404 protein-coding genes, 2 tRNA genes, 5 pseudogenes, 2 riboswitches and 1 other annotated feature (2 of these 414 only partly in view) are annotated in these 461,373 nt (G+C 44.1%); of the genes and pseudogenes, 98 read left to right on the top strand and 313 right to left on the bottom strand.

Annotated features, from left to right (window positions below):
- On the top strand, nucleotides 1-845 hold the 3' portion of the coding sequence (locus MHI25_RS10410; RefSeq protein ID WP_340395368.1) for an NAD-dependent epimerase/dehydratase family protein. Its footprint begins 43 nt before the window's first position; 845 of the gene's 888 nt are visible here — the last part of the coding sequence; its start codon lies beyond the left edge, outside the window; it ends in the stop codon at nucleotides 843-845.
- A 501-nt stretch (nucleotides 846-1,346) separates the two neighbouring features.
- On the opposite strand, the gene MHI25_RS10405 is transcribed toward MHI25_RS10410, so the two are convergent.
- Nucleotides 1,347-3,155 (bottom strand): methyl-accepting chemotaxis protein, encoded by a 1,809-nt coding sequence (locus MHI25_RS10405; RefSeq protein ID WP_179086276.1) that lies wholly within the window; start codon nucleotides 3,153-3,155, stop codon nucleotides 1,347-1,349.
- Nucleotides 3,156-3,482: 327 nt separating this feature from the next.
- On the opposite strand from MHI25_RS10405, the gene MHI25_RS10400 reads away from it, so the two are divergent.
- A complete protein-coding gene (locus MHI25_RS10400; protein WP_340395367.1) occupies nucleotides 3,483-4,442 on the top strand; it encodes a MerR family transcriptional regulator in 960 nt (319 codons plus the stop codon).
- 114 nt (nucleotides 4,443-4,556) lie between these two features.
- Here MHI25_RS10400 and MHI25_RS10395 read toward each other — a convergent pair whose 3' ends face one another.
- Nucleotides 4,557-5,018, bottom strand: a complete 462-nt coding sequence (locus MHI25_RS10395; RefSeq protein WP_076191248.1) for a DUF2798 domain-containing protein — start codon at nucleotides 5,016-5,018, stop codon at nucleotides 4,557-4,559.
- A 135-nt stretch (nucleotides 5,019-5,153) separates the two neighbouring features.
- Between MHI25_RS10395 and MHI25_RS10390 the strand changes: the two genes are divergently transcribed.
- On the top strand, nucleotides 5,154-5,570 hold the full coding sequence (locus MHI25_RS10390; protein WP_038569750.1) for a helix-turn-helix domain-containing protein: 417 nt from the start codon (nucleotides 5,154-5,156) through the stop codon (nucleotides 5,568-5,570).
- A 77-nt stretch (nucleotides 5,571-5,647) separates the two neighbouring features.
- Here MHI25_RS10390 and MHI25_RS10385 read toward each other — a convergent pair whose 3' ends face one another.
- The 5 genes from MHI25_RS10385 to MHI25_RS10365 all read right to left on the bottom strand — a co-directional run bounded on the left by MHI25_RS10385 (nucleotide 5,648) and on the right by MHI25_RS10365 (nucleotide 12,898).
- A complete protein-coding gene (locus MHI25_RS10385) occupies nucleotides 5,648-7,585 on the bottom strand; it encodes an FAD-dependent oxidoreductase (protein ID WP_076191245.1) in 1,938 nt (645 codons plus the stop codon).
- Nucleotides 7,586-7,785: 200 nt separating this feature from the next.
- Nucleotides 7,786-8,595 carry a MerR family transcriptional regulator gene (locus MHI25_RS10380; protein WP_076124994.1) on the bottom strand — a complete coding sequence of 270 codons (810 nt, stop codon included), beginning with the start codon at nucleotides 8,593-8,595 and terminating at the stop codon, nucleotides 7,786-7,788.
- Between the two features lie 110 nt (nucleotides 8,596-8,705).
- The gene (locus tag MHI25_RS10375; RefSeq protein WP_076184311.1) at nucleotides 8,706-9,749 is read right to left on the bottom strand and encodes a YeiH family protein; all 1,044 of its coding nucleotides are present in this window, start codon (nucleotides 9,747-9,749) and stop codon (nucleotides 8,706-8,708) included.
- Between the two features lie 218 nt (nucleotides 9,750-9,967).
- On the bottom strand, nucleotides 9,968-11,947 hold the full coding sequence (locus MHI25_RS10370; protein WP_076184363.1) for an ATP-dependent DNA helicase: 1,980 nt from the start codon (nucleotides 11,945-11,947) through the stop codon (nucleotides 9,968-9,970).
- Between the two features lie 99 nt (nucleotides 11,948-12,046).
- Entirely contained in the window at nucleotides 12,047-12,898 is an 852-nt protein-coding gene (locus MHI25_RS10365; RefSeq protein WP_076124990.1) for an SDR family NAD(P)-dependent oxidoreductase, read from the bottom strand.
- 176 nt (nucleotides 12,899-13,074) lie between these two features.
- Between MHI25_RS10365 and MHI25_RS10360 the strand changes: the two genes are divergently transcribed.
- The gene (locus MHI25_RS10360; RefSeq protein ID WP_076124989.1) at nucleotides 13,075-13,539 is read left to right on the top strand and encodes a MerR family transcriptional regulator; all 465 of its coding nucleotides are present in this window, start codon (nucleotides 13,075-13,077) and stop codon (nucleotides 13,537-13,539) included.
- Between the two features lie 18 nt (nucleotides 13,540-13,557).
- Nucleotides 13,558-14,556: an NADP-dependent oxidoreductase gene (locus MHI25_RS10355; protein ID WP_076124987.1), complete on the top strand. Its 999-nt coding sequence runs from the start codon at nucleotides 13,558-13,560 to the stop codon at nucleotides 14,554-14,556.
- Between the two features lie 88 nt (nucleotides 14,557-14,644).
- Here the strand turns inward: MHI25_RS10355 and MHI25_RS10350 are convergent, their stop codons facing one another.
- The 8 genes from MHI25_RS10350 to MHI25_RS10315 form a co-directional block, all read right to left on the bottom strand.
- Nucleotides 14,645-15,601: a pectinesterase family protein gene (locus MHI25_RS10350; protein ID WP_076218533.1), complete on the bottom strand. Its 957-nt coding sequence runs from the start codon at nucleotides 15,599-15,601 to the stop codon at nucleotides 14,645-14,647.
- Between the two features lie 39 nt (nucleotides 15,602-15,640).
- Nucleotides 15,641-17,002 carry a glycoside hydrolase family 28 protein gene (locus MHI25_RS10345; protein ID WP_076124983.1) on the bottom strand — a complete coding sequence of 454 codons (1,362 nt, stop codon included), beginning with the start codon at nucleotides 17,000-17,002 and terminating at the stop codon, nucleotides 15,641-15,643.
- A gap of 22 nt (nucleotides 17,003-17,024) precedes the next feature.
- Entirely contained in the window at nucleotides 17,025-18,146 is a 1,122-nt protein-coding gene (locus MHI25_RS10340; RefSeq protein WP_076191237.1) for a glycoside hydrolase family 88 protein, read from the bottom strand.
- 150 nt (nucleotides 18,147-18,296) lie between these two features.
- Nucleotides 18,297-19,400, bottom strand: coding sequence for a glycoside hydrolase family 88 protein (locus MHI25_RS10335; RefSeq protein ID WP_076124980.1), 1,104 nt, complete (start codon nucleotides 19,398-19,400; stop codon nucleotides 18,297-18,299).
- 40 nt (nucleotides 19,401-19,440) lie between these two features.
- Nucleotides 19,441-20,316, bottom strand: a complete 876-nt coding sequence (locus MHI25_RS10330) for a carbohydrate ABC transporter permease (RefSeq protein ID WP_036679255.1) — start codon at nucleotides 20,314-20,316, stop codon at nucleotides 19,441-19,443.
- Between the two features lie 21 nt (nucleotides 20,317-20,337).
- On the bottom strand, nucleotides 20,338-21,312 hold the full coding sequence (locus MHI25_RS10325) for a sugar ABC transporter permease (protein ID WP_036679252.1): 975 nt from the start codon (nucleotides 21,310-21,312) through the stop codon (nucleotides 20,338-20,340).
- 133 nt (nucleotides 21,313-21,445) lie between these two features.
- Nucleotides 21,446-23,002: an extracellular solute-binding protein gene (locus MHI25_RS10320; protein ID WP_076191234.1), complete on the bottom strand. Its 1,557-nt coding sequence runs from the start codon at nucleotides 23,000-23,002 to the stop codon at nucleotides 21,446-21,448.
- Nucleotides 23,003-23,191: 189 nt separating this feature from the next.
- On the bottom strand, nucleotides 23,192-24,640 hold the full coding sequence (locus MHI25_RS10315; protein ID WP_340395366.1) for an extracellular solute-binding protein: 1,449 nt from the start codon (nucleotides 24,638-24,640) through the stop codon (nucleotides 23,192-23,194).
- A gap of 249 nt (nucleotides 24,641-24,889) precedes the next feature.
- Between MHI25_RS10315 and MHI25_RS10310 the strand changes: the two genes are divergently transcribed.
- From MHI25_RS10310 to MHI25_RS10290, 5 genes are all read left to right on the top strand, one after another.
- Nucleotides 24,890-27,235, top strand: coding sequence for a helix-turn-helix domain-containing protein (locus tag MHI25_RS10310; RefSeq protein WP_076184310.1), 2,346 nt, complete (start codon nucleotides 24,890-24,892; stop codon nucleotides 27,233-27,235).
- A 112-nt stretch (nucleotides 27,236-27,347) separates the two neighbouring features.
- Nucleotides 27,348-28,802 carry a GDSL-type esterase/lipase family protein gene (locus MHI25_RS10305; protein ID WP_340395364.1) on the top strand — a complete coding sequence of 485 codons (1,455 nt, stop codon included), beginning with the start codon at nucleotides 27,348-27,350 and terminating at the stop codon, nucleotides 28,800-28,802.
- Nucleotides 28,803-28,815: 13 nt separating this feature from the next.
- Nucleotides 28,816-29,916, top strand: coding sequence for a mandelate racemase/muconate lactonizing enzyme family protein (locus MHI25_RS10300; RefSeq protein ID WP_339247680.1), 1,101 nt, complete (start codon nucleotides 28,816-28,818; stop codon nucleotides 29,914-29,916).
- A 17-nt stretch (nucleotides 29,917-29,933) separates the two neighbouring features.
- The gene (locus MHI25_RS10295; RefSeq protein WP_340395363.1) at nucleotides 29,934-30,776 is read left to right on the top strand and encodes a sugar phosphate isomerase/epimerase; all 843 of its coding nucleotides are present in this window, start codon (nucleotides 29,934-29,936) and stop codon (nucleotides 30,774-30,776) included.
- A 152-nt stretch (nucleotides 30,777-30,928) separates the two neighbouring features.
- Nucleotides 30,929-32,089, top strand: coding sequence for a glycosyltransferase family 1 protein (locus MHI25_RS10290; protein ID WP_340395362.1), 1,161 nt, complete (start codon nucleotides 30,929-30,931; stop codon nucleotides 32,087-32,089).
- On the opposite strand, the gene MHI25_RS10285 is transcribed toward MHI25_RS10290, so the two are convergent.
- The 6 genes from MHI25_RS10285 to MHI25_RS10260 form a co-directional block, all read right to left on the bottom strand.
- Complete coding sequence (locus MHI25_RS10285) at nucleotides 32,061-32,525, bottom strand: DUF2269 family protein (protein WP_232061246.1); 465 nt, start codon at nucleotides 32,523-32,525, stop codon at nucleotides 32,061-32,063. The two genes, MHI25_RS10290 and MHI25_RS10285, sit on opposite strands and share 29 nt — an antisense overlap.
- A gap of 149 nt (nucleotides 32,526-32,674) precedes the next feature.
- Nucleotides 32,675-38,863: an SGNH/GDSL hydrolase family protein gene (locus MHI25_RS10280; RefSeq protein ID WP_340395361.1), complete on the bottom strand. Its 6,189-nt coding sequence runs from the start codon at nucleotides 38,861-38,863 to the stop codon at nucleotides 32,675-32,677.
- Between the two features lie 360 nt (nucleotides 38,864-39,223).
- Nucleotides 39,224-39,772, bottom strand: coding sequence for a GNAT family protein (locus MHI25_RS10275; protein ID WP_175618910.1), 549 nt, complete (start codon nucleotides 39,770-39,772; stop codon nucleotides 39,224-39,226).
- A gap of 148 nt (nucleotides 39,773-39,920) precedes the next feature.
- Nucleotides 39,921-41,756, bottom strand: coding sequence for a UbiD family decarboxylase (locus MHI25_RS10270; RefSeq protein ID WP_076124967.1), 1,836 nt, complete (start codon nucleotides 41,754-41,756; stop codon nucleotides 39,921-39,923).
- A 115-nt stretch (nucleotides 41,757-41,871) separates the two neighbouring features.
- Nucleotides 41,872-42,393, bottom strand: a complete 522-nt coding sequence (locus tag MHI25_RS10265; RefSeq protein WP_036679239.1) for a serine acetyltransferase — start codon at nucleotides 42,391-42,393, stop codon at nucleotides 41,872-41,874.
- Between the two features lie 260 nt (nucleotides 42,394-42,653).
- Entirely contained in the window at nucleotides 42,654-46,412 is a 3,759-nt protein-coding gene (locus MHI25_RS10260) for an alpha-L-arabinofuranosidase C-terminal domain-containing protein (protein WP_340395360.1), read from the bottom strand.
- A 224-nt stretch (nucleotides 46,413-46,636) separates the two neighbouring features.
- Between MHI25_RS10260 and MHI25_RS10255 the strand changes: the two genes are divergently transcribed.
- Entirely contained in the window at nucleotides 46,637-47,224 is a 588-nt protein-coding gene (locus MHI25_RS10255) for a GNAT family N-acetyltransferase (RefSeq protein ID WP_256716512.1), read from the top strand.
- 100 nt (nucleotides 47,225-47,324) lie between these two features.
- Here MHI25_RS10255 and MHI25_RS10250 read toward each other — a convergent pair whose 3' ends face one another.
- Both MHI25_RS10250 and MHI25_RS10245 read right to left on the bottom strand, forming a co-directional pair.
- Nucleotides 47,325-47,762 carry a helix-turn-helix domain-containing protein gene (locus tag MHI25_RS10250; protein WP_312148629.1) on the bottom strand — a complete coding sequence of 146 codons (438 nt, stop codon included), beginning with the start codon at nucleotides 47,760-47,762 and terminating at the stop codon, nucleotides 47,325-47,327.
- A gap of 208 nt (nucleotides 47,763-47,970) precedes the next feature.
- The gene (locus MHI25_RS10245) at nucleotides 47,971-49,008 is read right to left on the bottom strand and encodes an NADH:flavin oxidoreductase/NADH oxidase (RefSeq protein WP_340395359.1); all 1,038 of its coding nucleotides are present in this window, start codon (nucleotides 49,006-49,008) and stop codon (nucleotides 47,971-47,973) included.
- 246 nt (nucleotides 49,009-49,254) lie between these two features.
- Between MHI25_RS10245 and MHI25_RS10240 the strand changes: the two genes are divergently transcribed.
- On the top strand, nucleotides 49,255-49,635 hold the full coding sequence (locus MHI25_RS10240; RefSeq protein WP_340395358.1) for a VOC family protein: 381 nt from the start codon (nucleotides 49,255-49,257) through the stop codon (nucleotides 49,633-49,635).
- Nucleotides 49,636-49,666: 31 nt separating this feature from the next.
- On the opposite strand, the gene MHI25_RS10235 is transcribed toward MHI25_RS10240, so the two are convergent.
- Entirely contained in the window at nucleotides 49,667-50,317 is a 651-nt protein-coding gene (locus MHI25_RS10235; RefSeq protein WP_076124958.1) for a suppressor of fused domain protein, read from the bottom strand.
- A 60-nt stretch (nucleotides 50,318-50,377) separates the two neighbouring features.
- Nucleotides 50,378-51,469: a hypothetical protein gene (locus MHI25_RS10230; protein WP_340395357.1), complete on the bottom strand. Its 1,092-nt coding sequence runs from the start codon at nucleotides 51,467-51,469 to the stop codon at nucleotides 50,378-50,380.
- A 180-nt stretch (nucleotides 51,470-51,649) separates the two neighbouring features.
- Between MHI25_RS10230 and coaA the strand changes: the two genes are divergently transcribed.
- Nucleotides 51,650-52,585, top strand: a complete 936-nt coding sequence (gene coaA / locus MHI25_RS10225) for a type I pantothenate kinase (RefSeq protein WP_076124954.1) — start codon at nucleotides 51,650-51,652, stop codon at nucleotides 52,583-52,585.
- Between the two features lie 165 nt (nucleotides 52,586-52,750).
- The gene (locus tag MHI25_RS10220; RefSeq protein WP_076184303.1) at nucleotides 52,751-53,704 is read left to right on the top strand and encodes a glycosyltransferase family 8 protein; all 954 of its coding nucleotides are present in this window, start codon (nucleotides 52,751-52,753) and stop codon (nucleotides 53,702-53,704) included.
- A 17-nt stretch (nucleotides 53,705-53,721) separates the two neighbouring features.
- Here MHI25_RS10220 and MHI25_RS10215 read toward each other — a convergent pair whose 3' ends face one another.
- The 13 genes from MHI25_RS10215 to MHI25_RS10155 form a co-directional block, all read right to left on the bottom strand.
- On the bottom strand, nucleotides 53,722-54,960 hold the full coding sequence (locus tag MHI25_RS10215; RefSeq protein WP_036679228.1) for an RICIN domain-containing protein: 1,239 nt from the start codon (nucleotides 54,958-54,960) through the stop codon (nucleotides 53,722-53,724).
- Nucleotides 54,961-55,137: 177 nt separating this feature from the next.
- Nucleotides 55,138-55,836, bottom strand: a complete 699-nt coding sequence (locus tag MHI25_RS10210) for a hypothetical protein (protein WP_340395356.1) — start codon at nucleotides 55,834-55,836, stop codon at nucleotides 55,138-55,140.
- Nucleotides 55,837-56,342: 506 nt separating this feature from the next.
- Nucleotides 56,343-56,987 carry a hypothetical protein gene (locus MHI25_RS10205; protein ID WP_076301288.1) on the bottom strand — a complete coding sequence of 215 codons (645 nt, stop codon included), beginning with the start codon at nucleotides 56,985-56,987 and terminating at the stop codon, nucleotides 56,343-56,345.
- Nucleotides 56,988-57,131: 144 nt separating this feature from the next.
- On the bottom strand, nucleotides 57,132-57,653 hold the full coding sequence (locus tag MHI25_RS10200) for a hypothetical protein (RefSeq protein ID WP_248549310.1): 522 nt from the start codon (nucleotides 57,651-57,653) through the stop codon (nucleotides 57,132-57,134).
- 21 nt (nucleotides 57,654-57,674) lie between these two features.
- The gene (locus MHI25_RS10195; protein WP_076133981.1) at nucleotides 57,675-58,136 is read right to left on the bottom strand and encodes an FMN-binding protein; all 462 of its coding nucleotides are present in this window, start codon (nucleotides 58,134-58,136) and stop codon (nucleotides 57,675-57,677) included.
- 89 nt (nucleotides 58,137-58,225) lie between these two features.
- Nucleotides 58,226-58,804, bottom strand: a complete 579-nt coding sequence (locus MHI25_RS10190) for a TetR/AcrR family transcriptional regulator (protein ID WP_076124944.1) — start codon at nucleotides 58,802-58,804, stop codon at nucleotides 58,226-58,228.
- 66 nt (nucleotides 58,805-58,870) lie between these two features.
- Entirely contained in the window at nucleotides 58,871-60,952 is a 2,082-nt protein-coding gene (locus MHI25_RS10185; protein ID WP_340395355.1) for an alpha/beta hydrolase fold domain-containing protein, read from the bottom strand.
- A gap of 206 nt (nucleotides 60,953-61,158) precedes the next feature.
- On the bottom strand, nucleotides 61,159-62,700 hold the full coding sequence (locus tag MHI25_RS10180) for a glycoside hydrolase family 32 protein (RefSeq protein ID WP_340395672.1): 1,542 nt from the start codon (nucleotides 62,698-62,700) through the stop codon (nucleotides 61,159-61,161).
- 103 nt (nucleotides 62,701-62,803) lie between these two features.
- Nucleotides 62,804-64,288 carry a glycoside hydrolase family 68 protein gene (locus MHI25_RS10175; RefSeq protein ID WP_076179086.1) on the bottom strand — a complete coding sequence of 495 codons (1,485 nt, stop codon included), beginning with the start codon at nucleotides 64,286-64,288 and terminating at the stop codon, nucleotides 62,804-62,806.
- A 138-nt stretch (nucleotides 64,289-64,426) separates the two neighbouring features.
- Nucleotides 64,427-65,704, bottom strand: a complete 1,278-nt coding sequence (locus tag MHI25_RS10170) for an ABC transporter substrate-binding protein (RefSeq protein WP_312148634.1) — start codon at nucleotides 65,702-65,704, stop codon at nucleotides 64,427-64,429.
- A 29-nt stretch (nucleotides 65,705-65,733) separates the two neighbouring features.
- The gene (locus MHI25_RS10165) at nucleotides 65,734-66,930 is read right to left on the bottom strand and encodes a helix-turn-helix domain-containing protein (RefSeq protein WP_076124939.1); all 1,197 of its coding nucleotides are present in this window, start codon (nucleotides 66,928-66,930) and stop codon (nucleotides 65,734-65,736) included.
- Between the two features lie 5 nt (nucleotides 66,931-66,935).
- Nucleotides 66,936-68,717 carry a histidine kinase gene (locus MHI25_RS10160; protein WP_340395354.1) on the bottom strand — a complete coding sequence of 594 codons (1,782 nt, stop codon included), beginning with the start codon at nucleotides 68,715-68,717 and terminating at the stop codon, nucleotides 66,936-66,938.
- Nucleotides 68,718-68,926: 209 nt separating this feature from the next.
- The gene (locus MHI25_RS10155; protein WP_340395353.1) at nucleotides 68,927-69,709 is read right to left on the bottom strand and encodes a helix-turn-helix transcriptional regulator; all 783 of its coding nucleotides are present in this window, start codon (nucleotides 69,707-69,709) and stop codon (nucleotides 68,927-68,929) included.
- Nucleotides 69,710-69,918: 209 nt separating this feature from the next.
- On the opposite strand from MHI25_RS10155, the gene MHI25_RS10150 reads away from it, so the two are divergent.
- A complete protein-coding gene (locus MHI25_RS10150) occupies nucleotides 69,919-70,284 on the top strand; it encodes a VOC family protein (RefSeq protein ID WP_051491055.1) in 366 nt (121 codons plus the stop codon).
- 101 nt (nucleotides 70,285-70,385) lie between these two features.
- Here the strand turns inward: MHI25_RS10150 and MHI25_RS10145 are convergent, their stop codons facing one another.
- Nucleotides 70,386-71,591 (bottom strand): MFS transporter, encoded by a 1,206-nt coding sequence (locus MHI25_RS10145; protein WP_340395352.1) that lies wholly within the window; start codon nucleotides 71,589-71,591, stop codon nucleotides 70,386-70,388.
- Between the two features lie 192 nt (nucleotides 71,592-71,783).
- Here MHI25_RS10145 and MHI25_RS10140 point away from each other — a divergent pair, with 192 nt between their 5' ends.
- Entirely contained in the window at nucleotides 71,784-72,356 is a 573-nt protein-coding gene (locus MHI25_RS10140) for a TetR/AcrR family transcriptional regulator (protein WP_076308261.1), read from the top strand.
- A gap of 333 nt (nucleotides 72,357-72,689) precedes the next feature.
- Here MHI25_RS10140 and MHI25_RS10135 read toward each other — a convergent pair whose 3' ends face one another.
- Nucleotides 72,690-73,568, bottom strand: a complete 879-nt coding sequence (locus MHI25_RS10135; RefSeq protein WP_340395351.1) for an SDR family NAD(P)-dependent oxidoreductase — start codon at nucleotides 73,566-73,568, stop codon at nucleotides 72,690-72,692.
- Between the two features lie 165 nt (nucleotides 73,569-73,733).
- Between MHI25_RS10135 and MHI25_RS10130 the strand changes: the two genes are divergently transcribed.
- Complete coding sequence (locus MHI25_RS10130) at nucleotides 73,734-74,192, top strand: MarR family transcriptional regulator (protein ID WP_076184289.1); 459 nt, start codon at nucleotides 73,734-73,736, stop codon at nucleotides 74,190-74,192.
- Between the two features lie 354 nt (nucleotides 74,193-74,546).
- On the opposite strand, the gene MHI25_RS10125 is transcribed toward MHI25_RS10130, so the two are convergent.
- The 3 genes from MHI25_RS10125 to nrdR all read right to left on the bottom strand — a co-directional run bounded on the left by MHI25_RS10125 (nucleotide 74,547) and on the right by nrdR (nucleotide 75,433).
- Nucleotides 74,547-74,619: transfer RNA gene (locus tag MHI25_RS10125), tRNA-Lys, on the bottom strand.
- A 10-nt stretch (nucleotides 74,620-74,629) separates the two neighbouring features.
- Nucleotides 74,630-74,705, bottom strand: a tRNA-Ala gene (locus tag MHI25_RS10120).
- A gap of 251 nt (nucleotides 74,706-74,956) precedes the next feature.
- A complete protein-coding gene (gene nrdR / locus MHI25_RS10115; RefSeq protein ID WP_036678976.1) occupies nucleotides 74,957-75,433 on the bottom strand; it encodes a transcriptional regulator NrdR in 477 nt (158 codons plus the stop codon).
- Between the two features lie 164 nt (nucleotides 75,434-75,597).
- On the opposite strand from nrdR, the gene MHI25_RS10110 reads away from it, so the two are divergent.
- Entirely contained in the window at nucleotides 75,598-75,816 is a 219-nt protein-coding gene (locus MHI25_RS10110; RefSeq protein WP_036678974.1) for an alpha/beta-type small acid-soluble spore protein, read from the top strand.
- Between the two features lie 84 nt (nucleotides 75,817-75,900).
- Here the strand turns inward: MHI25_RS10110 and MHI25_RS10105 are convergent, their stop codons facing one another.
- From MHI25_RS10105 to MHI25_RS10055, 11 genes are all read right to left on the bottom strand, one after another.
- Nucleotides 75,901-76,464, bottom strand: coding sequence for a lytic transglycosylase domain-containing protein (locus MHI25_RS10105; RefSeq protein ID WP_036678971.1), 564 nt, complete (start codon nucleotides 76,462-76,464; stop codon nucleotides 75,901-75,903).
- Nucleotides 76,461-77,057: a dephospho-CoA kinase gene (gene coaE, locus MHI25_RS10100; protein WP_076220141.1), complete on the bottom strand. Its 597-nt coding sequence runs from the start codon at nucleotides 77,055-77,057 to the stop codon at nucleotides 76,461-76,463. Before coaE ends, MHI25_RS10105 begins: the two co-directional genes overlap by 4 nt.
- A gap of 9 nt (nucleotides 77,058-77,066) precedes the next feature.
- A complete protein-coding gene (locus tag MHI25_RS10095) occupies nucleotides 77,067-77,813 on the bottom strand; it encodes a manganese efflux pump (RefSeq protein ID WP_340395350.1) in 747 nt (248 codons plus the stop codon).
- A gap of 131 nt (nucleotides 77,814-77,944) precedes the next feature.
- A complete protein-coding gene (gene mutM / locus MHI25_RS10090) occupies nucleotides 77,945-78,781 on the bottom strand; it encodes a DNA-formamidopyrimidine glycosylase (RefSeq protein WP_076124923.1) in 837 nt (278 codons plus the stop codon).
- Between the two features lie 52 nt (nucleotides 78,782-78,833).
- A complete protein-coding gene (polA, locus tag MHI25_RS10085) occupies nucleotides 78,834-81,503 on the bottom strand; it encodes a DNA polymerase I (RefSeq protein ID WP_076301298.1) in 2,670 nt (889 codons plus the stop codon).
- A gap of 189 nt (nucleotides 81,504-81,692) precedes the next feature.
- The gene (phoU, locus tag MHI25_RS10080) at nucleotides 81,693-82,352 is read right to left on the bottom strand and encodes a phosphate signaling complex protein PhoU (protein WP_036678957.1); all 660 of its coding nucleotides are present in this window, start codon (nucleotides 82,350-82,352) and stop codon (nucleotides 81,693-81,695) included.
- 73 nt (nucleotides 82,353-82,425) lie between these two features.
- Nucleotides 82,426-83,181 carry a phosphate ABC transporter ATP-binding protein PstB gene (gene pstB, locus MHI25_RS10075; RefSeq protein WP_036678954.1) on the bottom strand — a complete coding sequence of 252 codons (756 nt, stop codon included), beginning with the start codon at nucleotides 83,179-83,181 and terminating at the stop codon, nucleotides 82,426-82,428.
- Nucleotides 83,182-83,379: 198 nt separating this feature from the next.
- Complete coding sequence (locus MHI25_RS10070; RefSeq protein WP_036678951.1) at nucleotides 83,380-84,108, bottom strand: response regulator transcription factor; 729 nt, start codon at nucleotides 84,106-84,108, stop codon at nucleotides 83,380-83,382.
- A gap of 109 nt (nucleotides 84,109-84,217) precedes the next feature.
- Entirely contained in the window at nucleotides 84,218-86,014 is a 1,797-nt protein-coding gene (locus MHI25_RS10065) for an ATP-binding protein (protein WP_076124920.1), read from the bottom strand.
- A 178-nt stretch (nucleotides 86,015-86,192) separates the two neighbouring features.
- Nucleotides 86,193-86,579: a VOC family protein gene (locus MHI25_RS10060; RefSeq protein ID WP_076124919.1), complete on the bottom strand. Its 387-nt coding sequence runs from the start codon at nucleotides 86,577-86,579 to the stop codon at nucleotides 86,193-86,195.
- 158 nt (nucleotides 86,580-86,737) lie between these two features.
- Nucleotides 86,738-88,297 carry a fumarate hydratase gene (locus MHI25_RS10055; RefSeq protein WP_076125145.1) on the bottom strand — a complete coding sequence of 520 codons (1,560 nt, stop codon included), beginning with the start codon at nucleotides 88,295-88,297 and terminating at the stop codon, nucleotides 86,738-86,740.
- Between the two features lie 102 nt (nucleotides 88,298-88,399).
- Between MHI25_RS10055 and yfbR the strand changes: the two genes are divergently transcribed.
- Nucleotides 88,400-89,005, top strand: a complete 606-nt coding sequence (gene yfbR, locus MHI25_RS10050) for a 5'-deoxynucleotidase (protein ID WP_139330047.1) — start codon at nucleotides 88,400-88,402, stop codon at nucleotides 89,003-89,005.
- A gap of 83 nt (nucleotides 89,006-89,088) precedes the next feature.
- Here yfbR and thiH read toward each other — a convergent pair whose 3' ends face one another.
- The 6 genes from thiH to MHI25_RS10020 form a co-directional block, all read right to left on the bottom strand.
- Nucleotides 89,089-90,204: a 2-iminoacetate synthase ThiH gene (gene thiH, locus MHI25_RS10045; protein ID WP_076276413.1), complete on the bottom strand. Its 1,116-nt coding sequence runs from the start codon at nucleotides 90,202-90,204 to the stop codon at nucleotides 89,089-89,091.
- A 33-nt stretch (nucleotides 90,205-90,237) separates the two neighbouring features.
- Nucleotides 90,238-91,005 (bottom strand): thiazole synthase, encoded by a 768-nt coding sequence (locus MHI25_RS10040; RefSeq protein ID WP_038569684.1) that lies wholly within the window; start codon nucleotides 91,003-91,005, stop codon nucleotides 90,238-90,240.
- A 55-nt stretch (nucleotides 91,006-91,060) separates the two neighbouring features.
- Nucleotides 91,061-91,264, bottom strand: coding sequence for a sulfur carrier protein ThiS (gene thiS / locus MHI25_RS10035; protein WP_038569682.1), 204 nt, complete (start codon nucleotides 91,262-91,264; stop codon nucleotides 91,061-91,063).
- Nucleotides 91,261-91,911 (bottom strand): thiamine phosphate synthase, encoded by a 651-nt coding sequence (locus MHI25_RS10030; protein ID WP_340395671.1) that lies wholly within the window; start codon nucleotides 91,909-91,911, stop codon nucleotides 91,261-91,263. Before MHI25_RS10030 ends, thiS begins: the two co-directional genes overlap by 4 nt.
- 110 nt (nucleotides 91,912-92,021) lie before the next feature.
- A riboswitch (TPP riboswitch) is annotated at nucleotides 92,022-92,123 on the bottom strand.
- An 87-nt stretch (nucleotides 92,124-92,210) separates the two neighbouring features.
- Nucleotides 92,211-93,083 carry an SDR family oxidoreductase gene (locus tag MHI25_RS10025; RefSeq protein WP_340395349.1) on the bottom strand — a complete coding sequence of 291 codons (873 nt, stop codon included), beginning with the start codon at nucleotides 93,081-93,083 and terminating at the stop codon, nucleotides 92,211-92,213.
- Between the two features lie 237 nt (nucleotides 93,084-93,320).
- On the bottom strand, nucleotides 93,321-95,387 hold the full coding sequence (locus tag MHI25_RS10020; protein ID WP_340395348.1) for a GDSL-type esterase/lipase family protein: 2,067 nt from the start codon (nucleotides 95,385-95,387) through the stop codon (nucleotides 93,321-93,323).
- Nucleotides 95,388-95,680: 293 nt separating this feature from the next.
- On the opposite strand from MHI25_RS10020, the gene MHI25_RS10015 reads away from it, so the two are divergent.
- Nucleotides 95,681-96,565, top strand: coding sequence for an AraC family transcriptional regulator (locus MHI25_RS10015; RefSeq protein WP_340395347.1), 885 nt, complete (start codon nucleotides 95,681-95,683; stop codon nucleotides 96,563-96,565).
- Between the two features lie 77 nt (nucleotides 96,566-96,642).
- Here MHI25_RS10015 and MHI25_RS10010 read toward each other — a convergent pair whose 3' ends face one another.
- The 4 genes from MHI25_RS10010 to citZ all read right to left on the bottom strand — a co-directional run bounded on the left by MHI25_RS10010 (nucleotide 96,643) and on the right by citZ (nucleotide 100,776).
- Nucleotides 96,643-97,071 (bottom strand): hypothetical protein, encoded by a 429-nt coding sequence (locus tag MHI25_RS10010; RefSeq protein WP_340395346.1) that lies wholly within the window; start codon nucleotides 97,069-97,071, stop codon nucleotides 96,643-96,645.
- Between the two features lie 127 nt (nucleotides 97,072-97,198).
- On the bottom strand, nucleotides 97,199-98,140 hold the full coding sequence (gene mdh, locus MHI25_RS10005) for a malate dehydrogenase (protein WP_076100099.1): 942 nt from the start codon (nucleotides 98,138-98,140) through the stop codon (nucleotides 97,199-97,201).
- Nucleotides 98,141-98,220: 80 nt separating this feature from the next.
- Nucleotides 98,221-99,516: an NADP-dependent isocitrate dehydrogenase gene (icd, locus tag MHI25_RS10000; protein WP_036678918.1), complete on the bottom strand. Its 1,296-nt coding sequence runs from the start codon at nucleotides 99,514-99,516 to the stop codon at nucleotides 98,221-98,223.
- A 147-nt stretch (nucleotides 99,517-99,663) separates the two neighbouring features.
- Nucleotides 99,664-100,776, bottom strand: a complete 1,113-nt coding sequence (gene citZ, locus MHI25_RS09995) for a citrate synthase (RefSeq protein ID WP_036678915.1) — start codon at nucleotides 100,774-100,776, stop codon at nucleotides 99,664-99,666.
- Between the two features lie 397 nt (nucleotides 100,777-101,173).
- On the opposite strand from citZ, the gene ytvI reads away from it, so the two are divergent.
- Nucleotides 101,174-102,289 (top strand): sporulation integral membrane protein YtvI, encoded by a 1,116-nt coding sequence (gene ytvI, locus MHI25_RS09990; RefSeq protein ID WP_076124908.1) that lies wholly within the window; start codon nucleotides 101,174-101,176, stop codon nucleotides 102,287-102,289.
- A gap of 89 nt (nucleotides 102,290-102,378) precedes the next feature.
- Here the strand turns inward: ytvI and MHI25_RS09985 are convergent, their stop codons facing one another.
- The 3 genes from MHI25_RS09985 to MHI25_RS09975 are packed head-to-tail and all read right to left on the bottom strand — an operon-like array spanning nucleotide 102,379 to nucleotide 104,524.
- A complete protein-coding gene (locus MHI25_RS09985) occupies nucleotides 102,379-102,777 on the bottom strand; it encodes an FxsA family protein (protein ID WP_076124906.1) in 399 nt (132 codons plus the stop codon).
- Nucleotides 102,774-103,301 carry a thioesterase family protein gene (locus MHI25_RS09980; RefSeq protein ID WP_038569667.1) on the bottom strand — a complete coding sequence of 176 codons (528 nt, stop codon included), beginning with the start codon at nucleotides 103,299-103,301 and terminating at the stop codon, nucleotides 102,774-102,776. The genes MHI25_RS09985 and MHI25_RS09980 overlap by 4 nt, the downstream gene beginning before the upstream one ends.
- A 38-nt stretch (nucleotides 103,302-103,339) precedes the next feature.
- A complete protein-coding gene (locus tag MHI25_RS09975) occupies nucleotides 103,340-104,524 on the bottom strand; it encodes an MFS transporter (protein ID WP_036678905.1) in 1,185 nt (394 codons plus the stop codon).
- Nucleotides 104,525-104,651: 127 nt separating this feature from the next.
- On the opposite strand from MHI25_RS09975, the gene MHI25_RS09970 reads away from it, so the two are divergent.
- Nucleotides 104,652-105,353, top strand: a complete 702-nt coding sequence (locus MHI25_RS09970; protein WP_076281018.1) for a G1 family glutamic endopeptidase — start codon at nucleotides 104,652-104,654, stop codon at nucleotides 105,351-105,353.
- 186 nt (nucleotides 105,354-105,539) lie between these two features.
- Here MHI25_RS09970 and pyk read toward each other — a convergent pair whose 3' ends face one another.
- The 6 genes from pyk to MHI25_RS09940 all read right to left on the bottom strand — a co-directional run bounded on the left by pyk (nucleotide 105,540) and on the right by MHI25_RS09940 (nucleotide 113,809).
- A complete protein-coding gene (gene pyk, locus MHI25_RS09965) occupies nucleotides 105,540-106,958 on the bottom strand; it encodes a pyruvate kinase (protein ID WP_038569666.1) in 1,419 nt (472 codons plus the stop codon).
- Nucleotides 106,959-107,288: 330 nt separating this feature from the next.
- A complete protein-coding gene (locus MHI25_RS09960) occupies nucleotides 107,289-108,290 on the bottom strand; it encodes an acetyl-CoA carboxylase carboxyltransferase subunit alpha (RefSeq protein ID WP_036678900.1) in 1,002 nt (333 codons plus the stop codon).
- A gap of 1 nt (nucleotide 108,291) precedes the next feature.
- Complete coding sequence (gene accD, locus MHI25_RS09955) at nucleotides 108,292-109,185, bottom strand: acetyl-CoA carboxylase, carboxyltransferase subunit beta (RefSeq protein WP_076124903.1); 894 nt, start codon at nucleotides 109,183-109,185, stop codon at nucleotides 108,292-108,294.
- A gap of 72 nt (nucleotides 109,186-109,257) precedes the next feature.
- On the bottom strand, nucleotides 109,258-109,446 hold the full coding sequence (locus MHI25_RS09950) for a hypothetical protein (protein WP_036678895.1): 189 nt from the start codon (nucleotides 109,444-109,446) through the stop codon (nucleotides 109,258-109,260).
- A 146-nt stretch (nucleotides 109,447-109,592) separates the two neighbouring features.
- Entirely contained in the window at nucleotides 109,593-110,093 is a 501-nt protein-coding gene (locus tag MHI25_RS09945) for a phosphatidylglycerophosphatase A (RefSeq protein ID WP_036678892.1), read from the bottom strand.
- Between the two features lie 74 nt (nucleotides 110,094-110,167).
- A complete protein-coding gene (locus MHI25_RS09940; protein WP_076304382.1) occupies nucleotides 110,168-113,809 on the bottom strand; it encodes a DNA polymerase III subunit alpha in 3,642 nt (1,213 codons plus the stop codon).
- Between the two features lie 141 nt (nucleotides 113,810-113,950).
- Here MHI25_RS09940 and MHI25_RS09935 point away from each other — a divergent pair, with 141 nt between their 5' ends.
- From MHI25_RS09935 to MHI25_RS09925, 3 genes are all read left to right on the top strand, one after another.
- The gene (locus MHI25_RS09935; RefSeq protein WP_036678886.1) at nucleotides 113,951-114,274 is read left to right on the top strand and encodes a YtrH family sporulation protein; all 324 of its coding nucleotides are present in this window, start codon (nucleotides 113,951-113,953) and stop codon (nucleotides 114,272-114,274) included.
- A 5-nt stretch (nucleotides 114,275-114,279) separates the two neighbouring features.
- Nucleotides 114,280-114,780, top strand: a complete 501-nt coding sequence (locus MHI25_RS09930; RefSeq protein ID WP_038569663.1) for a DUF4044 domain-containing protein — start codon at nucleotides 114,280-114,282, stop codon at nucleotides 114,778-114,780.
- Between the two features lie 83 nt (nucleotides 114,781-114,863).
- A complete protein-coding gene (locus tag MHI25_RS09925; RefSeq protein ID WP_340395345.1) occupies nucleotides 114,864-115,178 on the top strand; it encodes a YtpI family protein in 315 nt (104 codons plus the stop codon).
- A 134-nt stretch (nucleotides 115,179-115,312) separates the two neighbouring features.
- On the opposite strand, the gene MHI25_RS09920 is transcribed toward MHI25_RS09925, so the two are convergent.
- A complete protein-coding gene (locus MHI25_RS09920; protein WP_076124897.1) occupies nucleotides 115,313-116,647 on the bottom strand; it encodes a DRTGG domain-containing protein in 1,335 nt (444 codons plus the stop codon).
- A gap of 300 nt (nucleotides 116,648-116,947) precedes the next feature.
- Here MHI25_RS09920 and MHI25_RS09915 point away from each other — a divergent pair, with 300 nt between their 5' ends.
- On the top strand, nucleotides 116,948-117,724 hold the full coding sequence (locus tag MHI25_RS09915) for a hypothetical protein (protein WP_340395344.1): 777 nt from the start codon (nucleotides 116,948-116,950) through the stop codon (nucleotides 117,722-117,724).
- 188 nt (nucleotides 117,725-117,912) lie between these two features.
- Entirely contained in the window at nucleotides 117,913-118,053 is a 141-nt protein-coding gene (locus MHI25_RS09910; protein WP_175617313.1) for a hypothetical protein, read from the top strand.
- Between the two features lie 613 nt (nucleotides 118,054-118,666).
- Here MHI25_RS09910 and MHI25_RS09905 read toward each other — a convergent pair.
- Nucleotides 118,667-118,819, bottom strand: a complete 153-nt coding sequence (locus MHI25_RS09905; RefSeq protein ID WP_340395343.1) for a hypothetical protein — start codon at nucleotides 118,817-118,819, stop codon at nucleotides 118,667-118,669.
- 83 nt (nucleotides 118,820-118,902) lie between these two features.
- A complete protein-coding gene (locus MHI25_RS09900; RefSeq protein ID WP_076184273.1) occupies nucleotides 118,903-119,184 on the bottom strand; it encodes a hypothetical protein in 282 nt (93 codons plus the stop codon).
- 198 nt (nucleotides 119,185-119,382) lie between these two features.
- On the opposite strand from MHI25_RS09900, the gene MHI25_RS09895 reads away from it, so the two are divergent.
- The gene (locus MHI25_RS09895; RefSeq protein ID WP_076124891.1) at nucleotides 119,383-119,958 is read left to right on the top strand and encodes a hypothetical protein; all 576 of its coding nucleotides are present in this window, start codon (nucleotides 119,383-119,385) and stop codon (nucleotides 119,956-119,958) included.
- A 118-nt stretch (nucleotides 119,959-120,076) separates the two neighbouring features.
- Here the strand turns inward: MHI25_RS09895 and MHI25_RS09890 are convergent, their stop codons facing one another.
- Nucleotides 120,077-120,415, bottom strand: a complete 339-nt coding sequence (locus tag MHI25_RS09890; RefSeq protein WP_036683973.1) for a YlbF family regulator — start codon at nucleotides 120,413-120,415, stop codon at nucleotides 120,077-120,079.
- A 435-nt stretch (nucleotides 120,416-120,850) separates the two neighbouring features.
- Here MHI25_RS09890 and MHI25_RS09885 point away from each other — a divergent pair, with 435 nt between their 5' ends.
- The 6 genes from MHI25_RS09885 to MHI25_RS09860 are packed head-to-tail and all read left to right on the top strand — an operon-like array spanning nucleotide 120,851 to nucleotide 127,535.
- Nucleotides 120,851-122,218, top strand: a complete 1,368-nt coding sequence (locus MHI25_RS09885) for a YheC/YheD family protein (protein ID WP_076124889.1) — start codon at nucleotides 120,851-120,853, stop codon at nucleotides 122,216-122,218.
- Between the two features lie 10 nt (nucleotides 122,219-122,228).
- A complete protein-coding gene (locus MHI25_RS09880; RefSeq protein WP_076191142.1) occupies nucleotides 122,229-123,395 on the top strand; it encodes a YheC/YheD family protein in 1,167 nt (388 codons plus the stop codon).
- Entirely contained in the window at nucleotides 123,396-124,769 is a 1,374-nt protein-coding gene (locus tag MHI25_RS09875) for a YheC/YheD family protein (protein WP_036683976.1), read from the top strand.
- Nucleotides 124,766-125,878: a YheC/YheD family protein gene (locus MHI25_RS09870; RefSeq protein WP_036683979.1), complete on the top strand. Its 1,113-nt coding sequence runs from the start codon at nucleotides 124,766-124,768 to the stop codon at nucleotides 125,876-125,878. The genes MHI25_RS09875 and MHI25_RS09870 overlap by 4 nt, the downstream gene beginning before the upstream one ends.
- Before the next feature lie 26 nt (nucleotides 125,879-125,904).
- On the top strand, nucleotides 125,905-126,423 hold the full coding sequence (locus tag MHI25_RS09865) for a GNAT family N-acetyltransferase (RefSeq protein WP_076124882.1): 519 nt from the start codon (nucleotides 125,905-125,907) through the stop codon (nucleotides 126,421-126,423).
- Nucleotides 126,405-127,535, top strand: a complete 1,131-nt coding sequence (locus tag MHI25_RS09860; protein WP_076184268.1) for a YheC/YheD family protein — start codon at nucleotides 126,405-126,407, stop codon at nucleotides 127,533-127,535. Before MHI25_RS09865 ends, MHI25_RS09860 begins: the two co-directional genes overlap by 19 nt.
- 77 nt (nucleotides 127,536-127,612) lie before the next feature.
- On the opposite strand, the gene MHI25_RS09855 is transcribed toward MHI25_RS09860, so the two are convergent.
- From MHI25_RS09855 to MHI25_RS09835, 5 genes are all read right to left on the bottom strand, one after another.
- Nucleotides 127,613-128,998 carry a sugar ABC transporter substrate-binding protein gene (locus tag MHI25_RS09855; RefSeq protein ID WP_076191140.1) on the bottom strand — a complete coding sequence of 462 codons (1,386 nt, stop codon included), beginning with the start codon at nucleotides 128,996-128,998 and terminating at the stop codon, nucleotides 127,613-127,615.
- A gap of 93 nt (nucleotides 128,999-129,091) precedes the next feature.
- Nucleotides 129,092-130,708 carry a response regulator gene (locus MHI25_RS09850; protein ID WP_339174458.1) on the bottom strand — a complete coding sequence of 539 codons (1,617 nt, stop codon included), beginning with the start codon at nucleotides 130,706-130,708 and terminating at the stop codon, nucleotides 129,092-129,094.
- Nucleotides 130,709-130,715: 7 nt separating this feature from the next.
- The gene (locus MHI25_RS09845; protein WP_076124874.1) at nucleotides 130,716-132,485 is read right to left on the bottom strand and encodes a sensor histidine kinase; all 1,770 of its coding nucleotides are present in this window, start codon (nucleotides 132,483-132,485) and stop codon (nucleotides 130,716-130,718) included.
- Nucleotides 132,486-132,530: 45 nt separating this feature from the next.
- A complete protein-coding gene (locus MHI25_RS09840) occupies nucleotides 132,531-133,352 on the bottom strand; it encodes a carbohydrate ABC transporter permease (RefSeq protein ID WP_232061512.1) in 822 nt (273 codons plus the stop codon).
- A gap of 87 nt (nucleotides 133,353-133,439) precedes the next feature.
- Complete coding sequence (locus tag MHI25_RS09835; protein ID WP_036683990.1) at nucleotides 133,440-134,336, bottom strand: sugar ABC transporter permease; 897 nt, start codon at nucleotides 134,334-134,336, stop codon at nucleotides 133,440-133,442.
- A 236-nt stretch (nucleotides 134,337-134,572) separates the two neighbouring features.
- Between MHI25_RS09835 and MHI25_RS09830 the strand changes: the two genes are divergently transcribed.
- Both MHI25_RS09830 and MHI25_RS09825 read left to right on the top strand, forming a co-directional pair.
- A complete protein-coding gene (locus MHI25_RS09830) occupies nucleotides 134,573-137,113 on the top strand; it encodes a heparinase II/III family protein (protein WP_340395342.1) in 2,541 nt (846 codons plus the stop codon).
- Between the two features lie 26 nt (nucleotides 137,114-137,139).
- The gene (locus MHI25_RS09825) at nucleotides 137,140-137,460 is read left to right on the top strand and encodes a cupin domain-containing protein (RefSeq protein ID WP_036683993.1); all 321 of its coding nucleotides are present in this window, start codon (nucleotides 137,140-137,142) and stop codon (nucleotides 137,458-137,460) included.
- A gap of 67 nt (nucleotides 137,461-137,527) precedes the next feature.
- On the opposite strand, the gene MHI25_RS09820 is transcribed toward MHI25_RS09825, so the two are convergent.
- The 3 genes from MHI25_RS09820 to MHI25_RS09810 are packed head-to-tail and all read right to left on the bottom strand — an operon-like array spanning nucleotide 137,528 to nucleotide 140,632.
- Complete coding sequence (locus tag MHI25_RS09820; RefSeq protein WP_076304375.1) at nucleotides 137,528-138,655, bottom strand: glycoside hydrolase family 88 protein; 1,128 nt, start codon at nucleotides 138,653-138,655, stop codon at nucleotides 137,528-137,530.
- 47 nt (nucleotides 138,656-138,702) lie between these two features.
- Complete coding sequence (locus tag MHI25_RS09815) at nucleotides 138,703-139,767, bottom strand: alpha/beta hydrolase family protein (RefSeq protein ID WP_340395670.1); 1,065 nt, start codon at nucleotides 139,765-139,767, stop codon at nucleotides 138,703-138,705.
- Nucleotides 139,742-140,632 carry a pectinesterase family protein gene (locus tag MHI25_RS09810; protein WP_076191130.1) on the bottom strand — a complete coding sequence of 297 codons (891 nt, stop codon included), beginning with the start codon at nucleotides 140,630-140,632 and terminating at the stop codon, nucleotides 139,742-139,744. The genes MHI25_RS09815 and MHI25_RS09810 overlap by 26 nt, the downstream gene beginning before the upstream one ends.
- 73 nt (nucleotides 140,633-140,705) lie before the next feature.
- Between MHI25_RS09810 and MHI25_RS09805 the strand changes: the two genes are divergently transcribed.
- Entirely contained in the window at nucleotides 140,706-141,587 is an 882-nt protein-coding gene (locus MHI25_RS09805) for an AraC family transcriptional regulator (RefSeq protein ID WP_076179655.1), read from the top strand.
- A gap of 6 nt (nucleotides 141,588-141,593) precedes the next feature.
- Here MHI25_RS09805 and MHI25_RS09800 read toward each other — a convergent pair whose 3' ends face one another.
- Both MHI25_RS09800 and MHI25_RS09795 read right to left on the bottom strand, forming a co-directional pair.
- A complete protein-coding gene (locus MHI25_RS09800) occupies nucleotides 141,594-143,048 on the bottom strand; it encodes a glycoside hydrolase family 28 protein (protein ID WP_076179654.1) in 1,455 nt (484 codons plus the stop codon).
- 19 nt (nucleotides 143,049-143,067) lie between these two features.
- Nucleotides 143,068-144,633, bottom strand: coding sequence for a glycoside hydrolase family 43 protein (locus MHI25_RS09795; protein WP_076179653.1), 1,566 nt, complete (start codon nucleotides 144,631-144,633; stop codon nucleotides 143,068-143,070).
- A 202-nt stretch (nucleotides 144,634-144,835) separates the two neighbouring features.
- Here MHI25_RS09795 and MHI25_RS09790 point away from each other — a divergent pair, with 202 nt between their 5' ends.
- From MHI25_RS09790 to MHI25_RS09765, 6 genes are all read left to right on the top strand, one after another.
- Nucleotides 144,836-147,079: a helix-turn-helix domain-containing protein gene (locus MHI25_RS09790; RefSeq protein WP_340395341.1), complete on the top strand. Its 2,244-nt coding sequence runs from the start codon at nucleotides 144,836-144,838 to the stop codon at nucleotides 147,077-147,079.
- A gap of 321 nt (nucleotides 147,080-147,400) precedes the next feature.
- Nucleotides 147,401-148,381, top strand: a complete 981-nt coding sequence (locus MHI25_RS09785) for an ABC transporter permease subunit (RefSeq protein ID WP_081383729.1) — start codon at nucleotides 147,401-147,403, stop codon at nucleotides 148,379-148,381.
- A 12-nt stretch (nucleotides 148,382-148,393) separates the two neighbouring features.
- A complete protein-coding gene (locus MHI25_RS09780; protein WP_076179651.1) occupies nucleotides 148,394-149,278 on the top strand; it encodes a carbohydrate ABC transporter permease in 885 nt (294 codons plus the stop codon).
- Nucleotides 149,279-149,419: 141 nt separating this feature from the next.
- A complete protein-coding gene (locus MHI25_RS09775) occupies nucleotides 149,420-150,952 on the top strand; it encodes a DUF3502 domain-containing protein (RefSeq protein WP_340395340.1) in 1,533 nt (510 codons plus the stop codon).
- A 388-nt stretch (nucleotides 150,953-151,340) separates the two neighbouring features.
- A complete protein-coding gene (locus MHI25_RS09770) occupies nucleotides 151,341-151,892 on the top strand; it encodes a glutathione peroxidase (protein ID WP_076308246.1) in 552 nt (183 codons plus the stop codon).
- A gap of 463 nt (nucleotides 151,893-152,355) precedes the next feature.
- Entirely contained in the window at nucleotides 152,356-152,490 is a 135-nt protein-coding gene (locus MHI25_RS09765; protein ID WP_256716509.1) for a hypothetical protein, read from the top strand.
- A gap of 22 nt (nucleotides 152,491-152,512) precedes the next feature.
- On the opposite strand, the gene MHI25_RS09760 is transcribed toward MHI25_RS09765, so the two are convergent.
- Entirely contained in the window at nucleotides 152,513-153,238 is a 726-nt protein-coding gene (locus MHI25_RS09760) for an HAD hydrolase-like protein (protein ID WP_076184256.1), read from the bottom strand.
- 193 nt (nucleotides 153,239-153,431) lie between these two features.
- Here MHI25_RS09760 and MHI25_RS09755 point away from each other — a divergent pair, with 193 nt between their 5' ends.
- Both MHI25_RS09755 and MHI25_RS09750 read left to right on the top strand, forming a co-directional pair.
- On the top strand, nucleotides 153,432-154,595 hold the full coding sequence (locus MHI25_RS09755; protein WP_340395339.1) for an ABC transporter permease: 1,164 nt from the start codon (nucleotides 153,432-153,434) through the stop codon (nucleotides 154,593-154,595).
- Between the two features lie 96 nt (nucleotides 154,596-154,691).
- Nucleotides 154,692-155,201: a PadR family transcriptional regulator gene (locus tag MHI25_RS09750; RefSeq protein WP_036684013.1), complete on the top strand. Its 510-nt coding sequence runs from the start codon at nucleotides 154,692-154,694 to the stop codon at nucleotides 155,199-155,201.
- 104 nt (nucleotides 155,202-155,305) lie between these two features.
- Here MHI25_RS09750 and MHI25_RS09745 read toward each other — a convergent pair whose 3' ends face one another.
- The 8 genes from MHI25_RS09745 to MHI25_RS09710 all read right to left on the bottom strand — a co-directional run bounded on the left by MHI25_RS09745 (nucleotide 155,306) and on the right by MHI25_RS09710 (nucleotide 163,323).
- Nucleotides 155,306-155,563 (bottom strand): AbrB/MazE/SpoVT family DNA-binding domain-containing protein, encoded by a 258-nt coding sequence (locus MHI25_RS09745; protein ID WP_036684015.1) that lies wholly within the window; start codon nucleotides 155,561-155,563, stop codon nucleotides 155,306-155,308.
- A gap of 604 nt (nucleotides 155,564-156,167) precedes the next feature.
- Nucleotides 156,168-157,688 carry a S8 family serine peptidase gene (locus tag MHI25_RS09740; protein WP_081387797.1) on the bottom strand — a complete coding sequence of 507 codons (1,521 nt, stop codon included), beginning with the start codon at nucleotides 157,686-157,688 and terminating at the stop codon, nucleotides 156,168-156,170.
- Between the two features lie 93 nt (nucleotides 157,689-157,781).
- On the bottom strand, nucleotides 157,782-158,417 hold the full coding sequence (locus MHI25_RS09735) for a DUF6033 family protein (protein ID WP_340395338.1): 636 nt from the start codon (nucleotides 158,415-158,417) through the stop codon (nucleotides 157,782-157,784).
- Between the two features lies 1 nt (nucleotide 158,418).
- Complete coding sequence (locus MHI25_RS09730) at nucleotides 158,419-158,703, bottom strand: hypothetical protein (protein ID WP_036684022.1); 285 nt, start codon at nucleotides 158,701-158,703, stop codon at nucleotides 158,419-158,421.
- A 16-nt stretch (nucleotides 158,704-158,719) separates the two neighbouring features.
- Nucleotides 158,720-159,826: a TIGR04066 family peptide maturation system protein gene (locus tag MHI25_RS09725; protein WP_339190314.1), complete on the bottom strand. Its 1,107-nt coding sequence runs from the start codon at nucleotides 159,824-159,826 to the stop codon at nucleotides 158,720-158,722.
- Between the two features lie 14 nt (nucleotides 159,827-159,840).
- Complete coding sequence (gene ccpM, locus MHI25_RS09720) at nucleotides 159,841-161,298, bottom strand: Cys-rich peptide radical SAM maturase CcpM (protein ID WP_217904434.1); 1,458 nt, start codon at nucleotides 161,296-161,298, stop codon at nucleotides 159,841-159,843.
- A gap of 40 nt (nucleotides 161,299-161,338) precedes the next feature.
- Nucleotides 161,339-161,518, bottom strand: a complete 180-nt coding sequence (locus MHI25_RS09715; RefSeq protein WP_036684027.1) for a CLI_3235 family bacteriocin precursor — start codon at nucleotides 161,516-161,518, stop codon at nucleotides 161,339-161,341.
- A gap of 77 nt (nucleotides 161,519-161,595) precedes the next feature.
- Nucleotides 161,596-163,323 carry an ABC transporter ATP-binding protein gene (locus tag MHI25_RS09710; protein ID WP_076179649.1) on the bottom strand — a complete coding sequence of 576 codons (1,728 nt, stop codon included), beginning with the start codon at nucleotides 163,321-163,323 and terminating at the stop codon, nucleotides 161,596-161,598.
- A 182-nt stretch (nucleotides 163,324-163,505) separates the two neighbouring features.
- On the opposite strand from MHI25_RS09710, the gene MHI25_RS09705 reads away from it, so the two are divergent.
- Nucleotides 163,506-164,255 (top strand): LytTR family DNA-binding domain-containing protein, encoded by a 750-nt coding sequence (locus tag MHI25_RS09705; protein ID WP_340395337.1) that lies wholly within the window; start codon nucleotides 163,506-163,508, stop codon nucleotides 164,253-164,255.
- A gap of 17 nt (nucleotides 164,256-164,272) precedes the next feature.
- A complete protein-coding gene (locus MHI25_RS09700) occupies nucleotides 164,273-165,046 on the top strand; it encodes a GHKL domain-containing protein (RefSeq protein WP_076184251.1) in 774 nt (257 codons plus the stop codon).
- A 77-nt stretch (nucleotides 165,047-165,123) separates the two neighbouring features.
- On the opposite strand, the gene MHI25_RS09695 is transcribed toward MHI25_RS09700, so the two are convergent.
- From MHI25_RS09695 to MHI25_RS09680, 4 genes are all read right to left on the bottom strand, one after another.
- Nucleotides 165,124-167,205 carry a glycoside hydrolase family 36 protein gene (locus MHI25_RS09695; RefSeq protein ID WP_340012705.1) on the bottom strand — a complete coding sequence of 694 codons (2,082 nt, stop codon included), beginning with the start codon at nucleotides 167,203-167,205 and terminating at the stop codon, nucleotides 165,124-165,126.
- Between the two features lie 131 nt (nucleotides 167,206-167,336).
- On the bottom strand, nucleotides 167,337-168,647 hold the full coding sequence (locus MHI25_RS09690; protein ID WP_076124844.1) for an extracellular solute-binding protein: 1,311 nt from the start codon (nucleotides 168,645-168,647) through the stop codon (nucleotides 167,337-167,339).
- Nucleotides 168,648-168,769: 122 nt separating this feature from the next.
- On the bottom strand, nucleotides 168,770-170,416 hold the full coding sequence (locus tag MHI25_RS09685) for a response regulator (RefSeq protein ID WP_076301319.1): 1,647 nt from the start codon (nucleotides 170,414-170,416) through the stop codon (nucleotides 168,770-168,772).
- A complete protein-coding gene (locus MHI25_RS09680; protein ID WP_340395669.1) occupies nucleotides 170,409-172,271 on the bottom strand; it encodes a sensor histidine kinase in 1,863 nt (620 codons plus the stop codon). The genes MHI25_RS09685 and MHI25_RS09680 overlap by 8 nt, the downstream gene beginning before the upstream one ends.
- Before the next feature lie 197 nt (nucleotides 172,272-172,468).
- On the opposite strand from MHI25_RS09680, the gene MHI25_RS09675 reads away from it, so the two are divergent.
- Nucleotides 172,469-173,359, top strand: a complete 891-nt coding sequence (locus tag MHI25_RS09675; protein WP_036684044.1) for a sugar ABC transporter permease — start codon at nucleotides 172,469-172,471, stop codon at nucleotides 173,357-173,359.
- Nucleotides 173,359-174,192, top strand: coding sequence for a carbohydrate ABC transporter permease (locus tag MHI25_RS09670; protein ID WP_036684045.1), 834 nt, complete (start codon nucleotides 173,359-173,361; stop codon nucleotides 174,190-174,192). The genes MHI25_RS09675 and MHI25_RS09670 overlap by 1 nt, the downstream gene beginning before the upstream one ends.
- A gap of 83 nt (nucleotides 174,193-174,275) precedes the next feature.
- Here the strand turns inward: MHI25_RS09670 and MHI25_RS09665 are convergent, their stop codons facing one another.
- From MHI25_RS09665 to MHI25_RS09640, 6 genes are all read right to left on the bottom strand, one after another.
- Entirely contained in the window at nucleotides 174,276-174,401 is a 126-nt protein-coding gene (locus MHI25_RS09665; RefSeq protein ID WP_340395336.1) for a hypothetical protein, read from the bottom strand.
- Between the two features lie 682 nt (nucleotides 174,402-175,083).
- A complete protein-coding gene (locus tag MHI25_RS09660; protein ID WP_340395335.1) occupies nucleotides 175,084-176,136 on the bottom strand; it encodes a CapA family protein in 1,053 nt (350 codons plus the stop codon).
- An 84-nt stretch (nucleotides 176,137-176,220) separates the two neighbouring features.
- Nucleotides 176,221-176,880: a class I SAM-dependent methyltransferase gene (locus tag MHI25_RS09655; RefSeq protein ID WP_076187130.1), complete on the bottom strand. Its 660-nt coding sequence runs from the start codon at nucleotides 176,878-176,880 to the stop codon at nucleotides 176,221-176,223.
- 152 nt (nucleotides 176,881-177,032) lie between these two features.
- Complete coding sequence (locus MHI25_RS09650) at nucleotides 177,033-178,055, bottom strand: SDR family oxidoreductase (RefSeq protein WP_340395334.1); 1,023 nt, start codon at nucleotides 178,053-178,055, stop codon at nucleotides 177,033-177,035.
- A gap of 35 nt (nucleotides 178,056-178,090) precedes the next feature.
- On the bottom strand, nucleotides 178,091-178,939 hold the full coding sequence (locus MHI25_RS09645) for an NAD(P)-dependent oxidoreductase (RefSeq protein ID WP_076187126.1): 849 nt from the start codon (nucleotides 178,937-178,939) through the stop codon (nucleotides 178,091-178,093).
- 31 nt (nucleotides 178,940-178,970) lie between these two features.
- Nucleotides 178,971-179,903, bottom strand: coding sequence for an aldo/keto reductase family protein (locus tag MHI25_RS09640; RefSeq protein WP_038569620.1), 933 nt, complete (start codon nucleotides 179,901-179,903; stop codon nucleotides 178,971-178,973).
- A 174-nt stretch (nucleotides 179,904-180,077) separates the two neighbouring features.
- Between MHI25_RS09640 and MHI25_RS09635 the strand changes: the two genes are divergently transcribed.
- Nucleotides 180,078-180,422 carry a helix-turn-helix domain-containing protein gene (locus tag MHI25_RS09635; protein WP_036684053.1) on the top strand — a complete coding sequence of 115 codons (345 nt, stop codon included), beginning with the start codon at nucleotides 180,078-180,080 and terminating at the stop codon, nucleotides 180,420-180,422.
- Between the two features lie 725 nt (nucleotides 180,423-181,147).
- On the opposite strand, the gene MHI25_RS09630 is transcribed toward MHI25_RS09635, so the two are convergent.
- The 3 genes from MHI25_RS09630 to MHI25_RS09620 form a co-directional block, all read right to left on the bottom strand.
- Complete coding sequence (locus tag MHI25_RS09630; protein WP_340395333.1) at nucleotides 181,148-182,149, bottom strand: anti sigma factor C-terminal domain-containing protein; 1,002 nt, start codon at nucleotides 182,147-182,149, stop codon at nucleotides 181,148-181,150.
- The gene (locus MHI25_RS09625) at nucleotides 182,146-182,637 is read right to left on the bottom strand and encodes an RNA polymerase sigma factor (RefSeq protein WP_340395332.1); all 492 of its coding nucleotides are present in this window, start codon (nucleotides 182,635-182,637) and stop codon (nucleotides 182,146-182,148) included. The genes MHI25_RS09630 and MHI25_RS09625 overlap by 4 nt, the downstream gene beginning before the upstream one ends.
- 143 nt (nucleotides 182,638-182,780) lie before the next feature.
- On the bottom strand, nucleotides 182,781-183,995 hold the full coding sequence (locus MHI25_RS09620) for an S-layer homology domain-containing protein (protein ID WP_340395668.1): 1,215 nt from the start codon (nucleotides 183,993-183,995) through the stop codon (nucleotides 182,781-182,783).
- Nucleotides 183,996-184,298: 303 nt separating this feature from the next.
- Here MHI25_RS09620 and MHI25_RS09615 point away from each other — a divergent pair, with 303 nt between their 5' ends.
- Entirely contained in the window at nucleotides 184,299-184,814 is a 516-nt protein-coding gene (locus tag MHI25_RS09615) for a hypothetical protein (protein ID WP_340395331.1), read from the top strand.
- Nucleotides 184,815-185,000: 186 nt separating this feature from the next.
- On the opposite strand, the gene MHI25_RS09610 is transcribed toward MHI25_RS09615, so the two are convergent.
- Nucleotides 185,001-185,210: a sigma factor-like helix-turn-helix DNA-binding protein gene (locus MHI25_RS09610; protein WP_340395330.1), complete on the bottom strand. Its 210-nt coding sequence runs from the start codon at nucleotides 185,208-185,210 to the stop codon at nucleotides 185,001-185,003.
- The gene (locus MHI25_RS09605; RefSeq protein WP_340395329.1) at nucleotides 185,146-185,457 is read right to left on the bottom strand and encodes a sigma factor; all 312 of its coding nucleotides are present in this window, start codon (nucleotides 185,455-185,457) and stop codon (nucleotides 185,146-185,148) included. Before MHI25_RS09605 ends, MHI25_RS09610 begins: the two co-directional genes overlap by 65 nt.
- A gap of 172 nt (nucleotides 185,458-185,629) precedes the next feature.
- On the opposite strand from MHI25_RS09605, the gene MHI25_RS09600 reads away from it, so the two are divergent.
- The 3 genes from MHI25_RS09600 to MHI25_RS09590 all read left to right on the top strand — a co-directional run bounded on the left by MHI25_RS09600 (nucleotide 185,630) and on the right by MHI25_RS09590 (nucleotide 188,591).
- Nucleotides 185,630-186,670 carry an ROK family protein gene (locus MHI25_RS09600; protein WP_256716686.1) on the top strand — a complete coding sequence of 347 codons (1,041 nt, stop codon included), beginning with the start codon at nucleotides 185,630-185,632 and terminating at the stop codon, nucleotides 186,668-186,670.
- 37 nt (nucleotides 186,671-186,707) lie between these two features.
- Nucleotides 186,708-187,325 (top strand): sugar O-acetyltransferase, encoded by a 618-nt coding sequence (locus tag MHI25_RS09595; protein WP_076187110.1) that lies wholly within the window; start codon nucleotides 186,708-186,710, stop codon nucleotides 187,323-187,325.
- A gap of 66 nt (nucleotides 187,326-187,391) precedes the next feature.
- A complete protein-coding gene (locus MHI25_RS09590) occupies nucleotides 187,392-188,591 on the top strand; it encodes an MFS transporter (protein WP_076191403.1) in 1,200 nt (399 codons plus the stop codon).
- Between the two features lie 311 nt (nucleotides 188,592-188,902).
- On the opposite strand, the gene MHI25_RS09585 is transcribed toward MHI25_RS09590, so the two are convergent.
- Nucleotides 188,903-189,655, bottom strand: a complete 753-nt coding sequence (locus MHI25_RS09585; RefSeq protein WP_340395328.1) for an HAD-IIB family hydrolase — start codon at nucleotides 189,653-189,655, stop codon at nucleotides 188,903-188,905.
- A gap of 80 nt (nucleotides 189,656-189,735) precedes the next feature.
- On the opposite strand from MHI25_RS09585, the gene MHI25_RS09580 reads away from it, so the two are divergent.
- A complete protein-coding gene (locus MHI25_RS09580; RefSeq protein ID WP_340395327.1) occupies nucleotides 189,736-190,425 on the top strand; it encodes a Crp/Fnr family transcriptional regulator in 690 nt (229 codons plus the stop codon).
- 16 nt (nucleotides 190,426-190,441) lie between these two features.
- Here the strand turns inward: MHI25_RS09580 and MHI25_RS09575 are convergent, their stop codons facing one another.
- The 32 genes and pseudogenes from MHI25_RS09575 to essC (MHI25_RS09420) form a co-directional block, all read right to left on the bottom strand.
- Nucleotides 190,442-190,780 (bottom strand): hypothetical protein, encoded by a 339-nt coding sequence (locus MHI25_RS09575; RefSeq protein WP_340395326.1) that lies wholly within the window; start codon nucleotides 190,778-190,780, stop codon nucleotides 190,442-190,444.
- Nucleotides 190,781-191,174: 394 nt separating this feature from the next.
- Nucleotides 191,175-191,528: a hypothetical protein gene (locus tag MHI25_RS09570; protein ID WP_339190298.1), complete on the bottom strand. Its 354-nt coding sequence runs from the start codon at nucleotides 191,526-191,528 to the stop codon at nucleotides 191,175-191,177.
- Nucleotides 191,528-191,734: pseudogene (locus MHI25_RS09565) on the bottom strand (zincin-like metallopeptidase toxin domain-containing protein); the annotation flags it as partial. The pseudogene MHI25_RS09565 and the gene MHI25_RS09570, both read right to left, overlap by 1 nt.
- A 221-nt stretch (nucleotides 191,735-191,955) precedes the next feature.
- Nucleotides 191,956-192,426, bottom strand: coding sequence for a hypothetical protein (locus tag MHI25_RS09560; RefSeq protein WP_340395325.1), 471 nt, complete (start codon nucleotides 192,424-192,426; stop codon nucleotides 191,956-191,958).
- A gap of 332 nt (nucleotides 192,427-192,758) precedes the next feature.
- Nucleotides 192,759-193,037, bottom strand: coding sequence for a hypothetical protein (locus MHI25_RS09555; RefSeq protein ID WP_340395324.1), 279 nt, complete (start codon nucleotides 193,035-193,037; stop codon nucleotides 192,759-192,761).
- A gap of 1,215 nt (nucleotides 193,038-194,252) precedes the next feature.
- On the bottom strand, nucleotides 194,253-194,666 hold the full coding sequence (locus MHI25_RS09550) for a hypothetical protein (RefSeq protein WP_340395323.1): 414 nt from the start codon (nucleotides 194,664-194,666) through the stop codon (nucleotides 194,253-194,255).
- Between the two features lie 29 nt (nucleotides 194,667-194,695).
- Nucleotides 194,696-195,115: an EndoU domain-containing protein gene (locus tag MHI25_RS09545; RefSeq protein ID WP_340395322.1), complete on the bottom strand. Its 420-nt coding sequence runs from the start codon at nucleotides 195,113-195,115 to the stop codon at nucleotides 194,696-194,698.
- A gap of 104 nt (nucleotides 195,116-195,219) precedes the next feature.
- Entirely contained in the window at nucleotides 195,220-196,425 is a 1,206-nt protein-coding gene (locus MHI25_RS09540; protein ID WP_340395321.1) for an IS110 family transposase, read from the bottom strand.
- A 167-nt stretch (nucleotides 196,426-196,592) separates the two neighbouring features.
- Nucleotides 196,593-196,847: a hypothetical protein gene (locus MHI25_RS09535; RefSeq protein ID WP_340395320.1), complete on the bottom strand. Its 255-nt coding sequence runs from the start codon at nucleotides 196,845-196,847 to the stop codon at nucleotides 196,593-196,595.
- A 12-nt stretch (nucleotides 196,848-196,859) separates the two neighbouring features.
- Nucleotides 196,860-197,201, bottom strand: a pseudogene (locus MHI25_RS09530) (recombinase family protein); the annotation flags it as partial.
- A gap of 475 nt (nucleotides 197,202-197,676) precedes the next feature.
- A complete protein-coding gene (locus tag MHI25_RS09525) occupies nucleotides 197,677-198,300 on the bottom strand; it encodes a helix-turn-helix domain-containing protein (protein ID WP_340395319.1) in 624 nt (207 codons plus the stop codon).
- 639 nt (nucleotides 198,301-198,939) lie between these two features.
- Nucleotides 198,940-199,428, bottom strand: a complete 489-nt coding sequence (locus tag MHI25_RS09520; RefSeq protein ID WP_076220186.1) for a SitI3 family protein — start codon at nucleotides 199,426-199,428, stop codon at nucleotides 198,940-198,942.
- Nucleotides 199,429-199,443: 15 nt separating this feature from the next.
- On the bottom strand, nucleotides 199,444-201,558 hold the full coding sequence (locus MHI25_RS09515; protein WP_340395318.1) for a hypothetical protein: 2,115 nt from the start codon (nucleotides 201,556-201,558) through the stop codon (nucleotides 199,444-199,446).
- Between the two features lie 108 nt (nucleotides 201,559-201,666).
- Nucleotides 201,667-201,963 (bottom strand): WXG100 family type VII secretion target, encoded by a 297-nt coding sequence (locus tag MHI25_RS09510; protein WP_076104587.1) that lies wholly within the window; start codon nucleotides 201,961-201,963, stop codon nucleotides 201,667-201,669.
- A 197-nt stretch (nucleotides 201,964-202,160) separates the two neighbouring features.
- Nucleotides 202,161-205,388 carry a DUF5704 domain-containing protein gene (locus MHI25_RS09505; protein ID WP_340395317.1) on the bottom strand — a complete coding sequence of 1,076 codons (3,228 nt, stop codon included), beginning with the start codon at nucleotides 205,386-205,388 and terminating at the stop codon, nucleotides 202,161-202,163.
- Between the two features lie 96 nt (nucleotides 205,389-205,484).
- Nucleotides 205,485-206,660 carry a copper amine oxidase N-terminal domain-containing protein gene (locus tag MHI25_RS09500; protein WP_340395316.1) on the bottom strand — a complete coding sequence of 392 codons (1,176 nt, stop codon included), beginning with the start codon at nucleotides 206,658-206,660 and terminating at the stop codon, nucleotides 205,485-205,487.
- Between the two features lie 79 nt (nucleotides 206,661-206,739).
- Nucleotides 206,740-207,720, bottom strand: a complete 981-nt coding sequence (locus MHI25_RS09495; RefSeq protein WP_340395315.1) for a hypothetical protein — start codon at nucleotides 207,718-207,720, stop codon at nucleotides 206,740-206,742.
- Nucleotides 207,707-208,258 (bottom strand): hypothetical protein, encoded by a 552-nt coding sequence (locus MHI25_RS09490; RefSeq protein ID WP_076279374.1) that lies wholly within the window; start codon nucleotides 208,256-208,258, stop codon nucleotides 207,707-207,709. The genes MHI25_RS09495 and MHI25_RS09490 overlap by 14 nt, the downstream gene beginning before the upstream one ends.
- A gap of 14 nt (nucleotides 208,259-208,272) precedes the next feature.
- The gene (locus MHI25_RS09485; protein WP_076309117.1) at nucleotides 208,273-208,635 is read right to left on the bottom strand and encodes a hypothetical protein; all 363 of its coding nucleotides are present in this window, start codon (nucleotides 208,633-208,635) and stop codon (nucleotides 208,273-208,275) included.
- Nucleotides 208,632-209,174, bottom strand: coding sequence for a hypothetical protein (locus tag MHI25_RS09480; protein ID WP_076279376.1), 543 nt, complete (start codon nucleotides 209,172-209,174; stop codon nucleotides 208,632-208,634). Before MHI25_RS09480 ends, MHI25_RS09485 begins: the two co-directional genes overlap by 4 nt.
- A 27-nt stretch (nucleotides 209,175-209,201) precedes the next feature.
- Complete coding sequence (locus MHI25_RS09475) at nucleotides 209,202-209,720, bottom strand: hypothetical protein (protein ID WP_076303955.1); 519 nt, start codon at nucleotides 209,718-209,720, stop codon at nucleotides 209,202-209,204.
- Between the two features lie 57 nt (nucleotides 209,721-209,777).
- On the bottom strand, nucleotides 209,778-210,281 hold the full coding sequence (locus tag MHI25_RS09470) for a hypothetical protein (protein ID WP_340395314.1): 504 nt from the start codon (nucleotides 210,279-210,281) through the stop codon (nucleotides 209,778-209,780).
- Between the two features lie 13 nt (nucleotides 210,282-210,294).
- On the bottom strand, nucleotides 210,295-212,376 hold the full coding sequence (locus MHI25_RS09465; RefSeq protein WP_076309115.1) for a hypothetical protein: 2,082 nt from the start codon (nucleotides 212,374-212,376) through the stop codon (nucleotides 210,295-210,297).
- The gene (locus MHI25_RS09460) at nucleotides 212,373-214,220 is read right to left on the bottom strand and encodes an ATPase, T2SS/T4P/T4SS family (RefSeq protein ID WP_340395313.1); all 1,848 of its coding nucleotides are present in this window, start codon (nucleotides 214,218-214,220) and stop codon (nucleotides 212,373-212,375) included. The genes MHI25_RS09465 and MHI25_RS09460 overlap by 4 nt, the downstream gene beginning before the upstream one ends.
- Nucleotides 214,213-215,046, bottom strand: a complete 834-nt coding sequence (locus tag MHI25_RS09455; RefSeq protein ID WP_076219077.1) for a hypothetical protein — start codon at nucleotides 215,044-215,046, stop codon at nucleotides 214,213-214,215. The genes MHI25_RS09460 and MHI25_RS09455 overlap by 8 nt, the downstream gene beginning before the upstream one ends.
- A gap of 6 nt (nucleotides 215,047-215,052) precedes the next feature.
- The gene (locus MHI25_RS09450) at nucleotides 215,053-215,622 is read right to left on the bottom strand and encodes a hypothetical protein (protein WP_076303953.1); all 570 of its coding nucleotides are present in this window, start codon (nucleotides 215,620-215,622) and stop codon (nucleotides 215,053-215,055) included.
- A gap of 5 nt (nucleotides 215,623-215,627) precedes the next feature.
- A complete protein-coding gene (locus MHI25_RS09445) occupies nucleotides 215,628-216,677 on the bottom strand; it encodes an SAF domain-containing protein (protein ID WP_076219075.1) in 1,050 nt (349 codons plus the stop codon).
- Nucleotides 216,678-216,698: 21 nt separating this feature from the next.
- The gene (locus MHI25_RS09440) at nucleotides 216,699-217,052 is read right to left on the bottom strand and encodes a hypothetical protein (RefSeq protein WP_076279382.1); all 354 of its coding nucleotides are present in this window, start codon (nucleotides 217,050-217,052) and stop codon (nucleotides 216,699-216,701) included.
- A gap of 21 nt (nucleotides 217,053-217,073) precedes the next feature.
- Nucleotides 217,074-218,534, bottom strand: coding sequence for a hypothetical protein (locus MHI25_RS09435; protein WP_340395312.1), 1,461 nt, complete (start codon nucleotides 218,532-218,534; stop codon nucleotides 217,074-217,076).
- A 27-nt stretch (nucleotides 218,535-218,561) separates the two neighbouring features.
- A complete protein-coding gene (locus tag MHI25_RS09430) occupies nucleotides 218,562-218,813 on the bottom strand; it encodes a hypothetical protein (RefSeq protein WP_076104573.1) in 252 nt (83 codons plus the stop codon).
- Between the two features lie 20 nt (nucleotides 218,814-218,833).
- A complete protein-coding gene (locus tag MHI25_RS09425; protein WP_076279384.1) occupies nucleotides 218,834-219,541 on the bottom strand; it encodes a hypothetical protein in 708 nt (235 codons plus the stop codon).
- A 20-nt stretch (nucleotides 219,542-219,561) separates the two neighbouring features.
- Entirely contained in the window at nucleotides 219,562-223,548 is a 3,987-nt protein-coding gene (gene essC, locus MHI25_RS09420; RefSeq protein WP_340395311.1) for a type VII secretion protein EssC, read from the bottom strand.
- A 582-nt stretch (nucleotides 223,549-224,130) separates the two neighbouring features.
- On the opposite strand from essC (MHI25_RS09420), the gene MHI25_RS09415 reads away from it, so the two are divergent.
- Nucleotides 224,131-224,466, top strand: a complete 336-nt coding sequence (locus tag MHI25_RS09415; protein ID WP_076124810.1) for a potassium channel family protein — start codon at nucleotides 224,131-224,133, stop codon at nucleotides 224,464-224,466.
- Between the two features lie 353 nt (nucleotides 224,467-224,819).
- Nucleotides 224,820-225,449, top strand: a complete 630-nt coding sequence (locus MHI25_RS09410; protein ID WP_339247517.1) for a LysE family transporter — start codon at nucleotides 224,820-224,822, stop codon at nucleotides 225,447-225,449.
- Between the two features lie 61 nt (nucleotides 225,450-225,510).
- Here MHI25_RS09410 and MHI25_RS09405 read toward each other — a convergent pair.
- Nucleotides 225,511-225,897 (bottom strand): annotated as a pseudogene (locus MHI25_RS09405) (manganese catalase family protein); the annotation flags it as partial.
- 128 nt (nucleotides 225,898-226,025) lie between these two features.
- Here MHI25_RS09405 and MHI25_RS09400 point away from each other — a divergent pair.
- A pseudogene (locus tag MHI25_RS09400) lies at nucleotides 226,026-226,208 on the top strand (DUF4236 domain-containing protein); the annotation flags it as partial.
- A 216-nt stretch (nucleotides 226,209-226,424) separates the two neighbouring features.
- Here the strand turns inward: MHI25_RS09400 and MHI25_RS09395 are convergent.
- From MHI25_RS09395 to MHI25_RS09385, 3 genes are all read right to left on the bottom strand, one after another.
- Complete coding sequence (locus MHI25_RS09395) at nucleotides 226,425-226,760, bottom strand: YolD-like family protein (protein ID WP_340395310.1); 336 nt, start codon at nucleotides 226,758-226,760, stop codon at nucleotides 226,425-226,427.
- 11 nt (nucleotides 226,761-226,771) lie between these two features.
- Nucleotides 226,772-227,071 (bottom strand): hypothetical protein, encoded by a 300-nt coding sequence (locus MHI25_RS09390; protein WP_340395309.1) that lies wholly within the window; start codon nucleotides 227,069-227,071, stop codon nucleotides 226,772-226,774.
- A 97-nt stretch (nucleotides 227,072-227,168) separates the two neighbouring features.
- On the bottom strand, nucleotides 227,169-227,375 hold the full coding sequence (locus MHI25_RS09385; RefSeq protein WP_076208693.1) for a transcriptional regulator: 207 nt from the start codon (nucleotides 227,373-227,375) through the stop codon (nucleotides 227,169-227,171).
- A 561-nt stretch (nucleotides 227,376-227,936) separates the two neighbouring features.
- Here MHI25_RS09385 and MHI25_RS09380 point away from each other — a divergent pair.
- Nucleotides 227,937-228,215: a hypothetical protein gene (locus MHI25_RS09380; protein WP_340395308.1), complete on the top strand. Its 279-nt coding sequence runs from the start codon at nucleotides 227,937-227,939 to the stop codon at nucleotides 228,213-228,215.
- 106 nt (nucleotides 228,216-228,321) lie between these two features.
- Here MHI25_RS09380 and MHI25_RS09375 read toward each other — a convergent pair whose 3' ends face one another.
- The 48 genes from MHI25_RS09375 to MHI25_RS09140 all read right to left on the bottom strand — a co-directional run bounded on the left by MHI25_RS09375 (nucleotide 228,322) and on the right by MHI25_RS09140 (nucleotide 261,018).
- Complete coding sequence (locus MHI25_RS09375) at nucleotides 228,322-229,035, bottom strand: N-acetylmuramoyl-L-alanine amidase (RefSeq protein ID WP_340395307.1); 714 nt, start codon at nucleotides 229,033-229,035, stop codon at nucleotides 228,322-228,324.
- Nucleotides 229,035-229,301 (bottom strand): phage holin family protein, encoded by a 267-nt coding sequence (locus MHI25_RS09370; RefSeq protein WP_036689199.1) that lies wholly within the window; start codon nucleotides 229,299-229,301, stop codon nucleotides 229,035-229,037. Before MHI25_RS09370 ends, MHI25_RS09375 begins: the two co-directional genes overlap by 1 nt.
- A gap of 23 nt (nucleotides 229,302-229,324) precedes the next feature.
- A complete protein-coding gene (locus tag MHI25_RS09365; RefSeq protein ID WP_051491604.1) occupies nucleotides 229,325-229,546 on the bottom strand; it encodes a BhlA/UviB family holin-like peptide in 222 nt (73 codons plus the stop codon).
- Nucleotides 229,547-229,623: 77 nt separating this feature from the next.
- Nucleotides 229,624-229,725, bottom strand: a complete 102-nt coding sequence (locus MHI25_RS09360; protein ID WP_340395306.1) for a CD1375 family protein — start codon at nucleotides 229,723-229,725, stop codon at nucleotides 229,624-229,626.
- Nucleotides 229,718-230,332 carry a hypothetical protein gene (locus MHI25_RS09355; protein ID WP_340395305.1) on the bottom strand — a complete coding sequence of 205 codons (615 nt, stop codon included), beginning with the start codon at nucleotides 230,330-230,332 and terminating at the stop codon, nucleotides 229,718-229,720. The genes MHI25_RS09360 and MHI25_RS09355 overlap by 8 nt, the downstream gene beginning before the upstream one ends.
- 19 nt (nucleotides 230,333-230,351) lie before the next feature.
- Nucleotides 230,352-233,798, bottom strand: coding sequence for a pyocin knob domain-containing protein (locus MHI25_RS09350; RefSeq protein WP_340395304.1), 3,447 nt, complete (start codon nucleotides 233,796-233,798; stop codon nucleotides 230,352-230,354).
- Nucleotides 233,799-233,816: 18 nt separating this feature from the next.
- Entirely contained in the window at nucleotides 233,817-234,383 is a 567-nt protein-coding gene (locus tag MHI25_RS09345; protein ID WP_340395667.1) for a hypothetical protein, read from the bottom strand.
- Between the two features lie 67 nt (nucleotides 234,384-234,450).
- Complete coding sequence (locus MHI25_RS09340; protein ID WP_340395303.1) at nucleotides 234,451-235,626, bottom strand: baseplate J/gp47 family protein; 1,176 nt, start codon at nucleotides 235,624-235,626, stop codon at nucleotides 234,451-234,453.
- Nucleotides 235,616-235,981 carry a DUF2634 domain-containing protein gene (locus tag MHI25_RS09335; RefSeq protein WP_340395302.1) on the bottom strand — a complete coding sequence of 122 codons (366 nt, stop codon included), beginning with the start codon at nucleotides 235,979-235,981 and terminating at the stop codon, nucleotides 235,616-235,618. The genes MHI25_RS09340 and MHI25_RS09335 overlap by 11 nt, the downstream gene beginning before the upstream one ends.
- Nucleotides 235,969-236,382, bottom strand: coding sequence for a Gp138 family membrane-puncturing spike protein (locus tag MHI25_RS09330; protein WP_340395301.1), 414 nt, complete (start codon nucleotides 236,380-236,382; stop codon nucleotides 235,969-235,971). The genes MHI25_RS09335 and MHI25_RS09330 overlap by 13 nt, the downstream gene beginning before the upstream one ends.
- On the bottom strand, nucleotides 236,379-237,173 hold the full coding sequence (locus tag MHI25_RS09325; protein WP_076316782.1) for a hypothetical protein: 795 nt from the start codon (nucleotides 237,171-237,173) through the stop codon (nucleotides 236,379-236,381). The genes MHI25_RS09330 and MHI25_RS09325 overlap by 4 nt, the downstream gene beginning before the upstream one ends.
- A complete protein-coding gene (locus MHI25_RS09320) occupies nucleotides 237,163-237,489 on the bottom strand; it encodes a hypothetical protein (protein WP_340395300.1) in 327 nt (108 codons plus the stop codon). The genes MHI25_RS09325 and MHI25_RS09320 overlap by 11 nt, the downstream gene beginning before the upstream one ends.
- Before the next feature lie 11 nt (nucleotides 237,490-237,500).
- The gene (locus MHI25_RS09315) at nucleotides 237,501-238,046 is read right to left on the bottom strand and encodes a phage baseplate protein (protein WP_340395299.1); all 546 of its coding nucleotides are present in this window, start codon (nucleotides 238,044-238,046) and stop codon (nucleotides 237,501-237,503) included.
- A complete protein-coding gene (locus tag MHI25_RS09310) occupies nucleotides 238,047-240,773 on the bottom strand; it encodes a phage tail tape measure protein (protein ID WP_340395298.1) in 2,727 nt (908 codons plus the stop codon). It abuts the gene before it with no gap.
- Nucleotides 240,774-240,818: 45 nt separating this feature from the next.
- Nucleotides 240,819-241,007 (bottom strand): hypothetical protein, encoded by a 189-nt coding sequence (locus tag MHI25_RS09305; protein ID WP_280787001.1) that lies wholly within the window; start codon nucleotides 241,005-241,007, stop codon nucleotides 240,819-240,821.
- Nucleotides 240,982-241,284 (bottom strand): hypothetical protein, encoded by a 303-nt coding sequence (locus MHI25_RS09300; RefSeq protein ID WP_340395297.1) that lies wholly within the window; start codon nucleotides 241,282-241,284, stop codon nucleotides 240,982-240,984. Before MHI25_RS09300 ends, MHI25_RS09305 begins: the two co-directional genes overlap by 26 nt.
- 27 nt (nucleotides 241,285-241,311) lie before the next feature.
- Nucleotides 241,312-241,710 (bottom strand): phage protein, encoded by a 399-nt coding sequence (locus MHI25_RS09295; protein ID WP_340395296.1) that lies wholly within the window; start codon nucleotides 241,708-241,710, stop codon nucleotides 241,312-241,314.
- 11 nt (nucleotides 241,711-241,721) lie between these two features.
- Nucleotides 241,722-242,750, bottom strand: a complete 1,029-nt coding sequence (locus MHI25_RS09290; protein ID WP_340395295.1) for a DUF3383 family protein — start codon at nucleotides 242,748-242,750, stop codon at nucleotides 241,722-241,724.
- On the bottom strand, nucleotides 242,747-243,238 hold the full coding sequence (locus tag MHI25_RS09285) for a hypothetical protein (RefSeq protein ID WP_340395294.1): 492 nt from the start codon (nucleotides 243,236-243,238) through the stop codon (nucleotides 242,747-242,749). The genes MHI25_RS09290 and MHI25_RS09285 overlap by 4 nt, the downstream gene beginning before the upstream one ends.
- On the bottom strand, nucleotides 243,225-243,569 hold the full coding sequence (locus MHI25_RS09280) for a hypothetical protein (protein ID WP_340395293.1): 345 nt from the start codon (nucleotides 243,567-243,569) through the stop codon (nucleotides 243,225-243,227). The genes MHI25_RS09285 and MHI25_RS09280 overlap by 14 nt, the downstream gene beginning before the upstream one ends.
- A 2-nt stretch (nucleotides 243,570-243,571) precedes the next feature.
- Entirely contained in the window at nucleotides 243,572-244,048 is a 477-nt protein-coding gene (locus tag MHI25_RS09275; RefSeq protein ID WP_340395292.1) for a hypothetical protein, read from the bottom strand.
- Nucleotides 244,049-244,057: 9 nt separating this feature from the next.
- Nucleotides 244,058-244,606 (bottom strand): phage gp6-like head-tail connector protein, encoded by a 549-nt coding sequence (locus tag MHI25_RS09270; RefSeq protein ID WP_340395291.1) that lies wholly within the window; start codon nucleotides 244,604-244,606, stop codon nucleotides 244,058-244,060.
- A complete protein-coding gene (locus MHI25_RS09265) occupies nucleotides 244,581-244,817 on the bottom strand; it encodes a hypothetical protein (protein WP_340395290.1) in 237 nt (78 codons plus the stop codon). The genes MHI25_RS09270 and MHI25_RS09265 overlap by 26 nt, the downstream gene beginning before the upstream one ends.
- 59 nt (nucleotides 244,818-244,876) lie before the next feature.
- Entirely contained in the window at nucleotides 244,877-246,076 is a 1,200-nt protein-coding gene (locus MHI25_RS09260; protein WP_340395289.1) for a phage major capsid protein, read from the bottom strand.
- A 46-nt stretch (nucleotides 246,077-246,122) separates the two neighbouring features.
- Complete coding sequence (locus MHI25_RS09255) at nucleotides 246,123-246,713, bottom strand: HK97 family phage prohead protease (protein ID WP_340395288.1); 591 nt, start codon at nucleotides 246,711-246,713, stop codon at nucleotides 246,123-246,125.
- Complete coding sequence (locus MHI25_RS09250; RefSeq protein ID WP_340395666.1) at nucleotides 246,658-248,031, bottom strand: phage portal protein; 1,374 nt, start codon at nucleotides 248,029-248,031, stop codon at nucleotides 246,658-246,660. Before MHI25_RS09250 ends, MHI25_RS09255 begins: the two co-directional genes overlap by 56 nt.
- 49 nt (nucleotides 248,032-248,080) lie before the next feature.
- Nucleotides 248,081-249,673 carry a terminase TerL endonuclease subunit gene (locus MHI25_RS09245; protein ID WP_340395287.1) on the bottom strand — a complete coding sequence of 531 codons (1,593 nt, stop codon included), beginning with the start codon at nucleotides 249,671-249,673 and terminating at the stop codon, nucleotides 248,081-248,083.
- Complete coding sequence (locus MHI25_RS09240; RefSeq protein ID WP_340395286.1) at nucleotides 249,663-250,277, bottom strand: terminase; 615 nt, start codon at nucleotides 250,275-250,277, stop codon at nucleotides 249,663-249,665. The genes MHI25_RS09245 and MHI25_RS09240 overlap by 11 nt, the downstream gene beginning before the upstream one ends.
- Nucleotides 250,278-250,387: 110 nt before the next feature.
- A complete protein-coding gene (locus MHI25_RS09235) occupies nucleotides 250,388-250,531 on the bottom strand; it encodes a hypothetical protein (RefSeq protein WP_340395285.1) in 144 nt (47 codons plus the stop codon).
- Entirely contained in the window at nucleotides 250,524-250,874 is a 351-nt protein-coding gene (locus tag MHI25_RS09230; protein ID WP_340395284.1) for an HNH endonuclease signature motif containing protein, read from the bottom strand. Before MHI25_RS09230 ends, MHI25_RS09235 begins: the two co-directional genes overlap by 8 nt.
- On the bottom strand, nucleotides 250,858-251,106 hold the full coding sequence (locus tag MHI25_RS09225; protein ID WP_340395283.1) for a hypothetical protein: 249 nt from the start codon (nucleotides 251,104-251,106) through the stop codon (nucleotides 250,858-250,860). The genes MHI25_RS09230 and MHI25_RS09225 overlap by 17 nt, the downstream gene beginning before the upstream one ends.
- A gap of 454 nt (nucleotides 251,107-251,560) precedes the next feature.
- On the bottom strand, nucleotides 251,561-252,106 hold the full coding sequence (locus tag MHI25_RS09220) for a site-specific integrase (protein WP_340395282.1): 546 nt from the start codon (nucleotides 252,104-252,106) through the stop codon (nucleotides 251,561-251,563).
- A gap of 311 nt (nucleotides 252,107-252,417) precedes the next feature.
- Nucleotides 252,418-253,548 (bottom strand): PIN-like domain-containing protein, encoded by a 1,131-nt coding sequence (locus MHI25_RS09215; protein WP_340395281.1) that lies wholly within the window; start codon nucleotides 253,546-253,548, stop codon nucleotides 252,418-252,420.
- Between the two features lie 851 nt (nucleotides 253,549-254,399).
- On the bottom strand, nucleotides 254,400-254,777 hold the full coding sequence (locus MHI25_RS09210; RefSeq protein WP_340395280.1) for a hypothetical protein: 378 nt from the start codon (nucleotides 254,775-254,777) through the stop codon (nucleotides 254,400-254,402).
- A gap of 96 nt (nucleotides 254,778-254,873) precedes the next feature.
- Nucleotides 254,874-255,083: a hypothetical protein gene (locus MHI25_RS09205; RefSeq protein ID WP_036681171.1), complete on the bottom strand. Its 210-nt coding sequence runs from the start codon at nucleotides 255,081-255,083 to the stop codon at nucleotides 254,874-254,876.
- 2 nt (nucleotides 255,084-255,085) lie between these two features.
- Entirely contained in the window at nucleotides 255,086-255,388 is a 303-nt protein-coding gene (locus MHI25_RS09200) for a hypothetical protein (RefSeq protein ID WP_340395279.1), read from the bottom strand.
- 30 nt (nucleotides 255,389-255,418) lie between these two features.
- Nucleotides 255,419-255,613 (bottom strand): hypothetical protein, encoded by a 195-nt coding sequence (locus tag MHI25_RS09195; protein ID WP_340395278.1) that lies wholly within the window; start codon nucleotides 255,611-255,613, stop codon nucleotides 255,419-255,421.
- A 36-nt stretch (nucleotides 255,614-255,649) separates the two neighbouring features.
- A complete protein-coding gene (locus tag MHI25_RS09190; RefSeq protein ID WP_340395277.1) occupies nucleotides 255,650-255,907 on the bottom strand; it encodes a hypothetical protein in 258 nt (85 codons plus the stop codon).
- 67 nt (nucleotides 255,908-255,974) lie between these two features.
- Nucleotides 255,975-257,345 carry a replicative DNA helicase gene (gene dnaB, locus MHI25_RS09185; RefSeq protein ID WP_340395276.1) on the bottom strand — a complete coding sequence of 457 codons (1,371 nt, stop codon included), beginning with the start codon at nucleotides 257,343-257,345 and terminating at the stop codon, nucleotides 255,975-255,977.
- Nucleotides 257,308-257,661, bottom strand: coding sequence for a hypothetical protein (locus MHI25_RS09180; protein ID WP_340395275.1), 354 nt, complete (start codon nucleotides 257,659-257,661; stop codon nucleotides 257,308-257,310). Before MHI25_RS09180 ends, dnaB begins: the two co-directional genes overlap by 38 nt.
- Nucleotides 257,639-258,664, bottom strand: a complete 1,026-nt coding sequence (locus MHI25_RS09175; RefSeq protein ID WP_340395274.1) for a hypothetical protein — start codon at nucleotides 258,662-258,664, stop codon at nucleotides 257,639-257,641. Before MHI25_RS09175 ends, MHI25_RS09180 begins: the two co-directional genes overlap by 23 nt.
- A 19-nt stretch (nucleotides 258,665-258,683) precedes the next feature.
- Complete coding sequence (locus MHI25_RS09170) at nucleotides 258,684-258,872, bottom strand: hypothetical protein (protein ID WP_036679404.1); 189 nt, start codon at nucleotides 258,870-258,872, stop codon at nucleotides 258,684-258,686.
- A 13-nt stretch (nucleotides 258,873-258,885) separates the two neighbouring features.
- A complete protein-coding gene (locus MHI25_RS09165) occupies nucleotides 258,886-259,191 on the bottom strand; it encodes a hypothetical protein (RefSeq protein WP_036679401.1) in 306 nt (101 codons plus the stop codon).
- Nucleotides 259,192-259,306: 115 nt separating this feature from the next.
- Nucleotides 259,307-259,579, bottom strand: a complete 273-nt coding sequence (locus MHI25_RS09160) for a hypothetical protein (RefSeq protein ID WP_076316756.1) — start codon at nucleotides 259,577-259,579, stop codon at nucleotides 259,307-259,309.
- A complete protein-coding gene (locus MHI25_RS09155) occupies nucleotides 259,576-259,866 on the bottom strand; it encodes a hypothetical protein (RefSeq protein WP_340395273.1) in 291 nt (96 codons plus the stop codon). The genes MHI25_RS09160 and MHI25_RS09155 overlap by 4 nt, the downstream gene beginning before the upstream one ends.
- 9 nt (nucleotides 259,867-259,875) lie before the next feature.
- Nucleotides 259,876-260,391 (bottom strand): helix-turn-helix transcriptional regulator, encoded by a 516-nt coding sequence (locus MHI25_RS09150; protein WP_340395272.1) that lies wholly within the window; start codon nucleotides 260,389-260,391, stop codon nucleotides 259,876-259,878.
- Between the two features lie 137 nt (nucleotides 260,392-260,528).
- Nucleotides 260,529-260,774: a hypothetical protein gene (locus MHI25_RS09145; protein ID WP_340395271.1), complete on the bottom strand. Its 246-nt coding sequence runs from the start codon at nucleotides 260,772-260,774 to the stop codon at nucleotides 260,529-260,531.
- A 46-nt stretch (nucleotides 260,775-260,820) separates the two neighbouring features.
- Nucleotides 260,821-261,018 carry a helix-turn-helix transcriptional regulator gene (locus MHI25_RS09140; protein WP_340395665.1) on the bottom strand — a complete coding sequence of 66 codons (198 nt, stop codon included), beginning with the start codon at nucleotides 261,016-261,018 and terminating at the stop codon, nucleotides 260,821-260,823.
- Between the two features lie 141 nt (nucleotides 261,019-261,159).
- Between MHI25_RS09140 and MHI25_RS09135 the strand changes: the two genes are divergently transcribed.
- From MHI25_RS09135 to MHI25_RS09120, 4 genes are all read left to right on the top strand, one after another.
- Nucleotides 261,160-261,513, top strand: a complete 354-nt coding sequence (locus MHI25_RS09135) for a helix-turn-helix transcriptional regulator (RefSeq protein ID WP_340395270.1) — start codon at nucleotides 261,160-261,162, stop codon at nucleotides 261,511-261,513.
- A gap of 17 nt (nucleotides 261,514-261,530) precedes the next feature.
- Nucleotides 261,531-261,857 carry a helix-turn-helix transcriptional regulator gene (locus MHI25_RS09130; protein WP_340395664.1) on the top strand — a complete coding sequence of 109 codons (327 nt, stop codon included), beginning with the start codon at nucleotides 261,531-261,533 and terminating at the stop codon, nucleotides 261,855-261,857.
- Between the two features lie 78 nt (nucleotides 261,858-261,935).
- Complete coding sequence (locus MHI25_RS09125) at nucleotides 261,936-262,802, top strand: ImmA/IrrE family metallo-endopeptidase (RefSeq protein ID WP_340395269.1); 867 nt, start codon at nucleotides 261,936-261,938, stop codon at nucleotides 262,800-262,802.
- 12 nt (nucleotides 262,803-262,814) lie between these two features.
- On the top strand, nucleotides 262,815-264,398 hold the full coding sequence (locus MHI25_RS09120) for a recombinase family protein (protein ID WP_340395268.1): 1,584 nt from the start codon (nucleotides 262,815-262,817) through the stop codon (nucleotides 264,396-264,398).
- Between the two features lie 11 nt (nucleotides 264,399-264,409).
- Here MHI25_RS09120 and MHI25_RS09115 read toward each other — a convergent pair.
- From MHI25_RS09115 to MHI25_RS09055, 13 genes and pseudogenes are all read right to left on the bottom strand, one after another.
- Nucleotides 264,410-264,607: pseudogene (locus MHI25_RS09115) on the bottom strand (manganese catalase family protein); the annotation flags it as partial.
- 50 nt (nucleotides 264,608-264,657) lie between these two features.
- Nucleotides 264,658-264,924 carry a spore coat protein CotJB gene (locus tag MHI25_RS09110; protein WP_036684069.1) on the bottom strand — a complete coding sequence of 89 codons (267 nt, stop codon included), beginning with the start codon at nucleotides 264,922-264,924 and terminating at the stop codon, nucleotides 264,658-264,660.
- Between the two features lie 3 nt (nucleotides 264,925-264,927).
- A complete protein-coding gene (locus MHI25_RS09105) occupies nucleotides 264,928-265,146 on the bottom strand; it encodes a spore coat associated protein CotJA (protein WP_036684070.1) in 219 nt (72 codons plus the stop codon).
- A gap of 208 nt (nucleotides 265,147-265,354) precedes the next feature.
- The gene (locus MHI25_RS09100) at nucleotides 265,355-266,380 is read right to left on the bottom strand and encodes an AI-2E family transporter (RefSeq protein WP_248547646.1); all 1,026 of its coding nucleotides are present in this window, start codon (nucleotides 266,378-266,380) and stop codon (nucleotides 265,355-265,357) included.
- Between the two features lie 47 nt (nucleotides 266,381-266,427).
- Nucleotides 266,428-266,922, bottom strand: coding sequence for a DedA family protein (locus tag MHI25_RS09095; protein ID WP_076124803.1), 495 nt, complete (start codon nucleotides 266,920-266,922; stop codon nucleotides 266,428-266,430).
- A gap of 7 nt (nucleotides 266,923-266,929) precedes the next feature.
- Nucleotides 266,930-267,454: a CDP-diacylglycerol--serine O-phosphatidyltransferase gene (gene pssA / locus MHI25_RS09090; protein ID WP_076301334.1), complete on the bottom strand. Its 525-nt coding sequence runs from the start codon at nucleotides 267,452-267,454 to the stop codon at nucleotides 266,930-266,932.
- A gap of 42 nt (nucleotides 267,455-267,496) precedes the next feature.
- Nucleotides 267,497-269,251: a HAMP domain-containing sensor histidine kinase gene (locus MHI25_RS09085; RefSeq protein WP_248547648.1), complete on the bottom strand. Its 1,755-nt coding sequence runs from the start codon at nucleotides 269,249-269,251 to the stop codon at nucleotides 267,497-267,499.
- The gene (locus MHI25_RS09080; protein WP_076187095.1) at nucleotides 269,248-269,928 is read right to left on the bottom strand and encodes a response regulator transcription factor; all 681 of its coding nucleotides are present in this window, start codon (nucleotides 269,926-269,928) and stop codon (nucleotides 269,248-269,250) included. Before MHI25_RS09080 ends, MHI25_RS09085 begins: the two co-directional genes overlap by 4 nt.
- A gap of 164 nt (nucleotides 269,929-270,092) precedes the next feature.
- A complete protein-coding gene (locus MHI25_RS09075) occupies nucleotides 270,093-271,451 on the bottom strand; it encodes a hemolysin family protein (protein ID WP_076135925.1) in 1,359 nt (452 codons plus the stop codon).
- Nucleotides 271,452-271,471: 20 nt separating this feature from the next.
- A complete protein-coding gene (gene yfkAB / locus MHI25_RS09070) occupies nucleotides 271,472-272,608 on the bottom strand; it encodes a radical SAM/CxCxxxxC motif protein YfkAB (protein WP_076124796.1) in 1,137 nt (378 codons plus the stop codon).
- A gap of 221 nt (nucleotides 272,609-272,829) precedes the next feature.
- The gene (locus tag MHI25_RS09065; protein ID WP_076187093.1) at nucleotides 272,830-273,942 is read right to left on the bottom strand and encodes an HD-GYP domain-containing protein; all 1,113 of its coding nucleotides are present in this window, start codon (nucleotides 273,940-273,942) and stop codon (nucleotides 272,830-272,832) included.
- 144 nt (nucleotides 273,943-274,086) lie between these two features.
- Nucleotides 274,087-274,914, bottom strand: a complete 828-nt coding sequence (locus tag MHI25_RS09060) for an undecaprenyl-diphosphate phosphatase (protein WP_076124791.1) — start codon at nucleotides 274,912-274,914, stop codon at nucleotides 274,087-274,089.
- A gap of 73 nt (nucleotides 274,915-274,987) precedes the next feature.
- Entirely contained in the window at nucleotides 274,988-276,427 is a 1,440-nt protein-coding gene (locus tag MHI25_RS09055) for a bifunctional UDP-sugar hydrolase/5'-nucleotidase (protein WP_076124789.1), read from the bottom strand.
- 137 nt (nucleotides 276,428-276,564) lie between these two features.
- On the opposite strand from MHI25_RS09055, the gene MHI25_RS09050 reads away from it, so the two are divergent.
- The 3 genes from MHI25_RS09050 (at nucleotide 276,565) to MHI25_RS09040 (ending at nucleotide 279,183) form a co-directional block, all read left to right on the top strand.
- Nucleotides 276,565-277,278 (top strand): molybdenum cofactor biosynthesis protein MoaE, encoded by a 714-nt coding sequence (locus tag MHI25_RS09050; protein ID WP_076124787.1) that lies wholly within the window; start codon nucleotides 276,565-276,567, stop codon nucleotides 277,276-277,278.
- Between the two features lie 77 nt (nucleotides 277,279-277,355).
- On the top strand, nucleotides 277,356-278,396 hold the full coding sequence (locus tag MHI25_RS09045) for an HD-GYP domain-containing protein (protein WP_076191074.1): 1,041 nt from the start codon (nucleotides 277,356-277,358) through the stop codon (nucleotides 278,394-278,396).
- Nucleotides 278,397-278,934: 538 nt separating this feature from the next.
- Nucleotides 278,935-279,183, top strand: coding sequence for a hypothetical protein (locus tag MHI25_RS09040; RefSeq protein WP_076124783.1), 249 nt, complete (start codon nucleotides 278,935-278,937; stop codon nucleotides 279,181-279,183).
- Nucleotides 279,184-279,196: 13 nt separating this feature from the next.
- Here the strand turns inward: MHI25_RS09040 and MHI25_RS09035 are convergent, their stop codons facing one another.
- The 3 genes from MHI25_RS09035 to MHI25_RS09025 form a co-directional block, all read right to left on the bottom strand.
- Entirely contained in the window at nucleotides 279,197-279,400 is a 204-nt protein-coding gene (locus tag MHI25_RS09035) for a hypothetical protein (RefSeq protein WP_280752685.1), read from the bottom strand.
- Nucleotides 279,401-279,503: 103 nt separating this feature from the next.
- Nucleotides 279,504-281,342 (bottom strand): ABC transporter ATP-binding protein, encoded by a 1,839-nt coding sequence (locus MHI25_RS09030; protein WP_248547955.1) that lies wholly within the window; start codon nucleotides 281,340-281,342, stop codon nucleotides 279,504-279,506.
- Nucleotides 281,343-281,368: 26 nt separating this feature from the next.
- Complete coding sequence (locus tag MHI25_RS09025) at nucleotides 281,369-283,129, bottom strand: ABC transporter ATP-binding protein (RefSeq protein ID WP_036684103.1); 1,761 nt, start codon at nucleotides 283,127-283,129, stop codon at nucleotides 281,369-281,371.
- A 452-nt stretch (nucleotides 283,130-283,581) separates the two neighbouring features.
- Between MHI25_RS09025 and MHI25_RS09020 the strand changes: the two genes are divergently transcribed.
- Complete coding sequence (locus tag MHI25_RS09020) at nucleotides 283,582-284,127, top strand: hypothetical protein (protein WP_076277536.1); 546 nt, start codon at nucleotides 283,582-283,584, stop codon at nucleotides 284,125-284,127.
- A gap of 99 nt (nucleotides 284,128-284,226) precedes the next feature.
- A complete protein-coding gene (locus MHI25_RS09015; RefSeq protein WP_076124776.1) occupies nucleotides 284,227-284,667 on the top strand; it encodes a hypothetical protein in 441 nt (146 codons plus the stop codon).
- Between the two features lie 147 nt (nucleotides 284,668-284,814).
- Here the strand turns inward: MHI25_RS09015 and sufB are convergent, their stop codons facing one another.
- From sufB to MHI25_RS08980, 7 genes are all read right to left on the bottom strand, one after another.
- Complete coding sequence (gene sufB / locus MHI25_RS09010; protein WP_036684335.1) at nucleotides 284,815-286,212, bottom strand: Fe-S cluster assembly protein SufB; 1,398 nt, start codon at nucleotides 286,210-286,212, stop codon at nucleotides 284,815-284,817.
- A gap of 24 nt (nucleotides 286,213-286,236) precedes the next feature.
- Entirely contained in the window at nucleotides 286,237-286,668 is a 432-nt protein-coding gene (sufU, locus tag MHI25_RS09005) for a Fe-S cluster assembly sulfur transfer protein SufU (RefSeq protein ID WP_036684339.1), read from the bottom strand.
- On the bottom strand, nucleotides 286,655-287,881 hold the full coding sequence (locus tag MHI25_RS09000; protein ID WP_340395267.1) for a cysteine desulfurase: 1,227 nt from the start codon (nucleotides 287,879-287,881) through the stop codon (nucleotides 286,655-286,657). Before MHI25_RS09000 ends, sufU begins: the two co-directional genes overlap by 14 nt.
- Nucleotides 287,878-289,179 (bottom strand): Fe-S cluster assembly protein SufD, encoded by a 1,302-nt coding sequence (sufD, locus tag MHI25_RS08995; protein WP_036684344.1) that lies wholly within the window; start codon nucleotides 289,177-289,179, stop codon nucleotides 287,878-287,880. The genes MHI25_RS09000 and sufD overlap by 4 nt, the downstream gene beginning before the upstream one ends.
- A gap of 26 nt (nucleotides 289,180-289,205) precedes the next feature.
- A complete protein-coding gene (gene sufC, locus MHI25_RS08990; protein ID WP_036684347.1) occupies nucleotides 289,206-289,988 on the bottom strand; it encodes a Fe-S cluster assembly ATPase SufC in 783 nt (260 codons plus the stop codon).
- Nucleotides 289,989-290,267: 279 nt separating this feature from the next.
- Nucleotides 290,268-290,729 carry a DNA starvation/stationary phase protection protein gene (locus tag MHI25_RS08985; protein ID WP_076135846.1) on the bottom strand — a complete coding sequence of 154 codons (462 nt, stop codon included), beginning with the start codon at nucleotides 290,727-290,729 and terminating at the stop codon, nucleotides 290,268-290,270.
- Nucleotides 290,730-290,968: 239 nt separating this feature from the next.
- Nucleotides 290,969-291,271, bottom strand: a complete 303-nt coding sequence (locus MHI25_RS08980; protein ID WP_036684352.1) for a DUF1805 domain-containing protein — start codon at nucleotides 291,269-291,271, stop codon at nucleotides 290,969-290,971.
- A gap of 214 nt (nucleotides 291,272-291,485) precedes the next feature.
- On the opposite strand from MHI25_RS08980, the gene MHI25_RS08975 reads away from it, so the two are divergent.
- The gene (locus tag MHI25_RS08975) at nucleotides 291,486-292,013 is read left to right on the top strand and encodes a hypothetical protein (RefSeq protein WP_036684355.1); all 528 of its coding nucleotides are present in this window, start codon (nucleotides 291,486-291,488) and stop codon (nucleotides 292,011-292,013) included.
- Between the two features lie 76 nt (nucleotides 292,014-292,089).
- On the opposite strand, the gene MHI25_RS08970 is transcribed toward MHI25_RS08975, so the two are convergent.
- Complete coding sequence (locus tag MHI25_RS08970) at nucleotides 292,090-292,473, bottom strand: DUF423 domain-containing protein (RefSeq protein ID WP_036684358.1); 384 nt, start codon at nucleotides 292,471-292,473, stop codon at nucleotides 292,090-292,092.
- Nucleotides 292,474-292,643: 170 nt separating this feature from the next.
- Between MHI25_RS08970 and MHI25_RS08965 the strand changes: the two genes are divergently transcribed.
- Nucleotides 292,644-293,105, top strand: a complete 462-nt coding sequence (locus tag MHI25_RS08965; RefSeq protein WP_076301339.1) for a hypothetical protein — start codon at nucleotides 292,644-292,646, stop codon at nucleotides 293,103-293,105.
- A 1,268-nt stretch (nucleotides 293,106-294,373) separates the two neighbouring features.
- On the opposite strand, the gene MHI25_RS08960 is transcribed toward MHI25_RS08965, so the two are convergent.
- Nucleotides 294,374-294,862 (bottom strand): hypothetical protein, encoded by a 489-nt coding sequence (locus MHI25_RS08960; RefSeq protein ID WP_036684361.1) that lies wholly within the window; start codon nucleotides 294,860-294,862, stop codon nucleotides 294,374-294,376.
- A 200-nt stretch (nucleotides 294,863-295,062) separates the two neighbouring features.
- Here MHI25_RS08960 and MHI25_RS08955 point away from each other — a divergent pair, with 200 nt between their 5' ends.
- The 4 genes from MHI25_RS08955 to yhbH all read left to right on the top strand — a co-directional run bounded on the left by MHI25_RS08955 (nucleotide 295,063) and on the right by yhbH (nucleotide 305,582).
- Nucleotides 295,063-295,707 carry a methyltransferase domain-containing protein gene (locus MHI25_RS08955; protein WP_076195236.1) on the top strand — a complete coding sequence of 215 codons (645 nt, stop codon included), beginning with the start codon at nucleotides 295,063-295,065 and terminating at the stop codon, nucleotides 295,705-295,707.
- A gap of 118 nt (nucleotides 295,708-295,825) precedes the next feature.
- On the top strand, nucleotides 295,826-302,563 hold the full coding sequence (locus tag MHI25_RS08950; protein ID WP_143763849.1) for a DUF11 domain-containing protein: 6,738 nt from the start codon (nucleotides 295,826-295,828) through the stop codon (nucleotides 302,561-302,563).
- Complete coding sequence (locus MHI25_RS08945) at nucleotides 302,560-304,245, top strand: DUF11 domain-containing protein (protein ID WP_076303879.1); 1,686 nt, start codon at nucleotides 302,560-302,562, stop codon at nucleotides 304,243-304,245. The genes MHI25_RS08950 and MHI25_RS08945 overlap by 4 nt, the downstream gene beginning before the upstream one ends.
- Before the next feature lie 173 nt (nucleotides 304,246-304,418).
- Nucleotides 304,419-305,582, top strand: a complete 1,164-nt coding sequence (gene yhbH, locus MHI25_RS08940; RefSeq protein WP_036684553.1) for a sporulation protein YhbH — start codon at nucleotides 304,419-304,421, stop codon at nucleotides 305,580-305,582.
- Nucleotides 305,583-307,121: 1,539 nt separating this feature from the next.
- On the opposite strand, the gene MHI25_RS08935 is transcribed toward yhbH, so the two are convergent.
- The 6 genes from MHI25_RS08935 to MHI25_RS08910 all read right to left on the bottom strand — a co-directional run bounded on the left by MHI25_RS08935 (nucleotide 307,122) and on the right by MHI25_RS08910 (nucleotide 315,574).
- Entirely contained in the window at nucleotides 307,122-308,627 is a 1,506-nt protein-coding gene (locus MHI25_RS08935) for an alpha-glucosidase/alpha-galactosidase (protein WP_340395266.1), read from the bottom strand.
- A gap of 118 nt (nucleotides 308,628-308,745) precedes the next feature.
- Nucleotides 308,746-309,663, bottom strand: coding sequence for an AraC family transcriptional regulator (locus MHI25_RS08930; protein WP_076184739.1), 918 nt, complete (start codon nucleotides 309,661-309,663; stop codon nucleotides 308,746-308,748).
- A gap of 167 nt (nucleotides 309,664-309,830) precedes the next feature.
- Entirely contained in the window at nucleotides 309,831-311,885 is a 2,055-nt protein-coding gene (locus MHI25_RS08925; protein WP_081387595.1) for a methyl-accepting chemotaxis protein, read from the bottom strand.
- A gap of 97 nt (nucleotides 311,886-311,982) precedes the next feature.
- Nucleotides 311,983-312,825, bottom strand: a complete 843-nt coding sequence (locus MHI25_RS08920; protein ID WP_076126471.1) for a sugar ABC transporter permease — start codon at nucleotides 312,823-312,825, stop codon at nucleotides 311,983-311,985.
- The gene (locus tag MHI25_RS08915; protein WP_036684375.1) at nucleotides 312,822-314,135 is read right to left on the bottom strand and encodes a sugar ABC transporter permease; all 1,314 of its coding nucleotides are present in this window, start codon (nucleotides 314,133-314,135) and stop codon (nucleotides 312,822-312,824) included. The genes MHI25_RS08920 and MHI25_RS08915 overlap by 4 nt, the downstream gene beginning before the upstream one ends.
- Before the next feature lie 107 nt (nucleotides 314,136-314,242).
- A complete protein-coding gene (locus tag MHI25_RS08910; protein WP_340395265.1) occupies nucleotides 314,243-315,574 on the bottom strand; it encodes a maltose ABC transporter substrate-binding protein in 1,332 nt (443 codons plus the stop codon).
- Nucleotides 315,575-316,393: 819 nt separating this feature from the next.
- On the opposite strand from MHI25_RS08910, the gene MHI25_RS08905 reads away from it, so the two are divergent.
- Nucleotides 316,394-318,139, top strand: coding sequence for an alpha-glycosidase (locus tag MHI25_RS08905; RefSeq protein WP_340012170.1), 1,746 nt, complete (start codon nucleotides 316,394-316,396; stop codon nucleotides 318,137-318,139).
- A gap of 163 nt (nucleotides 318,140-318,302) precedes the next feature.
- On the opposite strand, the gene MHI25_RS08900 is transcribed toward MHI25_RS08905, so the two are convergent.
- Nucleotides 318,303-326,039 (bottom strand): pullulanase, encoded by a 7,737-nt coding sequence (locus MHI25_RS08900; protein ID WP_340395264.1) that lies wholly within the window; start codon nucleotides 326,037-326,039, stop codon nucleotides 318,303-318,305.
- A gap of 688 nt (nucleotides 326,040-326,727) precedes the next feature.
- Between MHI25_RS08900 and MHI25_RS08895 the strand changes: the two genes are divergently transcribed.
- The 6 genes from MHI25_RS08895 (at nucleotide 326,728) to MHI25_RS08870 (ending at nucleotide 335,074) form a co-directional block, all read left to right on the top strand.
- Nucleotides 326,728-327,774: a LacI family DNA-binding transcriptional regulator gene (locus MHI25_RS08895; RefSeq protein ID WP_076195090.1), complete on the top strand. Its 1,047-nt coding sequence runs from the start codon at nucleotides 326,728-326,730 to the stop codon at nucleotides 327,772-327,774.
- A 222-nt stretch (nucleotides 327,775-327,996) separates the two neighbouring features.
- Complete coding sequence (pgmB, locus tag MHI25_RS08890; protein WP_076195088.1) at nucleotides 327,997-328,653, top strand: beta-phosphoglucomutase; 657 nt, start codon at nucleotides 327,997-327,999, stop codon at nucleotides 328,651-328,653.
- Nucleotides 328,654-328,972: 319 nt separating this feature from the next.
- Nucleotides 328,973-331,291, top strand: a complete 2,319-nt coding sequence (locus MHI25_RS08885) for a glycoside hydrolase family 65 protein (RefSeq protein ID WP_076195086.1) — start codon at nucleotides 328,973-328,975, stop codon at nucleotides 331,289-331,291.
- Between the two features lie 88 nt (nucleotides 331,292-331,379).
- The gene (locus MHI25_RS08880) at nucleotides 331,380-333,062 is read left to right on the top strand and encodes an alpha-glucosidase (protein ID WP_076195084.1); all 1,683 of its coding nucleotides are present in this window, start codon (nucleotides 331,380-331,382) and stop codon (nucleotides 333,060-333,062) included.
- A 145-nt stretch (nucleotides 333,063-333,207) separates the two neighbouring features.
- Nucleotides 333,208-334,071, top strand: coding sequence for an AraC family transcriptional regulator (locus tag MHI25_RS08875; RefSeq protein WP_175618914.1), 864 nt, complete (start codon nucleotides 333,208-333,210; stop codon nucleotides 334,069-334,071).
- 151 nt (nucleotides 334,072-334,222) lie between these two features.
- On the top strand, nucleotides 334,223-335,074 hold the full coding sequence (locus MHI25_RS08870) for a DegV family protein (RefSeq protein ID WP_076126458.1): 852 nt from the start codon (nucleotides 334,223-334,225) through the stop codon (nucleotides 335,072-335,074).
- Between the two features lie 64 nt (nucleotides 335,075-335,138).
- Here MHI25_RS08870 and MHI25_RS08865 read toward each other — a convergent pair whose 3' ends face one another.
- From MHI25_RS08865 to MHI25_RS08845, 5 genes are all read right to left on the bottom strand, one after another.
- Nucleotides 335,139-336,776: an ATP-binding protein gene (locus tag MHI25_RS08865; RefSeq protein WP_340395263.1), complete on the bottom strand. Its 1,638-nt coding sequence runs from the start codon at nucleotides 336,774-336,776 to the stop codon at nucleotides 335,139-335,141.
- 209 nt (nucleotides 336,777-336,985) lie between these two features.
- Nucleotides 336,986-337,687, bottom strand: a complete 702-nt coding sequence (locus MHI25_RS08860; RefSeq protein ID WP_232061220.1) for an ABC transporter permease — start codon at nucleotides 337,685-337,687, stop codon at nucleotides 336,986-336,988.
- Nucleotides 337,671-338,591, bottom strand: coding sequence for an ABC transporter ATP-binding protein (locus MHI25_RS08855; RefSeq protein WP_076126453.1), 921 nt, complete (start codon nucleotides 338,589-338,591; stop codon nucleotides 337,671-337,673). Before MHI25_RS08855 ends, MHI25_RS08860 begins: the two co-directional genes overlap by 17 nt.
- A 117-nt stretch (nucleotides 338,592-338,708) precedes the next feature.
- The gene (locus tag MHI25_RS08850; protein WP_076301345.1) at nucleotides 338,709-339,644 is read right to left on the bottom strand and encodes a sensor histidine kinase; all 936 of its coding nucleotides are present in this window, start codon (nucleotides 339,642-339,644) and stop codon (nucleotides 338,709-338,711) included.
- On the bottom strand, nucleotides 339,644-340,360 hold the full coding sequence (locus MHI25_RS08845; RefSeq protein ID WP_036684414.1) for a response regulator transcription factor: 717 nt from the start codon (nucleotides 340,358-340,360) through the stop codon (nucleotides 339,644-339,646). Before MHI25_RS08845 ends, MHI25_RS08850 begins: the two co-directional genes overlap by 1 nt.
- A 158-nt stretch (nucleotides 340,361-340,518) precedes the next feature.
- Here MHI25_RS08845 and MHI25_RS08840 point away from each other — a divergent pair, with 158 nt between their 5' ends.
- The 3 genes from MHI25_RS08840 (at nucleotide 340,519) to MHI25_RS08830 (ending at nucleotide 344,471) form a co-directional block, all read left to right on the top strand.
- Nucleotides 340,519-341,490 carry a phosphodiester glycosidase family protein gene (locus MHI25_RS08840; protein ID WP_340395262.1) on the top strand — a complete coding sequence of 324 codons (972 nt, stop codon included), beginning with the start codon at nucleotides 340,519-340,521 and terminating at the stop codon, nucleotides 341,488-341,490.
- Nucleotides 341,487-342,500, top strand: coding sequence for a bifunctional glycosyltransferase family 2/GtrA family protein (locus MHI25_RS08835; protein ID WP_340395261.1), 1,014 nt, complete (start codon nucleotides 341,487-341,489; stop codon nucleotides 342,498-342,500). Before MHI25_RS08840 ends, MHI25_RS08835 begins: the two co-directional genes overlap by 4 nt.
- A gap of 579 nt (nucleotides 342,501-343,079) precedes the next feature.
- Complete coding sequence (locus MHI25_RS08830; protein ID WP_076206321.1) at nucleotides 343,080-344,471, top strand: SpoVR family protein; 1,392 nt, start codon at nucleotides 343,080-343,082, stop codon at nucleotides 344,469-344,471.
- Between the two features lie 62 nt (nucleotides 344,472-344,533).
- Here the strand turns inward: MHI25_RS08830 and MHI25_RS08825 are convergent, their stop codons facing one another.
- The 4 genes from MHI25_RS08825 to MHI25_RS08810 form a co-directional block, all read right to left on the bottom strand.
- Nucleotides 344,534-344,974: a GNAT family N-acetyltransferase gene (locus MHI25_RS08825; protein WP_076184672.1), complete on the bottom strand. Its 441-nt coding sequence runs from the start codon at nucleotides 344,972-344,974 to the stop codon at nucleotides 344,534-344,536.
- 257 nt (nucleotides 344,975-345,231) lie between these two features.
- On the bottom strand, nucleotides 345,232-348,018 hold the full coding sequence (locus MHI25_RS08820) for an S-layer homology domain-containing protein (RefSeq protein ID WP_340395260.1): 2,787 nt from the start codon (nucleotides 348,016-348,018) through the stop codon (nucleotides 345,232-345,234).
- A gap of 392 nt (nucleotides 348,019-348,410) precedes the next feature.
- Entirely contained in the window at nucleotides 348,411-349,337 is a 927-nt protein-coding gene (locus MHI25_RS08815) for an AraC family transcriptional regulator (protein WP_254857052.1), read from the bottom strand.
- 553 nt (nucleotides 349,338-349,890) lie between these two features.
- On the bottom strand, nucleotides 349,891-351,786 hold the full coding sequence (locus MHI25_RS08810; protein ID WP_036684429.1) for a PrkA family serine protein kinase: 1,896 nt from the start codon (nucleotides 351,784-351,786) through the stop codon (nucleotides 349,891-349,893).
- Between the two features lie 194 nt (nucleotides 351,787-351,980).
- On the opposite strand from MHI25_RS08810, the gene MHI25_RS08805 reads away from it, so the two are divergent.
- Entirely contained in the window at nucleotides 351,981-352,955 is a 975-nt protein-coding gene (locus tag MHI25_RS08805) for a DUF2161 family putative PD-(D/E)XK-type phosphodiesterase (protein ID WP_340395259.1), read from the top strand.
- 979 nt (nucleotides 352,956-353,934) lie between these two features.
- Here the strand turns inward: MHI25_RS08805 and MHI25_RS08800 are convergent.
- Together MHI25_RS08800 and MHI25_RS08795 are read right to left on the bottom strand one after the other, a co-directional pair.
- A complete protein-coding gene (locus tag MHI25_RS08800; protein WP_076184673.1) occupies nucleotides 353,935-355,152 on the bottom strand; it encodes a PLP-dependent aminotransferase family protein in 1,218 nt (405 codons plus the stop codon).
- A gap of 144 nt (nucleotides 355,153-355,296) precedes the next feature.
- On the bottom strand, nucleotides 355,297-355,953 hold the full coding sequence (locus tag MHI25_RS08795; RefSeq protein WP_036684433.1) for a response regulator transcription factor: 657 nt from the start codon (nucleotides 355,951-355,953) through the stop codon (nucleotides 355,297-355,299).
- Nucleotides 355,954-356,237: 284 nt separating this feature from the next.
- Between MHI25_RS08795 and MHI25_RS08790 the strand changes: the two genes are divergently transcribed.
- Together MHI25_RS08790 and MHI25_RS08785 are read left to right on the top strand one after the other, a co-directional pair.
- Nucleotides 356,238-356,645, top strand: a complete 408-nt coding sequence (locus MHI25_RS08790; protein WP_036684435.1) for a hypothetical protein — start codon at nucleotides 356,238-356,240, stop codon at nucleotides 356,643-356,645.
- Nucleotides 356,642-357,706 (top strand): phosphodiester glycosidase family protein, encoded by a 1,065-nt coding sequence (locus tag MHI25_RS08785; protein ID WP_143766386.1) that lies wholly within the window; start codon nucleotides 356,642-356,644, stop codon nucleotides 357,704-357,706. Before MHI25_RS08790 ends, MHI25_RS08785 begins: the two co-directional genes overlap by 4 nt.
- A gap of 347 nt (nucleotides 357,707-358,053) precedes the next feature.
- Here MHI25_RS08785 and MHI25_RS08780 read toward each other — a convergent pair whose 3' ends face one another.
- From MHI25_RS08780 to MHI25_RS08745, 8 genes are all read right to left on the bottom strand, one after another.
- Entirely contained in the window at nucleotides 358,054-358,308 is a 255-nt protein-coding gene (locus tag MHI25_RS08780; RefSeq protein ID WP_036684437.1) for an AbrB/MazE/SpoVT family DNA-binding domain-containing protein, read from the bottom strand.
- Nucleotides 358,309-358,435: 127 nt separating this feature from the next.
- On the bottom strand, nucleotides 358,436-358,900 hold the full coding sequence (trmL, locus tag MHI25_RS08775) for a tRNA (uridine(34)/cytosine(34)/5-carboxymethylaminomethyluridine(34)-2'-O)-methyltransferase TrmL (protein ID WP_076218323.1): 465 nt from the start codon (nucleotides 358,898-358,900) through the stop codon (nucleotides 358,436-358,438).
- A 124-nt stretch (nucleotides 358,901-359,024) separates the two neighbouring features.
- Nucleotides 359,025-360,113 (bottom strand): 3-phosphoserine/phosphohydroxythreonine transaminase, encoded by a 1,089-nt coding sequence (serC, locus tag MHI25_RS08770; RefSeq protein WP_036684441.1) that lies wholly within the window; start codon nucleotides 360,111-360,113, stop codon nucleotides 359,025-359,027.
- A gap of 106 nt (nucleotides 360,114-360,219) precedes the next feature.
- Nucleotides 360,220-361,107, bottom strand: coding sequence for a hypothetical protein (locus MHI25_RS08765; RefSeq protein ID WP_076303845.1), 888 nt, complete (start codon nucleotides 361,105-361,107; stop codon nucleotides 360,220-360,222).
- Between the two features lie 111 nt (nucleotides 361,108-361,218).
- Nucleotides 361,219-363,957 (bottom strand): cellobiose phosphorylase, encoded by a 2,739-nt coding sequence (locus MHI25_RS08760; protein WP_340395258.1) that lies wholly within the window; start codon nucleotides 363,955-363,957, stop codon nucleotides 361,219-361,221.
- 29 nt (nucleotides 363,958-363,986) lie between these two features.
- Nucleotides 363,987-364,823 carry a carbohydrate ABC transporter permease gene (locus tag MHI25_RS08755; protein ID WP_036684447.1) on the bottom strand — a complete coding sequence of 279 codons (837 nt, stop codon included), beginning with the start codon at nucleotides 364,821-364,823 and terminating at the stop codon, nucleotides 363,987-363,989.
- A complete protein-coding gene (locus MHI25_RS08750) occupies nucleotides 364,823-365,716 on the bottom strand; it encodes a sugar ABC transporter permease (protein ID WP_076126435.1) in 894 nt (297 codons plus the stop codon). The genes MHI25_RS08755 and MHI25_RS08750 overlap by 1 nt, the downstream gene beginning before the upstream one ends.
- Before the next feature lie 127 nt (nucleotides 365,717-365,843).
- The gene (locus tag MHI25_RS08745; RefSeq protein WP_076126433.1) at nucleotides 365,844-367,214 is read right to left on the bottom strand and encodes an extracellular solute-binding protein; all 1,371 of its coding nucleotides are present in this window, start codon (nucleotides 367,212-367,214) and stop codon (nucleotides 365,844-365,846) included.
- Between the two features lie 376 nt (nucleotides 367,215-367,590).
- Here MHI25_RS08745 and MHI25_RS08740 point away from each other — a divergent pair, with 376 nt between their 5' ends.
- On the top strand, nucleotides 367,591-368,625 hold the full coding sequence (locus tag MHI25_RS08740) for a LacI family DNA-binding transcriptional regulator (RefSeq protein ID WP_076101584.1): 1,035 nt from the start codon (nucleotides 367,591-367,593) through the stop codon (nucleotides 368,623-368,625).
- Nucleotides 368,626-368,761: 136 nt separating this feature from the next.
- On the opposite strand, the gene glnA is transcribed toward MHI25_RS08740, so the two are convergent.
- From glnA to metA, 17 genes are all read right to left on the bottom strand, one after another.
- Nucleotides 368,762-370,186 carry a type I glutamate--ammonia ligase gene (gene glnA / locus MHI25_RS08735; protein WP_036684454.1) on the bottom strand — a complete coding sequence of 475 codons (1,425 nt, stop codon included), beginning with the start codon at nucleotides 370,184-370,186 and terminating at the stop codon, nucleotides 368,762-368,764.
- 283 nt (nucleotides 370,187-370,469) lie between these two features.
- On the bottom strand, nucleotides 370,470-371,516 hold the full coding sequence (gene aroF, locus MHI25_RS08730; RefSeq protein ID WP_076281065.1) for a 3-deoxy-7-phosphoheptulonate synthase: 1,047 nt from the start codon (nucleotides 371,514-371,516) through the stop codon (nucleotides 370,470-370,472).
- 264 nt (nucleotides 371,517-371,780) lie between these two features.
- Nucleotides 371,781-372,737 carry a 4-hydroxy-3-methylbut-2-enyl diphosphate reductase gene (locus MHI25_RS08725; RefSeq protein ID WP_076126427.1) on the bottom strand — a complete coding sequence of 319 codons (957 nt, stop codon included), beginning with the start codon at nucleotides 372,735-372,737 and terminating at the stop codon, nucleotides 371,781-371,783.
- Nucleotides 372,738-372,796: 59 nt separating this feature from the next.
- Nucleotides 372,797-374,263, bottom strand: a complete 1,467-nt coding sequence (locus MHI25_RS08720; RefSeq protein WP_076126425.1) for a HAMP domain-containing sensor histidine kinase — start codon at nucleotides 374,261-374,263, stop codon at nucleotides 372,797-372,799.
- Between the two features lies 1 nt (nucleotide 374,264).
- Complete coding sequence (locus tag MHI25_RS08715) at nucleotides 374,265-374,954, bottom strand: response regulator transcription factor (RefSeq protein ID WP_036684461.1); 690 nt, start codon at nucleotides 374,952-374,954, stop codon at nucleotides 374,265-374,267.
- A gap of 105 nt (nucleotides 374,955-375,059) precedes the next feature.
- Nucleotides 375,060-376,733, bottom strand: coding sequence for a trypsin-like peptidase domain-containing protein (locus MHI25_RS08710; RefSeq protein WP_076184679.1), 1,674 nt, complete (start codon nucleotides 376,731-376,733; stop codon nucleotides 375,060-375,062).
- 236 nt (nucleotides 376,734-376,969) lie between these two features.
- Entirely contained in the window at nucleotides 376,970-377,623 is a 654-nt protein-coding gene (locus MHI25_RS08705; RefSeq protein ID WP_036684464.1) for a response regulator transcription factor, read from the bottom strand.
- Between the two features lie 3 nt (nucleotides 377,624-377,626).
- On the bottom strand, nucleotides 377,627-378,703 hold the full coding sequence (locus MHI25_RS08700; RefSeq protein WP_076126420.1) for a sensor histidine kinase: 1,077 nt from the start codon (nucleotides 378,701-378,703) through the stop codon (nucleotides 377,627-377,629).
- Nucleotides 378,704-379,777, bottom strand: coding sequence for a cell wall-active antibiotics response protein LiaF (liaF, locus tag MHI25_RS08695; protein ID WP_076126418.1), 1,074 nt, complete (start codon nucleotides 379,775-379,777; stop codon nucleotides 378,704-378,706).
- Nucleotides 379,778-380,016: 239 nt separating this feature from the next.
- Nucleotides 380,017-380,160 carry a hypothetical protein gene (locus tag MHI25_RS08690; protein WP_156113077.1) on the bottom strand — a complete coding sequence of 48 codons (144 nt, stop codon included), beginning with the start codon at nucleotides 380,158-380,160 and terminating at the stop codon, nucleotides 380,017-380,019.
- A 146-nt stretch (nucleotides 380,161-380,306) separates the two neighbouring features.
- Nucleotides 380,307-381,155 carry a 3D domain-containing protein gene (locus MHI25_RS08685; protein ID WP_254857054.1) on the bottom strand — a complete coding sequence of 283 codons (849 nt, stop codon included), beginning with the start codon at nucleotides 381,153-381,155 and terminating at the stop codon, nucleotides 380,307-380,309.
- A 136-nt stretch (nucleotides 381,156-381,291) separates the two neighbouring features.
- A complete protein-coding gene (gene thrS, locus MHI25_RS08680; protein WP_076135889.1) occupies nucleotides 381,292-383,232 on the bottom strand; it encodes a threonine--tRNA ligase in 1,941 nt (646 codons plus the stop codon).
- Between the two features lie 506 nt (nucleotides 383,233-383,738).
- Complete coding sequence (locus MHI25_RS08675) at nucleotides 383,739-383,909, bottom strand: toxin-antitoxin system HicB family antitoxin (protein WP_036684471.1); 171 nt, start codon at nucleotides 383,907-383,909, stop codon at nucleotides 383,739-383,741.
- Between the two features lie 11 nt (nucleotides 383,910-383,920).
- A complete protein-coding gene (locus tag MHI25_RS08670) occupies nucleotides 383,921-384,763 on the bottom strand; it encodes an SPFH domain-containing protein (RefSeq protein ID WP_076281067.1) in 843 nt (280 codons plus the stop codon).
- A 531-nt stretch (nucleotides 384,764-385,294) separates the two neighbouring features.
- Nucleotides 385,295-386,431 carry a cyclic dehypoxanthinyl futalosine synthase gene (mqnC, locus tag MHI25_RS08665; protein WP_076184682.1) on the bottom strand — a complete coding sequence of 379 codons (1,137 nt, stop codon included), beginning with the start codon at nucleotides 386,429-386,431 and terminating at the stop codon, nucleotides 385,295-385,297.
- A gap of 626 nt (nucleotides 386,432-387,057) precedes the next feature.
- The gene (locus MHI25_RS08660; RefSeq protein ID WP_076184683.1) at nucleotides 387,058-388,230 is read right to left on the bottom strand and encodes a PLP-dependent transferase; all 1,173 of its coding nucleotides are present in this window, start codon (nucleotides 388,228-388,230) and stop codon (nucleotides 387,058-387,060) included.
- 36 nt (nucleotides 388,231-388,266) lie between these two features.
- Nucleotides 388,267-389,187, bottom strand: coding sequence for a homoserine O-succinyltransferase (gene metA / locus MHI25_RS08655; protein ID WP_076281068.1), 921 nt, complete (start codon nucleotides 389,185-389,187; stop codon nucleotides 388,267-388,269).
- Between the two features lie 115 nt (nucleotides 389,188-389,302).
- A riboswitch (SAM riboswitch) is annotated at nucleotides 389,303-389,432 on the bottom strand.
- A gap of 396 nt (nucleotides 389,433-389,828) precedes the next feature.
- On the opposite strand from metA, the gene corA reads away from it, so the two are divergent.
- Entirely contained in the window at nucleotides 389,829-390,764 is a 936-nt protein-coding gene (corA, locus tag MHI25_RS08650; protein ID WP_036684479.1) for a magnesium/cobalt transporter CorA, read from the top strand.
- A gap of 86 nt (nucleotides 390,765-390,850) precedes the next feature.
- Here corA and MHI25_RS08645 read toward each other — a convergent pair whose 3' ends face one another.
- The 30 genes from MHI25_RS08645 to MHI25_RS08500 all read right to left on the bottom strand — a co-directional run bounded on the left by MHI25_RS08645 (nucleotide 390,851) and on the right by MHI25_RS08500 (nucleotide 420,633).
- Nucleotides 390,851-391,867: an HRDC domain-containing protein gene (locus tag MHI25_RS08645; protein WP_340395257.1), complete on the bottom strand. Its 1,017-nt coding sequence runs from the start codon at nucleotides 391,865-391,867 to the stop codon at nucleotides 390,851-390,853.
- Between the two features lie 210 nt (nucleotides 391,868-392,077).
- Entirely contained in the window at nucleotides 392,078-392,959 is an 882-nt protein-coding gene (locus MHI25_RS08640) for an ROK family protein (protein ID WP_340395256.1), read from the bottom strand.
- 167 nt (nucleotides 392,960-393,126) lie between these two features.
- The gene (locus MHI25_RS08635; protein ID WP_339172587.1) at nucleotides 393,127-395,853 is read right to left on the bottom strand and encodes a hypothetical protein; all 2,727 of its coding nucleotides are present in this window, start codon (nucleotides 395,851-395,853) and stop codon (nucleotides 393,127-393,129) included.
- 13 nt (nucleotides 395,854-395,866) lie between these two features.
- Nucleotides 395,867-396,730 carry a copper amine oxidase N-terminal domain-containing protein gene (locus MHI25_RS08630; RefSeq protein ID WP_339172584.1) on the bottom strand — a complete coding sequence of 288 codons (864 nt, stop codon included), beginning with the start codon at nucleotides 396,728-396,730 and terminating at the stop codon, nucleotides 395,867-395,869.
- 43 nt (nucleotides 396,731-396,773) lie between these two features.
- Nucleotides 396,774-398,690 carry an Mbeg1-like protein gene (locus MHI25_RS08625; RefSeq protein WP_340395255.1) on the bottom strand — a complete coding sequence of 639 codons (1,917 nt, stop codon included), beginning with the start codon at nucleotides 398,688-398,690 and terminating at the stop codon, nucleotides 396,774-396,776.
- Nucleotides 398,690-399,520, bottom strand: coding sequence for a hypothetical protein (locus MHI25_RS08620; protein ID WP_076281072.1), 831 nt, complete (start codon nucleotides 399,518-399,520; stop codon nucleotides 398,690-398,692). Before MHI25_RS08620 ends, MHI25_RS08625 begins: the two co-directional genes overlap by 1 nt.
- 40 nt (nucleotides 399,521-399,560) lie before the next feature.
- Nucleotides 399,561-400,700: an Mbeg1-like protein gene (locus MHI25_RS08615; protein WP_339190243.1), complete on the bottom strand. Its 1,140-nt coding sequence runs from the start codon at nucleotides 400,698-400,700 to the stop codon at nucleotides 399,561-399,563.
- An 85-nt stretch (nucleotides 400,701-400,785) separates the two neighbouring features.
- The gene (locus tag MHI25_RS08610; RefSeq protein WP_036684485.1) at nucleotides 400,786-401,085 is read right to left on the bottom strand and encodes a WXG100 family type VII secretion target; all 300 of its coding nucleotides are present in this window, start codon (nucleotides 401,083-401,085) and stop codon (nucleotides 400,786-400,788) included.
- Nucleotides 401,086-401,131: 46 nt separating this feature from the next.
- Nucleotides 401,132-401,479 (bottom strand): WXG100 family type VII secretion target, encoded by a 348-nt coding sequence (locus MHI25_RS08605; RefSeq protein WP_340395254.1) that lies wholly within the window; start codon nucleotides 401,477-401,479, stop codon nucleotides 401,132-401,134.
- A gap of 16 nt (nucleotides 401,480-401,495) precedes the next feature.
- Nucleotides 401,496-405,380, bottom strand: coding sequence for a type VII secretion protein EssC (gene essC, locus MHI25_RS08600; protein WP_340395253.1), 3,885 nt, complete (start codon nucleotides 405,378-405,380; stop codon nucleotides 401,496-401,498).
- A 5-nt stretch (nucleotides 405,381-405,385) separates the two neighbouring features.
- The gene (locus MHI25_RS08595; RefSeq protein WP_076281076.1) at nucleotides 405,386-406,213 is read right to left on the bottom strand and encodes a DUF5050 domain-containing protein; all 828 of its coding nucleotides are present in this window, start codon (nucleotides 406,211-406,213) and stop codon (nucleotides 405,386-405,388) included.
- Nucleotides 406,214-406,227: 14 nt separating this feature from the next.
- Nucleotides 406,228-406,458, bottom strand: coding sequence for an EsaB/YukD family protein (locus MHI25_RS08590; RefSeq protein ID WP_175623546.1), 231 nt, complete (start codon nucleotides 406,456-406,458; stop codon nucleotides 406,228-406,230).
- Nucleotides 406,459-406,475: 17 nt separating this feature from the next.
- Entirely contained in the window at nucleotides 406,476-406,973 is a 498-nt protein-coding gene (locus MHI25_RS08585; protein WP_076281078.1) for a hypothetical protein, read from the bottom strand.
- Between the two features lie 14 nt (nucleotides 406,974-406,987).
- Entirely contained in the window at nucleotides 406,988-407,470 is a 483-nt protein-coding gene (locus MHI25_RS08580) for a hypothetical protein (RefSeq protein WP_076103998.1), read from the bottom strand.
- A gap of 17 nt (nucleotides 407,471-407,487) precedes the next feature.
- On the bottom strand, nucleotides 407,488-407,682 hold the full coding sequence (locus tag MHI25_RS08575) for a hypothetical protein (protein WP_076281079.1): 195 nt from the start codon (nucleotides 407,680-407,682) through the stop codon (nucleotides 407,488-407,490).
- A gap of 29 nt (nucleotides 407,683-407,711) precedes the next feature.
- Nucleotides 407,712-408,512, bottom strand: coding sequence for a hypothetical protein (locus MHI25_RS08570; protein WP_340395252.1), 801 nt, complete (start codon nucleotides 408,510-408,512; stop codon nucleotides 407,712-407,714).
- A gap of 77 nt (nucleotides 408,513-408,589) precedes the next feature.
- On the bottom strand, nucleotides 408,590-409,573 hold the full coding sequence (locus MHI25_RS08565; protein ID WP_340395251.1) for a hypothetical protein: 984 nt from the start codon (nucleotides 409,571-409,573) through the stop codon (nucleotides 408,590-408,592).
- Entirely contained in the window at nucleotides 409,551-411,023 is a 1,473-nt protein-coding gene (locus MHI25_RS08560) for an ATPase, T2SS/T4P/T4SS family (RefSeq protein ID WP_339172564.1), read from the bottom strand. The genes MHI25_RS08565 and MHI25_RS08560 overlap by 23 nt, the downstream gene beginning before the upstream one ends.
- Nucleotides 411,024-411,036: 13 nt before the next feature.
- The gene (locus tag MHI25_RS08555; RefSeq protein WP_076301354.1) at nucleotides 411,037-411,864 is read right to left on the bottom strand and encodes a hypothetical protein; all 828 of its coding nucleotides are present in this window, start codon (nucleotides 411,862-411,864) and stop codon (nucleotides 411,037-411,039) included.
- A complete protein-coding gene (locus MHI25_RS08550) occupies nucleotides 411,843-412,724 on the bottom strand; it encodes a hypothetical protein (protein ID WP_076281084.1) in 882 nt (293 codons plus the stop codon). Before MHI25_RS08550 ends, MHI25_RS08555 begins: the two co-directional genes overlap by 22 nt.
- Nucleotides 412,724-414,013, bottom strand: coding sequence for an AAA family ATPase (locus tag MHI25_RS08545; protein WP_340395250.1), 1,290 nt, complete (start codon nucleotides 414,011-414,013; stop codon nucleotides 412,724-412,726). The genes MHI25_RS08550 and MHI25_RS08545 overlap by 1 nt, the downstream gene beginning before the upstream one ends.
- A 294-nt stretch (nucleotides 414,014-414,307) precedes the next feature.
- Complete coding sequence (locus MHI25_RS08540) at nucleotides 414,308-415,207, bottom strand: 5'-3' exonuclease H3TH domain-containing protein (protein ID WP_076126491.1); 900 nt, start codon at nucleotides 415,205-415,207, stop codon at nucleotides 414,308-414,310.
- A gap of 60 nt (nucleotides 415,208-415,267) precedes the next feature.
- On the bottom strand, nucleotides 415,268-415,633 hold the full coding sequence (locus tag MHI25_RS08535) for an arsenate reductase family protein (protein WP_076126405.1): 366 nt from the start codon (nucleotides 415,631-415,633) through the stop codon (nucleotides 415,268-415,270).
- 193 nt (nucleotides 415,634-415,826) lie between these two features.
- Nucleotides 415,827-416,813, bottom strand: a complete 987-nt coding sequence (locus tag MHI25_RS08530) for an RluA family pseudouridine synthase (RefSeq protein WP_076206337.1) — start codon at nucleotides 416,811-416,813, stop codon at nucleotides 415,827-415,829.
- A 1-nt stretch (nucleotide 416,814) separates the two neighbouring features.
- Complete coding sequence (locus MHI25_RS08525; protein WP_076126402.1) at nucleotides 416,815-417,381, bottom strand: cob(I)yrinic acid a,c-diamide adenosyltransferase; 567 nt, start codon at nucleotides 417,379-417,381, stop codon at nucleotides 416,815-416,817.
- 171 nt (nucleotides 417,382-417,552) lie between these two features.
- On the bottom strand, nucleotides 417,553-417,741 hold the full coding sequence (locus MHI25_RS08520; protein WP_232061510.1) for an aspartyl-phosphate phosphatase Spo0E family protein: 189 nt from the start codon (nucleotides 417,739-417,741) through the stop codon (nucleotides 417,553-417,555).
- A gap of 250 nt (nucleotides 417,742-417,991) precedes the next feature.
- Nucleotides 417,992-419,212, bottom strand: coding sequence for an aminotransferase class I/II-fold pyridoxal phosphate-dependent enzyme (locus tag MHI25_RS08515; protein WP_036683526.1), 1,221 nt, complete (start codon nucleotides 419,210-419,212; stop codon nucleotides 417,992-417,994).
- Nucleotides 419,213-419,225: 13 nt separating this feature from the next.
- On the bottom strand, nucleotides 419,226-419,726 hold the full coding sequence (locus MHI25_RS08510; RefSeq protein WP_036683529.1) for an Lrp/AsnC family transcriptional regulator: 501 nt from the start codon (nucleotides 419,724-419,726) through the stop codon (nucleotides 419,226-419,228).
- Between the two features lie 259 nt (nucleotides 419,727-419,985).
- Entirely contained in the window at nucleotides 419,986-420,369 is a 384-nt protein-coding gene (locus MHI25_RS08505; RefSeq protein ID WP_076126401.1) for a spore coat protein, read from the bottom strand.
- A gap of 30 nt (nucleotides 420,370-420,399) precedes the next feature.
- Nucleotides 420,400-420,633 carry a spore coat protein gene (locus MHI25_RS08500; protein WP_036683535.1) on the bottom strand — a complete coding sequence of 78 codons (234 nt, stop codon included), beginning with the start codon at nucleotides 420,631-420,633 and terminating at the stop codon, nucleotides 420,400-420,402.
- Between the two features lie 176 nt (nucleotides 420,634-420,809).
- On the opposite strand from MHI25_RS08500, the gene MHI25_RS08495 reads away from it, so the two are divergent.
- Nucleotides 420,810-422,060: an FAD-dependent oxidoreductase gene (locus tag MHI25_RS08495; protein ID WP_339172547.1), complete on the top strand. Its 1,251-nt coding sequence runs from the start codon at nucleotides 420,810-420,812 to the stop codon at nucleotides 422,058-422,060.
- Between the two features lie 440 nt (nucleotides 422,061-422,500).
- Here MHI25_RS08495 and MHI25_RS08490 read toward each other — a convergent pair whose 3' ends face one another.
- The 3 genes from MHI25_RS08490 to MHI25_RS08480 form a co-directional block, all read right to left on the bottom strand.
- Nucleotides 422,501-423,046, bottom strand: a complete 546-nt coding sequence (locus MHI25_RS08490) for a hypothetical protein (RefSeq protein ID WP_076301359.1) — start codon at nucleotides 423,044-423,046, stop codon at nucleotides 422,501-422,503.
- A 212-nt stretch (nucleotides 423,047-423,258) separates the two neighbouring features.
- Nucleotides 423,259-423,678: a DUF350 domain-containing protein gene (locus MHI25_RS08485; protein WP_036683543.1), complete on the bottom strand. Its 420-nt coding sequence runs from the start codon at nucleotides 423,676-423,678 to the stop codon at nucleotides 423,259-423,261.
- A 31-nt stretch (nucleotides 423,679-423,709) separates the two neighbouring features.
- Nucleotides 423,710-426,076, bottom strand: a complete 2,367-nt coding sequence (locus MHI25_RS08480; protein WP_340395249.1) for an endonuclease MutS2 — start codon at nucleotides 426,074-426,076, stop codon at nucleotides 423,710-423,712.
- A gap of 152 nt (nucleotides 426,077-426,228) precedes the next feature.
- Between MHI25_RS08480 and MHI25_RS08475 the strand changes: the two genes are divergently transcribed.
- Nucleotides 426,229-426,576 (top strand): phage holin family protein, encoded by a 348-nt coding sequence (locus tag MHI25_RS08475; RefSeq protein ID WP_036683548.1) that lies wholly within the window; start codon nucleotides 426,229-426,231, stop codon nucleotides 426,574-426,576.
- A 70-nt stretch (nucleotides 426,577-426,646) separates the two neighbouring features.
- On the opposite strand, the gene MHI25_RS08470 is transcribed toward MHI25_RS08475, so the two are convergent.
- Nucleotides 426,647-427,639: a GGDEF domain-containing protein gene (locus tag MHI25_RS08470; protein WP_175619962.1), complete on the bottom strand. Its 993-nt coding sequence runs from the start codon at nucleotides 427,637-427,639 to the stop codon at nucleotides 426,647-426,649.
- Between the two features lie 390 nt (nucleotides 427,640-428,029).
- Between MHI25_RS08470 and MHI25_RS08465 the strand changes: the two genes are divergently transcribed.
- Complete coding sequence (locus tag MHI25_RS08465) at nucleotides 428,030-428,383, top strand: cupredoxin domain-containing protein (protein WP_340395248.1); 354 nt, start codon at nucleotides 428,030-428,032, stop codon at nucleotides 428,381-428,383.
- A 138-nt stretch (nucleotides 428,384-428,521) separates the two neighbouring features.
- On the opposite strand, the gene MHI25_RS08460 is transcribed toward MHI25_RS08465, so the two are convergent.
- The 3 genes from MHI25_RS08460 to pheS form a co-directional block, all read right to left on the bottom strand.
- Entirely contained in the window at nucleotides 428,522-430,645 is a 2,124-nt protein-coding gene (locus MHI25_RS08460) for a hypothetical protein (protein WP_340395247.1), read from the bottom strand.
- A gap of 199 nt (nucleotides 430,646-430,844) precedes the next feature.
- A complete protein-coding gene (gene pheT, locus MHI25_RS08455; RefSeq protein WP_076126389.1) occupies nucleotides 430,845-433,289 on the bottom strand; it encodes a phenylalanine--tRNA ligase subunit beta in 2,445 nt (814 codons plus the stop codon).
- Between the two features lie 118 nt (nucleotides 433,290-433,407).
- The gene (gene pheS, locus MHI25_RS08450) at nucleotides 433,408-434,442 is read right to left on the bottom strand and encodes a phenylalanine--tRNA ligase subunit alpha (RefSeq protein ID WP_076126387.1); all 1,035 of its coding nucleotides are present in this window, start codon (nucleotides 434,440-434,442) and stop codon (nucleotides 433,408-433,410) included.
- 60 nt (nucleotides 434,443-434,502) lie between these two features.
- Nucleotides 434,503-434,788 (bottom strand) — a binding site (T-box leader).
- A 265-nt stretch (nucleotides 434,789-435,053) separates the two neighbouring features.
- Here pheS and MHI25_RS08445 point away from each other — a divergent pair.
- From MHI25_RS08445 to MHI25_RS08425, 5 genes are all read left to right on the top strand, one after another.
- Nucleotides 435,054-437,615 (top strand): hypothetical protein, encoded by a 2,562-nt coding sequence (locus tag MHI25_RS08445; protein WP_340395246.1) that lies wholly within the window; start codon nucleotides 435,054-435,056, stop codon nucleotides 437,613-437,615.
- A 24-nt stretch (nucleotides 437,616-437,639) separates the two neighbouring features.
- Nucleotides 437,640-438,956 (top strand): efflux RND transporter periplasmic adaptor subunit, encoded by a 1,317-nt coding sequence (locus MHI25_RS08440; RefSeq protein ID WP_340395245.1) that lies wholly within the window; start codon nucleotides 437,640-437,642, stop codon nucleotides 438,954-438,956.
- Entirely contained in the window at nucleotides 438,953-439,651 is a 699-nt protein-coding gene (locus MHI25_RS08435) for an ABC transporter ATP-binding protein (RefSeq protein WP_076126381.1), read from the top strand. Before MHI25_RS08440 ends, MHI25_RS08435 begins: the two co-directional genes overlap by 4 nt.
- Nucleotides 439,648-440,820, top strand: a complete 1,173-nt coding sequence (locus MHI25_RS08430) for an ABC transporter permease (protein WP_139329884.1) — start codon at nucleotides 439,648-439,650, stop codon at nucleotides 440,818-440,820. Before MHI25_RS08435 ends, MHI25_RS08430 begins: the two co-directional genes overlap by 4 nt.
- A gap of 414 nt (nucleotides 440,821-441,234) precedes the next feature.
- The gene (locus MHI25_RS08425; RefSeq protein ID WP_340395244.1) at nucleotides 441,235-442,848 is read left to right on the top strand and encodes a sensor domain-containing diguanylate cyclase; all 1,614 of its coding nucleotides are present in this window, start codon (nucleotides 441,235-441,237) and stop codon (nucleotides 442,846-442,848) included.
- Between the two features lie 61 nt (nucleotides 442,849-442,909).
- Here MHI25_RS08425 and pulA read toward each other — a convergent pair whose 3' ends face one another.
- From pulA to MHI25_RS08370, 11 genes are all read right to left on the bottom strand, one after another.
- A complete protein-coding gene (pulA, locus tag MHI25_RS08420; protein ID WP_340395243.1) occupies nucleotides 442,910-445,297 on the bottom strand; it encodes a type I pullulanase in 2,388 nt (795 codons plus the stop codon).
- A 380-nt stretch (nucleotides 445,298-445,677) separates the two neighbouring features.
- On the bottom strand, nucleotides 445,678-447,390 hold the full coding sequence (ptsP, locus tag MHI25_RS08415; RefSeq protein ID WP_340395242.1) for a phosphoenolpyruvate--protein phosphotransferase: 1,713 nt from the start codon (nucleotides 447,388-447,390) through the stop codon (nucleotides 445,678-445,680).
- On the bottom strand, nucleotides 447,383-447,658 hold the full coding sequence (locus MHI25_RS08410; protein WP_036683569.1) for an HPr family phosphocarrier protein: 276 nt from the start codon (nucleotides 447,656-447,658) through the stop codon (nucleotides 447,383-447,385). Before MHI25_RS08410 ends, ptsP begins: the two co-directional genes overlap by 8 nt.
- 98 nt (nucleotides 447,659-447,756) lie before the next feature.
- On the bottom strand, nucleotides 447,757-449,823 hold the full coding sequence (gene ptsG, locus MHI25_RS08405) for a glucose-specific PTS transporter subunit IIBC (protein WP_340395241.1): 2,067 nt from the start codon (nucleotides 449,821-449,823) through the stop codon (nucleotides 447,757-447,759).
- Between the two features lie 265 nt (nucleotides 449,824-450,088).
- Nucleotides 450,089-450,967, bottom strand: a complete 879-nt coding sequence (locus tag MHI25_RS08400; protein ID WP_076126370.1) for a PRD domain-containing protein — start codon at nucleotides 450,965-450,967, stop codon at nucleotides 450,089-450,091.
- Between the two features lie 410 nt (nucleotides 450,968-451,377).
- Entirely contained in the window at nucleotides 451,378-452,979 is a 1,602-nt protein-coding gene (locus tag MHI25_RS08395; RefSeq protein ID WP_076192841.1) for a flotillin family protein, read from the bottom strand.
- Nucleotides 452,979-453,515 (bottom strand): protease, encoded by a 537-nt coding sequence (locus MHI25_RS08390; RefSeq protein ID WP_340395240.1) that lies wholly within the window; start codon nucleotides 453,513-453,515, stop codon nucleotides 452,979-452,981. Before MHI25_RS08390 ends, MHI25_RS08395 begins: the two co-directional genes overlap by 1 nt.
- A 1,286-nt stretch (nucleotides 453,516-454,801) precedes the next feature.
- On the bottom strand, nucleotides 454,802-455,965 hold the full coding sequence (locus tag MHI25_RS08385) for an iron-containing alcohol dehydrogenase (protein WP_248547686.1): 1,164 nt from the start codon (nucleotides 455,963-455,965) through the stop codon (nucleotides 454,802-454,804).
- A 163-nt stretch (nucleotides 455,966-456,128) separates the two neighbouring features.
- Nucleotides 456,129-457,709 (bottom strand): UDP-glucose--hexose-1-phosphate uridylyltransferase, encoded by a 1,581-nt coding sequence (locus tag MHI25_RS08380; RefSeq protein ID WP_076192848.1) that lies wholly within the window; start codon nucleotides 457,707-457,709, stop codon nucleotides 456,129-456,131.
- Nucleotides 457,710-457,763: 54 nt separating this feature from the next.
- The gene (galE, locus tag MHI25_RS08375) at nucleotides 457,764-458,750 is read right to left on the bottom strand and encodes a UDP-glucose 4-epimerase GalE (protein WP_036680993.1); all 987 of its coding nucleotides are present in this window, start codon (nucleotides 458,748-458,750) and stop codon (nucleotides 457,764-457,766) included.
- Between the two features lie 4 nt (nucleotides 458,751-458,754).
- Nucleotides 458,755-459,930, bottom strand: a complete 1,176-nt coding sequence (locus MHI25_RS08370) for a galactokinase (protein ID WP_076126360.1) — start codon at nucleotides 459,928-459,930, stop codon at nucleotides 458,755-458,757.
- Between the two features lie 188 nt (nucleotides 459,931-460,118).
- Here MHI25_RS08370 and MHI25_RS08365 point away from each other — a divergent pair, with 188 nt between their 5' ends.
- Nucleotides 460,119-461,015: an AraC family transcriptional regulator gene (locus MHI25_RS08365; protein WP_248547687.1), complete on the top strand. Its 897-nt coding sequence runs from the start codon at nucleotides 460,119-460,121 to the stop codon at nucleotides 461,013-461,015.
- A gap of 91 nt (nucleotides 461,016-461,106) precedes the next feature.
- On the opposite strand, the gene mgrA is transcribed toward MHI25_RS08365, so the two are convergent.
- Nucleotides 461,107-461,373 carry the 3' portion of an L-glyceraldehyde 3-phosphate reductase gene (gene mgrA, locus MHI25_RS08360; protein WP_248547688.1) on the bottom strand. Its footprint extends 732 nt past the window's final position, so 267 of the gene's 999 nt are visible here — the last part of the coding sequence; its start codon lies off the right edge, out of view; its stop codon occupies nucleotides 461,107-461,109.

Here is a 461,373-nt window from a genome sequence, read left to right as displayed (position 1 = left end):
AACGTTTGGTCGAGCGTCTGCTTGAGGATTCTAAGAACGAAGTCACCATATTAACGCGCGGGGAAACAAGCGATCCTTTTGGCAATCTCGTTCACCGGATACAGGTAGATCGGTCTCAACCGGAGGCCTTCGCTCAAGCATTAGGTGATACGAGTTGGGATGTGGTTTACGATAATATTTGTTTTTCACCTGATGAAGCGGATCAGGCGCGCCGTATTTTTGACGGCAAAACCACGCGTTACATACTGACTTCAAGTTTATCTGTCTATGATTTCAGTGAGCAAGCGCTGACAGAAGAGATATTCGATCCTGAAACGTACCCAATTCGTTATGGAGGACGAAAGGATTTCACCTATCAGGAGGGGAAAAGACTGGCGGAAGCCGTCCTTATCCAACAAGCTAACTTCCCTGTAGCTGCTGTCCGCTTTCCGATTGTTCTGGGAACTGACGATTATACACGAAGACTCCATTTTCATATAGAACATGTACGTAACGAACTGCCCATCGGGATTCCGAATCCAGATGCAAATATCTGTTTTATCCGCTCGGACGAAGCCGCTGATTTTCTGTATTGGCTCGGCAACTCGACGTTGACGGGTCCTCTCAACGCTTGCTCAGACGGTACCGTTAGTATTAAAGACCTTATCTCGCTTATTGAAAAAGAGACCAGAAAACAAGCCGTCATTCTAAGCGAAACAGCGGATGCGCATAATTCTCCATTCGGGATCACACAATCCTGGTTTATGGATACAGCTAAAGCTCAATCGGAGGGATACAAGTTTCTCACTCTAAGCGACTGGCTCCCAGAGTTAGTTAGCACCCTAAATCAAACGTACGAGGACTAATTACTAACTATGTTACTACGATAAAAAGCTGGCTTTTCGTGGACACTCCCACGAATGAGCCAGCTTCTTCATGTAACCAAACACAATTATACGTTGAGTTAATTGCACTCTATACAACTATTTTCAGGTATGTGCACTCCCATCTGGTTTTAGTTGTATTTCATGCAATTATATCCCCACCAAACCACCGTTATCGTCATTTCGCCTCTAAATAACTGCACTAAATACAACTAAACCCTAATCAAGCTAAATACAAACTTTTTTAGTTGTATAAAATACACTTAAAATCAAAACGGCAGGTAGAACCTCACTAAGCGCTAAACTTTAGCCTCTCATCTCTAAACTCTACTCACTACTCCCTACTCACTACTCTCTACTCCCTACTCCCTACTCCCTACTCCCTACTCCCTACTCCCTACTCCCTACTCCCTACTCCCTACTCCCTACTCTTTTCTCTACTCTCTACTCCACCTTACGCTACTAATGCTAATTCCCGCTGAGCTAAGCAGAGATTGTCAGATAAGACCCCTCTTTAGAACCGTCTGCATTTGGTGTACCACCATCATTTGGAGTACCGCCATCATCTGGAGGATCACCAGCACCTAATGTATCATCTCCTAATGCGTCTCCTAATGCGTCTCCTAATGTGTCCCCAGCTTCTGGATTGCCAGCATGCTTTGTATCCCTACCACCTTCATCGCTGACCCCATCGTCCCCATCCGAATTAATCTTAAAAATGTTGATTTCTTTGAATAAATTCTGCGAAATTTCGTTAATCTCAATGGCTTGACGGGCTATATCACGGATAGCATGATCCTGCTGTACGCTGGAGGCGTTCACCTCTTGCACCCCGGCCGCAGTTTCCTCGGCGATGGCCGCGACGGCATGCACAGACTCTGCGAGTCTACGGTTCATAGTCTGAGTCATATCCACTTTGTCGTGAATTTGCCCAATCTGTTTACTAATCTCCACAATAGATTGATCAATCGCTTCAAAAGAGGACAACGTTTCGGCCACTTTATGATCCTGTTCCTCAAGATTTCCTTTGGTCACCAGCATATATTGCTGGAATTCATCCATCCCGGATTGCAGCTCGCTAATAATCTGACTGATATGTACGGAGGACTCTTTGGTCTGCACAGATAATTGTCTTACTTCATCAGCGATGACAGCGAACCCTTTTCCGTAGGCACCTGCCCGGGCTGCTTCAATTGCTGCGTTAAGTGAGAGGATATTGGTCTGATTAGAAATATCTGTTATGGATTTAGTGATGCGCGAGATGTCCTTTGATTGATCACTCAGTTTGGTTAAAGCCAGATATACTTTATTAACAGATTCTCGCGAATGCTCAGACACCTCCCGGAGGGCGATGACGGATTCAGATCCTTTACGAGTATTGTGATTAGCCGTTTGACTGGTAGCCAGCATAACCTCGGTATACTCCGTGATCTCATTCACTTCACGTTCCAGCTCCTGTATCAGGCCAGCGCTCTGCTCAGATTGTCCTGCCTGCTGTTCTGCGCCTACCGAGATTTCCTGTATAGTGCTTACGATATCTTGATTCGTATGCGCCGTTATAGATGAAGATTCTTGAAAAGAATGCGAATAAGTTGCCAGCGAAGAGGCTACTGACTGGGTATGCTGAAGCATTTCCCGGACCCGCTCCACCATATGATCAAAATGATGACTCAAACTGCCCAACTCATCGTTGTAAGGTGAATTAATCTGCTGACGCAAATCTCCTTCGGCAATTTTTCGCAGAGCCACTTGCAGTTTATGAATAGGATTGAGGAAGGAACGTATGAGCATAACCGCAATCACTAATGTGAAAATAAACACTAGCACAGCTGCGTAAGCAACTATAGAGGTGGTCAGATTAAGCAGATCAAAAGAATAATCCTGTGCTTTTTCTGCATTCTCTGCTGCTGCCGTATACAATTGTTCATTAGTCACTAGCATGACTTCACTCAACGCTGTAGCTTTCGTATGTAATTCATCGATTTGTTCCAGCACACTCATGGGATCAAGCTGCTCGTCTTCTATGGTCTTTACCAATTCGTCAAAATATCCCGTATATTCCCCAATCTGACTATGTAATTGTTCTAACTCTTTAAATGCCGGCGAATCTGCCGCAAAATTCACCGTCGCCAACTCTTTAGTCAGCTTTGTTTGCTTGTCCTTAAAAGGTTGGACGAATTCCAAATCACTCGAACCCGCTAACGAAGATTCTACCGCATTCATTTCCTGCAGCAGTTGCATAATTATAGACACGGTAATTCGTTTTTCCATCTCAGCTTTTTGCGTTTCCATAGAAATCTCCACTTGGCTGATTTTATGGTTTTGATAAAACGCTACTCCCAAAAAGAAAAGAACAACGGCGGAAAAACTCAAAATCAACTTCCATTTCATAGTTAGATGCATAGACCTAGCTTTCAACAATATCATCCTCCGTATAAAGCTTCATATTGCAATAGGTACATTCTACCAATATCTTGATTGTAGAAGCTGGACGTTAAATACTGGACAATGTTTTGTATGAGAAATGTAAATTATGTCGAATACCCAATCATTAATTCTCCTTGCAATTGACGTAACGTTAAATGCTAAAATAATCCACATAAGGCGCCTTATCAAACTATGAAATGGGAGTTGTCTATGAGCGGATTTGTTACCATTGATAAGCTTTCTGCGCAATTCGGACTGACGAGTCGGACTCTGCGTCACTGGGAAGCACAAGGATTGTTTGAAAGTAAGCGGGACAGCAGCTCTGGCTGGCGGATTTATGATGAGAAAGCAATACTCGCCATTCGGGTTACCTCATTATTAAGAAAGCTGGATATTAGCATCAAGGATATTGGAACCGTGCTTAAAAATATGTCCGTTCAGTCCATGTACGAAGCGCTCAGCCAGCAAGCGGCTTCTATTCACAATCAAAAAACAGAACTAACAAATAGAGAAGGTGAAATCCATCTCTTTTTACAGTGGATATCCGCCCATCTCGAGGAACCCATTACAAATCAATTATTATCTGAACTAAACGAAAAGTCATGCAGTCCATCGGATGGTATGACTAAAACTGAGGAGGTTATATCTATGCCAACTATTAATCACTCTACCCCTATTCATGTAAGATTCATTACTCTCCCAGCTATGAGATTTGCCTACAATGTTGCGGTTAGTACCTCTCCAGAAGATGAAGCTATGATTCCAGTTAATGATTGGCTGGACGCTAGTCAACTATTAGGCACAGCACGGCTGTTTGGCGGCAATACGAACCCGCATCCAAGTGGTGAGAATAAACCTTACGGATATGGATTCTGTGCCTCAATTCCGGAAAATGTGAAGATACCAGCTCATCTAAAGGAAATGCGGCTCGACGGCGGCCTCTATGCTTTGACAGAAAGCACTGATGATATCTACGGCTCATGGCAAGCCCTAATGGGGTATCTGGATACTCATCCTGATTATCAAGCGGATCACAATTCCAGATTATGTCTGGAGGAGCATATCCGTAACGATAGTCCCAAAGGTAGCGGAAATGAGTATGCCCTAAATCTACTCGAACCTGTAAAAAAGAGAGTTCACGCGCTTGCGTAAACGAGCGAGCCATAGATAAACGTCTCTAATCTTTAAAAAAACAAAACGCTCACTTCTGCTTATTCGGGCAGACGGAGAGCGTTTTGTTGTACATTGCTTCTATTGATTTATTCCCTACGCAGACACAGCTGGAGTAATTTTCACAAAAATAAATCGTGTAAGCGGCCCAACTAAAATGATTTGCAGTGGAAGTGCAAAAATAAAATTTTTACCTATGGCAGACAGATAAGCTCTTGGTAGTTCAGCAGAAAATCCAACATGGAGAACTGCGCCATAGAAGGACATGAACAATACCATTCCGGTCACCATAAAAAAGGATATGAACATGATTTTTTTGATCATCGGATCATTTTCTTTAACCAGCTTATGCGCGATCCCCTTCGCAACCTTGCCTACAACAAACACATCTAGAATGAGTGCAACTATAAATGCAGGCAAGTAGCCGACAATCACATCCTTAACTATCGTGCCTGACCAACCCTCCATTAGTGCTACATTGTAAATACTCATCCCCAGCACCATCAAAAAACACATGATGAACGTAAATAAAAATGCCTCTTTTTTGTTTCTTCCCATCTTCAAGCTCCTTTTATCTCTATATTGTCAACTTGGATTACAATAACACAAATCCTCAAATCAAGTCAACCAAGTTGACAATAATCGCAAATGACTTATACTGGGATAAACGAGCCATCATTTAGGAGTGTTCTAATGAATAAGCAGCTGCAAAAAATGAACCTGATTGATTTACTCAGTGAGAAGCATCTAGCTTTACGTAAAATAGTGACAGACAAAGACCCGGATCAAATCAATAAGACCGAATCCCACATTCTTGCAGTTCTTGAGGCCCGAGAAATGTTATCGATCTCAGAAATCAGTAGAATAATTCATATTTCAAGACAGGGCACGCATAAAAGCATTCAAGGCATGTTATCCCGTGGTTATGTTGAAGCCGTTGAAGTCGAAGGAAATCAGCGTGACAAAAATATTGTCCTCACTCCAAAGGGTATAGAATGCAATAACAGAATGATGATCACCAAAATTGAATTAGAGCAGCAGATCGCTGCCAAGCTGGGAGTAACAAATGTAGAGCTTCTTAAATCTTTGCTAAAAGAAGATTGGCTCTAATCTCCAGCAAAAAAAAGCCGCAGAGTTGTCTACTCTGCGGCTTTAAAAAGATTGAATTATTTTCCGGGAAATTGTCGTTAATTAGCTTTCAAAGCACTGTTTGCCGCGCTCTCTCCACCTAGACGACCTGAGGTAAAGGAATAACCAATTCCGACCCCATTGCCCACATAGGTATCATTGAATAATACGCCTTCCGATTCAAGCCCTACAGCAAACAATCCTTTTACTGGTGTACGTTTATCATTTAGCACTTGGAACTTAGTGTTTACCAGCAAGCCACCTACAGAACCCAAGTTGTTGATTTCAGCGACGATGGCATAATACGGTCCTTCTTCGCCCATTGGCTCTAAATAATCAGCAGCTTTACCAAATTCAGTATCCACACCAGTTTTTGTAGCTTCTTTATAACTATTGTAATTTTCTACAAACACATCTACATCCATACCTGCATTTGTTGCTAATTCTTCGATTGTATTTCCTTTGTAGCCATCTCCGTTTTCTACCATAGAATCAAACACCTTTTCTGCATTTACCCATGGATTCTCTAACGTGAATTGATCTGCAAATTCGGCATAAAATTCTGGTGGCATTCCTGGCAGGCTTGGTGCGTTAACACCTTTCATCCCCTTGGACTGAAGAGCAGCCAATTGAGATTTTGATACGATAACCATATGGTAAGCACCATTAAATGCACTCGTATTAGCTGCTGCGACCGATGTTAATGTAGCTGCTTCATCTCTGAAACGTGCTCCGGAAGAACCGACATTCATGAAGTTAGGCAGATACGTCAACATCAGCGGATAACTTGCTTCAAAAGGCTCATATTGTGCTTTTAGTCCTTGTGTTGCTCTGGCTAATGTTTGGTGCAGCATTTGTCCACCGAAGTTATCAGGAACCTTGGCTCCTGCTTCCCAAGCCATTTTCAGACCTTCCCCAACATTCTGACCTAGTCCTCCGTTAACCCCTTCAAAACCAAAAGCTTCTTTAACCATTTCCGAATTTGCGGCATAACCGCCTGTTGCCATTACGACACTTTTTGCTGTGATTTCAAGAGTAGTCCCGTCCGATTTCTCAGCCACAATACCTGTAACTTCTCCTGCTTCATTGGTAATCAGCTTTTTGGCAGTGGTTTCGGTGATCACTTGTCCACCCTTTTGTTCAACCGATTCAGCCAACATTTTCCGAAGGGTCTCTTCCCGGGTTTCATAAGCTGGCAGCACATGCAGCTGCTCTCCGAAGAAGTTTAGGAAGCTGGTTTTATACCCTTTTTCTGCTAACCAATCATAAGTTTCGCCGGATTTCGTTACGTATTGTCTAATCGCTGCAGCGTCAACTCTCCAGTGATTGTTGACAATCCAATCGGCAATTTCTTTTTCCACATTTACTTTAAGATTATTGTCAGTAGCTGCGGAAGAATTATAGAACTTACCGGCCCAGGATAGATTACTTGCTCCCCCGATAACTCCTGTTTTTTCGATAATAATAACCTTGGCACCTTTATCAGCAGCGGTTACCGCTGCGGACACACCAGATGCACCGGCGCCTACTACCACTACGTCTGATTCAAGCTTTTCCGTTTTACCTTCACCTGCTTTTTGCACGCCACCGGCTTTAAGGACTTCCAGATTTCCTCCACCTTTGGTTACGGCATCTTCAACTGCCGCGAGCATTGCTTCACTGGAAAGACTCGCACCACTAACAGCATCTACTGCCAAGGTTTGTCCTTCCAGAATTTGATCTTTTATTTTTTCAAGTGCATTATCGCCTAGACCACCCGTTTCTGACTGGCTTACGATCTTAATATCTTTAATTTTATCTGGCTCATCCATAGTGACTTCTACTTTAATCACGCCCTCTTTGCCTTCCGCTTCCCCTGCGAATGTACCGGCTTTAAAAGATGATGATGACGAATTTGCCGACTCCCCATTTCCTTTGCATCCGCTCAGCATGGAAACGATCAGCACCATACAAAAAGTTAACATGAGCATTTTCTTGGTGAAATTTCTGTTGCGCATTCTCTTCTCCCCCAGTATCTAATATCTTATAGCTCGCCAAGAACGTGATATTTTTCACATTCATATCTATACATATCTACCGAACGTTGCCAAGCTATATACCGAAGTATAAACATTGGTGCAGCACCAAGGTCAATGTCCAATTCTTGTCCAAAAAGAAAAAACACCCGCTCTTAGAGCAGGTGTTTATAAAAATAAACTTATACAATTGGAATATTCACTTCCAAATATGAGCGGTTATTGCCTTCTATTTTTTCAGTAAGCATTAATTTACCCACCACATCACCCGCTATGGTATAACCATTTGCTTCGATGTAATCTATCATAAACTGCAAAGATTTCTTCGTGATATAATGTCCATCCGTAGATAACATGATAGCAGAGATACAGGTACTCGGGCTAATGTACTCTACATATTCATCGATATCCATTGCAAATTTCTGCACTTCCTCCTCGGGTAAGGTAAGCCCCCAGCTATAGTCAAAGTTATTATCACCGGATAACACCCCCGCGTCCTCAATCTTAAAAGAATAAAACGCATAAGGAAGCCTATCCATCCAAGTGTTGACGAGGCTTTTTACGATATCATTTTTTAATAATGCATTTTTATCCGTTTGCTTAAGCCTGTACATGCCTGGCAGTTGTTTAAGTTTACATATATATAATGAGGACTCTATTTCCTTAAGCTCTTTATGAATTTCATTCATCTTGTTTAGCAGCATCGTCTTTTGCTTAATCTCTTCTTCTAAACTCTGCTGAGACTGCTGCATCAATCCCATAACTTGCTCAATAGAGGAATCCTTCATCAGAAGTGCCACTTCGGGCAATGGAATTTCCATACTGCGATACCATCTGCTCATTAACAGATCCCTTGCATCTAAATCATTAAAATATCTATAATTATTGCTGTTATCTTTTGTAGGCCTAACAATATCATGTTTCTCGTATAATCTCAGCGTATCCGCAGTTACCCCGAGAATGGAAGCAAATTCACCTATGCAATACTTCACTTGAAGTCCCTCCATTCATTTCATGCATATCCTACCACACTAAATGATAAAGAGAAGGATGCTGTTTGGATATGAAGTAACTCATTTCATACTCAGGGTGTACATGCTAACTACGCTAGCGCAAGTAAGTGAACTAACATAAATCCAACTAAAGATAACATGACCGAACCTATAAGTCCCGCTGCAAAAGACTTCATTCCAAGCCGTCTAAATGCCGCCAAATCAACGTTTAATCCAAGCCCTGCCATCGCCATAGCGATTAACATATAAGCAATCGTAACGATCCCATTGGCTACTGATGCGGAGACGATTCCTAACGAATTCACACCACTGACAACTAGAAATCCTAGAATAAACCAAGGGATTGGAATGCTTTTCCACGAAGCTTTTGCCGCTCCACCTTGCACTTTTCTTTCTTCACGATTGGACCAAATCCCAATTAAAATAGCCACCGGCACAAGTAAAGCCACCCGGGTTAATTTAACGATGACCGCCATATCAACGGCAGCATTTCCACCAGCATCCGCAGCCGCGATAACGTGAGCAATTTCATGTAAAGTCGCTCCTGAGAATACCCCATAACCTAAATCTGATAAGCCGAGAAAAGGATATAAAAATGTGTACAGCAGTGTAAATATTGTGCCTAATATAGCTACTATAGCTGCACCAATAGCAGTTTCGTCATCTTTGGCTTTTATCTGTGGAGCGATGGCAACCACCGCTGCCGCACCGCAAATCGCAGTTCCGCAGGCAGTTAAGATACTGAGGCGCTTATCTACTTTGAACAGTCGAGCCAGTCCGTATACAACGGAGATCGCAAATATAATGACGATGACTGCCAAAAGAAATACCCGGGGTCCTGCCGCAACGATATCCTTTAGATTAAGCCGCATACCGAGCAAGATAATCCCAAGACGAAGCAGTTTTTTACTGGAAAAATCGGTGCCATGTGTGATGCTATTTGGCACTCCTATCGTAGCTCGCCAAATAATCCCGATTAAGATGGCAATGACCAATTGCCCCATAATAGATAGGAATGGAAAACCCGCTAAAAATTTCGCCAATAATGCGATAACTAAGGTTAGCCCTATCCCTAATGCAAACCCAACCTTTTTGTTGTGATCTGGTTGATACAAACCTTCTGATTGACCCATGTCGTATACACTCCTTGATGAATCTCTAGATGATGCTGTATAAATACATCCCATGACTCAACAATAATACGACACCGCCCGGAAGTTAAATACCAATATCCTATCCGTAAGATTAGGAATACTTATGCTTAATTTTAGACAAAAAAGCTCCTTCGAGTGAAACATAAATGCCGTAGCATCTGCCTCACCAAAGGAGCAATTATAATCGTTAGTGATATTTAAGCTTCCAGCTTCTGTAGTCGAGTCCCTTTTGGAAGTACAGAAGTTATATATTCGTGTACCGGATGTTGCCCTTCCTCTTCCGCAAGTACAGTTACAATTCCTTGATCTGTACCGGTTCGAATCAGCCGCCCCATCCCTTGTTTGAGTCTTAACAGCATGTAAGGCAAATCCACATCTTCAAAGGGAGTGGAGGTTTCCGCCCGTTTTGCCATAAACACTGGATCAAGCGGAGGATACGGCAGCGACCATATGATCACATTAGATAATGAAGGTCCAGGAATGTCCAGCCCTTCCCATAAGGTGACCGCACATAACACGCTATGCTCATCCCGTTGGAACGCCGAAATTAAATAGCTGATTTCTTGATCCCCTTCATATAAAAATGAATATGAACTGCTTTCCGGTCTTAACGAGTTAAGCTGCTTGAACTGCAGAAGCTCTTCACGAGTACGGAACAGTAGCAGTGCTCTACCTTCAGTCCGCTGAATAAGCTTCAGGGAAATTTCCATTTTCTCAGCAAAATCCCCACTCTGAAGCTCTGGCACATAGACATTCATCTGGTGCTCATAGTCATAAGGTGAGTCTACAGAGAAGGATAAAAAATCTTGTATCCCAAGACTGTCCTTCAAGTATTGGAATGATTTATCCACAGACAATGTAGCCGATGAGAATACGATTGGCATTTTTTGCGTGAACAGGCTGTCTTGAAGTACCTCTTTGACATTTCGTGGCATGACCGACAGCGTTAGACCATCACTTTCTTCTGTCGCCCAGCAGATTAGAGCTCCCGAATCCTCAAACAATCGCAAAGCGATCTCTATGGTCTCCAAACGTTCCTCCACAATTCGCAGTTGGTATTCATCAATCGTGTAGAGTCCGCTCTCGAATACTAATTCTTCTTCGATAGCAGCAATTACACTCCGCATCCGGTGTACCTCACGAATCAATGAAGCATTCAGCGCAATGCTTTTCCGATCTGATCCCGGTATGTTTCGGCATTGACGGCGAATCGCTTTGAACATTTGCTCACTTTGCATGATCGCTTCATCAATCAGAACCGCCAGCGTTTCACGGATTTCATTCTGTAGCAGGCGAGAAATCAATTCTTCAAAGACGACATGCTTCATCTTATAGCCAAGCGCCTTCATGGCCGCTGATTCTAATAAATGTCCTTCATCGAATACAACCGCACAGTGATCCGGAAGCAAAGGGATTTGCCCTTCCCGCTTACGCGCTTCATAGGTCCAAATATGCTCCATGTAATAATCGTGGGAACAAATGATCAGATCACTTGATTTCCGGTAATGATCACGGGACAAGGTCTGCCCGCAGCGGTGACGCATATCGCAAGTAAAGCAGTCCTGAAACGTATCCCAGTTAATCTTGTTCCATTGTTCGTCATTCAGATCAGGGTAATCTCTGCGGTCTCCATAAGCATGGAATTGCTGCATCGGTGCATGTGAATGTACAAAATCAGGTAATGTACTGTACAAGCTCTCCAGTGGTAAGCTTTCATCATCATGGTTCCGAGCCTGATCCAGCTTTTTCAGACACATATATTTATCCGGAGATTTCGCTAGTCTGGCATCAATATTCATGTTCAGATGCTTCGCAAGCTTGGCGATATCGCCTTCCGGTTTCACAAGCTGCTCAATCAAGGACTCGTCCGCACATGCAATAATCGCAGGTTTGCCCATATAACGCGCATAACAAATGCTATACAACAAATACACTAATGTCTTGCCTGTTCCGACCCCTGCTTCAGCAAAAATCGTCTTTTTCTCGGCAAAAGCCCGCTCTACCTGAAAGGCCATATATATCTGTTCATCACGTACTTCAAATCCAGCCTCAGGAAGAATTTCATAGAATACATCTCCGACCCATTCCCCTACTTGCTCCATAAAAGGTTTGGTCCGATCATATTCAAAAGGATACTGTTTCGCCAACAAGCCTACCTCCAATATTTGATCAGGCATCTCTACCATGCCATGAAAAATAGAATCAACGGAAAAACTCTATTATCTCATACGTTTGGAGGAATTACAAAAAATAATTAGAGACAACTAAAGATCTGATTAATAACGAAGATACTCATTTTCGTAAATATCACTAATCCTTTCCAAAACATTCCGGGCTTGATCCTTAAATTTCAAATCCGCAACCTGGCCTTTCCAAAGAAACACCCCCGTCTCCCCACGGTGTTCTCCCAGAGCACCCTCATACAATTGGTCGGCGCCGTGGGTAGGCGGAGAGAAAAACAGCTTCATCAACGGTTTAACTATTAGAGGCAGTCCAGAATTTTTTCCTTTTCGCAGCGTGTTATTGCTACCCGGATCAACACTGCGAATCATGATGCCCTCGTTAGCAAGCTGCGGCGCAGCGGCCTGTGTCCATAACGATAATGCCAGCTTTGAGGTGGCGTAAGGACCAAGCAGCTTGCGGAAGGTGGTGGGACGCTCCAGGATTTCAATCGTAAACTCTTTCGTAAACTTAAGCGCTGAGGATGAGGTGTTGATCACCGTTTTTAAGCGTCCTTTTTGTAGGATATCCTTCAATTCCATTAAAATAATATACGGCACAACGGTCATCAACTCATAGTGCTTTTCGCGCCCCTGTGTCGAATAGCTCAGTTCAGGGAAGCTCCCGCCGGCATTGTTGAACAAAATATCGATCCGCTGCTCCTTGCCTTTGATCTCTTCCAGTGTCCCTCTCAAGCTGGCAAAATCCGCGAGATCGGTTGTTTTATAAATACGAAGCCAGCCGTTTTTGATGGATTTTTGGATGTTCACATCATCGGCTGGAAAACCGGAACGGTTCAAAGCAACCACCTGCCAATCCTCCGCTAGCAATTTTCGAGTTAATTCCAATCCAATCCCGGCGTTAGCGCCTGTAATCAATGCGATATTTTCACGTTGCTGTGTACTCATTGTAAATCTCCTCCTGAATTCGGGATATCTTCTTCTTATAACGCACATTTTATTAATTGGAGTCGACTCCAAGTCAAGGCGTAATAAAAAGATTTTGTCCCAGAGATAAGGTCTTGACTTGGAGTCAGCTCCAAGTTGTATAATGCACACACAAAGCAATCTCCTGGAGGTACAGTATGAAGGCAGAGCAAACGTTTACGATAAAAGAAACCGCCGTGCAAACCGGAATATCCGAGGATACGATCCGCTATTACGAAAAGATCGCGCTGCTTCCCCGGGCGGACCGGAAGGACAACGGGCATCGCGTTTACCGGCAGGAAGATATAGATACAATCCTGCTGCTATCCTGCCTCAAAAAAACAGGCATGCCCTTGCAGGAAATGCAGCCATTTTTGGCGGTCTCCGCTGACGCTGATCCCGCAGATTATCCTGAACTGGTGGAGCATTTAAGGAACCATCGAGAAAACATCGTCAGCCAAATCTCGTCGCTGCAGCAGGTTGTCGATTTTATTGATATGAAGCTGGAACAAGGGAAATATCGCCGAGACTGCTCAGATAAAAGCGAGGACAAATCGAAATCAAAAAACATCTCCCCTGTTGAGATGAGTTATTTTTCTGGATCAGCAAAAATGAATAATTAATGGATTGGAGTTTTTAGGATGAAAGCAATGATCATAAAAAAATACGGGAATTCTCCTCTTCAACTAGCCGACATCCCAACACCCGCAGTGGGTGATTACGATGTATTGGCAGAGATCCACGCAGCAAGTATTAATCCTATCGATTTCAAAGTGCGGGATGGCAAAGTACGTACGCTGTTGAAATACAACATGCCCCTAGTTTTAGGAAATGATTTTTCAGGGATTGTCATCCAAGTAGGAAAGAATGTTAAAAAATTCAAGATAGGTGATGAGATTTACGGACGGCCCAGAAAAGATAGAATCGGAACCTTCGCAGAATATATCTCCGTACATGAAGAGGATATAGCGCTCAAACCTCACAATCTTTCCTTTGAGGAAGCTGCATCCATCCCATTAGTCGGGCTTACTTCTTATCAAGCATTACATGATATATTACAGCTAACGGCAGGACAAAAGGTATTGATTCAAGCGGGAGCGGGCGGTGTTGGCACCTTTGCTATCCAACTTGCCAAAGCGATGGGGATATACGTGGCTACTACTACAAGCGATGCTGGAGCAGAATTGGTCAAGTCACTTGGAGCCGATCAAATTATCAATTATAAAACCGAAGCATTTGATAAGATTTTACAAAATTATGATGGAGTATTCGATACCATTGGCGGTGAAACATTAGAAAAAGCTTTTAAAACAGTCAAACAAGGAGGACAAATTGTATCGGTTTCAGGGTTGCCTAATGCACGCTTCGGAAAAGAGTATGGAGCTGGGTTCATAAAAACTAATATTTTTCGCTTGATTACCCGGAAGCTGAGCAAATTAGAGGCAAAACACAAGGTCAAATACAGCTTTCTGTTCATGAAACCAAGTGGCAGTCAATTAGAAATCATTTCAGAGCTTATTGAATCCGGACAAATAAAACCTGTTATTGATCAAGTGTTTCCTTTTGTAGAGGCGCAGAAAGCGATGGAGTATTCCGAATCGGGCAGAGCTAAAGGAAAGATCATATTAAAAATAAAGTGATACAACATTTAAATAAAACGGCAGTCTAAGACTTTATGCTTCTGTCTAGACTACCGTTTTTTACTTGTGTACTCGTTAATTAAATTATCTATTTCCAAAAATCCGTTCCAGCAAAAACAAACTCTTTATCCAGCGTCTCGTCGCCATCTTCAAAGCAATCTGCCCAAGACACACGTTGCTTACTCAAGAGAATTGCATCCTTCACGCCATATTCCTGATAACTAACGGTTTGTTCATTAGCGGTGTTGTCCCAGTTATCCCAGCCAAGTGGATGAATATGTGCACCCAACTGGCAATCTACAAATACGGTTTTAGCATACTCACGCCATGGACGGCCCAGAAACACCGGAGCAATATCAGGAGCTGCTGTTAAAAAGCAATTTTTAAAAATATAACCATACGATTGTCCCTCAGGTGTGGAGGCAGCCGTAATATAACCTGCTTGATTCTCACTATGACACAAGCTGCGAATTTCACATCTGTCAAAATATGCTGTAGCCCCACCAAATATAAAGTCCACTGTTCCCTCTATATAGCAATGCTGATACAACTGCCGATATTGGGCATGGTGTTCTCTCAGTGGTATACCTCCAAACGTAGATCGCTCTTTGGGTGCAGGTGGCAAAGGTCCCGTGAACAACGTGTCCTGATACCCTTTTAAAGTACAATTTCTGAATACGGTTTGATCACAATTAGCATACACAGCTACGGCCTGCCCGATATTTTCACCCTGCCCTGCATTATTGGTAATCACCAGATTCTCCAAGACCAGATGGCTCCCGCCCAGAAATAACGTTGGTGTAGAGAATGTATTGATTTCTTCGCCCGCTTCATCACGCTCTTTCGCGTAACGATTCATAACAATCTCCACGTAGCCAATCCCTATGATCGTAAGATTAGAACGATAAATCCGCACTGCCTCTTTATAGACCCCTGACAAAATATAAAGCGTATCCGCTTGACCGGATGGCCCCTGCTCTAGTGAATCTATCGCCTCTTGAATCGTGTGATAAGCGCAAAAGGATTCTTTTCCTACAACAAGCATAGTGGATTCTTTTCCTCTCAATAAATTGATGACTTTCTCTTATGGACAGACATTCTGTGCTTCAGGTGACACTGTAGCTTGTTCTACTAATTTTTCCGGCTTCTTCGTGTTTTTTGATCGACAATTTATGATCTCTACAGCTTCTCCATTTTCAATGTAAAAAGCAGGCCCTTCATGGTTCTCAATCGTCACCTGATGAAATTGAACATCTCTTGCATTCCCGAGGAAAAACCCGCGATTATTCATGTTTTCGATCCCTGTCATCATGTCTGGATGGCCGGGAATTGCATTCGTCGCCATGGAGATGTCCACATTGGTAAACGTAATCTCGGATACATACTGCTCAGCAAGCCCGTATAAGAAACCCGCTGCGGCATGAACATTACGTGCGGTAATATTGGCAAAATGAATGCGTCTAAAACACGGCGTTTCCTCTGTAATCGGATAAGGATTTTTATCCCACACATATTTTTCTTTCCCGCGTGGTCCACAGAAATAATATAGATTTAGAGTAAACGGACAAATAACGTCCTCCATTACAATATTGCTGATCCGAATATCTTCAATCGTTCCCCCGCGTCCCCGTCTTGATTTCATCCGGATTCCACGATCGGTTTGTTTAAACACACAATTACTAATCGTGACATTACGAATATCTCCACTCATTTCACTACCGAGTACGACACCCCCGTGTCCATGTACCATAGTGCAGTTGGTGATCGTGATATTCTCACAAGGAACTCGTTCTTTGGTATCCTCAGTTCCTGCCTTGATCGCAATGCAGTCATCACCGACATCAATATTGCAATTGCTAATTCGCACATTGGTGCAAGACTCTGGATTAATGCCATCTGTATTCGGAGAGTCGGCCGGGTTCAGAATGGAAATATTATCAATAGTCACATTGTAACAGCCTATCGGATTAACGGTCCAGCTTGGAGAATTGACCAGCGCGATATCTTTAAGGGTTACCCGCTGACAGCTATCCAAGCCGATTAGAGTCGGCCGGGGATACTGCAGCTCTTCCCGGCGGTTCCGAAACTTATCCCACCAGAGTTCACCATTTCCGTTAATCATTCCGCTGCCAGTGATCGATACATTAACTAACTCTCTTCCATAAATACAAGGTGAATGAACCTGCTGCTTCACTCCCTCCCATCTGCATTCCACTGCAGGGTAATCCTCCGGGTTCGTACTGAATGAAAGAATGGCACCAGGATTTAAATTCAATTCGATATTGCTTTTCATATGAATTGCACCGGTTAAGAACGTACCAGCCGGTACATAAACGGTTCCTCCACCGGCTTTATTTGCCGCTTCAATCGCACGCGTTATCGCTTCAGTCGCTAACTTTTTACTATTCTTAAGCGCTCCAAAATCCTCAATATTGTAGATCAACATTCATAAGCCCCCCTGTTCTATATCAGATCCAGCCTCTTAATTGTTCATATTCCACACAAGCCTGTAGGAAAGCACCCACACCTTTTTGGTCGTTAGTGACAATAGGCTCGCTAATGTAATAAGCGAAAGTACCGTCACGTTGGTCCACTCCACCTAATCCGGCTACTTGGCAATTCTTATTTAAATTGACCCATTCTTCTTTGGTTTCAAGTACAAACTCCGAGATAAGTCCTTGGTAAGCCAGATCTAATGTTTCGTACCATCCAGCGTTTAACACGCCTAATCGGATACCTTTAGCCATGGCATACACGATCATACTTGAAGCAGAGGCTTCAAGATAATTTCCTTTGCGTTCCCCTAGATTCATCACTTGATACCAGACCCCGGATTCCTTATCCTGATATGTCTTCACCGCAGTTAAGGTATCATTTAGTATTCGTACCAGCTCGGGATAATCTGAGTGCTCATTAGGCAGCAATGCCAGAACATCAACTAAAGCCATGAGATACCAGCCAAGTGAACGGGCCCAAAAGTTAGGCGAAAGTCCTGTTTCAGGGTCGCACCAAGGTTGAATACGCTGTTCATCCCATGCATGATATAGCAGACCTGTTACCGGATCTTTCGTATGCTTCTCACACAAGATAAATTGTTTGGTTACATCCTCAAGTCCCTGCCCTTCTTCAAAAGCTAGCAAGTAGGCTAAATAAAAAGGAGCGCCCATATAAATTCCATCTAACCAAATCTGATAGGGATATATATTTTTATGCCAAAAAGCACCTTCCGAGGTTCGCGGATGGGTCTCAAGTTGCTTTCTAAGTAAAGCAGCCGCTTTTTTATATTTTTCCTGCTTCGTTTCTTTATATAGAGTCAATAATAATTTTCCGTTGTTAATATGATCGATATTATGCTCCTCTAGGTGGTAGCCCTTGACACTGCCATCTTCCTGAATAAAGTAGTCCATATTATCTTGAATGAACTGCAGATACTTCGAATCACCGGTCTGCTTCCAAAGCCATTCAAAACCGTTCAATACCACGCCATAATCGTAGGTCCAGCTTCCTTTGTAGCCTTTATCTTCATAAAGCTTCGGTGTCCGCGCCATAATAGAGTCTGCCGTTTGAATTGCCCACTGTGATTTCTTCATCCCAACCCCCAAAATATTTATAAATTTAAGAGCTCAAAAACTAAAAATAGGTTCAGCCGATTTAAGGATTCTTTGCACATAAAATAATACGACTTGATTCTCTGCAATCTCAGAGAATCAAGTCATTGTTTAGTAAGGATACCGAGCGATTCACTCTTGAAGCATTGACTGTATTTCAACACAAGCCATCACCAATGCGCCCACACCATGCAGATCATTTTTAACCTTAGGCCGAGTCACGTAACTCTCGTAATCTCCAGCTGAGGTACCGATACAAATGTCCGGCAGAACTAATCGGTTATGCTCATCCCACTGGATTACTTTGGTTAACCCTTCATATCCTTTTTTAGCGGCAGCTGTAGCGATAGTCACATCACTTACAACGCCATGCTTCACGGCTTTGGCAATCGTATAGACGAACAAACATGACCCTGAAGTCTCCAGCCAATTATCTGGCTCATGTCCCTTATCTACGACTTGATACCAAAGTCCACTTTTTTGATCTTGGTAACGAATAAGTGCATCCACAAAATCTCTCAGTGTAGTAGAAAGCTCTGTCCGGGCTGAATCATGGGAAGGTAACAGATCCAGAAATTGCGATAAGGCGAGACCATACCATCCTAATGATCGGCTCCAGAACTCCGGTGAACAACCCGTCTCCGGATTCGACCAAGGCATCCGCCGGCTCTCATCCCAGGCATGGTATAACAAACCCGTTGTCTCATCCTTCATATGCTTGCGCATTAACATTTCCTGATGAAGGACCGTTTCACGCAAGCTTGGTTCATCGTAGACATTAGCATATTTCAAGGAGAATACGCCTGCCATATAAAGTCCATCCAACCACATTTGGTTGGCGTACTTATCCTTGTGCCAATACCCGCCCTCAGAGGTTTTATTTAGTGTGAGCAGTAAATTCCTTAGCTTCTCTGCTGCAATACGATACTTTAGTTTGCCTGTCCGTTCATAAAGAGTGAATAGTAGCTGTCCTGCTTGAACCGCATCCAGCTCATCACGTGCAAAATAAAAGTTCCCGTATTCATCCACCAAATCATCTACATATTCCTGAATATAGTTGATATAACGGTCTTCTTGATAAGCATTCCACAAAAGCTCCATGCCACACAGAAATACACCCTGATGATAGTGCCATCGATGCGCGGGGGGAAGCTCTCCCGCCCTGTAAGTATCCATTAGTGAATCGCAAGCTTTTTTTGCCCACTCTATCGGCGTTGTAGGTATCTGTACAGTCATCTCGAAGCTCCTCCCCTAAGTATAGTCTCTCTCTTTCTTGCTAGCCCTTCATAGAACCCAACATGGCACCTTTGGCAAAATGCTTTTGCAGGAACGGATACACACAAACTATTGGTAAGGTAGCTACAACGATAACAGCCATTTTAATTGATTGATCTGGCGGTGGAACAGCAGCATCCAGTGTAGCGCTGTGATCCATACCGCTGGCAAGGACGACAATTTGTCTGAGCAGAACCTGTATTGGCCATTTCGCACTATCATTCAAATACAGAATCGCATTCATGTAGGTATTCCAATACGTTACCGCATAGAACAATCCGATCGTCGCTAACGCAGGTAAGGATAGTGGCAATACAATCCGAAATAATATTCCAAAATCGTTACAACCATCAATTTTGGCCGATTCCTCCAAACCTTCAGGTATATTTTGGAAAAAGTTTCTCAAAATGATCATATTAAAGGCACTAATCGCTGACGGTAGAATCAGTGATGCGTACGTGTCAATTAGTCCTAATTCCTTCACCACGAGGAACGTTGGAATCATCCCACCATGAAAAAGCATGGTGAACACAACCATGAAGTTAACCACTTTACGACCATCCAGATCTTTTCTGGTAAGAGCGTAGGCCATCAAAGAAGTTATAAACAAACTAAAAATAGAACCAATTGCCGTGACACCAATGGAAACACCCATGGCTTTAAATATTGTATTCGTCGAAAAGATGAACTTGTACGCTTCCAGACTCCATACCTTTGGAATCAGTACAAATTTGCTAGAAGCTAGTTCTGCACTCGTTGTGAAAGAGCCTGCTACAACGTGAACAAGGGGAAGCACAGTAATTAAAGCAATGATCGCAAGCAGCGTAAAGTTTATAGCAGAAAAGATTCTACCACTGATTGTTTTATCTTCTACCATTTCGATTCCTCCCACAAAATATCAATAAACGCCTTCTTCTCCCATTTTCTTGGATAATTTATTCACCATCATCACCATTACAAAGCCTACAATCGATTTAAAGAATCCAATAGCTGTACTGTAACTAAACTGCCCCTGTCTCAAACCAGCAGTATATACATACGTATCGATAATTTCCGCAACTTCTCGATTCATGGAGTTAAGTAGCAGATATACATGTTCAAATCCAAGATCAAGAACGGAACCAATTTTCAGAATAAATAATGTAATAATTACGCCTCTAATCGCTGGAAGAGTGATATGCCAGACTTGTCTAAGTCTTCCAGCTCCGTCCATACGCGATGCTTCATAAAGCCCTGGGTCAATCGCAGCTATGGAAGCTAGATAAATAATCGTTCCCCAACCTGCTTCTCTCCAAATCACCTGAATAATATACATGGGCCTGAACCATCCTGGATTAAGCAGGAAATTGATTGGTTCAAAGCCAAAATAGACAAGCAGCTCGTTGATAATCCCTCCATCCATCGTGACCATTACATAAGAAATGGAGACGATGATAACCAATGACAGAAAATGGGGCAAATAGAAGATCGTCTGAAAGGTTCTTTTGAAAAAGCTGCCTTGAAGTTCATTTAACATCAGGGCAAGAATAATCGGCATCGGGAAATAGATAAGAATATTTAATCCGAAAAGAATAAGTGTGTTCACTAATATATTTAAGAAATCCGGCTCTGTGAACAACCTGCTGAAATGCTTCATCCCTACCCAGTCACTACCGTTGATCCCTTGATAGGGTTTGTAATCCTGAAATGAGATAATTAATCCGTACATTGGAAGATATTTAAAAATCAAAAAATACAGTACTCCCGGAGTTAGCATGACGTAGAGCCATTTATTTCTCCACAGCCGCTTTTTCAGTTCGCTGCTGCTTTTATAAATTTCAGGCTTAGGATTCATTTGAGGAGCTGAGCTGGGCTGTGCGGTGACTTCCTGCATGATATTCTTCCTTTCTCCTTCTTTATTCAAACACGATATTTCTGAACCCCGTGAGGAATAGAAAAGGTTGTTGAAACAAGATCAACAACCTTTTCAGCTACAATTTGTCGCTTAACTATTCGAGTACGGGTTACTATTTTTTGTATAACGCGTTGTATTCTTCAATAATCTTATCTCCACCACGGCTCTTCCAGTTCTCTACTTCCTTCTCAAATCCAGCCTTGTCAATCTGACCATAAATATATTTATAGGTTGCATCTGTAATAATCTGTTGAAGCTCTACGCCTTTTTCTGTATAGGTAGCCGAATCCATAGCAGCTGTTGGATCCGCTACACCAACTTTGACATTCTCAAGAACCAATTGATCTGCATGAATTCTTCCTGGCAGCGTGTTATAGTTCTCGTACATTCCATTGGTTTCAGCTTCGCCGATAACACTGTCCTTATATCCCTTTACTTCACGTTCAATCAATTCTTTGTCGTCAGTAGCTTTTGCTTTACCGTCTTCAACGGTATAGTGAGTACCTTCAATTCCCCAATACATCAAATTAGCTACTTCTGGGGTCATCATTTGATCAAAGAAAGCAAGAATCTTCTTCAGCTCTGCCTCATCCTTGACAGCAGATTTCGGGAACAAGACAACATTGTTATAGCCTGGAATCATCCATTGAGCATATTTTCCATCTGGACTTGCAACCATACTATGCGCATCCAAAACAGCGTCAGGGTTATTCTTAATAGTATCTTTATTGAGGGAATCAATATCTTGCATGGAGCCCCCAATATAGAGTCCACCCTTTCCAGCCTTAAACATATTTACTGCATCCGTTTTACTGGTGGCAGCGAAATCTTGATTAATGTATCCGCCATCACGAGCTTTTTTGAAAAAATCCATTGTGTCGAAATATTCATCGAAGGTAAATTCAGGCGCTAATTTGCCATCCTTCTCACCCCAGGTATTCGGTGTTCCGAACCAAGACGAAACAGTTTTGAAAGCTCCATAGGTCAACTCATTACGGTCAATAATACCGGTAGTATCTTTCTTTCCATTACCGTCTGGATCTTGTTCTGTGAAGGCTTTAGCCATTTCAAATAATTCATCTACATTAGCTGGTGCAGCAAGTCCTAATTTATCTGCCCAGTCTTTGCGGTAAATGATCCCTTGGCGTGCAAGTGGACGCCCGATATATAGGGTATAAAGCTTGTCATCTACTTTCGTGTTATTAAGAATTTCTGGTTTCAATTTGCTCAAATTCGGAAATTCGCTTAATAGTGGACCGATTTCCCAGAATTGTCCGTCTTTTATCGCTTCTTTCATCTGAATGAAGGTTGTCTGATTCTTCAAATATGTTACTTGCGGCAATGAACCCGTTGCAAAAGATGAATTCAGTTTTTCTTCATAAGTATCAGCCGGAAAAAATTGATAAGTCAGCTTCGTGTTGGTCAATTTCTCAAGTTCATTCTTAATCGTATCAGGCGGAGTCTCTGATGTATTCAATGGAAGCATGATTTTGATTTCTGTAGGTTCCTCTTTAGGTGCTTCAGTCTCTTCCACCTTCGTAGTGTTCTCTGCACTTGTAGTTGGGGCTGCTGCTTCTTCTTTGTTATTGTTGTTACCACCGCATCCAGCTAACAATGTGCTGAATGTTAACAGTGCTGTTAACAACATGGTGAAGGATTTCTTCTTCATACCATTTTGACCTCCATAATTTGTATTGGTTACGAGTTCCACGTTACATCGTCGGCAAGGTTACGAAAACAATCATTTCCCCATAACGGCGCGTTCTGAAAGGGATCTGAGCAAATGATTATCGGGATATCGCAGCACAAAAAAAATCCACCGCATTATCCGCAGTGGATCAAAACCTTTTTAACCTATTTACTTTTCTGTCCCAAACTCAGCCTCAGCATATTCCTTAATAATAAGATTGCCTCCACGAGCTCTCCATTTCTCAACCTCTTGCTGGAATCCCTCAACGGTAATGTTACCTAATATATAGTTATATGTAGCATCCACAATGATTGTAGATAACTCCATATTCTTCTCATCAAAAGTAGATGAGCTCAGAGAAACTGTCGGGTCATCAACCAGAAAAGATTCATTATCTTTACTCAGCTGATCTGCTAGAGAGGTTAATTGCTCCTTCTGAGCCACTTCCATAATGTTTTTATTACTAATGTCCGCAATCATTAAAGCATATAGCGGATTCACTTCCTGTACCCGCAGTTGTGAGGTTTCCTCGGGAAGGATAATTTTTCCGCCTTCAAGCTTATAATGCCGCCCCTCAAAGCCATACATCATTATATTGGCTACATCTTTATCCATGGTCCGATCAAAAAATCCAAGCACCTGCCGAAGCTCCTCCTCTGTGGCAATGGACTTTTTGGAAAAGAGATACAGTCCGTTGTAATTGGGGATAGACCACACTTTATATCCATCAGGCCCCTCGATACGATTGATCAGCGTAAGTTCAGCCTTTGGATTGTATGCTTGAGCTTCAATTGACAACCGCTGCACATCAGTCATGCTGCCAATAAACACACCAGCGATACCGTTAATGAATTTATCGCGTTGAACCTCTTTACTGGTAAGAGCAAAGTCCTGATTTATGATTTTTTCATCATATAATTTCTTCATAAAATTCATTGTGTTCATATACTCCGCTGTTACGAATTCCGGAACAAATTGATGATTCTCTAGCTTCCAATTATTTGGTGTGCCAAAATAAGAGCTTAGTGTCTTAAATACACCATAAACAAGATCATTACGATCGACTAATCCAAGGGTATCTTGTTTGCCATTCTGATCCGGATCGTTATATGTAAATTGCCTCATTACTTCATATAGGTCATCTAAGGTCTGTGGATTGCTCAAATGAAGATTGTCCAGCCAATCCTTACGTATTATGACACCCTGTCTGGAGGAAGGGCGTTCTGTATACAGGCCGTAGATCTTACCATCAACAGCGGTCTGCTTAAGAATAGCGGGGTCCAGTGCTTTAAGATTGGGGAACTCCTGAAGATATGGGCCGATCTCCCAAAATGCTTCAGAACGGATGGCGTTTTTCACCAGATTATAGTCTGAGAACTTCACAAAGGTGACTTTTCTCAAGGAATTAGTGGTCAAAGCTGTGTTCATTTTATCGGTATAAACACCCTCAGGCACCCACGTGATATCAAGCTCCACCCCTGTTAATCTTTCGATCTCAGCTATAATCTTTTTTGAAGGCTGCTGTGGAAAATGAAGGGGTGCCAAGATGGAGATGCTCGGGCGAGCTTCTTGCAGTACAGAACCAGCTGACTTTCCATCACTGCAAGCGCTTAACATAGGGAAAACAAGCATGAAAAATAAGCAGCAACAAAACGTTGCCCTTCTACACATAAATTGTCTAAACATTTCTACAGCCTCCTAAGGTATTGTAAGGATTTTCACCCTACAGCTTGAAGATTTTCCATTTTGTAGTCATAATTAGGGTTAATGATTATTGCAGAACGAGATGATTATTGTTATTTTCCACCAGGTTTCATACACTAAGAACAAGTGTCTACTTCTACATAAGTAAAGGTGCTGAGTCCCGTGAGACCATTAAGCTTTTTAAGTAAATTAACGATTTTTGCCTTTGTAATTAGCACGTTGCCGGTGATATTCATCGGTTCTTTTTCCTATTTCACATCATCTAATGAGATCCAAAAGAACGTAAACAACAGTAAAATGGAACTTATATTACAAATCACCTCAAATGTAGAACATAAGTTAACAACTGTCAATCAAACATTAAACCAAGTGATCAACTCTAGTGTATTAAAAAAAGCACTAAATAACCCTTTAAGTGAAACCGATTTCATTTTATATAATGATTTAAGAAACGAAATCCGTAATATGCAATCCTTCGATACGAAACTTGAGGATGTCATCCTGCTCAATCAGCAGCAGAACTGGATGATCAAAAATTCAGGCGTCTACCGTCTGAATGAATACAAAAACCACGCGCAACTCTCTAATCTAATGAATATAGCTGACGATACTTCATGGATTTTGAATCCATCGTCCTTATTTTATAGCGAGGAGAGCATTAACGTCACTGGCTGCAATTACAGTATCAGTCTTATCAAAAAGCTTCCCACCAATAAGCTGCAAAAATATGGGCTTGCCCTAGCTAATATTCCGGTCTGCAGTCTTCAGGATTTCATTAATTCAGATGTGCAGCCACTCGATGACATTATCGTTCTGGATCAAGCTGGCCGCTTCCTACTCCATCCGGATACCAGCTTAATCGGAAAACCTAAAGAGCAAGGCGGATTTAAAGAAGTCCCTTTAATCTCTGATCCTTCTAAACAATCCGGACAGTTCAAGACTGTGATCAACAAAAAGAATTACTCCGTCACTTTCATGCGTTCTCAGTTAAATGGCTGGGTTTATCTATCGGTTACTTCCATGGAAAGCTTGACGAAGGAGTCCAATAAAATCGGTATGTTTACGATAATCGTGTGTACCATTATGCTCTTGTTCTCCATTCTTCTGGCCTGGATCGGCTCCAGGCGTATGTACACCCCTATCGAAAGACTGCTTAATCAGATGGGCCAACGCAAACCGGATATTAAATCGAGACATCGCAATGAATTTCAGATTATAGGAGAACAAGTTCATTCTTTGTTCCAATCCAAATCACAGCTGGAAAAAGAAGTCCGGCAACACTTTCAGCAGGTTCGTACGTTTTTTCTGATCAATGCCTTCCACGGCAATGTTAAGAAACGTGATTTGCTCGAAGAATTAGGGCAATTCGGCTACCAAACCCAGCTTGAAGAATGGAAAACCATGGCAGTAATTACGTTGTCTATTGATTATGCCGAGGATTCCAGCTATGAGAAAAAAGATCTCAGCCTCTTATTGTTCGCTGCCCACAATATGATCGAAGAATTAATCTGTCCTGAACAACGGCTGGCTCCAGTGATCATGGACCATGCGGTAGTCGTATTATTGGGCAGTCCAGACTGCGATACCCAGTCTTTTCATAAGACACTGTATTCGTTAACGGAGAAGCTGCAGCAAGAAATAAATAATTATCTAAAGGTGCAGGTGAGTATTGGGCTGAGCCTGCCCTTCAACGCCTTCGATAAACTAGCCATCGCCTACAGAGAAGGTCTTGAAGCACTGAAACATCGCATTAAGCTTGGCAAAGGCGTTATTATTCAATATGAGAACATTAACTCCGGCAAACATTATCTGAACTTGAACTACCCTACGCATAAAGAAAACGATCTAATGGATGCTATCAAGCTGGCTGAAACGGATAAAGCCAAGGAACTGATTCATTTGCTTTTTAAATCTATCTTTGCCCTAGAGCTTTCACCACAGGAATATCAAATCCCGTTGACCCGCTTACTCAATAACTTGCTCATTATGATGCAGGAATCGGGCATTAGCTTAAATCAGATCTATCATGCTAATGGCTCAATTTTTGAGGAATTACATGACCTTCATACCGTGGCTGAGATTGAGGATTGGTTCTGGAGCATGGTCATTTACCCGATGATCAAAATTTTTATCAGCAGGCAAAATGCCCAATACCAAAACATCTCTGAGAAAATCATTGATCTGATCCAACATGAATATGATACGGATCTAACCTTGGAAGAATGCGCTTCACGGCTGCATTACAACGCCAACTATATCAGCAGTGTCTTCCGTAAGGAGACCCAATACTATTTCAGCGAATATTTAACGATGTACCGATTTAAAATGGCAAAAAAATGGCTGCAGGAAACCGATATGCCGATCAAAGATATTGCAGCCAAATTAAGATACAACAATTCTCAAAATTTCATTCGATCTTTCCGTAAACAGGAAGGGATGACCCCTGGACAGTACCGGGATAACAATACAGGCACTAAATCCAAACCAACATTTGACGAATCTATGTAAAAATCACAAAAAAATCGTTCAAGGCCGAATCTAAAAAAAAAAAGAGTCTCTCTTTTTTTCGGAAAATATGTTAACGTGTGCATATAACCATTTAGGGAGGAATTTGAACGCAATGTTGAACTTTCGTCTAAATACTAACCGTGTAGAACAAGATGCGATTTCTCAGGAAACCTCACTACTCACCCTCTATCCGCTCGAGACGGATCACCCCCGTCCTTTTATATTGGTATTGCCTGGTGGAGGTTATCAGCACTTAGCCAAACATGAAGGAGAACCTGTAGCTCAATGGCTAAACAGTCTAGGTATTCATGCAGGTGTACTAGATTATCAGGTCGGAGATTTCAACGTCTCTTCTTTGTTAAATGATGTTGAGGAAGCTCTCAAATGGATTAGGGAAGCACCCAAAGCTTGGAATGTGATCTCAGACAAAGTAGGGATGATTGGATTCTCGGCAGGAGGACACTTAGCTTCTATCTTTTCTACCACTAGAGCAGAGAAACCAAACCTTCTTCTATTAGGTTACCCTGTAATCACTTTCCAAGAGCCCCATTCGCACAAGGGAAGCCGGCTACATTTTCTTGGAGACGACCCATCACAAGCGGAGCTTGACTCCTTTTCCTCAGAAGCCCAGGTGGATTCACTCACACCTCCAACCTTTATCTGGACAACAGCGAACGATGCCAGCGTTCCCGTGGAGAATAGTCTGTTGTTCGCCTCTGCCCTGTCTAATCAGGGAATTCCTTTTGAATTACATATCTTTGAAGAAGGGCGGCATGGTTTAGGGCTTGCAAAAGAACACCCTCATTGCCAGCAATGGCTTTCCCTTGCTGAGAATTGGTTAAGGGAACGCCAATACGTTAAAGGAGAAGAAGACCTTATGAGACAACAACTATTTATTGCAGGCGATTCCACTGCGGCCATTAAAGGCGCTGGAGAAAAACCTATGACCGGCTGGGGAGAATACCTGCAAAGTTATTTTCCGACTTCTATTCAAATCCAGAATCGTGCAATTAATGGTCGAAGCACCAAATCGTTCATAACAGACGGCCGCCTCGATGCTATCAGAAAAGACTTCCAACCCGGCGACTACCTATTTATTCAATTTGGACATAACGATGAGAAAAAAGAGGATCCATTACGTTACACCGATCCTGAAACCGAATATCGCCATAATCTCATTCAATATATAGATGCTGCTAGGCAGCTAGGGGGGACTCCGGTACTGTTAACCTCTGTAAGTCGCCGCCGCTTTAACGCCGATGGAGAGCTGGACCCGTTTGCTGTAGGTGCTTATCCCGAGGTAATGAGACAAGTGGCTGAAGAAACGCACACTCCGCTACTTGATATTTTCCCAGCCTCGCAAGCGCTCTATCGTTCATTAGGCGAAGAGGAATCCAAGAAGTTATTCATGCATTTGCCAGCGAAAACACATCCCAATTACCCAAATGGGGTTACGGATGATACTCATTTCTCAGATGAAGGTGCCCGGGAAATTGCTAAACTTGTGGTTCAAGCTCTTAAACAAAATACAGCCTCATCTCTATCAAACTTACAACAACTTTTATAAGGAGTGATCAAAGATGTCTCTAATTAAAGAAGTTATTACGGAATACTATCGTATCCCTTTGCCAGAAATCATGGAGGATGCTAAACATGGCTTGCATACTCATTTTGAAGTTCCCATTGTCAAAATTAGAACGGATGACGGTCGTGAAGGTGTAGGTTATACCTATACTGGCGGATTTGGCGGCAAAGCGATCTGCTCACTAATTGCTAATGAATTAACACATATCTTAGTTGGCAAAGACGCCAGCTGTGTGGAAAGTATCTGGGAGCAGATGAACTGGGGAATACATTATGTTGCTCGCGGGGGCTTGGCTAGCTTCGCCATTGCGGCATGTGACATTGCGTTATGGGATTTACGTGCAAAGAAAGCAGATGAACCTCTCTACAAACTTCTGGGTGGCGCAAGCAATGAGGTCAAATGTTATGGTGGAGCGATTGATTTAAACTTCCCATTAGAAAAGCTCCTGCGCAACAATCAAAAATACTTAGATATGGGCCTCCAGGCGGTCAAAATTAAACTAGGCCAAAAAACATTAGCTGAAGATGTGGAACGAGTGGCTGCGGTACGCCAATTGGTCGGCCCGGATGTAGCCTTTATGGTCGATGCCAATATGAGCTGGAGTGTGGAAAAAGCGATAAAAGCCGCACGTGAATTTTTGAAATACGACATTCTCTTCCTAGAAGAACCAACGATTCCGGAGGATTATGCCGGCTATGCACGGATTGCTGAAGAAACAGGAATGGCCGTTGCAGGCGGAGAGAACTTGCGCACATTAACCGAATTCCATCACATGCTGCAATATGGTCATGTTGATTTTCCTCAACCTGATGCTTCCAATATAGGCGGAATTACGGGCTGGTTAAAGGTAGCTCACTTAACACAAGCCTATAACCTTTCCATTTCCACACATGGAATGCAGGAATTGCACGTTAGTTTGTTAGCAGCTATGCCAAATGCAGGTTATCTCGAAATGCATAGCTTCCCTATCGATCAATACACTACACGTCCGCTAGTGATTAATAAAGACAATGGGATGGCAGTTGCGCCAGAAGTAACGGGCACTGGTGTTACCTTTGACTGGGACAAATTAGCACCTCACAAACAACAATACTAATAGGAGCGATCGATCATATGAGCATTCCCCTTCAACTAGGTGTTCGAGCACATGATTTCACACAAGTTCCATTGCAAGAGTTAATTGAGAAGATTAAGTCCTATCATTTCACTCATATCCAGTTCGCACTTAAGAAATCTTTTCCTGATAGTGCCCCTAGCCTGACGGCTATAAGCCCTGGAACAGCCAGCTATTATGGCAATGCCTTTAGACAGGCAGGTATTCAGATTGCGGTTCTGGGCTGCTATGTAAATATTGTAGACACCGATCCTCACAAACGGGCGCAAGCGTTAGCCGCGTTTAATACCCATCTGCGCTTGGCCAGAGATTTCGGCGCTAGTCTGGTAGGTACGGAAACCGGAAGTGTGGGACTTGGGTATACCATAGATAATTTTACAGAAGAAGCCTTCCAAGAGGTGGTGGGATCAGTTAAGGCCATGGTGGCGGAGGCCGAACGTTTTGGTGTGACGGTAGGAATCGAAGCAGGACTTCATCATCCGCTGTACACCGCGCCCTTAACCCGCCGACTTCTGGATGAAGTCCCTTCTAACAATCTTCAGGTCATATTGGATTGCGCAAATCTAATGTCGCCTACAAATTACTTGCATCAAGAAGCTATTATTACGGAGGCTTTGAAGCTTCTAGGAAATCGAATTGCTGTCATTCATTTAAAAGACTTTATCGTCCAAGAAGGAGCCATAAAAATAGTCCCTGTAGGTCAAGGGTGGCTAGAGTTTGAGCCGATCCTTCGTTATATGAAATATGAACGTCCTCATATTCAAGGAATCCTGGAAAGCACTCCTGAGTCACATTTAGGAGAAAGCATTACCTTTTTGCAACAGATATACGAATCCTTGTAGGGCTTCATCCCATTAAAACTAATAAATCCACTGCACACCTCTTTATCTTACCTGGTGCAGTGGATTTTTATATTCTGTTTAACATCCGTTTGACCTCCATCAAATAATCGCCTGTTATGATCAGGGCATCAAGAGTACCTGGGAGGGGTTCCATGCGTCTTGCTTTATTCACGGACACATTTCTTCCGCAAACCAACGGAGTTTCACGTACGCTTCAACGATTAACCACCCATTTGAAAGAGCGCGGTATTGAACATCTGCTTTTCTCACCAAAATCTGCTCCTGAAGACAGTTATGCCGATCCCATACGTCCCATTACCAGCATCCCCTTTTTCTTATACCCTGAATGTAGACTCGCACTGCCCAATATGTCCTCTATCCAATCAGAGCTGAAAGCTTTTCGTCCCGATCTGCTTCATATGGCAACTCCGTTCAATATCGGTCTCTGCGGCCTTCGTTATGCGCGCAAACATGATCTGCCCCATGTCGCCTCCTATCATACCCATTTTGACCGCTATCTTGAATATTACCGGATGAAAAAAATCGCTCCGCTCTATTGGAAATACATGAAGTGGTTTCACCGCTCCTGTGATGCCACCTTTGCACCATCCTACGAAACCCTCGATTCCCTCCAAGCTCAAGGCTTTCATCGCCTGAAGCTATGGTCCAGAGGCATCGACTGCCAGCAGTATACCCCCAAAAAACGCAGCCATGAGGTCCGTGAGCGCTACGGAATTAGCGCACCGTTACTGCTTCTATATGTGGGAAGAATCGCCCCTGAAAAAGATATACAGACGCTTGCTCTCGCCATGCAGCAATTGCCCGAATCTACGCAATCTCAGGTTCATTGGCTGGTCGTTGGAGACGGTCCCCTTCTGCCGGAAATGCGGGCACAGGCGCCGCATAATGTCACGTTTACAGGCTATAAACATGGTGACGAGCTTGCCCAATTATATGCCTCCGCAGATCTGTTCATCTTCCCTTCCAGTACAGAAACCTTCGGTAATGTTGTCTTAGAGGCTATGGCCTCAGGACTGCCTGTCCTCGCAGTAAATGAAGGTGGGGTGAAGGATCTGGTCACACCCGGCCGCACAGGAATGATTGTCGAGCCCCGCTGCCCGGATGCTTTTATTCGTGAGATTTGTGCATATGTAGAGCACCCTCAAAAGCTAGCTGCTATGGGGCATGAAGGCCGACAGCTGGCACTCGGCCGCTCTTGGGAGAATATTTTTGATGGACTCATCCGCGATTATGAAGAGATCATTGAGAATAGGCGTTATGATCTTATACCGGCTTTACTACCATTAATATAATAATGACGATAGTAAGTACATGAACCGCCGCTTCTAGCGGAGCGATCTTGTTCATAGCGGTAGTATAACCATCAGGAATTTCTTCCCCTTCGCTGGTCATTACGAGCTGGGTTAGCTTTTTCAATCGGGGCTCAACCATTCCAATAATAATCACTTCGATCACGATAAAAAATAATAACGACAGATTTAACCACAACACCGACAAGCCCATTTTATCTATGATCATTAACAAAATACCTGTAACGATCAGGGTGATCCCACCTGTCTTAGGGAATCTGTTTATTTTCTTCATAAGACCAAATACAAAACGAAGCTGACTACCTGTCTTGGCTGAGCTTGTCAGTATTGGCAGCACAAAAGCTGGTCCAATTCCCACTATGGATGCTATAACATGTATAACTACCACAAGCTTTGAGATCATATGCGTCAAATCCATATTTACAATCCCCCCTATCATTCGTTGTTTAGATTCATATGAGGCTGTTAGGAGAATTAGTCTTGCAGAATCCTTTAAATCTTAGATAATCTAAAAAAAGCGCCTAGCCGGATATTACCGACTTAGGCGCTTTTTTAACAAATATTCAGTTATTTTACCGTAACTTTCATGATCGCACTCTCATTTACCCCTTGATCATTCAACAGCTCAGCCCGGTATTCATAGACGCCTGGAGAACGGTTAGTGATAGAAGTAGAAGCCGTTTGTGCGTTTGGGGTGCCCGCTGTTAAAGTCTGAGTATCGATCAGTATTCCGTTCTCATACAAGCGATACTCTTTGCCGTTCATCCCCCACCATAAATTCATAGTCACTTTATACTCTCCATCACCATCCCAGTTGTCATTGGACAACACCGGCTTAGCTGGTGCAGCATCCTTCACGATAACCACATGAGCAGCAGACACCGTTGTGCCAAAAGAATTGGTCAGCTCAGCCGTATAGGTGTAGGTTCCGTTTTCTTTTCCGGTAATATTAGTCACTGCAGTCTGTGCAGCTGGGGAATCATCACGTAAGGTTTGCGTGTCGATTAAGGCACCGTTCTCATATAGCTTGTAGACCGTACCATTATTGCCCCACCACATATTCATTGTGATTTGGTAATCCCCGTCCAAAAGTCCTGTATCCTGCCCATTATTATTGGATAGAACCCATTGCCCCGGAACACCTGTAGCCTTCTGAGGTCCACTTACGAACACAATCACTTGTTCTGTCGTCGAAAGTCCAGCGTTATTAATGGCTGTTGCGATGAACGTATGCGCTCCCGCAAGCCCTGTGAGTGGAATCTCATCTCCATAAACGACAGGTTTACCATCAAAGGTAATATCCAGACTGCGAATGCCAGACTCTGGATCTTCCGCTACGACCTGCACCTTCAATACATCCGTTTCACTCATTTGAGCAGAAGGTAAACCAGAAATCGTAGGTGGTGTAGTATCTTCAGTTTCTCCCGGTGAGCCTACATATTGAATTTTTGGAGCCGCTGGTTGTTCCATCCCTTCACCAAGAAAGAATCCAGGGTGCGGAGGTTGATTATAGCCTACATTTTGCCAAGCTACTGCCAGGCGGTAGATCGGATCATGCATCAATGTGCGAATACGATAATCTGTCATATCCGTTGTTGTGTAGATCCGTAGTTCAGAACTGTCCGTTGCCCGCCAGATCACTTCTTCACGCCAATCCCCGAACAGATCTGCCTGCAAGCTTGGATTCGCCTTGGTGCCATTATTTGAAGAAGCACCTACAGCCGTCAATAAGTTAACCGTTGTCTGGTTGGTATAGTCCCACTTATCCACTCGATTCGCATCCAGTAATTCACGTAAAAGATCACTATCCCACCAAATACCAAAATTCGTGGAGGAAGGCAGTTTTTTAGTGATTAGTTCCCCTTGCGCACTGTATAGGCCCGTAACAGGTATATGCTCCTCATTGGTGATCGTTGCAGCCCATACCTCTTCGCCAGCATATCGCGGATCAATATCTGCTGACATTCCCCGTCCAGTATCAATCCCCGTGAATACACCCCATAATATTTCTCCTGTAGCTGCATCACGCATTTCAATCCCATACTTCGAATCGGTATGCTCATGAACATCAAAGACTTCCAGCCCGGGTCTGGTAGGATCAAGGTCTCCGAAATGAATTGCATCACCATGGCCAAGCTTTGTATTATACAGCGGCAATCCGTCATCGTCGATTGCCATCGCGCCGAAGGTTATTTCGTCCTTGCCGTCGCCGTCCACATCTCCTACAGAAAGATTGTGGTTTCCTTGACCAACGTAGTCTCCATATCCTTCATCATTAGAATCGAAACGCCATACTTTCTCGAGCTTGCCCTCGCGATAATTGTAAGCTGCAAGTACGGTTCTAGTATAATAACCGCGGCTAAAAATCACGCTTGGCTGCTCGCCGTCTAAATAAGCTACAGCTGCCAAAAAGCGGTCTACACGGTTACCATAGGTATCCCCCCAAGCGCCAACATCTCCACGTGGCGGATCATAATCAACGGTATCCAATGCCCGGCCTGTTGCCCCTTCGAACACCGTTAAATATTCATTGCCCAGCAGCACATAACCCGAACTGTTACGATAGTCTGCACTGGCATTGCCGATGACTTTTCCTTGACCGTCCACTGTGCCATCTGCCGTCTTGATCATAATTTCGGCACGTCCATCACTATCCAGATCATATACCAGGAATGGAGAATAGTGTGCGCCGGCACGAATATTAGGCCCTAAATTAATCCGCCATAAGCGAGTTCCATCTAATTTATAAGCGTCCATATAGACAAGTCCAGTATACCCAGCTTGAGAGTTATCCTTGCTGTTCGAAGGTGACCACAACATGATGATTTCATATACACCATCACCGTCCAAATCACCTACACTTGCATCTCCCGCACTATACGTATACGGTTGACCATCCTTGGTGTAATCATCTGCTGGCTTTTGCAAAGGGATCGATAGATATTGCTTCTGCCATACGCTGAATGGTTCCGAAGCAGATTTCTCGACTCCATTGATTACTGATGTGATTCTATATTTGGCATCCTCCGTGCCTTTAGTATCGAGATAGTTCGTGTTTTGAGTAATCAACGAATCATTAAGTTTCTTATCGCCACGATACAGATTGAATCCTATCGTTTCCGGATCCAGACCTAACATCCGCCAGCTGATATAAACACCCTCATCTGTCTTAACCGCTACAGGCGCACGATCCAGCGCCTCCATCTTCCGGTATAAAGTTGTCACCGCTGAGGTTTCCAACGTAGCGGATAGATCAGAGATGCCGCCTGCATTTACCGAGGCTACTTTGTAATAGTAAGGAATGGTAGTCAGAACGGTCGTGTCTGTGTACGAAGCTTCGAATGATTTGCCGATCAGGATGAACTCACTGTCTGAGGATTTCGCACGATAAATGTTGAACATCCGTGCATCCGGTACCTCATTCCAAGTAAAGGTCACATCATTTTTGTTCGTAGATTGTACAGCTAGACCACTAGGTACGGCTGCTTTTGCTACGGAGGGGTCAATCATAGACACTTTTAGCGCATTGGAGCCTACAGATTCCAGTCCCGTGCTGTCGACCGAAGTTACCGTATAGATATATTCCATACCAATATCCGCAGTGGTATCTGTGTAGAGCGGCTCTGTTGTTTCGCCCAGCAGCTCTGCACTATTCGCAACCGTAGCCTGACGATATACACGGTATTTCAGCGCACCCTCCATACTATCCCAAGAAAGATTAGCAGTGATAGGCTCACTGTTTAAATCCAGGCTACCCAGTTTCAGATTCGTTGGGGCTAATAATAACGGTGTGATCTCCAGCCCATTGAGATGAGCGGTTGTGCCACTAAAGACAAGATTCATCTGCCCGTCTTTGACAGCAATCTGGTTATACAGCTTCTCAGCAATATTTTCCTTACCTGAGGAGACTGTTCCGTAATCTTTGCCTTCAATGGCTACATTCGTCTTGGCAGATCCAATCCAATCTCCTGTATAGGTCTTAACAGAATAATAACCATTGGGTAAATCAACTTTGAATTCATACGATCCTCCAAAATAAATCACAAAATCTCTGCGCAGATCGTCCGTCGCATTTCCCCGATCCCGATCAATCATCCCTGCACTCGAGGTCAAACCATATCCACGTTCTGGGGTATACAGGACATTCACATTCACTTCCGTATAACCCGCAGCAACGGGTGAACCAACAGGTCCAAAATCATAACGATACTGAGCGGATTTCGTAGTCAGCTTCACTTCATCTGAAGGCTCAGACTCTCCTAGCCCGTTCACTGCAGTCACTCTTACCGAGTAGCTTTGACCTTCAACCAACCCGCTTAATGTCAATGAAGGGACAGTTGAAGTTCCCGCTAATGTATAAGCAGATTCGGCTTCTGCCGCTAGCTTACGATAGATTTTATAGATATCTGTACCTTCTACTTTATTCCATTTCAGTACTGCACCTGCATTACTGATACTCCCAGCTACAAGACCTTCAGGCTTCACAGGCACCGTTTCCGGCTGTTTGATGTCCTGCACAAAGCTGGAGAGTGGAATATTTAATTCCCCTATTCCTTTGGCCAGCAGACGGGCCATTTGAATGGCTCCGTATTCTTGAAAGTGAGTATCGTCTGTCGAGCCATTTGGGAAAGCACCATATATCCCTGCATCGAGGTGAAGGAATACAGAGCGTGTAGCTGCAAAACCGATAGAATTGTAAAAAGCTACACTGAGTGCGCTAAGATCGACCAAATCAACATCAAGTTCACTTGCTACCTCTTTCATAGCCTGCACATATTCTGGAAAGCTCACATTGAATTTTTCGCTCGCAGCATTATAATCTCTGCGCCCCATGGGGGTCACCAGAATCGGAGTTGCTCCTCTTTGCCTAGCTCCATTGACATATGTTTTTAAATAAACTTTGTAATCGGCTGGAGAAGCATATCGGTCTGGAACGCTAATCGTTGCGTCATTATGACCAAACTGGATCAGGAAATAATCACCCGGTTGGATCTTACGCAGCACTTCATCCAGCCTTCCCTCGACAATAAATGACTTAGAACTGCGGCCTCCGATAGCGTGATTCTTAAACGTTACTTCCTCACTAAAGAAATCAGGAATCATTTGTCCCCAGCCTGCCTGTGGTATCCAATAAGGATCATAAGTCTGCACGGTTGAATCACCCGCAATATAAACCGTTGGCAATTCATTAGCAGGACGGTCTGGCTGCTTAGTAATCACCAGTGCATTGATATTTGGCTTAGTGCCAGAGAACACCAAGTTCATTTGTCCATCCACCAAAGCAATGTCAAAGCTCATTTCCAAATACTGGCCTGCTGTTTTGCTCGTCTGTTGAACTTTTTGAATGGATTCGACTTTGATGCCAATCTCTGTATCTCCGGCGCTGTCACCAGCGATAAGTGACACTGTATAATCGCCATTCGGTAAATCTACATTAAAAGTTGCATCCTTAGGGACCACAAAATCTGATCGCAAAGGATCTGAGGTTCCTCGGTCTACCCCAGTTACTCTCGATATATCTGTAAATCCATATTTAACCTCAGAGGAATAAGATACCCCTGCATCTACCTTAAGATAACCTTCAGCCACAGCACCCGGACCAAAATCAAAGGAATAAACATCCCCTTCTGGCAAAGTTCCAGGAGGCGTATACACGGCGCTTTCCACCTTGTTAGATAGCTCTGATTCGCCTTGGTCATTGGCTGCCTTCACCCCATAATATTGCTGTTTTGAGGTGTCCGCTGAGGCATCCGTAAATATCGTCTTCTCTGACTGACCAATCTCATGGAATGTTCCATCTGCTGAATCAGACCTTAAGATCGTATAGCGGCTAGCTCCAGCCACACTGTTCCAATTCAGTTGAACAGAACTTACACCGACACTGACAATTGAAAGACCGGTTGGTGCTGCGGGAACCTCTACCCCCGGAATTTTGTCTACGGTCACAGATGCGCTCAAAGCAGACTCCTCACCCTTTCCATTTACTGCTGACACATTGTAAATGTAACCACTGCCTTCATTTACATCTGAATCCACGTAGCTGTTAGCAGCAGCTTGACCTATGGCTTGAAGGCTTCCACTAGGAAGAACCGTTCGATAAATATTGTAATAGACTGCTTCGGTCACGCTGCTCCACCCTAGAGATACCTCAGTGGGAGTGATATTATGAACCACTAATCCCTCAGGGGCTTTCAATGGACCTGGTACAATCTGCTGAATAATTAGTCCATTTAAATATCCGCCAACCCCTGTACCCGTAATGCCGACGGTCAGTTGACCATCTTGAACAGTCGTCCGGTAGGTAGCTTGATTTACAGCTTGCTTGCTGCTTATCGACCCAGCCGTGCTACCTTCCAAAGTAATCGTAGTTTTGGTTGTACTTGTACCCGCTAGTAAATCTCCTGAGTATACAGTCACATCGTAATCCCCATTAGGAAGATCCACCAAAAAAGAATAGGACAGTCCCAATACAAAATCGTTGGTCATATCGTCTCCACCCGAACGATTCCTTGAAGCAACCGCCTGATCTAAACCATACCCTAGCTCATTCGTATATAACTTAGATTCATGCACGCCTGTATAACCACTCATAACAGGACTTGTTGCTGTTCCAAAATCATATTGCAAGGTTATTGGACCTGAAGCTGCACTGGCCTGTTGCACCCCAAATGTTGTAGATGGAAGTATTGATGAACAAATGAAGATCCACGACAATAACACCATAAATATTTTATTTCCAAGCTTATTCCTCTTCATCTTCCGTGCTTCACCCGCTTTCTTATGATTGAAAGAACTTAGTACGCATCTAGCCCCGTTGTAGTAAACGCTTACAATAAGCTTCGTTGTCATTCGTTCTTCAAATATAAGTTCACTTCGTGCGCGTATCCCCTCCTCTTTGCTCAGGAAGCTGGATGGTAGATGATTCCAGTTTCACTCATATCCAACACGATACTACCACCTAAGTGTCACTCTGAACATTTAAAAAACAGATTTTATCATACACTAAACCGTTCAATTTCTTCGCCTATAGTTATAAAAACCTACGATTTGGGAAGAAGTTAGGACAGAAGAATCAGTGAGGGGACACCCGCTTTTGAGATTACGACAACAGTTTTGCTATTCCTTCATCCTTAACCATTCGCTTCTGAGCAATCCATAGGAATAAGTATCATGCCAGATTGGCTCTCCATTACTATCGTATTTAAAATAACCCGTCTGCAAAAAATGTCCTTCTCGACGAAGCTTCAATCGTTCAAGCAGTTTCCATGAGCGTGTATTTTCGGGATCACAGTTCGCAATCACACGTCTCATTTTCAGATTATCAAAGCCATAGTTTAACAATTGATTACAAGCCTCTGTAGCATACCCGCTTCCCTGAAAATCAGGGTTAAAAACATATCCAAATTCCCAAACGCCAAAAACCTTTGGTTCGCTCGCTTGAAAATATAAGTTGCCGATCATTTTTGTCGTAGATTTAAGACAGACTGCCCAAAAAGCACGGTCCGATGACCGTCTGAGCGCCTCAGTGCGAGATTCATCTGCATTAAACACGGAATAGGGCTCATATTTCACAACACTTTCTTGCGACAAATATTCATGAAGGTCTTTCCAATCCTCTGCTGAGAACCTTCTAATCCATAAACGTTCGGTTTCCATAATTTCCATCAGAACAACACTTCCCCAATATTAATAGTAAATATATACCATACACCCCATAATACCCCTATTCCTTTTTTATTTCATATGAGTAAAATCATTTCACAAACAGCAAAAAGACCTCCTTGGATTCCCAAGAAGGCCGATGAATGTTTCTCTATATCTTAACTCTGCTTAAACTGCCACCTGACGCAAATAATCGTTCGATATGCTTCTGAACGGTTGGGTCTGGGATCAGTGGCGGGGCTTGATGGGGTTTTACCCGAGCATCAATAATCACGTTATCACAGGACCAATGTTTATACTCAGTAGAACTGTTCACTCCATAGATATCATGAGATGGATTACTGCGGGTGAATGTCGCCCATAGGAAATTGTCGATCTTTTCACTCAAAAACTCGCTATCATCACACAAAATAATCATTGGGCAAGAAGGAAGTGACCCTTGCTCCTGAATAGCTTCACTAAGCTTGTTCATTTCCAGTGCTGCTTCAGCGTAGCTTGTGAATTTAGCGCCTTGAAGGGCAACAAGACCAGGCATCACCATTCGTGCATGTTCAAATCCCTGTAATTCTTTCAGCAGGCCTGGCACCTCTGTACATAGCTCTCTTTTCTTATCCCCTACTGCTGCGAAGATCACTTTACTTCCGCTGTTTAATCCTGTGCCGGAATAATCAAGTGTATCAATCGTGGTATTGGTATAAAAATGAATATCTCTATGAAGATTAATCCGCTCTAAGATATACGTCAAGAAATCCTCGATATTATGTGTGCTGATAGGCTGATTCTCTTCTGCTGTAATAAACAAAAACTTAGCTAAACTAAGCTGACCCGTCCCTAAAATCCGGTTAGCAATGGTCAGAATTTCTGCTGGCTGCTTTACTTGCTGATAAGGCGTATAACGTTCACTGCCAATGGCGAACAGCAGGGGATGAACACCCGCAGCATCGACTGCATGAACTTCTTTGACGCCCGGAATTTCTTGGCGGATAGCCCCACCTGTCAGCTCGTGAATTAACTCACCAAACGCGGTATCCTCTTGTGGCGGCCGGCCGACAACCGTAAATGGAAAGATTGCATTTTTTCTGGCGTACACTTTATGTACTCTCATTACTGGGAAAGGGTGAACCAAGCTATAATAGCCTAAATGGTCGCCAAAAGGCCCCTCCGGCTTCGTCTCACCAGGGTGAATTTCACCTGTTATTACAAAGTCCGCATCATTGCTGATACAATAACCATCCACATAGCTATAGCTGAAATGGCGTCCTGAAAGTAATCCTGCAACGATCATCTCACTCATTCCCTCAGGCAAAGGCATAACCGCCGATAAAGAGTGAGCGGGTGGTCCACCGATAAAACAACTTACTTTAAGCGGTTGTCCTTGGCGGTTCGCTTTTTCCTGATGTACGCCAATGCCGCGATGAATTTGATAATGAATGCCCACTTCTTTATTTAATTCATACTCATTTCCAGTCAGCTGCACACGGTACATTCCCAGATTGGAGTTCATAATGCCCGGCTTGTCCGGATCTTCTGAATACACCTGCGGCAAGGTTACAAAAGCACCACCATCTCCCGGCCAATGTGTGATTAGCGGAAGATCAGAGATACTAATTTCCTGAAAACCGCTTGGCAGACCCCCTGGCTTTTTAATCGGCAATGCTTTTCTCGCGGATAATCCGGTACCAACATATTTAAATGGATTTTTGAGTGCTTTTACGGGATCGTTGCGAAGGGCAATTACGTTATGTGTGGAGTCCCAAGTCCGCCGAAAGATAAACTTACTGCGCTCTATCGTTCCAAAAAGGTTAGATACGGCCCGAAACTTCGAGCCTTTTACATTTTCAAATAATAATGCAGGTCCGCCAGCCTCATAAACCTTTAGGTGAATCGCCGCCATCTCTAGATAAGGGTCCACTTCTTCATGAATACGAACTAAATGTCCGTGTTTCTCTAAATCATTAACACACTCTTCTAAATTGCTATATTTCATTTCATTACTCCGATCTCTAGAAGGTTATTACAAGATTACTTGGATGCTTTAATTATACCCTGTAAGATATTAAAATAAAGCGCACGCGTACCCTATGTACTAGAACCTAACGTCTTTATCTTGTATTCTCTGGTTTCGGTTCACTCCGCAATATATTTTTAGCAGGAATACCTACAGCCGAAGCGTTATCCGGCACATCCTTTACCACGACAGACATGGCCCCGATATTAACATCGTTACCAATGACAACCGGTCCAAGAATCTTGGAGCCTACTCCAATAAAAGCTCTGTCTCCAATCACTGGCTCTCCTAAGTTATTTCTCCCGCCAATAGTCACTTGATGAAAAATAGTAGCATGGCTTCCAAGCACCGCTTTAGGACTAATGATAATCCCATTTAAACCATGCGGTAAATGAAGCGCGTCACCAATTTGAGCTTGAGCGTGAAGCTCGCCATTCGCAAGAATACGGACAAAAAGCACATCCATTATTCGATACAAAAGCCACAAAGGTTTTCGCACGATGCCATTCTTCACTCGATAATACACCCAATTTCCATAACGATAAGTAAACAAGGCCATAATCGTTTGAGGATTTTTCAGATTTGCTTTCCAGTCCGTTTTGAATGATTTCATCATTTTATCGTTCTCCTTTTTAGGGGCTAGGGTATGCACTGTATTCTGGAGTAATGAAGGCAACTGTGGATAAAACATCTGGGAGGATCGCGGGCTGGAGGGTCAGTCGGTGATTGTACTTTCACCAGTGTAAGATAGATTCTGAGATTCATCAAGCAAGTGGGCAGTTCTCTCTATATAATCATCAACCGATTTAGAGGCTTGTTAAACAACAACACGCGCCGAACAAAAAGATCGGCGCGTGTTGAACAGCATATTTTCTATTAAATCAGATCCAGAACAATCACATTCACGGAATTGGCAGCTAGCTTCACAATTGCCGTGTCTTTATCAATTACGATTTCCGTTTCAACTGGTGTAACCTTCTCATCATTTTTTCTGTTCACATTAGGTGTGTGAACCAGCGAGGCGTCTCCGGTTAAGGTAATCCGTTTACCCGTAGCAGCTACTTTTAAGCCTTTTAGATCAAGCTTCGTTGCTTTTTCTACACCATCCGCATTTACAAGCTTCACATAAAGATGCTTATCATCTTTAGTTACGGAATTGTATACCTCTCTGTTATAAGCCTCAAGCTTATAATCCAGTACTTTGCTTGTTACCTTGCCATCTGTATAAGAGCAAATCAAATGTTTGCCATCTGCTCCGCCATAATTAACGGTGATGGTATATTCCGTATGATCCGCAAGCTCTTCATAGCAACTGGCTCTAAGGTTACCAGCAGCGGTACTAGAGGAATAATCGCCGAGAGTATAAGCCTCAATCCCTTGCTTGTACACCTTGACTCCTGTGGCATCGCCATTGTAGCCAATCGCATATTCGATAACATCTTTATTTTCCGGTGAGATTTCTGTCAGACCTGCGCCTACATAGAAGCCATCTTCGCCAGAAGCTTTTTCAGCTACAACCTCTACTTTATAATTAGTCCACGCGTCATTAAGGATATACAATCCATTCAATCCGCCATTCTGCGCTTTCAATACCAGACCTTTGGAAGGATCAATCGTATATCCGGCAGAGCCAGGAATCACTTTCCAAGCTTCATCCAGCGGCTGCGTGAAATCTTGATCCAACCATACACTGCCATCTACATTCGAAGTCACTTTCACCCGTTTCACGATCACAGATGATTTCCCCGCAGCCACTTCAATTCCTCCATGAGGAATGAGGTCTACCTTCTCCCCGTTGCGATAAGTCGAAAATGAGGTGCCAACCACTTTGGTTCCCAGGTATTTAGCATACAGCTGCTGAACATAATAGTTCGGTGTGTACCATACGGTTTCATCATCGAACCAGATGCAATCCGGTGTCCATCTATAGGTGCCATCTGTCAGAACCTTGTTGAACAACGGTGCCGTTGCCGCCAATCTAATCACATCAGAGTTATTCTCGAAGCTGGACATAATCGCCGCCTCAGCAACAGCTCCTGCCAATGTGTTTTTATCTGTGGAAGCATATTCACCCACAAAAACCTTTGAAGTTTCAGCCTCATCCAAGCTGCCGTCTTCCTTATAGGCTCTGTAATAGTAGTTGTAACGATCAGCATTCTCTAACAAATATTCATTGGAACGGTAGTAATGCTCATCCGCAATGGTATCCATGTAGTTCTTTTGTTTTTCGTACCAGGTAACAGTCTCTTCGATGCTCGATGTACCATCCGTAAAGCTGATTTTTTCCGAGCCCTGTAAATTTCCGCTTAGGAATTTCCAACCTTGCTGGTAAGCATCATCATCTGCCTGTGCACCCACGGTAGAGAGAATAGTCAATTCATGATCAGGATAGTTCTTTACCATATACTCATCAATCACTGTTTTAAAATATTCGAAGTTGGCGAAAAACTCTGTACCCCAGTTTTCATTCCCCACACCCAAATAACGCAGATCAAACGCTGCTTCATGGCCCATCTTTTTACGCAATGCAGCCCACTCATTATTGTCAAAATCCATGCTAATCGCAAAATCAATCAGATCCGTAAAGTTCTTCACATAATAATCTCTTAACGCACCGCCAGCTGGATTCGCATAATCCGAACGAGCTTGACAGAGTACGCCGCAGGCCATAACCGGAAGTGGTGTTGCGTTCAAATCCTCGGCTAATTGGAAATACTCCATATATCCAAGACCCATGGTCATCATGTAGCCCCATACGTTATAGTTCTCTTTGCGCAATTCGATATCGTTGACGGACTCTTTCCAATCGTACACGTTCTCCCAAATGTGAGAACCTTCAGAAATACAACCCCCAGGGAAACGCAGGAAGGTAGGATGAAGATCAACGAGTGCATTCACTAAGTCTTTTCGCAATCTATAGTTTGAATTTCCTTTATAGTTAGCATGAGCTGTAGCAGAACGTTCCTCTTCACCAGCGCCCCAAACGTCATCAGGAATTAAGGAAACCATATCAATGGAAATCTCACCGTTAAAGGTTAAAGCCAACTGACCAAGTACAGTTTCAGACCCTGTTAATACAAGCTTAGAATCGACACCATACTTCTTCCAGCTGCCGTCACCATTTACTTCAACAACTGCAGTATCGCTGATGGCTTTACCGTCTTTGTCGAGCAGTTGCAAGGTAATTGTGCCCGCTGCTTCTGCCTTCGCCCAAATCGTGAAGTTGTACTTGGCATCTTCCTGAATAAACATCGAGCAGTGCTGATTGGTATCGGCAAAACCTCTATTATTAATCGTCGCGCCATCCGCTACCGTCACATAATGCGCATTCATATCTTTATCATCGATGCCGAAGAAATCGTTTAATCCGCCTGTATTATGGACAGTCATTTGGTCTGTATCCCCAGACCATGCGTGAAGAGGTGTATAATTTCTTCCGGTGGAAGCACCATGTACACCACATACATGCGAATAGCTGTCAAAAGCAAAAGATTCGAAGGAGCGATTCTGCACTAGCTCTGCATAGATCCCACCGTCTGCTGCATTGTTAATGTCCTCATAGAATAAACCATATAGAATTTGGCTAACATCCAAAATCTCCTGATTGCCGTCAATCGTTAAGGTGTAAGGTGGCAAATCTTCCGGAAGCACAGACACAGTGAAGCTCTTTTCTACTATACTAGCTCCCTTTTTCAAGTGTGCTGTAAGTGTTACGCCTTGAGCAGATTGAACTCCTTTATTCACAACGCCTTCATTAGAAATGACTTTGGTATCGCTGGATACCCAAGATACGTCAACTTTCCCGCCCATCAGCGAAGCTGGCAATTCGATATCTTTGGTAATAATCGAGCTTGGGAAGGTTAAGTATTTATCTTTTGCAAGCTTAACGATATCTTCATCCGTCAAAGATTCGCACATAATTTCAATCACTTCATCTTGAGTTAAGCCTGCTTTATATACACGGAAGTCCGAAATATAGCCGCCAAAATCAACATCTGCCGCGTACTGGGATTTCCCGATTGTATTATTGCTATAATTCAGTTGATCTTCAAAAGTAGCAAACCATGTGCGCAGCTTAGCATATGTGCCACTAGAGGTTTGGCTGATCATGCCATCCGCAACTACTTCACCATTTACATACATCACAGGTCCTGCACTGCTTAGTGTTCCACCTTTTGTGCCTGTAACTGCAAAGGAAACGTGTACCCATTCATCAGTCGCAAAGGATTTCCCTGGATCTGCAATTAAGTCTTCCCCTGCAAAACAAGTGCCCCGCAAATTGCGGGTTACAAAAAGATAAGGTCCTGTTTCACCTTTACCAAAATCAAAAATTCTTTCCCATAAGCTTGAAGCTTTGCTTACATACATCCAGGTCGAAATCGTAATTCCTGTATGGTCACTGACCTCTTTAAGCAGATCGTTAGGTAATGAAATATAGGATGTGCCATGTTCTCCCCCAGCAAGCGAAACAGCTTGTCTACCTGCTACGGATTTAATAGCCGGCAGCTTCGTACCTGAAGCGGTTCCATCATTGCCGTTCCCCGAGAAATCTTGACCTACATCCTCTGGATTATCAAACTTATAATGCGCAATTAGACTACCATTAATAAATTTGTTACCGTTGTCATTTTTCATAGAAGATCACCTGTTATCTTTATAGTAGAAATCTTAAAAACCTAACCAAATTAGTTCATTGCCGTTTATACGAAACATAATAACATATTTTATAGTCAATTAATATATTAACCAATTAATATTTATGTGAAATAAAAGAAAACATTTTTTATAATCAAATATTACCAAATCAATCAATTGTTTCATGGTAAAATATCTGTTAGTTAATAAAGGAGTGGTGAAAGTTGAGCGAGGTTGTGAATGAAGAGGCCAATTCTAGTGATTTATTTACGATTGATTGTAAAGATATTTTTCTGCGGGAGTATAGCGTGGAGGATTTAGAGGAGTTTCATGCGCTTACTCTACAGCCTGAAATTATTGAATTCTTGCCAGATTGGAATGTTCCTAAAGAACAACGGTTGGACTGGTTAATAAACTATGAAATAAAAGAGAACCAGCAGTTTCTTCAAGCGATCTCAGCGGGCGGAGATATCGGAGAGCTTCGTCTTCGTTTAGGCATTATTTTAAAAGAGTCCGGTGAGTTTATTGGTTGGTGTTGTACAGGAATTAAGGATGAATTGCCCGTTCCTAACAGAGAGATTATGTATGCCATATCCAAGGATCATCGCGGTAAAGGCTACACTACTCAAGCTGCCAAGGGATTAATTAAGTATTTGTTTGATAATAGCTCTACCGATGTATTAAACGCCATTGCTCTGAAACACAATATCCCGTCTAATAGAGTCATTCAAAAATGTGGTTTCGAGCTTCTTGACGAGATTACAATTGAACATGAAGACTATAATTATTACCGGCTTTCCCAGCAACAGTAGAATGAACAGGTAGGATGTAAATAGCGCCCCACACTAAAAAACCTCTGTATGGGAAATGGAGATTCGGTCCATTTACCAAAACAGAGGTTTTATTGTGAATTCATGACTGTTGCTTCATGCGAAGCATTTGATCCAAAAGCTCTTTCACATCTTTTTCTGGAAAAGCTGCAAGCAGGGTCTCTTGAAAGGTATCTTGTGCACGGAGGAGCTTGTCTTCGCCAATGGCAGTCAAGGCAGTATAGATACTTCTGCGATCAGCATCACACGCTTTTCTTTCTAAAGCGCCACAGCCTTTGGCCTCAAACCGACTAACCAGTCGGGAAACTGCGCTCTGGCTTAAACCCACCATAGCTTCGAGCTTCTGCAATTTCAGTTTCTTCTCCGGCGCTTCCGACAAAAATAACAGCAAATAAAATTCTTTTAAGGATAAGCCATGTTTGACTTGTAGATTAGCTTCCAATTCATTCGTCACATTCATTTGTATATGCGTTAACGTCAACCAACTCGTTATAAGTTCATTGTTAAGAATGTCGCCCATTTTATTATTCATCTCCCGGGTGTATGGCTTTTCATGATTTTTTCCTTCTATATAATAGTACTACAATCCACAACCATACATAAAGTATAGGTTCGATACTTATACTTTATTTTATTTAAAAAAAGAGGAGAGACCGTTTCTCCAAGAAGCCGGCCCCTCCACACTTTACAATTATTTTGTTTAGACTTCACACCATTTAAATTAGTCTTTACCCATTAATTCTTGGAAACCCGAAAGAATATTGTCTGGGAATACCAGCATCTTTCTGAAGCTCAACCCCTGCTTCCAGCGTCCAGTATGGATTTCTCAACATGCCCCGGCCCACGGCAACAAGATCAGCTTCCTCATTCCCAATCACGGCATTAGCAAGTACAGGCTCATCCAATCTGCCAACCGCAATAACCGGAACATTCAAGCCATACTTGATTTCTCTGGCCAAAGGAACCTGATAAGCTGCATGCGTCCCTGGTTTCCCGGCAGCTGCGATAGGACCTTCACCACCTGCACTGATATGGAAAATATCTGCGCCTGCTTCTTTGTAAGCTTTACTAAATTCCAAGCTTTCTTTGATACCGTACCCGCCCTCAACATATTCTTGAGCGGAGATACGCATAATCAATGGCATTCCTTCCGGCATTTCACTTTTTGCTGCGCGAATGACTTCTGTACCAAACAGTGTTAAATCCTTGCCATATTCATCTGTTCTTTGATTGGTTAGAGGGGAATGGAACTGATGAATAAGGTAACCATGCGCTCCATGAAGCTCGATAACATCAAATCCCGCTTGTATCGCCCGCTTCACGCCCAACCGGAATTTCTCAACCATAGTTTTCACTTCTTCAGTTGTTAAGGCACGTGGTGTTTTGGAGTCAGCATCAAAAGGAACGTTAGAGGAGGATACAGGAACTGCTGCATCTTCTGCTTTACGTCCGGCGTGTGCAATTTGAATACCTACTTTAGCGCCATAAGAATGACAAGCTTCAACGATTCTGGCCAGTGCAGGAATTTGCTTATCAGACCAAATACCAAGATCAAAATCAGTAATCCGGCCATCAGGCTCCACGTCCGTCATTTCAATAATAATTAATCCGGTTCCGCCAACAGCGCGGCTTACGTAATGATTATAATGCCAATCCGTAGCAATTCCGTCTTTGTTAGACACTGAATACTGACACATTGGAGGCATAACCACGCGGTTCTTCAGCTTCAAATCCTTCAATTCATACGGGGTGAACAAGTCCTTCATGATATCTCTCCTCTTTATAAAAAACTAAGTATAGTATGATCAATGCTTCCAGTGAACATGAGTTTCTAAGTTCATCTTATATAAAATATTTATAAATGCATGCTCATGCATGTATATTATTATAGAATAGCGATGGTGTCAACCGTGAATAATCTTCTGCTTAATGGAAACTCCATGTATTGTTGAAAATTCTAGCTTAAGGTAATATATGGATATCTATTTTTCTTTGAAAGGATGACCTCACTCGTGGACAAAAAGCTCTTACAATCGCATAGTATTTTCCCTACGTTGAATATCGAGCAAACCGCTGCCTTCTACAGCCAGTACTTAGGTTTTAAAGCTGTGCCCTATTTAGATACACAAGAACCACATCTTTGTTTGTATCGTGACGATACAGAGATTATCCTTACGCAATCCCATGGACAAAAGGTCATTCCCAATCGAGAGTTGTACGGTTATGGATACGATGCCTATTTTATTACGAAGCAGCAAGAAGAGTTGGAGAAGGAGTACGAAGCCGCCGGTGTTCATATTGTTCGTTCTTTATCAAACACCGATTATAATAACAAGGAATTTGTGATTGAAGATGTGGATGGTCGCTGGATTGCTTTTGGAATCAAAAAATAAAAAAACGGCTCTCAGCCGTTTTTTCTTGTATTTAAAAGAGTCCCCATAACTTCTTACAACTATTTTTACGGGAAGGATCCAAAACATCCGTAACCCCAATCTTATTTAACTTGTGTAGTAACTCTTCCTCGCTATGCTTGATTTTATAATCTAACTCCTCCCCATAGAGCGGAATTAACGTATAAAAGTGCACCACTTTCTCATGGCTCATTTCTAAATTAAAGAAACCGGCTTTATCTTTTACATCTGGAACCCAAACGAACATCCCTTGAAATCCTGTATCCTCACTATAAGGCTGGGCGGGATTACCGTTCACAAGCGTATGCCCCATATAAAGCCATGTATTATATTCATGCGGAAACCTAGCCATTGTTTTCAGGGCTCGAATCGGCCAATAATTCCGTTCATCCTTAAAAGCCTCATCCGACAGCTTCCAGGTAGGAGGGAGACAAATCATTAGTTCAGCATATTGATATTCTTCTGCACCTTCTGGCACCGTCATCGGTAATTCGCTCATTCCAGAGGTAATTAAAGTATAGAAGTTCCGCTCAGGCGTCGGATCAAGAATTAGAATATCTATCGACAGAACACCTGAAATAATTTCTTTAAAAACATTATCAATAACACCTATGTATTTTTCAATATGATTACATATTTTCTCATTAGACTGAGCAGAATGCATTCATAATTCCCTCCCTTATATATGTTTATCGGTATAAACAAAGGAGAGTTTATTGCTAATTTACAGAATTTCTTCTCCACTACCATGGATCTCACAAAAATCTTTATGAACCCTACTAATTAATGCCGAATAACCTTGCCCCTGATCTAAAAGATGCTCCACAAGGAACTTACTTATAAGCTCATTTAAGCAAGTATGAATTTCACAGGTTCTTTGTTTTAAATTCTCTCCTTCCTCATAAAGGGGCAGATCGCTAAATGACATATGTGTAGCCTTTCGTATTTTCAGAAAAGATTTATATCCGTTCCAATTCTGAAAAAGCGCCTCTTGTCCTTTGATGAAATCATTTGCCAGTTTCTCCTGTAATATATTACTTAAGGATTCTAAGGTCGAGGCCTTTTGCCTTAATACAAGAAGCGGCACAGTATTGTTCTTCTCTTCATTCTCAATATATAAGTGCATGCTTGCATCTAATAAAATAGCAGCTTTAATTCTATCGTCTTCCATAGTTAAATCTAATGCAGTAGCACCGCCGATGGAATGGCCGATAATACCAATCTTATTCATATCAAATAAGCCCTTCACATCTTTATCCATAGAATTAAGCGTGGACAGGTGATCCAGAACGTATTGAATATCTTTTTTTCGAATGAAAATTAAGTTATGTAAATCGGTATAATCCGCAGCTTTTATTTGCCTCATGGCTTCGGATTGATTAATAAATTCTCCACTAGGGCAAACAGTAAACATAGCTTCGTACGCAGCACTGACCGTTACCACTATGAAACCTTGCTTGGCCAGCGCTTCTATATTATAAATATACATATCTCTATCTAAACCTAATGCAGGTGAGTAGATGATGACTGGATAGGAGCGTTTGGATTTGCTTTGAAAGGTCCGATCGCTGATTGAGGTAGATAATGTATTTATGATTTCCATGTTCATGCCAATATCTTGTAGAAGCTCTCTCGCCTGTTGTTCACAGGGCCCGAAAAGCTCCATATATTTCATTGCAAATGCGTTTTTATTTAATACACCCTCTGTATCCGGATAATAAATACTTATAACTATTTTCCTTCCCTCTGACTCTTCTTGGAACGTTTCCGTGCGTGTGTAATCCTTCAATAATTCAACTTTTCGAAAAACTCCCATTGCCCCACCCCATCCTTCCTAATATTCTATATTTTAATTGATTTTCCCATTTACTGAAATGCAATCTCCTTAATGTCCATAATTATGTCGATTACAATGAATGGAATGAAGCTGTATGAACGGTTATAATACCTAAGTGCATAAGAAATCTCTAAAAACTTCAGGGATGTGGAAAATTTAATGGTGAATAATTCAGCATATACACTTTATTTACGTGAGGATTGGAAAAAACTAAGCGATTTCACCGCTATCCAATTATCAGAAGAAGAACTTATGGAAGTCCAAAGTATTAATGAAAAAATCTCCAGCGAGGATGTTAACGAAGTCTATCTTCCTCTGTCCAATTTACTAAATCTGCAACTTCTATCTGCTCATAAATTTAATGAGTCTATAAATCACTTTCTGAACAATGATCTAAAAAAAGGTCCATTTATCATAGGTATCGCGGGAAGTGTCGCTGTTGGTAAAAGCACTACGGCCAGACTCCTACAAAAACTCCTCTCACAATTACCTTCCCATCCAAAAGTGGATTTAGTTACGACTGATGGTTTTCTACATCCCAACGCAGAGCTGGAAAAGCGCGGTATAATGACGAAAAAGGGCTTTCCTGAAAGCTACGACACGCGTAGTTTAATTTCTTTTTTAACGGATGTGAAGTCTGGGGTGCCGCGGGTCCAAAGCCCTGTATACTCTCACTTAACTTATGATATTGTGCCAGATGAATATATTACGATTGAGAATCCGGATATTCTAATTGTTGAGGGCTTAAATGTTCTTCAGACTGCGATTACAAATAATCATAATATGCCTAACTATTTTGTATCTGATTTCTTTGATTTTTCTATTTATGTGGATGCCGATGTGAACGATATCGAGACATGGTACATTGATCGGTTTATTAAACTCAGAGATACTGCCTTCCAAGATGAACAATCTTATTTCAAAAAATATGCACAGCTGTCTCTAGAGGAATCTATTGAAATCTCAAAGCGGATCTGGAAAGAAATAAACTACGTTAATTTGCAGCAAAATATTCTGCCCACCCGAAATCGTGCCGATCTTATAATGCATAAGGACAACAATCATCACGTAGATCAAATTAAGCTGCGAAAATAAAGATTGAAGTCCTTAGCCGACCAAGTTGCTGAGATTCAGCACTTGGTTTTTTGGTGTTCACATGAAATTGGGTGAATATTCTGGGTTTAATGTCTCTGTCCTCTGATCAAGGCGAACGTATACTGTGGTACATTCGTACACAAACGTGAAGAGAGGATAAATCAAATGATCGATATCGCCTTGGCTTTTCAAGATAAGGATGGGAAATATGCTGAACATGCCGGAGTCGTTCTAGCGTCAATTTTTCATCATACGAGTTCCCCAATTCATATTCATATTTTACATGATGTTTCTTTAAGTGAAACTAATAAGCGCAGGCTTAGCGCATTAACTACAAAACATAATCATACCCTTAGCTTTTATTCAATCACTATGCCTGATGATCTAACTCAGGTGCTAGCCAATGTTAACTCCATTAATGTATGGACGCAGGCATGTATGTATCGATTGCTTCTTCCTGCACTAATACCCGTGGACAAAATCATCTATCTGGACTGCGATGTATTAGTGAATATGGACATTACTGAATTATGGCAGGTTGAACTGAATGACAAGTATTTGGCTGCAATTTGGGACCAGGGAATTAGAGAGGTTGCTCATATTGTGAGCGCTAAGGGATTAAATCCTGATCTTTATTTTAATTCCGGAGTGATTTTATTTTCTTTGCATAATATCCGCCAGAATACCAACTGGTACGAAGAAATGCTAACCTTCCTACGTACCTTTCCTGATGTCACCATGCCAGATCAGGATGTTCTGAATGCAGTTTTTGGTGGGAATTACCTCCCCCTTGATATCCGTTTTAATTCGTTCAACACAAACATTCCGGACCATGATTTCACTAACAAAATCATCCATTTTGCCGGAGATGATAAATGCTGGAATAAAGATTCCGCGGGTTCATCCCTATATCAGCAATTCCTAAAGCTAACCCCTTGGAGAATCACCAGAGCGAAAACCAGACGAAGAAAACGGAAAAGCAGCCCTTTAAAACCACACCTCACCCGAAAAAGAAACAAGCAGAAAATAAAAATTGTTCAGTTGAACTTAACCCCTATTCTTTTAGCCGATTTAAAACAAATTAGACCGATTAGACCGATTAGAAAAAGCCCCATTTGATATGGGGCGGCATTTCTTTAGTTCACTTTCGTAAAAAACCATTTCTGAGCATCACTCCCGTTATCCGTCCACTGCTGAACTGCTGCACCATCGGCTGTTGATGCTCCGGATACATCCATGGCTAATCCGCTCACTTTTGAAATAAGCTTATAATAGCCCCCTCCAACATCAATAATGCTCCATCGCTGAGCGTTGGTACCATTGTCATCCCATTGCTGCAGCTGTACACCGCTCGCGGTTGATGAGTTCGGCACATCCAACACTTTTCCACTATGCACCGCCGTAAGCTTGTAATAACCGTCGCCTGTACTCTCCACTTTAAATTTCTGATTATTGGCAGTGTAATTGGTCCATTGCTGCATTTTCGCCCCGCTTGCTGTGGATACATCTACTACGTCCAGAACCTTACCACTAGCCTTGTCAGCTAAAGTGTAAATCCCACCACTAACAATGCTTGAGGTAGGCGCAGCCTGATACACACGTACGTAATCAACCAGCATTTGAGCTGGGAAAGCAGTTGAAGCATTTGGACTTCCCGGCCAATTTCCACCCACGGCAAGGTTTAGCAGGATGAAGAAAGGTTTCTGGAACTCCTCCGTATTCCCAGTTCCGTTCTCAATATAAAAAGCATTAAACGGGTTGCCGTCTACAAACCATCTTATATAATTCGCATCCCATTCCACGCTGTACACATGGTACTGTGAGAAATCGAGGTTACCAGACACCTGACCGTACTCGGCATGCCCATTGGCATCCCAATGTACCGTCCCGTTAACAAAAGCATTATTGTTCACACGCTCCATAATGTCCGTTTCCCCAGATTTCGGCCAACCCACTGAATCAATATTCGCCCCAAGCATCCAAAATGCTGGCCAGAGCCCCTGTCCTGAAGGCAATTTGATTCTAGCTTCGATTTTTCCGTAGGTGAAGCTTTTGAGTCCCTGTGTTTTGATCCGTGCAGAGGTATAATTCATCCCCCCATACGACTCCTTTTGTGCAGTAATCACTAAATTCCCACCCGTTACCTGCAGGTTCTGCGGACGACTGGTATAATACTGAAGCTCATTGTTTCCCCAACCCCCGCTACCCGTACCTATTTCCGCCGACCAATTATTAGTGTTCAGAGAATTCCCATCAAATTCATCGCTCCATGCCAGATTCCAGCTTGATGCCGCGCTTGAACTCCCTGTAGGTACCCAAGCAATTAAGAGGGTGAACAGCAGAAATAGACTTAACATTTTTCCTTTTCGTAACATCGTCTTTTCCTCCTACTGATTTCATTGCGCGGCGCGCTCGCACATTTGAAACCGGTTTCGAATAATGGATAAAACAAAACGTTATCCCATAAACAGCTATAACAGCCAGAGTCAGGTTAACGCCCCGCTTCATTTGATGTGTACGTCTTTTCTAAACGCAATATGCCAACATTTCGATTAAAGGGACCATTTTCCATAGTTCTGCATGCTTAATGTCCAGGTTTTCTCTGCGTCTTTTACCGTCGCCATACTCTCTGAGAGCGTCCATGCGATACCAACATACTGGTCCTCTTGATCGTCAAGGAATGATTTCCAATGTTGTCCCCCGTCTATCGTTATATATAACAATGTATGTTCATTTTCAGCGGGCCGAGTAATTAAGATTCCTTGATCCTTCGTAAGAAAGAGGGGAGGATAAGCATAGATTTGCGAGTTTACTAACTCATCCGGCACTGTGACTGTCTGTTCACTCCAGGTAACTCCACCATCCATTGTTTTATATAAACCAACTTTTCCCTGCCAAGGCGCATTCGTTGTAATCCAGCCTTCTTTTTCGTTAACAAAAGTAAGTCCCGATTTCACTCCGCTAGGAAGAGTACTTCCTGCTTGTAAGCTATCCCCAATCTCCTTCCAAGTCTCTCCCCCATCACTAGTTGTATAAAGCTCCATATCTTCACGTGACATTCCTTGAAAAGGATAGACTGCTTTCCAACCTATATTTTTGTTGAGGAACACAGTATCTTCTCTGCGGTTATCTGAAGGATCAGGAGAAGGAGAAGTTTCCTGATTAGAAGTTGGATGAGGGATTGGAGTGGAATTGGAACAACCAGATGCTATCACTGCAGCAATTAGTAGTATTGAAACTAGATATTTCATCTTGTTACCACGCCTTCGTTTATTTATCTGAAAAAGTATAGTGTGCTGTACATATAGCTTAGTCCGCAAACGTATTCAGTAAATGAAATTTTATCCTAAACTATCTGAAAAGTATTTACAGTTTCTTTATATAATCCAGCAACACCAAGGCCTATCGGACCGAGGAGACGTTATTGGTTCATTTTCAAGAGAATTCTTCTGTTAACGGACTGAGATGCAACTATTTGGCTAATCCTCCTACTTTTATAGGCAATAAACAGACAATAAGTGCTATACGGTCCGCGAGTTCGGTAAATGGAGCTAAAAAGCAAAGATAAGCGCTATACAGTCCGTAGATGATGTGAACGAAACCTTCAAGCAGCAGGTTATCAGCTTAAAGCTATCAGCTCAAAGTAGATATGAATGAATTCATCAAGCAAGGATCTACTCTTTGAATGTCAAAAGAAAAAGAAACGGCATTTCTGCCGTTTCTTTGGGTTATAGATGGTCAGGGCTCAGAGCCTGTTTTACTCCAATCCATGTTCTTTGCGGATGTTATACATGCCTTGAACAAGCAGTTCGGATGGATCCCGGTTCAATTGCAAATGAGTCAACAACAGATGAAGCGGGAATGCGCATACGTTATTCCCATCGGTGATCGCTGGAAATCCAGCCTCGAAGACTGGTCCCAATTTCTCGTTCCAAGCTAGCCCGACATGCACTTTTTCTGGAGCAAATTCTTGGGTAATTTCCTTAATACAAAGCGGAACTAACACATTGTCAATGATCCCTTTTGCTTCTTCTTCACTTGCTGGTGGTTTTGGAAGTGTTTTGCCTCCCTCAATTTTCATCAGCTCAACGAAGAATGAGGCCATCCATGCTGCCGGATCCTTACCCGACTGGAATCTTGCAATTAACTCGCGCAGAAAAAATCCGCAGGAATACACCTGATCTAATTCAGTTTTCACGTGAAAAACAAAAACAGGGCCGTAGGCTTCCATGTTCAATACTTGTCCTTCAACATCTTTAAAGTGTACTCTCAATGCTACAAGGCCGTTATGGTGAACAGCCTTTAGCAGCTGCGCCATATCCTCTTCAGACATTTCTGTATTATCATTTACTTCCTCATTCTCATTTGTTATTTCATTTTCATTAGTCGTCTCATTGTTCATTTTATAATTCCCTCCCATACCTATCATACCATCTAGCGAATTGAAGGAACACTTTATAATAGAACAATTTCTACCAGATTGCAGAGAAAACAAAAAAAACGGCAGCTTTGCCGTTTCTCTGTTCGTCTCGCTGGAGCTTAAAAGCTAGATCATATCCCTTACTTTCTTCACTATTTTTCCAGTTAATTGATTAATATCGCCCTCATTTAACTTATAAGCTGAGGTATCTTTACGTGCAGGCTTGTGATCTGCTGATATCAGATCTGCGATATGCTGCTCGATGAATACAACAGGGTCTGCTCCAGTTCTTTTTCTGAGCTCCCCTGGCACCTTCGGATTTGGACCGTCAGCTCCACCATTGATTGAAAGATAACCATACTTTTGCGGATTTTTCTTCAAGTACTTTAAATAGGCACGGAGCGGTGTGGCCACTTTCCCCATCCAAACCGGTCCAAAAAATAGGATAATATCATATTTTCCTATTTGCTCAGGCTTCGGTTGAACCAACGGTATCCTGTCAAAAATCATATCAAAGGTAATCCTACCGAGTGTTCGGGGTTTAGCTTCCGAGATTCGGATATATTCAGCCGACAACGCTTTCGCCACACTCCTTGCTAATGCTTCATTATTACCTGTGAATGAATACGAAATGACTGCAATGTTCATATAAATTCTCCTTAAAATGAATTATTTCGTCTCCGCTTGCAGTAGGGCATTTTCGAGTGCCTTAAGATGTGTTTTAGAGGTAAGCGTTGCCCCGCTGATAACGTCCACCTGAAGAGACTGCGATTCAATCACATGACCAAACAAATCACCAATGCTTAGCCCACCCTTCAGCTCAGCAGGGTTCCCTGTTTTGTCCAAGGCACCTTTGAGTATTTTGATATCTGACAGCCGTCCAGCAGATATTGTGGCCTTCACCTTGGTATCTCTGGAATGATCTTTGATGCCAATGTATTCCCCCACATAGCTGCCCTCCCGCAGTTTCTGTATATCTATGGCGTTGATAGTAAGCTGCTGAACTTCATGCCTTCCCGGAGCAGATAAGAGAATACCACCTATCCAACCTATGACTGTAATCCCGCATAGAATGCTGAGAACAATAATCCATTTATTGAATTTTCGCTTTTTTCCTCTTCTCTTACTCACCTGCTTGCCTCCTTCCTTTTGATTTAAAATTTGAATGAATATTTAGTAATTCATTCATTTCACTAAAAAAAAACTGCACCATAAGTGTATTAGGGGCAGTCTGTCAAACCCTTCATAATTAGTTCCAGCATATTGTCCAAAAGTTGTGGAAAATACTCCAGCCCGATTTCTTCCTTGTGGGTTTCCACATTAATCATTGCGCCGAAGATCATCATAATCATTTTACTATCCATATCGCTGCGCATTTTACCATCGGCTTGCCACTGCTTAATGATTTCATGGAAGCTATCATACAAGAAGTCGTTTACCTGAATGTTGGTTTCTTCCCGGTACAACTGTTCGATTTTTGCGAAAACACTTTTGTTATACCATTCCTTAAGAATGGGGTTGGCTATCATACCTTCCAAATTAAGCACCATCATCTGCCGTATTAGTGCTAATGGGCTTTGGCTCATATCGAGCGATTGCATACAGCTTTTTTTGAGCTTTTCGTTTTCCTCTAAAAAAATATCCATAAAAAGCTTTTCCTTGGAGGGATAATAGTTGTAAAAACTTCCTACAGCTATTCCAGCCATTGTGGTAATGCCAGAAACATTCGTGTCTTTAAAGCCTTTATTGCTAAATAGCTCTTTTGCACATTCGTATATCTTTGTTTTTTTGTCTTCCACTTTTCGTCTCTCCATGAATGAATAATTATTTTTTCATTCATATCATAGTGTTAACAGCAGAATATGTCAATGCACAAATAGATCACCAAAAGCATCAACATCCTTAGCCGAACCAATGCCGCTGTTATATTCCACCCAGCCCTTACGCCCCTCACCATCATTGTCATTGACCAAAAACGAAAATTTCAGCTTCATTCCTGGCTTCACCTGTACATCGTCGGATTTTAGTTCACGCCAGGGAATGGCTAGTTCGTAGCTGGTTTTTGAATCTTTACGTTCCACGGCATACTGTAATTCTATAGCATCACCCAAATTAAACCCCTTTGGTGCCAACCAGCACCATTTGAGTAATTCGCCCGTATCTCCGCGAGCCACACCGAGTTCATGGTACTCAGAAGGCACCGTTCCATCCCCGTTGGCAATGCCAATTCCAATCTGCATGCTGTCCCCACTCCAGATGGCATCTCCTGATGCTGACTGTGCATGATAATCATCGATAACTTCTACCCCAAGGTAAAGATTGTCGGCATCCCATGCTAAGGAACCCTTGGCGCTGAGATCCTGCTCTCCTTGCCAGCCCATGATTTTGACATCCTTCACATCAAAGGGAGCTTGATTCCCCCAGTCCGACAAGTTGCCATCGATTTGGACAGGCGGACTGAGTTTCGGCAACAGAAGCACGTTAAAAGAATCAACTGTCGATTGCAATAAGGTACCTATATCATTAAAAACTTTAAGCGACCGCTGGCCTCTTGCCAGCTCAGGAATCTCAAGACGAACGCTCTTACCCGGCTCCAGATTTTCCACAGTCGAAGCATAAGTACCTCGGGTAGATCGTCCCGTCTCATAATCAGCTTCCACTGAACCGCTGAAATTGCTTGTAGACTGATTAGTAACATCCATGTAGGTTTTTATCTCCTTAGTAGACTCCTCATAAAAAGTCTCGTAATACACTGCCAGTGGATCGATTACGTTGATATTCATAGTGAAGCTTGATGCCACTGTAGGATCTGCACCCCGAGAGACGAACAGCGAATCGTTTCCGCGCACCAAGCTTTCCGGAACCTGTATCCGCAGCGAACCTTCGTCTTCTCCACTAAGCAGCCATCCCTCTGGCAAATCGATATTAACCGGCTCCTTCGATGCGCTGCGATAAGCTTCAGGCAGCTTAATATCAAAAGCAGAACCAGAAGCAACCGTGATCCCCGAATTTTCCGGAAGACTCGCAAGGTCCGAACTGTTCATGACATTCCACAGAAAATGTGCTGTTGTCTCCATAATTTCATCGATGTATTTTTCATTTTTATAATCATGTCCGACTCCCTCCATCGTGAGCAGATTATGATAAATACCTTTCTCTTTCAATTGAGCGGCTAGGTCAACACTTTGCTGGTACGGCACCATTTTATCTATCGTTCCATGAATAATTAGGACAGGCGGCAGCTTGCTGTCAGCACTTCTTGTCAGTTCACCACCATAAATATCTATAATGGAAAATACAGACTTAACTAGGGAGGGATCTTTTGCTAAGGATAGATTCACAAAGTTCATGGCCAGATGACCTCCTGCTGAATCTCCGCCAATAACTATACGTTCCTTGTTCAATCCATAAGTCTCCGCATGCTGATTAATCCATTTGATCACATCATTTATATCCTCATTAGCATCATTAAGTGTGCGAGTAAAATTGAAAAACGGATCTTTTTTTAGCCTATAATCAATAGTGAGAACAGCATACCCCCGTTTCGCCAGGCCTTCGGAAAAATCTGCTGCATCAGACTTATCCCCTCCGGTATAACCTCCGCCATGAATAAAAATAAATACTGGCCTCTGCTTGGTTTCATCTCCAATGGGCTGGTACAAATCGAGCTTCAGCGGTTCTTCAGCATCCGTCTCGTTTTTCTTACTTGCATACAAAATATCGTGTTTCACTGTAACTTTATATGCGGGATCCAAGTACTGCACCGGAGTTTCTCTGTTATTTACAGTAACGTTAGCCATTGTTGTGTTAGTATCAACAGTACTCGTAGGCAGCACTTCCTGCACTTGCTTCTCCGAGGCGCTGTTATTTTCCCGGTGATTCAGCAGCAACCATGAACCTAATACAATAAACAGAATAAGAACAACATAAATAGGCCTTCGCTTCATTAGGACAACCTCCCAGAATGATTTTGAAACCAAAAAAGTAACTTATGCCAATAACATCATTCTAGAATTCAAGATAGCGTTTAACAATTATGTATTCCTTCGTGAATTAGGTTTAATATTACGAACTTATAATAAAAAAAAGAGGACATCCATAGGTTGGAGTGCCCTCTTATTGCGCAAGAATTAGAAAATTCTGTCTATTCATTCTAATCTTTGCCAAAATGCTTAATTACAACATTATTAAAAATCGCGGTGCCACCTTCAGAAAACAAGGTAATGCCTTGATCCTTTATTTCCGGGAAGATTTCATTAGAAAATACAATTTCACCATCATCTATAAAAACTTCAATACTTGTTCTATCCACAAGGATCTTCAGATGCACTTTTTTCTTGTTCACATCAAAGGGGGCCTTGCTTTCAAGATATCTGTCACTCTCATCAGGTTGTCCAGTGAAGGCTCTATTAACATAAGAATATTGTCCTTCAACAAACACTCCTACGTCCACGTGGCGCGTCTTATCTGCGGATTCACGAAGTCTTAAGCCTACATTGGTATTCTCTGACCAAGATAGATCTGCATCGAGCTGGTAATTTTCGCCTGTGATATCAAGTGTTGACGAGCCGTTCATTTTTATTTGTTGCAAGGAATCCGTTGAAGTTACCATTTGATCTAATGCTTCGATGGGCTGTGATACTAACTGATACGACTGCTCTTCATCTCGTGTTAATTTTATTTGACGCACGATTGAATCCATTCCGTTAAAACCTTCGTTAAGATTGGGGGTAACATGAGGGTAATCCCAATTATTCATCCAGGCCAAAGCATATCGATGATTGTATTGATCCTTGTCCTTTCCCTCTTCAAAAGTCACAGCACCATACCAATCAAATCCATAATCTAGCCACTGTGGTTCATGATGATCCGTGATAAATTCATTCCCATTAAAATCTCCAGTCCAGTAGGCATACGTGTTGGGTTTACCTATCGACTTACCATTTGCACTGACCCCAAGAACCCATTTATAAGTGCCATCATTCGCCCGCATCATATAGAAGTCAGGACACTCCACAATTCCGATATTTTCTGTTTCGAAGCCGCTTGTGTAGTGCCAATCCTTTAAATTGTCAGACTCGTAAAAGCCCACTTTCGTACCTTCAGCTAGTGTCATCACCCATTTATGAGAATGTTGATCCCATATTACCTTCGGGTCTCTGAAATCTTCTGTGCCCGGATTTGGCAAAATAGGATCATCACTATAAGATTTAAACGTCAGCCCACGATCCGTACTGAACCATAAATATTGTTCTTGCTTCCCCGTCTCTGCTGAGGGCTGTGTTAAAATCGCCACAATAGCCCCTTCGCCAAAACCTGCTGTATTGCTATCGTCAACAACAACAGATCCTGACCAGGGATCACCATTGGGTGTTGTATATTTTGGAATCGCAACGCCTTCATCTGTCCAGCTCACCAAATCCGTTGATGTGGCATGTCTCCATTCTGTACCATTTCCATCCGGGTAATCAGCATTATAGAGATAATAGTAATGATATTTACCATCAAAATAAATGGGTTTCTGCGGATCGTTTTTCCAATGCTCAGGTACAGTGAAATGATAGCTAGCCCGAGTGGTAGGTTTATGATCAGGAACGTCGGTCCCCGGCTTCTTCTTCTCTCCAGCGTCATAAGTTACTAATACTATCGTCACAATACAAATTAAACAAAGGATTAATATAGTGATTCCTATCATTTTTTTCTTATTCAAAATATACCTCGCTTTTTTCACATTGCTAATCTTAGCTTATAAAAAGAAAAGTAAACGCCAACTACATTGGCATTTACTTTGTAAATGATTAATACGGTTTGTTACCTTTAAGCGTCAATTGCCCTTGTTCCAAAATGCTGTTCGGTACAACTGAAGTCTTGGAGCCTTTAATATTCAGCACAAAGCTTGGGGCAAAAGTGGAATGATGATCCCCAAAGTAACCTCTATTCGTCATGTAACTTGTGATGACTACATTATTCCCTTTCACTTGCGGAATCGCAAAGTGAGCATAAGTCCAGGTAATATCATAAGGATTAAGATCTTGATGGAGGACAAGTCCTGTACCATTTAATGGTTTATACGGTCCGGTTAAAGAATTAGATACGTACCCGAGCATATAGATGTCTTCATCATCAATGCCATCAATGAACATTTTAGAACCTCTTGAGCTTGTGAACAGATACCACTTGCCATTCAATTTAAATATGTTCGCACGTTCAATTTCATCTGTCACGGTGTTGGAGGCAAGTAGCGGCTTCATTTCTTTTTTGAATGTATAATCATTATTTAATTCAATGATACCGAGCGCACCATTCGCGGTTTCCGCAGATGTTTTGTCAGCACTGCTTAGTAATTTCTTTTTCTCCGCTTGGAAGAAGGCATTGCTATTACCATAATAAGCTTTGTTAAAGAGAGATTCTTCACCCTGGTAACCCGTAGTTGTCCCTGTATTTGCTTCAAACACAAGATACTTGTGGCCTTTATCCTCCACATAGTGAGGATCTCTTAAGGTATGATTATCGTCGTAATCGCCTTTGCTAAAACCGGTGATATCAACACTTTGATAAATTTCACCTTGATTACCGTCATAGATGGATTTCATATCTTCTACGCCATCAATCTTAAGGGTATCCCCATCCGGGGCAGAGACATTAATTTGAGCTGTAGTTAAAGTTTGTTTCCCGTAAAATCCGCGATCTGGATCCCAAGGATGACGATTGGTGTAAAACAAGCGAACTTTGCCATCAGATGTCATGGTTGCTGAACCGGACCATTCTTCGGCTTGATTGTTTAAAACATAATCATCAGGAACAAGTTTGTCACTATCCTTAAACACTCTGCCGGCATTCTTCCAGCTGCTGATAGAGTTGTCTCCTTCTTTCTTATAGAACAAATAAATAAATGTGTCTGATCCATTATTAGGGTCGCCCGCCAGACCAAAAACAATTTGATACCCCTTATAACTGGCTACAGTTCCATCTGCATTTTGCAGCGGCCAAGTATCCCAAACATCCATTTCAATTTTGTTTCCATTCTCATCGAACTTAATGGCTGCAGGAATGTTCTCAATCGTTGAAGCATCAAATTTGGGGACTTGGAATTGTTTACTATTTTGTTGTTTGGGTAATTTCAACATGTCAGCGCGAGTGATATGAGAGAAACCATAGTCATTGTACTCCGGCTTGTTCGGCTTGTTATTTCCTTTCGCAAAGGTTTGAGTAGCTCCACCTAACATTAAAGCAGCTGTAAAGGTTAGGATTGTTGTTTGTTTAATCATTTTCTTGAAATTCATCATCTAACTCCTCTTATACTTTAAATTTGGGTTTCGATCTTCCTTTGTGCTGTTCCCCTTTTAAATTCTAATGAAGAGTAGACGTTATGAGTATGTCGTGAATTGATGCATTTACAGGGTTATATTGATTTGGTTTTATTACTTCACATGGGTATCCCACGATTTTTGAAGCTCTTGAAGCAATTGATCCCGATTAATTTGCTCTCCTACATAAGCTTGCATAAGATAGCCAAACTCCTCTCTTGCTCTGGGAGGGAATTTGAACCAATTCCAAGATAAAGTTTTCTGTTCATCGACGTATCGCATAAGATCTTTTACAAGCGCTCCCGAACGGTCCGTCTCTATATTTTTAAAAGCTGAAATAAAATGAAAGCGATCCTTCATGAACTTTTTCCCTGTTTCCGAGGAAACCATCCAGTTCAAAAACTTTTTGGCTTCCTTCTTCTTTTCTGGCGAAGATTCTTTATTAACAGCCCAATTATTAGATACCCCTACTGGCAACGCATTGTTTTCGGCACTATCATTAATAGGCATGGGTAAAAAACCGATATTCATATTCGGCGATATTTGATCAATTTTAGACTGAACCCAATTCCCTTGTTTAAGAATCGCCGTTCTCCCTGTTGCAAATAACTCAACTTCCGAATTATAATCTGTTGTCAAAAAATTTTCGTTACCATATTGTACGGTCAAATCCAGCATCCGAATGACATCTTTAACTTCCTTATTCTCTCGAAAAGATTGTGTTCCGTTGTTTAACCCTTGAATAAAAGCATCCGGGTCCTCCTGTTGTGCAATAGCAATATTCAACAGGAGTACAAAAAACCAATGATCGGAATACCCAACAGAAAAAGGAGTCACACCTATAGCCTTCAGCTTTTTCGCCGCCACTTTTAATTCCGTAAACGTTGTTGGGAGAGGAGTAATCCCAGCCTTTGCGAATAAATCCTTATTATAAATAAAACCGTAGCCTTCAAAATTGATTGGCATCCCGTATATTTTCCCGTCCATCTTCATCGGTTCTAGCGCCTCGTCATAAGCCTGTTCCACCCAAGGTTGATCTGATAAATCCTCAAGATATCTACTCCATGCCTTCGCTTCTTCATAACCGCCATTTGGAAAAATATCCGGACCAACATTGGCCGCAAACCTCGCCTTTAGCTCATCAAGGTAGTTAGCTCCCCCGCCAAAGGTTAGAATTTCTACGTTAATATTCGGGTTTTCCTTTTCATATTCCTTAACCATCTGCTCGAATTCTATAGAGATTTCCACTTTAGGATTCAGTACCTCCAAAGTGACTGCCTTATCCGCTACCTTCAAATCTGCTTCCTTCAGTGGACGTGTATGCGCACCACATGAAGAAAGCGTTAGCGTAATCAACCCCACGATAATCATTTGAACCCTTTTTATTTTCATAATTCCCCCAGATGCATTCAACAATGAACTTATGTATTGGCTATCCTGACTTCCGCGTCTATTTCTCTTGCTCCCTGTGAATTACGATATTCAGCAGGCGTCATACCGACGTTTTTTTTGAACAGCTTAGAGAAATAAATCTCATCTTGATACCCTAGCTTTAAGGCAATCGAGTACATCTTTTCATCCGATTCTAGTAACCACTGTTTCGCTTGATTTATTCGTAAATGAATGACGTAGTTAGTAAGAGTCATCCCTACTTCTTGCTTAAATCTCCGCGAGATATGTTCTCGGCTCAGAAAAAACCGGGTGGATAATTTGTCCAAACTTAGCTCTTCCATATAATGCTCATCAACAAATGCGACAATATCATTCATACGCCTAACATCATCTAAATCCGCCAAACGATGGATTGCTCTAAAATTTTGTTCAGCCATAGACCTTTGTACAGATTGAAAAGATAACGATATCTCTGCGAGCGATTGGATGGAGGGGCCACTAACCAAACGAACAGGTATATCAAAATGCTGGGTAATCCATTCCTCTATCGGGAAAAGCTGTCCATGAAGGGACAGAATCACACAGACATTAGGATCATTTTGAAGCGTAAATGCATTTCCCCACTCCCGTGTAGCCAGCTCTTCGGTCAAAAGCTGAATGTATGGCTCCGAATAATGAGATTGGTAAAAATACATCATGGTGAAGTCGTATACTTCTGCCTGTGGGAGAGCCGAGGCAATTTCGCCTGCATCAAAAGCTTCACCGTTACAAGCAGCAGTAATCTCCCTGTTTAAGCGAAACATTTTTACCTCTTCATAAAATCCGGACTCCATATTGCGACGTTCTCCCTCTTCTTGTTCCCAGGCTCTCAACGCCCCTTCTAAAGTTTCATTCAGCATTTTCTCTTCAATTGGCTTCATCAAATAATCAAAGCATCCCAGCTTAAACGCTTTACGCATGAAACAATAATCGTCAAACCCTGAAATCATAATCACTTTTCCCGGATAGTCTTTAGCAGCCAACCACTCGATTAACTCCATCCCGCTATTTTTGGGCATTTTGACATCTGTCATTATGATTTCTGGAGATTTCTGCTCAATCAACGCCTTAGCCTCGAGACCATTTCTGGCTTCCAGCACTTCGGTAATCCCGTATTGTTCCCACCGTCCCAAAAAACGGATGATTTTTCTAACATTAGACTCATCATCTACAATAAGAGCTTTCATAAACGTTACTTCTCCTTTAGGTAGAGTGGAATTACTAGCCGTACAGTGAACCCTTGTCCCTGCATCGAATCTAGTTTGATTCCCGCTGTCTGATCGAAATGAAGAACCAAGCGATCATGAATGTTTTTTAACCCGATATGTGCAAAAGAAGGATTGCCTTCGTTAACCGATGTGTAGAGATTATTTTTTAATGCCTCAAGTTCATCATCCGTCACGCTGTTTCCGTTATTTTCTACGACTAGATTCAAATATTCACCTTGTATTTCACCATAAATATGGATGTAAGCTTGTTCATAGCCCTCGTCATAACAGTGCTTAAAAAAGTTCTCAACGAGCGGCTGCAAGATCATACTAGGAACCGGAATATCAAGAATATCTTTAGGTACATCAATGGAATAGCTAAAATCAGTCTGAAAACGTTCCGCTTGAAGATTCAAATAAGCCTGGACATAATCCACTTCGCTTTGAACCGTCGCCTTCTGATCCACACGAATCGAGTACCGCATCATTTTGGATAAAGAGGTAATCAGTTGATATACTTTTGGAGATTCAGAGAGTAGGGCAACAGCAGCAATGGATTGTAAAGAATTAAATAAAAAGTGCGGATTGATTTGCGACTTTAGCGCCCTATGCTGATTTTTCCTGTTCTCTATCTCAAGCTTATACTCCCGGTCAATATGACGGTTGATCCGATTCATCATCTCCTTGATATGTCTTTCTAGAATACCGATTTCGTCCTCCCGCATATCGTCGAATGGGGCATTCATATTCTTTCCCTCGATACGCTGGACTTTTTGACTAAGCAGTTTTATCGGCCGTGTAAATCCATAAGAAATGATTGTTATCATTATCAAGCCCAGTCCACCTACAACCACACCTACGATGATGTTTGTATAGGCAGTTTTCCTTACATCTTCAAATAAAAAAGAGCTCGGGGTTACCTTAGCAAAATGCCACGCTTTTATCGGTTCCTGCAATGTTCTAGTAAACACAATATCTCCTTCTGGAGATTTAGTATCTGCCTGTATCGGACTTATTTTCCTTTGCAGTTCATCGGGAACGGTTTTGCCTATCCATGTTTCATCACTTGCGTAAATGACATGATTCTCCGCATCGGAAAGCCATACGCTCTCTTTATTTTTCTGTAGAAAATGATTAGCGATATGAGCAATCTTGTCCAAATCAATATCTATAGTGATGACGCCCAGAAATTCCTGTGTTAGTACATCCACAATTTTGTGATGAACCGTCAAGACCATCGTTTTATCCGAAGGAGGCATAATGGAGGTATCGTTATAGTTCTCAATCGGATGCGGAGCTTCAATAAGATCATTGCTATTAGAGCTCATCAGCTTCTGAATGGAAGCTTGCTGTAATAAATCCGGATTCCTTTTACGGGAACTTAACATGGCATTATAAACTGTAAATGAGCTTTTCCCTTCGTTTATGAATAGACGGACCTGACGAATTTCACTCCTCATGAGATAGAAGTTAGTCATACCCTTATTAATTTCAAGCTGCTTGTAATAAAAATCTTCTTCTAACCCTTCTTCAAACACCCTGAATAAGTCTGGATTTCGGTATAAAATATATGGAAGATTAATGATTTCATCAAAATATTGCTCTAGATCGGCTGACGCCTGCTGAATTTGCTCTTGGCTGTTCTCAAGTTCATGTCGTTCCACATTCTCTTTCGTCTGCCGATAGATCAACAACACGGATAAAAAATACGGTAGAATTATAAACACAAGCAGCAAGAATAATAAGCGCTTATGAATGCTTTTCAAATAAATACTCCTCTGTAAAAATTTCGGTTTTCAGCAAAAAATCTAATATCAGGTTTTATATTTTCACAAATATCCAACACAAAATCAAAATACTTGTTGCTGAGCAACAAGTATTTTTGCCGGATCAATATATGACAAACGCCAATCGTTTATTACCCAAATTATATCCATATGAAACAACAGTAAAGAAATTCCCGCAAATTAATCAGCTATTTGAAGATTGAAATAATTCCCTGCACAATGGGTTTCCAAAGATGTGGATATTCTTGCTCAATTAACTTTCTTACCTCCTCCCCCTTGATGTCGTTGAAATTATTATCTTGAGTAATAAAGGTATAAGCACCTTTTACGGTATCCCCTATAGCTATATGCCCGCTTGCATATCCACCCATTGCAATATGGGAAGCGATAGAGAGACCACCCAAGGAGAACATACCTACAGCTAAACCTCCAACAGCAAATATCCCCAATGCTATTCCACCAACGGCCATTGTACCCGCCGCAATGCCCCCAACGGCTAACAAAAGCCCTAGAGCCAGACCTGCAAAACTGATGAGTCCTAAAGCAAGCGCACCTAAACATAATCCGCCCAAAGCAACAATACCAATGGATACCGCACCAATCGCAACATTACCTATGGCAATAACCCCTTTGGCAACGTATAGCCCACGTCCGAAATGGATATGAACCAGAGGAATACCAAAGCATGTTCTCTTACTTTTGTACTCATAATGAAATAAGGAATTCAGATCTACATATACGGGGCTTGCGACATGCTCTGCTTTGGTATCGCTTGAAGCATCCTTCACCAGATGATCCAAACTTACGTGAAATAATTCACTTAAACTAATCATCTTATCCATTTCGGGATAGGATTGACCTGATTCCCACTTAGACACGGCTTGCCGCGAAACACCAATCACCTCCGCCAAGTTCTCCTGGGACATTCCTCTCTGTTTCCTATAGCTTTGCAATTTATTTGCAAAGTCCATTCGCCATCACCTCATGCTCATCATATTATAACGTTCTGTAATTGACTACCTATCTCCCCTTACATACTGTCAACCACTGGTTGCACAGCTGATTTTGCGGGCTTTTATCCTCATTAAACGTTCTTGATTCCCCATTCTCCCTGTTTCCGTGCAAGATGATAGCGTATAATATACGATATAGAATATTCATCAGAGGAGACTATAAAACCATGAAATTGAGTATGAATTGGATTACGCTTCGGGTCCGCGATCTGGAGGCTTCCCTTCATTTTTATAACCGGATACTGGGGCTACCCATTGAGCGTAGATTTGAGAGCAGTGGAAAACAGATCGTCATGTTAGGTCTGGAGGGGCAACCCAAGATCGAGCTTATTCAGGGAAGTGACCCGGCTTTGAAGCCGGAATGTGGCGTTTCTGTGGGTTTCGAAGTGGAGTCACTTGATGAAGCGATGGAGAGTTTAAAAAGCCAAGGTATCCCAGTAGCGCGCGGACCAATCGCACCCAATCCCCACCTGCGGTTCTTTTATATCCTGGACCCGGACGGGTTTGAGGTGCAGTTAGCGGAGCATAACTAACGTTTATCAAGCGTTATTACCTCAAAAAGAAATAGACCGCCCTAACCAAAGGTAGCGGTCTATTCTGCCGTAAACCCAACCCCCACACTTAAAGCAAGGCTTTATTCAACAGCTTTAGTTGATCTTTTTTCAGTGAAAAAGTAAACCAAAGCCAATAGCGGCAGGACCACTCCGATGAGTGAAGCGAAGGTCCATCCCCCATAGGCATAAGCCCAACCACCCAAAGATGATCCAACGGCTCCACCCACGAAGAAAATCGCCATAAAGATCCCATTAAGACGTCCCCTCGCTTCACTTCCCAATGAATAAATCACACGCTGTCCGAGTACAAGATTTCCGGATACGGCCATATCCAATGTAATCGCGGAAATAAAGAGCAGGATGAGAGCAAAAGTTGAGTGGCTATGGAAAAGATGAATTAGTAAAAAAGACAAGGTGGCAATGATCATGGCCAGCCCGGTTAACCATTTACTCCAACCTTTATCTGCCAGTCTTCCAGCAATCGGCGCGGCTACAGCCCCACCAACACCTACTAAAGCAAACCATGCGATCCCTTGCTGCGACATTCCAAAATCATCCGCCAACCGCAACGGAACCACCGTCCAAAAGAGACTAAAAGCTCCAAATAAATAAGCTTGATATAAGGCACGTCGGCGCAATATAGGCGTTTGTTTTAAAAGGGTGCCTAAAGAGACAATTAATTTACTATAGCTTACCGAAGGTGCAGGTTTACGTTCAGGAAGAAATCGCGACAGAAGAATGGCTAACAACGTGATAACGACCGCTGAAAAAATAAACACGGCTTGCCATCCCCAGATGCTGGTGATAAAGCTTGCCACGGGCCGGGCAAACATAATACCTAATAAGAGTCCACTCATAACATTACCAACCACACGGCCACGCTGCTCTTCAGACGCTAAATAGGTGGCATAAGGCACCAGGATTTGGGCTACCACAGAACCGGTTCCTATAAACAAAGATGCTGTCAGGAACAAAGGCGCATTAGCTGCGAAGGCTGCAACCAGCAATGCACCCACTGCAACCATTAACGTGATTATCGTGAGACGCCGATTCTCAACAATGTCACTCAGCGGCACGATAAATAACAAACCTACAACATAACCGATTTGAGTTAAAGTGACGATCAAGCCTGCGGCTGTAGAAGAAAGTCCTGTCGAGACACTGATAGGTCCGACAAGGGTTTGAGCATAATAAAGATTGGCCACGATAAGCCCGCATGCCGCTGCTAACATAAACATCATCCAACTTGAAATGTGGTTCTCTTTCGCCGCTTGTTCTTTTTGCATGTGAATCCTCCTCAGATGGTCATAATAATTTAAATACTATACGTTCAGTTCACTAATTCATGTTTAAATAATATACTGAACGTATCGTTTTGTAAATAGGCGATGGTCATTTATTTTTCCAGATTTTTTTAGTATACTGAACGTATAGTTTATATTTTGATTGGAGACAGATTAACGAAAGGGTGATTTCAGATGGAGAGTAAACGAGGACGTCCGCGTAATGTTGAGACGGAGAAGTCTATTCTTTCCGCTTCCTATGATTTGTTATTGGAAAATGGTTTTGGAGCAGTTACGGTGGAAAAAATAGCGGATCGTGCCAAGGTCAGCAAAGCTACGATATATAAATGGTGGCCTAACAAGGCTGCCGTGGTGATGGATGGATTCCTATCCTCCGCTGCGGACAGACTGCCCGTACCTGACACAGGTTCAGTATTCGATGATATTCTCATGCATGCAACGAACTTATCCCGGTTCCTGATTAGTCGAGAGGGTAAAATCATTACGGAGATCATTGGAGAAGGACAGATGGATTCAGGCTTGGCGGAAGCTTATCGGACCCGATATTTCCAGCCTCGTCGGCTTGAGGCACGGCTGCTTATGGAACGGGGTGTTCAGCGCGGGGAATTGAACGATAATCTCGATATTGAAGTTGTTACCGATCTTATTTACGGGCCGATATTCTACCGCTTGCTGGTGACCGGCCAACCCATAGACGATGCTTATGTGCAGCAGTTGGTGAGATACGCTTTTGAAGGAATACGGTAACTAACGGGAACGGTAAAATAGACCGCCCTCTCTCACAAGGGATCGGTCTATTTCTGATCGTAGTACTATAAAATGTCGGACTGGCGGAAGGTTGAGATACAACGGACCGAGGTGCTCTTATTTTCTCATTATGGGGCGTTTTCCCAAGCTATCGGACTCCTACGCACTTATTTAGTCTTTTCAAAGCAAAATACTGCTACTGAAGAGGAAATAAGTGCGCTACGGTCCGATCACTCGACTAATTTCACTATATAAAGAAAATAAGAGCTATACAGTCTGCAGGATCATGAATGGGTGATTCGAACGGACATGAGGTTAGTTTCACTAATTAAATCAGTTTCCAAAGAAACCTTTCTGCTGCAAAATGTCTCGCGTATCGTTCCATAATTTATTTTCCATTACCCTATCTCCTCCCGGTTGGACGGGTACTATGGGATTGCCTGTCCCAACGTTAAAATATCCCCCACTGCTCTCTTGATATTTAGGATCGGTCATTAAACGAATAATGATCTCCGCTCCTTTACGAGGATCGCCAATACGAAAGAAATTCAATAAGTGCTTAAGCATCGAAGAAAACCAAAGTTCACGCCCGAGACCTGTAACGTTAAAACCCGGATTCAATGCATGAACACTGATTCCCGTTCCCACCCGGCGGCGTGCAAGCTCACTGGTAAACATAATATTTAACAGTTTGGTTTTCCCATAAATCTCAGAAGATCCTCTGGAAGTAAAAGAAGCTGTATTGAGCAAATCTTCTGGCAACTTTAGCACTCCATGACGGCGTGAAGCTTCTGAAGCAACATTTATGATTTTTGCACTTCCTGCTGCTCTCAAAGAACGTTCTAAGGTATGTGTCAATAACCATGGTGCAAAATAGTTCACAGCCATCATTTCTGAGAATCCATCGGCAGTTATCCGCTGTTCAAACCCATGAAGCCCTGCGTTATTTATTAACACGTCTATCTTCGGAAAAACATTAGATATTTCTTGTCCTAACCTAGTGACATCCCTCATTGAGGATAGGTCTCCGTAAAAAAAACTAATTTCGGCTGCTGGTACGCTCTCCTTTATCATTTTTCCAGTTGCTTCCGAACGCGTTTTACTCCTTGCAGTCAGAACAAGATGGGCACCTCGCTTAGCCATTTCAAGTGCAACGAGTTGTCCCAAACCGCTTGTAGCTCCAGTAATTACAATAATCGGCTTTGTCATCATCTACATTCTCCTTTATATCAGGAATTCATCAGGGGCAATTTCATTTTGACAGCGTATTGTCCAAATCATATAATTGATATATATCAATTATATGTTGATGATTGACATATGTCAACTAAATAGATGTATGACAACTTTAAAATACAAGGTTAGGTGGTCAAAACAATGAATGCCGAACGTAAAGACACGTTGAGAGGGCAATTAGAACTGAAGCTAGGTGGACAAATTAGTGCCCTCATTAGTGCTTCGCATGCCCTAAATGTCAGAACTGCTGCCGCTTTCGATTCATCTATACAGCCTGCTGCTTTCCATATAGTCCGTTGGCTGTACTCTTATGGACCAACAAGCGCCTCTGTGTTGGCAGAATCAACGGCTATGGATCGTAGTTCAGTCAGCCGTCTCATCAAGCAACTCGAGAATTTGGGTTATGTTAGAAGAGAAGACTCTCCTAATGATCGTCGAGCGATCCTTCTTACTCTCACTGATCTTGGACGACAAAAAACCTTTGACGCGTTACAGGATAAGGAGTTCATATTTTATGAGCGCATAGCCCAATGGGATAATCAACAGCTTGAAACCTTTATCCAAATGCTTCAGGAGTTTAATGGATTTAATGATAATTAATAAATGGGAACAAAAAAAGAAACAGCATCTTGCTGTTTCTTTAGATATGGATTGTCTGTAATTGGAGCCAGCAATTGTCATTGATGTTCATGTTCGGCAGTTCATTATTGCATTGCTCAACTACCTCAAAAAGAAATAGACCGCCCTCTCGCAAAGGAATGCGGTCTATTTCCTGACTAAACTTCCGAAGCCCCCGCCCTTAAAAGCGGCTACTGCACTGGGAGTCGTGTTTCCGCACGACTCTCTTTGCATTGTACGTTTTATCTACCCAAACTATACCACGATCAAAACCAAATAAAAAGTCACTCTTCCCCAAACAACAAAAAAAACGGCATTTCTGCCGTTTCTTTAGGATGGACTCTCAGGGGCTCGAACCCTGGACAAATAGATTAAGAGTCTACTGCTCTACCAACTGAGCTAAGAGTCCATATGATGTTTGGTGGAGCCAAGGGGGATCGAACCCCTGACCTCATCGCTGCCAGCGATGCGCTCTCCCAGCTGAGCTATGGCCCCAAACTGAAATTTCAGATGTATGTAATCACACATTTTTTAATTTTAGTTTGGTCGTAATTGAGTTGTTCCGATAAACTCAAGCGTCGTAGGCGACTTCTATATAATATAAAAAATCGCCCTCTATGTCAACACTTTTTTTAAAATTCATTTTTCCACTCAAATTCCCCGCTCAAAACTCAGAGGAAACAAACCAGTACAAGCACTCCTAACAGACCCTAGGATTGGCTGTAACGCCCTAACTGGACAAAACCCTATAATCCCTCTAATTCTCCCGTACTCTTGGACAGCAGCCCTTTGAGTTCCTTCATGAACATATTAATATCCTTGAACTGGCGATATACGGACGCAAAACGAACGTAAGCCACTTCATCTACTGGGTAGAGCTGCTCCATCACGAATTCACCAATCTGTTGGCTTTCCACTTCCGCAACGGCGATGCCGCGCAGAGATTTCTCAACCTCGGATACGATCTTTTCTAGACGTTCCACAGAAACCGGCCGTTTCTCACAAGCACGGATGAGACCGCGGAGTATTTTATCACGACTGAATTCCTCACGGCTGCCGTCTTTTTTAATTACAATGAGTGGCGTTTCTTCAATCATTTCAAAAGTAGTGAAACGTTTGCTGCAACGCTCACATTCACGCCTACGACGGATTGACTTATTTTCATTCGCTGGTCGCGAGTCCAGCACTTTAGTATTTGTGTGATCACAGTAAGGGCATTTCATAAGCTTCATCACTTCCTATTACATAATGGTATGGGTCCCGGCACGTTATAAATCCGGCTTTTGAACGGCTTTTTTATTATTTCCAGAAATCACCGTTTTTTTCTTGTAATGATAATGGCAAGTCCGGCACATAATACAGTTACCAACAGAGGAGGTGAACAGCAATGAGCCAAAGCAACAACTCCAATAACCTTGTAGCTCCAAATTCCCGCGGTGCCTTGGAACAACTTAAATACGAAGTTGCCCAAGAACTAGGAATCACGCTTTCCCCAGATGGTTACCAAGGCAATAAAACTTCTTATGAAAATGGTTCGATCGGTGGTTACATCACTAAACGTCTTGTAACCCTGGCAGAACAACAACTGGCAGGTCAATACAAATAACCTGACCAACATAAGCTTTTTGAAGAAGTATTAAACGACCTACAGGTCGTTTAATACTTCTTTTTATACATAACACGGTAGAAATTAAAATTCTTTGTAAATGTCCGTGTACTGATCATAGTAATAATTAACGCGCTGTACATAATGCCTGGTTTCACCAATGGGAATATCTTTAATGGTTGCATCTGTCCCATCCCAGATCCCTTCGTCCAACCAGCGTTGAACTTTTCCGGGTCCAGCATTATAGGCTGCGATAATTGCTGTACGTTTACCTTCGAACTGACGGGATAAAGTTGAAAGATACCATGTACCCAGTTCAATATTAGCCGAAGGCTCATGCTTGAGTTCTTCCATAGATACGTTTGGAAGCTTGGCCTTTTCCAGCGCCCACTTCGCGGTATCCGGCATAAGCTGCATCAGCCCTAGTGCGCCTTTTTTGGATTCTCGTCCAGTTTTGAAGTTCGTTTCTACACGAATAATCGCGGTTACAAGAAACGGGTCTATCTCATAAGTGATGCTGTGCTTGCGAATCTCATCTTTAAAATGGATGGGATAAAACCACGACATCCAGTTAGTACTCAGAAACAATATTGCCGTAAAACCCACAAATAGCAGAAGCAGTACTCTTTTTTTACGTAGCCATTTCATGATAAACCCAGCCTGTCCCAAAACACAGCAACCTGTTGCTCAGTGTACGCAAGATCGCCACTGTTGTCGATGATGTAGTCCGCTTTATTACGTTTCTGCTCAATATCCATCTGTGCATTCAATCGCGCTTCTGCTTCTTCTAAAGAGAGCCTATTACGTTCCATTAATCGAGCAATTTGCATTTCACGGGGAACGTAGACTACTACAATCTCATGGAACAGGGTCTCAAGCCCTGATTCAAAAAGAAGCGGAATATCCACAATAATAAGCCGCTTCGGCTCTTCCTGCTCCATGCTGTACATACGGTCTTTGATTTCCTGCCGGATGGCAGGATGCGTCAAATTGTTCAAGGTTTGCAGGGCCACCGGATCTTGAAAGACGATTTCACCTAATTTGGCCCTATTCAGTGTTCCATCCGGAAAAAGGATCTCTTTTCCGAATTGCTTAGCAGCAGCAGCCAACACTTCATGCCCGGGAAGCATAACTTCTCTGGCGATCACATCGGCATCAACCAGCCTCGCTCCCTTGTTCACAAGCAGTGCAGACACTGTGCTTTTTCCGGATGCGATTCCTCCGGTTAAGCCTATAATCATGTACTCACCTCATAATAGCTTCAGTATTCCCATTGCAATTAATAATAACGCTGGTAATGCGGCAGCATGCTTCATCCAGTAGTTCCCGGCAAATCTAAGTCCAGTCTTCATACCCAGCAATAGAAATGTACCACTAAACAAAGCTATTGTAAGTGATGTCCATATCGGATTGAAGCCAAGCAGCGCTGCGCCAAGTCCAGCCCCAAAAGCATCCAGAGAGAGCGCAATCCCCAGTATCATCGCTTCCATCGAAGAGATGCTTCCTGAGGCATCCATATCCGCAGAAGACGGGGTACGCAAGATCTGTACTACAATCCCCAAACGGCGAAGCTCAAGTGAAAAAACAGCTGATTTCAACGGTTCATCATTCATAACAGGTTCTGTACCCGCTTCAGAATCAGCTGCTACCTCTGCCCAAGCCTGTTCGGAAAATGAGCCCTTATCTACCGTTTCAGCTTTACGTCCGCCATCTGCATCTTTCTCTTTCTGCATCAACATCTGAACAAGCGACCAGCACCCCATTAGCACAAGTATAACTGCACCAACCATAGAAGCTGCATTCGGAGACACTACCTTGGCAAGCAAAACCCCAACCTGCATCGATACACAGATAACTACCCCCGAACAGAGCGAGATAATCAGAACGGAGAGCAGTGGTATTTTCATTTTACGCAGCCCATATGTAATTCCTACACCAAAACCATCCAAACTCAAGGCAAACGCTAGCAATAGCAGTGAAAATAATGGGCTGAGCACCCGCAATCCCTCCTGTGAAGAACCGGAAAACTGAAATTTTATCGTTTCAGCTTCCGTTCTCTATTAAGCATTCTTCACACAGTATATGGGCGGGACAAGTAGTGGGTGCCAACCTTATTATTTCAACAAATTCAGTGAACAGTCGGACGCTGGCAATTTGGACAATAATGCGTGCCACGACCGCCTACAACCGTCTTCTCAATCATCGTTCCGCAGTTACTACACGGCTGATCTTTACGACCGTAAATCAATAGCTGCTGCTGATACGTACCGCTCTCACCTTGGCCATTAACATATGACTTAACAGATGAACCTCCGGCGTTAACCGCTTCGGCCAGCGTGCTTACAATAGCATGATGCAGCTTGTCCAATTGATTGTCCGTGAGCGCTTTGGCGCTGTCTTCAGGATGGATACCCGCACGGTGCAACGACTCATCTACATAAATATTGCCGATGCCGACGATATATTCCTGATTAAGCAGCAGCGATTTAATTTTGGTGCTTTTACCTGACACGATCTGCTTAAACCTCTCCGGTGTAAAAGAAGGCTCCAGCGGCTCCTGCCCCAGCTTATTTAAAGGCGGCAGCTGAAGATCTTCTCCCATCTGAAAAAGATGCATTGTCCCGAATTGGCGAACATCCGTGTAACGCAGCTCAGTTCCATCCGTAAAATGAAAAATCACATGTGTATGCTTGTCCAGTGGGTCATCATTTGAAAAAAGTCCGTAACGGCCTTCCATCCGTAAATGTGACACAAGCACCAGACCATCCAGCACAATACGCAAAAACTTTCCTCTTCGTTCAACTTTTACAATGCTATGACCTGCCAGCAGGTGGGCAAAAGCCTGAATATCATCCGGACGCTGAATAATCCGCGCCAACCGGACGGTTACATTCTCTATCTGCTTTCCATTAACTAACTCATTAAGTGTTCTCTTGACTGTCTCTACTTCCGGTAATTCCGGCATGATGTCTTCACCTCAACTACATTATAGCTGATATGCACACCTTAAAGGGAGTCTATTTCGCCTCGTACCAGTTACTTCCAAAGCTGACCTCTGCCTTAAGCGGCACAGATAACTTTAGGGCTCCACCCATTACTTCCGGCAAAAGCGTCTTCATAAGCTCCATTTCATCCTCTGGCACCTCGAATACAAGCTCATCGTGTACTTGAAGCAGCATACGGCTCTTAAGCCCACGATCAAATAACGCCTTGTCCATATGCACCATCGCCAGCTTGATTATATCCGCTGCTGTTCCCTGTATAGGTGTATTCATTGCTGTCCGCTCCGCAAAAGAGCGCAGATTAAAGTTCTTCGCATTAATCTCCGGAAGATAACGGCGACGTTCGAGCAATGTGGTCACATAACCATACTTCCGTGCCTCCACTACAATATCGTCCATATAGCGGCGTACACCCTGATAAACCTCAAAATATTGCTCAATAAATTGCGCGGCTTCCTTACGCGGAATATTCAGATTCTGCGAGAGACCGTAATCACTGATCCCGTAGACGATCCCAAAGTTAACGGCTTTTGCGGCACGGCGCATATTACTGTCCACCTGTTCTGCGGTCACACCGAACACATCCATCGCTGTCTTCGTGTGAATATCCATATCATGCAGAAAGGCTTCCTTCATCCGCTCATCACCGGAAATATGTGCCAGCACACGCAGTTCGATCTGCGAATAGTCGGCTGCCAGGATGGACCAGCCCGGTTCGGACGGAACGAATACCTTGCGGATTTTGCGTCCTTCCTCTAGACGAATCGGGATATTTTGCAAGTTCGGAAATTGGCTGCTAAGCCGTCCTGTAGCGGCAATTGTCTGCCGATAGAATGTATGCACCTTCCCTGTGTTCGGGGAAATTTCTTTAAGCAGCCCCTCTACGTAGGTAGATTGCAGCTTTGCAATTGTGCGATATTGCAGAATCAAACGCACCACATCGTGGTATGGCGCCAGTTTCTCAAGCACTTCTGCATCCGTGGAATAACCCGTCTTCGTCTTCTTGACGACAGGCAGACCTAGCTTTACAAACAAGATTTCACCCAGCTGCTTTGGTGAGTTCAAATTAAACTCAGTGCCACAAATCTCGTATATTTCACTGACCAATTTGGAAATTTGCGCCTCGAATTCTTTTCCAAGCTCTTTAAGATCACCAGCATTGACTGCAATCCCCTGTTTCTCCATATCCGCCAAAATCCGTGACAAAGGCATTTCCAGATCCTCGAATAGCCCTGTCATTGCGGTCTCCACCAGCTCCTGCTGTTGCTTCTGTGCGATTCCAAGAACCGTTGCACTCTTTCGTGCAACGTGATTTCCTAAAACTTCAAGCTCAGGGATTTTGTATTTGGCACCTTTACCAAATACCTCTTCATCAGGAGAGAGCCGCGGCAAGCCGTATTTAGCAGTGAGATCATTTAGATTCTGATTAGCCTCCGTAGGATCAAGCAAATAAGCCGCCAGCTGCACATCATGAGCTGCACCTGCAAAAGCAATTCCCTGCCAGTGTAGAGCCAAATCAGCGCGGTGAAGATCATATCCACTTTTCGGAGCCTTTTCATCTCCTAGCCAATCACGCAGCTTCGCAGCGGCCGGTTTATGCAGTAATTCAAATGGCACATAGTAATGCCGCTCCAGAGAGGACAATCCTATTCCGATTACCTCGGCACGATGCGGATTATCTCCATACGATTCCACATGCAGCGCCGAAATACCAGCCAGGGCTTCACTGAGCTCCTTAAGTTCTTCTTCACTTACGATCGTAATATCAAGTGCCTCAGCTTCTACTTCAGCAGTACTCTCCTCACCCTCGGCAACAGGAGCGTAGGCACTAAGTGACAAACGTTCCAACAATGATTTAAATTCCAGCTTGGCAAGCGCTGGTCCGGCTGTATCTGCTGAAATTCCATTGAAGACCATGTCTTCCCACGAATGCTCAAGCGGTACTTCACGATAGATGGTCGCTAATTTTTTGCTCATCACCGCATCTTCCGCATGGGTTTCCAGTTTCTCTTTCATTTTACCCTTTAGCTCACCGGTTCCAGCTAAGACACCTTCCACTGATCCAAATTGATGCAGCAGCTTCAAAGCTGTCTTCTCACCTACGCCGGGTACTCCCGGGATGTTATCACTTGCATCGCCCATCAGCCCTTTAAGATCAATGATCTGCTCAGGGGTTAGGTCATATTTCTCCCGGATTTGTTCCGGCCCATAAAGCTCAACTTCGGTGACCCCTTTGCGGATTAAAGCAACGGTCGTATGCTCAGAGGCCAGCTGCAACATATCCTTGTCTCCCGACACGATCATAACCTGCCGTCCCGCTTCATCCGCCTGGCGTGAAATGGTGCCAATAATATCATCAGCCTCATAATTGCCAATTTCAAACTGCGGTACACCTAAATTAGTCAGCAATTCCTTCAACAAAGGGAACTGCTCGGAGAGTTCCGGCGGTGTTTTTTGCCGGCCGCCCTTATAATCTTGATAACCTTCATGCCGAAAAGTAACTTTCCCTGCATCGAAAGCGACAATCATATGTGTCGGTTTATGTTCTTCGATTAAACGAAGCAGCATCGTTGTAAATCCGTACACCGCATTTGTCTGTTGCCCTGCTGTATTCGTCAGCGGGGGCATCGCAAAAAAAGCACGGTAAATAATATTGTTTCCATCTATAAGTATCAACTTGTCCATAGTGCACCTCGCCTTTTTCATGCTTACTCCTTACATCTTACCATATGCCCTGTACAAGTAGAAACGGCTTTACCAACCTAAACAGTGGGATAAGCTGATATGTTAAGGATATACAACAAGTAGCCGCCCTTTTAAAAGGGCGGCTACTTAGTTTAACTAAAGATATAACAAAAGCTGTGTAAGTGCAAATTACTGATTCAAGTCCGGACGGCTGCCTGTGACCAGATAAACAACACTCTCACCAATGTTAGTCGCATGATCGGCAATCCGTTCAATATAACGGCCTACCAGCGTTAATAACATAGCTTGGGATACAGAATCCGGTTTTGCCACCATATAACTATATAGCTCATTGATCATCGAACCATATAATTGATCGACCTGATCATCATCTTGTGCCATTCTATAAGCCAGATCCGTGTTCTCATCCAGATAAGACTGGATAGCCTCATCAATCATGGTCGTCACAATTTCCGCCATACGTGGAATGTCTACAAGCGGCTTGATCAGCTGCTGTCCATGGATGCGCATAGTTGCTTTCGCAACATCAATAGCCAAGTCACCCATACGTTCCAAATCGCTAGATATTTTGAAAGCAACGATAATGCGGCGCAAATCTTTTGCTACAGGCTGCTGTGTAATAATTAGCCGTGAGCCAATTTCCATGATTTTATCTTCCATGGCATTCAGCTGCAAATCTGCTTTAATGATTTCCTGAGCGCGCACAGTATCAAGATTCTGTAAAGCAACAATTGCTCCACCAAGAGCATCTATTACATGTTCACCCATCTGCTGCAGCAGACTGCGCAGCTCTTCCAAATCTTTATCAAATTCTTTTCTGCGAATCATAGTAAGAGCGATCCTCCTCATTAATGTATGGTCAGCTTGCCATTTCCAAGGACGAGCGCCCTTGTAGCCCGTATCAGCCGAAACGTCCAGAAATATAATCTTCGGTGCGGGAATCCTTAGGAGTCGAGAACAACACCTCTGTATCCGCCGCCTCTACAATTACACCATTCAAGAAAAACACGGTTCGACCAGATACACGTGCCGCCTGATGCATGTTATGAGTAACCATAACGATTGTATACTTACTTCTTAATTCCTGTACAAGCTCCTCTATCTTGAGCGTAGACACAGGATCAAGTGCAGACGTTGCCTCATCCATGAGCAGAATATCCGGCTGTACTGCCAAAGCTCGGGCGATACACAGCCGTTGCTGCTGTCCGCCGGACAAGCTAAGGGCAGATTTTTTCAGAAAATCTTTAACTTCCTCCCACAGCGCGGAATGACGCAGACTTTGCTCTACAATCTCATCCAGTTCGCTCTTTGAACGAATACCGTGCAGGCGAGGACCATAAGCTACATTGTCGTAAATCGACTTCGGAAAAGGATTGGGCTGTTGGAATACCATGCCCACCTGCTTACGCAGGCTTTCTACCTCTACCTCGTCACTATAAATATTTTTGCCGCCGATGTTTACAGTTCCTTCAATACGTGTACCAGGAATCATATCATTCATACGATTCAGCGTGCGCAACAGAGTGGATTTTCCGCAACCGGAAGGTCCAATAAAAGCAGTAACCTGTTTCTCCGGAATTTGCAGATTCACATTCTTCAGTGCGTGAAATGACTCATAGTAGAGATCAAGTTTCTCTATGTCAATGATGGATTTCATTAGTATTTACGTCTCCTTCTCATCATCTTCGTTCTCCATAATAAGCTTTTAATGTAAATACAGTTGGAGAGAAATGTTAACGCAATGTAAAATTGGTGAAGATGAATTAGTCCACGTGATAGTATTCCCTACAATTCGGCGTGTAATCTCACCTGAATCTTGTTTATGAACGGGATAAAGAAGAAAACTCCAGTCATGCTAAATGACCGGAGCTCTCTTTTTGTTAACAACTAATTTATAACCTACACCTCGAATGGAATCGATATGGACGGATTCTGGATCTAGCTCAAGCTTTTTACGAAGTGAACTTACGTGCACATCAACGGTGCGCTGTCCACCAATATAATCAAAGCCCCATACAGCGTTCATAAGATCATCTCTTGTCAGCACTACCCCTGGTTTACGAGCCAAATATAACAATACCTCGAACTCTTTCGGTCGCAGGTTAATGCTATGTCCACCTAAGGAAACTTCATACCGCTCAGGATAGATTTCTAGTTGTCCCAGAATGATCGTAGAAGCAGATATAGGTGTCTCTTGTGGAGCCTCCTCAGCAAGACCGGAAATCCGCCGCAATACAGCGCTCACTCTTGCAAGCAATTCGGATACCCCAAAAGGTTTGGTTATATAATCATCAGCACCGGATTTCAGCCCTCTAACCACATCTTCTTCAGCATTTTTAGCAGTCAATACGATAATAGGTGTGCGGATACCTTGTCCACGCAATTTATCAAGGATGTCAATGCCATTCATTCCTGGCAGCATCAGATCCAATACGATCAAGTCAAAAGGTTCCCTCGTCGCACGATCATATCCTGCCGTTCCATGATCCTCTACCGTCACCTCGTAACCTTCCTGCGTTAAGTTATAGGACAGCAGCCGGGCTAGTGTCGGTTCGTCTTCAATGACAAGCAATCGTTGAGCCATAGGTTCCCCCGTCTTCCATATAGTTTGATTTTTACAAAACAGCAACAAAACCATCATATCACCGTAATGTTAACTTAGTGTAAAATTGAAAAAGTGAATTCACAAAAATCTAATCGGTCTTTTCTTCCTGCAGCAAAGGCAATTCAATCACAAAGGAACTGCCGATTCCCAAATCACTTTCAACTGAAATCACTCCATGGTGCATATCTACCAAATGCTTCACAATAGACAGCCCCAATCCCGTTCCGCCGGAGCTTCTGGATCTTGCCTTATCCACCCGGTAAAAACGTTCAAAAATACGCGGCAGATCTTTTTTAGGAATCCCCATACCTGTATCGCTAACAGTAAATTGAACATTTTCGGAGCCGTCTGGTTTCAGTAGACTCTTAACGTAGACCTTTACGTTTCCGCCCTCATGTGTGTAATTAATCGCATTAGAGAACAGATTCATAAAGATTTGACGCAGCTTATCCTCATCCGCCTCAATGAATAGCTCCTCTGGAACCTCTACATTAAGACTAATGTTTTTCTTCTCAGCGACTTTACTGATGGTTCCCAGCACGGAATCAAAGAATTCAATGATATGAACCGGTGAGCAATCGAGCTGCACCCGTTTAGATTCGATTTTAGATAATTCCAGAATATCTCCAATCAAGCGATTTAAACGCTCATTCTCATCATAAATAATTTGCAGGAAGGATCTCGCCGTCTTCTCATCTTTAACTCCGCCTCCCAGTAAGGTCTCGGCAAACCCTTTGACCGCTGCAACCGGAGTCTTGAGTTCATGCGATACATTAGCTACAAATTCACTACGCATCCGCTCCAAACGGCGAATTTCCGTAACCTCTTGCAATAGGAAAAGCATACCTCTGTACGTACCATCCTGGATCATCGGAACCGCGTCCATCCGTACAATTCGCTCTCTTGGGTTATAAATACTTCGTTCTTCATGAATCGGCTCCCGGCTTAACACCCCTTCTTCAAGCAGACGGGTTAGCTCATAATGCCGTTTTAACTCTTTGTACGAATGACCCGCCATTTCACCGTTACTGACATCAAGCATTCGCTCTGAAGCCCGATTAAGCAGCGCAATCTCTTCTTCCGCATTGATCATTATGATGCCGCCCGTCATATTATCCAGCACGCTTTGCAGCAGATCCTCATTATCACGAATCGTCTTAAGCTGGTCTTGAAGACTGTCTGCCATCGCATTAATCGCTGTAGCCAGCTGTCCAACTTCATCTTTACGCTTCAAATGAACTCTGGCATCATAATCCAGATCGGTAATCCGCCGGGCGACTCTTGTGATTTGCTCCAGCGGGGAAGTCATGCTTGAAGCTACTTTATAGCTCACAATAGTTGCTGACAAGAACAAGATAATTAGACCTGCAGCCATGATCATCCAAGCATGCTTAAGACCTTGCGTTACAGCATCAAGTCCCATTGAGACCCGAATATAGCCGTCAAATCCCTGATCAGAAGTTACCTTTCCAGCCACGTATAACATCTCATGCTTTAGAGTTTCGCTGTAACGGATTGCCCGTCCAGTTCCCTCTTTCGCAGCCCCTATCTCTTCTTCACGATTGGAGTGGTTGTCCATTTCCAAGGGGTTTTTCTCAGAATCGCCAATTACTTTACCCGACTTTGTAATAAACGTTATCCGAGAATCTAAAAGTTTAGAAATATGCTCCGCCTGTTCAGTGTAATACGGGATCGCATTTGAAGAATTCATATCTACAAATTCCAGTGTTCCTGAGAGCAAACTTATTTCCCGGGACATATTCTCTTCCAGAGCAGTTATATGGGAGCTCTTAAACAGATGAGCCATCGTAAATCCAGTACCAATCATGGAAATACCGATTAAGGCCATAAGTATAAACGTAAGACGAGCGCGAAACGGTTTCATCTGAAATTTGCCTCTCCCTTTATCATTGTATCTTTTATCCTAACTTCATTTTCTTCAAAATACCAGTACGACTATGACCGTGACATAAGCCCCCCAGAGTAGATTATATAAAAATAACAGCCCGAGTTGATTAACTCTGGACTGTTACTTTGTATTACTTTTGTAAAAACACATGAGTTTATTCTGTACGGGTGGCAAGAAACCACTGATTACCCTGACGGTCTCTAACCCCTGCTCCTCTTTCTCCATAGGATTTATCCAGTGGTTCTTCAATAATAGAAGCCCCGGCATCCAGGCACTTGCGGTAGGTCTCATCAACATTTCTTACATAAAGATGAATGGCAAGCTGTACCGGTGAATACTTTTCATTCGCTTCGGAAATCTCAATGATGGAATCACCGATTCTGACCTCGGCATGCCTAATCCTTCCCTCATCATTTCGCAGCATATCAATAATTTTGGCATCAAAGCAGTGCACAACAAAATCTATCAATTGGTCTGCATCTTCCGCAATAAAATACGGCGTAACGTTAAGAAACCCATTTCTAATATAATGTGGTGCCATTCATTGTCCTCCTTTAGACAGGTAAAAACGCCTTCGGCGTTCCTTAAGGATCATTTATAGTCTGGACATATAAATCCTTATAATTTGATTAAAACCCATGGAAAAGCCATTCAGAGAATCTGCCCTCCTCATGACTTATCCAACGGTTGTAACCCCATTTATTTAAACACTGGCTCCTTGAATTGAGTCAATTTAGCTGCAGAATCTTTTTCCACATCCGCATGCAGACTGTTGCCGTGAGCATCCATCGTCACAATCGCTGCAAAACCCTCCACATCGAGATGCCACATCGCCTCAGGAATACCAAATTCCATAAAATCAACAGCGTTGACCTTCTTAATGCACTCTGCATAATACTGGGCGGCTCCACCAATCGCATTGAGGTATACCCCGCCGTGCTCCTGTAACGCTTTTAACGTTTTTGGACCCATACCACCTTTTCCGATGACTGCACGGATTCCAAATTTTTTGATAATATCGCCTTGATAAGGCTCTTCACGAATGCTCGTAGTTGGTCCCGCAGCTTTTACATGCCAGCCTTCCTCATCTTTCATCATCACAGGACCACAATGATAAATCACAGCCCCTTCCAGATCTACCGGAGACTCATGATCCATTAAATATTTGTGCAAAGCATCACGGCCTGTATGCATTTCACCGGATAAAATAACCACGTCTCCAACACGCAGACTACGGATATCCTCTTCACTTATCGGCGTTGTAAGACGTACTTCCCGCGATTCAGAGGCTGGGCTGTTAGCTCCCTCAGCAATTACTGCTTCAGATTCATGTGCCCCTTCATCATCTACAGATATCCCTGTACCACTCTCATACAACCAATCCTCTATATTGCCTGTGGATGGATCAACCAGCACCCCTTGGCGGCGGAAGGCCCAACAGTTATAAGCAACGGATACGAAAAAGCTAGCTGGCAGACGATTCATTACGCCAACCTTACAGCCCAGCAGCGATACTTCACCACCAAAGCCCATCGTGCCAATTCCAAGCTTGTTAGCATTCTCCATAATATAGTCTTCCAGCTTACTAAGGTCTTCTATTGGATTAACATCCTCCACTTTGCGGAACAGCTGCTTCTTAGCCAGCTCGTAGCCAGTCGTACGGTCACCGCCGATACCCACGCCAATAAAACCGGCACTGCAGCCTTGTCCCTGCGCCTGATATACCGCGTGTAAAATACATTTACGGATTCCGTCCAGATCCCGACCCGCTTTGCCGAGTCCTTCTAATTCTGCCGGGAGACTGTATTGAATATTTTTATTCTCGCAGCCTCCACCCTTCAGAATAAGTCTAACGTCTATTTTATCCTCTTCCCATTGTTCGAAATGAATGACTGGTGTGCCTGCACCCAAGTTATCTCCGCTATTCTCACCTGTTAATGAATCTACAGAATTGGGACGAAGTTTACCATTCTTGGTCGCTCGTACAATGGCATTATGAATATCTTTTTTCATCTCAATCTGATTGATTCCCACAGGGGTGTGAATGATAAATGTAGGCATTCCCGTATCCTGACAGATCGGAGACACTTGCTGCTCAGCCATTCCGATATTTTGCGCAATCGTGGTTAAAGCAAGACCGGACCGGGTAGCCCTGTCTTCCAGCGCGCGACCTTTTGCAACTGCCCGGCGTACATCTCCCGGCAAATTCGTGGAAGTTTCTACGATAAGGTTATAAATACTGTCTTCAAAATGCTGCATCTTCATTCAAGCTCCTCTCGGCAGTTCCAGGTTATCTAAAGTTTGATACAATTAGTATAATAATATCATACCTAGCACCGCATGAAAGGGGTTACTTTAAAATTGAGCTACCATTTTTCTGCCTATCTATATCGTCTTCAGTATATTCAGCGCTGGAGCTTGATGCGCAGCACCGCACCGGAGAACGTCGCTGAGCATTCTTTTCATGTTGCATTGCTCACACATATGCTCTGTTCCATCGGTAATGTTCATTTTGGACGTTCACTAAACGCGGAACGAGCAGCAACCCTAGCTCTGTTCCATGATGCCAGCGAAGTGTTCACAGGTGACATCGCCACGCCGGTAAAATACAACAATCCTCGCTTGCTCACCAGCTTCCGCGAAATGGAGAAAGTTGCGGCTGATCGCTTAACTGGAATGATTCCATCAGAGCTGAAAAGCATCTACACTCAGCTTATACGACCGGAAGACAGCCCTCCCGATTCGGAGGACATTCTGCTGCACAGCTATGTGAAAGCCGCTGATCGGCTGGATGCTTATTTGAAATGCGTATGGGAAGTTGCTGCAGGAAACCGAGAATTCGCCGCCGCGAAGGAGCAGACAGCAGCAAAACTTCGTGGGCTTGACCTGCAGGAAGTGGATTATTTTCTGACTCATATGGCACCGAGTTTCGAAATGTCTCTCGATGAGCTCTCTGCCGGAAACTAAACACCCTCTATACAATAAAAAATGGACCTCCGCATGAATCTCGCAGGGGTCCATTTAGTGATTAATAATTGATAATACAAGCGTTACGTTGTTGATTCGGTCAGGATATCCCAGTCTTTAAAAATGGGCTGCAAACCCTTCGTATATAGCATTTTCGTAATCTCCTGCACACTACGGCTATCGGATATTTCGAATTGCGGAGTTCCCCCTGCATTAGTGTGACCGCCCACCTCAGTAGTGACCCCGGCTGACATCTTAGTTATTCCTAGATGAATTAAATGATCGCGTAGAGAGGCAGGCTCTCTTGTAGATAAAGTAATGCCCGAACGGGGTAAAAATAACCGGTATGCCAAAATAATCTGCACTAGCGATCGGTCGGTAACATCACACTCCGGGTTAAATTCCCCTAAATAAGGCCGAAACCGTGGAGGTGACAGACTGATCTCGCAATCTGGATACCGATCCTGCAAATAACGGGCATGCATGGCACTTTGGAATGCCTCTTGCCGCCAATCATACATCCCGAGCAACGTACCAATATTCACAGAACGAAAACCTGCCTGACAGCCGCGTTCAGGTGCATCCAGGCGATTCCGGTAGTTTCTTTTAGGCCCTTTAACATGCAGCTTTCTGTAAGTCTCCTGGTGGTACACCTCTTGGTACAGTGTTAATCCATCCACCCCTGCTTGAAGAAGCTCTTTATATTCTGCAGTTGATAGAGGATTTATCTCAATACTGACAGAGGAAAAAAATTCCCTGAGTACATCTACGCAATCCTTAATATATGAGACAGGATTCTCCCGGCGCGATTCACCAGTCAAAATGAGGATATGCCGCAGACCTGTAGCTGCAATCTTCTCAGCCTCCCTGCGAACCTCCTCCAAGGACAGCTTTTTGCGCGGAAAATCATAAATGGAGCTGAAGCTGCAGTAGGTACAATGATTCACACAAAAATCCGCAAGATACATCGGTGTGAACAGCTGCATCGAATAACCAAAATGTGCACGGGTCAGTCGCTGTGCAGCCAACGCCATCTCCTCTAGCAGCGGCGTTGCTGCCGGAGAGAGCAATGCCAACAAATCATTTTCGTTCAGCTTGTCTTTTCCAAGCGCCCGCTTAACGTCATCCTCCCGGAACTCCTTCCACAGCTGCTCATAAGGATACTGCTCCAAGCGGGCCAGTGTGTCAAAAAAGCTCATGCTAATCTTCCCTCCTTTCGTGACCTATCAAATTCAGTTCAAAAATCCAGTCAACGGTGACGAAGCAAAAGCAACTTCTTCTACAGGACCGAGTCCTGCCAAATAAGCTTTGCGGCCAGCGGATATCGCCTCGCGGAACGCTTCCGCCATGACGAGCGGATTACGTGCCGTTGCAATAGCCGTATTAAGCAGAACAGCAGCGGCCCCCATCTCCATTGCTTCCGCCGCTTCCGAGGGCTTGCCAATCCCGGCGTCTACAATAATCGGCAAATTCACTTCTTCAATAAGAATACGCACAAGCTCCTTAGTGCGCAGGCCGCGATTCGTCCCGATCGGCGCACCAAGCGGCATCACAGCAGCAGCACCGGCATCTCTCAGACGTAAAGCAGCCGAAAGGTCCGGACTCATATATGGCAATACTACAAAACCCTCCGCTGCTAAAATCTCTGTAGCTCGTATGGTCTCCAGATTATCTGGAAGCAGGTATTTCTGATCATTGATCACTTCGATCTTGACCCAGTTCCCCAGTCCCGCAGCTCTTGCTAATCTTGCAATACGGACTGCCTCTTCCGCTGTACGCGCTCCTGAGGTATTAGGCAGAAGAGTCATGTGGCCGGGAATGTGGTTCATGATATTTTCTGCTCCACCTTGCGGGTCCACTCGGCGAAGCGCTACAGTAATCACCTGAGAACCAGAGCTAGCAATCACTTCGGGGATCAGCGTATTCCGGCTATATTTTCCGGTTCCGATAAATAATCTACTGGTTAATTCGATGCCGCCAATATGTAACGGGTCATGCATGAAATTACCTCCCTTTGGTTCTTATAAATTTCTCAAAATTCTATACCGCTCCATCTCAACCCCCACCAACAAAGTGCACCAGTTCCAAACGATCATCCTCGCTCAGAGCAGTACTTTCATAATTCTCCTTACTGACAATTTCTCCATTCAGCTCAATGATCATCAGACGACCCGACCACTCAGGAAGACTGATCAAATCAGCTATAGTTTGAATACCACCAGAACACTCTGCGGATTTCCCGTTAATCAACAGCTTCATTCTGAATCACCCCCTTCGCCCATGCTGTTACCTCCAGGCCATGAATGAACCGCCATATGAATAGCTTTGGCGGCCTCATAAGGATCATCCGCTCCGCAAATACCGGACATCACAGCAACTCCTGCCGCACCTTGTCTAATGATCTGTGCCGCATTAGCGGGGCTAATTCCGCCAATAGCAATTACAGGAATAGAGCTGGTCTTCACCGTTTCTGCAAGCAGCTCTAACCCACGTGCGGGCAGCCCTAACTTGCTATCCGAGGGAAATACATGACCAAACAAGCAATAATCAGCTCCCTGCTCTGAGGCATTCGCCGCTTCTTCCGGAGAATGAACCGATCTCCCCAGCCGAAGCTGAGGTGCAATTCGCCGGGCTGTACCCGGACTCAGACTGTGCCAGGCCAACTGAACCCCCGCGGCACCAGCTGCCAAGGCTACATCTATTCGGTCGTTGATTATCAGTTTGGTAGCGGGCATACCGGCAGCCAACAGCTCCTGTGCCGCAGCGAGTAGTTCGCGTGCAGGACATTGCTTATCTCTCAGGTGAATATAATCGACCCATATCTGCACCGTGACAGCTAGTTCAACAAAATGTCTCAGTTGCAGCTTGCCGTCTGATATTAGATGGATCTCAGCTTGCAATATCACGATCTCCTCTCTCACTTCCCTATAGGTCAGTAAAAAACAAAAAAACTGCCTCCCGTAAGGAAGGCAGTCAGAATCTGTATATAGACGGCACTATAAATAGCCCGATAACAGAAATTCGTCCTCCACTTCCCTACGCTGGTCTTAACCAGATCAGGTTCAAAGGGTCCGGAAATCCATTCCGTCTCAGCCAATCGGCACCCCTAGTGACATAAATATACAATTTTAAAATGCTAACGTGGTTTATAGTAACATATTTTTTTATTGAAATACACCCATTTATTCACATTAGCTGTACTGATCTAACCGTTTACTACCTCGCCACCATTTACATGAATAACCTGTCCAGTCACATAACTGGAATCGTCAGAGGCCAGATATACATAGGCTGGTGCCAGCTCTTCTGGTTGTCCAGGCCGTTTCATAGGCTGTGTACCTCCAAACTCGCTAACCTGTTTTGCATCAAAGGTAGAGGGAATCAGCGGTGTCCAGATTGGACCTGGTGCAACACCGTTTACCCGTATGCCCTTCTCTGCCAGATTCGTGGACAAGGATCGTGTGAAGCTAAGAATAGCTCCTTTAGTTGATGAATAGTCCAGCAGCTGCGGGCTTCCGCGATAAGCGGTAATTGAAGTTGTATTTATAATGGTAGATCCTGCTTTTAAATGAGGCATAGCTGCTTTTGTTAAATAGAACATCGCAAATATATTCGTACGGAAAGTACGCTCAAGCTGCTCGGAAGTAATATCCTCGATCTTAGCTTGCGGATGTTGCTCTGCCGCGTTATTGATGAGAATATCAAGCTTTCCTAAGCCCTCCACCGTCTGTTTAATAAGATCCTTACAGAATTTCTCGTCACCGATATCACCTGGAATTAGGATACATTTGCGGCCTTCCTGCTCGACCTGACGTTTAGTTTCCTCTGCATCTGAGTGTTCATTAAGATATGAAATGACCACATCAGCGCCTTCTTTAGCAAAAAGCACAGCAACTGCACGCCCAATTCCGCTGTCTCCACCGGTAATTAATGCCTCCTTGTCTTGCAGTTTACCTGCTGCTTTATAATTTGCCGGCTCGTATTTGGGCAGCGGCGTCATTTCACTCTCAATCCCTGGCTGATGATGCTGCTCCTGTGGGGGTAAGGTTTTTGTAGCTTGTTTATTGTTGCCTGACATCTTCCCTATCTCCTCTCGTTAAGCAAATTGATAGTTAACTGATCGTCTTAGGATGGCACAACTATGCACGTTTATACGCTGGGTTTGTCATTTTCTTAAATTGCTTTACGAATCTTACTTACCACAATGAAAGTAGATATAAACAACCGTGAGAGATATACTGCTGTAAGTGGAGAGGAATTCACTGCATACAAATAGACACAGCATCGCTGCTGTGCCTTGAATTGTTCACCCTAACTATTTTAGAGAAGAAACATGATTTTCTGCATTCACTTCATGTTCCAGCACCCACATAAAGTACAGAGCTTTGGCCGCTTTCTCCCGGGTCACTATAGCTTTAGGTTCTAGTTCTGTCCCATTGACCATTTCGCCTCTGGCAATCCCCACTTCAGATCTAATGAGTCCTAATTCATATGCACTTTTCACTTTTGAAATTAAATAAGGAGAAATGTCCGCTGTATCAACAAGCTGCGTCCAGGATACAAGAGGATAGTACATCGCACCTCTAGCTCCTGGCTCCAGATTCGAATCATAGCCAGGAGCTCCTGGCACTACTGCTGTGCCGTTATAATCAGTCATGTACTTAGGTTTATTAGCAAACTTTATTTGGTAAACGTCATAGAGAATAGCACCCATCGTTTCACGTGACAGCTTACCTTTCGGATAATAGGCAAGATCTGATCTTTCCACTTTCATTAACTTAGAAATACTGCGTGTGAATTCAGCAACTGTCATCTCCGTATCCGGATTAAAATTCCCTTGACGGTCTTTGTCCATTACTCCCAGCTGGATTAATTTTTCAATTTGATTACGGTAATATGCAGCTTCCCCGGTCGTCGTATCATTCGTTATTTCCGGAAAAATCTTACCCCAGTTCCCTGTTAGTGCCGCATGCTTAACGTTCCCTTTAAGGTAAGGAGTAATAGAGGCAGCAGTAGAATCGCCAGTAGCACCTTTCTTTACAAGCTCCGTGACAATCATCCGTGAAAATTGTTTGGAGAGCGCTTCTTTAAAATGAGTCCCATCGACTTTCTTTGAAGGATGCCCGTTAGCGTAACTTCCGTCATTTGTTTTGCCTGGCGTTTCTCCGGCTTCAATTGACATGAAGAGGGCTGTTATTGCTTCTACACCGATCTCGTTATAATATTTCAGACTTTCCGAGTTAAGGTCAATAAGTGTAACTCCAGATTCATCTGCGACCCGTTTAAGAATATCTACAAACTTTCTTGATTTAAAAGAATTTTCATAGATATATCCCGGACTTGCATTCCCTTTAATTCTGGACATTGGGGTTACCAGTACTGGTATCATGCCCCGGGCTTGAATCGCAGGGAGATAAACTTCTTTAAGATAATTTTCATACATTGCTTCTGTCGAACCTCTGCCGTAACGTCTGAACTCATCTGCGCTCTCATCATTGTGTCCGAATTGAATAAACACATAATCTCCAATGCTGCCATTCAGTAAAATGTCGTTCAGTCGACCTTCTGTATAGGCATTTTTAAACGAGCGTCCTCCCATGGAATAGTTAGTTACACTCAATTTATGTTGATTAAACATACTGCCAATAATCTGGCCCCAACCACTCATTGGTGCTTCGTCGAAGGTGTAGGACTTGACCGTGGAATCTCCAAGTATAAATAAATTCGGAAGAGCACCAACTGCTCTATGCTGTGGCAAAATCGGTTCCAGTATGATCTCCTCAATCCCCACAGCTGTGTTCACTTTGTTCGGTTCGATCTCAATATCTATATGGTCACGGCCGTTTACATACGTATAAGTCCACTCTTTCCCTTTGGCTACAGCCGTATGCTTGACGGGTACAAGCTTTGCAGCGTCCCAATGTCCACTTTTCAACAAGCGGCTGGTCTGCATTCCGGATACTGACACGATCCCATCCTCTGCGTCAGAAGTCGTTTTTACATATATGTTGTAGGTTCCAGGGGGCGCATCCATTCGAAACGCCATACCGTAGTTGTTATAATTATCTTTCTCAGATTTAGGTTCAGCAAAAAAATTAGGCTCTGTGATGAAAAAACCTGTTCCATCGGATGTAATTGAGTCGGTGTGCACTTCTCTGGCGGGTAAAGCGTTGGTCTCTTGAACAAAACCATAACCTAAAGATGAGTCATACAATTGTACACCGTGATTAGGATCATACCTAACGGATTGATACCCTGTTTTAACTTGGTTTGTAAAATTGAACTTGTATACGCGTGCAATTTGGGTTGGAGGTTGCCTCTCTGCCCCATCTTTTATAAAGGCTGCCTCTGTTGTACCGTGAGTAAGAGTCAATGAAGCCATTAGTAAAGAAGATAAGATTAGTATATTCCTACACAACTTTCCCACTTCATTACACTTCCTTCCGTTTCTCGAAATACTTCCCTAGGTTCCTCCATTATCCCTGTTCTCTAAAGTGATTCAAATGATGATTTCATTCTTTTTTTTGACCTTTTGTAAAGAAAACCATGGAATGATCAACGGCTCACACTGCAAAATGGTCATATGTATAGGTATCCTTGATATAATTAAGAACATCCCTATTGATCCTAAGGAGGAGAACTCCTATCGCTTACAAAGTCAGCTTTCCGAACATTATGAGTACACTGCAGCTGATCGGTGTTCATTATCGTGTAGCAGAACCTGGGTGGGCATACCCTGATCATCATCACAAAATCTTCGAACTATTGTATTGCTACGACGGCAACTCCCATCAATATGTAGAAGGAAGTTCCATTGCCTTTGGTAAAGGAGATTGGTTAATTATTCCACCTGGCTTACGTCATTATGTAGTTAATTCTGGCCTGAGCAACTATATCTACCTCTCCTTTCATTTCGATATTGACGATTTAAAGTTTCGTGATTGGTTTCAGTCTCAAGCTGTACAGAAATGGAATAACCAGCAAATGCAGCATTCGGGATTAAATCACCAACTGGAACATTTGGATGAATTTATTAAGAACAATATTCTCGCCACGACGGCCTCCACTGGATTTCCCGAGGAAACTGAAGAAATGATTCTTGTAAAAGAAAGGCTTCGTTTGCAAGCGATCATCCTGATGATTTTGACTGAACTCATTGATGTACAGCTCTCGAATTCGGAGAATTCCAACGCAGCGCGACAAGCAAACTCTTTGTACGAGGTGGAAACTGCTCATCAGATCGAAAAATATATTGCAGCCAATATTCATTTGCCGGAGCTCACGGTTAATTTGATTGCTGAGCAGCTTTGCTTAAGTCGGGTGCAGTGCCATAAGTTGTTTACAAAGGTATATAAGATATCTCCTAGGCAGTACATAACTAATCTAAGATTAAAGAAGTCAAAACATTTGCTGCTTCATACCGATTTAAAAATACAGAGGATTTCTGAACAACTCGGGTTTGCTTCCCAGAGCCACTTCAGCCGACAATTCAAACGATGGACGGGTGTTTCTCCGTTAAATTACCGGCCGAAATCTTATACGAATCCTATCAGGGATTAACGTTTTATGAAGATAAATTACCGGAACATACGAAAAACCCGCTCTCCATTACGGAGGCGGGTATAATTCGCTATAGATTAAACTATATCGTTAAACACCATGAAGAATAACATTAGTAGCAATGACACCGTAAGCAGTGCACTAAGTGTGCGCAATTTGCCAGTCTCTGCGCTAACGTCGCGGTTCTCACGAATTCCAGCTGCTGCAAGACGCAAAGGCTTGCTCATAATACCGCCAAGTGCAAACATCGCTAGCAATAACACAACAACAATAATCATCCACGCTACTGAATAATCACCTTTGGTCATCATATAACCGCCTGTAAGGAGTTGGATCACCAATCCATACTGCGCAAAACGATTAAATCCGGTTACTGCACTTAACGTTCCTTCTTTAGCCCCAGACGACAGTTTCTCTGCACGTCCTAGGATGAAGGGTAGCACAAGGTAGAAGCCAAGTGCCAAGGTTCCGATCATATGTAAGAAAAACAACACGTTCCAATCCATAACATATCTCCTCCGATTTAACTGTGATAATAGTTACATTTAATTATACCCATTATTGCTTGAGAAGAAAAGGAAACCCCCATTTTAAGTGAACAAAATGGGGGTTTCTTCATACCTCTGTCACAATCTATACAGTTAGCACAGCTGTTACGCTACGCACGGATTCAGCAGACTTATCTAAAGCCGCTTTTTCCTCAGCTGTAAGCTCCAGTTCAAAAATCTTCTCGATACCATTGGCACCAAGTAACGCCGGAACACCCATGAACAGGTTATCGTAGCCATATTCTCCTTCGAGCAAAGCGATAACCGGAATGATCCGTTTTTTGTCCTTCAAGATAGCTTCCGCCATCTGAACTAAAGAAGCCGCTGGTGCATAATAAGCACTACCATTTCCTAAGAGGTTAACAATCTCTCCGCCACCCACACGTGTACGTTGCACAATCTCATCAATACGCTCCGCAGATATCAATGTATCAATTGGAATGCCACCGACACTGGAATACCTTACGAGCGGTACCATATCATCGCCGTGTCCGCCTAATACGAAACCACGTACATCTTCAACAGATACCTTCAGCTCTTGTGCAATAAACGTGTTATAACGGGCTGTATCCAGCACTCCGGATTGTCCAATTACGCGACTCTTCGGAAAACCCAGCGCATTAAATGCCGCATAGGTCATAGCGTCAACTGGATTGCTCAGAATGATTACAATGGAATCTGGTGCTACACGTTTTATGTTCTCGCATACCGACTTCACAATACCTGCATTGGTGTTCACGAGATCATCGCGACTCATTCCAGGTTTACGGGCAATCCCTGCAGTGATGATTACAATATCTGAATCCGCAGCATCTTCATAGCTTGAGGTTCCTGTAATTTGACTGTCAAATTTCTGTACAGGACCTGCTTCCAGCATATCTAGTGCCTTCCCCTTGGTTGTGTTCTCCATTTGTGGGATATCAAGCAGCACAACGTCACCAAGCTCCTTTTGAGCAAGCATAAGAGCTGTAGTAGCCCCAGTAAAACCGGCACCTACAACTGTAATTTTATAACGTTTGATTGCCAAGGATTCTCCTCCTAGAACGGTATCGGTATAGCTTGTATTAGCTAAACTTCAATATATTCAGTTGGTTGAGCCAGCCTATCTTAGAGGTGGTTAATAATCTCGTCGGCAAATGCAGAGCATTTCAGTTCAGTTGCGCCTTCCATCAGGCGGGCAAAGTCATAAGTCACGGTTTTGTTATTAATAGCTGTTTCCATACCTTTATAAATCAGATCTGCTGCTTCCTGCCAACCCAGATGCTCCAGCAACATTACGCCGGACAGAATCACGGAACCAGGGTTCACAACATCTTTGTCTGCATATTTAGGTGCGGTGCCATGAGTGGCTTCAAAAATCGCATGTCCAGAAATATAGTTAATGTTCGCTCCAGGAGCGATACCGATACCGCCGATTTGCGCAGCAAGCGCGTCAGACAGGTAATCCCCATTCAGGTTCAAGGTAGCAATAACATCAAAATCAGTCGGACGAGTCAGAACTTGTTGCAATGCGATATCCGCAATGGCATCCTTGATGATAATTTTGCCCGCAGCTTCAGCATCCTTCTGAGCAGCATTGGCAGCAGCTTCACCTTCACGTTCTTTAATCACATCGTATTGATTCCAAGTGAAGACCTTATCTCCGAACTCTTGCTCAGCAACTTCATAACCCCAGTTTTTGAAGGCACCTTCAGTGAACTTCATGATGTTTCCTTTGTGCACAAGCGTTACGCTCTTGCGTCCGTGTTTGATCGCATATTCAATAGCAGCGCGTACCAAACGTTTTGAACCTTCGGAGGATACTGGTTTGATACCAATACCAGAAGTTTCAGGGAAACGGATTTTGTTAACTCCCATCTCTTTTTGCAGGAATTCGATGACTTTCTTCACTTCAGCAGAACCTTCTTGATATTCAATCCCTGCATAAATATCCTCCGTATTCTCACGGAAAATAACCATATCCACCAGCTCAGGACGTTTAACAGGAGAAGGAACCCCTTCGAAATAACGAACTGGACGCAGACATACGTACAAATCCAACTCTTGACGCAAAGCTACGTTCAATGAACGAATACCGCCTCCGATTGGAGTCGTAAGTGGACCTTTAATAGCTACAAAATATTCACGGATTGCCTCCAAAGTATCATTTGGCAGCCATTCGCCATATGTATTGAAGGCTTTTTCGCCAGCAAAAACTTCGTACCAAGCGATTTGCTTTGTGCCGCCATAAGCTTTAGTTACTGCTGCATCAAGTACGCGTTTGGAAGCCTTCCAAATATCACGGCCTGTGCCGTCACCCTCGATAAAAGGAATGATTGGATGATTAGGAACCTGCAGTTTACCATCTTTAATTGTGATTTGTTCGCCTTCTGTTGGCAGATCGAATTTTTCTAGTTTCAACATTTGAGTGTATTCCTCCTAAAGTTTTGTGGGATTTAATTTCTCATGGACAAGCCTCGAACAAAACTCTCTACGTATGAATATGCATTATTGCATATATTCTAGGGTTCATTCTACTAAACTTTAGGAGCAGCCCGCAAGGCTGCCCTTCTATCTTTCGTCTACTGGAACGTATTTCTGTTCAATCATACCTGTGTATTCTGCACGTGGCCGGATAATACGGTTATCTGTATATTGCTCCAGAATATGTGCAGTCCAGCCTGAAGTCCGGCTAATTGCAAAGATAGGAGTGAACAGCTCACGTTCAATACCCAGCTGTGTATAAACTGATGCCGAATAGAAATCAACATTCGGTTTAAGTCCCTTTTGTCCGGTAATCAATTCCTCGATATTTACGGACATATCATACAGCGTAGTATCATTTTTCATTGTGCCAAGTTCAAGTGACATTTTCATCAGGTGTTTAGCACGTGGATCACCATTTTTGTATACTCTATGGCCGAAGCCCATGATCTTCTCGCGGTTATCCAGCTTCTTACGAATATAAGGTTCAACCGCTTCCAAACTTCCGATCTCTTCAAGCATCTTCATAACGGCTTCATTCGCCCCACCGTGAAGTGGACCCTTTAGTGCGCCGATAGCGGAGGTCACGCCGGAATAAATATCGGACAAGGTTGCAACCGTAACTCTGCCTGCAAAAGTTGAAGCATTCAGCTCATGGTCCGCATGAAGCACAAGTGCGGTATCAAGCGCTTTAACAGATACACTGTCAGGCTCTTTTCCCCATAACATATACAGGAAGTTCTCGGCAATCGAGACGCCTTCTTTAGGAGCCACAGGTTCCAGACCTTTGCGAATACGCGATAGGGCCGCCACAACCGTCGGGAGCTGTGCCTGTAGTTTTACTGCTTTAATCTCGTTAGCTTCTCTACTCATATCGTCAGCCGCTTCATCATAGAGAGCAAGGCTTGATACAGCAGTCCGCAATGCTGCCATGGTGTTGGTGTCTTTTGGATAGAGCTTCATTTGCTCGATGACTGGCTCAGGAATCCGTGCGAAAGCACTGAAATCCCGTTTGAGCGCTTCCAGCTCTGGTGTTGTTGGTAGACTGCCAAACCACAATAAATAAGCGGTTTCTTCGAAGGTAGCATTTTCTGCGAGATCATCAATATCATAACCACGGTAAGTGAGTACCCCATCCACAATAGAGCTAATGGATGAAGTTGTTGCAACGATACCTTCCAAGCCTTTGGTAGCTGTCATAGCATATCTCTCCTTTGCCAACAAGGTATAAAAAGCATTCTCGGTTTCATATAAACATTTCCAATTTAAAGCATTGAAAAATCTAAGGAGTGCAGTTCAAGGACATATCCGGCGAGGATGTTGTCTGACTTTCGTAATCGAATCTTTATTCATCATACTGGATTTTGTCGGTTATGTGAACAATGTGGAAGCTTTGCAGCGCATCAAATGATTTTATCACAGAGATAGAAAAAAACTTCTAAACCCTTGATTCACAGTTGAGATTTTAGTTTATAGCATCCGGTTCAGCCCAATATTTATCCCGTTTCCTAGTCTTTAAATAGGTTCTATGAATATATATGAAGACGAGCTTTTATTCCCCTGCATCCGCAGGAATGAAGGAGGTGTAGATCTTCGTATGGACCGATTAGCATTAAAAAGACTGCTGCGCGGCCTGTGGGTCGTTCTGGCTACCTCTATCCTCCTGCTGGCAATCTATTTATTGCTTCCGCTGTTATACCCCCTCCTGCTCGCTTGGTTGCTCGCTTATATCATGCATCCACTAGTGTTGATTCTTAAAGGCCTTAAGCTCCCAGCGTGGCTGGCGGTATCGCTCTCGCTGCTATTTTACATAGGCGGAACCGCACTAGTACTGACCGCGATGATTACAAGGCTAGTGAAAGAATTGATCGTGCTGCTGCAGACCTTTAATCTTCATACGGACCAATGGAGAGAGCTTCTGCTGTCCTTGAGCCAGAATGCAAGCATACAGAATATCATTAACCAGATAAATCAGTTCTACCGCGACAATCCTGACTATCACGCCACCATTGACAGCAATATCAGCAGAACAACGGAAACCGTTGGTTACGCAGTTACGCAAGTGGTGACCGGATTTTTTAATGTGATCTTAAAGCTGATCTCCGCTCTACCCAGTATGGGTACAATTCTTATCGTGGTCGTTCTCGCTGCCTTTTTTATTAGTACTAGCTGGGAAAGACATAATGCCAAACTCACAGGCTGGCTGCCAGCCCCATTCTTAAAGCCGGTATCGGGTATCTGGCGGGATCTGCGAAAAGCTCTCTTCGGCTATCTCCGGGCTCAGCTAATCCTGATCTCCATTACAGCGGTCATTGTCGTGATCGGGTTGCTGCTCTTGGGTGTAAAATCTGCTTTCGCTATTGGCTTAATGATTGGTTTTGTGGATCTGTTGCCTTATTTAGGGGTTGGAATCGTAATGATTCCGTGGGCGTTATACTCTTACATGACAGACAATCTGGCACTGGGGATCGGACTTACTATCCTATATGCCGTTATCCTTGTAACCCGCCAAGTGCTTGAGCCGAAAGTGCTCGCCAGCAGCATTGGGCTTGATCCCCTTGCTATGCTGGTCGGTATGTTTGCAGGTTTGCAGCTGTTCGGTATGCTTGGGCTGATCATCGGTCCCGTTATTCTAGTTATTCTTGTAGCCTTTAACCGAGCAGGTGTATTTCACGCATTACACAGCTATATTGTCAGCGGAAGACTAAGATAATAAACAATACCCTACAATACTTGGAATAGCAAAACAGAGCGGGCTCCTATCAATGACAGGTGCCCGCTCTGTTTTTGTTTTGATTATGACTAGCGGCGGTAAAAGGTGAAGGTGCCGTTTTTCATCTTTTTCTCAATCCACTTCAGCAAAAATATACGATACAAAGGCCGAGTCAACGGAAACACCAAGGAGAAACCTACAATATCCGTTATGAAGCCAGGTAAGATCAGCAGTAAGCCACCGAAAAAAATGCATAGGCCATCCAGCATCGTCCGGCCAGGAACGCGTCCCTCCTGCATATGTGTTCTGCTGTCTTGCAGCACTTTATTCCCTTCGAAACGCATCATCAATAGTCCGATAACCGAGGTCGTCAACATAAGCAGCAGCGTTTTGAATGCTCCAAGTTGATCTGCTACAAAGATAAAGCCGAATAATTCCACGGCAGGAATGATAAATAATGCAGCCCACAACCATTTGCTTCTAATCATACAGAACCCCTTTCTTCCCGCAGCGCTCCTTTAATCGCGTGAAACAGCTCCGGTAGGGCTCTATCCAGCCTGGCAGGCTTCCATTCTCGATTCACCCAAACATGATTTGTCGAGCCGGTAACCAGCAGTTCCCCAGGGAGGTCCATCGACCGCAATTGTCCCAAAGTAGCCGCTGAACCCTCTAAATTCCTACCTTCTGCTTCCGAGAGCCTCCGCACCTGATACTCAAATGCGACTCTTAACGCTGAAAAGGTAGTCATTCGCGCATACACGGAGATAAGATCATCATATCGCGCCGGACTTTTAAATTGCAAATCGGCTGAGGTAACAGGCAGCAGCACTCCCTGATTCTCAAGCTCACGATAAGTAAAGCCAAGCTGACGTAACAACTCCGTACGGCCAGACTCAAACCAGTTCAAATAATTCGCATGATACACTACGCCCATCTGATCACTTTCCTGGTATCGAACACGCAGGGTAGACTCATACCATCGGCTTCGCAAGCCGTCTTGCTGTAATTCCATTTATAAATACTCCTTTCGGCATAGGCAGCAGGGAGAGCTTAGGCCCGGGCCCCGTCTGAAGATAGCTTTGTCGTCGATAGTTTGCTTCGGGAGCTTCTGGCGACATAAAATAACAGCATCGCTCCTGCAATTGAACTCAACATACAAGACAGGTTCATCACTTCTACGCCGCCTTGATTGAGCAAGAATCCATTTAATAAATTGCCAACAACACCGGCAAAACCCGAGAACACCATATTAAAAACACTTTGCCCAGTCGCCTGCATCTCGTTAGAGGTGATCTGAGATACATATTCAACGGCAGCAATATAAAAGAACCCGAATGATAGACCATGCAGTACCTGCACTCCAATCATTACGGATGGATAAGGGAAAGCCACCTGAATACCCCACCGCAAGACATAAATAAGTGCGCCAAGGAGCAGCGTCCGCTCGCGCCCCAGCTTTTTGATTACCTTGGAAGCAAACAGCATGGAGGGCACGTTCGTTACAGATGCGAGGAAAAGCGCAATTCCTGCATAACGAGTTGAACCTCCAACCGACTGAAACGCAATGACGAAGTAGGTTCCAAAAGCAGTCATCGTCTGGTTCACAAGAAAACTGCCACCCAAAAACGCTAGGAACACCCGATTCCCCAGCAGCTTTTTAACCCCCTGAGAAAACGATTGCCGCATCATATGATTCTCTTCTGCCTGCTTCGGCAGCGTCAATGCAATAAGAACAGCAATCAGATTAAACATAAGAAAGGGCAGCCATATCGTGGATACAGAGAAGGACGATACATACAATCCGCCTAAATAGGCGCCCACAGCCGCTCCAATGCTCATCATAAGCCTTATACTGCCATAAGTAGCCCCAGCCCTCTTCGCCGCTGAAATCGCGTAAGAATCGGCTATAGGCGCCTGTGTCGAGGAAAAGATTGTGGAGAGGGTATACACCAGCAGTAACACTATAAAATATTCCGAACGGTAAAAGACGGCTAATAAAGCCGGTATCGCCACACTTAGGATTAGTACCAAACGCGTCTGATTATACCGATCCGAGACAATTCCCCATATTGGCTGAATCGTGATCGCAATTAGCGTGCCTGTTGCCATTAGTATACCTATCTGCCCGCTATCAAGTCCATTGTGGACAAGCAGCAGCGTTAGATATGAGCCAAATGAACCGCCGGCCAATCCTAAAAACAGATAAAAGCCACGCAGCTTCGATAATTTTTCCATTTTAAGCTACAAATCCTCTCCAGCTTCTTAATCAAGCATTGCACTCTCTTATATTTTAGCAGAACACCCGTACTTCCTATGTAATCACCGCATTTAATATAGCAGTACTATAAAGGCGGTGGACAAGTTGAATGATAAGCAAAATTCTAATCGGGTCAATCATCCATGTCTAAAAGACAAATCTAATGCGAACAAATTTCAAAGCTCCGGCTTCGGCTGGTCTTCAACAAACTGGAGCGGATATACGATCACTGGAAAAAAGGGGGCTTTTAACCGCATTGCCGGTGAATGGATCGTTCCATATGTAAAACCAACCTCTAAACCTTCCTATTCCTCTGCTTGGATTGGTATTGACGGTTTCAAGAACAGCAGCCTGATCCAAACGGGTACAGGCCATGAATTCGTAAATGGCCGTGCCCGGTATTACGCTTGGTGGGAAATCCTACCTGATGTCGAAACGGTAATTCCCCTTCCAGTGAGCCCTGGAGACCATATAAAAGCGAACATCACGAAGGTAGGCCGCAACAAATGGACGATTACGCTCCGCAATTTGAGCCGAAATTGGATTTTTCGAACATTACAGCGATATACCGGACCACAAACCTCTGGCGAATGGATTATGGAGGCTCCCGAGGTAGACGGCTCAATTGCAAAGCTGGCGCGTGTCTCCCCTACTTGCTTCTATTTCTGTCGAATTAATGGCAAAAGTCCAAGGCTCACTCTCAATATGGGAGGAATCATGGTGCAAAATAACGCTACTATCGCCGTTCCTTCTTGTCCAAACCATCGTGGGGATTCTTTTACTGTCAAACGAACATACCCCAAATAAAAATACTCGAACCTATCATTCAAGATTTGTTACTAACAGCATAAATGGATTTAACATAATCTTCAATCGAATATGTTGATAAACACGAAAAAAAGGGCTGCCTCGCTTGTAGATTTTCACTACAGTTGAGACAACCCTTTAATTAAGCTTTATGGAACCTGCTAAACAGGTGAAGCCAATCGAGAACTACTCGATTGTGCTTACTTTTACCAAGTTAGTGGAACCAGAACGTCCAAGTGGAATTCCTGCAGTAATCACAACTAGGTCACCAGTTTGAACCAGACCGGAATCCTTACCACCTTTGATTGCTGTTTCCAGCAGCTCATCTGTGGAAGATGCAACTTGTCCGAACACTGGCGTTACGCCCCAAACGAGGGACAATTGACGCATAGTTCTTTCTTGTGTTGTAACGGCAATGATTGGTGCTTTAGGACGGTATTTAGAAACAACGCGTGCAGTATGACCTGTTACAGTCGAAGAAATGATAGCCTTAGCGTTCAGATCCAAAGCAGAAATTGCAACGGATTGGCTGATTGCTTCTGTAACTGTAGTTTCTTGTGCAGTTTGTTGTTTCATGAAGATTTCATGGTGGTTCAGAGCGGATTCCGCTTTCTCAGCAATGCGGGACATTGTAAGTACGGATTCTACTGGATATTTACCAGCAGCAGTTTCTCCGGAAAGCATGATTGCATCTGTACCATCTAAAATAGCGTTTGCTACGTCACTTGCTTCAGCGCGAGTAGGACGTGGGTTGCGTTGCATGGAATCCAACATTTGTGTAGCTGTGATTACTGGTTTACCAGCAACGTTACATTTTTGAATCATCAATTTTTGAGCCAAAGGTACATCTTCAGCTGGGATTTCAACACCAAGGTCACCACGAGCAACCATCAGGCCGTCAGAAGCTTCTAAAATTTCATCAAGGTTGTCAACACCTTGTTGGTTTTCGATTTTGGAAATGATTTGGATGTGAGAAGCGTTGTTTTTCTCAAGCAGCTCACGAATTTCCTGAACGTCGCTAGCTTTGCGAACGAAGGAAGCGGCGATAAAATCGATGTCCTGTTCGATACCAAAAAGAATATCGTTGGTGTCTTTTTCCGTAATACCCGGCAAGGAGATGTTTACTCCTGGTACGTTAACGCCTTTCTTGCTCTTAATCGTACCACCGTTTACAATACGGGTCTTGATTTCTGTACCTTGAATGTCGACAACTGTCAAACCAATCAGACCGTCATCAATAAGGATTGTGGATCCTACTTGAACATCGTTAGGAAGTTCGCTGTACGTGATGGAAATACGATCTTGATTACCAAGGATCTCTTCCGTAGTCAGTGTCAGGTACTCGTCCTGAACAAGTTCAATCGGTTCTACTTCCAGCTTGCCTGTGCGAATCTCCGGTCCTTTAGTATCGAGCAGGATAGCAACTGTTTTGTTCAGTTCCTTAGATGCTTGACGGATCGTATTGATCCGAGCACCGTGCTCTTCGAAATCGCCGTGGGAGAAATTCAGACGGGCCACATTCATACCAGCCAAAATCAATTTTTTGATATTCTCCAACGATTCACTCGCAGGTCCGATCGTACATACAATTTTACTTTTCCGCATTAGGTTTTCCTCCGTTTTTTCGTTCTCTCTGTCTCACTTTTTCCAACTACAAAATCTACTACAAGGCTAACTAATAAAATAGGAACTTTGTCACATGTGCCTTTAAGTACGCCCTTATGAATATTACTGCAAACCAGACACAAAATCAATGTTGTAGGCACTTTTGGGTGTAACTTTAAGTCGAATTTTCTGTAAACATAAAAAAAATTAAAATAATCCCGTTAGTGGATCGAGATTATTTTAATTCCAATAAATTGTATATTTTACACTATATCCAAAAGACCCACTAAGTATAGCTATATGTCTTAAAGTGCAAATGATTTTGCACTTTTACACTTCTGACTTCACTTCTTCTTCAATAAAAATTTGTTCCTGCTGAGCCTCTGCAAACTCACCAATTTTACGGAATTTACGGTATCGATCATCCTTCAATTCCACTGAGTTCATCTGGGTTAGCTCCTGCAGATGCCGCCATAATGCATCCTTAATCGCCGCTGCTGTTGCTTCGTAATCCCGATGAGCGCCGCCTTTAGGCTCTGGTACGATCTCTTCTATAACTTCCATCTCAAGCAGATCAGCAGCCGTTATCTTCATGGCTTCTGCCGCTTGATCAGCCTTCGAAGCATCCTTCCACAGAATAGAGGCCGCTCCGTTAGGAGATATCGCCGAATAAATGGCATGTTCCAGCATGAGCACTCTATTCCCAACCGCCAATGCCAGGGCGCCACCGCTTCCGCCTTCACCGATGACCACACAGATTACAGGAACACCAAACTGAGACATCTCGCGTAAATTACGGGCAATCGCTTCGGATTGACCTCTTTCCTCGGCTGTGTTGCCTGGGTATGCACCTTTCGTATCCACGAAGGTAATAATGGGACGTTTGAACTTGTCCGCTTGCTGCATCAGACGCAGCGCTTTACGGAAGCCCTCAGGGTGTGCACTGCCGAAGAATCGTAAAATATTCTCTTTGGTGTCTTTACCGCGCTGCTGGCCAATAACTGTAACCGGCAACCCATTTAGTTTACCGATGCCACCTACAATAGCAAGATCATCCCCAAACATCCGATCACCGTGGAGTTCAATAAAATCAGTGAAGATCTGCCCCATAAGATCAAGGGAAGTCGGACGTCCTTGATGTCTAGCCAAATGCATTTTTTGCGAAGGAGAAATATTAGAATATATCTCTTCCTCCAGCACACGGTATCGTTCTTCCAGCCTAGCTACCTCGTCCGTAAAATCAATACCCTTCTCTTCGCCAAACTGCTTCAGTTCAGCAATCTTCTTGCGCATTTCTACCAGAGGCATTTCAAAAGGCAACTCTCCTGCCAACCTAAAATCCCCCTTTCACGTCATGCAGCTCCAAAATTTTAGTCAATGTAGCGCGCATTTCTTTGCGGTGCACGACCATATCAAGCAACCCATGCTGAAGATTAAATTCAGCGGTCTGGAAATCATCCGGAAGCTTCTGGCGAATGGTCTGCTCAATGACTATACGTCCTGCGAAACCAAATACCGCTCCAGGCTCTGCAATAATTATATCACCAAGGCTGGCAAAACTCGCAGATACTCCACCGGTAGTAGGATCCGTAATTATCGAGATGTAAAGACCTCCAACCTCGTTAAAACGAGCCAGCGCAGCGCTGGTCTTCGCCATTTGCATTAGACTAAGAATACTCTCCTGCATTCTCGCTCCACCTGAAGTAGAGAAAATAAGGAGTGGAAGCTGTTGCTCTGTGGCCTCTTCTATCGCACGGGTGATCTTCTCCCCTACTACAGAGCCCATGCTGCCTGAGAAAAATTCAAAATTCATCACAGCTACGATGACTGGATGGCCACCAATGGAACCCTGACCCGTAATTACGGCTTCAGTTTGTCCAGATTTCAGCTGCTGTTGCTCCACTTTGGAAGCGTAACCCGGAAATTTCAGCGGGTCGATAGAATACATTTCACTGTCAAACTCAATAAAGCCCTCAGGGTCTAATGTCATTGCAATGCGCTCCACAGCATTTAGGCGCAAGTGGTGACCACAATTAGGACATACCTTTAGGTTCTTCTCTAATTCCTTACTATACTGGATCGTTCCGCATTTATTACATTTGCTCATTAATCCTTCAGGGATTTCACGTTTGGGGCGTTCGCCTTCCGCAGGCCCGCCGCTCCGCTCCAGACGTTCTGAAGGAATAGTCGCGTACTTCCGTTTCTTCTGAAATAAATCTTTGAACACACCCGCACCTCTTCAGCCGTTTATTTGCGTTATGCAGCTTGCCGCTGTCATGACTTTTGTCTTGTAAGAAACTCAGGGATGCAGAATAAGATTAAGGACTTCCTGTACTTCCTCCAGCTCACCTGAAGGAACCAATATCTCAAACTGCTGCTTGGACATATTGATTGGACGGCATTCTACCAAAAAACCTTCTTCTGTCAGCTTACTCTTAATCATATCCGCCACTCTGGCGGTCGGCGCGATATATATTACCGTCCACATGCCCTGCAAGGCCTCCCCAATCTTAATTCCCAGCCGTATCCCGTATAATGGAATTATGATAACACAGTTTTCTTTTTTCCCGCAACAGGAGTAGGGCATAGGAAGCAAGACTGAGGAACTTGTTCAAACGAAATAAAGGGGCTCAATTATTCCTTGTCCGTGCCTAAAGGATATACTTTTGCCCCTTCATGCCGATGAGCAATTCTGGCGGAAGCGGCGGCAGCAATGCCGGCAACAAGGTCATCCAAGAATACATGAATCCTACCTTTATCATCGTTCAGTTCACCAATGATTCCAAGCTTTATTTTGTCCAAATACCCAAAACCTGTCAGTCCGATCATCCCATATACCCCTGTAATACCAAGTGCCAGAGTCTCGTCCGCTCCGTAGAGGGATTCATCAGCCTCCATTACCGCCTGCAGCGGCTGTGGAAGCAGTTTTTTCTCGGCTAATTCATCAAGAGCAACACCTGTCATTAAAGTATACTGCACTTCTCTTTTGCCCAAAACAGACTTGACGCTGGACAGACATTCATCCTTGGTTAAACCAGGATAATAAACCGATTGTAAAATATATACGATTTCAGCAATGGAGGAAAGTGATACACCTCTGCGTTCCAACAGATCTACTGCCATTTGATAGGACATGCTGCGACTCCCCTTTCCGTACAGGGATGTGCCCTGTGGTTTCCTAATGTATGCGGAAAAGGGGAGAATTGTTCTTATTTTATTCTTACCGTACCTGCACCCAGCATAACCTCGATCGCCGCGAAAAGTTCCTCGGACGGCTTAATTCGATAATTATCGCTAAGAGCTAGGAGCTTCTGATCCTGTTCATAGAACAGAAGCGTCGCAGCTGGACCGGGATGATTCTGCAGCAGCTCTTTCAGGCGCGACAGCAACGCTGCATTCTCTGAGGCCGGCGTGATCTTGATAAAGACACGCTGGCCTGAGGTCGCCGCTGTTGCTGGCGCGGCCTGTGCAGGTGTTGCAGGCGGCGTTGTGCCGCCTGCTGGCCTGGCAGCCGGACCAGTGGCGGCACCGCTGGTCCGGGAAGCAGGAGCTGCGCCGCGTGGCGGCGCTCCTGCCGAGGCCGAGCGTCCCGCGCTGTACGAGCGGGACGCGGCGGCACTGCGGCGCTGCAACAGCCCGCGGAGAGCCTCCGCAGACAGCAGCGCCACTTCCTCGGCCAGCAGCTTGAAGCCTTCGTCTTCCTGCTGAACCTTAGCGCGCAAGGCCAGCAGCGCGCCCTTGGCAATCAAGCTGCGGCTTCGCTTCCACACCTCAGGGAAGAGTACGACCTCGCAGCGCTCGATCTGATCTTCCCATTCGACGAAGGCCATCGATTTTCCTTGCTTCGTCGTAATTTCCTTAACGGATACTACCATTCCGGCCGTAACCGTCTGGCTCTCATCCGCGGCTTCACCAAGATCCATCAGCCGCTGCATGCCGGGCTCCTCAAGCAGTTCCGCGCTATCATCAAGCGGATGGCCCGAAAGATATAACCCCAGCAGCTCACGTTCCATCTCCAGCTGCTGGCCAATGGTGAACTTAGGGATATCCGGATAGCGGATTTCCCAGTTCGGTGTCTCCACCAAATCGTCGAACAGCTGGATTTGCAGTTCATCCCGCTCCTTGCGCCATTTCAGCGCAGCGTCAACCGTCTCGTCCAGCATAGCCAGCAGCTGGGCGCGATGACCCGGCAGACAGTCAAAAGCTCCCGCCTGCAGCAAAGATTCCACTACCCGCTTATTGCAGACCCGCAGGTCCACACGTCGACAGAAATCTAGCAGACTGTCGAACGGCCGCTCCTTGCGGACCGCCATAATGTTCTCCACTGCCAGCGTGCCGACGTTCTTAATGGCTGCGAGTCCAAAGCGGATATGCCCGGTTCCGGTTCCTTCGCCTGGAACCGGAGTAAACAATACGCCGCTCTCGTTCACATCCGGCGGCAACACGCCGATGCCTGTGCGGCGGCAGTCCAGCACATACTCCGCTACCTTGCGGTGAGTGCCCATTACAGCGGTCAACATAGACGCCATAAACTGCACCGGATAATGTGCCTTGAGATAGGCTGTCTGGAAAGCCAGTACTCCATAAGCCGCGGCATGAGCACGCGGGAAGCCGTAATCAGCAAAGCGCACGATCATGTCATAAACAGCATTTGCATCCGTTTCATTATACCCCTGCTGTAAGCTGCCTTGAACAAAATGGCTCCGTTCCTTATCCAGCGTCTCACGTTTTTTCTTTGAGACCGCTCGACGGAGCAGATCCGCTTCTCCTAACGAGAAGCCCGCCATCAGAGAAGCAATCTGCATGATCTGTTCCTGATACACAATGATCCCATAGGTGTCCGCTAAAATAGCCTTCAAATCAGAATGTGGATACTCTACTTCAATCTCACCGTGTTTGCCTGCTATATATTTCGGGATAAATTCCATCGGACCGGGACGATACAGCGCTAGAACCGATACAATATCTTCAAAGCCGTTAGGCTTCAGATCTTTAAGTACTCGTCTAACGCCCGCCGACTCCAGCTGGAAGACCCCTGTTGTCTCACCAGCCCCAAGCATTTCATACGTAGCTGGATCATGATCTGGGATAACACGGAAATCCGGAACACTTCCGCTCATTTCTTTAATCGAATTCATGCAGCGTTCGATAATCGACAACGTGCGCAAACCCAGAAAATCCATTTTCAACAGCCCGACGCTCTCCAAATGCTCCATAGAGTATTGGGTTAACGCCGTACTTTCGTTACCTTCCTGAAGTGGGACTGCATCGGTCAACGGACCCTTCGAGATAACAACCCCCGCTGCATGTGTCGAAGCATGGCGGGGCATGCCCTCCACCTTCATAGCCATATCCAGCAGCCCTTTTATCTTTGGATTGCTATCATACAGTGCTTTAAGATCTGGTGTACTCTCCAGCGCTCTGGCAAGGCTGATCCCTAGTTGACCAGGTATAAGCTTGGCAGCTTTGTCTACCTCGTTATAAGGCAAGTTCAGCACCCTGCCTACATCACGAACGGCAGCCCGTGCAGCCATAGTTCCGAAAGTAATAATTTGTGCCACATGTTCTTTGCCGTATTTCTCCACTACATAACCAATAACCTCATCACGCCGTTCATCACTAAAATCGATATCAATATCCGGCATGGTGATCCGTTCTGGATTTAGAAAACGTTCAAAGAGCAAGTTATATTTCAATGGGTCCACGTCAGTTATTCGCAAAGAGTATGCGGTGAGACTACCCGCGGAGGATCCCCGTCCGGGTCCCGTAGCAATTCCCTGACGATGACAATAAGCAATAAAATCCCACACAATTAGAAAATAATCGCTGAAGCCCATACTCTCGATAACGCCCAGTTCATAGGTCAGACGCTTCTCAGCCGTCTCTCTTTGCTCAGGTGTAGTCCATTGCGGTGTATCTATATATCGTTCCTCCATCCCCTTCCAGCACAGCTCACGCAAATAAGCAGCGGAATCCATGCCTTCAGGGAGCGGAGAATAGGCAGGCAGAATATGATTGCCGAAGGTAAGCTCCAAATTACATTTTTCTGCGATCAATAAGGTATTGGCGATAGCCTGCGGCACATGCGGAAACAATGCCGCCATTTGCTCGCTGCTTTTTAGAAACAGCTGATCTGTTCCGATCTTGAGACGTTCCTCATCATCCACCGTTTTGCCTGTTCCGATGCAGATCAGCACATCCTGAACCTCAGCATCTTCCTTCGCTAAATAATGGACATCATTCGTCACCACAAGTGGAATTTCACAGTCCTCGGCAAGGGCGATCAGCTTGGGATTGACTCTCTTTTGCTCGGAGATCCCGTGGTCTTGCAGCTCCAGATAGAAATCTTCGCCAAAAATCGCCTTATATCGCAGCGCAGCCTTGCGCGCCTCCTCATCACGTCCATGCAGCAGATGCTGCGGCACTTCTCCGCCCAGACAAGCACTTAGGCAGATAATCCCCTCTGAATGAGCTGCCAGCACTTCCATATCAATTCGTGGTTTATAATGATGGCCTTCCAGATGGCCGATAGAGATCAGCTTCATCAGGTTCTTGTAGCCGGTTTCATTCTTGACGAGCAGAATCAAGTGGTAGATCGGTTGATCTTTTCGACTGCCCCGCTCACGGCGTGAACCCGCGGTTAAATAAGCTTCACAGCCAATAATCGGCTTGATTCCATTCTCTTTACACGCTTTATAAAAGGGGATGGCCCCGTACATCACTCCATGATCCGTAAGCGCCAGCGACTTCATGCCGTATTCGCCGGCCCGGCGCACGAGATCGGTAATGCGCGCCGCCCCGTCCAGTAAACTGTATTCGCTGTGCACATGCAAATGCACGAAAGGGCTCATAACCCCACTTCCTCTCTACTGCAAAAATCAAACATAAGATGAAACTATTTTATCATATTAAAGGGGGACCCGCCCATAGAATGGATTAAGAGCATAAGGACAGGCAAAGCTTGTAAATGCCTCGTCCGGGAAGGGGCCTGTATGAGCATTTTTATGAGCAAAGCTATCCTCGACTTCTTTATCGCCTTCGGCATCGTGCTTGGCGGAGCTATGCTCGGCGGAATCGGCGCCGTTGTATCCCTGCAACCGCCGACGCAAACGATGCTGGATGTGGCAGATCGGATTAAAATATGGGCACTAGCAGCCGCTGTAGGAGGTACTATGGACCCCTTACGGGTCATTGAAAGCAACATGATTGGAGGCAACCTCTCCCCCGCCATCAAACAAATCATGTATCTTGCCTTCGCTTTTCTAGGAGCCCATATGGGCAGTGAGCTAGTAAAATGGGTGTGCGGCAGGGGGTAACGCCAGTGAGAGTTCCACCATTCAGTCGTTTTCGCAGATTCACCCAGATCTCCGCTATATTCATGCTAGGGATCGTCGTAGGAGCTGTCATATACAATGCTATTTACCATGTAGGATATAACGTATTATGGCTGCATAATCAAGATCTGCGTGTACAGATCGAGCAATATCAAAAAGATATTCAGACACTCAAAAAATACAATAATACCTCAACCGTGATCAGAGAAATCAAAATTCGATCGGAGGAAAGCAAATCCAAAGAAGATACCCCACTTGACCCCGTAACTGTAAAATTAATCATAAGCCAAATGGGCTCAGATCTGGAACCGATGCGCGGCCGCAGCATGTTCGATATTGATACAGACAGCAAACTGGTTAGACTGCTGTTGGATGGTAAGCTATACATTGTGCGTGACAAGGAATACTCTGTCAAAATCCGAACCATGCTCGTCATGGAAGGCGTCCTGCAAATCTGGGTAGAAATCAGTCCTTTTAAGCGCAGCTGACAGCCATCGTGTGATACAATAATGGACAGACGTGGAAATTACTTCTTGGCTACTGCAAGACACGATAAAGGAGCTGGCTGTCCATGGTTTTATTTATCAAGTATTTATTGTTTATCCTGCTGGTGATCTTTGTAATCGGTGCCGCTGCGTTCAGCATATCCTCCCGCCGTGCCTTAAATCCCCAAGATAAAGGACTGAAACGCTCCGTCATGAATGTGATGCTCGGTGCTATGCTCGTAACGCTGTCCTTGATATCCATGTTTTTGTTTCGCGGCTCTACCGTTAATATCATTGTTGAAGCTGCCTTTCTGCTGATTGGTGCGTTCAACATCTTCTCGGGGCTACGCAGCTATAGTTTTTACAGCCGTAGTCGCAGCCGCAGCCAGGAACAACACTAGTCGAAAACTTAGCTGCTGTTCTGACGGAATAGAAAGAATAAAATAGACTCCCCTCTCTTTCAATGATGAGGGCAGTCTATTTAGCATGTATACGATCCTATTTACCGTATGCTATCCAGCTAGCAAACCATTTTTTAGCCATGATCAATGGATTGCAGCATCAGAACAGCTTTGGCTACCAGAGTATCCGAGTGGCTGATCTCAATTTCAAGCTTACAGGTACGGCGGCTGATTTCGAGCAGTCTCGGCATTACAATGATCGCATGTTCGATCTGTACCGGTCGGATAAAATAAGTGGACATATTATCTAGTACATAATCATTTCCTGTGATGTCCTTAGCTGCTTTAAATGCCGAGAGCGTCATAAGCGTAGACAATATTCCTTCAGAAATCGTCCCAAGATCCGTGGCCATCTGCGGCGTAATAAAGCCATGGAAGAACAATCGTCCCTCTTCGTCCCGCTCATCCGCAAAACCATTCCAAATGAGATGATCAAAAGTCTCTCCCAGCTGAGGTTGATTCCGGACATCGCGTAAGCTTTGCAGCACTTCTTTACGGGTTAGGGAGCCTACCAGTTTACGGTTACGGTCCACTATGGGTAGAAAATCCACACCTTCCCACATCATGATCTGGGCCGCGGAGGCTAGTGAGGTTTGCAGTGCAGCCGTAACCGGACTGCGGATCATCGCTTTTTCAATGATCTGGCCTTCCGTCAATTCCTCTACATCGCGGCGACCGATAATGCCGATGACTCGGTTCCATTCATCCGTAACGGGAAAGCGCTGCTCTCCAGTTTCCTCAGAAACCTGTCGTAGCTCGCCGACGGTACTAGAGATTTTCAACGTATTCAGGCGCGGTTTGCTGTCGATAATATCCTCTACCAGCATAATTTTTTTCTTTATCAATCTATCAAAAATGGCACGGTTAATCATTGAAGCGACGGTAAACGTGTCATGTCTCGAAGAAATAATGGGAAGATCCAGCTCGTCTGCCAATGCCTTCACTTCACGGCTCGTCCCAAAGCCCCCTGTCACCAGAACCCCCGCACCCTGCTCCAGCGCTAGAGAGTGAACATCATCGCGGTTCCCTACAATCAACAGACTGTCAGCATCTATATAACGGATCATTGCATCGACCTTCATCGCCCCGATCACGTATTTATGCAGATGTTTATTTAGTCCACTTGCCCCGCCGAGCACATGCCCTTCAACAATATCAACTACATCGCCAAACGTCAGCTGCTCTGAAATGTTCCGAGGTTTCTTTTCTACACGAACTGTACCAATCCGTTCCTTCGTGATGACTATCCCGAGATTCTCAGCTTCCTTCACTGCACGGTAAGCAGTCCCTTCGCTGACTAACATTTCTTTGGCGAGCTTGCGAACAGATATTTTGGTGCCTACCTTAAGACCTTCAATATGCTGCAGCAGTTGCTCGTGTTTAGTAATCGCATCGCCTTGACCTTCCAACTGTTACACCCCCATGCTCCGATCTGTACTATACTGTACCTATTATACACGGATAGAATGGCTCAGTACAACCGATTCATAAGCTTCGAATTCGAATTTCACTCTCCTTACACAATCTACGATTAAGGTAGGTATTGCCACATAGTAAGTTTGAAAACCACCTTAAAATCGAATTTTTTGAAACTGAATATCTCTGATGCGTTTTAAGCTGACCTTAAACATTCGCTGCCTTTATTTAGCAACCTTTTCCTCTTTTTTATAGTCTGAGAATTAAAGAATGTGTAAAGGAGCATTGAAGAGATGAACAAGACCGCTTTATTACTACTTACTATTACTTTGCTTTTTATAGGACTGGTCGGCTGTGGAAATACGGGAAACGAAGTAAAACAAGCAGGCCAGATTGAGTTGGATGCAAATAATATAGTTTCTATTAACTTAATTGAAAAAAAACAGCCCATGGCCACTATTTCGGATCCATCCTCGTTTGAACGTTTCGTTCAAGCCATAACTACTGCTGAATATGATAGAGGACAACTAGATATTGCTCCCAGCGATTATAGAACCACTGTGAACATGAAGGATGGCATAAGTTATGAGTTCTCCTTTTGGATCGGCGGAAGTAACAGTGGGTTACTCATTAAATCCAGACAAATGGGCCACTATCGTCTGTCAGATACCAGCAAAAAAGATCTATTGGACTTGTTTCAATCAACTTTTAAAGAAGATAAGATTTCATCAGAAGACACTGCTAACCCACAGCCCCCAAGTGTTCAAGTTACTGTTGGCGGTGAGCGGTTCGAGTCTATTCAAGGCTCTTATTGCTGGAACGACAATGGCAAAGGCGTATGTGTGGATATGGCTTCTTACGATGAATTGGTTTCCAAACAAAAGGTACATCCTAAAGCCATCAGCGGTGATCGGGTAGAACTCGAGTTCTCATATGCACCCAAAGAGATAGAGGTTATGGCTTCATTTCCTCGTGAGGAACGACCGGACGAAACCCTTTCTGTGGACAAAAATAGTTTTCAACTCGCAGCAGGTAGCGGCAGACATCTGTATATCATCCATGCAAGATAGCCTCAGGGAAGCGCCAGTTATGTATTTGAAGTAGAATGCTCGGTCAGTAAAAAGTAATCGGTTTGTTTTTGCTCAACAAGTGGCGGGATGGTCGCATGATGGTAGGATGGGAGGATGGGAGGATCATATCCATCCTCTCTACGATCAGGAAAAAAGTTTATACTATCGACGTGAAAGGAGCTGAGCTTATGCAATTTCTTGTTATACTCGCGGTTCTCGTTCCTGCAGTGTGGTATTACGCGGCTCTCGGTAAACGGATATCTGCAGAAGAAAAGAAGGCTGGAAGAGATCTCACGAATGAGATCAATCCTTTTACGGGTGGAAAATAACATTTAGCCCCCTGCTAGCAATGCAGGAACATATTAAAGCCCACTGGCTTAGGCTAGTGGGCTTTTTCGTATGAGTGTCTTTTGGCGCGGCAGTCTACGTTATTTGTGCCTCTCTTTTCGCCACTTCTGTGCTTTCCGCAGCATTCTAAGGCATTTTTGCCTCTCTTCGCACCATTGCCGCGCTTTCCGCAACATTCTGAGGCACTTATGCCTCTCTTTTCGCTACTTCTGCGCTTTCCGCAGCATTCTAAGGCATTTTTGCCTCTCTTTTCGCCACTTCTGCGCTTTCCGCGGCATTCTAAGGCATTTTTGCCTCTCTTTGCGCTACTTCTGCGCTTTCCGCGGCATTCTAAGGCACTTATGCCTCTCTTTTGGCTACTTGCGCGTTTTGTGCGACATTCTACGGTATTTATACCTTTCTTTTGGCTACTTTGGTGTTTTGTGCGGCATTCTACGGTATTTATACCTTTCTTTTGGCTACTTTGGTGTTTTGCGCGGCATTCTACGGTATTTATACCTTTCTTTTGGCTACTTTGGTGTTTTGTGCGGCATTCTAAGGTATTTACACTTCTCTTTTTCCCACTTTTGCGTTTTGCTCGACATTCTGAGGCACTTATGCCTCTCTTCGTGCCACTTCTGCGCTTTCGGCGGCATTCTGAGGCATTTTTGCCTCTCTTCGCACCATTGCCGCGCTTTCCGCAGTATTCTGAGGCATTTTTGCCTCTCTTTGCACTACTTCTGCGCTTTCCGCAACATTCTGAAGCATTTATGCCCCTCTTTGCACGAATGCTGCGCTTTTTCAAGAGATCTCGAGCTAATCTAGCTTTTTAGTATCCGATGCCAACTCTATTATCTTTGCGAAACTCTAGTTTCTTCATTCCACTTTGTCTGCCATTGCTCCAGCTTTGCTTTTCGCACAGCTTCCAAACGTTTGGACTTTTCTTCATCAACCCCGATAATAAAATGCAAATGTGCCGCAATGACCATAAACGCAAAAAGTGACCAGACGACTCCAAAACCAAACACCCAGCTCGGTCCATTCGCAAGCGAAAGCTTCGGCAGTGCATACAAAAGCATGGCCAACGCCAGCAACAAATAGATACCATGTTTGAACTTGTTTCTTTTTCTCATTAATAACAGCTCCTTCGTAGACAGGATATTCGATTGAATCTATATCTCTACTCTATGAACATGAGGCGCGTAATATGAGACAAGTCCATTAAAAAAAATATATACCTTTTCAAAATTATGTATAAAAGGTTAGCATTTATATAGCAAGAGACGCTTATATATGAGATGATGATTTCATTTGGGGGAGGCGTTTTTGAATTGAATGCAGCTTATAATCATACCGAATACATAATTCGCAAAAAAGTATTTTCGATCATGGGTGCGAAACTTCATATTTTTGATAGCTCTGAGCAGCTTGTGCTCTATTCGCAAATGAAAGCGTTCAAGCTTAAAGAAGACATTGCACTTTATACGGATGAGTCCATGCAGAAGGAGCTTCTGCGCATAAAAGCCCGCAACGTGGTCGATTTTAGTGCTACTTATGATGTACACGATACAGAGTCCGGTGAGCATATTGGTGCTTTTCGACGTAAGGGTCTCAAATCTATTTTGAAGGATGAATGGATTATTCTTGACCGTCATGATCAGGAAATCGGAAAAATCAAGGAAGACAGCACCGCGATGGCTCTACTGCGCCGCTTCATCGCTATTATTCCGCAGAAATATAATATCGAGATGGATGATACTACGATCCCTGCATTCAAGCAAAATTTCAATCCATTTGTCACCAAAATTATGGCTGACTTCTCGGAGGATCGAAAAGGCAAGCTTGATCGCCGCTTAGGTTTGGCAGCTGGTATTCTTCTCTGCGCAGTCGAAGGTAAACAAGATTAGGTTGAGATTGGGTCGAGCTTGAACTTAGGCTAGCCCTATAGTCACAGCCACAAGAAAGAGGGTGTTTCCAGAGCCACCGGCTTCGGGAACACCCTCTTTTGATTTTCATTGCTAAAATTTATTCGCCGTACAATTGAGACAAACTCTCGGTGATAATTTTATTTACATCCTCGATTACAACGCTCAGACGGCGTTCCGCATCGAACAGACGACGAATGCCAAGATTCAAGTTAAGCACCTCGAACAGCTTCTCCATCTTTTCCATTTCTTCTTGTGGAGGCATTTCTCCGCTCATCATCCGTTGTTGCAGCTCCATCTGACCTTGGCGGAAATTGTCCAGCATCGCTTTCGCTTCAGGATCTGTTTCTACGACCTTCATGGCATTTCTGATATCCGATACCTCGCTGCTCTCTTTAATGGCTTTCGCCAATTCATGTGCTTTGTCGTGAATGCTCATTATGATTCCTCCTAATAATTTTGTTAGCGTACACTCCTCAGATCGTCTTCGTACAAAACTCACTTCGAAAGCTTACGCTTAAGTTTTGTTAGCGTACACTTCCTATCGTCTTCTTACAAAACTCACTTCGAAAGCTTACGCTTAGGTTTTGTTAGCTGCTGCTTCCTGAATCTACTCTGCTCTAAAAACTCACTCCGAAAACATACGCTTAAGTTTTATTAGCAGCTGCTTCCTGAATCCACGTCGCTTCAGTTTCCAATATTCGCTCATTCCATACTTGTTTCGCTTCTTGGGCCGAGCTTATGAAATGACTGGGCAAGGTTTTTAGCGGTTAGGTCAATCACCAAGGGTCATCTGTCTCCATATGATGAATGATATGTAACCCTTAGCTACCAAATTGCCGGCATCATGCTGCCTACCGGAAGGAGATCCACGATGTCCCAATTCAAGATCCCGGTCCATACGGTCAACTCGGGCATCCTGCAGGAAAACGCTATAATGCTTGGCGAAAAATCCATGAAAAGACTCAAAATCCCGTCTCACGGAACACTCCAGCTGGCATTCGGCTCTTTCCGGCAGGAGGTTACCATTATCTCGGCTCCCAAATCCGACATCCTGCGTGTAAGCGAAGGACTGGCGCAGCGGACCGGATGGAAACACCGACAAACCCTCAACGTTTCTTACAGCTCTGTAAGCCGCACCTTGCGGCTTGGACCGTTGATCGGCGTGCTCGTCAGTCGTGACCATCCAGATAATCTCGACAGGTTGTTTGGACCCATTACCATGTTCTGCCGGGAATTGACAAATGCCTGCCACACACAAGGCGCCTATGTATATTTCTTTACCCCGGAAGCGCTGGAAACACGCAGTTCTTCCATTCAGGGCTGGGTATACAACGAGGGTTGGAGAAAAATGAGTCTGCCCATTGCCGATGTAATCAACAATCGGTTAACGACGCGAAAGGTGGAGAATAAACCTAGCGTACAGCATTTTTTGGCGGATGTAAAATCACGATATGGAACGCATTTCTTCAACGAAAAATTTCTTGACAAGACAGAGGTATTTGAAGCTTTAGCGCAAGACCCTTCCCTACAGCGGTATTTACCTGAGTCGCATGCGTTGAACGGCTTTGCCGTAATGAAGAAGATGTGCAGCCATTACCCAAGTGTATTTTTGAAACCTGTACGAGGCAGTCTCGGCAAAGGCATACTTCGTATCTCTAAAGAAGAAGGCGGAGGTTACCGTCTGTTGTCTACTACCTCCATAGGTACACGCAAGCAAAGCTACACCACTCTCGCTAAATTGTACCAGTCCATCGCTCCCAAAATGAAGACTACTCGATACCAGATTCAGCAGGGATTGCCTTTGATGGAGCTAGGAAGGCGGCCTGTAGATTTCCGGGCACTTGTTCAGAAGAATGGCAGCGGCAAATGGGGGGTTACCTCCATTGTCGCCCGCACCGCCGGAAGCAATCACTTCGTGTCTAATTTAGCTAGAGGTGGCAGTCTCAGCACAGTAAAAGAAGCGGTTAGCAAGAGCAGTCTTCCTCCGGGCGCAAAAGAAAACGTTCAGCTTCAGCTGCCCAGAGCAGCACTTGCCATTGCAAGAGGGGTCGAAACCTTTATCCCCGCTCATTTCGGAGAGCTCGGAATCGATCTGGCACTGGATCAATCAGGACGAATATGGCTCTTAGAGGTTAACTCCAAGCCCTCCAAGAACGATAATACACCGTTAAATGATCAAAAAATAAGACCGTCCGTCAAGCAAATGATTTTATATTGCCGTTACTTGGCCGGTTTATAAGGAGGACACGATGACTGAAACAGAAGTGGGGTTCCTCGGCATTATGACAGGCCGCCGCAACGGGAATCCACCGATCGCCGAGCCAGAGTTTTGCAGTCATTTATGCCGGGCAGCTCCTCTATACAGCCTAAAAGTCCTCGTATTTCATCCAGACGGAGTAGCGGCAGACGGGTCCTCCATTACCGGCTATACCTGGAAAGATGGAAGCTGGCAGAATACCACTTCTTCACCGCCAGATATTGTCTATAATCGCTGCTTTTACGAAGGTCCTAAAGAAAGAAAAGAAGCTTCCGCTGCTCTCTCTACTCTTCATCGTTCCTTGCCTTGGTCTCGAGGTTTGCCAGATAAATGGGGTGTACATGAGATATTGAAGCGCGACCGGAGAGCAGCGGCAATACTGCCGGAAACTGTACTCTATACCGGTACCCGCAGGTTAAGTACAATGCTTGCTGAAAGAGAATATGGAGTCTTTCTAAAGCCCAAGGCCGGCACCCATGGCAAACGTACATTACATGCCATACTGCAAAACAGAGGTATGAGAGTTCGAGGGCGTGACGGTACAAATACACCCTTTCAATATGTTTTCGACTCACAGGCTGAAGGACTGAACTGGATTCATGAATTTATCGGCTCACGCCGCTATATTATACAGCCTTTCCTGCACCTAACGAATAGTAAGGGGCAACCGTTCGATGTGCGTGTATTGATGCAAAAGAATGGCCTTGGCCGCTGGACTCTTACCGGCATGGCCGTACGGCTGGGTAACCAAGGTTCGCTGACTTCGAACCTGCATGGCGGCGGAACAGCTGTTTCTCCCCTGCCTTTTTTGCTTGCTGAATATGGTCAGGGTGGAAAAGACATCATGCATGAGCTTGCTGCAGAAGCTGCATACTTACCTCCCCTACTGGAGGCTGCATGCGGCAGGCTTGGAGAACTCGGCCTTGATTTCGGTATTGATTCGAGCGGTCGGATTCATTTACTAGAAGCAAATTCCAAGCCAGGGCGCACGGTATTCCGGCTGACGGGCGACCGCCGGGCTGCTAAGCTCGCCGCCGAGAATCCACTGTCTTATGCGCGCCATCTACTGCTCACACAACGACGGATACCATCCCTATCTACGGACAGCTCCGTTACAAACGGGAGAATGATAACAATGGTTCCTAAGGAGGATTCATAAATGAGTCTCACTTTTTGCAATGTGCATTTCACTAAGCAGCCCCAAAGAGTTGTATATGTATCAGGTGCACTGATGAAAAGCTTGAAGTTAACCGGGAAAAAAAATATACGCTTAAGGCTCGGTAAAGATGCCACCCCGACCATGATCAAGCCCATCAAGCGCGCCGGAAATCACCTATATCTCGCCTCAGGCGTAAAAAGCGCTATCAAGGTTCCGAAATCAGGCGGTGTCTATTTACGCAATCTACAGAATGACGAGGTGCAGCTAGGACCTTTAGTTGGCATATTGTCCGATGGTCCTGCTTCTTCGTCTCAGCCCTTCGGTTCTCGCACAGGGTTCATCAAGCAATTGCTGCGGGAAGGCAGCAACAAATGTTATATATTTGCCTTTATGCCGCGTGACATCAACTGGCAACAGGAACAGGTCTATGGATATTTTTTGACCTCAAGCGGTAAGTTTGAACGAAAAATGGTCCCTCTGCCTGATGTTGTCTATAATCGATTGCCCAGTCGGAGAGCTGAGACCTCACCCTATATCAACCAACTTCGCGAACGATTTATGCGGAAAAGAATTCCATACTTTAACTGGAGCTTTTTCAATAAATCCGATATCTATAAGCTTTTAGAAAATGATGGGGCGGCAAATCGTTATGTACCTGAAACCCACAGCAATCCGTCCACGGAAAAAATGAGAGAAATGCTGGATCACCATCATTTTGTATACTATAAACCTTCTGCGGGAAGTCTGGGTCACGGCATTTATCGGCTTACCTATCTCCCGAAAAAGGGGTATTTTGCCCGCTACCGCCGCGGTGGAAAAAACGTTCTTTTACGCTTTACCACCTTTGAAGCCCTTATGCGTATGCTTCGTTCGCGTCACGGTCAAAATCTGCAAAATTATATAGTTCAGCAGGGAATACGTCTCATCGAAATAGATGGCTGCCCGATTGATTTCCGGTTCCATATGCATAAAAACGGCAGTAATCAGTGGATTGTAGTCGGCATAGGCGCTAAAAAAGCCGGCCGTGGCAGTGTCACCACTCACCTTAAAAATGGAGGAGCATTGCTTACACCTCAGCAAGCACTCGGACGTGTATTCGGCGCAAGAGCTGACGAAGTACTGCAGCGTGCAAAGACTACAGCCATCAAGCTGGCAGAATCACTAGAAGTCCAGCATCGTCATTTGCTCGGTGAAATTGGCTTTGATCTCGGAATTGATCAGGATGAAGACATCTGGATGTTCGAGGCCAACGCCAAACCAGGTCGTTCCATCTTCCGTCACCCTTCCCTGCGCGCTGAGGGCAAAGCTTCCATCGAGCACATTCTGGAGCATTGTCTATACCTCAGCAAATTCCGCAGGAGGGATGAGATGTGAGCACCCATAATCCGGAAGATACAAAACCTGTTATTGCCATACTGACAACCAGCGATAAAGTACGGCAATTTAATGGCAACCGCAGCAACTTCCGGGACATTATTCGCACAGGCAAAGAAATGGGATTTCTTGTCTACGTCGTCACTGTCCGTGACCTCAAGCTTGAGGAACGGATGGTGAACGGATATGTCCCATCGTCCAGCGGTAAAATCTGGTACAGCATTCCTGTACCTCTTCCACAAATCATTTATAACCGAATTCCCACCCGTGAGGATGAGGAAAAACCTGCTGTGGTACGTAAAATAGCTCAATGCCTGGAACATCCAGGCATTAAGCTATATAATCCATATTTTTTCAATAAATGGAGTCTCTTCGAATGGTTGAGGGGTTCGCACTCCACCTCAAAGCATGTTCCAAAAACGAGACGATTACGCAGTGCAAACACCCTTACTGCCATGCTGAACCAGCATACCAGCCTCTACCTTAAACCAGAGAATGGCAAAGCAGGAAAAGGAATTATGCGCCTAAAATATCGTGCAGATACCGCTTTGCCTTACCGGCTCCAAATTCAAAGCGGCAAAAAAAATGTGACGTACAAAGCAGCTTCCATGGACCGGCTCTGGGCAAGAATCGGAAAAGAAAAAGGAATCTCTCGTTATATTGTGCAGCAGGCTATTGAACTGGCGACTCATCGGGGAAGACCGTTTGATCTGCGGGTGCTGCTGCAAAAAAACAGCAGAGGCGGCTGGGGAGTCACCGGAATAGGTGCACGCCTCGCCGGTGCCCGAAGTATAACGACACATGTACCACGCGGCGGTAGTATTGAAGAGCCTGCCAGCATGCTGGAAAGTACATTTGGAACCGAAAGAGCAGCCATGATCCTGAAGAGTGTGCCTACAACCGCCCTTCTTATCGCTAGACAAATTGAAAGAGCTTCTGATTCTATGCTCGGAGAGATGTCGATGGATCTGGGTGTAGATGAGAATGGGGGACTCTGGTTCTTTGAGGCCAACTCCCGGCCGATGAAATTTGATGAACCCGCGATCCGCAAGCTGTCCCTAGAGCGAATCTTTCACTACGGCCAGCATTTAGCGCGCCAGTTTAAATAGAAATCATTAAAAGGATGTGACACAGCATGCAGATATCCTCCATCTATGACACAAATGCCAAACAGTGGAAATCACGGCTGGCTGGACTGCTTGAGTTTATAAGAGCGCATGGGGAGAAGCGAATCACAAACCAAGCTTGCAAAGTACTGGCCCGATTAACACCGGATCAGTTGTCAGAGCCGGGTATCTCGCTGCTTGTCGCCACCGTACGCGGTCAGAATGGGCGCCAGCTCGCAGGAGTCAGCTTCGTATCCGGATTCGGTGCAGAAGCCTGTCTTGTCGCTGTGCACCCCTTCTACCGGAATAGACATACCGGCACTGCCTTAATGGCTGCCCAGCTGAAACGCCTCGGGCATCTGCAATGCAGTGTTGCCTGCGACAATACTGCTAGCCTAAAGATGTGCTTCAATATCGGCCTTGCTGCCGACACACTTACCACTGGTCCTACCGGCAAGCCAACATTACTGCTCCGGTCACCCCATCATACCGGCAGCACTACTATTTCTCCACAAGAAGGTGAACTCCTGTGCCAGAGCCCGTCTTAGGCATTCTTACTTTATATATTAACGAAGCTAAGCAGCTTGAAGAAAAGGCCGTGTACCGGAGAATGATCGTCGAGGGCAAACGAATTGGCTTGGATGTCTTTGTGTTTACCCCCATGGATGTTCATCCCAGCAAAGAGCAGATCCATGCCCTTGTCTTTGATCCCAAGAGCGGAAAATGGTCACGCAAATGGCGTTCTTTTCCGAATATGATTTATGACCGTTGCCGTATTCAGCGCAGCTCACGCTTTCAGCAACTGCTTCGTTTCCGAGAACGCTACAATCATCTGTTATTTCTGAATCGTCCACTGCGCAACAAATGGACCATTCACCAAACATTTTCACAAAAAAGCCGTTTCCGGCAGCATATGCCAGAAACTTTACTCTATCAGTCCTCTGCCGACCTGCGCCGGATGCTGAAAACCAATTCAGTAGTCTATATCAAGCCGGCAAACGGCACAGGCGGACGTGGCATCCTCAGAATTGAGAGAATGAAGGATGGGCGTGGGGTATATGATATTCAAGGCCGTCGCCAGGATCGCCGAATCATTCCCACCCGTAAAGTCTCTTCTACTCGGCTGGATTCCATCGTACGGCAATGGTGTATCGGCGGACGTTTCCTTATCCAACAGGGGATCCCATTACGTCTGCCGGGCGGACGTTTCCATGATTACCGGATGCTCGTTCAAAAGAATGGGCAAGGTGTCTGGGAACTGACAGGTATGGCAGCACGGGTCGGTGCAGCGCGGAGTGTAACCTCCAATCTTCATGGCGGTGGTCATGCCGTTCGAGCGGAAACGCTGCTGAAGGAATGGCTGGGCAGTCAGGATAAAACCGATAAGGTCATGAAGACTGCCGAGAGGTTGGGCCTTGATGCCGCAGCCTTCTTGGAAGAAAGTTACGGAGCCTTATGTGAGCTTGCATTGGACCTCGCCATTGATCGCGAAGGTAAAATTTACGTGCTGGAGGTTAATCCCAAGCCCGCCCGTGAAGTGTTCGCAAGATCAGGTGACGGAACCACATACCGCAAAGCCCTGATTCGCCCTCTAGAATACGCGCTGTGGCTCTACAATAACAAAGGAACCCCGAGCACAGCTAAAACGACTGAGGAATAAAAATTATCATAGTAGTCATCAAAAAAAGACGCCACTAGCTCGTATTAATACGGAGCCTAAGAGGCGTCTTTTTCGATTTATTTGGCCAATGATCCCTGCAGGGAACCTGCATTGAAGTCCGGCTGTGCTTCGATATCGGTGTCACCTGCGGCTTTGGCTTTTTCAAGTGCCGCATTATAGCGAGTATTCAAGTCCTGAAGCTCTTTATCTAAATCTCCACCACCAAAAATGTATCTATTGAAGACATCAACCTTCTTTAGTCCTTCCAGACGTCCCTCACTGATAACCATCGGAGTCGCTGGATAAATCCCGTCTAACTTCGTAGGCAGAAAATCTTCAATTCCTGCAATGTCTGGTGCCTTGGCAACAGTAGCAACCGATGGGATAACCGAAACCCCATACCCTGCTTCCTGGTAAGCAATCTGCACATCATCACTGTACATCCATTCAATAAACTTCCAAGCTTCTTCCTTATGCTTCGAATCCTTGCTCATAGCCAAATAACTTCCTGCAATAACTTGGCTGACACCCTTCTGCTCCCCGTCAATGGTTGGAGGAATCGCAGCTGCCCAGCGAATTTCAGTTGGGAATTGGGTTTTGTAGACCGTCGGCTCAACGGAATGGTTGAAATACATACCGATCTTGCCTTGAGCAAATTGCGCACGCAGCGGGTCGATATCAAGCGATTCCGATCCTGGCATCATGCTTCCATCCACCTTAATCTGCCGCAGCGCCTCAGCAACCTCTTTATAGACGCTAAAATCAAATTGCCCGGTCTGGAAGTCGAAGCCCTCTGTGCCCTTAGTCTTGCTAAGTGTTGTTATTGGATAAGCGATACGCTCAAATCCGCTGGTACTTTTGAAATTACCCGCGAAGCCGTAAGCGCCTATATCTTTTCCCGCTGCCGTAATTTTCTTGGCATCCTCGACCATCTCTGCGAGTGTGGTAGGCGGCTCTGTAATGCCAGCCTTCTCGAACAAATCTACGTTATAGATGAGGCGCCAGAACTGACCGATATTGGGAAGGCTATATATTTTGCCGTCAACGGTATTTTTCTCGTTGATAAGTACGTTCTCGAACCGGCTCTTCATCTCTGGTGAAATGTAGCTATCAAAAGATTCCAGATACCCTCTTTTGACCCATGTTGGCACGTTATAAGTATCCACCCGGAGAATATCAGGCGCCTGCATGCTGGAGAAGGCAATATCCACCGACTGCGTATAGTTCTCTGCCATAACCTTCATTTCAATCTCGATATTGGGATTAAGACCTTCATACTCGCTGATCTTTTGCTCAATAAAATCAGAATCATGACGATCAATGGTCCAGTAGACCAATTTTGTTTTTTCGGAGTTTGTATTGCTGCTGCTTACCTCCGTATTAGATTCGGATGATGAACAGGCGGCCAACGAGCCAGCCAGCATCAGCGAAACTCCAGCTAATATCCATTTGTTTCTTTTCATCTAAAATGCCTCCCTTTTCTTTTGAAATCGCATTCATTTCTTAAGAAAATTATAATTCCACTGCCCTTTTATCAGTGAAGGAGAAAACAACTGTCAATGGGAGACGAAATCACTGTTTCCCTCCACTTTAGGCAAGCTATATTTTGCACGAAAGTCAGTCGGCGTCATTCCGGTGTATTTTTTGAACTGCTCTGTAAAATAGGGTCGATCCTCATAGCCCAAAGAGATGGCAATATCCTGAACCTGTATGCCTTCCAACACTAGCTCCTTGGCTTTGTCCATTCGTCTTCCGATAATATATTGGGCGAGTGTCATCCCCGTCTCCTTTTTAAAAAGATTGGAGAAGTAGCTAGGACTAAGATGCACCTCCCGTGCACAGTCGGCGACGGATAGATTTCGATGCAGATTTCCATTGATATGAGTGATGGCCCGATCCACAAGCATACGCGCGTCACTGCATTGGCGTTGTTGCAAATACGTACAGCCCAAACGGCAAAATTCCCGAATCTGGCGGCTAAGATCTTCAAAAGAGACTGCACTGCTCATGTCTGCAAGCTTATTTTCCAGAGTTTTAACTTCCGAATCCGTTGCTTTTTCCGAAAAAATCCGATGGATAGAATGAGCCAGTTCAAGACATAGCGTCTTAACGATGGACGGGTTAGGCGTTGCCGGTGCAGTAATCCAATCATGCCAAATATGATCCAGCTGCTCCTCTGCTTTGGACAAATTCGCCGAACGCAGACAATAAAGCAATTCTTTCTCCTTGTCATATGAGTATCTGGGTAGCACGGCATTCACGACTGCATCTTCAACATAGGTGTACACGCTGTTCCCACCATTTAGAAAGGTGTTCGCAAGTGCAGACAGCGCCTGCGCATAGGAAGCAGAAAGCTGCCCTACCTCCTCCACCTCTCCACCCAGTCCAATGGATACCGTCTGGTACGTATACCGATGTACATTTTCCCGGCATTTCTCTGCAAGTTGCTCCATATTCGGCTCCGCCAGAGGGTTCATCACAATAACGAACTGATTCACATTTTCCCGGAACACAATGCCCCGAGTGTATTCGGATATTGTATTTTCCAAAATATTCTGTACGGCAAAGCGGATTAATTCCACCTCGGAAACCGTAAGTTCTGATGTACGTTCCACAAAAAAATCCACTTCCGCTACCATCACGCAAAAGTTATGGTTATTCATCTCGATATTGTAAAAATCCCACTGCTGGCTCAAGTGCTGCTGCCTAGTTCCGTAACGGATGAGCAGACGCATATATTCCTGACGCAAATAAGGTAAGCTCTCGCGCAGCTTTTGTTCCATGCCCATCATCTGCTCAGCTTGACTGCGTTCCCGCTCCAACACTTCTTTGGCCTTCAACACGGATTCAAGCACTTGAACCTTGGTATACGGTTTTACAATCAGATCAAAGGCACCCAGCTTAACTGCTTCCTGGGCATAGGTGAAATCAGAATAACCCGTCAAAAAAATCAGTTTGATGCCTGGCTGCTCGGCTTGGATGCTCCGCATCATCTCTAAACCATCCTTAAAAGGCATTCGGATATCCGTCAATACGATGTCAGGACGATGCTTGCGGATCTGCTCCAGACCTTCTTCCCCGTCTGCCGCGGTGGCCGCGATCACAATCCCATGTTCCTCCCAAGGAATCCGCTGCGACAATCCGCGGACCACTGCAGGAATATCATCAACAATACATATTTTAATTGAATGGGCGCTCAGGATTTATTCCCCCTTCCACAGGAATGGATAGAACAGCTTCGGTTTCAACACGCGGACTGCTTCGAAAGACCAATCCGGCTTCTTTGCCGTAGTACAGCTGCAGTCGGCTACATATATTAGACAGAGCATAACCTCCACTGCCGTTCGGCTCCTTCAGCCAGGCATTGAGTTTCTCCGCATTCATGCCGGTTCCGTTATCGGTAACCCGGATGAGCAGTGTGTTTTTGGCTACTTCTACAGAGATCCGGATCACTCCCCCTCCCCTTAATTCCTTAAGGCCGTGCAGGATTGAGTTCTCCACCAAGGGCTGAATAATAATTTTCAATACAGGAAGCTCCAGCAGTTCCACTCCGGCATCAATTGTATAGTCAAACAACCCTTCATAACATTGCTGCTGAAGGTTTAGATACTGGCGGACATGTTCCAGTTCCTTGCCTAAGGTCGTAATTTCCTGCCCGTTGTTCAGTCCCAGCTGAAACAGTGCAGACAGCGAAATGACCATCTGTTTCACATCTTCATATTCATCCATCTCACATTTCCAGAAAATCGTGTTTAATGTGTTATATAAAAAATGAGGCTCGATCTGCGCCTGAAGCGCCTTGATCTCCGCTTTTCTCTTTTCTTTTTCTGTATCCTTGACTTCAGCAATCAACTCACCAATCCGGTCCAACATCTGGTTAAATTTGCGTCCCGCCTCCCCAATCTCATCCTGGAAAGGACTCTGGAAGCGTGCACTGAGATCCTCTTGCTCAACACGAGACATCGTCCGTTGCAGTTTCAGCAGCGGTCCCAGTAGCAAAGCGGACAGATACCTTGCAAGGAAAAGCGCGATGACGATACATGCCGCCATGATCATCAACACCAGCCATTGAATACTCCGAACAGGTTGCAGCAGTTCCTTTTTGGACAAGTAGCTGACCAACACCCAGTCTTTTGCGTACCCTGAACTGGCATAGCTGAGCAGCATTGGCCCATCCCCAGCAGAATATTCAAAATTACCCCGGTCTGCTTCCCTCAGTTTGTCCAAAAACACAGAGTCCCGAGACCATTCCGGACGTCTCCCGTCTCCGAAGACGCTTGTTCCCTCTTTATTGATCAGTAAAAAACGCGCGGAGCCAAGACTCCCGCCTCCACTTACAGTATCTTCAAGAATGTCCTCTTTTACATTAACGATCAAAAATAGATCAGGGACATAATTGTCTGTAAGCGGCTGCAAGACTAGGGAAATAACATGGTGTTTCCCGGCAAATAGCTCGTCCCGATGACTCTCCACCCAATTGGTTTCAGGTTTCTCCTTAATCCGTTGATACAGCGAAGATTCTAGAAATGGGGTCAAGGTTCTGCGCTGATTGCTGGTAGAGTAGAAATCCCCGTCCGGCGTACTGATCAAGATAGATTCAATGGAGTTTTCCGTCAACTCTACCTGCGTGAAGGGCGCTTGCAGCATAGAAAAATTGGCAAAAAAACGTTCCATATTATGAGCTTTAATATCCCGGATGGTCTGCTGATAAGCTTCGCTCAACATCATCGTGGAGGAAGCCACAATGATTTGCTTTAACTTCTGGTCCAGGACATTGATTGACTGAGTCAGCACATTTTGATTTAACTCGACAGAGTTACGCTCCATCGCCCGAGAAGCGATGGAGTAAGCCAATAAACCGGTGACAGAAATACAGAATACCGTCAGTGCGGTAAAAGATAACCATATTCTTTTCTTCAAAGAGGTACGATAAACCCAGGCCTTCAGCATGTATTCACATCCTTCTTGAATAGCTGTCCGAAGCCCGCCCCGAATTTAGCCCTTTACAGAGCCAGCTGTCATCTGCATGAACGATTTATTAGCGAAAATATAGACAACAATCATTGGCAACATGGACAGACATGCACCCGCGAGCATCAATTGAGGTTGCGCCGCATCGCCGATACCATATTTTAGCCCCGCCAATCCTACGGTGAGTGTCTGTAATTTTGGCTGTGTCATGGTAAAAACCAGCGGCAGAATATATTCGTTCCATGCTCCGCGGAAGGTCCAGAGCGCCGTGACTCCAAGGGCGGGTGTCAGAAGCGGTAAGATAACTCGAAAGTATACGCTATAGAAATTACAGCCGTCAATAAAAGCAGCCTCATCCAGATCCTTCGGAATCGCTCGTACAAAACCAATCAACATAAAAAATGCCGTGGCATGCGCACTAATCAGAATAATAATGACACCCCATAACGATTTCTGTAGATTAAGCGCTACCATAAGGTCAAATTGCGGCCGAAGCACCACAGCACCGATCGAGATGAACAGCGTGCAGGACTGAATTACAACATATATACGTTTCCCGTAAAAATCGACTCTCGCTACCGCATATGCGGCCATCGTTCCAATTAATAGAGTGCCTAAGGTGGTAAAGATACTGATAAACACACTGTTCCATGTAAAGCGGGCAAAGTTAGCCGAATTCCAAGCCTGCGCGTAGTTTCCAATCTGCCATGACTTAGGCAGCAAGGTGGTTCCTGTCGTCAACTCCAGATTGGTCTTAAGGGATCCGAAAAAAGCCAGAATAATCGGAAACAACGCAAAAGCCGCCACTATAAGTAGAAAAATCCACAGCAAGGTCCGGGACAGCACCGCTCGGGTCTTGAAGGACCGGACAGGCTGGACCGAAGTGTTCTTCGTCTCCGCATGTAATGTACTCACTGTTCATTCTCCTCTCTTTTAATAGATATCATTTAGCTTTTTAGATACATAAAAGTAGACTAAGGTAATCAGACCTACAATAACTGCTGTGGCAAAACCAACCGCACTACCGTAGCCAAATTGCTGAATGCTTGTACCTCCACTGGATACAGGGAAGAACAGCTTATACAGGTACAGGTACATAACTTCCGTCTTGCCATAAGGACCGCCTTCGGTAAGCACCATAATACTCTCGTAGCCTTTTAGGGAGGCGGTAATAGCGAGCATAATGATCATTTGCAATACAGGTCCGAGCATGGGAACGGTGATGTTCCACATTTTTCTGAAAGGTCCAGCTCCATCTATAGATGCCGCCTCATAGAGATCCTCAGGAATGTTCTGTAAACCAGCGATAAAGAGCAGCATATAGTTACCGATAGCCCCCCATATCGCAATCATAATAGCGGTTAGTAAGGCATATTTCGGCCCTAACCAATCTATCGGAGCGGAAATAATTCCAGAGCCGACCAATAGCTGGTTAACCATCCCGTTGTATGAATTAAAGATAACGTAGAATACGATGGCCATAACCGAAGCACTGATTACGGTCGGCATAAAGTAAATCGCTCTTAGCAGCTGCCGCCCTTTCAAAGCACGATTGAGGACAACCGCCAGTAAAAATGATAATGGCAAGGTGATGAGCAGCTTGCCTCCAGCGTAGATAAAGGTGTTGACCACTGACTTCCAGAATTCCTTATCCCTTAATAAGCGCTCGAAATTCTCCAGTCCGATAAACAGGGGTTCGCCGAAACCCTGGTAATCATAGAACATGTACTTCAGAGCCCAAAAGATCGGATATACTCCAAAAACCAGCGTCAGAATCAAACTGGGAGCAACGAAGGTCCAGGCGTTAATTTGACGTTTTGATAAATTCATTTATTGTTCCTCCTGTCCATTGGACTAAGCTTATGTCCTTAATGATAATTCTATCCGTTCGTAACGGTTAGGGAGAAAGCGACTGCGCTTGGGGGAGAATTTCACTTTTTCAGTTGCTTTGTCCCCTTTCCTTCATTTGTTTATCTATCCCGTCCTTCGTAAAGCCACGTTTATACTAATTAAGAGAAAGCTCACCCACGAACCATGACTACTTTACAAGGAGGTTAGAACTACCGATGATTTCAGCATATGGTGGCGGTTCACGCCCCTTCGGATGTTATACCGAAGGAGAGCTTGAGGGCATACGCCTTAGAATCGAACAGCTTCCCAAGGTCCGGCAAGAGTACGAAAGACAACAACAGCTGTCTGAACAATTTGCCAGCCGAGAAGCTGCTGCGCCCCTCCATAAACTCGGGGTGTTCCGGGTAGAACCCTTTGTTTTTAAAACCCCTCCCAGAACGGCCTTCCTCAAGCTTTCTGTACAGATTCGGGGAAAGGGCACGGCGCGCATCGGGGGCTTGCGTCTGACTCATTCGCAGCTTGGCTTGCCGGTTGAACTAGCGAATGGCGGTCTAGAATCTGGGATGCTGGGGTGGAGTCAAGACCGAGAAAACGGAAGCACAGTATATCTAGAGAAATTGGCCAGCTGGCAGCAAGGTCTCCAGCCATCTGGTGTAACCCCATCTGGCGCTAGTCTGGCAGACGATTTGCAATGTATCTGCATCAGTAATGAGGAAGTGAAAGGATTGACAATCCTTCATTATGGAGAGACCATACCTGTATATGAAGGTGATCATTACAGCGTGCAGACGGCGCTCAGTCTGGAAGCTCCTCTAGGCGAAGGAATCTGCATCGGGGTCCATTTTCTAAATGCTGCGGGGCAGCCGTTAGGAACTGAGCTGCTCTCCCCGCTTTTTAATCGGCCGACACTTACCAATTGGGCCTACCTGCTGGAGGCTACGGGAGCGGACGCCAATATGTATATGATCACGGGTGAAAGTGAATTTGCGGTTCGAGCCAAGCAAAAGCTCCAGTACATGCTTGCCGATATACGGGTAGGCATGGATATTTTCCGTAGAGACGGCTGGCATGACGATGATACTTACGGCGCGGTGCATATCGGGAGGGGGCTCGCTGCTGCTTCGGTAATCTACGATCAGATTGCTGGCAGCAGTGTATTCCTCACTGGAGAAGAAACCGAACTTCTCGCTCATTTCCGCTATATCGCAGACATGATGATGGATACCCACTACTACCGGTTTGATCTAGAGACCTTCCCAGATGAAAAGGGAGGAAAACGCAGTAATTGGAATGCCGACCGGGCAACCGGACTGGGTGTATATGCCCTCCTCTTTCCCAATGAAAAACAAAGTGAGGCATATCTTGATCATGCCCTCTCTGTCATCAACTGGCAGCTGGCAGAAGTGGTTGATTCAGACGGCGCATGGCCAGAAAATATTCGCTACCATGGCGCAGTATTGCATCGCTATTTTCTCTTCTTCGTCCTATTAAAGCGTTTGAAGGGCATTGATTATTTCAAGCATGAGAAGGTAAAGGGCATGTACCGTTTCCTAATCGGAACAGTGACTGCACCAGATATTATTCAAGGCGGCTCTTCTGGCTCCCCCATCCTGCTTACACCAGCGGTCGGCGATGCCAATGTGCAGGAAAAATGGTTTCGCCTGCTTGGATATGCGGCCCCATTCTATATGGACGAAGACCCCCAGCTTGCCGGGGAAATGCTCTGGACGTGGAAGCACGGCGGAGAACCGATTGAGGATAGTGGCGCATTTCCTCTGCCTCTGGTCGCGCTGTTATATCCACAGCCCGATTTAGCAGAACAAAGGCCTGCACTCGACTCCGTACATTATCCCGATATCGGTTATGTCATCTTCCGCAACGGAGAACAGAACCTTCAGCATTATGCAATCTACGAGGCGTCTCCGCTGACTTATCACGCTCATCATGATGAAGGGCACTTCTCCATCTGGGCAGATGGTGTTCCAGTAACCCTTGATTCTGGAACGGGAGGTTATTATAACGGGGATCGGCATTGGTATGTGTCCAGCGCAGCTCATAATGTTGTTCAATTTACCGATTCATTCGGAAATTTTGCCAATGGGCCACTGCAAAGCACATGCAAGGAAGTACGCTTTTCAGAAGAGTTAGATCATGCCAGCAGTCTTATTCCAGAGGCTAACGCCAGGGAATATGAGCGGAATTTCTTGTTCATTAAAGCAGGCTTTAACGTCTACTTGATATGGGATCGAATTGAGGGAGCATCGAACAGCGTCTGGAATCTGCATACACTCAGTACTGATGCAAGTATAATGGAGCAATCCATTGATGCAGCTTGCCTGAACGGCAAGCACCTAAGCGCTTATATCGCCGAACCAGAACTTCCAGTGATTACAATGGGAGAAGGCGCTGTAGCCGGGAATTATCCGCTGGCAGAGCAGCAACATTTTCGTGTTTATGGTGGTAAAAGCGATTACGTCATTCTGCTTCATCCCCGGACAGAAGATGCTTCTTCACTACAGCTTGAACAGCTTGATTTTGAAGAGGCTATCGAAGGAGTACGCTTGTACAGAATATCCCGTACGGATGGGAAATGGTTTATCGCCGCCATCAACGGCACCAAGGAGGAACACCTTGTTACTGTTCCGGGTCTCGGACCGCTTAGGCTGCTCGGAGAACCTGAGTCAACATCCGGGCAACCTGAAGCAACCCAATTAAGAATTGAGGCAGGCAGAATTCACATCGCCATGCCCCGATAACTATATACAAGGAGGAAGATTAGAACATGAGCAATCTTGGAGTATGGGAACCAGCAGAACCGGGAGTTAAACGCTGTATCTTGAACGCTGCAGCCAGTCTGATGATGATGGAGGTTCATTTCGAAAAGGGAGCCGAGGGCTATGAGCATAGCCATCCTCACGAGCAGATGAGCTACTGTCTGCGTGGAAGCTTTGAATTTCGTATTGACGGCGAGAAGCATAAGGTAACCGCGGGGCAAAGTATTGCCATACCGCCAGATGCAAAGCACGGTGTAACCGCATTGGAAGCAGATTCTGCGCTGCTCGATGTCTTCACACCTATCCGCGAGGATCTGCTGAAACGCTAATAAATATATATCTGGCAGCAAAAAAAGGCCCAATCATTCCATTTCAGAGGGAATGATTGGGCTTCTGTTATTTTTCAGCTTGGTACCGTTCCACCTCAAGTGATGCTAATAACAATGGAGCGACGCCCATAGGCACATCCGACAATACGTCCTCAGAGATATAGTAATCGTATGAGCCATTACGGTCTTTGCTCAGACCCGCTCCATGACAGATCTGGTGCAAGTGCACACCTTGTTCATCCTCTTCAGTCAAATGCGTCAAAATGCCTTCATACCCTTGCAACATCGCCTCTATAAAAGAGGATTCCAGATAACCTAATCTTAGTCCCTTAGCCATCGCATAAACAAACATGCACGAGCCGGAAGCTTCAAGATAATTGCCTTTTCTCCCCGCTTGATCTAACACCTGGTACCAGAGGCCAGTCTCCTTGTCTTGAACCTCCAGAAGCGCGCCGCACATCCGCTGGAAAATGCCAATGATCGTCCCCCGCTGCGGATGAGTGAGCGGAAAATGCTCCAGGCAATCAACCACAGCCATCGCATACCAACCCATCGCCCGGCTCCAAAAATGAGAGGACAATCCGGTAGACGAGTCAGCCCATTCCTGCTCTTTGGATTCATCCCAGCCATGATAGAGCAGACCGGTCCGTGGATCACGGGTCCGCCGCTCAACCAGCAGCAGCTGATGCGCCGCTTCGTCAATCAGTTCAGATCGTTGAAAAACCTTGCCGTATTCCGCTAGGAATGGCGATGCCATGTACAGCCCGTCCAGCCACATCTGGAAAGGGTATACCTTCTTATGCCAGAATCCCCCTTCGGAGGTGCGGGGATGTCCAATAAGCTGTGCGGCCAGCAAATGGGCTGCTTCAGCATAACGTTTTTCTCCGGTTTTCTGGTATAGCAAGAACAGGTTTTTCCCCTCGTTAATCTGGTCCAGATTGTATTCTTCCAGCCTGTAGGTACGGATGGAACCATCCTCTCCAATAAATGTGTCCATATGCCGCTCCATAAAGGAGACATACTCAGGCTGGTCGAGCTGAACACCCGCCCGGGCCATTGCCATCAGCAGCATGCCCGGAACATAAGCCCATCTTTCCAGCACATATTCATGCTCTCCCTGCTTGTTGCACCCTCCAAGAATCGTACTCGCGATTTTACTGGACAAGCGAACGGTTGTTGCTTCAGTTATAGACATCCTTATTCCTCCTTCGTTTGTCATCCATATGAAGTCTAATCTTATGCTCAGTTGAGCTGCTTGCGCAGCCAGGCAAAGGCTGGTTCACCATGAATCTCATGACCTCCGGTGAAGAAGTCCGCTTCTACCTGTCCGATATGATTCGCCGACCTGTAAATCGTCTGCAACTGGGTTAAAGCTAATTTTGTTCCGCGCGGGCCAAACAGATGATCAGCATCTCCCGATTCGAGGAACAGGCCACGAGGGGCAATGAGGCCCAGTAGGTCAGGCATCTCCGCTTCCAGCAAAACCCCTGGAATATAATTATCAAGGCAATGATTGCGTGTCAGAATACTGTCTGCGAAAGTATTGGCATACCCGCTTACGACCGCACAAGCGATTCGTTCGTCAAGTGCAGCTGTGAAGCCAGCCACCAGTCCCCCGCCGGAAATACCCATAATTCCAATTCGTTCATCCTTAACTTCTTTTCTTGTCTGCAAATAATCCAGTGCCCGCATGGTTTCGTAGATACGGTAGCCGGCCATTGTCTTCCCAACCATCAACAATGCGGATGACAGGCGAAAGCAGGAATTACGTCCAGGCTCCCCGCTTGTTAGGTCTTCTTCCAATCGTCTGTCCCCAAAGCCGAGCAGCTCCGGGGCTGCCACTACAAAGCCCTGTTTTACCAGTGAAACAGCGAAGTCTTTGTGCAGCCCTGGATCTCCCTGCCGATCCGATCCGTCCGGGTTCAAGCCTACGATCTCCCGGCTTCCATAGCCATGTCCATGAATGGCAAGAACGGCAGGAACAGGGGTAGAGAACGGCTGATCCGGGATCAAAAGATACAGCGGCATGCGCAACCCTTCATAGGTAGTTATCTCTATACGTTCACGGGTATACCCGGAGCAGACGGTTCGTTCCAGCAGAACCGGTTGCAGCTCCTCAGCTATTTCTGGAAAGCCACCTAACCGCTTCGTAAATGCTGTGCTAAGCTCATCACGCCATTGCTGAAAGGGTATGTCTTTGCTGAAAGCCGAGTTGCGTTGAGCTGAACCAGCTAGTTCTTTCATGTATTGTTCCAGAGGCTCCATCCGAAGTGCTCCTTCCTTAATATCCTTCAGGATGCCAGCCATCAAGCACGGTCAGCACCCTATACTCCGCAGCTTCCTGTGGAATCAGCTGCCGCGACCATGCAGCTCTGGCTTCGGGATTGGCTCCCGGTCCACTGCTGCCATATTCTTCATAGCGGCTAGTTTCCTCCCTGTCCGGCTGCCCCCAATTATGCCAGCCTTCGCCGATAATCGAACTGTCTATGACCGTGCGGATAAAAGCCACATGTGCATAAGGGCGCCAAGGTCGGCCAAGATACACTTCACTTACACCTTGACCGCCAGTAATTTCACAATCGAGGAATACATAACCAAACGGTGCGCCTTCAGGCGTTGATGCGGCTGTTATATATCCTCTGGAACGTTTGTTATGCAGCCGGCAACGTTCAAACAAAGCCGTAGCCGCGCCAAAAATATAATCCACATCGCCTTCAATGTAACATTCGTTATAATATTGCTTTCCTTGCCCTGTATACAAAGTATCCTGATCACCCAGCAGGCGTACACGCCGGAATACAGCATGACCAGCATCAACAAAAGCAGCCACCGCCTGACCAGTGCCGGGACCTGATGCATTTCGAATGGTCAGATTTTCAGCGGTGAAATGCTCAGCGAATACATTCAGGGTACCGGATTTGAACGTGCCAATCGGCTCTCCATCCGGACCTAAAGTGTGCGCGTTGTCTGACCACGTAATGATGGTGGAATTCGTGTCTTCCCCCAGTAGCAGAACCGGAGGCGTTCCCTGTTTCACTGTAATTTTTTCCTCGTAAATGCCGGGTTTGATACGAATCGTCACTTCTTCCTTGTGTTCCTGTGGAATTGAATCCAACGCTGCCTGTAGACTACTGAATCCTTCGTCGACACTCTTAGAGACTGTAATTAACATCTGCGGCTCCTTTCCTATCAACCTGAGTTTATTCTATAATAACCGTAACGCTTCGTAAGAGAAGAGGAGAATTATGACTAGCCTGACTAGCCCCAATCACAAATATCATATTGAAGAAGACCGCTACAGCATCCAGCATATGAAACGTAAAGGCATCACTGCTATGCCACGTCCCCACAGCCATGACTTAGCCGAGCTGTACTATCTGATACAAGGGGAGCGGGTATACTTTGTCGACGACCGAGTCATTACGGTTCATAAGGGTGAGCTTATTCTTATCTCCGGCCGGGAGCTTCATTCCACAGCAAGCTCGGAAGTAGCCGAGTTCGAGCGGATTCTGATCAACTATGATCCTGCTCTTCTACCGCCATCCCTGCAGAATGAAGCCATCTGGTTTCATGACCGCGGGTACCGCTTGTTCAAGCTGACCCTGCGCGAGCAGGACGAAGCGGAAATCCTAATGAACCGGATGCTGGAAGAATGCCGGTTGCAGCGCCCGTATTACGAAACCAGCGTAATCGCTTTATTCTCCGAGCTGATGATTCTCCTCCAGCGTTCAGAGAGTATCTCACAAGCTGGAGGGACGAAACATCCGCTCCATCATCTAGTAACGGATGTAGCCACCTATATCCGTGATCACTACCGTGAGGCCCTTACTCTGGAAGAGACTGCGAGTAATTTTTACATTAGTCCTTCATACTTGAGCCGGGTATTTCACCGATTGACGGGTTTTCACTTTCGGGAATACATCGTTCATGTCCGCGTAAGGGAAGCCGAACGGCTGCTTGTCGGATCTACAGGCAAAATCCAGGAGATCGCCTCCGCTGTCGGATTTGAACATCTTTCCCATTTCAATAAAACATTCAAAAAATCAACCGGTCTGACCCCGCTCCAATACCGAAAAGAAGCAAGGTCACACCCACGGAAGTTCAAGACGGATTTCCATCATCCATAGAATTTTTTATCTATCTGTAATCGTCAAATCTTCGGAATGAGTGAGCGTGACGTGGCTGCATCTATGCGCTGTTATCTTCGGCATTTGCGAAGTCTGCAACCGGATACGATCCAACGTGAGCCCCGTGGCATGCCGCAGCACAATTCCCTGATCACTCACTGCGTGGAATTTTTCGATGGTTAGATCAGCAAGCGGCATCTCCGGCAGCCCGTTAACCAGTAGAGCGGTTGCCGCACCATGGCACACAATATTCTTCAGGGTAATCTTTCGAAATTGCGGAGTTTCCTCTGTAACCGAAAATAACTGCTCGTCATACCCTTCCGATCCTTCAACCCCTGCATAGAACATATGAAAGGATACAGCCTCGTGGATGATGCCGGTCATGTTGATATTCTCCATTACAATATCCTCCACCACACCGCCTCTTCCCCGGGTGCTTTTGAACCGCAGGCCAATGTCCGTGCCGATGAACAGGCAGTCGCTAACTCGAACTGCATGGACACCTCCGGACATCTCGCTGCCGATCACAACGCCTCCATGTCCGTGATATACCGTGCAATTCCGGATGGTAATATACTGACAGGGCATTCCCCACTTACGGCCTTCCTCATCCTTGCCTGACTTGAGACAGATGGCGTCATCACCCACATCAAAGCTGCTGTGCTCAACTAGAGCATGCGTGCAGGATTCCAAATCAAGGCCATCCCCATTCTGCGAATACCAAGGATTACGTACCTGAACATTTCGTACGGTAATCTGCTCGCAGCCAATGGGATGAAGACACCAAGCAGGTGAATTCTGGAAGGTCGGCCCTTCCAGCAGCACCCGCCGGCAATTGCGCAGGCTAAGCAACGTCGGACGAAGATACGTACGAGCAGGCAGATAAGCCTCCATACTAGTTTCTCCCTTGTCCCACAGCTTCCGGCAGAAGTCCTCACCTTCCATGGCTTCCCGGGAAGGCCACCATACTTCGCCCTGCGGATCAAGCACTCCTCCAGATTCGATCAAACGCTCCCATTGCTTCTCGGTCATCTTAAACCGCTTCACTGGGCGCCAGCCTTCGCCACTGCCGTCGAATATCCCCTCACCGGTTATTGCCACATCGCTTAAAGCTTCTCCATCGAGCGGAGCCTGACAGCGCCAGCCGGCATTCCCCTCATAATGGGAAGAAAGTAACGGATACAAGGTATGATCAGGGTCAAACTGCACCAACGCTCCCTTGTCTACATACAGATTAATTCGACTACGTAAAGTAAGGGGTCCTGTGCGCCAGATGCCAGCGGGAATAACAACCTTTCCGCCTCCCGCCGAAGCGCAGGCATCCAGTGCAGCCTGAATAGCAGAGGTACATAGCGTTAATCCCCCCTCTTCTGCCCCATAATCCGTGATTGCAAAAGTCCGTTCGGGAATCTGGGGAAGCTCGGGAATCGGATACGTGTTAGTTACAAGATTGCTGCTCATTGAATTTCACCTCCTCCTATTACTCAAGTCCTTCATAGCTAAACCAGTCGAAATCGGCATAGCTTTCGCTCTTTGCACCTTGAGAGCTTGTGTACATCCCGAGGTATGCTCCTGTGAATCCTCCGGCCAGATCGGTGCTGAGCACTCTGCCATCCGTCCGTTCACAGAAGGCTGTCCACTTGGCGGCTTCAGAAGCTCTGTAATAGAAGCTATACTCTTGTCCTCTGGCTTCCACCTTAAGTTGTACCTGATCCTGTAGATAGGGCACTGACGCCAGCAGCTGCTCGCTGCCACCCATCCGATGAATCAGCTGTAATACACGTTCGCCTGCCTCTAGCCCCAGTTCATAACGGAAGTGGTGATCCGCATTTTGGAGGAGAACAAGACCAGCTACTTCCCCTTCTGCAGCGGGACTAAACGTCATGTCAGTCGCCGCTCTGAAGCTCAAATGCTGCTGGCGTCTACCGATATAAGATGGATTGGCAATCTCCGAGAGCCGTTCTGGCTTCAGGCGAAGCCGCAGAACTCCAGGCTTGTCGGTAAGACTCCAGAATTCACCCCGCGGTGTCCGCAGGAAATTCCAGATCGGTGCCAGCTCATTACCTATAAACTCATCGCGCGCAGGCAATTCCGGCCATTTTGTCTCTGGCAAATCCGGAGCCTCCGTCTCAAATTCCAGCACTCCTTTGCCAGGATTGACCACAGGCCATTCATTCTCCCAGATTACCGGTGTCAGGAAGGTTTCACGTCCCAGATTGCGGTAATAACCACCGCTGGTTCGTGAAGCCAAGCAGAACATCCACCAGTCACCATGCTGAGTCTCCACAAGCTCTCCATGACCCACATTAACAATAGGATACGCTCTGCCAAGATGGCGATGCGTCAGAATCGGATTGGCTTTATGGCCCTCATAAGGACCGGTCACACTCTTGCTTCTGGCAATCGTAATCGCATGAGTATGCCCGGTTCCGCCCTCGGCAATCAGCACGTAATACCAAGCGCCGATCTTATAAATATGCGGTCCCTCTTGCGCATGAGCTACCTTGAGTGCGCCTTGCCAAATACTATGCTTCGGACCGATTAGCTTCCCTTGGCTGAGATCAATCTCCTGCAGCCAGATATCCATATGCTTCGGATAAGCCTGCCCTTCCGGCGGAACACGGTTGCCGGTATAATACACCTTGCCGTCTTCATCGAAGAACAAAGAGGAGTCAATACCGGGTGCATCCTCCAGCCATACAGGGTCAGACCAGTCTCCGGCCGGATCGGTTGTTGTTACATAAAAATTATGCTGGTTCTTGTCATTGTCAATAAAAGTGGTAATCATATAGAAAACTCCCTCATGATAGCGGAGCGTCGGTGCCCAAATGCCCATGGAGGGAATCGAGTGATCCAGATTGAGCTGGGACGGGCGGTCCAGTACATGGCCAAGCTGGCGCCAATTGACCAGATCCTTGCTGTGGAAGATAGGAACGCCTGGGAAAAATTCAAAGCTTGAAGTCACAAGATAATAATCTTCACCAACACGGATAGCGGAAGGGTCAGGATAAAATCCCGGCAGCACTGGATTGCGGAATGTTCTCATTAAAAGTAATCCTCCTCAAAACAATTCAAATGTAAGCACCACCAATTATAGTTCGTATAAGTTTAACTTTCTTGTATTTTCTATGTTCTATTTCTTCATTTTTATACTTTCATGCTATATTGCCCATATTTCACTCCTTGTCAGCGAATAGCCTTTCCCTCTAGAATGGGTGTAATAGGATTTACCTGAAGGGGTGAGCAGCTTGGGAAAAAGAAAGAAATTGTACTCCCGCTTTTTTATGAGCCTAACCGCGATTTCAGTTTGCTGTATTCTAGTACTGGCTGTAGTGATCTTTTATTGGTACCGGAATATTACGATAGATAATGTCAACAAGGCGAACCAAAATGTACTGGTGAATACTGAAACTGTTTTTACAAACTATGAAGAGATCGTCCAGAACTACGCTATGGACTTCTATAGGAATCCAAACATCAACGCGCTCATGATGAATGGCGATACCAGCTGGAGCGACCAGTTGTACAGTGCCTTAAGCCAAATCCGCGGAGCATTGGTTGTGAACCAATATATGGAGAACGCCTACATCATGGGAGTGGATGAGCCTGTTGCCATGTTCGAAAACCTTCCGCTAAGCCCTGAATCCAAGCTGGAGCTATTCTCGAGAATGCGAGATAACATCATTGTTGAATCACCGTTTCTGTGGGAGGCAACCTTGAATAACGGTACCCCCATTACCCTGCTCACCGTGTTTTATAATGATCGGGCGTTTGCGGATAGCGAATATAATGGTGCGGTAGCACTGACCGTCAATTTGGGAAAGCTGCAGAATAATCTGTTTACGCAAAAAGAAGGCGAAGCCACCCGTTACGCTGTGCTTGACGGAAAAGCATCTGTGCTCATGCACAGTGCATTATCTGACATCCCTCTGGAAGAGGGCATGTTAAAGCAGGTGGTGTCCTCCACCTCAGAAAGAGGCTCTTTTGTCTATAAGGGAGGTGAAGAGCCACAGCTGATTACCTATGTATATTCTGCAGCGGACAAGCTGTGGTTTGTGTCGGAGACTTCCTACAAGGATAGCATCCGTGATATCTCCAATGCCCGTAATCTGATGACTGGCCTGTGCTTGGCCTTGATTGCCGCCGCATCTATAACCGCCAACCTGATCTCGCGGCGGATGTATAAGCCAATCGGCCGGCTCTTCGGCAATATCGCTCATCTATCTGGCAATGAAGAAGCGCTGAAAACCGGTGGCGATTTCGATACCGTAAGCCAGGAGCTCGAACAGATTGGCGTTAAGCTGGAGCAGCTAAAAAAAGAAAGCGATGATAGCGCCTTGATGCGGTGGCTGCTTTCCCCGCAGAGAACACCAGAGAACAGCGGGACACCCCTGATGAGCATAGCCGCTTCTGGGGGAGCATATTGTGTATGCGTGCTGACCGCTCTGGAGCCCGAACAACCTGAAGACTCCGACTTCCGGCATACTTTTGAGGAAAACATACAGCAGATTGAACATGCCTTCTGTGAACTTGCAGCCATTCAATCCTTCCGCCCACATCAAGGCACTGCTGTACTTATTCTGAGCGAGCTTCACAGCGGCAGCTTCGGCGATTACGCTTTGTACCGCGGCAAATGGGAAGAAATCGCCGCTCAGCTACAGCTTTCCGGAGCCTGCTGCGCCTTCGGAATCAGCGGGCTGACGGATGATTTAAACCTACTGAGGGCTAAATACAATGAGGCTGCGGACAGTCTGCAATATATTAAATTTCATGTGCAGCAGAACATCATCTTTGCCGATGATACGATCCACCTGAACAGCAGCCCAATGCCCGACAGTGCCCTTGAACCGGTACTGCAAGCCGTTAAGCAGACGGAACTCTCGAACCATATTCCGCAGGCAGTGGAGAGATTGCTGGCAGTAGCCTGCAGTTACCGCGTCGAGCCTGCCACCATCGCTTTATCGAGACTGGTCTTTGAGCTCAGTCGCACGGCTGAGCTTAATGCAGACGTCCAGCATTCCGGCTTTCTAGATAATTACCAGCATATCTGGCAGATCCAAAGCTATGACAAGCTATGGAATTGGATTGTAGACAGCTGTTATACCGCCCACGAGCGTATTGCCAGCATGAGCGCTGTACAGACCAAGAGCATTGCTGGTGAAGCCATTTGTTATATCAGAGATCATTATGATGACTCCAGGCTCTCCCTTAATGCCCTTGCTGACAAGCTATCGCTAAGTCCCGCTTATCTCAGTAGACTTATTGCCGACGAAGTAAACTGCAGCTTTCCCGATTTCGTTAACCTGCTGCGTCTGGAGCAGGCGCAGATGTTATTAGTCACTGAGCTTGGCTTGGATATCCGGGAAATTGCCGAGAAAGTGGGCTACAACAGCAGCACCTATTTTACAACCCAGTTCAAAAAGCGTTATGGGGTTACACCTTCTAAATGGAGAATGAATCATATTTTGCAGAAACAGAATCTTCCTGATTGACCCGCTAAAAGTAAGGAACAAAGGGGATGTCCCGGCAGCATTTTCATAGCCGGAGACATCCCCTTTTTGACTTTCAATGAATAACCCTCGCGCCGGCCTATACTATGAAATCCCCCTTTAAATCAGGCTTTTGAGCACCCTAAAAACAAAAAAGTTCTGTCTTTTTCGTTTTTTTAAGCTGCCCTTTTCCGCTTTTTTTAACTTTTTTCCGTTTATTATGATAGCGTTTACATTCTGGGTGGATTTATGATTTTCATGTAAAGCGTTCTCCTAAAACAAGGGACGGAAATGACAACGCTAGTATAAAGGAGTGGACTGTTAATGATGCAAGAAGCTACATCGGAGACACAAGGAATGCCAAGTCCGGGAATCAGGACGGCCAAAGCCAAGAGCTTCCGTAAATCCCTAAGGAAGGACAGCTCGCTTTATTTGCTCGCTCTTCCGGGAATCATCATTCTAATTCTTTTTGCTTATCTGCCGATGAGTGGTCTGATTCTCGTCTTTAAAAATTACAACTTCAACGACGGAATCTTCGGCAGCCCGTGGGCCGGCTTCTCTAATTTCGAGTTTTTCTTCTCTAGTATGGAAGATTCTCTTAGGGCTACACGCAACACGGTGATGTTAAATGCGCTGTATATGCTAACCGGCACATTTTTTTCAGTGGCCATCGCCATTATTCTAAATGAGCTGCGCAGCAAATGGTTTATCAAAATCACGCAGAGCGTCATGTTTTTCCCGTATTTTATTTCCTGGATTATTATCGGAGCCATTCTGTTCTCCCTGCTGGATTACGACAAAGGCATTATGAACCAGTTGCTCCAGACATTCGGCTTCTCCCAGGTTGACTGGTATTCCAGCCCATGGCTGTTCGTAATCATTCTCGTGCTAGCGAATATCTGGAAAAGCGCTGGTTACGGCGCCATCATCTATTATGCGGTGCTGCAAGGCATCGACACTTCCTATTATGAAGCTGCAAGAATCGATGGTGCCTCCAGATGGCAGATTATCACCAAAATTACGGTGCCAATGCTGATTCCGTCGATCATTCTGATGACGCTGCTGGGCATCGGGGGCATGCTGAAAGGCGATCTCAGTATGATTATGGGGGTAACGTTCCTGAATCCGTTGCTTCTGCCGACTACCGACATTATCGATGTGTATGTATACCGCACAGCCATCCGTTCCGGAGAATTCGGCTTTGCTTCAGCCATCACGCTCTATCAATCCGTCTTTGGTTTCATTCTGGTGCTGGTGGCCAACAAATTAGCCGGCTGGTATGACAAAGACAGCAAACTATTTTAGGAGACTGATAAGATGCAAACTACCGAAAACAAAGGCCTGCTCATTTTCTTTTACATCTGTATTGCCGTATTTTCCGTAATCTGTCTAGCGCCGTTTATTCTGGCAGTATCCGGCTCATTATCTACCGAATCCAGAATCGCCGCGGAAGGCTATTCGTTCTGGCCCAGAGGCTTTACCTTTGAAACCTATGAATTCCTGTTTGGCTCGAAGGCACAGCAGATTCTGCGGGCGTATTCCATGTCGGTGATCGTTACGGTGCTGGGTACCGTGTCGGCCGTATTGGTGACCACCGCTTACGCTTATGTCATTTCCGTTAAAAGCTTCCGGCTCAAAAATTTCTTCGCCTTCTTCGCCTATTTTACAATGCTGTTCAGCGGAGGAACGCTGCCATGGTATCTGCTTAGCACCAAATACTATCATTTGGGCGATACGCTCATCGGCCTGTTCATCCCTTATGTGCTAAGCGTCTTTCTGATGTTTCTCATGGCTAACTATTTCCGCAGCATCCCGCATGAAATTGTGGAATCTGCGCAAATCGATGGTGCCGGACATCTGCGGATCTTCTTCAGCATTATGATTCCGCTGGGCCGCGTCGGACTGGTCACCATTTCGCTCTTTTACGCACTGCAATTCTGGAATGACTTCTATTTGCCACTAATGCTGGTAACCGATCAGGATCTCTATACGATCCAATATTTGATGTACAACATGATGGCGAACATTCAGTTCCTGGCTTCCGGCAATGCTGCTCAAGTTGGTGGAGCTATCATTGCACCGCCACTGGAGACAGCCAAAATGGCAATGACCTGTCTGACCGTTTTGCCAATCGCCATATTATATCCTTTTCTCCAGCGCTTTTTTGTCAAAGGCATTATCGTAGGTTCAGTCAAAGGCTAATTTCCAGCAAAGATGCCATATTATGTTCGGTTGCACCGGGTTTATGCTCCCCTACTTCTTGATGTACAATGGGACTTAAGGGAGCACGGCCTTTGCAATAGATGCCTCAAACATTATGATTCTATTTCAGGAGGGTTCATCATGAAAAAGAAAAAAGGTTGGTTAAGTTTGCTCCTCGCTGCGGTGTTCTTGGTAAGTGGCTGTGCTCAGGCCAACAATGAAAGCGCTCCCCCTAGTTCTGGAACTGGAAATGAAGGTACCTCTTCCTCTACGGATAGCGGTAGTAAAGACAGCAGCGCCTTGGCTCCTGCCAAATTGAAAATTGTGCTGTACGGGGATGAGTCCAACCGGATGAAGGAACTAGCGAAGACATCGTTCTACGACACTATTAAGAAAGAAATCAATGCTGAGGTTGAATTTCAGTTTCTTCCTTGGACCGAATATGGCGGCGGTAAAACTGATTTAATGCTGTCTACGGGAGAAGACTTCGCAACTTATACAGATGCCAATTACATGGTAAAATCTGTGGCAAAGGGGCTTTATGCCGACCTCACTCCGTATGCCGATGCAGCCGCTGATTTGAGTAAAAATGTGGACGAGGCCTCCTTCAAAGCCTTTCAGCTGGAAGGCAAGCAGTATGCGATCCCCGTCGGCAACAAACCGAATTCTGCGGAATTCTACAGTGCGCTAGTTAGACAGGATTTGCTTGAAGAAGCCGGCATGACACAGGTCACTTCACTGGGAGAACTAGAGCAGTTCTATGATAAGGTCCATGCCATTCATCCCGAACTGATCGGGTACGCCAACACCGATGCGCGCAGACTCCTACAATATGATTACACGGACAAAAACCTCTATTGGCAAAATGATTTTATTGCCCTGGATGAGTCTGTGAAGGATGATCAAATTATTAGCTGGTTTGAAACCGAAGAGTTCAAGAGTTATGCGAACCTTATGCACGGCTGGTATGAAAAAGGAATCATTCCGAAATATGCTGCCACCAATGTCCCACAGCTGCAGTCTGACTGGAACTCCGGAAAAGCGATGTTCTGGGCCGGCACAGCAGCACGCCCATTCGAAGGTGCGGCAACCATCTCACAAGCAGTGCCTGATGCCAAACTGGTCAACTATTTCCTCGGCAGCGGCCGTCCAAAAATCAGCCGCGGCACTTACAGCACCGCCTTTTTCGTCTCCACCGCAGCTAAAGACCCTGAACGTTACGTCATGTTCTTCAATCTGCTGCAAAAAAACCAGGAGCTGTACGACTTGTTCGCCTACGGGATAGAAGGAACTGACTATACGCTGGATGAAAAAGGGCGTTTGACCAAAATAACCACTGATTCGCTGATTCCTGACTGGCTGCTGATGAACAAAAACTTCATGCGTTTCGATAACACGGTACCGGATGAGTTTATTGCAGAATATAAAGCTTGGGACGATGGAGCCATCATTTCCAAAGGTGCCGGCTTCAACTTTGACAATACACCCGTCAAGAATGAAGAAACGAAGCTGAACGGTGTATTCACTGAATACCTCGCTCCGATCGGCAGTGGCTTCAGTGATTATGACACCGCCTTTCCCAAAGCGCTAGACAGACTAAAAGCAGCGGGAATAGACAAATATATCGCTGAATACCAAAAACAATTTTCCGAATGGTACGCTAAGCAGCAGTAAGCACCGCCGCGGCAATTATCATACAGCTCAAGAAGCGTGTCTCCATTAAGGAGCACGCTTTTTGGCCTTCGAACGCCGTGGTGAAAGCGGTATAATGGCCAACCTTGAATCAATACGACGGCGAGCAGGATAATTCAATCAAAATGATTACGTTTGGGGAATTTTCGTTGCTGATACTCTTAGAATTATTTTCAAAGTAACCTGAAGGATAAGAGGGAAACTGCTCATTGGTTAAAAGCGCAAAAATAAAAATTTAAGCGGCATTTTATACTGGAGATATACTCGTTATAGTTTAATACTATAAACATTATTCTTATTATATATTAGACCAATAAACGCCAATAGCGCTATTATGTGATTTATAATAATAACGTGGAGGGATGGTCTGATGTCTATTTATGATTTTCAAGCAAAGTCAATTCATGATGAGCCTGTTGAATTGTCCATTTATCGCGGGAAAGTTCTGCTTATTCTGAACACTGCCAGTAGGTGCAGCTATTCTCGCCAATTACCTGATCTCCAAAAAATTTACGAAATTCACCATGAGCAAGGGTTTGAAATACTTGGTTTTCCTTGTAACCAATTCAACGAGAAAGAGCCAGAAAGCAACTCGGAAGTACATAAATATTGTGAGAGCAACTTTGGAGTTAAGTTTCCATTATTTGAGAAAGCTGAGGTTAGGGGACCGTCTGCCCATCCTTTATTTCAATATCTAACACAGCAAGCACCATTTCAAGGATTCGATACTGAGACATCAGGCGGTAAATGGATGCAGGATTTTCTGCAGGAAAAGTATCCGGACATATATGCCGGAGATGGGGTTAAGTGGAATTTTTCAAAGTTTTTAATCGATAGAAACGGTCATGTATACGGTAGATACGAAACAACGACTGAACCCTTTGACATAGAGCCATTTATTGAATCACTTCTTTTAAAGTAAATGAATCCGATTGGTAATTTAACCCACAGAGAACGATAGTTTAACATAAAGGGTTTACATATTAGGCACGCAAAACATTTAGAACCCTTTATGTTATTTAAATTTCATTTCTTACTTTGATTAAATAATATAAAGTCAGAATAAATTGTATTAATAAGATAAGATATAAGCCAATAACCAGTAGTACATAAAGAATTGCCTGTCCTCCCCCCATATGATTAGTTAAGCCAACCTGTAAGGAAAAAAAAGAGCATTGTGGTACCCACACAGATAAGGAGTAATAGTTCCAATTTTTTTTCAAATAGATGTTTTATAAACCATAGATAACTTACAATGCACAACAAAAGAACAGCACTATAAAAAAACAAGGAATCATAATGAGTTACAAATAGGCTCCCTCCACCAATAGAAAAGACTATACCTATAACTAAAAACATGTTTTATCGGATTACTCCCTTTATTTATGTATATATCTTTGCTGCCTGACGACGATACCGATTTCTTTCAACTGAAGCACCATCTTTTTGACTTCAATAAAAAGACAACCTTCTTCAAGAAGGTTGTCTCTTATGTGATCAAGCGCTTGCTTGTAAGCTAAGCAAACTCCCCATCGTAAGTTCTTATTCACTAATCGCTGCGTTATCGTATAAGTCAACCAATTCGTCGAAGGAGGTAATAATGACATCAGAGCCCTTCAGCTCATCCTGACGTCCGAAGCCTGCATAGGCGCAGCCGATTACGGTCTGGCCATTTCCTTTACCTGCCTGAACATCAGAAGAACGATCCCCAACCATCCAGGCACTGCTGATACCATGATTATCCAAAAGAATACGTAGCAGCTCGGTCTTAGTCGCAGTGCCTTGACCTCCCGCACTATACAAGCCTTCGAACAACGCCTTAAGCTCATGCACCACAACGATGCTGTGAATATAATCCTCCAGCCCGTTGCTAGCCACAAACAGCTTCACTCCGCGCTCTTTAAGCGCTGTCAGTGTCTCAACCACCTGTGGATACAGTAGTGTGCCTCCGGCTTCAAGCCCTTCAATCTCCAGCTGCAGGAGCAATTCATCCGCCCGGCGGTGCACGGCTTCATCTGCTTCAGGCATAACATTCTTCCAAATGTCTGCCAGCAACATCCCTAAGCAGCCTAGAATACGTTCTTCTGGTGGTGTAGGTCCTACGTATAGTCCCTCTTCCCGTAAAATATCGAACATTTTATGATATGCAGGCAATAAAAGACTTTCAGTCTGGAACAATGTTCCATCCATATCAAATACAATCGCTTCTGGCTTGTTCAGTTTCGCATGAACCACGTTTTGTTCCGTTCCATGTACTTCGTTACTCATCTGTTGTTCCTCCCCATTCTGTTCAGCTTCAGGTAAGACATTCATCTGTGCGATATTTCCAGTACATGCCCTATGATATATGAAATCGCTTTGTAATGTCCATGCTCTTAACTTTTTCTGTTGCAGTTTATATTTCGTTATGCTATATTTCAATCTGTAATATTACAACTTGAAATATAAAGGAGAAATAACCATGTCAAATCAATTAATCATGCGCTTCCTCAAGCAGCCTGCTACCATCATTGGAATTATAACTGCACTGTTGTTCCAAGTTTTTTTCAGCTTAATTTGGATTACAGGATACGATCATGTAACGGATCGGGTAGATCAGTTGCCCATTGCAATTGTTAATGAGGATGGTCTAAATGCCCAGCCTATAGTCGATGGGATTGCAGGATCACTTCAGTTCGTAACCAAACAGGATCTCCAACTAGAAAATGCAAAAAAAGCACTTGAGCATAGAGAAATCCGTATGATTATCAATATTCCCCAAGGGTTCACTGGACAGATCAGTAATCCATCTGCAAAGACTGAACTCCACTACTTCTTAAATGAATCTAATCCGCAGATGGTCAGCAATGTGATGCAGTCGGTAGCACTTAAAGTCACGGCAGCAATGAACACTCAAAGCAGTAATTCAGCACTAAGCCACACCTTGGAAGCTATGAATCTGCCGCAAGCACAAGCGGAGATCATCAAAAGTGCTGCAAGCAGCCGCATTTCCGCCAACGTCGAAATCATTAACCCTACAACTAATTTTGCACAAACTATGGTTCCCTTAATGATCGTTACCGCCTCATTTACCGGTGCTATGTTACTCGCGATGAATCTCCATAAAGCTTCCTCCAACTTGTCTGGACAATTTAGTAAATGGAATCGCTTTGCAGCCCGATTTGTCATAATGGGTGGAACGGCTGTGCTTATCTCACTAGTGGGAACTATCATGGTTAACTCACTCGGTATCCACTCTAATCGTGGCTTTCTGCTTATGTGGCTGTTCGAGTTCACGGTAATTCTCTCCTGTATGATCCTTGCTCAGTTTAGTCTGCTGCTCCTCGGGGATGCTGGCGGCTGGCTAAATATTGCGCTTCTCTCCATGCAAATGTTAGCGTCCGGAGCAACTATTCCACGCGATGTGCTGTCACCTTTTTATAACTGGATCGGTCCCTTTTCGCCCGCTTACTATGCAGTTAATGGTATGCTCGACCTGGTTATCGGGGGTAACGGGGTATGGAAGGATATGTTCTATTTACTCTGTATTGGGGCAACAATTGCTGTATTAAGCGTACTTGTCACTTTCCTCCGTAAAGAAACTCGGATCTCACGAGAACAAGAGCCCGTGCCAGTAAATGCGTAATTATACAGTTTGCCACTCCGGCTATGCCATTTCAAATTGAGAGCGATATGCAGTTGTGATATGGTAGGAAGTGAAAGAAAGGAGCGGCAATGATTTATGAACATACAAGATGTTATTCTGGGGATTTTAAGCGAAAAACCTCATTCTGGTTACGAGATAAAACGACATTTCGAGGAATACTTCTCATTTTTCTTCGATGCCAGCTATGGCACGATCTATCCTACCCTAAGCAAGATGGAAAAGCTGAATCTGATCACTAAAGAATCTGTGCGACAGGAAGGCAAACCCGACAAAAATGTATTCACCATTACCTCTGCCGGCTTGGATCAGTTCCACGCTTATCTACAATCACCAGCCGAAAAAGATGTTCTGCGTTCTGACTTTTTTATGCACCTGTATTTTGGGGAAAAGACGGACAAAGAGAACATAGATAATCTGCTTCGGCAAGCATTGATAGAAAAGCAGGCAATGTACGACGATCTGGAACAGAAGTTGAACCAGCTAGATTACAAGTTATCTTCCTACCAGAAGTTGTGCATGGAGCTAGGCCTCGTACAATATGATGCTTTTATCAAAAAAATCCAAAGTGTGCTAGAGTCTAAATAAAACCCGCTTTCGAAAGTACACCATAAAAAAAGAACCAGTATTACATGCACATCTTGTGCTTGTAATACCGGTTCTTTTTTTTGAAATCATATGTGGTATATGGATTATGCTCTATCAAAGCTTGCAATAAGTTCATCAAGAACATCTTTGCTTACCATTTTACCTTTGAAATTGATCAGGTTTTCTGAGCTTCCGGAGAAGATACAAGTTGGCTCATATTTTCTAAGGATAATCTTTTCAGCGTCTACAAAAATCTCGAGCGGGTCTTTTATGTCGATTCCCATTGTTCTACGCAGTTCAATAGGAATTACGATACGTCCCAATTCATCCACTTTTCTTACTATGCCTGTTGCTTTCATCATCGTACATCCTCCCTTGAAGTCACATTTATAATCATTCTTGCTAAAAGCTATGTACGCTTCTATATGATAGTAATGATTACGCTACTACCTAATTCTAAAGTTCTATTCATTTCCTGTCAATTATTTTTCTACATTATATGATATTATTCGACAAAATTTCGACAATGTATGATATCTGTTGAGCACCAAGATTTGAAGCCATGTCAGAACACAAAAAAATAGGGGCTTCTCTGGAATGTCGAAATTCACCCAGAATGTAACCCTACTTGATGACAATTCTACCCTAAAATACCTTCGTTAATCTATTTGTAAATCTTGTCACTCCGCTTATCCGCAATCACAGTAAGTAGGAAATTGTCGAAAACTAGCAAGAACGCTACTCCGTCATTTACCCAGATGTTTAGTAGGTCAAACTTAAATAGGATCTATCATTGGAATAATAAATTCGCTATGAGTAGTGTGTGTATCGAATCCTCATGTAAATACAAGGCTGATGATATCACTGTAGTGTAAATACGATGAATCCGGAAGTCGACTAACGAGGGGCTAGCAAAGAAGTTATTAATGGAGAGTATTCTAAGTGTTTGATGATTTTTGTCCCCCATTAAGAGAGTAAATAAATTATAGAATTATATAGTTCTCTGATAAAGGTTTCATCAATCTGTTTAATATTGATAATACGTTCCTGGCATAAGCCATTTACAGCAAAAGTTGCTTGAAAGTAACCGTTTAATGGTTCAATGTCTATTTCAATATCCGTTTCTATTTTATCCGAAATATCATAGCCATATAAGACATATATCGCGATATCGTAAGATTTCTTATTTAGAATTAAGGAAAAATAGGAAGATGTCTGCGCTGAGTTTGTCTCAGGAACATAGTCTATTCCGTATAAAACTCCGATAGGGTGATTCGATGCAAAATAACTGTTATAGTTATTATTTTTAAATTGCCCTTTTAACCAGAGAATAACTTCAAAGTCAGTGTCAGCAGGGATGTAAATAGAAACCATTGGCTCTTCGATCAGCAACGGGGTGCTGTTAAGTGTGTAAATGTTGTGTATTTTGAATAAGCTATGCCATAACTTAATGTTAGTACACTGATTGTTAACTATCTTGTTCATATCTTTTCCTTGGTAATTGTCAATAAACACTACATTTTTATTGTATTTCGAAGCAATCCACTGTAATTCAACATAAGCATCAGGGTAAAGATCTCTGCTGATCACAACGAGAGTCTCAATATTTTCATTGTAAGCCAATAGGGCTGCATCAACAGCATCATAAACCGACTCAGCGGGAACGACAATTTCACCGTGTATGTTAACGCAAAGATTCAGATTGTCCAATTTGCATTTTCCGTTCACATAGCATACTAATATATCACTTATCCAATCAGGGTCAGCATAGCAAATAAACAAGTGTTTATCGTCCCTATAGTTATTTGCCATTTTCGACAACATGAGTTTTATTTGCTGCAAGTTAGTTAGGTGAGATTTACCAATGAGTTCACATACTTTGGCTGTAATCATGGGCGCGGCAAAGCTGTTCGAGTTGCTGCACTCTTTACCATTCAAATGATGTCTAGCAAAAGCCGTAAATTCTATACCGTCGATGATATTATCATTGAGATAAAACTCCCCTTCGTGCAGCGTGTTGCTTACCTCTCTCTTAACGCCTATAACGTTTGAAAAAGAAGCTGGATATGTAATATAATTATGATTACTTGCGGCACTTACAATAACTAAGCCTTGACCAGCAACCTTGTTTATAACTCTCTGCGTTTCTAATAAATCCGCTGAGCAATGGCTTCCCAAGCTGATATTTACAACTTGGATATCATTTTGAACGCACCATTCTAGTGCACTATACAACTTCTGGATATTTCCCCTTAAGGTAGAAGACAATATCTTCAAGCTATACATATAGATTTCCGGATAATAGTGCTTAATTATGCCTGCGCAGATGGTGCCGTGAGTTATTCTTTCGGGACTGTCTATTGTATAAGCGTCTATTGTGAAATCTTCATTGAAGATCAACTGTTGAACAACCGGTTCACCTAGCAAATATTCGTTGATACCATCATCAATCACGGCAATTTTCACTTTAGCTTCGATGTTCATCATCTCCTTTTACAGATCGACAAAAATAAAACCGCCTCATTGGTCACAAATCCATTGACCCAGGCGGTAGTCATGATTAAAAAAGTGATTAATCATTTAATTAAACAGGTTCTTTTTCCGCAGCATCGAATCCAGACTAGCTTGTAGCACACTATTTAAATACATGCTATCTTCTTCACCATTATTGGAGTTGTCAATAAATAACCCGAATTGTGATAGGCTAGAGCTGCTACTTAATTTACTCAACGAGTCTAACTGCTCCGCCTTTTTCTTTTTATCTGCCTCTACTTCTTTATTAATCTTCTCCCGCTCGGCAGGTGTTAAATAATCACCAATCACCCAAAAAGTAGCTGTTCCATCCGGATGTATAATGACGCCACTGGCATCACCGGGTTTATCATTAGCGCTGGAATCAAAATGATCCTGAATAATTGCTTCTACCCTTTTTTGCATTTGTGGATCTGTTGCCGACTGATTCAGTATATTTGGAGCAATGGTTACATTCCCTTTGCCAACACTACCAGAGTATACACTTCTCACTGCTTCATTGTTCTTTGGTATGGCTTGAACGTTGATTTTAATGTCGAATTTTTTTTCCAATTCCATCAAAACCGCTTCCGAACTCGATGTCGATAGCGCGTCTTGAAATGAAATCTCTGAACTCTTATTTTTCTGGATTACCATTGCAGCCCCCGCACGATTCAGGCTACTGAGTGAAGCTACATTCAACAACTTAAACCAACTCCCTTATTCTTTTTTCCTGTAGAATGCGGCAAACTGTATTATTAATTCGATCTAGGCTGTTGAAGCATCCATTTAATATATCGGTTTCCGGAATTTGTATTTTTAGTTTTTCCTCAATATGTACAAATAGAACCAACAAATCCCGTGGTGAGAACTGCATCGCCTCGCCCAATAAATCTTCATAGAAGTAGTTTTCATTAAGCTTGATCTTGTCCATTCCCATTACGTCGAATAATATTTCGTTTATCTGTTCACGCACTTGATCCAGATCCATAAATATCACCCTTCTTTTATACGATTTGCATATTTTCCTGTAACAATAGAGCTTCACAGCATTCTGCTAATTTCAAAGTGTCTGTCCCATTTAACGAATTAAACAGAGGAACCACTGACTCTAGCGATATTTTTGCAATTTTTTCATCAACCAACTTAGAATCAACCGTAAAAAACTTCAATTCTTTATCCTGTTTGCTTCTGCCCGTATCAAATTTATGATTTGACATATTAAAACAATCAATATCAAAACCTAATTTATGCTTTGTTGACACACATATCTTATCGAGAAACTCTCCATTAAAATCATCATAGGTCAAGTTCATAATACCGACATCCGGATGGATTGCACTAGCCGCCTCGAATGCAGTAATACCAAATCTATTGGTAAACAGATTATTGTATACCATTGTCCCGCCTGGAATTCCGATAATCATTACATCAGGTCGTTCGTTCAATTCAATATATTTACAGAAGTGATTAAAAAGAAATATTTTATCTATCTCCGCTTCTTTATGATTAAACATAAAATCAGGAAAAGAATGAAATCCCATAATCTCACAATAAGATTTTGTCCCAATTTGACTTACTTTGTACCCTTCTTTCAAGAAATAATCCCTTAGGCTAAGCTGAACATCAAATTTATTGGATTTTTCCATAAGACTCGCCACGCAGATTATCGGAACATTAATATCCAGCAGTATTTTCTCAACGAGTTCTACTTTCGTTCTGTCAATGTCAATTCCAAAAAAACTTGTGAGTTCCACATTATTTTTCAGGCATACCTTCTTTACCATTTCAACTTCATGATCAGCACATCTGTTAAGCAGAACAATATCTTTTCCCATCTCTGCGGCGTTGATAATTGTCGGGAACACCACTTTTTCAAAACTGCATTCAAATTCACAAATCATTAACACATCAAATTCATCATCTGAAAAAGAATCTTTAACTTTTATACCCACATCCTCACCATAATAGCTGTACGCTGCATCTTTTTCATTCAGTCCAAAACCTAAAGGTGCCATTAATGAAACAAGCTCATAGTTGCCCAGTAAATTGGAGAATCTGACGACCGGACCGAAATCTGCATGATATGGATAAACAATTGCTCTTTTTTTCACCATTGTCTCCCCCATTACACTTTTTCTTTATCAAAGTCGTAGCCTAACTCTCTTAGTACGCAATAATCTTTAAACAAACTCTCAGTGTTTTCTTTAACTTTATTGCAGATACTTAATTTTTTGGCAGCAGAAAACTCACTGATATCATCGGCGGCCATTGCACAAGAAGTGCAATATCTAAAGGCCCAGCACTCTTTGCATTCTTTCTCCGTTATTGTTCCAATGTTTAGTATGTTCCGGATATTATCCAATTCAAAGCCTGTATCTATATGCCCAATCCTCATTACACTAGATGCTTCACTAACTCTTTCACAGGGATACAGAGCACCGTCAGCATTCACAAACAATCGTTGTACTCCTGGAACACACGGTCCGGAATGATGGTCTTTTTTTACATCATAGAAAGAGATTCTAAGCCTGTTATGGACATTCTCCTGGATTTGATCAAAGCTTTCCATCACCAGCTTGGATACATCATTTTTCTTAAGCCTATCAAATTTATAAAGAAATAATTTGAAAACTTCGTAATTATACATCTTGATAAAACTGTCATTGATTAAGGACTCACTTTTTTTGTAGCTACTTGCTATATCACTTGCCATAACAGCAAAGTCTTTTACGGTCTCATAGTTTGAAAAAAAGTTTGTGGAACAGCTAAAATCTGAATTTGGATCAATAACTGCATTGAACATCACTTTATCAACATAGTCTGGTGTTTTGTTTTTGATATTTTCAATATTATCCATAATAGTCTGAAAACTACCTTTATTATTTACCGCAAAAACTCGGTTTCTATCATGCGCGACTTCATCGCCGTCCAGGCTGATCGTTAAATTAAAATCATTAGAAGATAAGAACTCTAAGGTTTCGTCGGTAATTAAAGTTGCATTTGTAGTAAGGTTAAACGTTAGTTCTTTGCCCGCACTTTGTTCTCTGGCATAAGCAACACAAGCTTTTATTAAGTCCATTTCCAGTAAGGGCTCTCCTCCATAAAATCCAATATTAATAATTGGAGAATCTACGGAGTGCTCAATCAAAAACTTAATTGCTTTCAAAGCAACCTCTTTTTTCATTCTCTTATTGGTATGTACTCTGTGTAAGTAGCTCCCTGAATACGCGCAATAGCTGCATCTTAAATTACAGTTTTGCGTGACCTGCAAAGTTATCGAGCCAACGCTTCTGCTTAAATTGTGCTGCAAAGAGTCGCTCATGGGATGAATCATCTCAAAATCCTGTTTCTCCGCCAAAAAACCGGAATCAAATAAGTTTTGAATCTCCGGTTCCACTTGTTCAAAGTTTGAATTTCTATAGTTCAACAAAGCCTGATAAGATCTTTCATTTAATTTAAGAAATGTATTTGCATTCGCATCGAACATATATTTTCCCGTTACCGTTTCAAATAAATGAAATACTGGCACCTGAACTCCCCCCACTCTAAAAGTGAAGCAGGACAGCTTTTTTAATAAAGCCATTTAGCCATCCTGCTCTTAGCTATACTTAAGATTGCACTTACTACCCGATTCCAATAGCAGTCATCTTCATGGAGTTACCAGTATAGGTTACTTGTTTCATGGCTGCTTTGTTTGATCCGCTGGCATTGCATGTACATGCATAACAAGGACATGCACTGCAAGCTGCATATGCCTCCAACGTTTCATAATTTGCATTTGTTCTTTTTACAAGTTGTTTCATATGCCTATTCCTCCTTTCAAATCGTATTTATCTAAATATCAATATTTGATATTTAAATCACTCGAAGGGTAAACCCATTAAACGAATTGATGCTGTTGAGTGATGAGCCGATACCTTTCATTTGTATAGGACAACTCCTCATGAAGTCCAATATCGGATACCCGACCTTTTTCTAAAAAGATTACTCTATCCACATGCTTCAGAATTTCCGGCCTATGACTGACTATAATCACTGTATTGTTACTGAGTACTGTATCTAATAGATGGTTAATTGCTTGTTCAGAGTGAAGATCAAGGTTGGAGGTCGCTTCATCAAAAATCACCATGGGCCTGCTTTTTACTAATGCTCTGGCTATCGCGATTTTTTGTTTTTGTCCACCGGACAACTTGTTCCCATTAGAACCTACGACATAATTCTTAAACTGGCTTGTATTCTTCTCTAATAATTGGGTAGCCTCAATAGCCTGTCTATACTGCTCCTCATGGGTTTCACTGTAAAGCTTTATGTTATTTTCGATGGTTGTGTCAAAAAGATATACCTCTTGACTAACGGTCGAAATTAATTCCCGATATTCATTCAAATTAATAGCCTTAATATCCACTCCATCGAATAAAATTCGTCCTGCAAGTGGTTCGTAAAACCTCTGGATTAAATTTAGGATTGTAGACTTCCCCGAACCATTCATTCCTACAATGGCCACTTTCTCATGGCTGCCAATCGTGAAATTCACATTTGACAAGATCAGTTCAGTATCATAAGCAAAGCTTACATTTTCAAACTGAATGCTCCCAAAAGGATTGAGTCGCTTCATACCAATGTTGTCGGATTCTACATCACAAGCTTCGATTTCTTCCTCGAGCAACGAATAATACCTTCGGGCAGAAGGCATTATTCCCGACAATAAGTATCCAATATTCAACATCGATGAGATAGGAGTGGTTACATAAGCGCTGTAGGTAATAAAAGCAAATATGCTTCCTACCGAAAGCTTTGAATCTAATATCATCGTCGATCCAGAAGCATATATAAGAAGAACTAGTCCTCCAATTAGAAATCTCTCCACAGTAATCCGCCAATTGTCCAATAAACTGATTCCCATATGGGAGGTTATTACTTGATTCTGCTTGTCCGCAAATTCTTTTTCTTTGAAAACGAATAAATTAAAAAGCCTTGTCTCCTTCACACCGTTCAAACTATCCTCAAACCAATGCGAATATTCTCCATCTTTCGTGATGTATTTTTCCGCAAGCATCTTTCTTTTTTTAGCAAACGATTTCAAAATAAAATATTCTATAGGGATTAAAATAAGCACAATGAGTGTAAGTTCCCAACTTATGATAAAAAGTCCAATAACTCCTCCTACCAAACTAAAACACTGACTAACAATAAAAAGCATGCTACCATCCGTTATTTGCGAAATATTCGATATATCGGTACTAACGCGATTTAAAATTTCACTGCAGTTTTTATCAGTGAAATATTTCACTTTCACTTTCATAAGTAGATCAAATGCAGCTTTATGCAAGGAGTAGATAATATTTGAAGCTATTTTTATTCTTTGTTTTTCTTTGAGCAAATCTAAAAAGCTACTAGACATTGACAAAAGAAAAATGTAGATTGCCGTTAAAATAATGGTTCTAACATCTGATTTCATAAATCCTTCATCAATAATGATTTTGTTGAACATCGGCAAAATGGAACTAATCAAAGTAGAAAATATTAAGAGCAGAAAAATAAAACATAAATTCTTTTTATGCGGTTTGAATAATCTGATAAGTTTTTTAAGGGTATTCTTATCATTCATAGAATATATCCTCTTCTACTTTCAAGCTTCGGTTTGACATTGAGAACGCTATCAATATATCATATAAAAGAATATTTGGGGTAATTTGGTAGCTAATGGTTGAAATAGGAGGCTGAATGACGTTTTGTGTCAGGTTTTTGTATCTCTGAAGATTAACAAATTTAATTATGGGGGGAATGACTTTGTTACGCATAGCCGTATGTGATGACGAGAAAAAGGAACACGAGTTGCTAAAGGGATATCTCCCAAGACTTATGAAAAGCACGGCTTACTCTTTCGAGATTCAATATTTTACCTGTGGTGAGGAATTGCTTCACTATTATAATCAACAGAGTAGTTATCCTTTTCATATACTTCTAATGGATATTGAACTGAGAGGATTAAATGGAATCGAGGTTGCAAAAAAAATCCGTGCACTTCCGGATCGAGAGGTTCAAATTATTTTTTTGACTAACTATCCGCAGTACGTAATGAACAGCTTTGATGTGCAACCCTTCCATTATTTGATTAAACCGGTAGACTATGAGTATTTTGAGGCAAAGATAATAAAGCTATGTAACTATATCATTTCTTCTGTAAATAGGTTTCTAATGATTAAAACTGAAGATGGACATATCGTGATCAAAAATTCTGACGTTATTGCGATTGTTAAAATCAAACATTCCTTGGCTAAAAACCGGCTAAAGATCATTACCTCAATGCAGCATTACATAATTTCAGGTACAATTTCAGAATATATAAGTAAACTAAACCGTCCGTTTATGCTTATTCATCGTTCCGTTATTGTTAATCTGGAACATGTCCATAAGTTTACAGCTACTTCCGTAATCATGCACAATCAAGAGCAGTTTCCTATTGGCCGTACTCAGGCAAAAGAGGTTAAAGAAACCTACGCCTATTATATGATTGCACAATTCAAAGAACGAGGATGACGACTCTTTATCTATCAATGGTAATCATGATGTTGCTTATTCTGCTAATCAGAGAAACCATCCTTTTATTCGGTAAAATTAATGAAAATGCCAAACTGACTAAAGAAAATCTGCAATTACATAAACAGATGGATTATCAACACAACAGCTATGAAAAAACCGCACATTCCCTTACAAGCATCAAACAAGTTATCCATGATACGAACAAGCAATTGGTATATGTCCGGACTTGTATTCAGAAGAATGAGATTCAGGAATCTATCCATCATATTAATTCAATGCTCGGTCAAATTCATCAGCCTTCTCTAAAACTATCAACAGGTAATTTGGTAATTGATTCTTTAATTGGTAACGCGCTAAATATTGCTTGTGAACACAAAATTGCTATGAATTATGATATTCATATACACGCCGAAGCTATTGATATTGATCGGTTTGACTTATGTACCGTGATCGGGAACGTGCTGGATAATGCTCTAAACGCCGCTGCAAGAGTTCCCAAAAAAGAAGATAGATTTATTCTGCTGCTAATTTTCACTACTGATACTTCATTGTTTATCCAAGTCACCAACTCACGGAACGATTCTAGCACTATAGTACAGCATAATTTTAAAGAGAATCCCGCTTTTCACGGATTCGGCTTAACAAATATTCAAAGTGTCACCGAAAAATACGGAGGTCATCTGGTTACTAACGCTGAAAATAATGAATTCGAAACGATCATTGTACTGCCTTTTCTAAACATACTTTCAGCAGATACGCCAATCCTGACCGAATTAGAAAGGCAGTGAATAAACTATTTCCCTAGCAAGCTACAGCGACCGCTCCCCAAACATCAGATTGAAGGAGAGCAGGCCCGCCGCAAGCTTTACGAAGTAATCTCAAACAATCTCGCTGTTTTTCCTGGTGGGAGCGCCACCGTCAAAACCCCTGCCGATTTATCCCATTTCCAGGTTGAGCTATGCTGCTGAGGATAGGCACAGGCGATCGCTGGTTCAAGTCCCTTCAGCTCTACCATCGGCAATTGGACATTCGCAGCTTCTCCGGCAATCCGCCATACCGCGACATACCGTCGTTCGCCGCGCCGCAGGCCAAGGCTGACCCATTCGCCCTCACTGTCCGGCAGGCCGAGTGGCCAGAAGGGCGTGGCGTGTGGGATATCACTGCGAATGGTTTTGTAATAATCCAGCGCTTCTTTAACTAGACTTCTGCGGTGAGGTTCAAGCTCCGCCAAATGACCGCTCTGGTGTACACGAAGCAACAGCGCATTAACCATATTGAAGATGACTTCCTCATCGTCCCCCTCGCGCAGCGGATAAGACCAAACTGCGGACTGCTCCGGTGTCAGCGCTGCCGGAGAACCTGCGGCAATGGCCGCATACTGTACATAATCCTCCTGGTCGCTAGTAGACTGGATGCTGTGTCGGCTGAGCATCGCATAATCCATGCGCATTCCCCCGCTGGAACAGTTCTCGATTACAAGGTTCGGATAACGAACAAAGATGCTGTCCAACCAAGCCAGATAAGCGCGGTTATGCTGTAGCAGCCCATCTCCGAAGCTGTCCGCATCCGTTTCTGTCCCAATGCCTGCATTGATGTTGTAATCCATTTTAATGTATCCTACACCGTACTGCTCAACCAGACGCGCAATAACACCGTTTGCATGATCAATGACTTTCGGGTTGCGGTAATCTAGCTGATAGCGGCTACGGTCCTTAACCCTTTTACCATGCCGCATGAAAAACCAGCTGTCATCAGTCTCCGCAAGCTTCGGGCTGTTGATGCCCATAACCTCCAGCTCAAGCCATAGTCCGGGTATCATCCCTTTACTGCGGATATAGTCGAGCACATATTTAATCCCTTCCGGAAACCGTTCGCTGGAAGGCTCCCACTGGCCTACGCCATCCCACCACTCTCCGGGTGCATACCAGCCAGCATCAATACAGAAATATTCACAACCTACTTCTGCGGCAGCATCAATTAAAGGCAGTAGCTTCTCAGTCGTTGGGCTTCCCCATAGGCAATTCATATAGTCATTAAAAATAATCCGCAGCAGCTCATTATCCTCATTAGGTCTGCGGATCATCCGGCGATATACCGTAAGCTGTTCTGCCGCGCCCTGAAATCCTCCCCGCACTGCACCTACAGCTGCTGGTACTGAAGTAAACTCTTCACCGGGAGCTAGCTTCAGCCACCAATGGTTATCATGTTCTGTAGGTCCGCTGACCAGCAGGGTAAGCTGATCGTATTGATCCGTCAGCTCCCAATGCCAAGAGCCGTTATGCTCAATCTGCCAGAACAAGCTTGTCCCGCTCTCCTTATTATGCAAAACTGCCATCGGCAGAAGTTCCGCTGCTGACCAAGAGCCTGTATTGCTTGCGGCAATTCGTTTGGAGCCACGGTCTGCCAAATGATACATCCCAAGCTCAGGCAGGCGGTAGGTACGCCACTGAAGTTCACTCTGCCATCCGCTGTGAGCAAGGGTTACTTCAATCTTATCATTGCGCTCCCCGCCCCCCTCTTTGTCTACACCTGTAAGAGCAAAGGAGGAGATGTATTCCACTGCCACCTCAGCTTCTCCAGCATTTTTTAGCACTGTCCAGCTTCGAACGATTTGCACACCCTTGTAGAACTGAAAATGCTGCACTGCCTGGATTCCCGAAATCGGATCAGCCAAGCTAAACTCCAGTTTACGTCCGAGCACATTCACTGTATCGCTGTGCCCCGCATATACCATCCGAAGACCCGGATAGGATGCTCGGTGTGTACGCCCGTGATATTCGGCGCGGTCTTCACCCGATAATTGCAGCTCCAGCAGCCGGAAGCCTTGCTTGTTCTTATCCGCTATGACTACTTCCAAAGGTGCCGCTCCAAAATGCAATAGCCGAACATCCTGATCTTCCGTAACTTCAATCGTAAGATATAGTCCATTTTCAATGATTTCAATCATTTTGCTATTCACAATAATGTACCTCCTGACTTTGTCTCAGTATCTTCTTATGATTATATAACATATAAAAAAGGGACGGTTCTCCAGTAAGTGAATCTTACCTTGGAGCCCGCCCCCTGATCTGAACCTAGTTATTCTGCCGATCCGAATTGAATCCAAGCTTTTTGAATTTCATCGATGGCTTGATCCTTAGTTTTGCTGCCGCCGATGTAAGCCTGCATGAGCTCACCAAATTTTTGGTGGAAGGTATCCAGAGAATAGTTCACGGACAGGTCGCCGGATTTCTCTGTTTTGAGGATTTCTTCCATTTCTTTTGGCATTTGCAGGTCAGGCATTGGAGCATCCTTAATTGGAGGAATAACCTTAGCTACTGTAGAGAACCAGTTCTTACCGTATTCAGAAGTATACAGCCAGTTGAAGAATTCAATAGTCTCAGCAGCTACAGCAGAATCCTTATTGATACGGAGGGCTTGATCCGCACCAGTAATAATCTGGGACTGTTCAGCCTTGTCGCTGACTGGGTAACCCATAATACCCAGGTCGAAGTCCGGTGTAATTTTCTTAATGGCTTCTTCATCCCATGCGCCTTTACCCGTCATGAACGCTGTTTTGCCGGATGCAAAGTCGCTGACTTCAGCATTGCTGTCCCGTTCAAGCGGTTTGTCTGTGCCATGTTTAACAGTGGTATCAACGAAGCTGAAGAAGTTATTGTACAGCACCGGGTGATCCTTGATCGTGGTTTTTCCGGCAATAAAATCGTTTACTAATGTCTTAGCATCCGTACCCGCATCTTGGGCTGCCGCATCTACGAAGTGTTGGAAGATGTGTTTCCATACCCACCACTCTTTATAAGCGTTGGCAAAAGGAGTAATGCCTTTAGCTTCAAGCTTAGTAATCGCATCGTCCATTTGGGCTGTTGTCTTAGGAACTTCTGTAATCCCAGCATCAGCCAACAGTTTCTTATTGTACATCAGGACAAATAGATTTCCTTTTACCGGAAGACCGAGCACTTTACCGTCCGAAGAACTCATGTTAGAACGCACTGCATCGGTCATCGCCGCAGCCAGTGGCTCATTAGTTAGGTCAGCACTATACTCCGCAAAGGTATCAATATCTCCGCCCGCTGTGGTCTGGAATACGTCAGGTGTACTTCCCGCAGCAATCTTCGATTTGAGCACCGTATTGTAGTCAGCCTGCATAATCTCCAGATTAATCGTCACATTCGGTTTAACTTTCTTGTACTCGGCAATATAAGCGTTAAAAGCATCAGTGTACTCGGGTGATGCGGTGAACATATTAATCGTGACCGGCTTGCCAGAATCTGTGGCAGGAGTATTCCCTGTTCCGCTATTGTTAGCGGCATTGTTGTTTCCGCCGCAACCCGCCAGTAATCCGCCGACGAGCAGCAGACTCGCAGATAAAGCCATAAATCTTTTTAACATGATGTTGCCCCCTTTTCCTCATGCATCTAGTGGTCTTGAGACAATTCTAATGAAAAAGAAAAAGGATAAGAATGTACATAAGTGAACTTATTAGGGTAAAAAAGTGTGTTCATGTAACCGCTTCACTCCTCCCCGTTCAATAGCAGAACCCGATATTCAGAAGGTGAACAGTCATAATAATTACGGAACGCCTTGCTGAAATAATTTTTGTCCTTGTACCCCAACATCTCGGAAATGTCTTGGATTTTCAAATCGGGGGTGGATAGCAGCTCCTTTGCCTTGTCCATTCTTACCTTTTGTACATACTCATGTATGCCATAACCATATTGCCCTTTAAAAAGTTTCATCAAGTATTCTCTGCTCAGGAAATATTTATCCGTGAACATCGATATTTTAATATTCTCAAAATAGTGATTATCAATGTATGCTTTAATATTTTCCAGTACGCTGGGGCGATTGCCAGCAAGGCTTTTGCTGATTTCATTGCCATAGCAATCTAGAATTCCGCTCAGCACCCGCTCAAATTCGCCAAAGGAAGCAAAATCGCTTCCGATGCCTAGCCCACGCAATCCTTTATCTTTACCGCCGCGAATACGTTCGGGGATCGCATCCAGCTCCGTGGCAATATCGTTCAGCAAAATAATAAACTCCTCTATCTGCCGGTCAGCCTCGCCCAGATTAAAACGTCCGGAAGCCTCCCATTTCTTCGTGAATTCGCTTAAAATACTTTTGGCATGATTGATGTTCCCGCTCTCCAGTGCGTTGCGAATCAAGGGCATACGTCCCGTCAAGGAAGGATTATCTTTCCCCTGGGAAGTATCGTTGCTGCTATTTGTGACAATCGCTCCCTTCAGCGTCAGGAGGTCAATCCCGTCGAGAGAGGCTTTGGCAGTCTCATAGGATTGAGCAAGCGCCATGATGTCACCATAGGGCTGTCCGATTCCTCCGGCAACAACAATTCCGAACAGCTCTTTCAGCGTCGAGACTAACTTCTTCATATGATGTAAAGAGCGGAAAGTTGCGTCCTCCTCATAGCCGCCTTTCATCGTGAAGATGGCGATAAACTCGCGTTCTCCCTTATGGCTGGCGAAGCTGAAAGCCTGAAAATGCTCATCGCTATTCTCATTAATCACATTTGTGACGGCAAAATGCAGCAAATCCCGGTCCTCATGGAAGCGATTACGACGCACTTGTTCCAAATTGAGCACCCGCAGTACACCCGCAGCAAAATAGTTTCCGGTCGTATCGGCGCCGATCAACGGCAGAAAAGCCTCGTTGGACTGATTTTTGAAGCTGCGCTCAATGATCGACAGATAGATTTTCTCCTTTAGCTTCGGCAGAGACATGTTGAGCGTAATGTTCCTGTTGATGAACTCGCTTTCTTTCTTGCGTTTAGCCTCCAGCACATCGATAGCTTTACGTAAGGCCGCATTCAAATCCCCCCGGTTGACCGGCTTTAATAAATAATCAACTACCTTAGAACGGATAGCCTGGCGGGTATATTCAAAATCATTGTAGCCGCTGATTACAATCGTCAGCAGTTCCGGGAACTCCTTCTCCACGATCTGCAGCAGCTCACTTCCGTTCAGCTCCGGCATCTTCATGTCGACCAATACGAGATCGATCTTTTGCTCACGCAGCATGGCTAGCCCCATACTTCCATCCGTAGCCTCCAGTACCTGATCGACACCTAGTCCTTTCCAGTCTCCCAGGATGTTGATCGCCTCACGCAACGGTTCCTCATCATCTATAATCAGTACTTTATACATGGTTAATCCCTCCCCGCGGTAACCGCATGTCCATCTTTGTTCCGCCAGCATCACTGGTAATGGCCAAACCCGCAGCCTCACCATACAAAAGCTTCAGCCGCGTGTTCAAATTTTTCAGTCCAATGCTTTCCGTGTCACTTTCTACAGCGTCTTCTCCGCCCTGATCCTCCCACTGGATTTGAAGAGAATTTCTCACTTGCTCCAGCCGCTCCCCGCTAAACCCCGGTCCATCATCCGTCACTGAAATAACAGTATGGCTAGGCGTCACATGCGCTTCAATGGTAATTGTGATCGTTGTGGATACTTTTTCCAGCGCATGCTTGATGCAGTTTTCTACCAAGGTCTGAATGGACAGCTTCGGAATCTCCAGCTCCAGCAAAGGGTCTTCCCACTGGTAGGCCACCTGCATTCTATTTCCGAAACGGGCCTTCTGCAGCGCTAAATAACGTTCAATATGCTTTAATTCCTCTCTGGCATGGACCACATCTTTGCCACTAATGCAGTATCTCAGCGTCATAGCAAGATTATCGACCATATCAACAATATCATCATTGTTGTTTTTCAGCGCCTTGGTGGAAATGGCTTGCAGGGCATTATATAAGAAATGCGGATTGATCTCAGCTTCCAGTGCTTTGAGTACAGCATTTTTCTCGACAATTTTCATTTTGTACCGTTCATTGATCAGCTCATTCGTCTTTTCCACCATCTTATTGAAGTGGCGAGACAGATAGGCAATTTCATCCTTTCCTTCAACCTGTGCTTCAGCGTCAAAGCTGCCTGTACTGAACCGCTTCATCTGCAGCGACAGATTCTTTAGCGGGCTCGTTATTTTGTTCGAAATAAAGCTGACCAAGATGACCGAAACGATTAAAAATAACAGTCCTATGAAATAGTTCAATTTGCGTGTTGTTGTGGCCGCTTCATAAATTTCTTTGTAGGGAATCGGCTTAATCAGCTTCCAGCCTTCTTTTTTGCTGATGTCATAAATCACTAGATACTTCTCTTCTTTATCCGACCACGTCACGCGTCCTCCTGAGGCTGGTGTCAGCTCCTTAAGCAGTCCCGCTTGTTCACTCTGTTGATAAAACCCGGGGTCATCCACCACAAAAGGTTCATTATCGGGACTGACGTACATTAGGTGCTGCCCTTTACTGAAGGGAATATCCTTCATAATCTCGTCCGTAACCGAGGAGTTGAAATAAAGGGAGAGCACCGCCTGCGGTTCCCTGGAGACTATAGAGCGCAGCAATCGATGGTAGCCCATGAAGCTTTTATCCTTATTTATAGGGTAGTCGGAGCTATTGATCATCGAGGTTTGGTTTTTTACAAAAGACTGGTAAGAACGGTTAAACGGGCTGGCCAGCGCTTTTTTATACCAGGAAAGATTCTCAATCGACGGATGCTCGGCGACCCGCACGGTAATATTGTAGTTCTCTTTGGTGACATAATAATACTTGTGCTCCTTGATGACATACAGGTAGATAGCTTCCAGATCATTGCGGGAGAAGTACAGGTTCTTCAAGTAGTCCTCCACATACATCTTCGAGGCATAATCCTCCGATTCATGCAAAATCGCATAGGTGATCTCGTCATACGATATTTGCGGCAGGGATAATTGCTCGATGCCGTCCAAATAACTCTCCAGATTCCGGCCGACAAGCAACAGATTGTTGCTCGTACTGGCGATGCTGTTATCCACCGATTCTTTTCGCAGCATGCCGTATGAAATGAATGTCAGTGAGGTCACCACCAAAACAATGATGATTGTAAACAGCAAAATAAGCTTGTTCGCCAACCTGCGTGAGACAAGCTCCAGCACGGGTTCAAACCGCTTTATGATCCACTTTTTAATAATGACCGGCAACCTCCTCCACGATTTACAGGCTTAATTATAAATATTTCAGTTCACCTTTTTACCCCTAACTGTACTCTTAAATCCATTTTTGAGTATAGGGTACTGCTCTATAATACACAATATAGACTAACCGGAATGGTTATGTGTGGCAAGCCTAGTCGATATTACCACCCAACAAATCAAGAAGAGGTGCATCCATGTTAAAATCACTCGGCAAAAGATGGCGCGAGAAAACAGAATTCGGATTATTCACTCTCCCAGTCCTCATCTGTATCGCTGTAGCATTCTACATTCCGTTTGCCATGACTATCCGCTATTCGATGACCAAATGGAACGGAATTTCGAAACACCCTAAGTTTGTCGGACTTGATAATTTCAAACAAATCTTTATGGGCGACACCAACTTCGCCAATTCAGCCTGGTTCACCATAAAGTATGCGATTCTGTACATCGTTCTCGTTAACGTGCTGGCCATTCTGCTCGCACTGGTTCTGGACATGAAGCTGAAGAGCACACCTTGGCTGAGAGCCGCTTTCTTTATTCCTTATATCCTCAGTCTTGTCATTGTCGGTTTTATCTGGAAATTTATTTTTATGCAAGGTTTCAACTCACTCGGAGAAAGTACAGGCTGGTCCATATTTGGTCTAAGCTGGCTAGGGACGCCGGGACTTGCTTTCGTCTCCATACTGGCCGTCTCCATCTGGCAGTCGATTGGTTTTTATCTGGTCATTTATATTGCTGGTCTGCAATCTGTACCTGAGGATCTCAAAGAAGCAGCCACAGTTGACGGCGCTGGGCCCATGAGAAAATTCTTCAGTATTACACTGCCACTGCTCGCTCCATCCATTACGATTTCTGTGTTCATGGCACTGACCAATTCGATCAAGGTGTTCGATGTCATCTTGTCATTAACCGGGGGTGGACCTGGCGGAACTACCTACAGTATCGCTTACGATATCTACCGGGATACCTTCCAGAACAATCTGTATGGATACGGTACAGCGAAAGCGCTTATCCTGTTCCTAGCCGTCTTGGTGGTAACCATTCTCCAGTTAGCATTCTTCAAACGAAGAGAGGTTGAGGCATAATGAATACAAACCGCAAAGCAGGCCGAATTATTCTAGAGGTTGTTATGGTCATCCTCTCTCTTCTGTTTCTATATCCGCTATTTCTGACGATTATCAACTCGTTAAAAAGCTTTAGCGAAGTCATGACGGATGTCATCGCCCTGCCGAAACATCTGGTCTTCGGCAACTATTCCTACGTGTGGAAGTTTATCAACTATCCGAAGCTGTTCCTGAACAACTTTGTCATTACCGGTGTAGGTCTTCTGGGTATTGTGTTCATTTCATCCATAGCAGCCTACAAGCTGGCACGGACGAAATCCAGACTGAGCGGGGTTATTTATTTCCTCTGCATTATGCCGATGCTGATTCCGTTCCAATCGATCATGCTGACCGTTCTGCAAACGGCTAAGACTTTAAATCTCTCTGAGAGTACTTGGGGACTTGGGTTGTTATATTGGGGTTTCGGTGCTCCACTCGCAGTGTTTATCTACCATGGATTCGTCAAGGGTATTCCGGTTGAAATTGATGAGAGTGCCACGATTGATGGAGCATCCGGCTTCCGCCTGTTCTTCAGTGTCATCTTCCCACTCCTGAAATCAGTCACAACAACCATTGTCATTATCGACGTAATGTGGATCTGGAATGACTTCCTGCTCCCGCTGCTCATGGTCAACGGCTCCCCAGATACCAAAACGCTGACACTGGCTGCCTACACCTTCGTGGGCCAATATACCTCAGATTGGCAATATGCGATGACAGCTATGGTCATGGCGGTGCTGCCATCAATCGTGGTATTCATCTTCTTGCAAAAGTATATCGTTAAGGGTGTTGTTGCGGGGGCGGTGAAGGGCTGATTATCTGATTCCCAACCTTAGCTTCTGCATAAAAAGGGGGAGATCCATATGGATCTCCCCCTTTTTGCAAACGTTCCAATACTCTACATACTGCTGCAGTCAGCTTTTGATGCAGACGCTCCAATACTCTGCATACTGCTACGGTCTGCTTTTGATGCAGACGTTCCAATACTCTGCATACTGCTGCGGTCTGCTTTTGATGCAGACATTCCAATACTAACTAGTAGTTTAACTGTATTTTGTACAACTATAACTCTGCAACTCGCTCGGCCGATGGATATAGCTGTATTTCGTACAACTATTCTGTTGATATATTGCCCTCTAGGTCGATTCTCTAGTTTTTAGTTGTATAGAATACACTTAAAAGCAGAATGGTCCGTTTTATATATAAAATAGGTGTATAGAATACAGTTATTTCACAAACACACCGGTGGTACTTCATGCAACTCCATACGGACTCCATAATTACTCTCTGCATACTGCTCCGGTCAGCTTTTTACATAGACGTTCCAATACCAACTAGTAGTTTAACTGTATTTTGTACAACTATAACTCTGCAACTCACTCGGCCGATGGATATAACTGTATTTCGTGCAACTATTCTGTTGATTTATTGCCCTCTAGGTCGATTCTCTAGTTTTTAGTTGTATAGAATACACTTAAAAGCAGTATGGTCCGTTTTACATATAAAATAGGTGTATAGAATACAGTTATTTCACAAACACAACGGTGATACTTTATAGGCACTCCATAGGTACTCCATACGCCACATCATACGTACATCATACGTACTTCATCCCACCCCATACGGACTCCACAGTTACTCCACACATTTCGTATTCAAACGAGATCGAGCGCGATCCATGAATAGCTAATCAGAGTTTGTATTTATTAAAGCTGCTTTTCCGTGACCCTGCCATTAGCGTCTATGTTGGCATTAAAAGATAGGGTGTTCAGGAGCTTAATCGTTTTCTTATTGTAGGAATCATCCATAAAATTGGGCTGTCCGCCAATGATTTTGACAGGGGTAATCTTGCTGGTCATCTTGGAGTCCTTAATCTCAACGTTCAATAGCATAGAATTAAGTGTTTTTTCCCCACCACGTGTGGAGCGATTAAACACAAAATTCCCAAGTGAATAATAAATGGGCTTGTGCTTATAGTATTCGATGCCCATAAGGCAGTGACTGTGAGCGCCAAGGATTAAATCCGCCCCGCTATCAATCATCTGTTTAGCTAGTGTGCGAGCGTACTTTTCAGGGAAATCCTTAAACTCTTCATTCCAGTGAATATATACGATCGTGTAATCATTCTCCTTGGACATCTTCTGAATGGCGCTAAGCATAGGCTGCGAGGTGTAAGCTGAAGCGGCTCCCGGTTTGTTTTTGCCGGCATACCATGAAGGATTTGAAAGCACACGGCTAACACCAAGGATGGCGATCTTTTTCCCTTTTACCGTCTTAGTATAAGGCTTGAACGCTTCGTCTTCATCTTTGCCAGCGCCTGTATGGCCAATCTTGTTTCGATCCAAATGGATCAGCGTGTCGAGCATAGCGTCTTTTCCATAATCCAAAATATGATTATTCGCCAAGGACACTCCATCAATCCCTGCATAGGTTAAGCCGCCCAACGTTGCTGGTTTGGATCTGAAGGCAAAGGTTTTCTCTGCCGCTTTCCCTCGGATAGACACAGGCGTCTCCAGATTGGCGAAGGCGATGTCAGCCTTTTGCAGCGTAGGTGCGACCTTTACAAACGGAAAGTTCACCCCATATTTAGCAATCTGATCGCCAACAAAACCGTCCAAAAGGATATCACCCGCAAAAGCAAGCTTTATAGGATCTGAAGATAGTGAAGCTGCACTGGAAGCAGATGTCACAGGAACTATTAGTGATAACATAAGTGTAATGAGTGCTATTCTACGCAAAACCTTCGATCCTAATCTCAAAAAATACAGCCTCCTCTCATCTTTTGTTAGCTATGATCCTAGCATACTGGAAAGAGGTTACTAAATTAAGAGTAGAAAGACCTGTTATTCCTTTGCTTTTTTCAGAACGGCTCTAAAACAATTTAATCCACCCCATGCATCCGTATGCACAGCATCCGCAGGCAATTCAAAATCTGTCTCCCCCCAATACTGAAATCCAGTTTGTAGCAGCAGGTCATTCATAAGACTCAGATTTACCGTTGGATAATCAAATGTCAATACCAATAATCCTTCTTCGTTCAACGTCCGGTGAAATTCCCGTAAAGTACCGACCGTATCCTCAAAGCTCAAATGCTCCAATACCGATATGCAAAAAACAGTGTCAAAGCTTTCATCCTCATAAGGCAGATCCGTCAGATTAGCTTGAGCGAAATGCAGGTTGTTTGTTCTTCTAGCGATAACCTGCTTCGCCGCTTTTTCCCCAATCTCACTCTCAATACATTCTTGGATAGCTTTTGGGTAAATAACCCTACTGTCCATATCGCAGGCATAGACCTCTGCACAAACCCCTGCCAAATAAAACTTCAAGGGATGAGGAATCCCACAGGCTGCATCCAGCACAACACCATGCGGAGAAATAAAGTTAATACACCACTCATATTCAAAGGGACGGCTCCACCATGATTCCGGCAGATCATAAATTAACTTCTCACGACGTGCATCTGAATTTACGAAAAAACGCGAGACAAAGGGATGGGTTGGCATGGCCAGGACTCCTTTTTCAACGGAATTTTAGGTAGTGAGAGTATATTCATGATTTGCTGATTCATTCCATAACCTTACATTGAACGAGACAAACCCAAAAAAACGGCTGCTCCCTTAGGAACAGACCGTCTTTAAATATAACTGTATAAACCTTATGCGTAGAATGAAAGAGGTTTGGCCTCAATTCCATGTCTCTCGATCAACCTATCAAGTAACGCAGACCATTCCGCATCGACCGTACATTGCTCAGGATGAGCCTCGAACCAAGCAACCGACTGCTTGATCCCTTCGGAGAAAGGCACAGTAGCCTGGAAGTCAGGCACGAAACGTTTGATTTTGCTATTATCAAAAACACTGCTTACCGCTTGATCACCGATCAAGCCATCCGCTGTCCCTGGAGGGGAAAAGGCTGTGATAAAGTCTGTGGAGATATGCACCACTTTAGGTTCCACACCTGCCGCTTGTCCGATGGCCGCATAGATCTGGTTCCAATTTAATACCTCGTCGGAAGTTATATGAATGGCCTCGCCTATCGCTTCCGGATGTCCAAGCAATCCAACGAAACCTTTGGCAAAATCCGAATTATGTGTCAGTGTCCACAAAGAGGTTCCATCTCCATGTATGACTAAAGGTAAGCCGCGGCGGATACGATCGATCAGTGACCAAGGATGCTGGCCACTTGTGAGTGCCGCAGGGATGGCTGTATTTCCATAGGTATGGGAAGGACGAACAATCGTAACCGGGAATCCGTTCGCCTTGTAAGCTTCCATCAACAGCTGCTCACACGCAATTTTATTCCTCGAATACTCCCAATAAGGATTCTCCAGCGGTGTCTCTTCTGTGATTACATAATTACGCTGCGGTTTCTGATAAGCAGAGGCTGAGCTGATAAAAATGTACTGCTTCGTTTTACCTGTGAACAGGTCAATGTCTGCCTGCACATGTTCCGGTGTAAAAGCAATCCAGTCTACCACTACATCAAATTCGTAATCTCGTAATACTAATGCGGCTTCTGCCGGATTACGAATGTCTCCTTTAATTACTTTTGCACCTTCTGGAACGAATTCATCCCGCTGTCCTCTGTTGAACAAATACAGCTCGATTCCTTGATCTACAGCCAACGGGGATACAGCCTGACTAATTAATCCCGTACCTCCGATAAATAAGACCTTCATTTTGCACGCTCCTTATAGTGAATCCGGCTCGTTATTTACTGGTTAACAAAATCTCGCCATACGTGCTTCGGCTGCCAATTTAGCAGCTTTTTGGCCTTCTCATTACTGAGTAGCGACTCGTGACCCTCCAGCGGCTGGCGGAAATCCGTCACCTCTGGATAACGTGCGGCCATTAGCTCTCTGCTAGGAACAGCCATGCTGGTCTCATCTGCACATATATTAAGAGCAACCGCTCCTAATCCATCCGTTTCGATTGCCAATTGGCAAGCTGTTGCTACATCCCGTGTATCTATATAACTCCATAGAATCCGATCGCGCTGCGCTGGATCATGAATGAAGGAAGGGAAACGTTCATACGCCGATGGATCAATAACATTTCCGATTCGTAGGGAAACGACCTGTATACCCTTTCTGCGATAGAACATCTCAGCGGTTTGCTCATTCACAACCTTAGACAGACCGTAGCTGTCTTCAGGTAACTGTGGATGCTCCTCATCCATAGGCACATACTTCGGCCCCAAAGGATTAACCGCAAAACAGATTCCGTAAGAGGATTCACTGGAAGCAATCACTGCTTTCCGAATCCCGAGACCCGCTGCAGCCTCCAAAATGTTATAGGTAGATACTACATTATTTTGAAAGGTAACCTCACTTGTCTTTATATTTGCAGCTGGGATCGCAGCCAAATGTACAACTGCATCAGCGCCTGCAAGCACACCATATACTTCACCCAAATTATTCAAATCAGCAATCATCGTTGGGCACAAAGAATCTGCGGATTTTTGCGTATCTACATTCACAACCTCATACCCTTGCTCTACAAAATGCCGGACCACCCATCTGCCCAACATCCCACTGCCGCCTGTAACAACTACTTTCGCCATGAGTGTGTCTCCTTTTTTATGAAGCTAACAACTACTCCAGAATCTCCTCAATCTGCTTCAAAATCTCTTCCGAAAGCTCAATACCTGAAGCCTTAACATTCTCTTCGACCTGCTGCGGACGGCTGGCACCCACCAGCGCACTAGCTACATTAGGTTGACGCAAAATCCAAGCCAAAGCCAAATTCCCAACAGAAATATTCAGTTCCGTGGCGATCCCACTCAATTGGCGGACTTTTTCAATCTTTTCTTCTGTAATCGAATCTTTTAATCGATCCAGCTTAGCAGCACGGCTATCCTCAGGGATGTCCGTGTTATACTTTCCAGTTAACAGCCCTTGAGCCAGTGGAGAAAATACCACCTGTCCAATCCCACGGCGCTCGCCGAGCGGAATAATCTCTTTCTCAATATAACGGTTAAACATATTATAAATCGGCTGATTAACAACAATATGATCTAGCAAATAGCGGTCTGCTACAGCTAACGCATCGGTCATTTGCGCCGCCGTCCACTCACTAACACCGACATAATATACCTTGCCTTGCCGAACCAGATCATCTAGCGCACGTAAGGTCTCTTCAATTGGAGTTTCCGGATCAAAACGGTGGCAATACATAATATCCACGTATTCTACTCCGAGACGTTTCAAGCTAGCATGACACTGTTCCGTGATATGTTTGCGGGATAGTCCACGGTCGTTAGGCCCCGAGCCCATTTCCCCGTATACTTTAGTAGCTAATACATAGGACTCACGAGAGTAGTTACGTAAAGTCTCACCTAGTACTTTCTCGGCAGCACCCTTTTCATAAACATTTGCAGTATCAAAAAAATTTACGCCTAAGTCGTAAGCGGTTTCAATGGCATTAACAGCATTATCTCTTTCCACATAGCCTCCGTATGTCAGCCAGCTTCCCAAACTAATCTCACTGACTTTTAAACCGGTTCCACCTAATCTGCGATATTTCATAATAACTGCTCCTCTCCATAGTTCCGTGTTTGATTTTGGCAGGTTGCTTAGCACTCATATTCATTCTAGAATAGTTTGTATATAATAGAAAGAAGTGAAAATTAGTTTATTATATGATCTCTAGTGTAGTTACTATACTAGAGTATAGTAGCTTCACAAACAGGAGGAGATACCTTGAAGACAGCTAAATCTACTAATAATTATATCCCCAAAACCCCTGTTACTATTGAATGTAATGTTGAAAAAACACTTGAAGTATTAGGTGGAAAATGGGCCTTTCTTGTCCTCAGAGAGCTATTCGACGGCACGCAGCGTTTTGGGGCACTGCAACGAAAAATCACTAATGTTTCTCCCCGCGCACTAACCACTACGTTGCGCCATCTGGAGGAGCATGGTGTGCTTGAACGTCACGTATTTCCGACTGTTCCTGTTACGGTAGAATATTCGCTTACTCCCAAAGGTGAGGATTTACATCAAATTTTGAAGGAAATGAAGCTGTGGTCCGCGAAATGGACTTAGCTTGAGCAGATTGTGACCGATGAAAAAAGAAGCTGTCCAAAAAGTAGAGAATTCTACTTATAGGGCAGCTTCTTTTTTATAAATAGGCTATACAATGGATGGATTCTTACTTAACCCATGGGATATGTGCGGTGTGCGGCGTGCGGTGGCGGTGTGCGGTGTGCGATGTGCGATGTATGATGTATGATGTGCGATGTATGATGTGCGATGTATGATGTACGCTTTAGTGTAATTGGGGAAAAACTCCCTAAAAATAGCCGAAATTCGTTAAAAAAGAGCATAATGAGGGAATTTCTCCCTAAAAATCGAGGTGATTCCTTTATTTTTCACCAAATCAGGTAAATTACAGGGAGGTTTTCCCTAATTATAAGTTAGATGACCATATATCTAAGAATTATAGGGAGAAATCCCCTAATTATAGAGTCGGAAGCGTATTTGGACAACTGAAAACAACCGGAGATACCAGCGATTTCTGCGATTTCTGCGATTTCTGCGATCACGTCATAGACAAATTACCACTTGAGGTCAGCAGGCTTTGCCTTGCCTTCAATCTACTACTGAAGCAGATCGCGGATAATCAAAAACGCAGAGCAGCGAAGATCCAATAGGAGGAATGAATCGCTGCTCTTTTGACCCTTGCATTTATGAAAATGAAGGAGAGGTCGTCTCTTTTCGTAGAAAATCCACATATAGAATAACCCCTCCAGCATTTTTACTATATTGATCTAATATTTATCCACAATCGCGCCGAGAACTGCCGTATTTACATAGGGTTTTCCTTTGAGGCTTTGCAGCTCTTTCGCAGTTCCAGTAACGACAACTCCCAATAGCTGTACATCACTGGCGTCCGGCGCCGCTTTATCCTTTTTCAAGTAATTCGAGATTCGCTCAAACTCTCCGTAATGCTTGCCCTTCATCTGAAGCCCATAGGTTAAGGATTGTAAAAAATCCTCTGGTTTCGGCTTAAATAACCCTTCCCATTCCCCACCGTAGCCATATACTTGTCTAGCAGATTCCGGTAAGGCATATTTATTCGGGTTGCTGTCATTCCTAATAAACTCAAGGTTCTTTTTATTGTCATACGTATCTACCCAATACCAAGTCTGTGTCAAACCCGCCGGCAGCATCTTCTCTACCTCTACCTGAGTGTAGCTTTTATCAAAAGAAACAGCCATTTCTACGAACTTGCCAGGTTCCATTTGTTCGAGTGAAGGCAGGTCATTCAGCACTTTTTCGTTATAATTCACTCCAGGCACATAAAACATCATTTCCCGCTGACCATTTTGACTGTTATATCCTCGGTAGTATTCATAATTTTGCTGTGTCATTACCGGGTCAGGAACATTTATACTAGAGTATCCCCTATTAAGCAGAGAAAACCGGCTGCCCATATCGAAATACAGTTTTTTAGTATCCCATACGATGGGCACACCCTCAACAACTTTGTAAGTGCTCAGTTCAACTTTACCCGATAGAAACCCTAAATCAAGCTCAGTTCTCAACTCCTGAAGGTTAGGACTGCTAATCTTCATCATGATCCTCTCTTCATCCAAACCACGCATCGCCAACCAGCTTGTCAGATGGGCGTTACCCAGCATCCCGCCGAATAATACTAGAACCGTCACCACTAGAGAAATGATTGTGTTTCGAATCATTGTTTTTCGTTTTGCCTTCTTAATTACTTTTGAAAGGTTCTGATCATCCTTTTGTTCCCATGGAGCTGTCATTCCGCTTCACCTCTATACTTTTTTTGAAATTGCTTGCGGGCACGAAACAATGCCGATTTCACTGTATCTGTCGTAATTCCCAGAAGCTCAGCTATCTCCTGATAGGACAGCTCCAGCTCATACTTCATAATAATGAGTTGTTTATGGAGCGGTAGAAGCTCATCCAACACTCTTTCGATGTCTTCCCGTTTCTCTTTTAACAGCACATGATCCTCTGGCAATTCCATATCCGGCACATCTACATAGTCAATAGGAATGACTATCCGCTTGCGGCGGCGGCACAGATCATAGTAGCGATTGATCGCTACTTTATATAACCATGCACTGAATTTGTTCTCATCAATGGAATTAATATACAAAAGAGCCTTATACACCGTATCCTGTACGATATCTTCAGCGTCGGCTGCAGGTGCCCCGAGACGAATCAAGTATTTTTGAATTTCTAACATTTTAGGTTGAAGTATCTGATGTAGCTGCCCGGGCTTCATCCTGCACCTCCCTTCGTATGTATAACGATAAAGTTCTCGGAATGTTAGCTTATGAGGTGAAAAAAATTATAAAACAAAAGACGGCTGCCTCAGAAAGACATGCCGTCACATTTTAAAGAATGAATAAGGTTCCAGTACAATTCCTATATATCCGTAGGATTCATTGCCTGCTGAGCTGTAGATATGAGTATGGTTTGAACTTTCAGAGATTGTTTGTCAATAATGAAGCCTATATAGAACCCACCCTCCATATTATCCATTTCAAAAGGTGACAATCGGGGCTCATACACTCCACCCTTGTTCTCAAACCAGTAACTCACTATAATCCCGTATTCGTTATCCACTGCAACGTATGTACCGTATGCCTTTAGCACATCTTCCAATGTACTTACCCCAGGTCGAATATTGTTCAATGTACCTATGTGGATTGGATCAATGCGCTCATTATCTTTGTCTATTTTCCAAGCGTTCAGCCGACCTTCGGTATCATAATGTACAGATACTTCTTTATACATTTCATTATTGAATACATCTTGACCTGTTGAATCCCCGTAATGTTCCTCTACTAACATTCTTGAACTCCCAAAATCAATAAAAAGATTACGTCCACTATCCGCTATTCCGAAATCACGATCAGTTACCGGAACCGCTATAAAATCCTTCAAGCCTGTACCCTGTTCCGGTAATGACGGTAATAGACTCCGATCCGATCGTTCTTCTGGACGAGAAATTACAGTATATATTCCCTTAAGCTTGAGCATTCTCATCCATTGTATAGCCTCTGCTCTTGTAAGCGGGAGATTTCCTTTGAAACCTACTAGCGTTGGCTCTCCGGGAAGTGGAAGTAGAGAGTTACCCAGCAAATAAACCACGGAATCCGTGTCGTTGTAATTCATCCCTAGACCAGATACAACTAACCTTGCGGCGGCCATTCTGGTGATTGGAGCCGATCTTGCCACTGGATATTGTAGTCCAGTAACTGGATGATTCCACCACTTAGCCATTCTATACGGTGCTGCTGTCCATTCTTCGCCTATGCTAGTAGCCTTTGGATAGCCGAAAGAAAGATAAAATAATTTCAAAAATTCTGCTTCCGTAATCGACTGATCCGGTCGAAAGCTCCCATCATCATAACCAACCATCAATTGGTTGCCCAACGCCCAGCGCACCCAAGGCTCGGACCAGTGACCTTGAATGTCAGTGAACAGTGAATATGCCGGATCCTCCTCACCGTCCTCTTCCACTTCTTCATATGTCCCTGTATTCTCGTACGTTGTCGTGTCAGCATGAACTCTATAACTCACGTTGCCGCATGTTACAATTGTCCCTGAGATAAGACCTAGTACCAATAGCTTCATTATCTTCAATTTAATAATCCCTTTCGTTCTTATCGGTAAGGGGTTCCTGCTCTCTTTGTCAGGTTTATCGTGATTAACCCTTTATCTTAACTATCGGGTAAAAAGTCTGATTCGTAAATATACTGCTCTCCTTTTTCACAAGAAGAACAAAAAAAGATCGCCCCACTTCATAGCGGGAACGATTGCATTTTCAGTTTGTATCTTAGTGAATTATATAACATTGATTCTATTAATTTCCATAGTGTACACTCATTACAAGGGGTCTTTTTGTTAGAATCTTCGGAAAAGGTGGATTATTGTTCGATGAAACAAATAATGCTGTCTATTCTTTTGTTGGTTTCTTTAATAGGTATAAGTGGATGTGCAGAGAGTAATATAGGAGATCTTAAGGTAAGCGCAGGAGATCAAGAAATTAAAAGTACAACATTATCTAACACTAAGAGTGACTCATCCTCGAACGCTGAAGCAAGTGGATTTGAATTCGCCTTTGAGCAGGATGCAGTAAAGAATATTCAATATTTAAAAAACGGAGAAATCATTACTCTAAACTTTGGAGATTCTGAGCCAGATAATGTATTGATCGAAGATAGCGTACTAAATAAGAGTGGAGCTTATCAATTTTCATCCAGAGAATCACTAGAAGTTCCAATTACAAAAGTAGACGGTAAATATTCCTTTACGATCGAAAAGCATATGGCTTCTTCATTGAGTTCGTTTTACGAAGAGAACAAAAAAGACTATAGAGGCTTTAGCATAACGGCAAGCTGGGGAGAAGAAGAATATAGATATGCTTTTGTTATACAAGCGGACGCCAATTAAAGCTATCATTCTGATTTAAACCCGATAATCATATTTGACATTCCATCGAAATATTCAGGAACCAGTAGTCATCCAGATGGCTACTGGTTCCCCTTGAATAGAAATCTAACTATCTGTTTTTACATATACAACAAATTGTTCATGCAACTCTAGTTCGGATCGTTTCGAAATCCCAACCCTCGGAATTTAATTCTTGAAAAGTAGGAATAACAAGATTATGAATTTGCTCTGAAGTCGAATTTTCACCAACAGCTCTTTTAGTTCACTTCTTAATTTCTCTAATGCTCGGTACAATCGTTTCTTAACCGCACTTTCTCGCATTCCAACAATCTTAGAGATCTCTAACAAGGTGCAGTCTACAAAAAAGCGCAATGAAATAAAAGCCCCAATATTCATTTTTCACAATATTCTGTGCGATTTTGAAGATCCAAGTGAATAAGCTCGAATTCCCTTCAAATGTATGAATTTTTTCCATGGCCTTTAAGAAAACCTGTTGCGTTAAGTCTTCCGCTCTACCCGAGTTTACTTTCAACGAAAGATATTTATGGATTCTTTCGCGATATTGATTATAAGTGATTTCAAAGCTTTGCTTGTCTCCCTGTTCATCCGGATAAACAGTGGATTTGTCATGAGCTCCAGACATTGTAAGAACCTCCTCTTGACCTTACATTTAATTAGACACCGCAGGTTGATTGAAAGCCACATGTCCGTTCAAAAAAATCCATAATAAAAAAACTGTCGATTGCTAGACAATTATATAGAGCCAAGTTATAGTATTGATAATACTTTTAATAACCATTTTCAAAAGTCTAGAGGTGAATAAAATAAACCAAATCGCAAACAATTCTATTCGTGTTAAAAAGATAAATCAGGAGCTTATCAAGCAGGCCTTGAAATCGATGAAGGAAGGAACCAAATCCACGATTGCAAGTGCCACCGGATTAAGTATTGCTACCTGCGGAAATATCCTGAATGAACTTCTGGAGACTGGTGAAGTCATTGAGACTGAACTGGAGGCTTCAAATGGAGGCCGACCGGCCAGACGATTTATCTATAACGCTGATTTCTCCTATATTGCATGTATCTATGCCAAAATTGAGGATGGCCAGAAATCCATAACCTATGCGGTGACCAATTCAGTTGGTGATCGTGTGGATCATGGATGGATGGAATTAGAGTACGTAGATGCTGCAGCCATCGACCATCTGCTGGATACGCTTATCCAACAATATAACAACATCAAGGCAGTAGGGATTGGGATTCCCGGCCTTGCTCACCAAGGTGTCATTAATATCTGTGACATTAAAGAGTTAATTAATGCTCCCTTAGAATCACTACTCAGAGAAAAATACGAGCTTGAAGTCACGATTGAAAATGATATGAATCTGACCGTTTACGGGTTCTATAAACAGCAGGACTATGAAGAGGATAAAACCATTGTCGTGGTGACCTTTATCAAAGGAGCTTTTCCAGGCGCCGGGATGATGATCGACGGGCATATCCACAAAGGTAATACCAGATTTGCTGGTGAAGTCTCTTTTTTACCGTTTGGAATCTCGCGTGAACAGCAATTGAGTAGCTTGGACCACACGGATACCTTCATCCCTTTGGCGGCTCACACTATATCGTCCCTGATTGCAATTATTAATCCAGAGACCATAGCTCTCACAGGAGAGCAAGTCAAACAAGAGAATGTGCGGCCGATTTATCAACGTTGTCTGGAAGTGATTCCAGAGGAGCATATGCCTCACTTAATTGTGCTGGATCAACCTGATGATCATTACATGAACGGATTAATTGCGATCACACTGGAAAGCTTAACCTACTCGTTACAGCTGGTTGAGAAGCGCCGGTAAAACATAAAACTAACATACACTTCAGGAGGAACTACGAATGGCAACAAACAAAGAAAACATGATTGCAGGAAAGCTATATATGGCAGGCGGTGAAGAATTAGCAAAGGATAACAAAAGATCCAGAATGCTCACTCGTTTATTTAACAATACGACGGAAGAACAAGGTGAATATAGAGTAGAACTACTCAAGCAATTATTTGAGTCTACAGGAGAGTCATTATATGTTGAACCTCCTTTCCGTTGTGATTACGGCAGTAATATTACCGTTGGCAATAACTTCTACGCTAATTTTGACTGCATTATCCTTGATGTAGCTAAAGTAACGATTGGTAACAATGTTCTCTTTGGACCTAGGGTAGGCGTATATACTGCTGGTCACCCCATAGATGCGGACGTGCGTATTAGTATGCTTGAATTCGGTACACCGATTACCATCGGAAACAACGTGTGGGTTGGTGGAAACGCAGTAATTAATCCTGGGGTAAAAATCGGCAACAATGTAATCATCGGTGCAGGTTCAGTCGTGACTAAGGATATCCCTGACAATGTAATTGCGGTGGGGAACCCATGCAAGGTATTAAGAGCAATCACCGACGACGATAAGCAACACTGGGAAAAACTTAAAGAAGAGTATTACAGAGACATTGAGCAATAAAGTAACCCGTTCTGGGAGGATCTCAATTTGAAAAAGCGCTTCGGGGGATTTAACAAAATTTACGCCATGCAATTGGCAACCATCTTTTTAGGATTTATAGTGTTTGGCATATCGGAAAATATTAAAGGACCTGCCATTCCGCGAATCCAATTCGACTTTAATCTGGACGAGAAACAGCTCGGCACCCTTTTATCCCTAAATGCATTAGGTTATTTGATCGCCTGCTCCTTTACAGCTGTATTGGTTCGGAAGTGGGGGATCAAGGCTGTCAGTATCATTGCTTTTGCATCCATGATATTCTCAGGAGTGTTAATCTATATCTCCCACAGCTATCCCTTCTTCTCAGCTTCTTATTTCCTGATGTACATCGGAAACGGAATGCTGGAGATTGGTCTTGCCATTTTGGGAGCACGCATTTTCGTAAAAAATACCGGGACGATGATGAACTTATCCCATTTTTTCTACGGATTTAGTTCAACCTTAGCTCCACTGCTGGCAACAGGACTCATGTCGGTAAGTATATTTGGCCATCCACTCGACTGGCGCGGAATGTATCTGATTATGCTAAGCTTATCTTTACTGCCTATTCTATCTGCCTTGCGCAGTACATTTCCGGGTGACGATCTTCCGCAAGAGGACCGGATCCCTTTAAAAACGTTGGTCCGCGATCCCGCTTTATGGCTGATGGTGCTTATTCTTTCCTTCGGTGTGGTGTCAGAGCTTGCAGTAGGTGGATGGCTAGTGAATTTTTTGGAAAAAGCATACTTGTGGGATACAGTTACAGCTTCTGGTATGTTGTCCACCTTTTTTCTCTGCTTCTCGCTAGCAAGGCTCCTGCTGGGGCCGGTTACAGATAAGATTGGTTTCAATCTATCGCTTATCATCTTTTCAGCCTTCTCTGCCTTATGTACGTTTGCTGCTATTTTAGGTGGGGAACAGCTCGCGTTTCTATTCGCAGCAGCAGGCATAGGTATCGCTATGATTTATCCGACCGTTATGGCATTTATCGCAAAAAGGTATCCGCATGGCAGTGACACTGCCATCACCTTTACAGTTACACTAATGGGAGTCGGTAGCGTGATTGGCAACTATGCCATAGGTGCAGTGATCGAAGGTGTGAAGCGGCTTTACGGAGCAGAAACACAAACTGGTTTGCTACGTGGTCTTCAAGCTGGGTATGGTTTTATCGGCTTATGTGCAGCTATATGCGCGATATCCGGTTGTGTTTTATATCGTTATTTAAATCACCGCCAAGAACTTATCTAGAATAGTTATCACACTTATTTCTGCTCATCCATGCAAAAAACCTGCTGATTTTTTGGCAGGTTTTTTGTTGCAAATAGCGACCAACCTCCTACCATCGGACTCAAATGTCCTTATTGGCTTCGAAATAGACAGAAATGAGGTTATTCGGACCCCAGAGTCGTTATTGAGTTGTTTGTGTGCAAAAACCGCTGTCTTGTGACTAGATAACGCCTCCTGAGTCCGAACACTCCGCCTAATGAAGCTAAATCCTGAAATAGCGACTATACAGTCCGCAACAATGACCTCTGAGCTGGTGATCACCATCCCAACAATTATCGCAGACCTCCCACCAGCTCCATTATTGTTCTAACAATCTGCTCTTCACCGCTACTAACCTTTTCCGTTGCAACTTCTCCCAAAGATATATGATCGCCAACACAAACCGAGTGTGCGGAATGTCTAAACATTTCTATATCATTAGCATCGTTACCAAATGCAATAAATTGCTGCGGTTCTATGCCTAATCTCTTTAGTCCTGTCCATTTGTTCACACCTTGTGGACTTATATCCATAATATCTTCTTGTCCATGCTGGTAGATCACAATCGGCAGATTTTGCAGCTTATGTATAAGTTGTTCCCCATTCAGACTGCTCAAAATAACTACCTTCACAATCTCATCCAGCTCTGATGGAGTTACATTTTTGGCGCGTTGTTCTGGATCTACATTTCTCCGGATGGGATGGTTCGCAGAACCCGAATATGCATAGTCCCAATGACTATCAATCAAATAAGTTGCATCAAATTCTTCAATCAAATTCAGGAGGTTATCCGCAGTCTGTGGGTCAAAATGTATCGTCGAAATAACCTCCCCACCCTTTGCAATAAACGCGCCATTCCCGCCAACCATAGAAAAATGATGCATACGAGCAGGCAACACAGGCAATAAATCACGAATAGGCCGGGCTGACGCAAAAATAACCTCATGTCCTTTTTCAATTAGAGAATCCAAGGCTTGTACAATAAATTCACTCAAAGGTTTGCCGTTAAAACAAATCGTCCCATCTAAATCAAAAATAAATTTCACAGTTAATAACCTCCCCTTTTTCTCTATATTAACGAGTTCAGATATAATGGAAAGGACCGATGTCCAAAAAGGAGTAAACGATGAAATCTATTCACGATCCAAATCTGATATCACATTACATTACACAATTTAATCTAGACCAAGTATTCACAACGTCAACACATGCTTTAATCCAGTTACTTGTCTATGAGCAGGATGAAATCATTTTGCGTGAGGGGGATGAGCTGGACGGAATTTATTTTCAAGTGGAGGGGCGTACCAAGGTTTCTTCTAGTGTGGGGACGGGAAAATCCTTGTTATTACGTTTCTGCTCACCCTTGTCATTATTCGGGGATATTGAATACGTGCAGGAAGTTGTGATCCAATCCCAAGTTGAAGCGGTACAACAAACCAGCCTCTTATTTATCCCGAAACAAGAGGTTGAGTCTGACCTAATGGATAACCACAGGTTTAAAGACTTGTTGCTGAAACATCTCTCCTACAAGCTTCTAACCTGCACATCCGCATCCCGAACGAACTTGCTGGGTTCTGTAGAAGAAAGGTTTGCAAGTTATTTATTGACCATTCAACTCCAACGTGAGTTTGCAAAAGAAATTCAGACACCATATATCCCAGATATAGCCTCTTTGATTGGGACTACTCCCCGCCATTTAAACCGTGTCATTCAGCGGCTCACCGACATGGAAATTTTATATAAAGTTAAGCAAGAAATTGTTGTACTCGACTGGGAGCGTCTGGATGAATTATCTAACGGAATAAGATTTGAATAGCCTAAAAACCCCTCATTTAATTAAGGATAAAATGATCGATGTCATCATAACGGATATCGATCTTTTCTCCGTTTCTTTTGACAAGATTTATATACAGAGGAGCTGCATCAACACTTCCGCCACCCACCAGCACATGGTAGTTTTCATTAATTTCATATTTACGGATGTACAAACCTGAACCGACATCTTCAAAGGGATGACCTTCAAAATCCTTCCACGACAACGCCTCGCCTCGCTGAGCTAGATCCCGTATTTCATCCAGGGATAATATCGCAGCTTCTTTATCATTACATCCTGAAAGTATAATCGTCAAAGCAAACAATAACAGCATTATCAAGTTACGCTTACTTTTCATTCTTAAACCTCCAAACTCTATAATTTGTTATTTATAGGAAAATATAAGGTAATAATAACATAGCTTAGACTAAATGTTAAAAAGGAGTAAAGCCTTTTAGGGGTGCTTTACTCCTTTGAAATCTTTATTTGTGAGGGATATTGGATGGACCCGCAAGCTACGACACCGGAAAATGAATATAAAAAAACAAGCCAATCATGGTGGTATCTGACCATAATCGACCTGTTCTATGTAACGCTTTAGTGTTAATTAGGTTATAAAATCTCAAGCATTATTGTGCGTACAAACGAAATAGTAAAAATCTTTATATAGGTAATATATGAGATATATGTGTCATTGTTCGAATGATGGATTGAGTCGGCAAATGATTGATTCCCCTCGAGTTTAGACTCTTTTACTCATCATGATCTTCATCAAAGATAGCTTCAAACTCTTCATCGCTATAATTTCTATTGCTTGGTATATGATAACGTTGAGGTATCCCATTATGATCTAGCACATGATCAACAGCACTGTCTTCATCAGAAACCACGAAAGTAATTTCGTCATCACCTTCATAATTTTTAGGAGTTATATCCGCCAAAACAAGCCACACACAACCCTTAATTCTATAAAACTCATTATAAAATCTAACAGACTTTTCTATATCATCATGTATAACTCCATACAGTTTAAACTTATCCTTATAATCTCGAGCTATCTCCAAAGCTTGGTTAGCTGTTAGATTAGTATTTATTCTTTCTTGCATTATTCATCAAATCCTTTCCAATTCGATAAAGGCCATTGTCCGTTCCTTAGTTTGAATATATATCTTTGTGCTTCATATATTTCTTCAATACTCAATTCACCTTTATTTTTCATAATTTCTCTATAAACATACTCTTCCTTTTCTAAAGTCGATAATTTCATATAATTTTCTTTTCCAAGTTCTCCAAAGTGCTTAGCGTGATAAGATTCATGAACTACACTTTAGTAAGAAGCATCAGGTCTTAATACGATCTGTCCAGTATTTGGATTGAAACCTCCCACAGCCTTTTCAGGTAGAAAGTTCCCTTCTTATCCATAATAACTTTTATATTATTTAAATTCATTTCGCTTTTAAACTTCTTTATGTCTCTGATACTCATAATTCTTAATCCATCAGTGGTTAATTTATTTTGTCCACTAACATGAATTTATTCCCATAATTTAAAATCAATAGTCTCTTGCACTAGATCTATTTCTTTTGGAAGCTTTGGCTTTAGCAATCCGCCTTCTGTGGATAATAAAGATTTTTCTGCCGGACCATACAACAACGTTACCATTCCCAGACTATTGAGCCAATGATCCGCTGACCATGCTTCGTCTGGATTAAATGCTCCTTTCGCCATCTCCACTGTTCCCAGTGTTAACCAATCCGCAAACTTCTCCTTTGAATCAAACATATGCTCTGATCGATCTTTGGCTGCTTCATATATCCCGACCGGAATATCTCCCCAAGCCTTTCCACCTTGGTTTGTCATCACGTGTACACCCAAACTTACTCCAGTAGCAATCATCTGTTCCATGGTGGTTTGAACGCCTTCCAGTTGCCCTTTTGCCCAGGCTCCCTTCTCCCCTTTTTCCATTGCCGTCCGTAGTAGCAACTGATACGCTTCATTCTGCACTAGTGGTACGCTTCTACTAGTAATCGACGGATCATAATCACATGCCTTAATGGTTCCTAAAATACTCTGCGGACGGTTAAGGCTTGTCTTTCATCCACTTGGATGTACTTCTGACGTTTCTTTGCCTTGTAGCCAAAGGTGGCTCTCCTTCCGGTATAGCCGCCCTGCTCCGCCTTCTTGTACCAGATATGCCGTAACTTAATATCAGCTTGAACGAACTTCTTGTATTGGAAGATGACTAACCTTAGCGGATAAAATGGCACAGGGGAGAGTTATCGCTTCCTGCCATTGCTCTGACGCTACTTCATTCAGGTCAATAACATCCTGAGTTTTCATTTGTCCCTGAATTTGCTTACGGTAATAAGGGATCGTATTCTGCGGCAGAGATTCACCTTGCTGAATCTCCTGAACAAGTTACCCACCTTCGGGGTGAACTGGGACAAGTTCGTCAGCACAGCACATAGATACTTGCTGTTAAACTTAGGTGGATATTGAACCAATGAAGCAAGCGATTCCTTCCCCTTCGGAGCATATACAATCTCCATCCTCATTTGCTCCCCCTTGATTCCCTGCCGCCCAGTCTCCATCAACGGACGCTTCTTGTCATACACCCGACAATAGCCATCCTCCTGTCGCTAATGCTTGCCGTTATAATATCGGGTTCCTTTGAACAGTGTAGCTTGGGTTTTAGTTGTTCAGTACAAGTCAAATGAGCACACAGGTAAAGTCTGTTGAATTGGGGTGGAAATTGTACGATAGCTTCAAGTGGTCTCTTCTCGTCTGGTACATAAACAATTTCAAACCTCGTTAACTCTCCCTCTATAACCTTTCCATACCGTTGTATCAGTTGACGTTTCTTGTCGTAAACTCGACTGTATCCAGCCACTTGCCTTTGATGCTTCTTGTTAGAGTATCGAGTTCCTTTCCATTGATGTATATTCCTCCCTGTAAGCGATAAAGTAAACAATTCTGATATGGGTAACGGTATGTCAAAGGCTACATCACATCGAACAAACAAGATGGCCGTGGCGCAGTCCTTTAATGGCTTAAGCCAAGAATAGAAATGAATCAGACTATCAGGGTGACACTCGATTCTTAACGTGTTCTTTCTTGACTTTGGAACGAAGGTCAATTGATACGAGATATGCAGGTAATGCTCATCATCTCTTACATGTAAATGATACTTGAATCCCTTCTCCATTAATCGAAGTTTAGCATTCAAATACTCACAAAGACGTAATCGAAAAGGATTAAAGAAATCCCAGTATACATCTGTAAACTCTACTACAATACGGTCAATTGAAACTTGTACTCCTTCCATGTTCAGCCCCCAAACCGAAATTATTTAACGAATTTCGGACTATATTAGAGGGCAAGGTGGCTAGCCTAAAACATATCCTCACCTGTATATGTTGACTGGTCGTCACCAGATTGTATTTACAAGATAGCTATCGTAACGACGATCAGTAAAGTTGCGGTCAACATCCTACTTTTTACTGCCCCCCTCACTATCAGTAGTCATTCTATCTATCGTGCTCGTTGCGATCTATGTTTCACCACCCATTAGCAAAGTAATCAGATGTAATTGATTTGGAAAACCGAGAGAAAACGAAGATAACAAAAAACAGGTCAATCATGGTGGTATCTGACCATAATCGACCTGTTCAATGTAACGCAATAGCGTTATTTAGGTTATACTTTTAAAGCATCTGATGTGCGTACAAATAAAGTGGTGAAATCTTTATACGGGTATTACATGGGTTAAATGTGTTATTGATTAAATAATGGATTCTTTCGGCACTGGGTAGCCCCCACCAATAATATCGTCAGCTTTGTATCTTCTCCAGAAAAGCTTCAAATACTTTTTTTGTCGCGTCCCCCGAATTTGGGATTAACTCATAAACCCTCTGTAGAATTGAAGGATTTTTTAATATCCGTTTTTTACTTTCAGTACTAGTAAAACTTCTTAATGCATCAATACATATTTCGAATAACTCTTCATCTTCAGTACTTAGCAGTTTCAACAACATATTCAATTCATCCATGCTAGATTCATTATGCAAACAATATGCTAATTTTCTTTGCCACTCTATTGGCTTATTTAACACTCCGTTTGATAATTCTTCCCAATCCCGTGGGGAGAATTTTAACAGCATCGCCTGTGCAATTGAAAAACCTTCATCATACCAATAATCATCTGAGAAATATCCTGAAAGATAGTCATCAAATTCTGTAAACATTAAAAAACTCCTTTGGATCAGATTACAAGTTAAGGTGCTGTAAAACCACTTAGAAGTTGTGTAGCTCCCCCACCTGTTGGATAGCCCGATACAACATTGTCACCTATTTTAATAACTTCAACTTGAACACCATTAACAGTTCCTCTATGAAGAGTTGCACCATCCGAGGCACGAACTCCAATGGATGCTGTATTACCAGTATCTTTTATACCATTAACAATTTGCGAATCACTCCATGAATCCGGGAATAAAGTGCTCGTTTTAATATTAGATAAATTACCATCAGGAAATTGAGTAGTAAACTTAACTTTTCTTGTTCCATCTGCATTAACTGTTATTTCTTGAACTGCATAATTAGGATTTACATTGTTGATTTGCGGAGAATGACCACCGATCAACTCATTCTTCGTAGGAAGTTTTCTTTGCCCATCTAATATTTTCTTTTCCATTTCTGAACTAATTACAGAAGAACGAACATTTCCCGTCCCCTAAGTTGTAATCTTAAACTCTATGAATGGTGGCAACTATTTTACCAATTACCACCACCATTATATCAGCTTGCCTTACGTTCTGTCAGAGCCGCCGCCATGTATGGCGTTTTGTTCTTCATCATGCTATAGATGATGGTTACAAGTCTTCTCATGATACATATAAGGGCTTGCTTCTTCGTCTTGCCTTCCGCTAGCTTGCGTTGGTAATACTCGTAGAAGACGGGATTCCGCTGTTTCTTGTTGTCGCCTTTGGCTACTTGGATTTGCTGTACGGCTAAGTTATGGAAGATGGCGTTCAATACCCGATTGCCTTGACCGCTTGCTTTGTCTTTTCCCTTGCCGCCCGAACTAAACCGAACAGGGGCAATCCCTGCGAATCGGGCTAGCTTGTCGGCGTTCGGGAAGCGGCGAATGTCGCCAATCTCTGCGATCAGTTCCGCCACCGTCACAATATTGATTCCGTCCATAGACTGCAATTTAAAGTCGGTTTCCGCCAACACCTGACGAAGCTGTTCTTCCGTCTGCTTAATCAGTTCTCGGCTTCGCTTCATGTCCTGAACCATGTTCACAATAAGGAAATCTCTGGATGGTTGGTAGTTCCGCTTTGTCTCTCCGTCCTTCTTGACCCGTTCCAAGATTTCCTCTGCCTTACGGGTAGAACAGGTGTTATGGCTTGCTTTACGAAGGATTTCCGCTAGCTTATCTACCCCCACCGATTCCAAATGATACGGCGCAGGATACTTCTCCCAAAACGCTAGAGCCGCCTTCCCGTCAATGTCACAGAAGAACTTCTTGTATGACGGATAATGATAGCTTAACTGCTGATGCAGTTGGTTCTTGAGCGTAGCCGCATGTTTGACAATGGCGTTCCGCCTTGCAACCAGTTGCCCGATAGTCCAGTAAAAGTCTTGCGGATTCGCATCCGGCAATTCATCAAGCCTTGCAAGCAATACTTTGGCGATGCAGAACGCATCCCAACTATCGCTCTTTTGAGTGGTAGCATAGCTCTTACGTTCATTGTAAGAGAGGGCGGAATTAACTTCCTTGACGATTTGCTTTTTCTCGACAAGGTGAACGGCTAACGCTCTGCCGTTGCCGCCCGTGTCCTCCAACCCGTAAACAGGGGTCAAGCCTTTTGGGGTATGCTTCTTGACGAATTTCATCAACTCATCGAAGGCAGACGGCTTATTCTCGATTTGGATTTCGCCTAGCCGCTCGTTCCAACAATTGATGATAACGGCGGTATGGTGGGCTTTATGTAAATCCATTCCGACATAAATATGCGTTTGTTTATAGTGCGACAAAAGGCTTCACCTCTGATTACGGATTTTGTCGTGACGTAGGTAAAGAATAGGGGCAACCTCAGTTCAAGCGTTAACCTTACGGTTCGCAGTGGGACGTAAGCCTCTCTATTCCTTGCCTTTGGTGTCACAAGTTAGCTTGATGCTTCTTTCATTTCAAAAGCCAGAAATGCTTTTGCCAATTTTAAATACAACAGTTCTAAACGCACCGTGTTTTCCAATTGGTAAACTTTTAACAATACTTCCTCCGCCGTCAGCTTATCGAACTGTTCTCCGCATCGGAAGATGTGGTCGAATATCGCATGTTGGCATTGTTCCAACGTGTTTAATTGCCTATAGTAGCCGTCTTCCTGCTCGACGTAGCGGTTGTATATTTCCATCTGATTCATTGCCGCCACCCCTTACAAGATGGCTTGATGAAGCCCGTTTGCTTGAATATCGCCGTACAGGTACAGCCCTTCATAGAAGGGACGGCGGTCAAGGATACGCTTGACCTGTACTTTCGTAAATCGCTTGCCTTGTTGCGTTGTAAAGCCGTCATAGTTCATCTGATACGCCAATTCCGACAATGACCAGTCGGGGAATAGTTCCTTTAGTTCAAACAGTCGTTGAACGGCTGTTGCTTCATCGAGATTAATTTCGATTGCTTTCTGACCTTTCTTCGCCTTGTAGCCAAATGCCGCCCGACCTCCGGCATAGCCGCCTTGCTGTGCTTTCTTGTTTCGCCCGGCTCGTAGAGCCACGCTGTTGTGTCTATACCCAAACCCCCACCAACTCTGAAAAAGTCCGTAAAATCCTTTCCGTGTGTTCTCAGCGCCATTGAGCGAGCCGCCCGAAGGGGCAGGACGGAGCGGCGGCGGAACTCTATTTGATTCTTGAGTAAAGTATCCGTAAAGAGTTATCCGCCGTCTTTACCCTCCATCCAAGAATCCAAAATCTCCCCCGAAACGCAGACCGCCAACGGCGTGTCTGCTGTTTCTTATTCAAGTGATTCTTAGCTTGATTCTTCTTAAATTGATTCTTGTTTATGATTCTTATTAGTGAGACTATCGGACGGTTCGTAACAGACTCTACGTCTAGGATTCAGACTCTCTGTCCGGCATTGCCGACCCTCTGTCGAAATCGCAGACACAGAGTCTACAGCCTTCATTTCTTGCCTTTAACCGACCGTGTGACGGCTATTTGGACAGAGAGTCCGCTGAAATAACAGACTCTCCATTATTGACCGTTAACATCTGGCGGAAATCGTTTTGCAAATGCGGTCATCAGGAATTGGGCATAGCTGTCCAAGGTTTCCTTCTCAGCGAATTTATCAGTCGCAAAGCGTCTTTCATGAAGTCTTTGGAGTCGGGCGGTATACGCCTTGTAATCGTCGCTCTTGACCATCTCTTGAATCCATAGCATCAGTTCCCTCCCGTTTACCTGCTTCCTCACGCTTCCAATAAACTCATGTGTCTTCTCGGACATGAGCAAATACGGATGACAGTGGAGGTAATTCGGCAGGGAATACGTATTGTTCTTGCTCTGGCTGACGAAAATCAGCTTTTTCTCTGCCAGTTTGGCAATATGACGCTCTACGGACTTGGAACTGCATCCAAGATTACGGGCAATCATTTCAATGGTGGGGTGGCATTGGCTCTGGTCGCTCATATACGCGACAATATCTACGAGAATCAGCTTTTCATACAGATTAAGCCCATAGCACCGATGGATTTTATGCGGCAGGATGGTGTATCCCTTGTGATGACCTGTAAAGTTGCTCTCCTTGGCAACTTCGTCCATGTAAGCATTAGCGGCTTTGTTATTCTTAGTCAACCAGAAGTCGTTGTACTTCGTTTTCATCTGCAATCCCTTCCTTTTTATGCTGTTATGCCACCCTCGGCGGCAATGAAGCAGGGAAGGCGGCTAGCCTGACACCTATCCTTACCTGTTCTATGTCAACTGGTCGTCACCAGATTTATTGACTTGCACAGTAACTATCGCGGCTTATGCCCAGATTGTTGCGGACAATTTGCAGATAAGTCCTGACAACATTAATAGTCGGGCTAACTACTCCAAAAGATGCTTTGCCTTTTCATCCTCTCTATCGAGGCGGCGCATTTTACAGTTGCGTAAATTTTGAAAAACCGCAAGAAAACGAAGACAACAAAAAACAGGCCAATCATGGTGGTATCTGACCATAATCGACCTGTTTTATGTAACGGAATAGCGTTATTTGGGTGATAAAATTAAAGCATTTATGTGCGTACAAACGAAATGGCGAAATCTTTATACGGGTATTATATGGGTTATATGTGTTATTGGTTGAATGATGGGTTCATTCGGCAATGGGTGGGGTCTGTACCAAATAGCCGCCGCGACAGTGCCATGAGCAAAAAACTGCCACAACACGGGCGGCTAGCTCGCATTGTGGCAGTTTACATGGGTTATAAGTGTTATTGGTTGATTGATGAATTCATTCGGTAAGGGGTAGTGCCTTCTTTATTCTAAAAAGCTCCCCTCATAATAACTATATCTATGTCCCTTAAGAATTTCAGTAAAACAACCATTATCCCAGACATGTGATGAATTATCCAAATATACATGTCCTTTGGTAAAGAAAGATAATTCATTATCACCATTCGATAAAAATAAAGCATTTAAATTATTGTTTTTCATCAAATTGAACACTAGAGATAGCACAAACTTAATGGATTCATCATTGTATAAATTGTTTATAAAGCGAATACTTAATGTACTTTCATACACAAACTCACTTCTCAAAAACTGAGTGTCATAAGCGTTATACGGATATTCGCCAGACTCCGTTAAGTAAACAGTCAAACCAAGTGATTTTTCAAATTGACTAATTCTAATTCCTTTTGGAAAGTCTATTGCATCAATATCTGTATAGCCCATTGATACAAGTTCTTGCAATAAACAGGATTCAGATATTTTTTGTTCTGTTTTGAGAGAATACTCAATAGCCACTTGACCACTCCTTTATTATGGTAATAGATGAATAGCATTACCGCTACCATCAATTGCAATTAATTCTTTTAGTCCAGTAATCGGCCAATCTGCTAATTGTTTCTTCAATGCGTTCATATCACCTGTCCAATCAGAGAGATTTAAAACAACTCTATCTGTCTGACCTGCTTCTACCTTAGCTTGTATACTTGAACCTATATTTCTTGGAGAGGTTTTTGGTTTTGGAGAGTAACAGTCAAAAATTTCTCCCTCAATCCTATAGTCTGGATTTTTTATTGTACTCGGTACATTCGGATTTTGCTCTACGTGGTATCCATTTTTAGCCAAAATCTCTGCGGCTTCATTTTCACGTTCCAAAGCTCGTATGTTATCTGGGTCTGGATCGTTGTAATTTACCTTAGTTTTAGTACCAGAGGGACTCGCATTGGGATCAAGAATACCACTAGGATTTGTTCTACCACCCGAACCTCCATTACCCGTCCCCTCAACCGCCTTCACTTCTACATCCTTTATTGAATGATTACTGTCACCCTTCCCTTCCATCTTCTCTCTTAAAATCCGGTCCATTTCATTCTTAAAATTGATTTGCATCGGGGTCTGTGGAAGTGCCGGCGTATCTATATCTAGATTATTTATCTTGAATTGAAAACCTTCATTTGTGCTAAATGCCGGCAACGGTTTTTGTACCTCAATACCTTTTACAGAATCTAACCCTTTTGGAGGCTTTAGACCTCCGCCTCCTGTAGGAAGCAAAGATTTTTCTACCGGACCATACATCAACGTTACCATTCCCAGACTATTGAGCCAATGATCCGCTGACCATGCTTCGTCTGGATTAAATGCTCCTTTCGCCATTTCCACTGTTCCCAGTGTCAACCAATCCGCAAACTTCTCTTTTGAATCAAACATATGCTCTGATCGATCTTTGGCTGCTTCATATATCCCGACCGGAATATCTCCTGTTATGCCTAATGTTAACCAGTTAAAAAAGTCATAGGGGGAGTCTGTCGCCTTATCCGCACGAGTTCTTAATGTCCCTACAAAACCCGTTCCAATTTCTTTAAAACTGTCTATTGATTTATAAAAGGCATTTTTAGAATCCTCGGGTTTTGCTTGTTCCTCCGTTTTATTCTTTCTAAACAGATTATAGGAATCCAGTTGGGCGACTGATGAAGTCAATTTTATAACATCTCCCCAAGCCTTTCCACCTTGGTTTGTCATCACGTGTACACCCAAACTTACTCCAGTAGCAATCATCTGATCCATGGTGGTTTGAATGCCTTCCAGTTGGCCTTTTGCCCAGGCTCCCTTCTCCCCTTTTTCCATTGCCGTCCGTAGTAGCAACTGATACGTTTCATTCTGCACTAGTGGTATGCTTCTACTGGTAATCGACGGATCATAATCACATGCCTTAACCGCTGGTTTCTTAAAATAAGTGCTTAGATCCTTACCCGCCTGGTACTGGACCTCGTCTATACCCAAGGATTTCAGCTTCTTGCGTGCGTCTTCCGCTAACTTATGCATTGCGTCCATTTGAGTCTGATTTCCAAACGCCTGATATACCTCATAGGCTGTCTGCGCCTTCGCGATCTGATCCCGCGCCAGGTAGATATCCTTCAGTTTACTTTGCGCGGCTATGGAGTCGATCGTTTCCAATCCTGACTTTTTAACAGTTGCCTGGAGCTTCTGCACCATAGGATCACTATTCAACTCATCCCAACCCATCAGAGTAGCAATTGTGGTGATCAGATTCGTGACCGCTTTCTGAGCCGTCGTCGGAATTGAAGACTGCCCAATTGCACTTCCGCTCCCAAACCTTTCGAACATCCCCTCAAGAACACCGAGCTGCTGAAAAAGTTGATTTGCCTGCCGCTTATTCTCATCCTGTGCGCCTTGAACACCTTTTATCGCGCCTCGAATGATGTCTTCCAATTTTTCCGCTTCTACCGTCAGTTCGTTGATGATTATCTGCGCCTGCACCTGGTTTGATCCTAATGGGACGCCACTCCAGTTACTAGCTTGACCTTTGAACTGGAGGTACAGCCGGTTGGTGTCCTGGCTTACCTGTCTTATTTTCGTCTGCAGGCGCTCGACTTCATCTACGTTAAATGTAAGCTTCGTTGACGCCATGTGATTCCCCCTGCTTGCTTCTAATAAAATTAGCTATGCAGCACTCTGCATAGCTAATTGAATTCTTATGTATTAGAGCTCTTGCTGTCTAAATCATATTAAAGATTCCTAGAAACCTTTTTGAGAAGTCTTAATATCTCTAGATAATTGCGAATAACTCTTAGATACATTATTCATATGAGTTCCAATATCCTCAAGCGCTTTACCAAATGCATCGAAAGTTTTCTGCATACTTTTTACCTTTTCAGCAAAGTCTCTAGCTGCTGCATCCTCCCAAATACTATTCAGATTCGTTGCAGTCGTCATAATCTTTTTCATTAATGCATCGTACTCTAGTTTTTGTTTCAAAACTGTACTTGCCTGCCCTGCTAATCCTTCGTAACTCAATGTAACTTTTTCTGCCATTATTAACCTCTCCTTTAAGTGATTTTTTTATATAAAAATGAACTTAAAAAATACTTTTTAACACCCCAAAAGATCTTTCAAGTTCATTATTATAGCTCCGGTTTCCTTTATATAATTATCGGTCTTCAATGATATAAAGTTTATATTTAAATCCATTTAAAGATAAATAAAACATTTAAGTTATTTTTTTCTAAAGTTTATTTTGCCTGCCCCTGATAATCATTTCGTACAGAGTAATCTGATTCAAACAGAATGATATCCCCAGAGGAAAAAGAGAACGTTTGCCCCATTTCATCTGTGCTCCCAGTCATCTGACCTTCAATCGCCCACATGTTAGCAATAGGTGCCTTGTAGCCTAAAATACGAGTGTCGGCATCCCCATTTTTAACCGTATAAATTTCGAAATTTACCAGGATATAGCCGCCAGTGATAAACTCCTGCTCATGCCCATCTAGTGCCCCTCCATAATGATTCGCCAGGGTGACAATGTCTGTTCCTTTAGGCAGGATGTAAGGGGCTATCGGCAGGTTGTATTCTCCGTACCAGTGTTGAACGCTCCGAACCGCCGCTATCGGATTCACTCCATTAGGGATATCAGTCGGACCTACTAAGGTTCTCGATTTATAAGGTAGAAGCTCTAGGTTATAGCCTGTAGCGATTTTAGTTTTGCGCTTTGTATATTGCTGATAGAACTTCAGCCAAGAGGTCTTTTCCCGCTCCGCCTCGGACAGTATGTAATTGTACTCATAGCTTGCTGCCGTCGATAATTCACCACTCGATATATTTCGCAAGCCATCCGCCAAGCGGTAGGTCCGAGAATAACTCAGCTTATCCTTGGAAGAGCCGACTCCGATCATTTTATTATTCGAACCGGAGATATCATAGTACAGATCGACAGGTGTCGCTGTACCTCCGTTTTTCGGAATAAAATAGAAGCTTGGCTCGATCCGGATACCCTCGCCCGGCTGCCACAGGTTCCCGATGGTCCGGAAGTCAAACAAGAAGGAATAGCCGTTATGCGGTACCGTCCGTTGCTCCGTAGGATGAGAACCCTTGCGGATCGGCAGCTGCCACTGTGGTTGTCCGCTTAAAGCGGTCGGTATGCCATTCTCATCATTCCCTCCCGTATAGTACATCGTGTTGCTATGCTCAAGTGTCCCCACGCCAGTTCGAAACACCTTTTCAAACCGAAAATCACCGATGTCCCAAATCCGAAAATCGAACAGTCGACCGACGACCCCAATATTAAAACTCTCCGAAGCGCAGTAATTCGTCAAATTACCGTTCAAGTTCTCCTCGCAAAGATCCGATCCATCTGACGGGGCGTTTATAGCCCAAGACTGCGTATAAATGGTATAGTCGCCTTCATTCACCCAGGTTGGCATAGTAAAGGTCATGGACGGTGTTCCAACAGGGATGTAGATCCAGGTATTCTCTGGGTAATACTGGCTGCCTTGAAACACACCAAACGGAAATTGAATCCGCTTGTTTTTCGTGTATTTGGCATAATCCCGGTTGCCGTACCCAGGGATATTGAGATGCTGGCCACTCTCCGTAAAATGTATGGTGAACGGCCGATCCAAGATCAGCACAACCCTAGTCATATCCGGTGTCATACGTTGATCGAATGGGCGGTTATCGTCTGGAAGTAGCGAGTAGTTGACGACCGGTGTGTGCACGGTGACGGAGTTAATCGGAGAGATCAAAAATTCCTGATCTCCGTTTCCCTCTACGTTCTCCGACAGCATTGTATAATAAATGGTACCCGTGCTGGTTGTATTCTGCCGATTGAGTAAACCGCTATTGATCATCAACTGGCCCTCGTAAAGCACCTCGTCTCCGATGATTTGCGGATCAGGAATCCTCCCTGGGGTAGGCCCGGTCTTGTTAGCAACGGTATCATCCATAATCGTTTCCCCGTTAAATACTAGTCGGTCATTCTGCACCTCAGGATCTTTGGTCTGCATTTCCGCAAGGTCTGTGAGCACGTCTGTATCATCAACATCTTCAGGACCCGGTTCGTGGTCTCCACCATCTACCACTTCTGGCTTGAATTCTATCCCTCCCGTATCTTGGGGAACAACATGGTCTTCTACTTCTGTACTATTGGTAAGCTCAAGCGTCGGCGAACCATAATTATTAGGATATAGAGTGACTTCTCCTCCAGGCAGCGCATAGTTCTCCATCTGGGCACGATCGATTTGATAAACAGCTAACTGATCTACCTGCCAGTACGCATATTCTTTTGGAGTCAAGTCAAAGGTATAGTTCTTATCAAATTTCCCTGTTTTAGGAAGCGGAGCTTGAGGAATCGATGTTCCATTTGGTCCTGGAAGATTCGGCTGCGCTTCCTCCCACTTCGTCGGATATGTAACTTTAACACTGCAGGAATAACGAATCTGACCTGCCATATTGGCGAAGGTATGTTCAAACAAATAGTTCTTTCCCCACACATTGGAAAATAAACTCTCAGAGGTGGGGATTCCCACCGGTGCATCAAAATGGCGTCCATTTGCTGTATCATCACCTAGAATTGCCCCGTTCGCATCCGGTTCCATAAATGACGTTTGCGGAGCAGCGATCTTGTTTGGTGGATCAATAGTATACTTACATTCGCCTGAGCCTTCTCCCTCGGTGGGAGGGCTACCAACTTTTTTGTAACTGGCCACCATTTTGACTCCACCTACATAAACCTTAAAATTACGCTGAACTAAGCTGGGATCATTCGAAGCTTTGCTTTGAATATATAATTGATCGCTTGGCCTCAGAATCGGAGAAAGCCAAGATTGGTTAATTTGATATTCCTCTCCCTCGTATTGAACGGTCAGGGGAAAAGACTTTACAATGTTATAACCAGCCTTATAATTACCAATTAATTGATCGCTCACCACGATTCCGTTCGAAAGTTTAAGAATCATATTAACCGGATAATTTTCCCCCTGAAAGGGAACTGTGACATCGAAATATTGTCTCAAATCTTCTGGATGAGCCCAACTCTCTGCGTGTTTAATATCATACAACGTATGATAGGGTCCAGAAACTTGGATTGGGTTCGTTCTGGACCCCGTCACTACTCGCATTATGGCGCTAGCGTATAATGGAGTGCCTTCAGAGATGACTTGTTCCGCCTTAGCTTGTCCAATAGCGGCGAGCACTTCTGCTTTAGTCCATTCGAAGTTTGTAGTCACTATCCCATCTACAATAGTTTCTGATTTCACATGCCCTCCGCCATTATCTTGTAATTTAATACGTTGATTAGAAGGCAATGAGGTAGGGTCGCATTGCACTTCACCTCCATAGGCTCCAGAGGATGCACACGTTGGTTGGGTATGAATATACCAACCTACCGTCTGGAATCTTATACTCGAAGAAGCTTCATTGGAAGTTGTTGTATAAAGAAATGCCCCATCTTTAAACTTGGCCATAAAGGCAGCCTCTACAAGACTTATAAAAGGAGAAAACAATAAAGAATTTATTAGAATTAACAATAGACAACCGAGGCATTTACGCCGCATCTTTCATCACTTCACTTCATGAAGGGTGGTGTTTTCAAACAAGCTTGAGAGTGCATCTATATTAAAATGCTCACCTACTATAGGATTATAGTAATTCGTAGAGATACTTAAATCAGCATAACCCTCATACCAGACCCCTTTTTTTAATTTCTCGTGAAGTCTGAATTCAGCAAGTTTGAAGTATACGTCATTAAATAAGTCCTTATACTCTGTAAAACTATTAATTCTGAATCGGAACATGGATCGAACGCGGTAATCCCCGGTTCCTGGGTAATACAACACGGACGATTCAGGGTCAATTGCCCCTTCAATTTGAATCTTATTTTTCTTCACCCATTCGGCATATTCTTCAATTTCCTTTTCCCGGATAGAAGACGATTGATTCTCGTACTTAAAGGATTCTTTCGCATAACTTGCCGGATTAATCGTTTTATAATCCACATTCAACCGTAGATCAAACCCAATTTTCATACGTTTAATGATTTTGGCCATATCTTCACTCGTTAACTCTTTTTTGCTAAACACCTGCGCTCCAGTCTCAGCATTCCCAGCAGAGTAGTTTATGGTATGCCTCATTTCGTACATTTCATTCGGGATGTCTTCCAGAATGTATGGGTAATCTTTATAGTTCTTAGGTAGGTTTGTCGTACGTATTTTCCTTCCAAAATAATCAAGTTCCCCTAAATCTTTACCCGGCGTGTGAATGTTCACACTTTGAGAAAATTCGTCCACCTCCACTTCTGCGGATAACAGATCAGAGACAACGGTTAATGGAATCATCGTCATTCCATCTTTTTGTACAACCATAGCACCAAGCGCTACTAGTTGCCCGTTCACTTTCGCAAAAGAAGAACCTACTGTCAGTACAATTTTGTTTTCTTTTTGCTGCAGAGTTAACGTTTTGTTTGCTGCATTCCAGTTAGCTTGTGTGCCGAGTTTTCCTGAAATCATGCGGAATGGGATCATTGTCGTCCCATTTTCTGAATAAGGATGTCCCTTTGTCAGTGGATATTTAATGCCGTCCATGATGACGTTCACTGCTTTGGCAGCTGTTCCTGCCGCTCCCGCTGTAGTAATTAACAACACTAAGCTTGCGAACACACAAATGACTATAGTCATGCCTCTTCTTGCCTTCTTTGATCTAATAATTGCTGATAGACTATTAAACTTAAAATTCCTCATGTTCTCACTCCTCCACAATGAAACTTTTTTTAATCCAATGACCCTATTCTCCATACCAAATCTTTTACTCCCACATCTATCACCTAACCGCACAATCCTCAATAAAATACCCTTTTCGCGCAGCCTCCTCTGGATCGAACAGACTTTCTATAACAGTAACCCCCGAGGGTACACAGCTTTCTCCGTAAGCAATATGTCTCCCTGCTGAATTCCGGGTACCTATCAGAACCTTTCTTCGCATTACTGCCCCACTACCTAAGGAATATGCATCCAGCAGTTCTCCCCCAGGAAGTGGATAACCTTGAATAAAAGCCATGATCCCTACATCCTGTATGGATTGCTCCTGCAAGCCGCGGGGAAGGGTGAACTGAATCGACAAGCCCATTCGTTTCACTAGCTCCAAATGTCTGTTAATGGCTGTTGCCAAGTCTTTTTCAACGAGTGATGTGATCGTACTCTGCCGGATTTCGTGAAATAGTTCTATAGAGGTCAGAGGATTAAGATTGGTCTCAGCCGCTAGGGTTGTATACTCCCCCTCATAGAATTCATTAGAGGTAGTATCATACACCCGCGCATTATCGTCCAAAGTGAAATAAAGCAAATTGCCGTTCTGAAGCTTGTAATAATATGGACGCTCAGGCCAACTCACAGGCTTAAGTTCATCCTTCCCGCTATTACTAGCCGTGTCGTCCAAAGTAACCAACGTATAGCCGCTATATCCAAACATCACCAGTGCGGGTATATGCATTTTTAAATTGTTCATTTCAGTCTGGTTGTTCTCCAGCCCAAATTTCAAAGCTAAATCACTGTAAAAAACACTTAGCACATCCTGATCCAGTTGCAGTTGGCGTTCCCGCCCATAGTGCACTGCTGTGGTAGTAGGCTGCTGTTCCAGTCGTGACAGATAATCACCAGCATCATCCACTGCGGCTTGAAAATCATCCGAATAGCGTTTATACATGTCCTGATTGAAGACCTGAAGATCTTCTCGAGTGTCGCCCATAAGAACAAGAGGAATGACCAGAATTAGAAAAACAAGCACAACACTAAGGGGCTTCACTTCGGACCATCCCCCCATACTTCAAATTGACCGGAATCATTTCACTATGAAACAAGAGCGATCGCATCCGTGAGGCAAGTGTCGTCCCTTCAGATTCTAACCGGACATTGAACAGATCGCCTACATGCATGGTAAACCTTCTACCTGGATCATCTGCAGCCAGTAAAGTTCCTGAATGCGGATATAAGATTTCCAAAATATCCTTGCTGAAATATCCGTCATATCGGACACTAAAGCTGTTCTGGAATGTAGAATAATCATCAGGATTCGTATATAAGGGCTGTAAATTCTTTTTGTAATACTCCATTTGCACTTTGAAAACACCATATGAAGCATCCAACGAATGAAGAAACAGCTCATAATCGGAAGTATCCAAGTATCCTTTAGCACGAACGGTATCCACGAATTCCACCACAGCCGCATTGGCGGCGAGCTTAGTATTCCTTTCTACAACTTCGGATTGACGGAATGCCGGATAGACTCCGAACACAAATGCCAGCAAAATAATAATAATTACACCTTTCAGCGCGTCTGCCATGCGGCTCCTCCTTTCTAGCGGGTGGCGGAGATTTGCGTAATCATCTCATCGGTTCGCGTGACTCTTAACTGATAAGCAGCATCAGGCACTCCACGCAAATCCACTGCTGTAAGGTCCGTTTCCTCATTAATTGCAATGCCATCGATATATAAAATAAATTCCCCCTCCAGTGCTGGAGAGATCATACCAATGACCTGCTCACCGCTAATTTTGTTCAAATCACCTATCCCTTTGTAAGGTGCCGATGCAACTGTCGGCAGCTCATAGTGCCTGTTTGGAACAGAACTCTCCATCTCCAGCCGCAAAAACGTAAATCCGCCGACAGCAAACAAGATCCAAGCAAAGAGGGTTAGTAGAAATTGAGTGCTAGTTTTCATTTATGATCCGGATTCTGATTAAATTCAATAATTCGAACCTCATCATTTTTGTCCTTATGTAAGGTAGCTCTAAAAATAGAAAGCGTATTGACATTACAGTTTTTACTGTTATCTTGGTTAGAGCTCTGGTCGAGCATTGCTGATACACTAAAGTTATCAGCACCACTGTTCTTGTCTCCAAGATCAAGCTCTGATGCCGGGTTTCCGCCACTGGCCGCTTTCGCAGGCTCATAATAAGTTTCATATGTGTTTTTCGCATAAAAACCAGTTTTATTTACTCCAGTCTTTATCAGAATAGAAAATTGCGGACGTCCCTTATATCTCATTGCCGCGTTAATAACATCCTGACCAGATACATCCTTGTTATCATAAGAATTGAACTCCGCTTGATTGATCATCTGAGTCTGGGCCAAGGTCTGCTCCTGGGCACGGATGAAATAATTATTAATGACAAGATATATACTGACACCTGCGGCAATAATCAGAATGGTGACAATAATGCCAATCACCCATTTAAGTCCCGTAGAAATATTCTCCATCTATACCCACCCTTTTCGATATCGTTTTTATTTCTGGGTAAAAACTATTAAGCGAACCTCCTCATTGCTGTCCTTATAAACAACCGCTTTAAAGACGGAGAGTGTATTTACTAAATAATTATCACTGTTATATGAATCTGAATTTGTCTGATCAAGCATCGTCGAAACACTGACACTAGTTGTTCCGTTGTCCTTAGATAAATCAACTACCGGATTAGACGTATCTTTAGGTTCTTCGTAATTAGATTTATAAGTATTCTCCGCATAGAATCCTGTCTTGTTTTCCCCTGTTTTAATCAAAATCGCGAACTGCGGACGTCCCTTATACCGCATTGCCGCATTAATCACATCCTGGCCGGATACATCCTTGTTATCATAGCTGTTGAACTCCGCTTGATTAATCATTTGGGTTTGGGCCAGAGTCTGTTCCTGTGCGCGGATGAAGTAGTTGTTGATAACCAGATAAATACTTACGCCTGCGGCAATAATCAGAATGGTAACAATAATGCCGATAACCCATTTAAGTCCGGTCGAGATATTCTCCATGATGTTTCCTCCTCACCTTATTTAAAGCTGGTTTTTATTTTTTTGCTCTTTACGGATCTACTCCGCTACGAAATAAATAGCTGCAATTCGCTCATTTTTATCTTTTATCAGCCTCGCCCTATATCTAGCTTGTGGACTGATATAATATTGTCCTGAAGCATTCGAGATTTCTTCTTCATCTACACCACTTTCGCTTCCCTCCTTGAACTTCGCTCCGGAATAATCAAACGCACGGCAATAACCTTCTCCACTTGGATTCATGCTAAATCTTCTTTCTGCCTCATTCTGACCATTAGCATATGGTTTCTCAACGTATAGGCAGAAGCCTTGCTGCGACTCGTACCTCCGATAAGCTGTGAGAATCTGGGAGCCGCTGACAATCTGATTGTCAAATGCGGAATATTGCTGCTCCGAAAGCTCCCTGGCCTGTGCCGCCGCCTGGCTATTCGCCAATTCGACAACTGGCTGTGTCTTCCCCCACAAGAACAGACCGGATGATATAATGGCCAGTGTGATCAGAATCGATATTGTTGTTTTCAAAAAGCTTGCTATATTCTCCATGCCTGTATCTCCTTCACATTTTGCCAGTTACAACAGTCAGGTCACCCAGCTGCTGGAAGGCCATATAGACGAAGGGAAGCAGTAAATATAAGGTGAACGTTGCCTGCATCGGCAAGAACCCAAACATTTTACCCAGTGTACTTTTCCTGCTGATGACCTTCTCATAGTGCTCCTTGCGTTGATCCATCGCGAATGCCCTCTCCGCATCCATATCATCAAACGCCTTCTTCACCGGGATCAGATCGGCTGCAACCTGCAAGCGGTCTGCGAGCCGTTCGAGGGGAACGAAACGTGCGTCCTCCTTCAGATTCTCAATGGCACTCCAGCCTCCAGCCTCATAATCCAGCATGCAGCGCAGCAGCTGCCGCTCAAAAATATAGCTGTAACGATGCAGCCACTCTATCATTTCGTACACGCTGATATTCGGAAATTGAGACAGCATCATGGAAAGTGTATTGAAGCCATCCACCTCATTCTGCATTTCCCACTTTCGCAGCTGAGTACGAATGATTAAGTAAGCATCCGGAAGATAAAACCCTGCCACTGCCAGCCCAAAAGCCAGCAAAAGTTCATACCATTTGTAGTACTCCTCATGATATTGCTCTACCCTGTTCATTAACTGTGCAGCATAGGCATTCTGGTTCAGATTGTTCTGAAGGAAAGACTTATTCTCCGCTTTCTCCTGAATGTAGGGCAACATCTGATCCGGTGTAATATCCTTCGCTACCAGTTCTCCAATTAAAGTCTGCTCAAAAGCGTACCGTTCCTCGCTCAGCAGCTTCTGAGATTCTGTCTGATTGCCGCCTGTGGTGATCTGCTTATTGGGATACAGGATGTTATGCTTGATACTGGCATGGATCGAGAATTGAAGCGATACGATCAGCACAAAGATCACGACTGCCGCTAGTGTTTTCTGCAGAAAGAAGGCATGTTGCGACAACCCGGAGTTAGCATCCTTCAATTTGCCGGCTACCTTGAAATGAAGAGGCTCATGTTCTGCCGGCGTGATCCGATCCACCAGTTTGAAAATCCATTTTTTCTTCAGGATCCGATTTAACCACTTACCCTCATCTTTGATAGATTGAGTGTCTTCATCCACACCCTTGAGAATCCGCAAGGCAATAAACGATATTATGAAAGTGATATAAAGTAAGATTAAAGAATATAACCCCCAGGCCGAATTGTAGTAATTAGATACAATAGGAAACATTCCCTCCGCCCAATTGCGGATTGGATCCAGCATGAATACCGGCGAAATGGCTACAAAAACAATACCGTATAACAAACGATCGATTCGCTCACGCCGATTAATATCCATATGAATCTCTTCTCTAATATTGCCAAGCATCGATAGATAAATCGAACGCTCCCCTTTATGGATATCCGCGTCGCCATATTCACCTATTTTGTAACTCACTCCAGCTAGTTGCTTCATATAACGGTTAGGTGCAATCTCATAATATTTCTGCAGTTCATCTTCCGGGTCCACCGCTGCCAGAATTCCAGCAATCTGCCGAGCATGCACGGCTACCATTGGTTTCGACCGTTCCGCAGAATTCTCTAAGCTGACTTGCACCATATGTGACTGATGATATTCATGGCGAATATCCAGAATCATGGACGATTGGTCATATAACATCTGCTTCACTAAACGCCCAATGAAGAGATCGCTAAGGACACCTCCAAGATAAACTGAGACTAGCATAATAGTCGCACGGCTTACCCACGATGAAGTCCAGAGGAATGAACTCAACGAAATGATCAGAATACAAGCAACAATCATTAGCGTCAGCGCAGCCGCACGACTTCTGATCATAATTTCATTGCCTGCATGAACCAAGGTCAGACGCGAGCGCATCCGGTGAAGAAGTTTCTTCACTAATGGCAGTTCATCAAGTACCGGATAAGTTTTATGGGCCTGCTCCAACCATCTTTTTTCCTTAGTTCTCGTTGGCAGCAGAGCCTTTAGCCGCCTTTGCTCTTGATATTGTGTTCCCTTCAATTTACGCTGCACTATATTAAGCAGTACAAGCAGGACAACCAATAGCACTCCTGAGGTTCCCAAAATAATCAACAATAGGTTTTGCAGATTCATGCGGATTGCCCCCAATACTTCTCAAGAAATGCAGTGAATTCTAGTGCATCCTCTTCATCCATATTTTTGCGCATCTCATCGATTTTATGGCTGCTGATCGGATGTTTGGTCACGTATTCTCCGGCTTCCCACACAATGACATCCTTATAATCATAGGAACGCCGATCTGTCATCCGGCCAAAATATTCGGTCACGGTATCCATAAAAGCATCCAGCTTGTCCGTAATATTCTCAGGATCCTTGTAGTTCTGAGGATATTCGAACTGGGGATCTGCCGGGATAATCTCTGTAATCCGTTCGATATATCTTTTCCCAGCACGTAGTACCAGATGAACGTTGAAACCAAGCGCCTCAACAACCTGAACCTCAGCAATTTTCTCATTACTGAAAGCTCCCGATGCGATAAGACTGTTGCGCAAAGCGCTGACCAAATTGGGCAGTGTTTTGCCGTGGTGTGTAAACAAAGTATATTCAGAAGCTACCTGGGCTGCCTGAATCACATAACTGACCACACTATGAGTAGCCGCCTCACCGACGATATTCACAGCGCCATCCGTTTTTTTCTGCACATCCAGCCCATCCTGCCCACTAACGGAGGGGGTTTCTCTAAAGGATAAAATATTTTTACCCGGATACATTTTTCTCGCCCAGATCTCGAAGGAAGTCTCCTGAATCCGGATATTCTTCGCATCAATATATTTGATCAGTGCCTTAAGCAGCGTTGTTTTCCCCGAGCCCTGTCTGCCAGTGATGGCGGTGACCTGATGGCCCAAGATGAGAAAAATAAGCATATCAATCGCAAGCTGTGCCCCTTGATCTTGGATCTGCTGATCCAATTCCACGAGCGAATCGTTAAATTTTCGGACAAAAAAAGCCCAGCTTTCAGCCATTTTGGGCCGCACAACCACGACCCGGCTACCATCAGCCATATCGTTGATGATATAACCCTTGGATTCATTTAATTGCCCAGGATTACCAAACCCATAGATATTTTGGCAAACCCGCTTAAGCTCCTTCTCAGAACCAAAACTTAAGAATTCCAGGTGAAGCGACTTTCCGCGGTAGAACGTCCACACCGCATCATAGGATTGTGGAATAAAATGCTGCTGCTTCGTATATTCCAGAAAATCTGTAGTCTGCACGACATCAGGAGGCATGCCACTTGTTCCTCCATTAACTCCGTCGATGTTCTGATCTCGAAGCTCATCAATAACGCCGAGCCCCTTATAAATTTGATAAGCTCTCTGAACAATAATTTCAATCTTGTCCTGGATAGACAATCTCGGCTGCTCTGACTGATAGATATGGCGAATCTGTTCTTCGGTGATCTTATACCCCTTAGATCCATCAGGCAGCTTTTGCAATGTGTCCAGGCTATATTTGCTTACTATTACATTAAATGCATTCTGACCATGATCTTTTTTGAAAACATAAAGCAAGATATCGAAGCAATCCTGTGAAGTCAATCGATTCGTATGGCCGAAGCTGATAATCTTATCTACATTTCCTTCATCCAGACCGTAGGTCTGAACTAATAGATCCTTCATATAAAGCTTCACATATTTCTTAGCGGAAAGATCACCGTGCATGCAACTTCGGAGCGCTTTCTGCAATTCCCTTCTCCGCGCCTTCCGACGGTTGTATTCCTCCTCACTTGGGCTACCTTCATAAAGAGACGCCGCTATAATCTCCTCAAAAGCCCTTCTCAGAAACTGCACGATTTCATTCATATCATATTTCAGTTGGACGGAAGGTGGAGCAGCATCCTTACGTCTGCCCAGCCATAAGTACAGGAACACTCCAATAGCTATCAGGACTACAAAGATCAGAATCAGATTAATCATTCGCAGCATCCACTTCCGATACTGGAGAAATCTCCAGCATCCGGAGAATAAGCTGTCCCATATGTCGTACCGCCTCAGTGAAGTTTCCGTCCTCACTAAACTCCAGAAAACGGGATTTAGCTTCTCTTGCCTTCAATAGAAACTGAACAAAACGCCGTTCATTTTGAGCATCCATATAACCAATATGATGTGGGATAACACCTACTGCTTTTTTCTTCAATTCATACAGCTTAATAATTCTCTCTTTATTGAACCTGGAGCTGCGCTCATAAGCCCCAATACAATAGAGGACTGACTTATGACTCGGCACAGGAGCTTTGTTTTTGTTCAAAAAATAGGAATCCAGACTTACCTGATTCTGATTTAGGTTAACCACAATCAAATCTGCCTGTTCCATAACCAGAGATACGACCTCCGGATCATCTTCGGAGGAGAGGTCCACAAATAACAAATCATAAAACCTGCGATAATCCTTGAAGATATGCGGAAGCAAGAGCTTTGTCTCATGTTTCTCAGCACTCATAGATCCACTAAGCAGTTCCAACCGATCTTTAAGAATGGACTCCGCATGATCTCTAATTCCTTCAGGTGTAAGCATTCCACACTGCACTAATCTCTCAATCGCATCCATTCCACCTGTGGTCTTCGCAGATTGAAGCGTTGTTCTTGTCTGTGAGAACAAATGCTCAAGCACACCTTGCTCCAAATGCGTATGTGTCATTAACACGCGGATATGATGATCTAGCGCTATGGTAGCCGCAACAGCTGCCATATTCGAAGTTGTTCTCCCCTGCCCTTGAGCAGGTCCCCAGAAAGCCACTAGCACAATTACCTACCCCCGTTTCCTTGCATACTGCCACAGCTTCTTGATGTCTTGCTTTGGAACATCGCAAATTTCAATCAAAAAGTCATTTACAGCTTCGGCAAAATCCTTATCTACCTTAAGATCCACCCTTCCATCATGGACCCAATTAATTCTTCGCTCCGGACTACTGATGTAACTGATTTTCGAAGTAATCACTGGATAATATTTATCCACATACTTCAGCCCAAGTCCGCATTCTTCTTCTATGACAAGCAGTACAGTAGGCATCCGTTTCTGATCCAGCAACTTATCTACGTTCTCCATAGACTGACGGTCATAGGTAGTCGCGAAGACAATAATCTCCTCCTTAAGACCCTCAGGATACCCATGATGCCAGTCATACAGAACGATATCCGGTTTGTCAGCTACGGTTGAATCTGCAATCTTTATACCAGACACTTCGCCTTCAAAATACTGATAATTCCTGCTGTTATCCGAAATAATCATGACATCGTTGTTGAAATAACTTCTCAACAGAATAGCCGCTGCCAGTATGAAATCATGCTTCTCGCAATCCCCTGCAACAACAATGTGCAAATCGGTCACTCTCCTTCCAGCAGACTGTCATCTGTGGCTGCTTCTTTATTCGTCACACCCGTTGAACTCTGGTCTGCACTTGAATCGATCGGCGCTTGATTGGTCCGATCTATCACTCCGTTCACGGATTGGCTGTCATCAACTTTTGCAGCCTCCTCTGCTGCCGCCGCTCCCTGCACAGCCTTTCTCTGGATCACACCACTGCCGCTTGGTGCCTGTGCCCCCACACGAATTCTATCTTCATCCTCCATAACTTCGAGCCGTTTCTCCAGTTCCTTACGAAGATTGGCAGCAAGACTCCACTTGGCCTGATCTATAATGAAAGGATTATCCTTAATTACTCCAAGTACATCCAGATTAGGGACATAATTGACTACAGGTTCAGGCTGAAGCTCTGGTTCTACGTACTGTTTCATATACAGCTCTGCGTTATTTATGTATGCATCCACCAGGGCAGCTTGCAGGAGCTGTGCTTCTTCTTCATTGTCATTAAAAAATGTATATTGATTCGCTAAATCTACGTCCTTCAGCGACTTCTTTCCTACTACTATGTAATCCTCGCCATTTGGAAAAACTATCCGAATATCTACGACATCTTTTTTCGTTAACCGAAGCGGCAGTTTAATATATTCAGTCTCTTCTTTTCGTTCTGAAGGCTCCAATCTCGCTTCATCACGTATCATTTCAGTAGTTACCGCTGTGCCTGATAATGCATCAATCTTCAAGTACTTACCAACAATTGCTTTAGACTCGCTGATCAGATTATCCGGTGAGGAGAATTTGGGTAGCTTCTCTTCCATTACATCCTCAGCAGTAATCACCTCTCCAGCTAGCTTTGGAGATATCAATACATAGGCTGTCTGGGATTGGTCCATATAGCGCTGCAAGACTTCATCTTTATCATTCAGCTGTTCTTCGTAAGCTGCCCGCTCATCGATCAGCTTAGCGTTATAATGGCGATAAGTTGCAAACCATACCCCGGATGTGGCAACGGCAACAAGACAACCTGATAGGATCGTATATCTCAGTATTTTTTTCCGCTTACGTATTGCCACTTCAAGACCTCATTTCCATCCCTATTTAATTTTCCCTGTAGATTTTGCGGCTGCGGCCGCCGCTGCCGCTGCTGCCCGTTCGGAGGCTTGTCTTTCGGCTTCCTTAATTCTGGCTGCCTCTGCTCTCTCTTCCTCCACCTGCAATTTATCTGCATAGTTCATCATATTTGCTTCAATTTGGGCTATGGCAGCTTTAAATTCGTTCATTTTCTTAATCCATTCCTCACAATGCTGCTTAAACTCTTCCCCACCCAAATCTACCCAATAACCAGACACTCCTGTGATTGCCGCTCTCATCTTATCGCTGCACTCCTGGGCAGGGGAGAGAAGTCGATGGCAATCAAAAGCAATGCCCCTAACCATACCTGAATTCATACCCAGCCTCCTGATTTATAATTACCGGCTCTCCGGAACGAATGAAAATCCTATGCCTATTAATAACAAGGTCACAAACAAGACCATCCCAACAATTCCCCAGAGCAACGTTTGCTTGCGAAAGAGCTTTTTCTGAACGGTCAGCAGCTTCATTACCCATTCAACAGCCGCTTTATCTGGATACAAAGGATCTTGATGTGCAGGCATCAGAGTCGTTTGAATTTCTGAAAAATCCTTTTTCAACATTTGTAATACTTCCTGATGTCCATTTTCCAGCAGTAACCTGCACCGCTTGCGCTCGTAAGGATTAAGGGTGTTCAGCTTCTCTTTCAGCAGTTCATACTTCCACATAGCCCCGTTGCCTATCAAAATAGGAATTTGCGAGTTCCACCACAGCTCGAGTCCGCTGGTGCCCTTCCGCTCCCGATGGATATCCACCCATAGAATGATATGCGTGAACTCACTGGCCAAAAGCTCCGAAATATCCCACGAATACCCTCTGCGGTAGAAAGTGACTCCTTCATATTCGAACATGGTAGAAACCGAATCTTCTTTCTCCCCCTTAAAAACAATCTGTTCAAGCGAACTGATTTCGGGCCTGTCATCTCCGCATACTAGAGGCTTCCAGCCCAGTTCTGCCAGACCCGCAGCCAGCAGAAATGCCGCCGCACCTACATCTTCTTCCCCTCCGACACCACAAACTCCGATGACAAGTGGTACATTGCTGCCCAGAATTCTCGTACTTGCTGCTGGCATCGACTCTTCTTCTACCGGAATAGATTGTTCCAGACTCTCCAGCGTTTCCTCGTCGGCTAATGACAGGGTCTCCTTTCTGGCCGGAGGCCCCAGTCTAGGCGGGGTTGATCCTGCTGAAGAGCGAGGAGCAACGGAAGGTCTCCTGTTGGCGGAATCTGCTACAGTTCTGGAACCGGCCGCCACTGGCTGTGGACGGGTAAGCGACTCCACCGGTCTCGGAGGAGCAGACGGTGCCTCTTCCACTGCCGCGTCAGAAGCTGCTCTTGATGATGAGCCTTTAAACGATGCAAAAAGGCCTTTCTTTTTCCCCAGGATATGATAATAATCCCTTGTAGTTTTTTTCTCTTTGATCCAGTTTAGAAGATCATCGCCCTGGAATTCCGTAGTGAACTGAAGATCATGTATATTCATATTTACAAGGGTCCGTATAAATTCAATATCCGTTTGCAGCACCGGGTCTAACTGAACAATCAGCCGCGTATGTTTAAGATATTTGCGGATCAGTGTCATGAAACTGATAATATCCGCAGCCTTGACCGGTGTGCCCAGACCCGCGCCGCCCTCCATAATTACAATGGATGAAGGATCGACTTCCTTGCTACTGAAACCACTTATAAAACTATGTAATGTAGAATGTTTACCGGAAATTACATAACCCTCATGCTCCAGTGACCTGGATAGCAGCATTATAAGTTCAGGCGAGCAGACTAAGTGTACGCTTTTCATAGGAATCCTCCTTTACGATCTCCCAGCTCAATAGGGTAAAATACGAACTATGGCTCCGTCCCCTTGTATAATCTCTGCGAGAACAGCATGCGGCCCCAACTCCATCCATTCTTCGCCCGTACGGCTGGCTTCACATTTAAATTCCCAGTTATCCGGAAGCCAGTTGGCTTGCTTAAGTAGCTCGATACATTGCCCTGTAGAAATAGAAAGAGAGACTTCCAAATCCAAATACTTCTCTCTTTCACCTTTAAATACAAAAGTAGTCAGTGCAGTTGACATAGTCTGATCCCCCAGATTTGTTAAGCTTCTTGCAGCCAATTACATAACTCATTAACTACTGCAGGCAAGGATTGCGTGGTTTGACTGACGTCTTCTTCCACCCCACGCAGCAGCCACATTTGTTCTTCATGAATCAACAGGTTCAGTTCGCGAATCACCTGTGCCTCCTCAGTAATGCATTGGATTTCTGCCAAGGAAGTTATGAATGCACCTGCTTGAAGAGATTTCCCCATCCACGTTTCAAGATCTACTTCTTTATTTATCGCTTTTTGTAATTTTTCTTTATCGCTCAATTCCCACACTAAAGGGATTCTTTCAATGACCTGATACATCAGCTCATGTAGTGCATAAATCTCCTGAAGCTTATAGGTGTTACTTTCCGGCTGATGCTCAAGTTCAAACCATACTTCATCCTGAACAAAATAGAAGACCTTGCAAGTCTGCTGATTTGTATGCATAAGCTGGCAACAATAAGATTTGCAACTGGATGCAACAGCGATACCTCTATGAAGCACTTCATTCACTTTGGCGAGCCCCACAAAATCAACCTCTAAATATCCCTTTACTTCCAGCGACCTCATCTGTGTATCCATTAGGGAGCGTAAATTGCGCTCCGATTCGCCTTTAAGATCGATTTCCAGACCTGGAAAACTGGTTCCTCCTATTAAAGCAGTTAAATAGATAATTTCTAAAGGATGCAATTCAAATATTTCACGAGCCGGCTTCATCGCTTTCTTCACCTGCTTATCTATAGTTCTGTAATCATTTTGAGGCGTGAAATGGATCCCTCTGTTAACAGCATCGCTTCAGTATTGTCCAACACCTCGTTCAGCTCATGGTATTCCAATCCCTCGAGTAGTGGAGCATAAGACAAATGATCGTTGGGTCTTCCATCGGACAACAATGCATGTCCACTGTTAATCAGTTCACCGGCAAAATCAGTGACCAATTGCATTTGACTCAGTTCAAACGAATCGCTGCCGACCAGCAGCATTACACCAAGTCCACCGCCAAACCTCGCTATCCGCTCCAAATGATCCAGTGAATCATTCTCCATCAGATCAAAAGCAGACTTAAGATGAGGCATTACAATGACAAGAAGCGGGTACTTAGACAGAATATACTCAGCCTCGTCAAATTCTTCACGGTTTTGGACATCTGCAAAAGCTTGCCGGGCATCATTTTTCCTTAGTTGCAGCTGATTCACTAAGGATTGTGTGAGCTGTAAAAACTCCTCAGCTGTACTCATATAGCGGGTAATCGTTGAACTAGCTTTCAGGCTTGGTATACTGACAACACCACTGTCAAACAGATGGAATTCCATGTTTATTTCGCCTGCCGATTTATCAAGAACTTGTATTAAGGCGTTAAATCTAAAGTCCACATACTTTTGAGTGGTGTAAGACACTACAAAATTGCTAACCTGCTTTACATTAATCTCTACCGGAAGTGTAGTATCCCAATCCAGCCCAAGCGGTACCAGATAATTCCCTTGCGGTTGTTCCTTATGCACACGTTCCAAAAGCTCTGCCAGTGAAAGCTTGTCCGGGATCACTGAAATTCCTACAGGATTATTCACACCTGCCACTGCTTTCATCTCCGAACTAATCCGGCGGAGAGAGGCAGCAATCTGATCATCCGAGCTGCCATCCACAGGAAGCGCGGTATGAAATTCCAAAATCCGGTTATCTTTGAGCAGTCCGCGGCCTACGGTATTCGTTGGCTCCATCCCTTCTGTTCTGCCCAGAATACTGGAATAATCCAATCTATCAGACATTTGATATACTAGAGCCTGCTTAATATTCTGGCTGATTCGGTAAGGATAAGAGGTTACAGCATTGGCAGCGAACACGAAGTATATCCCGTAATTACCACCTTCACGCACCAACTTGGAAAGCTCTAAGATAAAGTCATCATATGCTTCTGAGAATCCTGTGTAATTATCGAGCAGAATAACAATGTAAGGAACCTTCTCTCCAGTGGCCGCACTGTAAGAGACCAAATTGCTGATTCCAAGCTGAGAAAACTTACGTTTGCGTTCATCCAGTTGGGACAACAACCAACTGATCAGTTTTCCAAGCTTTTGTTCGTCCTCTGGAAAAACAATATCCCCTACATGTGGAAGCTCGTGGAATACTCCCAAGGTACGTGTACCAAAATCCAATATATAGAAATGAACGTAATCAGGTTCATATTTCAAGGCGAGGGACATGATAATTGTCTTTAACAGCGTTGTCTTACCGCTGCTCGGCGCTCCATAAACCAGTAAATGTCCGTCCTGATTAAAATTAATATCCAGATTGTATTGCTCCTGATCTGACGGATTATCAATTCGTCCAACGGTGGCAATAAGATTCTGATCTGGCTGCTTCCATGATTGCCCATCCCAGATCTGATTCTGATCCATAACATCTGCTAAAGTCATGGTCTCCGGAAGTGGAGGCAGCCACAGCTGAAAGGCCTCTCCGATCGATTGCTCAGCAGAAATGGCAGCTATATGATTAACCACAGCCTGCAGCTCACTCAGTTTCGAGACATCATCACTGTTTTTCCCCTTCGGAATCAGGGCTCTGCGTTCACCACTTAGTGAAACGATATCCATCTTGGGACTTCCACCCTGATCTGTCTCCCCAGCTTGATAAGGCGCTCCGCTCCAGGAGGATTGGAACAAAGTGAATACTTCATTATTACCAACTTGCAAATACCCACGGCCTTTTTCTTTGATCTCTGCTGCCTCCGTGCGTTTTAGCATCTCCTGACTATCCGAAGGTGTCTGGACCTTCAGACATAATTTGAATCTGGAGTTACTCCAGATCTGGTCATCGACTACGCCAGAAGGTTTTTGTGTTGCCAATATTAAGTGAATCCCCAAGCTTCTTCCGACCCGTGCCGCACTGACCAGCTCTTTCATAAATTCCGGTTGATCTGATTTAAGTTCTGCGAACTCATCCACCACTATGATCAAATGCGGCAAGGGAAGGTTAACTTCCTTATTGCGGTAAAGAACGATGTAATTATCAATGCTGGTCACTCCGGCTTCACTGAACAGTCGCTGTCTCCGCAAAAGCTCACTTTTGATGGAGGCAAGAGCCCGATTGATCTGATTACCACCAAGATTGGTGATTGTTCCCACCAGATGTCGAAGCCCAAGAAAAGCGTTAGCCATCCCTCCACCCTTATAGTCAATCAGTACAAAAGCAATCTCATGCGGATGATAATTTACCGCCAGACCCAAAAGTAGGGACTGAAGCAGCTCACTTTTCCCCGATCCGGTGGTGCCGGCTACTAGACCATGTGGGCCATAGCTTTTTTCGTGCATATCGAACAAAAGAAATTTACCACCTGCCCCGAGCCCCAGAGGAATGGACATGGTACGGTTAGCCTGGTTTTTTGACCAGCGTTCCATTACGTTTAGAGACTCTACCTGCTCAACCTCAAAGCTCTCTAGAAAAGTAACCATTGGCGGGATATAGCTGTTATTTTGACCTTCTTTAATTCTGAGCGGAGACAAAGAACGGGCAAAAAACTCCGAATTTTTTTTATCCAGAGAATCGGCAGAAAAATAATCAGCTAAATGACTTAACAGCTGATTAGTATCTTTGCGAACCATCCCCTTACCGCCCTTAATTTCCAGAATAGCCTGGCAATTCAGCGGCAGCGCAACATCAATCTTCTCTGATGTAAAAATGCTGGTCACTCCAAGTGAAGCATTGCCCGAGAGCAAATACTTCATCATATCCGTGCTGTCCCACAGTTCAGGAGCAAAAACCAGAAAAACATAATGTGGGGCCTGCATTGGCTGTAGTCCATAACCATTCTTGCTGTTTTCTTCTCTTTTCCTAAGCTCCGGAAGTAATTCATCCGCAATATTAGAGGCATCAAAGGATGTTGTAGCCAAACTTCTCTGGCTTCGATCTTTATTCCATGTATGGGGCAGCCATTTTAACCATTCCCAGTGTTCCAGATCATCAGGCTGCATCACGCATATTACCCTTACATCATCGTAGCCTTGGTGTGTTGTTAAATGAACCAGGACAGCATTGAGGAAATCACGAACCTCCTGCTGTTTGCCGTATATTCCGAGCGTATTAATATTCCTTAACGGTATGTAGACTGGAATGTCTCGTACAAAATACATCTCTTCGCATATTTTACTGGCGATTTCTTCAAGTGGGTTGTCGTCATCAATTGCTTTCGCTTTTGAGCTATATGTTGGCACCAGAGCAATCGGCTGGATTCCAGCACCAACCCGGAGATTCAGAAAATCATCTTCAATTCCTGTTTTTTCCCATAGCTGCTTGCTTCTCCCCCGTACGATTTCAACACAAGATTGAATACTTGGATGGATATATGTATAGGCTTCTCGCTGCGTACTCGCGGCACTTTGTAAATCATTACGAACCTGAAATAAGTAGTTGAGATATTTCTTTTCAAGTTTTTTGTTCTGTTCATGATGTTTTTTCACACTAGATTTATAATTTAAAATTGAAACCATGACCGTCAGAAGAGTCATACCCATGGTTGATATCAGCATGGTAAATGACCTGGTCAATGTTGACATAAATATAGAGATGACTAACATCCCGATGGGGGGGACTATAATCGTCAACCATGAGAAGGTTGGTTTTCCCGATGGCCGGGCAGGATCCTCCAAAACCATTTCACCTTCCGGGTAATTTGGTTTAATTCGAGGGGTTCTTTGTACCTGATTGGTTAGCATTTCTTGAGCACTCATCTTTTTCATCACCACTGGATAGGAATTTTGGATTAACAAGAATCATTAGTGTAAATTTTAAATAAAATATAAATTTTTTTCCATTTTAGGATATACATACTGCATTATCGGTTTGAAGACTAAATAGTTTATATTTTCCATAACATTTTTTGCTAAAATGGTTCAAAGATCCCCAATAAATAACCATTATTTTCATAATAGTAAAATTACTAGTGTATATAGATCCAGTTCTAAGGTCACCTCATCATACTTTTCTTTTAGTTCAATTTAAGACATTTGGCACATTTACTTTTTCAAGGTTATTCATTACTCCTATCCGCTTCCATTGCCAAATAGAAGAATTCAAAGCTTTACTTTGAAATCAACATTCTATAATAGATCCTATGAATCAGAATATTTCTATCAAATTGAAGGAAACTTATGCTCTAAGAAGGAATTTAACTTGGGAGAGAACCAGGAAGTTACTGCTGACTCTAACTATTTCTCAAAACAAATAAGCAACCTCATAAGAGGCTGCTTAGTTTCAATAGTTTGACTACGATTTGTTATGTATGCTCTAATATAAATGAAGGGTGGAGCTGCATGTTATCATTTTTACTAACTTTAAAACGTTTATTCTCGGGCTTATGGAAAGCGCTCAAACGTAAAAATTTCCAAGCATTATTCTTATTAGTTTTGATGACGTTGTTGTCTGGAACCATTTTTTATGTCAAACAGGAAGGTTTGTCTGTCCTGGATGCTATTTATTTCTGCGTTGCAACGCTTAGTACATTAGGTCATCCAACATTTGTTCCCCAGACAGCACTCGGAAAAATATTTACGATCGTTTACATTATTGCAGGCACAGGGTTGTTCTTGGGAATGATCGGGTATATCGCTTATGAACTGATCAAGCAAACCGATAAAGATAACAATTAAATAATGAAATCCAAACTCATGACAGTATTAAGAGCCTTGTTAGCTGAAGCTAATGAGGCTCTTTTTTTTCAAATAATCGCTTAAATACTAACTTTCACCTAACTAAATCACATTTTTCATCTCATGTCACCCTTTAATTTTCGAGCAATAATTCATCGGTAAAGAAAATCGAGACCATTAATATTCATCTCTGGCGATCCTCAAATAAATAAAAAAGACCGTCTCTATTAGAGCGGTCGAAAATTTTAGAGCAAATTTGTAATAGATAAATTCACTCAAAAGAATTGCCCCCTATTAATTCATGGTGTAAAATATACTTTCGTTTAATTTGATAAAGGGGGCTTTTAATTTTAATGGCTTTATTTCTTACATACGTTTTGCTCGGCTTTTCCATCGCTCTCCCCGTAGGTACCATTACCATTGAAATGACCAAACAAGGCTTGAAAAATGGCTTTATGCATGGTTGGATTGTTGGCCTCGGGGGAATGACTATCGACCTCTTCCTAATTCTAGGCTTATACTTGGGTCTAGCTTCTATTCTTTCCATGCCTATCATACAAGTAATCATGTGGTTAGTTGGGGCTCTCTTCCTATGCTACGTTGGATATGACAGCATCAAGAATGCAGATCATGATATTTCCCTTGGAGGAGAGAAGACGTCCAAATCGCTGTTCTCTTCTTACAAAAATGGTTTGCTAGTGGCGATCTCACCAGGAAACCTGGTATTTTGGGTTAGTATCTTTGGTACCGTATTGTCCGACTCCTTTGACCGTACTAATACGGGCAGCTTTTTGCTCGTAGGATTAGGTATCCTGATTGGTATCCTGCTCCATGATATTGGCCTGATGACGATTGTATCCACCACACGAAAAGCAATGAACCGGACGGCTATTAAATGGGTGACTATCAGCGCAGGTGTTGTATTAATCGGCTTTGGCGGGTATTTCTTCTATCAATTCCTGCGGAGCCTCCATATTTTTTAACGTAAAAAAGCCGTTCTCTTTTAAAAGAGAACGGCTTTAAATGTCTTTTTCACAGAAATCCTTAGAACACCCGCTTCTGATTCCGATCATCAATAATAATCTGCACCGCTTCCTTAAACCGTAATGCATGCACAATCTCCCGCTCCCGCAGGAACTTAAGGCTATCCTGCAGATCCACGTCATCCGTCATGTCAATCAGCCACTGATATGTAGCCCGGGCTTTTTCCTCAGCCGCAATGTCTTCATAAAGGTCTGCCAGCGGGTCTCCCTTAGCTTGAATATAGGCTGCGGTGAATGGAACTCCGCTAGCATCCGTGTAGAACAGGGCATGATCATGCGCTACAAAATGTGGCCCTAATCCCGCTTCCTCTAATTCACATACCGAAGCATCCTTCGTCAGCTTGTAGATCATCGTGGCAATCATCTCAAGGTGAGCGAACTCTTCTGTACAATGATGCTATCAGTCATGAAAATGCCATCTCGAAAGGACGTTCAAACCATTAATAATAACTTGTATACCGTCAACCATCATTATATTATACAATAGGAATAAATCCCCTAAATGGAGTGAATGTTATGGGCTCGTTTAGATTTAGAAAGTCTATAAATCTTGGTGGCGGTGTAAAGTTGAACGTAGGTAAAAAGGGCGTTGGAATTAGCGCCGGTGTAAAAGGTGCGCGAGTTAGTGCCGGTCCTAGTGGGAAAAGGGCTACAGTATCCCTTCCTGGAACCGGGCTTTCATACTCTAAAAAAATTGGTGGAGGGAAATCGTCACATTCTAGTCGTAGTAACCCGACACTAAACGTGGATGAAATGACACCAAAACAAATTGAAAACCGAAAAAAGAATCTTACTATATTTAAGTTTATAGGTATTGCCTTTGCTCTATTGATTGTGATTCTTATCATCTTTACATAGCTAAACCCCGCCAATCAAAAGGCGGGGTTTTTAAATTCGTAAGCGCTTGGAAATTTACTATGTATATGCGCCTACAACATCCTCTATCTTAATCCATTCCCAATCATCATCATGACGAAACTTAATCTGACCCAGCTGACGGTCAACCCTCATAACTATGCCATGGATTGATTTGTTCTCAATCGGATCAAACAATGTAAGTGTGATCGGACTACAATCCTCTAATGATTGAGCTAATACCTGTGAAATTTCTGATAATGCTTGGGGATCTAAATCAGGTTTTTTACGTGTCTCTTCATTGAGCACATCGTCCAGAATCCTGATTTTATGCTCAGGCATAATCATCCTGCTACTTTCCCACAATCCATTACCTTCGAGTTTCTTTCTCTTCATAGATATACCCCCTAATAATACAGCCAATAGTCAGCGCTGCTAGGTACATTTTTTACCTTTTGTGCCTCTTCTGGATCTCGGTGTGATGGATTATCTCTTTCCCAACCAGAGATAATGCAGGCCATTTCAGGTGGCGTATTTGGATTCCATTCGATGTAGTTTTCCTCCGTCAACTCTTTCAACCCATTTCGGATATCAACTGGCATTCGTCCACTCAATCGTTCTAACTCAGGCAATGAAGGGAGACGACCAAAATGTCGTGAGTAATGAGTAATGATCAATAAAAGCTTACGCGGTGTATCGCTTAACATTATTAACGCCTCCAAAATAAGAACACTTGTTTGTATTATATGTGCTTATTGGTTTTTTAATCAATGGTTTTTTATGACAAAAAAGAGCCGTACAGGACTACTCCTGTGGCGGCTCTGTATATTCTCTTGCTATCTTTTCTTCTATCGCTTCCAAAATGAAGGCGTTGCGACTCTTATCAAGTTGCTTAGCAACAGCGTCAATCCTTTCCCTGTCGCCTTTTTTTACCCAAAGCTTTACTTGATCATAATTTGCGGCGTTGTACTTATCTTTTGCGCGTGTTGATGCCTTGCCTTGCTGTTCCATAGGTTATCACCCCTTTGCTATAGGATACCACAAAAAATATACTGTTACCAGTATATAAACATGTTGACAATATACTGGTACCAGTATATAATTAAGATAAGAAAGGAGGTGAACAAGGCACATGAAAGATTGGGTTACGCTCTTTACAGCAATCATTCAACTCATTACCGCAACGCTGCTGCTAAAGGACAAAAAGAAAGGAACCAAAAAACGCCGCGGACCACGCAAACGTAAATAGGTTCCCGGAGAGTAAGGGTTGCACCCCTTGCTCTCCACCCAATCATAACATAAACGGTTTGAACGATACAATTAGCCGGCGGGCATACGAAGGAGGAATAAATTATGTTGAACGTAATCGCATGGATTATCATCGTAGCTGCGTTGGTCCTCTCTATTGCGGCATTAATAAAAGTAAAAAAACGACGTTAATATTACCCCCAGCTAACCTTAGGTGATCGACGGGGGCACATAAATCAAAAACTTTTTGCATTTAATGATCGTAGCACTTATGATTTGATTACATTCGGATTACCTTCAAAATGGATAGGGGGAATTCACGATATGAATTTGGAGTATAAGGGTATTAATGATCGAGGGCGTGCAGAGTGGGTTGAAAAGGATTTAATTAGTTCTTGGTTTCCAGAAGGTAAACCACTAGAAGAATCGCATCTTCTATGCTACAGACCATTTGTTGAAGATATCCAGTCTATAATTAGCCGGGAACTGACGAAGGATGAACTAGAAACGATTCATTGGTTATCCGGTTATGAAGAAAGTACAATAAAAACCCTTAAAGGACTTATCGCAGCGGCTTATGAGCAAGGGAAAGTAGCAAAATGAATATTTTGTTGAATAGTACGTACGAACACACAAGTTACAGAAAAAAAAGCCCCACTGACCCTTATATAGGTTAGTGAGGCTTTTCGTATCTCTAATCGTTAGATACTTACTTTTTAGTGGTAATAGTAGCCGTTTTTGTTTCATTATCAAAAGATACTACTGCACCCAACGCTTTGCCGATGGCTGCCAATGGTACGTAAGTACGCCCCTCGATCAGAAAACTACCTTCATTCAGTTTTTCCCCATTTACTACTGTGCTAGCCTTATCCACCCTCACATCTTCCGCCTCCTTAGTTTTTAGAGCAGTATACAACCGACTCCATGGAAATTTCGCACCGGGACAATAAGGCTTTCTCACCGGATCAATTTGAAAATGACCTATCACATGTTTCTCGTCCAAGATGATAGCTTTACCGTAGAGCCTTTTTACTTCATCACTAATAAATTTATGTAGCCATACGGAGGCAGCAAACTGCGCCTCTGTCAAACTACCATCCATACCCTCATGTTCGATACTGATAGTGTACTTATTAGGATTCGTTGGTTCTTGTTCCTTGACGATTGCCGCCTTGGCTTTGGGAATTGAATCGACTGTGATTCCGTTACACCAAGCCATTTTTGTTATATCAACGTATTGGTGGATCTCCCCCAATTTAGAAACGCCAAAATGAGCGCTACTAACTAAATTACCAGAAGATTGAAACCAACTATCCATAGAACTCATCGTACCGCCACTTATATGATTTACAATAGCAATCGGTATATGACCACCTCGACCGCTACAATTTGTGTGCTTATTTCCCTTCTGAAAGATTTGCATTACTCATCAACCCCCTTTTTTGCCTGCTTAAGCAACTGATTACCATATACAGCCACAGCTCCGCACAAGATGCCTTGTACAAAACTATCTACATTAAAGCCAAGAGTAAGACATACAATGATGATCGCGGCCAATGTGACCAGATAAATAATTGTCCAATCTGGTACTCTCGGAGTTTGTTTTAAGCAAAAGCCAATCACCCAACATACAGCAACAATAAGTAATAATTCCGGTTTAATAAAATTTGCAACTACATTCCATTCCATATCAATTCATCCTCTCAATATTATTAATTTCTGTGTGGAAATCGCTCTTTCATTTCACGTAGCTCCACGATGATTACATCGTATTTTTCAGAAAACTTACCTAGTAGATCCTGCAATCGTCCTTCCCTCTCTTTATTCGCGCGCATTACGTAGATCAGCAGCCAAACGAATAACACCGCGAATGGACCTTGCGTTAAAAAATATTTAAGTACATCCATTTCTGTCACGATTGCCCCTCCCCCCATCTATCTCCCCAAAATGAAAGCCCCCGGAGATCCGAGGGCAAAATAAAAACGCCTCTATAGGCGCCAGCTTTTTCTATCTATTCTTTTAGCAATGCTGCTACTTCCTCACGTTTTGTTTCGGGCACCTGCTCCAGTGTCTTCAAATCCTTGCGTATCAAACTTGCATATACTTTAGCCATTATCTTCTTCACCTCCCTCTACGGTTTCTGAAGGTTCTGCCGAATCCTCTGGCGTTTCCGGTTTACCTCCGGTTTGTCCTGCAAGCACCAGCTCATACAACTCAGTTAGTGCCAATTGTGCCTCTACCGCCTCTTGTTTGGCAGTCTGTAACTCTTCATAATTTTCTGTAAGAGCAAGCTGCGCTTCTTGCAATTGGGTTTCAGTTTGCCCCAGTCTCTCCAACGACTCAGCAAGTTGTGTTTCTGTCCGCTTGAGTTTCATGTTGGTCTGCTCTAGCTCCTGTGCAGTCTTAGCACTTTCTCCCTCTACCATTTCGATACGTTTAATTAGCACCTCTGCTGGAACCTCGCCCGGATAGGTAAACTCTAAATCTTCGGTATCTGGATTAACACGGTAGCCATTACACTCCGCAAATTCTCGACGAAACTGACCGTATTTGAGCTTTACTACACCAATGGTATCGCGGACCCGTTCAGCCAGCGCCTTATATGTTGCAAAGTCCTGATCCTCGGTTGTCTCCACTACCAACCTACCTACCTGTTCACCCGTATTTACTACCACGTTTCCTGTTGCTTTTTCAAAGTATATTTTCATTCCGATTTCCATAATTAATACTCCTCTCTTATTACCAAGCTTCCCATAGTACAGTGCGATTAGCAGCAAGGTTTGCCGTCATTTGAAATCCATTGTCACTAATATATATCCCTGAGTTACCACCACTTCCTGTACTGTGAATCCACCCTATAGGGAAACTACCAGCATTTATTAAAGTGCTTTGGGTTAGTACGAACCAGGTGTCAGGGTAAATATCTTGCCAAGCACGTACATACGTTGGCTTGAAATCCAACCCGGTAACGGTTATACAGGTAAAGTTTCTAGTGGCTCCATCACTTGATTGTGTGGTCATTGAACCGTAGGTAGTTGTCGTTCCTGTTGCGCGTTTGACATAACCAACGGATGCCAACTGAGCTACTGACACTTTTATCTCACCCGCACCAGAACCACCTTTTCTATACCCCTCTCGTGGGTAGACAGCAAGATCGCCATTCCCCCATCTTCCTACACCCATAGCATCATCAACCCCAGAGATAACAGGAACTGAACCCTGAACTCCAAAGACGGTTTTAGTGGACAGTATACTTGCGGGTACATAGTTTGGATCAACGGATAACAGTGTCCCAAATCCACCGGAATTAAGTCCAGAAGCATAGTACCCCGTCTGAGGTTCCAAGACAAGGCTCCCCAATCCATCCCCTTTAGCTGACAAGGCTGTGGTATAGGTTAAGCTGTCTCCGGCTCTAGTTCTGTCCGGCATTGTCCCATTGACCACCCCATTCTCTCTACCAACTGTATAACCTGACAATACCTGCGCTGCTTCTGCTGTTCCATATTCACCCCCTTCACCCTGTAAGATAAAAGCCGTTCCATCGTATACAACCGTATAGACACCACCAAGAGCCAAAGGCGGGTTATTGCCATTTGGCTTTTTGATAGATTTAGCGCCCAGACCATTTACATTGAGTGTAACCGGACCTGTTGTAGCTACATGTGCTTTAATGGTTACCCGTAAACCCGCTGTTAAGGCTGCAACTGCTGGATTAAAAGTAGCAGCCAGAGTCGGAGCAGTACCAGAGGTAACAGCATAGGCAAGTGTACCTTGCGTAACCTGCGCAGCAGAATATCCACCTACTGAGTCAGAATTACCCCACTTTATCGGTACAATGACAGCGTTCGTTATCCCTGTTTCACTTGTGAGATTTGTAATCGTCCAGTTACCCGCAGAGGCTAAGGCACTAGCTCCAACGTGAGACGCTAACACCTCTGTTACCTCTATGTGCGGGTACTGCGTTACGTTGGTAGTAGTCCCCAAGAGGATACAGCACTTACTGCCATCGTAGGCAAACCGCACAGACGTAAACGGCAAAACCCCTGCCGCCGAATCCGCTAAAGCTGAGGTCATGCTCCAAGCGTTAGTGAAGTTGTACCCGCCAAGGATAAGCTCCCACGCCCCGCGATTAGCTGCGTACTCATACCCCGTTATTTTTATGGTCATCATGGTTGCGTTCCATCCGACCGGAAGGGTTATCTTAATTGTGCCTGTATTATTTTGTGTACTCTTGTAAGAAGCTACGTTGCTGAGTTTTACCGATTCAGAACTATAAGTTCTTGATACAGGGCCAGTGAAGTTACCCCCACCGCTAGTTATATTAGCTACCCATGTAGTCCAAACTGTATTTGTCCTAACGCGTGTCCACGTTATTCCCGTTAAGACATCAGCAAACTCCTGTCTGAGATACGACGTTGAGTTCCCGGGATTAAACACTGAGAACACTCCGTAGGTAATGCCGCTTGGCGGCATATTTGTAACTCCTGTGGGTTGATAGAACGAATACACTCCACTAACATTAAGCGTATTAAGGTCTGTGTTGTTAGCGATCAGTCCCCGCGCTGCAAACAATGGGGCATCATTGTTTCCTGTCCACCACGGAACCCAGGCACTCCATGCCGCCGCAGCGTCTTTATACCTTACATAAGAACCACCGCTAGATTGCAATAGTAATTGCCAAGTCCATGTATTCGCGTTATTATGCGTTTCTGCGCCGCTGACAAAAACCAACACTTGCCCCCACATACTTGCAGCTGGCTTGTTAAGTGTAACAGGACTAATAGGATATACTCCCGCCGTTAGTGCAAGGTCTAAATCCACAGTAGGGATAGTGTTAGCTCCACCCAAAGAGTTATACACATTGTTACGTGGCACTCTAATAGACGCATCCAGTCCCGCATATCCACTAGCTACATTCTTTCTTCCACTGTGCTCTATCTCCATCCAATCCGACCATTGAGGAGAACCTGGCGAATAGTAATTGCGTGTGTAAATTCTAAATGACGCAGAATTATACGAGATGATTGACTGGTTAACTCCTGCATGTGTGTTATTTCTAAGGTAAAAAGATTGTCCCGCAATAGCTGTAGGCATATTCAAGATAGTTGCCGCAGTCGCGTTACTAGGGCAGAAGTAGTCTCCCTCATTTCTAAACGCGTTTAAGTCTGTGTTAGCAGGTATGATTTGCGATGTTCTAGCAATGCTAGCAGGAATGTGGGCATCAAGTAATTTAGTATTTGCATCAAGTCCCGCATACCCGTTAGCTGTGTTCTTTTTATCCGTTGTCTCTGATAACTTCCAAGCTGACCAGACCGCGACACTACTTCTTGCCCGAATATAGGTGTTTCCATTGGTAACATCTATAACTTCTTGCTTAACATACGTAGTACTTTTGTCAGAGACGTACACAAACAGAAGCCCATAGGTTACAGCTGGAGCGTTAGTAATTCCCGTAGGCATATAAATTGACCATATACCGTTAGTTAGTAAGGTGTTAAAGTCTGTGTTATTAGTAATACGTGCTCTGGGCATAAATACAGGGGAGTCATTATACCCTGTCCACAGAGGTACCCACTCTTGCCACTCTTTTTCATTTATTTTTCTTCGAACGTATATCGGACCTATCGTACTAAAGAACATTTGCCATACCCAGTTAGCTACGTTGTCGTGAGTGTCACCAGAGCTTACATGAACTATAACTTGTCCATAGTTAGCTTCTGGGGCGCCTGTAGCCGTATTAGTAACTGAGTACGTACCAGCAGTGTATAAGGTGTTGAGGTTGGTCGCACCTCCAGCTCCACCTAATGAACTGTATGTGTTAACACGTGGAACCTTAGAGGTAGCGTCCATCGCAGCTACACCACTAGCAGCACCTTTTTGCGCCAATGGAATCGAAGCTGCCTTTGCTGCTTCACGAGCTGCGTCCGCCTTTGTCTGCGCTCCTTCAGGAGTTTCTTTGACATTCCATGCGGTTTGTTTAGCTGCTGTGACATGTATATTGTTATCTTCTGTATGCGTATCAAACTTGCTGCGGATCTCCTGGAAAACTTTATAAACTCTGTTAAAATACCAATTTAGCCATGCGGCTGGAGGTTTGTCGTTGATCTGCCAACCTGTCTTTCGCTTACTCTCTGGTGGCTCTATACCTGGTTCCTGCCATTCAGGAAGCTTTTCATTAAATGCCACTTTATTCCCTCCTAAATACTATATAGGTAATGGATAATCATCGCCTGGTGCGTATACCGTTCCTAACTCCCCACCCGTAGTCATATCCGTGTCCGAAAGTCCTAATGAGCTTGTTTCAAGCACATCATACTGAGAGGACAAAGCAAACGTCCCAGCAAGCTCAATTTGAGCCACTCGGACGCCTGCTGCAACCGTCTTTTGTATGATTCGTGCAAACTGTAATGGGGACATACCAACCTCATTCAAGCGCCGGACTGGAACACGAATCAAGTTGATTGCTGCTGGCTCCGGCTCCAGTGGATCAGCAAATTTCTCTTGAATTTTGATATCTGAGTAATCGCAGTCTAAAGCAAGGGCTAACACCTGGATAATGGTGTTAACGTCCGTTTTAGATAGATTTCGGGCAATCTTTGACTTAAGCAGTACTCGGTATACCTCGTCAGTCGCTGCCCCTCGTGGTTGGACCACATTGGAGCCTATTCGGTCCAGCGTCGTGCCTTGGGCAGCATCAATGTCCTTCCACTCACGGACACGTTCCAGCGTCTCACCGACTCTTACCAATTCCCCATGCAAAATGCTTATCATCTTACCCAAGTTGCTTTCCGGATTTTTATTATAGGTGTCCGCAAAGCGTCGTAACATGTCCTTAACACTAAACATGACTGTTCACCATAATATCCGCCGCTCGTGCCCGAGCTACTTCATAAACCTGAATAGGCACATTAGAACTGCCAAGGCCTCCGCTCGTCTTGCCCGCTGTCAAGATCATATCTTCGACCCCCTCAACATTGGATACAACACTGATTAATCGGGTATACACTACGGTTGCTCCCATGCTTAAGCCGTTGTAATAGGACCCTGCGGCATCTTCGCCGCCGATATACGTAATAATGGCTGATCGAATTTGGTCATCACCATCGATCGGGTATTGAGCGTTTTTGGTCACAGATACAGATACTTTGATCCCCACCTCGTTTGCACGGGAAAACTTAACCGTGTGCAGCTGTCCACCCAAATCGGCAACTTGCTTACTGATGCTCCCGTGAGCTTCTACGCCGCCGGACTTGGTTGCAAAGATTGCCTTAGAGATTTCCAGCTCATCCCCGCCCAGCACATAAGCTTCGAAAGACTTGGGTGGCCGTCCGGCAGCATCCTTTGTCATACCTGTGTTCTCGATGATCGCTGCTGCTCGGACGGTGGGCATTCTTAGCAGCGCTCCCCGAAGTGCATCCACGGAAGCCGCGCCGCCGCCCGCCACGGACAAATCAAAGCGACTGCGAAATTCGGCGTCTGTCTCCTTTTCCCTGCCCCCCGTCACGGCTACAACGTTGGTCACACCAGTAATGTCCGGTACCGGGTTAACTACCACGGATATTGCCCCCGCCGCGACGTTGCCTGATACTCCCGATTCCAACGCCTCAATTGCAACGGTGGCGGTACCAGTGGTCAGTGTAACATCAGCCATTGTCTCAAACACTACACCGGATTTCGTCGCCGCACGGGTACCCGCCGGAACAGTAAAGCCTATAGTTCCCGTGATTTCCAATGATCCCGCTGCCCATTGGGCAAGCGTTCGGGATATACCAACTTGCGGACCCAGCCTATCCAAGTTGTTGCCGGTGGCCGTTGGAATATATCCGCTGTTGTATACGTCCTCTGCGGTGCTCCAAATAATAGCTAAAAACCAAGCAAAAATACGAAGTATAATTCCAAGCGGTGAGCGAACCGAAGTGTTAACCGTGTCTCCAAATGATTCCTTGGCTTTATCCTCCATTTGCGAAAATAGATCATCAAATCGTAGTCGTTTAAAACCTGTGCTATCCAACAACGGTCTCGACCCCCTCAACCGTAATTACATCGCCGTTGACAGCTGTAGCCGTAAAATCTGCTGTAGCTGTTCGTTTCATTCTGTCAAAGGTTACAGTCACCGTATCTACGCTCTGAATACGCGATTCTTGTAAAACCCCACTGGTCAACTCGTCGCGAATTTCTTCTTCAGTAACCCCTTTTCCAGTGATCCGCTTAAAATCAATGCCCATCTCTGGATCAAGTATCCACTCGCCTTTATTAGTTCCTACTGCCAAAGTACAACATTGAGCAATTTCTTCAGGACCGGAGATCAGTTGCAATTCACCGTCTAAAAACACCAAATCTCCGGAAATATCTAGTTTTATAGACTGCATGGTAACACCCCTACGATTACAGCATCCATTCGACTATGTCGCCTTTCGGTGTCCGGGGCTGCCACTTGACCGGATAATGTATTTTTAAGTTCAGCATCAGCACAAACCACATAAACAACGTCTCCAGCCTTTAATAGTGGACGCATAATTGTTTCGAATTTCTGCATCCCAGCACCAAGATTAAGTTCAAATTCGACCTTTTGCCCTATGACCGGGACAGACATTATCTGTGCGGGTTGTCCACTCGTCAGTTTAAGTAATGGCTGCACAACAGCATTCAACTTAGCATCATCGAAGGAGATAACCTTGCAAGGCATCGCAACACTGATATCGTCGCCTTGGTTACCCGCATACGCGCCAAGCAAACGGGAAAGTGCTCCTGCTGGATTTGCTCTACTCACATAATCGCCTCCGTTTCTGTGATAAAGTCTCCTGTATTGGAAAACTTATGGGTTCCACTACGAATATGAAGCTTTCCTGACCATTCCCTGCAAGTCAAATTAATAACAGAAGCCGTTGTGATTCGTTGTTGCAGCTGTGCGGAAATATTGTATCCCTGAATGCCATTGTCCTCGAAATATTCTGGAGATCCTATCAAACCCGTTTCTGGAGACAAGGCAAAAACAGAATCAGCACCATTACGAATATTACGAATATAGAGTTTGCTTTGATTGATATAACAAGATGTTCCACAGTCCTTACAAACCTCCGATATGATGTCGGTGACTTTTCCCTTTGCTGTGTAACCATCTTGATATCTGTAGTCCTGGTTAAGTGCCATTTGCGCTACAGGTAAACCGATATACCCCGCCATCTGCTTAATGATCGCACTGGCTAGTGTCCCCTTTGCAAAAGCAATCTCTGTAACTTCTCGCTTAGAGAGATCCTCACTATCCAAGACATAAACAGTCGTTATTTTATCTACGCCCTCCCATTTGGTTCGAACCGATGAAATTCGACCATGGAGGATAAGCCCAACATCTCCGGTGTAACCAGCATTCACCATTAGGACAGCGTTACGCTTGATGTTATTTATCGTTGTTTGTGACAGGTTCCATATCCTCAGTTCCGACTCATTAGGTAAAGTGTCGTTGTCAAATGGAACCGTCCCTTCCATCGTGTATTTATCAAGAGTGAATTTCATATTAGCAGTCATAATCTCCACGACACGGCCAAAATTTTTACTCGTCATCTTCCTCATCCTCATCAATAACAAACAAAAAGACGCTTATACCAAGCGTCTCCCATGTTACTGCTGTGCTTTTTTCCGATTCATCCCAAGGAACAATAGGTAATCTAGGAAATCGGTTATCTTGGACGTCATAAAAGAGCGTTTGCCCATAAACTAACTTTTCCCCATATGCCAGCACTTCTCCATTCTTTTCAAGATCCACCGTAAAAAAATCATAGTCAGCATTGTAATGGACTTCAAAGCCAAACATTTCACCAGCGATAGATATGTCAAAACGATAAGGGATGTTGTCCTTCTCTATCTCAATAAATTCCATAATTCACCGCCTCATGTTGCCCATTTACTTCCCGTTTTAAATTTTACTTTCTGAACTTTTTCTTTTTCCTTTTCCTTTTCTTTTTTCTTACTTGTATTATTACTTTTCTTCTTAGTAGTCGTTTTTGCAGTTTTTTTCTCCTGGGTTTGCTTAGTTCCAGAATTTACGATCTTAGTAACCTGAGCCTTGATTGGAGGTGGCAACGTCTCCACATAAGAAGACGTTGCAATCTTTATCTCTCGCAGCTCCATCGTAAAAGTAAATCCATCCGCAGTGGTGTAATCATGTCCTGTCGAAAAATCAGTAATGAGACCTTTGAATTGATTTCGGCCGACGTAATTAATGATTGTGCCTTTGTCTTTCGCAGCTATGATATAGGCGCGTGTCTTCGCTGCATCCGTACCAACAATAACTCCCGTTAATGATAGCGTCCGGGCCTGTGCCTGCACATGATCAATTAAATTGATCCCTTTTTCAACCGGTTGCTCTGTCACAGTTACGGGAAAGGACGGTGATTCATTCTCTACAGTAATGTATTTGCCATCAATAAGTGCCATTTACGCACCTTCCAATCCTACGCTGCGCATATACGATTCAAATACATCTTGCATTTCTTGCCGAATAGTCTCCCGCAGATTTGAAATGGTCTTATCATCGGCATTACCTGAAACCTTAATATTAAAGATTGGTTTAAAATCTGCACGATGATTATTTGTTGTCATTCGTGCTGGGGATGATTCAGGTGTGTGTGGCTCGTAATCAGGCTTTGCTGCTACGGGTTCCTGCTTCGCGAAAGGAATGTTTATCTGAGCTATTTGAAAATCAGGCAATTCAAAAGCCGGCATTTGATAAATTGGGAAGTCAAACTTAGGAAATGTTGCTTCCGGCTGGGAATACGCCTGGTTTTCTTTAGCCGTTAAAACGCGTTCGCCTTTGTGCAATTCACCGATATAACCGTCCCACGGAACGTAAGGCAGCCCATTCGCGTGACTTCCGTCTACTGCTTTTATGCCAGTAGTTTCAGTAGAAACAGACACGCTTGCAGAGGTTTTAAAACCAAAAAAATCTTTAATGCCATCCGCTATGCTTTTGACCTTCTCCATCAAGGTCGATGCCATATTCGAAATTCCATCTATCAGACCACTAATAATTTTTTTCCCTGTATCAAAGAGGTTGATCCCATTGAAAAAACTTGTCACCTTTCCCCACATATCCGAAACGGCAGTCCAGACATTGACTCCGGCTGTCTTGATGCTTCCAACAATCTGCGCCCATATAGCAGTGATCTTGTTCCAAACTTTGGTCATCAGAGAGTTAGTTATCGAAAATACATTGTTCCATGCCCCGGTAATTGCATTCCACACAGCGCTGACAGCCCCAGAAATATTGCTACTGATGCTGCTCCATATGGATGACAACCAGCTACCAATTGCACTGAACACTGCAAATGTCACTGCCTTAATTTCATCCCAATATTTAACGACCAAAGCAACGATCCATGCAATTGGACCACCAATTACAACCAGGATCGTTACTCCCCAAGTCTTCAAAAATCCAGTCACTGCGTTAAAGGCTGTCATGAAGGTCTGGGGAACTGTAATTTTGAAAAAATTCAGTACTGCCATGGTAGCCGTCTTGATCCCAGACCACATCCCGTCAATAAACGCCCGGAACTTATCTGATTTTTTATAAGCGACTACCAGCCCCACGCCTAAACCCACTAGGGCGGCGATAATTATGCCAATAGGATTAGCAGCCATGACTATACTGAAAGCTTTCTGAATTGCAGTCCATGCTTTGGTCGCTGCTGCTGCAATCTTGGTTGCGACTGTTATCGTGCCTACGACTGTTTTATATGTGACCAGTGCCGCGACAATTCCGCTCACCACCGGGGCAAATCCTTCCCAATCGTAGAATGCTTTAGCTGCATCAGCAATTGAAGAGCCAATTTGCTGGATATGTGGCCATAATTGAACTGCGGCATTTAACAATGTCTCACCGATCATGACGGCCACTGGCTGGATAGAAGTCCACAATTCTTTCCCCTTATCAATCAGGTACCCAAACACCTGCAATGCTTGTGTTCCAAATTGTTGTAGATATGGCATTGCCGCCTGAATCCAACCGCTTACCATATTGATTGCTGCACCAAGCCCGTCACCGATTGCATTGCCCACCGCTTCGATCTGTGGCTTATGGTCAGATAGCCATTGCCCAAAGGCATTCAAGTAAGGCAGCAGCTTTTGACCAATTGGAATTAATATTCCAACCTCGACCTGCCTTCCGAACATTTTAAATGCCTCGCCAGGCTTTTCAAATTTGATTTTATTAAGCTCGTCCATCGTCTTTTTTGTTTTATCAAAGGATCTCGTTGCAGCCCCCATTGCCGATATGACATTAACCTCAAGGTCTTCGAACTGAGAACCCATCAAAGCAACACCAATATTGTTACGGGCAACGGGGTCCTCGATATCCGATATCATAGAGACGATATCGCTAAATGCCTGTTTCGCGTCTGGTCCGCCTTTGGCAAAGGTCTGCATCATTGCATCAGCGTTAAGGCCCAGCGCGGTAAAGGCATCCATTGATGTCTTACTGGCATCCTTAGACCTTATATTAAATTCCTTCACGGCGTCTCCAACTTTATCAACTTGAAAGACACCTTCGGCAGAGCCAGCGGCAAAAACGTCAAACATCTCGTCAGCCGTAAAGCCCAAGCTCTTGAACTGGTTAGCATATTCATTGGCTGAATCCACCAGTTCGCCGGATTTATCAAGTCCCCGCTGTGCGCCTTGCGCCAGTAAGTTATATGACTCTTCGGAGGTGATCCCAAACTGTCGCATCATAGTATCAGCGGATTTGATGGATTCCGGAATTTCAAAGCCGAATTGATCCCGAAGCAGAATTGCGTTTCGAGTGGTGTTCTCAAGTTCTTCTCCTGTTTGGCCAGTAACTTGCTGAACATTTGAAATCGCTGTTCCTAAGTCGTTCCAATCCTCACCAAAATTGTTAGAGTACAGATTTTTAGCAACCTCTCTAGTTGCTTCCATCTGTTTCACGGTTGCTCCAGTTGCCCCCTGAACTTGCTTCATAGCCGTTTCAAATTTAGAAGCAGCATGTACCCCAGCAATTCCGATTCCAGTCATTGCAGCTACACCAGCAGCCCCAAGTCCGACCACAGTTTTTGTGAGCTTACCAACCTTTTTATCTGCATCGTTTATTCCCTTAGAGTTGAACTTGAACCCAACTGCATACATTAGTGAACCGATTATACCGCCTGCCATAGTTCCTCCTTTCCGAACAAAAGAAGACGCCCTAAAGGACGTCTCCTATTTCTTCTTATTTGCTTTGTTTGTCTGTTCAATATGAAGGTCTAAAGCTGCGTTCGCTTCGGCAATGTCATCATCATCCATACTATTTAGATCATTATACGTAATGCCCATATCGGAGAGTAGCAGCCGCCATTGACTCCAATTAGATCGTGCTCGTTTCTTAGCTTCCTTCTTGCTGATCGCCATCGTCGGCGCCCTCATTTTCATCATTTCCTGTCACAAAGGCGTATGCTGCATTAACAACTTCACTATATTCCGTGTAATCGTTGAAATCATCAATTTTCATTTTAGGATCCACGATAACATGTTTGAGTACTTCTTCAGATAAGCGTTCTTCCAGAATCACTCCAAATTTATTTTTTGAGCCATCATTGATTTTAGATATTGCGCGTACGCCTGGATGCTGGAAGGTATAACTTTTTCCTGATTTAGATTTGTACTCTTTCTGTTTAAAATTAGCCATTGATATAGGCCCCTCTCAATTTTAGATTTAGTTCATGCTTAAATCAAGGCATTGAAACTCATAGGAACGATCGCCAGCTTCTCCGCCATATTCCCGGTCAGCTGGTTTTTTCAGATAAGCTTGTGTTGCAGTATTCGTTTCCTTTGGCGTACCCGAGTACATAACTGATACAGGTACAATCTTCTGGCTGTTAGCCAGTCCATCCAAATATGCGGCTTGTGGGCTGGTGCTTTGAAGGGTAACAGTAATTGTGCCAAGTGGGTTATTAACCTTCGTTCGGACCACATCTCCTTGCGCCCCTACTTTAGTTGAAAAGTTTTCTTCGTCCTTCGCCACAGTTACTAGGTCTTCTCCGAATCCCGTTAAAAAGACGCCTCCAACAATTACAGAGACGTCCATTGCATCATATGTTTTTGCTTCTGACACCCTAACCCCTCCTATGCAAATTTAATAGTGCCACGAATGGCCGTTTTGTGTATGGCTCCCGCCTGAACAAATTCAAACTTTCCATCTGGATAATTGCGTGCTGCCACCTGTGCCGGATCAACTTGACTACGTGGTGGAAACGTCGTGTTATACAATGGAACGTTATCATCGTCAGTAGCAATCATGCCATTTAGAAATGACCGATGCAGAACCGTCCGAACGGCACTCTCAATTTGAGCGATACCCGTATTGTTGTAACTGATCTTTTGTAATGCGTGCTGTGCCTGATTGAATAAATCTTGTACGGCGTATTGAATGCTAAAAACAATGTAGTCCTGGGAGTGAATGAAGTCGATATAATCACCGCTACCAGACTTGCATTCACTGGTGACATTAGTTCCCGATTTGGTCACGTATGTGTTGGCACCAAGTGCATGGATAGCTGCTAACTCTGTCGCTGTAACATCCAGTGGTGCAATACCAGTTAGTGTCCATCCCATCCAAGTAATCGAGCCAGGTGGGAGACTTCCAGCTGCACCGATCCAGCATGCTTCTGGATATTTAGCAACTTCTGCTGCAATATGATAAAAACCATATGTTCGAGTATATTTCTTAGCCAAGATTGTAGCCAAATCGGCTTTATCGCTTGTACGGAAGAAAAATTGTCTGGATTTATCTGCCTCGATAGCATCACCTATAGTGGTAATGTCCAAAGCAGCCGTGCTCGTCGTAACGAGAAAATGCCAATCTTTCAAAAACAGTTTTGGTAAAATATCTGTCAATGTCTCAGGTGTTGCGCCCGTTCTCCTAGATACAATCGCAATTTCTGCTGGCGGGTTCTTCTGTGCAAAAAGCGCAGCCGCCGCTTTATATTCCTCGGTACTGGCAGCATAATCAGTCTTCACGGCATCTATATCTAAGTAATCTTTAAATTCTTTACCCGCTGTACTGGACCCTAGAATTAAGGGTTTGCCAAACCCACCCAAAATAGGTGTTGGCTTCAGTACAGCTATGTTTACAGTAACGTCGCTAATACTCAAAACTTATCACTCCTTTGTATTGGTGCAGTATCAATCCAGCCTGACATATCCGTTATCACAACATCTGTGGCCCGAAACTCAACATCAAAGCCCTGACGCCGTTCCCACTCTTCTCCAATGTTAATGTCCCGGTTCTGCATCTCTCCAATCTCAATCACGATCACGTCAAGTTTGTCCTTTAACAGATCATGTCCATCTGACTTAAACCAATCTCTCGCCCTCATGGCGTTAACTAGAGCTACGTCTGAGTCATCCGCATAACAATTAAAAGAGACGGTAAATGTCACCGTCTCCATCCTGTACTGCTTTCCTAACTGCTGGGTAATGATCGGTTGTCCGCCGGTGGAATCGAAGCCGCCAACGAAACTATAAGTCATGAAATCACCGGAAGGAGTATCCCCTCCGCCGTTCATTTCAACGACCAGACCACCGGAAGCCGATTCCATACCCTCAACAATGGCAACTCTAATATCCTCAAACGGGAGCATTGGCGACCACCTTCCGCAGCAGAAATTGATTGATATCGGAATACTCTCGATCTGGTGATTCATTAACGGTGTACTGTACGCCCATGTAGTCAATACGTTCACCAGTACTGTGCTTGGAAGTCGTATATAACATACGATCTGTCTCGGTATAGTTACCGCCCTCTGTCGCTTTCAATCGAGCACTCACAGGCTGGATGCTGCCGCTCCGTATTAGTCGTTCCGGTGAGTTTGGAACCCATTTCCCCTTGATCCACGCACCTCCACTGTCTCGGATCAGGGTATAAGGTCTGAAATATTTTCGAATGACGCCAGCAAATCTAAATTGCCGCATGATTATCTTCCCTTCGGTACAATGTCATAAATCAGGGAGTCGCGCAGCTCGTCTTCCCGGTGCAGCAACTTTCGGGAGCCGGTCTTTCTTGAGGCATAACGGGCTGATAATGGCGGTTGCTTGATCCGTTCGAAATTCTTCTTCATTCGGTCTAGCCCGATTTCGCCAATCTCCGTAAACAATTCGTCTACCCGCTTGCGACCGTGGGCAATCTCTGTTACCCCAACCCGGACCAACTTGCCTATAGGAGCCTGTCCTTTCTTCTTGCCTGTACCAATGAATGAACGGGCCGGAATTTTCATTTTAATACTGCCGTACTCGTGTACACCCGCAATCATAGCCAGCTCGGCATCACCTTGCATACCAATACGGATCTTATTCTTAGTCAATGGGCGAAGCCGCTCGGCTAGAAGCCGCAGATTATCCTCGCCAGTGACTTGCACACCAACTCGCCGTGCCCTTGCTCTTGATCCTGCCATGCTCTCACCTCATAATTCTGGTCTGATATGGGGATTAATCAAAGACTTTACTGCCATAGGCATGTCCGCTTCTGCTGCCGCATAGGTTACTGAGATATCCCCAACCCTCTCTGATGACACCCCATGCTCACGCTGAAGGTGTTTTGCCATCAGTACACAGGCATATTCTAGTGTTTCCGGCAGAGTGGACGGGTTTTCCTCCGTTGCATCCTCCGGCAGCACGTAACCGGCAGTGTAGGTCACGGACAGCCCGCGCTCCCCGCCCGGCCAACCGCAGCGCCGGAAGAACACGCCGTTATCCAGTGTCTCAATATCTGAAAAGGGATACTCCGGCTTTTCATAGATGGACATGGAGTGTACGGGATAGTTTGGCAGATATAGATACTGCCCACGCATCCCATTCACGCGCCCGGTGTACTGCTGAAGCTTGAAGCTCCGGCAGCACCTCTCTTCAATTGCTGCGGAAGCCACGGTGAGCAGCGCCGTCAGCTCTGCATCTGTCATATCGTTTGCCGGATCAACACCCAGCAGCCTAGCTTTTGCCAGCGTCGTCAGCATCCGGCGTCACCTCGCCCGCTTTACCCTTCTTCTCAGCGGGCTTCGGGGCTTCCGGTGCCTGCGGTTCAACCGCCAAATAGCCCCCCTCTTGCAGCTCCGCAATACGTTCTGGGTCCTCCCCGGGAAACGAAGCACCCACAATATAGCGTTTTTTGGTCTCTTTGTCCCGGAATACCTTCAGAACATCATACATTTCTGCTGTTTTAGCCATGATTGGCCTCCTTCTGCCGGACGATCCGGCTATAGTAGTAAGACAGGGACATTAAGCCCCTATACTTCGTCCGAAATGTCCAACTGACCGAAAATGGCCGCTCCCGGGTCCCAAATCTTGATATCATCCCGCATGATCGTCCGGAACTCCGTGGTGTCCCGTCTCCAGGCGTCACCACCCTCTTTCGTGGAAGCCAACTCGAAGAATTTGCGAGAGAACAGCTTAATCAGTTGTTTAAGGTTCCCGATGATGATAGGTGCTTTGCCATTGACGGCGTCGCTTGGTAAATAGCGATTCGCCACCACTACAATCCGACGCCCTTTATAAACCATTCCCGTAGGGGATGTAATATCAGGTTGCAATAGTGGGCGGCCTTGGCTATCTACCAATTGATCCAACCAGTTATAACCGTCCTGATTGGTCATAATCACTGATGTTTGACTGATTGCAGGATCTAAATCCACATTAAGCACGCGTTTGACGTCCCCGAAGGAAGCCAATTGCACTTTGGGCAATGTGTTTGCCAAGGTAGTAATTAGCGTGTTGCGAGTAACTACCGCTTTTCTACCGATCCAATCCGTAATATAGGCGATCAAGTTTTGATCACTATCGGCCAATAGTTCATTCGTCAACGGGAGAACACCACCGCGTTTACGCACTTTGTAGGAAATGTCCTGAAAACTTGGATTGTCCGTTTCCAAGATTGGTGCGTATTCGTCAATGACCGGGAATGGGATCATCGTTTGGATCTTCTCCATCACACGAGTACCGGACAGGGTATTTACATTAATGACATCTACGTATTGGGACAAATCATCCAAGCTGCGCATAAAGGTAAAAATTTGGGTTTGAATGTCCTTCGGAACCAGCAAATGAGAATCTCCTGCAGGGATTGCTGGGTTGGTTTCTCCTTCACTCATCACAGCGCGGCGCTCATACTCTTTCACTACACTCCGCATGTCCGCCGTCACACCTTGACGGCGGAGGCCACGGAGGAAAATTCCCTGGTATTCCTTCTCTAATTCTGCATCCTCGCGTTTCTCCATATCGGTAGCACGGCCACCCAATTCCTCGCCGCCACCCAGGTTGTCGCGTTCTTCGCTCTCGATTTCCTGCAACATTTTTACTTTTGATTGTAGGGACCGGACTTCATTCATCAGATCTTCAGCATCTTTCGTCTTATCCTGAGCTAGGAAAGACCGTACCTCTACTTTACGCTGCTCCAGTTTGGCAAGCAGATCTCGCAATTCTTTATTCATTTGTGTACCTCCGTATAATGGTTTTTGGACAAACAAAAAGAGCCGATCAGATCAGCTCCAGCTCAATTAACATTTTCTGTTTTAATACTTGGTCAGCAGCCCGTTGTTCACTAGCCTTGTAATCCTCCAGACTTCGGGCGGAAACCTCATTGGCTGGATAGGCGGGGAATGCCACTGGGGAAATCTCGTACAGCTCAGCGTTTAAAATGGAACGCTTGTAAAGCTTACTTTTATCCTCTCGGGTTTCCGATGCCCATTTTTCTTTAATGACTCGCATCCCAAAGGAAACGCCATCTACATCACCACGCTGGATAATGGCAAAAGCATCGTTACCGGATGTAGTATCCGGCAGATCCAATTCAAAGCGTAGCTCCTGCTTGCTGCTCGTGAGCCGCAGCGTACCACTCTTGGTATTGCCCAGCACTTGGGATGTATCATGCGACCACAAACCTACCACATCACGTGCAGCAAGGCTTTCGTCAAACGCACCGGAAGCAATCTGCTCCACAAAGGTATCACCGTACCAATCCCGCATTTCCTCGCTATCCGTGTCATATTTGATCGCACCGGTAATGGTTCGCTTACTCGTTTCCTCCTCCGTCGCTTCCGTCTCCCGAATCTCCAGTGTCACTGGCATGGCCCTCTTCTCCTTCGCCGGAGTCGGGTTCGTCTTCTTCTGGCTCAGTTTCTTCACCCCCCTTCACATATTGTTGACCTGCCATGGTCAACGGAATGACGTTGCCGTTGAACAGCAACTGATCCCCGCCCGGCATCGGCGGCTTATCTTCAGCAGCTCTTGCCTCGTTCGGTGTAATAAATCCCTTCTCAATTCCTTTACCATGCGCTTCATAACGGGTTTTCAGATCTGCACGCAAAATTGAATCAACATTGAACTTGCAATAATACCCGTCATCGAGTTCTGAATCTGTGAACAGCTTATAAGAAAGTTCCTGCTCGTAGGTCGTGAGAATCGGCTGCTGTGTGTCGGAATAGAATGCAAGTTGCTGCTGCTCCACATTGCTGTATGTGGCCTTCGCCAAGTCGTTGAGCTGGTGCATTTTAACGCCAAAAGCATTGGCAATCTGCCGGAAAGTCAGTTCCGTGTTTTGAAGGAACTGCGCATCAGCCATACTTATGGATATCGGCGTGAATTGATAACCATAAGGCATCATAGCCACCCGATGGCTATTCTTCAGGCCGGATGTCATGCTTTCGAAATTATCAACAAATACCTTTTTAGCTCCTTCATCCAAAGCGCCGGTATATTGCACCAACCCTTTAACTTGAAGGCCTTGCTTATAAAAATTGTTAATAAACTTGCCTGCGGAAGCCGCATTTTCGGCAGATGTTCGCAAGTAATCCATGGTAGGCACACCGATGAGTCCGTCCAAGGTGATACTGCCCTTGAAATGCAGCACCTCGTCCGGCAGCAGCTTACGCTTTTGACCGTTACCTATGTCCACCTCATACCATAGCCGCGTCTGTTTGGATGCAATACGTAGCGTAGGGTCCGGCAATATTCCAGCATCGTCAACTATGACCCTGACTTTACTAGAATCCATTGGCCATAACCCTATTACCTTGCCTGTAAGCTTATCAAATTCGATGGAAGCATACGCGTTCCCCATCGCTCGATGCGCTTCAATTGCCTTCCAGAAGTCCGCTGCTGACATGTACGGATTGGGACGCAGCTTTAATAGTCGATACAAGTAATGCCTTGCTGACTTGGTAATCCCGGAGTCGTCCTCTTGGTACACCTTCAGCGGTAACTTAGATATGGCGTCAGATAGGACTTTGATGCAGGCGTAAACTGTGTCAACCTTAAGCACGTTCCAGCCCTTGATATTAACTTCACCTGATCCCACATCCAATCCCAGCCACTCCAACAATTTCCGGTCATTAAGACCCACTTCATGGCTACGCACTTCAATCTCGTTCCGGCTAAAGCCAAACATACGCGTTAATAAATTCTGTTTCACACATGCACCCACTCCCTTCGGGATATCAGCCCCATAACTTCTTCAAGAAATCATCTTCCGCAAACTCTTCAACACCCAAATCAATTTCTTCAAACAACATGGCGGTTGCCATCGCATTAATCATGGCCACAATGAGGTCAATGCGTTCTTTTGACTTGTTCTTCATGGGTTTAATATTCTCGTTACCGTCCATAGCTACAACAATATTTCCCCAACACCATCGTGCAACTGGATTGATTTCATGACTCATAAGCCCACGCTTCATGAGTTGTTCAATCATCTTCATGGCAGGACTCATGTGTTTCATATCTTGAGGAATTTCGACCACATCAACACCGCCACGCATAAGTCTTTGGGCAAGCATTCGACTGTTCCAAGGGTCCGTACCAAGTGTCTGAACAGCGTATTGTTCGTTAGCTGCTAGCAACCTCGTCTCAACAAAGTCATAATCCACGACATCACCTGGTGTGGTAAGGAGATATCCCTGTTTGACCCATCTATCATAGGAAACTTTGTCTCGTCTGACCCGCTCTTTCATGTTGTCTTCCGGAATCCAAGCGTTAAAAACCACCCTCCAGTCTGGAACTCCCTCCTGTGGTGGGAACAAATAACAGACCGCTGTAATATCCGTTGTACTGGACAAGTCAATCCCTGGATAGCATCGTTTACCTTCAAGTTCTGATAAATTCCACTCTCCGCCCGTCTTGTCCCATAAAGTGAGCGGTTGCCAACCTGTTTTCTTTAATGAGATCCATTGATTAAGCCGCAGCCAACGAAAAAGGCGCTCTGCCGACTCCTTATTCCGAGCGGTTAGCGCCTCTTTTCTTACGGCTTCTATGTCAATCGTATGACCCAGACTTGGATTAACTTCATACCAAAGGTTTTCATCAAAGATATCAATCTTACCCCCGTTCTCATCCTCACCATCTTCAGGAATTCCGTATATTTTTACATACCAAGATGGGTCCTCTTTCTCACCATCTCGAATTTGTTTTGCATATTCGTGCTGTTCCCAACCAATGGAGCCTCTATCTGGATCATCTCCAGCTGTAGTTATTACCCACCAAAGCGGTTCTTTACGGGCAGCTCCTGCACCAAAGGTCATAACATCCCATAAATCGCGGTTTGGCTGGGCGTGAAGCTCGTCGAATATAACAACAGTAGGATTAATCCCGTGTTTGGTAAAAGCTTCAGCTGAAAGAACCTTCATGACGGTACCAGTAATCAAGTTTCTAATTTCTTTGGAACTATCCAGCACCTTTAAAATACCTTCAAACTCGGGTTCCTGCTCGATCATTGCGGCAGCAGCTTTGTAAACCAACTTGGCCTGTTCCTTATCAGCTGCGCAGCAGTAAATCTGTCCACCTGGTGGATCACAAACGAGATGATAAAGAGAAACAGCCGCGATAAGACTTGTTTTCCCATTCTTCTTTGGGATTTCCAAATAAGCGTATTGGTATTGCCGATAACCGCGCTCGGTTACCGTGCCATAAACATTCCGAAGAATGTCATACTGCCAGTCAAGCAGTATAAACGGTTGACCATAGAAATCGTCAACCGCATGGAGCATTTGAATAAACTCAATCGGTTCAAGCGCACGTTGCTCATCATGTGCCATGGCCGCCAGCTCTTCTATTCAAGAATTGGGCCATTGCGGAGGATTTTTTGTCATCTTTCTTTGGCATCGCCACATTTTTGATTTTAGCCAGTGGATTAAGGAATAGGCGGTCCTGCAATTTAAGGAGCATATCCACCTTTTTATTGATCGCAGTCTCAACCTTCAATATCCCCTCTAAACTAGCTAATTGCGAAAGATATCGAAGCGCCTTTAAATTCACTTCCTGTTCAGCCTCAGCCGCTCCAATGTACTCATCCAGAATGTGTTCATCAATAATGATGTTCTCCAAGCGTTGGTACTGGTCAAGAAGGTTTTCATACTCACTGTACGTCTTACAGTACAATGCAAATGTCCCAACGTCAGAACTGGTTAATAACGCAACTCCTTGTTTAGCTGATTCCTGATACTCTTTAATCAACTCGCCCCAAAGCTTATTAGCGATCTTATCCTGAGAAATGTACTTGGGCTTTTTCAACTTCTTCAAATCACTTTGCCCAAGCTTTAGCTCGGATTCTTCCCGCTGCTTAATCTCTTCCCTGGTCAAACGATTTGGGTTGCCCTCTGCAATGTGCAGAGCAACCGGCTTGGCGTTTCTCCCTGCCATGAGGGCACCTCCAATTTCTAAAAAGTTTCAAAAAACGAAAAAAATTTGCGTTAATGTCCGATGCGGTCTATTCCATTTCATTTTTAAAAGTTTTTTTGGCCCCCCCGGGGTCAAGGCGGGCTGACCTTCTGGCTCTCCACCGTTTTGAACGCGGTCTGGAAGACTTGTCCAATCATATAGATTGGAATCTCATGCTTCGCGAGCACTTGAACAACGTCAAGAGCAGCCTTGTTAACGTTGATCTCTTTAACCATTACCGAACCCACCGTCCTCTCTTGCGGTCTTCTCGCTATGGTGTGAAGCACACAACGGTTGCCAGTTACTCCTGCGCCAGAACAGCTTATCGTCGCCCTTATGTGGAATGATATGATCGACCACAGTCGCAGCCTCTATCACTCCAGCAGCCTTGCAAATCACGCATACCGGATGCTGCTCCAAATACTCCAGTCGTTCCTTCCTCCACTTGTGACCATAACCTCGACTGGCTGAGGTCCCACGCCGCCTGTCTTTCTCCTTGCGGTGATTGGCACAGTATCCCTTGTCCGACAGCTCTCTGCAGCCTGTCTTACCACACGGACGCTTAGGTTTGCTCGGCATCTGCTTCCCACTCAATCCCGTTGTACTTATCAAGGTACTCTGCCCTAATTTCCAAGGGAATGCGCTCATCCTCAAAAACATCACACATTATCTGAACAGCACGTTTGAGTGGATCTAAATTCATGATATTGATCGATACTGTCAATCCCTTACGTTCCAGCGGTAAGACATCTGTTCTCTTGCTTGGCGTTCTCTCTATCCTTTCTGTTGCCTCGATCGCTGGGCATGGCATTACTGGACCGCCGCAATCTAGACATCGTATGCCGTCTTTATTTCGACCCTCCACACTCCAATTACATACCATGCATTTGTAAATAACCTTCATTCTCTTCATCATCCCTTTCCTATTCGATTGCACATTATCAGCACATTAGAAGCGATGAACAACAACCAATAAATCCACCATGGCATCTATCCAACCTCCTCTAATGCTCAATGTATAAATATTCACTAGCGTTATTAGGCCAACAACACAAAATAACCCTTATTTAAAAGGGCTTATTTCTGCTGCTATTCAATTAATAATTACAACAAAACATAGGTAAAATTGCATACTTTGCATAGAATACCAGTTCCTCATATCTTAATAGAGAGCATAACTTACTGAACTGCTGCTATCCCTTGATAAATAAGGGATTATGAACACTTCCCAATGATCAGTTATATACTCGCTAAATATGAATAACTTATAGGCCAAAACGATTCATTGCATTGTTCATCATATCTTGATCCATACCGATGTACCTCATTGTGATACTCTTATCTGAATGGTTCAGCAGATTTTGAACAAGCGTAATATCCTTGGTCTTTTGGTACATGTGATAACCAAAGGTTTTCCGCAGCGTGTGCGTGCCTATGTCCACTAATCCAAATTCATCAGCAGCCTTCCGCATCACCTTATAAGCCATGTCTCGTTTGATTGGCTTGTTTTTACCACCTTGCCTTGACGGAAACAAATAATCGTCTTTATCCATATCAGCCGTATATTTCTTGATATCTCGTTTCAACGTTGGGTTGATCTGAATGAACTTCCGTTTCTTTGTTTTCATTTCCGTCATTACAATCTGATCTCCACTAACGTCTCTAACCCTTAACTTCAATATGTCCTGAATGCGTAGGCCAGTATTAATGCCAAAAACAAACATTAGGTGATTCCGATCGGATTGACCTTTGAGGAATTCCTTGATTTCATCAATCGTTTCTTGGTCGCGTATCGGCTGAACAAAGTTCATATCCCTTCACCACCGTCCGCCCTTACACTGCCATTGGAACAGAAACAAACAGATGCCTCCCAAATTTCCCGTATACACCCCTTACAGTTAAACAGTCGTTTAAATATCGGCGGTTCCTTCAAATTCTTTATTCTTTTCATCACTAATCCTCCATAAGAAAACAAAAAGGCCGCCCTAGTATGAACGACCATCAAATAAGTATGTTATTACCTATGTATTATGGAAAACATATCGTCCGGTTCAAACTGAAGTCAATATACGGTCATAATATGTTTAGTTCGAAAAAAGTTCTTGAAACTAAGAGAGAATACCTATTCAGCATGCTCATGAATGAACTTCCATATTTCTTCAATCATTTGAGGACCATAATGTAAATCCTCAGTTACTCCATAGTATTGGTAAATAGTCTTACTAAGTTTTTGACTCAGCTTTTCTTTTGATGGGTGATTAGGAATATTATGGATGAAAGTATCAACTTCAGAACTATATTCATTTTCATCTTTCGTTAGATAATAGAGCCCTAGTGGATCGTATTTATTAAATACACCCAACACAAAATTGAACAAATCCGAATTTTCATTTTCTTCTTTTTCTAAATCATTTGCTATATCGGTATCCATGTTCGGATTGAAAAGAGTAACAAAATCCTTTGGAGACAAAATAGAAAACGTGCTCCCATTCGTTTGTTCATAAAACTCCTCAACCAGTTCTCTTCTAGGTGATAATACTTGATTTTGATGATCTTTTATTACCCAATCATCTTTTGCATCTGATGTTACAAAAATGACATCATTCTCAATGGACAATATATGTTTCCAGATAATAAAGTCCCCATCAAAGTTTTCTTTTTTTCCTTTATCTCCGCCAGTTAGTGGCGGAATCTTTTTATTAATTCGTTCTTTTGTCTCTGCTTCAATTTTTGAGATTTCTTCAGGAGTAAGTTCAAAATAACAATCCACAATTAGGCTCTCAAGAGTATCTAACACCGGATCATTATTTATAAATCCTTTAACACTTTTTATTATTTCTTTTATTTTTTTTCTGTAATTTTCAAAATGTATTAGAAACTCCTCTTCGGCTTCTAAATACTGCTTTGATTCATCTAGCAAATCAATAAATGGAACAGTGGAGATTAGTTGAGGCGGTTTCTGAATCTTTGATAGAAGTTCTTTCTCTATTTTTTGGTTTGTTTCCACAATCCTTTTTGGCCTTTGATCCATGAATTCTTTAACTACATGAGAAGGAATCCTAAGTCTCCCTGCGTTTGATAGATCATTTAAGGTATCTAAGACTTCTCTAAGAGTTACCTCTCTCCACTGATATGCTGAAAGAAGAACGTTGGTATCAATCACTACAGTCGCACTGTGCTTCATTTGGTTAAATGATTTCGGTTTAAAAAAGAACTTATCGGTATGGTGCTTATCTACAAACTGAATTGTCACTCTAACTCTCCATTCTTTAATTTACTCTATATTGAATTATATTCTAAAAATACAATCAATCCAATATTTACCTCAAACCAAAATCACCAAACTCTTTCGTCGTCTAGTCATCAAGACATGGCTTGATATGATCGACTATCGTTGCGGCTACTAACTTATCAACAACAAAGCAACACACAACGGTTACATACACAGGAAGCCTTGTATTTGCCTTATCTTTAACTTTTCCGGGCCGCGAATCGGCTAAACAAAATTCATTTGCACTCACCGACACCGAACTTGATGCAACCCAAGGGCTTTGAACAGAATTGAACCGGCGCTTCCCAGCGACCCCAGACACACCCTTTACACTTAGAAGGCTGCTGCTTCTCCGGTGGCTCTCGGAGACACCTTATCTCCATTTCACTCACCCCCCGGATATAATAAATAAGCCTCCATCAATGAGCGACCTTGTTTGTTATCTAGCTATTCGTTATGGCCTTGAAGGGAATCGAACCCTCTGATCCATGAGACCATATTATAAATACCCGTATTTGCACGGTCACGGACGGCTTAAGCCGCAACATATCCCTTATGCTCATATCGCGCCCGGGCGGAGCGCTTCGAGAGTGATTTTGAACTCTCTTACCCCGCATCAGACCGCCGCAACATCTACTTGCTACTTGTGCTATCAGTTCCGCCATTAAAACCGTTGCTATGGCAACAGGCATCATCACTGCTCAGCTCTGACGAGTCCTGCCACGATTAAGGGTAGCAGGGACACCTGGGAATAACTTCTTCCCTATGTCCCTACTTTAAATCCATTCTACAGACGTAATGCTGACGCAAAACAGACGTAAAACAGACATGTTTTAGATTATGCCGAGCAACTTAAGTGTTCCAGCTACAGACTCAATACCTTCCTGAATCTTCCGATCAAGCGAACGGTCAGTGAATGACGACCATCTAGTGACAGCAGCCTTACGCGGATTACGACTAATGAACCGATATTTCATGATTTGTTTTACCTCATCATCTATTATTGATTCAATCGCCAATTCCATGTTCTTAATGGTTGGACCCCATTTTTTAAGAATGGCTTCTTCATCCGCTGAAAGCTCCGTTCTCACTTGCAATCCATTAACGATTAACATCATATCTGGATATTTGCGGAGCAGCATTTTGGTCTTTGCAATATCCGCCTTGTTCGCACTCGGAAACAATTCCCCTTGTTCCCACACCATTGCCATTCCCCTCATTCCCCTTTGTGTTATAATGGGTTTGAGGTATTATTTACCGTTTATCGACCCCGCCCGGCCAAGGTTTAGGGGTCTTTTCTTTGTCCATTATGCATATCTAGATCCACGCGGCATTTTCCCGTCTTCGTCTAGAACAATATCGCTGATTATGATTGCTGATGATGCTGGGATATACTGACCTTTGAATTCTCCGAATGTTATGCTGTACCCATTCTTTTCACGCTGCGCCCGGAATGACACTCCTGAAACAATACTTCCAGCTGGCGAATTAATATTTTTGACTGTTTTGATGATCACTTCTACGCCTCCTTTTGCCGATTTTCTGTTATCCTCGCATTTTTAGGTATTGATACCCAAGCAAATCCTCTCTTATCTCCGCCTGGATCTTCTAGTACATAAGAATATCCTTTAGGAACAAAATCATTTAAATGAATCCGCAAGTCACCGAAAGCTGTCTGAATGGCCTGATGCTGAGCTAGTTCTGACCGCGGGCATACATAAAGCTGCATTCGCTCGATTTTTCTACCTCTGCGGCTTACCTGGTTAAGAGCAATGTTTATCATATTAACAGCCTGCGGATGGATTGGTGATAGTGTGCTCATCAGAGAATCCCTCCTTCACAGATTCATTCGCTAATCAATTTCACTCAACGCTTTTTTCCCACTGCCTGTTACTCGGAAATATGCCATGCTATCTTCCCAGCCTGGGTGCTTGGTTGCATACCCTTTTTCAACAAGGTCATTCCAGTCTTTGTCGTCCGATGAAGCGTAAAACCGATTCTGATTTCTCAAGGCATGTTCCACGCAACCAATTTGATTTTTATTCATATCCTTCACTCCTTCGCTATCTATTCGTACTGCGTATCATTTAGCCTTTTTGAATCTTGCTTCAACATACATTTCTTTCTTAGCGTATTGCCTTGCTAAATCTACCGTTCGAAACCATAATGTATTTTCTATTGTTTCTGTTAAGTAAGGCGGATTGCTATTCATGATTTCTGCAATAGAGTAGTTTTCTTGTCTATTCTTATACACAACAACAATCCGGCTACCTCCTTCATCGGCTACCCACCGTTCGGGATTCTTTAATATTTCTGCTGCTTTATCATAGGCAAAACTCATGGTCTGACCTCCTTTCTTGATGAACCGTTTGCGCCTACTCTGCACCAATGCCCGGCTTTCTATATTCTCAGGCTGGCTGCGGCAAGTTATTGGCATGCGCCCGTTCGTAATTCACGAACTTATTAAAATTCTTGAGGAACAGAAGTTCAACCGTTCCAGTAGGGCCATTACGCTGCTTAGATATGATGATTTCGATAATGTTTTTCTTCTCGGATTCCTGGTTGTAATAATCATCCCGATAAAGGAAAGCGACAATATCGGCATCCTGTTCAATTGAACCTGATTCACGAAGGTCACTCATAATCGGACGTTTGTCCTGGCGCTGTTCAACATTCCGGCTGAGCTGGGACAACGCGATAACTGGCACATCCAATTCACGAGCTATCTGCTTCAACACTCGGGAAATTTCTGAAACCTCTTGTTGTCGGTTCTCGCCACGCTTTCCACTACTTCCCTGGATCAGCTGCAAGTAATCAATAATGATCATTCCAAGACCTTGTTCTCTTTTCAAACGCCGACACTTAGCTCGAATATCATGCACTGTGACAACTGGATCGTCAGCAATGAAAATGTTCTTGTCTGCAAGAGAGGAAATACCAATGGTCAACTTACCCCAATCATCGTCACTGGTGATATCGCCCATTCTCAGGTCATTAGCGTCGAGATTAACCTCAGCGCACACCATACGTTGCATGAGCTGCTGCTCTGACATTTCTAAGCTGAACACTGCAATCGGATCATCCGATATCGCAGCCGCATTTTGAGCAATATTTAAGGCGAATGCCGTTTTACCAACGGATGGACGAGCTGCCACTATAATTAGATCCTGCTTTTGAAATCCACCTGTCAGCTTATCCAAATCCACAAATCCGGTCTCTCTCCCGCTAATGGTTCCACTGAGTCGGTTGCTTACACGCTGCTCGATCGTATCAATCAGCGCCATTCCGATTACTCTGGTGGATTTAAAATCTTGCTTTGAGACAGACTGATCAGAAAGTGCGGCTGACTTGGTGAGAGCGTAGGACACGACACTATCGGCATCCTCGCTTTCATACACCATATCAATGAGTGCATGAGCATCCTTCAGGGCTTGACGTAAGGTGAATTTGCTATTTATGATGCCAATAAAATATTCGATATTCGCTGCTGTTGGAGAAGAACGGGCTATACGGGTAAGATGATGAACGCCGCCAACCTTATCTAGGCTCTTACGCTGAAGCATTATCCCTGTAAGAGAGCGAATATCAATTTCTTCACCGGCATTGTGAAGATCCACCATTCCTGAGAAGATTGTCCGATTCATCGGATCATAGAATACTTCCGGTGCAACAGAAATCGCCTTATCTATCGCTTCTCCCGTGTTATCAATCAAGATCGCTCCAAGGATAGACCATTCGGCTTCAATGTCGTGCGGCTGTTCCCGATTTAAGTCGCGCATAAAGTTCCTCCTTCCATCCGGCGGGCATAGGTTTAGCAGCAGCTTGAGCCTTGTCCCTTTCTGCAAAATACTCCGCTGTCTGATCCTTGGCTTTTCGCTGATCTCGTAAATCACCCAAACCTCCACGGATCTGTGCAATCTTCGGCGGCCACGGATTTGTAAGCATGTGCTGCTCCACGTTTTTACAGGCTACGTCAAATGGGAAATCTTTAAGGTTCTCGTGGAGCCGGTCTATTTCTGTGTCACTGGTATCAATCTGATGTGCGTATTCTTCCTTGAGCTTAATGAGTAGATCAATAACTTGTGCTCTCTTCAAGCTGCTTTGCCTCCTTTGCTCGACGTTTAAGGTCTGCAAGCTCTTGCTGCTGCTTGGTTAGTCGCTGCGGCGGTGCTGGCATTGGTGTTTGGGTTATTGACCCTTTAGGCTTCGTAGTCTTGTTAGCGTTCCGCCATGCTGATTTCAAGCCTTTCACGTAATAAGTAAAACTGTTTGGCTGCTCGAAATCTTCTCCCTCGCGTTTTCGCTTTGCCTTGTATTGGCTCTCCATAGTTGTGATGGTAAAGGGTACTGGCATCCCTGCGGCGACCATCTTACCCATGGCTTCGCGATCGTTTGTGGAGACGTGAATGTCGAACTTATCATGCAATTTGCAATAAGCATTTAAAATTGCGATCATCCCGTCCGTTTTAGGATCTGGGCTAATTTCTTCTGAAAACTCATTTTCTAAAATAGTAGTAGTAGTAATAAGATCTTTAATATCTTTTGCATCGGACAATATTGTCTGATCACTCGTTAAAATCGCTTCATGATCGGACATTTTTGTCTGATCACTGTCATTGTGAACGGACAAATATGTCTGATCACTGTCATTGTGAATGGACAAATATGTCTGATCACTGTCGGGCTGATCGAACAAAATTGTCTGATCACTGTCGCTGTGAACGGACATTTCTGTCTGATCATTATCCTGCGAACGGACATTTTTGTCTGATCTCTTCAATATGCCTTTCTTGGACTTTCTAACCTTTATGATCAAACCCCGGGGCGCTCTAGTGATATGGATGTAACCGTGGTTCTGGAGATCATTTATCCATCTGCTGATGCTTTTATCGGTAACCCCAAAGTTCTCACCGATTTCAGAAAGCTTCATCGGCTTGCCACCCAGGACAAGTCCCCAAACTGTTCCGTCCTCTTCGACTTCCTTAGTCGTGGAGCTAACACACCAAGCAAATAGCCATATCGCCGATCCTATTTTTTCATAGTGTTGCGGCGAAAATAACCCGGAGAAGATCGGAAAAGGAAAGCTATCTGTTGGCATAAGCTCACCTCTGTTATAATCATCGTTTTCCCTTCTTCGGTTTGGGGCGATTTATAATTTCTGTGACATTCGTACGCAGGATGAATGCTAATTCTCCATTGTCCTTTCGAAGCTTAGCCCAAGGTCGGGCAATGCCCCATATATCCAGTACCTCACCGGACAGGCCACAGCTTGTTAGGACTGTATCACCCTTGAGAACAAGAAGCATATCAATCGCCTCCTTATCTCGCTAAGCGAAGTTGCAGAGCTTCTCGCAGGATTGCTGTACTCTTGTCATCTAAACGGTCTGCCTGTGAAAGATCAATTTTGTTGATGCCATTGAATAAATGAAGAGCACATGTGAGCATAAATCTCTCGGAAGGACTCCAACCTTTTGAAGCTTTAATCAATTCATCCACGTGGACAGTAAGTTCTTCAAAATCAACAAATTCCGGTTTCGACAATAATTGTTTAAGCTTGTTATGATTCATAAAGATATGAAGCAGCCCCCGCCAGTAACGATCCTGAAGTAAGTGATCAGGTATCATAATGCCATTCCCCTTTCAAATTAAATTGTGATGCGTCAGCCGCATCTTGGAATCCCGGACGGAGGAAGGTTATTTCTAAGGTCCGACATTCCAAGACAGGGGCCGAAGCCCTTCATCATTTGATCCTGTCTATTTCTTGCATTACGAGTGTTTTGATGTTCATTGGTAGAAACTCTACGACTTCAACAATCTGATTCCACCTGCCCGAAGCTTTTTGTTGTTGCCTGTCTGCAAGATAAAAATTTTCTACAGAACTCATGACCTGATTGTTTGCAGCGGTAATCTCCGTTTTCAGTACGTGGTCTATAGCAGATGACCACTCGTTTCTGCGTTTCACATACAATTCAGCAAGAGCTTTAGCAAATTGAATTTCGTCTTGTTCACTCAAGCTGTTCCCTCCTTGCTTTTACTAGGGGCATCGCGTAAAATAGACGCAACGAGAAATTTTAATCGGGTTCTCAATGAGGTCCGCCGTGCCAGGCGGGCTTTTTTATGCTGTTCTTTAGCATGATGCATTTCACATTCATGCAACCAGATCAGCATTTCTAGCCAACGAATATTTCGTTTTAACTTGATCGGATCAATATGCTCAGCCTGGCGTTTGATCATTTTCAGATTCCGCTTAGCGTTCTTAGCTTCAAACCGCGCTTGATCTTCCAAATCTTCGATACTCATAAAAAAACCTCAATTCATATATTTTTTTTGTCTCAGTTCATTCCGATGATCCGCCCATAATCCAAGGTAAGAAATATCATATTTCCGACAAAGGACTGCTGTATTATGCGTAAGTGCAGTTATGGCTTCGATTTGCTCCATTAGTCCATTTTTGACGTTCTCGTGATCAGCAGGCGTCAACTGGTCTGATCTCTTAGTGATTGGAATTGACTGCAAAGCCAGTAATGCTTCCTGCATCTCTTCGATTGTTTTTATGTATGTTGAACTCGGATGTAAGTCAGCGCCATCTAAGTAAGGTACACACGCACCACCTGTAACCTCTTCTGCTGCGCCGATAATCAACTGAATATCATCGTAGTGTCTAACTGCGGCTTGCATAACTGGCTTAGATGGCTTACGAGTACCGCTTATGATTTTCCCTATCTGTGAACCGTCAACATGTGCAGCTCGTCCAGCCTTTTGATATGAATCACCTGTTCTTTTAAGCACTTCTTGAAGTGCTCCTGGAAAATGTCCAACTGCCACACTTATTGCCCCCTTATTTGTCCAAATTAGTTAGGTGCTATTGGACAAGGGAATGATGTATGCTTTTATTAAGCAATTCCCCTTGCCCACATTCTCCCACCCCCACCGCAGCCGTTTTAGCACGGCGGGGGTTCAGTTTAAACTTCAATCCCTTGTTCCCGAAGTTTAAGAGCAATATCCCAGCCTTTGGCGTGCAGATTCTTTAGCACCTTTTGAATGGCTTCGGGTGTTTGAGCTACATAGTTATCACAGATGTGTACTTTGCTCTCCCCGAATTGATAAGTTTCAACGATGTTTGCTTCTGGCAAATCCATTCTGCTTTGTTGAACCATCACATCACCTCTTAAGGTATGTGTATGCAGTGCCTCTAGTGGGACAGCCATTGTTTCTCGAACCTCCTTTTTCAAAAGAACACGTTTCGTGTTGTTGCTAGTCAAAAAAAATTGATTGAACAGTCCGTTTGTAGTGTGATGCCAATTTAATTTTAATTTCATCCCGAGGAACCCTCTGACCATTCTCATACATTTGCAATGCACTCACACTAATTCCAACAGCCTGAGCGGTCTCTTCTCTTGAATCATCTCCACGTAGGCTAATCAGCCTTTTGGCAATAAGTTCTTTCATCAGTACTATGCACCACCTCTCAAAAACCACGTTATGTGTTGTTGAATCAAATATACACCGCACGTTTCGTGTTGTCAACACGTTTTGTGTTTTTTATAAATAAATAACACAGTATGTGTTATATTAGTGGTGGGTGATGAATTGATGGCTACTTTTGGAAACCGGCTACGCGAAATTCGTTTAGCAAATAACTTAACTCAAAAAGAACTCGCGGTTTTGTTCAAACTGAGTGAAAGTGCAATTGGAATGTATGAGCGTGACGAGAGAGAACCTTCGTTCAAACTCGCGAATGAAATAGCAGATCGCTTTGAGGTTACTACAGACTATCTTTTTGGACGAACTGATATTATACGGTCTGAGGAAACAAACCTCTCTTTTTATGGAGGACCTAGCGAATACACGGAAGATGAAATTGAAGTGATTGAGGATGCTCTTAGACGATATAGAGAAATGAAGAGCAAACTAATACATCAGATTGAAGATAATAAAAAAAAGTAATTTAATTATCTAAGGTGATGATAATGTTTCGTGGGAGCCATCTTCGCAAATTACGCAAAACAGCAGGTTTAACGATGAAGGAATTCGGAGCAATATTCAGTCTAGCTGAATCGACAATTTCCGGGTATGAAAATGAATCACGCAAACCTGATTTAGTAACATTGGACAAGTTTGCTAGCTTTTTTAATGTTTCCGCTGATTATTTGATGGGGCGCAGTGAAGTACCACTTATTGGAGAACCAGGAAAATACACCGAAGATGAACTTGAAGTCATCGAGGATGCTCTCAGAAGGTACCGAGAAATGAAAAGAAAGCTTATATATCAAATTAAAAACAATGAATAATTTTTTAATATTTTAGCCAGAAATGGCTTTTCTTTTACCCTCTTACACAAACATACGTTCTTATATGGAGGTACTATCATGGATTTATCGCTATATTGGGAGACTCCGCTTGAGCAATGGATAACCTGCGCATATCAACAAAAAGGAATATATTTCACACAAGATTTGGATATTGATAGAATTGCTTCTTCGTTTAATATTGATCTCATATACTATAAAGGGAGAACGGCAGCTGACAATAATCTTGGTGTCATTTTCCTTCATAATGATAGAGACTTAGCGAGTATAAGAGTTTCCTTCTTTCATGAATTAGGACATGTTCTTCGCCATGCTGGAGATCAACGAAAAATGGCTGATTTATTTAGACAACAGCAAGAATATGATGCATCTGCGTTTATGCTTTATGCTGCAATACCATTCTATATGCTGAAAGAACTGCCTCTACCAAGAAATATAAGTGAGGCTATCAGTTATATTTCTAAAGAATTTGATGTTCCTACCGAAATCGCTGAGAAGAGACTCATTCAAGTTCGTCAACGTTTATCGCAGGCTGAATTTTTCGCAGTGACAAATGAAGATATAATATCTCCTGAAATTGTCGAAGATATGGTAACCAATGAATCGGCAGCTTTAATGCGAGTACGAGCGTTCTATGATCATTATGGTGACTTTTCTCGCCCTCATACATTTGTCATAGAAACCCCCTTGGGTTTCGAAGGAGTAGAAGAGGTTCAAATAGACGTAAATAAAAACTATAAAGCATGTAGTATACCAGAACGCTTGCCATCTAATGCGGCTATAGTTACTCCTACAGACATTAGTGTATATAAGGGAAATAAGGGATGTATAAGCATAAATCTATCAAGAATCACTTGGAGACATGGAAAAGAATTACAAACACTTTATTTACCAATGGAAGCAGCAGAAGATGCAATAAGCTTTTGAGGGGGGTTGTTTGTGGATACATACTGTATCTATCTACGGAAATCACGTGCGGATTTAGAAGCTGAGGCGCGTGGCGAAGGAGAGACGCTAAAGAAACATAAAGTTATTCTGCTTGCACTCTCAAAGAAAATGAAGCTCAACATAACCGAGATATATCAAGAAATCGTATCAGGTGAACGGATTATGGAACGCCCTGTGATTCAACACGTTTTGCAAGAGGTCGAGGATGGTGCTTGGACAGGAGTATTGGTTATGGAAGTTGAGCGGTTAGCTCGTGGTGATACGATGGATCAAGGTCTGGTAGCTCAAGCTTTTAAATACAGCAGCACCAAAATTATAACTCCTATGAAAGTATATGACCCAAACAATGAGTTTGACGAAGAGTATTTTGAATTCGGGTTGTTTATGAGCCGACGGGAATATAAGACAATTAACCGTCGGATGCAAGGTGGTCGGATCGCGTCCGTAGAATCAGGGAATTTCATTGGCAGTATTCCACCTTATGGCTTTGATCGTACGCAATTACCTGATGGATCGTTTTCTTTGAAGCCGAACCCAGAACAAGCGCCTATCATAAAAATGATTTTTGATTGCTACACCGAACAAAATATGGGGATGGGTCTAATTATGCGTAAGCTTAATCTAGCTGGTGTCCTTCCTGCTAAAAAAGGCTTATGGAGCATGGCCTCTCTTCGAAATATTATTCGTAATCCGGTTTACTGTGGGAAAATAATTTGGAATCGGCGACCTATCAAAAAATCAAGAAAAGCAGGTTTGATTAGTAAGTCACGCCCAGAACTAGATAAGGAAAATTGGATTATTGTTGAGGGCAAGCATGAAGCGTTAATAACCGTTGAACAATGGGATAAAGCTATGGATATTTTGAATAATCGGTCACATACGCCGGCTAATAGTGGAATATTATCTAATCCACTTGCTGGCATAGTCCGCTGTGAAATCTGTGGGCATGCAATGATACGGAGACCTTATTCAAATGGGACCCCAGATGGGCTTATGTGTGTAACATCCCTCTGCCCTAATATCAGTTCAACTCTGCATCTTGTAGAACAAAGGATACTGGAAGGGCTTGGAACCTGGAGCAATCAATATAAGGCGGAATGGTCCGCCAACAAACCGGATAATCAAGAACCTGTCGAAGAGTTGATCAAAGCCAAACAACAAATAGTCAGAACCCTTGAAAAGAAGATATCAGAATTACAAGTGCAAATTGGAAACTTACATGATTTGTTGGAACGTGGCGTTTATTCAATTGATGTATTCTTGGAACGTTCTAAGCAATTGTCTGAACGAATGGTTGAAACAGAAAAGGCACTTGAAGAAGCGCGAACTGATTTGGGAAATGAAGCAGCGAGGAAACAATCTGAAGGCGAATTTATTCCAACGGTTGAACGTGTTCTAGATTTATATCCAAAGATAAAAGATCCTGCTGAAAAGAATGCCTTGTTGAAAACTGTATTAGAGTTTGTAACCTATATCAAAACCGTCAAAGGTCATTGGAGACGCCCGGAAGGTATGAATCAATTCGATTTAAAGCTATATCCGAAATTGCCAAAGAATATGCCCAATGATGATTGATAGCATCATTGGGCATATTCTTCTGTAGAAATATCGTTCAACACGCCAATAACTTTATCTGGAATCGTGTATCTTTGATTCATATAGCGTAGTGCAGCGGCGAGCTCGCCATCTGCGCCTCCGTATTGCTCACTCAAATAACGCGCCATCCGGACATCACATTTACCCACCCGTACCGGATATTGCAGTTTTTTTTCGTATATCCACATTCGGGAACTTCCCTCCTCTAGAAAAATAGTTCCTTACGGTTATACTCCTCTTACACCTGCCAAGGCCAAGGGGGTTGATTCCATTCCCATGGACATTTAGAATATGCGCGGCCAAAATTCTGCAGCGGACCGTATAACTCCTGAAAATGATTCGCTAGCTTAGTTCGTTCCAGCGTAAGCTGATTAAATTGTTCAATACTTCTCAGATCGTCAGGATGCGTATTTAGGTATAAGTTCAACTCCACTAAGGCAAAATCAAGGGTCTGCAACTGTTCAAGCAATTCATAATAACGTTGGTCGCAAGGATTTGCCTCCATAGTCTATTTTCCTCCTCCTTTGCACTTGGATTCATACGGACTAAATAGTGCTGGCCAGAGCGTTCCATACTTCAGAGCCTCCTGCAAACTAAACTGTGGCAAATCGGGCGGCTGAAAGGTGATAAATTGATTGGGTGGAACTACATACGTCTTGAACGGCACCGGTGGGCAAGGATCAAACGGGCCCCTAAAGGGGGTATACCTCCGCAGCTGTGATTCCATCTTTTTTGTACCTCCTTTGTTCCTGTTCCTTCTTTAAAGACTCTGAACATTACTCCCTTAGCTAACTTATGACAGCAGGACACAATATAAAACGTTATTCACAAAAAAAGCCCATTAGCAATTTTTTTTGTGCAATGTGCATGACAAATAAGCTGTCTCCGGAAAAGTACCGAAAACAGCTTATAACTTGGGTTTTTTAGTATTCAGCTTAGGGCTTCGCTCTTTTGAACGAATCTTCGTGGGTAATCTCAAGGATATCCAACATAAATACAAAGATAGGAATACCAAGAATAAGTCCCCAGACACCCATATAATGCTCAGAGAACAACAACACGCTTAAGGTGAAAAACATCGGCAAATTCATTTTTGTGGACATCAACTTAGGATTCAAGAAATAGCCTTCGATAAAATGCAACACCGCAATAATCGCCAGCACATATGTAACTGTTATCAGACCGCCGATGTTGTAACCAATTATTAAAAGCGGAATGAGCGAAATCAAAAAACCAACCACCGGAATGAGACTGAGCAGAAAAATCAAAATCGCTAGGGCAAATAAATACGGGAAGTTAAGCAACCACAAGCCAATAACAGTAAGACAGGTGTTGAACATGGCAATGAGAATTTGCGCTTCAATTACTTTCCCAAAGGAAACAATGAATTTTCGGCTGAAATACTCCAGATCTATATAAAACCAGGCAATCCTGCTCTCTCTCATCCTAGAAGTGAAACTGACGACCCGGTTCTTCTCCAGAATAAACACAAAGCTTAAAATGGTTGATAGAACGAAAGTTGCACCCCAGTTGCTAACCTGCAGCACATAATCGATGCCTCTTTTGATATAGGACTGATAGTTAAGGTCCCTGAGCATATCATACAAATATAATGTAATCTTGTTCTGCGGAAGATCCTCTGATTTGAGATTGGTGAGGAAGATAGCTAATTGCTTAATCTGCTCCAATACTTTAGGAAGATATCTTGCAAGGGCCAGTACAATCAATGCGATTAAAGCAAGGTATAAAATGACAATAATCACCTTACTGTTAACCTTCATGAATTTACCAATTCGTTTACTGAGCACAATCTGAAAGCTGTTCATGACAAAAGCAATCAGAAACGTCAGCAACACCAGATTAAGCATCCCTCGAACCATGTACAGCAGCAACCCGATAAGTGCGAGAATAAAAAAGCGTCTGGTAGTACTATTCGCGTAGAATCGCTTGAATACATTCATTGATCTTGCTCCATTCAATTGCGATTAATAATGTTAAACTTCAATGGCTATAAAAAGGAAAACTTAGCCCCCATAAAAAAGCCGATGGAAACAAAAAGAAGTGACCAGGTTAGCGCTCCTGCAGTCGTTATGAGTATATATTTTTTGAAAGACATAGCACTGATTCCAGAGATATAGCTCGATACATGCCTCAGACCTGGAATAAAATAAGCAATGAAAATCGCCCAGTTTCCGAACCGCAAAAACCATCTTTTCATACTGGCAAAACGCTTGGGAGTAAGGCCAACCCACTTGCCGAATTTTGCTACCACAGGTTGCCCTAGCCTTAGACCAATGGTATAGCTGATAAGCATTCCTGTGATAGATCCCATAAAACAAACCAATACAGAAAGAGAAAAATCCAAAACCATAACGGAGGATAAATAGCCTACAAACAGCATTAACACCTCATCAGGCACAGGAAGTCCGATAATCCCAAGTGCCATAAGGCCAAAAATGGCTAAATATCCGTATTGTGAAATGAACTCTATAATCCAAGGCATGGGTGTATCACTTCCTGTTGAAGGATTTTTTAAGGGACGGAAATGGGATACGGCTGATCATCATTACGGACAGCAATGCCATTAATCCGATGACCAGTCCTGGTTTCATCCGTTCATCTAGTAAAGAAATCATCGACAGAATGACTCCAGCAGCAGTAATGGGCATCCCCACGAACCCTTTGGAAGGCGCCGACAGATTAAATCTGGCCAAACGAAGTGCGCCACAGATCAAAAAGAAAACTGCAGCTGCAGGTCCAATCCAGTCGGCATCTTCTAACCTATACAACAAGATAAGGAAGGTAGGCGCTAAACCAAATGATATAATATCCGCCAATGAGTCCAATTGTTTACCGAATTCACTAGTACATTGCAATATTCTTGCCAGTAATCCATCCAGTACATCACATATTGCCGCGAGCAATATCATTAATAAAGCTAGGCTATATCGTTCTTGAATCGTAAAATACAAGGATAGTGATCCTAATCCCAAATTTCCGAGTGTGCACGTTGAAGGCAACCAGTTCAATTTCATACAATTTCACCCCTTTCATAGCAGTATTTCTGTTGATTCGGTTTAACCTTCAAAGGTCACTGTAAAGCTGACACCGTTCTCCGTATTTTTCACTGTATAAAGACAAGCGTGCATATCCAGTATTCGCTTCGCGATGGAAAGCCCAAGACCCGTACCGCCTGTCATTCGACTGCGGGATGGCTCAGACCGATAGAACCGTTCCCAGATCTGCTCCAGCTGATCTTCAGGGATTGATTCTCCTATATTTTGAATAGTGAATACAATAGTTTGGGCATGACTCTCAATATTGACGGTGATAGAACTTCTTTCTTCCGCATGCCTGATAGCATTGGTCATAAAATTTAGCATAACTTGTTCGATCCAGTTCACATCCGCATAGACCGGTAATTCATTCGCAGGAATAATGATGACCTCCAAATGTTTTTCACTCAGCAAGTGGACCAGCTTGTCTGTCACCTTTTCCGTCAGTTCACTTAACATAAAGGAAGATTTCCGTAGTTTAATCGTGCCCGACTCCAACCGCGCTAGATCTAGCATATTTTTAACAAGAAACTCCATTTTATCGGCTTCCTCAATAATCACCTTAATGTAGTGATCCTGCTTGCCGGCACTAACGCCGTCTTCCAAACCTTCAGCAAACCCTTTGATAATACTGAGGGGTGTCTTCAATTCATGGGAGGCGTTGGCAAAAAAGTCCTGCTGCATGATCTCCATTCTTTGCTTCTGCTCCATATCCTCAACTAGCTGCTGATTGGCCTCTCTTAACTCCCTTAAAGCAGAGTCCAGACTTAGTGATAAGGTGAACATGCTGTTAGAAAGGCTGCCTAGCTCATCCTTCTGCCGAATCGATGTGTCCCCTGTAAAGTCCAGAGAAACCATCCGTTTTGCTATCTTGTTTAACTTAATTAGCGGACGCGTTACCATTTTCGAGAAAAAGAGAGAAAGCACCAGAATCAGGACAAAGCCACCCATTCCCAGATATAAAAAGAACCAACGTAAGGCATCGTTCGAATCCTTAACTTCCTGTAATGAAGTGACTGTGAATAGTAATTCAATTTCTCCGTTACTTTGCTTCAGGGGCAGAATAACCACAGAATTGCGACTCCCACTCCAGGGAGCAACCCAGTCTTGCTTCTGTATTTTCAAATTTTTAAAGTCTTCTATTTGCGCTGGTGTCAAAGGAAACCATTCCTCAAGAGCCTCAAACAATATTCCCTGGCGGGGATTCCATATTTTTAAATCAGGCAGTACAACTTCTGCAACAGTACCAGATGCATGAATCGTCCCAGTCTCTCCCGTCTCCCCTATGGTTCCGCCCCCTTTTTTTGTAATGCTTATGGGGTAGAGTATAACGGGTGAAGCACTGTCTTCATCCAGAAGTTCGCCTACCACGCTCAACTGATCATCTACTTTAATGTTTGCTGCTCTCAGTGAATCTCCGTACTGATTCATGAATAGGGATAAAGAAACAACCATACTCTTCCCGTCATCATCGATTAGCTTTATATGAAATGGATCTTCTGAATTCATCTTTCCATCCAGCTTCAAAATAACCATTTGTGTTTTATTCCGCAGCATAAACCGGACAAGCTCCTGAGAGGTTCGGGTGCTTCCCCATGGCTCACTTATATATCTTGCCGCAAAGCTCTTAAGGTGTTTCTCCACGCGGTGCTCTTTTTGCTTCTGATAGAAATTGTCAAACAACAGCAATTGGCTTAGAATCACCATGCCATAGAAGCAAAGGAAAAAGATAACGGTCATCACAAACAGTTTAAAAGTAATTCCCCGTCTTCTCATGCCTCTTCCTCGAACATGTATCCTGTGCCAATTACCGTACGAATAAAACGTGATTCATAACCCAATTTACTTCGCAGCTTTTTGATATGACTGTCCACAACTCTGGAATCTCCTTCAAATTCAATTCCCCAGATCCGACTGAGGATCGTATCCCTTGAAATGACAATCCCTTTATTTCGTATTAAAAGCCATAAAAGATCATATTCCTTAGGGGTAAGCTCCACTTCCGCATCTTCTACCTCCAGCCGATGGGCCATGGTATTAAACATCGCGGAACCAAATTTTATTATGCTAGATTCAGGCTGATGAGTGCCTTCAACCCGTTTCATAAGTGCATTTGCCCGGGCTACTAGTACCTTTGGACTAAATGGTTTTGTAACATAATCATCGGCTCCTAATTCAAAACCGTAGATTTTGTCGTCATCTGTGGACTTGGCTGTTAACAAAATGATGGGTACCGCTGATTTTTCACGAACTTCACGGCACACTTCAAAGCCATTCATAGCAGGCATCATGATATCCAAAATCAGCAGATCCGGCAGCAGTGAATCAAACCAAACCAATGCATCTCTTCCATTATCCGCCTCAAGTACCTCCCAATCATTCTGTAAGAAATAATCAGATACCAGTTCACGAATACGAATTTCATCCTCAACGAGAAGAAGTTTCTTTTTCAATCTAGACCCCGCTTTCAAACAATTAATAAACATTAGCATAGACGAGCGTTATGTCCTTTATGTGTCCACAAAAAACTCCCCCTGTCATGAGCCATACAGCTCTTGCAGGAGGAGTTCATTATATCCCTGATCAACCGGAACAATACGTTATAATTTTTAATAGGTTATTCTTTATCCTCATTCAGTTCTGATGAGGTTTCTTCGTCCTCGACACGTGGTTCCCGGTGGATATTAATTCTAGTGATACGCAATCTTGTTGATTCCTCGACTTCAAAAATAACATCTTCTACTTTGACACGTTTTCCTTTGGTTGGATTACCCTCCAGCTCCTTAAACAACCAGCCGCCGATGGAATCCACCTCATCGTCTTCAATCACAACACCCGTAAGATCGTTGACATCCTCAATCAGCATCCGGCCCTCAACAGAGATGTACTCCCCGTTATGTTCCACACTTGGACGCTCATCTTCGAACTCGTCATGCAGATCGCCTACGATTTCTTCCAGAATCTCTTCTGCTGTCAGCAAACCTGCCGTGCCGCCATATTCATCGACAACTAACGTCAGCTGAGCCTTATTCTTCTGCATAAAACGAAGAGTATGGCTGATTTCCATCGATTCCGGAACGTTAAGGATAGGCCGAACCAGAGTTGTAAGATCATTCTGTTGCTCCGGTGGAGCAAACAACAGGTCGGTAATATGAATAAAACCGATAATACGGTCCTTATCTTCCAGAGCAACCGGATAACGCGAATGTCTCGTTTCGGTAATAATCTTCATATTTTCTTCTAACGAAAGATTGCTGTAAAGCACATCCATATCTGTACGAGGCAGCATGACTTCACGTGCAAGCAGATCTGAGAATTCAAAGATATTATCCATTAGTTTCATTTCATCTTTGTCAATGACACCACTCTTGGCGCTCTGATTCATCAGAATACGTATTTCCTCTTCCGAGTGTGCTGCTTCACTTTCGTTTGCAGGCTCCACACCGACTAACCGAAGCAACGCGTTGGCTGAAGCGTTCAGCACCCAGATAAAAGGCATGAACACATTATAGAAGAACATCAGGGGTGCAGATAACAACAGTGCCGAACCTTCTGTTCTTTGAATCGCGAGCGATTTAGGAGCAAGCTCCCCAAGTACAATATGTAAAAATGTAATGATCGAAAATCCAATAATCACAGATACGGTAGAAATCAGGGTATGATCGGTGATCCCCATCTGGTACATTAAAGGTTCGACCAACAGCTCAGAAATCGCGGGCTCTCCAACCCAACCTAAGCCCAGCGACGCAAGTGTTATCCCAAACTGAGTGGCGGATAAATAGGAATCCAGTCTCTTATTTACTTTCAGAGCATATCCAGCCATTTTATTACCTTCACTGACAAGTTGGGTCAGGCGGGACTGCCTGACCTTAACTAATGAAAATTCCGCTGCTACAAAAATACCGTTCAATAATACGAGCACCAGAACCAGCAAAAGATTAAGCAATAATCTCCCTACTTCAAATTCCGTATGCACCACTTAACAACGCCTCATTTCTACAGATTGATCGCTTTTCTAGTTTTGAAGTCAACTTCCGGATAATACATATCAGCCACTAACAGATTAGGTCCGCAGCAGCCTGCTGCATCGCAGTGGCAGTTCACCTTTTGGTTCAGCGGGTGTTTAGTCTGCCAATCGATAAATATATCATCCAGCTTTTGGTTCTCGATGTTGCCAAAGGCTGCGATATCAGCGAAATCTGTAACAAAAACATCGCCAGTAAACATGTTTACGTTCACTCGGTTCCGGCCATCCGGATCATTGCGAAGGGTAACATTCTTCTCGCCGCGCATTCTGCTTATCAGCTTCTGATCTTCTTCCAGGAAGCTGCAAGCAAAAAACGGAAGGGTCCCAAACAGCATCCAAATCTCCGGATCACGGGTATCCAGTAGTTTATGGATTGCCGTCCGCATTTCATTCAAGGACAACACTGGCAAAGCCGAAGCAAAACTGGAGTTGTACATAGGATGTACCTCATGCCGTTTGGCGCCCATATCGAGAATCAACTTATGAATTTCAGGCAGCTTAGTATGTGTACGGTAATTAATCATAGTTTCCGCAGAAATTAGCATACCATCCTCACTTAGCCGTCGAGAATTCTCAATCATTGCATTATATAACCGATATGCACTTTCTTTTGAAACTGCATGCCCGCTGTTGGCAAAACCAACTTCATGAAAATCGTCTCCGTTCACATAATTAAAAGAAATATGCATAACGTCCAAATACGGAAGCAGCTTTTCATATCGAGCATACGGCATCGTCAGATTAGAATTAATTTGCGATCTAATCCCCCGCTCTTTGGCATACTTTAAGAGCGGCACTATGATATTATCCACCGTTCCAGCCAAGAACATAGGCTCTCCGCCGGTAATACTAATCGTCTCCAGATGCTCTACTTCATCTAAACGGTCCAACATATTTTTAAGCGGCAGCATATCCCCTTCTCTAGAGGTTAAACTATCACCTACCGCACAGTGTTCACACCGCATATTACATAAATTGGTTACTGTGAATTCCACACTCGTTAGCACATGGCGTCCATGCTTACGTAAAGAAGTAATGGGATCCCACGGATCGTAGCTTGGCGACAGCTCCTTCGGTGAAGATGTTAATGGTCTTAAAACATTCATTTGTACTAGCTCCTTTAAATCTTATTCCTATTATTAACCCATAATCATGAAGATTGAACGGTGTCTTATCCTATATCATACCACGTTAGTCAGAAAAACTGCACTTCGGATGTCTTTCAGACTGACCTTACAAGCTTTTTCACTGTAAAAAATAATAGCAGCGAGACGAAAAATAGGCTTCCGCGAGTTATGCGGACAAGCCTAATCTTCTCTCTTCGCTGCTATGATAAATATTTTGGCGTTCCCACAGAATCGCCTTGATCTGCGACGTCAACGATAACAACGGAGAGGGCTTTTCCTAGATCCCTTTCGAACGGTACGACTTTCTCTCCTTCAGGCCCTGTAAGCACACGTACAATCGGTCTGTGAGGCGTACTTGGGTCTATTTTGACAACAACTCCACTTTCACCCGTACTGAGCTTCACCGTAAGACCAAGAGGATAGATAGCCACACGATCTCTAAATAACTCTAGCTGCTTCTGCTCATACAATGTACCAGAACCTACATAAAGCGCCTCAACGGCTTGATGTGGCAGCATAGCCTTTTTGTAGACCCGGTTGGAGGTCATGGCATCGTAGGAATCAGCCACGCCCAACCATTTGGCATATTCATGAATTTGAGGCCCTTTTAATCCCCGCGGATATCCGGATCCGTCAATGCGTTCATGATGCTGAAGCGCACAATGAGCCGCGAGCAGCGGGATATTCGGTTCTTCCTTGAGAATCTGATACCCGATCTCGGTGTGTGCCTGCATATGGCGAAATTCATCTTCACTGAGCTTACCGGGTTTTTGAATGATTTTTATCGGGACTTGGGTCTTGCCAATATCATGCAGCAGCGCACCCAGACCAATCACTCGAAGCTCCTCTTTGCTGTACCCATGCGCAATGCCAAGCACCAAAGTGTACAAGCAGACATTCAGGGAATGGACGTACAAGTAGTTATCAGCGGTGTGCATATCAAGCAGCATGATCATCGGATCTTCTTGTAAAGACAAATCATCCAGGATGCTATCCATGATCTTTGAGAATTTTTTATCCAGATGGTAGAATCCCTTACTTATTCCTGAAGCGCCTGTCATTTGCTGAAACTGATTACGAATCACCTTCAGTGCCTGATTACGTGTCTCATCTTGAAGCATACCTATAATTTCAACATCGTCCGTGACAGAGTCCTCTATGTAAATATAACCGATGTCAATTCTTGAAAGCCTTTTGATCAATGCATCAGTAAGCTCCACCCCATCCGCGAGGAGAGTTAGACCTTCATCATTATATATTTTTTTACCTAATTTCATGCCTGCTTGAAGCTGATTCACGGATACTAAACGCACTTAGCTCACTCCTGCCTTTAACGGTAAAATGCTATTCTGTTTTGAAATCCTTGGGTCACACGCTTTGTCTATACCGTTTATGTAGAGATCAGACAGGTGCACCATGAAGAACATCGGGTGTGTCTAGGTCTTTGCCTATGGGCATTAACGCATAATAAACAACCAGAATATAGCAGCAAGAATAAATCTGTAGATCGCGAAATGCGTCAATCTAATCTTTTGAATCAATTTCATAAACAAAATAACCACTACATAAGCCACTACAAAAGAAATCAGAAATCCAATTACAAAATAGCCAATCGTCTCACTAGTGAAGTTCTTATAAGAATCCAACATTTCATATCCGGAAGCCGCACACATAATAGGAATGGCTATAAGGAAGGAGAAATCCGCAGACGCTTTATAACTAACCCCACTTAACATCCCTCCGGAGATCGTAGATCCCGAACGGGAAAATCCTGGCCACAGCACTGAAATAATCTGATACATCCCGATAGCCAGCGCCTGTCCGTAAGAAAGATCGTCCAGCTCATGCGCTGTAATTCTAATTTTGCGTCTGTTTACCCATTCTGCGATAATCATTAGAATCCCGCCGGCGACAAGCGCCCAAAGAACAGTCGTGGCTCCAAAGAGACTTTTTATAAAATCGCGGGCAAAAAATGCCACAGCTAGTGCTGGGGCAATCCCAAGTATTACATGGATTAAGTTCAAACGAGACGCCGGCATCACACCGCCTCTTCCTGAGTTCTTACGCCCAATGCCCAGCAAATTAAGCACACGCTCGCGGTAAACAAGCGCAATCGCCAATATTGCCCCTAGCTGAATAACGATTTCATAAGTCTTCATAATCGAATCCTGCTCATCAAAGCCCAGAAGCTTCGAGGTCAAGATCATGTGTCCTGTAGAAGAAACAGGAATAAATTCAGTGATCCCTTCGACAATTGCTAAAATAATAGCTGTAATCGTGTCCATAATCTCCTCCTATTTTTCGGGAATCTAGCACTGTTTAAATGGAATCAAAAAGTATATCTTGTGAGCTGCAGGTTTACTCAGACTTGATCTCCCACCGAGTGAGCATGCATTCATCAAGACTGTCCGGACGCTGCAATTCCATCCCAAGCAGGTCGCGTAAAAAATGAGGCAGCAAAAATACAGGATCCTTCCCATTGGCGATCGTCTCATAGCCTGCACGGAAAGTAAACATGTCCAGCGTACCAACATTATACTCTTTATCATCCTCCAGCGGGTTTCCTTCGACAAAAACTGCAATATTGTTATCATACGGTATCTTCTGCGGATCGTACAAGATTTTTATCCCATCTACTGCTAAGCTGCCCAGATAATCCCCGCGAAAGCCATACCCAAAAATCACCTTATTATAAAATTCTTCAGTAAGACTCTGCTCCAAAGCTATGCGAATATCTAGGCCTTTCAGCTTGATTACGCAGGTGTTAATGGGAGAAGGACATAGGGCGTGCAGCATTCCCGCTGTAACCTCCCCTTCAGGCAAAGGTCCTAGAAGCTGGCCTGTGTTAACTATCGACAAACTAGTGCCTGTAAATCTACGTACAGCTTGGGCTAAAAGATTGCCGAAAGGGGATTCTCCCTGCAAATTCAAAGGAAGCTCACGATCTGTGATCGCAACGGTCTGCTGAAGAGCCTCACGACCACGCTCCAAATGAATAGTAGCGGCAGGACCTACAATCTCTTCCTTCAGTCCTGGGTCAATCGGAATACATTCACCCGCCACCAGGCTAAATCCAGGTTGTCCCTCTCTCCGCTCAAATTGAAGCCGCCCGAGGTAACGCCCGAATTTCCCGGCTCCACATACAGCTGTTCCGTTAATCATGAGCGGTTCTTCCAGCATATGATGTGTATGTCCACCTAGAATAGCATGCACACCTTCCAGCCGCTCTGCCAGAATTCGATCTGCGGGAAGCCCCAAATGAGAAAGGATGATTAGAATGTCCACCTGAGGAGCTAGAAGAAGGCATTGTTCCCGAAGGGTTGTCTCGGGATCCAGAGCATCCCAGCCCAGCAAGGAATAAAACGAAGTAAATGCCGCTGTCGCTCCAGTCACTCCTATTCTGATTCCGTCCTTCTCCAAGATGGCATGACGCTTCATCCAGTGGGGAGGTTCCCCTGTTGCAGTCTCCACAAAATTACAGCATACCACTGGACACTGTAACCCGGAGAAAATAGAGGATAACATCTCCTGTGAGAATGTTAACCCCTCATTATTACCGATGGTTACAGCATCATATCCTGTTAAATTAAGTACATCAATGTTAGCCTGACCCATAGTTCCTTCTGTCTCGACGGCTGCACGATCCATATGATCGCCAATATCCAGCAGCAGCACAGGCTCTTCTCCCGCTGCAGCTCTTTGTCTCTCGATTTCTGCTGCCAATGGACTCACCATTTCGAAATGGCTATGTATATCATTGGTATGAAGTATGGTCAGTCTTTGCGGCACATGCCCCATTAGCAACATTCCTCCTACCTGTTGAGCCGCTCTTTAATGAAGCAGCCGATGCATGATCTTATAGAGCCTAGCATAACATTTTCAGGCTCATTATGGTATATTGTAGACATTACAACATATTTCAGAGGTGAATAAGTATGCATATCACAATCCGCCTGTTCGCGGGTTTGGCTGAGATTATCGGTTCATCTTCTCTGACCTTTCATGCGACGGAGAATCCCTTAACCGCTGGGAAGTTAAAAGAACTCCTTTCAACCTCTTATCCGGATGCAGCATCCCTAATTGGAACTTCTTTGGTCGCTATTGACCGGGAATATGCACCTGATGAAGACCTCATCACCGAGTCTGCCGAAGTTGCATTAATCCCTCCCGTTTCCGGGGGAGAGAATGGTTCTTTATATGAGAGCACTCCTGACGGTCTCTATAGCATAACGGATCTGCCTTTAAATGCTGAGAAGCTTCTGGATGCCGTCCTCGATGCCAATCATGGAGCATCCCTATTATTTGTAGGAACTACACGCGAAATGACCGGAGAACAACGCACAACAGCATTAGACTATGAAGCCTATATTCCTATGGCCTTAAATAAGCTGAAAGAAATTGGTGACGAGGTACAGAATCGCTGGAATGCACGCTGCGCGATTTCCCACCGTATTGGGCTTGTTGGTCTTAAGGAAGCAAGCGTTATCATTGCTGTCTCTACCCCTCATCGCGATACCTGTTACGAGGCTAGTCGTCTGGCCATTGAACTGCTGAAACAGACCGTCCCTATCTGGAAAAAAGACATCAATGAATCAGGCCAGCACTGGGTAGGCTCTGAACAAAAGGCTGCCGATTCCCTCCACAATTAATCTTCACTCCTTTTTCATTGAAAAATCTGCACTTTGTTGATATTCTGGATAAAATCGGATAAAAGGTGGCATAGGCATTGAGAGTACACGTCTCGGATCTAAAACCTGGTAATCACCTCAACTCAGACGCTTATAGTTCAAGAGGTCTGCATGTATTACCAAAGGGATCGCTGCTCCAGATAGATGATATCGCCAAGCTGATGCAGCATGGAGTTGATTATGTTGATATCCAGACGTTAGTGGAAGAACCTGCCCCATTAAGCAGACCTTCAATTATTCAGACGGTGACCACTAGTTTTGATACCATGATTGACGGCTTTGAGAATCTTTATATGGAAGCACTATTAAAAGGAAGCTTTAACCAATCCGTGGTTAACGACATTCTTCAGCCTTCGCTTCAATCGTTGGACAAGCAAAAGGATGTAGTCTCCCTCCTGCTTCTGCTCGATCGCGAAGATAATTATACCTACAATCACTCTTTGCAGGTAGGTATGCTCTCTTATTATATTGCAATCTGGCTTGGGTATTCCAAACAAGAATGCTATGAGATTGGACGAGCTGGATATTTAATTGATATTGGAAAATGTAGAATCTCACCTGCTCTATTAAATAAGCCTGGAAAATTAACTGCGGAAGAATTCGAAGAAGTTAAACTACATACTAAGTACGGCTACGAAATTATCCGCAATTCGATGGATGACTCACATACAGCCTTGGCAGCCCTACAGCATCATGAACGTGAGGACGGCTCTGGCTATCCTAATAATCTAACCAAATCCGAGATTCATCCTTATGCGCAAATTGCTGCTGTAGCTGACATCTATAGTGCGATGACTTCCAAACGCGTCTATCAGTCCAAGCAAGAGCTTATTTCTGTCCTACGTGAACTAAATGACCTCAGCTTTGGTAAGCTGAACGGCAGAACGGTTCAAGCCTTTATACAACATTTAATGCCCAACTTTATCGGCAAGCGTGTGTTACTGAACACGGGTGATACAGGTGTGATTATCATGAACAATCCAGTTGATATTTTCCGTCCGCTGGTAAAGATCGATGGATTATTTGTCGATCTAGCCCGCGAACGTAACGTTACGATTGTGGAAATCTACATGGACTAGGGAGTTTCTTGAGGTCCTGCGTTGCTTAGCAGAAGGTTCAGAGCTGCTGTTTGTACACTAAATCCCCCGGTTTAACTACGGGGGATTTTTCAGTTGTATTTTGTGCAACAGAATCCACGTCTACCAGGCTGAATTCTGATTTAGTTGTACTTTGTGCAACAGAATCCATGTCTAGCGAGCTGAATTGTGATTTAGTTGTACTTTGTGCAATTAGAATTAAGGAAAATGCTCTTTATAAGCACATTTCTCGAAAATAGCTGCACAAAGTGCAATTAACAGTATTTTTATAACGAGAATGATGGTTTCTATTGTACAAACTGCAACTAAAGATTGGTTTCCAGATTACTCCTAAACATTCCTCGATTTTCACCTCTCTCACCTCTCTCACCTCTATTGTTTCCTTCTGACTTCGAAGATAGTTCCTCCTACCCTCAACATAGTAAGGCCCCTCAATTTAATTATCTGACGTAACGTTTGAATTCCTCTTCTAATGGCGAGACTAATATGTGGTTTTAAATTGCTATAGGAGGAAAAAAGCATGCTTCCTGTCCATGAACGCCTTGCCGAGTTGTTCACCCTGAGCCGTAGACGGCAGCTTACTGCTGCTGAGGAAACGGAGCAACAGCAGTGCCTGCAAATTAACGCTACCTACTGCTATGAGATGGCCCGATTGCAAAATGAAATCCTATTAGCGGAACAGACAGCTGATCTACAATGGCATCAAGATATTTGTGCACAAATGTTTGAGCTGCGTGTGACGGGCAGGGTATCCAAACGCCCCAAGTAACTGAATAGAAATATTACCCTGCTATATTATTTTCTGCCGTCCTGCTGTTCTGCCGTTCTGCCGTTCTTCCGTGCTTCCGTTCTTCCGTGCTTCCGTTCTTCCATTCTTCCGTTCTTCCGTTCTTCCGTTCTTCCGTTCTTCCGTTCTTCCGTTCTTCCGTTCTTCGGTTGCCTTGTCCCGTAATACCTCTGCCATATTCCACTCTACTCTGATCCACCAAGCCCCGACCACCTTAATCACTATATCCCTATAAAAAACAGCCCACCCCGCAGTTGCCTAAGCAACGGGAATGAGCTGTTGTTCTATTCCGTTCTGTCGGTCTATAGGAAGCGGAATTGCGCTTCGATCAGACCGTTGTATACCCCATCACGGGATGTCAACTCATGATGGTTTCCTTCTTCTTTAATCTCTCCGTGATCGAGGACGACTATTTTATCCGCATGACGGATGGTAGAGAGTCTGTGCGCTACGATAAAGGAGGTTCGGCCTTGAAGCAGGATTTTGAGTGCCTCCTGGATCTTCAGCTCCGTCTCCGTATCAATGCTGGCAGTTGCCTCATCCAGGATTAGTATCCGCGGATTTGCCAAAAGCGCCCGGGCGAAGGAGAGCAGCTGACGTTGTCCCATCGACAATGCGCTGCCGCGCTCTTCCACCTCAGTCTCATACCCTCCGGGCAGCTTCATGATAAAGTCATGGGCATCCACGGCTTTTGCGGCATTTTCCACTTCTTCATCTGTAGCCTCCAGACGGCCAAAACGGATATTATCCCGAATCGTTCCCGAGAAAATAAAGGTATCTTGCAGCACGATTCCGATCTGCCTTCGCAGGCTGTCTAACGTAACCCCGCGGATATCTTCACTGTCTATCGTGATTCGGCCGCTCTTAATATCATAGAACCGGCCAATCAGGTTAATGATCGTACTTTTACCAGAACCTGTATGACCTACGAGCGCGATCGACTGTCCTGCTTTTACATCCAGATCAATACCTTTTAGTGCAGCCCGGCCTTTTTCATATTCAAAAATGACCTTTTCAAAGTTAATATCCCCACGAATCGTTCCCATTGGCTTAGCACCAGGATTATCTTGCACCGCCGGTTGCTCATCCAAATATTCAAAGATCCGTTCCGAGGAAGCCATTGCCACAAGCAGCTGATTGTACATCTGCCCAAGGCGATTAATCGGGTCCCAGAAGTTGCTGACATAAGAACTGAATGCTACCAGCATACCTACTGTGAGTTCTCCAGATTGGATCAGATAAGCCCCCAGCCAAAAGAGGATCATTGTTCCAAAACCACCTGTGACCTCAATAATCGGACCGAACGCCTGGTTCATCGCAGAGGCTTTGTTCCAGGATTTTTTGCTGTCGGTATTCATAACATCGAAATAATTCATATTTTCTTGTTCTTGGGTGTAGGCTTGTGTGACTCTGATTCCCTGAATCGATTCATTTAAATGAGAATTAATTCTGGAGTTCTTCATCCGCACATCCTGCCAAGCGATCCGAATCTTTTGGCGCAGCTTAGTTGAAACAAAGAACATAATCGGAACCGTAACCATTACTGCAAGACCTAGCTTCCAGTTAATCACTAGCAGAATAATGGTAATCCCCATAAGCTGCACGCAGTCAATCATCAGATTGACAACCCCGTTTGTGAACAGATCCTGCAGAGAGTTGATATCATTGGTTACCCGTACTAATACCGAGCCTGCCGGACGTTTATCAAAGAAGTTAAAGGAGAGCTTCTGAATATGCTTGAACAAATCTGAGCGCAAATCATAAATCACTCTTTGGCCTATGATGTTCGTATATTTAATCCGGTACACTCCCGCAATCCATTGAATCAGATATAAGACGATTACCCCTGCTGTAAGCGAATAAAGCAGTGATAAGCTGGGATTCCCCACCTTTGGCGCAATCGCACGGTCAATCGCTAAACTTGTTAGGAACGGGACGGTCAACTTCGTGATGGTTCCCAGAATCATCATGATGGACACCAATGGAAGCATCTGCTTTGCATAAGGCTTCATGTACCCGAACAGTCTGGTGAATTGCTTCCAGTCAAAAGCCTTATCGATGACATCATCATCTTTATATACAAAACGTTCATCCAGTTCTTGCTGCTCGGCTGCTTTATTTTTTGCTCCCGTAGCGGTCATTGGTTTGGCTTCAAGTTTCATATGCCTCACTCCTCCCCTCTTCCGGTCGCTCTGGCCAGATAATCAGCATACTGTATCCGGTATACATCCTGATAAGGACCCGGCACTTCAATTAGCTCTTTATGGGTACCACGCTGCTGCACATGACCTTCGTTCATGACGATAATCTGATCCGCATGGCGCAAGGAGGAGATCCGATGGGCAATAATAAGTGTAGTGCGCCCCTTCATGACCTCTTGGAATCCGGCTTGAATCTCGTGCTCCGTCTCCATATCGACAGCGCTGGTCGCATCATCGAGGATAAGAATCCGCGGATTCTTAAGCAGGGCTCTAGCGATGGCAATCCGTTGCTTTTGTCCACCGGAAAGACCCATTCCGCGCTCACCCACCACAGTGTCATAACCGTCTTCCATCTCCATGATGAAATCATGGGCTTTGGCAAGTTGTGCAGCTCGGATAATTTCTTCCATGCTTACATTCTTCAACCCATAGGAGATGTTGTTGCGAATTGAGGAGGAGAACAGGAAGGTCTCCTGAAAGACCGTCGCGATCTGTGAACGCAAGCTGCGAACATTGTATTCTCTGATGTCCATCCCATCCAGTGTGATGCTGCCTTCATTAACGTCATAAGCACGCATCATCAGCTGTGTAATGGTCGATTTACCAGAGCCCGTACCTCCAAGGAACCCTATAACCGCACCAGATTTGGCCTCAAAATCAATGTCTGTAACCGCAGGCATTTTGTTCCCATAAGCAAATGTGACGTGATTAAACGCTACATCTCCTTTAACCTCAGAAGGTACCAGTTCACGGGCGTTCTCTTTATCCTTCACATCAATATTCTGATTAAGTACTTCCAATACACGTTCTCCCGATGCTTTGGACTGTGTATAGTTATTAATATGGAATCCAAGACCCCAAATCGGACCAATGATGTACCAAATTAAGCTGAAAAAAGCAACCAGTTCGCCTAGTGACATTTTCCCCTTAATAACTAACGTTCCACCTACTCCAAGCAGAATAGCTGCACTGATCGATGCTAAAAACTCCATCGCCGGAAAAAACTTACTCCATAGCTCAGCGGCAAAAATTTGGTTATTCTTATAACGTTCGTTGCGGTGTGAGAATTTCTCTACTTCATGAGCCTCTCTCGCAAATGATTTGACGGTGCGCACACCCGTGATATTCTCCTGTACAGCCGTTGTCAGAGAACTGAGTGCAAGACGCATCTCTTGAAAGGCCGGGTGAATCTTAGACTCGAATTTTAGCGCAATAAACGCCAGGATGGGCATCGTAATCAGAGTTACTAGAGTAAGCTGCCAATTGAGTGAGAACATCATAATCGAACCAAAAATGACCATAAAAAAGACATTCAGCAGCTGAGCAAAACCGAAACCGATAAAGTTACGAATCGCTTCCAAATCTCCGGTTAGCCGGGACATCAAATCTCCCGTTTTCGCGGTATCATAATAACGGAAAGATAGGAATTGTAGCTTCTCATAACAAGCATTACGCAGCCGGTATGCAAGAAAGTTACCTAGCCGTCCTCCAAAAAATCCATGTGCAAACTGCAGGCATGCTTTTACTATTACTACAGCTAACACGCTCAATGCGAGCACTGGCACCTCTGTAAACTTAAGTGGCACAATAACATCATCGATCAGCTTTCTTAACAAATTGGGGGTAATCAGCCCCACTGCAGTTGCAGCGGCCAAACATATAATCGAAAGAATCAGAAAATGCAGCTTCTCCCGATAATAACCGCGCAGTTGCCTGAGAACATCCATATCTCTCCTCCTTAAGGCTTACTTAGTAAGCAATTTTTTGTATAAAGCAAATGTTACATCGTAAGCTAGCTTTTTTTAGCGCTTACAATTTAGTGACTTTAAGCAGTGTATCATCCATAATTTAATGCGGCAAAGGGGAGAATTGCGCGTTTTTGCGGTTATTTCGGAAAAAAGCAGCATCTACATGATATAAAGGACCCTCGTTATCTTAAAATGCTCGTGTTTCCTCCTTAATCCTGATGAATTAAGAATCTACATGATTATTGTAATCATCGTGTAATATTAGGAGGACCTTTATTCGGTTTTTTGCATAATTATTGGAATTTATTCCGGGATACGAAGAGTTCACTTTTTCGCCGTCTTAAATTTGCTTCAGATGTAAAACTTTTACCACAATTTACCGTAATATAGTAATACAACACTTTTTACTTATATTATGGAGGGGAACTATATTGAAAAAGCAGCTTGTTTTATCTTGTATTATCGCCATTATCCTTCTTTCAGGGTGTAGCAATACAAATAACAATAACCCTACGGACGCAAACACAGCGATCAACGAATCTAAAAACTTGTTTAATTTCGGGGAAATCTCCTCAAAAACTGATACAGCACCCTCACCTGAAAAAATGCTAAGAGAAATAAGCAATTTTGTTATTGCTGACATTTGGAATGTTGGGTTTGTAGATGTTATCTCATACACTAGAAGTGGTACAAGCAGTACAGGAGCGAGCATGGACATTGACTTTACGATCGAACAGCTTGGCAAAGCCATGGAAGAGAAAAAAGAATACGATACATATATGAACGAGTTAGATATTAAGTATGATTCTATAAAAAAAATATGGGCCAAGCTTTCCCCAGAAATTGATCTTTTATATAAACAGATCCAGGAGACACCTCCAAAAGCAAACGATAACAGCTTAAAACTTGATGCAGGTAAATTTAATCAATATTCAGAGGCTTTTAGTAAAGAAGTGAATGATCTGGCAAAACAGTAGCCTTTACTATATATATAAAAAAACCGCCAATGATTTGGCGCCATTCTATTCTTTCTCTCATAAAATGTAAAATCAACAATGAGAGGTTAGGTGAATTGGATGAGTATACAGTTTCTTGATATGCGGATCTCACAGGACAGTACTATGGATTCACAAAGTCTTAATTTAGTTCGTTCAAGTGCAATTTTCGGTGACATTGGACTTCAGACAGTAAATGTTACCCCTGCCAATGCAGGTTTAGTGAGAGTCACATTGAATGCTTTTGCCAGACTTAGTGTTGATGTCAGCATTATAGTTCAGAATGATGTTACTTTTAGTATTTACCGCAATAATATATTAATTTTTAGTACAACCTACCCCGGAAACATTAATAATACAACGACCCAATATGAAATGGTTGGAATAACCGCTGTCGACTATCCGCCTTCGACCGATGTGCTTACCGGCCAGATCCAATACACCATTGTAGCATCAGCAATTAGAACGGCATCTCTGGGAGCCAGATCCTTCAGTGGAATTGCCGTTGCCGGAAATGGATAATTAAAAATATTAAAGGTGTGTCCCCGGAGCATTCGGGGATTTTTTCAATTGTGCCAATAAAAAAGCATCCGCAGAAAAATATCTACGGATGCTTTGAAGAAATATATAAGCGTTAGGAGGACGGGCCTCCATTCATAAGCGCTCTTATTAACCGATTGAACCTTCCATTTCGAACTTGATCAGACGGTTCATTTCGACCGCATATTCCATCGGCAGTTCTTTTGTGAACGGCTCGATGAAGCCCATGATGATCATTTGAGTCGCTTCTGCTTCTGTGAGGCCACGGCTCATCAGGTAGAACAGTTGCTCCTCAGAAACTTTAGACACGGTTGCTTCATGCTCAAGAACGATGTTATCGTTCATGATTTCATTGTAAGGAATAGTATCCGAAGTGGACTCATTATCCAAAATCAGCGTATCACATTTAATGTTCGATTTCGCACCTTCTGCTTGACGGCCGAAGGAAGCTAGACCACGGTAAGTTACTTTACCGCCATGTTTACTGATGGATTTAGATACAATGGTGGATGTTGTATCTGGAGCCAAATGGATCATCTTGGCACCCGCATCCTGATGCTGGTCTTTACCTGCTACCGCGATGGATAGTACTGAACCTTTAGCACCACGGCCTTTAAGAACAACCGCAGGATATTTCATGGTCAGCTTGGAACCGATGTTACCATCGACCCATTCCATGGTAGCATTCTCTTCTGCAACCGCACGTTTCGTAACGAGGTTGTAGATGTTTGGAGCCCAGTTCTGGATTGTGGTATAACGAACGCGGGCGTTCTTCATACACAAGATTTCAACAACCGCACTGTGCAGAGAGTTCGTGCTATAGATTGGAGCAGTACATCCTTCTACGTAGTGCACGAAGCTGTCTTCATCAGCAAGGATCAAAGTACGTTCGAATTGTCCCATGTTCTCGGAGTTAATACGGAAGTAAGCCTGCAAAGGAACTTCACATTTCACACCTTTAGGAACATAGATGAAGCTGCCGCCTGACCAAACTGCACTGTTAAGTGCGGCAAATTTATTATCGGTTGGAGGGATGATCGTCCCGAAATATTTTTTCAGAAGCTCTGGGTGCTCACGCAATGCAGTGTCGGTATCTGTAAAAATAACCCCTTGATCTTCAAGGCTCTTCTGCATGCTGTGATAGACTACCTCAGATTCATATTGTGCCGATACGCCGGCGAGGAACTTCTGTTCCGCTTCCGGAATCCCCAGCTTATCAAAGGTTTCTTTAATTTCGGAAGGAACTTCTTCCCAAGTCTTCCCTTGCTTCTCTGAAGGTCTTACATAGTATTGAATATCCTCGAAGTCCAAATCATCCATATTGCCGCCCCATGTTGGCATTGGCATTTTACGGAACTGCTCCAAAGATTTCAAGCGGAAGTCAAGCATCCACTGTGGTTCATTTTTGATTGCTGAAATTTCTTTAACAATTTCGGCCGTCAAACCTTTACCAGACTGGAATATCGATTTATGCTCATCACGGAACCCGTACTGGTATTCTTCCATATCAGGCGCTTTCTTAGCCATGGTGTCAGCCTCCTTGTTCTACTGTTATTTATGTTGCTCTTCTTCGTCAATTCCTTTACGAAGTGCGTTCCAAGCCAGTGTTGCGCATTTGATCCGCGCAGGGAATTTATTCACACCCGAAAGGGCTTCAATGTCTTCGTAATCTCCAAAATCCACGTCTTCACCCTTCATCAGTAAGGAGAAGTTATCAGCCAGTTCAAGCGCACGTTCAACCGTTTGTCCTTTGATCGCCTCAGTCATCATCGAAGCCGATGACATACTGATCGAACAGCCTTCACCATTATAACGGGCATCCTTTACGATTCCATCCTCTACCTTAAGCTGAAGAGTAATCCGGTCACCACAGGTTGGGTTATTCAGTTCAATTTTTAGAGCATCATCTTCAAATGAACCGCGATTTCGAGGACTTTTATAATGATCCATAATTACGCGTCTGTATAAGTCATCCAAGTTCATAGCTGAAGTACTCCTTTGTCTTGATTAAAGCGTCCACCAGTCGATCTACATCCTGCTCGTTATTATAAAGATAAAAGCTTGCACGTGCTGTAGAGCTGGCTTCCAGCCAGCGCATCAGCGGCTGACAGCAGTGATGCCCGGCGCGGATGGCAATGCCTTCCGCATCTAGCACTGTAGCGACATCATGCGGGTGAACGTCACCCAGATTAAAGGTGACAACGCCGACTTCACGATTTCGAGGGCCATAAATGGTCAGACCCTCGATCTCTGACAGACGTTGCTCTGCATACGCTGCAAGAGCTTTCTCATGGCGGTGTATCTCATCCAAACCGATTTCTTGTAAGAAATCAATGGCTGCACCTAGACCAACAGCACCAGCTATGATCGGCGTACCGCCTTCAAACTTCCAAGGCAGTTCTTTCCATGTGGATTCATAAAGACCCACATCATCGATCATCTCGCCACCGAATTCGACGGGCTCCATGGCTTCGAGAAGTGCTCTCTTGCCATACAAAGCGCCAATTCCGGTGGGTGCGAGCATTTTATGACCAGATAGTGCATAGAAATCACAATCCAGATCCTGCACATCGACCTTCATATGTGGTGTGCTTTGTGCACCATCTACGACAATTACTGCACCATGACGATGAGCAATAGCCGCAAGCTCTTTAATAGGATGAGTTACTCCCATAACGTTGGATACATAAGCGATAGCAACGATCTTGGTTTTATCCGTAATCGTCTGCTCGGCAGCTTCCAACGTAACCGTTCCATCAGGTTGCAACGGTATATATTTTAATGTAGCACCTGTCTTCTTAGCGAGCTGCTGCCATGGAATCAGATTACTATGATGCTCCATTAAGGTGATGACGATTTCGTCGCCTTCACCCACAGCAGAGGGTCCATAAGAAGAGGCCACAAGATTTAATGCTGTAGTTGTTCCGCGTGTAAAGATAATTTCTTTAGTGCTGCGGGCGTTAATAAACTTAGCTAGCTTCTCCCGGGCTCCCTCGTAGGCATCGGTTGCTCGGCTGCCTAAAGTATGGACGCCACGGTGTACGTTGGCGTTATCCCACTCATAATACGACTTGACCGCCTCAATTACTTTCCGAGGCTTCTGTGAAGTAGCAGCACTGTCCAGATAGACCAGTGGATGTCCGTTCACATTTTGGTTCAGTATGGGAAATTGCTCCCGGATGGCGTTGCTAATCATTGCACTAACTTCCTTTCCACAAGAGATTGGAGCTGATTGCGCAGTCCCTCCAGTGGAATTTGTGACACAACAGGAGCCAAGAAGCCGTAGATGATCAGAGTCTCTGCATCATGCCGTGTAATTCCGCGGGACATTAGGTAAAAGACTTGCTCGTGATTGACCTGTCCTACGGAAGCGGCATGGCCGGCTGTAACATCATCTTCATCAATAAGCAGGATCGGATTGGCGTCACCACGGGCTTTTGGACTCAGCATCAATACCTTTTCCGTTTGCTGGCCGTCCGCTCTAGTAGCACCTTTCTCAATCTTGGTGATTCCGTTGATGATAGAAGTAGCAGAATCACGCATAACTGCACGAGTGATCATGTCACTTGGTGTGCTTTTGCCAAAATGCTGAGCTTGAGTGGTGTAATTCAGTTTCTGTGATCCCGTACCTACTGCAATTACTTTAGCATCGGAGCTAGAACCGTTGCCTTTAAGCACAGACTTGGTATCACTCGCAGTATCTCCGTAGTTCATCTCACCAACGATCCATTCGATGACTCCGTCATTCTCAACAACAGCCCGGCGATAAGTTACATCTGTAGTATCTACACCAAGCTGATGCACTGTAGCATAACGAACTTTAGCGCCAGCGCCCACGAATACCTCTACCGCACCATTGTGTAGTCCAGCTTCTTCTTTATCCGATACGTAGTTGTCTACATAGGTTACGGAACTGTTAGTATCAGCTACGACCAGAATGTGTGGAACAAAAGTAGCTTCCGCATCATCCGTTAACAGCACTGCTTGAAGCGGAGTTTCAATAACAACATTCTTAGGAACATAGAGGAATACTCCACCATTCCACAATGCAGCATGAAGCGCTGCGATAGAATGTTCGTCTGGCTGAATGGCTTTATGCAAGTAACGTTGAACCAAATCTCCGTGTTCTTTAACAGCTGTCTGTAGATCAGTAAAAATAACACCCTGTTCTGCAAGCTCAGGAGCGATACGTGTATATACTGCACCAGAGTTGCGTTGAATAATCAGGCTGCCTTCCTCCTGATCCTTAATCAAGGAAGAAATAGATGCAGGTGCATCACTTAGCGAAGCAAAAGGTTCACTTGCTTTATAGCTACCATAATTATTGACATTCCAACGATCAATCCGTGTCTTCTCTAATTTAGGCAGTGTCAGAGTAGCTGCCAATTCTAGTGCCTTCAAGCGGCTTTCTTTCAGCCAACCCGGTTCGCCGCTGCTGTGCGATAATTCGCTCAAGCGTTCGGCATCCACCGGAAGAATGGTCTGTGTCGTCATAGTGGTCTCCTCCTTCCTGGCGTTTCTTACGCTTCTTGCCCTACAGTTTCATCTTCAATTCCGAGTTCTTCTTTAATCCATTCATAACCCTCTGCTTCCAGACGCTGTGCAAGCTCTGGACCACCGGATTTCACGATTCTACCTTGCATCATAACGTGAACGTAATCAGGTTTGATGTAGTTCAAAAGACGTTGATAGTGGGTAATAACTAAGAAGCCGCGTTCTTCGCTACGCATGGAGTTTACGCCTTCAGCTACAATTTTCAAAGCATCAATATCAAGACCGGAGTCAATTTCGTCCAAGATCACGATTTTTGGATCCAGCATCATCATTTGTAGAATTTCATTACGTTTCTTCTCACCACCGGAGAAGCCTTCGTTCAAGTAACGGTGTAAAAACTCAGGGTTCATATCTAGTTCTTTCATCTTTGCTTCCATTTGGCGAATAAAACGAATCAACGAGATTTCGCTTCCCTCTTCACGACGGGAATTAATGGCAGAACGCAAGAAGTCGGAGTTAGTTACTCCAGAGATTTCGCTTGGATATTGCATTGCAAGGAAAAGACCTGCACGTGCGCGTTCATCAACAGCCATCTCCAGAAGATCTTCACCATCAAGAGTTGCAGTTCCATCAGTTACTTCGTATTTAGGATGACCCATTAGCGCCGAAGCCAAAGTACTTTTACCTGTACCGTTTGGTCCCATGATGGCGTGAATTTCGCCACCTTTCATTTGAAGGTTAATCCCCTTCAAAATTTCTTTTCCCTCAATCGTCGCTTTAAGACCCTCAATGACAAATTCTGCTGCCATAATATTATTCCCTCCATTGATCGATTTGCGAAATCAAAAGTTGTATTGAAACAGGATAATCCTGATTCCCAGCACAATTAGATTTTCTATCACATTATAATTATTATAAATTGAATCACAATGATTATCAATGATTCTCACTAATTTTATATCAAACCTTGTTTTTTTACAAATTTCTCTTTAGCTAATCACTTGTGACTCAGAGAAGATTTTCATTAAACATAAGACTACGCAAAAATAAGACTTCCCGCAGGAAGCCTTATTCAAACTGCTTAATGATTAGCTAAGAAACGAACGTAGCATCCATTGGTGTTTCTCCAGATCACTACGGATTTTAATGAACATATCTGAGGTTGGCTGATCCTTGGTTTCTTCGGCAAGCTCGATGCCTTCTGTCAGCTCTTCAGAGATGGTGGCGAAGTCTTCAATCAGAGACTGAACCATTCCCCGTGTATCTTCCTTACCTGTAGCTTCTTGAATTGTAGCTAATTCCAAATATTCTTTCAATGTTGCTGCCGGACTGCCTTTGATGGTTAGCAAGCGTTCTGCTACTTCATCCATTTGAAGGGTTACTTCATTATATAATTCCTCAAATTTCACATGAAGGGAGAAAAATTGTTCTCCTTTGACATACCAATGAAAGTTATGAATTTTTACGTACAGGACATTTAAGTTAGCAACCTGACGATTCATGATCTGTTCCAGTGAAGTTGTATTTACTTTATTCGATGCTTTAGCCATGAGATGATCCCTACCTTATCCATTATATTTACCGGTTACTATTTCCTTCGTCCGGTAGTAACTTGTCTATTCTTAATTTACCCTTTTACCTGTAATACGAAACAAGGAGAAGCCTTCCATAACACCTTTATTTGTTCTAGCATTAGCAAAGACACACCCGATTATGCTTAAATGTGAATACTTGCACACAAACAAAAAGGGCCTAAGCCCCGTTTGTTTGGAATTGTTAAATTTTCCGGTCAGACCATAAGAAGTAACGCTTCCGCACCCGTCATACCTGGTACGATGCCAAGACTCTCTGCTTCTATCGTTACAGACTCCAACGGGGCAGCTAAAAGCTGGGCAAGCGTCCGTACACCCACCGCACGAGCTGCGATGATATGCCGATCACTAAGTGTTTCATTGAGGAGACCGACATCCAGTGCACCGCACATAATATAACCTCGGTTCGTGCTGATGGAGAGCAGTGTAGTTTTGGGAAGCTTAACCTCTACCCCGATCAGCGTATGTTCACCTACTGTAATAGGCTCCATAGTAACCAATAGCAGCACCTCCTTTTTTTCACTATCCACGTTGTATATGTATGCTAATTTTCCTGTGGGTGTGCTGACGGTAGTCCTATGCCTAGTATAAAATGCAGTATAATAGTCCCTATTCCAGTAGTCCTGGGTATATGAATATTGCATGTTTAATGTTATAGTTAATTACATTCCTGTAACCATTCAGAGATGTTCTAAACGAAAAGCTGGGGGATTTATGGACGAGAAACTACAACGCACAGACGGCAATTATTTATTTAACGTCGACATCCTGATTAATGCCCGTACCAACCCGCTTGCACTGCAATTTCTGCTCGAAATGTTGAACAATAATGACCATATCACAGATTTCAACATTAATTCCGGTCTTGAATTAGGGAGAACCATTGACAGCTTGCTACGCTCCGCTAAACTAGCTTTGAATCAAAACTCTGCTCCTCCCATTTCATTAAAGCTGCCTCCAAAATCTACGAAGAAGCAGCTGGATACACCGATAAAAAAACAGGCAGAAACGCCTGCACAGCAAACGGCCATTGAGACGCCAGCTGATGCATACGGGAAGATTCGTCAGTATATTCAGAATAATCAATTGGTACGTTTACGAGCGAACCGGTACGGGAAACAAGTGTCCATGCCCTGTCGTATTTTAAACTTTGATGAAGCAGCCAACTCTATAAGTGTCTACCATGTGGATGAGAAGCAGGTGTACAGCTTTAATCTAAATGAAATCGACGAGTTTCTGTAAGCGCATGCGTTACAAGCAAATAAGCACCCTCCCTCTTTGGGGAACAGGTGCTTATTGGTCTTTCTTTTTTTAACAACTAAGACGACGTTTTACGTGAAAATCCCTCTATCGCAAGGCATAACCAGCCAATTATAAAGCATACCCCACCGATAGGTGTAATCGCTCCTAGCACCTTAATTCCGGAGATACTCAGAACATACAAACTGCCAGAGAACAAAATGGTACCTGCAATTAACAATCGGCCCGCCCAACGTAATCGGGCACTTTCGCCCCATTGGCCCACAGCCAGTGCGATGAGAATTACCCCCAGCGCATGTACCAAGTGATACTGCACACCAGTCTCATATACCTTCATATAGTCTTCACTGATCACTGGTTTTAGTAGATGGGCACCGAAAGCACCAATTCCTACTGCCAGCATTGCTAGCACAGCCCCCCAGGCCATAAATTTCCGTTGCAAATGATTACACCCCCTTAATTTTAGACTCATTCTATCATAACGTAATGCCAGTTCCTATTTCCAGCAGTCATTTTTTATTTTGCCTCATTCAGGGGTTGCTTTTTTAGCATCAATATGAAAAAGTGGATATTAACAACATTTTCATTCTAATCTCTCAAGGAGTGCAAACCATGGACTTAAATTCTCTGTCAAAATCAGACGTACCTGCGGCAGAGGTGGGAAATCCCAACCCTCATCCGGTTTACCCAAGCGCTGATTTATCATCTACGCATCAAAAAGTAGAACATGATCTTCAACATTCTGGACCTGGTATTGCTTCGTTCATTATCTGTCTCGTGTCGATCATCGGCTATGCAGCCATCTTTATCTCTATTATAATGAAGTCTTCTTCATTGGTTAATGAGAATTCCGAACTATTAAGCCAGTCCTCGCAATTCATAATGCTTCTAGGATTAACGGTTATTATTCTGGCTGCTCTTAATGTAATCGGTGTAGTCATCGGCATCATTGGGCTTTCCATTCGGAAACGCCGCAAGGTGTTTGGCATTATTGGCACGATAGTCAATGGTGTTATTATCTTACTCTTTATGCTGCTTATTACAACCTTCCTAGTCAATGCTGGAACGCTTTAAGCTTCTTTTAAACATGCTAACTTCATTAAAAAGGGTATCCCAACAACTTTGAGCGGGTTGTGAGGATACCTTTATTTATGTATGAATCTAAAATCTGCATTGGGGAGTCCTCATCTTCATCCGCGGCTCACGGACTCAGATGACGTTATTTACGGATTTTCGCCCTTTGGAGCATAGTTTCGGACCCCAGTGACGCTATTGCATCGAAAAAGGATCATATTGAGCGATTTTTATGGCAATAGCTGCTATGGGGTCCGATAGCGAATCAAATGTGAATAAAAGCTGCGTTTAAGAGCTGCTGGGTCCGATAATACTGATTCCGATGATGATAATTCCGATAATGCTGGATCCTATCCCTCATCCGCGGCTTGCGGACTCAGATGACGTTATTTACGTTTTTTTCGCCTTTGGAGCACAGTTTCGGACCCCAGTGACGCTATTGCATCGAAAAAGGATCCTATTGGGCGGTTTTTATGGCCATAGCTGCTATGGGGTCCGATAGCGAATCAAAAGTGGGGAAAAGCTGCGTTTAAGGGCTGCTGGGTCCGATAATGCTGAGTTTTCCCCGTCATCCGCGGCTCACGGACTCAGATGACGTTATTTACGTTTTTTTCGCCTTTGGAGCACAGTTTCGGACCCCAGTGACGCTATTGCATTAAAAAAGGATCATATTGGGCGGTTTTTATGGCAATAGCTGCTATGGGGTCCGATAGCGAATTAAATGTAGGGAAAAGCTGCGTTTAAGGGCTGCTGGGTCCGATAATGCTGAGTCCAATAGTGGGGTTACTAGATCCGTTAGTGGGGCTGCTAGATCCATAGTGGGGCTACTAGTTCCGTTAGTGTGCTGCTAGATCCAATAGTGGGGCTACTAGATCCATAGTGGTGCTGCTAGATCCATAGTGGGGCTACTAGTTCCGTTAGTGTGCTGCTAGATCCATAGTGGGGCTACTAGATCCATAGTGGGGCTGCTAGATCCAATAGTGGGGCTGCTAGATCCATAGTGGTGCTGCTAGTTCCGTTAGTGGGGCTGCTAGATCCATAGTGGTGCTACTAGTTCCGTTAGTGGGGTTGCTATATCCATAGTGGTGCTACTAGTTCCGTTAGTGGGGCTGCTAGATCCATAATGATGCAGCTAGGTATGCGGACTGTGATCGATCAAACAAAGTTTAGTGTTTTGAGCAAGAACTATGCTTAAAAAATACGAGGGTGTCCCAGCAACCACTATATGATTGCTGAGACACCCTCTATTTACAAATCAATACATTCAATTATTTTGCTAGAGCCAGCTTTGTTAGCACACGTTGCTTGACGGACGGATCGCCCTCCACTGCTTTTTCCACGTATTCAATAACTACGGAATCATCTGAATTCAAAGTATCAAGTATACTCTCCATTCCAGCTGAAATCTCAAAAGCGGTTGGGCCTTCTTTTGTCGCAATCTCAACGGAATGACTATCTATTTGTCCGATATAAACGGCCGTCATTTTTATTGTTTTACCTTCTGCTTTTGGAGTAGAACTAGGTTTAGCTGTGCTCGGATTTTCGGTTGGTGTGGCTGTACTTGGGTTCTCAGTGGGTACGGGAGTGCTTGGAGCTTCAGTAGGCTCAGCAGTGCTTGCGCTCTCGGTTGGTGTTGGAGAAGGTGTTGCAGTCGGTTCTCCTGAAGTCTGTGCCGAATTATTCCCACCGCAAGCGGTTAAGGCAAATGTTAAGGCAGCAATCGCTGCTATGGCGGGTAATGAACGTTGTTTTTTCATGTTGAGTGCCTCCTCTATGTGGCGATTATTTTCAAAGTCATCTTCATAAGTATACTCTTATAACGTTAACCACTCTATGAAAGTTTCATATGAAGTAATTTTAGATAACTTCCAGCCTCTATTAGGCATCCGTCGGATGCAGGCTACAGCGGTATTAATACAATAGTGTGAGCCTGATTTATCCCAAAGGAGTGAGCCCCTTGAAAATCGATATCGGCTGTGGATCTAATAAGGAAGCAGGTTATCTCGGGATCGATCGGATCGCGGGTCCTGTTGTAGATATTGTCTGCGATATTTGCCAAGAGATTCCTCTCCCTGACAATAGTGCTGAGTTTGTTATGGCTAGCCGTGTACTGCCTTATGTGGACAATTTATTCACAGCCATGGCGGAAATTCACAGAATTAGCATCCATAAAGCAGTTGTTTGCATTCTAGCACCCTATGCCCACAGCTTTGCCCATATGTCCAATCCTTCCTTTAAGCAGAAGTTTGACGAATATACCCCCCGGCATTTTACAGGATCCTTCTTCCAACCCCCATCCGGTCCAGTATGCCCAGCTATTCCAGACTACCCTGTACCCGCACCACCCTTCGATTATCGGTTGCTGCGGATGGAGTTATTCTATCAACACCCTTATGAAGATCCGCTTTACGAAACTGAAGAACTAGAAATACTAAAGACCCTTCAAGCAAATGTAGTGCATGAAATCATGTACCATTTTGTCGTAGTCAAGCACAATATCACTGATCAGGAGCTGGAGCTGATGAGCAGAAGTCATTATCCTGAACCTCATGTTCTTGTCGAACGAAGACTTAAATCACAAAACAGACATTTTTTTCTATAATTTTAAGATGGGACATACACTAATACCCATTTTGTATCATAGGCTAACATACAGGTATTAACTGTGCCGTCCTAACTATAGGACGGTTCACTTTTGGCCAAAATCAACCTCGAAGGAGGTGAGAATCATTCCACTAGTCGTACGGGCAACGATCAATGCGACCGGTGCTATCACATTTACCGGCAACACGCTTGGACTTAGCCGCTCCGATACGATCGGAGTGCCAGGGACACTAGACAGCATCGGTGGCTTTACTACTGTTAATACTTCATCGACATTTGGTTCCTATCCTAGCGGAACTACTAGTCTTTATACAAGCAACAGTTCAGCAGCCATACTGGTCCTACCATCTGGCAGCACAGTGCTGTATGCAGAACTGATATGGGGCGGTACCTATATTAACGGAACCGTTAACCTCAGTTCGGCCATTAACAATCCTGTCTCCCTAATAACTCCTGCTGGCACTACATTCAGCGTTACTCCCGATTCAGCAACGAGCAACGTAGTCGATTTGGGAGGTGGTGCATCAGCATATGTTCGTTCCGCCAACGTGACCAGCATTATCCAACAAGGCGGCGCCGGCACCTACACCACTGGCGGTGTAGTGGGTACGATTGTTATCCCTAGTGATTCCACGGCCAACCATGCTGGCTGGACATTAGGCGTAATCTACCAAAATACAGCCTTACCTTTTCGCAATATGTCCCTACGGGCAGGTGCAATACTTGTACAGGCAACCTCAGCCCCAGTTTCAACTACGATCACAGGCTTCGCAACACCAATTACAGGTGCGCTTGGCGGCAGAGCGTTATTCAGCGCACAGGAGGGGGATGCCAACCGTTCGGGGGATCAAGCGTTGTTTGGTCCAACCTCGGCTACACTTGTTGCTTTATCGGGACCTAATAACTTTGCCAACAACTTTTTTGCGTCACAGATTAACAATGATGCAGGTAATCTAAACACAACAGGTACCTTTGGAAACCGCAATCAAATAAACGGAAACCCAGGGACCAACATTATCGGCGGCCGTCAAGGCTGGGATATTACCAATGTTGACGTCTCCGCACGGCTAATAAACAATCAATCTTCAGCCGTATTACAATTAACCACCTCAGGCGATGCTTATGTACTCAACGGTAATGCCATACAGGTTGATATCAATGCTCCTAAAATAAACCTCACTAAAAGCGCTAATGTAGCCGGCCCCATAGTCGGTGATACGGTAACTTATACGGTGACTGTCAGTAATACAGGAACAGCGGGAGCAGCAAGTGTCGTTTTATCAGATGCGCTGCCGGCAGGATCCACTTTTGTAACTGGAAGCGTAGTCGTTGCTGGCGTCGTAAGGCCTACTTTTGATATTACAGCAGGAATCCCATTAGGCTCATTAGCTTTAAGCAGTTCAATAACGGTTACATATCAAGCCAAAGTCACTTCATTGCCGCCAAGTCCACAAAATATCGCAAATACTGCCAACGCTGCCTTTACGTTTCAAAGTGTAGCCGGAGGCCCTATCATGACGGGGGTCATTCCATCTAATACAGTAACCTTACCTGTATATTCACCCGTCCTTAACATTGTGAAATCAGCCAATACCACCAATGCTACGGTTGGAGATCAAATCACCTATACTCTTCAAATCACGAACACAGGAAATATCGGCGCGGTAACAACACTTACGGATAACATTCCTTCAGGCAGCTCTTACGTCGCAGGCAGCTTCACCGTCAATGGAAATCCTATCGCTGGTAACCCTGCCACGGGGATTGCTATCGGTACGGTTGCTGCCGGTGGCAGTTCTACTGTTCAATTTCGGGTCATTGTAAATAGTCTTCCCTCTCCGCCACAACTGGTCGATCAAGCAAGCGCCGCTTATACGTTTCAGGTTCCAGATGGGCGAACTATTGCTGGATCAGCCTCATCCAATACACTATCTATTCCAGTTAGAACACCCAATGTTACCGTAGTCAAAAGCGCAGGATTTGCTGACGTTGTTGTCGGTGATACACTACTCTACACTTCCGTAATCAGTAACAACGGCATAGCGGCAATTACCAACGTCTCACTCTCAGATACCATACCTGCGGGGACATCGCTGGTCCCCGGAAGTGTTACCGTCGCCGGTGTATCACAACCCTCAGCTAATCCTGGAACAGGGATTGCTGTCGGTACCATCGCTCCAGGAAGCTCCGTCGCCGTCACTTTTCAAGTCAACGTTATCTCATTACCAAGTCCTGCTCAGCTATTGAATAAATCTAGTGCCTCTTTTAGCTCGGGTGCTTTTACTGGCATTTCAGTCTCAAACACGACTACAACTCCCGTGTATCAGCCTGTAATCCAAATTGCAAAAAGCTCGAACGTTTCCAGTGCAACTGTAGGCGGCAATATTCTTTATACGTTAAATGTTCAGAATTCAGGGAATATCGGGGCGGCTGTAACCCTGAGCGACAATATTCCTTCAGGAAGCGCCTTTGTCTCGGGAAGTGTAACTGTTAACGGTGTTGCTAGACCTGCTGACTCTCCAATTACAGGAATTAACTTAGGCACTTTAGCTTCAGGGGCAGCTGTTCCTGTGACCTTTCTTGTCTCGGTACAATCTCTGCCTGCTCCACCTGTTCTGAATAATCAAGGCAATAGCAATTACACCTACCAACTGCCAAGTGGAAGATCATTCTCCGGGACCAGTCTATCCAATACCCTAACCATTCCGGTCTCCGCTCCAAACATTACACTAACCAAAACTGCAAATCTAACTAATGTAGCGGTTGGAGAAAATCTTACTTATTCAGTCATAGTGTCCAACCCAAGCAGCGTCACTGTCACTAACGTTGTTGTCTCTGACCCTATTCCTACGGGGGGAGCTTTTGTAGCAGGCAGTGTGACTGTCAACGGTTCGACGGTTGCAGCGGCTAACCCAAGTACAGGTATAGCAATCGGAAGTATCGCCGCGGGCAGCTCTGTCACGGTGTCTTTTAGAGTGAATGTTGCTTCCTTGCCAAGTCCAGCACAGTTTACAAACAGAGCCAGCGCCTCCTTCACCTCTGGGGCGTTCACCGGTTCTTCGCTCTCAAACACGATAGTAACACCTGTATTTCAGCCCATCCTTAGTATGGTCAAAAGCGCCAATGCAGCACAGGCATCTGTAGGGGGATCTCTCTCATACTCCATCCTGATCAGCAACACCGGGAATATTGCAGCTACTCTATTAGTAACTGATATCCTGCCACCCCAAGCCGTGTTTGACACGAATAGTGTCATTATTGGAGGAACACCTTTGCCCGGATATAATCCGGCAACTGGCATTCCAGTTGGACCGCTCGCTCCTGGTGATAGTGTCACCGTAAGTTTTCTGGTCACAATCACAGCCCTGCCTCCATCACAAGTATTACTGAACTCTGCTTCAGCGACATATAGCTTTACCCTTCCAGACGGGCGTCAGCTCGGAGGAAATGTAGTATCCAATACGCTCTCTGTCCCAGTGTCCGCCCCTAACGTCAGTGTTGTAAAAAGCGTAAACGCTGCTACTGCTGTTACTGGTGATATCCTTACCTTTACCTCTGTATTGACCAATAACAGTATTGCAACAGTAAGCAATATCATTCTCAGCGATCCTCTGCCTGAGAATGTCGCTTTTATTCCCGGAACCGTAATTGTAAGTGGCACTACCCTGCCGCTAGCAGTTCCGTCCGCCGGCATTCCAATCGGTAGTTTGAGCCCTGGCGCCACAGCTACCGTAACATTCGAGGTGAGGATAACGATGCCGATACCATCACAGATTAACAATCAGTCGTCTGTCAGTTTTACATCCGGTGTATTCTCCGGTTCTTCTTCATCTAATATCACAACTACACCAGTTATTCAGCCCCAAATCTCCTTAGTAAAAAGTGCCGCTGATGGAGACGGCGATTTCGATGCTTTAGTTGTCGGTGATTCTGTCATCTACACAGTGATTGTTAGCAACACAGGTAATCTGGCTGCAAATCTTACGCTAACTGATAACATTCCAGCAGGTACAGTTTTTGTTCCTAATAGTGTCATTGTAGGTGGTATGCCTCAACCCGGATCAGCCCCTGATACAGGGATAGCTGTAGGAAATGTCGCTCCTGGTGCCAGTATTGCAGTCAGCTTCACCGTTGATATCATCTCCCTGCCAACACCTCAGCAGATTAGTAATCAGGCTTCTGCAAGCTTTACCTTTACTCCGCCTGACGGTAGACCGTTATCTGGGACTGCTGTGTCTAACACTGTAACTTTACAAGTCTCTGCTCCTAACATTGTCGTTACCAAGAGCACTACTTCAACATCAGTTGCTGTTGGTGAAACGGTCACATACAACGTCAATATAACTAATAATGGTATAGAATCTGTTACTAGCGTCTTACTCAATGATCCTACACCGGTAGGGAGTACTTTTGTAACAGGCAGCGTGTCTGTCAACGGAGTTCCATTCCCGAACTTGAATCCTGCTTCGGGGATATCTATCGGCACTCTAGCAGCTGGTGCATCAGCGCTGGTTACCTACAGTGTTACTGTTACCTCCGTCCCTCCTACAGCTTCACTCATCAATCAGGCATCCGTTACCTTCACTTCAGGCGTTATTTCAAGCTCCACTTTTTCTAATACCGTTACAGTCCCTGTGTTCCAGCCGAACATTGCCGTAGTCAAGAGTGCTAGTACAGCCAATGCCACGGTTGGCGATTCCGTTAGCTACACACTGACAGTGAGTAACACAGGAAACTATGCTGCTAATTTAACATTGACGGATAATATTCCCGCAGGTACGGCTTTTGTTCCGAATAGCGTGCTCATCAATGGACTCCCTTTAGCGCAAGCGGATCCTTCCACCGGAATTGCAGCTGGAATAATACAGCCTGGAGGAACGACCGTAGTCATTTTCACGGTTGACATCACTTCATTGCCTAGTCCTCAGCAACTGGTCAATCAAGGAACCGCAGCATACAGCTTCACCTTACCCGACGGACGTACACTTAATGGGACTGCACTCTCTAACACCGTCACTATTCCGGTCTCCTCACCTAATATTGCTGTAATTAAAACTACAACCACAACATCAACTACAGTCGGTGACACAATCACTTATTCCATAGCTTTAACTAATAACGGGATTGCCACTGTAAATAATGTGGTCTTCACAGACGCCCTTCCTGCCGGCACCACCTTTGTGACAGGCAGCGTGCTTGTGGACGGTGTGCCTCGCACAGGAGTTAGCCCAGCTACTGGAGTGACCCTAGGCAGCATAGCACCCGGTGTAACCGTAACTGTTGCTTTTACCGTAAATGTAGTTTCACTACCGCCTACTGGATTGTTAAATAATCAGTCAACAGTCAGCTTCACCTCAGGTGTTGTCTCAAATGTAGCCTTCTCAAATATCGTCACGACGCCTGTCTATCTGCCTATCCTTGCAGCAGCAAAAAGCTCCAATTCAGTCAATGCTACCGTTGGGGATACGATTACTTATACTATAAATGTGACCAACACAGGTAACTACGGAGCTTTAGCAACCCTGAGTGACACCATTCCAGCGGGTACAACGTTTATTCCAAACAGTGTACTCATTCAAGGCGCTCCTGCTCCAGGAGCAGACCCAGCTGCCGGGATCCCACTGGGGGTAATCTCCGCGAATGGAAGCCTGTCTGTAATGTTCTCAGTGCTTATCACAACATTGCCGGCAAGCCAACAGCTGCTCAATCAAGCTTCCGTCGCGTTTGCATACACACTTCCAGATGGACGGACATTTAACAATTCGATCAATTCCAATACAACAACAATCTCAGTATCCTCACCGAACGTTATCGTCACTAAATCTTCGACAGCTACCGATGCCGTTGTTGGCGATACCATCACTTATAACTTCACTGTTACCAACAGCGGAATAGCAAATATCAGTAACGTTAACCTCAGTGATCCAATACCTGCAGGCTCTAGCTTTGTCGCTGGCAGTGTGACCGTAGATGGCACTCCACGCCCTAGCGCCAATCCAGCCAACGGGATCTCGCTCGGTACACTTGCACCGGGAGCATCTTTTCAAGTCTCGTTCAACACGATTGTCAATGTGCTGCCTAATCCTACAACGCTTAGTAATCAAGCTTCCGTCAGTTTCACCTCCGGCGCATTCTCAGGATCTTCATTCTCAAATACACTTGTTATTCCGGTATATCAACCTATCATTGTAGTTGTCAAAGGGGCGGACAGAACCGCCGCAACTGTCGGAGATACGATTACTTACTCCTTAAATGTGACGAATACTGGTAACCTCATAGCAAATGTAGTTATTACCGATACCATTCCGAACGGAGCTGTCTTTGTTCCAAACAGCGTGCTCGTGAATGGGGTACCACAACCAGGATCAGATCCGGCTACTGGCTTAAGTATTGGGTCGGTAGCTCCGGGAAGTACAGTAACAGTAACCATTACGTTGCAGGTTACTATTGCTTCCCTCCCTTCGCCACAACAGTTAGTCAATCAAGCTACAGCAAATTTCACATTCACACCACCAGATGGACGTTTACTCACGGGATCCTCTGTCTCAAACGTCCTAATTATCCCTGTATCTTCACCAGACGTAAGTGTGGTTAAGAGCACTACTTCTATTGATGCGGTTGTGGGCGATATCATCACCTATACGATTGTTGTCACCAACTTAGGGATTTCACCAGTTAATAATGTCATCATGGTTGACCCTATTCCAGCTGGCAGCCAGTTCGTAACGGGAAGCATTACCGTAGATGGAGCCCCACGTCCTAGTGGCAGTCCGGCTTCGGGAATCGCAATTGGTACAATTGCTGCAGGTGCTTCTTCAACCATTACCTTCCAGGTTCAGGTAGTAGCGTTATGATTCCCGGCTCACGTACCCAACCTGTCGTAACCAATCAGTCCATGGTACTCTTCAACTCGGCAGCGGGTGTTGACGGAATTGTCTATTCCAATACCGTTAACACCCCGGTCGTGGGCCCCGTGCTTTCATTGCTGAAGAGTACAGATAAACTCCACGCCTCTTTAGGCGACACTTTGGTGTATACCATTACAGCCAGTAATAATGGAAATACAGATGCTTTTTTGACGGTGTTTGACATTCTTCCAGAAGGTGTATCCTTTATTTCCAACAGTGTGCTCAGAGACGGTGTGCCTCTTCCGGGGGCTACACCGTCTTCAGGCATCCCCCTTGGTTCTATTGCACCGCAGAATCAAGTGAGCATCGCCTTTCAAGTCGTCATCATTTCCCTGCCGTCTTCCCTAGTGCTGCAAAATAAAGCGCTAGGCCGTTTTTCTTTTTCCACACCGGAGGGAAGAATCGTTAAAGGAGATCTATTTTCAAATTCCGTACAGGTTTCTTTACGCTCCTACCAGCTCTCGACCTCCTTGTCTGCAAGTACTCCGACTTCTTTTATAGGGGATGTAGTCACTTACACCTTGCGGCTTACAAATGAAGGAAACAGCCTCTTAACTCAAATCAGTGCAACAATTTCTATTCCAGACGGGGCGGTGTTTATACCGGGGAGTGTCATCGCAGGTGGGATTTATTACCCAGAATCAGACCCGGCACAGGGGATATTACTCGGTTCCCTGGACACAGACCTAAGCGTTGATATTACTTTTCGTGTCCGAGTAACAGAGTTTTCTCCCTCGTTGGCCTTAACCAACAGCGCGGTTGTCACCTATTCAGTCGATGAGCATACAATTACGACCGAAAGTAACACTGCGGTTGTCTCACTTGTCCAAGCGGGGGTCACCATTAGTAAAAAAGTGGATCATGTTACAGCAGCTCCGGGCGATAATTTGAGATATGAGCTTACGGTAACGAACAACGGGAATCTGGCTGTAAATGCAGTCCTAACAGATGCCATACCTTCAGGTACTCTTTTCGTATGGGATAGTGTTCTCTTAAATGGAGTGTTGCAAAAAGGTGCACGACCAGCGGAAGGCATCCAGTTAGGTACTTTAAGAGGCGGTACTACAGCAGTTGTAGTTTTTCAAGTGAGTATACCTGCAGCCATTAACATTCATGAAATCGCAGCCGTACAAAACCATGGTAGTGTTCAGTATACCTTTGTGCTTCCAGACGGACGGACCGTACGGCAAACCTCTCGTTCCAATACAGTTACCACCCTAGTAGTCACACCTGTCATTTCACTCGTAGTCCATGCAAAACCAACTATCGTAGAAGCAGGAGAGCGAGTCCAATGCTGGATCTCACTAACCAATAGCGGAAATTGGCCAGCGGAAATATCTCTGAATCGTCTAACCCCGGAAAAATGTTTTCTTGATCCCAACAGCATTGTGATTGATGGAGTTCCGAACCCACAATCTTCATTTACCGGCACCTTGCCGCTGGGGATAGTTAATGCTGCATCTATGGTTAACATTCATTATTTTGTCCAGGTGAGTGAACAGGTAATGGGTCGTTTCCTTAAGGGATCCGTAAATGCTCAATTCTCTTTCAATATGGATGGACGTAACTACTCTGGCGAAAGCCAATCTAACAGCTATGTGCTGACCGTAGATGAGATCAGTGAATAAGAAATCACATATCCCTCATCCCCATGAATATACTTTAGTTACAACCCCAAAACATCCCCACAAAGTGAGGCTTTGCTTTCTATGCGTACTCAGGTACTTTGCGGGGGATCCAACTATATACTTTGTAAAAAATTCCCTCAATCAACATTCATATTCCATGGGAGGTGGTCATCCTGTCGCAATCATCCGGTCCCTTTTCCTTCGTAGTCTCAAAAGAAGACTGGTCCCTTCATCGTAAAGGTCATCAGGATCAGGAACGCCATCAGCAAAAGGTCAGAGAAGCCATCAAGGATAATTTGCCTGACCTCGTTACCGAAGAAAATATTATTTTGTCAGGCGGTAAGCAGATTGTGAAGGTTCCGATTCGCAGTCTGGATGAATACCGGATTATTTATAACTTCCGTAAACAGAAGCATGTAGGACAGGGGGACGGGGAAAGTCAGGTTGGCGATGTGCTTGGGCGCGATTCACAATCGGCACAGCCCGGTAAAGGAGAAAAAGCAGGCGATCAGCCGGGCCAAGATACCGTGGAAGCAGAGGTCAATCTGGAAGATCTGGAGGACATTCTGTTTCAGGATATGGAATTGCCTCATCTGAAGCCTAAGAATAAGGAAGAGATCGAGGTCAAATCCATTATTTTTAACGATATTCGTAAAAAAGGGATGATGTCCAACATCGATAAAAAACGTACGCTGCTGGAGAATCTCCGACGCAATGCAAGCAGCGGAAATCCCGGCATTCACAGTATCAGCCCAGATGATCTGCGCTACAAAACATGGGATGATATTAGAACACCTCATTCCAATGCGGTCATTATTGCGATGATGGATACGTCAGGTTCGATGGGTTCATTTGAAAAATACTGCGCCCGCAGCTTCTTCTTCTGGATGACCCGTTTTCTGCGCCGCCAATATGAGAAGGTAGAGATTGTTTTTCTCGCCCACCATACGGAGGCTAAGGAAGTCAGTGAGCATGATTTCTTCACCCGTGGCGAAAGCGGGGGAACGATTTGTTCCTCGGCATATCAGCGAGCGATTGAAATTATCGATAGCCGCTACCCACCTGCGCAGTACAACATTTATCCATTTCACTTCTCCGATGGTGATAATCTCACCTCCGACAACGAACGTTGCGTGAAGCTGATCGGAGAACTGCTGAAACGAAGCAATATGTTCGGCTACGGTGAGGTGAACCAATACAATCGTAGCAGTACCTTGATGTCAGCTTATCGCCATCTGAAACATGAACAATTCATGCATTACGTCATTAAAGACAAAAAAGAAGTGTATCAGGCGCTGAAGACCTTCTTTAGTCCAAAAGGTACGGTTAATTCTTAATCCCCCACTCCAAAACGCGGATGTCCCAAAAGCCAAAAATGGCTGATGGAACATCCGCGTTTTTGGCGTCTCACCTTCTTGACCAAAACAACAAACTTCGTAAATTGCGTCATCTAAGTTCGCAAGTATCAGGGGATGGGCAAATAGCGTCATCTGGGTCCGTAAGTATCAGGGAATGCGCTGGAAATCCAATTAGGGCAACTGGGGATTCTGGGAGATCGGCGCTTTCGGACACAGATGACCTTATACGTAGCTTTATCGCATATTTGACTTGCTATCGGACCCCATAGCCGCTATAGGCATGAAAAACACCAAAAACGTGCCTCATTCTGAGCAATAGCTGCACTGGAGTCCGATAATACGCTCCAAAGGCGATAAATTTGCAAATAGGGTCATCTGGGTCCGTAAGATCGAGGGATGGGCGAATAGCATCATCTGGGTCCGTAAGTATCGGGGATGCGTCAGAATAGTATGTAGGGCAACTGTAGGATTACTGGGGGGGCGGCGCTTTCGGACACAGATGACCTTATACGTAGCTTTAGCGCATATTTGGCTTGCTATCGGACCCCATAGCTACTATTAGCACGAAAAACACCAAAAAAGAGCCTCTTTCTGAGCAATAGCTGCACTGGAGTCCGATAATACGCTCAATGGCGATAAATTTGCAAATAGGGTCATCTGGGTCCGCAAGATCAGGGGATGGGCGAATAGCGTCATCTGGGTCCGCAAGTATCGGGGGATGGGCGAATAGCGTCATCTAGGTCCGCAAGTATCGGGGAATAAACGAATAGTGTCACCTAGGTCCGTAAGTATCAGGGAATGCGCTGGAAATCCAATTAGGGCAACTGAGGGATTACTGTGGGATCGGCGCTTTCGGACACAGATGACCTTATACGTAGCTTTATCGCATATTTGGCTTGCTATCGGACCCCATAGCCGCTATAGGCATGAAAAACACCAAAAAAGAGCCTCTTTCTGAGCAATAGCTGCACTGGAGTCCGATAATACGCTCCAAAGGCGATAAATTGCTAAATAGCGTCATCTAGGTCCGTAGGTATCGTGGATGGACAAATAGCGTCATCTGGGTCCGTAAGATCGAGGGATGGACGAATAGCGTCATCTGGGTCCGAAAGTACCGGGGGATGGGCGAATAGCGTCATCTGGGTCCGCAAGTATCGGGGATGGGCAAATTGCTCATCTGAGTCCGTAAGTATCGAGGAATGCGTCAGTATAGTATGTAGGGCAACTGTGTGGGATTACTGTAGCCCTCGGCGCTACGGTATAGATAAAAAAATAAGCCAGTGAAATTAAACTAACTTTCTTTTTTCAGTTACATAATAACTCCTACTATAAACCTAATTTCACAATTTGGATCGGTACCGATAAACTTGTACTCCCCACCCATGTCAGCTTATTTTCGTAAGCTATGACTGCTGTTTTGTTTATCCCCCGCTTAGATTTACATCCTAAAAAAACCTCCAATCCCAAACTCTGGAATGCGGAGGTTATTTATAGTTAAAAAGCTTTCAATGCTACACCTTATTGAACCTTCTCTCTATCCTTGCCTTTATCAGACTCACCAGCATTTTTGTTCGCTGCTTCCCGGTCCTGCATCATCTCATCCACCGACTTCACCTTCAGGCGAGCAGCGCCCTCGTTGTTAGCGTTCGTTGGGATAAGCTCTCCTGAAGCCAAACGTTCCTTGGCTTTAGCAATAGCTTCGCTGTATTGAGGCAGCCACTGTTCCCCTGCGACGAGCATCTCATCGACCATCTGCCAGATTTCTTTTGGATTGCATACGGCACCAACGAGTGGGTCCATCATAAATGCCTGACGTAACAGCTTATCATCGCCGTGTACAGCTGCTTCAACCGCCAGACGTTGCACTGAAATACTGACGTTGCATACCGCGGCAGGTCCAAGCGGCAATTCGCCTACCAATGGCATGGAGATCCCGTTCCGGTCTACATATCCCGGTGCTTCGATAATGGCGTCCTCTGGTAAATTAGAGATTACGCCATTGTTCACTGTATTAAAGTGCCCCCGGTACACTCGTCCCGTTTCCAACCCTTCTATAATATAAGAGCCGTGCTCTTCCCCGCGATTCTCCTTCGTATACTCCAGTGCCGGGTCTTTCATCCAGTTTGGAAAATCGGTCTCGAACCAATTTCGACCTTCCGTGCAGACACGCAGATAACCGCCTGTTTCTCCGTTAATCCAGCTCCCCAGATCGATCCAATCCATAATTTCATCACTGCGTTTACGGTACCATGGCACGTACTCACTTAAGTGTCCATTGGATTCTGTACTATAGTAGCCAAAGCGACGAAGCATATCGATGCGCACTTTTTCCGTACGGCTGAATTCCGGATGTTTCTCAAAAGCCTCTAAAAGACCTTCGGTCAGATCCTTCCCCTCATGACTTGCTGAAATATACCAGGTCTGGTGATTGATGCCCGCACAGATAATATCAACTTCGGATTTCTTAAGACCATACACATCTGCAATTTGCTGGTGCCCATGCTGTACACCATGACATAGACCGATGGTCCGAACACCACCATATTTATTGCAGGCCCAGGTCAGCATAGCCATCGGATTCGAATAGTTAAGCAAAAGTACATCCGGTGCTGCCATCTCCCTAATATCACGGCAAATATTCAGCATCTCCGCAATTCCGCGTTGCCCGTACATGATGCCACCCGCACACAGAGTATCTCCCACACACTGATCGACTCCGTATTTTAAGGGAATGTCCACATCCGTAGCAAAGGCTTCAAGCCCACCCATCCGAATAGTACAAAATACGTACTTAGCATCCTTCAGTGCATCTCTGCGATCCGTTGTCGCCTGAATTTGTATATTTAAACCATTCTCCTTAATATCACGCTGGCATAGCTCCGTGACCATCTCCAGATTGTGGCTATTAATATCCATAAATGAGACTTCGATATTTTTAAATTCCGGTACAGTTAGTAAGTCCCGCAACAATCCACGGGTAAATCCAATGCTGCCTGCCCCTATAAAAGACACTTTAAATGACATGGTTATCATCCTCCGGTAATGAATTGGTTGTTCCTGTCCATTGTAGCAAGGGACCTAAGGAAAGCGTAACCAATATCATGACCTCTTTTGAAAGAAGGTGTCAAAAATCCTAACCTATCTACTGAAAATCATACTCTTCATAACTCCAGGCGTGACGCTCAATGGAATTGCGGAATTCTACAGGCGTGCAATCGGCGTATTTTTTAAAAAGAAGGTGAAAATATTGCCTGCTGCTAATTCCTACGTAATCTGCAATTTCAGCAATCGGGATGTCGCTCTGCCCAAGCAGCATCTTCGCTTTCTCCATTCGCAGCATATTCAAGTAATCGCTGAGCGTCCGACCCGTATGGCTCTTAAAAATTCGATGCAAATATCCGGGATGCAGATTAACTGCGGCAGCGATGTCCTTAACCTGAATGTTCTGGTCATAGTTCTGATGCAGGAATTCAATGCTCCGGCGCACATAAAGCTGCGAGGGCTGTTGGCTGGTATGAAGCTGCTCTTGCCGAAGTCTGGATAACCGCAACAGAAGCTCACAAAATAATAAATCAACCATACTTCCACCCTTTCCGCCGCTCTGATCAAGCTCTAACACAAGTCCCTTTAGAACATGATAGATTTCCTCCGGATCAGGCATTACTAAACTGGAAAAAGGAAGCTGCAGCATTTCTGCGAGCGCCGTTTCTTTACGGGCTAGCTTGCCAACAGAGGGTGCAACCCCTCTATATTCCATGAAGCCAAATTCCACATTTAGCATCCGACAAGGTGCCCCCTCTTCAACAATCAGCCTATGCGGAACATTCGCGTCTAAAATGATCAATTCTCCCCGCTTCAGCCGAACTCTCTCTTCTCCTCCTGAGCTTGGACGGACATCCACGATACAACTTCCTGAGATCAAATACATGATTTCCGTTGAATTATGCTGATGGTAAGACATATTGTAGTTATTCCACTGTTTATAATAGTAAGCAAAAAAATGAGGACTATAATCTCCCTCGATTAAAACCTGCTGAAAAAGACTCCCGCTGGGGCTCAGATTTAAGTTCGTCAATGGATCACTACTTTCTTCATTTATTACTTAATACAAGTGTATCTCTTTAGCCACTTCGAAGACAAGATAACGTCCGATAGCAATCAAATCAACAAAAACGAGCAACTCTCCATTATATTGGAAAATTGCCCGTCTCTATTAGAATAATATTGTCATACTTGAAAAGAAACCAAAGAGTGCTTAAGATCGGCTGCCAAGCCCTCCAGCTTTTCCGATAGGGCAACCAATTCCTCACTAACCGTGAATTGCTGAGATGACATAGAAGCTACCTCCTCCGTCGAAGCAGTGGTTTGCTGGACGATGGAGCTTACGCTGGCCATGGATTCACCGAGTTGACGCTGGAACTCAATCAGTTCGAGGACAGAAGCAGAAGATTCACTAATATGTCTCATGAAATGTTCCATTTCCTCTTTGACACTCGCGAATATCGTTGACGACTCTCTTACAGAAGAGATTTGTTCACGGAACTTAGGAGCGGCTTCATTGATATCCTTAACGGTGTTCTCGATATGTAGACCAATCTCTTCCGTGATCTTGGAGACCGATTGAATCGATTCATTCGACTGGTTAGCGAGCTGCCTGATTTCATCAGCAATCACTATGAACCCTCTACCTGCCGCACCTGCTCTAACTGCTTCTATGGTAGCATTTAGTGCCAAAATATTGGTCTGCTTATTCACAGCAATCATAGGGCTGAGTATACTGCGAATTAAATGAGTGCTTTCTCTGAGCTTAGTAGAATTATCTTGAATTCGATTGATCACCTCTACCGTAGACTCACTCTGCTCTACCAGCAGCTTCATCAGCTCTGTACCTTGATTGCTAACCTCAATGACCCGTTCTGCTGAATGGTCCATCACTGTATTTATTTCCGTCACTTCACTCATTTTGTTGCCGATAATCTCAACATTGTGATAACTGCGTTCGGCTTCAACAGCGAGGCTGGCTGACCCCGCTGCAATCTCACCGGTAGCGGTCGCAACCTCTCTGGCATGGAGGGAGATTGTACTTGATGCTTGTACTAATTGTTCCGAAGTAAGGAGGACCTCATCTGCCGAATTCCCGCTCTGCCTTGCAAGTAAGGAGATCTGCTCCATCATTTTGTTGAAGCTTTGACCCAAGCGGCCAATCTCATCTTTGCCCTTGAAATTGGTTCGTACCTGTAGGTTCCCACGCTCTCCTTCCTCCATCAAGATTGCCAGCTTACCCAGCGGGCGCCCTACCAATCGAACAAGAATATAACCAATTAGTAGTGCTATTAAGGCTGCCGCCAGCACCACAGAAAATGTGATATATAAAAGCTTGTCCGCAGACTTAGTAAAATCACTGACAGGAGCATACCCCATAAGCATCCACTTGGCAGTCGCCAGGGGTTGGTATACAACAAGCTGAGAACTTCCGTTCTCATCCTCCGCTGTAAATGAATGATTTTGCTCTTTCCCTTGTTCTTCTGAAACTTTTATGTAAGAGGGTTGACCCAGCTTGGCATGATCCGCACCATACACAATGCTGCCATCCGCACTCAAGATACGAATTTCACCGGTCATCCCAATCTGAAGGTTAGACAGCATTTCAGTCATGGCCTTCCCTTTCACTTCGATTAGCATGTAATACTCCGCTTCGGGATGTAAAAGATTACGTAGCAATCTCCCCATAGTTAAGGAGGGCTCAGTATAAGCATCAAAAAAGCCTTTCTCACGAACGGGAAACCAGACTGGCTCTCCTTTAGCTGCGGCAATTTGCTCTAATCTTGCGGAAATGCCTTCATCACTACGAATCCCACTTATGCCAGCAGACTTATAAGATTCTGAGTCTACCAAGCTCTTGGATACCAGCCTGACGCCATACATCCGCTCATCAGAGCCTTTTACCAAGTCCAGCTTTCTGCGAATCCGATCTTCAGCACCGGCTTTGGCCACAGTTGTAAGCTCGCCGCTATTTATTTTTTCTAAATCACCCTTTAACACAGAGTCGAGTGCAAACTGCCTTGATAGTGCCTCATACTCTGCCAGCACAAAATCCAGCTTGTCCGCTGCCTGAACTACAGATTGTGTGGAGGCTGCAGCAACCTCATTCGTAATGATATTTTTAGCGGCAAAATAGGAAGTCAATCCTAGCACGGAGGATAAGAGAACTATAGAACTAAATAAAATAACGAACAGTTTAACTCCAACAGATTTAAAATATAGAGTCCAGGACTTTTTCATTAAGTTCACTCCCCATGACGAAATAAGGGTACAGCCCTCCATTTCTGTATAAAGGCTGTACCCCGATCATTTATTAGTATGAAGCGAGCGAATGGGTTTACCCCTTACTAGCTCCTGCTGTCAAGCCATCTACTAGCAGACGTTGCAAGAATACAAACAAAATCATAATTGGAATGGAGATCAAAACCGCACCCGCAGAGAACAAGGTAAAGTTAGTGTTTTGATTGGTGTTAACCATATCCCACATCCCCACTGCAACTGTCCAGTTCTCCTTAGTCCGCAGAATGAGTCTCGCAAAAATGAAGTCCACCCATGGTCCAACAAACTGAGTCAGCGCCATATATGTGATCATAGGACGTGACAAAGGTAAGATGATTCGCATAAATATTCCGAAATTGCTCGCCCCGTCAATACGAGCGGCCTCATCCAAGGAACGAGGAATCGTATCGAGGAAACCTTTGGCGATAAAGGTCCCTCCCAGCGGCGCCCCGGCCGCATAAACGATAATTAACGCAATATGTGTATCCAGCAAATTAAACTCTTTAAGCAGCATATAAATAGCGATCATACTCATAAAACCAGGGAACATACCAAGAATCAATACGGTGGATAACGCTGTTTTACGCGCTTTAAACCGGAATCTGGATACGGCATAACTGGTTAACAAAGTAAGAACTACCCCGATAAGCATCGAGAACACAGCTATTTTCAAGGTATTGGCATACCAAGTCCCAAACATATAGCTGGGTGATGTGAACAATTCTCTGTAATGTGATAAAGTGAATTGCTCGGGAATAAACGTTTTGCTGTACAATGATTTACCAGGTCGGAAAGAAGCTAAAAGAATCCAAAGGGCAGGATAGAGTGCAGCTATCGACAAAGCAATCAAGATAATATAACTACCTGCTAAGCGAATAAAGTTCGCGACTTTTCTGCTCATTGGATCATATCCTCCTCTTTAAATGACTTCGTCCGGCGGTAATTGTACAGGGAGAATGAAGCGACAATGATAAAGATAATAATCCCTATTGCCGAAGCCATGTTGTTTTTATTCTGATCAAGCGTTAATTTGTATAACCAGGTTACTAGCAAGTCCGTAGAACCGGCATATTGATAGTCACCATTTACCGGACTACCACCAGTTAATAGGAAGATCGCGTTAAAGTTGTTGATGTTACCTGCAAACTGCGTAATCAAGGTTGGTGCTGTAGAGAACAATACCATCGGCAACGTTACGATACGGAACTTCTGATAACCCGATGCTCCATCCACCTCAGCAGCTTCATACATATCCCGTGGGATAGTAGTCAGAACGCCCATGATAAGCAGCATAGAAACAGGAATACCTACCCACATATTAACGATAATTACGGTAACCTTAGCCCAGAATGGGTCAGTCAGCCACGGTAAACCATCCAATCCAAAATACCCCATGTATTGATTGATAGGCCCGAATTGACCGTTAAATAAGTTGCGCATGAGCAGAAGCGAGATTAACTGTGGCACCGCGTAAGGCACAATCAGAATTACTCTCCACATTCCTTTGAAGCGAATGCCCTTCTGACTCACCAGCAAAGCGACCAACAGTCCTCCGAAGTATGTAGTAATGGTTGAAAGAACTGCCCATATAATTGTCCATGTTAATACACCATAAAAAGTGTGGCTCCATGTCTTAAGGACCAATAAATTACGAAAGGTCTGAAATCCAACCCAGTCCACCAATTTGGCGGGTGGAAGATGATCAGGTGCGGAATAGTTCGTAAAGGCCAACAGGATCATGAAGATAATTGGCATAATCGTAAAGAATAGAACACCAATGCCCGGCAAGACTAGAAACGCTTGAGCAAACTTGTAATCCAGGATATAACGAACACTTTGTTTAAAAGTGTTTGCCTGAAGACCGTTATCACGTTTTTCTCCAATCTTGTAAGCATCTCTGATATTCAAATACCACGCGATAATCAATAGAATAAGAATAAGGATGGTGATCAAGCTTTGGATCATGATATAAATCGAGTGATCACCGGTAACCATCTTGGCGATCCCCTTCACTTTAACCAGACGACTCGGATTCTCTCCTAGTGTTACGATGCCCCATAAAGAGTTGGCAAGGTTCTCAATAAAATAAAAAACGGCTACAGCTTCTACGGCTAAATATAATATTCCTTTAACGAATTGGCGGTTATATATTTGTCCCAATCCCATAAAAATCGTCGACAGTATTGCGGCCCTCGTGCGATGTCGTTGCATTTCGCTTCCGTTCTCCTCTCCGAGTGAAAATAAGAAGCTGCCAGCCGCTAAACATGCGGCGGGCAGCTTGATTCACTGTATGCTGTTAAGACAGTGAATTATGATCCTTATTGGGATGCACTGTTATTCAAATCTTTGATTTGTTGTACAGCTTTGTCCATTGCTGCTTTTGGATCCCCATTTTTATCCCAAATTTCTGGAAGGGCAGCATTTACTGGGCTCCATACGTTACCCATTTCAGGAATAGAAGGCATCGGTTGGGAGTTCTTAGCTTGTTCTGCAAAAACAGAGACATATGGATCGCTAGAGATCTGTGGATCAAGAAGCGCCTCGTTGTTTGTAGGAACCGAACCAATCGTTTTGTTCAGTAACAGCTGAGCGTCTTTGCTTGAAGCAAAATTCGCATACAATTTAGCAGCATTCGGATATTGAGTAAACGAGTTAACTGCGAAAATTTTAATACCAGAGAATGTAATTGCTGTTTTGCCATTCACTGTAGGGATTGGAGCAATACCAAGGTTGTCACCAAGAGCTTCTTTGTATCCTCCAAGCTCCCATGGACCTGTGATATCCATAGCTACATCACCAGAGTTGAACAAGCTGCGTTTGATATCACTGTTGATATCACCACTCTTAATTGGCAATGCTTCCTTCAGTTTCACAAATTCTTTAAGTCCTGCAATTGCACCATCGTTAGCAAGACCGATATCATCTTTATCCGTACCATCCTTACCGAAGAGGTATCCGCCATCGGAAGCGATAAACATGTAGTTGAAGTACAAGTTTCCTACTTCCCACATAATCCCATATCTATTTTTCGATTTATCCGTGAATGTTTTGCTGAATGCAAGAACATCATCAAATGATTTAGGTGCTTCTTTAACAAGCGATTTATTGTAGAACAATGCATAAGTTTCTGCTGCTCTTGGGTAACCATACAATTCGCCTTCGTACGAAGATCCGATAATCGAAGCTTCAGTATTGTTAGCTTTTGTTTCTTCACCGAAGACATCGTTAGGAAGAACCAAGCTCGCGCTTGCCGCTTTACCTAAGTTATCGTGAGGGATAAGAATAACGTCTGCCGCTAATCCTGAAGGACCATCTTGAGTAAGTTTAGTTACTTGATCTGGTGGTGCCAATTCTTCAACCTTGACTGGAACGTTATATTTTGCTGTGAACTGTTTAGCAATCTCATCTGCAAAAGGTCTTTCTTCTTTACTTTCCCATACAACTAGAGTTGCGCCATCTTCAGGTACAATTTCATTTGTTGCTGCTGCATCTGTGCTCTCTGGCGCTGCAGTCTCTGTAGTAGCATTATTAGTTGCTTTTGCTGCGTTGTTGCCCCCGTTATTCGTACTGTTGTTGTTCGAACCGCATGCTGTAACGGACAGAGCCATTGAGAAAGCTGCGGTGATAACCATCATTTTTTTCAATTTCATTACTTTAACCCCTCCCAATTTTTAAAAACGTAAGATGGAAAATAGTAGTGCTGCAATCTGCGCAAACGATTTCAGAAAGGCTAAAAAAAAAGTTCTTCTTTTAGCTTGCTCCTTCTGTATCTGCATTTCACAGGTAAGAAAGCGCTTCATTCATGAGTACATCATACAACAGTAACGATTGTTTTTAAAAACGTTTGCATATACTGTATTGGGTCATTTTCCATTATTTGATATACATTATAGGCATATATCTCCATTTTTCACATGATATCTTTTAATTAGTCGATAATTCATGTGTTTATTATTGGAATATCTATTTTATTTGCCCCTAATATGCCACATTTTCTCTATTTCAAGAGATTTCTCATAAATTGCCCTACACAATGCTCGTTTACTTTAGTGAAATTTAGTGCAATGGTTTGAACAAGAGTATTGAAAGCCCTTTTATTCCATGCTATAATCCAAAACGTTAAGAGGCTGTCCAGCATGAAGCACAACATCCCTTGTCTGCCTCCTGTTCTATATAATTAAAAGGCAATGTTACTTATCAAAGGTACAACCTCGGGCAAGCTACTTCGCGGTGGTTGTGCCTCTTTGTTATGTGCTACTCTGCTACTGATTTAGTGCATGTTGCATAAAAAACTGTGCAACCAATAACAATAGCGACATTCTACATTCCACGCGCTCTGTGGAGTATCGTCCGGGAATAGTTTATGCTTTCGAGAAAGTAGCGCTAACAAAACTTAGCCTATGCTTTCGATGCGGTTTTGCCGAAGTATCCGAGGAAGTAGCGCTAACAAAACTTTAGGAGGATTTATCATGTTACTGGAAGCAGTGTATCATCGTCCGCGGTTAAATTGGTCTTATGCCTATAATGAAAGTACGATTCACCTGCGTCTACGCGCTAAAAAAGGGGATTTAACCGAAGTATTCGCCTTTGCTGGAGATAAATATGCTTGGGATACCACAAAAGAGCTAATTCCCATGACCCTCTTCACCTCCGATGCTATGTTTGACTATTGGGAATGTGCTTCAGTACCTCTCTACCGCCGCTTGAAATACGGTTTCTTACTTCAAAAAGATAACGAACGAATTTGGATGACCGAAAGTGACTTTCAAACGGTGCGGCCGGAAAACCCAAACAAGCTGTTCGAATTCCCTTTCATTAACCGCGTTGACGTATTCGCTCCGCCTGCCTGGGTAAAGGACGCTGTTTTTTATCAGATCTTCCCAGAACGCTTTGCAAATGGTGACCCGAGCCTTGATCCGGAAAATGTTCAGCCATGGGGCTCCGAACCAACACCAACCAATTTTTTTGGCGGCGACCTGCAAGGGGTTATTGATCATTTAGATCATCTTAACGAGCTTGGGATCACTGCTATTTATTTCACACCTATCTTTGATGCAACTACTAATCACAAATACGATACAGAAGACTATATGAAGGTCGATCCGCATTTTGGAGATATTGAGACTTTAAAAAAGCTCGTCGATAGCTGCCATAAACGTGGGATTCGTGTCCTGCTAGATGCCGTATTCAATCATTCTGGCAAAACCTTTGCTCCTTTTGTAGATGTTCAAGAAAAAGGAGAGGCTTCCGCCTTTAAAGATTGGTTCCATATTCGCAAGTTTCCGCTTCAGATTGAAAACGGTGTCCCTACTTATGACACCTTTGCTTTTGAACCGCTAATGCCAAAGCTAAACACAGAACACCCTGAAGTTAAACAATACTTACTGAAAGTCGCAGAATACTGGATCAAAGAAGTCGGGATCGATGGCTGGCGTCTGGACGTTGCCAATGAAGTGGATCATGATTTCTGGCGGGAATTCCGCAAGGTGGTTAAACGTGCTAATCCTGAGGCTTACATATTGGGGGAAATCTGGCATGAATCTGCACCTTGGCTGGAAGGCGATAAATTTGATGCCGTTATGAACTATCCTTTCACTGACGCCGTCCTTGACTTCTTTGTGAATGGCACTCTTGATGCTGAAGGATTCGCCAATTCCATTGGTAAACAGTTATCACGCTACCCGCTGCAGGCTAGTGAAGTTGCTTTTAATCTGCTGGACAGCCACGATACTCCACGACTGCTTACGCTGGCTGCTGGAGACAAAAACAAGATGCGATTAGCGGCACTGTTCCAATTCACCTTTATGGGCACTCCCTGCATCTATTACGGTGACGAGATCGGCATGGACGGTGAAGGTGACCCTGGTTGCCGCAAATGCATGGAGTGGAACCCTGAAAAGCAGGATCGAGAGCTCTTCGAGTTCTATCGTCAGCTTATTAAAATACGCAATGACCACCCTGCTCTCCGCACAGGTACATTTACCTTCCTTGAGGCAGGACAACAAGGCAGCAAGCTAGCCTATGAGCGCCGGCTGGATCTGCAGACGATTGTGGTACTAATCAACAGTGAAGAGACCGCTCAGACCTTCCGTATTGACGTAGACGAGCGGGATTGGGAGAACTTGTTTACAGGCGAAACAATGCGCACAGAACGCAGCAAGCTGATCGTGAAAATGCCAGCCTATGGATTCGCTATCCTAAAGGCAATCATCTAAAAGATTTCTTTTCTTCCCACTGCCCAGCCATACAGCATAACAAAACAGGGTATCTCGCAAGCGATAATCGCTTCGGGATACCCTGTTTTCTTTTGGAGCATACTAAAATGCTAACCGCTGCTCAAACTAAGGGGTGCCAGAATTCAGCACACCTTAGTTTAGCCTACTTGCTCAGCAGCGTATAAATAACCTGTGCGCTTTCTGCGCGGGTCATCCATGCTTTTGGAGCGAATCGATTGTTCTCTCGGCCTTGCAGGAGTCCTAAGTCTGCTGCAGTCTTCACATAGGCTTCCGCCCACTTGCTAATACTTGAAGCGTCAGTAAATGCCGTAGAGGCTGCTAAAGGTTCAAGCTTCTTACCAGACTTCACTTCAAGTGCGCGGATCGCCATAACAGCCATTTCCTCACGGGTAATTGATGCATTCGGCGCAAAAATATTATTACTCCGTCCACTAACAATACCCAGCTTAGTAGCTGTGGCTACATATGAGGCATACCATGCATCTGACCTGATGTCAGTAAACAGGACCTGCCCTTCCGCTTTTAAGCCAAGTGCACGTACTAGTAGTGCTGTAAATTCCGCACGGCTAACATTACTTTTCGGATCAAACTCAGAGGTAGTGACCCCTGACACAATTTGTTTGGCGGCAAGTGATTGAATCGCCTTAAATGCCCAATAGGTTGCAGGAACATCTTTGAACAACTTATCGATTTCAAGCACAGCATACTTACTGAAATGTGTGACTTGTGCCGTGATCACCTCTCCATTCAGCTGTCCTCCCACGTACTCTAACCCGCCATCATCACTTAAATAATAGATTCCGATTAAGTCCTTGTTGAATTGCCCTTTAATCTTGAATGAGATCGTAATCGGCTCATCGAACTGCTTAATTACAATCCGAGTACCGTCTTTCATCAGCACGCTAAGTCTGAATTCAAATACATCGGAAAGAGAGCTAATATGAGCACTGTCTTTGTTTAAACCGTCTACTATGGCTTTCGCAGCAGACTGCGCCAGTGGGTTCAGTTCAAGCAAGATTTGGGCACCTACCCCATCAATACTTGAAGCTAAACTTGGCATTGTACTTAAAAGCTGGCTAGGGATAGTAACTAACAGATCTCCCATTTTAAACACAAGATCATTAGTTCCTAGTATTTGTGCAGCTTGTAAAGGTAAGCGTACCGCTGTCTTACCGGCAACAACATCAATTTGCACCTTGCCGTCTTTACCATTCTTCAAGCTATCCTCATTCACAACCTGAGTATCCGCTGGCGGTGTAGGGCTAGGGTTAACAACAACTCCAGAGGTTGGTGCCGCTGTGGCTTCTGGCGTTGGTGTCACCTCAGGCGACGGTGTTACTTCTGGTGTCGGCGTTGGCGTTGGTGTCGGTGTCGACGTTGGTGTTGGTGTTGGTGTCGGTGTCGACGTTGGTGTCGGTGTCGACGTTGGCGTTGGTGTTGGTGTCGGTGTCGGCGTTGGTGTCGGCGTTGGCGTTGGTGTCGGCGTTGGTGTCGGTACAACATCCGATATCTCCGCCAAAATAACCGTGCCTCCATCATCTCTGCCTGGCAGATCAATATTTACCTTTTGATCTTCGGAAACCATGTATGTTTTACCGCTGTATTCATCGGTTACCGATGAATTGGCAGCAAACGGTACTGGAATCATTACAGAACTCTCAATAGTTTTAGTATTGATTACCGTCACTACGTTCTCATCTTCATAAGATTTGTTGAAAGCTAAATAACCTGAATCATCTGAACCTGCGAGCTTCGTGCGCACACCTTTGGAATACACTTTGGAGTACTTCGCACGGATATTCAACAGCTTTTGATAATGGTCATGTAGTGGCTTCTCTGCCGTCAATTGATCCCAAGGCATATCCTTACGGTTCTCACTGAATTGACCTTCAGACATATTTCCAGCATTGCTTCCGGAATTCCCCAGTTCTTCTCCGTAGTATATTACCGGCTGTCCTTTGGCGGTAATTTGCAGAGCTGCAGCAATCTTCAGCTTGCCTTTATCGCCTCCCACGTAATCAGACAAGAAACCATTCTCATCGTGACTGCTCAGGAATTGAGCCATCATCTTCGTATTGTCGATCTTTAATTCACGTTCCTGCAGATAAGCATCCACACTGTTTACCTTACCATTTGCAAAATCTCTGGCTGCATCTTTAAATCCAAAATCAAGCAGACCATCCATCTGGCTAGTTTCGAGCATTCCACCATTGTTATCAATGGTTCCACCGAAGTATTCGCCGGTCATTTTGAAGTTTGGATCAATCGCTGTCAGTGCATTTTTAAAGGCTTTCCAAGTCGTATCGTCCACGTGCTTGACTGTATCCACACGGAAATAATCAATCGTGTCTCCACGTTCCGTACGTGCGTTGTCTAACCAGCCTGTTTGCCAAGCGATAATTTTTTCACGAACGGCTGGATCTTCCGTCTTGAAATCTGGCAGGAAAGCAAGCTCACCCTTAATTGGATCTGTATCTGCGGATACACCATCCGTGCGCAGCATCCCTTCGAAACGTGCTTTATCCTCAGCTGTAATTGTCGGATAGGTATCCTCAGCTTTCAGACCGTAACCCGTATGATTGAGTACAACGTCAACCATGATCTTGATCCCTTTGTCATGCGCCTTTTCGATTAGCTCCTTGAAGGTTGCCATATCGCCAAGATGCTCGTCGAGCTTGGTAAAATCTTTTGCCCAATACCCATGGTATCCATATTGTTCGCTGCCAAAGTCAACGCCTTTGTTAAAATCAATATTATCTACGATTGGCGTGATCCATAACGTGTTAATTCCTAGCTCTTGCAAATAATCGAGATTGTCGATCATCCCTCGGAAATCTCCACCATGATAAGCTTCCAGATGATCTTTATTTACATTCTCATTATTCGTTGGGTCACCGTCTTTAAACCGGTCTGTAAGCGCGAAATAAATCCGGGCCTCATCCCAATCAAAATCCAGCTTATCCCCTGTATAGGTTCTTGCTTTTACCTCAAGTGTAGCCTTTTCCTTATGTGCATTGCCGTATTGGTCTACGAGCGTAATCGGAATATCCTTGATGCCCGCTGACACCGTGTCTTTCACAGCAACCGTTTGTTTCAAGAGTTCCGTATCCAGCTTAACTTTGCTAGGTCCTCCAAGATTGGTTAAATCCATATATGCTTCAGAGTAAGTTACTTCTTCCGAAGAGGAAGCGTTGATGCTTACAACAGCATTCTGATTGGATGTGACTGCCTCTGGACTTACGGATGCCGTAATCGTAACGACAGGTTGATGATAATCAATAACAGATTCATCATTCACCGTATTCTTTGGATCTGTAATTTCGGTAGTGACGCCATCTTTAGTAATCAAGAAAGTATATTTATACATACCTTCTTTTAAATCAGCCAGTGTATAAGTGAACCACTCGTTAGCCGGATCATAGATCATTGGATACGAAGTGCCGTTCACTTTTACTTTAGCAGCTGTTATTGCGTCCATATTTCCATTACGGAACAAAGCGTCGTCGCGGTATCTGAAAGTAATCGTTCCATCTTTTAAAATAGGGCCGCTAATACTTGGTTTGATATCAAGCTCTTTAACCATACTGGTTACATACACTTTAGTGAACGGTTCACCAGGGGTCAACGGTATGACACGATCGTCCGGGTAGTCTTGTTTTCCCGTGTTCCAATCCGTACCTTTGCGCAGGACAAATCCAACGCTTGTTGCATTCTCCGCAACCTCAATCAGAACGCTCGCTGTGCCATTCTTAAAGGTTGTGAAATCAATCTGGTCATTTTTAGCTCCAGTGTTCCAAACCCAGATATTCCAATCCTTATAGTCCTTATCGCTACGGGTATAAGTGAATTGAACATATCGTTTGTCAGTAACTTTAACGGTGACGGTTGTGGAAACACCCTCATAAGAGATAGTAAGGGTTGCCGTTCCTAGCCCAACCGCTTTGACTAGACCTTTATCAGTTACTGTAGCCACTTCAGGTTTATTGGAAAGGTAAGTAGCCTTCTTAGTAACATTACTTCTGCTATTGTCATCATATTTCGCAAAAACAGCGGTTTGATGCGTATTTCCTGCTGCCAGCGTGTAGCTTGCACTATCTGTTTCCAAAGAGGTAAGCGTAACTGGTGCAGCTTCCTTTTGAATAATCACAGCCGTCAAAGGCTCTAATGTAATTGAATTTGCTGTCAAAATAAAACCTGTCTGCTGCGCAGCCGGTATCGCTGTAACACCAGCTTCATCGTTGTCCACAAGCACTTGACCACCCGTCAAATCCTCAGATAAGGTCAGTTTTCTAGTTGTGCTGTCACCATTCATGAAGACATAATAGATGCCAGTACCATCTGTTGCTTTGTTGGAATAACCGATGACAAGATCGTTATCCTTCATTTCTGGAGCAGGGATCAGGTTAATGTTAGAGTCAACCAAATCCTTATCGCCCAATCGGAAGGCATCCGTTGATTTTCTTAGCTCCATCAGACCCGACGTATATTTTCTTGTCGTGTTCTGTACTGGGAATTTAGATTCATCCGTTGCTTTGGTCCAATCAAACATGTTAACTGCATCCGATGAATCGTAAGAATCATGAATGAAATAGCCAAACGATTGGTTGTTATTGTCGAACATCTCTGTGAATTTATCCTCAGGATCCGTTGTGCCCTTCCACTGCTTAGTCCGCCCATATTCCTGACCGGCATGGATGAAGGCTGTACCTTGAGAAGTTAATACGAGCATATTTCCTAATCTGATCCGCTGCTGAATTTCCAGCTCATTCTCAGCAATATCCGGATCCTTCTTGATCGATTGTGCTATGACATCATGAAGTGTCAGATTATCATGAGCTTCGATATATGGGACGATATCACCCGGATCATCTGCTGGTGTATTCGAAGGTTGAGCTTTGATATTGTCCAGGATTGTAGCGATCGGACGTGCTCCACCGGTAATAAATCTAGGCTGACCTTCAGAACCATAACCAGACTTCAATTCATTACGGAATTCATCGGAGAAAACACCGACACTATCCGTTTTGTCCATCCAATCCTGATCTGCACCTTGCCCAGCGAGAGAAGGATCAGCCGCAGCGCCGCCGAATGTTCTCCAGCCTTCACCAATAAAGAGTGCCTTCGGATTCACTGCTGCCGCGGCATCATAAGCATGCTGAACAGCATCAGCTGTCGCATCGCCCATCATATCCCAGCGCATTCCATCAATCTTATACTCTTCAAACCAGTATTTTACCGAATCAACCATAAGCTTCTCAGCCATTTTATGGTTGGTGGCTAAATTGTTGCCGAACCCCCCGATAAAGTTGCCGTTTGCATCTTGGAAGGCATAATAATTAGGTACGATGTCGTTTAAAAATTCTTTTTTAGCCATGTGAGTATACACTACGTCCAGAACGACACCCATTCCAGCTTCATGCACGGCATCAATCAAACCTTTTAATTCTTTAATCCGCTCTTCTGGATCGGCAGGATTCTGTGAATAAGCCCCGTCCGGAGAGAAATAGCTGTGAGGATCATACCCCCAGTTGTATTCATTGTTTTTTGCGGAATACTCTGGCTCTCTAGTCCCCATCTTCGTCTCATCCCCGTAATACCAAGCCATCACAGGAAGCAACTGAACATGCGTTACACCAAGAGATTTAATATAATCAAGTTTCTTTTCAAAAGCGCTATAAGAACCCCATCTTTCCCCACTCAGACTATCCTCGATCGATACATCTGACGTAAAATCTCTCACGTGGACTTCGTAGATGATGGCGTCCTCACGTTTTTCGTAGCCTTTTATATCAGCATACCCAAAGGTATCAGGGTTCGTCTGGCTTAAATCAACGATAGCCGCTTTGCCCACTGTATCCCCGCCGGCACCAGCAGCACCTGTGGTATCAACAGTGAATACCGCCATTGATTTAGCATAAGGATCAAGGACCTTATGGGTTACACCGTCATTCGTTACTTCGTATTGATAAAAGAAGCCCCTTACATCTGTTGCCGCTGTGCCTGTCAAATCAGCTGGCTTCAGCTGGACTGACCAAACCCCTTGCTCGCCGAGTGTTAAAGCAACACTACCCACTTGCACGTTAGAGTCATTCTTATCGTAAAGATTTACAACGACTCCGCTTGCTTTAGGTGCCCATAATTTCAATGTGGCTGTTTTGTCAGCATTATACGTAGCTCCAAGATCGTCTCCTGTATAATTGTACATTTCATCAAGCATTCTCCAGCCACTTGCGGCGGAGACTGTTTTACCTGAATAAGTAACGCTAAGCGGAACTTTTTCCAAATCAAAAGCTTCTGTATCCACTTCGATTGAAGTTTTGCTTGTAAGGGTTACCGCAGTAATCGGGACTGCAGCACCCTCTTTATCCTTAACTGTAATTGCTGTCTTTAAGGCAGCTGGATCCAAACCGTCAGTCAGTGTGAAGCCGAGAAGGATTTTGCTCGTCGACAACACCTCTGCGGATACTAAGCCAATTGGTGTCTCTCCAAGCGGAGAAACATAAACATTGTTGTCTCCTTCTTTAACCCATAGCTGATTGTATCGATCCAGCAGGCTAAAGGTTTTATTGTCACCGTCCTTATCACCGTTCGAAGGTTTCATCACAATAAAGCCGATTTTCTTCGCGTTCTCAATAAGTGGAACATCAACATATGCACCATAACGATCTGTTTGATCTGCCACAAAAGGAGTAGCTCCAGACGGCCAATTTTCGGATTGGGCTACGACGTCATCCCACAGCCACAGTCCGTATTGATCATGATTTGTATCAGCTCTCATATAGTGAATTCGCACTGTATTAGGAGCAAGTGCAACTGGTTCATACGGTGTTACATCATTTGAGCCTTGCTTGATCCAAATTTCATTCGTCTCAGGCGTGTTAATGGCAAAGAGTTTATCGCCTTCATCCTTAGCCTGAGTGACTCGGTTTACCACAAGGAACGAAATTTTCTTGGCTCCATCCTTCACTGGCACGTCAACATAAGCACCATAAGAATCAATTTGCCCTTCAGGAAATGGAGTTGCCCCTGTTGGCCAATTTGCGGAAGGGGATTGAACATCATCCCATGTCCATAATCCCTGATTTTCATAGTCACCAGCTGTCCGAGTGTAGTGAATACGGATGTGTCCAGCCGGAACAGGGGTAACCTCAACAGGTTCAGAAGGAATTTTATATTCTGCTGTCACACTGCCATCCAGTGGATTAAATTTAAAGGTAACCGGCAGATCTGAAGGAAGACTCAGATTATTAGCAGTTTCGGGATACAATTGATCCCCGGCTTCACCGTCTCCTGGAACAGAAACTTGGTAGGTGTAATCTCCCTTAGGAAGGGTAGCCACCGTACTGTAAACATCATCAAAATCAGGATCAGATAATGTAGTAAGTGCTTCTGCCGGCAGGTTTCCTGTCAATCTTGGTAGTTTAGCGGAAGCAATCGGTGTGTAATACGTGGAATCAGCTATTTTATGAGTCAAGTCATTATAATAAAAGGTTACGGCAGTCTCTGTTTCCAGCTTGATATGGATATTCTCCCCATCATTGGTCCCCTGAGGATTGGTGTAACTTGTGAATCCATAATTCTCATCCCATAAATCATTTAGAGTAACCTTGTAGTTATATTCTCCTGCCGGCAATGTGCCTGTAAAAGAATATAGGCCATTATCTGAATAGGTCATTTGGGTAACTACTGATGTCTCATCCCAATCCTTACCCGGCGCTTCCGCACCTGTCGATGTAAATTTAGACTGCAGATCCCCAACCAATACAACCTTCGTCGTTGCTGCTTTAACATTAACAGGATGTAGTCCAAGACCAGAGAACACGAGAGCAATGATCATAAAGATCGCAAATGCCCTCTTCCCCCATAAAGTTATTTTCATTTTTGCAAAACCTCCCATAATTATGAATTCCCTTTTTGCAAGCGGATACATGATTTCACAAACCCCTCCAATTTATGAGATTATAAATCATGCGTATTCCTTCTGAAGGTGAAGAAGGTCTATATGTAGGGCTCGTCAAGCCAATTCAACGCTGTCACCATCCTTCTATCAAAGTAAAAGCTTGATACATCATGTCAAAATTAGTGCAATCGTTTGCAAAAAGCTATGCACAAACACTAGTCCATAAAACCCGATCGTTAGTGCAACTGATTACAACCTAAAAACACCCAATGAAAACGCTTGCTGTATTTTGATTTACATACTAATGCCGAATTTACGGTATTGTCAACCAGTATTTTCTAAAATAAAAGCTCAATTTAAAGCCGCAATAAAAACGAAACTTGTTCTTCCCTTCCTTTCAGCTAAGTTCTTGCATCCTTTAAGCCATACGTTTGCATTCAGCGAATGCTCTTTTCGCAAAATTCAGACCGCATTTATACATATTAAGATCAAAATTCCCGAATCATTCATACTTTTTTGGTGAAAAGCAACAATATTACATTGAAATTTCTTGTGTTCCTTCCAAAAGTAGCAATTTCCTCCTTTTGAATGACTTTATCTATTTACAATTTAGAACTCTTAGATTAATATTACTGTGTAAAGCAAACGGTTCCATAAGGAGGTTTCAATGACAGTTACCATTAAGGATGTGGCCAAGAAAGCGGGAGTATCTCCCTCCACGGTATCCCGGGTATTGTCCAACCATCCCAGAATCAGCCTGGAAACTTCCCGCAAAGTTAAAGCTATTATGGAGGATATGGGCTATACCCCTAACATGATGGCTAAGAGCTTGGTGTCGAAAACTACTAACAGCATCTGCTTCAGTCTTCCTAAACCTGCTGAAGAGCTGTTCTCTAATCTATTTTTTATGGAATTAATTCGCGGGATCGTTACACAAGCCAGCCGTTCCGGTTATGATGTGCTGATAAGCTCCGGAGCGAACGAGAAAGAAGAACTGGAAGCCGTTTCACGACTTCTGAAGGGTCGCCGTGTTGACGGCGTTATTCTGCTTTACTCTCGTACGGATGATGCCGTTATTGATTTTCTAGAGAGCAACGATTATCCATTCGTGCTTGTTGGCCGGAGTGATAAATATGAGAATATTTTATCAGTCGATAATGATAATGTGATGGCAGCATACGATGCTACGAACCACCTCATTTCCATGGGGCATAAACGTATTGGCTTCGTAAGTGGACCACCTAATCTAATCGTTTCTCGTGACCGTCTCGCCGGATATCGTAAAGCATTGCAGAATAGCGGTTTAGAAATGCGGGATGAATGGATTGTAGAGGGTGAATTTCTACAGGATAGCGGCTACAGAGCGATGTCCTTTTTCATGAATTTGCCGAATCGACCCACTGCGCTGGTAGCGGTGGATGACATGGTATCGTTCGGAATTTTGCGTGGGTTGAACGAACTGAAATACAAGGTTCCAGACGATCTCGCCATTGTAAGCTTTAACAATATTCCATTATCTGAATTATCTAGTCCTCCGATCAGCAGTATTGATATAGGAATTTATCATCTTGGCTACACCGCATCACAAGTACTTATCCAAAATATCAAGAGTCCGGATAACGGTTCAGGTCATACCAACCGATTTGTCATTCCCCATCGTCTGATCGTGAGAGAGTCATCCATGCACTCTCAGGCAAAGCATAAAACCGAATGAATAAGTGAAGCGTTTAATCGCTTCATTTATTTTTTGAAAATCTGTACAAACGTTTGCGCTAAATCATACAATACTTAATGATCCAGTTCTTTATGGGTGATTTCTAGGATCTTAGGTTAGGATAAACTTACACATCTTAATCAAAGTTTAAACGGTTTAATAAGATTCTAATACGGCATCCGCTGGATCACGACGCTGTCAAAACTTTTAGGAGGTACTACAATGTCGGAAATTAAAGCCTGCTTGTTCGACTTGGACGGAGTAATCGTCGATACAGCCAAATACCATTATATCGCTTGGAAAGAGCTTGCAGATGGACTGGGGTTTCTTTTCACAGAACAAGATAACGAACGCCTTAAGGGAGTCAGCAGAACGGCTTCACTAAATATTTTGCTGGAAATCGGTGGACTAACGATTGCTGAAGAAGAGAAAGCTAAGCTTGCGGAACAGAAAAATAATCGTTATGTCGAATATATTGCGAAAATGGACAGTTCTGAGATTCTGCCAGGTGCGCTTGATTTCCTAAAAGAGTGCCGCGCGAATGGCATCAAAGTCGCTCTCGGTTCTGCCAGTAAAAATGCAATGACGATCTTGAATAATACCGGATTAACCCCTTACTTTGATGCAATCATCGATGGAACTCACACTAGTGCTGCTAAACCAGATCCGGAAGTGTTCCTGTTAGGAGCCAAAGCACTGGATGCCGCACCTGAACATTGTGTAGTCTTCGAAGATGCAGAAGCGGGAATTGAGGCCGCTACCCGGGCCGGTATGTTCAGTGTTGGCATTGGTTCGCCGGAAACCCTCAGTGCAGCGAATATTGTGGTTCCATCGCTCGCTCATATGAGTGTGTCCGTGCTCAAAGAATCTTTTGCATAAATATAGTGAACATAATGAACTCAAATAGTACTGATTTGAGTTGTTATGGACATTCCTACCAGAGATTAAATGAACTAATAATTAATCGTTAACTTTCTGGTGATGAAGTGACGGAGAGGAATTTTGGAACTGTAGAAGCATAGCGTTCGCCTTTATAATCAGATTTCATCCGCAAAATGTGGTTTAAATATAGAAATCTGATTATAACAGCGATCGAAAGTCCAAAGATTCATCGCAGTCACTTTTATATCACCGGAAGTTTAACAAAAGATTTGTTCATTTTATATATCCCCCTAACATATTTAAAGGAGCGGTTATCGTGAAACAATATTTAACAATTGATGAATGGTCCATTATTGAGGAATCCTTTGATCCACAGACGCAAGAAATTTCTGAAAGCGTATTTAGTCTTGGTAACGGATTTATGGGTGGCCGGGCCAATTTCGAAGAGCAATATAGCGGCAACAGCCTGCAAGGCAGCTACATGGCGGGCGTCTACTACCCTGACAAAACACGTGTTGGCTGGTGGAAAAACGGCTATCCTGAATATTTTGCCAAAGTACTTAACAGCACGAACTGGATCGGTATTAACATTGATATCGAGGGTATCCCCCTTGATCTGGCAAAGTGCACCGTTTCCGAATTCCGCCGTGTACTTAATATGAAAGAAGGAACGCTCTCCCGTAGCTTCACTGCCACTCTCGAAGATGGTAAGGAAGTTAAAGTAGAAAGTATCCGGTTCGTAAGCATGACTCGTCAAGAAATCGGCGCGATTCGCTATTCCATCATTCCTGTCAATTTCTCAGGCAAGATTACGATTACTCCTTATCTTGATGGTGATGTGAAGAACAAGGATTCCAACTATGACGAGAAATTCTGGAATGAAGTTGAGAAACAAGCGGGACCTGATCATGGACATCTCACTCTTAAGACTAAGAAACTCGACTTCCATGTCACCTCTGCTATGGCTTTTGATATCCTTGTCAATGGTGAGAAGGTAACTGCCGAAGCAGAAGCGATCGAACAAGAGAAATATGTAGCCAGCAAACTGGACGTAACCGCACAAGCGGGCAATCAAATCGTCATTTATAAATATGTAGCCAATGTTACTTCTAGGAATCACGGTCTGGGACAATTGGTCGACGCCGCCCAAACTGCTCTGCAAGCTGCTAAGGAAGCCGGATTTGTAACTCTTTTGACCGAACAAATTGAAGCTTGGAGAGAAAAATGGAAAGAAAGCGACATCATCATTGAAGGTGACGTTTCGGCTCAGCAAGCGATTCGCTTTAATATTTTCCAACTCAATCAAACCTATAATGGTGAAGATGACCGCCTGAACATTGGCCCGAAAGGCTTTACCGGTGAAAAATACGGCGGCAGCACTTACTGGGATACAGAGGCGTATTGCGTTCCCTTCTATCTCAGTACGGCGGACTCCTCCATTGCCCGCAATTTGTTGATCTACCGTTACAAGCACTTAGAGAAAGCTAAAGAAAATGCCCGTAAGCTTGGATTCAAAAAAGGTGCGCTATACCCAATGGTTACTATGAACGGTGAAGAGTGCCACAACGAGTGGGAAATTACATTTGAAGAAATTCACCGGAATGGTGCCATTGCCTACGCTATTTACAACTATGTGAACTACACCGGAGACAAAGCTTATCTGGGACAATATGGCCTTGAGGTTCTCGTGGAAATCTCCCGCTTCTGGGAAGAACGTGTTCACTATGCATCACGCAAAGACAAATACGTAATGCTCGGCGTAACGGGCCCGAATGAATATGAGAATAACGTTAATAATAACTGGTATACGAACCGTATGGCTTCGTGGACTATGGAATATACCATGGAAGCACTGGCATACTTGCAAGAAAATGAGCCTACTCGTTATGCTGAGCTAGTTGACAAACTAGGGCTGCAAGAGAGCGAAACTACAAAATGGAAAGACATCATTGCTAAGATGTATTATCCTGCGGATGAAGAGCTGGGTATCTTCTTACAACAAGATGGCTTCCTGGACAAAGAGATCATTCAAGTCAAAGATCTGGAACGTGAGCATCTGCCACTTAACCAAAAATGGTCATGGGACCGTATCCTGCGTTCTTGCTTCATTAAACAAGCAGACGTTCTGCAGGGATTATATTTCCTGGGTGACCGTTACGATCTCGATACCAAAAAACGTAACTTCGACTTTTATGAACCGATCACTGTTCATGAGTCCTCCCTTTCCCCTTGTATCCACTCCATTCTAGCCAGTGAGCTGGGATATAAGGATAAGGCCTATGAAATGTACTTGCGTACTTCAAGACTGGATCTTGATAACTATAACAATGATACAGAAGACGGCTTGCACAGCACTAGCATGGCTGGTACTTGGATGTCAATCGTACATGGTTTCGGCGGACTCCGCGTGCATGACGGCAGACTGACACTGAGCCCATCTAACCCAGGTCACTGGACCGCTTACTCTTTTAAAATCATGTTCCGCGGCTCCCGTCTGAAAGTAAGCGTTACGGATGCACAAGTTACTGTTACGAATGAAACTGATATCCCTGCTTCTATTACTATCTACGACAAAGAATATACCGTAAACGGACTAAGCAGCATCACTGCTGATAGCAATTCCGTCACAGTATAAAACTTACACCCAAGAGACCCTTGAAGCTTAATGCTTTTGGGGTCTCTTTATTTTTTAGGAAGATAACTTATATAAGGAGTGATTTTGAATGAACAGAACCTTTTGGAAAGAAGCCGTTGTCTACCAAATCTATCCCCGCAGCTTTCAAGATAGCAATGGTGACGGGATTGGAGATCTGCAGGGAATCATTTCACGTCTGGATTATTTGCAAAAGCTAGGTGTCGACGTAGTTTGGCTGTCACCTGTATATAAATCGCCAAATGACGATAACGGTTATGACATCAGCGATTATCAAGATATTATGGATGAGTTCGGCACATTGCAGGATTGGGAAGAATTACTGACTGAATTGCACGCCCGTGGCATAAAACTAATGATGGACCTTGTAATCAATCATTCCTCAGATGAGCATCCTTGGTTCGTAGAATCCCGTTCTTCAAAAGATAATCCATATCGCGATTACTACATTTGGCGTCCGGGTGGACCAGATGGTGAGCGCCCCAACAATTGGAGTTCTGTATTCAGCGGCCCGGCTTGGGAACTGGATGAAACCACTGGTGAATACTATCTGCATCTGTTTTCGCGCAAGCAACCGGATCTCAACTGGGAGAATCCGCAGCTGCGTGAGGAGTTATACAAGATGATCACCTTCTGGCTCGACAAGGGTGTGGATGGTCTACGAATGGATGTAATCAATATGATTTCTAAAGTGGAAGGTCTCCCATCCTCTCATAGAGACGGCCTTGCTCCCGGGGAACTTGCTTGGGGCGGCGAATATTATATGAATGGACCACGTGTTCATGAGTTTTTACATGAAATGAATGACAAAGTGTTATCCAACTATAACATTATGACTGTCGGCGAAACTCCTGGCGCTACAGTTGAAGATGCCATCCTTTACACGGACGAGGAACGTAAAGAGCTGCAAATGGTATTCCAGTTCGAGCATATGGATGTGGACTCGGGTCCTGACGGCAAATGGGACGTAGCCCCGTGGACGTTGTCGAAGCTGCGCGATATTCTTCATAAATGGCAAGTGGGTCTGGCGGATAAGGGTTGGAATAGTCTTTATCTTAACAATCATGACCAGCCACGTATGGTCTCAAGATTCGGGGATGACGGTAAGTATCGTGTGATCTCTGCCAAAATGCTCGCTACCTTACTGCACACGCTGAAAGGGACACCCTATATTTATCAAGGCGAAGAAATCGGGATGACTAATGTAAAATTCACAGCCATTGAACATTATAAAGACATTGAAATCCTCAATATGTATCGCGAAAAGGTTACCGAAGGCGGCGCTGATCCTAACAGCGTGCTAAACGCTATTCATATCAAAGGCCGTGATAATGCGCGCACTCCGATGCAATGGGATGATTCTGCGAATGCCGGCTTTACTGAAGGGGAGCCGTGGCTCAAAGTTAATCCGAACTACAAGGAAATTAACGTGGAGCAGGCCCTGGCGGATTCGGATTCCATCTTCTATTATTACCAAAGGCTGCTTGCTTTGCGCAAAAAAAATCCGATCATGGCTTATGGCGAATACAAGCTACTTTTGCCAGAGCATGAGGATATTTATGCCTATACGCGTACTCTGGATGACGAGAAGTGGCTGGTGCTGCTCAATTTCAATGAGGTTCCACAGACTGTTGATCTTTCCGCAGAGCTAAGTAAGGCTACGGAACTTATTATTGGAAATTACCCTGATGATGCACCCACACGGGAATTATTACGACCTTATGAAGCAAGAGTGTATCGATTGAAAGACTAACTTTGTCTATCTTCCTGAGTTATACTATTTAGGATGATTTTTTATGAGATTATCCTTCTGCCTGCTACCTGTCATTAGAGAGCACGGAATAACAGGATTTTGCAAATGCAGCCTGATAGTATGAACTTAAAGGGAGATGACGGACTTGGAATGGCTTATCCGCATGAAAGAAGCTTTAGATTATATGGAGAGCAAGATGGAGGAATCTGTGACCATTGAAGAAATCGCCAAGGTTGCTTACTCCTCCCCCTTTCATTTCCAGCGCATGTTCAATATGCTTACCGGAGTATCTATTAAAGACTATATCCGTAAGCGCAGATTAACTCTGGCTGCACAGGAGCTTGCTATTTCTAAAGTTAAAGTGCTGGATGTTGCACTGAAATACGGATATGACTCGCCCGAGTCGTTTGCCAAAGCATTCCGCAAGGCACATGGAATTACTCCTTCTGCTGCGCGGGAGTCAGGGGTACAGCTCAAGGCTTTCCCTAGACTCTCCTTCCATCTATCACTGAAGGGAGATAAAGAAATGGACTACAGAATTGAGAAAAGAGACGCCTTTAATGTTATCGGACTAGTAGAGGAAATGACAACGAAGGATGGGGAGAATCTGCGCCGCATCCCTCAGTTGTGGATAGAAGCTAATGAAAATGGTACGTCGGATAAGCTGATTGAGCTCGGTGAAGATAAGGATTTATTAGGCATCTGCTCTGACATGAACCATGATAAAGAAACCTTCTCCTATTGGATCGCTGTCGAAGCTACTCCAGAGACTGATGCACAGGGCTTTGCTTCTACAACAATTCCAGCTGCAAGTTGGGCTGTGTTCACCTCAGTAGGGCCGATGCCTGATGCGATCCAGCAGGTATGGGCACGCATTTTCCAGGAGTGGTTCCCTTCCACAGGCTACGAGCACACAGGCGGACCTGAGTTTGAGCTATATCTTCCAGGGAGACCAGACGCAGAGGACTATCGTTGTGAGATATGGATCCCTGTTACGAAAAAAGAATAGAACTAAAAAGACTATCGAAATCCCGATAGTCTTTTTTCTTGTGATTGCCTACTATTTCATTTTGAGAATTGGCATAGTCTTGGTATAATAAATAGATTATGTAGTTCTATAATGATTATTGTCATCCGAATTATCGGTGAAGGAGAATTTCATGTCTACTGTAAAAATATTTTCAGACAGCACTTCCGATTTACCTCAAAACTGGAAGGATACTTATGACATCGGCATCGTTCCTCTTTATGTTGTATTTGAAGAAGGTACCTACAAAGATGGTGAAGATATTACACCCGAGGAAGTGTATCGCCGTGTAGCCGCTAGTGGAGTATTGCCGAAAACGGCAGCACCTTCGCCAGCAGATTTCATTGCTGCATTTCAACCCGTGATTAGCAGCGGACAAGATATTGTATATATCAGTCTCTCCTCCTCACTATCCTCTACATATCAGAATGCACTTTTGGCTGCCGGGGAATTTCCTGAGGGACGCGTACAGGTTATAGATTCGCAAACCTTGTGCGGAGGCATTGCCCTCCTTGTTATGAAGGCTGTCAGAGCTGCTGAAAAGGGCCACTCTGCCGTAGAGATTGCAGCCATGCTGGAGCACAGCCGCAGCCTTGTGGAAACTGAATTCGTTGTGGATACGCTAGATTACTTATATATGGGTGGACGCTGTTCAGGCATGCAGAACTTCATCGGTAGTCTGCTCAAAATCCGTCCTGTTCTTAGACTGGTAGATGGGAGCATCATACCTACCAGCAAAATCCGTGGCAAAAAAGAAAAAGCTGTGGAACAAATGCTCCAGAACGCTTTGGTTCATGTCGATCGAATGGATAATGAGTTGCTCATCGTGGTCCATACCTTGGCGGAAGAAGATGCGCTCTATCTGGAGGCAGCACTACGAGAGAAAACTCAAGTTAATGAAATAGCAATCCTCCATGCGGGTTGTGTAATTGGCAGCCATTGTGGGCCGCATACTGTAGGTCTCATGTATATGCTTCAGGACTAATAACACACAAATCTCCGGCCATTGCTTCTTAAGCAAATGGACCGGAGATTTGTGTGTAACCCCCCTAGTTTGAAGTTACTTCCAGCTCTATATCTTCTGCTCTGCAAGGCAACATAAAACGAAACGTAGAACCTTGATTCTCTTCACTTTCTACAAAGATCGTCCCACCCATCAGCTCCACAAGCTGTTTACAAATCGCCAGTCCCAAGCCTGTGCCTCCATATTTACGGTTTATGGACGGATGCAGCTGTGAGAAAGATTGAAACAATAGATTGAGTTTGTTACCGGCAATTCCTACACCTGTATCCCGCACTGAAAACTCCAACAAAAATTCTTGTTCATCAGATAGTGGAATGTTCTTCACCGATAGGGTCACGCTCCCACGTTCCGTGAATTTCAGCGCATTGCCTACCAGATTCACGACAATCTGCCGCAAGCGGATCGGATCAGCAATGATTATGGTTGGAACGCTAGTATCCATCCACCAACGTAATGCCAGCTTCTTCTCTTCCGCTTTCGGTGCAAATAAATCAATGACGTCTGAGATCATCTCGCGGAGATCAAACTTCTCGGATTGTAGTGACATTTTACCTGCTTCCATTTTGCTGAAATCAAGAATGTCATTCAAGATCTGCAATAACGTATAACTACTGCTGCGTAAAATCTCGGCATAACCTCGCTGCTCTTCTCCAAGTTCAGTATCCAACAATAGATCAGCCATTCCGATCATCCCGTTCATCGGCGTCCGAATTTCATGGCTCATCATCATTAAGAAATCAGATTTGGCTTGCGCTGCCTGCTCTGCTGATTCTTTCGCACGAATGATTTCTCGCTCATTCGTAATATCACTGAAGGCAATAACCGCACCGGCGATCAGCCCTTCATCAATAAGAGGTGCTACCCGATAATTAACAAAAAAACTGGTGCCATCCTTACGCCAGAAGATCTCATCATCTTTCTTACGGATGATTCCATCCTCTATCGTAAGACTAATCTGGCAATCAGGTGTCGAATAACGCGAACCATCACCTTGGATATGATGGATATAATCCATAAGCTTCAGACCCATCAATTCTGTTGGTTGGTATCCTAACATATCCGCTGCCTCACGGTTAATAAATAGAGCACGCCCCGTTGTATCTAGCACAAAGATTCCCGCGGAGACGGAATTCAGAATGAGGCTCGATTGTTGATCCTTCACAGCTACTATTGAGCTATCTTTGGAGCTTATCTCCACTTCGCCCGTGATAGGTAATTCAGTATCTAAGGTGTCCGCTAATTCATCTAGCCAGTCTTGTAACAATTCCGCATGTAAAAGAGCGCTTCCGTTAGCCACTTGGGTAATCGCGAATACCCCGGCGATCCCTTCTTCCGTTCTGATGGGTAAAAGTTTAACGCCTACGCAATCCGAGCCTTTTTTGGGATTCTCTAAATCTTGTAGCTCAAAGCTTGAGGAGTTCCCCTGCAGAGCAGCCTCAAAACTAGCAATATTGCCAAGATTTTTTCTCTTTGCTGATATCGGACTTGTATTTTGCAACTTCGCTTCTGCGCTCAAGCCTAGATGAAAAGTTCGGTTGGTTCCTACGCAGCGACCTTGTCTATCCAGAACGAATATCAAATCAGGATGTTGGTCATATAACGATTTATAAGCGCTCTCTTCCGAAAGCAACCGTCTCAGAATGGACGTCCAGTCTTTATCCACAGTTCACATCCCCTCAGGCTCTCTCATCCATTATCATTACCCCTAAACGAGCAATGTTCATCTAAAATTTAAAATATATTTCATATCTATTATATCAAAATTACGGAAATCAGTCGTAGATAAACGTCAAATCCCCCCTTTATAACCCCAATCACGATGCTTTTTCATCGTTACAAAAGGGTTATAAAAGGGGGTGAATTCCGAATCTATTAGGCTATATCTTTATGTTCAATGTTGCGAATAGCCATATAGGCAATACCTGCTCCTAGCAATCCAAGTGAGATCGACACCGCCGCTAAATTACCTAAGCGAGCTTGATCAAATCCCCCAGAAATTAAGGAGGTAACTAACACAGCTGAGACGATGGTGGCAGGGACCGATTTTTTCTTCATTCCAAAGTACAATGGGATTAGAGCAATACCCGCTGCGTAAAAAGCGTTTGCGCCTAACTTAATCAGCTCTGAAGTGATTACATGAAGGGTCAGTTCACCCGGAATAAGCCCTGCAAAGGAATTGAATCCTATTAGGATAGCGCCGACTACAATGTCTGCCACGATTATGGCAACAAATGTGAAGGCGAACACTATCAATATTTTCGCAGTCATTAGCTTTTTACGTGAGATAGGATACATGAAGAGAAGAGTAATGGTGTTGTTCTTATACTCATCAATCACCAGCTTGCTAATAATAACCGAAGCGAAAATAATATAAGCAGCCTTTACAAAAACGAACACGCCCTCAAACAACTCTGCATAAGAAGCAAATGACGGTTCGCTCTCATTTTGATCAACGAATAAAACCATAATCATAAACGCAAGAATCGCAAGATTGACGATTGCTGCACCTGTAAGAAGCGTTTTTAGCTTATTCTTCCGAATCTCCAAAGATATTAATTTAAGCAATGCCTTCACCCCCAATCAATTGCAGAAAATGATCTTCCAGCGTATGTTGTTTTTTGCTGATACTTTCAATTTCCACATCTGCTAGCACTAACGCCTTATTCAGATCACGTTGTGAGATTCCACCGTCATATATTCTAACTGTAATATGGTCCAGCACTTTGAAATTATTAAGCCCAAGCTTATGCTCCAACACATACACTGCTTTATTAATCTCATTCGTAACCACTTCGATATATTCAGTATTTTGGCCACGAATGGAATCCATCGCCACTTCTTCTACCAGAGCACCCTGCCGGATCACACCGATCGTATCAGCAATCTGCTCTATTTCCCCCAGAATATGACTAGATACAAGTAACGTCATTCCATATTCACGGCTAAGCATCCGGAACACTTCACGCATCTCCTTGATTCCCACAGGATCTAGCCCATTAATCGGCTCATCCAAAATGAGCAGCTCAGGTTTCGTCATGAAGGCTCTGGCAATACCCAGACGTTGCTTCATCCCAAGTGAAAATTGCTTCACCGGCTTTTTATCGACACCTGTGAGCTTTACCAGCTCCAGCGCTTCACCAATCGCTTGCGGATCATAATAGCCCATGTACTCTCCGTGCAAAATCAGATTTTCTTTGGCTGTCAATTTATCATAAAACACCGGATATTCAATGATGCAGCCCATCCGCTTCAGCATTTCGTAAGAATGCTCAGTCATTTTTTCATTAAAAAATTCAATTTCTCCACTCGTAGGTTTAACGAGGTTCGTGACCATTTTCATCACGGTAGTTTTGCCAGCACCATTGGGTCCAAGAAACCCGTAAATTTCACCTTGCTTAATATTCATATTCACATTGCTGACGACTTCTTTACCTTGATAGGTTTTCGTTAAATTTCTTGTCCGAAGTATTGTAGTCAATTCCGCGCTCCCCTTTGTTTTCGTCTCGTCTTCCTTAGTTCTTATTGTACACAGCAGAATTTTCTTTTTTATTACTCGTTTCTTACGAAAATCTTAAGCTGCGCACAATTCTATTCCTTAGAAGCGTAATCTGCGAAAAGTAAGGGTAAACACCGTTCTCACATACGGCTGACTAACCAGTGTAATCGTTCCATTCATTTGCTCCGTTAATCTTTTGGTGATCGTCAGACCTAGACCGCTGCCTTGATAAGCCCGATTTCTTGAGTCTTCCAGCGTATACAGACGCTCAAATACTTTATCCTGGTGTACTTCACTGATGCCTTTTCCCCGGTCCCACACCTCTATGTATACTTTGTTCTCATCACTATAGAGCCTTAATCCTAATACGCTCCCAGCGTCGCCATAAGAAATTGCGTTCGACAACAGATTGGACAATATTCGATCAAGAGCCTCTTCATTTCCCATGAAGTAAACAGCCTCATCCGGAATCTCAATCTCCACCTCACTGCCCTTAGCGCTGAGGATATCATAGAAAGAAAGGATGTTGCGTCTGCATACTTCACCTGCCTCAACTCGTGAAAGCGCAATTTCCCGATCCCCAGATTCCAGCTTGGACAAATCAAAAAACTTGTTCATCAGCTGGATCACTTCATGGGCTTTTTGATGAATCATCTTCATCATCCGTTCCCGTTCCCCGGCCGGCAAATGCTCATCCTGTTGAATGGTCTCAATATAACCAAGCACAACCGTTAGCGGAGTCTTAAGATCATGAGAAATATTAGACAGCATATTACGCATGGATTTCTCCAGCCTTACGCGCTCAATGCTTCCTTTATGATTGATATCCAGCAGCCGGTTCAGGTCAATCAGCACGCTCTGCAGCTCCAAATTACCGCTGAACAGCAGCAATCTTTCATGTGAGCCTTCCTCCATAATGCTGCTTAACTTGTCATGCATATATCGCAAATCATTAGAAGCTTTACGCGAATTCTGATATTGCCACACAATGACGGCGAGTAAGAGCACAATGACAACACCTAGCACCGCAATCATTATAGCTGTTCTCCCAGCTTATACCCGATGCCCCATAACGTCTTAATGTATTCGGGATGGGAGGGATCGTCTTCTATTTTTTCACGCAATCTTCTCATATGTACATTAATGACGTTCTCATCCCCGAAATAATCATCCTCCCATACGCTCGCATAAATCTGCGCTTTGGTAAATACTCGGCCCGGATGCGTCACAAACAGCTTAAGAATATGAAATTCCTTCGACGTTAGCTTTACTTCTTCCCCGTTCTTCAACGCAGAGAAGTTATCTAAATCTACAGTCAATCGGCCAATGGAGATCATTTGCTTCACCGGAGCTTGATCTTCCACTTGGATACTGGGAGATGCATAACCTGCACGACGGATCGCTGCCTTCACCCTAGCCGCTAGCTCGATCATAGAAAAGGGCTTCGTAATATAATCATCCGCCCCAAAGCCTAACCCAAGCGCTTTATCTACATCACTGTCTTTAGCGGACATGATCAACACTGGAACCAGACTCCCCGCACGGATAGTCTGAAGAATGTCAGTCCCGCTTCGCTTCGGCAGCATAAGGTCTAACAGCACAAGATCAAATGGACCACCGGTCCGAAATGTTCTCTCTGCTACTTCACCGTCAAATACAGCTTCAATCTCATAACCTTCTTTTACCAAATAAGACCTGACCATTTCACTGATTGCTTCGTCGTCCTCAATCAGCAGCACACGCTGTGGCATGTCCAAACCTCCCCGTAGTCGAAAACCTCTTCGTTAAATTATACCAATTTCCCGGAGCTCTTACTATTTCGGTTTTTATTTCAGCTTTTATTTCAGTTTCATTAAAGGTAGCCCAGGTATTATGGCCTTAACAACTTACAAAATGAGGTGATGCTTCAATGTTGAACAAGAGAAGTAAGCAAGCCTGGAGCTTCAAACGAAAGCTGCTGATCGTGATGATCATTGTCCTCCTGCTTCTCGGCACAGTGATATATAGTCTGGCAGATCGTTACTTAATCGAACATGTCGAAGTCGTAGTTGCGGATGATGCAGCTACAACTAGCAGCTCAGGAGCTACAGCCGTTACAACTGCCGAAGTTAACGCAACCTCTGACGACTGGAATTACTTCAGCGATGATATTCAGATCCAGATCGACCAAGTGCAGACCGGTTCCGGTTCAGACCAGATCACTTATTTTGTCGCTGATATCGTCCTCAAGGAAGCGAGCAGTCTGCGCACTGCTTTTGCCGACAACAGCTTTGGAACAAACATCACTGAGGATACCTCGGACATTGCTTCCGCGAACCATGCGATTTTTGCCATCAATGGTGATTACTATGGCTTCCGCAATGACGGAGTGATAATCCGTAACGGCACGGTGTATCGTGATGATCCTGTGCGGGATGCAATGGCGCTGTTCGATGATGGGACAATGCAAACCTATAACGAGGAAGAGATTTCTTCCTCTGAACTGCTGGCGCAAGGGGCCGCCGATACCCTTTCCTTTGGTCCGATTCTGATTCAGGACGGGGAGATTGCCAGTGATTTCAGCAATGTCAAAATCGATACCAACTTCGGCAACCATTCCATCCAGAACGCGAATCCCCGCACCGCAGTTGGTATGATCGCACCAAACCATTATGTGTTTGTCGTAGTTGACGGGCGCAATGAAGGGTACAGCCGTGGGATGACCCTTACTGAGCTAGCTGATGTAATGTCCGACCTTGGCGCCACAGAAGCCTACAATCTGGACGGCGGTGGTTCATCCACTATGTACTTCATGGGACGGGTCGTAAATAATCCGCAGGGCAAAAACAAGGAGCGGGGCGTCAGCGACATTCTTTATATCAAGGAGGGTGCAACATCATGACTATACTGATCCCAGCCTATGAGCCCGATGAACGACTGCTCGATTTGATTTTACAGCTGTATAATTTCCAGCTTGAACCTATTGTTCTTGTGGATGACGGCAGCGGCCCGCACTACCGTGGAATCTTCGATATGGCCGAAGCATTCGGCTGCACTGTCCTAACCCATGAAGTCAACCTCGGAAAAGGACGTGCTCTGAAGACAGGGTTCCAGTATATTCAGGAGGCCGGTCTGCCGGATTATGTAGTCTGCGCGGATAGCGACGGCCAACATCTGCCTTATGATATTAACCGGATCGTTGAATCTCTGCGGAACCAGACTACTCCGGGAATCGTACTCGGCAGCCGCCGGTTCACCGGAACCATTCCTCTGCGCAGCCGCTTCGGCAACTCTGTAACCCGGACGGTCTTTTCCTTAACTACAGGTACTAAGATTTATGATACACAAACTGGGCTGCGCGGCTACCCCCTATCAATGCTTGATTGGCTATGCCAGATTCCCGGCGAACGGTTTGAATATGAAATGAACATGCTGCTGACTGCCCATAAAGAGGGATACACCATTACGGAAGAGTACATCGATACCGTCTATCTGGACGATAATAAATCATCCCATTTCCGGCCTCTGATGGACTCCTTCCGGATTTATCTGCCGATACTGATATTCAGCACTTCTTCGCTGCTGTCAGCCCTGCTCGACTTCACACTCTTATTCCTGTTTCAGAGGCTCAGCCATAACCTATTCCTGTCCGTCGCGGCCGCGAGATTGTGCAGCTCTGTCTTCAACTATTCTATGAACCGAAAATATGTCTTCACGGGCGGCAAACGCTCCAAGATTCAGACATCGCTTCCCAAATATTTTGCGCTGGTGATCCTCGTATTGTTGTTCAACTATGGGCTACTCTATTTCTATAATGAAAAGCTGATTATTCCGCTTGTCGCCGCCAAGCTACTGACCGAGGCTTCAATCTTCCTTTTCAGCTATTGGGCGCAACGGAGGTTTGTCTATTGAGGGTTTGGGTACTCTGGGAAGGTTAAGTTCTCTCGACTGCTTATGCTTGTGTGGTGAGCAATCGGGAATTTGTGGAGTACTAATCGGATACTTGTGGAGTACTATGGGTACCTATGGAATACTTTTCGAACACATATGGAGCTTCTATCGGGTACCTATTGGGCACCTATCGGACACAGATGACACTAATCGCAGTATTATTCCACTTTTGGTATGCTAACGGACCCCATTGCCGCTATTGGCAAGAAAGACACCATATATGAGCCTCTTTCTGTGGGATAGCGTCTGTGGGGTCCGAAACCCTGCTCAAAAGGCTGGAAATTTGCAAATAACGTCATCTGAGTCCGAATTCACCGAGAAGGATACCGTTGATAGAATTCGCATACAAAAAAAGCTAGTGCTTCCTTCCAATAATGTATACAAAATCACATTATCTTCACTCAGAAATTCAGAACGTCATACACTCATCTTCTCTCCCATATACTTAAATGGAACAGTCCCGGACGTTGTCGCGGAACCTTTGCAGCCTTGTCAGAATAGGTTGCAGCATAAGCCCAAGCTGGAGGGAGAGAAAGATTCATGCCAAGCGAAGAAATTAATGCGCTAGAGCGGGCCATTGCCGAGATTACGGAAATAGCCACTGGCTTCGGTTTAGATTTTTATCCCATGCGTTATGAAATATGCCCCGCAGATATTATTTATACATTCGGCGCTTATGGAATGCCTACACGATTTGGACACTGGAGTTTTGGAAAAACCTTTCATAAAATGAAATCCCAATACGATTTCGGACTGAGCAAAATATACGAGCTCGTTATTAACTCCAACCCTTGTTATGCCTTCCTGCTGGATGGAAATTCACTGATTCAGAATAAGCTGATCGTTGCCCATGTGCTAGCGCACTGTGATTTTTTCAAAAATAATATGCGTTTCTCCATGTCCAACCGAGATATGGTCGAGAGCATGTCAGCTACAGCAGATCGGATTGCCGGTTATTCTGTAACTTACGGAACTGATGCTGTGGAGAGCTTCATCGATTCAGTGCTGGCTATCCAGGAGCATATAGACCCCAGTCTGATCCAGCCACGCAAGCTGGGCAAAACTCACCTACTGGAAGCTAAGATGAAGGAGCTCAAAGACGCCCCTCCAGGCGGCTCGAAATCATCCAATCCTTATGACGAATTATGGAATTTAGATAAAAGCAATACCGGGCCACAGGAAGCACCCTCTGGAAACCGTGCTTTCCCCCCGGAGCCAGAAAAAGATATGGTCTGGTTTATCCAGCAATATTCCACTGTTTTGGAGGATTGGCAGCGTGACATTATGACGATGCTCCATGACGAAATGCTCTACTTCTGGCCGCAGATGGAGACGAAGATCATGAACGAAGGCTGGGCTTCCTACTGGCATCAGCGCATCGTTCGCGAACTAGATCTGACCGAAGAGGAAACTGTGGAATACGCAAAATTGAATTCATCCGTCGTGCAGCCCTCACGGCAAAGCCTGAATCCTTACTATCTGGGGCTGAAAATCTTTGAAGACATCGAACGCCGCTGGGACCGTGAGAAAATCTTTGAAGTACGTGAGTTGGAATCCGATACCTCCTTTATCCGCAGCTATCTGTCGAAGGAATTGGTGAACGACCTCGATCTTTATGTTTTTGAGAAAAAAGGCCCCGAATGGAAAATCACCGATAAGGCATGGGAAAATGTACGAGATCAACTGGTGCTCGCCCGGGTCAATGGCGGGTCTCCTTACTTGGTCATTGAGGACGCAGACTTCGAGAAGAATGGTGAATTATTTATAACTCATCGCTATGAAAGCATCGAGCTGGATCTGAAGTATCTGGAGCGCACACTCCCTCACATCTACTCTTTATGGGGGCGGACGGTTCATCTACAGACGGTTGTGGAAGACAAAAAGGCGCGTTTTTCATACGATGGCAAAAAGGTGCAGCGGAAGTTTATTTAAACTAAAAAAAGCGGCAGACCTAAACGGGTATTAACACCCTGGTCTGCCGCTTTTTGCTATGACTAAAATGAGGATTCAGATTCTTTTAACGACTTCGAGAAATATTTTGGAGCCTCAACAAATCCTTGCCGGGCATAAAATCTATGCGCATCAGTTCTTCTGGAATGACAATGAACCTGAATTTTATCACAGTTTCTTTTTCTAGCTAAATCAGCGCAATACTCCTCAAGCTTTCGTCCAATACCTTTGCTCCTAATGGCATTGCTCACCACAAGATAACTTATAATTGCAGTCTCTCCTACCAGACCTAATTGGGGTATGTAATGCATGGAAATACAAGCTACCACTTGATCATCTTCCTCAAAAACCAATAATTCCTCGTCCGGATGTAGGATTAGCTTTTCTATTTTTTCTTGCATGAACACTTCTGTATCCGGATATCCCAACTGTTCTAATAATTCCGCTATGTCTTTCCAGTCATCAGCTCTCGCTTCTCTAATCATCTGCTTCACTCCCTGTTATTTTCGAATTACCTTACTTATTGACTCTATTACACTACGGAAGATCATACTCGTCAAACATAAACTGGTTAGATAAAAAAACACCCCAAAATTATCATTGGTTTCCATATGGAAGTTCCAATGTTTTGGGGTGCAAATTCAATCATATACCCGATAAGATTAAGATGATAGGACTGAGCATTGTTTGAACAATTGATATATTTTATTAAGAGTCTTCCGGTAAATAAAGCCGAAGTTCATTATGGCACTAGAATATTTAATAGATTCGGGTCAGACTGACCCTTAGCAATGGTGAAGGTATAGTTAAATGGGATTTGATCTTCACCGTTAAATAAACTATTCACTTGATAAGTACCCTCTGGCAAAAACAACTTAAACTCCCCTGAGAATATAGGGGCTGTGTAAAAAGACTGAGAACCATCTTCATTATTTTTATAAACAGTTATCGATCCATATCTAAAGATTCTTCCATCTGCATTTTTTATCGTTCCGTTGTATCCTTTCGGTATTGTAATGGCTAATGGATTTGGTGTGGTCTTTCCATTATTCACTATAAATCTATAGTCAATTGAAATCCGACTTGACATATTAACAGGATAGAAACCATCGGCTTGATAAGAACCGTCAGGTAAAAATAAGCTATAATTCCCCCCGTAAATTTGAGCATAATAAATATTTAATTCTGGAGTATCTGTTCTATGCACCATAAGTGTTCCAGAAGGAACTGCTACCCCTTCCGAATTAACTATAGTCCCCTTGATTTTTGAAGGAATGACTATATCAATTTGACTTGGCTCAGTCAGCCCATTAACAATTTTGAATGTGTAATATAGTGAAATTTGCTCTTCAGTAGCATAATTATTCTGGTTTTTTATTAGATAGTCTCCATCAGGTAAATACAAAGTGAATTTACCATCTTTGATCGGCGCACTGAACCCGACAGATAAATTAGGTTCTATTCTTAAAATTAATAACGAACCATTACTTATTGAGGTACCATCTTGATATTTTATAGTTCCTTCATGCCTCTCTGGAATTACAATATCAAGCGAGCTAGGAATAGGTTTCTCATTAGATACCTTAAAGGTATAGAAAAGCGAAATAAAATCTGAAGAATTCAAATCAGATACTTTTGTGATCTGGTAATCCCCATCGTACAAATTAATACTGAATTTCCCGTCAACCAATTTAGTTTCATAACCAATAGTCATATTATCTTGAACTTTACTTATATAAAGAATACCCTCTTTAAATATTTCCTTCCCATCTGCACGTATAATAGTTCCATTTACATTATACTGTTCTGGTTGCGGTGTTGGCCCTGGCGGTGTCGGTTCCGGAGTAAAAGTCGGCACCATTGTCGGAATTGGAGACAACGTTGGCAGTGGAGTCACGTCTGGCGTTGCTGATGGCGTGACTGTCGGTGTTTCTGTTGGCGTTGCCGCTGGTGTCGCTGTTGGCGTTACTGTTGGCGTTGCCGCTGGTGTCGCTGTTGGCGTTGCCGTTGGTGTCGCTGTTGGCGTTGCCGCTGGTGTCGCTGTTGGCGTTGCCGCTGGTGTCGCTGTTGGCGTTGCTGTTGGCGTTGCCGCTGGTGTCGCTGTTGGCGTTACTGTTCCATCTGATGTTCCCGGGGACACTGGTGAAATTGGTGTTGTTACTGCTGGTGCCTGTGTAGGTGTTGCTGCCGGTCTATTTACACCACCAATATTCACATTCACATTTGATGGGACATCTTTTCCAGCTTCTAAATTGCGTGGAGCATGTTCCATAGTAATTCCAGATGCATTTATAACCGCTTGATCAATAGTCCCATTCCCTACAACATTCGTGCTAGCGTTCATAATCAAAGAAAGAATACTAGCCCCATTGTTTAGCTTATTTCCACTTGCATCTTTATTAAAACTAAAATTTTGAACGCTGCCTTGTGGCAATCCAATATTGATATTTTGCGCCAAAACATTTACATTCTTAAAGCTTCCAAGCAAACTCATCTGCGAGTCTTTAGGAAGCGCTTTGGATAGAGTAACTGTATGAATAGTAGCCCCACTAGAAGATTGAATTGTTGCAGGGGATTGAACTTGAATATCACTAATAACTGTAGAGCCTTCAACAACAATTCTAATAATCCCTGTCTTCTTATCAATGATCACCGAGGTTAGTCTAGCATTCTCAAAATGAACACTATGCGCTCCCCCACCGCTAACCGTAGTAACACCGTTAACAGAAACATTTTTTAAAAACACTTCTCCCTCAGCAATTCCTTCTGCTAGTAATAAGTTCCCTAAGATCGTCATGTTTTGTAGAGTTACATCAGAAGAGTTAATGATTACGTTTTGGCTTACTTTCTCTTCCCCTGTTGCAGGACCATAAGTACCCGCTATATCGTAAGAGAGGGTTCCAAATGAGGATTCACCCTTGATTGTTAACGATCTGTCCAAAATTACAACAGCCTCAGCACGAGTAGTAAACGATTCGGGATGAAAGGTGTTATCTGAATACCCCGACATAATACCCTTATCGTATACAGAGCCGATAGCTACTTTACTCCATAAAGGACTTGTTGATGTGTCGCTAAATTTATTAGCAGAATCGGAAGAAGGCAGTGCAAGTAATTTACTAACAATCACTGCAAACTCTTGACGTGTTACCTTTTTATTAGGTCCAAAGGATCCATCTGAATAACCTTGTATGTAACCAGCAGCATTTGCCGCTAAAAGACTAGAATAATACCAGTCTGAAGCTTTTACATCTTTAAAAGAACGCTCCTCCAACTCAACAAATCCAAATGACTTATTGATTAATGCAACCAATTCAGCCCTAGTAATCGAATGGTCAGGTTTAAAGCCCCCATCTGGATAACCTGATATTAGCCCCTTCTCCATCCATTTAGAAATTTGCGCTTCCGCCCAACTCCCTTGAATATCTGAAACCTTACTTGCGAAAACAGTACCTAAAGGTAATGAAGTTAAACAAACAATAAGCATGAATACAATAGCCTTTTTAGATAAAATCTTTTTAATAACCACGTTTCTCCTCCTACTTATCTACGAAATGAACTACAAACCACTTCTAATCCCTTAACTTCTAGTACAATAGTGCTAGATAATTCATAGAGATCATATCATATTGTTTTTTACATGGGTGTCTCTTTTTGTCGAGAGTAAGCAGATTTCATGTCTAAAAAATCCACCTAGGGATAGTCCTTTTAAGCATTAAAAAAAAGTCCGCAACTTAACCGTTGCGGACCTCCATCGACACCCTCATATCAACTTAATAACTGCACATGGCAAATGCTCAGGTGAACGTAACGTAAGGAAGTTTGAAAATGTAGGTCCGTAGCGTTCGCCTTTGTCAGCGACCTAAAGTCTAAACATTTCTGAAATTACAATTATCACCGCGCGGTCTTTGCCCTTATCGACTATTCAGTCAACTTTTTCACAGGAACGTAAATCTCCATCACTGTATCTGGCCGCGAATGGCAGCGTTCATCGTAAAACTCAAAATCCAGCTTAGTCTCGTCATAAACGTAACCACTGTCCTTAAACCATTCTTCGAAGATGTACTTCCAGCTGCTTTTTATGACTTGGGCAAACTCTATTTGCTCTGTATCCGTTGAAGTATCCACTGGAGGTGTTGTAAACACGGCATATTCGGCTTCTGGCACATCCATCGTCAACATATCAGCTTCTACCTTGGAGTAGTCCTCAACAATAACACCCAAAAGATAGGTGGCATTGCCGTTATCTGAAGACGGAATACATAAACCAACTTCTCCGTGTTTAGGCGGGTTTAGTATTTTATACATTTTGGACTCCAGGTTTTCACCCTCATAATGGCTCCAAAAAGAAGCAATATCCTTAGTGTACATACTACCCGCAACATTAGTTTGGATACCATAACCAGCCACCTTAAAAGCAGGCTTACGAACAAAAACAGGATTCATAATATAACCTCCGATATCAAATATTGAATTTCCTTTACTAAACCCATCCATCCGTGCCGCATATTGTGTCGGACTATAACCAAAGGTTTTGCGAAAAGCTTTAGTAAAGCCACTTTGTGTTTCAAAACCATAGTCCAGCGCAATATCAATGATCTTTTTTCCAGCAAATAATTCAATTGAGGCTAAGGATAATTTTCGGCTCCGCACATACTCCATCACAGACATTTCTTTGCACAAGCTAAACACTCGGCAAAAATGATACACCGAATATCCGACCTCCGTCGCTATTTCTTCCACCGTTATATTTTCTTTGATATGAGCTTCTATATATTCAATACATTTTTCTATATCTTTACTGTAATTCAAGTGCAGCACCAGCCTTTCCCCGTACGGTGATTTCATTATATCAACTGCGCTGGAGATGGACTGTTCCTGTTTTGCTGAGCTGCATTATTGCCTGTATAAAAAAACAGAGCAGTGATCCTCCATTTACAAAAGGATCATAACTCTGCGTATTCTTAGTCACCATCATTTTGGGTAAGCCTCGAAGTAGACAACGCTGGATCCACGTAACTACTTACTCTTCAGTTCTGTTGCTCCCAACGACTGACTAAAGGACCCAGATGACGTTAATTGCAAAAATATCGCCTTTTGAGCGGAGTTTCGGACTCCAGTGCAGCTATTAGTCAAAAACGGCTCATATTTAGGGTTTTTCCTGCTAATAGCGACCATGGGGTCCGATAGCCTGCGAAATATGCTCAAAATCTACGTTTAGGGTCACCTGTGTCCTTTAGCAACTTCCTACGCACAACAGCCACATTAGTCAGACGGGTTGCGGCGTTTAGATTAACATTAGGAGGGTAAAAGGAGGAAGATACAACATGGAAGGCAAAAAAAGAGTGCTCCACAGCCATTTTCATGGCTTTTGGAACACCCCGCATAAATGAATTCTTTTTTAACGGTTAAGCAGACTTCCCACGTATTTCAACAGCTCGTTGGCGCAAATTGGGCAGTAGTGATGTCCATCAATAAGTCTGGCGCATACCTCGTTAATTCGTTTGAGCTGACTTTCATCAGGTGTTTTGGACGAGGTGGTGATTTTGACAATATCTTTGAGATCTGTGAACAGCTTTTTCTCAATCGCTTCCCGCAGGCGGTCGTGGTTGTTGTACTCGAATTTCTTCCCTTTGCGTGAATACGCGGAAATCCGGATCAGGATCTCTTCACGGAACGCTTTTTTTGCATTCTCAGAGATTCCAATTTGCTCTTCAATCGAACGCATTAACCGCTCATCCGGCTCCATTTCCTCATCCGTCAGCGGATCACGAATTTTCGACCAATTGCAGAAAGCTTCGATATTATCTAGATAATTCTCGAAAAGTGTCTTCGCAGATTCCTCAAAGGAGTAGACAAATGCCTTTTGTACTTCGCTTTTCGCTAAAATATCATATTCCTTGCGGGCAATGGAGATGAAGTTCAGATAACGCTCCCGCTCCTCTTTTGTAATCGATGGATGCTGATCCAGGCCATCCTTTATCGCCCGCAGGACATCCAGTGCGTTCATGCACTGCAGATCTCCTTTGATCAGAGCGCTGGAAATGCGGTTGATAACATAACGCGGATCAATTCCGGACATGCCCTCATCTAAATACTCCGTTTGCATCTCTTTAAGATCGGCCTCTTTATAGCCTTCGACCTCTTCGCCATCGTACATCCGCAGCTTTTTGATCAGATCCATACCTTGTTTTTTGCTTTCTTTAAGACGGGTTAGGATAGAAAAAATAGCGGCGGCACGCAGCGCATGTGGTGCAATATGCACATGACTCATATCACTCTGGGCGATCAGCTTCGCGTAGATTTTTTCCTCTTCCGAAACTCTGAGGTTATACGGAACAGGCATAACAATCATACGGGATTGGAGCGCTTCATTCTTTTTATTAGAAATAAACGACTTATACTCGGTTTCATTTGTATGAGCAATTATCATTTCGTCCGCACTTATCAACGCGAAGCGGCCAGCCTTGAAATTGCCTTCTTGCGTCAGTGACAGCAGGTTCCATAAAAACTTTTCGTCGCATTTGAGCATTTCCTGAAATTCCATCAGCCCACGGTTAGCTTTGTTCAACTCACCATCAAAACGGTAGGCACGCGGATCAGATTCCGAACCAAATTCAGTAATGGTCGAAAAATCAATACTTCCTGTCAAATCGGCGATATCCTGAGACTTCGGATCAGATGGACTAAAAGTACCAATCCCTACCCGCTCTTCTTCTGACAAAATAACACGCGTCACTTTAACCTGCTCAATGTCACCAGCATAATCATTTCTTAGACGCATCTGGCAGGATGGGCACAAGTTGCCCTCAATACGTACACCAAGTTCCTTCTCAATCTCCGGACGGAGCTCCAGCGGGATCAAATGCAGCGGGTCCTCATGCATCGGGCAGCCTTCTATTGCGTATACCGCACCCGCATCTGTCCGCGAGTACTGTTCCAAACCACGTTTAAGCAGCGTGACCAGGGTCGATTTCCCCCCACTGACAGGTCCCATCAATAACAAAATCCGTTTGCGAACATCAAGCCGACGTGCTGCAGAGTGAAAATATTCCTCGACCAACTTTTCGACTGCACGATCAAGTCCAAAAATCTCCTGTTCAAAAAACTTATACCGTTTGCGTCCGTTTATGTCCTCTACGCCGTGCGACTTAATCATGTCATAAACGCGGGAGTGAGCGGTTTTTGCGGGAGAGGGGTCTTTTCTCAACAGTTCTATATACTGCTTGAAGGTGCCGCTCCACGCCAACCGGTCGTTCTCAGCCCGATACGAAGCTATACGCTCAAAAATGTCCATTGCTCGCTGCCTCCTCTTGCGCTCCTACTTGCTCTTCTACTTGCTCTCCTATAGCGTTAAAAAGTGTATTACATACCTATGCGGCAAGCGCGGAATAGTTGACCTCTTTTTTACTGTGCTATAATAGAGAATCAGAAAATGGCTGTAAAACCTTATTGGGAAACCCGAAAATAAAGGCCTACGGGAGTGACAAGATGGCGGTACGACATGAAACGGAGCTGTATGCTCCTTTGAAGATTTTTTTTGAAAAGCAGGGTTACAGCATCAAAGGTGAGGTTCGGACCTGCGATTTGGTGGGGATTCGGGAGGACATTGAGCATCCTCTGATTGTGGAGATGAAAAAATCATTCAATCTCGCCTTGCTGCTGCAAGGGGTAGAACGGTTGAAGCTCAGTCCTACCGTCTATCTCGCAGTGGAACGTGTCCGTGATAAAAAAGGAGCGGTGAACCAGCGCTGGGGCGAGCTTAGCGGATTATGCCGCCGGCTCGGTCTTGGGCTGATCACTGTTATCTTTTATAAGACCAAAGCACCGCTGGTCGAGGTGCTCGTAGAGCCAGACGAGAAGCCGCCTGCGCAGCGCAGCAACAAGCGGCGGCGCGAACGCCTGCTCTATGAGTTCCGCGAGCGCAGCGGAGACTACAACACCGGCGGCAGCACGCGCGTCAAGCTCGTGACGGCCTACCGCGAGAAAGCGCTGCGTGTCGCGCTTTCTCTGCAAGCAGCGGAGGCGGACGCCGCCGCCGCTGCAGAGAAGGCAGCTGCGAAGGCTTCGCTTGCAGCAGCCAAACGTTCAGCGGCGGGCACCGCTGAACAGGTTCCGGCGCTGAGCTCAGCGCCGGAGAGCCGTGCTGCCGGGGACGCGGCAGCACGGGAGGCAGCGGCGGCAGGCACGCGAAGCGGTGCCCCTAGCGCTGCCTCAAGCACGCTTCCAGCGGCCGTATTGGCCGCAGGAAGCGCTCCCAACTCGGCCGGTATCACTCCGGCCGAGCTGCGGAAGCGTAGCGGCGTACCCACCGCCGCCGCTATGCTTCAGAATAACTACTACGGCTGGTTTCACCGGGTAAGCCGTGGGCGTTACACCCTAACCCCAGCCGGTCATGCGGCGCTGGTGGAATATGCCGCGATAACAAGCGGCGTACCCAATAACAGCAATCATCCCATTAATTAGCTAACCTAGCCGGGACAGTACTTCTATCGACTATTTCTTTTAGTCGGGTCTTATTCTTTTAGCTCGGTTCTAATCATTTACTCAGACTTTAAACTTATTATTCTGATGCACACATAACATGTGTAAATAACGCCAAAAAGCATCCCAACTACGGGATGCTTTTTCGTATGACTAATCTTATTTAAATCCTATCTCTGTGCATTCCATGTTCTTAACTTACACTTAACATATTAGTATCTGGTGCGTACCACGCTCTTACTACACTCATATCACATTTAGATTACATTTTTAGCACACTAGTATCTCATACGTACCATGTCTTATTTTACTCATATCTCATTAGTACTCATACATACCACATTCGTATTACATTCTTACCGCGTGTTTAACTCGCTCTTCCCACGTTCGCAAATCATTCTCATCACATTAGTAACTCATTCGTCCACATTCAGATTTCATTCGCGTTCGTATCTCACTCTTACCACGTTCATATCTCTGCGTACCTCATCCGGCTCTAAGTGCCTGTACTTATTTAACTTATTTACACTCTCGAACACGAGCCTTATTTACTAATTACTATTTTCTCTACTCTTGCTTTAACAAGCTACTCTTGCTGAATCATTCAAAGCAAAATAAGCTTTAAAAACACCATTCCGAAAAAGGCACACTAAGTTATTAGGGAAATCCTCCCCAATATTCTTCGATTCACACGCTAAAAACCGCATTTTAGGGAAATCTTCCCTGATTTTCGCCAGATTTACCCCTAAAACGGGGAATCCCTTGATTTTTTAGGGAGAAATTCCCTAAACAGTCCATTTTAGAGTTCAAATCGACCAGTTTTAGGGAGGATTTCCCTAATTAATCTCACATCACGAACTTCGTCTTGCCCGACTTGTAATTCTGTCCTTGTTTTAGCTCTAAAAGTGTCTTGTGTTATCATTCATTTCAATCATTTCATTCCCAACTTTCATTCCACTACCTAACTCCGTGCTGTGAACTCCTTAACCGCTTCGCTCATCAGATTCATGCCAAGCAGCAGCTCATCCCGGCCGGGATGGCTAAAGTTAAGGCGAAGGTGATTGCTGACTCCATCTACACTACATAACGGACCTGGCAAAAAAGCCACTCCCTTACCTAGCGCACATTTGAGCAACGCCATAACATCCATTCCCTCTGGTGGTGCGACCCACAGGAACATGCCTCCTGATGGAAGGTCATAGTAGCTGCCCTTCCAAGCAGGCCGCTTGAGCAGTTCCACCATAAGCTTCAGACGGGTGTTATACTCTCGATTCAGCTGCGCGATATGCTCACGCAGATCAAACGCAGACACATCCAATAAATGATGCAGCAGCCGCTGATTTAATGCGCTCGACTGCCAATCGGCCATCTGCTTAGCCGCAGACATCATTCTGATCAAGACTCGGCTGCCTGCCGCCCAGCCCGTCCGCAGCGCGGGCGCAACGGTCTTGCTGAACGAACCGATATAAAGCACGTGTCCGCCATCGCTGATATTTTCCAGTGCATACAAAGACGGATATCTTTTAGCCTTTTGTTCACCCTGCTTCTGGAAGTGCAAATCCCCATAAGAATCATCTTCCACAATCAAGATGTTATATGCGATACATAAATCCAATACTGCGCGGCGTCTCTCCAGACTCCATAAAATGCCGCTTGGATTAGTAAAGCTAGGGGTTGCGAACAGCATTTTCGGCTTATGCAGCTCAATCTGGCTCCGCAAATGCTCCGGATCAAGCCCGTCCAAATCACCCTGTACAGGAATAATAACGGCCCCCTGCATCCGAAGAGTCTGCAAAAATCCTGGTGAGGTCGGATTTTCTACTAATACACGATCTCCTGGATCAATATACACCCGCGACAACAAATCAATGGCTTGCTGGCTACCCGTTGTTAGCAGAACTCCACCCTCAACAACATTTACCCCTTTTTCTTTAAGCCAATCCCCTGCGAGCCACTCCCGAAGCGGTCCGTACCCTGCAGGATCACCATATTGCAGTGCTCCCGCATCTGCTGAAATCACCGTAGATGCTGCTTCAGCAAGCAGTGACAATGGGAATAGTTCTTCCGCTGGTAATTCTTCAGCTAGCGATATCATGGAGCTTCTCCGTGTTTGGGTGCGGATACTAAGAAGCGATGACGACAACAATGTGTGTGCGCGAGCAGAAAATTCGTAAATCATGCGAAATCCCCCTTCCCTGTTACCAAGTAGAAACGGCTTCGTCATCCTCATCCAAGGATGGGATGGTTACCCATTCAACATGATATTCTTACTTCTACTCCAAGAATATTCCACCCCATACGTCATTATGTCGTAAAGCGTGGGTTAGGCGTAGATTTGCCTGTTTTGTCTTGAGAAGAGCGCGAATTTCTCAATCGCTTGTGCCCGGGTCGAAACATCTAGCTTTACATAGATTTTGCGCAAATAATTATCAATGGACCGACGGCTTACCGCAATTTCAAGCGCAATTTTATCGTAGGTAATCCCTTGAACGATTCGCTCCATGATAAACATCTCTGTCTCCGTCAGTTGCAGAACATCATCTAATCCTTTAAATGTCGAAATCGGCCAAGCTCCTTTTTCAATCCATTCCAACGGCATTGAAAGAAAACCCTCCCGTAAACCCAGGATCAGCTGTAAAAGCTGACGGGGAGAAGCTCCCTTCGAGAATATCCCGCTGGCTCCTAGTTCTACGAGGGGCTGAAGCAGTTCTCGCCCGTCTTCGTCTGTCATCACGACAAAATGTGAGTTTGGTGAGCTTTTTTTCATATTTAACAGCACACTCTCAATATTCCCCTCAGGCATATGATAATCTACTAGCACTAGCTCGGGATTTTTTTCCCTTACGATGGTAGCGCCTTCGTCCCAAGTGGAATACATTCCCAGAACCTTAAGCCCCTCTTCCTCTTCCAAAATCAATTTTGTCCCCAGCATACTTGTAGGATGACACCCCACAATGACCACCTGCCAAACCTTCATCATTAATGCCCTGACCCCCTGCTCTATATATAATTATCTAGAAAGGAAAGCGCCGCAGCGTTTCCGGTTAAAACGCAAGCAAGGCTGTATGATGACTTGTCTGTATAATCTCTAGCTGGTTACCTTGTGTACGTCTATCAGAATTCCAATCTATAGAAATTGTATCGCAGTAGTTTAATAGGATGCAATTACTTTTTCTAGTTTTCATACTCTCTTACATTTTTGCGAATCTTGTCAAAGTCTGATAGAATGGGGACTTGAAAAAAAGACCAACCCGAGGTGATAAAATGCAACCGCTAGCGGAAACGTCCCCGGTACGCTCGCGCTCTACTACTGCGAGAAACGGCCCTTCCGTAAAATGGTTTTTACTGTTCTGGATTATGATGATCGGACTCGGCGTATATGCTGTATACAGCTACACGAACCATCTGAAGCAACAGGTGCTTACCGAACTTAGTACTCAGAGCCAGCAGCAGCTTACCGTTTTGAAGACCGACTATGAAGCAAAAATTGCCGTTCTCTCTGAAGAAGTGAAGGAATTGCAGAATACAGTGCAAAGCTTTAACGAACTATTAACCTTCACTAAAGATAATGCTAGTGCCAAGACAGATAACAGCAACAAGCTATATACGCAATTGAGTGAGGTAAGCAAACAGTTAGAAGCATTGAAGAAAGAAATGGATCTGATCAAATGATGACGCCAGTCAAAAGAGTAAACCGCTTCTTCATGCTTCTAACTGCACCGTTCATAGGCTTGTTTATTTGTATGTCGTGGTATCGACCACCGCTACAGCTAGACCTTGATGTAGGACAATTCACTCCAAGCGCTGGGCCAGTGAATGAAACAGCTTCCTTAAAAAAAGAGCTGACGCTGGCAGAGGCCTCCGCAGCTTACACCATTGATGCTGTCAGCGCTAGTGCCAAGCTATATAAAGAGACTACCACTACGATGAATAAGCTGGTCGAAACAGCACAGACTCAGGCGAACCGGCCTGAACTGATCTATAACCGCAGGATTTCAGCCAAGCTTGGTATACCTTCAGAGATCGTTACTAGCGACCGTATAAGAGTTGAGTTATATCGATTGAATCCAGGAAACTACAAAGCTTATGCGTTGAAAATCAAATTGAAGGACCCGACCGCTATGAAGATGAGCTTGGCGGAGACAGCCTCCGGTGCGGAAACTACTATGCATGCCGTACAGCGTAATGGTGCCATTGCTGGTATTAATGCGGGCGGCTTTGCAGATCAATCCGGAAAACGTTATCCCTTAAGCACAACTGTAGTGGATGGAAAGTATTTATACGGTTTTGAGCCCACGTACAAGGACCTAAGTTTTGTTGGGCTGAACAAATCCGGGCAATTAATCGGAGGGAAATTCTACAGTCGCGCACAATTAGATCAGCTAGATCCGGTATTCGGCGCCACCTTTGTGCCTGTCCTCCTTAAAAACAACATCAAAACACCCATACCCGAAAAGTGGAAAACATCCCCTAATCGGGCACCACGTACCGTGATCGGCAAATATAAAGATGATCAGATCCTGCTTTTTGTAGCGGATGGATATAATGAGTATGGCAGCTCTGGTGCACAGCTGGAGGAGATTCAGAACAAATTATCGAATATGGGTCTCGTAGATGCTTATAATTTAGATGGTGGTGGCTCTTCCTCATTGATCTTTAACGGAAGAGTTATCAATAAACCATCCGATGGAAATCTAAGAGCTGTGCCAACGAATTTTCTGTTTTTTAAATAATATAGTAAATTGTCTATGTAACATATCACATTTGCGTTTATTTTTATTAAATTGCAGGTTATAATCTTGATAACGAATACATTCGCTATTGGAGGTGCCAGTATGTCGTTCTCATTAACCTTTTGGATCGTAATGTTCGTATTTGTGTTATTTACGGTCGGCATCCTTACCTCATCTTACAACGACGACAAAACAAAAGGCCTATAAAGCCGATATGTCCCTGCAGCCACTTGGTGCGGGGGCATTTTTCGTATACATAAAAAAACTGCCCCCCAAGTAGAAGAGTTCTACGAAGAGGACAGTTTTTTTACAAGCTCTTGGCTGTCAAAATTCAAAATATGTACTTCTTAGGCATGTCTTGGCAATTGAGTCATTTCCGAAAGGCATGCAGAACAAATATAACGATCTTTATATTCGCTTACACCATCCATCGATCCACAGAAAACACATTTTGGACGGTAACGCTCCAAGATGATATGGTCACCCTGTACCAAAATTTCAACCGGGTCGCCTTCATTCATCTGATACCTTTTACGCAGGGACTTAGGCAGAACAATTCTACCCAACTGATCCACTTTGCGAACTACACCAGCAGGTTTCATAACTAACGTACACCTCTCCTGTTCAAGAAAAATTATTTAGTAGCTACTACTTATTTCGGCTCTTTCAATATATTTCGTTACCTAATTGTCGAATCCTGCTGAAAAAAATAAAAAATTTGTCTTTTTTTTAAATAAGATTAGGGAAATCCAATTGTCGAAGCGCCTCGTACACAATAATTGCTGCCGAATTGGATAAATTCAGAGATCTCACAGCATCACTCATTGGCATGCGCATTTTTGTTTCTTTACCTGCTTCTAGAATCTCTGCAGAAAGCCCCTTCGTTTCCTTGCCAAAAACAAAAAAATCGCCATCTTGGAACTTAAAGTCGCTGTATCTTTTCTCTGCTTTCGTCGTTGCGTAAAAGAAACGCCCCTCGCTATATTTCTCCAAAACCTCAGCAAAGGAGTCGTGATATTCAATAGTAACAGCATGCCAATAGTCTAATCCTGCTCTTTTTAATGTAGCATCGTCTGTACGGAATCCGAGTGGACGAACCAAGTGAAGATGAGTGCCGGTAGCGGCGCAAGTACGCGCAATGTTGCCAGTATTGGCCGGAATTTCCGGCTCGACTAATACGATATGGAGTGCCATTATATGGTTCCTTCCTCTCTAAAGGCTTAATAGCCAGATGTTTTACTCTAGTGCCTAACCATAGCTTCTCCAAACAAACTGAAAACCTTCCACCAAGAAGGCGGAAGGTTATAGATAGAATTCATTAACCTTGAGTTTGCCGGAAATGGTTCATGAAATCGGATAGTGCTTTTACACTTTCGTAAGGAACTGCATTGTAGATGGAAGCACGCAAGCCCCCAACACTGCGGTGACCCTTTAAGCCGACAAAACCTTCCAGTTCAGCAGCTTTGACAAACTGCTTTTCGAGTTCTTCTGATTGCATCCGGAAAGTAACGTTCATAATAGAGCGGCTGCCTTGTTCTGCAACACCACGGTAGAAACCGTCACTTCCATCGATGTGATCATATAACAGACCCGATTTTTCAAGGTTCTTGGAATGGATGCCAGCTAAGCCGCCTTGCTCCTCAATCCATTTTAATACTTCGTTCACCATATATACAGAGAAAGATGGAGGTGTATTGTAAAGAGAGTTATTCTTATAATGAGTGCTGTAACGCATGATAGTAGGAATGTTAGAAGGTGATTCTGCAAGCAATTCTTCTTTCGCGATAACTACAGTCACGCCTGAAGGTCCAAGGTTCTTTTGTGCTCCGGCATAGATCATTCCGAATTGGTTCACATCGATTGGACGGCAAAGTATATCACTAGACATATCCGCGATTAACGGAATCGAGCCTGCATCCGGAAATTCTGCATATTGCGTTCCTTCAATGGTCTCGTTGGAAGTAACATGAAGGTAAGCAGCATTCTCCGCAGCTTTGATCGAACTTAATTCAGGTATAGCCAAGAATTTCTTATCTTCGGAAGAAGCAGCAACATGAGCGCCTCCTACCAATTTGGCTTCTTTATAAGCTTTATCTGCCCAGCTACCTGTCATTACATAGCTACCTACTTGGCCTTCGGAAATCAAGTTCATAGGGATCATTGCAAACTGTGTGCTTGCTCCGCCTTGTACGAACAATACCTTATAGCCCTTCGGATTGCCGAGGAGCGAAAGCAGACGTTCCTGCGCTTCATTATGCACGGATTCGTAAATTGCACCACGGTGCGACATCTCCATGATAGACATTCCACTTTCCCGGAAATCAACAAACTCCGCTTGTGCGCGTTCCAGTACCGTAAGCGGCAATGCTGCCGGTCCGGCATTAAAATTGTATGCTCTCTTATTCAAAACTGCTCCCCACCCTTTCTCTCCTATCAATATGGATATGGTTATGATAGCAATATTCTCCCGCACCAGCAAGTATAATTATTCACATAAAAGGTTAAGACGGTACTCATTTCGCAGTGAAAAACCGGTAAGATCGGCGCCAGCTCTTGCTTTGACGCGGTAAAAGACTAATGTTCACAAATACTTCAGGAGAGACTACATGACCTTCTCCCCACAGGGCCATACGTTCTACTGGAAAGTCCCCACTCTCTCGCACGCCTGTTCCACTAGGCTTATGAACCAACTCCCAGGTGAACTCATTTTCCTGACCTTCCCAACCGCTCAACTTGCAATAAAAGGGTTTATCCGGTTCCTTTGACCAAGTAAGGGTATTCCCGGATACCTCTAGCAATTCTTTCGTATAGGAGGATTCTGGTTCTACTACCTTGAGTTCCCTCGGAAGACGCAGTTCGAAATCCTGCCCAATATTCAACCCGTCGATTCCGATGAAGTTGTGAATATATTCCTCCGTATGGAAAGGCTTTTGCCCTTTGTTATGCAGTTCATATGCAATTATTAATTGATCCCCCTGTAAAGAAATCGTTTTGGTTAGCTGCACAGCATATCCGTTGCTTTCCATCGGGTGGATCGTATAGGTGACCGCATCATTCCCTGCTTCGATATCCTTACTAAAAGAGGTTAAGGGGAACTCCTCATTGAAACTGTATAATGGGGAATTTCCTTTTTGTAACAATCCGACTCCGATTTTTGGAAACCAGCCTCCGATTGGTGCTTCATCATATCCAATTGCCCGGGAAATGCCAAACTCATTACAAAGCCCCTTGCCCCCAGTTCCTTCGCCTGGCTTCAAGCTTTCCGGCACACAAAACGTATGTTTCCCCTCTTCTAATGTCACCTGTGTAATAAATCCTGTCCAGTCAAAACGTGTGCCCTTATACTCTCCGATATCAGCGATATCGACAGTTAATATGCCATTTGACAGTCTGTAACCCATACCTAACGCGCCCTTTCGTTCATTGTTACAATGAATAAATATTCATTATTGAAAAAAACGTCTGCAGCCGCTATGAATAACGGTGCAGACGTCTTAAAATATCGTATAAAGCTACGCCAATGTCACTTCAATCAAGTGGCATTTCTCTGTCTGCAGAGAGAGCAACTCTTCACGCGGAATAATCGCACTTCCTGAGCCGCGCTGCAGCGTCACCTCGCTGCCATTCAGGGTAACAGCGTGTATTTGGTACTCCCCGTAGTTTAAGCTTCCTGTGGCTTTATAGACCACTTCAAACTCGCGATCCGCGAAGATTGTCTTAATAGAGGCTTTTCCCTCAGAATTAAACTGCGCTTTAACAAGCTTCGGTTCCAACAAAAGATCGCCTAGCTTACCTTTTACACCAAATACTTCAGTAACCATAGTTAACAGCAGCCAGCTCGCTGATCCTGTTAAATACGTATACATCCCTCTGCCTTGCTCGTTAATATACTCAGGAATTCCTGGGTATATGCGGGCTTTTGCAAAGTCAGTACTTAAGCTATACAGAGATTCTAGTACTTTATGTCCTTCTTTCACATATCCGCGTTTATACAACGCATTGCCATACATGATGGTCATGTGACTGAACATAGCACCGTTCTCTTTATGTCCAAAAGCAAAGCCAAAGGCGCGACCCAGATTTTGCTGGATCCCTCCAAAACGGGAATTAAGTCTGTACCCAATTTTGTCATCCAGTAGGTTACGATCCACGGCGGCAATGATATGAGGAATTTGCTCTGGCGCAGCTGCATGACCCATCAGCGGGAATACTTGACCTGTAAGCGTCATTCGAACGCCTTCTGCAAATTCCCCTTCCACTTGTTCTCCATCATTATTATAATAACCGTTAAACCAGCCTCCACCGTGTTCACTTTCCACCCACTCATTGCGGCGCAAATGATTAAAGATCCACTCTGCTTTTTGTTCCAGATCGTCCGCTACCGTCTCTATGTCGAGTGCTACACGAATACCGCTAACTTTGTTCGGAGCGGCAGCATAATATTGATTAAGTCTTTCATGCTTGCCTGATACAGATTCATAATCCACTTGCTCACCAAGCGAATCTAGCAATAGTTTCATTTCTTCTGCCAATTCAACTGTCTCTTGCCCTTTAGAAGTCTTTAGCGTACGCAGCACACGAGAAATATCCAATAAGTTACTTGCGTAGAATGCTGTGAAAGCTACACTCTCACCCCGGTCTGCGCCCATATCAAGACCATCATTCCAGTCTGCGCCCTCCAGCAGGATATTATTGTGCTCTCCAACATTAAAGAACGGAACCAGATTTTGCAGCAGGATATGCTCCAGAATCGTACCTTTATAAACCTCACCAGAAGTTGTTCTGAGATCACTTCCTAGCGAGGTATCCCATGAAGTATCGCGTTCCTTACACCGACTCATAAAGGTATCGCGGAAATACGTCTGTTCCTGCAATAAGAAATCAAGATCACCACTCTGATCCAGATATAACATAGTAGTTAAGAACGGCCAAGCTCCATGATCCATCCACACCCGCGGGATGTTGTTACGGTCGGCAATAAATTCACCAGGCTGTTGACCGATAATAGTGGCATTACTACCATCTATTCTTACCCCAGCGTAGTTGTTCAGCAGTAAGCTGCGCACTTCAGCCGGTTCCATAATAAGGAGTGCTAGACAATCCTGCCAAAGATCCCGCCAGCCACGTCCGCCTCTTCCATAATCATGATAAGGCAAGAAGGAGTTACCATAAAGTCTTCTCAGCACGGGTTGAATCGTAACCCATTTCATCCATTGGTCAGCATCTGAATCACCGGTATGAAATTCTACCATATTCACTTTATCTGCCCAGAAGGCTTTAGTTTCCTCAAGCAAATGATCAAAAGCTTCAGATGTACCATATTTGTTCATCAAAGCATCCACGTCAATTCTCTCATTATGGATCGCCATAACTACTATATAAGAATGGCTGTCACCAGGAGACAGAGTAAGCGTCTCGTAACGAAGACCCCCGATAGCCTCATATCCCTCTCTTTGTACGCCTCCGCCCTTGCCAATCTGCGGCGTGTTGTTCAGGATAACAGCTTCTGGCCAATCCAGGCTTCCACCTTCTCCAATGAACTCCTCCTGCACCGGAAAGAACCCCGCAGGTTGACTGCCGTCACCCTCTGCACCAAATACTCCATAAGAAGTGTGATTGATGCGGTGTCCCCGCTCATCAAAGGAGAGCGCAGGCTGAACCTCAACACCATAGGGTGAAGTATAAATCCGGTTAAGCAAAGAGGTTACATGTCTATGATCGCGCAGATCATCCGCCGAACGCGCGTAAATCGGAACTACCGCTGTCGGTGTCAGCGTAATAGCCTCTGCTGCTGTATTGGTCAACTTAACCTTCATTAATTCGATTTTATCATTACCACTTGGCACAAAGCTGGTGATTTCTGCTTTAACACCCATCTCTGCGTTACAACGCGTTACGCGTTGCCACAAGAAACCAGCCTCTAGTACCGCTTCATCAGTAGACGATGTATAAAAATCGGCATTTTGCTTAGCGGAGTTCCCCACTGCCGACCAAGCTCCCTTGCCGTCTACGTATACCCAGAAGTTGCGGGAAGCCCGCGAATTATGCAAATCTTCAACCGATAATGGCGGTGTCAAAAATGTATTATGACCTGTGGTAACCTGACCATGAAGTTTTGGAGTTACTGTCGACATCATTCCCCCTTCATTCACTAGAGGGAAATATAGAAAACTGCTGCGATCCGGTTGCTGAAGCCTGAATTCCCCATCATTTCCGGTGAATTCGAAGCCATGAATTTTATTACGATCCATTCTCTCCATCCTCTCATTTACACAACTACTTAAGCTTTAACCGCACCTGCCAATGCACCGTCAACGATATACTTTTGAATGAAGGTGTATAGGATGATAAGCGGTGCAGATACGATCATGATCCCGCACGCCAACATAGGCCAGTTGTTTCCGTATTGACCGCGGAATTCTTTAAGCCCGAAGGTGATTGGATAGTTTTCTGGACTCGGTAAATACATGACCGGTCCCACGAAGTCATTCCAGATACTAATAGCTGTTAGAATAACACCTGTAGCAATTACTGGTTTCATAAGTGGCATGATGATCTGGAACAAATAACGCATATATCCAGCACCATCCATACCTGCTGCTTCATCCATCTCCCGGCTAATTCCTTTGATGTAACCTACAAACATCATGAACACGATACCCGTTCCGCCTGTTTTAAGGAGAATGTAACCCAGCTTCGTGTCATAACCTACAAATCCTAGCTCCTGTTTCATGGTAAGCATCAGCTTGAACTGTGCGACCATTGGATTCGGCAGGAACTGAGACATCAAGAAGAACAAATAAATAAATCCGCTCCACTTCACATAATTTCTCGCCACCGGGAAGGCCCCAAATAACGAAACAATTAGGGTCAGCACTGTTGCTACGGCTGTATACAGCAGACTGTTTAAGAAATAATTAGAGAAATTCCCCTGTAGCCAAGCTTCTTTATAATTATCCCATTGAATACTTTTTACGAGACCGATAGGATCTAGCAGATATTCTGTAAAGGACTTGAATGAAATATTGATTACAAATAACAACGGCATGATATACAAAACAAGCAACACTGCAATCAGAATATAAGAGAGAGTTTTGGCGGTTTTGGAATCCTTCATTAATATTCCACCTCTCTCTTACGCATTTGTTTCACTGCAAATACTACAAACACCAGAATCATAAGGAACTGAACCACGGAAAGCGCGGAAGGAAGTCCCATCTGTAGAGAACCACGGAACGTCTCTTTATAAACGTCATATGCCATCGTTCTTGTGTTAAAGCGACCGTCCGTAGTTGCGAGAATAATATCAAAGGTGGACATCGCACCGATAATAGACAAAATAATGTTAATCGTAAAGGATGGAGCGATAAGTGGGAATGTGATATTTTTAAAAGATTGCCACTTCGTAGTTCCGTCTATATATCCAGCCTCATACAAATCTTTCGGTACGGATTGTAGTCCCGCAAGGAAAATCAACATCGAATATCCCATATACATCCAAATTTGCGTAAATATAATATAACCGAACGCATGAGTGAAGCTTCCAAAGAACATATCTTTATAACCGAACAAAGAATCATACAGTTGGTTAACCGGACCACTCAGCGGATCGAACATCATGCCCCATACCAGTGCAACTACCGCCACACCAAGCACAACCGGTAAAAAGAATACCGCGCGATAGAAATAATCGCCTTTCAGCTTCTGATTGATAACTACGGCCATAAGCAGACCGACACCGTTCTGTACAATGGTTACAATGACCATGAAATAAATAGTACGTATAATGGAATCCCAACGCTCGCCTGAATTTCCTGAGTAAAATACATCATAATAATTGTCAAGGCCTACGAAACTCATCTTGCTTCCAGGAACGTTAGTGATATCTGTAAATGAATAGATGACCGTCATCATAGATGGGCCAAAATAGAAAATTACATACAATGATAATGGAATCATTAGCAGCAGAAGCGGTATATATCGTTTAAAACCTTTCCCGAACGGATACATTTCTCTCACCTACCCAATCCTAATTCAATAAAATGATCGGGGCCTGCACAAAACAGACCCCGAAGCTGTAAAACATGTTTGGTGTACAGTATGTTGTAGATTCTTTTTTATTTATCGGGATAGCTACTTATTTAGGTGCTGCTGCTTCCCATTCTTTTTGTTGTACATCTGCAAGCTCTTTAGCGGTTTTAAACTCGCCGCCTGGTGCCAAATACTCAGTGTGAACGCCTTCAGCTGCAATGTGTTCACCAACGTTGTCACGGTTAATCATCATAATTTCATAAGCAAGTTCGAAATCTCCAGTCATGTATGGAGCAAGTTCTTTGTCAATAAAATCACTCTCAGTGGCAATATTGTCTTGTGTAGGCAAGAATCCTGCTGCTTTAACATATTCTGTGTAATTTTCTGGTTCAGAGAAGAATTCCAGCCATTTCAAAGCACCTTCTTTGTTCGGGCCTTTTTCTGCTGCATACCAAGTTACATCGTATTTACCGACAAGAGAATTATTCTTAGCAGCATCTTCTGTAGCTGGGATTGGGAAGTAACCAAATTTCACATCTGGATTTGCTGCCGCGATCGTAGGAGCATCCCAAGTTCCGTCAGCAATCATAGCTGCTTTTCCTGTTGCGAAAAACGAAGGTGCTGTTGCATAGTCGATACCCAAGAAACCGTCGATGATGTAGTTATCTTGAAGCGTCTTCATTTTCTCCAATACTTCTACAGCCTCAGCATCGTTAAATGCCGAAGTTCCCTTCCAAACGCCCTCAATCCATTGTTGTTGGTTGCCGCCACCCAGAATCTTAGCTTGCAAACCGAACACTGGCAGTTTCAATGGCCATACGTCTTTACCAGCCACTACGATTGGAACAATACTCTTAGCTTTCAATGTATCTAGAACACTAATGAACTCTGTCCAAGTTGTAGGTACAGTCAGACCGTTTTGTTCAAAAATTTCTTTATTATAGAAGAATCCTGACATTGCTACTTTACCGGTTGGGATTGCATACACTTTATCTTTATAAGTGCCGGCTTTAGCAATATCATTCGCATTGTAGTTTTTAACGAAAGCTTCGTTGCTCAGATCAGCAATCAGTCCGGAATCAATCCATTGTTGCCAGTCTGGCACTTTCGCACCTGGTGTCCAATCTTTCGGGGACAATCTCATACCGGATAGATCGGCAAGAACATCTACGTCACCAGCTGTAATTCTTGCTCTTTGTGCTTGTTTGAATTCATCATCCGGACCCGTGGTTGTGTACTCCACTTTGTATTCCGGATATTTTTCTTCAAACTTTTTATTAATTTCTGTAATGACCTTGTTAATATTCTCTTGTTTCCAGTGTAAGATCTTAATCACTTTCTTATCACCAGATGCAGGCTTGTTTGTTCCGCTGCCCGGAGTAGCCTCACCATTCGCGTTGTTATTGCTGTTTCCACATGCTGCTAATGAGAGCACTAGCGCTGAGCTCAACAATACCGCAGAAAGCTTCTTTACCATTTTGTTACCCCCCAGATAATTTGTTATGACCCTTTTAACGAAACCACATGCTAATTTCTGAAAATCACGAAACAGTAAGGACGATATCACAGAAAGCGGTTTCGGTGTTTTTATTATTACATCGTTATTTGTCTTTGTAAAGTCTTTTTTCTTTGTTCGTTTTTGAACGTTATTTGAACCGATTATTCAAAAAAACCTTTAAAACCAAGCATAATCCTAGTTTAAGAGTAAACATTCCATTGACTATAATCTTATTGAACTATAAAATAAGTAACGAAACTATTTCGTAAATCATAAATTCAAGTCATAAAAAATAGCCTTGAGTAGATTTTAAACATATATTACGGAACATTTTTCACTATAAGGGGGACTTAATTTGGCCTACAGCATCAAAGATATAGCGAAAATTGCTGGAGTTTCTGTTTCGACAGTATCCAAAATCATTAATAACTACAGTGATATTTCGGAAGATACCAAGACAAGGGTTCAACAAATTATAAAAGAAACTGGATATACCCCCTCCAATTCAGCTAAAACATTGGCTACGAAATCATCCAATCTAATCGGAGTGATTTTTGCCGGAATGCTGAATGTCGACTTTACCCACCCTTTTTTCATTGAGGTGCTAAATTCATTCAAAAAACAAATGGGACTACTAGGTTACGACCTTATCTTTTTTTCCAATGAAAAATTCCAAAGTGGCGATACTAACGATTATCTTGCCCGTTGCCAGCATTTTAATGTAGATGGGTGTGTGCTTCTATCCGGACAGGAGCTAGAAACCTCTATCAGCGAATTAGACAACAGTGCAATTCCGTGTATCGGCGTAGATTTAAAGCTGACCGGTGACAACTCTGGTTTTATCATGTCGGATAATTTCAAAATGTCCTCCAAAGTGGTGGAACACTTTTACTTACTGGGCTATCGAGAGCTTGGCTACATCGGCAGTTCCTCAGATTCAGACATCTCCAATATGCGCGAAAGTGGTTATCGCAAAGCTCTTGAAGATTTAGGACTGCCTATTAACGAGAATTGGTTCTTAAACGGAAGTAACTTCTTTGAGGCCAGCGGGTATGAGACGATGCGTAGAATGATTGAGAATGGAAATTTACCTAGAGCGATCTTCGCGGCGTCGGATCAGCTTGCTATAGGGGCGATGCGTGCCCTTAAAGAGGCTTCTATCGCCGTTCCTGAAACTGTCGCAATTATTGGCTGTGATGATATCGAGGCCTGCAATTATACAACACCCCTATTGACTACCATCCGCCAAAATAAAGATAAGATCGGCCGCCTAGCAGCGCTAATGCTATATGATCTAATAAACAACCAATCCGGCACGAGTTCTTTCAGCGTGGAGCCAGAGCTTATCATTAGAGAGTCCTGCGGCGCTCCTGAACGGGGGCTAGTGTAGTCTTTCTTAGCATATAGTCATAGGGCACAGTAAAATCCATTACTTTTCCTGATTCATAAAAAAGAAGCTGCCCCAAGTAGAATTCACTACTTTTGAGACAGCTTCTTTTATTATAAAGATTATAATAGCAGGAATCTTATAGATCGAAGTACAGGGCATATTCATGTGGATGAACACGAATGGCAACCTCTTGTGCTTCAGAACGTTTCAGAGCAATATAGTTATCGATGAAGTCCTTAGTAAATACGTCGCCTTCTGTTAGGAACTCGTAATCAGCTTCCAAAGAATCAAGCGCTTCGCTCAGGCTGCCTGGAACGCTGCGGATTTTTTCTTTATCTGCATCAGACAATTCATAGATGTTCTTATCCAGAGGACCATAACCCAGTTCTTGCGGGTTAATCTTGTTCTTGATTCCGTCCAGGCCTGCCATCAGCATTGCGGAGAATGCCAAGTAAGGGTTAGCTGTGGAATCCGGTGTGCGGAATTCGATACGACAGCCTTTTGGTGTCACAGCTGCTACCGGGATACGAACTGCTGCAGAACGATTTCCTTTGGAGTAAACCAAGTTAACCGGTGCTTCGTAGCCAGGAACCAGACGTTTAAAGGAGTTGGTGCTTGGGTTAGTCAAAGCGATCAATGCTGGTGCATGGTACAAAATACCACCGATATAATGAAGAGCCATTTCGCTCAGGTTAGCATAAGCGCCTTTTTCGTAGAACAAAGGAGTGTCTCCGTCAAAGATGGATTGATGCACGTGCATTCCGCTACCGTTATCACCGAACAGCGGTTTTGGCATGAAGGTTGCTACCTTGCCATACTGACGCGCAGTGTTTTGTACAATATATTTATAAGTCATGAGATTATCAGCAGTTTTCTTCAAGGTATCAAAACGGAAGTTAATTTCCGCTTGACCTGCAGTGGCTACTTCATGGTGATGACGTTCAATGCGTAGTCCAACTTCAGCGAGCAGACGGCACATTTCACTGCGGATATCCTGTTGGGAGTCAACTGGTGCTACAGGAACATATCCACCTTTAACGCCAACTTTAAATGCCAAGTTGCCGCCCTCTTCTTTACGACCCGTATTCCAAGCCGCTTCTTCAGAATCTACGAAGAATGAGGATCTGTTCATGCCACTTTCGTAACGAACATCGTCAAAGATAAAGAATTCTGATTCAGGCGCGAAGAATGCAGATGTACCTACTCCGCTTTTTTGCAGGAATTCTTCTGCTTTCACAGCAATACCGCGAGGATCGCGCTCATAACGTTCGCCATCAGGAGTGAAAATGTCGCACATCACGTTCAGCGTTGGATGAGCTGTAAACGGATCTATGAATACACTATTCGGATCAGGCATCATAACCATGTCTGATTCTTCAATACCACGGAAACCTTTGATGGAAGAACCGTCGAATGCTACCCCATTTACAAAAGTTTCATCTTCCACTTCAGAAGCTGGCAGAGAGATGTGGTGGGCACGACCACCTAAATCTACGAATCGAAAATCTACCCACTCGATATTGTTCTCTTTAATTGTTTGCAACACTTTTTCAACCGACATGAATTTTTCCTCCCCCAAGTTCCGAACATTAGGCCGCTCACAGTATGCAAATGTTCTTGTTTTAATTTTTTTTGCTGTCGTAATTATAAATCTCATACCTAACATCGTCAATGCTTATGTCAGGTATTTCTTTCAGCAATGTAAGATATTCTAACGCTTTCGTGAAATCTGTTATTTTCGCATATTTCCATGTCACATTTATTTTATCCAACTCCAAAAAAACCCTCTTTTCCCACTAGGTCGCGGGTTAAGAGGGCTTCCGAGGAAGCTATTAGGTTAAATTTTATAGGACCGAAACCGTTTCTGGCGAAGTTGAAAACTTACGTCCAACAATTGGAGCCAGCTTTTCCAGATCCTTAAGCAGGTTATCAAACTGATCAGGGAATAACGATTGAACACCATCACCTGTCATGGAATTGTCCGGATCTGTGTGCATTTCAATAATTAGACCATTTGCGCCAGCAGCAACAGAAGCTTTGGCCATAGGCTCAACTAACTCACGACGACCGGTTCCGTGACTTGGGTCAGAGATTACTGGAAGATGGCTTAAGCTCTGTAGAACTGGAATAGCCGATAGATCCAGCGTATTACGAGTGTAGGTCTCAAATGTGCGAATACCGCGCTCACAGAGCATTACATCCTTATTACCGCCTGCCAAAATGTACTCCGCTGCATTGAGCAACTCATCGTAGGTCGCACTGAAGCCACGTTTTAGAAGAACAGGTCTGCCACAGGTCCCCAGCTTGCGCAGCAAATCAAAGTTTTGCATATTCCGTGTACCCACCTGCAGAATATCCGCATGTTCCGCACAGATATCAACATACTCTGGTGTCATAACCTCTGTAATGGTCAACAGCCCATGACGCTTTCCTGCTTCAGCCATCATAGTCAAACCTTCCACACCTACGCCTTGGAAGCTGTACGGTCCTGTACGGGGCTTAAATGCGCCTCCACGAAGTACCTGAGCACCAGACGCTTTAACAAGCCGGGCGATCTCATCAATCTGCTCTGGAGACTCAACGGCGCAAGGTCCGCCCATGATCACCAGGTTTTCTCCACCAATCTTCACACCCTTGATATCAATAATCGTATCCTCAGGATGGAAATCCCGGCTGGCCAGCTTGTAGGATTTGGAGATCTTCACGACGTTCTCTACACCCTTCATTTGCCGCAAATGCTCGGCGAGCTTAGGAGTGACGACTCCCACTAAACCTATCACCGTGTGATCTGCTCCTCTGGAGAGATGCACCTGCAAGCCTTCTTTTTCGATTACGGCAATTATATCTTTAACCTGCTCTTCCGGTGTTTGATTTGATGTAATGACGATCATATTTATAACTCCCTCTCTACATTTAAAATTTATAATAATTCCGCTAAATACTATCGTGCTACGACGCGTGTTCGCTTTTAAGCTTTTATGCTTTTAATCACTAAAGCAATTTTACCTCAAAAAACGATTATAGTCAATCTATATTCTAGATTCCTATACCGGAAGCGTTCTTTCGATAAAAAAGAGCACTTAACCTCGACTGACGAAGTTAAGCGCTCTTGTTGCAGCGTTCATAATATATAAGTTCGAGCCTAGCCCATTACATTAAGTAGTACTTGCACTCTTATTCTTAACCGGTGGCAGCAGCTTCGCCATATTCACTGTACGTTTGATCTCCCACGTCTCCGGATTAGCCGAATCATACTGATCTAAGTAGTTAATCACTTCTTTGGTGATAGGTGTAGGTGTGGACGCGCCAGAAGTGACCCCGACGATATTTACACCCTCTAGCCATTCTGTTTGGAGTTCAGACACATCAGAAATACGATGGGCAGGAACCCCAGCGATTTCTTCCGACACCTGTGCCAGACGATTGGAGTTGTTGCTTCGCGGATCACCGACAACAATCACCAGATCACATTGCCCCGCTTGTTCCGCCACAGCCTCTTGACGTACTTGGGTAGCCATACATATCTCATTATGCACTTCAGCACCTGGGAAGGTCTCTAGAAGCTTTTTCATGATGTGTTTAATATCCCACTGGCTCATAGTAGTCTGATTCGTAATGACAATACGTGAAGAAGAGATGGATAACGTAGCAATCTCATCTTCTTTTTCAATCAGATGCACATGCTCAGGGGCAATACCCACAGCACCCTCCGGTTCCGGATGGCCTTTTTTGCCGATATAAATGACCTCATAACCATCATCTACTTTTTCCTGAATAAGATCATGGGTCTTCGTGACATCAGGACAGGTGGCGTCGACCGTAGTCAGACCCTTGTCCCTAGCCATCTTGCGCACCTCAGGAGAAACCCCGTGTGCAGTGAATATAACGGTCCCACTATCCACTTTATCCAGAATATCCAGACGATTATGTCCGTCCAAAGTAATAATGCCATCATCTTCGAACGAATTCGTGACATGACTGTTATGAACAATCATACCCAGTATATAAATCGGCCGGGGAAGATCGAGATTTTGCGCAGCCTGCCGTGCCATAACCATTGCATCGACAACTCCGTAACAATATCCCCGGGGAGAGATTTTAATGACTTCCATGAGTTCACCAGCTTTCTGCTTTCATTGACCTCTGTAATAGGACACTTCTAAATTATACCCTATTCCAGCGGCGGAGCAAAGAGAAGCGGTAACCAGATGACAAAAGTGGTACCCTCACCTTGGCGTGTAACAACCTCCACAGACCCACCATGCTCGTCAATAATCCACTTAGCAATGGATAAGCCAAGCCCAATCCCTTCCGTAATTCCACGCGATTCATCTGCACGATAGAAACGGTCAAAGATATATGGAACCTCATCTTTATCCATACCAATCCCTGTATCAGTAATCCGAATGCCAATCTGATTCTGATAGAAGAGGGTATCCAAACTCACGATGCCTGAAGGTGTGTACTTAAAGGCATTATCAATAAAAATAAAGAGCATTTGCTGTAGATAATCTTTATTCCCAACTATATATTTGCCATTTAAGACTGACATATCACCTGTAACCCACTCGGCTTGACGGGGCAGGAAAGAGGCGCGGCGCGCAATCTCATTCATCATCGGTTCCAGTGCCACGGGCTCTATATCAAAAGTACGTCCAGTATCCGCACGCGCGAGCGAGAGCATATCCGCTACCAAGCGGCTCATACGCTTAGACTCGTCTGCGATATCCTGCACCGATTCAAGCGATAGCTGGCGAATCTCAGCTTCACTCATCTTCCCTTCTCCGGGTTCCATCTCCCAAACCTTTTGCAGCAGATCAATATTTCCGCGAATCGTAGTGAGCGGTGTCCGAAGCTCGTGTGAAGCATCTGAAACGAAACGGCGCTGAGCCGCATACGAATCCTCCAGCTCTGTGTAGAACCCTTCCATACGCCCAAGCATACTATTAACGGTCTCAATAAGTCTTCCTATCTCGTCTGGCGGCCCATCGTATTCAATCCGCGAGCTTAAATCATTCCCCGTCTGAATCCCATTCGCAGCTTCAATTACTTTGCCGATTGGACTCATGGATTTGCGCGCAAGGAACAAGCCGAAGGTAAATGCCGCGATCAGAGTAGCAAAAGAACCTACGAGTAGTATATTTTTTAAACGCTCCAAGAGCTTGTCTTCCGAATTTGACGGTGTTGCCACCTGCAGAAGGGCCACAGGACTCTTATTCAAGTCATATATCGGTATCTGATAAACCATCAAATGATATCCGCCAAGCGTAGTCTGTTTGAACCCGTGAGCTTTATCAATATCTTCCAGTTTCGGAACATCGAATTGGATATCTAGATAATGCAAGTTCTCTGACTTTTGCAGGTTCTCATTATTATAGATATAGGTTTGCACCAAAATATTAGCTTCCTCCAGTTTGTTACCGAAGAAGGGGTTTATGCTCACACTTTGCAATGAACCGTCATACGCCCAGTTAGGATTGAGATTGGTTACAAGCTGCTCACCCTGTTTTTGTATACGATCCTTCAAGTCCCCATAAGTATTAAAATAAACAAAACCGTAAATTGCGGCTGATAAGGCCAGCAGCATAACGGCCAAAATCCCTGAATACCAAGCAGTCAGCCGCAATCTTATAGACATGTTAGTTGTCACCTCTTAGAATGTAACCGGCACCCCGGATCGTTTGAATGAGGCGTTTACCGCCATGCTCCTCCGTCTTTTGACGTAGCATAGCTATGTATACCTCAAGCACATTAGATTCACCGCTATAATCATAACCCCATATTTTATCCATGATCAGATCCCGTGAAAGCACACGTTTCGGATTCTGCATAAAAAGATGAAGCAGCTCAAATTCCTTCGCTGTTAGCTCCAGTCTTTTACCGGCGCGGGTAACCTCACGTGAATCCACATCCAGCGTAATATCTTCATAAGAAACCGCTTGCTCTCCACCTTCGCTTTGCTCACTCTTACGCCGAAGCAACGCACGTACACGTGCAAGCAGTTCTTCCAGCGCGAAGGGTTTAACCAGATAATCGTCCGCACCCAGATCAAGCCCTTTTACACGGTGCTCAATTTCATCCTTCGCGGTAAGCATGAGAACAGGAACATTACTGCCTCCTTCCCGCAAGCGGCGACATACTTCAAAGCCATCCACCTGAGGCATCATTACATCCAAAATTACCACATCCGGGTCACTGCTCAAGATTGCCCGTAATCCATCCGCTCCATTCACCGCTGTTTTCACATCGTAACCTTCAAAAGCTAAACCTCTACGCAGCATAGAAATAATCTTTTCGTCATCATCAATAATTAGAATATTCGGTCGCATCAAGCAGCCCCCATTGTTCAGTTCTTTTTATATATTGTAGCAGTTTACATCACAATTAGACAAAAACGGAAGGGTCGCCCCTTCCGTGTGACTTACCGTCCGGTATTATTGCTGCTGACTTTGTTGTGTAGTCGTTGTATCAAAATCATTTTTGTTACCGATGGTAACTGAGAGATCCATGGTTTTACCGTCGCGCACAACATTTAATGTTACTTTATCACCAACTTTTAACGTTTGAATGAAAGTAATCAGATCTTGGTTGGTTGCATACTTCGTTCCATTCGCACCGGTAATGATATCGTAAGGGCGCAGGTCAGCGGTATACGCTGGGGATTTATAGATGATGTCTGCAACCACAGAACCTTCTTTAATATCCGTACCCATTTGCTTAGCAACCTCATCTGTAATCGTCATAAGAGTTGCACCAATGAAAGGTACCGGCTCTTTCGGAATGGCTTGGTTGGCTTCCAGCTTATCTACGACTTCTTTAATCGTATTCACAGCGATTGCGAAACCAATACCTTGAGAATCCGTGCTGACGGCTACGTTCATCCCAATTACCTGCCCATTCATGTTGAGCAGCGGCCCACCTGAGTTACCCGGGTTGATAGAAGCGTCGGTTTGCAGCAGGTTTTTGTAATTACGTGTTCCACTGCCATCTTCTTCATTAATATCAATACTGCGTCCTTTTGCACTAAGAACACCGGAAGTTACAGTATGATCAAAGCCTTGCGGGTTACCGATAGCAACCACTTCTGAACCTACCTTTATGCTATCCGAATCTCCCAGTGCTACTGTAGGGAAATCACTATCTCCTTCAATTTTAAGCACAGCCAAATCCAGATCTTTGCTAGAACCTAGCAGCTTCGCTTCATAAGGCTTGGTTACGCCATCCACGGTGACTTGGATTACATCGGCATTGTCAATTACGTGCTGGTTGGTCAAAATATAGCCGGATTTCTCATAAATGAAGCCTGTTCCAATTCCATAAGGGATAAGCTGTGATGAAGAATCCGATCCTGATTTGGAATCCTGTTCATTTTGGGAAGAACCATTTCCACTGTATTGATCCCCGAAGAAAAATTGTGAGAAGGGATCACTCAGATTCGGACTGGATGAGCTTCCATTACGCGAATTAGATTTAACTAGTGTCTCAATCTTAACAACTGCTGGTCCCACCGCATCAACAACACCTGTCACATCACGAGATCCAGTCACCAAGGATGTAGTAGAAGTAGAAGGCGCAACACCTGCACTCTCGCCCGTTGTCTTCGCCGTTCCATTCGTTCCGGAGCTAGCAACCGTTGTAGCTGTATCTCCCGTAAACCAGTTACCTCTGTCTGCCATATACATTGAGCCCGAGAGAACGACCATACCGGCTAGGAATGATACCAGCACTGTTTTTAACGAGCTTTTTGGTTTTTTATTATATTGCCAGCCGCCGCCACCTTCAGAACCGCCACCGCCATTTCCTCCGCGGCCACCACCATTGCCATCATAGCCAGTGGTGCGAAGCGATGTGTTATAAGGCAATGGCTTTACAGGCTGTGGAGGTGTAACCTCGACACGTTCTGGCTCCATCCGATTGTAGTGCTGTGCGCCACCGTCAGTGTTATTCTCGTCTTTGTTCAAAGATTTAAAAGGTCCGTAAGAATAGTAGTATGATGATGATCCTGCTTCAGATGAATTATTATTATTGCTGCTATTGTTATTATTGTCCCATTCCCGATCTGGTGCTGGTCCATTGTCGCGATTGAAGTTGTTTTTGTTATCGTCCATGTTTATCTTTCCTCCTGCTTCCTGTCGCCGTGACAAGGATTAATTTGTTTTCATGTTCTTATTTTGTACTTTAAACCTTAAGGTCACATTAAAAACAATTTAAGCGCAGATAAAAGATATAGGCAAATGGGAGGAGATTAGGCAGGAAAGTAAAAAAAGAAGCTCGGGCGCGAAAAACATCGCGGCCCGAGCTTCTAAAACCATTTCAAATAGTAATGCACCTTAGTCTACAAGTCCTACCCCTGAGCCCAGCCCTTCCGATGAGCGTAAATAGCCAACTGGGTACGGTCATCAAGCTCGCATTTCATCAACAGATTGCTGACATGCGTCTTCACTGTCTTGATGCTGATATGCAGCTCCTCACCGATATCCTTATTGGTCTTGCCCTCAGCTATAAGCAGCAGGACTTCCTTCTCACGCTCTGTTAAACCGGAGGAATCACCTTGCACGGTGCGCTGGCGAATACCACGGGTCAGCGCCTGTGACACATCACCCGTCATGACTGGCATGCCGCGGTAAGCCCCTTGCAATGCGTAGATTAACTCTTCTGCCGACACTGTTTTGAGCACATAGCTGACTGCACCAGCCTCTATAGCATCTACAACAAGATCATCCTCCAGGAAGCTGGTGAGGATCACGATTTTGAGGCCAGGAAATTCAGCCAGCACTGCTCTTGTGGTCTCGGCACCATTCATCACTGGCATCATCAAATCCATCAGCACGAGGTCAGGCAGACCTTCATGTCCACCAGCACGCAGCATCTCCAGCGCCTCTTGTCCATTCGCCGCCTCACCGATGACCTCGAATGTAGGCTCCAGCATTAGATAAGTTTTGAGGCCCATCCGTACCATATCATGATCATCTACGAGCAACACTTTTATGACACTCATGCTCTACTCCTCCTCGTCCTGTGTATCTGTTCCTAACGATCTATTCTGCTCTAATTCTGGGTTCCCTTGAACAAACTTAGGAATATGTACACGGATCGTCGTTCCCGCACCCTTGCGGCTAATAATCTCCACTTGCCCACCCAGTTTCTCCGCGCGTTCGCGCATGGTGGTGAGACCGTAGGAGCCTTGTTTTTGCTGCACATGTTCAAAACCTTGACCGTCATCACTAATACTCAGCACAACTTGTCTTGATCCTTCACGCAGCGATAAACTCACCAGTCTAGCCCCGGCATGCTTCACGATATTCGCCATCGCCTCTTGAATAATTAGGAACAGCTGATGTTCGATTGCTTCCGATAACTCGCCCTGAAGTTCGAGCTCCTTCATTCCTTTCAAGCCATTCTGGCGGCAATAATCGGGAAACCATTTTTCCAGCGCCTCGAACAGATTTCGACCTTCCAGCTCCACCGGACGCAGTTGTGCAATTAATGCTCTCATTTGTTTTTGTGCCATCTGAGACATTGTAATCAACTGGTCCATGACCATTTGACCTTGAGCTTCATTAACCTTCAGCACTTTAGGCAGCGAAGAAGCCGACATATGGATGGCAAAAAGCTGTTGGCTCACCGTATCATGCAGATCCCGGGCCATACGCCTTCTTTCCTCCAACACCGCACTCTCCGCTGCCTGTTCCTTCTCAATAACCTCTTGTTCACCCAATCGCTGTAGAAGCTGCATCTTATTCTCGACCGTATCCATCATGACATTAAACTCGTGATACACTCGGGCAAAAGACTGATCGTCACTTTCTGGCATCCGTACGGACAGATTTCCTTTGGCGACCTGCAGCATATTCAGATCCAGATGATCAATCCGGCGCTGAATCCGCTGGCCTGCCATATAGCCGATAACTACAGTGAACAACACAATCCCGAGACATAAGTACAGCCACATCCGATAATCCTTCACTTCGATATAACCAAGGCAAGTGCCTGCATACATCAATCCTGCGCTTACCGCTCCAGTGAGCAAAAAGTAAAACAACAGCAACCATTTGGTATTACTGAAGATTGTCCCCATCTAACCCACCGTTTTAACTTTAATGTCACCTATAAATGCACTTACATTTATACGGACTTTTTTGCCTGCTTCTTTATAATAAGGAGTCTTGCACTGTACACTGCTCATAAAACCACTGCGAGACTGATCCAGAACTTCCATATCCCCGATAAAAGAACTGCTGTTCACCGAGATGCCAAGATCCATATCATTCGGAATGTACACTTTAATGTCGCCTATAAAAGCGGAAATATTAATCCTCGTTTCGCCATAAGCAATCTGTGCATTCGTCAGATCCAGTACGGTATCGCCGATAAACTGCGAGATATTCGTGTTCTTCAGTTGGAAATGCTCGCGCCCCATGTGGACATCTCCGATAAAAGCAGAGCGATTGGTCGATTCCTTTTGATTATTTGATTCATGGAATTCCTCATGCCATTTACCATGTCTATGAGCATGACGCTCATGACGTTCCTGACGTCTGCGCTCGTGTCGTTCCTGCTTCTCTTGCCAACGTGCTTCAGCGCTGGACTTATAAGATCCTGTTTCGTCCTCATCGTCTTCTTCATCTTTTTGAAGATAGTCCTTCCAGTCGCGTTGACCAGAAGCCTTGCCAAATTTTTGCTCAAATTGTTCATCAAGTGTGGAATCCAGTGGTTTGGGCGGCTCCACATCTAGTGAGCTTTTTCCTGAAGGAAAGTGATCTGGTGGTGACGGTGGAGCTGGTGGCACAGGTGGTACTGAACCGCGTGGTTTAAAAATCACATAAAGTCCGCCGCCGATCAACATAACTGGAATGAACATTTTGAAAAAATCCCCGGCCGAAATATCGAACCAATCTAAATTCCGTCCAAGGAAAAACACTCCGATCGCCAGAAAGAAAAAGCCGCCGATAGGTGAAGAACCTTTGGATTGTCCATCCCCTGTACCTAAAAGCCGGTTCATTCCCATTAGGATCAAAATTACCGGCCAATAATTCGAAATCAGGTAACCTAAGCTGAAATCAGTGTAACCTAATTGTCTCAGTAGAAACATAGCTCCAATCCCTATCAGGATCAGGCCGCCTAAAACCTGGCTGGTGAACCTTCTTTTCATCATTCATTTCCCCTTTAAAGTAGTGGAACGCTCTCTTCTTCAATCTTATAGCCTTAGTCTACAGGAATGAAGTACTGAGAAACAGCGGCGAGAGAAGGAACTTCCCCTCAGTCTCTAGACTGAGGGGAATGGGATAAAATTCTATTTACTTCATTATATATGAAAAAAGACTGTCCCTCAGTAATTAACTGAATTGGACAGTCTCTTTTTTTCAGCAGTCTTCTGCTTCAGTCAGCGCATTATTGTTGCGGTTTCTGAGCTGGTTTAGAAGTATTTCCACTTTGCTTAGTAGCGCCGTCATTCTCAACAGCAAACTCAGCATTGTATTTTTCATTTGGTGTTTTGTAATTTTCTTGTACTTTAGATTTCTTGTTATTGGCCACGGAATTCACCTCCTTTTCTCTTATGCAGCATAGAATATGCTTACTAAGAGAACATCTCGGAAGAGGCAATTGCTTTGCCCCAGTCCGTATTATGGCAAGGTGATGTCACTATTATGCATGACCAAGTGAAAATAAGTTCAATCCCTTTAAATGGATTCTTCGAGCATGGATTGCGGTACTGCTTTGTAAGTCTCAATCGCTTGGCTCAGCTTCTTCAGCATGACTTCCGTACAAGTCCCGTTACCACGCTTAATGAGTTGAACTACAACTGATTTTTTGCCCCATTCCTTATACACCTGTTTCGTAGTAGCAAAATACAGATCAATCTTCCGCCCTTTAATAGCCGAGCCTGTATCAGCAACTATGGCATATCCATAGCCCGGTATATAAAGAATACTCCCCAGCGGCAAAACCTTAGGGTCCGCAGCAATGGTTGAGACTGTATTTTTGTCTCTGCGCACTTTTACCCCTGAATAGGTAATTCCATATTCGGGATGTTTAGATGTTTTACCTGTAGATTCATAACCCGCAGTATATCCAGTCGCCATCACTTTCATTGAAGTAATGATCTGGTCTTCCGCAGGTGCGGCTACAGGAATAGAATTTGGTAACTGTTTGGAAGATCCGCTGCCACCGTTTGCTTTAGTGGTTGGAGCTTTGGTGCTCTGCGGTGCCTTCGTCGCTGCTGGTTTATTTTTTGTTGTTGCAGGTAATACAGGTGCGACGGAATGCGCCTCGTTTGACATAAGTGTGGCACGGCCAGTCGTAAGAATGACCTTATCATCTGTAGTTCTCATAAACACAGAATTAGCCTTGGTATATTGCAACTCGTTCGATAGCGTTTTGTTAATACCCGTGTGTTGTAAAGTGTCTCCTGTCCCAATGGCCCCTACTGCCTGTTGCTTAGATTCTGGAATGATTCCAGCAGCGGTCAATAGCAAAACGATGGTGACAAAAAGACACCAAAACCTCTGAAATATGCCCATTTTGTTCATGTGAAAAACCTCCCCCTTATTAGCGAAGGTTTCCCGATTCACAAAATTTTATACATGAAGATCAGAAGTTGATCCTCATTGGCATATAACAGAGGTCTTATTTAGACGTAATTTTGGTGTTGTTAATTACAAGAAACTAGGAGATCACACGATCAGCAATTTCCTGAGACAAGAGCTCAATCACTTCTTGAAGCGGCTTAGCTCCAATGTCGCCTTCCCCGCGTTTACGGATGGAAACCGTCTGAGCGTTCATCTCATTCTCGCCAACTACGAACATGTATGGCAGTTTCTCAAGCTGAGCTTCGCGAATCTTATAACCCAGCTTCTCATTGCGGAGATCTGCTTCAGCAGAGATACCACGGCGACGCAGCTTGTCTGTAACTTCCTTGGCATAATCGTCGAACGCTGTCGATACAGGAATTACTTTAACCTGCTGTGGAGATAACCAAAGCGGCAGCGAGCCCGCAAAGTTCTCTAACAGGAAGGCAACGAAACGTTCCATTGTACCCAAGATTCCACGGTGCAGAACGACTGGACGGTGTTTTTGACCATCATCGCCGATATATTCCAGTTCAAAACGTTCAGGCAGCAAGAAGTCGATTTGTACAGTAGACAGAGTCTCTTCTTTACCTAATACAGTCTTAATTTGCACATCAAGTTTAGGACCATAGAATGCAGCTTCGCCTTCTGCTTCGTAGAACGGCAGTCCAGCTTCCTCTACAACCTCACGCAACATCCGCTGTGCAGTTTCCCACATTTCGTCATTTGCATAATATTTCTCAGTATCCTTAGGATCACGATAGGACAACCGGAAACGGTAGTCATTAATACCAAAGTCACTGTATACCTGTTTAATCAATTCGATTACACGAATGAACTCGCCTTTAATTTGGTCCAGACGGCAGAAAATATGGGAGTCATTAAGAGTCATCGAGCGTACACGGTGTAAGCCAGTCAATGCGCCTGACATTTCATAACGGTGCTGGATACCAAGCTCAGCAATACGGATCGGCAGATCACGGTAGCTGTGCATTGAGCTCTTATAAATCATCATGTGATGCGGGCAGTTCATTGGACGAAGAACAAATTCTTCATTGTCGATAGTCATCTTAGGGAACATGTCCTCTTGATAGTGCTCCCAGTGTCCTGAAGTTTTGTACAGCTCAACATTACCCAGAACTGGTGTGTATACATGCTGATAGCCAAGACTTGCTTCCAGATCTACGATATAACGCTCCAGAATACTGCGCAATTTGGCACCCTTAGGCAACCAGATTGGCAAGCCTTGTCCTACCAATTGATTAAATGTAAAGATTTCAAGCTCTTTACCGAGCTTCCGGTGATCGCGTTTCTTCGCTTCTTCAAGCAGACGAAGATGCTCATCAAGCTGAGCTTTTTTAATCCAAGCTGTGCCGTATACGCGTTGAAGCATCTTATTCTTGCTGTCGCCGCGCCAGTAAGCACCGGCTACATTCATCAATTTAAAGACTTTGATCTTAGCAGTCGACGGCACATGGGGTCCACGGCATAGGTCGAAGAATTCTCCTTGTTCATAGATAGAAATTACGCTATCTTCAGGCAATGCCTCGATCAATTCCAGCTTGTAAGGATCACCTAGCTCACCGAAAATTTCAAGTGCTTCCTTGCGGCTAACTTCTTTGCGCACGATCGGCAGGTTCTCCGAAATTATGCGGTCCATTTCCTTTTCGATTTTGAGCAAATCTTCAGGATTTAGAGGATGTTCCAGATCCATATCGTAGTAGAAGCCATCTTCAATGACCGGACCTACACCAAGCTTAACTTCTTTTGTTCCGAACAAACGTCTAACCGCTTGAGCCATCAAGTGAGCTGTACTGTGGCGCATAACCTCCAGACCTTCAGGTGAATCCAAAGTTACGATCTCTACCAGTGCGCCCTCTTCAAGGGGAGTAGATAAATCTACAACGATACCGTTCAATTTCCCCGCTGCTGCATTTTTGCGCAGGCCACTGCTAATAGAAGCTGCTACATCATCAATACTGCTACCCTCTGCGTATTCACGGACAGAACCGTCCGGAAGCTTAATACTTACTGACATTGCTAATTCCTCCTTCATATAATTAAGCCTAAGGGCCCTTTAACCTTTGCGGAACAATAATATCCACGCACACAAAAAAACGCCCGTCCCGCAAAGGGACGAGCGATTACACCCGTGGTTCCACCCAAATTCGATTCTCTCTAGCCTCCCTTGAATCCTCAAGCGGAGTGAAGATAGAATCCTTCGTAAGCATGGAGTAACGACCATGAACCGGCAGCTCTTACTATCCCATTGCAGGGAATTCAAAACCGCAGCTACAAAGGGGTAAATCGAAAGCAGGATGCCGGAGAAAATTTCAGCCTAAGTTTCCTCTCTCTGAACGGTCCAGAACAATCAACTCATATCTTCGTCAATGCTGTTAACGTGAATTATGGAGTAATTATAAATCTGTCCTCTCTGACAGTCAAGTCAGAAAAGGGTCCAAAATGATAGAAACACAGTCAGAAGACACACATAAGGACTGTTCTTGCAGCCAATACATGGATGCTGAAACAGCCCTTCTATGGTTATTCCTCTCGCCGTTTTTTTTCAGGTAAGCGGCCTGCACGCTTCAAAGACTCACGCAACAAGTATTCGATATGTCCGTTTACGCTGCGAAATTCCTCTCCCGCCCATCGTTCCAGCGCCTCATGTAAATCCGGATCAATCCGCAGTGGAAAGCTTTTCTTGGCCGCCATGATGCACCGCCTTAGTACAACGAGCCGGCGTTAATGACCGGACTCGCTCCGCGCTCCGACACGATCGCAACCATCAGATTATTAATCATCGCCGCTTTGCGTTCCTCATCAAGCTCAACCACGCCACTCTCTTTAAGCTGTTTAATCGCCATATCGACCATGCCCACGGCGCCTTCAACAATGATTTGACGAGCGGACAGAATTGCAGATGCTTGCTGACGTTGCAACATTGTACTGGCAATCTCTGTGGAATAAGCCAAGTGTGTGAGCCGCGCTTCAATGACCTCTACACCAGATATCGACAAACGTTCTTGCAGCTCGGTTGCCAATTCTTTAGCAATCTCATCTGCATTGGCCCGCAGGGACATGCCCGATTCATTGAAGTTATCATACGGGTATTTACTGGCCACATGACGCAGCGCTGTTTCACTTTGAATTTCCACAAACGCCATATATTTATCTACATCAAAAAGCGCTTTTGCAGAGTTAATTACCTTAAATACGATAACTGCAGCAATTTCAATCGGATTACCTTCCACATCATTAACCTTCAGCTTGACACTGTTAAAGTTACGTACGCGGAGGGAAACCGTCTTGCGCAAACTGAACGGAATGACTGCAAACAAGCCACTTGTCACGATAGTCCCTACATATTGCCCGAAAAAGGTAACTACAACCGACTTATTGGGCTGCACAACCGTAACACTTGTACATAATATCCCAGCTACAACGAACAGAATGACTGGCACTGCGACATACTCTTGAACCGCACCATAAATTCCCCCAGCTAAACAAACTGCAATTAAGGCGAGAACCCAAAATCCACTGACAGGACGAAGCGTTTTCTCTTTCATAAAAGCACCCCCACTAGATATTCTTTTGATATGATTATGATATCACTTTTGGATAATAATGTGAATGGGTAAAAAGAAATAAAAAAATATTTTTATGTTCACATTTATATAAAGCTTCGTTAAAAGGCGTACTCCACACCAACCCTCGTTTGTGTAGTTAACATTAGTTCATATTGTTCGTATACATCAGCTCTATCGGACACTGATGCTCTTATACGCCACATTTTCCGATTTTCCCTATGCTATCGGACCCCACAGTCGCTATTGCACTAAAAACCAGCCTATATGGGGCTCTTTTCAAGGAATAGCGTCGCTGGGGTCCGAACCCCGACTCAAGAAGCGCTGAATTTGCAATTAAGGTCCACTGGGTCCGTACGCCTAGCGGATGATATAACAAGCGAAGATTCAGATGTGTTCTGCAATAAGGCTTGCTAATGATCGTAATCCTAACCTTACAAAAAAAACGCTTGATGCTCAGTAATCCACTTAAGGATTAACAAGCATCAAGCGTTGATTAATAATTAATATATATTAGTTCTGCATTACAAAATCATTATCAATCTTCGCATTAGGATCATCGAACACCCGCAGAATATCATAACGTGTATTCCGCTGCGCTGGAACTTTGCCTGCTTCGCGAATCAGCTGAGTAATCGACTCGATGTTTACCTTATAAGTCGCACCCGCCGAAGATACTACGTTCTCTTCAATCATTGTGCTGCCGAAATCGTTGCAGCCATATTGCAAGGAGAGCTTGCCGACCTCTGGCCCCATAGTGACCCAAGAAGATTGGAAGTTCTTAATATTATCCAACACAAGGCGGCTGATCGCTACCGTCTTCAGATATTCCTCAGGCGTTTGTCTGTCCAGCTTCAGGTTGGTATTGTCCGGCTGGAATGTCCATGAGATAAAGGCCAAGAAACCTTCAGAATCATATTTGTTGGCAATACACTCATCCTGAGCCTCACGTACACGTAGTAAGTGCAAAGCTCGTTCTTCCATACTTTCTCCAAGCCCAATCACCATTGTTGCTGTTGTATTCATACCCACTTTATGTGCTGTCTGCATTACATCCATCCACTCGCGCCACGAGCCTTTTAGCCGGCTGATTTTGCGGCGTGTACGGTCATCAAGAATTTCTGCGCCTCCGCCTGGCAAGGAATCCAGACCCGCAGCATGAATTTCACGAACCACTTGTTCCAGTGGTAATCCTGATACTTCTTTCATCTTCATAATCTCCGCAGGAGAGAAGGAGTGCATTGTAATCTCAGGGAAACGTTGCTTAATTCCGCGCAGTATATCTGTATAGTAGCTAAATGGAAGGTTAGGATTAGTTCCACCTTGCATAAGAATTTCTGTACCATTAACAGCAATCGTTTCAGCAATTTTTTGATAAATCGTTTCATCTGGCAGCACATAGCCTTCATCCGAGCCTGGTCTGCGGTAAAAAGCACAAAAACGGCAGTACACATCACATACATTCGTATAGTTAATATTACGGCCAATTACAAATGTGGCTAACGGGTCCGGATGCCAGCGTTCCATAATAGTGTTTGCAGCAGCACCCATTTTCTCAATTTCGTTGCTCTCGAATAGTCGGATGGTATCTTCCAATTGGAGACGGTCACCCCGCAGGGCTTTATCCAAAATAAGATCTATCGTACTCATCGTTCGCATCCTCCTTTTAAACCCTTAGGGATATGGTAGATTCACAAAATCACAAGAAAAATAACGTTGTCGTCCTTTAGAGATAACAACCGTTTCTCGTAGTAACATAAGGATAAAGTATAGTATGTAACTTATACCTTATATTTTAATAAATGAACAGTTCATTTCCTCATCGTATCACAATCTGAACAGCTTGAAAAACTTTTTACTTTCTTAGCAAGATACCATCCAGCAGAAAGAGTCCTTACATTGCTGCCTGCACCCGGTGAATCAAAATTCCTTGAGGCTGCCGGACACAGATGACGTTATTAGTTAGTATTTAGCCTTTGGAGCATAGTTCTGGACTCCAGCGACGCTATTCCTTGACAAGAGACTCATGAAGGCTGGTTTTTAGCGCAATAGCTGCTGTGGAGTCCGTTAACATTCCAAATGTGTAATAATGCTGTGTCTAAGGTCAGCTGTGTCCAATAGCAAAAAGTCCAAAAAGAAGAGCTATCCCAGCAGCCAATTCCCGGCTTATGAGACAGCTCTATTTCATCCTGCGTCCAACACCAGCTCTAAATCAACGGTGAGATAGATCCTCGATATTTCCCAGCATTCGGTGCCGATCTGGGTTGCCGTTACTTTTACTTCGTTTCGATTTCCGCTCGCGCAGCCTCTAAAGCTTGACCAAGATCAGCAATTAGATCCTCCGCATGTTCAATACCGACCGAGAAGCGCAGCAATCGATCATCTACACCCACCGCATTCCGAATTTCCACAGGAATATCCGCATGCGTCTGTACTGCAGGATAGGTCATTAGCGATTCAACCCCGCCGAGGCTCTCCGCGAAGGCAATAAGCCGGATATGACGAAGCAGAGGTTCTACGTATCTGGCATCTTTTAATTTGAAAGAAAAAATTCCGGTATTGCCCGAGGACTGGCGATTCTGGATTTCATATCCCGGATGATCCGGCAGGCCTGGATGGAACACTTCCGCAATCGCCGGATGCTCTTGTAGATAGCGGGCAATTGCTAGCGCATTGCTCTCGTGCCGTTCCATACGCAGGGCCAGTGTCTTCATGCCTCTCATCAGCTGATAACTGTCTGTTGGCCCAAGCACAGCGCCAATAGAGTTATGTAGAATCGCTATTTCAGCGGATAATTCAGCTCCTTTAGATACAATAAGACCCGCAAGTACATCATTGTGTCCGCCCAAATATTTGGTAGCACTATGGACTACAATGTCCGCACCTAATTCCAGAGGACGCTGGAAAAATGGAGTCAGCAGTGTATTGTCTACAATTGTGAGCAGCCCATGATGACGGGCCCAAGTAGCAACGGCTGCAATATCCGTAACCATCATCAAAGGATTCGTTGGCGTTTCAATAAATATCGCCTTCGTATTTGGAAGACGTGAAGCCTCAAGCGCATCCAAATCATTCGTATCTACATAGGAAGCAGTGATTCCAAACTTGGACATAATTCGTTCCAACAAACGATAGGTCCCGCCGTAAAGATCCAGCGAAACGATCAAGTGATCGCCTTGCCCAAACAGGGTAAATATGGTTTGAATAGCTGCCATCCCAGAACTACAGGCAAAACCTGCATCACCAGACTCCAATTCCGCAGCCGCATTCTCTAGTACGGAACGGGTTGGACTTTTGGTACGGCTATAATCGAAACCTGTGCTCTGCCCAAGCTTCGGGTGACGGAATGCCGTAGCATTATAGATAGGGAAATTAATGGCTCCGGTAGCCGGATCTTCTTGTGAACCTATTTGTGCCAGTCTGCTTTCAATCCTAAGTTTGTCGTCCATGATAAATGCCTCCTAAATTGTAATGTAGCGCTGATCTTAATAAACAATCGGGTCGATATCGTAAGGTGTCTCTTGATATACATAGTAATTGAGCCAATTAGAGAATAATAAGTTGGCATGTGCACGCCACACTGCAGGAGGTGTTTGTTCTGGATCATCTTTAGGGAAATAGTGTTTCGGCAAGGCCATCTCCATGCCCCTCTCCAAATCACGATCATATTCCCATTTCAAGGATAATGGATCGTATTCGGAATGTCCGGTCACAAATATTTGTTTGCCGTCGGTCGTAGCTACTAGATACATACCAGCTTCTTCGGATTCCGCCAGAATCTGCAGATCTGGATTGCTCTCAATATCTTCGCGGGAGACATCGGTATGACGGGAATGCGGTACATGGAATACCTCGTCAAAGCCGCGCAGCAATTTAATGTTATTTTGGTTAATCGTATGGGAGAATACTCCAAAACATTTTTCAGGCAAAGCCACTTTACGAACACCAAAATGATGATACAACCCTGCCTGTGCCGCCCAACAGATATGCATGGTCGAGGTCACATTATCCTTGCTCCATTCAAAAATCTCTTTTAGCTCTTCCCAATAGGATACTTCCTCAAACTCCATTTGCTCTACGGGTGCTCCTGTAACAATAAGACCATCCAAACGGCGGTGGCTGATCTCGTCAAAAGTTTTGTAAAAGCTTCTCAAATGCTCAGCAGAAGTATTCTTAGAAGTATGTGAGCGTGGGTGCAGCAAGGTAACGTCAACTTGTAGCGGTGAATTTCCTATTAAACGCAGCAATTGAGTCTCCGTCGTTTCTTTAGTCGGCATGAGATTCAGAATAGCAATCCTTAGTGGGCGGATATCCTGATGGAAAGCCAAACTATCATCCATCACAAAAATATTTTCACCGGATAGTATTTCTTTTGCTGGTAAACTGTCGGGAATTTTAATTGGCATTGTCTTTCCACTCCTTAACTGTATTTAGGTTATGTTGTCACATCGCGGCTTTCTGAACAATAAAAAGACCTTTCTCGGAAAACGAGAAAGGTCATATCTACAGTCATATGCGCCTCTCTCATCTGCCAGAAACTTTTGGACGGGGTTTAGTCGTCAGCAAAGTTCCGCAAGAATTAGCACCGTGCGTTCACACGCCGGTTGCCGGGTTTCATAGGGCTAGTCCCTCCACCTGCTCTTGATAAGATTTAGCTGTATTCAATTAAATTTCTTTAAAATTTACTTTAAATCATGAACCTCCTTTTCGTCAAGTCCATACAATGCTGAAGTAGCCTCAAAGTAACAATAAATTTGCTTGAAAGAGGCATACTCCGTTGTTATACTAGACAAGTATTTCATACCTGAACGAAAAGAAGAGGTGAGAAGAAGAATGGAAGGCGACCCGAGCTCGCAATTAAGTGTACAGAATGAGCAACCACACAGGATAATCATCAGCTTGCCGGCGGCGGGAGCAGTTCTTCTTCATGCCCTCGAATCGTCATTCGGCCTCTTGTATTGATTGTAACGCCGGCCAAGCTGATTTTTTCTCTGTGCTTAATTAGCAGTCCCTGGTGAAGACCCGGGGATAGAAGGAGTGGAATCAGATGAAAATCCGGCTGGTGAATGCAGGGGTTTTTACACCTATTGATGAAATTGATGAAACATTGACACCCCCAACAGAAGGGTTCTATTGGATTGATGCAGATGTGGAGGATTTGGAGCTGCTTCAGCCCCTGTTCAACCTGCATGATCTCGCTGTTGAGGATTGCCTTAGTGAAGAGGATCAACGTCCAAAGATCGAAATATACGAAAGTCATTACTTTATTGTTGTAAACAGCATCCGCTTTGATGATGAGGAAATCTTCCTGCGGGCGCTCAATATATTCTTGGGCAGACATTATATTATTACTGTAACGAAACAAAAGATTCACGAGCTACGCGTCCTGAAGCCCATGTTATGGGAACAAGAGGTTAGCGAACCCGACCAATTCCTTTACCTGCTTATCGACCTTGTCGTAGATAATTATTTCTCCGTAGGTGACCGAATTGAAGCCCGGATTGAGAAGCTTGAAGAGGATATCCTAATGCATACCAAGAAATCTCATCTGAGTGAGATTATCGGTCTGCGAAGTGAGATCTTATGGTTAAAGAAGATGCTGGGACCACAGAAAGAGGTTATCAATACCCTGAATAAAAAAGACCTCCGTCTGATTGATGATCAGCTGCAGAAATACTTTAGCGACATTTATGAAAATGCAGTTAAAATATCCGAAACTTTTGAGACGTACCGCGATCTCATGGGCAACTTACGTGAGGCCTACCAATCCAGTATCGCCAACCGCGCCAATGAAATTATGAGAGTATTTACCGCGATTACAACGATATTCATGCCTTTGACCGTAATTACCGGAATCTATGGGATGAACTTTGATCATATGCCGGAATTGCATACGAAATACGGTTATTTTGCCGTTATAGGTCTAATGTTGACGTTAGGCTGTGGGATGCTGTATGTATTCCGCAAGAAAGAATGGCTATGAAAATAAACGGACGAATAGGCAAGACGAAGGCCCTTTAACCCTATGGTGTAAGGAAGCCTTCGTCTTTTTGATATGAGAAAAAGCTACTAGAAACTGGTCGCCATGCCCACTTTAGCAGCTTGCTCCCGCCGGAAACGAATGCGGATCAGCCGCAGGCGTTCATAATAGCTATCCAGCCCTTCTGCTGCTGAAAAATCCTCCCCATACACCTTATGCAGCACTGGCTTTAGAAAAAGATCTCCAACCTCTGCATAGGCATTCCATATCGCCTCCTGCTCATTCTGCGGCACATTTTTCAGTTCTACCTCGATCAGTTTCTCCACGCAATAACCTTCTCTTTCCAGCTCCTCTACCGCTTCAATCAGTTCGCGACGGTTCACTCCACTGTTCACCTTAAGCTGTTCTAACCCTAACCCATTCTCGATCCCTTGCAGCAGAATTCGCCGTAATCGCAGTCTTTCTAGCTGTTTCTTATATTTGACCTCTTTCTGTTTATAGAGCCAGGATACAAAAGAATCCTCCTCAATTTCTTGGTGTACCCAATTCAAAGGAAAGGAATGTTCCCTTGCAGCCGTAGAGGTTATAGCCAACCAATCCGTGCCATATTGGGCTGCCTTTCCTTCCCCTACACCAGGGATCTGCAGCAGCTCCTCTGGTGTATGTGGCAAGAAAGTGCTTATCAAACGTAACAAACGATTGCTGGCAAGAATGTAAGGGGCTTTCCGTTCACTAGAAGCTCGGCTGCGGCGCCAAGCACATAACTCCTCATAAATAGCTTCGTTGCCATTATATTCACTGTAATATTGCAGCCTTAGCTGCTCCTGATTACGCCCGGTAAGGCCGTCTTCTTCATGAAATACGCCATCAATCAACGGCCGATAGCCATCCCCCATCTTCACCGCCAGCTCATGCCTGTAAACACAAAGCATTTCATTCCATGAACCACCCGCGTACCACAAATGCTCCTGTGTTTCCTCACCGCCTGAAAAATCACGCCAGCCCAGGCTCCACACTCCTTCTTCCTCTCCAATCCATAGCTGAGCGAACACCTCTTGATCCACCCCAGATATTCTGGATAAGCGATTCATAAATACAATTTGCATATTCATCCCTGCCTTTCTAGTCTTCAGCAAGCACTATACCTACCGGTCTGAGCTACTTATTCGCTGATGTGAATCCCACACTGTCAGACTCGGAAAACGCAAAAAAGCACCACTCTCACGATAAACGTGAAAGAGGTGCTCCCTCATTAAATGCTATACTGTTAGATCCTACAATACCATATATTTCCTAACAGTCAATATCTTTTTATACTAGTTTCTTGCCATAGCTAAAGTTGCCAGTCCAATCGCACCTGCAAGTCCTGCGTTATCTCCAAGCTGCGGTGGCACAACATAATTATCGATGTCGGTATTTAGCGCTGGATGCTGAACATAACCCTTCAGCAGCTCCTGCAGCTTGGTACGAATTAGCGGGAACAAGTGGCTTTGCTTCATGACACCACCGCCCATTACGATTTTTTCGGGAGACAGAATCAACACGTAATTCATAAGTGCATGTGCAAGATAATGAGCTTCCATATCCCAAGCTGGATGGTCAACAGGCAGCTCGCCTGCTGGTTGTCCCCAGCGTTTGCCAATCCCCGGACCTGCTGCTAACCCTTCAAGGCAATCGCCATGATAAGGGCAGTAGCCCTCAAACGTGTCCTCTGGATGTCTGCGAACTAGAATATGCCCCATCTCAGGATGAGACAATCCATGCACCATCTGACCTCCAACTACTGCTCCCGCTCCAATGCCTGTCCCAACCGTAATATAAAGGCAGCTGTCCAGACCTTTAGCCGCTCCCCATTTACTTTCCGCAAGCGCTGCACCATTCACATCCGTATCAAAACCGATTGGCACGTTAAATTGCTCAGCCATTGTACCTACCAAATTATATTGTCCCCAGTGAGGTTTTGGTGTCGTTGTTATGTAACCATAAGTAGGGCTGTCCAGCACGGGATCAATCGGTCCAAACGATCCAATACCAAAAGCTTCTACATTCTTCCCATTAAAATAGTCGATTACGAGTCCCATCGTTTCTTCCGGTGTTGTTGTCGGAAAGCTAACTCGGTCCAGAATGGTACCGTCCTCATAACCAATTCCGCATACAAACTTCGTTCCGCCTGCTTCAATCGCTCCCAATAACTTCATAGCAACTATCTCCCTTCTCCATTAAGCAATAATCCGCCATCCAGTTTGAAAATAAAAATTAATATAAAATAAAACAATCAACAGCCCTTATTATACGTTGGATGAAGCGCTATCACAATAATAAAACTCCCTTCATGCTTTTTTGCATGAAGGGAGACTATTGATGTTTAATTATTTAAGTCATCAAACATAGAGCCTTTTACCGTAACCTCAATTTGATCCAGCGGCTTAATGCCGACAAGCTTGCCCAGTGATTTGTACGCGTTGGTACTCTTGGAGAGCTCCACATCTGCCAGCCAAGCCTTAACATAGTACTTCCCATCTGGCATTTCAGCTGTAGTATAGACAGGAATATGGTCCTTATTAATCGTAATCGTCACCGTAGACTTTTCCGTGATCTTGTACATATTCTGATTCAAGCCCACATATTCACGGTATTTGAAATTGTTGAAGCTTCCCAGTGTACTAGACTGTGAGTAACCCTCTAATATATTCTTCCAGAATTCATGGGTGCCTTTATCACTTTCTCTTTCTTGTGAATATGGGATCTCTTCCACATCTTTAGTAAAGCTGTTCTCCACCGTCAGCAACTTCGCATCATTCACTCCGGTGTTATCCTCTACGGATAAAGCTGCTGGCTTTCTTGCAAAGTTATTCCCGTTTTTGCTCAGTGGTTCATTCCGCAGATTGACCGCAACTTTATCATTATTGATATACATAAGATCAGTTTCATATCGGAAAGAATTCGTAAGTTCCTCAACAAGATCCTTATGGTCCTTCGTGTCTTTATCCGTATCTTTAAACGTAACTGTCTCCAGTGTAAAGGTATACGTTCCAACAGGATTAAAATAATATCCGGATTTAATCGGATAATCATACCCTTGAAGTTGCTTATCCGTAGCAAACACGGCGGTATCATAATTAGATTTGTCGTTAAGCATTTTTTTAGCGGTAGCTCTGGCTTTCTTATAAGCTTGAGCCATGCTATTCTCTACCTTCCAGCCGATATCTCCGCTTGCCTGTTGTGTGAAGATTCGCTCGAATTGCCCCTTTACTTTCGTCCAATCCTGTAAGTTCTTATTTTCATCTTCATGAGCCATCCAGCGGATTACATTATAATTGTAAGGCTCACTTGTCCAGAAGAGCTTTCGAATCAAAGAATCCGCTTTATTCTTGTCTATTGAATTCTTGTACAGCTTAGGTGCTATTTGTTTGGCCCCATTATAAATATAAGTCCGAATGGTTTTGACATCCTCACCTGGTGTAAACGGAGCTGAAGTGCTGCCGCTCTCCGTATATGTTTGACAAGATTCAACATCTTTACCTTCCCCGTTCTTTGTTGTGCTGCACACCTGATAATTACGAGTGAAATTTCTGCTCACAGTACCCTGGAAACTGATATTACCTGACTTTTGATTAGGTGTATACGGAGCCGGATTAATGTACCACTTACCGTTAACAGGATCATCACCAAAATCAGGGCGCTGTAGACTAGCTATGATGTCAGGTTGTCTAACTATAGTACTGGCGGCATCGTTAACCAGCGGATTATTCTCCACACGGAAATAACGATAGATAGTATCCGAATTATTGATTACTTCCAAAGCGCCTGTAGCATTCCCACTCCAAGTAAAATCAGAATATTGCGGTTGTAGAACAGCCTTTATAGCAGCGCCATCGGCTAACCCGAATTTCACTTTTTTCGATAACACATTATAATCCAGATCGAAGGAGCCTTTAGTTGTTGGCATCGAGTTGACCTTCTTAATCCATCCGTAAATCTCATTATTTCCGTAAAAGACTTCATTAGGTGACTTCAGCCTGTTCAGATTAAACTGGATGTATACGTCCTCATCAGGCATTGTAAATGTCGCGAAAAGAATATTGTCAGCCGTATTAGCCGCAAGCATAATTTCACCTGCTAACGTTGACGCATGACCATGGTATCTTACAGGGATTTCCTTTCCGTTACTCGTGATCTTCCAAGCGTAATCTGTTGTTTTCTGGGTGGCGAAGCTGGATCTGAGTCTGATTCCAACGGTTACCTCTTGTCCAGCTACCGCGCCGGTTGGCAAAGTTTCGAAATGAGGGGATAAATCATTTACCTGCAAAATAAACGGTGCGATAGGAATGCCTAAGTAAGTAATATTTCCGTTGGAACCTTGGATGTAAATCCTCCCTGATCCCCAAGACAGATAGGTAGGCGGTTGCAGGACGTGAACATAATCTATCCATCGCCCTCCCTTAGACGGTGTAGTATTCTGAGTGTATACAACCCTGTCTTTATACTCCTTGTCTTGATTGTTATAGATGAACCGTTCATATTTCTTACCGGCATAGCTCAGGTTTAGTCCAGTAAGAATAGCCTGCTCAAAAGTCCCGCCGGAATTCACTAGATACTCAATATCCCTACCTACAAATGCATCAAAATCATTTTTTCTAATTTTGTAGCTTGATTTTACGCCAGAGTCCTTCCAAGGTTCCTTAATCATATTAAAATTCTGAATTTGAATCCCGCTCCATCCAGCATACCATGGAGCTCCCTCAGTTGAGACCGAGTCCCCATCAATCGAATACCCGGAAAAAGCAAACATATTGCTATGCTCAAGCCATTCATGATTTCCACCATAGACAATCTCAAAATTACTATTGTTAGATTTTATCTGGTTTTGTAACAAATCCTCTCTTAACTTTCCTTTATTAGTCTCCATTGTGTAATAATTAGATTTTTTATAGAGCTCCGCCATATCTTTATTGATCTTCTCGATAACAGCTGTCGCTGTTTTTGGAAGATTGTTAGAAGTATCATTCACTGACTCTTCAGAGAAAACTGAAGAAGCTATAGATTGGAATAAGAATATTGTCACTATACTAAGCCATATCGATTTTTTCATACCTTCACCTCTCCTACTTCGGCCATACTGCGATTCCTATATCCCCCATACCAGGAGAGTCTACATCAATTTTATAATCTTTGCTTTGGAAGACTTTATAATCTAGCTCATCCATTCTTTTTGTTTTTGTTCTAACATACTTCATAATCGAATCTACGACATCGCCCTCAATGTTTTGTCTAAGAATATTCTCCGCTTCCTTCGCCTCCAGTGCAGGGTCAGAGCCTATATTAGTAAATGTAATTGTAATTTGAAAAAGATACTGACCTGCTTTCCGATCATCATTGTTGTATACTGTCAGCTGTGAATCGGTAATATAAGTCGACTCTAGATTGGCCCCCAGATGGGTATACGGGATTTCAAACCCATGAATCGTTACGGTCTTGGCTCCATTCGTTGATTCTCCCGTAGCAGGCTTATCAGAGGTAGCTATTTCACCTGAAGGAGTAGTGATGTAGACCGTCTTCACAGCATCATCCCATTTCACGTTTACACCGAGTCCTTCATATACAAATCGAAGTGGGACAAAAGTTCTTGACTGTTTGAACAATGCAGCCGTGTCCATTTGTTTTGTTTTTCCATTGAGCTCATAACTCTTTTTCCCGATATAGACACCCATTGTTTTGCCTTCAAGCGAGATTGTTGCCTTTTTAGCCTTACTGTCCCATAACACCTTAGCTCCAAGCGCTTCACTTATAAAACGCACGGGTAGCTGTACCCTTTGCTGCGCATCGATAAAAGGCTGGGCGTCTGGAAAAATAACTTTTTCTCCATTTACTACTACTCTCAATGGAAGACTTGCTGCAAAACCTGAAAATGCAGAAGTCATCAGGGATACCATTAGTAATAAAAGCAGCGAACTAATTATTTTTTTCATATAATTGCTCCTCTCAAATTTATCTTTCTATTTCCTGATATAATTAGTTCAGGTGTATTGTGGTAGTACTTGCACGGGCAGCAGCAACAATTTTAGATTCAATCTCTCGATATTTTGTAACAGTGTATCTTAAACCTGCAGTTTTTCCGTTTATCGCTGTTGTTACACGATTTTTCTGCGTCCGGACTTCATTGCTTAAACGTTGAACTTCTCTTAATTGAGCTTGAACATAAGATTCACTGTAAGCCCTGCCCACGTTAGAACTTACTCCAGAAGCTATAGATAATATCCTCTCGACGACTTCAGCAATGCTCTCTTCCTTACGCACCAGACTTTTCTGCAGACTCTCCAGTTTATCCATATTCGCCAAGATCTTAGCTCCTTGAATGACACTAGCAGATGCAACTGCAATCTTCGTAATGGTTTTCGTTACGGTCGATTTAACATTGCTGATCGCTGAATCTTTAATCGTGCGTGCGCCAGCGATAAATTCTTCCTTTGTTTTCTTAATTTTAGATTTTACACTTTGGAATATATCCCCCATTTTCTTCATCGCTTTGTCTTTTACACTAATCCAATATTCCTTCTGAGCTTCAACATATTGAATGGCATTCTCTACAAAACGATTGAAGCCCTCTTTCATTTTCGTCATAAAATCAGAAACTGCGTGCTTTACCTTTTGTGAAAACTCCGCAATTTTATCACCGATCAAATTAGTCACTCGGACAGCTTCTGTCACCATATTCGTTACAAATTCAACACTTTGATTATAAAAGGAAACTACTCTCTCCTTGATATCCTCCACCCTTTGCTCAATCCAGGGAATCACACTGTCAATTACAAAACCAATCACATAAAGCGCAACCAGAGCTTTTATAGTGACAACGAGCGCAGCTAACGCTGCAGTAAGCGCCGCAGTAACAACTGCAACGGGCCCAACTGTCACCATTAAAAGTCCAACTACGGCTACTCCCGCAAACGCTAATGGCCGCAGATCTACTTCCCCATCCAATACTTTGAAAATCCCTTCGACCAATGCTTCCTTTAGGGGGCCCGGCACAATTTCCAGACCAACTGTAATATTATGCACTAGGTTAGGAACCAAAGCCCGAGTCTGTGACTCTGAACGTTGAAAGGACTCATTGTTCCCGTCGATCTTCAGTGAGAATAAGGAATGATGTGGCAGGACGGTATTCCTTTCAGATTCAGTATCAATGTAAATACCTGCCGATGGATTTTGAAATAGGGCCGGAACGATGTCATTTTTATTTCTGAACTCTTTAATTTTGTCATTCTCATTCAATTCGTCTATAGTGGCCCTGTGTTTATCAAGCAAGGTTCCATTAAATCCCGGTGCATTAAACGTTGATGCGGAAGTTAGTTGGTTCCGTAAATTCTCAGGTAATATAAAAGAGGAATATAGGGCTAGATTACCTCCTAGCGAGTGCCCAGTCAGAAACAATTCATAACCCGCATCTATTTTGAAATTATTCATATATTCTTTAGCTTCCGCCTGTTGTAAAGATTCAAGGGCATATGCAGTTGTTCCGTTGTTTTTCCAGTCATTATGGTAAAGCGGGTTATCCATTGGTTCACTACCCCGGAACGCCGCTACCTTTGACCCGTTCTTGGTATCTACTGTAAATGCAACAAAACCTGATTCCTCTTTTTTATTATGAGAGACGATATTGGAGATTTCCCAATTCTGATAATCAGATATATTCATCTGCTCTATGAGATCATTCCACTGCTTGTATTCTTTGACTCCGTTAAGATCGTCAGGAAAGCGTTCTTTTAATTGTTGCTGACCTGCGGGAGAAGCGTAGAAGTTGAGAACTTCGCCGAGAGTGATTTTTTTATATAATGCATAAGTTTTTTCCAAATCCTTAATGTTGAGTATATCTAAATAAACAAGTTGCGAGATCTGCTTTAACTCTACCTCTGTAAGCGTATCGTCCATTACAATCCCCCTCTTTGTTCCATTCTTTTTATTCTGTCCTCTTTCCATATATCAAAGAATTCTCTAATCTTGTCTTGAGATTCTACAATCTTTCCATCAACTCCTAATTTGAATCCAGCCATTGTAACTATATTAATAATTCCGGTTTTTTTAGTTTCGTCACTAAAATATATGTCAACACTTTCCTCTGCCTTTTTGACCTCTTCTAATCGACCATAGGCCTCTGGAGTGAGGTATCCTATCCCTATCAGACTACTCACATATTTATTTTCTGCTAGTATTTTTGCAAAATCCATATATTTTCTCATTTCTGCCTCTTGGTCCATATCTCCATTACCATCAACATAGTTATCACTATTTAAATAGACTGAAATCACCAGCGTATTCGTTGGATATAACTTCAGAAATTGCTCGTAGGAAAGCTTTGTATCGTTATGTTTGGGGTAAACCAACCCCGTTTCGTTGGCAACGATAATTTTACTGTCAGGCCAAATGCTAGCAGCGATTGCTTGAATCATTGGTTCGTCTTTTTTTGCTACCACCTGGTTTAAATAGTTGTCATACACCTTTTCCAAATCCTTCGTGATTTCCACCCGTACATTAATCGTGTCATCCTTCTTAGGATGCACAGTCGCCTTCAATGTATTGTTGTTCATCGTTCCCCAACCGCCGCCTATGCCATCAAGGATGAATTCCTCGCCATACTTTTCCTGCAAGGAGCTCAAAATTTTCTTTTCACTTTTCTCCTCTCTAGAGCCACATCCCATAAAGCTGAACATTGATAATATCAACATCAGAGTCAACACCTTCCTTGTATAAATCTTTTTCATGCTGGCTTCACTCCTTTTTGATGGCGATTCCAGTTAGTAATCAGAATTCAAAATCCAGCTTCAATTCTGGAAATTTGAGCATTTGATTCATGGTTGTTTCAACCACCTTATCTAGATGTAATGTCATTTGGTTCGTTAGTTTCTCCATACGTTCCATGAGGGCATTTGTCAGTTTATTCAACCATTCCTCTACATGGTCCATCAGCTTATCCCCTACCGGACTGCAAATCAGTAGGATGGATAAGACAGCTTGCGTGATTTCATTAAGCTCTTCTGCTATTCCCGCTGCCTCTAGCATGGCTGCTTCAGATAGTTGTTCAAATTTCGCAGAGATGTCATCGAATAAGAAGGATTCCGGAATATTATTCATTTCGGTTCTCCACTCGCTGAACTTCGCATCCAACATTCGTTCATATTTGTGGGCAATTTCAATCAGTGCACCTCGCACTTTTCCTACATCCAACTGATCTATTAAGGTAAATATCACGTAACCCAAATGGTCCGATGCAGCTTCTGTTAGTCCGACGGTATCCCCAAATCCACTCATAACAGCATCAAAAACAGGCGTATGCTCTTCCGTTAGGATATTAATCTTAGATAGCAAAGCATAGGCATTCCCTTTTTCACCTATAATCACATTCCCCTCAGCGTCAAAGGTATAGCGCTGCCAAAGCGAATCAGGAATTAGAAATTCCGTTTCTTCTATACCCGATTTAGCAAATACAATCTCTTCGTTGTGTTTGCCTAACGCGGATACAAGACTGTTATAAGCCACAATATTTTTAACCTGAAGCTTTCCCTTTTGCTCCACAGTCAGAATGTTTGCTATACCTGGTGCGTCGAATACCACACCACCAATCCCCTCATTAACCGTTGCTGCATAAAGAGCTAAGGCACCGCCCATGGAATAACCAGTAACCTGGCAATCCTTCTCCCCTTTGTTTTTTAATAAAAATCTTGATGCTTCCTCCGGCATGCTGCTCTGACCGCTTAACAGAGACTGCAGATCCGCAAGCCAATCTTTTCCTTTATATGTAAAGATAATTAATCTATCATCATGCTCATCTCTATAGGCATAGGCTGCTGCACCAGCAAAAGCCAGACTATCCGTCAGTTCGAGACCGTCTGCTGCTTCTACAACTGATGCCAGTGTTATGTATTGTTGTTCGGTCAGCTTCACTTACAGATCCCCCCAAATAAATTCACATTAAAATCATACTAACAAGGCAGATGGCTCAAAATCTGCCTTGTTATGTTTGCCAGCATTATTTTCCACGCAGTTTACTTGCCATTTCTTGCTCGGCTTGTTGCTTGATGTTAGCAATTTGCGTTAGGTTCTTACTGATATTCTCTACACAGAGAACCATTTCCTTAAAACTAGGCATAAGTCCATCGAATTGTTGTATAAAAGCTGTTTGTGATTCTCCTTGCCACCAACCGCTAACGGCATGAATTTCAGATTGCAATTGTTTGATAAGAGTATCTGCATTATTTGCTTTGGTTTTAATAGACTTAGCTACACCTAGTGCCTGATCCGGATTAAATGTAAGATTGTTTCCCGCCACATTATTCACCTCCTTTCAAAGCATTTATATCTCAACAACCCTGTCATTACTTCTGGCTTTGCTTTTGTTTTTCTAATTGCTTTTGTTTCAGTGCCTCTTGCGCCGCCTTCTCTGCTAGTCTTCGCTTTTCTTCTCTTTCCTGTTCAGCACGGATCACTTCTGAAGCCACTCTTTGGACCCCACTTTCGAGCCTACCCAGCATTGTGAGCAGGGTCTTCATTTCGCTATCCAGCTCGTTGTATTCACTTTGAAATGCCCTAGAAGCCGTACCGGTCCAATAGCTGGCCGATTGTGTATAATCGCTTTGCAGTTTTTTTGAAGTACTGTTTACTTCATTAGTTAGACTATGGATCTGTGAAGCGTTTCCCCTGATTTCTGATGGACTAACTGACACTAGCTACACCTCCATCCTAAACTCCTACTCCCGCATTAACTCGATTCTCCTTACTCCATACGGCACATCTTAATCCGGTATATTTATTCTTTACAATGAGATAGCCATCACCTTGCTCCCCTTCTTTCTCCTGGGTTCCGTAAGGTAAAGAAACATTGTAAAGATTTTGTTCTTTCATTCTTCCTAGCAAAATCCCGGTCTGTTCTTCTCGGATAGTCTTGCCCAAGGAATCCCAATTAGAGGTAAGATCACTTGTGTTATCTGCCGCTAGAACAGCTACCTTCATACCGCGTTCTTGCTTCACAATTCGTTCAATCAGCTCATGCAGCATGTACTTGTCTCCGCTCGTAAATTCACTTAGACGATCAATAACGAAGATGATCTGCTTCCACTGTTTCATCAGAGCGCCAACGTCACCACCGGACATTCTGCATGAGAGAATTTCACTGCGTCTAGTTTCCAATTGTTCTTTGATCCCATCAATGAAATTGTCCAAATCATCCACGTTCGATAAATCCGTTACGTAAGACTGTTGTATCAGTTCATAAATGCCCATAGCAGATGAATCCAGCGCATATACCTCTATATCCTGCTTTTCGCTCATCAGCTTCATCCACGATACAAGTAAAGTGCTCTTTCCTGACATAGCCTCTCCAGCTATCATCAGCACTGGTGTTGCAACAAGGTCTATAAACACAGGCTGTAAATCATTGTTGCCCAAGCCTATGGCCAGTTGCTCTGTATTATTATTGAGCTGCCGCAGATCAATCGTAGAAGGCATCACCGGAATTGGTGCGGCTCCACTTAGATTCAAAGCCTCCATTCTCTTCAAGATGAGCTCGGTAGCAGTATGTTGATATTCAGGAAGCGAAGTCTGAAATTCCAAAGGCGGCTTGCCTCTTACCAATCCTCTGCCTGCAACCTTTGCGGGTTCCAAGCCTTCCGTTCGTCCTACAATACCATCATATTCACTCTTCTCAGTCATCTGGAAGCTGATCGCCATTTTGAAGTTAACCGAAAATTTATATCTGACCAAAGCACTATTGGTTGCTGTAGCGACCATATAAATACCGTATTTAAAACCTTCACGAGCCAGCAGCACCATTTGAGCGTCAAAATCTTCGTAGGTCTCCGATAAAGCAAAGTAGTTGTCGACTATGACTATAAATGCGGGCAGTTTTCGTCCACTTCTACGGTAATCATTGAACCCTTCACTTCCATTATTTTGAAACAGCGTTCTTCGATCCTCCATAACCCTGAACATAAAGCGCATAAATTGGTCAATTTTATCTTCTTGCTCCAGTGTCATTACCCCACCGACATGAGGAAGCTTCTCCATAGCTTTAAGTGAGCTTCCGCCAAAATCCATAATATAGATATTGACGTCCTCCGGCGGATACATCAGAGCCAGCGATAAACATAACGTTTTGAGGAACACAGTTTTACCTGTACCCGGCGTTCCATAGACAAACAGATTCCCCTCAGATGCAAAATCTATCTCCAGCGCTTCCTGTCTCTGTCCTCTTGGATCATCCATGAGCCCCACTGGCACACTGAGCAGTTTCTGCTGCTGCGGCCATCTACCTTCTGCTAAGCTATTCGGCAGCAATAAATCGAGGTAGACTACATCAGGCAGTGGCGGTAGCCAAGGCCCTTTCATTGGAGAAATCCCATATTGCTTGGCGGTTTCTGTAATGTATTCAACCATGGCATGGAGCTGGGAAGCGGACTCATTTTTGGAGATTTTCTCTTCTTCAAGCGGAAAGATCTGCTCGCTTCTACCATTCAGAGCTACCTTATAGATTCGTTTGGGCTTGTTCTCCTGTTTCTGTAGTTCGCCTTTCGGATCATAATCAGCACCAGAATACGCAGATTGGAACAACTCAAAGATCTCATCATTTCCGACCTGTATATACGCCCGTCCCGGTTCCTTAATCATGGCCGCATCAGGACGTTTAATAACATCCCTACTGTCAGCCTCATCCTGCACTTTAAGACATATTTTAAATTTCGAGTTACTCCATATCTGGTCATCCACTACGCCGGCAGGCTTCTGGGTGGCAAGGATCAAATGGACGCCAAGGCTTCGACCTACCCGGGCCGTACTTACAAGCTCTTTCATGAAATCCGGTTGATCCTGCTTAAGCTCCGCGAACTCATCCGCAATCATAATCAGATGGGGAATAGCTGGCATGTTACCTTTCACATCTTTGCTATAAAATAATTTCTGGTATTTATCAATATTGTTCACGCCATATTCCGAGAAGACACGTTGCCGCCGCATGAGCTCACTTTTGATAGACAATAGTGCTCTCGTCGTTTGATTTCCATCCAAATTCGTAATGGTACCGACCAAATGAGGCATTCCTTTAAATACATCTGCCATGCCTCCCCCTTTGTAATCGATGAGAACAAAAGCAATATCATGGGGATGGTAATGAATGGCTTGGGATACGATGATACTTTGCAGTAACTCACTTTTGCCAGAACCTGTTGTTCCGGCTACAAGACCATGGGGCCCAAACCCCGTCTCATGCATATCTAAAAATAAAGCTTCTCCGCCAGCTCTCACCCCTATAGGTACGCTCATGCCCATATAGGTTTTGTTGCGGGTCCAGTTCAGAATTACATTTACTTCAGACACCTTTTCGTTCTGTAGCATTTCCATCAGCGTGATGGAGGATGGAAGCGAGAAACTAGCACTTGAATTTTTAATACGAAGCGGTGCGAGCTTTCTCGCGACTAGATCTAAATCATTTATGTCTGCCTGGTCTGGAGTAAACACGATCTTCTCTCCGGTTAATCGATTGGCCATTTCACCACTTTTTCCGTTTAAATGAATAACCGTTTTACAGTTCATGGGCAGATAAGCGGAATTCTTGGCGATAAAAAGGGTTGATACTCCAAGCTTTACACTGCCGTTGTACAAATATTTACTGATTAGCTCATTCTCAAGCAAGGAAGCGTCCTCTACAATAAAGAGATAATGGGGCAATACACCACCGCTCAAAGACCTCATCTCCCGTTCCTTCAAAGAGCCATAAATCTCGGACAAGGTCTGATGGGCAATGGCTTTACCACATAAAAGGAATCTGATATTAAACCCGTCATCCCATAGGTGGGGTACAAATTTCAGCCAATCCCATTTCTCCAATTCATCCTCTGCGGCAAGAACAATAACCCTGACATCGTCATAACCATGATGAGTCACAAGCTGTAGCAGCATCAGCTTTATTAGCACAGCTGTTTTATCGCTTTCACCGGCAATCCCGCATATTTCGGAAGTCACCAGATTAACCGTTATGGGAACATTCGAGACCTTCTCGAATTCCATGGCCAATCTCTGCGGCTCCATCAACAGCGGGTCCGTTTCAAGGATGATCGCCTGTTTGGTGTATTTGATGTGCAGTTCCAGCGGTACACTTCCCACCCCGATCCGCAGAGCCAGAAAATCATTATGTGAAGGCGTTTTTTCCCATAGCTTGTTATCCCTGCGCAGGATTCGTTGCACACATTCCGCAGGTTCCGGGCTCATTTCATTCATGGCTTTTACCTGTTGTTCGCGAGCTATCGACAATTCGCTGCGGACATCGGTTATAAATTGAAGATATTTTTCTTCCCGTTCCTTCTTCTTTAGCTTATATTTCCGAATCTGAGAAGTTGCTCCTGTCAATGACCCAATCAGTGTCATTACTGTAGTCGCAACTGAGATCAGTAAATAGATAGACTGTGAAGTCATTGCGATTAATACGGTAATAATCAACATTACGATAGGTGGAAGCAATATTCCGAACCAAGAGATTTCTGGTTTCTCGTTAATCATAGGTGGATTAGGAACATCAATTTCTCCCCGGGGCATATCCGGTAGGAAACGGGGCTGACGACTGAATTCATAGCTCATTAGATCTACCTTCCTATAAAGGTTATTGTCTCCGCCTCTCCACCAAATAGAGAGATTCGATGCCATTCACGACCACTGCAAAAATAAAGATCATTGTCCAGAACATGTAAATAGTCCGCGCTTTCCCCAGATATTCGAATACTCCCTCCATGCAATGGATCCACTCGATATATACTGTTGTCATTTAATCGGTTAGCACAATAAATATATTTGTCATCCGAGCTCATACTAAGGGCATCTATATTGTCTACCACAGTTACCGTATCACGCTCCACATCAAGCAGCGTCAAGCGGTGTCCATTCCCGGCATCTGGAAAACACAGTTTACTTCCTATTCGGATCAGTAAACTTGTAACCATTTCACTAATCCTTTCACTAGCCTCACCGGATTCTATGCTCCTCTTAATCCCATTTGGTGTAGCATAGTAGATTTGTCCTTCATACAAGAGAAAACTCTCCACATGCTCATCAATCAGCTTTATATCACGTTTACCACTAGTAGCACAGCGATACAATCGATGGTCCTCCTCGTGAATATAGTAGATCCAATCTTCATGTCGCTGAAGCTGATAACAAGGTTTGTCTAACAATACTTCTGTATGTTGCTTTACAATATCAAGCTTACAGAGCACATTCCCCTTTAACTGATCACTGTAATAAAGGAAATTTCCAGCCTCATTCATGAACCAGAACAAACCCTCATAATGAATAGGCACTGCTTGATCATTCGCTCTATCTAAAGAATAGGTTCCTGAATAATTTTTAATATCCGTAATAAAAAGAGATTCATCAGCCTTTAGGATTAATCCGCCACTTTGCAGGTTGCTATTCATTTCATTGCCCCTTCTCAGATAAGTGTGAGCAGTGCGCCTTGGGCTACACCTTCTTGATCCAAGGTTTTACTATTACTTAATATTCTGCCTAATGGCTCAGCCTGAAGCTTGGCCCCGCTTCTCTCCTTTAAGCTCAAGGACTCCATTAACATGTCTAACAGTTCTTCTATAGTCACAAACACCGGAACTTTTAGGTCCATTCTTAGAGCTGTATCCGTTTGAAAAGTAACCATTATATAATCCATTCCGATTATTCCTTTCATCAATTCTTAACGGAGAGAATATATTTCCTCTCGCTAATTAACTGATAATCTACTTCTTTGTCTGCTTCTTCAGCGAGCTTTAAGTATCTGGTTTTAAATTTGTATGTTGCCTGTGCTTTCACATTAACTTCTGATACTCTTTGACTGGTTTGGGCATTCTCCATGTTAGAAAAATCTAAACTTACCGTAAAATCATTGTATCTATCATCATTGGATGTAAATGTAAGCACGTTGCCATCATCGGTCTGTTCCGATACATTTAGAGCGCTTTCGAACGCATCTGAAAAGTATTCTTTGAACCTCTCCTCGTTAATCACCGCATCCAGTCCACGTAGCAGTTCATACTCCAAACTCCGATCCTTAGCTGCCCGGCAAGCATTTGAGATCGCAGTGCTCAGCACTACCTTCTCTCTAAATACAATGCCCATCTCCACCAAAGGCTCCACAACAATTGACACTAGAATAATCAACAATACTCCTACTGCAATATTTTTCACCAAAAGTCATCCTATCAATCTATATAGTAGTCCAGATCCTTATAATGTTTCAGGCCTGTCGTTGACATGGAGAAGTGGACCGGAATTTCACGCTCCAGCTTCTTTCCCCATAAAGTGATAGAGAAAGGATACACAGCTTTAATCTCAACCGTAAGTGGTTCGCCTCTTTGCCGATAAGGTTTATTCCATTCGTTCCCTTCATCGTAATATGAGGTTTCATCATCATTACCAATCGCATTATCATGATCTGCATTAGTGACCGTAATGACAATATCATCGGCTTTATCTCGGTAAATAGGGCGCTCCTGTAATCTCTCCATAGCATCCTCATAATACGATTCCTTCAAGTAGTTATCACCAGCTACAATCTGCGAAACACTATACGTCTCTGTGACTAGCGTTAAATACCATGGGAAAAAGAAAGCCAAATTCACAAACAGCAGAATCGTAACCGAAGTCAGTATGGTAAGTAATACTGCCTTTGCTATCCCTTGCATTGTATTTTCACCCCAAATTAGCTAACCATCTTTTTGATCAAATCATCGAATAAAAATGTCCAGATATCATCAACCCATCCTGCCAGTACTCCGCCCTTTAAATAAGTGACTACCACACCAATTAATATAATAACGCCGACCGTAATCGCGATTTGCTTGATGCCTACTTCCCCTTTTTCCTCCACTAGCAATTCCTTTAGATCTGTCTTCATTCGTGTATCCCCCTATAAATAAAATTGGCTTATTGAAACATCTTCATCGAACTCAGAATGGTAAATAAATAGTACATAACGATATAAATGGCCAACACTATAATCAGTAGAAATTGGATTCTTGCACTGCTGCGCTGCCTGCTCTCCAGTTCTTCTTCCAAAGCCCTGATTCTGAAGCCATCTAATTCATTCTTGAGATATGCCATCTGAGACACATTATCGTATCCTTTAAGCCTAGTCTCCATAATGTCGCAGAACTTGATCACATAATGCATTGGAATCCGTTTCTTCAGCTGCTTAAAAGCGAATTCTTCTCCGTAATCAATATTATCCAGCATCACACCAAGCTCCTCGGCTATATCAGGATTTGCACTGGGAATGTAATCCTTAAGCACATCCGAGAAATGTATGTTGACCGACTTTATATACTGGTAATAGACCATACTATAAAAGGCTGGGAAATCCAGGGATATATTTTTGTTCTTCTTATCGATAATCTTCTCCAACTCGACCACCGGATAGAGCCAGCCCAGCATGATGAAGATGGCAGAGATACAGCCAAGCAGGATGTTCACCTTCCATAGCAACAACATAATCACAATAGCACTTAGCGAGTACATGTATTGCTCGGTCCGTATTTCCTCTGGAGTCTTTTGTAGATCAAGTCGGTCAATGATTTTCTTGAATCTTAACCTTTCAGCACTTCCCAATAACCCTTTAACATATTTCATTGCAATTCTTCGTTTATATTGGTTGAACTTCTCTTTTAACGCCGCATTTTTACGCTGCTTGATATATTGACGTGCACGTTTTTTTTGTTTTCTGCTCACAGGTTTAAAGAAGGGGTATAACATTATCTTGATCAAATAAAGGATGGAGAGCATGGCTATCAGCTTAACTAGGAATATCATTTGCGCTCACCACCCATGCCGACGTTCCCTTGGAGTACCTGGCTGCGTGCAAAGCTTAAACAAATGACACTAATCAATATCGTGTTGATCAATTTCCCAACATTACTTACAAGCATAAATTCTCTAAAATCCTTTACAGTTAATGCGTACAAGAAAAAAAGCACAATGATTCCGGTTTTAAACATAAAATCTCGATTCATCTTTCTAAAAATCCGTTCCTTTTTAGAGTTAATCTCGCGCAGCACGGCATTTTCATCTACAATATCGAGGAAAATGTCTGCCATACCTTTTCTTTCGTTATATTCGAAAACCACTGCTTTTTTTGTGAAATTATCAAATTTAGGACCAAGCTGTCTATTTAACAGCGTAATAGCTTGCTTAAAGGAATAGCCGTTGTTATCACAATTATCTATAAACTGCTGGAAATAGGGCCTAAGGTTAGGACTGATATATTCATCGCTCTCCATCACCTTTTTAATGGCTACTAGTACACCTTCACGGGCTAACGGACAAATTACATCTTCGGCATCCATTATATTTTCCAGCCGTTCTACTTGGATGGCTCTAGACTGCATCACGAAAAAAGTAAACAAGCCTACAAAGATTGAAATCGTGATCACAAGCGAAAGCGTAATGCTATTCATAAGCAGAACCACTAGCAGAGCTATAATAGCAAAACAAATGCAAAGCATTGAGGTGAAACTCTCCAGTGTAAAAGGCATATTAAAATCTAAAATTAGACCCTCTACCATTCGATTGTATTTCGCATAAATATTTTCCTTCTGCCTGACAATTCGTTCCTTCTTGATCCGGTCGACATAACGCTTTGTGTTATACTTGCCAAGGTACTCTGCGAGGGTATCCATAACGTCGAGAACATATCTTACAGACCCTTGAAAAAACTTGACCTCAAAGATGGCGTTAAATAGTACAAATGCAGCCGTACCAAGAAGTAGACTAATGATTAAAGTTGTATTCATCGAATTCGTACACCTCTGTTTCGCCCTCCAACGGATCCTTGGTAAAGAACTCAAACCTGCTTCTCTTAATTCCGGCCTTGAGCATTAGCTGCTGTATATTCTCCGAGATCTTTCCTACACGTAAATGTCTGCCAACAATTTTGATCATCTTCTTGCCTTCAATCATCTCTTCAATAACATCATCACAATCAAATCTATAGATTTGATTAATCAGTGGATTCAAGCCATCTGAGCCCAAAATCTCTGAAATTGAAGTCACTTTACGCGTACCATCTGCCAGTTTCTCTTGAAAGATTACAAATTTTACAGCACTGCAGATATTTCGTAGAGCAAGTTCCGCTGGCTCATTAGAGGCCATTAGATAGGCCGTTAGAAATCTGAAGATCGCTTCCTTATCCCCCTCTGCATGAAGTGTGGAAAAGAAATAGTGTCCCGTCTGTGCTGCTCGGAGCGCTGTGGCGAATTCACCGGGTGTTCGAAGCTCCCCTGGTCCAATCCAGTGAGGTGATTGTCTCATCGCATTAATAAGCAAATTTTCCATAGTCGCTGGGCTTGAGTCATCATCATCAGGGACCGACTCGTATTGCAACACATCATTCAGCACTCTACCGTGTTCGCTGTTATCTTCTCTTTGAATCAATCTCATCTCCGAAGGATTTTCAATGGTAATGATCCTTGATAGAGGATTGATCTCCTTCACAAGAATTTCATTTAGCGTTGTCTTTCCGCTTCCTGTCGGTCCCACTGTAATCCAGGATAAGTCTGATTTCGGGATCAAAGACAATAATTTATACATGTTTGAGGAGAAGGATTTATTCTCAATAAGCATTTTCGGAACAATACTCTTCTTGCTGAACTTTCGGATCACAAACGCTGGTTGGTCATACGGTGAGATCTCAGCATGAGTGGCATTCACACGATACCCCTCAATCGTTCTGGCATTTACCATGGGTATCTTTGGAATCAGCCGAACCTTGGAGATACCTATAAGCTTGGCGATAATCCGTTCCATATGATCACGATCTGTAAAATGTTGATCCCACTGCAGGCTTCTTCCGCCGCTTTCCACAAAGATTTGATCAGGTCCGTTGGCTCTGATTTCATCTATACCAGGGTCCTCCATAGCCTTGGTAATAGGACCATAGTGAGTGATTTCATTGGTGAGTGCGTTTTTCAACTCTGCTAGGTCATAAAATCCCTCGACAGAAGGTTTCTGTGCATCTACAAATTCATTTATGTAAGCCTTCGTCATTTCACGTTTTCGAGCAGGGTCGCTTTCTCGCCTATAGGCATGTGTCGTTATTTTCGTAATATATTTTTGGCATAACTCCAAAGCCTCATCAAAGCTTATGGTCGTATATTTACTAGCCAGATCCTCCATGTTCTCCTTCGGCCCTACCTGATGCAGTACTTTTTGCTGCATATCGCTAATTTTCGCACGTGTCAGCAAATCGCTCTCCCCTTTACTGATCCGCCAACCGATCGGCCAGTTTTTGGATCTCTTTTTTGAAATATTTATTGATTAGGGGGTTATCTTTTATGTACAGCCTGCCCTCATGTGCACGAACTACGGCATCCTTCACAAGTGGCAGTACAGAAACTATGTTAAAACCCATATCCTTCATAACCTTATAATCAAATTCAACATGCTGAATATTCATCATCACCACACTGGTGAACTTAGCCGTACTTATCCCCACCGATTTAGCATAGTCCAGCAGCTTCACCATATTTATTGTAGCTTCCATCCTCTCTGTTGCCGTAAAGAATCCTATGTGACAATACTTCATGGCACCCAGACAAAATTCCAATGGAGGGTTGTTGGGAATGTCGATCAGCACGATATCAAACATCTGCTTAAGTGTAGTAATTACACGCTCTAAATTTCCAAACTCAAAATCAAAATACTCCTCCATTAGATCCTGTGGACTAGCTGATAACAGGAACAGCTTCTCGTATTTGGTCCGCTGTAATTCATCTCGGAAATCTACCTTGTCGCTTTTCAACACCTTAATTAATCCTTGCCCCTTCTTATGTGCAGGGACATCTAGAAATTGATATAAGTTTGGATAAAACACCTTAAGGTCAACCACACAAGTATTTAGACCCTTTTGAGATAACAAATATCCTAAGTTGCTTATGAGCATGGCATTATCTACACCATCACAAGCAGGTATAAAACCTACTACACTATAAATCAGATTATTCTCTTGAAGTTCGGCACCGACGAGATCCTTAGATGATATTTTCTGAAAAATGCTGTCGATTCCTAATCCTCTTTTCCGATCCACGATTCCACCTCTTTCTCCAAAGTGGGCAATTGGTCAATGATGACATCACTACTTTTTCTGCTCAGTATGGTAATCAGAAATGAATTTCCATTAAGTCCTTTGTATTTGGCATAGTTGTTAATTTGTGCACTCGTCCCCTCGAGAAGTAATGCTTTAGGTTGAATGTTCTTTAAGAAATCCTTACTCTTCATAACATTTTGTTTCTTATCCTCATCCAGTTTCTGCACTTCTTTATATACTTCGTAGATGGAATGACTACTTGCGTTGAGCATATCCTTCACAACAATGCTTTCAAACAATACTTCAGTTTTTTTGATCGTATTGGTGGACTCGGAATAAATAGCGTTTGGATTGCCACCCGCGGTATCCTTCTCCTCTACCTCATAGGACACACGGATACGAACACGGTCTCCTGGCATTAGAATATCTCCACCAACCTCCAGAAAATTATAAGGAAGCGTCAAGACCTCATTTTCCTCATTCACTTGATACAGCCATTCATTTTTTTGCGGTTTTTCATCCAGTAACTGATCTTTGTAGAGCACGCTGTTTTCTCGAAGATAATATGCGGACAGTTTATCCTTCACCGAATCTATATCTTCAGACAACACCATGTCCTCCGTGTATTCTTTTTTGATAATATTGTATTTCTCAATCATAGGTTCCGTAATGACTACGTAAGCCGGAATACCATCACTCTGCTTCACCCGCAACACCTCTACCACATCGCTGGCATCTTTGCTGGCTTTCGTAATGAACATATATGAAACCACGATGATCAATAGACTAAAGAGCAATGCTGCAATCCGCTTGAACATTTGCTTATTGGGTGTCGCGTTTTTAAGCCCGCTTAAATCCATTAACTACTCCCCTCCAGTAATCTAAGAAGTATATTTCCATATGCCCGCTCATGGTCTTTGTTTGAATATACAAGCGGCACATCGGTTTCAATCTGAGTATCAAAGTCCGTGTCATAAGAGACATGACCTGCCACTTTCATTCCGTATGTAAAGCTTTCTAAAAGACCGGATGTAGCAATTGCACTTACCTTATCTGGTACGAAAATTTCACCTTGAAATCTGGAACGGTCATTATATTTGGTGACAATTACTTTTGATTTAGCATTCAAATAGGCCGTATTTTCCTTATTCAGTGTCTCTTCCACATTCCTCAGAGTGCTTAAAACAGCATATAGATTATTGGGAATACAGAGGCCAAAGCTGTCGATATGGATTAATGCTTCTCGAAATCTGTCTAATAAGTTCAGTGGTAGATCCAATAGGATCAAATTAAATTTGTTTCGGAGTAAGGACAACAGACCGACAAGTTTAGAGCTGGTGTAAAATTGCTCGATTAACTTGGGGTCGGAAAAGCTGTAACCCAGTCCAGCCAGCCATAGATTTTCTTTCAAATGAAAAGCCGTAGTCAAACAATCCTGAGGTCTTGCTAACGTTCGGATGAGAGATGCATTTATATCTTCATCCCGCTTGGTTCGTTCATGAAAGCTGCTAAAATACATATTCGTACTTCGATATTCGATGTCCATATCCACGATTATTACATTCAGACCCCGTTTACTCGCTTCACTTGCAACATTGATAGTTGTGCTAGTAATTCCGCATCCACTATGGCCGGTTATCGCTACAATACGACTAATCCCTCGGCTAATCTTATCAAGCTCCCTAGTAAGGGTATCTGTAGCCTGTAATTCAGTTGGGGCTTTCAGTTTCGGTTTAAAGCGATCCAGAAACGACCCTTTTCTGTCTATACTCTTTTGATTGCTCTTATCGTCGTGAAGTCTGGAATGTTGTTTCAATTGAGGTTTGGTATCGTATAAATGCTCAAGAGCTTCCTGAAATAATACTGGTGTAATGCGTATGTATTCGTAATTCTTAATTTGGAGATTCGGATATCTATAGCTGAGATTCTCCCATTCTTTATCTTTCCTTATGTGCCTGGTGAGGATTAAAATCTTTACATTTGACTTTTGATTATATAAGAGCCAATTGATTAGGTTATTTAAATCACTCCTGTTCTGTTCCATCCTCAGAGATAATGCATCATCTGTTATTAATATGCTGTCTATAGAAGGATTGATGTTTTGCAAAAACTCCAAAATACCTCCAAGGACTAATTCAGACTCGTTCACTACGTCTATGGTCCGCCTGCAATAATTACCTACTATCTTCTGGAACTTGTGCGTGACCAAAAGTATCTTCATCTCATCATCACCTACTATGGAAAATAATCCCTATGTATTTCCTTTGAAATTTCATTAAACCAATATCCATGATTAGAAACCTTAATTTGTAATTAAGTCAAAAAAAGACATATATTGATAAATTTCCACATGAATTCGACAACAAAAAAAGCAGATCAAGGAAAGTAACCTTGATCTGCCATTATGTTTATTCACCTTTTCATCAGAAGAGAACCACTCTCCTTAACCCAGATCACCTAACTCAATCTGTACAATTCCCCGTTCGTCCTGCACCTCAGCGATCAAATGCATCAGGCTGCCAAATTCCAGTTCTTGAAATTTACGCGCGGCTGTTTCCCGTTGTAATTGCCATAAAGCTTCCGCCAGTTCACAGACCACAGGCACATCACAACGGATTTCAGCCAGCTCTCTTGATAGATGCAGCATATCAAGGTCGGCTTCAATTTTGGACCGTACACCTTTAGGGAGCAAGTGAAGATTCTCAATTACACCTTCAACTGTACCGTATTCCGTTAACAGCTTCAGCGCGGTTTTCTCACCAATCCCTTTTACACCAGGGTAATTATCACTTGTATCGCCCATAAAGCCCTTCAGGTCAATAACCTGTCTAGGGGTTAGACCTTTATCCTCAAGCAATTCTGCAAGGTCATAAACTTTATAGTTGGAGCGTCCTTTTTTCATAATGACGACCTTAACATTCTCATCAATAAGCTGCAGCATATCATGGTCACCCGTCAGAATGTAAACCTCAGAATTATCGCTGTAACAGGATGCTAGCGTTCCAATGCAATCATCTGCTTCATAGCCGGCAAGACCGATGTTTGGCACACCTAGCTCAGCCACTACTTCTTTTACTAGATCAAATTGCGGAATTAATTCCAGCGGAGCTTCGATCCGGTTGGATTTGTATCCATCATATTTCTCGGTACGGAACGTTCCTTTACCCATATCCCAGCAGCATACGACATGAGAAGGCTCAAACGTACTTACTGCATCAAAAAAATACTGCAAAAATCCATATACCGCATTCGTCGGTAAACCTTCTTTTGTCTTGCGAATATATCCTCCATAAGAGGTCGCATAAAAGGCCCGGAACAGCAGAGCCATTCCATCTACAAGCATTACCCGGCCCGTTGTATCTGTTCTCACTTATAAACCTCTCCCTTGATCGTTGTATTGATATTAAACATTAGCCCAAGTATCGGCATATTGGTCTTCTTTGAATCCCACCGTAACTTTAACTCCATCGGTGACAATCGGACGTTTGATCAACATCCCGTGGCTTGAGAGCAGTTCTAACTTCTCCTGTTCCGTAAGCTGGGGCAGCTTGTCCTTCAGACCTAATGATTTATATACTTCACCGCTTGTATTAAAAAACTTCTTCAGCTCAAGGCCGCTGTTCGCGAGCAGCTCACGCAGCTCGTCCACCGTAGGTGGCTGCTCTGCGATGTGCTGAAGCTCCAGCTCATGACCTTGTCCCTGCAACCATTTCACTGCGCTGCGGCAGGTGCTGCATTTGGGATATTGATATACTTTTAATTTGCTCATGCTGTGCTCCTTTAATAATCGGCTAATAATATCGTAACTACGGGGAATGTTTGGATTTCTGGCCGCTGTTGTCTACAGATTTCTTCAATTTCACCGTTAAACGAGGTTGAAATCCGCAGACAAGGGCGGTCGCTATCGCTCCTACAGTTCCAAGCTTCCCCTTCGCCACTCCATCGCCTGAATTATAATTTTATCACAAATCCGCTGTCGGACCTTGCTCCAATATTTTCTCCAAGTCTGCCATATCAGGTGGCAACGGGGCCTCGAAAATCATTTCTTGCAGAAGCACCGGGTGCTTGAACGTCAGACGGACTGCGTGCAGTGCCTGACGCGGTATGGAAGCATCGAGTGCTGCAACGGTCTCTAATTGCTCGCTTTGAGTTGAAGTCAATTCTGGTAGATTGTACAGCTCATGACGGTACATGCTGTCCCCAATCAGCGGACAGCCGATTGAGGTCATATGGACCCGAATTTGATGCGTACGCCCACTCTCCAGCTTTAGTTCAACTCTAGAGCCAGCTGAATACACCTGCTTAACCTCATATCGGGTTAGGGAAGGATATCCATCCGGTGTCACGATACGCCGATGTGGCTCCTCAGGATCACGATCGATAGGGCCGTCGATATCGCCGGATAACTCCGCAGGAACCCCGTGAACAAATGCAGCGTAACGCTTATCCACAGTACCGGCGATCATCTGCTCGGAAATATGCTGATGGCTGTAAGGATTTTTGGCGATCACTAACACACCGGAGGTCTCCTGATCCAGACGGTGAACAGGCCGGAAACGGAAGCGTTCATTCTTCTGTGCCCAATAATAAACCACACCATTGGCAAGCGTGTCGGTGTAATGTCCATGTGTGGGATGAACTATAATTCCCGCTGCCTTGTTAACCACTAGCAGATGTTCATCTTCAAATAAAATCTCAAATGGAATCGGCTGCGGCAAAATATCATCCGAAGTCTCCGTTTCCATGCGAATCTGCACGGTATCTCCTGCCTTTACATGCACACTAATGTATACACGTTCACCGTTTAATGTAATGCCTTGCTCCGTCTGCTTCAGGCGAGAGAGCAGCTTGCGTGAGACATCCATCCGTTTGTGCAGGATGGTCTTCAGCAGGAAGTCATCCTCTTCAGGCGGTATGATATAAGTAATGGGTGAATAATAGCTTGTCATATTAGTCTCGGAACACCTTTTTACTGCGGATGTATTCTACATCAGTAATCCCTGACCGTGTATTAGCCGTTCTAGCCAAAGCAAAAAAATAATCCGACAATCGATTAAGATAAATCACCGCTTCTGGGTTAATGTCCGCAGTTCGCCCTAAGGTAACCGCCCGGCGTTCTGCACGACGGCAAACCGTGCGGCATACATGTAGAACCGAAGCCAGCTGACTACCTCCTGGCAGGATAAATTTCTCAAGTGGCGGATTCTCCTCTTGTAGAGTATCTATCCAGCCTTCCAGCCGCTGAGCCATCTCACTTGTCACCATATATTGACCACCATCAGCAAGTCTAACAAATGCTAAATCCGTGCCGCAATCAAACAGCTCATGCTGTATTTCGAGCAATTGCTCGCGGACATCGTCGAAATTATCACTTTCCATCAGGCTTCGTGCTTGCCCTACAAAACAATTCAGCTCATCGATCGTTCCGTAGGCCTCGACGCGGACATCATCCTTGCCGACCCGGCCGCCAATCACTGAGGTCTGACCTGCATCACCCGTACGTGTATAAATCGCCATGGTTTAAGCCTCCTATCCATTCTTAAAAAACATATACTGATAGTTTAAGCTTTCTGCTATAAGGAAGGCAATAAAGATAGCAAATTAAGAGTATACACAAAAACACCATCATTAGTAAGAGTGCACAACAAAAAGAGGACCCTAGGGTCCTCTCAAGAGCATTCAGCAGCACTATTTTCCAGCTGGACGCCCCTTCATGTACTCATTTATTTTGAGGTCCAATAAACTGCTAATTTCAATCACATTATCCGAAGTGAATGATTTTTCCTGCAGGAAAAGCTGCTCCATCTTGCTGCGGAGTATTCTAATTTCATCTTCCAGAGAGAGTATGCGAGCAGAAGCATCACCCTTGGGGGGTATTTTCCCATTTCCAGAGAAACATTTCCCACCATAGGAAGGTAAGTAATAATCGGCGCTAAGCACAATCATCCCTCCCAAAAGTATTATTGAGCGCGTGCTGCAAAAGAGCATAAAAGTTAAATAAAGCAACTTCAAAGCAACGCTTAGTTCCAGAGTAAATGGATCCTTGTAAGTTCTATTATAGGGGCTAATTACTCTCAAAGTAAAATAATACCATAGGATTGTATGATCGGCTATAGTTCAATTTTCACTAATCCGTTCTCTCACGTGTAAGCTTTGTGACAAAAGCACCAATGCGTTCTACCGCTTCGTTCAGTTGGGATACTGATGTGGCGTAAGAACAGCGTAAGTAACCTTCTCCACCTAATCCAAAGACACTTCCAGGCACAGCTGCAACCTTGTATTCAAGCAAAAGCCGTTGAGCAAATTGATCAGAAGTCAGCCCTGTCTTGCGCACGCTTGGAAAAGCGTAGAAGGCGCCCTGCGGCTCATGGCACTCCAGCCCTGCATCGCGTAGGCCCTTGACGATCAACCTCCGCCGTTGGTTATAGGAATCCACCATCCGGTCCTTCTCTTCCATCCCATTGGTCAGCGCTTCAAGTGCAGCCACCTGTCCCATAGAAGGAGCACACATCACAGTATACTGATGAATCTTAAGCATTGCAGCGATAAGATCCGGGTGACCACAAGCATACCCCATCCGCCATCCGGTCATTGCAAAAGCTTTGGAGAAGCCGCTAACCAGAATCGTACGGTCTATCATGCCTGGTAAAGAGGCAAAGCTGACGTGATTAATGCCATAAGACAATTCTGCATAAATCTCATCTGAAATCACTATAAGATCATGTTTCTCTACTACCTTAGCAATCGGCTCCCAATCTTCTCGGGTCATTACACTTCCCGTAGGGTTACTAGGGTAACACAAAATCAGAACCTTGGAGCGCGGAGTGATTTTGGCTTCCAAGCTTTCCGCAGTAAGTTTAAAGTTATTCTCACCAACCGTTTCAATACCTACAGGTATTCCTCCACCAATCGCGGTGATCGGCGAATAAGAGATATAACAAGGCTCAGGAATCAGAATTTCATCCCCCGGTGAAATCAGCGCACGTAGTGCCAAATCGATGGCCTCGCTTCCGCCAACGGTTGCTATAATTTGATTGGCAGGATCATATTCCACAGCAAAACGGCTGTGCAAGTAATTCGCGATCCCTTCCCGCAGTTCAGGCATCCCTGCATTGGATGTATACCCTGTAAATCCTCTTTCCAGCGAATAGACACAAGCCTCTCTGACATGCCAGGGGGTCTTGAAGTCAGGCTCTCCAACTCCCAAAGAGATGATATCCTTACTGCCTGCAGCCAGATCAAAAAACTTGCGGATACCCGAAGGTTGAATTTGCTGTACCAACGGGGCCAAATAAGAATCCATTGATTTGCTGTCTTCTCCAGTTAGCTGCGATTTATTCGTGATCATATGATTACTTCCTTTATGGAGAGATCATCAGACGGTTGTCTTCCTCATGCTCTTCGAAGATGATCCCGTCCTGTTTGTATTTTTTAAGGGTAAAATTCGTTTTGGTTGAAAGTACTGAATCAATTGGAGACAGCTTCTCAGATACAAAATTGGCCACTTCACGTAAATTCCGGCCTTCCACTTCCACCAGAAGATCATAAGCACCAGACATCAGATAAACTGATTTGACCTGTGGATACAGGTAGATTCGCTCGGCAATCCCTTCAAAACCACGCCCTCGTTCAGGCGTAATCTGCACCTCAATCAGTGCGGTTACCTTCTCATCGTCCACTTTATCCCAGTTTACAACGGCGGCATATTTTACAATGACATGATCTTTCTCCAACTGCTCAATCGCAGTCTTCACATCTTCTTCTTCCGCGCCAAGCAGCGTTGCTAAGAGTGCAGTAGATCTTCTCGCGTCTTCCTTAAGCAGTTCCAGCACTTTCCTCTTAAGCTCGTTCATTTCCTTCATGCCTTCCCTCCGGATAGTTCGCCAATGACGGTACGCTATTAATGCGTCGCCCCGCGAAAAGAGTTTAATACTAATATGACATGAAATGTGCATCTCTGCAAACAAAATAACCCCATAGGAGCTTCCATGAAAGGCAGAGTTTACATAGAACATACACAAAAAAATAGAAAAAACGCCCGTTCTACCGGATTTAACCAGTAAAAACGGGCGTTATCTCCACACACATGAAGCGATTTGCTTCATTCGCCAACCATCATGGTTACATTAAATGAGAAGGCTGATGTTGTCCGTTAGCCGGGATATGAGCATTCTGAGCGTATGCGCCAAATTGCCCGGTTTTTTGTTGAACAAATTGCCCGGTTTGCTGTTGCATTTGCTGTGCGGTTTGAAGCTGCTTGTCCACATCTTGGCGCAATGCTTTTGCAGGTGCAGGATACATATTCAATTGAGACATATGCGTGTATAAATCACCTTGGAGTTGCAAAGTGTCCATGGTCATAGTGTTAAAAACCCTACGAACGGCTGGACATGCTGATTCTGTAGCAGCTGTAGCATATTCGCGTACGGTCCGCTTCAAATCACACAAAATGGTGTTTAGTAAATCCTCATCCGGCATAAATGCCCCAGTATTTTGCGCGTTCATTAAATAACCTCCTTAGAATTAATATTGCAATTATTGTGGGCTTGTTGGCGCGTATTGTTGATGTTGTTGGATTAACTGAGTGAGCTCTGTCATGTGTTTGGTGTGATTTTGCATATGCTGCATACAAATTTGACGAACTTGTTGATTCTGTGTTGTCGCAGCTGTTGCTGCACATTGCTTAAGAAGCAAGTCCTCATTAGAGATGGAGTCAGCGATATATTCCAATTCCTTACCACTTAGCGCTTGCATTTGCGTTGATTGCATTTGTTGTAGTCCCTCCTTGTAGTTGATTCATACAGGCTTTAGTATGCCGCCTATGCCCGCGATTTATTTGCCGAAAGGCACTAGAGAGTTATGACAGAAATAAGAACATACCGCGAATGAGACGATAAAATGCCGCCAATACTAAATCACGGCACGAATGAAGGAGCGAACAATTCATGAATTTAAATAGTGGAAATACACCTTGGTCAAGCACTTTACAGAACCCTCCAACTTACCCCTCTCTAGAAGGTACTATTCATTGTGATTGCCTGGTTGTAGGCGCCGGAATGGGTGGGGCAATGGCCGCCTATCGCTTGTCCTTAAGTGGAGCGGATGCTGTTCTGATCGAAAAAAGACGGGTCGGCAGCGGCAGCTCGCATGCTAACACTGGACTCCTGCAGATTTCCAACGATAAATCGTTAACCTCATGTATGAACACCTTTGGGCAAAAGAACGGTTTGCTCTTTTATCAGTTATGCCAGGCTGGGGTAAGGAACATTCTGGACCTGCCGGACAAGCTCGATATCGATCCGCAGATCATTCCTCGCAGCAGTCTTTTGTATGCCAGCACTCCTGCGGATGTACCTGCATTGCGGGAAGAATATGAGAATCTCGTGGCTAATGGCTTCGATTCTGAATTCTGGGAAGAGGATAAGATTGCAGCTCTGTACTCTTTTTCAAAACCAGCAGGACTTTATTCACGTGGGGATGCCGAAGCGAATCCTTATCGAACGGTGCACAGCCTAATCGCCAAGGCAGCGTCGAATGGCGTCCGCGTCTTTGAACAGAGCGAAGCGAAACATTATGAGTTTACTGAGAATGGCGTGATTTGCCATACAGAAAGTGGCCGGATTATTGCCAAGGATGTTATTTTTGCAATGGGTTATGAAACACAGGAATTCAAAAAAGACCGGGGCGCTGAGCTGATCAACACGTATGCAGTGATGACCAAACCTCTAAAGGATTTTCCAAAGTGGCATGAGCGTAGCCTGCTGTGGGAGACAGCCCGCCCTTATTTATATTTTCGGACAACCCCTGAAGGCAGGATTATTGCAGGAGGTAAGGATGAGCAGCTGACAGACCCCGAACGTCGTGAGGTCCGGGTGATTTCTCAAGGTCAAAAATTGCTCGAAGAGCTTGAAGCCTTATTTCCAGAAATTAAAGGCATTGAGCTGGAGTACTCCTGGGGTGCTGTGTTCGGTTCTACTCGTGATGGACTTCCATATATCGGCCCACATCCAAAGTTCCCTCACTGTTACTTCATCGAGGGCTACGGAGGCAATGGGACGGTGTACAGTATGATCGCTGCGGAGTTGTTAACGGATACGATTGCCGGCAAACATCGGCCTGAGTTAGATTTATTCTCACTCACCCGATCAGCCAAACCCTCTCCTTCTAAGAGTTTGGACGTGATGAAACAGAACTGATTTTTGTAGAAAATAAAAACGGGGCTGTCCCTCGCAGCCGCTTCACTGCTTTTTGGACAACCCCGCTTTTTATTTTCCCTGCTTCAATCATAAATCCATCAGCCCATGGAGCTTACGGACTCAGTTGACGTTATTTACATGTTTTTAGCCTTTAAAGCAAGGTTTCGGACTCCAGTGATGCTATCCTTGGAAAGAGGCCCATATATAGGCGTTTTTCAGGCCAATAGCTGCACTAGAGTCCGATAGCATTCCAAATATCGGATAATGGTGCGATTAAGGTCGGTTGTGTCCGTTAGCGGGTTAATAAGCGCTTCCGACAGTGATTTCATATACACACGCTTTCGACAACGGACAACGGTCAAGTAAGGTCCAAAAAAAAGAAGGGGCGCCCCCAGCAGCTATTAGCTTACGGGACCGCCCCTTTTTTTATATACTTATTCTTACGCCTGAGCGTTGCTCAAATTGCGTACGAGCTGAATCCGATCTTCCTGCGCCAGACTGTGCTGAACATGGAAGCAGGAAGGACATACGTAAACATTGAGTGAGAATGGAGCGGTTAATACCGACTTACCTAATGTAGCTGGAGCAGACGGCTCAAAGCTGCTCACAGGCTGCTTACCCGCAAGGATAGTGAGCTCATGGCATTGAGTACATTCCGGAGCTTCCTCCTGAATGGCCAGAATAGCTGAGACACTCTCTTCGTACTTGTTCAAGTCATAATCATCGCCGAATTGATTAAGCGTATTATAGATTGGAACTACGCTGTCTTTATCAGGCTCTCCCCAAAGATCATCGTCATTAACAACCTCTTGTTTGGGTTCCTCTACGACTTCCTCTACTACTTCTTCTTCGATGCCGTCAATCCCAACAGTGACCGTACGGTATCCGCTAAGCTCATTGTTACAGTGAGGACAATTCTCCTCAGGTCCAAATTCCTCGTCCCATACAATTTCAGTATGACACCAAGGGCATACAGTTGTTTCCATCTTTTTAATCTCCTTCACACTTTCACTTTTAAATTTAATTCATCATTAAATAAATAATACCGGCTGCTATAAAAGCAATCGCTGACAGAAACAGAACTCGGGTGAGAATCTTCATGATTTCCTCCTAAGATACCCCACAAAGAGTGGGACTGCTCAATTCAAAGCTTGTCCAGATCCATAATCCTTTGCAGGGTGTCCTTATAAGGACGGATTTAAAAAATAGCCGCACCTATTACATAAGACAACGATACCGAGATCAGCATGGCAATAAGTCCAACAGCACGGTTATCCGCAGCGATCTCCTCGTCAATAGAGAATACAGGGGTCAGAAATTCAAATAAAAAATAGGCAAGCAGCAGCAGCAAAAAACCGACGACGGACCACTTCATTGTCTCGTAAATTGAAACACCAGCTTCAATACTGAAACGCAGTACGTTGCAAATTCCGAAGATTTTGCCGCCTGTGGCCATTGCCACTGCCAGGTTTCCCTTACGTATTTCTTCCCAGCAATTATATTTCGTTACCATTTCAAAAAAAGACAGAAATACAACCAGCCCAAGAATCGCCACTGCAAAGTAGCCAAGCAAGGCACCTAGCGGATGACCCAGCAAAAGATCAATATCTTCTTGCACGCTTTCCCCTTCTTTCTGCCGGGAAATCCCGCTATTGCAGCTCAGCCACAGTTACGCCCGCGCCGCCTTCGTTATAATTCCCGAGCCGATAACTCTTCACATGCTTGTGCTTACGCAAATATTCCTGAATTCCTGTGCGCAGCACACCCGTTCCTTTACCGTGAATGATGGCGATTTGGCCCAGATTACCTAAAAAGGCTTCATCGATAAACCGATCTGTCTCCATGATAGCTTCCTCCAGGTTAGTCCCGCGCAAATCCAGTTCACTGCGAATGTTCTCATCACGGGAACGTTTGACGGTTGTCGCATGGCGAAGGGCCGTTGGCGCAGCTGTTGCTTTCGAGGAGAGCAATTCCAAATCATCCAGCCTTACCTTCATCTTCATAATGCCAAACTGCACCAGCGCCTCTTTAGTACCGCTTAGCTCCACCACAAAGCCCTTTTGGTTCAAGCTGTCGACTTTCACTTCATCTCCAGGACCAATTGTCCGTGGGGCCTTGGTAGTCTTGCGGGTAGCAGCCTTCTTGCGCGGTGATGGCTCAGCTTCATCCAGACGTCGCCGCGCTTCAATCAGCTTATGCTCTTTAACTGAAGCTCCTTCTTCCATAGCCAAGCGGCGCAAATCACTGATAATTTCTTCAGCTTCCTTACGCGCTTTGTCCAGGATCGCGCTGGCATCCTTCTCAGCCTTCTCGAGGCGTTTCTCACGCTGGCTTTCCAGCTTCTCAAGCTCTTGCTGTTGTCTGCTGCGCAGCTCCTCCACTTCGCGGCGGATGCCCTCTGCACGTTCATGCTCCTGTTCCGCTCCCAGCCGATTCTCTTCGAGAGAAGCAATCATATGCTCTACGCGCAGATCTTCTTCCTTCACTTCACCGCGGGCATGCTCCAGAATCGCATGAGGCAGGCCTAGACGCTCGGCAATCGCAAAGGCGTTGCTTCGTCCGGGTACGCCGATCAACAAGCGATAGGTTGGGCTAAGGGTCTGGACATCAAATTCCATACTGGCATTGATGACTCCCTTACGCTCATAAGCGTATGCTTTTAGTTCGCTATAATGTGTTGTTGCGACCATCCGGCATTCGATCCGGTGAATATGCTCCAGAATGGCAATTGCCAGCGCAGAGCCTTCTGCCGGGTCGGTTCCAGCACCCACCTCATCAAGCAGAATAAGGCTCTTAGGAGTCATTCTACTCAGAATGGAGATAATATTAGTCATATGACTAGAGAAGGTACTCAGACTTTGCTCGATGCTCTGTTCATCGCCAATATCAGCATAAATGGCATCAAACACACACATCTGGCTGCCTTCCTCTGCTGGAATAAACAAGCCGGACATCGACATTAAGCTTAACAAGCCGATGGTTTTGAGGGTAACGGTCTTACCACCGGTATTCGGTCCGGTTACGATAATTGAGCTGTATTGATTGCCCAGCTCCACGTCCAAAGGAACCACATGCTCCGCTGGAATAAGCGGATGCCGCCCTTTGCGCAGCTTAAGATAACCGCGGTCATTCATACGCGGCTGAGTAGCCTTCATATCACGAGCAAGACGCGCTTTGGAGAAGATGAAGTCCAGTTCTCCCAGAATATCAATATCGTAGGTCATTTCTTCCGCAATGTCGGCTACAAGTGCCGTCAGCCTGTGTAAAATGATCTCGATTTCCCGTTCCTCACGCAGCCGTGTTTCACGAAGTTTATTATTCATCGCCACAATAGACTCTGGCTCGATAAATAAAGTCGCTCCTGATCCAGACTGATCATGTACGATACCACCGAAATGGGCACGGTACTCCGCTTTTACAGGAATAACAAACCGATCACCACGAATGGTTACCAGCTGATCCTGCAGCATTTTTGCTACAGAAGACGAACGAATCATCGAATCCAGCTTCTCACGAATTCTGGTCTCTCCTCCGCGCAATTCACGGCGAATGTTAGCCAGCTCAGAACTAGCTGTATCAAGTACATCAGCATTCTCGTCTATACATAAACGGATGGCATCTTCCACATGTTTTTGCTCCGATAAAACGTCACTCAGTGAGAACAGGAGCTCAATCTTTTCTTCCTCATGCATAGCTGCCAGGAAACGTTTGACTCTGCGTGCGCCGCCAATGGTATTTCCAACGGCCAGCAGCTCAGTTGTTCCCAGCATTCCGCCTATAGACGCACGTTTGAGTGCTGCTCGAATATCGCTTACCCCGCCGAACGAAGGAATGCCCTTCAGGCGATCCACATTAGCCGCTTCATCCGTGGCTTGAAGCAGCTTCTTCACACCTTCGAAATCGCCGGAGGGCCTTAGCTGCTCCGCAGCCAATCTTCCCATGGGGGTTTGCGTATATTGCATTAATTTATTTAAAATCTTGCGATATTCAAGCGTATGCAAAATTTTGTCGTCCAATTACAGTCACAGCTCCCTTCATAGATGTTTCCATTATACAGAATTCAGGTCAATTTCGCTATTTGGGTCTTATTTTTAAGCATAGAATCAAGTAATAAGGTCACAATAAGAACTGCACATATCCTTAGCATGGGCCAAAGGAGGTTAGTACAGTGAATTTCTTAAGTCATGTTGGTCGTTTTGTGGTCGCAGCGCTTGTTCTGATGGTTGTGGGCTGGATTGTTCCACAGTTCACGGTTGGTGGGTTCTGGAGCGCTCTAATCCTTGCACTGGTGATTGCGCTACTCGGCTGGGTAGTCGAAGGAATCTTCGGCAAAAAAGCAACGCCTTTCGGTCGTGGTATCGTCGGCTTTATTGTCAGTGCGGTAGTAATCTGGGTCGCTCAATTCGTAGTCAGCGGAGTCAGCGTATCCATTCTGGGTGCCATCTTAGCAGCTCTTGTCATTGGGATTATCGACCTGTTTCTGCCGGTATCCACTCCATTTGAGGCCGCTAAGTAACAAAAGCTCTTCACAACACAGAACCCCCTATTCCGGTTCTTCTCCGGCAATAAGGGGTTCTGTGTTGTTTTTATGCAAAAGACACAATCTCCTCTTTATGACTCTCCGCACAGTTGACCACTCTGTTCTTGCCTTGCTTTTTAGCGGTATAGAGCGCTTTGTCTGTTTTACGAAAGAGAAGCTCTTTCCCATCCCCAAGCTGATAATCACAAATTCCAATGCTCACGGTGATCGGCTTGTTACCAGCCTGCAAATGTTCAATTTGAGCAATATTTTTCCGTAATTTCTCTACTGCTTCATAGGACTCCGAGAAACTTTTATCTGTAAAAATCACAGCGAACTCTTCCCCGCCATACCTAGCCGCAAAATCATTTAACTCAATCATGCCGCCTACCTTGTCCGCTATCACCTTAAGTACAAGGTCTCCAACCCTGTGTCCGTAGGTATCATTCACTTGCTTGAAGTTATCAATATCGAAAAGAGCCAGCTGTAGCTGAAGGTTGTTGCTTTCACATTGCTCCAATAATGAATCCAAATATTCATGAAAGGTTTTATGATTATAGAGTCCAGTGAGTGCGTCTATCTTCAGCAGCTTATCCGAAATAGCCCTCTCCACCATTAGATCTTGGCCCGCCTTGGTTAATCTTTCTAAATTAATACGCGCTTCACGAGCACGAATAATTACTGCAATAGCCATCAGCACAAATACCAAAAATACACACTCTACCATCAAGAATTCAAGCAGCGGTTTATGTAGGAATGGCCGTTCCAACCCAAAATATACCCCGGCATAAAACACAATACTAAATAACCCCATTATGTACAGGAGCTTACGATCAAAATAAATAAGAGCAACCATAATCGGCATCATAAGTGTCATCTGAGCACCGTCAACAAAAGGCTCTAATACAAAATACATAAGGTAGGACACTAAAAACCCGCAGCTAACCACCCCATATTTAGGGGACTGTTTACTATAACGCAGCCACAGCTCCGCAGTAATCATAAGGAACACAATTAGTAAATTACAGGCTATAAATAAATGCCATAGATTCGTATCCATGGTTGTTTTTATTTGGAGTCGGTCAATATTCGACAAAAACAGCAACTGTGAGATTAATAAAAGAATGACTACCATCCAATAGCCTTGTAAGATTCTACGGTGCCAAACCTCCGTACTTAGCGCATCATTAATACTTGTAATATGTATCCCCTACTTTTATACGTTAATGTAATAGCTTTCATTATAATAAATTTTAGTTATATTTTCATCATTTTTTTGCAATTTACGACAAAGTTTGAACAGTCTGCCTGTTCACATATTTTTCACATTTCATCAAAGCGCTTACTTAAATTTTAAGTTATGATGTCTACATAATTGTCACATTTTCACTATGCTTGGACTTCTTGGGAGGGGATTTAGATTATTAAAAAATTTGCAATTCTACTTTCAATGGTGTTCGTTATAGCACTTACAGCCTGTGGGAACAGCAATGATAGTGCTTCTGGCAATACTAACACAGCGGAGCCGGAAATCGAGGCAGAAACAGAACTCATAATCACAGCTACAAATTACAGCTTTGATCAGGAAGAATATCATCTAAAAAAGGGTGTTCCCGTCAAAATCATTTTTAAAAATGATGACGGCAATCACGGTATCCTTATTCCAGAGTTCGAGCTGCAGCTTAATGAAAAAAAATCCTCAAAGGTGATCGTACCCGAGGAAGCTGGAACTTTCGAAATGACCTGCTCCATTATGTGTGGCTCCGGACATAGCGGAATGAGAGCTACAATCATCGTGGAATAGATTACACATAAACAGCCGATTATTAGGGATTCCCCCTGAGATTGGCTGTTTTTTTAATTTGAGCTCATTAATAAAGAGAGCTGACCCGAAATAGATCTCTCTACTCATCAGGTCAGCTCTTTTACTTGCATCCGGCACTCAACTGTCTTGCTCGATCAGTTGAATCCATTCATTATATTCATTTTGTAGCTTGGCATATTCCTCTTTAAGGTTACGATGCTCATCTGTCAGCTTGTCAAACTCTTCCTGACGCATTTCAAACTGGAGCTGCAACAAACGAAGTTGTCCTTGAACCATTTCATAGCTTTCACCAACTTCACCTAGCTGCTGAAGCACTTCGCTACGTTCACGATCAATAGCTTCCTGCTTCATTTCAGCCTCACCGGCTTCCTGCTGCCAAATGTCGATCTCCTCACGCAGCTTTGCTTCGAGATCCGTCCACTGCAGCTGCTGATCGGATAGTTCCTCGTACTTATGCTTCCAGGAAGCTCCGTACGCCTCTGCTTCCTTCAGCACTTCCTGTTGCTCAGCAACAGTAGCAGCAGCTTCACGACTAGCTTCAGATAACTCTTCTAAGCGTCGTGTTGCCTCTTCGCCTTCTTCCTGCAACAGTTGATATCTTTCCTGCAGGCGTTCTCCTTCTTGCAGTACATCGTCGTATTGAGCAATCAGTTCCTCATAACGAACACGAAGCGCAGACAATTCCTTCTGAGCCTGCACACCTTGCTCCCGAAGTACCGCTGTTTCGCGTTCTGCATCTGTACGAAGCTGAACCTCCTGATCCAGCTGCTGTACTAATCCATCGGCTTGCCCACGTAGCGTGTCAATCTCTTTCTGGAGCAACACGGATTTCTCCTCAGACTCCAGCAGATTCATTTCCAGTTCACCAATATCTTCCATGCGTTTATCCGAAAGCTCCTGCCAGTTAGCCGCCTCTGCTGCTGATCCCGCAAGCTCTTCCTGAACACGGTGCAGATTTTCACTCGTCTCCTGTAGTGACGCTCTTAGCTCTGTAGCTTCATTCTGTGACTGTTGATAACGCTGGCGTAACTCTTCCAGCTCCTCATTCAACAGTGTGCCCAGCTCAGTAGCCGTGCGCAGCTCTTCACTGAGCTGTTCTTCACGTTTAACAATCGCTTCATATTGTCCAAGAAGCGTCTGTCTTGCATCTCGTTCACTCTTAAGACTGGCTTCAGCCGCACGTAATCTGGACTGAAGTTGCCCTGTCCCACCACGAAGCTCAGCCAGCTGTTTTTCCAGCTCTTGAATATTTTGCTTATGTCTATGCTCTTGAGTGCCTTGTGACTGCCGCAGTTCCTTATTCTTGGTTTGTTCCCGCTGCAGTGCTTCACGTTCTTCCGCCAGCTCTTTGCCCAACTTCGCTTTGGTACTCTCAAGCTCTTTACCTAAGGTCAACTTGGTATCTTCAAGCTCCTTACCTAACGTCAACTTGGTATCCTCAAGCTCCTTACCCAGCGTCAATCTGGTATCTTCGAGTTCTTTACCTAATGTAGACTTGGTAACCTCAAGCTCTTCCTCCAGTGTTGACTTGGTCTCGGTCAGCTCAAGCTGCAGAGCAGACAGCGTGTCTGTCTTCTCCTTGGTCAGCGTCTCCCGGATGTTCTCCAGCTCTTGCAGATGAGCAGCCTTCTGCTCCTCCAGCTGCTGCAAGCGGATGGCTTCCGCCTTCGCCAGTTCCTGCCGCTGGTGTTCACGACTAGCTGCCTGCTCTTCTTCGTAGCTTGTCCGCAGTGCTTGCAGCTCTATCTCGCGCTCAAGCAATTCTTCTTCCAGCTTCTTGCGTGCAGCTTCCACAGCTTGCACTGCCTCCTGAAGCTGTTCCGCATGTACCTTGCGTTCATTCTCCTGAATCTCCAAATGCCGCTTACGTTCTTCCTCCGCAGCAGCAATCAGTCGCCCAGCCTCTTCTTTGGCCGCAGCTTCAAGTCGCTCGAATTCTTCTTGCCGCTCCCGCTGTACCTCCAGCAGGCGAGATACTTCCAATCGCAGTTCACTGCGTTCACCTGTCATCATGTTTAGTTCATTTTTGAAGTCCTGAACCTGAATAGCCTGCTCCGCCATATGTACAGCTGCAAGCACCGCTATACGCGGTGTGTCCAGTCTGGTGTGAGATTTAGAAATCGTGCGCATATGTTCATCAACATAACGGGCCACTTGTTTCATATATTCAGTACTGCTTCCGACGAGTTTATAGGAAGTTCCGTATATCTCCACGGCGACACGTGTCCGGTCCATAGCCACAGTTGTGCCCTCCTTTGTATGTGTGCGGATTCTAAGCTAGTTTCACTTCTTCTATTGTAGCTTTTTTGGTAAGCATTTGGCAAAATCCCTAATATTCAATAGATTATGGCTGATATTCTCCGCTTTGCACTCTACCTAGAAAAAGCCGCAGCGAATCTCAGTTTCTAAATGGATTCGCTGCGGCTTTACACAATTCCTGCTACTTTCTTAATTCTGCACCAAAAGTTTGTTGAAGAGATGCTAATACCTTCTCATGCACCTCTCCTACTTCCTCATCAGTCAGTGTATGTTCACTATGACGATACAGCAGTGAGATCGCGATGCTCTTCTTTCCATTCTCCAGCTTACCACCAGTATAAACGTCAAATACCTGTACGGACTGGAGCAAAGAACCTCCGTTATCGCGGATGGAAGCTAGCAGATCGCCCGCTGGTACAGCGGAATCCACGACCACAGCAATATCCCGCTCCATTCCTGGGAAACGCGGAAGCTCATTATATTGCAAACGGCTTTGCGCACTTTCATATAACGGCTGCAATAAAATTTCTGCCGCATAAGTATCCACCAGATCCAGCTGTCTTTGCAGATCCGGATGAATCTGTCCCATCGTTCCGATCTTCACACGACCCTCGTTTCCGAGTAAATATACCGACGCGGAACGCCCAGGATGATATCCTTCTGGACTATCTCCTACATAGACGATTTTATCGGTCAGCCCTAAATGAGCAAATACCGTTTCCAGCGCACCCTTCAAATCAAAGAAGTCCACAGGCTGTGCCGAAACATTCCATTGCTTCACTGTTAAGCTTCCGCTAAGCAGCAGCCCCAGCACCGGCAGTTCGCGTGGCTGACGAGTCAACTGTTCTTCATCCGTGAAGAAGACGTTGCCGATTTCAAACAATGCCAAGTCGCTTTGACGACGATTGGTATTGTAGCTGGCAATATCCAAGAGTTGTGGTAGAAGGCTGGTACGCAGTACGCTGCGTTCTTCACTCATCGGCATAGCCAGCTTCACCGCTACTGCTCCTTCTGATAACTCAGGGAACATTGTGCTTTGTTGCGGCTGGATGAAGGAGTAACCCATCACCTCTTGGTAACCGCCATGTGACAATAGGCGACGCAGTTCACGACGGAGCGCTTGCTTGTGAGTTAGTGCTCCTGGCGTTGTAATTCCTTCAATTAGAGTCGTTGGAATATTGTCATACCCGTACAGGCGGGCAATTTCTTCAATAAGATCAACATCATAGCTGATATCGCCACGTCTGGTTGGGACTTGAACTTCAATCAGCCCTTGTGCGGTATCTCCACATTTGAAATGTAGACGGCCAAACAATGTCTTCACTTCCAACAAGGACAAATCCGTTCCCAGATAACGATTCAGTTTCTCTAAGGACAAGGTGAGAACCTTCTCTTGAACAGCGTCAGTTCCTGCTTGCACGATGCCTTCATGGACCGATCCGCCAGCATAACGTGCAATCAGTACGGCTGCACGGTTCAATGCAGGAATAACTGCACTTGGATCCACTTCCTTCTCGAAACGAAGGGAGGCTTCAGAGCGAAGTCCCAATTGACGCGAGGTTTTACGGATCGTTCCTCCATCAAACTTAGCAGATTCCAGAACAAGGTTTACCGTCTCAGCAGTAACCTCTGTATCCCGTCCACCCATTACCCCGGCCAGACCTACAGCTTTTACTCCATCAGCGATAACGAGCATTTGCGGCTCTAGCTTACGCTCTTGACCGTCAAGTGTAACCAAAACTTCACCTTCATGGGCAAGACGAACGCCGAGTTCTCCACCTTGTACTTTATCTGCATCAAAAGCATGCAGCGGCTGTCCATATTCCAGCATCACATAATTGGTAATGTCCACAATATTATTAATTGGACGAACCCCAGCAGCCATCAGACGATTCTGAATCCACAGCGGTGATGGTGCAGGTTTAACACCTGCAATATAACGAACTGCATAATGGCTGCAGTATTCTTCATCTTCAATCTTGACGGAAATGGAATCCGCAGCAGGACCACTGATCTCAATCATTTCGCTTTTTGGATCAGGTAATTTAACTTCACGCCCAAGAATTGCACTTACTTCATAAGCAGCACCAATCATGCTGAGGCAATCTGAACGGTTCGGAGTCAGATCGAATTCCAGAATCTCGTCATCTAAGCCGAGGACTTTGGAAATATCCTGACCAATCTCTGTCCCTTCAGGCAGCACAAGAATACCTTCTTGTTGCTCTTTTGGAAGCAATTTATCATTCAGTCCCAATTCTTTGGCCGAACAGATCATTCCTTGCGACAGGACACCGCGCAGCTTGGCTTTTTTGATATCCAGTCCTGGCAGCTTTGCGCCAACCATTGCTACAGGTACAGTTTGACCTGCAGCTACATTTTTTGCGCCGCAAACGATTTGTAGCTCCTCATCTTGGCCCACATCCACGATACATACGTTCAGCTTGTCTGCATCAGGATGTTTTTCCTTTGATTTCACATAGCCGGTTACGATGCCGGAAATGCCTTTATTGCGGCGCTCTACGCCGTCAATCTCAATGCCGGCAGCGGTAATCTTCTCCGCTAGCTGTTCGGCGGTTACTCCTTCAATCGATGTATAATCAGCCAACCATCCGGTTGATACTTTCATATCCGCTCACTTCCTTTATGTTTCAGATGTATTTATTTCACTGTCGTTCGCGCTGCTTCCTGTGGGAGAACGCTCCAAAGCCATTCTCCGCCACTATCAGCCAGCGCGCCCACAAAAACTAAACGCCCTTGAATTGCTTCACAAAACTCATGTCATTACTATAGAAATGTCGGATGTCATCGATGCCGTATTTAAGCATTGCAATCCGCTCTACACCCATTCCGAAAGCGAAGCCGCTGTACTCAGCAGGATCATAGCCACCCATTTTCAGTACATTTGGATGCACCATACCTGCGCCAAGGATTTCTAACCATCCGCTTTGCTTGCATAGTCTGCAGCCATCGCCGCCACATTTGAAGCAGCTTACATCTACTTCAACACTTGGCTCAGTGAATGGGAAAAAGCTCGGACGAAGACGAATGCCTGTATTCGGTCCAAACATCTCCTGCACAAATTGTTGCAGGGTGCCCTTCAGATCACTCATTCGAATGTTACTTCCAATGACCAAACCTTCGATTTGGTGGAACTGGAAGGAATGCGTTGCATCATCATCATCACGGCGGAATACTTTACCCGGGCAGATGATTTTTACCGGAGCTTCACCGTTCATAGCCTGCATAGTACGAATCTGTACCGGCGAGGTTTGTGTGCGCATTAACAGGTCATCCGTTAAATAGAAAGAATCCTGCATATCACGTGCCGGGTGATTCTTAGGCAAATTTAGAGCTTCAAAGTTATAATAATCGGTCTCTACTTCCGGACCTTCAGCTACACGGTAGCCCATGCCGATAAAAATATCCTCAATCTCCTGTACGACTCTGCTAAGCGGGTGAATGCCCCCTTGCTGCATACGGCGACCCGGTAAGGTTACGTCTACTTTTTCAGCCTGCAGACGTTGCTGGGTTTCCTGCTCTTGAAAAGCCTCTTGCTTCGCGCCGATAATCTCCTCAATAGCACTGCGAACCTGATTCGCTACTTGCCCGATTACCGGACGTTCCTCAGCACTAAGTCCTCCCATACCGCGCAGAACCTCTGTAAGCTCACCTTTTTTACCGAGATACTTCACTCTTAGATCATTTAGTACCTGCGGATCCATAACCTCCTGCAGCTTAGCCAGCGCTTCAACCTTCAATGCTTCCAACTTCTCTTTCATGGCCGTGTACAGCCCCCTTCAATCATTGTCTAGTTCAACAAAAAAAGGCCTTTCCTCCCGGTAAGGGACGAAAAGACCGTGGTACCACCCTTGTTAGACAAGCTGATCTGTTCCCCTTAAGAGCTTCATTCCCTCTTTTGGCTGGACAGATACCTATCTCACTTTATACAGAAATAACGGTCTGTGACCGGTATCCCCTACCCTTCCCTATTAGACAGCTTAAGGAATTCAGGGAACTGCTCCGGAGTGAACTTCCACAGCTCTGCTTCTTAGAAACGCTCTCAATCCGCGGCGTCTCCTCCCTGTAAGTCAGGCACTGTGTACTCTTCTCCATCACTGCATTTCACAATTCATGCTAATTGTCAGGTATCTCTTTACTACAAGAGATATGTCTCTTTATTATATGCAAAATCTGTCGTTTTGACAAGCTGGACAAAATTAGGCTAATTTTTATCTTCTTTTAAGCTGGCTTTAAGCTTCAGAGCCATTTTTCCAACTTTTTTTCAGCTAACATTCAGCGGGGCTTGATAATTTCCATTACTAGGAAGGCTTGCTTATCCACTCAAATGCACCTTCGCAGACTATTAACTATCCTATTGGGAGGAAATCAAATGCATGTACGGAGAATAAAAGTAGCCGCGGTGCTGCTAAGCACAGCTGTACTTAGCCAATCTGCAGCGTATGGAGTTCATGCCGCTTCGGCCGGGACTACATCCCCCAAAGTAGCAACAACAGCTACTGTATCCGCTCTGGATAAACTAGGCTCCATAGCCTTGAAGACTAACATCAGCGCAAAGCTGACGGATGTCAGCTTATTAACTCAGGATGGCGGAAATATTCTCACATACACACTCAGCTACTCTAATGGAAGCAACGCTAGCCTCAATCTGGTGGACTTTTTCTCCAAAGTAACTACTAGCGGTGGTACAGTTATTCAAGGAAGCCCTATTACCAGCAGTGCAACCATCAAATCTATTGCCGCGAAAAGCAGTCAATCTATCACCTACTATGTAAACATCGGCAAATCCACCTCTTTAAACGGGGTCAAAATTTCATTGTACGGATGGGACTTCAACACCACCGATTATCAAAAAAAGCTAGGGAACTTCACCGTACCAACAGGATATTCACAAGCTGTCGCCAGAGGGCAGAGTAAAAAGATCACCCTAAACAATCTCCCTGTAACCACCAAGGCAGAGAGCCTGCAAATTTATAAATATAACGGTAAGGTCTATGCCAAGGTTGGCGTTAGCTTCACTAATCAAGGAACCAAGGTACTCAGTGATACTGGACTTAAAGGATACCTCGCTTCCGCTGGAGGATCTGTATTTGAACTCGCACTTGATGACACCAGCACCAGCTATAAAGTACAGCCTCAGGAAAAGAAGACGATCTACTATTTGACGGAAATCCCTTCTTATATGAAGACAGACAACATGGCGCTGCAATTTGCCGGAGAAGATGCCTCATTAAAAATAGCTTTGCCGGTTGTCGCCTACAATCTCCCCGCTGCAACAACACCGGATCTTGTCGTAGCCAGCAATGTCACGAAGAAGCTTACAATCAGCAATAATACAGTCGAAACACAGCTGAAAACGGCTAACGTCTATGCTGACAATGGCAACGCAAAGTGGACACTACAGTTCCGCATCAAAAATAGCGGCAACAAAGCGGTGAATGTGCCTGCCTATGAACTTGCTATTAAAGCCGCTGAAGGGTATAGCTTTCCGGTAGATACGAAGGATTTTACCAGCCTAACATTGAAACCGCTTGAAGAAAAGATTATTGAACTCAGCGCAGATGTACCACTCACACTCAATCAAGGAACATTGCAGCTGCAAATGACTGAGCCGGCTGCTGAAGGCAAGATCATTTTTCCTACCGCCTATTATCAGATCCCTTACACGCTGCAAACTAACAATTGGCAGGACACGGAATACCCCATTGAGAACAGTCACGGTACATTTGTTGTCAAAATTGCAAACATTCAAAGACTCCCTTGGTCCGACAAAGACCAGATCGTAGCTAAAATCAACATCCGCAACACTAAATCAACCTCTGTTCAGCTTCCTGCGCTTACAAGTGTCGTCAAAGCTGGAGAAAGTGACATCAGCAGCACTTCCCAGGTTGTCTCAGAAAGTACGCAAACCATCCTCGGTCCAAATGAATCGGCTGCTGTGTATGTCGTAGCCAATGTTCCTTATAGCTATACTTTCAATCAATTAAAAATCACCCTGCAAGAAACTTCAGGTGAAAGTAAGCTTAACTTCCTTTCTCTAAGTACTACCCAACTGGACAGCCGGGTACAGAGTGTTGCAGCTGAAAATTCTTTCCATCTTGAGCTTGAAGGTAAAAAAGCGGAATTACTTGTACGCGGGACCCTCGTGTACCCAGGTACAGATTCAAATCTCTTGTACACAGAACTAGAAATGAACAGTGAGGAATCGCGTAAATCCGAACAGGCTCAGCTCGTAGCCTATTACAAAACACAAGACAATCAATATTATGAAGCCGAAGTCACCCAGTCCAAAACCTCCACCAGTCCTAACGGAAAAAGTCTGGTCACCCTCTGGAGTAAGCTCCCTCTCGGTATAGATCCAGCGAACCTTGTCCTTTACATCGGGGAGGGTGTTTCTGAAGGCAAGCTTACCGCTCCTGGCGGTCAATCGTCGGGTTACATCAATACGGTATCGCTTGGACTGAACCAGTTGGGGGTGGAGCCCAAAGGCAATCTTTTGAACGTGGAAATGTTTCCTTATACTCTATCCGTTACAAATGCAGTCGCCACCGTCACCGCTGGTAAAGATACGCTCAGCACTGCACTAACCTACAACATGTCAGCCAGCACGCTTTATGAATCAGGCACCTATGAGCACAAACTGGTGTTGGAGCTGATTGACCCCTTAGGACAAAGCATGGAAAAAACATTAACGCTTGGCACAGATCTACAATTAGGTAACTTCAAGTCGTACACCACAACCTTCACAAGCAGCCTGTACAAAACACTGGGTGGCGGCGCAATCCGGTTGAATCTATACGACGAATTCCAAGGCCATCGAAATCTGCTGGGAACACAAACCTATGTTGTCACTTATCAGGCGGCATCAACGACTTCGAACAGCAACTCTACTTCTGGTACAGATCCAGACACCAGCAATACATCCGGCAATTAATATGATGAGCTATGGAGGATAGAAATGAAGAAGAAAAAAATAGTGTTCTGGACTCTTGGAGTAGTAGTTGTAGCCACAGCAGGAATGCTGGTTTATACATTGTTACCTGATAAGAACAGTCAAGCCGCTGAAGCGCCTGTTAATACAGCTACCGTTACAAAGGGCGATATCGTAGTTAGTGTATCCGGAGCCGGCTCCGTGATTGCTACAGAAACTGGTAAAGTAAAAACGAAGGACAGCGGGACCGTAGCTGAGGTTCTTGTCAAAGAGGGCGATCTCGTGAAAAAAGGCCAGACTTTGATTACCTTTGAAGGCAATGATCTGAGTGACAATCTCAAGCAGGAGCAAACTTCACTTGCCTCACTTGAGACCGATCTTGAGGACAAGCAGGAGCAATATAAGAAGCTGGCCGTATCAGGTGCAGCAGAAGATGAGCTGGCAAATGCCAAACGTTCGATTGAAAAGGCCAAAACCGACATTTCGGCGCAACAGGAAAAAATAGCTTCTGTCCAAGAAGATATGCTTCCTCCTGATCCGTTAACGGCTCCTATTGACGGAACTGTAACGACAGTTAATATTGCAAGCGGTGAAAAAGCCATGGACGGCTCTGAACTCATCGACATTACCGATTATGCTAATTTAAGTGTAGTTGTGCAGGTGGATGAGCTTGATATTCCTACTGTAAAGCTAGGGATGCCTGCCACTATTTCATTGGATGCTCTGCCTGATACGGAATTCAAGGGCACGGTTACGAAAATAGCTAATGAGGGCACCGCCTCAAACGGTGTCTCCCTCTTCGATGTTACCATAGGTCTAACAAGCTCCGAAGGTGCTCTTGTCGGAATGTCTGCGGAAGTTTCAGTAACCACTGCTGAGAAAAAGGATGTATTAACAGTACCTATTGAGGCTGTACAAGAAAGAAACGGAAAATACACAGTTTCTATTCCTCTAGCAGCGGGTTCAGCCGCAACTTCCAAAACTACTGGCGAGGGCCAAGCACCAATGCCTAGCGGGGCTCCTGACGCTCGCAGCGGCGCTGCCGGTGGAAGAAATCGCGGCAATAGCTCAGGACAGATGGTCACTGTCGAAGTGGGTCTCCATGATGAGAGCAGCATTGAAATTGTCAGCGGACTCCATGAAGGGGACCAGGTGATCATTCCTACCGTAATCTCTACGAAAACCGGAACAACCAGCACGGAAACGGAAACTAGAGGTGGTATGGACGGTATGGGTGGCGCTGGCTTCGGCGGCAGTGGCTTTAGTGGGGGTGGCGGCTTCAGCGGAGGTGGCGCTGGTGGTATGGGCAGCGCACCAGGTGGTGGCGGAGGTGGCGGCAGATGAGTGCTTCAGCACCTCTGATCGAAGTTCACGACATGTCCCACGGCTACACAATGGCCGGAGAAACCATGACGGTCTTAAATAGCCTTTCCTTTACAATTGATCTGGGGGAGTTCGTAGCTATTATTGGTCCCTCCGGTTCTGGTAAATCAACACTCATGAATATGCTTGGTTGCCTCGATATCTCCGATGAAGGAAGTTATCTTCTAGATGGACAAGAGGTTCGCAAGTTATCCGACAATAAGCTCGCAACGATCCGCAATGAGAAGATCGGCTTTATCTTTCAAAATTTCAACCTGCTCCCCAAGCTGTCAGCCATTGAAAATGTGGAGCTGCCATTGATTTATCGTGGCCTCTCCCATCGGGAAAGAAGACAACTAGCACAGGAAGCACTCATTAAAGTAGGGCTGGAGGATCGGATGCATCACCGCCCTTCTGAGCTTTCGGGAGGACAGCAACAGCGGGTAGCGATTGCCCGGGCTATGGCGGGATCTCCCCCTATTCTACTTGCCGATGAACCAACCGGGGCACTGGATACACGGACGGGACAGGAAGTCATGCAAATGATACGTGAGTTAAATAAGCAAGGACATACCATCATCCTTATCACACATGATCTGGAAATAGCTAAACAAGCGGAGCGGATTATTCGTATTCAGGATGGCAACCTCGTGGAAGATCGGAGGAATGCGGGGTGAAATTGTACCAAAGCATGCGAATGGCCCTGAAGAGCATCAACAGCAGTAAGGTTAGAGCTTTTTTAACGATGCTTGGGATTATTATTGGAGTCTCTTCGGTCATCATTCTTGTTTCTGTTGGGCAAGGAACTACTTCACAGATCACAGAGCAGCTAAACGGACTAGGCACAAACCAACTCACTGTAAACATTACTGGCCGTGGGGCGACTACCTCTCTCACCTATGAGGAAGCCCTTGCTCTAGGGGATATAGAGGGTATAGCAAATGTAGCTCCTGTGATCAGCGGCAATGCTACAGCCAAGAATAAAACAGACAACGTTAGTGTAACTGTAGAAGGAATCACCCCCTCTTATGAGGAGGTAAAGGATTTTCATGTACAGGCAGGCCGCTTCTTGCTTGATATTGATAACGAATACCGGCAAAAGGTAGCGTTGATCGGTTCAGGTACGGCCGAAGATTTATTCGGTACAGACAATCCTGTAGGGCAGAAGGTCCAGTTAAACGGAATTAGCTATAAAATCGTTGGGCTTTTAGAAACAAAAGGCTCCAGTCTAAGTGGTTCCAACGACGATATCATACTCATTCCTATAAGCACTGCAGAACGCCAATTAAAAAGTAAAGGCGTCCGTTCCATCACCATTAAGACAACTTCAGCAGATACTGTAGCAGCTGCAAAAGAAAAACTGGAAAGTACGCTTGATGCTAAATTCAATTATGCGGATAATGCTTTTAGTGTGTTTGATTCTCAGGAAATGCTTGAAACTGTCAATTCCACAACAGATACACTTTCCATGGCGCTTGCAGGCATAGCAGGCATCTCACTTTTTGTCGGCGGCATCGGAATCATGAACATCATGATCGTATCTGTCAATGAAAGAACACGTGAGATTGGTATCCGTAAAGCAATTGGTGCCAAAAAATTCGATATCCTCGCTCAATTCATGATTGAATCCATCGTGCTCAGCGGTTTGGGTGGGGTGCTCGGGGTTGGCATTGGTGTCGCGGGCAGTTGGCTGCTGGGTAAATACTCAGCACTTACAGTTTCGATTGCTTGGGATATGGTACTGATCTCTTTTATTTTCTCCTTACTCATCGGTGTGATTTTTGGAATGATGCCTGCTAACAAAGCCGCACGACTTCGCCCCATTCACGCACTGCGTAACGAATAAGGAATGATTAGCTGTCCTATAGTCATTAAGATGACTAAGGGCAGTTTTTTTTCAGCAGCTGTAAAAGGTATCATTTATGATCGAGTTGGGTAATAGGAACCATCGGTTTGAATATAGATAATTCAATAGGCCCATACACTAAACTTTAAATTTTGTCTTTTTGATTATTATCTGAGTAAAGATTGCTCTATAAGCAGCACGTCCTATATACTTGATATACTAGAAACTACCATTTACTCACACGTACACTTTCCTATGTTTCTCCACAATGTATACAACACCTCTTTTATCCCAAAAGCACCTTAAAACATCAGTGAATGAATTAAATTACGCCTGACCATAGATTGCGTTCTGCAGGTTCTACTTAAGCAGCAATAGATTTTCTTAATCATCTTATACAGGGAGAAGATGACTGTGGCAGGATTCTTTGAGTTCAAGGTAACACGCAAACTATTCTATGTCTTCGCTGCAATCTCCGTCCTTCTGGTTGGGATCAGCGTCGCCTCGCTACTCTATTTAAATTACACGATTAATAGATTGTCAGATTCTCTTTATGATGATATATATCAGAACTCTAAGCTTATACTGAGCGCCGATCGTGATCTGCATCAAGCCGCTGTAGCCTTGCAAATCGCAATGGGTCCAAACCTAACAGCCGCAGAAGGTGAACAGTTCACCAAGGAGTTTACAGATAATAATCTTCAAGCGCAGGAACGAGTAAGTCTAGCAAGATCAAATATCAACGCTATAAAAAACCCTTACAGTGATATGAAACAAAGTGGAATTATCCTTTCCGAATTAAAAAACGAGCTCAGCTCCTTCGAAACTACCATTATCAAATGGAAAAATTCAGGGTATACGCTAATAACAGAACGGACGAAGAGCAGCTGGAACTCAGATTCATATTCTGCGCTCACCCTAAACTCGCAATTCAATGAAGCTAGGGCACATCTCGATCAAGCAGAGGACTTGATTGGCAACTACGCCTTGCAAGTAACGGATGGATTTGGAGATAAAAAAAGTGCTTTGTTCTCTCTTTATTCACTCCTCTTATTTGTGTTTCTCCTAGTTATTATTTACCTTGGACGCAAAATCATCTGGCTCCAGAATGAAATGCTGGAAGAACAAACACTTTATCAGCTTATCGGTGAAACCATGTCTGATTTCATTATTTTGACGGATCCCAACGGGTTGATTCTATATGCTTCTCCCTCACACTCCAGTATTCTAGGCTATGTGCCTAAAAAAGGAGATCCGTTATCCAACTACATACGTGAACCGGAAATTGCCTGGGCTAAATTAAAAAGTGTTGTTCAGGGAACTCCGCGCATTTCTGAACTGCGCATGCGCGGAGCAGAAGGTCAATGGGTATGGCTTGAAACTAAGGTGTCACCTGTTCTCGGCAGCCGTAAATTTCCAGCACAATTTATGCTGTTATCTCGGGAAATTACCCAGCGAAAACAATACGAAGAACGACTACATAAGCTAGCCTTCTATGACCATTTAACAGCGATTCCCAACAGGGCTCATTTCAAAATGTATATGGAGAACCTTATCACCCAACCCGAAGGACGGAGGCAAAATATTGCGCTTGCCCTGCTGGACTGTGATAGATTCAAGCAGCTAAATGATACCTTAGGCCATCTGGCTGGAGACGAATTTCTTCAGCTGCTCTCCCGTGAACTTCAGCATACGGTTAAAGGAATAGGTCAGGCCTTCCGGATCGGCGGAGATGAGTTCGCAGTTGTACTGCATCGATTCACTTCTCCAGAGATGCTTGATGAAACACTGCAGCGGTTACTTAAACTGTTCAACAAGTCTTGGTCTGTTGATAACGGGTCCAGCTTCCATACCTCCGCGAGTATCGGAGTCGCTTTATTTCCTGAACACGGAAGCAGTATTAATGAACTGCTCCGTGCCGCCGATTTGGCGATGTATCGCTCCAAAGACCATGGTGGCAATAAAGCCAATCTCTACTACGAGCTTGTGGACGAAGGGTTAGCTAACCAGACCATTGTAAAACCATAAGAGCAAATAAAAAGCTGTCTCAGGAAAAATCAACCCTGAAACAGCTTTTTTTGTATGGCCTCTAACTGCTTAACCGAAGATGATCTTCTGAAATTTCGTCAATCTCCTGATCACGATCCCGAACTAAGACCTTGGTTAACTCTCCATTCGTAGAACAATCAATGAAACGGTCTCCGTCCCCATCTTTTTCTTCCCAATCATTAAGCCGCAAAATATATCCGATGGATTGGGTATCTGGCAGCACTTCGATACGGGCTACTGCACGCCCGTTCTCCATATAACGGAAATCGCATTGTCCATCCTGGATTCCTGTATCCCAAACCCAAAGATTCCAGCCTTGGTAATTCTGATCTGGGCGTTCATAATGTATTTCGATGATTTTAGAGCGTGGGGCTGGCTCACCACATTCATCATAAAGGACCATCATCGACAACCCTTCCACCTCTACCTCATTGCCTTCGATTCTGCGGATGGCTTCTATCCCGGCACTGGTATGGTCTACTACTACGTTCCAACTATTAGCAACCTCAGGAAGTAATACCGACATCCGGTCATTATTAGCATTGAAGACAACGGTAATATTGTTCCAGAGATCGCCTCCTGCATGGCTTCTAAGCAGATACGATACTATTCCGCCATCACAACGCAGAAATTCTAAGGAGCGTTCAATTTCCTGGCGGCCATGCAGACGAAATGCCGGATGTGTACGCCGCAGCTCGATCAGGCCTTTATAATATTGAAATACGGGCTTAAATGCGCTTTTCATATTCCAGCGGATCGAGTTGACCGCATCACCGCTGCAGTAGCTGTTATGATCTCCAAATTTACTGCGCAGGAGCTCATCTCCAGCATGCAGGAAAGGAATCCCCTGCGAGGTCAGAATAATTCCGTTAGCAAGCAAGGATCGACGTATAGTTTCATTACCGAGAATATTCTCCTGATCTACATTCACGTATGGATTGGCAAGGGCCACTGCCTCTTCCAGATCTTCGTTATCCATGTTAGCGATTACCGGAAAATCAGCTTCCTGACTCCCTCCTTGAACGATAAGCATCTTATCCCATAAATTCAAATTATCATGGGCAGTTACATAGTTCACCGATTCCACAGGCGAGTCCGTAAACTCATGAATTGCTCCTTTAATTCCGGCTGCAATAGCACCTTCTTTGCCGTATTCGCCTGTCACGAACCCTCTTCCGAAGCCATCACTATCCCCTTTGATCGCTGAACGGAAGTTATCGTTGAAGACAGCATAGCCCTTGCCCCGTTGTACACCTTTTAGCGTTTTAGTGACCAGCGGAGAATCTCCACCCGTCCAAGGTTCACCGTAAAGCAACAGATTCGGATTCACTTCTAGCCGAAGCTCTTCGGTAATCTCCCGCATGGTAACACTGTCCATCAGTCCCATTAGATCAAACCGGAAACCATCAATATGATATTCCGAAGCCCAATAAGATAAGGAGTCCTTAATAAATTTACGGACCATCGGACGTTCTGTAGCCAGCTCATTGCCAACCCCGGAGCCATTCGACAAACGTCCCGTAAAATCGCGGCGATAGAAATAATCTGGGACAAGCGGCTCAAAGGGGCCATTCTCCACAGCATACGTATGGTTGTAAACGACATCCATAATTACCGCGATCCCGCGGCTGTGTAAGGCCTGCACCATCTCTTTAAATTCACGAATCCGCAAGCCAGGATTGGCAGGATCGGTGCTGTAAGATCCTTCAGGTACATTATAATGCTGGGGATCATACCCCCAATTGTAGTCCACATTAGCTATGGAGGAACCCCGATTGACCACCTTCAGCTCATCCACGGTCTGAAAATCAAATACCGGCATCAGATGTACATGGGTAATCCCTAATTCAGCCAGATGATCAATCCCCACTGTATTTCCTGCCGAATCCTTTAATCCAAATTCGGTAAATGCTTTGAATTTACCCTTATAATGCATACCTGAGCTCTCATGTGAGGAGAAGTCACGAACATGCAGTTCATAAATCACTGCGTCGGCAGGATGCTGTAACGGAGGCGCTACATCCTGATCCCAATGTTCTGGATTCGTATCTTGCAAATTAACGATTGCTGATCTTAAACCATTTGCAGATACGGCTCTTGCATAAGGATCTACTGCTTCCGTCACATTTCCATCTGCAAAAACAGCACGGTACATATAATATTTCCCTTTTAGATCACCTGATAACTTGGTCTGCCAGACTCCACCATTACTACGCTGCATATATACAATACGACCATTGTCCATAACACGCTTAGGTGACTCAGTATTCAGTTGATGCCCACCTGTTTCGTACAGTACAAGGGACACAGCAAGTGCCGTAGGTGCCCAGACTTTAAATACACTGTACTCCGTTGAATACGTCAAGCCTAAATCCTTGCCCTCGTAGACTTCCATCATCAATTCTGCATTTATATAATTTTTACTCATGAATTAACACCATCCTATGGCTCCCCACCTAACCTGTGGGGTTGCTTATAAGTCCATATATTACCAATTCATTTCATATTAATACTTGCACAGCGCTGCAAGTCGGCAAATGGAGTATAAACTTTCTATGGATCCTTACTATTATATGTACGACATATTTATAGGTTTGGGTTCCTTATCGACTTTATGCTCATTACTAATACTATCGGTATAGACATCTGCGCAATAAAGAAAATAAACAGTGAACAGTAAATGAGGTCGAATTATAGAAAATTATAGGTTAAAAAACATAAAAAAGCCGACCTCCAGCCATCGGAAGTCGGCAATAGTAGTTGGAAAAACAGTAGAACGCTAAAACGGATTAATGCATGCGTAAAAAGTTACTTAGCGATACTTTGAACAAGCTCAGCGACTTCTTCAGCCGTGCCAAGCTGCAACGCTTTTGCAGCCAAATCCTTCATGTCGGCAGCCGACAATTTAGATATTTGACTACGCGCTGGCAAAATGGAAGTTGCACTCATGCTGAATTCGTCGAGACCAAGACCCAGTAGCAGCGGAATAGCTGTTGCGTCACCAGCCATTTCACCACACATCCCCGTCCATTTACCTTCTGCATGGGCTGCATCAATTACATTTTTGACCAAACGCAGGATGGCTGGATTGTAAGGCTGATACAGGTAAGATACCTGTTCATTCATACGGTCCGCAGCCATTGTATATTGAATAAGATCATTCGTACCGATACTGAAGAAATCAACTTCCTTAGCAAACTGGTCAGCCAGTACAGCAGTTGATGGAATCTCAACCATTATGCCAAGCTGAATGTTGTCTGATACTTCCTTACCTTCTTCCCGAAGCTTAGCTTTCTCTTCGAGCAAAAGATCACGTGCAGCACGGAATTCACCAAGCGTAGCTATCATAGGGAACATAATGCGAAGATCCCCGTGAACACTTGCTCTTAGTAATGCGCGTAATTGAGTACGGAAAATATCCTGACGATCCAGGCAAAGACGGATCGCACGGAAACCAAGGAAAGGATTCATTTCCTTCGGAAGGTCAAGATAAGGCAGCTCTTTATCGCCACCGATATCCAGGGTACGTACGACTACCGGCTTACCCTTCATGTTCTCAAGTACAGTACGGTAGGCGTTATATTGAATTTCCTCAGAAGGCAGCTTATCGCGACCCATGTAAAGGAACTCAGTGCGGTACAGACCTACACCTTCGCCACCATTCTCAATGACACCATTCACATCATTTGGTGTACCAATATTGGCAGCTAGTTCAACATGTTTACCGTCTGCTGATACTGTAGGTTCGTCGCGAAGTTTCTTCCATTCTGCGATTTGCAAGTCGTAAGCTTCCTGCTTGCGAGTGTACTCTGCCACTTCAGCTTCGCTAGGATTGATCAGAACGTCTCCGTTCAGACCATCGACAATCACCAAATCGCCAGAATTCACTTCTGACAGAACCGTTTTAGTTCCAACAACCGCTGGAATTTCCAAAGAACGGGCCATAATTGCAGAGTGAGAAGTCCGTCCACCGATGTTCGTTGTGAAGCCTTTAACGAACTTACGATTAAGCTGTGCTGTATCCGATGGTGTTAGATCTTGAGCAATCACGATTACTTCTTCACTGATTTCTGCAGGACTTACATAATGAATGCCCAGCAGGTGGTTCAGCAAGCGCTTGGTAACATCACGCATATCAGCTGCACGTTCCTGCAGATAGGCACTCTTCATATTTTCAAACATCTCAATGAATTGCGTAGCCACTTCGTTTAGCGCATAGTCCGCGTTAACCGATTCCTCACGGATTTTATCAATTACAGGATTGATCAGCTCTGGGTCATCAAGAATAAGCAGATGTGATTCGAAAATCTCAGCCTTTTTCTCCCCCAGCTCTGCCAAAGTACGCTCTTTAATCGTTTGCAGCTCCACTCTTGATTTGGCGAGTGCATCATTCAACTTAGCGACTTCTGCTTCAGTATCACTGATACTTGTCTTCGTAATCGTATAATCCGGATGTTTCAGGATAAAAGCACGGGCTACTGCAATCCCTGCTGAAGCCGCGATTCCTGAAATCTTATTCATGGATTTCCCCTAGCCCTTCTTTAATCATTACTTCTTGAAGAGCATTCAAAGCTTCTGCTTCTTCGCTTCCTTCAGTAATCAAAGACAAAGTATCTCCAGCTTCAAGACCCAATGACAATACGCCAAGAATGGATTTCAAAGTTACTTTTTTACCTTTAGCTTCTGCAAATGCTTCTGTACCTTTGAATTTTGTTGCTGTATTAACCAAGGCAGTTGCTGGACGTGCGTGAATTCCATCTTCATCGACAATTCTGAATGTTTTTTGCATAATATTATCCAACTCGCTTTCTGTTATTAGAGTATTTTAAATTTATAGTGAAAGCTTCGCTTCCTTGTATGAACAAGGAAGCATCGGCCCTTGCACTTTTACTGAATCGTAATGATGTCTTGGTCTCCTATAGAAACCTTACCCGGCTTCTTCAATGTTACAGAAGAGCCTTCTGGTAAATTCGAGAAAATAACAGGTGAGATTACAGAAGGTGCATGTGCTTTTACATACTCTAAATCCACTTCCATAATCGGTTGCCCAGCCGCTACAAGATCGCCTTCTTCAACTAATACCGTGAAGCCTTGACCTTTAAGCTTAACCGTATTAACCCCAATATGAACGAGCACTTCCTTGCCTCCGTCAGACATAATACCGATGGCATGTTTGCTCGGGAACACGTTAAATACCTTACCGTAAACCGGTGAAGCAATCTTCCCATCTTCGGATAGGAACGCGAAGCCGTCGCCCGTCATTTTTTGGGAGAATACTGGATCTGGTACCTCTGTGATATCCAACAATTCACCGTTTACTGGAGATACGATATCTTCCTTGATAATCGCTTCACCAGCTTCACCTGCCTGTTGTTCTTCTTCTGGCTCTGGAGTAACCACTACTGGAGCTGCTGAAGCCGCAGGTGTCTTTCCGTTAATCACATCTTGAATCTGCGATTTAATCGTATCTGAACGTGTTCCAAAAATCGCTTGAACGTTATTACCCACTTCCAGCACACCTGATGCACCAAGTTTCTTAAGACGGTTCTTGTCTACGCCTGCCTTATCTTTAACTTCAACACGAAGGCGGGTAATACAAGCATCTAGATGAGTGATGTTTTCTTTACCACCTAGAGCGGACAAAATGTTCCGCGGTAGATCATCACCGGCTCTGGAGACAGACTCCGTATTCACTTCTTCTTCATTCGTATCTTCTTCACGACCCGGTGTCATAAGATTGAATTTCCGAATTACAAACCGGAAGCCGAAGTAATAAATTAAGGCAAGGGCTAGACCTACCGGAATGACCAGCCACCAAGCTGTACGGTTCGGGATAATACCGAAGAGCACAAAATCGATAAAACCACCCGAGAATGTCATGCCGATTTTAACATCAAGAATATGCATAGTCATAAAGGACAGACCTGCAAACACAGCATGTACAGCGAACAGCAATGGAGCCACGAATAGGAACGAGAATTCGAGCGGCTCAGTAATCCCTGTCAAGAACGATGTCAATGCCGCGGAAATCATCAAACTTCCGACGATCTTTTTATTCTGAGGTTTAGCTTCATGATAGATAGCCAAAGCCGCTGCTGGAAGACCAAACATCATGAATGGATATTTACCCGTAGTAAATGTCCCTGCTGTGAAGTCTACTCCATCGCGAAGCTGCTGCATGAAGATCCGTTGGTCACCACGTACCAATTCTCCAGCTTTATCAACGTAGGTACCAAATTCATACCAGAATGGAGAGTAGAAAATGTGATGCAGTCCAAAAGGAATGAGCGAACGTTCGATCGTTCCGAAGATAAACGCTGCAAGCGTTTTGTTCGTATCAATCATACTTTGTGACACATAGTTCAGACCATGTTGAATAGGTGGCCATACTATTGTCAGTAACAAGCCCAAGATTAGAGCTGTTACCGCCGTCATGATCGGTACGAAACGTTTACCTGCGAAGAAACCCAGGTAAGAAGGAAGCTCAATTTTGAAGAATCGCTTGTACATGGCCGAAGCCAATATACCGACGAGTATACCTCCAAACACCCCTGTTTGCAGTGTTGGAATCCCTAATACGCTGGCATACGAGAAGTCGCCTTGGCTCAGGACGTAATCATTAACGCCAATAACTGTACCCATCGTAATGTTCATTACGAGGAAACCGATAATGGCAGCTAGACCCGCAACACCTTCACCGCCGGCTAAACCTATCGCAACCCCCACCGCGAAGAGTAAGGCTAGATTATCAAATACAATTTGTCCTGAGTTCATCAATACGTTGGCAACAGCCTGAACAACATGGTTCTCCAGTGCTGGAACATATTGCAGGAAGTCTGGGTTTACCAGCATGTTTCCTATTCCAAGAAGCAAACCTGCCGCAGGCAGAATAGCTACTGGAAGCATCAGAGCTTTACCAACTCTTTGTAAAACACCAAACAACTTTTTAAACATTTAGGTTACTCCTTTCATTAATTTCACTAAAACAGATGCCAAAAAAGGCATGAGCAACACAGTATAGGAGTTGTAATCTAACGCTATCGTTAGATTGCCCCAAGAAGGGGGTTAACAACCAAAATACTGTAATTCACTCATGCCTGATCGAATCAGTTACACGCTCGATATTCTGTTTTGTTGATGACAGTGAACATTGTAGCATCGTTTTTTTTAAGTGGCAAGCGTTTTTTTTGAAACCATGATTTGTTACAACTTTTGCACTTTAAGGAGCTTCACCATTCTTGTCCATATCTTGTTCGTCCACTTTTTTCTGGGCAATACGCTGCAGGTGAATCGTCAAATAACTTACCTCAGCTTGATACACGGGAATTCGCACACGCTGTTCGATAATTTTTGTTAATTTCCAAGCCAACGAATACATCTCAGGATACTCCCGTTTCATGAGTCCATCCAGGGTTGAGGTCTCTTGTACCGCCTCTCCACGGCGTAATCTTTCTAGAACGAATCGCAGATGGGTTACCAGTCTTGAGTAATCAAGTGAATCACGTGGGATTCGATAGTCCAGATAATTCTCGACTAACCCAACCAGCTCTCCAATCAAGAGAGAATGTTGTCTAACCTCGGAAATTTGCCTATTACTAAGTGCGCTGACAATATGAAGAGCCACAAAACCTATCTCATCCACCGGCAATTCCACGCCCATAGCCTCATTGATCCTTCCAATCGCATATTCTGCCATCTTATATTCCTCAGGATAAATCTCCTTAGTTTCATACAAAAATGGATTATGAATTGGGATATCTTGTTCGAAACGACGGATAGCAAAAGAAATATGGTCGGTAAGTGCAATGTGAATATGCTCATTAAGCGGCTGACGGCTACAATGCATAATATGTAATACTATTTCTTGAACGACCTCAATCAACTTCTCATCCACTTGGGGAAGAAGCTGTTTATATTGTTCCTGTTCCTCCTGGCTGCGAAGAATAAACATCTTCTCCACGGAGGATAGATTAATCTGATCCCGCAGCTTGCGGTTAAACCCTATCCCTTTACCGATAACTACAACCTCGGAATATTGAGGATGCTGGGCAATGATAACGTTGTTATTCAACACCTTCGCCACTGTTATGCTACTCATTTTTGACACCTCTTTTATTTCTAAACACCTAACTTCCAGCAGCATACGCAATAAGAAATCGTACGATGAATACAAGCTTTGCTACCATCATAACACCAAGAATTGCATATTAGAAGAACACTCTGTGTCCTTACTAAGCTAGTAGATCAGAGTGAACAGCCTTAAAGGCTTTTATTTTACCTGAAAAAATCTTTAAACACCAGTGAAAGCGTCGATGTCTGTATATACAATAATTCCCATGGGATGCCGATAAGCTATAAGCTTTATCAAAAATCACCTGTAAACGCATGAGCTTTTTATCATGTTGTCTAATTTAGATCAAAACAGATCAAAACATAAAGATTAAGGTATGACCAGCAGCTTTGCCAGTCATACCTTAAGTAAATTAAATCAATATAAATTGCATTAAACTATTTTTCCTTTTGTTCAGGCACAGAAGTTAAAGTCTCGCTGGCTGTACTAGATGTTACTGATGGCTGAATATAAGTTGCAGGTGTAGCTGGTGCAACAGGTGCGACTTGTGCGACTGGTGTAACTGATGCTCCTTTGCTTCCGGAAGCTTTAGAGGTCAACCCCTTGATCAGTGCCTCTACATCAATCCCTGAGACGCTCTTCAACATCTCTGGAGCGGTGGACATTAGCTGAGTCACATAATTGCTGACCCGGGCTGCACCTTCCCCGTTACCGGTATCTACAACGGTAAGTTTATCAATAGATGCCAGCGGCTTCGCAATTTGGCCAGCCAAATCAGGCAGCATTTTGACGATGATATCGAGCACCGCTGCTTCGCCGAATTTCTGGAAAGCTTCCGCCAGTTTCTCTTTGGCTTCTGCTTCCGCTAGACCACGCAACCGGATAACCTCAGCATCCGCTGTACCTTTAGCCAGCTCTGCATCCGCCATCGCTTGACCTTCAAGACGCTTCTGCTCAGATGTCGCTTTAGCTTGCGTTTCAATACTATATTGCAAGGCATCTGCCTCACGCATTCTCTTCGCCTTATCGGCTTCCGCCGCTTGCTCTACTGCATAACGATCCGCTTCTGCTTTTTTCTTCACTTCAGCATCATACTGCTTCTCGCGAACTTGAATTTCTTTGGCTTGCAAATCGATTTCACGTTCCTTACGTACCAGCTCAACCTTCATCTGTTCTTCAACAACGGTCTGCTTTGCACGTGCCTCTTGAATATGATAAGCCTGATCGGCTTCCGCTTTCGCTGTATCCTGATCCCGTTTAAACGCAGCCACCTTAAGCTGGTTTTCCTTGGAGGCTTCGGCAATATTCGTATCCCGCAGCAGCTCAGCTTTTTGCCCTTGCTCTTCTGCGTTTGCCTTTTGAATTCTCGCATCCCGCACTGCTTCTGCTTCAGCGATCTCTGCATCCCGCTTCACAGCAGCTATCCGCGGTTTACCCAGTGCCTCTAGATATCCATGTTTGTCTCGCACATCCTTGATGGTAAAGGAAACAATTTGCAGACCCATTTTCTTAAGATCACGCGCCGCCACGCCTTGAACCTCTTGCGCAAAGCGGTCACGGTTACGATATACTTCCTCAACGGTCATCGAACCGAGAATGGCCCGCAGATGACCTTCAAGAACTTCTTGTGCTTCGCTCTTCAGTGCTTCAATCGGTTTGCCCATAAATTGCTCAGCAGCTGTCGCCACATCTTCCGTTGAGCTACCCACTTTAATGATCGCCACACCGTCGGCAATAACCGGAACCCCTTGTTCGGTGTATACCTCCGGGGTCGTCACATCGAGTTTATGAGAAAGAAGCGACATAAATTCAGCCTTCTGGAAGACTGGGAGTATAAAGGCCCCGCCCCCGCGTACAATCTTTATTTTACGACCAGAACCATCGTCTGAAATATGATTTTTCCCTAAGAACGACCCCGTTACGATCATCCCTTCATCGGGTCCAACCGTTTTGTAACGTGCCCAGAATGCGATACCTAGCACAAACAAAACAGCAACGACAACTGCAGGGACTAACAAATACTCAGGAATACCGAACATTAAAGATCCACTCCTCTTCTCTTTTCGAATTCTGACACCAATGCAACGCCTTCTCTAACCTCCACTACAACAACTTTAATCCCTGCCGGAAGCAGCTCATGATCAAAGCTTGCTGCCGTATGCAGGCTATTGCCGGCGCCAAACTTTACCATAATCTCACCATAACCAGTGGCGGGAACAGGAATTGTGATTTCCCCGATCTTGCCAGGCAGATCACTCATTGAGAAACCATTGGACATTTCGCTTTTTTCCATGGGCTTAACCACCCCTAGATACATAAGTACTCCCAAAAAAGCGGCGGCTAACAAAGACAAAGCAATGATCGCCCCAGCTTCCAGAGCGCTGTACCGGGTTAGAAGAATACCCGCTCCGCCGAACACGGTTATTCCTCCTGCCAGTACGGTGGGATTCAGAAAATCTACGGATACGAAATCAAAGACCCCATGCAAGGCATCTCCGATCACATCGCCCACCATGACGCTGACTATGGCAAATATGACGCCTAGCGCCAAGCAGCCTAAATACAGCGTTTGCATTTTTATTTCCTCCTGTCTTCAATCAGGACTGTCATATTACATTAAACGTACAAAGTAGGTCCTTGGTTTCACAATCTTTGGATATTCACCCAAATAAGTTCCATTCAGAGGATAAGCATGCTCACATTGGCACTATTTTATTACATGTGCTGGGTTGTCCTAAAGGCCGTCCCATAGTTGGTGGAGCGCGGATTTTTGTTGGTAACACTCTCGTGCGTATGAAGAGGCTATGCTGCTTTCGCCTCGGCCTATCGGACTCAGCAGACCCTATTCGCCGATTTATCCGACATTTGGTATGCTATCGGACCGCATAGTCCCTATTGGCATAAAAACCAGCAAATATAAGACCATTTCGAAGCAATAGTGCCTCTGGTGTCCGACATCTTGCTCAAAAGGATGAAAATTCGCATATAGCGTCAGCTGGGTCCGTAGGGTAGGCGTGTATTGGTAGAGGAATCAGTCGTGAGGAGATCTTACAAACCCTAGTTGGTTAAGTAACACTCTCGCGCGTATGAAGAGGCTATGCTGCTTACGCCTCGGCCTATCGGACTCAACAGACCCTATTCGCCGATTTATCCGACATTTGGTATGCTATCGGACCGCATAGCACCTATTGGGATGAAAACCAGTAAATATAAGACCATTTCGAAGCAATAGAGTCTCTGGTGTCCGAAAACTTGCCCAAAAGGCTGAAAATTCACAGATAACGTCAGCTGGGTCCGTAAGGGTAGGCCGTGTATTGGTAGAGGAATCAGTCGCATGGGGATCATACAAACCCTAGTTGGTTAGGTAACACTCTCGCGCGTATGAAGAGGCTATGCTGCTTTCGCGCCTCGGCACCTCGTCCTATCGGACTCAGCAGTCCCTATTCGCCGATTTTTCCGACATTTGGTATGCTATCGGACCGCATAGCCCCTATTGGCATGAAAACCAGCAATTATAAGACGATTTCGAAGCAATAGTGTCTCTGGTGTCCGAAAGTTTGCTCAAAAGGCTGAAAATTCGCATATAGCGTCAGCTGGGTCCGTAAGACTCTCGAGGACGGTCGACGGATTAGATTACGGGTGCGAACAGTGATAGATGAGGTACGCCAGCGGCAGCGGAGGTTCGCCAGCGGCAGCGAAACCTTGGGATGAGAACGACCGAAAAGTATAGCAAGAGGAGCTAGTCACACTAGACCATAAATACAAAGAAGCGAATCCTCCATAACGGAGGATTCGCTTCTTTGAAATTCTATTGTGGCTTCTAGAATAAAGAGAAATGGTCTCTTTTCGTAGAAGAGTTACTTACAAAGCCATTTTATAAATCTCAACTACATCTTCACGCTCAAGCTTGCGGAAATTACCAAATGCTCCGAAACGAACAGCCTTGTCAGCCATACTGCCGATCTCGCTGTCATCAATATCATAATCTCCAAGCGTCTTCGGCGCACCGATGGAATCCCAGAAATTACGCAGAGCCTCAATACCCTCCAGCCCGATTTCTTCATCAGTTTTGCCAGCAGGTTCAACTCCGAACACATTTACTGCAAGCTGACGGAAACGCGCAGGGTTTGTGCTGAGATTATATTTCATCCATTGCGGGAACAGAATCGCCAAACCTCCGCCATGCGGAATATCGTATACAGCCGACACTGCATGCTCGATATTATGAGTCGCCCAATCCCCGGCAAAACCCATGCTGACCATTCCGTTAAGCGCCATCGTACCGCAGTACATAATGGTCTCACGCAGCTCGTAGTTGTTCAGATCTTCGATAAGCTTCGGCGCGGTTTCAATTACAGTGCGCAGCAAAGTTTCACAGAACCCGTCTTGTACCGGTGTATTGCCGTCTGTATGGAAATAGTGCTCCAGTACATGTGACATGATGTCCACCATGCCATAAACGGTCTGATCACGTGGCAGAGAAAAAGTGTTCTCTGGATCAAGAATCGAGAATGCCGGGTAGGCATGCACGCTGCCCCAGCCCATTTTTTCCTTAGTAACCTCGTTTGTGATTACCGAGCCGCTATTCATTTCGGATCCCGTAGCAGCCATTGTCAGCACTGTGCCCAGTGGAAGCGCGTCTTGGGCCGCTGCTTTACGCTCTACAAAGTCCCACATATCACCATCATATTTGGCTCCAACAGCAACAGCTTTTGCGCAGTCCAATACGCTTCCGCCCCCTACTGCGAGAACAAGGTCAATATTATGCTCCCGGCACAGCTCTACGCCTTTATGTACTGTGGAAAGACGTGGATTGGGTTCTACTCCAGAGAGTTCGGTCACTGTAGCGCCTATTGAACTCAGCTCAGCAACTACTTTATCGTACAAACCGCTGCGCTTGATACTGCCGCCACCGTACATCAAAAGCACATTTTTACCGTACTTAGGCACCTCCGTCTTCAAGGCTTCAAGGGTACCCTGTCCAAAAATCAGCTTGGTAGGATTATAAAATTCAAATTTACGCATATGTGTAAACCTCCAGTAGTTAATTCGTAATGTCTTACTCCTTCGTATTATAAACCTCTGATTACCTGCATTCAAATTAGGTGGCTGCGTTTCGTCATTCTGAATAAAAAAAGATGCCCCAAGCCCATAGGCTAGAGGACATCCTTAAATCCAAATTCACTTACTACAAAGCACCGAAGCTTGTTACGAAACGGCGGAAAGCTGCTTGACCTTCTGGAGTCCGTTTGTAAACGCCAGCGTGTTCAAGAATATGCGTAAACTTGATGCCAACTTCGTTCTGCACAATCTTGAGCGCTTCCTCGTGTTGCAGTGCAGTTCCGAATCGCTCCACCAGCTCCTGAATCCAAGCCGCATGCTGCGCAAGAGAATGACTAGGGTCATTCTTCACCGCTTCTAACAGCGCTTGATCTCCTGCAAGAATACCTGCGATGGAATCGAGTTCTTCCTTCAAACGGCCCGGCAGAATCGCCAGTCCCATAACTTCGATCAAGCCGATGTTTTCTTTCTTGATATGATGCATTTCCCGGTGCGGATGAAAAATCCCTTCAGGATATTGCTCATTAGTCCGGTTATTCCGCAGCACAAGATCCATCTCGAAGCTGCCGTCCTCGGCCCGGCGGACGATAGGAGTAACGGTATTATGAGGTTGTACTTCACCGTCAACCTCACTAAAGGCTAGCACTTCAGCCTCTGGATCGCTGTAGGCTTTCCAAGCTTCATAAAGCGCATTTCCGCATTCCAATAGAACCGCAGGATCTTCTCCATTTAAACGTAATACGGACATCGGCCATTTTACGATATTAATGCTGACACCCGGATAAGAAGCATGTGTAAATGTATCTTCCTTAGGCGCTTTTTGAATCGGGAATGTGTGGCGTCCGCCCTGAAAATGGTCATGCGTCAGAATAGAGCCGCCAACAATCGGTAAGTCTGCATTGGAGCCAATAAAATAATGCGGGAATGATTCCACGAAGCTAAGCAGCCGCTTCAAGGTATCCTTGGTAAGCTTCATTGGCACATGATCATGATGGAATACAATACAGTGCTCATTGTAGTAAACATATGGCGAGTATTGGAAGAACCATTTTTCATTATTCAGGTTAAGCGGAATGATACGCAAGTTCTGACGTGGCGGATGATTGATCCGTCCGGCATAACCTACATTCTCACGGCACAGCAGACATTTCGGATAGACTGGCGGCGGGAGCAGCCGAGCCATTGCGATTTCCTTCGGATTTTTCTCAGGCTTGGACAAATTGATCGTCATTTCAATGTCTCCGTACGGCGAATCCTGCAGCCAGTAGACATTCTTCGAGATCCGATCCATCCGAATATAGTTCGAATCAATGCTCAATTTATAAAAACGGTCTGTAGCCGCGGAGATGCCTTTTTCAGCGGTCAGACTATAGAACTCAGCATTTACATCCGAAGGACGGGCCATGAGAAGTCCCATAATCTTGGCATCCAGCAAGTCACGGTAAGTGTCACTATTCTCTGGGATCAATCCGATTTCAAAACCATAATCAATCAGTGCATCGAGTGGAGCCTGCGGCCCTTCCAATGGACTTTGATCGATGTCACCTACATGCGGCTCACTGAAACCGAACTGTTCGAGCAGCACATTACGGCTATAATCTTCATCGGATGGAGCTATAAGCTGCTGGCGCAGTGCGAACAGAACAAGCTGCTCAATCGCATGTAATGCTTTCTGGCCAGCAGGTGTAATCTTATTCTCGTTGTGCATTTTAATTCTCCTTAAGTAGGGTCTCAAGTTCAAGATAAGCTAACCTAAAGTCCCTTATTCTCCGTATCCTTGCGGATTGGCAGAGTGCCAGTTCCATGCACTTTGAATGATATCTTCCAAATCTGCATGCTGCGGGTTCCATCCAAGGACGCTACGCGCTTTGTCGGAGGAAGCTACCAGCACAGCCGGATCGCCGGCACGGCGTTCTTGAATGACTACAGGAATTTCAAGTCCAGTAACCTTCTTCGCCGTTTCAATCACCTGTTTTACCGAGAATCCAAGTCCATTGCCCAGGTTGAAAATATTGCTGCTGCTTCCGCTGCGCAGATAAGTTACCGCACGGACATGGGCGTCAGCCAGATCGCTGACATGGATGTAGTCGCGCACACAAGTACCGTCTTCTGTAGGATAGTCATCTCCGAAAACTGCGATACTGTCACGTTGCTTCAAGGCCGTTTGCAATACCAGCGGCACCAAATGACTTTCTGGACGATGGTCTTCACCGATTTTACCACTGGCATGTGCGCCAGCTGCATTGAAGTAACGCAATGCTACGTATTTGATGCCCAGTACTTTGTCAAACCAAGCCATCATCCGTTCCATGGTCAGCTTAGTTTCTCCATACACATTGGCTGGTTCAGTGCGGTCTGTTTCTTCAATCGGCACCTTTTCCGGTTCGCCGTAGGTTGCGGCAGTGGACGAGAATACGATCTTGTTCACGCCAGCTTTTTGCATAGCTTCTAGAAGACACTGTGTACCATATACGTTGTTGTCGTAATATTTTACAGGGTCCTTCATGCTTTCTCCGACCAAAGAGCTTGCAGCAAAATGGATAACCGCTTCAATCTCATTTTCAGCGAACAGCTTACCCAGCAGTTCTTTATCACGCAGATCACCTTCGTACAGCTTGCCACCCAGCAGTGCCTCACGATGCCCTGTTAGCAGATTGTCGATGACCACCACTTCTTCGCCACGATCCAGCAGCTCCGCTACAGTATGAGACCCAATATACCCTGCTCCACCTGTTACTAAAATCGCCATCTGATTACACTCCCTTCAATTCTTGGACACCATTACCGATGCCGCAAACGTAGAACTCGCCAACCAAACCAGATCTTGTGGTATAGGCTTCACCAACTTCACGAATAAAACGTTCTATATCATCTTCATGTACCAAAGATACTGTACAGCCTCCGAAACCCGCGCCAGTCATACGGGAACCGAGTGTACCTGGGATGCGCCCAGCTTCTTCAACCATAATATCAAGCTCTGCACAGCTAACTTCATACAAATCGCGCAAGGATGCATGCGAATCATTCATGAACTGTCCAAACTGCTTCAGATCATTGTTTTTTAATACCTCAACGGAATCTAGCACGCGTTGGTTCTCTTCCACAACATGGCGAGCGCGGCGTCTTACAATTTCGTCTGTGATTTTATCTTGATGTGCTTCGAACTGTTCACGATTAAGCTGTGCCAGATAAGCTAGTGAAGGCACTTCTTTTTGCAAAATAGCTAATGCCTCATCACACTGCTGACGGCGTTCATTGTACTTGGAATCTACAAGCCCTCTGCGTTTGTTCGTGTTGCCGATAACCAATTTGTATGAACCTGTGATGAACGGTACCAAATTGTACTCAAGTGTGTCGCACATCAGCAGGATCGCATGATCGCGTTTGCCGTTAGCAACTGCGAACTGATCCATTATTCCGGAGTTTACACCTACATACTGATTCTCAGCACGCTGGGACAAAAGTGCAATCTCTACAGTGTCTGTATCGCCACCTTCGAGAGTCAGGAACGCATAAGCAGTAACGACTTCAAGAGAGGCCGAGGAGGACAAGCCTGCTCCATTCGGAATATCGCCATGGAACAGCAGATCGTACCCTTTGGATACTGGGGTGCTTTTCTTATCCAGCTCAACCATTACCCCAATCGGATAGTCAATCCATTCACCCGTTTTGGCCTTGCCAATTTCGCTATAATCAATAGAAGCTTCGTAAGGAAAATTAGTTGATGCAAAATTCACTTTGCTGTCACTACGTGGACGCACAATCAGCGTTGTACCGAATTCCAAAGCTGCGGGAAGTACATACCCGCCGTTATAATCCAAGTGCTCTCCGATGAGATTGACACGACCTGGTGCATAAAACACCTTAGCCTCTTCCCCGCTCACCCCATATTTTTCAATAAATTTGTTATTAAGTTCCTGTATGCTCATTAATGCCACTCCATCCTTTCGCTGCTTCAGCCAGTGGGAATTAGTAAAGCGTTCTTTATGTACTCATTATAATAGATTCATTCATCCTCTGATAATGCAATCATGTGTGTAATGTATGGATAAATGTGACTTCCCATAATATAATAATTACATATATTACTGTTACTCTCTAAACTATAAGCCATTAAATGACATTAACACAAGAAAGGCTGTCCCAAATGGAGCATACTTATTCCGTAGGATCCAATCCAGTGTATTACGATAAACAGAACCTTCATGTACTGTTTGCCGGCCAGAGTCAGACCCTGCCCATGCATCAAGCTGGACCCAAGATCTATGATTATTATTTGCTGCATTTCATAGAATCTGGCTCGGGCGTTTTCCGTACAGAACATCATAAATATGAGTTGGGTAAAGGGGACTGCTTCTTGATCCATCCGGGACAATTAGTCAGTTACGTCTCGGATAAAGACCAGCCCTGGTGCTATCGCTGGGCAGCTTTTACTGGCAGTGAAGCTGACGATCTGGTGCTGCAGACAGGGTTCACACCACAACAGCCTGTGGTGACTACAACAGGTGAAAGCCTCATTCCAGGTGCCCTGTCCAGCATCATGCAAGCCTTCAACGCCAACAAAGAGAGTGCCCATCTGACTTCGCTTGGCTATCTCTATCTCATTGTCGGCGAAGCAGCTGATTTGCTCTCTTCCTTCTCCCGTCTGCCCGGCGCAGAATCACAGGTTAAGCGTACTGTGAAGCAAATGATCCACTACATGGCTTCTCAATATGCGCATCCGGTCTCTATTGAACAAATGTGTGATACGTTGGGTTATAATCGAGCCTACCTGTCCCGTGTATTTAAGCAAGAGACCGGATTATCTCCGGTGACCTACTTGCTGAAGCTGCGGATTGAAAAGTCCAGACAACTGCTGCGTGAACGACCGGAGCTGTCCGTGGAACAGGTAGCAGCATCTGTGGGGCTCACCGATGCTTTATACTTCTCTCGCCAATTCAAACGGTTTTGTGCCCAGTCACCGACGGCTTACCGGATGACTACAACGAGACAAGCAGAGAAACCTGAACGTTAGTTTGCCCTTAATCCATAAATCCATAAATCCACTATACAACAACAGCCCACCTTCCTTAACGTAAGGAACCGGGCTGTTACTGTTCAATATGCTATAGTTCTGTCTTTAAAATCGTTTCAATCCGCTCTAACTCCTCCGGACTGAAATCAGGATCAGCTAAAGCAGCTATATTCTCTTCAATCTGATCCACTCTGCTTGCTCCAATTAGGGCAGAAGTAACCTTGCCACCCCGGAGTGTCCAAGCCAGTGCAAACTGAGCCAGACTCTGTCCTCGCGAAACCGCAAGCTGATTAAGTGCGCGAATCCTCCGCTGCACCTCCGGTGTAATCCGGCTCTCATTCAAGGCGGCAGACGGCTT

It is taken from the genome of Paenibacillus sp. FSL E2-0177 (genome assembly GCF_037992975.1).
Taxonomy (GTDB): domain Bacteria; phylum Bacillota; class Bacilli; order Paenibacillales; family Paenibacillaceae; genus Paenibacillus_AQ; species Paenibacillus_AQ odorifer.
The sequence above is the reverse complement of the archived record's forward strand: the minus strand, read 5'-3'. Positions and strand labels throughout refer to the sequence as shown.

Excerpts from the sequence above, each read along its gene's own strand:
- MHI25_RS10405 (WP_179086276.1), bottom strand. The coding sequence starts at position 3,155 with ATGGAAACGCAAAAAGCTGAGATGGAAAAACGAATTACCGTGTCTATA.
- MHI25_RS10400 (WP_340395367.1), top strand. The coding sequence starts at position 3,483 with ATGAAATGGGAGTTGTCTATGAGCGGATTTGTTACCATTGATAAGCTT.
- MHI25_RS10395 (WP_076191248.1), bottom strand. The coding sequence starts at position 5,018 with ATGGGAAGAAACAAAAAAGAGGCATTTTTATTTACGTTCATCATGTGT.
- MHI25_RS10390 (WP_038569750.1), top strand. The coding sequence starts at position 5,154 with ATGAATAAGCAGCTGCAAAAAATGAACCTGATTGATTTACTCAGTGAG.
- MHI25_RS10385 (WP_076191245.1), bottom strand. The coding sequence starts at position 7,585 with ATGCGCAACAGAAATTTCACCAAGAAAATGCTCATGTTAACTTTTTGT.
- MHI25_RS10375 (WP_076184311.1), bottom strand. The coding sequence starts at position 9,749 with ATGGGTCAATCAGAAGGTTTGTATCAACCAGATCACAACAAAAAGGTT.
- MHI25_RS10370 (WP_076184363.1), bottom strand. The coding sequence starts at position 11,947 with ATGCCTGATCAAATATTGGAGGTAGGCTTGTTGGCGAAACAGTATCCT.
- MHI25_RS10365 (WP_076124990.1), bottom strand. The coding sequence starts at position 12,898 with ATGAGTACACAGCAACGTGAAAATATCGCATTGATTACAGGCGCTAAC.
- MHI25_RS10360 (WP_076124989.1), top strand. The coding sequence starts at position 13,075 with ATGAAGGCAGAGCAAACGTTTACGATAAAAGAAACCGCCGTGCAAACC.
- MHI25_RS10355 (WP_076124987.1), top strand. The coding sequence starts at position 13,558 with ATGAAAGCAATGATCATAAAAAAATACGGGAATTCTCCTCTTCAACTA.
- MHI25_RS10350 (WP_076218533.1), bottom strand. The coding sequence starts at position 15,601 with ATGCTTGTTGTAGGAAAAGAATCCTTTTGCGCTTATCACACGATTCAA.
- MHI25_RS10345 (WP_076124983.1), bottom strand. The coding sequence starts at position 17,002 with ATGTTGATCTACAATATTGAGGATTTTGGAGCGCTTAAGAATAGTAAA.
- MHI25_RS10340 (WP_076191237.1), bottom strand. The coding sequence starts at position 18,146 with ATGAAGAAATCACAGTGGGCAATTCAAACGGCAGACTCTATTATGGCG.
- MHI25_RS10335 (WP_076124980.1), bottom strand. The coding sequence starts at position 19,400 with ATGACTGTACAGATACCTACAACGCCGATAGAGTGGGCAAAAAAAGCT.
- MHI25_RS10330 (WP_036679255.1), bottom strand. The coding sequence starts at position 20,316 with ATGGTAGAAGATAAAACAATCAGTGGTAGAATCTTTTCTGCTATAAAC.
- MHI25_RS10325 (WP_036679252.1), bottom strand. The coding sequence starts at position 21,312 with ATGCAGGAAGTCACCGCACAGCCCAGCTCAGCTCCTCAAATGAATCCT.
- MHI25_RS10320 (WP_076191234.1), bottom strand. The coding sequence starts at position 23,002 with ATGAAGAAGAAATCCTTCACCATGTTGTTAACAGCACTGTTAACATTC.
- MHI25_RS10315 (WP_340395366.1), bottom strand. The coding sequence starts at position 24,640 with ATGTTAAGCGCTTGCAGTGATGGAAAGTCAGCTGGTTCTGTACTGCAA.
- MHI25_RS10305 (WP_340395364.1), top strand. The coding sequence starts at position 27,348 with ATGTTGAACTTTCGTCTAAATACTAACCGTGTAGAACAAGATGCGATT.
- MHI25_RS10300 (WP_339247680.1), top strand. The coding sequence starts at position 28,816 with ATGTCTCTAATTAAAGAAGTTATTACGGAATACTATCGTATCCCTTTG.
- MHI25_RS10295 (WP_340395363.1), top strand. The coding sequence starts at position 29,934 with ATGAGCATTCCCCTTCAACTAGGTGTTCGAGCACATGATTTCACACAA.
- MHI25_RS10290 (WP_340395362.1), top strand. The coding sequence starts at position 30,929 with ATGCGTCTTGCTTTATTCACGGACACATTTCTTCCGCAAACCAACGGA.
- MHI25_RS10285 (WP_232061246.1), bottom strand. The coding sequence starts at position 32,525 with ATGGATTTGACGCATATGATCTCAAAGCTTGTGGTAGTTATACATGTT.
- MHI25_RS10280 (WP_340395361.1), bottom strand. The coding sequence starts at position 38,863 with ATGAAGAGGAATAAGCTTGGAAATAAAATATTTATGGTGTTATTGTCG.
- MHI25_RS10275 (WP_175618910.1), bottom strand. The coding sequence starts at position 39,772 with ATGGAAATTATGGAAACCGAACGTTTATGGATTAGAAGGTTCTCAGCA.
- MHI25_RS10270 (WP_076124967.1), bottom strand. The coding sequence starts at position 41,756 with ATGAAATATAGCAATTTAGAAGAGTGTGTTAATGATTTAGAGAAACAC.
- MHI25_RS10265 (WP_036679239.1), bottom strand. The coding sequence starts at position 42,393 with ATGATGAAATCATTCAAAACGGACTGGAAAGCAAATCTGAAAAATCCT.
- MHI25_RS10260 (WP_340395360.1), bottom strand. The coding sequence starts at position 46,412 with ATGAAAAATGACAACGGTAACAAATTTATTAATGGTAGTCTAATTGCG.
- MHI25_RS10250 (WP_312148629.1), bottom strand. The coding sequence starts at position 47,762 with ATGGGCGACATTCTTAACAATGAACTTATAACGAGTTGGTTGACGTTA.
- MHI25_RS10245 (WP_340395359.1), bottom strand. The coding sequence starts at position 49,008 with ATGAAGGACTTGTTCACCCCGTATGAATTGAAGGATTTGAAGCTGAAG.
- MHI25_RS10235 (WP_076124958.1), bottom strand. The coding sequence starts at position 50,317 with ATGCATTCTGCTCAGTCTAATGAGAAAATATGTAATCATATTGAAAAA.
- MHI25_RS10230 (WP_340395357.1), bottom strand. The coding sequence starts at position 51,469 with ATGGGAGTTTTTCGAAAAGTTGAATTATTGAAGGATTACACACGCACG.
- coaA (WP_076124954.1), top strand. The coding sequence starts at position 51,650 with ATGGTGAATAATTCAGCATATACACTTTATTTACGTGAGGATTGGAAA.
- MHI25_RS10220 (WP_076184303.1), top strand. The coding sequence starts at position 52,751 with ATGATCGATATCGCCTTGGCTTTTCAAGATAAGGATGGGAAATATGCT.
- MHI25_RS10215 (WP_036679228.1), bottom strand. The coding sequence starts at position 54,960 with ATGTTACGAAAAGGAAAAATGTTAAGTCTATTTCTGCTGTTCACCCTC.
- MHI25_RS10210 (WP_340395356.1), bottom strand. The coding sequence starts at position 55,836 with ATGAAATATCTAGTTTCAATACTACTAATTGCTGCAGTGATAGCATCT.
- MHI25_RS10205 (WP_076301288.1), bottom strand. The coding sequence starts at position 56,987 with ATGAACAATGAGACGACTAATGAAAATGAAATAACAAATGAGAATGAG.
- MHI25_RS10200 (WP_248549310.1), bottom strand. The coding sequence starts at position 57,653 with ATGAACATTGCAGTCATTTCGTATTCATTCACAGGTAATAATGAAGCA.
- MHI25_RS10185 (WP_340395355.1), bottom strand. The coding sequence starts at position 60,952 with ATGAAGCGAAGGCCTATTTATGTTGTTCTTATTCTGTTTATTGTATTA.
- MHI25_RS10180 (WP_340395672.1), bottom strand. The coding sequence starts at position 62,700 with ATGATAGGAATCACTATATTAATCCTTTGTTTAATTTGTATTGTGACG.
- MHI25_RS10175 (WP_076179086.1), bottom strand. The coding sequence starts at position 64,288 with ATGAATTTCAAGAAAATGATTAAACAAACAACAATCCTAACCTTTACA.
- MHI25_RS10170 (WP_312148634.1), bottom strand. The coding sequence starts at position 65,704 with ATGAAAATAAAAAGGGTTCAAATGATTATCGTGGGGTTGATTACGCTA.
- MHI25_RS10165 (WP_076124939.1), bottom strand. The coding sequence starts at position 66,930 with ATGAAAGCTCTTATTGTAGATGATGAGTCTAATGTTAGAAAAATCATC.
- MHI25_RS10155 (WP_340395353.1), bottom strand. The coding sequence starts at position 69,709 with ATGGACTTTGCAAATAAATTGCAAAGCTATAGGAAACAGAGAGGAATG.
- MHI25_RS10150 (WP_051491055.1), top strand. The coding sequence starts at position 69,919 with ATGAAATTGAGTATGAATTGGATTACGCTTCGGGTCCGCGATCTGGAG.
- MHI25_RS10145 (WP_340395352.1), bottom strand. The coding sequence starts at position 71,591 with ATGCAAAAAGAACAAGCGGCGAAAGAGAACCACATTTCAAGTTGGATG.
- MHI25_RS10140 (WP_076308261.1), top strand. The coding sequence starts at position 71,784 with ATGGAGAGTAAACGAGGACGTCCGCGTAATGTTGAGACGGAGAAGTCT.
- MHI25_RS10135 (WP_340395351.1), bottom strand. The coding sequence starts at position 73,568 with ATGATGACAAAGCCGATTATTGTAATTACTGGAGCTACAAGCGGTTTG.
- MHI25_RS10130 (WP_076184289.1), top strand. The coding sequence starts at position 73,734 with ATGAATGCCGAACGTAAAGACACGTTGAGAGGGCAATTAGAACTGAAG.
- nrdR (WP_036678976.1), bottom strand. The coding sequence starts at position 75,433 with ATGAAATGCCCTTACTGTGATCACACAAATACTAAAGTGCTGGACTCG.
- MHI25_RS10110 (WP_036678974.1), top strand. The coding sequence starts at position 75,598 with ATGAGCCAAAGCAACAACTCCAATAACCTTGTAGCTCCAAATTCCCGC.
- MHI25_RS10105 (WP_036678971.1), bottom strand. The coding sequence starts at position 76,464 with ATGAAATGGCTACGTAAAAAAAGAGTACTGCTTCTGCTATTTGTGGGT.
- coaE (WP_076220141.1), bottom strand. The coding sequence starts at position 77,057 with ATGATTATAGGCTTAACCGGAGGAATCGCATCCGGAAAAAGCACAGTG.
- mutM (WP_076124923.1), bottom strand. The coding sequence starts at position 78,781 with ATGCCGGAATTACCGGAAGTAGAGACAGTCAAGAGAACACTTAATGAG.
- polA (WP_076301298.1), bottom strand. The coding sequence starts at position 81,503 with ATGGACAAGTTGATACTTATAGATGGAAACAATATTATTTACCGTGCT.
- phoU (WP_036678957.1), bottom strand. The coding sequence starts at position 82,352 with ATGATTCGCAGAAAAGAATTTGATAAAGATTTGGAAGAGCTGCGCAGT.
- pstB (WP_036678954.1), bottom strand. The coding sequence starts at position 83,181 with ATGAAATCCATCATTGACATAGAGAAACTTGATCTCTACTATGAGTCA.
- MHI25_RS10070 (WP_036678951.1), bottom strand. The coding sequence starts at position 84,108 with ATGGCTCAACGATTGCTTGTCATTGAAGACGAACCGACACTAGCCCGG.
- MHI25_RS10065 (WP_076124920.1), bottom strand. The coding sequence starts at position 86,014 with ATGAAACCGTTTCGCGCTCGTCTTACGTTTATACTTATGGCCTTAATC.
- MHI25_RS10060 (WP_076124919.1), bottom strand. The coding sequence starts at position 86,579 with ATGGCACCACATTATATTAGAAATGGGTTTCTTAACGTTACGCCGTAT.
- MHI25_RS10055 (WP_076125145.1), bottom strand. The coding sequence starts at position 88,297 with ATGCAGCATTTTGAAGACAGTATTTATAACCTTATCGTAGAAACTTCC.
- thiH (WP_076276413.1), bottom strand. The coding sequence starts at position 90,204 with ATGAGCTTTTTTGACACACTGGCCCGCTTGGAGCAGTATCCTTATGAG.
- MHI25_RS10040 (WP_038569684.1), bottom strand. The coding sequence starts at position 91,005 with ATGCATGACCCGTTACATATTGGCGGCATCGAATTAACCAGTAGATTA.
- thiS (WP_038569682.1), bottom strand. The coding sequence starts at position 91,264 with ATGAAGCTGTTGATTAACGGGAAATCCGCAGAGTGTTCTGGTGGTATT.
- MHI25_RS10025 (WP_340395349.1), bottom strand. The coding sequence starts at position 93,083 with ATGTCAGGCAACAATAAACAAGCTACAAAAACCTTACCCCCACAGGAG.
- MHI25_RS10020 (WP_340395348.1), bottom strand. The coding sequence starts at position 95,387 with ATGGCTTCATTGACTCTTACTCACGGTACAACAGAGGCAGCCTTTATA.
- MHI25_RS10015 (WP_340395347.1), top strand. The coding sequence starts at position 95,681 with ATGAGTACACTGCAGCTGATCGGTGTTCATTATCGTGTAGCAGAACCT.
- MHI25_RS10010 (WP_340395346.1), bottom strand. The coding sequence starts at position 97,071 with ATGGATTGGAACGTGTTGTTTTTCTTACATATGATCGGAACCTTGGCA.
- icd (WP_036678918.1), bottom strand. The coding sequence starts at position 99,516 with ATGTTGAAACTAGAAAAATTCGATCTGCCAACAGAAGGCGAACAAATC.
- citZ (WP_036678915.1), bottom strand. The coding sequence starts at position 100,776 with ATGACAGCTACCAAAGGCTTGGAAGGTATCGTTGCAACAACTTCATCC.
- ytvI (WP_076124908.1), top strand. The coding sequence starts at position 101,174 with ATGGACCGATTAGCATTAAAAAGACTGCTGCGCGGCCTGTGGGTCGTT.
- MHI25_RS09985 (WP_076124906.1), bottom strand. The coding sequence starts at position 102,777 with ATGATTAGAAGCAAATGGTTGTGGGCTGCATTATTTATCATTCCTGCC.
- MHI25_RS09980 (WP_038569667.1), bottom strand. The coding sequence starts at position 103,301 with ATGGAATTACAGCAAGACGGCTTGCGAAGCCGATGGTATGAGTCTACC.
- MHI25_RS09975 (WP_036678905.1), bottom strand. The coding sequence starts at position 104,524 with ATGGAAAAATTATCGAAGCTGCGTGGCTTTTATCTGTTTTTAGGATTG.
- pyk (WP_038569666.1), bottom strand. The coding sequence starts at position 106,958 with ATGCGGAAAAGTAAAATTGTATGTACGATCGGACCTGCGAGTGAATCG.
- MHI25_RS09950 (WP_036678895.1), bottom strand. The coding sequence starts at position 109,446 with ATGTGGACGGTAATATATATCGCGCCGACCGCCAGAGTGGCGGATATG.
- MHI25_RS09945 (WP_036678892.1), bottom strand. The coding sequence starts at position 110,093 with ATGTCCTATCAAATGGCAGTAGATCTGTTGGAACGCAGAGGTGTATCA.
- MHI25_RS09940 (WP_076304382.1), bottom strand. The coding sequence starts at position 113,809 with ATGAGCCCTTTCGTGCATTTGCATGTGCACAGCGAATACAGTTTACTG.
- MHI25_RS09935 (WP_036678886.1), top strand. The coding sequence starts at position 113,951 with ATGAGCATTTTTATGAGCAAAGCTATCCTCGACTTCTTTATCGCCTTC.
- MHI25_RS09925 (WP_340395345.1), top strand. The coding sequence starts at position 114,864 with ATGGTTTTATTTATCAAGTATTTATTGTTTATCCTGCTGGTGATCTTT.
- MHI25_RS09915 (WP_340395344.1), top strand. The coding sequence starts at position 116,948 with ATGAACAAGACCGCTTTATTACTACTTACTATTACTTTGCTTTTTATA.
- MHI25_RS09910 (WP_175617313.1), top strand. The coding sequence starts at position 117,913 with ATGCAATTTCTTGTTATACTCGCGGTTCTCGTTCCTGCAGTGTGGTAT.
- MHI25_RS09905 (WP_340395343.1), bottom strand. The coding sequence starts at position 118,819 with ATGCTTCAGAATGTTGCGGAAAGCGCAGAAGTAGTGCAAAGAGAGGCA.
- MHI25_RS09900 (WP_076184273.1), bottom strand. The coding sequence starts at position 119,184 with ATGAGAAAAAGAAACAAGTTCAAACATGGTATCTATTTGTTGCTGGCG.
- MHI25_RS09890 (WP_036683973.1), bottom strand. The coding sequence starts at position 120,415 with ATGAGCATTCACGACAAAGCACATGAATTGGCGAAAGCCATTAAAGAG.
- MHI25_RS09885 (WP_076124889.1), top strand. The coding sequence starts at position 120,851 with ATGTCCCAATTCAAGATCCCGGTCCATACGGTCAACTCGGGCATCCTG.
- MHI25_RS09880 (WP_076191142.1), top strand. The coding sequence starts at position 122,229 with ATGACTGAAACAGAAGTGGGGTTCCTCGGCATTATGACAGGCCGCCGC.
- MHI25_RS09875 (WP_036683976.1), top strand. The coding sequence starts at position 123,396 with ATGAGTCTCACTTTTTGCAATGTGCATTTCACTAAGCAGCCCCAAAGA.
- MHI25_RS09865 (WP_076124882.1), top strand. The coding sequence starts at position 125,905 with ATGCAGATATCCTCCATCTATGACACAAATGCCAAACAGTGGAAATCA.
- MHI25_RS09855 (WP_076191140.1), bottom strand. The coding sequence starts at position 128,998 with ATGAAAAGAAACAAATGGATATTAGCTGGAGTTTCGCTGATGCTGGCT.
- MHI25_RS09845 (WP_076124874.1), bottom strand. The coding sequence starts at position 132,485 with ATGCTGAAGGCCTGGGTTTATCGTACCTCTTTGAAGAAAAGAATATGG.
- MHI25_RS09835 (WP_036683990.1), bottom strand. The coding sequence starts at position 134,336 with ATGAATTTATCAAAACGTCAAATTAACGCCTGGACCTTCGTTGCTCCC.
- MHI25_RS09830 (WP_340395342.1), top strand. The coding sequence starts at position 134,573 with ATGATTTCAGCATATGGTGGCGGTTCACGCCCCTTCGGATGTTATACC.
- MHI25_RS09825 (WP_036683993.1), top strand. The coding sequence starts at position 137,140 with ATGAGCAATCTTGGAGTATGGGAACCAGCAGAACCGGGAGTTAAACGC.
- MHI25_RS09820 (WP_076304375.1), bottom strand. The coding sequence starts at position 138,655 with ATGTCTATAACTGAAGCAACAACCGTTCGCTTGTCCAGTAAAATCGCG.
- MHI25_RS09815 (WP_340395670.1), bottom strand. The coding sequence starts at position 139,767 with ATGGCTGGCATCCTGAAGGATATTAAGGAAGGAGCACTTCGGATGGAG.
- MHI25_RS09810 (WP_076191130.1), bottom strand. The coding sequence starts at position 140,632 with ATGTTAATTACAGTCTCTAAGAGTGTCGACGAAGGATTCAGTAGTCTA.
- MHI25_RS09805 (WP_076179655.1), top strand. The coding sequence starts at position 140,706 with ATGACTAGCCTGACTAGCCCCAATCACAAATATCATATTGAAGAAGAC.
- MHI25_RS09800 (WP_076179654.1), bottom strand. The coding sequence starts at position 143,048 with ATGAGCAGCAATCTTGTAACTAACACGTATCCGATTCCCGAGCTTCCC.
- MHI25_RS09795 (WP_076179653.1), bottom strand. The coding sequence starts at position 144,633 with ATGAGAACATTCCGCAATCCAGTGCTGCCGGGATTTTATCCTGACCCT.
- MHI25_RS09785 (WP_081383729.1), top strand. The coding sequence starts at position 147,401 with ATGATGCAAGAAGCTACATCGGAGACACAAGGAATGCCAAGTCCGGGA.
- MHI25_RS09780 (WP_076179651.1), top strand. The coding sequence starts at position 148,394 with ATGCAAACTACCGAAAACAAAGGCCTGCTCATTTTCTTTTACATCTGT.
- MHI25_RS09775 (WP_340395340.1), top strand. The coding sequence starts at position 149,420 with ATGAAAAAGAAAAAAGGTTGGTTAAGTTTGCTCCTCGCTGCGGTGTTC.
- MHI25_RS09770 (WP_076308246.1), top strand. The coding sequence starts at position 151,341 with ATGTCTATTTATGATTTTCAAGCAAAGTCAATTCATGATGAGCCTGTT.
- MHI25_RS09765 (WP_256716509.1), top strand. The coding sequence starts at position 152,356 with ATGTATATATCTTTGCTGCCTGACGACGATACCGATTTCTTTCAACTG.
- MHI25_RS09760 (WP_076184256.1), bottom strand. The coding sequence starts at position 153,238 with ATGAGTAACGAAGTACATGGAACGGAACAAAACGTGGTTCATGCGAAA.
- MHI25_RS09755 (WP_340395339.1), top strand. The coding sequence starts at position 153,432 with ATGTCAAATCAATTAATCATGCGCTTCCTCAAGCAGCCTGCTACCATC.
- MHI25_RS09750 (WP_036684013.1), top strand. The coding sequence starts at position 154,692 with ATGAACATACAAGATGTTATTCTGGGGATTTTAAGCGAAAAACCTCAT.
- MHI25_RS09745 (WP_036684015.1), bottom strand. The coding sequence starts at position 155,563 with ATGATGAAAGCAACAGGCATAGTAAGAAAAGTGGATGAATTGGGACGT.
- MHI25_RS09740 (WP_081387797.1), bottom strand. The coding sequence starts at position 157,688 with ATGATGAACATCGAAGCTAAAGTGAAAATTGCCGTGATTGATGATGGT.
- MHI25_RS09730 (WP_036684022.1), bottom strand. The coding sequence starts at position 158,703 with ATGGATCTGGATCAAGTGCGTGAACAGATAAACGAAATATTATTCGAC.
- ccpM (WP_217904434.1), bottom strand. The coding sequence starts at position 161,298 with ATGGCTTTATTAAAAAAGCTGTCCTGCTTCACTTTTAGAGTGGGGGGA.
- MHI25_RS09715 (WP_036684027.1), bottom strand. The coding sequence starts at position 161,518 with ATGAAACAACTTGTAAAAAGAACAAATGCAAATTATGAAACGTTGGAG.
- MHI25_RS09710 (WP_076179649.1), bottom strand. The coding sequence starts at position 163,323 with ATGAATGATAAGAATACCCTTAAAAAACTTATCAGATTATTCAAACCG.
- MHI25_RS09700 (WP_076184251.1), top strand. The coding sequence starts at position 164,273 with ATGGTAATCATGATGTTGCTTATTCTGCTAATCAGAGAAACCATCCTT.
- MHI25_RS09695 (WP_340012705.1), bottom strand. The coding sequence starts at position 167,205 with ATGATTGAAATCATTGAAAATGGACTATATCTTACGATTGAAGTTACG.
- MHI25_RS09690 (WP_076124844.1), bottom strand. The coding sequence starts at position 168,647 with ATGTTAAAAAGATTTATGGCTTTATCTGCGAGTCTGCTGCTCGTCGGC.
- MHI25_RS09685 (WP_076301319.1), bottom strand. The coding sequence starts at position 170,416 with ATGTATAAAGTACTGATTATAGATGATGAGGAACCGTTGCGTGAGGCG.
- MHI25_RS09675 (WP_036684044.1), top strand. The coding sequence starts at position 172,469 with ATGTTAAAATCACTCGGCAAAAGATGGCGCGAGAAAACAGAATTCGGA.
- MHI25_RS09670 (WP_036684045.1), top strand. The coding sequence starts at position 173,359 with ATGAATACAAACCGCAAAGCAGGCCGAATTATTCTAGAGGTTGTTATG.
- MHI25_RS09665 (WP_340395336.1), bottom strand. The coding sequence starts at position 174,401 with ATGTCTGCATCAAAAGCAGACCGCAGCAGTATGCAGAGTATTGGAACG.
- MHI25_RS09655 (WP_076187130.1), bottom strand. The coding sequence starts at position 176,880 with ATGCCAACCCATCCCTTTGTCTCGCGTTTTTTCGTAAATTCAGATGCA.
- MHI25_RS09650 (WP_340395334.1), bottom strand. The coding sequence starts at position 178,055 with ATGAAGGTCTTATTTATCGGAGGTACGGGATTAATTAGTCAGGCTGTA.
- MHI25_RS09645 (WP_076187126.1), bottom strand. The coding sequence starts at position 178,939 with ATGGCGAAAGTAGTTGTTACAGGCGGCAGTGGGATGTTGGGCAGATGG.
- MHI25_RS09640 (WP_038569620.1), bottom strand. The coding sequence starts at position 179,903 with ATGAAATATCGCAGATTAGGTGGAACCGGTTTAAAAGTCAGTGAGATT.
- MHI25_RS09630 (WP_340395333.1), bottom strand. The coding sequence starts at position 182,149 with ATGACAGCTCCATGGGAACAAAAGGATGATCAGAACCTTTCAAAAGTA.
- MHI25_RS09625 (WP_340395332.1), bottom strand. The coding sequence starts at position 182,637 with ATGAAGCCCGGGCAGCTACATCAGATACTTCAACCTAAAATGTTAGAA.
- MHI25_RS09620 (WP_340395668.1), bottom strand. The coding sequence starts at position 183,995 with ATGAAGCTATTGGTACTAGGTCTTATCTCAGGGACAATTGTAACATGC.
- MHI25_RS09615 (WP_340395331.1), top strand. The coding sequence starts at position 184,299 with ATGAAACAAATAATGCTGTCTATTCTTTTGTTGGTTTCTTTAATAGGT.
- MHI25_RS09610 (WP_340395330.1), bottom strand. The coding sequence starts at position 185,210 with ATGAATATTGGGGCTTTTATTTCATTGCGCTTTTTTGTAGACTGCACC.
- MHI25_RS09605 (WP_340395329.1), bottom strand. The coding sequence starts at position 185,457 with ATGTCTGGAGCTCATGACAAATCCACTGTTTATCCGGATGAACAGGGA.
- MHI25_RS09595 (WP_076187110.1), top strand. The coding sequence starts at position 186,708 with ATGGCAACAAACAAAGAAAACATGATTGCAGGAAAGCTATATATGGCA.
- MHI25_RS09590 (WP_076191403.1), top strand. The coding sequence starts at position 187,392 with ATGCAATTGGCAACCATCTTTTTAGGATTTATAGTGTTTGGCATATCG.
- MHI25_RS09580 (WP_340395327.1), top strand. The coding sequence starts at position 189,736 with ATGAAATCTATTCACGATCCAAATCTGATATCACATTACATTACACAA.
- MHI25_RS09575 (WP_340395326.1), bottom strand. The coding sequence starts at position 190,780 with ATGAAAAGTAAGCGTAACTTGATAATGCTGTTATTGTTTGCTTTGACG.
- MHI25_RS09570 (WP_339190298.1), bottom strand. The coding sequence starts at position 191,528 with ATGCAAGAAAGAATAAATACTAATCTAACAGCTAACCAAGCTTTGGAG.
- MHI25_RS09550 (WP_340395323.1), bottom strand. The coding sequence starts at position 194,666 with ATGTTTACAGAATTTGATGACTATCTTTCAGGATATTTCTCAGATGAT.
- MHI25_RS09545 (WP_340395322.1), bottom strand. The coding sequence starts at position 195,115 with ATGGAAAAGAAAATATTAGATGGGCAAAGAAAACTTCCTACGAAGAAT.
- MHI25_RS09540 (WP_340395321.1), bottom strand. The coding sequence starts at position 196,425 with ATGGATTTACATAAAGCCCACCATACCGCCGTTATCATCAATTGTTGG.
- MHI25_RS09535 (WP_340395320.1), bottom strand. The coding sequence starts at position 196,847 with ATGAATCAGATGGAAATATACAACCGCTACGTCGAGCAGGAAGACGGC.
- MHI25_RS09525 (WP_340395319.1), bottom strand. The coding sequence starts at position 198,300 with ATGAAAACGAAGTACAACGACTTCTGGTTGACTAAGAATAACAAAGCC.
- MHI25_RS09515 (WP_340395318.1), bottom strand. The coding sequence starts at position 201,558 with ATGGCGTCAACGAAGCTTACATTTAACGTAGATGAAGTCGAGCGCCTG.
- MHI25_RS09510 (WP_076104587.1), bottom strand. The coding sequence starts at position 201,963 with ATGGCAGAAAAAGTTACATTGAGTTACGAAGGATTAGCAGGGCAGGCA.
- MHI25_RS09505 (WP_340395317.1), bottom strand. The coding sequence starts at position 205,388 with ATGGCCAAGTTTAAAGATGGGGCATTTCTTTATACAACAACTTCCAAT.
- MHI25_RS09500 (WP_340395316.1), bottom strand. The coding sequence starts at position 206,660 with ATGAGGAATTTTAAGTTTAATAGTCTATCAGCAATTATTAGATCAAAG.
- MHI25_RS09490 (WP_076279374.1), bottom strand. The coding sequence starts at position 208,258 with ATGGCAGACGCGCTGAAAGGTGTAATTATTATTATTTTGCTGGCATTT.
- MHI25_RS09485 (WP_076309117.1), bottom strand. The coding sequence starts at position 208,635 with ATGAAAACTAGCACTCAATTTCTACTAACCCTCTTTGCTTGGATCTTG.
- MHI25_RS09480 (WP_076279376.1), bottom strand. The coding sequence starts at position 209,174 with ATGGAGAATATTTCTACGGGACTTAAATGGGTGATTGGCATTATTGTC.
- MHI25_RS09475 (WP_076303955.1), bottom strand. The coding sequence starts at position 209,720 with ATGGAGAATATCTCGACCGGACTTAAATGGGTTATCGGCATTATTGTT.
- MHI25_RS09470 (WP_340395314.1), bottom strand. The coding sequence starts at position 210,281 with ATGGAGAATATAGCAAGCTTTTTGAAAACAACAATATCGATTCTGATC.
- MHI25_RS09465 (WP_076309115.1), bottom strand. The coding sequence starts at position 212,376 with ATGAATCTGCAAAACCTATTGTTGATTATTTTGGGAACCTCAGGAGTG.
- MHI25_RS09460 (WP_340395313.1), bottom strand. The coding sequence starts at position 214,220 with ATGATTAATCTGATTCTGATCTTTGTAGTCCTGATAGCTATTGGAGTG.
- MHI25_RS09440 (WP_076279382.1), bottom strand. The coding sequence starts at position 217,052 with ATGAATTCAGGTATGGTTAGGGGCATTGCTTTTGATTGCCATCGACTT.
- MHI25_RS09435 (WP_340395312.1), bottom strand. The coding sequence starts at position 218,534 with ATGAAAAGCGTACACTTAGTCTGCTCGCCTGAACTTATAATGCTGCTA.
- MHI25_RS09430 (WP_076104573.1), bottom strand. The coding sequence starts at position 218,813 with ATGTCAACTGCACTGACTACTTTTGTATTTAAAGGTGAAAGAGAGAAG.
- MHI25_RS09425 (WP_076279384.1), bottom strand. The coding sequence starts at position 219,541 with ATGAAGCCGGCTCGTGAAATATTTGAATTGCATCCTTTAGAAATTATC.
- essC (WP_340395311.1), bottom strand. The coding sequence starts at position 223,548 with ATGAGTGCTCAAGAAATGCTAACCAATCAGGTACAAAGAACCCCTCGA.
- MHI25_RS09415 (WP_076124810.1), top strand. The coding sequence starts at position 224,131 with ATGTTATCATTTTTACTAACTTTAAAACGTTTATTCTCGGGCTTATGG.
- MHI25_RS09410 (WP_339247517.1), top strand. The coding sequence starts at position 224,820 with ATGGCTTTATTTCTTACATACGTTTTGCTCGGCTTTTCCATCGCTCTC.
- MHI25_RS09395 (WP_340395310.1), bottom strand. The coding sequence starts at position 226,760 with ATGAAGAGAAAGAAACTCGAAGGTAATGGATTGTGGGAAAGTAGCAGG.
- MHI25_RS09390 (WP_340395309.1), bottom strand. The coding sequence starts at position 227,071 with ATGTTAAGCGATACACCGCGTAAGCTTTTATTGATCATTACTCATTAC.
- MHI25_RS09385 (WP_076208693.1), bottom strand. The coding sequence starts at position 227,375 with ATGGAACAGCAAGGCAAGGCATCAACACGCGCAAAAGATAAGTACAAC.
- MHI25_RS09380 (WP_340395308.1), top strand. The coding sequence starts at position 227,937 with ATGAATTTGGAGTATAAGGGTATTAATGATCGAGGGCGTGCAGAGTGG.
- MHI25_RS09375 (WP_340395307.1), bottom strand. The coding sequence starts at position 229,035 with ATGCAAATCTTTCAGAAGGGAAATAAGCACACAAATTGTAGCGGTCGA.
- MHI25_RS09370 (WP_036689199.1), bottom strand. The coding sequence starts at position 229,301 with ATGGAATGGAATGTAGTTGCAAATTTTATTAAACCGGAATTATTACTT.
- MHI25_RS09365 (WP_051491604.1), bottom strand. The coding sequence starts at position 229,546 with ATGGGGGGAGGGGCAATCGTGACAGAAATGGATGTACTTAAATATTTT.
- MHI25_RS09360 (WP_340395306.1), bottom strand. The coding sequence starts at position 229,725 with ATGGCTAAAGTATATGCAAGTTTGATACGCAAGGATTTGAAGACACTG.
- MHI25_RS09355 (WP_340395305.1), bottom strand. The coding sequence starts at position 230,332 with ATGGAAATCGGAATGAAAATATACTTTGAAAAAGCAACAGGAAACGTG.
- MHI25_RS09345 (WP_340395667.1), bottom strand. The coding sequence starts at position 234,383 with ATGATAAGCATTTTGCATGGGGAATTGGTAAGAGTCGGTGAGACGCTG.
- MHI25_RS09335 (WP_340395302.1), bottom strand. The coding sequence starts at position 235,981 with ATGCAGTCTATAAAACTAGATATTTCCGGAGATTTGGTGTTTTTAGAC.
- MHI25_RS09325 (WP_076316782.1), bottom strand. The coding sequence starts at position 237,173 with ATGACGAGTAAAAATTTTGGCCGTGTCGTGGAGATTATGACTGCTAAT.
- MHI25_RS09320 (WP_340395300.1), bottom strand. The coding sequence starts at position 237,489 with ATGGAATTTATTGAGATAGAGAAGGACAACATCCCTTATCGTTTTGAC.
- MHI25_RS09315 (WP_340395299.1), bottom strand. The coding sequence starts at position 238,046 with ATGGCACTTATTGATGGCAAATACATTACTGTAGAGAATGAATCACCG.
- MHI25_RS09310 (WP_340395298.1), bottom strand. The coding sequence starts at position 240,773 with ATGGCAGGCGGTATAATCGGTTCACTAATGTATGCAGTTGGGTTCAAG.
- MHI25_RS09305 (WP_280787001.1), bottom strand. The coding sequence starts at position 241,007 with ATGGCGATCAGCAAGAAGGAAGCTAAGAAACGAGCACGATCTAATTGG.
- MHI25_RS09300 (WP_340395297.1), bottom strand. The coding sequence starts at position 241,284 with ATGGCTAATTTTAAACAGAAAGAGTACAAATCTAAATCAGGAAAAAGT.
- MHI25_RS09285 (WP_340395294.1), bottom strand. The coding sequence starts at position 243,238 with ATGCTCCCGTTTGAGGATATTAGAGTTGCCATTGTTGAGGGTATGGAA.
- MHI25_RS09280 (WP_340395293.1), bottom strand. The coding sequence starts at position 243,569 with ATGCGGCAATTTAGATTTGCTGGCGTCATTCGAAAATATTTCAGACCT.
- MHI25_RS09275 (WP_340395292.1), bottom strand. The coding sequence starts at position 244,048 with ATGGCAGGATCAAGAGCAAGGGCACGGCGAGTTGGTGTGCAAGTCACT.
- MHI25_RS09270 (WP_340395291.1), bottom strand. The coding sequence starts at position 244,606 with ATGCTGACGACGCTGGCAAAAGCTAGGCTGCTGGGTGTTGATCCGGCA.
- MHI25_RS09265 (WP_340395290.1), bottom strand. The coding sequence starts at position 244,817 with ATGGCTAAAACAGCAGAAATGTATGATGTTCTGAAGGTATTCCGGGAC.
- MHI25_RS09260 (WP_340395289.1), bottom strand. The coding sequence starts at position 246,076 with ATGAATAAAGAATTGCGAGATCTGCTTGCCAAACTGGAGCAGCGTAAA.
- MHI25_RS09255 (WP_340395288.1), bottom strand. The coding sequence starts at position 246,713 with ATGCCAGTGACACTGGAGATTCGGGAGACGGAAGCGACGGAGGAGGAA.
- MHI25_RS09250 (WP_340395666.1), bottom strand. The coding sequence starts at position 248,031 with ATGTTTGGCTTTAGCCGGAACGAGATTGAAGTGCGTAGCCATGAAGTG.
- MHI25_RS09245 (WP_340395287.1), bottom strand. The coding sequence starts at position 249,673 with ATGGCACATGATGAGCAACGTGCGCTTGAACCGATTGAGTTTATTCAA.
- MHI25_RS09240 (WP_340395286.1), bottom strand. The coding sequence starts at position 250,277 with ATGGCAGGGAGAAACGCCAAGCCGGTTGCTCTGCACATTGCAGAGGGC.
- MHI25_RS09235 (WP_340395285.1), bottom strand. The coding sequence starts at position 250,531 with ATGGTTAAAGAGATCAACGTTAACAAGGCTGCTCTTGACGTTGTTCAA.
- MHI25_RS09230 (WP_340395284.1), bottom strand. The coding sequence starts at position 250,874 with ATGCCGAGCAAACCTAAGCGTCCGTGTGGTAAGACAGGCTGCAGAGAG.
- MHI25_RS09225 (WP_340395283.1), bottom strand. The coding sequence starts at position 251,106 with ATGCCATGCCCAGCGATCGAGGCAACAGAAAGGATAGAGAGAACGCCA.
- MHI25_RS09220 (WP_340395282.1), bottom strand. The coding sequence starts at position 252,106 with ATGAACTTTGTTCAGCCGATACGCGACCAAGAAACGATTGATGAAATC.
- MHI25_RS09210 (WP_340395280.1), bottom strand. The coding sequence starts at position 254,777 with ATGGCAATGGTGTGGGAACAAGGGGAATTGTTTCCGAGTGCGAACAAG.
- MHI25_RS09200 (WP_340395279.1), bottom strand. The coding sequence starts at position 255,388 with ATGAGCACACTATCACCAATCCATCCGCAGGCTGTTAATATGATAAAC.
- MHI25_RS09195 (WP_340395278.1), bottom strand. The coding sequence starts at position 255,613 with ATGAATAAAAATCAAATTGGTTGCGTGGAACATGCCTTGAGAAATCAG.
- MHI25_RS09190 (WP_340395277.1), bottom strand. The coding sequence starts at position 255,907 with ATGAGTTTTGCCTATGATAAAGCAGCAGAAATATTAAAGAATCCCGAA.
- dnaB (WP_340395276.1), bottom strand. The coding sequence starts at position 257,345 with ATGCGCGACTTAAATCGGGAACAGCCGCACGACATTGAAGCCGAATGG.
- MHI25_RS09175 (WP_340395274.1), bottom strand. The coding sequence starts at position 258,664 with ATGCCAACAGATAGCTTTCCTTTTCCGATCTTCTCCGGGTTATTTTCG.
- MHI25_RS09170 (WP_036679404.1), bottom strand. The coding sequence starts at position 258,872 with ATGCTTCTTGTTCTCAAGGGTGATACAGTCCTAACAAGCTGTGGCCTG.
- MHI25_RS09165 (WP_036679401.1), bottom strand. The coding sequence starts at position 259,191 with ATGATACCTGATCACTTACTTCAGGATCGTTACTGGCGGGGGCTGCTT.
- MHI25_RS09155 (WP_340395273.1), bottom strand. The coding sequence starts at position 259,866 with ATGAGTATCGAAGATTTGGAAGATCAAGCGCGGTTTGAAGCTAAGAAC.
- MHI25_RS09145 (WP_340395271.1), bottom strand. The coding sequence starts at position 260,774 with ATGGCTGTCCCACTAGAGGCACTGCATACACATACCTTAAGAGGTGAT.
- MHI25_RS09135 (WP_340395270.1), top strand. The coding sequence starts at position 261,160 with ATGGCTACTTTTGGAAACCGGCTACGCGAAATTCGTTTAGCAAATAAC.
- MHI25_RS09130 (WP_340395664.1), top strand. The coding sequence starts at position 261,531 with ATGATAATGTTTCGTGGGAGCCATCTTCGCAAATTACGCAAAACAGCA.
- MHI25_RS09125 (WP_340395269.1), top strand. The coding sequence starts at position 261,936 with ATGGATTTATCGCTATATTGGGAGACTCCGCTTGAGCAATGGATAACC.
- MHI25_RS09110 (WP_036684069.1), bottom strand. The coding sequence starts at position 264,924 with ATGGAGGCAAATCCTTGCGACCAACGTTATTATGAATTGCTTGAACAG.
- MHI25_RS09105 (WP_036684070.1), bottom strand. The coding sequence starts at position 265,146 with ATGGAATCACAGCTGCGGAGGTATACCCCCTTTAGGGGCCCGTTTGAT.
- MHI25_RS09100 (WP_248547646.1), bottom strand. The coding sequence starts at position 266,380 with ATGAATGTATTCAAGCGATTCTACGCGAATAGTACTACCAGACGCTTT.
- MHI25_RS09095 (WP_076124803.1), bottom strand. The coding sequence starts at position 266,922 with ATGCCTTGGATTATAGAGTTCATTTCACAATACGGATATTTAGCCATT.
- pssA (WP_076301334.1), bottom strand. The coding sequence starts at position 267,454 with ATGAAATTGAACTGGTTGCCTTCAACGTGCACACTCGGAAATTTGGGA.
- MHI25_RS09085 (WP_248547648.1), bottom strand. The coding sequence starts at position 269,251 with ATGAGAAGACGGGGAATTACTTTTAAACTGTTTGTGATGACCGTTATC.
- yfkAB (WP_076124796.1), bottom strand. The coding sequence starts at position 272,608 with ATGAATGTTTTAAGACCATTAACATCTTCACCGAAGGAGCTGTCGCCA.
- MHI25_RS09060 (WP_076124791.1), bottom strand. The coding sequence starts at position 274,914 with ATGGACACGATTACAGCTATTATTTTAGCAATTGTCGAAGGGATCACT.
- MHI25_RS09055 (WP_076124789.1), bottom strand. The coding sequence starts at position 276,427 with ATGGGGCATGTGCCGCAAAGACTGACCATACTTCATACCAATGATATA.
- MHI25_RS09050 (WP_076124787.1), top strand. The coding sequence starts at position 276,565 with ATGCATATCACAATCCGCCTGTTCGCGGGTTTGGCTGAGATTATCGGT.
- MHI25_RS09040 (WP_076124783.1), top strand. The coding sequence starts at position 278,935 with ATGCTTCCTGTCCATGAACGCCTTGCCGAGTTGTTCACCCTGAGCCGT.
- MHI25_RS09030 (WP_248547955.1), bottom strand. The coding sequence starts at position 281,342 with ATGACCGCTACGGGAGCAAAAAATAAAGCAGCCGAGCAGCAAGAACTG.
- MHI25_RS09025 (WP_036684103.1), bottom strand. The coding sequence starts at position 283,129 with ATGGATGTTCTCAGGCAACTGCGCGGTTATTATCGGGAGAAGCTGCAT.
- MHI25_RS09015 (WP_076124776.1), top strand. The coding sequence starts at position 284,227 with ATGAGTATACAGTTTCTTGATATGCGGATCTCACAGGACAGTACTATG.
- sufB (WP_036684335.1), bottom strand. The coding sequence starts at position 286,212 with ATGGCTAAGAAAGCGCCTGATATGGAAGAATACCAGTACGGGTTCCGT.
- sufU (WP_036684339.1), bottom strand. The coding sequence starts at position 286,668 with ATGAACTTGGATGACTTATACAGACGCGTAATTATGGATCATTATAAA.
- MHI25_RS09000 (WP_340395267.1), bottom strand. The coding sequence starts at position 287,881 with ATGATTAGCAACGCCATCCGGGAGCAATTTCCCATACTGAACCAAAAT.
- sufD (WP_036684344.1), bottom strand. The coding sequence starts at position 289,179 with ATGACGACACAGACCATTCTTCCGGTGGATGCCGAACGCTTGAGCGAA.
- sufC (WP_036684347.1), bottom strand. The coding sequence starts at position 289,988 with ATGGCAGCAGAATTTGTCATTGAGGGTCTTAAAGCGACGATTGAGGGA.
- MHI25_RS08985 (WP_076135846.1), bottom strand. The coding sequence starts at position 290,729 with ATGGCTAAAGCATCGAATAAAGTAAATACAACTTCACTGGAACAGATC.
- MHI25_RS08975 (WP_036684355.1), top strand. The coding sequence starts at position 291,486 with ATGGACGAGAAACTACAACGCACAGACGGCAATTATTTATTTAACGTC.
- MHI25_RS08965 (WP_076301339.1), top strand. The coding sequence starts at position 292,644 with ATGGACTTAAATTCTCTGTCAAAATCAGACGTACCTGCGGCAGAGGTG.
- MHI25_RS08960 (WP_036684361.1), bottom strand. The coding sequence starts at position 294,862 with ATGAAAAAACAACGTTCATTACCCGCCATAGCAGCGATTGCTGCCTTA.
- MHI25_RS08945 (WP_076303879.1), top strand. The coding sequence starts at position 302,560 with ATGATTCCCGGCTCACGTACCCAACCTGTCGTAACCAATCAGTCCATG.
- MHI25_RS08935 (WP_340395266.1), bottom strand. The coding sequence starts at position 308,627 with ATGTCATTTAAAGTGTCTTTTATAGGGGCAGGCAGCATTGGATTTACC.
- MHI25_RS08925 (WP_081387595.1), bottom strand. The coding sequence starts at position 311,885 with ATGAAAAAGTCCTGGACTCTATATTTTAAATCTGTTGGAGTTAAACTG.
- MHI25_RS08920 (WP_076126471.1), bottom strand. The coding sequence starts at position 312,825 with ATGAGCAGAAAAGTCGCGAACTTTATTCGCTTAGCAGGTAGTTATATT.
- MHI25_RS08915 (WP_036684375.1), bottom strand. The coding sequence starts at position 314,135 with ATGCAACGACATCGCACGAGGGCCGCAATACTGTCGACGATTTTTATG.
- MHI25_RS08910 (WP_340395265.1), bottom strand. The coding sequence starts at position 315,574 with ATGAAATTGAAAAAAATGATGGTTATCACCGCAGCTTTCTCAATGGCT.
- MHI25_RS08905 (WP_340012170.1), top strand. The coding sequence starts at position 316,394 with ATGTTACTGGAAGCAGTGTATCATCGTCCGCGGTTAAATTGGTCTTAT.
- MHI25_RS08900 (WP_340395264.1), bottom strand. The coding sequence starts at position 326,039 with ATGAAAATAACTTTATGGGGGAAGAGGGCATTTGCGATCTTTATGATC.
- MHI25_RS08895 (WP_076195090.1), top strand. The coding sequence starts at position 326,728 with ATGACAGTTACCATTAAGGATGTGGCCAAGAAAGCGGGAGTATCTCCC.
- pgmB (WP_076195088.1), top strand. The coding sequence starts at position 327,997 with ATGTCGGAAATTAAAGCCTGCTTGTTCGACTTGGACGGAGTAATCGTC.
- MHI25_RS08880 (WP_076195084.1), top strand. The coding sequence starts at position 331,380 with ATGAACAGAACCTTTTGGAAAGAAGCCGTTGTCTACCAAATCTATCCC.
- MHI25_RS08870 (WP_076126458.1), top strand. The coding sequence starts at position 334,223 with ATGTCTACTGTAAAAATATTTTCAGACAGCACTTCCGATTTACCTCAA.
- MHI25_RS08850 (WP_076301345.1), bottom strand. The coding sequence starts at position 339,644 with ATGATTGCGGTGCTAGGTGTTGTCATTGTGCTCTTACTCGCCGTCATT.
- MHI25_RS08845 (WP_036684414.1), bottom strand. The coding sequence starts at position 340,360 with ATGCCACAGCGTGTGCTGCTGATTGAGGACGACGAAGCAATCAGTGAA.
- MHI25_RS08840 (WP_340395262.1), top strand. The coding sequence starts at position 340,519 with ATGTTGAACAAGAGAAGTAAGCAAGCCTGGAGCTTCAAACGAAAGCTG.
- MHI25_RS08835 (WP_340395261.1), top strand. The coding sequence starts at position 341,487 with ATGACTATACTGATCCCAGCCTATGAGCCCGATGAACGACTGCTCGAT.
- MHI25_RS08830 (WP_076206321.1), top strand. The coding sequence starts at position 343,080 with ATGCCAAGCGAAGAAATTAATGCGCTAGAGCGGGCCATTGCCGAGATT.
- MHI25_RS08825 (WP_076184672.1), bottom strand. The coding sequence starts at position 344,974 with ATGATTAGAGAAGCGAGAGCTGATGACTGGAAAGACATAGCGGAATTA.
- MHI25_RS08815 (WP_254857052.1), bottom strand. The coding sequence starts at position 349,337 with ATGAAATCACCGTACGGGGAAAGGCTGGTGCTGCACTTGAATTACAGT.
- MHI25_RS08810 (WP_036684429.1), bottom strand. The coding sequence starts at position 351,786 with ATGGACATTTTTGAGCGTATAGCTTCGTATCGGGCTGAGAACGACCGG.
- MHI25_RS08805 (WP_340395259.1), top strand. The coding sequence starts at position 351,981 with ATGGCGGTACGACATGAAACGGAGCTGTATGCTCCTTTGAAGATTTTT.
- MHI25_RS08800 (WP_076184673.1), bottom strand. The coding sequence starts at position 355,152 with ATGATTTACGAATTTTCTGCTCGCGCACACACATTGTTGTCGTCATCG.
- MHI25_RS08795 (WP_036684433.1), bottom strand. The coding sequence starts at position 355,953 with ATGATGAAGGTTTGGCAGGTGGTCATTGTGGGGTGTCATCCTACAAGT.
- MHI25_RS08790 (WP_036684435.1), top strand. The coding sequence starts at position 356,238 with ATGCAACCGCTAGCGGAAACGTCCCCGGTACGCTCGCGCTCTACTACT.
- MHI25_RS08785 (WP_143766386.1), top strand. The coding sequence starts at position 356,642 with ATGATGACGCCAGTCAAAAGAGTAAACCGCTTCTTCATGCTTCTAACT.
- MHI25_RS08780 (WP_036684437.1), bottom strand. The coding sequence starts at position 358,308 with ATGAAACCTGCTGGTGTAGTTCGCAAAGTGGATCAGTTGGGTAGAATT.
- trmL (WP_076218323.1), bottom strand. The coding sequence starts at position 358,900 with ATGGCACTCCATATCGTATTAGTCGAGCCGGAAATTCCGGCCAATACT.
- MHI25_RS08765 (WP_076303845.1), bottom strand. The coding sequence starts at position 361,107 with ATGGGTTACAGACTGTCAAATGGCATATTAACTGTCGATATCGCTGAT.
- MHI25_RS08760 (WP_340395258.1), bottom strand. The coding sequence starts at position 363,957 with ATGGATCGTAATAAAATTCATGGCTTCGAATTCACCGGAAATGATGGG.
- MHI25_RS08755 (WP_036684447.1), bottom strand. The coding sequence starts at position 364,823 with ATGAAGGATTCCAAAACCGCCAAAACTCTCTCTTATATTCTGATTGCA.
- MHI25_RS08750 (WP_076126435.1), bottom strand. The coding sequence starts at position 365,716 with ATGTATCCGTTCGGGAAAGGTTTTAAACGATATATACCGCTTCTGCTG.
- MHI25_RS08745 (WP_076126433.1), bottom strand. The coding sequence starts at position 367,214 with ATGGTAAAGAAGCTTTCTGCGGTATTGTTGAGCTCAGCGCTAGTGCTC.
- glnA (WP_036684454.1), bottom strand. The coding sequence starts at position 370,186 with ATGTCGGTTGAAAAAGTGTTGCAAACAATTAAAGAGAACAATATCGAG.
- aroF (WP_076281065.1), bottom strand. The coding sequence starts at position 371,516 with ATGATCGTCATTACATCAAATCAAACACCGGAAGAGCAGGTTAAAGAT.
- MHI25_RS08725 (WP_076126427.1), bottom strand. The coding sequence starts at position 372,737 with ATGGAAGTCATTAAAATCTCTCCCCGGGGATATTGTTACGGAGTTGTC.
- MHI25_RS08720 (WP_076126425.1), bottom strand. The coding sequence starts at position 374,263 with ATGTCTATAAGATTGCGGCTGACTGCTTGGTATTCAGGGATTTTGGCC.
- MHI25_RS08715 (WP_036684461.1), bottom strand. The coding sequence starts at position 374,954 with ATGCGACCGAATATTCTAATTATTGATGATGACGAAAAGATTATTTCT.
- MHI25_RS08710 (WP_076184679.1), bottom strand. The coding sequence starts at position 376,733 with ATGGACGATAACAAAAACAACTTCAATCGCGACAATGGACCAGCACCA.
- MHI25_RS08705 (WP_036684464.1), bottom strand. The coding sequence starts at position 377,623 with ATGAGTGTCATAAAAGTGTTGCTCGTAGATGATCATGATATGGTACGG.
- MHI25_RS08700 (WP_076126420.1), bottom strand. The coding sequence starts at position 378,703 with ATGGGGACAATCTTCAGTAATACCAAATGGTTGCTGTTGTTTTACTTT.
- liaF (WP_076126418.1), bottom strand. The coding sequence starts at position 379,777 with ATGAAAAGAAGGTTCACCAGCCAGGTTTTAGGCGGCCTGATCCTGATA.
- MHI25_RS08685 (WP_254857054.1), bottom strand. The coding sequence starts at position 381,155 with ATGAACAAAATGGGCATATTTCAGAGGTTTTGGTGTCTTTTTGTCACC.
- thrS (WP_076135889.1), bottom strand. The coding sequence starts at position 383,232 with ATGTCAGTAAGTATTAAGCTTCCGGACGGTTCTGTCCGTGAATACGCA.
- MHI25_RS08675 (WP_036684471.1), bottom strand. The coding sequence starts at position 383,909 with ATGGCGGCCAAGAAAAGCTTTCCACTGCGGATTGATCCGGATTTACAT.
- MHI25_RS08670 (WP_076281067.1), bottom strand. The coding sequence starts at position 384,763 with ATGAAAGAGAAAACGCTTCGTCCTGTCAGTGGATTTTGGGTTCTCGCC.
- mqnC (WP_076184682.1), bottom strand. The coding sequence starts at position 386,431 with ATGAGTACGATAGATCTTATTTTGGATAAAGCCCTGCGGGGTGACCGT.
- MHI25_RS08660 (WP_076184683.1), bottom strand. The coding sequence starts at position 388,230 with ATGGACGACAAACTTAGGATTGAAAGCAGACTGGCACAAATAGGTTCA.
- metA (WP_076281068.1), bottom strand. The coding sequence starts at position 389,187 with ATGCCAATTAAAATTCCCGACAGTTTACCAGCAAAAGAAATACTATCC.
- corA (WP_036684479.1), top strand. The coding sequence starts at position 389,829 with ATGAAAATCCGGCTGGTGAATGCAGGGGTTTTTACACCTATTGATGAA.
- MHI25_RS08645 (WP_340395257.1), bottom strand. The coding sequence starts at position 391,867 with ATGCAAATTGTATTTATGAATCGCTTATCCAGAATATCTGGGGTGGAT.
- MHI25_RS08640 (WP_340395256.1), bottom strand. The coding sequence starts at position 392,959 with ATGAAGTTATTGGGAGCGATTGAAGCAGGCGGAACGAAGTTTGTATGC.
- MHI25_RS08635 (WP_339172587.1), bottom strand. The coding sequence starts at position 395,853 with ATGAAAAAATCGATATGGCTTAGTATAGTGACAATATTCTTATTCCAA.
- MHI25_RS08630 (WP_339172584.1), bottom strand. The coding sequence starts at position 396,730 with ATGAAAAAAATAATTAGTTCGCTGCTTTTATTACTAATGGTATCCCTG.
- MHI25_RS08625 (WP_340395255.1), bottom strand. The coding sequence starts at position 398,690 with ATGGACGATACGCTTACAGAGGTAGAGTTAAAGCAGATCTCGCAACTT.
- MHI25_RS08620 (WP_076281072.1), bottom strand. The coding sequence starts at position 399,520 with ATGAAAAAGATTTATACAAGGAAGGTGTTGACTCTGATGTTGATATTA.
- essC (WP_340395253.1), bottom strand. The coding sequence starts at position 405,380 with ATGAGCTATGAATTCAGTCGTCAGCCCCGTTTCCTACCGGATATGCCC.
- MHI25_RS08595 (WP_076281076.1), bottom strand. The coding sequence starts at position 406,213 with ATGAATAGCAACCTGCAAAGTGGCGGATTAATCCTAAAGGCTGATGAA.
- MHI25_RS08590 (WP_175623546.1), bottom strand. The coding sequence starts at position 406,458 with ATGGATTATATAATGGTTACTTTTCAAACGGATACAGCTCTAAGAATG.
- MHI25_RS08580 (WP_076103998.1), bottom strand. The coding sequence starts at position 407,470 with ATGCAAGGGATAGCAAAGGCAGTATTACTTACCATACTGACTTCGGTT.
- MHI25_RS08575 (WP_076281079.1), bottom strand. The coding sequence starts at position 407,682 with ATGAAGACAGATCTAAAGGAATTGCTAGTGGAGGAAAAAGGGGAAGTA.
- MHI25_RS08565 (WP_340395251.1), bottom strand. The coding sequence starts at position 409,573 with ATGAATACAACTTTAATCATTAGTCTACTTCTTGGTACGGCTGCATTT.
- MHI25_RS08550 (WP_076281084.1), bottom strand. The coding sequence starts at position 412,724 with ATGGATTTAAGCGGGCTTAAAAACGCGACACCCAATAAGCAAATGTTC.
- MHI25_RS08540 (WP_076126491.1), bottom strand. The coding sequence starts at position 415,207 with ATGCTTGTAGATGGAATGGCTCTGCTGTTCCGGGCCTTTTATGCGACC.
- MHI25_RS08535 (WP_076126405.1), bottom strand. The coding sequence starts at position 415,633 with ATGAGCAAATTAAAAGTATATCAATATCCCAAATGCAGCACCTGCCGC.
- MHI25_RS08530 (WP_076206337.1), bottom strand. The coding sequence starts at position 416,813 with ATGACAAGCTATTATTCACCCATTACTTATATCATACCGCCTGAAGAG.
- MHI25_RS08525 (WP_076126402.1), bottom strand. The coding sequence starts at position 417,381 with ATGGCGATTTATACACGTACGGGTGATGCAGGTCAGACCTCAGTGATT.
- MHI25_RS08515 (WP_036683526.1), bottom strand. The coding sequence starts at position 419,212 with ATGATCACGAATAAATCGCAGCTAACTGGAGAAGACAGCAAATCAATG.
- MHI25_RS08510 (WP_036683529.1), bottom strand. The coding sequence starts at position 419,726 with ATGAAGGAAATGAACGAGCTTAAGAGGAAAGTGCTGGAACTGCTTAAG.
- MHI25_RS08505 (WP_076126401.1), bottom strand. The coding sequence starts at position 420,369 with ATGAACGCGCAAAATACTGGGGCATTTATGCCGGATGAGGATTTACTA.
- MHI25_RS08500 (WP_036683535.1), bottom strand. The coding sequence starts at position 420,633 with ATGCAATCAACGCAAATGCAAGCGCTAAGTGGTAAGGAATTGGAATAT.
- MHI25_RS08495 (WP_339172547.1), top strand. The coding sequence starts at position 420,810 with ATGAATTTAAATAGTGGAAATACACCTTGGTCAAGCACTTTACAGAAC.
- MHI25_RS08490 (WP_076301359.1), bottom strand. The coding sequence starts at position 423,046 with ATGGAAACAACTGTATGCCCTTGGTGTCATACTGAAATTGTATGGGAC.
- MHI25_RS08470 (WP_175619962.1), bottom strand. The coding sequence starts at position 427,639 with ATGGATACGAATCTATGGCATTTATTTATAGCCTGTAATTTACTAATT.
- MHI25_RS08465 (WP_340395248.1), top strand. The coding sequence starts at position 428,030 with ATGGTGTTCGTTATAGCACTTACAGCCTGTGGGAACAGCAATGATAGT.
- pheT (WP_076126389.1), bottom strand. The coding sequence starts at position 433,289 with ATGAAAGTATCAACCGGATGGTTGGCTGATTATACATCGATTGAAGGA.
- pheS (WP_076126387.1), bottom strand. The coding sequence starts at position 434,442 with ATGAAAGAGAAGTTGGAAGCATTGAAGGTTGAAGCGCTGGCTAAGCTG.
- MHI25_RS08445 (WP_340395246.1), top strand. The coding sequence starts at position 435,054 with ATGCATGTACGGAGAATAAAAGTAGCCGCGGTGCTGCTAAGCACAGCT.
- MHI25_RS08440 (WP_340395245.1), top strand. The coding sequence starts at position 437,640 with ATGAAGAAGAAAAAAATAGTGTTCTGGACTCTTGGAGTAGTAGTTGTA.
- MHI25_RS08435 (WP_076126381.1), top strand. The coding sequence starts at position 438,953 with ATGAGTGCTTCAGCACCTCTGATCGAAGTTCACGACATGTCCCACGGC.
- pulA (WP_340395243.1), bottom strand. The coding sequence starts at position 445,297 with ATGAGTAAAAATTATATAAATGCAGAATTGATGATGGAAGTCTACGAG.
- ptsP (WP_340395242.1), bottom strand. The coding sequence starts at position 447,390 with ATGAATAAGATTTCAGGAATCGCGGCTTCAGCAGGGATTGCAGTAGCC.
- MHI25_RS08410 (WP_036683569.1), bottom strand. The coding sequence starts at position 447,658 with ATGCAAAAAACATTCAGAATTGTCGATGAAGATGGAATTCACGCACGT.
- ptsG (WP_340395241.1), bottom strand. The coding sequence starts at position 449,823 with ATGTTTAAAAAGTTGTTTGGTGTTTTACAAAGAGTTGGTAAAGCTCTG.
- MHI25_RS08400 (WP_076126370.1), bottom strand. The coding sequence starts at position 450,967 with ATGAGTAGCATAACAGTGGCGAAGGTGTTGAATAACAACGTTATCATT.
- MHI25_RS08395 (WP_076192841.1), bottom strand. The coding sequence starts at position 452,979 with ATGTTCGGTATTCCTGAGTATTTGTTAGTCCCTGCAGTTGTCGTTGCT.
- MHI25_RS08390 (WP_340395240.1), bottom strand. The coding sequence starts at position 453,515 with ATGCAAACGCTGTATTTAGGCTGCTTGGCGCTAGGCGTCATATTTGCC.
- MHI25_RS08385 (WP_248547686.1), bottom strand. The coding sequence starts at position 455,965 with ATGCGTAAATTTGAATTTTATAATCCTACCAAGCTGATTTTTGGACAG.
- MHI25_RS08380 (WP_076192848.1), bottom strand. The coding sequence starts at position 457,709 with ATGCACAACGAGAATAAGATTACACCTGCTGGCCAGAAAGCATTACAT.
- galE (WP_036680993.1), bottom strand. The coding sequence starts at position 458,750 with ATGGCGATTTTAGTAACAGGTGGAGCAGGGTATATTGGGTCTCATACT.
- MHI25_RS08370 (WP_076126360.1), bottom strand. The coding sequence starts at position 459,930 with ATGAGCATACAGGAACTTAATAACAAATTTATTGAAAAATATGGGGTG.
- MHI25_RS08365 (WP_248547687.1), top strand. The coding sequence starts at position 460,119 with ATGACATTAACACAAGAAAGGCTGTCCCAAATGGAGCATACTTATTCC.